This window comes from Polaribacter sp. Asnod1-A03 (genome assembly GCF_045063585.1).
Taxonomy (GTDB): domain Bacteria; phylum Bacteroidota; class Bacteroidia; order Flavobacteriales; family Flavobacteriaceae; genus Polaribacter.
Genome location: NZ_JBEFOE010000009.1, coordinates 922,744 through 1,384,116, shown reverse-complemented (window position 1 = coordinate 1,384,116; position 461,373 = coordinate 922,744). Strand labels below are relative to the sequence as shown.

The 461,373-nt window shown below is 29.0% G+C and carries 412 protein-coding genes, 2 tRNA genes, 2 other RNA genes, 3 pseudogenes and 1 riboswitch (1 of these 420 only partly in view); of the genes and pseudogenes, 184 read left to right on the top strand and 235 right to left on the bottom strand.

Annotation, left to right across the window (positions count from 1 at the left end; genetic code table 11):
• The first annotated feature begins 108 nt into the window (after positions 1–108).
• Positions 109–507 carry a DUF134 domain-containing protein gene (locus ACJJVY_RS06635; protein WP_405606216.1) on the top strand — a complete coding sequence of 133 codons (399 nt, stop codon included), beginning with the start codon at positions 109–111 and terminating at the stop codon, positions 505–507.
• Between the two features lie 78 nt (positions 508–585).
• Positions 586–2,649: a hypothetical protein gene (locus ACJJVY_RS06630; RefSeq protein WP_405606215.1), complete on the top strand. Its 2,064-nt coding sequence runs from the start codon at positions 586–588 to the stop codon at positions 2,647–2,649.
• Between the two features lie 107 nt (positions 2,650–2,756).
• On the opposite strand, the gene ACJJVY_RS06625 is transcribed toward ACJJVY_RS06630, so the two are convergent.
• The 5 genes from ACJJVY_RS06625 to gcvT all read right to left on the bottom strand — a co-directional run bounded on the left by ACJJVY_RS06625 (position 2,757) and on the right by gcvT (position 7,387).
• Complete coding sequence (locus ACJJVY_RS06625) at positions 2,757–3,380, bottom strand: hypothetical protein (protein ID WP_405606214.1); 624 nt, start codon at positions 3,378–3,380, stop codon at positions 2,757–2,759.
• 22 nt (positions 3,381–3,402) lie between these two features.
• Complete coding sequence (locus tag ACJJVY_RS06620; protein WP_405606213.1) at positions 3,403–3,918, bottom strand: thioredoxin family protein; 516 nt, start codon at positions 3,916–3,918, stop codon at positions 3,403–3,405.
• A 173-nt stretch (positions 3,919–4,091) separates the two neighbouring features.
• Complete coding sequence (locus tag ACJJVY_RS06615) at positions 4,092–5,090, bottom strand: metal-dependent hydrolase (protein WP_405606212.1); 999 nt, start codon at positions 5,088–5,090, stop codon at positions 4,092–4,094.
• A gap of 8 nt (positions 5,091–5,098) precedes the next feature.
• Entirely contained in the window at positions 5,099–6,217 is a 1,119-nt protein-coding gene (locus ACJJVY_RS06610; protein ID WP_405606211.1) for an SDR family oxidoreductase, read from the bottom strand.
• 84 nt (positions 6,218–6,301) lie between these two features.
• A complete protein-coding gene (gcvT, locus tag ACJJVY_RS06605) occupies positions 6,302–7,387 on the bottom strand; it encodes a glycine cleavage system aminomethyltransferase GcvT (RefSeq protein ID WP_405606210.1) in 1,086 nt (361 codons plus the stop codon).
• A gap of 195 nt (positions 7,388–7,582) precedes the next feature.
• On the opposite strand from gcvT, the gene ACJJVY_RS06600 reads away from it, so the two are divergent.
• Positions 7,583–9,208, top strand: coding sequence for an aminopeptidase P N-terminal domain-containing protein (locus ACJJVY_RS06600; RefSeq protein WP_405606209.1), 1,626 nt, complete (start codon positions 7,583–7,585; stop codon positions 9,206–9,208).
• Positions 9,209–9,210: 2 nt separating this feature from the next.
• A complete protein-coding gene (locus tag ACJJVY_RS06595) occupies positions 9,211–9,432 on the top strand; it encodes a VF530 family protein (RefSeq protein ID WP_299052628.1) in 222 nt (73 codons plus the stop codon).
• A gap of 200 nt (positions 9,433–9,632) precedes the next feature.
• On the opposite strand, the gene ACJJVY_RS06590 is transcribed toward ACJJVY_RS06595, so the two are convergent.
• From ACJJVY_RS06590 to ACJJVY_RS06575, 4 genes are all read right to left on the bottom strand, one after another.
• Positions 9,633–10,403, bottom strand: coding sequence for a LytR/AlgR family response regulator transcription factor (locus ACJJVY_RS06590; protein ID WP_405606208.1), 771 nt, complete (start codon positions 10,401–10,403; stop codon positions 9,633–9,635).
• Positions 10,396–11,448, bottom strand: a complete 1,053-nt coding sequence (locus tag ACJJVY_RS06585; protein ID WP_405606207.1) for a sensor histidine kinase — start codon at positions 11,446–11,448, stop codon at positions 10,396–10,398. Before ACJJVY_RS06585 ends, ACJJVY_RS06590 begins: the two co-directional genes overlap by 8 nt.
• A 68-nt stretch (positions 11,449–11,516) precedes the next feature.
• A complete protein-coding gene (locus tag ACJJVY_RS06580) occupies positions 11,517–12,266 on the bottom strand; it encodes a hypothetical protein (RefSeq protein WP_405606206.1) in 750 nt (249 codons plus the stop codon).
• 255 nt (positions 12,267–12,521) lie between these two features.
• On the bottom strand, positions 12,522–13,448 hold the full coding sequence (locus ACJJVY_RS06575; protein WP_405606205.1) for a sterol desaturase family protein: 927 nt from the start codon (positions 13,446–13,448) through the stop codon (positions 12,522–12,524).
• A gap of 290 nt (positions 13,449–13,738) precedes the next feature.
• On the opposite strand from ACJJVY_RS06575, the gene ACJJVY_RS06570 reads away from it, so the two are divergent.
• Positions 13,739–15,535 carry an AMP-dependent synthetase/ligase gene (locus tag ACJJVY_RS06570; protein WP_405606204.1) on the top strand — a complete coding sequence of 599 codons (1,797 nt, stop codon included), beginning with the start codon at positions 13,739–13,741 and terminating at the stop codon, positions 15,533–15,535.
• Positions 15,536–15,563: 28 nt separating this feature from the next.
• On the opposite strand, the gene ACJJVY_RS06565 is transcribed toward ACJJVY_RS06570, so the two are convergent.
• The 6 genes from ACJJVY_RS06565 to lysA form a co-directional block, all read right to left on the bottom strand.
• Positions 15,564–17,891, bottom strand: a complete 2,328-nt coding sequence (locus tag ACJJVY_RS06565; protein WP_405606203.1) for a DNA topoisomerase 3 — start codon at positions 17,889–17,891, stop codon at positions 15,564–15,566.
• A gap of 276 nt (positions 17,892–18,167) precedes the next feature.
• Complete coding sequence (locus tag ACJJVY_RS06560; protein ID WP_249982451.1) at positions 18,168–18,311, bottom strand: hypothetical protein; 144 nt, start codon at positions 18,309–18,311, stop codon at positions 18,168–18,170.
• A gap of 20 nt (positions 18,312–18,331) precedes the next feature.
• Positions 18,332–20,455, bottom strand: coding sequence for a Tex family protein (locus tag ACJJVY_RS06555; protein WP_405606202.1), 2,124 nt, complete (start codon positions 20,453–20,455; stop codon positions 18,332–18,334).
• Between the two features lie 141 nt (positions 20,456–20,596).
• Positions 20,597–21,112, bottom strand: coding sequence for a GNAT family N-acetyltransferase (locus ACJJVY_RS06550; protein WP_405606201.1), 516 nt, complete (start codon positions 21,110–21,112; stop codon positions 20,597–20,599).
• A 34-nt stretch (positions 21,113–21,146) separates the two neighbouring features.
• Positions 21,147–21,758, bottom strand: a complete 612-nt coding sequence (locus ACJJVY_RS06545; protein WP_405606200.1) for a fumarylacetoacetate hydrolase family protein — start codon at positions 21,756–21,758, stop codon at positions 21,147–21,149.
• A gap of 95 nt (positions 21,759–21,853) precedes the next feature.
• Entirely contained in the window at positions 21,854–23,083 is a 1,230-nt protein-coding gene (gene lysA, locus ACJJVY_RS06540) for a diaminopimelate decarboxylase (RefSeq protein ID WP_405606199.1), read from the bottom strand.
• Between the two features lie 225 nt (positions 23,084–23,308).
• Here lysA and ACJJVY_RS06535 point away from each other — a divergent pair, with 225 nt between their 5' ends.
• The 5 genes from ACJJVY_RS06535 (at position 23,309) to ACJJVY_RS06515 (ending at position 30,316) form a co-directional block, all read left to right on the top strand.
• A complete protein-coding gene (locus tag ACJJVY_RS06535) occupies positions 23,309–25,168 on the top strand; it encodes a DNA topoisomerase IV subunit B (protein WP_405606198.1) in 1,860 nt (619 codons plus the stop codon).
• On the top strand, positions 25,149–25,349 hold the full coding sequence (locus ACJJVY_RS06530) for a hypothetical protein (RefSeq protein WP_405606197.1): 201 nt from the start codon (positions 25,149–25,151) through the stop codon (positions 25,347–25,349). The genes ACJJVY_RS06535 and ACJJVY_RS06530 overlap by 20 nt, the downstream gene beginning before the upstream one ends.
• 13 nt (positions 25,350–25,362) lie before the next feature.
• On the top strand, positions 25,363–28,107 hold the full coding sequence (locus ACJJVY_RS06525) for a DNA gyrase/topoisomerase IV subunit A (RefSeq protein WP_405606196.1): 2,745 nt from the start codon (positions 25,363–25,365) through the stop codon (positions 28,105–28,107).
• A 16-nt stretch (positions 28,108–28,123) separates the two neighbouring features.
• Positions 28,124–28,843: an aspartate/glutamate racemase family protein gene (locus tag ACJJVY_RS06520; RefSeq protein WP_405606195.1), complete on the top strand. Its 720-nt coding sequence runs from the start codon at positions 28,124–28,126 to the stop codon at positions 28,841–28,843.
• 132 nt (positions 28,844–28,975) lie between these two features.
• A complete protein-coding gene (locus tag ACJJVY_RS06515) occupies positions 28,976–30,316 on the top strand; it encodes a LuxR C-terminal-related transcriptional regulator (protein ID WP_405606194.1) in 1,341 nt (446 codons plus the stop codon).
• A gap of 495 nt (positions 30,317–30,811) precedes the next feature.
• On the opposite strand, the gene ACJJVY_RS06510 is transcribed toward ACJJVY_RS06515, so the two are convergent.
• Entirely contained in the window at positions 30,812–31,948 is a 1,137-nt protein-coding gene (locus ACJJVY_RS06510; protein WP_405606193.1) for an ABC transporter substrate-binding protein, read from the bottom strand.
• On the bottom strand, positions 31,948–32,985 hold the full coding sequence (locus ACJJVY_RS06505) for a GMP reductase (RefSeq protein WP_405606192.1): 1,038 nt from the start codon (positions 32,983–32,985) through the stop codon (positions 31,948–31,950). The genes ACJJVY_RS06510 and ACJJVY_RS06505 overlap by 1 nt, the downstream gene beginning before the upstream one ends.
• 73 nt (positions 32,986–33,058) lie before the next feature.
• Positions 33,059–33,284: riboswitch (cobalamin riboswitch) on the top strand.
• A 29-nt stretch (positions 33,285–33,313) separates the two neighbouring features.
• Between ACJJVY_RS06505 and ACJJVY_RS06500 the strand changes: the two genes are divergently transcribed.
• Together ACJJVY_RS06500 and ACJJVY_RS06495 are read left to right on the top strand one after the other, a co-directional pair.
• Positions 33,314–35,149, top strand: coding sequence for a TonB-dependent receptor plug domain-containing protein (locus tag ACJJVY_RS06500; protein WP_405606191.1), 1,836 nt, complete (start codon positions 33,314–33,316; stop codon positions 35,147–35,149).
• 4 nt (positions 35,150–35,153) lie between these two features.
• The gene (locus ACJJVY_RS06495; protein WP_405606190.1) at positions 35,154–36,200 is read left to right on the top strand and encodes a YncE family protein; all 1,047 of its coding nucleotides are present in this window, start codon (positions 35,154–35,156) and stop codon (positions 36,198–36,200) included.
• Positions 36,201–36,279: 79 nt separating this feature from the next.
• Here ACJJVY_RS06495 and ACJJVY_RS06490 read toward each other — a convergent pair whose 3' ends face one another.
• The 3 genes from ACJJVY_RS06490 to ACJJVY_RS06480 are packed head-to-tail and all read right to left on the bottom strand — an operon-like array spanning position 36,280 to position 38,132.
• Positions 36,280–36,792, bottom strand: coding sequence for a hypothetical protein (locus tag ACJJVY_RS06490; RefSeq protein WP_405606189.1), 513 nt, complete (start codon positions 36,790–36,792; stop codon positions 36,280–36,282).
• Positions 36,793–36,795: 3 nt separating this feature from the next.
• Complete coding sequence (locus ACJJVY_RS06485) at positions 36,796–37,515, bottom strand: DUF3307 domain-containing protein (protein WP_405606188.1); 720 nt, start codon at positions 37,513–37,515, stop codon at positions 36,796–36,798.
• Between the two features lie 2 nt (positions 37,516–37,517).
• The gene (locus tag ACJJVY_RS06480; RefSeq protein WP_405606187.1) at positions 37,518–38,132 is read right to left on the bottom strand and encodes a SatD family protein; all 615 of its coding nucleotides are present in this window, start codon (positions 38,130–38,132) and stop codon (positions 37,518–37,520) included.
• Between the two features lie 223 nt (positions 38,133–38,355).
• Here ACJJVY_RS06480 and ACJJVY_RS06475 point away from each other — a divergent pair, with 223 nt between their 5' ends.
• The 11 genes and pseudogenes from ACJJVY_RS06475 to ACJJVY_RS06425 form a co-directional block, all read left to right on the top strand.
• Positions 38,356–40,677: an ATP-dependent helicase gene (locus ACJJVY_RS06475; RefSeq protein WP_405606186.1), complete on the top strand. Its 2,322-nt coding sequence runs from the start codon at positions 38,356–38,358 to the stop codon at positions 40,675–40,677.
• Positions 40,678–40,817: 140 nt separating this feature from the next.
• Complete coding sequence (locus ACJJVY_RS06470) at positions 40,818–41,474, top strand: DUF4290 domain-containing protein (protein WP_405606185.1); 657 nt, start codon at positions 40,818–40,820, stop codon at positions 41,472–41,474.
• A gap of 3 nt (positions 41,475–41,477) precedes the next feature.
• A complete protein-coding gene (gene murA, locus ACJJVY_RS06465) occupies positions 41,478–42,788 on the top strand; it encodes a UDP-N-acetylglucosamine 1-carboxyvinyltransferase (protein WP_405606184.1) in 1,311 nt (436 codons plus the stop codon).
• Positions 42,789–42,826: 38 nt separating this feature from the next.
• On the top strand, positions 42,827–43,378 hold the full coding sequence (locus ACJJVY_RS06460; protein ID WP_405606183.1) for an NUMOD4 domain-containing protein: 552 nt from the start codon (positions 42,827–42,829) through the stop codon (positions 43,376–43,378).
• 93 nt (positions 43,379–43,471) lie between these two features.
• Complete coding sequence (locus tag ACJJVY_RS06455) at positions 43,472–44,032, top strand: nucleotide exchange factor GrpE (protein WP_405606182.1); 561 nt, start codon at positions 43,472–43,474, stop codon at positions 44,030–44,032.
• Between the two features lie 66 nt (positions 44,033–44,098).
• A complete protein-coding gene (gene dnaJ / locus ACJJVY_RS06450) occupies positions 44,099–45,226 on the top strand; it encodes a molecular chaperone DnaJ (RefSeq protein WP_405606181.1) in 1,128 nt (375 codons plus the stop codon).
• 191 nt (positions 45,227–45,417) lie between these two features.
• Positions 45,418–45,725, top strand: an RNA gene (rnpB, locus tag ACJJVY_RS06445) — RNase P RNA component class A.
• Positions 45,726–45,959: 234 nt separating this feature from the next.
• Positions 45,960–48,734 carry a bifunctional aconitate hydratase 2/2-methylisocitrate dehydratase gene (locus ACJJVY_RS06440; RefSeq protein ID WP_405606180.1) on the top strand — a complete coding sequence of 925 codons (2,775 nt, stop codon included), beginning with the start codon at positions 45,960–45,962 and terminating at the stop codon, positions 48,732–48,734.
• 240 nt (positions 48,735–48,974) lie between these two features.
• Positions 48,975–51,242, top strand: a complete 2,268-nt coding sequence (locus ACJJVY_RS06435; RefSeq protein ID WP_405606179.1) for an aconitate hydratase — start codon at positions 48,975–48,977, stop codon at positions 51,240–51,242.
• 69 nt (positions 51,243–51,311) lie between these two features.
• Positions 51,312–52,007 (top strand): peptidoglycan DD-metalloendopeptidase family protein, encoded by a 696-nt coding sequence (locus ACJJVY_RS06430; protein ID WP_405606178.1) that lies wholly within the window; start codon positions 51,312–51,314, stop codon positions 52,005–52,007.
• Positions 52,008–52,171: 164 nt separating this feature from the next.
• Positions 52,172–52,342 (top strand): annotated as a pseudogene (locus ACJJVY_RS06425) (Crp/Fnr family transcriptional regulator); the annotation flags it as partial.
• 596 nt (positions 52,343–52,938) lie between these two features.
• Here ACJJVY_RS06425 and ACJJVY_RS06420 read toward each other — a convergent pair.
• Positions 52,939–55,428 carry a T9SS type A sorting domain-containing protein gene (locus ACJJVY_RS06420; RefSeq protein ID WP_405606177.1) on the bottom strand — a complete coding sequence of 830 codons (2,490 nt, stop codon included), beginning with the start codon at positions 55,426–55,428 and terminating at the stop codon, positions 52,939–52,941.
• 253 nt (positions 55,429–55,681) lie between these two features.
• Positions 55,682–56,752: a LamG-like jellyroll fold domain-containing protein gene (locus tag ACJJVY_RS06415; RefSeq protein ID WP_405606176.1), complete on the bottom strand. Its 1,071-nt coding sequence runs from the start codon at positions 56,750–56,752 to the stop codon at positions 55,682–55,684.
• Between the two features lie 526 nt (positions 56,753–57,278).
• Between ACJJVY_RS06415 and ACJJVY_RS06410 the strand changes: the two genes are divergently transcribed.
• Entirely contained in the window at positions 57,279–57,557 is a 279-nt protein-coding gene (locus ACJJVY_RS06410) for a hypothetical protein (protein WP_405606175.1), read from the top strand.
• 119 nt (positions 57,558–57,676) lie between these two features.
• Here ACJJVY_RS06410 and ACJJVY_RS06405 read toward each other — a convergent pair whose 3' ends face one another.
• From ACJJVY_RS06405 to ACJJVY_RS06390, 4 genes are all read right to left on the bottom strand, one after another.
• The gene (locus tag ACJJVY_RS06405; RefSeq protein WP_405606174.1) at positions 57,677–58,018 is read right to left on the bottom strand and encodes a hypothetical protein; all 342 of its coding nucleotides are present in this window, start codon (positions 58,016–58,018) and stop codon (positions 57,677–57,679) included.
• 305 nt (positions 58,019–58,323) lie between these two features.
• Positions 58,324–58,665: a hypothetical protein gene (locus ACJJVY_RS06400; RefSeq protein ID WP_405606173.1), complete on the bottom strand. Its 342-nt coding sequence runs from the start codon at positions 58,663–58,665 to the stop codon at positions 58,324–58,326.
• Between the two features lie 345 nt (positions 58,666–59,010).
• Complete coding sequence (locus ACJJVY_RS06395; protein ID WP_405606172.1) at positions 59,011–59,352, bottom strand: hypothetical protein; 342 nt, start codon at positions 59,350–59,352, stop codon at positions 59,011–59,013.
• 193 nt (positions 59,353–59,545) lie between these two features.
• Positions 59,546–61,753, bottom strand: coding sequence for an endonuclease MutS2 (locus tag ACJJVY_RS06390; protein ID WP_405606171.1), 2,208 nt, complete (start codon positions 61,751–61,753; stop codon positions 59,546–59,548).
• Positions 61,754–61,790: 37 nt separating this feature from the next.
• Here ACJJVY_RS06390 and ACJJVY_RS06385 point away from each other — a divergent pair, with 37 nt between their 5' ends.
• Entirely contained in the window at positions 61,791–62,456 is a 666-nt protein-coding gene (locus tag ACJJVY_RS06385) for a uracil-DNA glycosylase (protein ID WP_405606170.1), read from the top strand.
• On the opposite strand, the gene ACJJVY_RS06380 is transcribed toward ACJJVY_RS06385, so the two are convergent.
• The 16 genes from ACJJVY_RS06380 to ACJJVY_RS06305 all read right to left on the bottom strand — a co-directional run bounded on the left by ACJJVY_RS06380 (position 62,440) and on the right by ACJJVY_RS06305 (position 77,445).
• Entirely contained in the window at positions 62,440–63,456 is a 1,017-nt protein-coding gene (locus ACJJVY_RS06380) for a glycosyltransferase family protein (RefSeq protein WP_405606169.1), read from the bottom strand. The genes ACJJVY_RS06385 and ACJJVY_RS06380 overlap by 17 nt on opposite strands.
• Positions 63,457–63,462: 6 nt before the next feature.
• Positions 63,463–64,341: a UDP-2,3-diacylglucosamine diphosphatase gene (locus tag ACJJVY_RS06375; protein WP_405606168.1), complete on the bottom strand. Its 879-nt coding sequence runs from the start codon at positions 64,339–64,341 to the stop codon at positions 63,463–63,465.
• Positions 64,342–64,638: 297 nt separating this feature from the next.
• Positions 64,639–64,779, bottom strand: coding sequence for a hypothetical protein (locus tag ACJJVY_RS06370; RefSeq protein WP_405606167.1), 141 nt, complete (start codon positions 64,777–64,779; stop codon positions 64,639–64,641).
• A 22-nt stretch (positions 64,780–64,801) separates the two neighbouring features.
• Positions 64,802–65,662 (bottom strand): substrate-binding domain-containing protein, encoded by an 861-nt coding sequence (locus ACJJVY_RS06365; protein WP_405606166.1) that lies wholly within the window; start codon positions 65,660–65,662, stop codon positions 64,802–64,804.
• Positions 65,663–66,532 (bottom strand): nucleoside phosphorylase, encoded by an 870-nt coding sequence (locus tag ACJJVY_RS06360; protein WP_405606165.1) that lies wholly within the window; start codon positions 66,530–66,532, stop codon positions 65,663–65,665. It lies immediately after the preceding gene.
• Between the two features lie 3 nt (positions 66,533–66,535).
• Positions 66,536–67,486 (bottom strand): DUF1835 domain-containing protein, encoded by a 951-nt coding sequence (locus ACJJVY_RS06355; protein ID WP_405606164.1) that lies wholly within the window; start codon positions 67,484–67,486, stop codon positions 66,536–66,538.
• A 34-nt stretch (positions 67,487–67,520) separates the two neighbouring features.
• Positions 67,521–67,844 carry a translation initiation factor gene (locus ACJJVY_RS06350; protein ID WP_405606163.1) on the bottom strand — a complete coding sequence of 108 codons (324 nt, stop codon included), beginning with the start codon at positions 67,842–67,844 and terminating at the stop codon, positions 67,521–67,523.
• Positions 67,845–67,895: 51 nt separating this feature from the next.
• Positions 67,896–68,843, bottom strand: coding sequence for an isopenicillin N synthase family dioxygenase (locus ACJJVY_RS06345; RefSeq protein WP_405606162.1), 948 nt, complete (start codon positions 68,841–68,843; stop codon positions 67,896–67,898).
• Between the two features lie 63 nt (positions 68,844–68,906).
• Positions 68,907–69,614, bottom strand: a complete 708-nt coding sequence (locus tag ACJJVY_RS06340; RefSeq protein ID WP_405606161.1) for a DUF6048 family protein — start codon at positions 69,612–69,614, stop codon at positions 68,907–68,909.
• Positions 69,595–70,050, bottom strand: coding sequence for a DUF6452 family protein (locus ACJJVY_RS06335; protein ID WP_405606160.1), 456 nt, complete (start codon positions 70,048–70,050; stop codon positions 69,595–69,597). The genes ACJJVY_RS06340 and ACJJVY_RS06335 overlap by 20 nt, the downstream gene beginning before the upstream one ends.
• 40 nt (positions 70,051–70,090) lie before the next feature.
• Entirely contained in the window at positions 70,091–70,384 is a 294-nt protein-coding gene (locus tag ACJJVY_RS06330) for a 4a-hydroxytetrahydrobiopterin dehydratase (protein WP_405606159.1), read from the bottom strand.
• A gap of 172 nt (positions 70,385–70,556) precedes the next feature.
• Positions 70,557–72,011 carry a 23S rRNA (uracil(1939)-C(5))-methyltransferase RlmD gene (rlmD, locus tag ACJJVY_RS06325; protein WP_405606158.1) on the bottom strand — a complete coding sequence of 485 codons (1,455 nt, stop codon included), beginning with the start codon at positions 72,009–72,011 and terminating at the stop codon, positions 70,557–70,559.
• 108 nt (positions 72,012–72,119) lie between these two features.
• Positions 72,120–72,815, bottom strand: a complete 696-nt coding sequence (locus ACJJVY_RS06320; protein WP_405606157.1) for an OmpA family protein — start codon at positions 72,813–72,815, stop codon at positions 72,120–72,122.
• A 15-nt stretch (positions 72,816–72,830) separates the two neighbouring features.
• The gene (locus ACJJVY_RS06315) at positions 72,831–73,310 is read right to left on the bottom strand and encodes a hypothetical protein (protein ID WP_405606156.1); all 480 of its coding nucleotides are present in this window, start codon (positions 73,308–73,310) and stop codon (positions 72,831–72,833) included.
• Positions 73,311–73,495: 185 nt separating this feature from the next.
• Positions 73,496–75,802: a T9SS type A sorting domain-containing protein gene (locus tag ACJJVY_RS06310; RefSeq protein ID WP_405606155.1), complete on the bottom strand. Its 2,307-nt coding sequence runs from the start codon at positions 75,800–75,802 to the stop codon at positions 73,496–73,498.
• A 107-nt stretch (positions 75,803–75,909) separates the two neighbouring features.
• Positions 75,910–77,445 carry a tetratricopeptide repeat protein gene (locus ACJJVY_RS06305; protein ID WP_405606154.1) on the bottom strand — a complete coding sequence of 512 codons (1,536 nt, stop codon included), beginning with the start codon at positions 77,443–77,445 and terminating at the stop codon, positions 75,910–75,912.
• A 496-nt stretch (positions 77,446–77,941) separates the two neighbouring features.
• Here ACJJVY_RS06305 and rocD point away from each other — a divergent pair, with 496 nt between their 5' ends.
• Entirely contained in the window at positions 77,942–79,180 is a 1,239-nt protein-coding gene (gene rocD / locus ACJJVY_RS06300; protein ID WP_405606153.1) for an ornithine--oxo-acid transaminase, read from the top strand.
• A gap of 113 nt (positions 79,181–79,293) precedes the next feature.
• On the top strand, positions 79,294–79,734 hold the full coding sequence (locus ACJJVY_RS06295; protein ID WP_405606152.1) for a hypothetical protein: 441 nt from the start codon (positions 79,294–79,296) through the stop codon (positions 79,732–79,734).
• An 88-nt stretch (positions 79,735–79,822) separates the two neighbouring features.
• Here the strand turns inward: ACJJVY_RS06295 and ACJJVY_RS06290 are convergent, their stop codons facing one another.
• The 4 genes from ACJJVY_RS06290 to ACJJVY_RS06275 all read right to left on the bottom strand — a co-directional run bounded on the left by ACJJVY_RS06290 (position 79,823) and on the right by ACJJVY_RS06275 (position 83,568).
• Positions 79,823–82,441, bottom strand: a complete 2,619-nt coding sequence (locus tag ACJJVY_RS06290) for an AsmA-like C-terminal region-containing protein (RefSeq protein WP_405606151.1) — start codon at positions 82,439–82,441, stop codon at positions 79,823–79,825.
• Positions 82,442–82,600: 159 nt separating this feature from the next.
• A complete protein-coding gene (locus ACJJVY_RS06285; protein ID WP_405606150.1) occupies positions 82,601–82,933 on the bottom strand; it encodes a CCC motif membrane protein in 333 nt (110 codons plus the stop codon).
• A 12-nt stretch (positions 82,934–82,945) separates the two neighbouring features.
• Positions 82,946–83,221, bottom strand: a complete 276-nt coding sequence (locus ACJJVY_RS06280; protein ID WP_405611608.1) for a DUF2752 domain-containing protein — start codon at positions 83,219–83,221, stop codon at positions 82,946–82,948.
• 29 nt (positions 83,222–83,250) lie between these two features.
• A complete protein-coding gene (locus ACJJVY_RS06275) occupies positions 83,251–83,568 on the bottom strand; it encodes a YbaB/EbfC family nucleoid-associated protein (protein ID WP_405606149.1) in 318 nt (105 codons plus the stop codon).
• Between the two features lie 133 nt (positions 83,569–83,701).
• On the opposite strand from ACJJVY_RS06275, the gene ACJJVY_RS06270 reads away from it, so the two are divergent.
• The 3 genes from ACJJVY_RS06270 (at position 83,702) to ACJJVY_RS06260 (ending at position 88,308) form a co-directional block, all read left to right on the top strand.
• On the top strand, positions 83,702–85,816 hold the full coding sequence (locus ACJJVY_RS06270; RefSeq protein ID WP_405611605.1) for a S9 family peptidase: 2,115 nt from the start codon (positions 83,702–83,704) through the stop codon (positions 85,814–85,816).
• A 167-nt stretch (positions 85,817–85,983) separates the two neighbouring features.
• Entirely contained in the window at positions 85,984–86,979 is a 996-nt protein-coding gene (locus tag ACJJVY_RS06265; protein WP_405606148.1) for a PLP-dependent cysteine synthase family protein, read from the top strand.
• Positions 86,980–87,060: 81 nt separating this feature from the next.
• On the top strand, positions 87,061–88,308 hold the full coding sequence (locus tag ACJJVY_RS06260) for an aminotransferase class I/II-fold pyridoxal phosphate-dependent enzyme (RefSeq protein WP_405606147.1): 1,248 nt from the start codon (positions 87,061–87,063) through the stop codon (positions 88,306–88,308).
• 157 nt (positions 88,309–88,465) lie between these two features.
• Here ACJJVY_RS06260 and ACJJVY_RS06255 read toward each other — a convergent pair.
• Positions 88,466–88,539: transfer RNA gene (locus tag ACJJVY_RS06255), tRNA-Met, on the bottom strand.
• A gap of 108 nt (positions 88,540–88,647) precedes the next feature.
• Between ACJJVY_RS06255 and ACJJVY_RS06250 the strand changes: the two genes are divergently transcribed.
• Both ACJJVY_RS06250 and ACJJVY_RS06245 read left to right on the top strand, forming a co-directional pair.
• Positions 88,648–89,031 (top strand): START-like domain-containing protein, encoded by a 384-nt coding sequence (locus ACJJVY_RS06250; protein ID WP_405606146.1) that lies wholly within the window; start codon positions 88,648–88,650, stop codon positions 89,029–89,031.
• Positions 89,032–89,129: 98 nt separating this feature from the next.
• Positions 89,130–89,963 carry an aminotransferase class IV gene (locus ACJJVY_RS06245; RefSeq protein ID WP_405606145.1) on the top strand — a complete coding sequence of 278 codons (834 nt, stop codon included), beginning with the start codon at positions 89,130–89,132 and terminating at the stop codon, positions 89,961–89,963.
• Here ACJJVY_RS06245 and ACJJVY_RS06240 read toward each other — a convergent pair.
• The 5 genes from ACJJVY_RS06240 to ACJJVY_RS06220 form a co-directional block, all read right to left on the bottom strand.
• Positions 89,960–90,514 carry a YqgE/AlgH family protein gene (locus tag ACJJVY_RS06240; RefSeq protein ID WP_405611602.1) on the bottom strand — a complete coding sequence of 185 codons (555 nt, stop codon included), beginning with the start codon at positions 90,512–90,514 and terminating at the stop codon, positions 89,960–89,962. The two genes, ACJJVY_RS06245 and ACJJVY_RS06240, sit on opposite strands and share 4 nt — an antisense overlap.
• A gap of 98 nt (positions 90,515–90,612) precedes the next feature.
• Positions 90,613–90,885, bottom strand: a complete 273-nt coding sequence (locus tag ACJJVY_RS06235) for an HU family DNA-binding protein (protein WP_405606144.1) — start codon at positions 90,883–90,885, stop codon at positions 90,613–90,615.
• Between the two features lie 187 nt (positions 90,886–91,072).
• The gene (gene fmt, locus ACJJVY_RS06230; RefSeq protein ID WP_405606143.1) at positions 91,073–92,017 is read right to left on the bottom strand and encodes a methionyl-tRNA formyltransferase; all 945 of its coding nucleotides are present in this window, start codon (positions 92,015–92,017) and stop codon (positions 91,073–91,075) included.
• 2 nt (positions 92,018–92,019) lie between these two features.
• Positions 92,020–93,912: an ATP-dependent DNA helicase RecQ gene (locus ACJJVY_RS06225; RefSeq protein ID WP_405606142.1), complete on the bottom strand. Its 1,893-nt coding sequence runs from the start codon at positions 93,910–93,912 to the stop codon at positions 92,020–92,022.
• Positions 93,909–94,451 (bottom strand): AAA family ATPase, encoded by a 543-nt coding sequence (locus ACJJVY_RS06220; protein WP_405606141.1) that lies wholly within the window; start codon positions 94,449–94,451, stop codon positions 93,909–93,911. The genes ACJJVY_RS06225 and ACJJVY_RS06220 overlap by 4 nt, the downstream gene beginning before the upstream one ends.
• A gap of 93 nt (positions 94,452–94,544) precedes the next feature.
• On the opposite strand from ACJJVY_RS06220, the gene ACJJVY_RS06215 reads away from it, so the two are divergent.
• From ACJJVY_RS06215 to ACJJVY_RS06195, 5 genes are read left to right on the top strand one after another with little or no spacing between them, the layout of a single operon-like run.
• A complete protein-coding gene (locus tag ACJJVY_RS06215; RefSeq protein WP_405606140.1) occupies positions 94,545–94,826 on the top strand; it encodes a DUF493 family protein in 282 nt (93 codons plus the stop codon).
• Positions 94,827–94,838: 12 nt separating this feature from the next.
• A complete protein-coding gene (locus tag ACJJVY_RS06210) occupies positions 94,839–96,479 on the top strand; it encodes a peptidylprolyl isomerase (RefSeq protein WP_405606139.1) in 1,641 nt (546 codons plus the stop codon).
• Positions 96,479–97,324, top strand: coding sequence for a hypothetical protein (locus ACJJVY_RS06205; RefSeq protein WP_405606138.1), 846 nt, complete (start codon positions 96,479–96,481; stop codon positions 97,322–97,324). Before ACJJVY_RS06210 ends, ACJJVY_RS06205 begins: the two co-directional genes overlap by 1 nt.
• Entirely contained in the window at positions 97,290–98,669 is a 1,380-nt protein-coding gene (locus tag ACJJVY_RS06200; protein WP_405606137.1) for a peptidylprolyl isomerase, read from the top strand. Before ACJJVY_RS06205 ends, ACJJVY_RS06200 begins: the two co-directional genes overlap by 35 nt.
• Positions 98,669–99,622 carry an AAA family ATPase gene (locus ACJJVY_RS06195; protein ID WP_405606136.1) on the top strand — a complete coding sequence of 318 codons (954 nt, stop codon included), beginning with the start codon at positions 98,669–98,671 and terminating at the stop codon, positions 99,620–99,622. The genes ACJJVY_RS06200 and ACJJVY_RS06195 overlap by 1 nt, the downstream gene beginning before the upstream one ends.
• 87 nt (positions 99,623–99,709) lie before the next feature.
• Here the strand turns inward: ACJJVY_RS06195 and ACJJVY_RS06190 are convergent, their stop codons facing one another.
• From ACJJVY_RS06190 to ACJJVY_RS06160, 7 genes are all read right to left on the bottom strand, one after another.
• Positions 99,710–101,242: a hypothetical protein gene (locus ACJJVY_RS06190; RefSeq protein ID WP_405606135.1), complete on the bottom strand. Its 1,533-nt coding sequence runs from the start codon at positions 101,240–101,242 to the stop codon at positions 99,710–99,712.
• Positions 101,243–101,354: 112 nt separating this feature from the next.
• Positions 101,355–102,533 carry a class I SAM-dependent methyltransferase gene (locus ACJJVY_RS06185; protein ID WP_405606134.1) on the bottom strand — a complete coding sequence of 393 codons (1,179 nt, stop codon included), beginning with the start codon at positions 102,531–102,533 and terminating at the stop codon, positions 101,355–101,357.
• A 6-nt stretch (positions 102,534–102,539) separates the two neighbouring features.
• On the bottom strand, positions 102,540–103,622 hold the full coding sequence (locus tag ACJJVY_RS06180) for an AI-2E family transporter (protein ID WP_405606133.1): 1,083 nt from the start codon (positions 103,620–103,622) through the stop codon (positions 102,540–102,542).
• The gene (locus ACJJVY_RS06175) at positions 103,622–104,899 is read right to left on the bottom strand and encodes a hypothetical protein (RefSeq protein ID WP_405606132.1); all 1,278 of its coding nucleotides are present in this window, start codon (positions 104,897–104,899) and stop codon (positions 103,622–103,624) included. Before ACJJVY_RS06175 ends, ACJJVY_RS06180 begins: the two co-directional genes overlap by 1 nt.
• A 53-nt stretch (positions 104,900–104,952) precedes the next feature.
• Positions 104,953–105,612, bottom strand: coding sequence for a pyridoxamine 5'-phosphate oxidase family protein (locus tag ACJJVY_RS06170; protein WP_405606131.1), 660 nt, complete (start codon positions 105,610–105,612; stop codon positions 104,953–104,955).
• 2 nt (positions 105,613–105,614) lie between these two features.
• Complete coding sequence (locus ACJJVY_RS06165) at positions 105,615–106,130, bottom strand: GNAT family N-acetyltransferase (protein WP_405606130.1); 516 nt, start codon at positions 106,128–106,130, stop codon at positions 105,615–105,617.
• Positions 106,130–106,648, bottom strand: coding sequence for a DinB family protein (locus ACJJVY_RS06160; protein WP_405606129.1), 519 nt, complete (start codon positions 106,646–106,648; stop codon positions 106,130–106,132). The genes ACJJVY_RS06165 and ACJJVY_RS06160 overlap by 1 nt, the downstream gene beginning before the upstream one ends.
• Before the next feature lie 83 nt (positions 106,649–106,731).
• Between ACJJVY_RS06160 and ACJJVY_RS06155 the strand changes: the two genes are divergently transcribed.
• Positions 106,732–108,213 carry a PLP-dependent aminotransferase family protein gene (locus ACJJVY_RS06155; RefSeq protein ID WP_405606128.1) on the top strand — a complete coding sequence of 494 codons (1,482 nt, stop codon included), beginning with the start codon at positions 106,732–106,734 and terminating at the stop codon, positions 108,211–108,213.
• A 147-nt stretch (positions 108,214–108,360) separates the two neighbouring features.
• On the opposite strand, the gene ACJJVY_RS06150 is transcribed toward ACJJVY_RS06155, so the two are convergent.
• The 6 genes from ACJJVY_RS06150 to dnaN all read right to left on the bottom strand — a co-directional run bounded on the left by ACJJVY_RS06150 (position 108,361) and on the right by dnaN (position 114,454).
• On the bottom strand, positions 108,361–109,224 hold the full coding sequence (locus ACJJVY_RS06150; protein ID WP_405606127.1) for an RluA family pseudouridine synthase: 864 nt from the start codon (positions 109,222–109,224) through the stop codon (positions 108,361–108,363).
• Positions 109,224–109,643, bottom strand: a complete 420-nt coding sequence (locus ACJJVY_RS06145) for a VOC family protein (RefSeq protein WP_405606126.1) — start codon at positions 109,641–109,643, stop codon at positions 109,224–109,226. The genes ACJJVY_RS06150 and ACJJVY_RS06145 overlap by 1 nt, the downstream gene beginning before the upstream one ends.
• Before the next feature lie 31 nt (positions 109,644–109,674).
• Positions 109,675–111,366, bottom strand: coding sequence for a gamma-glutamyltransferase (gene ggt, locus ACJJVY_RS06140; protein ID WP_405606125.1), 1,692 nt, complete (start codon positions 111,364–111,366; stop codon positions 109,675–109,677).
• Positions 111,367–111,374: 8 nt separating this feature from the next.
• Positions 111,375–112,625: a M14 family metallopeptidase gene (locus ACJJVY_RS06135; RefSeq protein WP_405606124.1), complete on the bottom strand. Its 1,251-nt coding sequence runs from the start codon at positions 112,623–112,625 to the stop codon at positions 111,375–111,377.
• Between the two features lie 11 nt (positions 112,626–112,636).
• Complete coding sequence (locus tag ACJJVY_RS06130) at positions 112,637–113,179, bottom strand: ACP phosphodiesterase (protein ID WP_405611599.1); 543 nt, start codon at positions 113,177–113,179, stop codon at positions 112,637–112,639.
• A 156-nt stretch (positions 113,180–113,335) separates the two neighbouring features.
• A complete protein-coding gene (gene dnaN, locus ACJJVY_RS06125; protein WP_405606123.1) occupies positions 113,336–114,454 on the bottom strand; it encodes a DNA polymerase III subunit beta in 1,119 nt (372 codons plus the stop codon).
• Positions 114,455–114,630: 176 nt separating this feature from the next.
• On the opposite strand from dnaN, the gene ACJJVY_RS06120 reads away from it, so the two are divergent.
• The 3 genes from ACJJVY_RS06120 (at position 114,631) to ACJJVY_RS06110 (ending at position 120,218) form a co-directional block, all read left to right on the top strand.
• Positions 114,631–117,129, top strand: coding sequence for a PIG-L family deacetylase (locus tag ACJJVY_RS06120; protein ID WP_405606122.1), 2,499 nt, complete (start codon positions 114,631–114,633; stop codon positions 117,127–117,129).
• Between the two features lie 244 nt (positions 117,130–117,373).
• Positions 117,374–119,266, top strand: coding sequence for a sodium:solute symporter (locus tag ACJJVY_RS06115; RefSeq protein ID WP_405606121.1), 1,893 nt, complete (start codon positions 117,374–117,376; stop codon positions 119,264–119,266).
• The gene (locus tag ACJJVY_RS06110; protein WP_405606120.1) at positions 119,247–120,218 is read left to right on the top strand and encodes a Gfo/Idh/MocA family protein; all 972 of its coding nucleotides are present in this window, start codon (positions 119,247–119,249) and stop codon (positions 120,216–120,218) included. Before ACJJVY_RS06115 ends, ACJJVY_RS06110 begins: the two co-directional genes overlap by 20 nt.
• Before the next feature lie 3 nt (positions 120,219–120,221).
• Here ACJJVY_RS06110 and ACJJVY_RS06105 read toward each other — a convergent pair whose 3' ends face one another.
• Together ACJJVY_RS06105 and ACJJVY_RS06100 are read right to left on the bottom strand one after the other, a co-directional pair.
• Positions 120,222–120,839 carry a class I SAM-dependent methyltransferase gene (locus tag ACJJVY_RS06105; protein WP_405606119.1) on the bottom strand — a complete coding sequence of 206 codons (618 nt, stop codon included), beginning with the start codon at positions 120,837–120,839 and terminating at the stop codon, positions 120,222–120,224.
• A gap of 124 nt (positions 120,840–120,963) precedes the next feature.
• Positions 120,964–121,491 carry a DUF2911 domain-containing protein gene (locus ACJJVY_RS06100; RefSeq protein WP_405606118.1) on the bottom strand — a complete coding sequence of 176 codons (528 nt, stop codon included), beginning with the start codon at positions 121,489–121,491 and terminating at the stop codon, positions 120,964–120,966.
• A 106-nt stretch (positions 121,492–121,597) separates the two neighbouring features.
• Between ACJJVY_RS06100 and ACJJVY_RS06095 the strand changes: the two genes are divergently transcribed.
• Positions 121,598–122,368, top strand: coding sequence for an NAD(P)H-binding protein (locus tag ACJJVY_RS06095; protein ID WP_405606117.1), 771 nt, complete (start codon positions 121,598–121,600; stop codon positions 122,366–122,368).
• Positions 122,369–122,442: 74 nt separating this feature from the next.
• Here the strand turns inward: ACJJVY_RS06095 and gldG are convergent, their stop codons facing one another.
• The 5 genes from gldG to ACJJVY_RS06070 all read right to left on the bottom strand — a co-directional run bounded on the left by gldG (position 122,443) and on the right by ACJJVY_RS06070 (position 126,580).
• Complete coding sequence (gene gldG, locus ACJJVY_RS06090) at positions 122,443–124,083, bottom strand: gliding motility-associated ABC transporter substrate-binding protein GldG (RefSeq protein WP_405606116.1); 1,641 nt, start codon at positions 124,081–124,083, stop codon at positions 122,443–122,445.
• Positions 124,076–124,792, bottom strand: a complete 717-nt coding sequence (gldF, locus tag ACJJVY_RS06085; protein ID WP_405606115.1) for a gliding motility-associated ABC transporter permease subunit GldF — start codon at positions 124,790–124,792, stop codon at positions 124,076–124,078. Before gldF ends, gldG begins: the two co-directional genes overlap by 8 nt.
• A gap of 80 nt (positions 124,793–124,872) precedes the next feature.
• Positions 124,873–125,400 carry a GNAT family N-acetyltransferase gene (locus ACJJVY_RS06080; RefSeq protein ID WP_405606114.1) on the bottom strand — a complete coding sequence of 176 codons (528 nt, stop codon included), beginning with the start codon at positions 125,398–125,400 and terminating at the stop codon, positions 124,873–124,875.
• A 75-nt stretch (positions 125,401–125,475) separates the two neighbouring features.
• Positions 125,476–125,724, bottom strand: a complete 249-nt coding sequence (locus tag ACJJVY_RS06075) for a putative quinol monooxygenase (RefSeq protein ID WP_405606113.1) — start codon at positions 125,722–125,724, stop codon at positions 125,476–125,478.
• A gap of 4 nt (positions 125,725–125,728) precedes the next feature.
• Positions 125,729–126,580, bottom strand: a complete 852-nt coding sequence (locus tag ACJJVY_RS06070; protein WP_405606112.1) for an S-adenosyl-l-methionine hydroxide adenosyltransferase family protein — start codon at positions 126,578–126,580, stop codon at positions 125,729–125,731.
• A 129-nt stretch (positions 126,581–126,709) separates the two neighbouring features.
• On the opposite strand from ACJJVY_RS06070, the gene ACJJVY_RS06065 reads away from it, so the two are divergent.
• From ACJJVY_RS06065 to ACJJVY_RS06040, 6 genes are all read left to right on the top strand, one after another.
• Positions 126,710–127,663 (top strand): PhoH family protein, encoded by a 954-nt coding sequence (locus ACJJVY_RS06065; RefSeq protein WP_405606111.1) that lies wholly within the window; start codon positions 126,710–126,712, stop codon positions 127,661–127,663.
• 4 nt (positions 127,664–127,667) lie between these two features.
• Complete coding sequence (locus tag ACJJVY_RS06060; RefSeq protein ID WP_405606110.1) at positions 127,668–128,288, top strand: hypothetical protein; 621 nt, start codon at positions 127,668–127,670, stop codon at positions 128,286–128,288.
• A 43-nt stretch (positions 128,289–128,331) separates the two neighbouring features.
• Positions 128,332–129,279 carry a phosphoribosylaminoimidazolesuccinocarboxamide synthase gene (locus tag ACJJVY_RS06055; RefSeq protein ID WP_405606109.1) on the top strand — a complete coding sequence of 316 codons (948 nt, stop codon included), beginning with the start codon at positions 128,332–128,334 and terminating at the stop codon, positions 129,277–129,279.
• Between the two features lie 9 nt (positions 129,280–129,288).
• On the top strand, positions 129,289–130,476 hold the full coding sequence (gene fabV, locus ACJJVY_RS06050; protein WP_405606108.1) for an enoyl-ACP reductase FabV: 1,188 nt from the start codon (positions 129,289–129,291) through the stop codon (positions 130,474–130,476).
• A 115-nt stretch (positions 130,477–130,591) separates the two neighbouring features.
• A complete protein-coding gene (locus tag ACJJVY_RS06045; protein ID WP_405606107.1) occupies positions 130,592–131,071 on the top strand; it encodes a hypothetical protein in 480 nt (159 codons plus the stop codon).
• Positions 131,064–131,435: a glyoxalase gene (locus tag ACJJVY_RS06040; RefSeq protein ID WP_405606106.1), complete on the top strand. Its 372-nt coding sequence runs from the start codon at positions 131,064–131,066 to the stop codon at positions 131,433–131,435. Before ACJJVY_RS06045 ends, ACJJVY_RS06040 begins: the two co-directional genes overlap by 8 nt.
• 54 nt (positions 131,436–131,489) lie before the next feature.
• On the opposite strand, the gene ACJJVY_RS06035 is transcribed toward ACJJVY_RS06040, so the two are convergent.
• A complete protein-coding gene (locus ACJJVY_RS06035) occupies positions 131,490–132,287 on the bottom strand; it encodes a TerC family protein (RefSeq protein ID WP_405606105.1) in 798 nt (265 codons plus the stop codon).
• A gap of 160 nt (positions 132,288–132,447) precedes the next feature.
• Between ACJJVY_RS06035 and ACJJVY_RS06030 the strand changes: the two genes are divergently transcribed.
• Complete coding sequence (locus tag ACJJVY_RS06030; RefSeq protein WP_405606104.1) at positions 132,448–134,103, top strand: serine hydrolase; 1,656 nt, start codon at positions 132,448–132,450, stop codon at positions 134,101–134,103.
• On the opposite strand, the gene ACJJVY_RS06025 is transcribed toward ACJJVY_RS06030, so the two are convergent.
• Positions 134,100–134,861, bottom strand: a complete 762-nt coding sequence (locus ACJJVY_RS06025; protein WP_405606103.1) for a sulfite exporter TauE/SafE family protein — start codon at positions 134,859–134,861, stop codon at positions 134,100–134,102. The genes ACJJVY_RS06030 and ACJJVY_RS06025 overlap by 4 nt on opposite strands.
• 286 nt (positions 134,862–135,147) lie before the next feature.
• On the opposite strand from ACJJVY_RS06025, the gene acs reads away from it, so the two are divergent.
• Positions 135,148–137,055 carry an acetate--CoA ligase gene (acs, locus tag ACJJVY_RS06020; RefSeq protein WP_405606102.1) on the top strand — a complete coding sequence of 636 codons (1,908 nt, stop codon included), beginning with the start codon at positions 135,148–135,150 and terminating at the stop codon, positions 137,053–137,055.
• Positions 137,056–137,077: 22 nt separating this feature from the next.
• Here acs and ACJJVY_RS06015 read toward each other — a convergent pair whose 3' ends face one another.
• Both ACJJVY_RS06015 and ACJJVY_RS06010 read right to left on the bottom strand, forming a co-directional pair.
• Positions 137,078–137,755 carry a response regulator gene (locus tag ACJJVY_RS06015; RefSeq protein ID WP_405606101.1) on the bottom strand — a complete coding sequence of 226 codons (678 nt, stop codon included), beginning with the start codon at positions 137,753–137,755 and terminating at the stop codon, positions 137,078–137,080.
• A gap of 4 nt (positions 137,756–137,759) precedes the next feature.
• Entirely contained in the window at positions 137,760–139,739 is a 1,980-nt protein-coding gene (locus ACJJVY_RS06010; protein WP_405606100.1) for an ATP-binding protein, read from the bottom strand.
• 1,797 nt (positions 139,740–141,536) lie between these two features.
• On the opposite strand from ACJJVY_RS06010, the gene ACJJVY_RS06005 reads away from it, so the two are divergent.
• The 3 genes from ACJJVY_RS06005 to ACJJVY_RS05995 all read left to right on the top strand — a co-directional run bounded on the left by ACJJVY_RS06005 (position 141,537) and on the right by ACJJVY_RS05995 (position 144,964).
• Entirely contained in the window at positions 141,537–143,303 is a 1,767-nt protein-coding gene (locus ACJJVY_RS06005) for an ABC transporter ATP-binding protein (RefSeq protein ID WP_405606099.1), read from the top strand.
• An 81-nt stretch (positions 143,304–143,384) separates the two neighbouring features.
• On the top strand, positions 143,385–144,152 hold the full coding sequence (locus ACJJVY_RS06000; RefSeq protein ID WP_405606098.1) for a DUF6503 family protein: 768 nt from the start codon (positions 143,385–143,387) through the stop codon (positions 144,150–144,152).
• Between the two features lie 47 nt (positions 144,153–144,199).
• Positions 144,200–144,964 carry a DUF6503 family protein gene (locus ACJJVY_RS05995; protein WP_405606097.1) on the top strand — a complete coding sequence of 255 codons (765 nt, stop codon included), beginning with the start codon at positions 144,200–144,202 and terminating at the stop codon, positions 144,962–144,964.
• 108 nt (positions 144,965–145,072) lie between these two features.
• Here ACJJVY_RS05995 and ACJJVY_RS05990 read toward each other — a convergent pair whose 3' ends face one another.
• Together ACJJVY_RS05990 and ACJJVY_RS05985 are read right to left on the bottom strand one after the other, a co-directional pair.
• Positions 145,073–145,630: an NUDIX domain-containing protein gene (locus ACJJVY_RS05990; protein WP_405606096.1), complete on the bottom strand. Its 558-nt coding sequence runs from the start codon at positions 145,628–145,630 to the stop codon at positions 145,073–145,075.
• A gap of 68 nt (positions 145,631–145,698) precedes the next feature.
• Positions 145,699–146,787, bottom strand: coding sequence for a M42 family metallopeptidase (locus tag ACJJVY_RS05985; protein ID WP_405606095.1), 1,089 nt, complete (start codon positions 146,785–146,787; stop codon positions 145,699–145,701).
• Between the two features lie 218 nt (positions 146,788–147,005).
• Here ACJJVY_RS05985 and ACJJVY_RS05980 point away from each other — a divergent pair, with 218 nt between their 5' ends.
• The 14 genes from ACJJVY_RS05980 to ACJJVY_RS05915 all read left to right on the top strand — a co-directional run bounded on the left by ACJJVY_RS05980 (position 147,006) and on the right by ACJJVY_RS05915 (position 162,931).
• Complete coding sequence (locus ACJJVY_RS05980; protein ID WP_405606094.1) at positions 147,006–147,410, top strand: hypothetical protein; 405 nt, start codon at positions 147,006–147,008, stop codon at positions 147,408–147,410.
• Between the two features lie 18 nt (positions 147,411–147,428).
• Positions 147,429–148,316 carry an ABC transporter ATP-binding protein gene (locus ACJJVY_RS05975; protein ID WP_405606093.1) on the top strand — a complete coding sequence of 296 codons (888 nt, stop codon included), beginning with the start codon at positions 147,429–147,431 and terminating at the stop codon, positions 148,314–148,316.
• A gap of 75 nt (positions 148,317–148,391) precedes the next feature.
• Complete coding sequence (locus tag ACJJVY_RS05970; RefSeq protein ID WP_405606092.1) at positions 148,392–152,048, top strand: M1 family aminopeptidase; 3,657 nt, start codon at positions 148,392–148,394, stop codon at positions 152,046–152,048.
• Positions 152,049–152,052: 4 nt separating this feature from the next.
• A complete protein-coding gene (locus tag ACJJVY_RS05965) occupies positions 152,053–153,135 on the top strand; it encodes an esterase-like activity of phytase family protein (protein WP_405606091.1) in 1,083 nt (360 codons plus the stop codon).
• A 10-nt stretch (positions 153,136–153,145) separates the two neighbouring features.
• A complete protein-coding gene (locus ACJJVY_RS05960; RefSeq protein WP_405606090.1) occupies positions 153,146–153,661 on the top strand; it encodes a DUF6913 domain-containing protein in 516 nt (171 codons plus the stop codon).
• A gap of 99 nt (positions 153,662–153,760) precedes the next feature.
• Entirely contained in the window at positions 153,761–154,636 is an 876-nt protein-coding gene (gene dapA, locus ACJJVY_RS05955) for a 4-hydroxy-tetrahydrodipicolinate synthase (protein WP_405606089.1), read from the top strand.
• Positions 154,637–154,779: 143 nt separating this feature from the next.
• Positions 154,780–155,652, top strand: coding sequence for an outer membrane protein assembly factor BamD (locus tag ACJJVY_RS05950; RefSeq protein WP_405606088.1), 873 nt, complete (start codon positions 154,780–154,782; stop codon positions 155,650–155,652).
• A gap of 8 nt (positions 155,653–155,660) precedes the next feature.
• Positions 155,661–155,981 carry a DNA-directed RNA polymerase subunit omega gene (locus ACJJVY_RS05945; protein WP_405606087.1) on the top strand — a complete coding sequence of 107 codons (321 nt, stop codon included), beginning with the start codon at positions 155,661–155,663 and terminating at the stop codon, positions 155,979–155,981.
• Complete coding sequence (gene coaBC / locus ACJJVY_RS05940; protein WP_405606086.1) at positions 155,981–157,195, top strand: bifunctional phosphopantothenoylcysteine decarboxylase/phosphopantothenate--cysteine ligase CoaBC; 1,215 nt, start codon at positions 155,981–155,983, stop codon at positions 157,193–157,195. The genes ACJJVY_RS05945 and coaBC overlap by 1 nt, the downstream gene beginning before the upstream one ends.
• A complete protein-coding gene (locus ACJJVY_RS05935) occupies positions 157,188–158,078 on the top strand; it encodes a DUF4835 family protein (RefSeq protein ID WP_405606085.1) in 891 nt (296 codons plus the stop codon). The genes coaBC and ACJJVY_RS05935 overlap by 8 nt, the downstream gene beginning before the upstream one ends.
• 70 nt (positions 158,079–158,148) lie before the next feature.
• The gene (recN, locus tag ACJJVY_RS05930) at positions 158,149–159,801 is read left to right on the top strand and encodes a DNA repair protein RecN (protein WP_405606084.1); all 1,653 of its coding nucleotides are present in this window, start codon (positions 158,149–158,151) and stop codon (positions 159,799–159,801) included.
• Positions 159,802–159,884: 83 nt separating this feature from the next.
• Positions 159,885–160,691 (top strand): enoyl-ACP reductase, encoded by an 807-nt coding sequence (locus ACJJVY_RS05925; protein ID WP_405606083.1) that lies wholly within the window; start codon positions 159,885–159,887, stop codon positions 160,689–160,691.
• 192 nt (positions 160,692–160,883) lie between these two features.
• Positions 160,884–161,837 carry a glycosyltransferase gene (locus ACJJVY_RS05920; RefSeq protein ID WP_405606082.1) on the top strand — a complete coding sequence of 318 codons (954 nt, stop codon included), beginning with the start codon at positions 160,884–160,886 and terminating at the stop codon, positions 161,835–161,837.
• Positions 161,838–161,842: 5 nt separating this feature from the next.
• Positions 161,843–162,931 carry a hypothetical protein gene (locus ACJJVY_RS05915; protein WP_405606081.1) on the top strand — a complete coding sequence of 363 codons (1,089 nt, stop codon included), beginning with the start codon at positions 161,843–161,845 and terminating at the stop codon, positions 162,929–162,931.
• A gap of 7 nt (positions 162,932–162,938) precedes the next feature.
• Here ACJJVY_RS05915 and mazG read toward each other — a convergent pair whose 3' ends face one another.
• From mazG to ruvX, 4 genes are all read right to left on the bottom strand, one after another.
• Complete coding sequence (gene mazG, locus ACJJVY_RS05910; protein WP_405606080.1) at positions 162,939–163,718, bottom strand: nucleoside triphosphate pyrophosphohydrolase; 780 nt, start codon at positions 163,716–163,718, stop codon at positions 162,939–162,941.
• Positions 163,718–164,140, bottom strand: a complete 423-nt coding sequence (locus ACJJVY_RS05905) for a DUF5606 domain-containing protein (protein WP_405606079.1) — start codon at positions 164,138–164,140, stop codon at positions 163,718–163,720. The genes mazG and ACJJVY_RS05905 overlap by 1 nt, the downstream gene beginning before the upstream one ends.
• A 56-nt stretch (positions 164,141–164,196) precedes the next feature.
• On the bottom strand, positions 164,197–164,787 hold the full coding sequence (gene def / locus ACJJVY_RS05900) for a peptide deformylase (RefSeq protein WP_405606078.1): 591 nt from the start codon (positions 164,785–164,787) through the stop codon (positions 164,197–164,199).
• Positions 164,788–164,913: 126 nt separating this feature from the next.
• Positions 164,914–165,324, bottom strand: a complete 411-nt coding sequence (ruvX, locus tag ACJJVY_RS05895) for a Holliday junction resolvase RuvX (protein WP_405606077.1) — start codon at positions 165,322–165,324, stop codon at positions 164,914–164,916.
• A 200-nt stretch (positions 165,325–165,524) separates the two neighbouring features.
• On the opposite strand from ruvX, the gene ACJJVY_RS05890 reads away from it, so the two are divergent.
• Together ACJJVY_RS05890 and ACJJVY_RS05885 are read left to right on the top strand one after the other, a co-directional pair.
• A complete protein-coding gene (locus ACJJVY_RS05890) occupies positions 165,525–166,340 on the top strand; it encodes a 2,3,4,5-tetrahydropyridine-2,6-dicarboxylate N-succinyltransferase (RefSeq protein ID WP_405606076.1) in 816 nt (271 codons plus the stop codon).
• A 12-nt stretch (positions 166,341–166,352) separates the two neighbouring features.
• Positions 166,353–167,105, top strand: a complete 753-nt coding sequence (locus ACJJVY_RS05885; RefSeq protein ID WP_405606075.1) for a glycosyltransferase family 2 protein — start codon at positions 166,353–166,355, stop codon at positions 167,103–167,105.
• Positions 167,106–167,118: 13 nt separating this feature from the next.
• Here ACJJVY_RS05885 and ACJJVY_RS05880 read toward each other — a convergent pair whose 3' ends face one another.
• The gene (locus ACJJVY_RS05880) at positions 167,119–167,940 is read right to left on the bottom strand and encodes a glycosyltransferase family 2 protein (protein WP_405606074.1); all 822 of its coding nucleotides are present in this window, start codon (positions 167,938–167,940) and stop codon (positions 167,119–167,121) included.
• Between the two features lie 219 nt (positions 167,941–168,159).
• Between ACJJVY_RS05880 and ACJJVY_RS05875 the strand changes: the two genes are divergently transcribed.
• Positions 168,160–169,584: a CCA tRNA nucleotidyltransferase gene (locus ACJJVY_RS05875; RefSeq protein ID WP_405606073.1), complete on the top strand. Its 1,425-nt coding sequence runs from the start codon at positions 168,160–168,162 to the stop codon at positions 169,582–169,584.
• Here the strand turns inward: ACJJVY_RS05875 and ACJJVY_RS05870 are convergent, their stop codons facing one another.
• From ACJJVY_RS05870 to ACJJVY_RS05845, 6 genes are all read right to left on the bottom strand, one after another.
• Complete coding sequence (locus ACJJVY_RS05870; protein ID WP_405606072.1) at positions 169,585–170,574, bottom strand: glycosyltransferase; 990 nt, start codon at positions 170,572–170,574, stop codon at positions 169,585–169,587.
• A gap of 4 nt (positions 170,575–170,578) precedes the next feature.
• Positions 170,579–171,535: a glycosyl transferase family 90 gene (locus ACJJVY_RS05865; RefSeq protein WP_405606071.1), complete on the bottom strand. Its 957-nt coding sequence runs from the start codon at positions 171,533–171,535 to the stop codon at positions 170,579–170,581.
• A gap of 4 nt (positions 171,536–171,539) precedes the next feature.
• Positions 171,540–173,369 (bottom strand): ABC transporter ATP-binding protein, encoded by a 1,830-nt coding sequence (locus ACJJVY_RS05860; RefSeq protein ID WP_405606070.1) that lies wholly within the window; start codon positions 173,367–173,369, stop codon positions 171,540–171,542.
• Positions 173,370–175,082 (bottom strand): phospho-sugar mutase, encoded by a 1,713-nt coding sequence (locus tag ACJJVY_RS05855; protein WP_405606069.1) that lies wholly within the window; start codon positions 175,080–175,082, stop codon positions 173,370–173,372.
• A 44-nt stretch (positions 175,083–175,126) separates the two neighbouring features.
• A complete protein-coding gene (locus tag ACJJVY_RS05850) occupies positions 175,127–176,083 on the bottom strand; it encodes a glycosyltransferase family 2 protein (protein WP_405606068.1) in 957 nt (318 codons plus the stop codon).
• 78 nt (positions 176,084–176,161) lie between these two features.
• A complete protein-coding gene (locus tag ACJJVY_RS05845) occupies positions 176,162–176,683 on the bottom strand; it encodes a DUF4199 domain-containing protein (protein WP_405606067.1) in 522 nt (173 codons plus the stop codon).
• A gap of 177 nt (positions 176,684–176,860) precedes the next feature.
• Here ACJJVY_RS05845 and ffs point away from each other — a divergent pair.
• The 5 genes from ffs to ACJJVY_RS05820 all read left to right on the top strand — a co-directional run bounded on the left by ffs (position 176,861) and on the right by ACJJVY_RS05820 (position 180,934).
• Positions 176,861–176,959: signal recognition particle sRNA small type (gene ffs, locus ACJJVY_RS05840), an RNA gene on the top strand.
• Positions 176,960–177,042: 83 nt separating this feature from the next.
• Positions 177,043–177,846 (top strand): SDR family oxidoreductase, encoded by an 804-nt coding sequence (locus ACJJVY_RS05835; RefSeq protein ID WP_405606066.1) that lies wholly within the window; start codon positions 177,043–177,045, stop codon positions 177,844–177,846.
• Between the two features lie 200 nt (positions 177,847–178,046).
• On the top strand, positions 178,047–178,700 hold the full coding sequence (gene fsa / locus ACJJVY_RS05830) for a fructose-6-phosphate aldolase (RefSeq protein ID WP_405606065.1): 654 nt from the start codon (positions 178,047–178,049) through the stop codon (positions 178,698–178,700).
• A gap of 123 nt (positions 178,701–178,823) precedes the next feature.
• Positions 178,824–180,482: a 2-succinyl-5-enolpyruvyl-6-hydroxy-3-cyclohexene-1-carboxylic-acid synthase gene (menD, locus tag ACJJVY_RS05825; protein WP_405606064.1), complete on the top strand. Its 1,659-nt coding sequence runs from the start codon at positions 178,824–178,826 to the stop codon at positions 180,480–180,482.
• Positions 180,482–180,934, top strand: a complete 453-nt coding sequence (locus tag ACJJVY_RS05820) for a DNA-binding protein (RefSeq protein ID WP_405606063.1) — start codon at positions 180,482–180,484, stop codon at positions 180,932–180,934. The genes menD and ACJJVY_RS05820 overlap by 1 nt, the downstream gene beginning before the upstream one ends.
• An 80-nt stretch (positions 180,935–181,014) precedes the next feature.
• Here the strand turns inward: ACJJVY_RS05820 and ACJJVY_RS05815 are convergent, their stop codons facing one another.
• Positions 181,015–182,172, bottom strand: coding sequence for an alpha/beta hydrolase-fold protein (locus ACJJVY_RS05815; RefSeq protein ID WP_405606062.1), 1,158 nt, complete (start codon positions 182,170–182,172; stop codon positions 181,015–181,017).
• Positions 182,173–182,240: 68 nt separating this feature from the next.
• Between ACJJVY_RS05815 and ACJJVY_RS05810 the strand changes: the two genes are divergently transcribed.
• The 9 genes from ACJJVY_RS05810 to ftsY all read left to right on the top strand — a co-directional run bounded on the left by ACJJVY_RS05810 (position 182,241) and on the right by ftsY (position 188,247).
• Complete coding sequence (locus ACJJVY_RS05810; RefSeq protein ID WP_405606061.1) at positions 182,241–183,080, top strand: 1,4-dihydroxy-2-naphthoyl-CoA synthase; 840 nt, start codon at positions 182,241–182,243, stop codon at positions 183,078–183,080.
• Positions 183,081–183,177: 97 nt separating this feature from the next.
• The gene (gene purU / locus ACJJVY_RS05805) at positions 183,178–184,047 is read left to right on the top strand and encodes a formyltetrahydrofolate deformylase (RefSeq protein WP_405606060.1); all 870 of its coding nucleotides are present in this window, start codon (positions 183,178–183,180) and stop codon (positions 184,045–184,047) included.
• Positions 184,048–184,119: 72 nt separating this feature from the next.
• Entirely contained in the window at positions 184,120–184,728 is a 609-nt protein-coding gene (locus ACJJVY_RS05800) for a fumarylacetoacetate hydrolase family protein (RefSeq protein ID WP_405606059.1), read from the top strand.
• Between the two features lie 146 nt (positions 184,729–184,874).
• Positions 184,875–185,048 carry a hypothetical protein gene (locus ACJJVY_RS05795; protein WP_405606058.1) on the top strand — a complete coding sequence of 58 codons (174 nt, stop codon included), beginning with the start codon at positions 184,875–184,877 and terminating at the stop codon, positions 185,046–185,048.
• On the top strand, positions 185,045–186,286 hold the full coding sequence (locus ACJJVY_RS05790; protein ID WP_405606057.1) for a competence/damage-inducible protein A: 1,242 nt from the start codon (positions 185,045–185,047) through the stop codon (positions 186,284–186,286). Before ACJJVY_RS05795 ends, ACJJVY_RS05790 begins: the two co-directional genes overlap by 4 nt.
• 88 nt (positions 186,287–186,374) lie before the next feature.
• Positions 186,375–186,614 (top strand): 50S ribosomal protein L28, encoded by a 240-nt coding sequence (rpmB, locus tag ACJJVY_RS05785; RefSeq protein ID WP_077809621.1) that lies wholly within the window; start codon positions 186,375–186,377, stop codon positions 186,612–186,614.
• 29 nt (positions 186,615–186,643) lie between these two features.
• Positions 186,644–186,826 carry a 50S ribosomal protein L33 gene (gene rpmG / locus ACJJVY_RS05780; protein ID WP_237588763.1) on the top strand — a complete coding sequence of 61 codons (183 nt, stop codon included), beginning with the start codon at positions 186,644–186,646 and terminating at the stop codon, positions 186,824–186,826.
• 52 nt (positions 186,827–186,878) lie between these two features.
• A complete protein-coding gene (locus ACJJVY_RS05775) occupies positions 186,879–187,031 on the top strand; it encodes a DUF4295 domain-containing protein (protein WP_298764974.1) in 153 nt (50 codons plus the stop codon).
• Between the two features lie 241 nt (positions 187,032–187,272).
• Complete coding sequence (ftsY, locus tag ACJJVY_RS05770; RefSeq protein WP_405606056.1) at positions 187,273–188,247, top strand: signal recognition particle-docking protein FtsY; 975 nt, start codon at positions 187,273–187,275, stop codon at positions 188,245–188,247.
• 44 nt (positions 188,248–188,291) lie between these two features.
• Here ftsY and ACJJVY_RS05765 read toward each other — a convergent pair whose 3' ends face one another.
• On the bottom strand, positions 188,292–189,089 hold the full coding sequence (locus tag ACJJVY_RS05765) for a haloacid dehalogenase type II (protein ID WP_405606055.1): 798 nt from the start codon (positions 189,087–189,089) through the stop codon (positions 188,292–188,294).
• Between the two features lie 53 nt (positions 189,090–189,142).
• Positions 189,143–189,745: a TetR/AcrR family transcriptional regulator gene (locus tag ACJJVY_RS05760; RefSeq protein ID WP_405606054.1), complete on the bottom strand. Its 603-nt coding sequence runs from the start codon at positions 189,743–189,745 to the stop codon at positions 189,143–189,145.
• Positions 189,746–189,912: 167 nt separating this feature from the next.
• On the opposite strand from ACJJVY_RS05760, the gene ACJJVY_RS05755 reads away from it, so the two are divergent.
• Together ACJJVY_RS05755 and rimO are read left to right on the top strand one after the other, a co-directional pair.
• The gene (locus tag ACJJVY_RS05755; protein WP_405606053.1) at positions 189,913–191,562 is read left to right on the top strand and encodes an amidase family protein; all 1,650 of its coding nucleotides are present in this window, start codon (positions 189,913–189,915) and stop codon (positions 191,560–191,562) included.
• A gap of 59 nt (positions 191,563–191,621) precedes the next feature.
• Positions 191,622–192,974, top strand: coding sequence for a 30S ribosomal protein S12 methylthiotransferase RimO (gene rimO / locus ACJJVY_RS05750; RefSeq protein ID WP_405606052.1), 1,353 nt, complete (start codon positions 191,622–191,624; stop codon positions 192,972–192,974).
• Positions 192,975–193,039: 65 nt separating this feature from the next.
• Here the strand turns inward: rimO and ACJJVY_RS05745 are convergent, their stop codons facing one another.
• Entirely contained in the window at positions 193,040–195,517 is a 2,478-nt protein-coding gene (locus ACJJVY_RS05745) for a M14 family metallopeptidase (RefSeq protein WP_405606051.1), read from the bottom strand.
• A gap of 207 nt (positions 195,518–195,724) precedes the next feature.
• On the opposite strand from ACJJVY_RS05745, the gene bshC reads away from it, so the two are divergent.
• The 5 genes from bshC to ACJJVY_RS05720 all read left to right on the top strand — a co-directional run bounded on the left by bshC (position 195,725) and on the right by ACJJVY_RS05720 (position 203,597).
• A complete protein-coding gene (gene bshC, locus ACJJVY_RS05740; protein ID WP_405606050.1) occupies positions 195,725–197,317 on the top strand; it encodes a bacillithiol biosynthesis cysteine-adding enzyme BshC in 1,593 nt (530 codons plus the stop codon).
• Between the two features lie 22 nt (positions 197,318–197,339).
• Entirely contained in the window at positions 197,340–198,884 is a 1,545-nt protein-coding gene (locus tag ACJJVY_RS05735; RefSeq protein WP_405606049.1) for a hypothetical protein, read from the top strand.
• A gap of 477 nt (positions 198,885–199,361) precedes the next feature.
• Positions 199,362–200,909, top strand: coding sequence for a hypothetical protein (locus ACJJVY_RS05730; RefSeq protein WP_405606048.1), 1,548 nt, complete (start codon positions 199,362–199,364; stop codon positions 200,907–200,909).
• Between the two features lie 262 nt (positions 200,910–201,171).
• A complete protein-coding gene (gene rlmF, locus ACJJVY_RS05725) occupies positions 201,172–202,026 on the top strand; it encodes a 23S rRNA (adenine(1618)-N(6))-methyltransferase RlmF (RefSeq protein WP_405606047.1) in 855 nt (284 codons plus the stop codon).
• Positions 202,027–202,091: 65 nt separating this feature from the next.
• Entirely contained in the window at positions 202,092–203,597 is a 1,506-nt protein-coding gene (locus ACJJVY_RS05720; RefSeq protein ID WP_405606046.1) for a DUF748 domain-containing protein, read from the top strand.
• Between the two features lie 63 nt (positions 203,598–203,660).
• Here the strand turns inward: ACJJVY_RS05720 and ACJJVY_RS05715 are convergent, their stop codons facing one another.
• From ACJJVY_RS05715 to ACJJVY_RS05700, 4 genes are read right to left on the bottom strand one after another with little or no spacing between them, the layout of a single operon-like run.
• Positions 203,661–204,590: a peptidylprolyl isomerase gene (locus tag ACJJVY_RS05715; RefSeq protein WP_405606045.1), complete on the bottom strand. Its 930-nt coding sequence runs from the start codon at positions 204,588–204,590 to the stop codon at positions 203,661–203,663.
• A 24-nt stretch (positions 204,591–204,614) separates the two neighbouring features.
• A complete protein-coding gene (locus ACJJVY_RS05710) occupies positions 204,615–206,159 on the bottom strand; it encodes a hypothetical protein (RefSeq protein WP_405606044.1) in 1,545 nt (514 codons plus the stop codon).
• A 6-nt stretch (positions 206,160–206,165) separates the two neighbouring features.
• Positions 206,166–207,755: a peptide chain release factor 3 gene (locus ACJJVY_RS05705; RefSeq protein WP_405606043.1), complete on the bottom strand. Its 1,590-nt coding sequence runs from the start codon at positions 207,753–207,755 to the stop codon at positions 206,166–206,168.
• A gap of 44 nt (positions 207,756–207,799) precedes the next feature.
• A complete protein-coding gene (locus tag ACJJVY_RS05700) occupies positions 207,800–208,474 on the bottom strand; it encodes a peptidylprolyl isomerase (protein WP_405606042.1) in 675 nt (224 codons plus the stop codon).
• Between the two features lie 118 nt (positions 208,475–208,592).
• Between ACJJVY_RS05700 and idi the strand changes: the two genes are divergently transcribed.
• The 3 genes from idi to ACJJVY_RS05685 are packed head-to-tail and all read left to right on the top strand — an operon-like array spanning position 208,593 to position 210,506.
• Positions 208,593–209,111 (top strand): isopentenyl-diphosphate Delta-isomerase, encoded by a 519-nt coding sequence (gene idi, locus ACJJVY_RS05695; RefSeq protein ID WP_405611596.1) that lies wholly within the window; start codon positions 208,593–208,595, stop codon positions 209,109–209,111.
• Entirely contained in the window at positions 209,104–209,517 is a 414-nt protein-coding gene (locus ACJJVY_RS05690; protein WP_405606041.1) for a 6-pyruvoyl trahydropterin synthase family protein, read from the top strand. The genes idi and ACJJVY_RS05690 overlap by 8 nt, the downstream gene beginning before the upstream one ends.
• A 17-nt stretch (positions 209,518–209,534) precedes the next feature.
• Positions 209,535–210,506 (top strand): type I phosphomannose isomerase catalytic subunit, encoded by a 972-nt coding sequence (locus tag ACJJVY_RS05685; protein ID WP_405606040.1) that lies wholly within the window; start codon positions 209,535–209,537, stop codon positions 210,504–210,506.
• Between the two features lie 31 nt (positions 210,507–210,537).
• Here ACJJVY_RS05685 and ACJJVY_RS05680 read toward each other — a convergent pair whose 3' ends face one another.
• Positions 210,538–210,705: a lmo0937 family membrane protein gene (locus ACJJVY_RS05680; RefSeq protein ID WP_405606039.1), complete on the bottom strand. Its 168-nt coding sequence runs from the start codon at positions 210,703–210,705 to the stop codon at positions 210,538–210,540.
• A gap of 104 nt (positions 210,706–210,809) precedes the next feature.
• Here ACJJVY_RS05680 and kdsB point away from each other — a divergent pair, with 104 nt between their 5' ends.
• The 5 genes from kdsB (at position 210,810) to ACJJVY_RS05655 (ending at position 213,481) form a co-directional block, all read left to right on the top strand.
• Positions 210,810–211,538, top strand: coding sequence for a 3-deoxy-manno-octulosonate cytidylyltransferase (gene kdsB / locus ACJJVY_RS05675; protein ID WP_405606038.1), 729 nt, complete (start codon positions 210,810–210,812; stop codon positions 211,536–211,538).
• Positions 211,539–211,543: 5 nt separating this feature from the next.
• Positions 211,544–212,245 (top strand): HAD family hydrolase, encoded by a 702-nt coding sequence (locus ACJJVY_RS05670; protein WP_405606037.1) that lies wholly within the window; start codon positions 211,544–211,546, stop codon positions 212,243–212,245.
• Positions 212,242–212,868 (top strand): CatA-like O-acetyltransferase, encoded by a 627-nt coding sequence (locus ACJJVY_RS05665; RefSeq protein ID WP_405606036.1) that lies wholly within the window; start codon positions 212,242–212,244, stop codon positions 212,866–212,868. Before ACJJVY_RS05670 ends, ACJJVY_RS05665 begins: the two co-directional genes overlap by 4 nt.
• A gap of 29 nt (positions 212,869–212,897) precedes the next feature.
• On the top strand, positions 212,898–213,158 hold the full coding sequence (locus ACJJVY_RS05660; RefSeq protein WP_405606035.1) for a hypothetical protein: 261 nt from the start codon (positions 212,898–212,900) through the stop codon (positions 213,156–213,158).
• 128 nt (positions 213,159–213,286) lie between these two features.
• Positions 213,287–213,481 carry a hypothetical protein gene (locus ACJJVY_RS05655; protein ID WP_405606034.1) on the top strand — a complete coding sequence of 65 codons (195 nt, stop codon included), beginning with the start codon at positions 213,287–213,289 and terminating at the stop codon, positions 213,479–213,481.
• A 40-nt stretch (positions 213,482–213,521) separates the two neighbouring features.
• On the opposite strand, the gene ACJJVY_RS05650 is transcribed toward ACJJVY_RS05655, so the two are convergent.
• From ACJJVY_RS05650 to ACJJVY_RS05635, 4 genes are read right to left on the bottom strand one after another with little or no spacing between them, the layout of a single operon-like run.
• The gene (locus ACJJVY_RS05650) at positions 213,522–213,971 is read right to left on the bottom strand and encodes a sensor of ECF-type sigma factor (RefSeq protein WP_405606033.1); all 450 of its coding nucleotides are present in this window, start codon (positions 213,969–213,971) and stop codon (positions 213,522–213,524) included.
• Positions 213,972–213,975: 4 nt separating this feature from the next.
• Positions 213,976–214,524, bottom strand: a complete 549-nt coding sequence (locus ACJJVY_RS05645) for a hypothetical protein (RefSeq protein WP_405606032.1) — start codon at positions 214,522–214,524, stop codon at positions 213,976–213,978.
• A gap of 33 nt (positions 214,525–214,557) precedes the next feature.
• The gene (locus ACJJVY_RS05640; protein ID WP_405606031.1) at positions 214,558–215,109 is read right to left on the bottom strand and encodes an RNA polymerase sigma factor; all 552 of its coding nucleotides are present in this window, start codon (positions 215,107–215,109) and stop codon (positions 214,558–214,560) included.
• A gap of 50 nt (positions 215,110–215,159) precedes the next feature.
• Positions 215,160–216,608 (bottom strand): TonB-dependent receptor, encoded by a 1,449-nt coding sequence (locus ACJJVY_RS05635; RefSeq protein WP_405606030.1) that lies wholly within the window; start codon positions 216,606–216,608, stop codon positions 215,160–215,162.
• Between the two features lie 78 nt (positions 216,609–216,686).
• Between ACJJVY_RS05635 and ACJJVY_RS05630 the strand changes: the two genes are divergently transcribed.
• The 5 genes from ACJJVY_RS05630 (at position 216,687) to ACJJVY_RS05610 (ending at position 222,570) form a co-directional block, all read left to right on the top strand.
• Positions 216,687–217,469, top strand: a complete 783-nt coding sequence (locus tag ACJJVY_RS05630; RefSeq protein ID WP_405606029.1) for an MBL fold metallo-hydrolase — start codon at positions 216,687–216,689, stop codon at positions 217,467–217,469.
• 233 nt (positions 217,470–217,702) lie between these two features.
• Positions 217,703–218,353 carry a DUF4331 family protein gene (locus ACJJVY_RS05625; protein ID WP_405606028.1) on the top strand — a complete coding sequence of 217 codons (651 nt, stop codon included), beginning with the start codon at positions 217,703–217,705 and terminating at the stop codon, positions 218,351–218,353.
• Positions 218,354–218,381: 28 nt separating this feature from the next.
• Positions 218,382–218,939, top strand: a complete 558-nt coding sequence (locus tag ACJJVY_RS05620) for a DUF4331 family protein (protein WP_405606027.1) — start codon at positions 218,382–218,384, stop codon at positions 218,937–218,939.
• Positions 218,940–219,022: 83 nt separating this feature from the next.
• A complete protein-coding gene (locus tag ACJJVY_RS05615) occupies positions 219,023–220,318 on the top strand; it encodes a tetratricopeptide repeat protein (protein WP_405606026.1) in 1,296 nt (431 codons plus the stop codon).
• Positions 220,319–220,338: 20 nt separating this feature from the next.
• Positions 220,339–222,570 (top strand): TonB-dependent receptor, encoded by a 2,232-nt coding sequence (locus ACJJVY_RS05610; RefSeq protein ID WP_405606025.1) that lies wholly within the window; start codon positions 220,339–220,341, stop codon positions 222,568–222,570.
• Positions 222,571–222,639: 69 nt separating this feature from the next.
• Here ACJJVY_RS05610 and ACJJVY_RS05605 read toward each other — a convergent pair whose 3' ends face one another.
• From ACJJVY_RS05605 to ACJJVY_RS05560, 10 genes are all read right to left on the bottom strand, one after another.
• Positions 222,640–223,188, bottom strand: coding sequence for a GNAT family N-acetyltransferase (locus ACJJVY_RS05605; RefSeq protein WP_405606024.1), 549 nt, complete (start codon positions 223,186–223,188; stop codon positions 222,640–222,642).
• Positions 223,189–223,242: 54 nt separating this feature from the next.
• A complete protein-coding gene (locus ACJJVY_RS05600; protein WP_405606023.1) occupies positions 223,243–224,832 on the bottom strand; it encodes a M1 family metallopeptidase in 1,590 nt (529 codons plus the stop codon).
• A 114-nt stretch (positions 224,833–224,946) separates the two neighbouring features.
• Positions 224,947–225,729, bottom strand: a complete 783-nt coding sequence (locus tag ACJJVY_RS05595; protein ID WP_405606022.1) for an anti-sigma factor domain-containing protein — start codon at positions 225,727–225,729, stop codon at positions 224,947–224,949.
• A 4-nt stretch (positions 225,730–225,733) separates the two neighbouring features.
• The gene (locus ACJJVY_RS05590) at positions 225,734–226,264 is read right to left on the bottom strand and encodes an RNA polymerase sigma factor (RefSeq protein WP_405611593.1); all 531 of its coding nucleotides are present in this window, start codon (positions 226,262–226,264) and stop codon (positions 225,734–225,736) included.
• 83 nt (positions 226,265–226,347) lie between these two features.
• On the bottom strand, positions 226,348–228,225 hold the full coding sequence (locus tag ACJJVY_RS05585; RefSeq protein WP_405606021.1) for a hypothetical protein: 1,878 nt from the start codon (positions 228,223–228,225) through the stop codon (positions 226,348–226,350).
• A gap of 71 nt (positions 228,226–228,296) precedes the next feature.
• Positions 228,297–229,376: a PolC-type DNA polymerase III gene (locus tag ACJJVY_RS05580; RefSeq protein ID WP_405606020.1), complete on the bottom strand. Its 1,080-nt coding sequence runs from the start codon at positions 229,374–229,376 to the stop codon at positions 228,297–228,299.
• 23 nt (positions 229,377–229,399) lie between these two features.
• Positions 229,400–230,077, bottom strand: coding sequence for a YggS family pyridoxal phosphate-dependent enzyme (locus ACJJVY_RS05575; protein WP_405606019.1), 678 nt, complete (start codon positions 230,075–230,077; stop codon positions 229,400–229,402).
• A complete protein-coding gene (locus ACJJVY_RS05570; protein WP_405606018.1) occupies positions 230,077–231,027 on the bottom strand; it encodes a D-2-hydroxyacid dehydrogenase in 951 nt (316 codons plus the stop codon). The genes ACJJVY_RS05575 and ACJJVY_RS05570 overlap by 1 nt, the downstream gene beginning before the upstream one ends.
• Positions 231,028–231,113: 86 nt before the next feature.
• A complete protein-coding gene (gene serC, locus ACJJVY_RS05565; protein ID WP_405606016.1) occupies positions 231,114–232,181 on the bottom strand; it encodes a 3-phosphoserine/phosphohydroxythreonine transaminase in 1,068 nt (355 codons plus the stop codon).
• Between the two features lie 124 nt (positions 232,182–232,305).
• On the bottom strand, positions 232,306–233,367 hold the full coding sequence (locus ACJJVY_RS05560; protein ID WP_405606014.1) for an acyl-CoA reductase: 1,062 nt from the start codon (positions 233,365–233,367) through the stop codon (positions 232,306–232,308).
• 70 nt (positions 233,368–233,437) lie between these two features.
• On the opposite strand from ACJJVY_RS05560, the gene ACJJVY_RS05555 reads away from it, so the two are divergent.
• Positions 233,438–233,785 carry a 4Fe-4S dicluster domain-containing protein gene (locus ACJJVY_RS05555; RefSeq protein ID WP_405606011.1) on the top strand — a complete coding sequence of 116 codons (348 nt, stop codon included), beginning with the start codon at positions 233,438–233,440 and terminating at the stop codon, positions 233,783–233,785.
• Positions 233,786–233,841: 56 nt separating this feature from the next.
• Here ACJJVY_RS05555 and ACJJVY_RS05550 read toward each other — a convergent pair whose 3' ends face one another.
• The 6 genes from ACJJVY_RS05550 to ACJJVY_RS05525 all read right to left on the bottom strand — a co-directional run bounded on the left by ACJJVY_RS05550 (position 233,842) and on the right by ACJJVY_RS05525 (position 245,861).
• The gene (locus ACJJVY_RS05550) at positions 233,842–235,356 is read right to left on the bottom strand and encodes a carboxypeptidase-like regulatory domain-containing protein (RefSeq protein WP_405606009.1); all 1,515 of its coding nucleotides are present in this window, start codon (positions 235,354–235,356) and stop codon (positions 233,842–233,844) included.
• Positions 235,357–235,661: 305 nt separating this feature from the next.
• A complete protein-coding gene (locus tag ACJJVY_RS05545) occupies positions 235,662–238,388 on the bottom strand; it encodes a TonB-dependent receptor (protein WP_405606007.1) in 2,727 nt (908 codons plus the stop codon).
• Between the two features lie 104 nt (positions 238,389–238,492).
• Positions 238,493–241,120: a TonB-dependent receptor gene (locus ACJJVY_RS05540; RefSeq protein WP_405606005.1), complete on the bottom strand. Its 2,628-nt coding sequence runs from the start codon at positions 241,118–241,120 to the stop codon at positions 238,493–238,495.
• Positions 241,121–241,277: 157 nt separating this feature from the next.
• The gene (locus ACJJVY_RS05535; protein WP_405606003.1) at positions 241,278–244,214 is read right to left on the bottom strand and encodes a TonB-dependent receptor domain-containing protein; all 2,937 of its coding nucleotides are present in this window, start codon (positions 244,212–244,214) and stop codon (positions 241,278–241,280) included.
• 20 nt (positions 244,215–244,234) lie between these two features.
• Positions 244,235–245,224, bottom strand: a complete 990-nt coding sequence (locus ACJJVY_RS05530) for a FecR family protein (protein ID WP_405606001.1) — start codon at positions 245,222–245,224, stop codon at positions 244,235–244,237.
• A gap of 73 nt (positions 245,225–245,297) precedes the next feature.
• Positions 245,298–245,861 carry an RNA polymerase sigma factor gene (locus ACJJVY_RS05525; RefSeq protein WP_405605999.1) on the bottom strand — a complete coding sequence of 188 codons (564 nt, stop codon included), beginning with the start codon at positions 245,859–245,861 and terminating at the stop codon, positions 245,298–245,300.
• Between the two features lie 129 nt (positions 245,862–245,990).
• Here ACJJVY_RS05525 and ychF point away from each other — a divergent pair, with 129 nt between their 5' ends.
• The gene (ychF, locus tag ACJJVY_RS05520; RefSeq protein ID WP_405605997.1) at positions 245,991–247,082 is read left to right on the top strand and encodes a redox-regulated ATPase YchF; all 1,092 of its coding nucleotides are present in this window, start codon (positions 245,991–245,993) and stop codon (positions 247,080–247,082) included.
• Positions 247,083–247,167: 85 nt separating this feature from the next.
• Here the strand turns inward: ychF and ACJJVY_RS05515 are convergent, their stop codons facing one another.
• On the bottom strand, positions 247,168–248,079 hold the full coding sequence (locus tag ACJJVY_RS05515; protein ID WP_405605995.1) for a hypothetical protein: 912 nt from the start codon (positions 248,077–248,079) through the stop codon (positions 247,168–247,170).
• 244 nt (positions 248,080–248,323) lie between these two features.
• Between ACJJVY_RS05515 and ACJJVY_RS05510 the strand changes: the two genes are divergently transcribed.
• Complete coding sequence (locus tag ACJJVY_RS05510; RefSeq protein WP_405605993.1) at positions 248,324–248,812, top strand: DinB family protein; 489 nt, start codon at positions 248,324–248,326, stop codon at positions 248,810–248,812.
• Between the two features lie 4 nt (positions 248,813–248,816).
• Here ACJJVY_RS05510 and ACJJVY_RS05505 read toward each other — a convergent pair whose 3' ends face one another.
• The 9 genes from ACJJVY_RS05505 to rplS form a co-directional block, all read right to left on the bottom strand.
• On the bottom strand, positions 248,817–249,812 hold the full coding sequence (locus ACJJVY_RS05505; protein WP_405605991.1) for a DUF6695 family protein: 996 nt from the start codon (positions 249,810–249,812) through the stop codon (positions 248,817–248,819).
• A 4-nt stretch (positions 249,813–249,816) separates the two neighbouring features.
• On the bottom strand, positions 249,817–250,059 hold the full coding sequence (locus tag ACJJVY_RS05500) for a DUF6095 family protein (protein WP_405605989.1): 243 nt from the start codon (positions 250,057–250,059) through the stop codon (positions 249,817–249,819).
• Positions 250,059–250,868 (bottom strand): N-acetylmuramic acid 6-phosphate etherase, encoded by an 810-nt coding sequence (murQ, locus tag ACJJVY_RS05495; RefSeq protein ID WP_405605987.1) that lies wholly within the window; start codon positions 250,866–250,868, stop codon positions 250,059–250,061. The genes ACJJVY_RS05500 and murQ overlap by 1 nt, the downstream gene beginning before the upstream one ends.
• A gap of 56 nt (positions 250,869–250,924) precedes the next feature.
• Positions 250,925–251,755, bottom strand: a complete 831-nt coding sequence (locus ACJJVY_RS05490) for a DUF4249 domain-containing protein (RefSeq protein ID WP_405605985.1) — start codon at positions 251,753–251,755, stop codon at positions 250,925–250,927.
• Between the two features lie 18 nt (positions 251,756–251,773).
• Positions 251,774–254,152, bottom strand: a complete 2,379-nt coding sequence (locus ACJJVY_RS05485) for a TonB-dependent receptor (protein WP_405605983.1) — start codon at positions 254,150–254,152, stop codon at positions 251,774–251,776.
• Positions 254,153–254,197: 45 nt separating this feature from the next.
• The gene (locus ACJJVY_RS05480; protein ID WP_405605981.1) at positions 254,198–255,655 is read right to left on the bottom strand and encodes a TolC family protein; all 1,458 of its coding nucleotides are present in this window, start codon (positions 255,653–255,655) and stop codon (positions 254,198–254,200) included.
• A gap of 37 nt (positions 255,656–255,692) precedes the next feature.
• Positions 255,693–257,048, bottom strand: coding sequence for an ABC transporter permease (locus ACJJVY_RS05475; RefSeq protein WP_405605979.1), 1,356 nt, complete (start codon positions 257,046–257,048; stop codon positions 255,693–255,695).
• A complete protein-coding gene (locus ACJJVY_RS05470) occupies positions 257,045–258,295 on the bottom strand; it encodes an efflux RND transporter periplasmic adaptor subunit (RefSeq protein WP_405605977.1) in 1,251 nt (416 codons plus the stop codon). Before ACJJVY_RS05470 ends, ACJJVY_RS05475 begins: the two co-directional genes overlap by 4 nt.
• A 198-nt stretch (positions 258,296–258,493) precedes the next feature.
• Positions 258,494–258,844, bottom strand: coding sequence for a 50S ribosomal protein L19 (gene rplS, locus ACJJVY_RS05465; protein WP_405605975.1), 351 nt, complete (start codon positions 258,842–258,844; stop codon positions 258,494–258,496).
• Between the two features lie 265 nt (positions 258,845–259,109).
• Here rplS and ACJJVY_RS05460 point away from each other — a divergent pair, with 265 nt between their 5' ends.
• Together ACJJVY_RS05460 and ACJJVY_RS05455 are read left to right on the top strand one after the other, a co-directional pair.
• Entirely contained in the window at positions 259,110–259,811 is a 702-nt protein-coding gene (locus tag ACJJVY_RS05460; protein WP_405605973.1) for a phosphatase PAP2 family protein, read from the top strand.
• Positions 259,811–261,310 (top strand): ArnT family glycosyltransferase, encoded by a 1,500-nt coding sequence (locus ACJJVY_RS05455; protein ID WP_405605971.1) that lies wholly within the window; start codon positions 259,811–259,813, stop codon positions 261,308–261,310. The genes ACJJVY_RS05460 and ACJJVY_RS05455 overlap by 1 nt, the downstream gene beginning before the upstream one ends.
• Here ACJJVY_RS05455 and ACJJVY_RS05450 read toward each other — a convergent pair.
• The 6 genes from ACJJVY_RS05450 to ACJJVY_RS05425 form a co-directional block, all read right to left on the bottom strand.
• Positions 261,285–262,778, bottom strand: coding sequence for a glycosyltransferase family 39 protein (locus ACJJVY_RS05450; protein ID WP_405605969.1), 1,494 nt, complete (start codon positions 262,776–262,778; stop codon positions 261,285–261,287). The genes ACJJVY_RS05455 and ACJJVY_RS05450 overlap by 26 nt on opposite strands.
• Before the next feature lie 31 nt (positions 262,779–262,809).
• The gene (gene trmD / locus ACJJVY_RS05445) at positions 262,810–263,487 is read right to left on the bottom strand and encodes a tRNA (guanosine(37)-N1)-methyltransferase TrmD (RefSeq protein ID WP_405605967.1); all 678 of its coding nucleotides are present in this window, start codon (positions 263,485–263,487) and stop codon (positions 262,810–262,812) included.
• 29 nt (positions 263,488–263,516) lie between these two features.
• Positions 263,517–264,467, bottom strand: a complete 951-nt coding sequence (locus tag ACJJVY_RS05440; RefSeq protein ID WP_405605965.1) for a succinylglutamate desuccinylase/aspartoacylase family protein — start codon at positions 264,465–264,467, stop codon at positions 263,517–263,519.
• Positions 264,457–265,332, bottom strand: a complete 876-nt coding sequence (rimK, locus tag ACJJVY_RS05435; protein WP_405605963.1) for a 30S ribosomal protein S6--L-glutamate ligase — start codon at positions 265,330–265,332, stop codon at positions 264,457–264,459. Before rimK ends, ACJJVY_RS05440 begins: the two co-directional genes overlap by 11 nt.
• Entirely contained in the window at positions 265,329–265,769 is a 441-nt protein-coding gene (locus ACJJVY_RS05430) for an ATP-dependent zinc protease (protein WP_405605961.1), read from the bottom strand. Before ACJJVY_RS05430 ends, rimK begins: the two co-directional genes overlap by 4 nt.
• A gap of 70 nt (positions 265,770–265,839) precedes the next feature.
• Positions 265,840–267,396: an NAD(P)/FAD-dependent oxidoreductase gene (locus tag ACJJVY_RS05425; RefSeq protein WP_405605959.1), complete on the bottom strand. Its 1,557-nt coding sequence runs from the start codon at positions 267,394–267,396 to the stop codon at positions 265,840–265,842.
• Between the two features lie 83 nt (positions 267,397–267,479).
• Here ACJJVY_RS05425 and ACJJVY_RS05420 point away from each other — a divergent pair, with 83 nt between their 5' ends.
• Positions 267,480–269,966: a M14 family zinc carboxypeptidase gene (locus ACJJVY_RS05420; RefSeq protein ID WP_405605957.1), complete on the top strand. Its 2,487-nt coding sequence runs from the start codon at positions 267,480–267,482 to the stop codon at positions 269,964–269,966.
• Positions 269,967–270,038: 72 nt separating this feature from the next.
• Here the strand turns inward: ACJJVY_RS05420 and ACJJVY_RS05415 are convergent, their stop codons facing one another.
• Together ACJJVY_RS05415 and ACJJVY_RS05410 are read right to left on the bottom strand one after the other, a co-directional pair.
• A complete protein-coding gene (locus ACJJVY_RS05415) occupies positions 270,039–270,647 on the bottom strand; it encodes a hypothetical protein (RefSeq protein WP_405605955.1) in 609 nt (202 codons plus the stop codon).
• A 6-nt stretch (positions 270,648–270,653) separates the two neighbouring features.
• Complete coding sequence (locus tag ACJJVY_RS05410; protein ID WP_405605953.1) at positions 270,654–271,154, bottom strand: RNA polymerase sigma factor; 501 nt, start codon at positions 271,152–271,154, stop codon at positions 270,654–270,656.
• A 177-nt stretch (positions 271,155–271,331) separates the two neighbouring features.
• Between ACJJVY_RS05410 and ACJJVY_RS05405 the strand changes: the two genes are divergently transcribed.
• Positions 271,332–271,490 (top strand): YqaE/Pmp3 family membrane protein, encoded by a 159-nt coding sequence (locus tag ACJJVY_RS05405; protein WP_405605951.1) that lies wholly within the window; start codon positions 271,332–271,334, stop codon positions 271,488–271,490.
• 21 nt (positions 271,491–271,511) lie between these two features.
• Here the strand turns inward: ACJJVY_RS05405 and ACJJVY_RS05400 are convergent, their stop codons facing one another.
• Genes ACJJVY_RS05400 through ACJJVY_RS05390 form a run of 3 tightly spaced genes read right to left on the bottom strand, consistent with a single transcriptional unit; the run spans position 271,512 to position 272,892 of the window.
• Positions 271,512–271,850, bottom strand: a complete 339-nt coding sequence (locus ACJJVY_RS05400) for a tRNA-binding protein (RefSeq protein WP_405605949.1) — start codon at positions 271,848–271,850, stop codon at positions 271,512–271,514.
• A gap of 2 nt (positions 271,851–271,852) precedes the next feature.
• Positions 271,853–272,317: a DUF962 domain-containing protein gene (locus tag ACJJVY_RS05395; protein ID WP_405605947.1), complete on the bottom strand. Its 465-nt coding sequence runs from the start codon at positions 272,315–272,317 to the stop codon at positions 271,853–271,855.
• A 35-nt stretch (positions 272,318–272,352) separates the two neighbouring features.
• Complete coding sequence (locus ACJJVY_RS05390) at positions 272,353–272,892, bottom strand: YfiT family bacillithiol transferase (protein WP_405605945.1); 540 nt, start codon at positions 272,890–272,892, stop codon at positions 272,353–272,355.
• A 482-nt stretch (positions 272,893–273,374) separates the two neighbouring features.
• Between ACJJVY_RS05390 and tnpA the strand changes: the two are divergent.
• A pseudogene (gene tnpA / locus ACJJVY_RS05385) lies at positions 273,375–273,806 on the top strand (IS200/IS605 family transposase).
• A gap of 467 nt (positions 273,807–274,273) precedes the next feature.
• Here tnpA and ACJJVY_RS05380 read toward each other — a convergent pair.
• Positions 274,274–274,951 carry a CPBP family intramembrane glutamic endopeptidase gene (locus ACJJVY_RS05380; RefSeq protein ID WP_405605943.1) on the bottom strand — a complete coding sequence of 226 codons (678 nt, stop codon included), beginning with the start codon at positions 274,949–274,951 and terminating at the stop codon, positions 274,274–274,276.
• Positions 274,952–274,970: 19 nt separating this feature from the next.
• Positions 274,971–276,143 carry a metallophosphoesterase gene (locus ACJJVY_RS05375; RefSeq protein ID WP_405605941.1) on the bottom strand — a complete coding sequence of 391 codons (1,173 nt, stop codon included), beginning with the start codon at positions 276,141–276,143 and terminating at the stop codon, positions 274,971–274,973.
• A 212-nt stretch (positions 276,144–276,355) separates the two neighbouring features.
• Between ACJJVY_RS05375 and ACJJVY_RS05370 the strand changes: the two genes are divergently transcribed.
• From ACJJVY_RS05370 to ACJJVY_RS05360, 3 genes and pseudogenes are all read left to right on the top strand, one after another.
• Complete coding sequence (locus ACJJVY_RS05370) at positions 276,356–277,174, top strand: sensor histidine kinase (protein WP_405605939.1); 819 nt, start codon at positions 276,356–276,358, stop codon at positions 277,172–277,174.
• Complete coding sequence (locus tag ACJJVY_RS05365) at positions 277,171–277,869, top strand: LytR/AlgR family response regulator transcription factor (RefSeq protein ID WP_405605937.1); 699 nt, start codon at positions 277,171–277,173, stop codon at positions 277,867–277,869. Before ACJJVY_RS05370 ends, ACJJVY_RS05365 begins: the two co-directional genes overlap by 4 nt.
• Before the next feature lie 324 nt (positions 277,870–278,193).
• Positions 278,194–279,162 (top strand): annotated as a pseudogene (locus ACJJVY_RS05360) (IS110 family transposase).
• Positions 279,163–279,349: 187 nt separating this feature from the next.
• Here the strand turns inward: ACJJVY_RS05360 and ACJJVY_RS05355 are convergent.
• The 38 genes from ACJJVY_RS05355 to ACJJVY_RS05170 all read right to left on the bottom strand — a co-directional run bounded on the left by ACJJVY_RS05355 (position 279,350) and on the right by ACJJVY_RS05170 (position 312,965).
• The gene (locus tag ACJJVY_RS05355) at positions 279,350–279,709 is read right to left on the bottom strand and encodes a hypothetical protein (RefSeq protein WP_405605935.1); all 360 of its coding nucleotides are present in this window, start codon (positions 279,707–279,709) and stop codon (positions 279,350–279,352) included.
• 426 nt (positions 279,710–280,135) lie between these two features.
• Positions 280,136–280,633 (bottom strand): hypothetical protein, encoded by a 498-nt coding sequence (locus tag ACJJVY_RS05350; protein ID WP_405605933.1) that lies wholly within the window; start codon positions 280,631–280,633, stop codon positions 280,136–280,138.
• 159 nt (positions 280,634–280,792) lie between these two features.
• Positions 280,793–281,299: a hypothetical protein gene (locus ACJJVY_RS05345; RefSeq protein ID WP_405605931.1), complete on the bottom strand. Its 507-nt coding sequence runs from the start codon at positions 281,297–281,299 to the stop codon at positions 280,793–280,795.
• Between the two features lie 7 nt (positions 281,300–281,306).
• Positions 281,307–281,624 (bottom strand): hypothetical protein, encoded by a 318-nt coding sequence (locus tag ACJJVY_RS05340; protein ID WP_405605929.1) that lies wholly within the window; start codon positions 281,622–281,624, stop codon positions 281,307–281,309.
• A gap of 161 nt (positions 281,625–281,785) precedes the next feature.
• Positions 281,786–282,781: a hypothetical protein gene (locus ACJJVY_RS05335; protein WP_405605927.1), complete on the bottom strand. Its 996-nt coding sequence runs from the start codon at positions 282,779–282,781 to the stop codon at positions 281,786–281,788.
• Between the two features lie 27 nt (positions 282,782–282,808).
• Positions 282,809–283,018 carry a transposase gene (locus tag ACJJVY_RS05330; protein ID WP_405605925.1) on the bottom strand — a complete coding sequence of 70 codons (210 nt, stop codon included), beginning with the start codon at positions 283,016–283,018 and terminating at the stop codon, positions 282,809–282,811.
• Between the two features lie 190 nt (positions 283,019–283,208).
• Positions 283,209–284,315 (bottom strand): TlpA family protein disulfide reductase, encoded by a 1,107-nt coding sequence (locus tag ACJJVY_RS05325; protein WP_405605923.1) that lies wholly within the window; start codon positions 284,313–284,315, stop codon positions 283,209–283,211.
• 161 nt (positions 284,316–284,476) lie between these two features.
• On the bottom strand, positions 284,477–285,646 hold the full coding sequence (locus tag ACJJVY_RS05320; RefSeq protein ID WP_405605921.1) for a thioredoxin-like domain-containing protein: 1,170 nt from the start codon (positions 285,644–285,646) through the stop codon (positions 284,477–284,479).
• Between the two features lie 37 nt (positions 285,647–285,683).
• The gene (locus tag ACJJVY_RS05315; protein ID WP_405605919.1) at positions 285,684–286,112 is read right to left on the bottom strand and encodes a helix-turn-helix domain-containing protein; all 429 of its coding nucleotides are present in this window, start codon (positions 286,110–286,112) and stop codon (positions 285,684–285,686) included.
• 349 nt (positions 286,113–286,461) lie between these two features.
• Positions 286,462–287,307, bottom strand: a complete 846-nt coding sequence (locus ACJJVY_RS05310; protein ID WP_405605917.1) for a tetratricopeptide repeat protein — start codon at positions 287,305–287,307, stop codon at positions 286,462–286,464.
• A gap of 158 nt (positions 287,308–287,465) precedes the next feature.
• Positions 287,466–288,638 carry a DUF2059 domain-containing protein gene (locus tag ACJJVY_RS05305; RefSeq protein WP_405605915.1) on the bottom strand — a complete coding sequence of 391 codons (1,173 nt, stop codon included), beginning with the start codon at positions 288,636–288,638 and terminating at the stop codon, positions 287,466–287,468.
• A 134-nt stretch (positions 288,639–288,772) separates the two neighbouring features.
• On the bottom strand, positions 288,773–289,642 hold the full coding sequence (locus tag ACJJVY_RS05300) for an alpha/beta hydrolase (RefSeq protein WP_405605913.1): 870 nt from the start codon (positions 289,640–289,642) through the stop codon (positions 288,773–288,775).
• A 222-nt stretch (positions 289,643–289,864) separates the two neighbouring features.
• Positions 289,865–290,410, bottom strand: coding sequence for an HNH endonuclease (locus tag ACJJVY_RS05295; RefSeq protein ID WP_405605911.1), 546 nt, complete (start codon positions 290,408–290,410; stop codon positions 289,865–289,867).
• Between the two features lie 228 nt (positions 290,411–290,638).
• Positions 290,639–291,520 (bottom strand): macro domain-containing protein, encoded by an 882-nt coding sequence (locus ACJJVY_RS05290; protein ID WP_405605909.1) that lies wholly within the window; start codon positions 291,518–291,520, stop codon positions 290,639–290,641.
• Between the two features lie 535 nt (positions 291,521–292,055).
• On the bottom strand, positions 292,056–292,499 hold the full coding sequence (locus ACJJVY_RS05285) for a hypothetical protein (RefSeq protein ID WP_405605907.1): 444 nt from the start codon (positions 292,497–292,499) through the stop codon (positions 292,056–292,058).
• Between the two features lie 159 nt (positions 292,500–292,658).
• Positions 292,659–293,294: a DUF3885 domain-containing protein gene (locus ACJJVY_RS05280; RefSeq protein WP_405605905.1), complete on the bottom strand. Its 636-nt coding sequence runs from the start codon at positions 293,292–293,294 to the stop codon at positions 292,659–292,661.
• 135 nt (positions 293,295–293,429) lie between these two features.
• Positions 293,430–294,239: a hypothetical protein gene (locus ACJJVY_RS05275; protein WP_405605903.1), complete on the bottom strand. Its 810-nt coding sequence runs from the start codon at positions 294,237–294,239 to the stop codon at positions 293,430–293,432.
• Between the two features lie 235 nt (positions 294,240–294,474).
• Positions 294,475–294,981, bottom strand: coding sequence for a hypothetical protein (locus tag ACJJVY_RS05270; protein ID WP_405605901.1), 507 nt, complete (start codon positions 294,979–294,981; stop codon positions 294,475–294,477).
• Positions 294,981–295,358, bottom strand: coding sequence for a hypothetical protein (locus tag ACJJVY_RS05265; protein ID WP_405605899.1), 378 nt, complete (start codon positions 295,356–295,358; stop codon positions 294,981–294,983). The genes ACJJVY_RS05270 and ACJJVY_RS05265 overlap by 1 nt, the downstream gene beginning before the upstream one ends.
• Entirely contained in the window at positions 295,345–296,055 is a 711-nt protein-coding gene (locus ACJJVY_RS05260) for a hypothetical protein (protein ID WP_405605897.1), read from the bottom strand. The genes ACJJVY_RS05265 and ACJJVY_RS05260 overlap by 14 nt, the downstream gene beginning before the upstream one ends.
• A 147-nt stretch (positions 296,056–296,202) precedes the next feature.
• On the bottom strand, positions 296,203–296,871 hold the full coding sequence (locus tag ACJJVY_RS05255; protein WP_405605895.1) for a hypothetical protein: 669 nt from the start codon (positions 296,869–296,871) through the stop codon (positions 296,203–296,205).
• Positions 296,872–297,030: 159 nt separating this feature from the next.
• On the bottom strand, positions 297,031–298,197 hold the full coding sequence (locus ACJJVY_RS05250) for an AAA family ATPase (RefSeq protein WP_405605893.1): 1,167 nt from the start codon (positions 298,195–298,197) through the stop codon (positions 297,031–297,033).
• A gap of 15 nt (positions 298,198–298,212) precedes the next feature.
• Positions 298,213–299,310: a hypothetical protein gene (locus tag ACJJVY_RS05245; protein WP_405605891.1), complete on the bottom strand. Its 1,098-nt coding sequence runs from the start codon at positions 299,308–299,310 to the stop codon at positions 298,213–298,215.
• A gap of 169 nt (positions 299,311–299,479) precedes the next feature.
• Positions 299,480–299,962 carry a hypothetical protein gene (locus tag ACJJVY_RS05240; RefSeq protein WP_405605889.1) on the bottom strand — a complete coding sequence of 161 codons (483 nt, stop codon included), beginning with the start codon at positions 299,960–299,962 and terminating at the stop codon, positions 299,480–299,482.
• 214 nt (positions 299,963–300,176) lie between these two features.
• Positions 300,177–301,205 (bottom strand): hypothetical protein, encoded by a 1,029-nt coding sequence (locus tag ACJJVY_RS05235; protein WP_405605887.1) that lies wholly within the window; start codon positions 301,203–301,205, stop codon positions 300,177–300,179.
• Positions 301,206–302,067: 862 nt separating this feature from the next.
• Positions 302,068–302,646 (bottom strand): hypothetical protein, encoded by a 579-nt coding sequence (locus ACJJVY_RS05230; protein WP_405605885.1) that lies wholly within the window; start codon positions 302,644–302,646, stop codon positions 302,068–302,070.
• Positions 302,647–302,797: 151 nt separating this feature from the next.
• Positions 302,798–303,523, bottom strand: a complete 726-nt coding sequence (locus ACJJVY_RS05225) for an SMI1/KNR4 family protein (protein ID WP_405605883.1) — start codon at positions 303,521–303,523, stop codon at positions 302,798–302,800.
• Positions 303,524–303,676: 153 nt separating this feature from the next.
• Positions 303,677–304,603, bottom strand: coding sequence for a DUF2971 domain-containing protein (locus ACJJVY_RS05220; RefSeq protein ID WP_405605881.1), 927 nt, complete (start codon positions 304,601–304,603; stop codon positions 303,677–303,679).
• 395 nt (positions 304,604–304,998) lie between these two features.
• A complete protein-coding gene (locus ACJJVY_RS05215) occupies positions 304,999–305,556 on the bottom strand; it encodes a hypothetical protein (protein WP_405605879.1) in 558 nt (185 codons plus the stop codon).
• A gap of 9 nt (positions 305,557–305,565) precedes the next feature.
• Entirely contained in the window at positions 305,566–306,177 is a 612-nt protein-coding gene (locus ACJJVY_RS05210) for a hypothetical protein (RefSeq protein ID WP_405605877.1), read from the bottom strand.
• Between the two features lie 175 nt (positions 306,178–306,352).
• The gene (locus ACJJVY_RS05205) at positions 306,353–307,030 is read right to left on the bottom strand and encodes a hypothetical protein (RefSeq protein ID WP_405605875.1); all 678 of its coding nucleotides are present in this window, start codon (positions 307,028–307,030) and stop codon (positions 306,353–306,355) included.
• Positions 307,031–307,176: 146 nt separating this feature from the next.
• Positions 307,177–307,920: a DUF4304 domain-containing protein gene (locus tag ACJJVY_RS05200; protein ID WP_405605873.1), complete on the bottom strand. Its 744-nt coding sequence runs from the start codon at positions 307,918–307,920 to the stop codon at positions 307,177–307,179.
• Between the two features lie 148 nt (positions 307,921–308,068).
• Entirely contained in the window at positions 308,069–309,481 is a 1,413-nt protein-coding gene (locus ACJJVY_RS05195; RefSeq protein ID WP_405605871.1) for a pyridoxal phosphate-dependent decarboxylase family protein, read from the bottom strand.
• Between the two features lie 48 nt (positions 309,482–309,529).
• Complete coding sequence (locus ACJJVY_RS05190; RefSeq protein ID WP_199269138.1) at positions 309,530–309,832, bottom strand: helix-turn-helix transcriptional regulator; 303 nt, start codon at positions 309,830–309,832, stop codon at positions 309,530–309,532.
• A 189-nt stretch (positions 309,833–310,021) separates the two neighbouring features.
• Complete coding sequence (locus ACJJVY_RS05185; RefSeq protein WP_405605869.1) at positions 310,022–310,663, bottom strand: class I SAM-dependent methyltransferase; 642 nt, start codon at positions 310,661–310,663, stop codon at positions 310,022–310,024.
• A 171-nt stretch (positions 310,664–310,834) separates the two neighbouring features.
• On the bottom strand, positions 310,835–311,287 hold the full coding sequence (locus tag ACJJVY_RS05180; protein WP_405605867.1) for a DoxX family protein: 453 nt from the start codon (positions 311,285–311,287) through the stop codon (positions 310,835–310,837).
• Positions 311,288–311,349: 62 nt separating this feature from the next.
• Positions 311,350–311,916 carry a Crp/Fnr family transcriptional regulator gene (locus ACJJVY_RS05175; protein ID WP_405605865.1) on the bottom strand — a complete coding sequence of 189 codons (567 nt, stop codon included), beginning with the start codon at positions 311,914–311,916 and terminating at the stop codon, positions 311,350–311,352.
• Between the two features lie 152 nt (positions 311,917–312,068).
• Entirely contained in the window at positions 312,069–312,965 is an 897-nt protein-coding gene (locus ACJJVY_RS05170) for a restriction endonuclease (RefSeq protein WP_405605863.1), read from the bottom strand.
• 130 nt (positions 312,966–313,095) lie between these two features.
• On the opposite strand from ACJJVY_RS05170, the gene ACJJVY_RS05165 reads away from it, so the two are divergent.
• From ACJJVY_RS05165 to ACJJVY_RS05025, 29 genes are all read left to right on the top strand, one after another.
• Entirely contained in the window at positions 313,096–313,236 is a 141-nt protein-coding gene (locus tag ACJJVY_RS05165; protein WP_405611701.1) for a hypothetical protein, read from the top strand.
• A 31-nt stretch (positions 313,237–313,267) separates the two neighbouring features.
• A complete protein-coding gene (locus ACJJVY_RS05160; RefSeq protein WP_405605861.1) occupies positions 313,268–314,866 on the top strand; it encodes a sulfatase in 1,599 nt (532 codons plus the stop codon).
• 17 nt (positions 314,867–314,883) lie between these two features.
• Entirely contained in the window at positions 314,884–315,936 is a 1,053-nt protein-coding gene (locus tag ACJJVY_RS05155; protein ID WP_405605859.1) for an alpha-L-fucosidase, read from the top strand.
• Between the two features lies 1 nt (position 315,937).
• Positions 315,938–317,452 carry a sulfatase-like hydrolase/transferase gene (locus ACJJVY_RS05150; protein WP_405605857.1) on the top strand — a complete coding sequence of 505 codons (1,515 nt, stop codon included), beginning with the start codon at positions 315,938–315,940 and terminating at the stop codon, positions 317,450–317,452.
• A gap of 7 nt (positions 317,453–317,459) precedes the next feature.
• The gene (locus ACJJVY_RS05145; protein ID WP_405605855.1) at positions 317,460–319,082 is read left to right on the top strand and encodes an alpha-L-fucosidase; all 1,623 of its coding nucleotides are present in this window, start codon (positions 317,460–317,462) and stop codon (positions 319,080–319,082) included.
• 93 nt (positions 319,083–319,175) lie between these two features.
• A complete protein-coding gene (locus ACJJVY_RS05140) occupies positions 319,176–320,570 on the top strand; it encodes a glycoside hydrolase family 30 protein (protein WP_405605853.1) in 1,395 nt (464 codons plus the stop codon).
• A gap of 19 nt (positions 320,571–320,589) precedes the next feature.
• The gene (locus tag ACJJVY_RS05135) at positions 320,590–323,181 is read left to right on the top strand and encodes a glycoside hydrolase family 3 C-terminal domain-containing protein (RefSeq protein WP_405605851.1); all 2,592 of its coding nucleotides are present in this window, start codon (positions 320,590–320,592) and stop codon (positions 323,179–323,181) included.
• Positions 323,182–323,196: 15 nt separating this feature from the next.
• Positions 323,197–324,771 (top strand): sulfatase, encoded by a 1,575-nt coding sequence (locus tag ACJJVY_RS05130; RefSeq protein WP_405605850.1) that lies wholly within the window; start codon positions 323,197–323,199, stop codon positions 324,769–324,771.
• 31 nt (positions 324,772–324,802) lie between these two features.
• Positions 324,803–326,119, top strand: a complete 1,317-nt coding sequence (locus tag ACJJVY_RS05125) for a sulfatase (protein WP_405605848.1) — start codon at positions 324,803–324,805, stop codon at positions 326,117–326,119.
• Between the two features lie 9 nt (positions 326,120–326,128).
• Entirely contained in the window at positions 326,129–327,904 is a 1,776-nt protein-coding gene (locus ACJJVY_RS05120; RefSeq protein WP_405605846.1) for an arylsulfatase, read from the top strand.
• Positions 327,905–327,925: 21 nt separating this feature from the next.
• Positions 327,926–330,262: a glycosyl hydrolase family 95 catalytic domain-containing protein gene (locus ACJJVY_RS05115; protein ID WP_405605844.1), complete on the top strand. Its 2,337-nt coding sequence runs from the start codon at positions 327,926–327,928 to the stop codon at positions 330,260–330,262.
• Positions 330,262–331,656, top strand: coding sequence for a sulfatase (locus ACJJVY_RS05110; RefSeq protein WP_405605842.1), 1,395 nt, complete (start codon positions 330,262–330,264; stop codon positions 331,654–331,656). The genes ACJJVY_RS05115 and ACJJVY_RS05110 overlap by 1 nt, the downstream gene beginning before the upstream one ends.
• Positions 331,653–333,239, top strand: coding sequence for an arylsulfatase (locus ACJJVY_RS05105; protein ID WP_405605840.1), 1,587 nt, complete (start codon positions 331,653–331,655; stop codon positions 333,237–333,239). Before ACJJVY_RS05110 ends, ACJJVY_RS05105 begins: the two co-directional genes overlap by 4 nt.
• An 11-nt stretch (positions 333,240–333,250) precedes the next feature.
• Positions 333,251–335,941, top strand: coding sequence for a glycoside hydrolase family 3 C-terminal domain-containing protein (locus tag ACJJVY_RS05100; protein ID WP_405605838.1), 2,691 nt, complete (start codon positions 333,251–333,253; stop codon positions 335,939–335,941).
• A gap of 7 nt (positions 335,942–335,948) precedes the next feature.
• Complete coding sequence (locus ACJJVY_RS05095) at positions 335,949–337,385, top strand: glycoside hydrolase family 30 protein (protein WP_405605836.1); 1,437 nt, start codon at positions 335,949–335,951, stop codon at positions 337,383–337,385.
• A gap of 23 nt (positions 337,386–337,408) precedes the next feature.
• Complete coding sequence (locus tag ACJJVY_RS05090; RefSeq protein WP_405605834.1) at positions 337,409–338,179, top strand: SGNH/GDSL hydrolase family protein; 771 nt, start codon at positions 337,409–337,411, stop codon at positions 338,177–338,179.
• A gap of 4 nt (positions 338,180–338,183) precedes the next feature.
• Positions 338,184–340,037 carry a beta-N-acetylhexosaminidase gene (locus ACJJVY_RS05085; RefSeq protein ID WP_405605832.1) on the top strand — a complete coding sequence of 618 codons (1,854 nt, stop codon included), beginning with the start codon at positions 338,184–338,186 and terminating at the stop codon, positions 340,035–340,037.
• 13 nt (positions 340,038–340,050) lie between these two features.
• Positions 340,051–341,538 (top strand): arylsulfatase, encoded by a 1,488-nt coding sequence (locus ACJJVY_RS05080; protein ID WP_405605830.1) that lies wholly within the window; start codon positions 340,051–340,053, stop codon positions 341,536–341,538.
• 46 nt (positions 341,539–341,584) lie between these two features.
• The gene (locus ACJJVY_RS05075) at positions 341,585–343,906 is read left to right on the top strand and encodes a GH92 family glycosyl hydrolase (protein ID WP_405605828.1); all 2,322 of its coding nucleotides are present in this window, start codon (positions 341,585–341,587) and stop codon (positions 343,904–343,906) included.
• Between the two features lie 25 nt (positions 343,907–343,931).
• A complete protein-coding gene (locus tag ACJJVY_RS05070) occupies positions 343,932–345,230 on the top strand; it encodes an alpha-L-fucosidase (protein WP_405605826.1) in 1,299 nt (432 codons plus the stop codon).
• Between the two features lie 6 nt (positions 345,231–345,236).
• Complete coding sequence (locus ACJJVY_RS05065; RefSeq protein WP_405605824.1) at positions 345,237–347,705, top strand: prolyl oligopeptidase family serine peptidase; 2,469 nt, start codon at positions 345,237–345,239, stop codon at positions 347,703–347,705.
• A gap of 7 nt (positions 347,706–347,712) precedes the next feature.
• Complete coding sequence (locus ACJJVY_RS05060; RefSeq protein ID WP_405605822.1) at positions 347,713–349,230, top strand: sulfatase-like hydrolase/transferase; 1,518 nt, start codon at positions 347,713–347,715, stop codon at positions 349,228–349,230.
• Positions 349,231–349,265: 35 nt separating this feature from the next.
• The gene (locus tag ACJJVY_RS05055) at positions 349,266–351,347 is read left to right on the top strand and encodes a right-handed parallel beta-helix repeat-containing protein (RefSeq protein WP_405605820.1); all 2,082 of its coding nucleotides are present in this window, start codon (positions 349,266–349,268) and stop codon (positions 351,345–351,347) included.
• A 56-nt stretch (positions 351,348–351,403) separates the two neighbouring features.
• Positions 351,404–353,704, top strand: a complete 2,301-nt coding sequence (locus ACJJVY_RS05050; RefSeq protein ID WP_405605818.1) for a family 20 glycosylhydrolase — start codon at positions 351,404–351,406, stop codon at positions 353,702–353,704.
• A gap of 8 nt (positions 353,705–353,712) precedes the next feature.
• Positions 353,713–354,639 (top strand): family 43 glycosylhydrolase, encoded by a 927-nt coding sequence (locus ACJJVY_RS05045; protein ID WP_405605816.1) that lies wholly within the window; start codon positions 353,713–353,715, stop codon positions 354,637–354,639.
• 62 nt (positions 354,640–354,701) lie between these two features.
• A complete protein-coding gene (locus ACJJVY_RS05040) occupies positions 354,702–356,855 on the top strand; it encodes an alpha-L-rhamnosidase C-terminal domain-containing protein (protein WP_405605814.1) in 2,154 nt (717 codons plus the stop codon).
• A 69-nt stretch (positions 356,856–356,924) separates the two neighbouring features.
• Positions 356,925–359,678: an FN3 associated domain-containing protein gene (locus ACJJVY_RS05035; RefSeq protein WP_405605812.1), complete on the top strand. Its 2,754-nt coding sequence runs from the start codon at positions 356,925–356,927 to the stop codon at positions 359,676–359,678.
• 11 nt (positions 359,679–359,689) lie between these two features.
• Positions 359,690–361,354: a hypothetical protein gene (locus tag ACJJVY_RS05030; protein WP_405605810.1), complete on the top strand. Its 1,665-nt coding sequence runs from the start codon at positions 359,690–359,692 to the stop codon at positions 361,352–361,354.
• A 299-nt stretch (positions 361,355–361,653) separates the two neighbouring features.
• Positions 361,654–363,183 (top strand): TlpA family protein disulfide reductase, encoded by a 1,530-nt coding sequence (locus ACJJVY_RS05025; protein WP_405605808.1) that lies wholly within the window; start codon positions 361,654–361,656, stop codon positions 363,181–363,183.
• 867 nt (positions 363,184–364,050) lie between these two features.
• On the opposite strand, the gene ACJJVY_RS05020 is transcribed toward ACJJVY_RS05025, so the two are convergent.
• The 12 genes from ACJJVY_RS05020 to ACJJVY_RS04965 form a co-directional block, all read right to left on the bottom strand.
• Entirely contained in the window at positions 364,051–364,347 is a 297-nt protein-coding gene (locus tag ACJJVY_RS05020; RefSeq protein WP_405605806.1) for a hypothetical protein, read from the bottom strand.
• Between the two features lie 600 nt (positions 364,348–364,947).
• Positions 364,948–365,088, bottom strand: coding sequence for a hypothetical protein (locus ACJJVY_RS05015; RefSeq protein ID WP_405605804.1), 141 nt, complete (start codon positions 365,086–365,088; stop codon positions 364,948–364,950).
• 50 nt (positions 365,089–365,138) lie between these two features.
• Positions 365,139–367,091, bottom strand: a complete 1,953-nt coding sequence (locus ACJJVY_RS05010) for a protein-disulfide reductase DsbD family protein (protein WP_405605802.1) — start codon at positions 367,089–367,091, stop codon at positions 365,139–365,141.
• Positions 367,092–367,110: 19 nt separating this feature from the next.
• A complete protein-coding gene (locus tag ACJJVY_RS05005; protein ID WP_405605800.1) occupies positions 367,111–367,557 on the bottom strand; it encodes a protein-disulfide reductase DsbD domain-containing protein in 447 nt (148 codons plus the stop codon).
• Between the two features lie 109 nt (positions 367,558–367,666).
• Positions 367,667–368,575, bottom strand: a complete 909-nt coding sequence (locus ACJJVY_RS05000; protein ID WP_405605798.1) for a serine protease — start codon at positions 368,573–368,575, stop codon at positions 367,667–367,669.
• A 23-nt stretch (positions 368,576–368,598) separates the two neighbouring features.
• Complete coding sequence (locus ACJJVY_RS04995; RefSeq protein ID WP_405605796.1) at positions 368,599–369,960, bottom strand: TlpA family protein disulfide reductase; 1,362 nt, start codon at positions 369,958–369,960, stop codon at positions 368,599–368,601.
• Between the two features lie 197 nt (positions 369,961–370,157).
• The gene (locus tag ACJJVY_RS04990) at positions 370,158–371,639 is read right to left on the bottom strand and encodes a PKD-like family lipoprotein (protein WP_405605794.1); all 1,482 of its coding nucleotides are present in this window, start codon (positions 371,637–371,639) and stop codon (positions 370,158–370,160) included.
• Positions 371,640–371,685: 46 nt separating this feature from the next.
• Complete coding sequence (locus ACJJVY_RS04985; RefSeq protein WP_405605792.1) at positions 371,686–372,450, bottom strand: DUF4843 domain-containing protein; 765 nt, start codon at positions 372,448–372,450, stop codon at positions 371,686–371,688.
• A 16-nt stretch (positions 372,451–372,466) separates the two neighbouring features.
• Entirely contained in the window at positions 372,467–373,924 is a 1,458-nt protein-coding gene (locus ACJJVY_RS04980; protein ID WP_405605790.1) for a RagB/SusD family nutrient uptake outer membrane protein, read from the bottom strand.
• Between the two features lie 16 nt (positions 373,925–373,940).
• Positions 373,941–377,216, bottom strand: a complete 3,276-nt coding sequence (locus ACJJVY_RS04975) for a SusC/RagA family TonB-linked outer membrane protein (protein WP_405605788.1) — start codon at positions 377,214–377,216, stop codon at positions 373,941–373,943.
• Positions 377,217–377,476: 260 nt separating this feature from the next.
• The gene (locus ACJJVY_RS04970) at positions 377,477–378,625 is read right to left on the bottom strand and encodes a FecR family protein (protein ID WP_405605787.1); all 1,149 of its coding nucleotides are present in this window, start codon (positions 378,623–378,625) and stop codon (positions 377,477–377,479) included.
• Positions 378,626–378,823: 198 nt separating this feature from the next.
• Positions 378,824–379,387 (bottom strand): RNA polymerase sigma-70 factor, encoded by a 564-nt coding sequence (locus ACJJVY_RS04965; protein WP_405605785.1) that lies wholly within the window; start codon positions 379,385–379,387, stop codon positions 378,824–378,826.
• 453 nt (positions 379,388–379,840) lie between these two features.
• On the opposite strand from ACJJVY_RS04965, the gene ACJJVY_RS04960 reads away from it, so the two are divergent.
• Together ACJJVY_RS04960 and ACJJVY_RS04955 are read left to right on the top strand one after the other, a co-directional pair.
• The gene (locus ACJJVY_RS04960) at positions 379,841–382,627 is read left to right on the top strand and encodes a M60 family peptidase N-terminal accessory domain-containing protein (protein ID WP_405605783.1); all 2,787 of its coding nucleotides are present in this window, start codon (positions 379,841–379,843) and stop codon (positions 382,625–382,627) included.
• 66 nt (positions 382,628–382,693) lie between these two features.
• Positions 382,694–383,761: a LamG-like jellyroll fold domain-containing protein gene (locus tag ACJJVY_RS04955; RefSeq protein ID WP_405605781.1), complete on the top strand. Its 1,068-nt coding sequence runs from the start codon at positions 382,694–382,696 to the stop codon at positions 383,759–383,761.
• A 561-nt stretch (positions 383,762–384,322) separates the two neighbouring features.
• On the opposite strand, the gene ACJJVY_RS04950 is transcribed toward ACJJVY_RS04955, so the two are convergent.
• The 3 genes from ACJJVY_RS04950 to ACJJVY_RS04940 all read right to left on the bottom strand — a co-directional run bounded on the left by ACJJVY_RS04950 (position 384,323) and on the right by ACJJVY_RS04940 (position 385,035).
• On the bottom strand, positions 384,323–384,502 hold the full coding sequence (locus tag ACJJVY_RS04950) for a hypothetical protein (protein WP_405605779.1): 180 nt from the start codon (positions 384,500–384,502) through the stop codon (positions 384,323–384,325).
• A gap of 149 nt (positions 384,503–384,651) precedes the next feature.
• Positions 384,652–384,777 (bottom strand): phage integrase SAM-like domain-containing protein, encoded by a 126-nt coding sequence (locus ACJJVY_RS04945; protein ID WP_405605777.1) that lies wholly within the window; start codon positions 384,775–384,777, stop codon positions 384,652–384,654.
• Positions 384,778–384,960: 183 nt separating this feature from the next.
• Positions 384,961–385,035, bottom strand: a tRNA-Pro gene (locus ACJJVY_RS04940).
• Positions 385,036–385,117: 82 nt separating this feature from the next.
• On the opposite strand from ACJJVY_RS04940, the gene ACJJVY_RS04935 reads away from it, so the two are divergent.
• The 5 genes from ACJJVY_RS04935 to ACJJVY_RS04915 all read left to right on the top strand — a co-directional run bounded on the left by ACJJVY_RS04935 (position 385,118) and on the right by ACJJVY_RS04915 (position 390,035).
• The gene (locus tag ACJJVY_RS04935; RefSeq protein ID WP_405605775.1) at positions 385,118–386,200 is read left to right on the top strand and encodes a PQQ-dependent sugar dehydrogenase; all 1,083 of its coding nucleotides are present in this window, start codon (positions 385,118–385,120) and stop codon (positions 386,198–386,200) included.
• Between the two features lie 132 nt (positions 386,201–386,332).
• The gene (gene trxB, locus ACJJVY_RS04930; protein ID WP_405605773.1) at positions 386,333–387,280 is read left to right on the top strand and encodes a thioredoxin-disulfide reductase; all 948 of its coding nucleotides are present in this window, start codon (positions 386,333–386,335) and stop codon (positions 387,278–387,280) included.
• Positions 387,281–387,422: 142 nt separating this feature from the next.
• Positions 387,423–388,007 (top strand): YceI family protein, encoded by a 585-nt coding sequence (locus ACJJVY_RS04925; RefSeq protein WP_405605771.1) that lies wholly within the window; start codon positions 387,423–387,425, stop codon positions 388,005–388,007.
• Between the two features lie 24 nt (positions 388,008–388,031).
• Positions 388,032–389,330, top strand: coding sequence for a hypothetical protein (locus ACJJVY_RS04920; protein ID WP_405605769.1), 1,299 nt, complete (start codon positions 388,032–388,034; stop codon positions 389,328–389,330).
• A 126-nt stretch (positions 389,331–389,456) separates the two neighbouring features.
• Positions 389,457–390,035, top strand: a complete 579-nt coding sequence (locus ACJJVY_RS04915; RefSeq protein WP_405605767.1) for a YceI family protein — start codon at positions 389,457–389,459, stop codon at positions 390,033–390,035.
• Positions 390,036–390,105: 70 nt separating this feature from the next.
• Here the strand turns inward: ACJJVY_RS04915 and ACJJVY_RS04910 are convergent, their stop codons facing one another.
• The 6 genes from ACJJVY_RS04910 to ACJJVY_RS04885 all read right to left on the bottom strand — a co-directional run bounded on the left by ACJJVY_RS04910 (position 390,106) and on the right by ACJJVY_RS04885 (position 397,780).
• The gene (locus ACJJVY_RS04910; protein WP_405605765.1) at positions 390,106–390,552 is read right to left on the bottom strand and encodes a KTSC domain-containing protein; all 447 of its coding nucleotides are present in this window, start codon (positions 390,550–390,552) and stop codon (positions 390,106–390,108) included.
• An 83-nt stretch (positions 390,553–390,635) separates the two neighbouring features.
• Positions 390,636–391,601, bottom strand: coding sequence for a M28 family peptidase (locus ACJJVY_RS04905; RefSeq protein ID WP_405605763.1), 966 nt, complete (start codon positions 391,599–391,601; stop codon positions 390,636–390,638).
• 192 nt (positions 391,602–391,793) lie between these two features.
• A complete protein-coding gene (locus ACJJVY_RS04900) occupies positions 391,794–393,590 on the bottom strand; it encodes an acyl-CoA dehydrogenase family protein (protein ID WP_405605761.1) in 1,797 nt (598 codons plus the stop codon).
• Positions 393,591–393,614: 24 nt separating this feature from the next.
• Positions 393,615–394,805, bottom strand: a complete 1,191-nt coding sequence (locus ACJJVY_RS04895; protein WP_405605759.1) for an acetyl-CoA C-acyltransferase — start codon at positions 394,803–394,805, stop codon at positions 393,615–393,617.
• Between the two features lie 97 nt (positions 394,806–394,902).
• On the bottom strand, positions 394,903–397,308 hold the full coding sequence (locus ACJJVY_RS04890) for a 3-hydroxyacyl-CoA dehydrogenase/enoyl-CoA hydratase family protein (RefSeq protein ID WP_405605757.1): 2,406 nt from the start codon (positions 397,306–397,308) through the stop codon (positions 394,903–394,905).
• Positions 397,301–397,780 carry a MarR family winged helix-turn-helix transcriptional regulator gene (locus ACJJVY_RS04885; RefSeq protein ID WP_405605755.1) on the bottom strand — a complete coding sequence of 160 codons (480 nt, stop codon included), beginning with the start codon at positions 397,778–397,780 and terminating at the stop codon, positions 397,301–397,303. Before ACJJVY_RS04885 ends, ACJJVY_RS04890 begins: the two co-directional genes overlap by 8 nt.
• 180 nt (positions 397,781–397,960) lie before the next feature.
• On the opposite strand from ACJJVY_RS04885, the gene ACJJVY_RS04880 reads away from it, so the two are divergent.
• From ACJJVY_RS04880 to ACJJVY_RS04845, 8 genes are all read left to right on the top strand, one after another.
• Positions 397,961–398,890, top strand: a complete 930-nt coding sequence (locus ACJJVY_RS04880) for an ABC transporter ATP-binding protein (protein ID WP_405605753.1) — start codon at positions 397,961–397,963, stop codon at positions 398,888–398,890.
• Between the two features lie 4 nt (positions 398,891–398,894).
• Positions 398,895–400,220, top strand: a complete 1,326-nt coding sequence (locus tag ACJJVY_RS04875; protein ID WP_405605751.1) for an ABC transporter permease — start codon at positions 398,895–398,897, stop codon at positions 400,218–400,220.
• A gap of 5 nt (positions 400,221–400,225) precedes the next feature.
• Positions 400,226–401,056 carry a mechanosensitive ion channel family protein gene (locus tag ACJJVY_RS04870; RefSeq protein WP_405605749.1) on the top strand — a complete coding sequence of 277 codons (831 nt, stop codon included), beginning with the start codon at positions 400,226–400,228 and terminating at the stop codon, positions 401,054–401,056.
• 7 nt (positions 401,057–401,063) lie between these two features.
• Positions 401,064–401,933, top strand: coding sequence for a DUF6268 family outer membrane beta-barrel protein (locus ACJJVY_RS04865; RefSeq protein ID WP_405605747.1), 870 nt, complete (start codon positions 401,064–401,066; stop codon positions 401,931–401,933).
• Positions 401,934–403,097, top strand: a complete 1,164-nt coding sequence (locus ACJJVY_RS04860) for a sigma-54-dependent transcriptional regulator (protein ID WP_405605745.1) — start codon at positions 401,934–401,936, stop codon at positions 403,095–403,097.
• Positions 403,098–403,246: 149 nt separating this feature from the next.
• Complete coding sequence (locus tag ACJJVY_RS04855) at positions 403,247–403,888, top strand: peroxiredoxin (RefSeq protein WP_405605742.1); 642 nt, start codon at positions 403,247–403,249, stop codon at positions 403,886–403,888.
• 75 nt (positions 403,889–403,963) lie between these two features.
• Positions 403,964–404,272: a thioredoxin family protein gene (locus ACJJVY_RS04850; RefSeq protein ID WP_405605740.1), complete on the top strand. Its 309-nt coding sequence runs from the start codon at positions 403,964–403,966 to the stop codon at positions 404,270–404,272.
• Between the two features lie 68 nt (positions 404,273–404,340).
• A complete protein-coding gene (locus tag ACJJVY_RS04845; RefSeq protein ID WP_405605738.1) occupies positions 404,341–404,598 on the top strand; it encodes a DUF6952 family protein in 258 nt (85 codons plus the stop codon).
• A gap of 74 nt (positions 404,599–404,672) precedes the next feature.
• Here the strand turns inward: ACJJVY_RS04845 and ACJJVY_RS04840 are convergent, their stop codons facing one another.
• The 7 genes from ACJJVY_RS04840 to ACJJVY_RS04810 all read right to left on the bottom strand — a co-directional run bounded on the left by ACJJVY_RS04840 (position 404,673) and on the right by ACJJVY_RS04810 (position 409,697).
• Positions 404,673–405,359: a GNAT family N-acetyltransferase gene (locus ACJJVY_RS04840; protein WP_405605736.1), complete on the bottom strand. Its 687-nt coding sequence runs from the start codon at positions 405,357–405,359 to the stop codon at positions 404,673–404,675.
• A gap of 56 nt (positions 405,360–405,415) precedes the next feature.
• Positions 405,416–405,580, bottom strand: a complete 165-nt coding sequence (locus ACJJVY_RS04835) for a hypothetical protein (RefSeq protein WP_405605735.1) — start codon at positions 405,578–405,580, stop codon at positions 405,416–405,418.
• 213 nt (positions 405,581–405,793) lie between these two features.
• Complete coding sequence (locus ACJJVY_RS04830) at positions 405,794–406,318, bottom strand: nuclear transport factor 2 family protein (protein ID WP_405605733.1); 525 nt, start codon at positions 406,316–406,318, stop codon at positions 405,794–405,796.
• Between the two features lie 76 nt (positions 406,319–406,394).
• The gene (locus tag ACJJVY_RS04825; RefSeq protein WP_405605731.1) at positions 406,395–407,120 is read right to left on the bottom strand and encodes a head GIN domain-containing protein; all 726 of its coding nucleotides are present in this window, start codon (positions 407,118–407,120) and stop codon (positions 406,395–406,397) included.
• A gap of 97 nt (positions 407,121–407,217) precedes the next feature.
• Positions 407,218–408,903, bottom strand: a complete 1,686-nt coding sequence (locus ACJJVY_RS04820) for a PspC domain-containing protein (protein ID WP_405605729.1) — start codon at positions 408,901–408,903, stop codon at positions 407,218–407,220.
• On the bottom strand, positions 408,896–409,240 hold the full coding sequence (locus ACJJVY_RS04815; RefSeq protein ID WP_405605727.1) for a PadR family transcriptional regulator: 345 nt from the start codon (positions 409,238–409,240) through the stop codon (positions 408,896–408,898). Before ACJJVY_RS04815 ends, ACJJVY_RS04820 begins: the two co-directional genes overlap by 8 nt.
• A 16-nt stretch (positions 409,241–409,256) precedes the next feature.
• Positions 409,257–409,697 (bottom strand): DUF4870 domain-containing protein, encoded by a 441-nt coding sequence (locus ACJJVY_RS04810; protein WP_405605725.1) that lies wholly within the window; start codon positions 409,695–409,697, stop codon positions 409,257–409,259.
• A gap of 153 nt (positions 409,698–409,850) precedes the next feature.
• Here ACJJVY_RS04810 and ACJJVY_RS04805 point away from each other — a divergent pair, with 153 nt between their 5' ends.
• Positions 409,851–410,306 carry a DUF4442 domain-containing protein gene (locus tag ACJJVY_RS04805; protein ID WP_405605723.1) on the top strand — a complete coding sequence of 152 codons (456 nt, stop codon included), beginning with the start codon at positions 409,851–409,853 and terminating at the stop codon, positions 410,304–410,306.
• Here ACJJVY_RS04805 and ACJJVY_RS04800 read toward each other — a convergent pair.
• Entirely contained in the window at positions 410,301–410,453 is a 153-nt protein-coding gene (locus ACJJVY_RS04800) for a hypothetical protein (RefSeq protein WP_405605721.1), read from the bottom strand. The two genes, ACJJVY_RS04805 and ACJJVY_RS04800, sit on opposite strands and share 6 nt — an antisense overlap.
• A 195-nt stretch (positions 410,454–410,648) precedes the next feature.
• On the opposite strand from ACJJVY_RS04800, the gene ACJJVY_RS04795 reads away from it, so the two are divergent.
• The gene (locus ACJJVY_RS04795) at positions 410,649–411,482 is read left to right on the top strand and encodes a TIGR00266 family protein (RefSeq protein WP_405605719.1); all 834 of its coding nucleotides are present in this window, start codon (positions 410,649–410,651) and stop codon (positions 411,480–411,482) included.
• A gap of 82 nt (positions 411,483–411,564) precedes the next feature.
• Here the strand turns inward: ACJJVY_RS04795 and ACJJVY_RS04790 are convergent, their stop codons facing one another.
• The 4 genes from ACJJVY_RS04790 to ACJJVY_RS04775 are packed head-to-tail and all read right to left on the bottom strand — an operon-like array spanning position 411,565 to position 417,444.
• Positions 411,565–412,266, bottom strand: coding sequence for a DUF4369 domain-containing protein (locus tag ACJJVY_RS04790; RefSeq protein ID WP_405605717.1), 702 nt, complete (start codon positions 412,264–412,266; stop codon positions 411,565–411,567).
• A 36-nt stretch (positions 412,267–412,302) separates the two neighbouring features.
• Positions 412,303–413,610, bottom strand: a complete 1,308-nt coding sequence (locus tag ACJJVY_RS04785) for a DUF819 domain-containing protein (protein WP_405605715.1) — start codon at positions 413,608–413,610, stop codon at positions 412,303–412,305.
• 10 nt (positions 413,611–413,620) lie between these two features.
• Positions 413,621–414,286, bottom strand: a complete 666-nt coding sequence (locus tag ACJJVY_RS04780; RefSeq protein ID WP_405605713.1) for a DUF2490 domain-containing protein — start codon at positions 414,284–414,286, stop codon at positions 413,621–413,623.
• Between the two features lie 8 nt (positions 414,287–414,294).
• The gene (locus tag ACJJVY_RS04775) at positions 414,295–417,444 is read right to left on the bottom strand and encodes a WD40/YVTN/BNR-like repeat-containing protein (protein ID WP_405605711.1); all 3,150 of its coding nucleotides are present in this window, start codon (positions 417,442–417,444) and stop codon (positions 414,295–414,297) included.
• A gap of 178 nt (positions 417,445–417,622) precedes the next feature.
• On the opposite strand from ACJJVY_RS04775, the gene ACJJVY_RS04770 reads away from it, so the two are divergent.
• The 3 genes from ACJJVY_RS04770 (at position 417,623) to ACJJVY_RS04760 (ending at position 420,352) form a co-directional block, all read left to right on the top strand.
• A complete protein-coding gene (locus ACJJVY_RS04770; RefSeq protein ID WP_405605710.1) occupies positions 417,623–418,192 on the top strand; it encodes a TetR/AcrR family transcriptional regulator in 570 nt (189 codons plus the stop codon).
• A gap of 44 nt (positions 418,193–418,236) precedes the next feature.
• On the top strand, positions 418,237–419,271 hold the full coding sequence (locus ACJJVY_RS04765) for a hypothetical protein (RefSeq protein ID WP_405605708.1): 1,035 nt from the start codon (positions 418,237–418,239) through the stop codon (positions 419,269–419,271).
• A 94-nt stretch (positions 419,272–419,365) separates the two neighbouring features.
• Positions 419,366–420,352, top strand: a complete 987-nt coding sequence (locus ACJJVY_RS04760) for a hypothetical protein (RefSeq protein WP_405605706.1) — start codon at positions 419,366–419,368, stop codon at positions 420,350–420,352.
• A gap of 237 nt (positions 420,353–420,589) precedes the next feature.
• Here ACJJVY_RS04760 and ACJJVY_RS04755 read toward each other — a convergent pair whose 3' ends face one another.
• The 6 genes from ACJJVY_RS04755 to ACJJVY_RS04730 are packed head-to-tail and all read right to left on the bottom strand — an operon-like array spanning position 420,590 to position 423,385.
• Positions 420,590–420,754 carry an Arc family DNA binding domain-containing protein gene (locus ACJJVY_RS04755; protein ID WP_405605704.1) on the bottom strand — a complete coding sequence of 55 codons (165 nt, stop codon included), beginning with the start codon at positions 420,752–420,754 and terminating at the stop codon, positions 420,590–420,592.
• A gap of 2 nt (positions 420,755–420,756) precedes the next feature.
• Positions 420,757–421,680, bottom strand: coding sequence for an alpha/beta hydrolase (locus ACJJVY_RS04750; RefSeq protein WP_405605702.1), 924 nt, complete (start codon positions 421,678–421,680; stop codon positions 420,757–420,759).
• Positions 421,677–422,177, bottom strand: a complete 501-nt coding sequence (locus ACJJVY_RS04745; RefSeq protein WP_405605700.1) for a hypothetical protein — start codon at positions 422,175–422,177, stop codon at positions 421,677–421,679. Before ACJJVY_RS04745 ends, ACJJVY_RS04750 begins: the two co-directional genes overlap by 4 nt.
• Before the next feature lie 2 nt (positions 422,178–422,179).
• Entirely contained in the window at positions 422,180–422,338 is a 159-nt protein-coding gene (locus ACJJVY_RS04740; protein WP_405605698.1) for a DUF4177 domain-containing protein, read from the bottom strand.
• 13 nt (positions 422,339–422,351) lie between these two features.
• On the bottom strand, positions 422,352–422,522 hold the full coding sequence (locus ACJJVY_RS04735; protein ID WP_405605696.1) for a hypothetical protein: 171 nt from the start codon (positions 422,520–422,522) through the stop codon (positions 422,352–422,354).
• Between the two features lie 2 nt (positions 422,523–422,524).
• A complete protein-coding gene (locus ACJJVY_RS04730; RefSeq protein WP_405605694.1) occupies positions 422,525–423,385 on the bottom strand; it encodes an SPFH domain-containing protein in 861 nt (286 codons plus the stop codon).
• A gap of 122 nt (positions 423,386–423,507) precedes the next feature.
• On the opposite strand from ACJJVY_RS04730, the gene ACJJVY_RS04725 reads away from it, so the two are divergent.
• Positions 423,508–424,290 carry a S1/P1 nuclease gene (locus ACJJVY_RS04725; RefSeq protein ID WP_405605692.1) on the top strand — a complete coding sequence of 261 codons (783 nt, stop codon included), beginning with the start codon at positions 423,508–423,510 and terminating at the stop codon, positions 424,288–424,290.
• A 93-nt stretch (positions 424,291–424,383) separates the two neighbouring features.
• Here ACJJVY_RS04725 and ACJJVY_RS04720 read toward each other — a convergent pair whose 3' ends face one another.
• From ACJJVY_RS04720 to ACJJVY_RS04695, 6 genes are all read right to left on the bottom strand, one after another.
• Positions 424,384–424,704 (bottom strand): hypothetical protein, encoded by a 321-nt coding sequence (locus ACJJVY_RS04720; RefSeq protein WP_405605690.1) that lies wholly within the window; start codon positions 424,702–424,704, stop codon positions 424,384–424,386.
• Between the two features lie 11 nt (positions 424,705–424,715).
• Positions 424,716–425,579 (bottom strand): N-acetylglucosamine kinase, encoded by an 864-nt coding sequence (locus tag ACJJVY_RS04715; protein ID WP_405605688.1) that lies wholly within the window; start codon positions 425,577–425,579, stop codon positions 424,716–424,718.
• A 5-nt stretch (positions 425,580–425,584) separates the two neighbouring features.
• Positions 425,585–427,615 carry a beta-N-acetylhexosaminidase gene (locus ACJJVY_RS04710; RefSeq protein ID WP_405605686.1) on the bottom strand — a complete coding sequence of 677 codons (2,031 nt, stop codon included), beginning with the start codon at positions 427,613–427,615 and terminating at the stop codon, positions 425,585–425,587.
• Positions 427,616–427,625: 10 nt separating this feature from the next.
• The gene (nagB, locus tag ACJJVY_RS04705; RefSeq protein ID WP_405605684.1) at positions 427,626–429,548 is read right to left on the bottom strand and encodes a glucosamine-6-phosphate deaminase; all 1,923 of its coding nucleotides are present in this window, start codon (positions 429,546–429,548) and stop codon (positions 427,626–427,628) included.
• A 155-nt stretch (positions 429,549–429,703) separates the two neighbouring features.
• Positions 429,704–431,290, bottom strand: a complete 1,587-nt coding sequence (locus ACJJVY_RS04700; protein WP_405605683.1) for a RagB/SusD family nutrient uptake outer membrane protein — start codon at positions 431,288–431,290, stop codon at positions 429,704–429,706.
• A gap of 10 nt (positions 431,291–431,300) precedes the next feature.
• The gene (locus ACJJVY_RS04695) at positions 431,301–434,309 is read right to left on the bottom strand and encodes a TonB-dependent receptor domain-containing protein (RefSeq protein WP_405605682.1); all 3,009 of its coding nucleotides are present in this window, start codon (positions 434,307–434,309) and stop codon (positions 431,301–431,303) included.
• A 456-nt stretch (positions 434,310–434,765) separates the two neighbouring features.
• Here ACJJVY_RS04695 and ACJJVY_RS04690 point away from each other — a divergent pair, with 456 nt between their 5' ends.
• The 3 genes from ACJJVY_RS04690 (at position 434,766) to ACJJVY_RS04680 (ending at position 437,749) form a co-directional block, all read left to right on the top strand.
• Complete coding sequence (locus tag ACJJVY_RS04690) at positions 434,766–435,551, top strand: sensor histidine kinase (RefSeq protein WP_405605680.1); 786 nt, start codon at positions 434,766–434,768, stop codon at positions 435,549–435,551.
• Positions 435,552–435,567: 16 nt separating this feature from the next.
• Positions 435,568–436,275, top strand: coding sequence for a LytR/AlgR family response regulator transcription factor (locus ACJJVY_RS04685; RefSeq protein ID WP_405605678.1), 708 nt, complete (start codon positions 435,568–435,570; stop codon positions 436,273–436,275).
• Between the two features lie 142 nt (positions 436,276–436,417).
• Positions 436,418–437,749: a sugar MFS transporter gene (locus ACJJVY_RS04680; RefSeq protein ID WP_405605676.1), complete on the top strand. Its 1,332-nt coding sequence runs from the start codon at positions 436,418–436,420 to the stop codon at positions 437,747–437,749.
• Between the two features lie 75 nt (positions 437,750–437,824).
• Here the strand turns inward: ACJJVY_RS04680 and prmC are convergent, their stop codons facing one another.
• From prmC to ACJJVY_RS04665, 3 genes are read right to left on the bottom strand one after another with little or no spacing between them, the layout of a single operon-like run.
• The gene (gene prmC, locus ACJJVY_RS04675) at positions 437,825–438,685 is read right to left on the bottom strand and encodes a peptide chain release factor N(5)-glutamine methyltransferase (protein ID WP_405605674.1); all 861 of its coding nucleotides are present in this window, start codon (positions 438,683–438,685) and stop codon (positions 437,825–437,827) included.
• Between the two features lie 5 nt (positions 438,686–438,690).
• Positions 438,691–440,115 carry a cardiolipin synthase gene (gene cls, locus ACJJVY_RS04670; RefSeq protein WP_405605672.1) on the bottom strand — a complete coding sequence of 475 codons (1,425 nt, stop codon included), beginning with the start codon at positions 440,113–440,115 and terminating at the stop codon, positions 438,691–438,693.
• Between the two features lie 4 nt (positions 440,116–440,119).
• Entirely contained in the window at positions 440,120–440,611 is a 492-nt protein-coding gene (locus tag ACJJVY_RS04665; RefSeq protein WP_405605670.1) for a GNAT family N-acetyltransferase, read from the bottom strand.
• Positions 440,612–440,663: 52 nt separating this feature from the next.
• On the opposite strand from ACJJVY_RS04665, the gene ACJJVY_RS04660 reads away from it, so the two are divergent.
• From ACJJVY_RS04660 to ACJJVY_RS04640, 5 genes are read left to right on the top strand one after another with little or no spacing between them, the layout of a single operon-like run.
• The gene (locus tag ACJJVY_RS04660; protein ID WP_405605668.1) at positions 440,664–441,131 is read left to right on the top strand and encodes an LEA type 2 family protein; all 468 of its coding nucleotides are present in this window, start codon (positions 440,664–440,666) and stop codon (positions 441,129–441,131) included.
• On the top strand, positions 441,132–442,175 hold the full coding sequence (ribD, locus tag ACJJVY_RS04655; RefSeq protein WP_405611590.1) for a bifunctional diaminohydroxyphosphoribosylaminopyrimidine deaminase/5-amino-6-(5-phosphoribosylamino)uracil reductase RibD: 1,044 nt from the start codon (positions 441,132–441,134) through the stop codon (positions 442,173–442,175).
• Positions 442,168–442,776 carry an HAD-IA family hydrolase gene (locus ACJJVY_RS04650; protein ID WP_405605666.1) on the top strand — a complete coding sequence of 203 codons (609 nt, stop codon included), beginning with the start codon at positions 442,168–442,170 and terminating at the stop codon, positions 442,774–442,776. Before ribD ends, ACJJVY_RS04650 begins: the two co-directional genes overlap by 8 nt.
• On the top strand, positions 442,773–443,636 hold the full coding sequence (locus tag ACJJVY_RS04645) for an EamA family transporter (protein WP_405605664.1): 864 nt from the start codon (positions 442,773–442,775) through the stop codon (positions 443,634–443,636). Before ACJJVY_RS04650 ends, ACJJVY_RS04645 begins: the two co-directional genes overlap by 4 nt.
• Positions 443,637–443,638: 2 nt before the next feature.
• Complete coding sequence (locus tag ACJJVY_RS04640) at positions 443,639–444,247, top strand: IMPACT family protein (RefSeq protein WP_405605662.1); 609 nt, start codon at positions 443,639–443,641, stop codon at positions 444,245–444,247.
• Positions 444,248–444,250: 3 nt separating this feature from the next.
• On the opposite strand, the gene ACJJVY_RS04635 is transcribed toward ACJJVY_RS04640, so the two are convergent.
• A complete protein-coding gene (locus tag ACJJVY_RS04635) occupies positions 444,251–444,649 on the bottom strand; it encodes an acyl-CoA thioesterase (protein WP_405605660.1) in 399 nt (132 codons plus the stop codon).
• Positions 444,650–444,820: 171 nt separating this feature from the next.
• Here ACJJVY_RS04635 and dnaA point away from each other — a divergent pair, with 171 nt between their 5' ends.
• From dnaA to ACJJVY_RS04620, 3 genes are all read left to right on the top strand, one after another.
• Entirely contained in the window at positions 444,821–446,248 is a 1,428-nt protein-coding gene (gene dnaA, locus ACJJVY_RS04630; protein ID WP_405605658.1) for a chromosomal replication initiator protein DnaA, read from the top strand.
• 145 nt (positions 446,249–446,393) lie between these two features.
• Positions 446,394–446,843, top strand: a complete 450-nt coding sequence (locus ACJJVY_RS04625; protein WP_405605656.1) for a low molecular weight protein-tyrosine-phosphatase — start codon at positions 446,394–446,396, stop codon at positions 446,841–446,843.
• Position 446,844: 1 nt separating this feature from the next.
• A complete protein-coding gene (locus ACJJVY_RS04620; RefSeq protein WP_405605654.1) occupies positions 446,845–447,549 on the top strand; it encodes an SAM-dependent methyltransferase in 705 nt (234 codons plus the stop codon).
• Positions 447,550–447,651: 102 nt separating this feature from the next.
• Here ACJJVY_RS04620 and ACJJVY_RS04615 read toward each other — a convergent pair whose 3' ends face one another.
• The 5 genes from ACJJVY_RS04615 to dapF form a co-directional block, all read right to left on the bottom strand.
• Positions 447,652–448,161, bottom strand: a complete 510-nt coding sequence (locus ACJJVY_RS04615; protein ID WP_405611587.1) for a peptidoglycan-binding protein LysM — start codon at positions 448,159–448,161, stop codon at positions 447,652–447,654.
• 148 nt (positions 448,162–448,309) lie between these two features.
• Positions 448,310–449,203 carry a DUF2279 domain-containing protein gene (locus ACJJVY_RS04610; protein WP_405605652.1) on the bottom strand — a complete coding sequence of 298 codons (894 nt, stop codon included), beginning with the start codon at positions 449,201–449,203 and terminating at the stop codon, positions 448,310–448,312.
• Positions 449,204–449,205: 2 nt separating this feature from the next.
• Positions 449,206–450,234, bottom strand: a complete 1,029-nt coding sequence (gene mltG, locus ACJJVY_RS04605; protein ID WP_405605650.1) for an endolytic transglycosylase MltG — start codon at positions 450,232–450,234, stop codon at positions 449,206–449,208.
• 26 nt (positions 450,235–450,260) lie between these two features.
• Entirely contained in the window at positions 450,261–450,782 is a 522-nt protein-coding gene (locus ACJJVY_RS04600) for a GNAT family N-acetyltransferase (protein ID WP_405605648.1), read from the bottom strand.
• A 53-nt stretch (positions 450,783–450,835) separates the two neighbouring features.
• Positions 450,836–451,606, bottom strand: a complete 771-nt coding sequence (dapF, locus tag ACJJVY_RS04595; protein ID WP_405605646.1) for a diaminopimelate epimerase — start codon at positions 451,604–451,606, stop codon at positions 450,836–450,838.
• A gap of 133 nt (positions 451,607–451,739) precedes the next feature.
• On the opposite strand from dapF, the gene ACJJVY_RS04590 reads away from it, so the two are divergent.
• From ACJJVY_RS04590 to ACJJVY_RS04570, 5 genes are all read left to right on the top strand, one after another.
• Positions 451,740–453,128 carry a trypsin-like peptidase domain-containing protein gene (locus tag ACJJVY_RS04590; RefSeq protein ID WP_405605644.1) on the top strand — a complete coding sequence of 463 codons (1,389 nt, stop codon included), beginning with the start codon at positions 451,740–451,742 and terminating at the stop codon, positions 453,126–453,128.
• 134 nt (positions 453,129–453,262) lie between these two features.
• Positions 453,263–454,705 carry a glyceraldehyde-3-phosphate dehydrogenase gene (locus ACJJVY_RS04585; protein WP_405605642.1) on the top strand — a complete coding sequence of 481 codons (1,443 nt, stop codon included), beginning with the start codon at positions 453,263–453,265 and terminating at the stop codon, positions 454,703–454,705.
• A 260-nt stretch (positions 454,706–454,965) separates the two neighbouring features.
• Entirely contained in the window at positions 454,966–455,481 is a 516-nt protein-coding gene (locus tag ACJJVY_RS04580) for a hypothetical protein (protein WP_405605640.1), read from the top strand.
• A gap of 14 nt (positions 455,482–455,495) precedes the next feature.
• Positions 455,496–457,493, top strand: a complete 1,998-nt coding sequence (ligA, locus tag ACJJVY_RS04575; RefSeq protein ID WP_405605638.1) for an NAD-dependent DNA ligase LigA — start codon at positions 455,496–455,498, stop codon at positions 457,491–457,493.
• A gap of 40 nt (positions 457,494–457,533) precedes the next feature.
• The gene (locus tag ACJJVY_RS04570; RefSeq protein WP_405605636.1) at positions 457,534–458,271 is read left to right on the top strand and encodes a DUF4294 domain-containing protein; all 738 of its coding nucleotides are present in this window, start codon (positions 457,534–457,536) and stop codon (positions 458,269–458,271) included.
• Between the two features lie 5 nt (positions 458,272–458,276).
• Here the strand turns inward: ACJJVY_RS04570 and ACJJVY_RS04565 are convergent, their stop codons facing one another.
• Together ACJJVY_RS04565 and ACJJVY_RS04560 are read right to left on the bottom strand one after the other, a co-directional pair.
• A complete protein-coding gene (locus ACJJVY_RS04565; protein ID WP_405605634.1) occupies positions 458,277–459,275 on the bottom strand; it encodes a glycosyltransferase family 2 protein in 999 nt (332 codons plus the stop codon).
• 69 nt (positions 459,276–459,344) lie between these two features.
• Positions 459,345–459,788 carry a type I restriction enzyme HsdR N-terminal domain-containing protein gene (locus ACJJVY_RS04560; RefSeq protein WP_405605632.1) on the bottom strand — a complete coding sequence of 148 codons (444 nt, stop codon included), beginning with the start codon at positions 459,786–459,788 and terminating at the stop codon, positions 459,345–459,347.
• 26 nt (positions 459,789–459,814) lie between these two features.
• On the opposite strand from ACJJVY_RS04560, the gene ACJJVY_RS04555 reads away from it, so the two are divergent.
• The 3 genes in view from ACJJVY_RS04555 to ACJJVY_RS04545 are tightly spaced (at most 1 nt apart) and all read left to right on the top strand, a layout consistent with a single transcriptional unit that may run on beyond the window.
• Positions 459,815–460,303, top strand: a complete 489-nt coding sequence (locus ACJJVY_RS04555) for an AAA family ATPase (RefSeq protein ID WP_405605630.1) — start codon at positions 459,815–459,817, stop codon at positions 460,301–460,303.
• A complete protein-coding gene (holA, locus tag ACJJVY_RS04550) occupies positions 460,304–461,305 on the top strand; it encodes a DNA polymerase III subunit delta (protein WP_405605628.1) in 1,002 nt (333 codons plus the stop codon).
• 1 nt (position 461,306) lies between these two features.
• On the top strand, positions 461,307–461,373 hold the beginning of the coding sequence (locus ACJJVY_RS04545) for a Crp/Fnr family transcriptional regulator (protein WP_405605626.1). Its footprint extends 509 nt past the window's final position; the window shows 67 of its 576 coding nt (coding positions 1–67); it begins with the start codon at positions 461,307–461,309; its stop codon lies off the right edge, out of view.

Below are 461,373 nucleotides of genomic sequence, written 5' to 3'. Positions count from 1 at the left end.
TTAATAACTTAGATTGTACTTTACAATTCTGTTAAATTATTGAATTTTCTCTGTTTAAATACATCAGTTTTTTATCACACAGAAAGATTTAATTTTTAAATTAAAAAAATGCCGCGCCCTAAAAAGAAAAGAAAAATTAAGAATCCACCTAAAATGCTTGGTTTTAAGCCATTTGGAATTAGGTTTTGCGATACTGAACAGGTTGTTTTACAATATGAAGAATATGAGACTGTTAAGTTGGTTATTTATGACAAACTGTCTCAAGGTATAGCTGCAGAAATGATGGAAATTTCTAGACCAACATTGACCAGAATTTATAATAGTGCTTTAAAAAAAATAGGGAAAGCATTTGTAGAGGGTAAGTCGATTTTTATTAAAGGTGGTGATTTTGAATTTGGAAAAGAGTTATTAAAATGCAAAGAGTGTTTTAAATTAGTAGAAGCTACTATAAGTAGTAATAATAAATGTGTTGATTGTTTAGACAATGATAAACAAATTAAAGAATAAAAATTAAATATAAGGTTTTAACCGATATAAAAAATCAAAATATAGTTTCTTATAAAAGTAACTAAAACTAAACTACTTATGACAAATAATATAGCTATTGAGAATCAATACCAAAGAACAAGTTTATTTGAAAAAGAAAATGTTAATTATCTGGTTCATGTTTTAAAAAGGTTTAATACGGTACCTAAGTTAAATAACATCAATATTATTACTTCTAATACAGTACCAGATGTATTTAAAATAAGACCAAATCAATCAATCATAATTGGTTCTTTATATTTAAAAAACCCTGTTTTAGCTTTAGTTTATTTAAGATATGGTATAGAGTGGCAACTTTGGTTTAAAGCTATAAATAAAGAAGAAAAAGCTACTTATTTGTGTGATATTGCAGCTCTAGAGGTAACTAAGATTTTTTATAAATTATTACCCAAAGAAGATAAAGAAAAGTTAGAAAACGTAAGCTTCCCTTTAATAAATTTAATTAAGAACGCTACAGATGTTAATTCATCAAATTATAAAGAACTAGAAAGTTTTCATGGAATAAATCCAAAAAACAATTTTTTTGAAAAAGCTTGGGAACCAATTGTTAAAAATTTAGCAAAACCGACAGAATATTTATTAATGGATGGTGGAGATCTTCGTTTAACTATTGATGAGATTTATTTACTAAATAAATATGGATGTAGACCGTTCCCTAGACCAGAAGCTTTTACATTTGCTTCCTCTACAGCTACAAGTGTTTCTAATTTTGCTTTTGATAAAACCGATAAAGCTAGAAGTATTTTAATCAAAAATAGTTTAAAAAAAGGTTTTAAAACCACAGCTTTAGAGTTTTCTGAATCATTAAAAAGTAGTCTTAGAAAAATATTTACGTTAGATGAGGCTTGTGAGATTATTTTTTCTCCTTCAGGTACAGATTCTTCTCTTCAGATAGCGGCATTAACTCAGATTGTAACAAAGAAAGAAATTACCCATGTTTTAGTAGCTTCTGATGAAACAGGAAGTGGAGTGCCAGCAGCTTTAAACGGATGTCATTTCGAAAATAATACAGCACTAAATTGTCCTGCTAAAAAAGGAGAAAGAATTAAAGGATTTAGAGATGTAGATTTAATTAAGATTCCTTTTAGAGATGAAAATGGTCAATTAAAATCTACAGAAGAATTAGACATAGAAGTTTTTACAGCCATTAAAGAAACCAATAAATTAGGCAAACATGTTGTGTTACATGTTATGGATCATTCTAAGTTAGGCTATGCATCGCCAAGTGAAAAAATGATGAAAGACTTAGATTTATTAGAAGGTTTATCAATTCAAGTAATTATAGATGCTGCTCAACTTCGATTAGATCCAATAGATATTCAAAATTATTTAGAGAAAGAATACATTGTTAGTATTACAGGAAGTAAATATTTTACAGGACCTCCTTATTCAGGAGCATTAATTTTTCCCAAAGGCGTTAGTAAATCTATAAGTGCTGTAAAAGGAAAATTGCCAAAAGGATTAACAGATTATTACAATCATTCTGATTGGCCAGTAAATTGGGCTTGTGCAACAGATTTATGTGATGGTTTTAATTACGGATCTAACATGAGATGGAAAGCAGCCATTTTAGAAATGGAAAAGTATTTTTTAACTCCTGTTTTGTATAGAAATATGGGAATTGAAATGTTTTGTAATTTTGTTGAAGATTCTATAAATGAAGCTTCTTTTTTAGAGCCTCTTTATAAAAACGAATCTCATCTTAATCCTTTTGATAATGAAAAGTTTGGAATTAGAAATATTCGTACAATTTTTCCTTTTTTCATCATTAAAAATGGAGATGCTTTATCTGTAGCAAAAGTTAAAAAGCTTTACTTGTTATTAAATTCTGATTTATCTAATCAATTTGAAGGAGAACCTTTAGAAATTATAAGGCTTGCAGCTCAAAAATGCCATATTGGGCAAGCAGTTAATGTAAAATATAGAAATGATTTACAAAGTGCTATTTTAAGAATAAGTTTAGGTGCACGAGTTATATCAGAAAGTTGGGTTAATAGAGATATTAGTATTTACTTTAGAAATATAGAAGCACAAATGAGTCAGATTACGGTAATTATTAAGAAAATAGAATTAATTCTAAGTAATCCTGAATTATTAGATTAGAGCTAATCTTTTAAATTATTATCAATTTATTTTATTAAAAATATAGAAATAATCTCCTTTCAAAGAAATAGAAAGGAGATTATTTAGTTTATAGATAACTTAATTAATTATTTATCTTCTATAAGATAAATTGCTTCTAAAAATGTTTTTTTATTTCCATTTTTGTCTTTTTCTAATTCTTTTAATACACCAGCAATAACTATTTTTTTGTTTGGTAATTTATCTGAACTTTTAGAGTGCGCAATTATAAATGTTTCTGAAGATTCTTCATTTTTTAGTTCGTAAACATCATAATTTTCTATTATCGGAATCATAGAAAAAGTCATTACTTTTCCTGTCATTATCGGAATCATAATAAAACCTTTAAAATCAGATTTTGAATCTATTAATTTAGGTATACCTGTTAAAATTATATTTGAAGACAAAACACTCTTTTCAATAACTTCAGAAGGAAGTAGGTTTTGAGGTTTGTATTTTAGATAATCTATTTTTAGTTTTTCATCTAATTTTTTAAGAATGATTTCTTTTTCTGTAGCTGTTAATTTTGATAAAGACAATTCTAAAAAAAGAATCATTTTTTGTTTATCATTAAAAATTCCACCTATTTTACCTAATTCTGCTTGACTAATTACTCCATCTTTAGCTTTTGTAAATAAGTTATAAAATCTACCACCATTATCTAGTGATAAAAGCGCCTCATTAATTTTTGTATATGGTTTTACTTTTTGCATTTTTAGATGAGGTTTTAAATAGCTATTTTGCTAAAAATATTTCATAAATTGTGTTCAAGTTTTTATCAGAAATTCTAGAAGTACTTTTTAGAATTTTTATAAACTCGCTAACTTCTTCTTCAGTTGCAGGGCAACCTAAATTTTGTCCTTTAGAATCAAAAGAGTCTTCTATTAATTTACCAGAACTGTCAAGAATAGCCCAGAAAGGTAAACCAGACTTTTCTCCTTTATGCTTTGTTAAAACCTCCATTGCTCCAGGTGTTTCTAAATGTTTATTCTTATCAGATTCTTGTACTACTAAATTTACCGTTACATAATTATCATCAAAGAAAGTTTTACAATTTTCATCTTTCATTTGTTTGTCCATTTTTTTACACCAACCGCACCAAGAAGCGCTATATTTAACAAAAACACTTTTGTTTTCTGTTTTGGCTTTTTTATATGCTTTTTCTAAAATGCTATTCGCATTTTCTTGTGCTTTGGTTTGTATTGTAAAAATTGATGCTAAAAAGAGTAGGGTAATTAATTTTAATTTCATGTTGTTGTGTTTAAGCAATCAATTTAATGAATAAAATTGATTGAAAAAACTAAGAAAGTAATCTTGTGAAATAATTAAAATAAATTTTCTAAAAGGAGGTAATTTTATAAAGTAATGTTCAAAATGATGTGATTATCTTTAAGAATCAGAAGGTTTGAGCAGGAATAATTGTTTTAATTTCCTTTAATTCTAGCCCATAATTCTATTAATAATTCTTCCCCCTCTTTTTTGTCTTTAGGTTCTTCTATAAAAAATGGAACTCCGTTTTTATCAATTTCAATTTTATATTTAAAAACAAAATTTGTAGCGTTTGATTTCATACTTAAAGTACCAAAACGTAAATCGTTAAAATACAGAATTCCCTCTTTTTTGTTAATAGTATACCAACCTTTAGAAATAGCAATCATACGTTTTATTTTTTCATGATTTGCTAAATTTCCTAACAAGTGATGGTTTTTAGGATAACGAGAAAACTGAATTGGATTTTCATCAAAAAAAGAAGAATTACCAATTAAAAAAGCATTTTCAGTATTAATGTTTGCTGTCCATAAAATAGTGTTTAATGGAGATGGCTTTGTTTCTATTTCTGTATAAACAATATTTTGTTCGTTAAGTTCTTTTGTAAATGTTTGATAAGAAATTCCTTTTAAAACTAAAGTGATTATTAAATAAGAACTACTTATTATCAATCCTAAACTATTGTAAAACCGTCTTTTTTTTGATTCTTTTTTTTGACGCATTGTTAAAATCAATAAAAATAAAAAAGGTATTGTATATAAAGGATCAATTACAAATACATTTTTAAATGCTAATCTGATGTCTAAAGGCCAAAAAAGTTGTGTTCCCCAAGTTGTTTGTGCATCTAAAATAGGATGTGTTATAAAAGCCCAAAAGAAAAGCCAAGACCAATCTTTTATATTTTTATATTTCTCATATTTTGTAACTAAAAACGCAAAAATAGGCGCAAAAACAACAGAAAATAAAATAGAATGGGTAAAACCTCTATGTACTTCTAAAGCGGTAACTTTATCTGAAAAAAAAGAAGAAAGCACATCTAAATCAGGAATTGTACCTGCAATTGCTCCATACAACATGGCTTTGTTGCCAATTTTTTTTCCTAAAACAGCTTCACCAACGGCAGCACCTAAAACTATTTGAGTTAACGAGTCCATGGTAAATTTTAATAACTTTTTTTAAATTTTTGCTCTACAGAATAATCAATCAAGTTCATAAAATTTTCATGAACTCCCAATGTAATATCTAGTTGTAGTTGTTCTATAAATCGTTCAATTTTATCAGAATTAAACTGTAAATCTGGTATAGAAACATATTTTTCGAAAAGACCACCAATACTTTTGTAATACAATTGTTCAAAAGCATTTAAGTTTTCTGGTTTATTGGTTACATATTCATAAGAATCAATTTTAAAAGACTTTAAAACATCACCAACATAATTTTTATGTAAAATTTGTTTTGGGTTTACAATGTTTAGTTCTTTAATAGTAGGATTTAAAAATGCATGTAAAATAGATTTTGAAACAAAATCTACTGGAACAATATTTAAACCACTCTTTTTATCAACCCAAATTCTAAAGTTTTCTTTGGCTTTTTTAGCATATTTATCTAAGAAAATTGCCCAAGAATAAAAAACATCAAATTTTGGTGTTTCAAAAAAAGGTTTATCAATTAAACGACCACAAATAATACTTGGTCTTAAAATTTGAGCGTTTATATTTTTAAGTTTACAGGTTTCTTTGACAAAACGTTCACTTTTATATTTAGATTCTTCATACGGGTTTCTAAACTGAGAAACATTATAATTTTCGATAGTATCATTTACTTTGTTTTCCTGAATACCAAATGAATATGCTGTACTGATATATAAAAAACGTGTAACCGATTTTGGTAATTGTTCTAAAAGTTGCTGAGTAACTAAATAGTTTTGTGTATGTACCTTTTTTTTAGAATCGTTTGTGTTTAATAAGTTTGTAGAACCTGCACAATGTATTACAGTATCAAAATTATAGTTGCTTAAAACTTTTTTTGTAATAGTTGATAAATCATGAGGAATTACAGATATTTTTTCTAGACAAGATTCTAGAGTAAAGTTATTTAAAAATTCTGGGCGAGATTTATCTTGTAGAACAGCTAACAAACGTTCTTTTGCAGTTTGTTTATTCTCTCTAATGATTACAAAAAGATGATTTACGGTTTTTTCTATAATAGCTTTATGTAACCATTCAAAAATAATATGACTTCCAACAATTCCCGTTCCTCCAGTTAATAAACAATTCTTCATAAATGACTACAATATTTTGAACTTATGAAGGTAGTTTTAAAATAAAAACCTCACAAATTTGTGAGGTTTTTAATAATCTTATTTTTATCCCTTGTAAAAGGGCAATTTTACAACCGTTGCAGGTATTGCTTTTTTACGAATCTGAATATTAATTTTAGAACCAGATTTAGCTAAAGAACTTGGTACATAACCTAAACCAATACCTTTGCCTAAAGACGGACTCATTGTACCAGAAGTTACGTTACCAATAACGTTTCCGCTTTCATCAACAATATCATAACCATGTCTTGGTATTCCTCTTACATCAAGTTCAAAAGCAACTAATTTACGAATTGGTTTGTCTGCTTTTTGTTTTGCTAAAGCTTCTGCATTTACAAAGTCTTTGGTAAATTTAGTTATCCAACCTAAACCAGCTTCAATTGGCGATGTTGTATCATCAATATCATTACCATATAAACAATAACCCATTTCTAAACGCAAAGTATCACGCGCAGCCAAACCAATTGGTTTAATTCCAAAACCAGCACCTGCTTCAAAAACTTTTTCCCAAATTTGAATAACTTCTGAGTTTTTACAGTAAATTTCAAATCCGCCAGAACCTGTATAACCCGTTGCAGAGATAATTACATTTTCTATACCAGCAAAATCACCTACTTTAAATTTATAAAAAGGTATTGCAGCTAAATCTAAAGAAGATAAAGATTGCATTGCTTGTACAGCTTTTGGCCCTTGTATAGCAAGCAAAGAATAATCATCAGATAAATCTCTTAAATCTGCTTTAAATTCTTCATTGTATTTAGAAATCCAATTCCAATCTTTTTCAATATTAGAAGCATTAACAACCAAAAGGTATTTGTTATCTTCAATTTTATAACAAATTAAATCATCTACAATTCCGTTTTCTTCATTAGGGAAACAGCTGTATTGTGCATCACCAATTTCTAATTTAGAAGCATCGTTAGAAGTTACTTTTTGTATCAATGCTAATGCATTTTCTCCACTCACTAAAAATTCACCCATGTGGCTTACATCAAAAACACCAACAGATTCTCTAACTGTTACATGTTCTGCGGTAACACCTTCGTATTGTACAGGCATGTTAAAACCTGCAAAAGGAACCATTTTTGCGCCTAATTTTTCGTGAATTTCGTGTAATGCTATATTTTTCATTATGCTGTATAATTTTGTTGTTTATTAAAGAAACATTTTTTAAAAAGATAGTTTATTATTTATAGCTATAAATTTCTTTAAATTTTGGCTAAATTATTGAAAAATACGTAATAATCAATCACAAATATTTTGTAAATTTTTAGTTAAAATTAATTAATGTTACATTTGGGTAAACAACAATTAAACTTACCAATAATGAAGAATTTTAAAACTCTTTTAGTTGCTTTATTAGCAGTATCCTTTCATGGGTTTTCGCAAACACCAACAGATTATTTATCAAAAGAATTCCATAAAGAAAGACGAGCAGTTTTAAGATCTAAAATGCCAGCAAATTCGGTAGCGGTTTTGTTTGCAAATCCGTTAAGAAACAGAGCAAATGATGTAGATTATGTGTTTCATCAAGACCCAAATTTTTATTATTTAACAGGTTATAGAGAGCCAAATGCAGTTTTAATATTATTTTCTGATGATATTACGGATGAAAACGGTGATACCTATAATGAAATTTTATACGTTCAAAAACGCGATAAAAGAGCAGAACAATGGAACGGAAAACGATTGGGAACAGAAGGAGCAAAAACAGAATTAGGTTTTAGTAAATCTTCGAATGCAGAAGAATTTGTAAAAGCAAACATCGATTTTAAAAAATTTGATAAAGTTTTTGTAGAAAAATTTAATGATGATTATAGAAACTTAGGGGGTAATGCAGACACGTTTGATTTGGTAAAAGGATTTAAAATTAAAGCAGGTTACGATCCTAAATTGTTTTTAACTGGCGTTCAAGAATATGTTTATAATAATATTGCAGAAACACCTATTGAAAGTAGTGCAAATGTAATTAAGATTATTAATAGAGTAGAAGAACGTTCTGATGAAGTTAAAGAAGATGAGTTAATTAATAAATACAAAACAGCAACTTCAGACGAACTTAAAAAAGAAATCAAATTAAAAGTTTCTTTGGCTTTAAAACCAAAAACAAATATTGATGTTAAGTTTTTATCAACACATTTAGCTACAATGAGAGAAGTTAAAACAGCAGAAGAAGTTAAATTATTAACCAAGGCTGTAAGAATTTCTGCCGTTGGACAAATAGAAGTTATGAAAGCAATGAAACCTCATATGTCTGAAACGGAGTTGCAAGGTATTCATGAGTTTGTGTATAAAAAATACGGAGCAGAATATGAAGGTTATCCGTCAATTGTGGGTGCTGGTAATAATGGTTGTATTTTACATTATATAGAAAACAATCAAACAAAAGTTGGTAACGATTTAGTTTTAATGGATTTAGGAGCAGAGTACAGAGGCTTTACAGCTGATGTTACAAGAACAATTCCTGCAAGTGGAAAATTTACTAAAGAGCAAAAAGAAGTGTATGATATTGTTTACGATGCACAAGAAGCTGGTATTAAATTATATACAATTGGTACAAGTATGCAAGCACCAAATCAAGCAGCAAGAAAAGTAATTAATCAAGGACTATTAAAATTAGGTATTATAAAGTCTATTGATGAAAAACATCCTTATTTTCCTCATGGTACGAGTCATCATATTGGTTTAGATGTGCACGATCCAGGAAATTATAATACTTTTGAAGAAAATATGATTGTTACCATGGAACCTGGAATTTATATTCCTGAAGGTAGTGATTGTGATAAAAAATATTGGGGAATAGGAATTAGAATAGAAGATGATATTTTAGTAACAAAAAGCACTCCAATTAATTTATCGGGCGAAGCACCAAGAAAAGCAGAAGACATCGAAAAAATGATGGCAAAAAAATCTGTTTTAGATGAATTTATATTACCAAATTTAGATAAATAATAATGAGTAAAGAGCAACCAAATAATCCATTGCACGGCATAAAATTAGCCACCATGTTAGAACAATTATTCTTAGAATATGGTTGGGAAGAATTAGGGGACGCATTAAATATAAACGCATTTAAAAACAATCCAACGTACAAATCTTCTTTAAAATTTTTAAGAACAACACCTTGGGCAAGAGAAAAAGTAGAGCAGTTTTATTTAAAAAATATGATTGATTAATTGTTAGAAACTATTTCCTGCTTTCGACTATATCTTTTTTCTTCTATTCTCGTTACAAATTTTTCATTCTTCAAAATTTACTCGAACTCTAGAAAAAAGGATGCCGTTTCAATCAGGGTTAGACTTGTTTGTTAGCTTTATTCTTATATTAATTAGTTATAGAGTTTTAATCTACTAATAGATTTAGAAATTTTTCAATATTATATTCCCATCCAAGAATTAAAACCAGCTGTATTGTTTTGACTTGTTTTTAAAATATGGGTTTTAATATGTATTGCAACAGTGTTTTTAGTGTAACGATTTACTTTTTCTACATAACTTTTATTAATAATTTCGCTACGATTAATTTTATAAAATTGAGTTGGATTGAGTATTTCCTGTATTTCTTTAAGAGATGTTTGATTTAGTATGTGCTTTTTGTTTTTAGAATCATGAGCAAAAAGAACACCATAATCAGATTCTATAAAAAGAATATCAGCAACTTTTAAAAAATAAATACCACTTGAAGATTTTATAGGAATGTATTCTTTATAATCTGTTTGTTGAGCCATTTTATTTTGATAAAAAGCATCTATTTTTTGAATTATATTATTATCTGTAATTGATAATTTTCTTTTTAGAGAACTGTATTTTTCAAAAGCTTTTTTAAAACGATTAAAAGAGTAAGGTTTTAATAAATACTCAATACCGTTGGTCTCAAAGGCATTCATCCAAAAATCATCATAAGCAGTTATAAAAATTATTGGAGCAGTTATTTCTATTTGGTTATAAATTTCAAAAACATTGCCATCTCTTAACTCAATATCAGATAATATTAAGTCTATTTCTGGGTTTGTTTTAAAGAAAGTTAACCCTTCAATAACAGTTTCAATTTCGTTTATTATAACAAAAGGTTCTTTTGTCTTTTCCAGAAAAGTATTTAATTTTTTTCTCGCAGGAGCTTCATCTTCTAAAATAACGACTCTAATCATTGTTAATATTTTTAATTAAAGGTAGGGTAACTGAAAAAACATCTTTAGAGTCATCTATAACAACGGAAGAGTTTGTTAATAATAAAAATTGTTCAGATAAGTTTTTTAAGGCAATTCCATTACTATTTTTCTTATTGACATGTATTGCTTTATTATTGGTTACAAATATTCCTTTTTTAATAGAAATACTAATAATTACTGGTTTTTTAATAGTTCCTAGATTATGTACTATTGCATTTTCTACTAATACCTGTAAACAAAAAGGAGGTATTAGTATCTTTGATGATCTAATAGAATGGTCTATAATTAACTTGTAACAGTCTTTATATTTGGTTTCCATTAATTTAAAATAGTTTTCAGCAAAAATTATTTCTTCTTTAATGGTAATGAGTTCTTTATTAGAGTTCTTTAGAACATATCGATAAAGGTCTGAAAACTGACTTAAAAAAGTAGAAGCAAGTTCTTTATTTTCATCAATAAGTTGATCAAGAATATTTAAATTGTTGAATAAAAAATGGGGACTTAACTGAGCTTTGAGTTGCTGTATTTTACTTTTAGAATTACTTGCTTCATAAGCAGATAATCTTTTTTTATGATTTATATTTTCTTTAGAATATAAATAAGCTAACGAAAAACTTCCAAAAATGGTAAAATCAATAACTTGATTAAATATCTTATAGGTTATTTGATACGAAGAATTAAAATTTCTAGAAAAAGTATTAAAAGCTAGTGAAATTAGTATACCAAATATATTTGTGATTAGTAAATAGGTAATAAGACTTATTCCAAAAAATAACAGATATTTTTTAACTGTAGGTGCCAAATTTGTATTCGTTTTATCTATTCTTTTTTTTACTAAATGAATAAATAAGAAGATGCAAAGCGCTTGTATAAAAACCCAGAATGAAGTATCTGGATGAAAAACAAAATCATCCCAAGAATTAGCAAAGCCTATTTTATTTTTAAGTGTAAAAACCCAACTAAAAACAAACAGAAAAAGGATAAAGGTGATGTCTCCTTTTATAAATTGAATTACTTTTTGCATAATATTAATGGTAAAGATAAAGAAAAGCGATGAAGATTTTATTAAAATAAACATCGCTATAGAAATAGTTATTTTTTGTTTGGCCAAGAATTTACTTTATTCCCTTTTTGATCAAAGACCTCTAATCGAACTTCGTTTTCGGAATCAATACAGAACATAGCTCTCATATTTCCTTTGTCATCATATAGAAACATACCATTTGGACGACCTTTTCCTAAGTTTCCTAGCTCAAGCCTTTTTGTAATTCCTACTATTCCTTTTTTTGCATATTCATCGTAAGTCTTTTTCCAAAGTTTTTTGTCTTTTATCTTATATAATTCTTCGTTGGCTTTTGCTACGTTTTCTTGCGTTGAATTTTCAGGTAAATCGTTAAAACGTATCGAGCTTTTTAGTCTTCTTTGTCCGTTTTTTTGTAAATCAGTATGTAAGAGTTGCATTGCTTGGTCTCCATCATACTTATCAAAAGTTAATGATAAACCTGCACTATGCCCATTTTCAGTTTTTTGACCATCGTAAATAAACCCTCCACATTCTATACCATCTTCATTAAAAAATAGCATTCCAGCACGTTTTTTACGTGTAATATTTGTAGGTCTATGGTTTATAGAATCCTTTCCGTTAGGAAATTGATCTACATTTGTAATAATCATTTTTGTAGTGCCATCTTTTTCAATAATATTAATGCGTTCTACATCAATAGTACCAAATTTTTTATTTCCAGATTGTTTAAAGGAAAAAGAAACAAATGCTAGCACACTTAAGGCTGTTGTAATTGCGAATGTTCTTAAAAATACGAGTTCTTTTATGTTGTTTTTCATTGTAAATAGGTTTTATATTACTTCAAAACTACAGTAGTTGTAACCCGTAATAAACTTATTTTTTATGAATGCAGGAAAAATTTAATAAAACTAAGGAAGAATAGAGGTAAGTGAAAAATAAAAAATATCTAAGGTTAAAATAATTTTGATATTTTATCATTTTAACCCAATAAAGTTAGTATACTTTAATAGATAAAAAAGTTATTTATAAACTAAAAAATCTGTCAGTTTTAAAGCTAACAGATTTTTTTAATATTATTTTTCATTCAGCAATTTACGTTGCTGTTTAATGGTTAAAGAACTTCCGTCGTGGCTCCATCCAGGAGGCGCAAAAGCATACATAAATTTATGGTACCAATTTTTAGACCTTTTCATATCATTCCAAATATCTTTGTATTCGTGTGTTAAAATTACTAACGGATTGTATGAGTTTGGAGGTGTAGTAACTCCGTATTTAATATCAATATCTTCATCTAACTCTTTAAAAGTTCCAAACATTCTATCAAAAATATTTAAAAATCCACCATGGTTTTTATCCATATATTCAAAATTTTGTGCGTGATGCACTTGGTGCATGGTATGTGTGTTAAATACTTTATCAATAATACCTAATTTAGGTATATAAACGGTGTGTAATTGAAATTGCCATAAAGCTTCAATACCCAAACAAACCACTAACATTTCTGGCGGAAAACCAATTGCAGGAATCCACATATAAAAAAATGGTTTGTAAAAAATGGTAAACCAACCGTTTCTAACAGCAGTTCCTAAATTAAAATTATCAGAAGAATGATGTACAATATGTGCTGCCCATAATAAACGAACATTGTGGTTTTGTCTATGAAACCAATAATAACTAAAATCGTCTAATATTTGGCAAATAATCCAAACATACCAAGCGTAACCAAAAGATTCGTAACCCATAATATTTGTACGAACTCCATCAACTAAAGGATTAAATAAATCGTAAACAAAATTAAAAAGAACAATTGCAGCAATTGTTTTAGTAAGTGGAGCTATAATTGTAGAACCAATACCCATTGTAAGACTTGCAGCTAAATCTTTCCATTTATAAAGTTTTTTGTTTTCTTCTTTTTTGTGATGTTTACTATATGCTAATTCAACTAAAATAAGTCCTAAAAAACAAGGAACACCATATACAAGTGGGTTTGTGAAATCCATTTATTCTTTTTATAATTTTGGATAAAACTAATGTAAAATAAGGGAATAAGTAAAGTTTTTTAGCGTTAGTTTTTAAAAGTTTTACATTGATCTTAATCAAAAAAGTAAAATATAATCTTCTTTAAATTTAAGGGTAACTAAAATTTTAGGCATATTTTTTGCTTAAATTTTATTGATTAACTATTTTATTATAACATCAATCTAAATAGTTAATTACATTTTAAGTATTTAAATATTCGTAAATTTGCGAGGTAAAATATCAATTTTTAAAAATAATCGAAAGATTAATTATGAATTATAAACATTTATTAGAAGTAATTAAAGAGAATACAAACCGATTTACAACGAAAGAAGCTATTTTTTATAAAGATGAAGCTTCTAAAAGTTGGAAAGGAATTTCTTGGAATTTGTTTTATCACCAAATTCAACAAGTTTCTAAAGCTTTAATCAATTTCGGAATCAAAGAACAAGACAATATTGGGGTTTTTGCACAGAATATGACAGAATGGATTATTGCAGATCTTGGAATTATGGGAACAAGAGCAGTAACAATTCCTATTTATGCAACCAATTCTCAAAAAGAAGCAGAATATATTATAAACGATGCAAAAGTTAGTGTATTGTTTGTGGGGGATCAAGAAGAGTTTGATAAGGTTGAAAATATATCAGAAAATAATAAATTCTTAAAATTAATTGTAGCTTTAACAGGTACAGTTGATTTAAGAAACCATAAAAATGCGGTTTACTTTACTGATTTTATCAATGCAGAATTTCCAAAAAGTATTGAAACGGAATTAGAAAAACGTCTTTTTGAGTCTGATTTAAATGATTTAGCTAGTATTATTTATACTTCTGGTACAACAGGAGAGCCAAAGGGAGTTATGTTAGATCATAATAATTTTGCATCGTCTTTAAAAGCACATGAAGCTGAGTTAGAGGTAGATGAAAATGATGTGTCTTTAAGCTTTTTACCTTTAAGTCATATTTACGAACGCAGTTGGGTGTTTTTCTGTTTACAGCAAGGTATTCAGGTGTATTTTAATCAAGATCCTAAGAAAATTGCAGATGTATTAAAAGAAGTAAAACCTTCTTTAATGTGTACTGTACCAAGAATTTTTGAGAAAATTTTTACGGCTATTCAAGAAAAAAGAAAAGAAGCTTCGCCTGCAAAAATGAAAATGGCAAGTTGGGCTTTAGGAATTGGAAATAATTACCATAACAAACACAAACGACTTGATAAAAAAGTGCCGTTAATGCTAGGTTTAAAATATAAAATAGCAGATAAATTGGTGTTGAGTAAATTACGTAATGTCTTTGGTGGAAATATAAAGTTTATGCCATGTGGAGGTGCTCCGTTAGGTCCAGATTTGGTATCCTTTTTTCATTCATTTGCATTAAATGTAAAATGTGGTTACGGTTTAACAGAAACTACCGCTACAGTTACGTTGTTTGGTGATCATCATTTTGAATTTAATTCTGCAGGTAAAACAATTACGGGATCAGAAATTAAAATTGGTGATAATAACGAGGTTTTGGTAAAAGGACCTGGAGTAATGAAAGGGTATTACAAAAAGCCAGAGGCAACTGCAGAGGTATTTGAGAATGGATGGTTTAAAACTGGTGATGCAGGAAGAATAGATGCATCTGGTAATTTAGTTATTACGGATAGAATTAAAGATTTGATGAAAACTTCTGGAGGGAAATATATTGCTCCTCAAAAGTTAGAAACTGCATTGGTTAGTGATTCTTTTATTGAGCAAATTGCTGTTATTGGAGATCAACAAAAATATGTGACTGCTTTAGCAGTGCCAAGTTTTGATAATATTAAAAAATATGCAGAAGAACATAAAATTAGTTTTAAAGATATTGAAGATTTGATTGCTAATAATCAAATTAAAAAAATGCTCGAAAAACGTTTTGAAGAGCTACAAAAAGAGTTTTCTAAGTTTGAACAAATTAAGAAATTTACTTTATTACCTAAAGAATTTAGTATTGAAGCTGGAGAAATTACAGCAACTTTAAAACTGAAGCGTAAAGTGATTCAAAAAAAGTATAAAGCACTTATTGATAAAATGTATGCAGAATAAGGAGTGTTTTTTATTGATGCTTTAAAAACTATTGACTGATAATTTTTAAAACCAGATCTTTAGTCAATGGTTTTCCATTGGCTATTTTTTTGATGTTTTCAAAAGTAAAAACAAAATTACATCCTGTTTTGTATTCCGAACAACCGTAAGCTGTTTTTCCTTTTAAAACAGTACCTTTTTTACATTTTGGACACGAAATTTTATCAGAATTATTCTCGACTAAGCTAGATTTGACATTTTGTTTAGGTTCTAGTTTTAAGTTAAAATCATCATCAAAACGAATCAAACCTTCAACTTTTCCTGCATCTGTTGTAAATCCTTTTAAATTGGTTGTACAACCTTTATCAATCAATCTTATAATTTGATTTTCAGAAACCTTTTTTCCATAGATTATAAACGGAATTTTTAAATCACAATTATTTTTATATTCAGAACAACCAAAAGCAGATGAACCTTTTAAAATTTGTCCTTTTTTACATTTCGGACATGTTTTGCCTGCAACTTGTTTTTTTGTTACTTTTTTAGGTTTTGTTATTGAAGTATTCTCGACTACGCTCGAACTGACAGTTGCGTTTGAAGAAATTCGTTTTTTAGAAGTATTAGAACGGACTTCATAAACCAATTCGTCTACCATTTTTTTCATGTTATTGATAAACGTTCCTGCGTTAAAATCTCCTCGTTCTATTTCTTTTAAACGTTTCTCCCAAAGTCCTGTTAACTCAGCAGATTTTAGCAATTCATTATCAATAATATTAATTAAATCTATGCCCGTTTGTGTTGGTAAAACCAATTTTTTCTTACGTTCAATATATTTTCTTCTAAATAAAGTTTCTATAATACTTGCTCTTGTAGACGGTCTTCCAATTCCGTTTTCTTTCATTAATTCGCGCATTTCATCATCGTCAACTTGCTTTCCGGCAGTTTCCATGGCGCGTAATAAACTTGCTTCTGTATAATTTCTTGGCGGTTTTGTTTCTTTTTCTAAAAACGAAGGTTCATGAGTTCCTTTTTCACCTTTTACAAAAGAAGGTAAAGTGAGTTTCTCATTCATTTCTTTTTTAACCTTGCTTTCTTGTGTTTCAAAAACAATTCGCCAACCTTTATTGATGATTTCTTTTCCGGTTGTTTTAAAAGGAACATCTGCAGCTTTTCCAATTACAGAAGTATTAGAAACATCAGAATCTGGATAAAAAGCGGCAATAAATCTACGTGTAATAATATCGTACACTTGTTGCTGATTGTACTGTAAATTTCCTTGAATTCCCGTAGGAATTATTGCGTGGTGATCGGTTACTTTTTTGTCATCAAAAACACGTTTTGTTTTCTTTATTTTCTGACCTAAAATAGGTTGAGTTAATTGACTATAATTGGTTAATTTTGATAAAATTCCGGCAACTTTAGGATATACATCGTTCGGTAAAAAAGTAGTATCAACCCTTGGATAGGTAACTACTTTCATTTCATATAATTTCTGAACGATCTTTAAAGTTTCATCCGCAGAAAAACTAAATTTATTATTACAATATACTTGTAAACCTGTTAAATCGAATAGTTTTGGAGCATATTCTTTTCCTTTCTTTTTGGTTACAGAAACAATTTCAAACTCAGATTGTGCTACTTTATCAGCTAAAACTTGCCCATCTTCTTTTTTAAGAAAACGTCCGTCTTCATAATTAAAAAGTGTATTTCTATACGTAGTTTGTAGTTCCCAATAAGGTTGTGGTTTAAAATTTTCGATTTCAAAATAACGATTTACTAACATGGCTAACGTAGGAGTTTGCACTCTACCAACCGATAAAACCTGTTTAAATCCGCCAAATTTTACAGTATATAAACGTGTTGCATTTAAACCTAACAACCAATCTCCGATAGCACGAGAATAACCTGCGTAGTATAAATTGTCGTAATCTTCTGCCGGTTTTAAATTGTTGAAACCTTCTTTAATTGCTTCTTCTGTTAATGAAGAAATCCATAAACGTTGTACTTTTCCTTTGTAATTACATTGATTAATTACCCAACGCTGAATCAATTCTCCTTCTGTTCCAGCATCCCCACAATTGATGATAACGTCTGCTTTTTCGAATAAACTTTTTACAATATTGAATTGCTTTTTAATACCAGAATCACCCGTAACTTTGGTGTCAAAACGCTCTGGTAACATGGGTAAATTGTTTAAATCCCAACTTTTCCAATGCGGTTTGTAATCTTTAGGTTCTAAAAGTGTGCATAAATGTCCGAAAGTATAGGTAACCGCATAACCATTTCCTTCATAAAAACCATCACGTTTTGTGTTGGCTCCTAGAATATTAGCAATTTCTCTTGCTACAGATGGTTTTTCGGCAATACAGACTTTCATTGATTATTTTTGTGAGGTCGAAATTAGTGAAATATTATATATTTAAAGATGTTCTTTTTGCGATTGTTAATAAAATAGGAATCCTTCAGGTTTTAAAAACCTGCAGGATTAAAATTAGTATTCCTGTATTGTTAATTCAATAATTTTTTATTTTATAAATAACAATTGAAATTTATTTCTAACATCTTTAACATCAATTTCTTTTCGATAATTTGTTATTGCCAAGAAACAATGATATTTGGACCTTTCTGTTTTCTAAAGTTTGAAGTATATATATTATTTCAATTTTGAAAGCTTTTTTTTAACATCCTCCCAAGAAACTTTTTTCTTTTTATTTAATTCGTTAACCTCTTGTTGTATTTCATTTTTTTGAAAGTCACTTAAGTCATCCCAAGAATCTGTTTTTTCTTTTTTAGTCATGTTTAAAGGTAATAAAAATTTTACTTTATTAAAGCTAATTGAATTCGTTTTCTAACTACATCAACTTCTAACACTTTAGCAATAATTTGTTGTTGTAAAGACACAATTGTATTAACGTCTTTTACAAAAGTATCCGATAAATTAGAGACATGAATTAAACCACTTTCTTTAATTCCTACATCTACAAAACAACCAAAATTGGTAATGTTATTTACAATTCCGGGTAAAAGTTGTCCTATTCTTAAATCAGCAATCGTTTTAATAGTTGCATCAAAAGAAAAAACTTTTGCTTTTTCTCTTGGATCTACACCTGGTTTTTCTAATTCTTTTATAATATCTTCTAAAGTAGGTAAACCAATGGTTTCTGTAATATAATTTTTTAGTTGAATTTGTTTGATCAATTTTTTGTTGCCAATAAATTCTACCACTTTTTTCTGGTGATTTTTTGCCATTTTATCAACCAAAGCATAACTTTCTGGATGCACAGCAGAATCATCTAACGGATTTTTACCATTTTTAATTCGTAAAAAACCAGCTGCTTGTTCGTAAGCTTTTCCGCCTAAACGAGGCACTTTTTTGATGTCGTTTCTTGATGTAAAAGAACCATTTTCGTTTCTATAATTTACAATATTTTCTGCCAATTTTGGTCCAATTCCAGACACATAACTCAACAAAGATTCACTTGCCGTGTTAATGTTTACACCAATGGTATTTACGCAGCTTTCTACAGTATTATCTAAAGATTTTTTCAATTTTGTTTGATCTACGTCATGCTGATATTGACCAACTCCAATCGATTTTGCATCAATTTTTACTAATTCTGCCAAAGGATCTTGCAATCTTCTTCCTATTGATACAGAACCACGCACTGTAACATCATAATTAGGAAACTCATCTCTTGCAATTTTTGAAGCTGAATAAATAGAAGCTCCGGCTTCACTAACCACAAAAACATCCACAGGATTTTTAAACTGAATCTTTTTAACCAATTGTTCGGTTTCTCTAGAAGCGGTTCCGTTTCCAATAGCAATGGCTTCAATTTGATGCGCTTCTGCTAAAGAACTGATTTTTTTAATCGCTTCAATAGTTTGATTTTGTGGTGCATGTGGAAAAATAGTTTCATTATGTTTTAAATCTCCTTGTGCATTTAAACAAACAATTTTACAACCAGATCTAAATCCAGGATCGATGGCTAAAATTCTTTTTTCGCCTAAAGGAGCGCCTAAAAGCAATTGCTTTAGATTTTTAGAAAATACGATGATGGCATCTTCATCTGCTTTTTCTTTGGCAAGAGATAATCTTTCGTTTGATAAAGAAGGAAATAACAAGCGTTTAAAAGCATCTTTTATGGCGAGTTTTATTTGAGGCGCACATTCATTGTGAGTTCTAATAATTCTATCTTCCATTCTTTGAAGCATTCTTTCGTTGTCAATTTCTATTTTAACACGGATAAAACCTTCGCTTTCTGCTCTTAAAATAGCTAAAAATCGATGAGAAGGAATTCTACTTAAAGATTCGCTCCAATCAAAATAATCTTTAAATTTTTGCGCTTTTTCATCGTCTTTCTTAGTTTTTATAATTTTAGATGAAATAGTAGCATAACGTTCTAATTCTCTTCTGATGTTGTTTCTGATATCTGTACGTTCGTTTATCCATTCTGCAATAATAAAACGAGCACCTTCTAAAGCATCTTCAATAGTGTCAACTTCGTTGGATGTATATTTAGATGTTGTATGTTCTAAATCATTTACTCGCTGACTCATTATCATTTTTGCCAAAGGTTCTAACCCTTGTAAACGAGCAGTTTCTGCTTTGGTTTTTCGTTTCTTTTTAAAAGGTAAATACAAATCTTCTAATGCAATGATGTCTTTAGAAGCGTTTACTTTTTGAGTTAATTCGGTTGATAAAACATTTTGATCTTCTAAAGCTTTTAAAATGGCTTTTTTACGTTTTTCTAAAGCTTCAAAAGTTTCTTTAAATTTTACAATTTCACCAATTTCAACTTCATCTAAATTTCCTGTCATTTCCTTTCTATATCTAGAAATAAAAGGAATGGTAGCATCTTCATTTAATAAAGAAATGGTGTTTTCTACAGATTTTGATGAAAGTTGTGTTTGCTGAATTATATAAGAAAGTAATTGCATTTTTTGTTTGAATTTAAGCTAAAAAAGAAACCTCATAAAAATGAATTTATGAGGTTGTAAATATAGTAGATTTTTGTCTCCTTGAGCGCAGTCGAAAGGTTAAAAAGTTCTCGACTGCGCTCGAACTGACATTTGTGTTTTTTAAGAAATTACTTTCTCAAAAGCCAATCTTTTTGCGTTGTAATCTGTGTAAATAATTCCGCAATATTTGTAACCCAATTTCTTGATTAAAGATTGCATTCCAAGATTGTCTTCATGGGTATCAATCTTTAAACTTTCTATGTTTTTGTCTTTTAATTGTTGATGAAATTCATCAAAAAGAAATGTTGCCAAACCTAATTTTCTGTATTCTTTTTTAATGGCCATTCTATGAATTACGCCATAGACTTCATCTTCAGAAATTAGCCAACTGCCATCAATAACTTCTTTGTAAGTAGGTTCTTTTCTTAAGGTAAACATTGAGGTTGCCATCACTGTTCCTTCATCATTTACAACTACATAACTTTCATTATTTTTGATGTCGTTTTCAACTTGTTCAGCATTTGGATAACCATTTTGCCATTGATCAATATTAAGAGAAGCTAAAAGTTCTTTTGCGTCATCAATAATCGTTGCAATTTGCGGAACATCTTCAATTTTAGAAAGTCTGATTTTCATCAATAAAAAAGTTTTTAAGGTTTAAAACTGACAATTATATCATTTTAAAATCTAACAATAAATCTCCATTTATAGAACATTGTAAATGATCTCCTTTAAAAATTTCTCCTTTACCCAAAGCTGGAGTTCCTGTAAAAATTAAATCACCAGGTTGTAAGGTCATGTATTCAGAAATAAACACAATAATATCAGCAAAATCGTTAATCATATATGCTGTATTACTTTTTTGTTTTTCTACTCCGTTAATTTTTAAATCAAAATCAATATCACCTAAATTATAATCAGCAACAGGTTTAAAGCTAGAAATTGGTGCAGCACCATCAAAACCTTTTGCAAATTCCCAAGGATGTTTTGTTTCTCTGGCATTTTTTAAAATATCTGTGGCTGTATAATCAATACCAACTGCAATTTCAGAAATGTAAGAATTTGCCTCTTCTTTAGAAATGTTTTTTCCTTCTTTTCCTATTTTAACGACTAGCTCAACTTCGTAAACTAATTCGTTAGTAATGCTACTAGGATATTCTACATCACAATTAACAGCTAAACTAGATTCTGGTTTTGAAAATATAAATTTTTTACCTTTCTTTTTTTCTTCAATATCTTTTAAATCAGTAACGTAGTTACTTCCTATTCCTAGAATTTTCATTTTAAATTTGTTTTAATTTTAGTACGTAAATTTAATAAAAAAATCCACCAAAAATATATCTTTTGATGGATTTATAATTTATTGAAATGCTTATTTTAAGCTTCTACTTTTTCTGTTTTAGACAAGTCAATTACTACTTGATTGTGTAAAATATCTTGAATAGTTTGTCTTTTTCTAATTAAATAATCTTTTCCTTTATACACCATAACTTCTGCAGGTATATAACGAGAGTTGTAGTTAGAAGCCATTGAAAAACAATATGCTCCGGCATTGTGGAAACATAAAACATCTTCTTCAGAAATTTCTGAAATTCTTCTATTAGATGCAAAAGTATCTGTTTCACAAATATAACCTACAACAGAATAATACCTATCTCTTCCTTCTGGATTAGAAATGTTTGTTATATGATGGTAAGAATCGTACATCATTGGTCTTACTAAGTGATTAAAACCAGAATCTACATGAGCAAAAACAGTAGAAGTTGTTTGTTTTACAACATTTACTTTTGCTAAGAAAGAACCTGCTTCAGAAACTAAGAATTTACCAGGTTCAAACATCAAGGTAATGTCTTTACCATAACATTTACAAAATTCGTTAAATCTTTCTGACAATTGTAAACCTAACTGCTCGATATCTGTAGAAATATCTCCTTCTTTATAAGGAACTTTAAATCCACTTCCAAAATCGATGAAATCGATGTTTTCAAATTGTTTTGCAACATCAAACAAAATATCAGAAGCACGTAAAAAGGTATCGATATCTAAAATATCAGAACCAGTGTGCATGTGAATTCCGTTAATATTCATGCCTGTATTTTCTACTACACGCTTAATATGTGGCACTTGGTGAATAGAAATTCCGAATTTAGAATCAATATGACCTACAGAAATTTTAGAATTTCCACCAGCCATAATATGCGGATTGATACGCACACAAACAGGAATATCTGGATGTTTTTGACCAAATTGTTCTAAAATAGAAAGGTTATCAATATTAATTTGCACTCCTAATTTAGCAACTTCTTCAATTTCTGATAAAGAAACTCCGTTTGGTGTGTATATAATATCGTGCGGAGCAATACCAGTTGTTAAACACAGTTGTACTTCTTGAACAGAAACAGTGTCTAAACCAGAACCTAAATTTTTAAAGAACTTTAAAATATTAATATTAGAAAGCGCCTTTACAGCATAGTTTAACTTTAGGTTTTTTACGTTACTAAACGCACCTGTTAATCTGTTGTATTGAGATTCTATTTTGTCTGTATCGTAAACATATAAAGGACTACCGTATTTATTTGCTAACTCTAATAATTGTGTTCTTTCCACTTTATTCTATTTTAAATAAGAGTTCAAAAGTACTAAAAATGTTGACTTAAATATCACTTGTTTAAAAATATAACATATTGTTTTTTTTTGTGATTTTTACATCAGAAAAGAGTAAAAAATGTTCATTGAAATACTTGTTGATAACTAATTAATTTACTTGTTTTATTTTAGCATCTAGAATGCTATTTTAGCGAGGCTTCAAACCTAATAACAGTAAGAGATTTCATGAGTCAAGAAACAAAATATACAGAAGATAATATCAGGTCTTTAGACTGGAAAGAACACATTAGAATGCGTCCAGGAATGTACATTGGTAAATTGGGTGATGGTTCTTCTGCGGATGATGGTATTTATATTTTGGTTAAAGAAGTTTTAGACAATTCTATTGATGAATATGTGATGGGTGCCGGTAAAACCATCGAAATTTCTATACAAGGAAGCAAAGTTACTGTTAGAGATTACGGTCGTGGAATTCCGTTAGGAAAAGTAGTAGATGTAGTTTCTAAGATGAATACTGGTGGGAAATATGATTCTAAAGCGTTTAAAAAATCGGTAGGTTTAAACGGAGTTGGTACAAAAGCTGTAAATGCACTTTCATCTTTTTTTAGAGTTGAATCTTCTAGAGAAGGAAAATCTGCTTCAGCAGAATTTAGTCAAGGAAATTTAGAAAATCAAGAATTTTTAGAAGAATCATCTCGAAGAAAAGGGACTAAAGTTTCTTTTGTACCCGATGAAACTATTTTTAAAAACTACAAATTCAGAAATGAATATGTAGCAAAAATGCTGAAGAATTATGTGTATTTAAACCCGGGTTTAACCATTATTTTTAATGGTGAAAAATTCTTTTCTAAAAATGGATTAAAAGATTTATTGGAAGGTAATAACAATGTAGAAGATATGTTGTATCCTATAATTCATTTAAAAGGTGATGATATTGAGGTTGCCATTACACATAGTAAAACACAATATTCAGAAGAATACCATTCTTTTGTAAACGGACAACATACCACACAAGGAGGAACGCACCAAGCTGCATTTAGAGAAGCTATTGTAAAAACAATTCGTGAGTTTTATGGCAAAGCTTTTGAAGCTTCAGATATTCGTAAATCTATTATTTCTGCGATTGCCATAAAAGTAATGGAGCCTGTTTTTGAAAGTCAGACAAAAACAAAGTTAGGTTCTACAGATATGGGAGGAGAATTACCAACTGTAAGAACCTATATTAACGATTTCTTAAAGACCAAGTTAGATAACTTCTTACACAGAAACGCAGATGTTGCCGATAAGTTGCAGCGTAAAATATTGCAAGCAGAAAAAGAACGTAAAGAGCTTTCTGGAATTCGAAAATTAGCAAAAGACCGAGCTAAAAAAGCGAGTTTACACAATAAAAAATTACGTGATTGTAGAATTCATTTAGGTGATATTAAAAAAGAAAATTACTTAGAAACTACTTTATTTATTACAGAGGGAGATTCAGCTTCTGGTTCTATCACAAAATCTAGAAATGTAAATACACAAGCCGTTTTTAGTTTAAAAGGGAAACCTTTAAATTCTTACGGATTAAGTAAGAAAATTGTTTACGAAAATGAAGAATTCAATCTTTTACAAGCCGCTTTAAATATAGAAGATGGTTTAGAAGATTTGCGTTATAACAACATTGTAATTGCAACTGATGCCGATGTCGATGGAATGCACATCCGTTTATTATTAATTACATTTTTCTTACAATTTTTTCCAGAATTGATAAAAGAAGGACATTTGTTTATATTAGAAACTCCGTTATTTAGGGTTCGTAACAAGAAACAAACTTTTTATTGTTATTCTGATGAAGAAAAAAGAGATGCAATAGATAAATTAAGAGGAAAACCAGAAATAACTCGATTTAAAGGTTTGGGAGAGATTTCGCCAAATGAATTTGTTCATTTTATAGGTAATGATATTCGTTTAGATCCGGTAATGTTAGATAAAGAAATGTCTATTGAACAAATGTTGCTATTTTATATGGGTAAAAATACTCCGGACAGACAAAAATTTATCATCGAAAACTTAAAAGTAGAGCTAGATTATGTCGAAGAAGAAGCGTAATACAAAATTAATTAAAAGTATTATTTCTGGAATATTAGCTTTATTTATAATGTTTTGGTTGTTGCAAATTGATTGGGAACATTTATCTAGTAAAGAAAATTCAGGAGCAATTTTTGGTGTTTTAGCAGGATTGTTAATCATTATTGCATTGCAAATAAAAACTAAAGAATCAAAAAAATAATTATTTCTCTAACATGAGTGAAGAAATAAACGAACACGAAAACGAGAACGAACACGAAGAAGAATTAATTAATGAGGGAGAAAATCCTCATGAAGAAACCATCACCAAGGTTACAGGAATGTACAAAGAGTGGTTTTTAGATTATGCTTCGTATGTAATTTTAGAAAGAGCAGTGCCTTCGTTAGAAGATGGTTTAAAACCTGTACAACGTAGAATTATGCATTCTATGAAAGATTTAGACGATGGGCGTTACAATAAAGTAGCGAATATTGTTGGTCATACAATGCAGTATCATCCGCATGGAGATGCTTCTATTGCTGATGCAATGGTGCAAATTGGTCAAAAAGAATTACTGATTGACATGCAGGGTAACTGGGGAAATATCTTAACAGGAGACCGTGCAGCGGCTTCGAGATATATTGAAGCTCGTTTATCTAAATTTGCGTTGGATGTTGTTTTTAATTCGAAGACAACAGAATGGAAATTGTCTTACGATGGAAGAAGAAAAGAACCGATAGATTTACCTGTAAAATTTCCGTTATTATTAGCACAAGGGGCAGAAGGAATTGCCGTGGGTTTATCAACAAAAATATTGCCACACAATTTTATAGAACTGATTGATGCTTCCATAAAATATTTAAAAGGAAGAAGTTTTAAAATTGTTCCAGATTTTTTAACAGGAGGAATTGCCGATTTTTCTCATTATAATGATGGAAAAAGAGGAGGAAAGGTAAGAGTAAGAGCTAAAATTGCACAGCTCGATAAAAAAACATTGGTAATTAATGAAATACCTTTTTCTACAACAACAACTACTTTAATTGATAGTATTTTAAAAGCCAACGATAAAGGCAAAATTAAAATAAAAAAGATTGAAGATAATACGGCAGCAGAAGTAGAAATTTTAGTGCATTTACCACCAAATGTATCGCCAGATAAATCGATTGATGCGTTGTATGCCTTTACAAATTGCGAAACTTCTATTTCTCCTTTAGCTTGTACAATAGAAGATAACAAACCTGTTTTTGTAGGAGTTTCAGAAATGTTAAAACATTCTACAGATTTAACGGTAGATTTGTTAAAAAGGGAACTAGAAATTCAGTTAAACGAATTAGAAGAACAATGGCATTTTTCTTCTTTAGAACGTATTTTTATAGAAAACAGAATTTATCGTGATATTGAAGAAGAAGAAACTTGGGAAGGTGTAATCGAAGCGATAGACAAAGGTTTACAGCCACATATTAAACACTTAAAACGTGCAATTACAGTAGAAGATATTACACGTTTAACAGAAATCAGAATTAAGAAAATATCAAAATTTGATATTGATAAAGCAAAACAATTTATAGAAAGTTTAGAAGATAAAATTGCAGTAGTTAAAGATCATTTAGCTAATTTAATCGATTTTGCAATTGCTTATTTTAAACGTTTAAAAGATACTTACGGAAAAGGAAAAGAGCGTAAAACAGAAATTAGAATTTTTGATGATATTGTTGCATCAAAAGTGGCTATGAAAAACGCAAAACTCTATGTAAATAGAGAAGAAGGTTTTATAGGAACTTCATTAAGAAGAGACGAATTTGTAACTGATTGTTCGGATATTGATGATGTTATTGTCTTTAGAAAAGATGGTAAAATGATGGTTACTAAAATTGATGCTAAAACTTTTGTAGGTAAAGATATTATTCATGTTGCTATCTTTAAAAAGAAAGACAGAAGAACCGTTTATAATTTTATGTACAGAGATGGTGCAAGAGGTCCATCTTACATGAAACGTTTTAATGTATTGTCTGTAACCAGAGATAAAGAGTACGATTTAACAAACGGAAATAAAGGTTCTATAGTACATTATTTTACAGCAAATCCTAATGGAGAAGCAGAAATTGTTACTGTAAATTTACGTTCTGTAGGTAGTGTTAAAAAATTAAAATGGGATGTAGATTTTGCTGATTTGGCAATAAAAGGAAGAGCCGTTAGAGGTAATTTAATTTCTAAATTTTCAATCAGAAAAATTGAGTTTAAATCAGAAGGAGTTTCAACATTAAAACCACGAAAAATTTGGTTTGATGAAACGGTTCAACGTTTAAATGTTGATAATAGAGGTGAATTGTTAGGCGAATTTAAAGCGGAAGATAAATTGCTAATTATATCGCAAAGCGGAAAAGCAAAAGCGGTAAAACCAAATTTAACAATGCATTTTGATAGCGATATGATTGTGTTAGAAAAATGGAAACCAAATAAACCAATTTCTGCAATTTATTTTGATGGAGAAAAAGAGCGTTATTATATTAAACGTTTTGTAATTGAAACAACAGAAAAAGAAGAGGATTTTATTTCTGAACATCCAAAATCTAAACTAGAAATTGTTGCTACAGATTACAGACCAATTGTAGAAGTTGTATATTCTAAAAGAAGTTTAGAAAATGAAGAAGTTAATTTAGAAGAGTTCATTGCTGTTAAAGGGATAAAAGCTCTAGGAAATCAATTAACTATAGAGAAAATAAAACAAGTTAACTTGTTAGAATCTTTACCTTTTGATGAACCAGAAGAAGAAATTTCTGAAGAAGTAGAAGAACTTGAAGAAGAGAAAATGGTTGATGATAAATTACCAATTGATGTACCTGAAGTTGAAACTAAAAAACCTGTTTTAGAAGAACTTTCTGCAGAAGAAAAAGCAAAAATTGCATTGCAAAAATCAATTGCAAAAAAGAAGGCAGAAGAAAAGAAACGTGATGACGAAAGTCAGACCAAATTGTTTTAATTATTAAGAGCTAAAAATGAAAAAGATAGGTTTAATTGGTGGAATAACTCCAGAGTCAACTATTTTATATTATCGAATTTTAAATAAATTAAATTCAGATTATATTGGCAAACCTCATTCTGCTGAAGTTGTTATTAATTCTTTCGACTTTGGTGAAATAGCTCAACTTCAAAAAGAAAATAGGTGGGATTTGTTGGATATAAAAATGGCAGAAACAGGTCAAAATCTAGAAGATGCTGGTGCAAGTTGTATTATAATTTGTGCAAATACAATGCATTTGTGCATAGATGCTGTAAGAAATGCTGTAAAAATTCCTGTAATTCATATTGCAGAAGCAACCTCAAAAAGCATCGTTAAAAAACAACTTAAAAAAGTAGCTCTTTTAGGGACAAAATATACCATGGAAAAAGATTTTTTTACTGATATTTTAAAATCTTTTGGTATTGAAACTATTATTCCAGAAATAGAAGAAAGAGAAATAATTCATGCAGTTATTTATGATGAACTATCTGTGGGTAATATCAATCCAATTTCTAAGGAAAAATACCTAACAATTATAAAAGAGTTGATTAAAAAAGGTGCTGAAGGTATTATTTTAGGTTGTACCGAAATTCCTTTATTAATTCAGCAAAATGATGTTTCTGTACCTGTCTTTGATACTACAGAAATACATGCCAAAGCTGCTTTTAAATATTCTGTTAATAATCAACAGCAGCAACAGCAACAACAGCAATAATGACATTTTGTAGTTTTTAAAATTAATTATTAGTATTTTAGATTTCTTAAAAGAAATTTATTTAAATGATTTAGCAATTAGTTATGTGTTCGACTCTAAGTTTTTTAAACAGAATTGCTAATTGAAGTCGTTATGAAGTTTAAAATACTTTTAATAGTTCTATTTACTGTAAACTATTGTTTTTCTCAATCTGATATATATTACTTCAAAGATGTAAATAGTGATTTAACACTCAATGAAGTTAAACAAAAAAAATTTACACATCTACATAAACAAGTTTTAGAAAAACATTCTAATGCTACATATTGGTTTTTAATACCATCGTATGAAACAAATTTAAAGTATGTTTTTAGAGTTGCTTATGATAGGTTCAATAAGGCCAATGCATATCAAGAATCTAAAAGAATATATAAATCACCTAACAATAGGTTTTTAAGTTATAAATTTACAAGAGATAAGGATGTTTATATTCAAATAAAGCCAAAATTTCATTCCTATATTCCTGTAACAGTAAAAACAGAAAAAGAGTCACTTGCTAGAGAAAAGAATGAATTGTTATTCAATGGCTTTTATTATGGATTTGCTTTTTTGATAATTTTATATAGTTTATTTTATTATTTTTTATTTAAAGACATTGTTTTTTTATATTATTCAATGTTTCAATTAAGCATCTCTTTTGGGATATTTACGATGGATGGAATGCTCAATTTTTTTAAAGTTGATGAAAATGTAAATGAGTTTATTATGGTTGTAAACTATATTTCATTAGCTTATTTTTCTTCTAAATTTATAAATAATTACTTATTTATAGAAACGTATTTTCCTAAAATTAAGAAATATGCATATGTAATAGGGAGTGTTATTATTCTTATGGGTATTCTTTATTTAACATTAGAAAGTTATTACTATTTATTTGTTTTAAATATTTTAGTTTTCTCCTTAACTGTTATTTATTGGTTAACATCTCTCTTTTTGTTTAATAAAAATGTTTATACTAAAATTTTAGTACTAGCAAATTCAGTAATTTTATTTTCTTCTATAGATTTTTTTGTGTTGAAATTTTTAGGTGTTTCTCTAATAAATATTAATTCTTTAAATATAAAAATTGGTTCTTTTTTTGAGATGATTTTTCTAACGATTGCAGTATTGTATAGAATGAATATTTTGATAACTGAAAACAATTTTATGAAAGATGAGATTATTAAATTCTCTAAAGAAATAGAAAGTCTTTCGGCTAATAATGAATATTCATCTAGTAAAGAAAATTCAGAAAATTCAGAAAATTTAGAAAATTTAAGTAATAGGGAAAGAGAAATTTTTGATTTAATAGTTTTAGGTAAATCAAATAAAATAATTGCTGATGAACTAAACGTTTCAATTAATACTATTAAATTTCATATTAAGAATATTTATGAAAAGCTAAATATTAAAAATAGAAAAGAAGCTGTAAGATTAGAGAAGTCTCTTAGTTAGAGTTGGATTCTTCGAAATAATTAAATAGGCAAAGAGATTTGTAATAGTAATTACTCATGTAATTGTTTAAATAAAAAAACATCCTATTTATTTGTATATATGTTAATTTAAAATGGTTTGTTTTGTTAAGTCATTAAAAAACTACCCTAAAACTACCCTTGTTTTTTTAAAATATAATTTATTATTTATTAAATTTGAATATAAGACACATATTAATCCCTCCAATTATGTGTTACAATGCCTTTAATAGAAAAGATTAAAGGCATTGTTTTACTTGTGTTTAAATTGATATTATAAGGAATGACAATAGTCTAAATAATATGGTAAATATTAAAATATAAGGTGTTTTTTTTAGATTATTTAAAAACCTACCCTAAAACTACCCTTTATATTTATAGCTTTATTTTTTATTATTCTTAGATTTGATAAAGAGTAATTATTCCCCCAAAATTTAATTATATTTAAATAAACCTTCAATTTTTTATTGAAGGTTTTTTATTTCATTTTTTCGAAAAAAGTAAAACCATAATTTGGTAACAATTCAGGATTTGTAATTTTTATGATATCCTTTAAAACCAAATCGGGTCTTGTTGATGCTAACTCATAATAAATAACGCCACCTGTTTTTCCTTTTTTTGTTGATGGAGTATAGATGTTATCATTTTTAAAAGAATCAAATTTTTCATATAATTGATTGCTTTTAAGCAATTGTTCTTTTGATGAAAAGTAACCAGGAGCAATCCAAAAATCTGCATTTTGAGCTTTATCAAAAACACTCTCAAAACTTAAAGACAAACTTCCTTTACCTTTTGTTTCTTGCCACAAATAATTAACGTTTGCATCTTTTAAAAACTGAGCAACAAAACTCTCTCCAGCAGGTAAATTCCAAATATCTTTACTCATAATTGCGCCCGATAAAATTGTTGGTTTTTTGGTAGACTTTAATGCTATATTTTTAGCTTCTATATAATTTGTTTCAATTACTTTAAAAATACTGTCTGCTTGTTGTTCTTTATCAAATAAAACACCAAAAAATTTAATCCATTCAGCTTTACCTAAAGGAGTTTCTTCTAACCAATCTCCGTTATAAATTACATTTATTCCCGCTTTTTTTATAGTAGTTAACGATTTATCGGCTGATGAAACACTATATCCCACAACTAATTCTGGTTGTAAATCCAACAATATTTCTGTGTTTAAAGAACTTTCTTTTCCTATTTCTTTAATCTTTCCATTATCAATTAATTGTCTTGTTTTTTCTGATGAAATATATTTAGCATGTGGAAAACCAATAATAGAAGTTTCTTCGTTTAACAATTCTACCATTGGTATGTGTGTTGTAGAAGTAACCACAATTTTTTCAATTGGAGTAGAGATCATTGATTTATCAAACTCTTCAATTTTTGAATTGTTCTTTTTCTTAATAATGTATTCAAATACTTCATCAGAATTTTGATAAGCAGATTTTATAATTAACTTTTTTGTGCCATTTTCATCAATAATATCAAAACCTTTCGCATATTTAATAGTGCTTTCAGTTTTAGGTTTTTCATCGACTTTTACAGTTTCTTTTTTACATGCAACAGCAATCAAAAAGAAAACCAAAACGGGAATTAGTTGTAATTTTTTCATTAAGAATATACTTGATTTTCTTGTTCTTGAACTCTAATAAAAGTGGTTCTTTTAGTTAATTCTTTTAATCTGCTTGCACCAACATAAGTACATGTAGATCTAATTCCTCCTAAAATATCAATAATAGTATTTTCTACATTTCCTTTAAAAGGAACTTTAACTGTTTTACCTTCGGATGCTCTGTAATTAGCAACCCCACCAGCATGTTTGTTCATAGCGGTTTCAGAACTCATTCCGAAAAAAGCTTTGAATTTTTTGTCATTTTCTTCAATTAATTCACCGCCACTTTCTTCATGACCAGCTAACATTCCGCCTAACATTACAAAATCTGCACTTCCACCAAAAGCTTTAGATAAATCTCCAGGAATTTTACAACCTCCATCAGAAATAATTTGTCCTCCCATTCCGTGAGCAGCATCTGCACATTCTATAATTGCGGATAATTGCGGATAACCAACACCTGTTTTTACACGAGTTGTACAAACAGAACCTGGTCCAATTCCTACTTTAATAATATCAGCGCCAGCCAATAATAATTCTTCTACCATTTCGCCAGTAACCACATTACCTGCAATAATTATTTTATTTGGATGGTTTTTGCGCATTTTCTTTACAAAATTTACAAAATGTTCAGAATAACCGTTGGCAACATCAATACAAATAAAGTTTATTTGCGAAAATTCTTCTAAAATTTGCTTTACTTTTTCAGAATCTTCTTTTCCAGTTCCGGTACTTACAGCAATATTATTTAATGTTTTTTCATCTGCATTAGAAGCAAAATTTCTCCATTCGCCTAAAGAGTAATGTTTGTGAATTGCTGTAAAAAGACCATATTTTGCTAATGCTTTTGCCATTTCAAAAGTACCAACAGTATCCATGTTTGCTGCCATAATTGGTATTCCTTTCCAAACAATATCACTATGTAAAAACTTAAATTCTCTTTCTAAATTAACTTGTGAACGCGATTTTAAAGTAGAACGTTTTGGGCGAATCATAACGTCTTTAAAACCTAATTTTAATTCATTCTCTATTCTCATCTGTAAAATTAATTAAGCCATAAAGGTATTAAATTTGAGAGCGATTTTATTAGATTGTTTATAAGATTGCATATATATTTGCATTGATTTTGGTTTTGATGTATAATTAATCTGCATCAAATTAAAAGGGAATCTGGTTTAAATCCAGAACTGTTCCCGCAACTGTAAGTTTATACTGAATTTATTTTCAGTACCTTTTAAAGGATGTTATTAATTCTTATGCCACTGACATTTTATGTTGGGAAGGTCTAATAACATAAAAACGAGTCAGGAGACCTGCCATTATCATAATTTAATACAATCTTCGGGATAGAGATTAGATAAAAATATGAAATTAAAACAGGTATTATTTTTTGTTTTATTGTTTTTTGCTGTTTGTAATTTAAAAGCACAAAAAGATTCTGCAACTATTAAGTTAGATGAATTTTCACTATCCATATTAAAAGTGAAAGATTTTTCTAAAGGATATAGCAGTATTTTAATATCCGATAGTTTGGTAACTAAAAACATACAATCTTTAACGGATATTTTAAGATTTAATTCTTTTATTTATTTTAAAGAAAATGGGTTAGGAATGGTTTCTTCTCCTTCTTTTAGAGGAACAAATGCATCGCAAACGGCTGTTATTTGGAACGGAATAAATATCAATTCTCAATTAAATGGGCAAACCGATTTTAATATTGTTTCTGCAAATTCTTACGATAATATAACTGTTAGAAGTGGTGGTGGAAGTGTTTTATTTGGAAGTGGCGCAATTGGCGGAACGGTTCACTTAAACAATAAAATTACTTTTAAAAAAGCACTTAAAAATAACCTTCTTTTAAAATACGGAAGTTTTAATACACAACATGTAAGTTACGATTTTGTAAAATCTGATGCCAAAAATTACATTAATATAGGTTTAGGTTATAATGCTTCTGATAATGATTATAAATATTTAAATTCTAGTTTAATAAACGAAAACGGAGCTTTTTATAATTACAACTTTGATGTAAATTATGGACATAAAATTGATGCTAAAAATCAATTAAAATTATATAGTACTGCTTTCTTTGCTAAGAGAGATTTATCTAGAACTTTAAATGCACCTTCTAATGATGCTTACAAAGATATTAGTTTAAAAAATCTGTTAGAATGGAACTATTTTTTATCAAAAAAAGAAATTATTACTTCTAGAATTTCTTATCTTTTTGATGAATTTAAGTATTACGACAACAAAGAAAATTTAGATAATTTTTCTGTAGGAAACACCAAAAGAAAGATAGCTCAAGTAGATTATAATAATCGTCTTTCTAGAAAAATTAAAATCAATGGTATTCTAGGTTTTGAGTCTGCAAAAGCAGAAGGAACTAGTTTTTTAACACATGAAAGAAATATTTTTTCGGCTGTTTTTTCTTTAAATCACCAACTAACAAATCGTTTAAGTTATGGTGTTCAGTTTAGAAAAGAGTTGCAAAATCAATTTGATGTTCCTTTGTTGTATTCTCTAGGAATTGAGCAAAAAGTCAATAAAAATTACACCGTATCATTCAATACTTCTAAAAATTTTAGAATACCAACATTTAATGATTTGTATTGGAATCCTGGAGGAAATCCAGATTTAAAATCAGAAAATTCTTATCAATTTGAAATAGGAAATAGTATTAATTATAGGAAGTTTCATTTTCAAGTAAATGGTTTTTATATAAAATCATCAGATTTAATTCAATGGAAACCTAATGAATTTGGAGTTTGGAGTCCGATAAATATTAACGCTACTAGAAACGTTGGGTTAGAGTTTTCTACCAATTATAAAACAGTTTTTAATGATCATTCTTTGGCAATTAATTTAAATTATTCTTACACAGATGCAAAAGATTTAGAAACTGATAAACAGTTAATTTATGTGCCAAAAAATCGTGCAAATATTCTTGTTGACTATGCTTACACAAATTTTAGTATGTATTATCAAATGTTAATTAACGATAAAGTTACTTTTTTGGTTGATACAATTCCGGCGTATACGGTTTCTAATGTTGGGTTTAATTATCAATTTTCAAACATTAAAAACAAACCAAATATTGGGTTTAAAATCAATAATATTTACAATTCTTATTATCAAAATACCTTAAACAGGCCAATGCCTGGAATCAATTTTCAATTAACAACAAATTTAAATTTTTAAAACAATGAATATTAAAAAAACATTTTTCTTAGTGGCTTTATCTGGAGTTTTATTTGCTTCTTGTAATAATAACGAATCAGATTTACCAAAAGGAGATTATGAAAACGGAATTTTAATTGCCAATGAGGGGGCTTTTTCTGGAGGAACAGGAACCGTTAATTTTATTTCTGAAGATTATTTAACAGAAGAGTCAACTATTTTTAGCAATGTAAATGGAGAAAGTATTGGAACTATTTTACAATCTATTGGTTTTAATGGAGATGATGCTTATTTAATAGCTAATGTTGGTAATAAAATTTCTATTGCAGACAGATATACAATGGAAAAACTTACAGATATAACAGAGGGTTTAAGTAACCCAAGATATATTGCTTTTGCCAACGGAAAAGGATATGTAACCAATTGGGGAGAAGGTTCTGATGCTACAGATGATTATATTGCTGTAATCGATTTAGCTTCTAACACTATTTCTACTACAATTGCTGTATCTGAAGGTCCTGAACAAGTTGTTGCAGACGGGAATACTTTATATGTTTCTCACAAAGGAGGTTGGGGTTCTGGTAACACAGTTTCTGTTATTAATACTTCTTCTGATACTTTAGAATCTACAATTACAGTTGGTAATGTGCCAGATGAAATGGTTATTGATAATAGTGGAAATTTATTAGTTTCTTGTGAAGGAAGTGCTTGGAGTTCTCCAGAACTTTTAGGTAGTTTGGTTACCATAAATACAAGTTCTAATACCGTTAATGCTACTATTGATTATGATTCAGGTTTTCATCCAGGTAACATGGTTTTAAGCGATGCAAATATTTATTTATCTACTTCTTCTGATGTTTATAAAATGAGTGAGGGAGCTTCAGAAATTCCTACTTCATCAATTATTTCTACAACTGTTTACGGAATGTCTGTAAATGAGGGTAAAATTTATGTAACGGATGTAAAAGATTACGTATCAAACGGAACGTTAAAAATATTTGATGCTTCTACAAATGTTGAATTAAATGAATTTACAGTTGGTTTAATACCTGGTAAAATTTATTTTAATTAAATTATATAATTCCCCCGACTTTATGAGAGATTAACTTTCATAAAAAAAGCCTTCTTATATAATTAAGAAGGCTTTTTGATTATAATATTCTTTTTACTTCGTTTTTAATAAAAGAAATAGCGGTTTCTGTTGGTGGTAATATTTTAGAATAATCGATTAAAACATTTTCTCTTAACTCATTGGCAGAATTAGAGGTTTCTGCAACTTGTCTTAATTTGTTTACAATTGCATTTTTGGCAGCAATAATAGACATCCAAGTTTCATCAGAAATATAAATTTGTTGTACTAAATTGTGTTCAAATTCTTGTTCTATATTTGCTAATAAAAGTTGCAAATAATCATCTGTGTTTGTGGATGTAGGTATTACTCTCATTAACATTTTTACAGGATTTATTCGGTCGCAAAACAACAGCATTCTTTCGCAAGCCTGTAATTTTATAGGTAATGATTCTTTACTTTTTTTAGCTAAAAGTGCCAGTTTTTTCTCAGAATTTTGCTGATTTAAAAAGCTATTAAACATATAATAAGCAACAAAACCTGTAACTGCAGCAGGTAAAATGTAAGCGATACTTTCTATTAATTTATCTTCCATCAATTAGATTAAATTTAAAACATACAAATATATAATTCCTAAAAAAACAGCCAACCCAAAACTTAATAATGTTCCTATTAAGATATATTCGGTTAATTTTCTGTCTTTAGAAGACGTTAAATCGCCAAACCTAAAAACAGATTTTGCAGCCAATAAAAAACCAATTCCTTCCCAATGATTGGTAATTACAAAAGTAAAAACAAATAAACGTTCTAAAATACCAATATAACGTCCGGCTTTAGCCAAAGAATCATCGTTTTCTTTTTTCTTCTCCGGATTCCATTGTGTAATAATTATTTTGATAACAATTGCAGAAACAAATACAACTAACAATAAAAAGATCAGTAATAATAAACTTTTATCTGTAATTATTTTATCTGTTGATAATTGAAAATCCGCATAAAATGAGGTCGCAATAACTAAAAATAAGAGATGTAAAATTTGATCAATAAAAAACCAAGCTCGTTTTGTTTTCTTTTTTTGCAGATATAATTTTAGAATGTCTATTGTGTAATGAGAAATTACAATACATAAAAAACCTAGCCAATATTCTTTTAAGTTAAAAAAGAGAACTAATAAAAGTAATATTGTATGTACACAAATGTGAAAAAATAGTTTTGCAGATTTAGCCTTTTTTTCTTCTTTATCTTTTACCCATTTTTCTGATTGAAAAACAAAATCACCTAAAATATGCGCTAGTAAAAATTTTAAAAATAGTAACATATTTATTGGCTTGTTTTTTCTTTAATAAGCTCTCTGTATAGCTTTTCTAATTGCATAATTTCATCAAAACCAGCTCTTTTTCTTCGTTCGCTTGCGCTACTTTCAGAAATATTTAATTCTTTGGCAATTAATTTTTGAGTTGTATTTGGTTTTTTAAGACACATTTCAACAAAATCGGCAGAATTAACTGTCCAATTATCAATAGTTAATAAAGCAATAGCAAAAGCGGTATTAAAAATTTTGTCAATTTCTTTCCAAGGAGAGATCATGGCTAAATTTTGTTTCTTTAGTAGGTTGTCAAAAGCTTTTCCGCTATTTATAAAAGCTTCTCCACTTCCTTCAGTAATATTTTTATAATCATCGGTTTTAGAACCAATTCCAATGGCTATTCTAACATCTAAATTTTTAATTTTCTTTAAAACAGTTTTTAATTCAATGGCAAAAAGTAATGCATTTTCTGGCTTACTAATTTCTATTTGAAAACTATCTCCTCTGTATATCTCCCAAGTTTTTGGCGTTTCTCCAATTGTTTTAAAGACTGTTTTTAATATAGGCAACCATTCTTTAGAAGCAACGGTTCTAGAGTTTACAATATCACCGGTTAAAATACTTGTCATTTTTAATTTTCAGTAAAAATACTTTTTTTAGGTATATAAAACAACTAATTCGGGTTTTAAGACGAATTATTAGTTATTCGGGTTTTAACCCGAATTTTGTAAATATCGGGTGTAGACCCGAATACATAAGAATATAATTTGTGGATAAAAAAAATCAATCTTCTTTTAAGGAAACATATAGTTTTGCTAATTTCACGTTTTTAAATTCTTTTAAAATAATCTATTGAATACTTACTTAAATACTTTAAACGAAGCTCAAAAACAAGCTGTTATACAAAAAGACGGACCTATGATAATTATTGCAGGTGCGGGTTCTGGTAAAACACGTGTACTAACTTATAGGATTGCGCATTTAATGCAGCAAGGTGTAGATTCTTTTAATATTTTATCGTTGACTTTTACCAACAAAGCAGCAAGAGAAATGAAAGAAAGAATTGCAGGAGTTGTAGGGGTAAGCGAAGCTAAAAATTTGTGGATGGGAACTTTTCACTCGGTTTTTGCACGTATTTTACGTTCAGAGGCAGATAAATTAGGTTTTCCAACAAACTTTACAATTTACGATTCGCAAGATTCTGTTCGATTGATTTCTGCAATTATTAAAGAAAAAAATTTAAATAAAGAACAATACAAAGCAAAACAGATTTTAGGAAGAATTTCATCCTTTAAAAATAGCTTAATCACGGTTAGAGCTTATTTTAATAATTCTGATTTACAAGAAGCAGATTTACATGCAAGTAGACCAGAAGTAGGTAATATTTACAAAGAATATGTAGATAGATGTTTTAAAGCTGGTGCGATGGATTTTGATGATTTGTTATTGAGAACCAACGAATTATTAGTTCGTTTTCCAGAGAGTTTAGCAAAATATCAAAATCGTTTTAGATATATTATGGTTGATGAGTATCAAGATACAAATCACTCGCAATATTTAATTGTAAAAGCGTTGGCAGATCGTTTTCAAAATATCTGTGTGGTTGGCGATGATTCTCAGAGTATTTATAGTTTTAGGGGAGCAAATATTCAGAATATATTAAATTTTCAGAAAGATTATCCAGATGTAAAAACCTTTAAATTAGAACAAAATTACCGTTCTACAAGTAATATTGTAAACGCTGCAAATTCTGTTATCGAAAAAAATAAAACAAAATTAGACAAAGAAGTTTGGACGACTAATGATGCTGGAGAATCTATAAATGTAATGCGTACCATTTCTGATGGAGAAGAAGGTCGTTTTGTAGCGCAATCTATTTGGGAAAATCAAATGAATCATCAATTAAATCCGGATGATTTTTGTGTATTGTACAGAACAAATTCGCAATCTAGAGCTATTGAAGATGCGTTGCGTAAAAAAGGAATTGATTATAAAATTTATGGTGGAATCTCTTTTTATCAGAGAAAAGAAATTAAAGATTTGCTCTCATATTTACGTATTTTAATCAACCCAAATGATGAGGAAGCGTTAAAAAGAATTATCAATTATCCGGCTCGTGGAATTGGAGCAACTACTATTGATAAACTTACAATTGCGGCAAATCATTATAAAAAATCAATTTTTGATGTATTAAAATATATCGATAAAATAGATTTAAAAATAAACGCAGGTACAAAAAATAAGCTTCGTAATTTTATGAATATGATGCAAAGTTTGCAAATAGAATCGCAAACAAAAAATGCATTTGAAATTGCAGAGTCTGTTGTAAAAAAGACTTTGTTAATTAAAGATTTAGAAAAAGACGGAACACCAGAAGCGGTTAGTAAAGTAGAAAATGTACAAGAACTTTTAAACGGAATTAAAGATTTTATTACAGATAAAATAGAAGAAGGAGCAGATGCATCTTTAACGACTTTTTTAGAAGATGTTGCTTTGGCTACAGATTTTGATGCCAAAAAAGATGATGAAAAACCAAGTGTTTCTTTAATGACCATTCATCAATCTAAAGGATTAGAATATTTGTACGTGTACGTTGTTGGTTTAGAAGAAAATTTATTTCCTTCTGCGATGAGTATGAATACAAGAAGTGAATTAGAAGAAGAACGAAGATTATTTTACGTAGCTTTAACAAGAGCAGAAAAAGTAGCTTATTTAACATATGCACAAACCCGCTATCGTTGGGGTAAATTGGTAGATGCGGAACCAAGTAGGTTTTTAGAAGAAATAGACGATCAATATTTACACTATTTAACGCCAAAAGGACCAGAAAGGGCAGTTAATAATTTTATTGACAAAAGTATTTTTGATGATGCACCAAAAGGAATTCGTTTTCAAAAACCGATTCAGCGTAAAAAAATGGAGCGTGACTTAATTAAAAAGAAAGAAGTAATTATTCCTAAAAACCTAAAAAAAGTATCACAAGCAACTTCAAAAACAAATTTATTTGATGGTAATGTTGTAGTAGGTAATATTGTAGAACACAATAGATTTGGAACAGGAGAAGTAATTGCTTTAGAAGGAAATGGACCAAATAGAAAAGCAGAAATTAAATTTGGTACCGTTGGTAAAAAGAAATTGCTTTTACAATTTGCAAAATTAAGAGTCATTGGATAATGAATTTTTTATAAACAAAAATAAATCGTTATTTTGCAACGTTAAATAACTACAAACATATAATTGTCAGTTCTAGTGTTTTCTTTTGATTAAATGAGAAAGGAAAATGTATTGAGAACACACTTCACAAAAACAAATAAATGACATTCGATTTAGAATACAATTCAGAAAGACCGTTAATGATTATTCCAGAATACGGCAGACATATACAAAAATTAGTAGATCATTGTTTAGCTCTAGAAAATAAAGAAGAACGAGATAAAATGGCACAAGCTATTGTAGATGTTATGGGTAATTTACAACCACATTTGCGTGATGTACCAGATTTTAAGCACAAACTTTGGGATCAATTGTATATTATGGCAGACTTTAAATTAGATGTAGAATCTCCATATCCACAACCGTCTAAAGAAGAATTACAAGAAAAACCAGAAGGTTTACCTTACCCTAAATCAGCTTCAAGATACCGTTATTATGGTAACAATATTCAAACAATGATAGACATTGCTTTAAGTTGGGAAGAAGGTGAGAAAAAAGAAGCTTTGGTTTTTACGATTGCCAATCACATGAAAAAATGTTATTTAAATTGGAATAAAGATACTGTTGATGATCTTGTAATTTTTAATCATTTATACGACTTATCTGATGGTAAGTTAGATTTAAGATCGTCCGAAGAAACACTTTCAGAAAGTAAAAATTTATTAAAGAAAAGAAACTCTCAAGGGCAACATAATTCTAAAAGTAATCATAAGAAGCCACATCATAATAATCAAAATAAAAATAGAAAAAGATATTAGTATATGGCATCATTTAAAATTGAAGGCGGTCATAAATTAAACGGAACAATTACTCCACAAGGAGCAAAAAATGAAGTTTTACAAATACTTTGTGCTGTTTTATTAACTCCAGAAAAAGTAACAGTAAATAACGTTCCTGATATTATAGACGTAAATAAATTAATTTTTATTCTTGGTGAGTTAGGGGTTAGAGTAGAAAAATTAAGTAAAAATTCTTATACTTTCCAAGCAGATGATGTTAATTTAGAATATTTAGAATCTGCAGAATTTAAAAGAGATGGTAGTTCTTTAAGAGGTTCTATTATGATTGTTGGCCCTCTTTTAGCTCGTTTTGGTAAAGGTTATATACCAAGACCAGGAGGAGATAAAATTGGTAGAAGAAGGTTAGATACCCATTTTGAAGGTTTTATACGATTAGGAGCAAAATTCCGTTATAATAAAGAAGAACATTTTTATGGTGTAGATGCAGAAGAGTTGTTTGGTACAGAAATGTTATTAGATGAAGCATCGGTTACAGGTACAGCAAATATAGTTATGGCAGCTGTTTTAGCAACAGGTAAAACAACTATTTACAATGCAGCTTGTGAGCCGTATATTCAGCAACTATGTAAAATGTTGAATTCTATGGGAGCAAAAATATCTGGTGTTGGCTCTAATTTGCTAATTATAGATGGCGTTGATGCTTTAGGTGGATGTGAGCATACTGTTTTGCCAGATATGATTGAGATTGGTTCTTGGATTGGTGTTGCTGTTATGACACAATCTGAGTTAACAATAAAAAATGTATCTTGGGATAATCTAGGACAGATACCTAATGTTTTTAGAAAATTAGGAATAACCTTAGAAAAAAGAGATGACGATATTTTTATACCAGAACAAGAATCTTATGAGATTCAAAATTATATTGATGGTTCTGTTTTAACAGTAGCTGATGCTCCTTGGCCAGGTTTTACGCCAGATTTATTGAGTATTGTTTTGGTAATTGCTACGCAAGCAAAAGGTAACGTTTTAATACATCAGAAGATGTTTGAAAGTCGCTTGTTTTTTGTTGATAAATTAATTGATATGGGAGCAAAAGTTATTTTGTGCGATCCGCATAGAGCAACAGTAATTGGTCATGATCATCAATCTCAATTAAAAGCAACCAAGATGAGTTCTCCAGATATTAGAGCAGGTATATCTTTGTTAATTGCAGCATTATCAGCTAAAGGAACAAGTGTAATAGATAATATTGAGCAAATTGATAGAGGTTATGAAAATATTGAAGAACGCCTAAAATCTATTGGAGCAAAAATTGAAAGAATTGCAGATTAAGAAAAAGTATTTTATGAATTTAAAAGCACTTTTATATTATGATAAGAAATTTATTTAATGAAGAATGGAAAGAAATTGAGTTTGATGAAAAGATTTCTGATAAAGAAAAGTTTAAAATCTCAAACTATGGAAGAGTAATCAATTGTAAGAAGAAGGATAAAGAATATCTAAAAAAAGAAAGTTTTACTAATGGTTATGTTTTTTTATCTCTAAGACAAAAAGAGAATGGTAAAACTACAGGTAGGTATGTTCATAAGTTAGTTGCGCGTCATTTTATCGAAAAAGAGAATGAAGAACAAGTTTATGTGCTTCATTTAAATTATGATAAATCAGATAATAGGGTAGAAAATTTAAAATGGGCAACTAAAAGAGAAAAAGAGTTACATCAATTTAAAAATCCTGTTTTTATTAAAGCTACAAAGAATAAGAAAACAAGTTATAAGCTTTCTGAAGGAAAGGTTAAAATAATAAAAAGGCAGTTAAGAAATAAAAGAACAAGAATTACAATGATTGCTAAACGGTTTGGGGTTTCAGACATGCAAATCCACCGGATTAAGAGTGGTGAGAATTGGGCTCATGTTAAAATATAAAAAGTAGAACAAAAAATAGTGTCAATCTGACACTATTTTTTTGTTGGCAATGTTTTTGCAAATACAGTGAGTATAATTTAACGATTACAACAAATGAGTAAGAAAGAAAATATTCAAGAAGAAGAAATAAAAAACGAGCAAGAAATTGCTAAATCTAAAGAAAATCAAGAAGTTGAAACGGAAGTTGAAGCTGAGGTTGTTAAAGAAGAGCCAACGACAGAAGAATTAGTTCAGGCTGAAAAAGATAAGTTTTTACGCCTTTTTGCAGAATTTGAAAATTATAAAAAAAGAACATCTAGAGAAAGAGTAGAATTGTTTAAAACTGCTGGTCAAGAATTAATGACATCTTTACTGCCAATTGTTGATGATTTTGAACGTGCACTGACACATATAGAAGATGATAAAGAAGCAGAAGAATTAAGAAAAGGAGTTCTTTTAATTTATCAAAAATTCTACAATACTTTAGAGCAAAAAGGATTATCAAAAGTAGAAACAAATGCAGGAGATACTTTTGACGCAGAAATACACGAAGCAATTACTCAAATTCCTGCTCCTACAGAAGATTTAAAAGGTAAAATTATTGATTGTGTAGAAAAAGGATACAAATTAGGAGACAAGATAATCCGTTATCCAAAAGTAGTAATCGGACAATAAATTACAATAATTAAAGTGCAATTACCAATGATCAATGATTACTGTTAATTGATAATTGAAATAAAAATGGCAAAACAAGACTTTTACGAGGTATTAGGTATTTCTAAATCTGCGACTCAAGCAGAAATAAAGAAAGGATATAGAAAAATGGCTATAAAATATCATCCAGATAAAAATCCGGGTGATGCAACTGCAGAAGAAAACTTTAAAAAAGCAGCAGAAGCTTACGAAATTTTAAGTGATGAAAATAAAAAAGCACGTTATGATCAATATGGTCATGCAGCTTTTGATGGTCCACAAGGAGGTGGCGGCGGTTTCGGCGGCGGTGGAATGAATATGGACGATATTTTTAGTCAGTTTGGAGATATTTTCGGAGGCGGAGGCTTTGGAGGATTTGGTGGCGGAGGTGGCCAAAGACAAGCTAGGGTAAAAGGGAGTAATATGCGTATTCGTGTAAAACTTACTTTAGAAGAAATTGCCAAAGGAGTAGAGAAGAAAGTAAAGGTCCGTAGAAAAGTACAAGCAGATGGTGTAAAGTATAAAACTTGTACAACTTGTAATGGTACTGGTCAAGTAATGAGGGTAACCAATACTATATTAGGTAGAATGCAAACTGCAGCTACTTGTAGTACTTGTTCTGGAGCAGGAGAAATTATTAGTAGTAAGCCAAATGGTGCAGATGCGCAAGGTTTAATTATAAAAGAAGAAACTGTACCTATTAATATTCCTGCAGGAGTTACAGAAGGTGTTCAGTTAAAAGTAGGAGGAAAAGGGAATGATGCTCCAGGGAAAAATTCAATTTCAGGAGATTTATTAGTTTTAATTGAAGAGATTCCTCATGAAACTTTAAAAAGAGAAGGAACAAATATTCATTTTGATTTATACGTAAATTTTTCTGAAGCTGTTTTAGGAGCTAGTAAAGAAGTAGATACTGTAACTGGTAAGGTTAAAATTAAAATTGATGCAGGTACACAATCTGGTAAAATTTTAAGGCTAAAAGGTAAAGGTTTACCTAGTATAGAGCGTTATGGTACTGGAGATTTCTTAATACATATTAATGTTTGGACACCACAAGAATTAAATAAAGAACAGAAACAGTTTTTCGAAAAAATGTTGGATAATGATAACTTTAAACCAAGTCCAAATAAATCTGATAAATCATTTTTTGAAAAAGTAAAAGATATGTTTTCATAAAGAAATGTTAATATGTTATAAAAAGTTAACTTTTTTTAAAATAATTGTTTTTTTATAAAGCTTTTTAATATACATTTGTAGTGTTGTTAATTTATTAGCAACACTTTTTCTTTTTCATAGCAATTTTTCCCACTCATATATGAGTGGGTTTTTTTATGAATTTTAAAAAGTAATTTTACAAAATTATAGAATTAGCAGACTTATCTTATCGACTTGTTTTTTAATAAGTAGGAAAGTCCGGACACCAAAGAGTATCATAGCGGATAACATCCGTCCAACGAGAGTTGAGGACAAGTGCAACAGAAAGCAAGTACAGTTCGGCTGTAGTGAAACCAGGTAAACTCTATGAGGTGCAATGCCATGTATATTAGAGCTTGAGAGCTACTCGCTCGATTCTAAAGGGTAGGCAGATAGATTCTAAGAGTAATTTTAGAACTAGATAAATGATAAGAACCTTATTTTTAAGGTACAGAATTCGGCTTATTAGTCTGCTTTTGCTATAATTTTATGAATCTTCCATTTTTGCTAGGTAATTATCTGTATTTGTTGAGTTTAATTTAACAAATATTTACATAGCTTTTATTTATTCATTAATTGCCGCAAACTATTATTTATTTTTTAATATCGGTATAAAAAATGTAAATTTGTTTTACTAAAATTAACAAATAACAAATACGCTATAACTTTTAAATTTAATTAATTTAGAAGTTTGTACTAACTAAAGATTTCTTTCATGAATATTTACAAGGATTATCTCCAGGAGATAGAAGACCGAAAAGGTTTAGGGCTTCATCCAAAGCCAATTGATGGTGCAGATTTATTAAGTGCAATCATATCCCAAATTAAAGATTTAGATAACGAGTACAGAGATGATTCTCTAAACTTTTTTATCTATAATGTTTTACCTGGAACCACAAGTGCTGCTGGTGTTAAAGCTAAATTCTTAAAAGAGATTATTTTAGGAGAAGAGGATGTAAAAGAAATTACACCAGAGTTTGCTTTAGAGCAATTATCTCATATGAAAGGTGGACCTTCTGTAAAAGCATTATTAGATCTAGCTTTAGGTAATGATGAAGCTATTGCAAAAGAAGCTGCTAAAGTATTAAAAACTCAAGTTTTTCTTTATGAAGCAGATACTAATCGTTTAGAAGAAGCTTTTAATAACGGAAGTGAAATTGCTAGAGATATTATTGAAAGTTATGCTAAAGCAGAGTTTTTTACTAAACTACCGGAAATTGAAGAAGAAATAGAGGTTGTAACATACATTGCTGGTGTAGGTGATATTTCTACAGATTTATTATCGCCAGGTGGTGATGCTCACTCAAGATCTGATCGCGAGTTACATGGTCAATGTATTTTTGAGCACAATAAAGAGATGCAAAAAGAAGTGTTGGCTTTAAAAGAACAACATCCGGATAAACGTGTAATGTTAATTGCAGAAAAAGGAACAATGGGAGTTGGTTCTTCTAGAATGTCTGGTGTAAACAACGTAGCGTTATGGACAGGTATTTCTTCTAGCCCTTATGTGCCATTTATCAATATTGCTCCGGTAATTGCTGGGACAAATGGTATAGCTCCAATTTTCTTAACTACGGTTGGTGTAACTGGTGGTATTGGTTTAGATCTTAAAAATTGGGTAAAACAAAAAGATGCAGAAGGTAATACGATTGTTGATGCAGAAGGAGAACCAATTTTAAAAGAAGAGTATTCTGTAGCAACGGGGACAGTTCTTACTATTAATACAAAAGAGAAAAAACTATATAACGGAGACACAGAATTAAAAGATATTTCTGCAGCATTTACACCACAAAAAACGGAGTTTATGAAAGCTGGAGGTTCTTATGCTGTTGTTTTTGGTAAAAAACTACAAACATTTGCTTCTAAAGTTTTAGGGGTTGATGTTGTACCTGTTTACGCAGCTTCAAAAGAAATCTCTATTGAAGGTCAAGGGTTAACAGCTGTAGAAAAAATATTTAATAAAAATGCGGTTGGTACTTCAGGAGCTACATTACATGCTGGTTCTTATGTTCGTGCAGAAGTAAATATTGTAGGTTCTCAAGATACTACAGGTTTAATGACTTCTCAAGAATTAGAGATGATGGCTGCTACAGTTATTTCTCCAATTGTTGATGGTGCATATCAATCAGGTTGTCATACAGCATCTGTTTGGGATGATAAATCTAAAGCGAATATTCCTAGATTAATGAGCTTTATGAACGATTTTGGTTTAATTACCGGTCGTGATCCTAAAGGAAAATACTTTCCAATGACGGATGTTATACATAAAGTATTAAATGACATTACTGTTGGTGATTGGGATATTATTATTGGTGGTGATTCACATACACGTATGTCTAAAGGTGTAGCTTTTGGTGCAGACTCAGGTACAGTTGCTTTAGCATTAGCTACAGGAGAGGCGTCAATGCCAATTCCAGAATCAGTAAAAGTTACTTTTAAAGGTGAAATGAAGTCTTATATGGATTTCCGTGATGTTGTACACGCTACACAACAACAAATGTTGAAGCAGTTTGGAGGAGAAAATGTTTTCCAAGGTCGTGTTATAGAGGTACACATTGGTACATTAACGGCTGATCAAGCCTTTACATTTACAGATTGGACTGCAGAAATGAAAGCGAAAGCTTCTATCTGTATTTCTGAAGATGATACTTTAATAGAATCTTTAGAAATAGCAAAAGGTCGTATCCAAATCATGATTGATAAAGGAATGGATAATGAAAAGCAAGTTCTTAAAGGTTTAGTAGAAAAAGCAGAGACTAGAATAACTGAACTTAAAACAGGAATTAAGCCTGCGATAAGACCAGATGCTAATGCAAAATATCATGCAGAAGTAATTATCGATTTAGATGAGATTTCAGAACCAATGATTGCAGATCCAGATGTAAATAATGATGATGTTTCTAAACGTTACACACATGACGTTATTAGACCATTATCTTATTATGGAGGAACTAAAAAAGTAGATTTAGGTTTCGTAGGATCTTGTATGGTACATAAAGGTGATATGAAAATATTAGCTCAGATGTTAAAAAATGTTGAGAAATTACACGGTGAAGTTGTATTTAATGCACCTTTAGTTGTTGCACCTCCAACATATAATATTGTTGATGAGTTAAAAGCAGAAGGAGATTGGGACGTATTAGTAAAATATTCAGGTTTTGAATTCGATGATAGCGCACCAAAAGGTTTGGCACGTACTAAATATGAGAATATGTTGTATTTAGAGCGTCCTGGTTGTAATCTTTGTATGGGTAACCAAGAAAAAGCAGAACCAGGTGATACGGTAATGGCAACATCTACACGTTTATTCCAAGGAAGAGTTGTAAAAGATACTGGTGAGAAAAAAGGTGAATCTTTATTATCATCTACTCCAGTGGTTGTATTGTCTACAATTTTAGGTAGAACTCCTACTATGGTAGAGTATGAAGCAGCTGTTGATGGAATCGTTTTAACAAAATTTAAACCTTCTACAAAACAGTTAGTAAAATAAACTACATTTTTAAATAATATAGTTAAAAATCTCGAGTATAAAACTCGGGATTTTTTTGTTTATAAATAAGTGTATTTTAAATTGAATAAAATAAAAAATACCTTTCCTATTGAGTTTTTCTATATAGCTATTAGTAATATATACTTTTTAAAAGACCAATCATTTAGAAGATAATTATATATTTTGTACATTAGAGGAATAGAAAGTATAACAAAAACCTTTAAATTATTTATAATTATTATGGCATTTGATATTGATATGATTAAAAAAGTGTATTCAACAGTTGTAGAACGTGTTGATGCTGCTCGTGAACTAACAGGTAAACCTTTAACTTTAGCAGAGAAAATTTTGTACTCGCATTTATGGGATGGAAATCCTAATAAAGCCTTCGAGAGAGGGAAAGATTATGTAGATTTTGCTCCAGATAGAATTGCATTACAAGATGCAACAGCTCAAATGGCTTTATTACAATTTATGCAAGCTGGTAAAAATAAAGTAGCAGTTCCTACGACAACACATTGTGATCATTTAATTCAAGCTAAAAATGGAGCAACTTCAGATTTGCAAAATGCATTAAATACTAGTAATGAGGTATTTAATTTTTTAGAATCTGTTTCTAATAAATACGGTTTAGGTTTTTGGAAACCAGGAGCAGGTATTATACATCAAGTTGTTATAGAAAATTATGCTTTTCCAGGAGGAATGATGATTGGTACCGATTCTCATACAGTAAATGCTGGTGGTTTAGGGATGGTAGCTATTGGAGTTGGTGGTGCAGATGCAGTTGATGTAATGGCAGGAATGCCATGGGAGTTAAAGTTTCCAAAATTAATAGGAGTAAAACTAACAGGAAAACTTTCTGGTTGGACAGCCCCTAAAGATGTTATTTTAAAAGTTGCAGGTATTGTTTCTGCTAAAGGAGGTACAGGTGCAATTGTAGAATATTTTGGAGAAGGAGCAAAGGCGATGTCTTGTACAGGAAAAGGTACTATATGTAATATGGGAGCAGAAATAGGAGCGACGACTTCTACTTTTGGTTATGACGATTCTATGGAGCGTTATTTACGCGCTACAGATAGAAGTGATGTTGCTGATGAAGCAAATAAGATAAAAGATTATTTAACAGGTGATGATGAAGTTTATGCAAATCCAGAAGAATATTTTGATCAAGTAATAGAAATTAATTTATCAGAATTAAAACCTTTATTAAATGGACCATTTACACCAGATTTATCTACATCTGCAGGGTCTGACATGACTGAGATTGCAAATACGAATGATTGGCCTTTAAAAGTTGATTGGGGATTAATTGGGTCTTGTACAAATTCTTCTTACGAAGATTTATCTAGAGCATCTTCAATAGCACAACAAGCAATTGATAAAGGATTAAAAACAAAAGCAGAATTTGGTATTAACCCAGGTTCAGAAAAAGTAAGATACACAACAGAAAGAGATGGTATTTTAGGGATTTTTGAAAAATTAGACGCAACAATTTTTACAAATGCTTGTGGACCATGTATTGGGCAATGGGCGCGTTATGAAGATCCTAAAAATGCACCTAAAAACTCTATTATTCACTCTTTTAATAGAAACTTTGCTAAACGTGCAGATGGTAATCCTAATACACATGCATTTGTAGCATCACCAGAAATGGTTGCTGCTGTAGCAATTGCAGGTCGTTTAGATTTTAATCCGATGACAGATAAGTTAATCAATAAAGACGGAGAAGAGGTAATGTTAGATGAGCCTACAGGTTGGGAATTACCACCTAAAGGTTTTGAGGTAAAAGACGATGGTTTTTTAGCACCAGAGGAAGATGGGAGTCATGTGGAAATTGCTGTAAAACAAGATTCTGAAAGATTGCAATTATTAGAGCCTTTTACTCCTTTAGGTACCGATTTAAAAGGATTAAAATTATTGATAAAAGCATATGGTAAATGTACTACAGATCATATTTCTATGGCTGGGCCATGGTTACGTTATAGAGGGCATTTAGATAATATTTCTAATAACTGTTTAATAGGCGCTGTAAATGCTTTTGGTAAGAAAACCAATTTTGTAAAAAATCAATTAACAGGAGAATATGATGGTGTGCCAGATACAGCAAGAGCTTATAAAGCAGCAGGAATTAATTCTGTTGTAGTTGGTGATCATAATTATGGAGAAGGGTCTTCTAGAGAGCATGCTGCAATGGAACCTCGTCACTTAGGTGTTGCCGCTGTTTTAGTAAAATCTTTTGCTAGAATACATGAAACAAACTTAAAGAAACAAGGTATGTTAGGTTTAACGTTCGCAAATGAAGAAGATTACGATTTAATTTTAGAAGATGATACTTTTAACTTTTTAGATTTAAATGAATTTGCTCCAGATAAACCGCTAACTATAGAAGTTGTTCATGCAGATGGATCTAAAGATGTTATAATGGCAAATCATACTTATAATAAAGGACAAATAGATTGGTATAAAGAAGGTTCTGCTTTAAATTTAATTAAAAAACAAAACGCTTAAAATCTATTATTCGTTTTACATATAAACAAAACTCTCGATTTTTAATCGAGAGTTTTTTATGCTATAAATATGAGTATTTTAAAATTTAATCAATTTTTAAATGATATTTCTAAAGAGTCAATAGCTGTTATTGATACTGAAATATTGTTTGAAAATTATATTCCTATAAAAATTTCCGAAGAAAATGATGATTTATTTAGTTTTGATATTTCTTCTTCTAAAGAATGGGTAAAGTATATTGCTTCTTATTTAGAAGAAAATAAAGCAAAAGTTGCTTTTGGAGGATATTTAGAAAAAAGAAATATTTATGATAGAAGTAAATATTTTAAGAATCAATCTGAAGATGAAAAAAGAAATATTCATTTAGGCATCGATTTCTGGTGTAAAGAAAAAACAAAAGTTTTAGCTGTTTTAGATGGAGAGATTGATAGTTTTAAAATCAACGATAATTTTGGAGATTATGGACCAACTATTATTTTAAAACACACAATTGATAATGAAGTATTTTATTCTCTATATGGCCATTTATCCAAATCATCAATAAAAAACTTAAAAGTTGGTAAAGCTGTTTTACAAGGAGATGTTATTGGTTTTTTAGGAGATGCTTCTGTAAACGGAGATTATGCTCCACATTTACACTTTCAAATTATTAGAGATTTAGAAAATAATTTTGGAGATTATCCAGGAGTTTCATCAAAAAAGAATTTGGATTTTTATAAGAAAAATTGTCCTAATCCTAATTTATTATTAAAACTATCTAATTAATTTATTTATTACTTTCTGTAAGCTATCAGTAATATTTAAGACTTTTAATATAATTTCTTAAAAACTTATGGTTTTTTGACAACGTAAATTTATTTAATCTAGTTTGTCTTCATAAATTTAAAGGATATAAAAAATGTCGCACTTTTGATCTCTATAAAAAGAATGATTATATTTATTTTGAAGAAGATAATGCAAGTAAAATTCATTTGATAGAAAAAGGAAAAGTAAAAATTGGTTATTATACAGAAGATGGTGACCAAATTGTAAAAACAATTTTAGGCAAAGGGAAGAGAAATGAATTTACACAATCTTTAGAAGCTACAACTTCAATTTGACCAATAGGAGTCGATACTATTTATGATCTAATCAAAGACAACAAAACGTTTAGTTTAGAGATTTATCTACAAAAAGGTACTTTAAATTAATCACTCCTTGTTCCATTCCATAAGAAGTAATATCACTTGATGAAATAATTTTTTAAAATGAACTTGAAATCGTTTATATCTAAAATAGTTGATGGTATTATGGTTGTGTTTATTTTGTCAACTAAGCCACATAAAATGAATGTTCTTTTCTGTTTTTTGCGAAGAACATAGCTTAAGTAAGTATGCGTAAATAATGACTTTTAAGAACATCTGCAGGTGATAACTTGATGTAACTTCCGCTTTTATAGATTGCCTCTAAAGCATTAATATAGATATGTCAATAAACAGTGTTTACAATACGAACCAGATTATTAACTAGTACTAAATCATCATAAATCGGTGGTAAAAGACTTAAAAAGTCTTGGTTATAGGTCATTAAAAATGACTTTTCTGCTAATTCTTAAAAAATCATGAAAAAAAAGACTGTATTTTCAGATGTCTTCTTTTTTCATGATTTTTTTTAGTTTAACTTAGAACTGTTATTTTAGTCTAAATAAGTAATAGGTTTACTTAAGAATAAGCTTTAAACTACCTTGTCCTGCATTGTTTTCTATACTTATAAAATAGAGACCTTTAGCAAGAGAAGATAAATCAAATTTAGTATTGATCAATTCTTCTGATGAATCAAAATAATAACTTTTCATAATTTCTCCAGAAACTGCTACTACATACATTACTGATTTACCAAAAGTCCCTTTACTTAATATTTGAAATATTCCATTAGATGGGTTCGGATATGCAAGCAATTTATAATCAGTTATATTATTAATTTCTTCAACATCTAAAGTTCCTAGTAATAAAGGTGTATTACTGAAATTTATAAGTTGTCCATCAATATGATATCGTGGATTAAATCCATCATTACAATCATCACAGGTAACGCCAGTAACACAATTAGGATTATTAGGATGGCATTCATCTACATAAGTAGGATCTAATCGATAACTAAAATCAACAGTGACTTTAGATATTTGAGCGGTCATATCAATAATATCAGGAGGAGCTATTGTTCCAGGGCACCAACCGGCTCTATTAAAAGTCCATGTACCTAGCTGTCCTGTACAGTTATCAGGGTTTGGATTACACTGATTCCATAAATTTTGTGTATAATTTTCTACGCCATCAATGTCAATATAATTAGTAGCTTCGTAAAACTCGGCTGCATTCTCAGAATTATTTGATCCCCAACCATGTCCTGTATTAGATAAGCGTAAATGAGAACTCAATACATTTGGATTGTAAGTGTAATTTGCATCAGGAATAGGTTGTAGGTTGTTAGGGTCTCCTAAGTCCCAAGCACCATCCCATAATTCATCAACACTTGAATATAAATATTCTGGTGTACCTTCTTGAAAATCAAAATCTAGAGATATTTGCCAACCACCAGTTCCATAAGTATCAATAAACATTCTAAATTCTACTTCACCTTGGAGTAGACTTGCATAATCAGTTAAATCTATAGTATGGCTGCAGCCTACACCGTAAGGCGTAATGTAACGAATAATTTGAATCCAATTACCGTCAGGTCCCTTAACATCAATAAATGCTCTACGATCCCAATCATCACAGTCTCCATCATCAGAAGGACATTCAACTAATAAATTGGCTATGATTTGATTATAACTGCCAACGTGTTGCGGCATACTAAATGTGCCATAGAAGTTACGACTATTCTCTGTGCCGAACTCAATGACATCTTCATCCATGGTTTTTACTGTTTGAGTACTTATTGTGTTAGTAACTTCAATAGTTTTTGTTATGGTTGTATTATTACCATTAGATCCATTAGCAGTTATATTTATTGTATGCATTCCATATGAATCTGGAGTCCATAATGCATAATGTAAGTTATTTTCTCCAGTTACTGTAATTGGTGTGCCATCTACAGTAATTTCTATGTTATCTATGTATACTAAATCTGCTTCTTCAATTGAAGAGGATACATAGATAGGATAAGCATGAAATGAAGGCATTTCAATAGGATAATCTTCGGTAAGCCGTGTTGTAATAGTAGGGGAAAAAGTACTAACATCAATAACTTCAAATTGGGTAAAAGTTTCAGCGGGATTAAAATCTTCATTTCCTGCTTGAACAGCTTTTAAGGTTACTATGCCAGTACTTCCATTCAATGTCACTGCAGTACCATTAATTGTAGCTGGTCCAGATTCCACAGTATAAGTTATATCTGTTAAACCAGAAGTAGATGTAGCTGAAACATCAAAAGGATTTGCTAGAGTACTTTTTTTATCTACGGAATCAAACGTTATAATTTGATTTTCTTTTCCTCCTTCTCCAGTACCTAGTAAATCTATGGATGAGGTGGCTAGAATATGTGGAAATTCGCCATTTCCTGTTGTCTCATTTTCTTCAGGTGGATAGTATGAAAATGCAAAATGTGTTGCAATTTCATCTGGACTTTGGTCTAAGGTTACTTGATCTACATAAATAGGTTTATTACCATTACCATTTCCTAATTCACCCATATCATTATAGCGAGGTTGGTCATTAGCATGAATTAATATAACTACAGGTGCGTAATATTCACCATTATCAATACCTCCATTTCTATACGTGTTATCAATACCGTTATTAGAAACATTGAAAATAGTATACGTTTTATTGAAGGTTCCGTCTCCATTGTCTAGAGTTTCTGTTCTGTAATAACCATTATTTACATCAGAATCATTTATAAGCCCCAAATAATAATTATCCTTATCATTAGTTGCACTCCAACTTATACCATCATCAACAATATTACCATCTGTATCTGTTGTAGAAATACCATTTTCATATAGATATAAACGTAAACGTATAATATTATCGGTATCATTAGGAATATTACTTAATACAAAAGAAATTGGTGCAGATGTTGCTAAAGTTCCATTTGGATGAAATTCTGTAGGTTTTGTTGTAAAGCTAAAATTAGCTAAATTTTGCCCCAAACTTATAGAGGTAATAACTAACGAAAATATTAATATTAATTTTTTCTTTTTCATTTTAAAAATGTATTGATGATATGAAGTGATATTAAAATAGTAAAAAATAATAAAATTTATAATTTGATACAATTAGGATTTGTTTGAAAAGCTAAAATTAGTGTTTAGTTTTTTTATTAAAATTCACATGTTTTTAATAATTACTATTTGTATACGATTAAATAGTACAAATTCTTGTTTTTTTAACAAAAAAAACCTGTTATAAGATTTAGATATAACAGGTTTTTTAGAGTTTTATTAAACTATATGATTATTATTTTTTTAGAATTTTTAAGTTGGCTATTTTATTGTCTTGTTTAACTTCAACAATATACATACCAGAGTTTAAATCTCTCATATCTACGGAGTCACCAGAGGTTTTTATAATACTTTTTCCAGTAATATCGTATACATTAATATCTAATGTACTATTATTTGTAGTTTTTAGATATAGAAAGTCTTCTACAGCATTTGGGTATGCTTTAAGTTCTTCAAATGCAAAACCTGCTAAACTAAGTACATTCTCATTGTAAACAGCTAAGATTTCAGCATCAGTAAGCTCAACATTATAAATTCTAAGATCATCAATACCACCTCCGTCAAACCATTTTGAACCATTTTTTCCATCAGAACCAATATAAACTAGATCATCTATTGTATTAAGTATTTGACTATCATTATTTCCAGCACTACTAGATACAGGTTGCCCATCAATGTACATTTTTACATCAGCTAAAGTTACAGCAGAACTAGCGCCAGTACCATTAGCAGGAACAACATACGCTGCATGATGCCAATTAAAATCATCTAAATTATCTGTAGAAGTAATGGTATAATCTATTCTACCTCCTGCTACCGCTATTTGAACTCGACCAGCGGAAGGCTCGTATGTGAATTGCATCTTTCCTCTAAGGTTAACACCGGAACCCGCATAAGGATCTCCTATAGTAACCAAAGTATGTCCTCCGTTGGTGTCTGTATTATCATTAGCGTATTTAAACCAAACAGATACACTACGTTCAGCATCGCCTGTAATACCTAAGTTAGAAGTACTTTGAATATTAGCAATTACACTATTTTGAATCCAATAAAGTGCGTCTGTTTCTCTGTCTATAGAAGACCAATTTAAAGAATGGCTACCTTCTTTACTATCAGTGCCATAAGGTACGGTTAGCGATGTAAGCGAAGAATCTAAATTAGTATCAAATTCAATAGTCGCAGAACCAATATTAGTTAAATTATTGTCAAACTTTAAATCTACAACAGGTGTTTGTGCGTTTGAAGTTGCAAATGCTAAAGATACTATTGCAACAAAGGGTAAATTTTTAAGTAATTTTTTCATCATAAAAAAGATTTATTTGGATTAATATAAAGTTAATTTAGAATTATAATAATAAGGCACTATTATTTTTTAGATGAACAACGTCTAAAATACCCTAAACAACAAATTGCAAGTAATTTACGAGCTTAATCTCTTCTTGTTTGTAAGAAAAAATATGATAAGAGGTTTTTGAAAAGTAATTTTATTTTAACATTGTGTTAATTTTTTTCTAAAAAAAAATATTAATTTACTAAAATCTTAAGAAAGAACTTTCAAAATTGTTTTACAAGAAAAATAAGAATTCTAGATCAAACCAGTTAGAGACTCTTCATAAATTGCTAACCGTTATAGATACATTGTGAGTTAAAAGTAAGTAGGATAAAAAAGATACTATGGAAACTTTACGTTATATAACTATAGATGAAACTTACTAATTTGATGGTCATATTTTTTATAAATATTTAGAAGAAGTGAAAAGAAGGGATTAAGTTATTTGTTATTGTGTTTTACTCAAAAATAGGAATCGAAACTGAAAATTTTGGTATTGCTGATGATAATGCTGTATGCTTCTTATAAAAGGATAACAGTAAATAACTTATTTTTTCTTAGTGAAGATTATGTAACAGGTACTGCTGTAGTAGTAGATTTCCCTAAAGGTTTAAAAGAAGTAACCGTAGTAATTTCTGTTGAACCTTATCCAGACAATAGTACTGCACCTTTTACTTTTAAGCCATTAGCACATAATGTTCCTACAGATGCAATGAATCATTCTGTAATAAAAATGGTAACAGAACCAGTAACCATTTTAACAAGAAGTGTTGTAAGATAAATAATACTTGAAATTATATTTAATAAAAAAGAGGAAACATAACTTTGTTTCCTCTTTTTTATTAAACTCGATTAGTTTAAAACTAATGTAGAGTATGAATTAACTAAATAAATTTATAATTATTTAGCGTTAATTTTTAATGGCATTTTATAGATTTCTCCTTTTTTTGTACCTTTTGTATCTAATTTTTTATAGTTAAGTTTAGTTTTGATAAAAGAGTTTAATTCTTTTATATCAGAATCTACAGATATAATTACAATTTCATTATTATTATTAATAATAAAAGAAACTTCTGCTGTACTAGATTTTTCTAACTCTATAGAAATGTTATCTCCTAAAAAAGAAACAATTTCTGTTCTTAATTCTTTTGATTCTGGTTTGTCGTTTTCTGTTGCATTCATAGAGAAAACAGTTGATAGACTAATAGCGAAAATTGTGATAATTGATTTTATATTTTTCATTTTTTTATATTTTAAATTAAACATATATCTATAAGACTACAGAAGTTTAAAAAAGTTTCACTAAAAACTAGATTTTAATATAATCTTAACATTTAGCTCTTAAATTAAGGATGTGTTAAAAAGCAATATTAGTAGTAAGGTTATTTTATGTAGTTGTTAATGTGTAGCTAGTTTTGTAATTATTTTTATAAAATGTATTTTTAATCTTTAACATAGATAAAAACGCTTATTTAACTACAAAAAAATTACCCAACCTAGTTAAAAAACCAGTGTTGGGTAACAACTAACCAAATTTATTTCTTAAACTATTTAGCGTTAATTCTTAATGGCATTTTATAGATTTCTCCTTTTTTTGTGCCTTTAACATTTACTTTTTTATAATTCAATTTACTTTTTATAATGGTATTTAATGCATCAACATCAGAGTTTACAGAAATAATTACAATTTCATTGTCATTATTAATCATAAAAGAAATTTCTGCTGTACTTGTCTTTTCTAATTCAAGAGAGATTGTGTTTCCTAAATAAGAAATAATTTCTATTCTTAATTCTTTAGTTTTTAAATTGTCTTTTTCTGTGGCATTCATAGAAAAAATAGTTGATAAACTAATAGCGAAAATTACGATAATTGATTTTAAATTTTTCATTTTAAAGAGGTATTAAATTAAACATATATCTAATAGACTACAAAGGAATAAAAATGTTTCAGTAAAAACTTGATTTTAATATAATCTTAACTTTTGATAGGTTAAATTAATATTTAATTAATAATTAGGGTTTATAAATATGGTTTTGTTATTTCTTGTAGAAAATTAAACTAATTTAAAAGTATTTATTAAAGTGGATAATGCTCTAATTTAGGATTTTATAAATTGAAAAATGTAAGTTAATTTATGTGTATATTTAAAGTAATTACATAAAAAAATACTCAACATTAGTTATAAACTAATGTTGAGTATTAAAGGTAATTTACGGTAAAAATGCTAAAGTTATTATTTAGCGTTTATTGTTATTGGCATTTTATAAATCTCTCCTTTTAATGCGTTTTTAACATCAACTTTTTTATAATTAAGTCTTGATTTTAAAATGTCATTTAATTCAATAATATCAGAACTCACAGATATAATTACAATTTCATTATTATTGTTGATGATAAAAGAAACTTCTGCTGTAGTTGTTTCTTCTAATTCTAAAGAAATATTATCCCCTAAAAAAGAAATAATTTCTGTTCTTAATTCTTTTGATTTTGGGTTGTCTTTTTCAGTTGCATTCATTGAAAAAACAGTTGAAAGACTAATAGCTAAAATTGCGATAATTGATTTTATATTTTTCATTTTTGGGTATATTAAATTAAACATATATCCATAAGACTATCGAAATTTAAAAAAGTTTCATTTAAAAAATAACTTTAGCATAATCTTAACATTTTAAGTTTAAATTAGGAATTAATTAAAAAGTGATATTATTTAAAGTGCTGTTTTGTGTTTTAATTAAAATTAGGGTGATTTTTGCTACATTTGATAAAGATTATTTTTTTGCTTTTTCTACCAATTCTAATTTAGAAGTAGTTGTTTTTGTAGTAAAAATACCATAATTTATGGTTATATTTTTTTTATCAATTTTATCAATAGTACCTACAGAATTAGAATCTATAATTCTAACTCTATCATTTATTTGATAAATATATTCTGCCTTTTCTTTAGCAATTTTAGCTTGTTCAATTTTCTTTACTTCTCTAACTTCTACAACTTTTTCTAAAACCTCTTTTTCAACTTTTTTAATAATTTCTTGCTGCTTTTTTTCTACAATTTTAGCTTTTTGTTTCTGAGCTTTAGTTTTAGGTTTTACAGGGTTTTTCTTAATTTGTTTTACTTTTAAGTCTGCAACCCATTTATTAAAGTTAGTATTTAGTTCTTTTTTATTATTGGTCTGGAAGTATTTATTAAGTAACTCATTAGTTTTTCTACCAAGAGTAAGCATTTTTTGATTCTGATCGTACAATTCTTGAAAACCACTTAATTTATCTTGAACACGTTGCTCTTTTTCTTGTAAACTTTCTAAATGTTCTTGTCCTTTAGAATGCTGATTCTCTAAATTATCAGAATGTTTTTGTAATCTATTTCTTTCTTTTTGAAGCTTAGAAATTGTTTTGTCTAAACGAACTTTTTCTGTTTCTACACGTTTTTTTGCTTTGTTGATAATACTATAAGGAATCCCATTTTTTTGTGCAACTTCAAAAGTAAAAGAACTACCAGCTTGCCCTATAAATAATTTATATAATGGCTCTAAAGTACGTTCATCAAACTGCATATTTGCATTGGTAACGTTGTCTAATTCGTTTGCTAAAACTTTTAAATTAGAATAATGAGTAGTTATAATACCAAACGCTTTTTTATAATAAAACTCTTCTAAGAAAATTTCTGCCAAAGCACCACCAAGTTCTGGATCTGAACCTGTACCAAACTCATCAATTAAAAAAAGTGTATTGGCATTACATCTGCGTAAAAAATAACGCATATTTTTTAAACGATAGCTGTATGTACTTAATTGATTTTCAATAGATTGGTTGTCTCCTATATCCGTTAAAACATTTTCAAAAATATAAGTTTGACTTCTCTCATCAACAGGAATTAAAATTCCACTTTGCAACATTATTTGTAATAAACCAATGGTTTTTAACGTGATACTTTTTCCACCAGCATTTGGCCCAGAAATAACAATAATTTGTTGTTTCTCGTTAAGCTCTATAGTTTGAGAAATGGTTTTTGAACCTTGTTGTTTATTTTTTCTCCATAAAATAGGATGATAAGCATTCTTAAAAAAGATCTTTTTCTCTCTAGATGTTTTAGGTAAAATAGCATCCATTTCTTGTGCATATTTAGCTTTTGCACCAATTACATCTGTATGGACTAAAAAAGAAAGATACTCTTGTATTAGAGAAACCATCGGTCTTATTTTCTCTGCTAAAACACGTAAAATTTTAACAATTTCTTGTTTTTCTTCATAGACTAGATTCTGAAATTCTCTAGAGTATGCAAGTGTAGCTTGTGGTGCAATGTAAACAATGTTACCAGATTTTGATGAACCTAATAAACTACCTGCAACTTTTTTTCTATACATCGCAGAAACAGCCAAAACACGCTGATTATCAACTACGGTTTCTTTAATATCATCTAAATAACCAGATGAAATTGCACTAGATAAAGCGCTAGAAAAACTTGCACCAATTTTACCTCTTATATTATTAATGCTTTGTCTAATTTGTTTTAAATTGTCTGAAGCATTATTCCTTACTTCTCCAGAAACTTCAATAATCTTTTTAATTTCATCATCAATAAAAGTAGTGAATTCTATTTCTTGAGAAAACTCAAAAAAAGTAGGAAATTGAGTTTTAAATTTTTTAAAGAATTTAATTAGTTCATTTACAGTAAGTGATGTTGTTGCGATTTTTAAAAAAGCATCTGTTTCTATAAAGCTATTTTCTATAGCTAATCTTTTTACGCTTTCTGTAATGTTATCAAACCCATGGTTTGGAACTCTATTTTCGCTTATAAAAGAAGAAAGGTATTCATTAACTAAATATAATTCTTTAAAAAGTGTTTTTTTATTTTGAATAGGTTGTGTTTCAAACACTTTTTCTTTACCCAAACCAGAAATACAATGTTCTGAAACATGTTGTAAAACTGTTGAAAATTCTAAATCTTGTAATGTTTTTTCTAATATGTTTTTACTCAAAATATTATCTTTGGGATTGCTGCAAAAATAATAAACAATGGAATTAAAAATAGCCGATAGCTGGAAAAATATTTTGCAAAAAGAGATAGCAAAGCCTTATTTTAAGGACTTAATTGATTTTGTAGAATTAGAATATTCAAACAGTCTTTGTTTTCCTAAGGAAAAAGATATTTTTGCTGCATTTGATTTTTGTTCTTTTGATGATTTAAAAGTAGTAATTATTGGTCAAGATCCGTATCATGGAGAAAATCAAGCGAATGGTTTGTGTTTTTCTGTAAAAGATGATATTAAACATCCGCCATCATTAGTTAATATTTTTAAAGAAATTTCTACAGATTTAGGTCGAGAATATCCGCAAAGTGGAAATTTAGAAAAATGGGCAAAACAAGGTGTTTTATTATTAAATGCAACATTAACTGTAAGAGCTCATGAGGCCGGAAGTCATCAGAAAAGAGGATGGGAAACTTTTACAGATGCAGTAATTAAACAAATTTCTAAGGAGGATAAAGACATTGTTTTTTTACTTTGGGGCAGTTTTGCAAAGAAAAAAACGAAGTTGATAGACAAAAAGAAACATTCTATTTTAGAATCTGGTCATCCTTCTCCATTAAGTGCAAATAGAGGTTATTGGTTTGGTAACAAACATTTTTCTAAAACAAATGAGATTTTAAAAAGTATTGGTAAAACTACGATAAAATGGTAGGCATTATTGTTTCTTCATCATAATAAGGTAATAATATAGCTTCTAGTATATCTTCTGTTATATCTGGATAATTCACAGATATAATTTTATCAGAATGAATCCATTGCGCAATTTTTAATACTTGTTTTTTATTTAATTTTTTAATTACTGATACCCCCATTTCTTTTAATGCAATGGCATTACATTGTTGTTCGTATTGGTTTTTCATTGGTATAACCAATAATTTTTTCTTTAAATACAATGCTTCAGAAGGGGTTTCAAAACCAGCGCCACATAATACACCGGCAGATGAAGCCATACTTTTTATAAAATCGAACTCGCTAATAGGATAAATTGTAATGTTTTTTTTAAAGATTAAACTTTTAGTTTCTTTAGAAAAAACATGCCATTTAGCAATGGGTATTTTAGACAAAACTTTTACAATTTTTTCTGTTGTATAAGACGGTAAATAAACGGTAAAATGTCCTTTGTTACTTGTTTTTGTATTTCTTATTTTATTTCTGATAATTGGAGTAAATGTTGCAGAACTATAAGTATCAAAATGAAAACCAAAGCGATCTTTAGCAGGAGCATAATATTTTAGAATATACTTTTCTAGTTTATATTTACCGTATTTAGGTGATGCAGTATCAAGCACTGCATTTTGATGACTTAAAGAGATAATATTTACATTATTTAATTTTGCAGCCCAGGCGGAAACTGGCTCAAAATCGTTAATAATTAAGTCGTAATCTTTTACAGGTAATTTTTTAATTTCTTTATAAAAACGAGCTAAATTCATTTTTTTATAAGTAGCCCAAAAATCAATACCTCCTTTTTTACCAAAGGTAAAATTTAAACCATGTACTTTATATTTAATTTCGAAACCTAAATCTAAGTTATTTTCATTACCACTCACTAAAATATCTAAATCTCCTTTTTGTTGTAAAATAGGGATCAATACTTTTGCTCTAGTTAAGTGTCCATTTCCAGTACCTTGAATAGCGTACAGTATTCGCATAAATAATTATTTTGTTGGTTTTTGTATGTCAAATTCTTTTAACAATTCGTCAAAAAGAAAATTGTTTTTCTCTTGCTTGTTAATTGCCTTTAATTCTTTTTTGGTTAGTTTGATTTCAGTTTCTTGAGCTATAGGGTCGTTTGCATATTCATACAAACTCCATTCTTTATTTTTATATTCTAAAGCAGTTAAGTTTTCTATCCAATCACCAGAATTTAAATAGGTTGTTTTACCTTTTCCGTTTTTAATTTCTCTAATTTCTGGTTGATGTATATGTCCGCAGATTACATAATCATATCCGTTTTCTATAGCAATATCAGAAGCTGTTTTTTCAAAATCATTAATAAATTTTACAGCACCTTTTACACTATTTTTTATTTTTTTAGAAAGTGATAATTTCCCATAACCTAAAAGATTACTAATAGAATTAATAAAGGTGTTTATCAATATTAAAGCATCGTACCCTTTTCCTCCTAATTTAGCCAACCATTTAGAATGTTGCATGGTGACATCAAAAACATCACCATGAAAAATCCATGCTTTTGTGTCATCAATGTTTAAAACTAGTTTGTTTAAAATTTTAAAGTTGCCTAATTTAAAACCTCTAAACTTGCGTAACATCTCATCATGATTACCTGTAATATAATAGATTTCGGTATCTTTTGATAGAAGAGCTGTAATGTGTTTAATTACATTCATATGAGATTTAGGAAAATAACGTTTGTTAAATTGCCAAATATCTATGATATCACCATTTAGTATTAAAACTTTTGGTTGAATGGTTTTTAAATAGTTTAATAATTCTTTTGCTCTACACCCATAAGTACCTAAATGTACATCGGAAATTACAACATAATCTAACTTACGTTTTTTTTGTTTTTTCATGTTTTAATATTAGATAAGAGTAAAAGAATTGATATGTAAAAGAGATTTTTTTATGGATTTTCTCTTCTCGATAATAAAATTATAGTATCAAACAATAATTAAAACTCTACTTATCATCAAACATAAAGATGAAATGTACAGTAATTGTAAAATAAAAATGAAAAAAAAGTAATCTAATGTTTATTAAAAAGTTTATTTAAAGTTGTTTTAATGTTAAGAAAACTAGGGTTTTATATAAAAAAGAAATCCGCTCTAAAGCGGATTTCCTTGAATTTGGAATTAAGAAACAAACTAATTTTAGATAAAATTAGCTTGTTTTAATGTTGTTTGAGTAGTTGTTGTATTATCAGCTAAACCACACGGACTAGATGTGCTTCTACATGAAGAAAAAGAAATGATCCCTAAAATACAAATTGCAATAAATATTAATTTTTTCATAGTTGATAAATTTAAGTTTTAATTAATTGTACATGTTTCTTATAAAATTACTAGAGTCTTTCTTCTTTTGTATAACGTTAAACTGTACCATTTTATTCTGTATACGAGTTGTTAAATTTTTTGTAATTGGTTTTCCGTCATTCCATTCGGTTATTTCTAACCATTGCCCAATGTCTTCTAATTTTTGCTCATATCTAATAGCTAAAATTTCATCAATATTAGAAATTTTTTTGAAGTCTTTTGTTTTATTATTAATAATGTCTAAAACTTTTCTAACTTCATCATAATCATTTTCTAAAACTTCATTTCTAACAGCAATTACAAAGCATGGCCATGGAGTAGGGCAGTCGTCAACTCTTCTAAAAGTGCCGTTATCTACTAAAGGTTTTGTGGTAAAATGTTCCCACATAAAATAATCTGCTTCTCCATTGGTAAGAGCATCTATGCCACCTTGCAGATTACCAATTACTTTAAATTTTAATTTAGAGATATCCCAACCTTGGTTATAAGCATTAACAATTGCCATTAAATGAGAGCCAGAACCAAATCTACTAATGGCTATTGTTGCATTTTCTAAATCGTTAATTGTTTTAAATTTAGATTTTGACCCAACATGTATTCCCCAGATTAAAGGTGTTTTTACAAAAGTCTGTACAATTTTAGAAGGATTACCTTCTGCAATATCTTTAATAATACCTTCTGTTAAAACAATAGCAATATCTACTTCTCCATTTCTTAGGGCCTTACACATTTGTCCCGTGCCACCAGGATAATCTTGCCAGCGTAAATTTATATTTTGCTTGCTATACTCTTTGTTTTTAAGAGTTAAGTACCAAGGGTAATTAAAATGTTCTGGTACGCCACCAACTTTTAAATTTGTCATTTATACTGTTAATTTCTCTAATGCATATTCTATTAAATCTGCAACAACTTTACCTGGATTTTTACTAAAAGTACCGTTAGCTCTATTGGCAATAATTGCATTTAAAGAACAGGCTTTATGACCTAATAATTTTGATAAACCATAAATAGCAGAGGTTTCCATCTCTAAATTAGAAACTCTATTTCCTTTAAAATTAAAAGTATCTATTTTATGATTTAAGTTATTGTCTTGTAAGGCTAAACGTAAAATTCTACCTTGTGGGCCGTAAAAACCACCTGCAGTTGCTGTAATTCCTAAAAAAGTTTTTTCTGATTTTAATTTATCAGCAAGAATTTTATTGTTTTCTATAATAATTGGGTATGCTTTCTTAGTACTCCAATTAGTATGTTTTACAAAAGCACTTTCTATTTCTGGGTTTTCAATTTCTTTAATTTGATAAGAATGTAACAATCCGTTTAGGTCTAAACCATGAGAACTAATTACAAAAGAATCTACCGGAATATCAGTTTGTAAAGAACCAGAAGTGCCAATTCTAAGAATATTTAGAGATGTAAGTTTTTCTTTAGGTTGCCTTGTCTCTAAATCGATATTTACTAAAGCGTCCAATTCATTTAAAACAATATCTATATTATCTGGGCCTATTCCTGTAGAAATTACAGAAAATTGTGTGTTTTTATAAGTTCCTGTAGTTGTTTTAAATTCACGTTTTTGAGTAGTGAATTCAATAGTATCAAAATGTTTAGATATTTTATCTACTCTGTCTTGATCACCCACAAAAATAATATTTGTGGCAATATGCTCTGGTCTTAAATTTAGGTGATAAACACTTCCATCAGGATTAAGAATAAGTTCAGAATTTTTTATAGACATTATTTATTTAAGATATGTAATTTGTAATAATTTTTTAGATTGATCATTAAAAAGGTAACTATACTTTTTAGTGCCACCAAAAAATGTGGTTTCGTCTCTTAATTCTCCGTAAAAATTAAGTTTATTTTCTAAAACTTCTTTTCCTTTTTTAGATAATGTTGTTGGATTAAATGAAGAAAATAATTTATCAAGTTGTGTAATCTTATGTTCGTATTGTAAATCTCCAAAACCATAAGTTGTTTGCTTTTTAAGCAATTGACTAACTAGTTGTTGTTTTGAAGATAATTTGTGGGAGTTTGCTGTTTCTAAAATGGTGTTTTCTACTTGATTTAAACCATTTCTTATGGAAGGGAATCTTTGTAAATGAGCCTCTATAGCGGATGCTAAGTAGGTAAAAGGAGACATTGGGTTAAATTTATAAACGGTTTCTAGTCTTAAAGGACTATCAGAACAGTATAATTGCCAAATATAATCTCCGTATTCAATATCATCTTGGGTTAAGTCTACTCTATTTTTGTAATGTTGATTAATTTGATTTTCTGTAAGTTCGGTTAAGGCTTTTAATTTTTTTGTTCCTTTTATTTTACCACTGCAAACTAAAGAAATATGATATCCTTTTCTATAGGTTTTTAACCAACTAATAACGGCAAGCATGTTTATCTGACAAAACAAATCATACTCGAACCATAAAACTATTTCTTTACTTTCTTTCTTGTTACAAAGACTTCTGTATTCTTTTAAAGTATAATCTATAAAAGTTTTTTTACTTATTTTATAAGAAGATTTTAAGAAATCAAAACGATTTTTCCAAAAGGTTTCGCTACCAACATCTGTGGTGGTTTTACCCTCACATAACATTTCTCGCCAAGTAATAAAGTCTCCAGAAAAATGAAGCTTCTTTAAGTAATTTGTGGTGCTATCACCATTTGTAATGTGTAATACAGAAGAACTCATAATTTATAAATTAGTTATTGTTGAATAGGCAAAATCAGCCACCAACTCGTTTTACTTTAAATCCTTTTTCCTTCAGCATTGTCATTATTCGGTCTCTATAATCTCCCTGAATAATTATTTTTTCGTCTTTAAAACTACCACCAACAGATAGTTTTGTTTTTATTTCTTTAGCAAGCTTTTTAAAATCTGATGTTGCACCAGTATAACCTTCTAAAATGGTAATTGGTTTTCCTTTTCTTTTTTCGTATTTACAAATAATAGGATCGTCTTGTAACCAAATGTTAGATTTTTCTTTAACTGGTTCTGCAATTTCTTTATGATCAGGAAATAAATTTTTAAGTTGATCTTTTAAATCCATTCTTTATAATTACTTATTAATAGCTTATTCTTTTTTAATAATAATTTGTTTTTATTTTTTTAATCCTAATTCTCTTAAACGTTGATCTAAAAACTCTCCAGAAGTAATATCTTCAAATTGTTTAGGGTTGTTTTCATCAACACAATTTTCTAAAACATCTAATTTCATGTCTGATATTGGATGCATAAAAAATGGAATAGAATAACGTGATGTTCCCCACATTTCTTTTGGCGGATTTGTTACTCTATGTATTGTAGATTTTAATTTATTATTACTATGGCGAGATAACATATCTCCAACATTAATCATTAGCTCATCTGATTCTGCCATTGCATCAATCCATTCTCCTTCGTGGTTTTGTACTTGTAACCCTTTTCCTTGAGCTCCCATTAATAGGGTAATTAGATTAATGTCTCCATGTGCAGCAGCTCTTTCAGCTCCTTTCGGTTCTGTTTTTATTGGTGGATAATGGATTGGACGTAAAATACTATTACCATTTTTAATATAATTATCAAAGTAAGTTTCTTCTAGACTTAAATGTAAAGCTAAAGAACGCAAAACATATTTTGCTGTTTTTTCTAACATTTGATATGCTTCTTTACCAACTGTGTTAAATTTTGGTAATTCTTCTACAATAACATTATCAGGATATTCATCTGCGTATTTAGAATCTTCATCTACATATTGTCCAAAATGCCAAAATTCTTTTAAATCTCCTTCTTTTTTTCCTTTAGCAGATTCTTTACCAAAAGAAACGTAACCACGTTGTCCTCCAATTCCTGGTATTTCGTACTTTTCTTTTGTTTCCGTAGGTAACTCAAAAAAGTTTTTAATCTCTGCGTATAAATCATCAACTAATTGATCATTTAAAAAATGACCTTTTAAAGCAACAAAACCAATATTTTCATATGCATGACCAATTTCATCAATAAATTTTTGTTTTTTTTCTGAATCCGAAGATAGAAAGTCGGCTAAGTTTACACTTGGAATTTTATTCATTTATATATTTTTAATAAATACGGGGGTTAAAGTTAGTAAAAAATAGGGAAAAACCTTGTTTTTTTATTTTTTTGCAAAAGGAATTAGATAACTAATGGTATAATTAAATCCAAAACCTGTATTGCTTTCAAATATTCTATTAAAACCAGGTGAGTATAATGTTTTAAAATCATCTGGTTCTGTAACATTCATTAATATCTTATAAGAACCGCTAAAAGAGAAGAATAGATTTTTAAAAGCTTCTACTTTTAATCCAACAACAATTTCCGACCAATGTGCGTTTAAGCCAGTGGTAGTTGCCGATGCTGTTATTTCATCCGCAGGAAAATAGACTGTATTTACATTTGGAGTATAATTATTTAGGGTTTGTTCAAAAGCACTAAATCCGTAACGAAAACCTACAAATATTTCGTTATTCATGTCTAACCAATTTTCATAGGCATTATAATTAAACCCTAATTTTATGTAGTTACCTTTAGATGTAGAGTTTGTATAATCTTCTTTTGTGGTTTCTTCTTCGTAACCTAATTCTGCTGCAATATAAAAGTTCTTAGACATTCTATAATCTCCAACAAGCTCTAAACCAGAATAACGATCATTAAATTGGGCTAGTATTGGTTTACTGATATCAACCCCAACTCTAATACCATAATTGGTCTTGTAAACTAAAGTGTCTTTTTTAATATTTATTAATGTATCTTTTTTTTGTTCTTGAGAAAACCCATTTACAACAGAAAAAAGAATACAGATACTAGTGATATATTTGTACATGTGCTGCATCTTGATTGTCTATAGTTGTTAATGTTGTTGGAGTAAAGTCTGTAATCCAAGTATTTGTTGATGTAAAGTTTACATCGTTAAAAATAATTTTGTAACCACATGAACGAGAAACATACTCTTCTTCTGTTGTATAAGATATAGTAAATTGATCTACGTTAGTACCATCAGAAAAATTATAAACGGTTTCTAACTCTAGACTATTTAAAGGTATGTAAATAGAGTCTAAAGTTACGTCAGAAAAGATACTGTCTTTACCTTCTGCCCAAACATATAAAGATGCTGGTTTTTTTAAAGTTTCTCTATTTACATCATCGTAAAAGCGTAACACTAAATTAGGTGTTACGGGGTTTTCTAAACAAAAATCATCTTTTTCGCAAGCGGAAATAAATAATGTAATCGTTAAAAGAAATAGGAATGTTTTTTTCAATTTTATTAGTTTAATGATAAAAATATTAAAAATACTGTTGTTAAATATCTTCTACCTCTACAATTATATTAATAGCTTTTGCTAGCTTAAAATCTAATTCAGTTACGCCATCAGCATCATGTGTGGTTAATTTAATGTCTAAAGTATTGTAAACATTTGTCCATTCTGGATGATGGTTTAAAGCTTCGCATTCAAATGCGATTCTATTCATTGCAGACATACAGTCTTTAAAATTATCAAATTCAAAATCAGTATGTAGAGCGTCATCATAAAAATCCCAATCTGGTAAGTTTTCTAATTTTTTTTCTATTTCGAAATCTGTTAGTTTTTTCATTTTAATGAGTTTTTTTTGTTGTAAAGGCTCTTCTAATAAAAATATAAACCCGTTTATAAGTCTATGTTTTAGTTTATTAACGAATTTATTATTTAATTGTTTTATTATTGTCTTGCTAAAATAGTTTCATTTTAAGAAATAAAAGAAAGTTATTTATAAATTGTGATTCTATTTAACATTTCTCAAATAAAACAACTGTCTCAATATGAGAGGTATGAGGGAATTGGTCTACTAAGCTAATTTTTTTAATAACATAACCAGCTTCTTTTAGTAGTTCTGTGTCTCTAGCTTGTGTTGCCGGATTACAAGAAACATATACCATTCTATCTGCATTTAAATTAATGATTTTTTGTAATGTTTTTGGGGCAATTCCTGCTCTAGCAGGATCTAAAATAATGGTTTTAATTTTGTCTTTATATTCTGGATGTGCAAATAAGAATTTACCAACATCTGCTGCATAAAATTTTAAACCATCTATATTATTTCTTTTGGCATTCTTTTTAGCGTCTTCAATTGCAGACGCTATAATGTCTACACCAACAATTTTTGCATTTTCACTTCTAGAAGCTACAATTTGTCCAATTGTTCCGGTTCCGCAAAATAAATCCATTACAACTGTATTGTCTACTTTAGATTTATCTTCTAAAACATACTCTATAACTTTGCTGTATAGTTTTTCTGCACATTTTGGATTTGTTTGAAAAAAGCTTTTCATACTAATTTCAAAATTTAAACCTAGTAATTCTTCTACAATTTTATCTTTACCATACACTAAGTCTAAACTACCTGCAGTAGCAATCGTTCTATCTCCGGTTTCATCATTAATTGTATGTAATAAACCTGCTAAACGATCTCCAAAAATATCTTTTAAAAAGTTGGTAAATTTGTTTAAATCGAATTTACCCAAATCAGGAGAAGTAGTTACCAAATTACAAAGTAACTCATCTGTTTTAAAAGATTTTCTAACTACAAAATATCTAAAAAAACCTTCTCTTTTTGGTCCGTGCCAAGGAGCTAAACCTGTATCTTGACAATATTGACGAATGTTTTTTAAGTTATCTTCTAGTTGCTTATCAAACAAACCAGAATCTTTTTCTAAATTATCTCCCATCCACCAAACACCACGCCTTTTAAAACCTAGTGTAAATTCATCTTTATCTGTTTTATTTACTCTGTCGTAACCAATGGCAGAAAAACCATATTCCATTTTATTTCTATAATGGAATACATTTGGAGAGGTAACAAACTCGTCAAATAAATCTTCTATATTTTCTACTTTACCAATTCTTTTAAAAAGGGACAAAGTACTTTCTTTTTTATATTGATGTTGTAAATCGATAGGTAATTGAATGTATGGTGCACCAGGGATGTCTTGAAAAGGAACTGCTACTTCATCTTCTGATGGTTCTAAAACATCAATTAATTTTGCTTCAGCATATTTTTTACTAGACTTACTTATTTGTGCTTTTACCAATTGGCCTGGCAAAGTATTAGGTATAAAAACAACAAAACTTCCTTCATCAGAATGGATTCTTGCAATTCCTTTTCCTCCAAAAGCGTAATCTTCTATTTTTAATTCTAAAACCTGATTTTTCTTTACAAATTTATTTCGTTCTCTACGTGGCATATTTCAAATATATAAGATTGCAAAATTAGGAAAACTTATTGTTTCTTATCTAAAAAAGGCTACTCATTTGAGTAGCCTTTAAGATTATGATAAGAAAATAAATATTTTTTAATTTCCTGCTTCTTTTTTTGCTTCATTAATCATCTTTTCATTGGCAATAATAGCAAACTCTACACGTCTGTTTTTACTTCTTCCTTCTACTGTTTCATTAGAAGCAATTGGGTTTTCTATACCCATGCCTTCTGTAACAAATCTATCTGCCACCAAGCCTTTGCTAACTAAATAGTCTTTTACAGAATTAGCTCTTTTTTCTGATAACGTTTGGTTGTACTCAACCCTTCCTGTACTATCAGTAAAACCGAAAATACCAATATTTGTATTATTGTAGTCTTTAAAAACTAAAATTAATTTGTCTAAATTAGCTTGAGCATTAGGTGTTAAGCTAGATTTATTAGTGTCAAACCTTACGGAATTTTCTCCTAAAGTTAATTTAATTCCTTCTCCAACTCTTTCTACTTCTGCACCCGGAACAGCTTCTTCAATTTCTCTTGCTTGCTTATCCATTTTATTACCAATTACACCACCAGTAACTCCACCAATTACACCACCTAAAACAGCACCTAATTCAGAGTTTTTCTTGCTTCCTACATTATTTCCAATAATTGCTCCTAGAACAGAACCTGCCGCAGTACCAATGGTAGCACCTTTTTGAGTGTTGTTTGCATTTTCTATTGCTTTACAAGAGGTTAATAAACTTCCTGCTAAAAAGAATAGTGATAAACTATATATAATTGTTTTTTTCATCTTATTTTTTATTAATTATTGTTTTTGAAATGAATACGTAATATTTTTTAATTGACCACCAACATTGATTTCATCAACCAAATCAAAACTAGTTTCCGTTACATTGTTGATGTTTAAAACATAACCATTGTTTACTTCTTTAGCTTTGTAGTCGTTAATTATTTTTAAAACAAAACTTCCTTCATTATTAATATACCAAGTTATTGGTGAGCTAAAATCTTTACAAGAAGTCTTAGGGTTATTTATAGCCATTTCTCCTTTGTTATTGTTAGAAATAAAGGTCCAATTACTACCAATAAAACATTTTGAATCTGCCAAATTAAAAGAGTTTACTTGTAAATAATCTGATCCTGGGAAACTTACAGAAGTAACTGTAAAATTGCCTTTTAACATTCGTTCTGTTTTATTATCTAATTTTGTGTTAACAACAGAGGATGTAGAATTACAGCCTATAATGGTTATTGATAGCAAGAAAATATAAAATATTTTTTTCATAATTTAAATACATTTATTTTGTATCGTTAATATTAAAATACATATTATTTACAATATATATAATTAAGACACAATGTTTATTTCTTTGGTCACAAAATTTGGTTAAATGTTTCATTATTTTGTTAAAATAAAAAAGCCTCTAAAATTTAAATTTTAAAGGCTTTTTAGTAATGTAGATTTGAGTTTTATTGTTTTATAATGCGCTTAAAAATTACATTATTATTGTCTCCTTTTATTCTTAAGGAGTAAATACCTGATGATAAATTAGATATGTCTATTTTATCCTTATTATTAAACTCTAATACTTTATTACCTGCTAAAGAAAATACAGCAACATTAACAATTGAAGCATTTTTAATTTCTATATTAAGAATGTTTCTAGTAGGATTAGGGTATATGGTAATAGGACTTAAATCATTTTCTAAATCATCAGGAGTACTTAAACTACTTAAGTCTATAGTATATTCTAAAAGGCCTAAGTCGCTAGTGTTTATATAGGTTATTATAGCGTCTTCTTTAAAAAGAAAATCCGAAGAATAAGAGCTAATAGATAATAATTGTTCATTATTTATTATTTCCCATGTTTCTCCATTATCTATAGAATAATGTAAAGCAAATTTAGAATTTACAGAGTTATAAGTGGAAGCTATCATAATACCACTAGTTTCTGTAGAGAAAGTAACCTTATTTACTTGCTTATTCATTTTTAGCTCCCAGTTTTCTCCATTATCGTCAGAAATAAAAACACCTTTAGAAGTAGCTAAAGCTATTTTATTATTGTTAAGTTTATCTTGTTTTATATCAAAAATTAGATCGGTTTCATTTAAAATTTCTAAACCTTTACTGCTGTTTTCCCAAGTTTCTCCATCGTCGTAAGAAACATAGATTTCAATTCCTATAGATATAGTTATTTTGCCATTTTTATCTATCAGAATACCATTGATAAAATCTAAAAAAGGAAGTTTGATATCTACCTCTTCAATTTTATCCATATCGGTAAAATTAATTTTCTTCAAAATAGTTTCACTTGCTTCATAACCAGAAAAAGCAGCTAAAATAGTTTCTATATCACTTGGATAAGTTGCTATTGCAGATAATTTGTTGATGTAAAGACTAGATAAAGTACTATATGTTGCTCCATTATCATTACTTACTTCTAAGCTAGAACCAGTAAAGCTAGAGTTAAAATTAAAGATACGATTAGGTGTAAATTGATCTACTAAATAAGTTGAACTACTATTAGAAAAAGAATTTAGGGACTCTATGTTATAAGAGGTTTCTATGCCAGTGTTTAAGTCTTTATGAATATGACCTTGCTGAACCCCGTAATATAAGTTTAAATTTGTTTCATCTTTAAAGATAATTGTGTTACCAGTACTTGAAAAGTAAGGGTTGTTTATACGACTTAAAGTCATACCTCTATCTTCTGAAAATAAAGAAGAATAATTAGATGTGATGATAATTTCTTCTTCATTTTGAGGGTTATAGCTAGCATTTAATCCATAGTAATAGCTATTTGGGTCTTCATCTATATAGACAATACTTTCAAATGTGTTACCACCATCTTCTGAAATAGCTATTTCATTTTCTTCAAGTACAATTAATTGGGAAGGGTTACTTTTGTTAAATTTTATAACGGTAATATTGTTTAATATACTTTGTGTCCATCTAATATCTATCATATTAAAAGTAGATCCACCATCAGTAGATTTATATAAACTTTCAATTGTATTACCAAACCCGATTCCGGTACCTAAAAAAATAGTTTGATCATCAGAAGGATCAAAAGTTATAGGGTCTAATACAACGCCTCGTAATTCTTCGGTAAAAGATCTACCTGCATCTTCAGAGATAAAAAGACCTCCATTTACACCTTGACTACCGTTACTTCTTGTTAAGAATATTTTGTCAGGATTATTAGGGCTTATAGCTACTTTATTAATAAAAACGGTATCATAATCATTTGTATAATAAATCAATTCCCATGTAATACCTCCATCAGCAGTATAAAACGTTTTACCTTCTTTGTTGAAACCAACAGGGTAATTTGTATCAACTAATAAAACATTCATATCATTATTATAAAAATCATATGATGTTACATAGGCTAAATCTTCTTGATTTGGTAAATTAAATGTTTTTACAATAGAACCAGAAGTAATATCATAAACCATAATTGCATTAATAGTTGTGTTTGGTAAATGAGCTGAGAAAGTTAATGAATTAGCATCAGAGGAAAGTTTCATTTCTTTTATAACTGCTCCATCACCTAGCGTAAGAGTGTATAAAATTCCCCAATTTTCACCATTATCTTCAGAGACAACGATATGATTTTCTGAGGTAACAGCATATATTTTGTTAGGTACATTCGCATCATAGGTTAAATCAAAAATTCTTCCGAATTCTTCTGAGCCAACTACTTTTATTTGAGCAAAAAATTGCTGAAATGATAAACATAAAATAAATAAAAGAAGAGTAATTTTTATTTTCATAATAAAGATATTTAAGTGAAGTTCAATATTCTGTAATAAAAGATGAAAACTCTAAAAATATTAAATAATTACCGTGACAGTAGGTGTAAAAAGTGTGACATTTGTATTTATATATCTGAAATATAGCTGTATAGGTTGTTTTTGTCTGTGAGACCTATTTTTGAGCTAATTCTCTCTTTTCTTTTTCTAGAAGCTTCTGGAGTGATATTAAATAAAGAAGAAATTTCTTTATTTGTTAAATTCATATACAAATAACTAATGTATCTAATATCATTTGCATTAAGTTGCGGATGCTTCTTTTTTAATTTGGATATAAATGTATGATTTACTTGTTCAAAATGAGTTAAAAAACTTTCCCATTCTGTATCTCCTTTTAAAAGTTTTTTTAATTCTATTACTTTTTTTGAAAGAAAAATATTTTTAGAAACTTCAGTTTGGTTAGATAACGAATTTATTACTTCTTTTAATAATTCATTTCTAGCAGAAACTTGTAGTGCTTTTGCCGCTAATTTTTGATTACGTTTTTCTATTTCATTTTTTAAACGTTCTTGTTCTAAAAGAGATAAAGTTTCTTTTGCATGAAGTTGTTTTTCTAGAAGTAAGTTATCACTTTTCTTTTTCTGTAGTTCTAATTCTATTATTTCTTTACTTCTATTATGTAATATTTTTCTTTGTTTATTTTTTATGAAACTATTACGAAGCGCCCAAGTTATTAAACAAATAATCAAAATTAAAGTACCTAGTAAGCCATATAATATAATGCGTTCTTCTTTTTGTTTATCTTGATTTTGTTTTAGTTCTTGTTTGTAGTTTTCAATTTCAAACTTTACTTTATTTGTTTCAAATAAATGACCATTTTTTACTTTATTTAAGGCATTTGTTAGTGCTATTACAGAGTCTTTAGCTTCTATAACTTTGTCAATTAACTTACTTTCTTTATAGATTTCTGCTAATTGGTTATAAGCAGAAATTTTATTTTCAGAATTAATAGAAGACTTTAGTGCAGACTCAGCATAATTGGCAGCTAATGATAGTTTTTTAGATTTTTTATAAATGTTAGAGAGTATAATTAACAGAGATATTCTTTCTTCGGAATACGAAACGCCTTTTAAATTAGGTAGAATTTTATTCGCTAATGCTTCTGCCTTTTTAAATTGAGTTCTCTTATAGAAGTTATCTACTAAAGCAGTTTCGGCTAATATTAAAAGAGAAGGTTTGTCTTTAAATATTTCTTTTGCTTTTTCTAAATAATTATATGCAGTATCTAATTTATATTGTTGATTAGTTACAATACCTAAATTAATTGCATAAAAACCTATTTTGGTTTGTTGATTATTTTCTTGGGCAAGTTTATATGCTTTTTCAAAGTATTCTTCTGCTTTTTTAAATTCACTTTCTTTACTATACAGAATAGCAATGTTATTTAAAACAATCATCTCTTCATTTTGATCAAGATGTTTTAGAGCTATCGTGTAAGCGTTTAAGTAATTGTTTAAAGCTTCTCCATAATCTAACATAGAGTAGTAGTTGGCGCCAATATTATTTATGGCCAAAAACTGTTGTTTGTACCAACGGTTTTCTTCGGCAACAGAATTTACTTTAGTTAAAAGCTCTAATGACAAAGAGTATTCTTTGTTATTCATAGCTTTTACACCTTTAACTAGTAGAGAATCTAAATTAGCTTTATTCTGAGCAAAGAAAGTAGTACTCAGAAAAATTAAAAAATATTTAAAAAAAGACTTCATACAAATAATAAAATTATCGCTAAATTAACTTTTATTAAAAAAAGTACAATTAAACTTGGGTTTTATTTTAGACTTTTTAATGTTGTTGCTGTTTTTGTAAATATTTTGTTGTGTAAAATAGTATTTATTAATTTATTCTAGATAAAATACGTTTTATGTTTGTTTTAATTACAGAAAATAGAATCACTTATAAGAAACAAATTTTTTTATAGATTATGATGTAAAGAGACTAAGTACTTGTTTTTTAGTGAAGAGGATTATAATAGCGTCTTTTTTTACTATTTTTGTAGAACTTCGGGGATGATTTCTTTCCCACGCTGAATTTTCGGTACTCACTGAAAGGATAAAGGTAGAACAGGAATGTTTTTAGTATAAACATTTAAATGATTAAAAAATGGCTGTTTTAGGCAAATTAACTTCAAATGAAGCAATTGAATTAGAAAACAAGTATGGCGCACATAATTACCATCCGCTTCCGGTAGTTTTAAGTAAAGGAGAAGGCGTACATGTTTGGGACGTTGAAGGTAAAAAGTATTACGATTTCTTATCGGCATATTCTGCAGTAAATCAAGGGCATTGTCATCCAAAAATTGTGGATGCAATGGTAAATCAAGCAAAAACTTTAACCTTAACATCTAGAGCGTTTTATAACGACATGTTAGGTAAGTATGAGAAATTTGCTACAGAACTTTTTGGTTTTGATAAACTTTTACCGATGAACACTGGTGCAGAAGCAGTAGAAACTGCCTTAAAATTGGCAAGAAAGTGGGCATATGAAGTAAAAGGAATTGATGAAAACAAAGCTCAAATAGTTGTTTGTGAAAACAATTTTCATGGAAGAACAACTACTATTATCTCTTTTTCTAATGATCCTGTTGCTAAAAAGAATTTTGGTCCTTACACAAAAGGGTTTTTAAAAATTGAGTACGATAATTTACAAGAATTACAAGAAACTTTAGAAAATAGTAATAATATAGCGGCATTTTTAGTAGAACCAATACAAGGTGAAGCTGGTGTTTATGTGCCTTCTGAAGGTTATTTAGCTGCGGCTAAAAAATTATGTAAAGATTATAATGTGCTTTTTATTGCAGATGAAGTACAAACGGGAATTGCAAGAACTGGTAAAATGTTAGCTGTAGATCATGAAAATGTAAAACCAGATGTTTTAATTTTAGGGAAAGCTTTAAGTGGTGGGGTTTTTCCGGTTTCTGCTGTTTTAGCAAATGATAGTGTTATGAATGTTATCAAACCAGGAAATCATGGTTCTACTTTTGGAGGGAATCCGGTTGCTGCTGCTGTAGCAATTGCTGCTTTAGAGGTAATCGCTGATGAAAAATTGGCTGAAAATGCAGAAAAATTAGGTCAAATTTTTAGAAATGAGTTATCTGAATTTGCAAATGAAAATGAATTGGTGAAATCTGTTAGAGGTAAAGGATTGTTAAATGCAATTTTAATAAATGATACAGAAGACAGTTCTACTGCTTGGGATATTTGTATGAAGTTAAGAGATAACGGTTTATTAGCAAAACCAACTCACGGAAATATTATTCGTTTTGCACCACCTTTGGTTATGAATAAAGAACAATTAATGGATTGTTTAGATATTATTAAAAAGACAATTAGTGAGTTTTAAACAGCAAAAATAAACAAAAAAAATAGGCTATAGATTCAGGTTTTTTAACTTCTGAATTTGTAGCCTATTTTTTTTGTTTATTTTTGATTCTATTAAAAACTAACAACTTTATTATGATAAATAATCCTATTACTCAATTAGAACAATTAACATTAACAAGTGCTTCTAAAAATTTTTTAAGAGAAACTGCTAGATGGGCTAAGTTTTTAGCAATTTTAGGTTTTATATTTATTGGGTTAATGGTGGTTTTTGCCATTTTTGCAACAACTATTTTTGATTTGGCAGAAAAAATGCAACCTGGTATTCCTGGAGATTTGGGGTTGATTATGGCGGCTGTTTATCTAGTTTTAGCTATTATTTATTTTTTTCCGGTATATTATTTATTACAGTTTTCTAATAAAATGAAAAAAGCATTAGCAACTAAAGATGATGATGTTTTGGCAAAATCTTTTGAAATGCTAAAATCTCACTATAAATTTATTGGTGTATTTACTATAATAACAATATCCTTATATATTTTAGTAATTATAGTTTCTGTAATGGGTGCAATTTAAGTTTTACCAAAAAAAATATTTATAAAAAAAGGATGCTCATAAGAGCGTCCTTTTTTTTATAAATATAAATAGTTAAAGAAGAAGAGGTTTAGTTGCCTGTGGTATCCTTCTTTTTATTAAATAAGTTCTTTAAAGTGCTTTTAACCTTATCGGTAGTACTTTCTTTTGTTGTTGTAGAGTCCGTTTTAGTTGTATTTTTATCTATTAAGTTTGTAAGTGCATCTTTACCTTTATTAATAAGACTTTGCTTTTGTTTTTCTACTAAACTAGTAATTAAATTAGTAGTTGCAGTTTTAATGTTAGATGTAAAATTAGGATTTGTAAAGGTCCCTTTTAAAGTTCCGTTTACCGGAATATTTTTAATAGTAGCAGCATCTTCTGGAGTTAGTTTTGCAATTAAATTGGTTACTTCTGTACCTAAATATTTTACAGGCACATCAAAAACAATATCATAATCTATTGATTTATCAAAACCATGTGTACCACCAATTTGCATTTTAACATCTTTGTAAATTAAAGAAATTGGTTTTACAGCAACCTTACCGTCTTCAAAAGAAAATTTACCTGTTAAGTTTTCTAAGTTTAAATTATCAAGATTAATAAAACTTACATTTTCGCTTAAAGTAGTTAATAGTTTAGAGTTGCTAGCATTTAACTTAGTGCTTAATAATTGCCCTAATAAGTCACCAGAAATGGTTTTTAAATTAGGCGTCATATCATCATTTAAATTACCAGAAACGGTAATTGTAGAGTTTATTTTACCTTCTATGGTTTTTGCAATTGGAGCAATAGATTTTAACATATCTATACTGCTAAAAGAATCAGAAATTTTTAGTTCGTTTAGATTTAAATCCATTTTAAAATTAGAGGTAGTTCCTTTTGTAGAAACATTACCATCAAAAACAATATTACCACCAAAAATATCAGATTTTAAGTTTTTTAAATCAACAGTTTCATCATGTATATAAAGGTCTCCAGAAACGTTTGTTAAGTTTAAATTATCATAAACAACTTTGCTAGCATTGGCTGTAAATTTTACATCTAAAAAAGCAGGTATTTTTAATGTTGAGGTTTCTGTTGTAGTTGTTTTTTTTGTAGTTGTTGTAGTTTCGTTATTTGTAATAAAATCTGCTATTTTAAGATTGTTAGAGTTTAGTATGAAATTTCCTTTTAGTACATCTTCCTTAAAAAGGAATCCGTAAAAATTATCTAAATTACCTGTTATAGATAAATCTGAAGTACCTGTTTTTGCACTAAATTCGTTTAATTTAATGCTGCTAGTGTTAAATGCAATATCTGTTTTATTGATGTAAAAAGGATTGGCAACATCTTTATCATCATATTTAAAATTACTTAACGTTATATTTCCTTTATTTTTTATGTTTTTATAGGTTCCTTTTTCAACAGAATTCATGTCAAAATTTGTGGTAATATTTGCATTTAAAATACCGGCTAATTCTTGTTCTAAAGCAGGATAAACTTTACTAATATTTGCTAAATTAATAACACCTTTGGCTGTTAAGTTGATTAAAGGATTTGTAATAATATTTTTAAAATTACCATTTGCAGCAAAAGCATCTTCATCAATTTTAAAATTAAATTGATCAACGGTAACATACGTATCTTCTACAATTCCTGTTTTATTGATTATTTTTGTGTCGATATTTATATTTTTAACCGCTTTTGGTAAATCTGCATACTTGAATAAAGCGTCTTTAGAAACGATATTAATATCAAAAGCCGGAATGGTGTTTTCTGATAATGTACCTTTTACCAATCCGTTTACTTCAAAGTTTCCTTCCGTTTTTATCGATTCTAAATTTCCTGCATATTGTTCAGGTAATAATGCTAATGCATTTTTAAAAGAAGAAGTAGGTGTTTTAAAGCTAAGGTCGTATAACTGATTTTCTTCTACTAATTGGATAAAACCATTAAACTCTAAAGGTAGTTGGTTTATGTAAGCGGTATTTTCTTTAAAAGAATATTTGCTGTTTTTTAAATCGATACCAAGTATTGCATCTAAAGTTACTTTTACTCCCTTTAAATAGTTTGTTCCGTCTAAATCAAAAGACAAAAAACCAATGGTTTTAGTGTCTAAATTAAAAATATCTTCGGCAAAATTACCTTTTCCTGTATGGTAAATGCTGTCTAAACTTAATTTAGTATTTGTGCTTCTATCTATATAATTAAAGTTGATATCAGACAACTCGTAATCTTCTATATTGAGAGAAACAGTAGAAGTTTCCGAAGTTTCGGTTGTTGTTTGTTCTTCTGTAGGTATTGCAATATCATAATTACCATTTCCTTCTTTGTTTAAGATAATATTAATATCTCCTTGGCTTGTAGAAATACTTTGTATGGCAATAGCTTCATCAGAACCTTTTAAAAGTTCTGTAATTTTCATGGCAAAACCTAATTCTTTTACATTAACTAAAGTATCTCCTTCAAAAGGCGCTTTATTTATAACGGATAAATCATTAACCGTTAAACTTACTAACGGAAAGTTTTTAAAAAGACTAAGGTCTGTTTCTTTAAAACTAACGGTTGCATTAATGTTATTGTTAATAGTTTTGCTAACCATTGCAACAATTTTATCTTTAAAAAGATAGGGTATAGAAACAAGTATAATTATTAAAATCAAAAAAATAGATACTACCCATTTTAATATTTTTTTTGTTGTAGATTTCTTTTTTGTATCTGTATTCATGGTTAAAAATATGTATTATTAATATGAAAATAAGAATAGCAAAGTTATAAATTACAAAAGAAAAACTATGTTTAAGTAACGTTAATTAAATAGTTGTTAAAACAAAAAAATGCAATTCTATAAGAATTGCATTTTTTTATTTTTCAAGGTAAATTTAGTTTATTGACCAAATATTTCTTGCATGCGTTGTTGAGCTTCTTCTGGGTTTTGTAGATTGTCCCATCCTATTTTAGAAACTATCCAAATAATAAATAATAAAAAAGTTAAGTTTAAAACAATACCAACAATACCTAATATTTTACCAGCTGTTGCATTACCAACACCAGTATAATCTTCAGGATGAGCATTGTTTAGTTTTATAGCTTTATTTCCTAAAATAAGTGCTGTAATACCTAAAGGTAAACCTAAAATACCATAGCAAATACAGGTTAATATCGAAAATATTCCTAAAACTAATGATACAGTTGCATTGGGTAAACTTTGTCTTTCCATTTTAATTTTTAGTTAGAGTTTAAAGATAAATTTCATTTTAATAAAATAGCTTACTACTATAATTAAAACGTTAATAGTTGCGAATGTAACAATTATTTTTTTACTGTTTTTAAACTTGTATTTAAAGTTTAGTAACAAAAAGCCTACAAATATTAATAATGTATAAATAGCAGGGTATAAATTAAAAGCAGCTAAAAATTCACCTTTAATAAGATTTATAAAAGCTCTTTGTATTCCGCAACCTAAACAATCAATACCAAAAAGTTGTTTGTTTAAGCAGGGTAGCATGTAATCTTCTAAACTCAAATGTTTGTTTTTTAAATTCCCATTCCTGGTATATTTGGCATTCCGCTTTTTGCAGCTTCCGCCAATTCTGTTTCGTTAATTTTAGTTGCTTTATCAATAGCTTTATTAAGAGCAATAATTAAATAATCTTCTAACTCTTCTGCATCCGTAAGTAAAGAATCATCAATATTTATCGATTTTATTTCTCTATTAGCCGTTAAAGTAATTTTTAGTTTTCCGTCTGCAGCAACTTCATCAACCAAAACCGAATTTAATCTTGCTTTAGTTTCTTCCACTTTCTGTTGTGCATTCTTTAATTTGTCCATCATTCCAGATAAATCTCCAAACATAATTTTTGTTTTTTTTGTTTAGTACAAATTTAGTATTTTTAGAAGGAACACAAAGCTTATAAAAATGAGAAAAATTGTTATTCCTGTCATTATTTTAAGTCTTACATTTGCAACCGCTTGTAAAAATGAGACCATGAAAAGTACCGATGCAAAAACTCCTGTAGCAGCTAAAGAGCCTACAAAATTAGAAAAACATGGAGATGTAAGAATTGATAATTATTTTTGGATGCGTTTGTCTGATGAACAGAAAAATGCAGATCATAAAGATTCAAAAACTCAAAAAGTAATTGATTATTTAGAAGAAGAAAACGCTTATTATAAAGAAGTTACCAAACATACGAAACCATTTCAAGAAGAATTGTTCGAAGAAATGAAAGGCAGAATTAAAGAAGATGATTCTTCTGTGCCTTACAAAGACAATGGTTATTTTTATATTACACGTTATGAGGTTGGTAAACAATATCCTATTTATAGTAGAAAAAAAGAAAAATTAGAAGCCGAAGAAGAAATACTTTTTGATGTAAACGAAATGGCAAAAGATTTCGATTATTATCAATTAGGTGGCTTAAATGTTTCTAATGACAATAAGTTAATGGTTTTTGCTACGGATACAGTTAGTAGAAGACAATATTTTTTACGCATTAAAAATTTAGAAACAGGCGAAATTTACAAAGATATTATAGAGAATACAACTGGTGGTTCTGTTTGGGCAAATGATAATAAAACTATTTTTTACACAAAAAAAGATCCTGTTACTCTAAGAAGCGAAAAGATTTTTAGACATGTTTTAGGAACTCCAACTTCAGAAGATGTAGAGGTTTTTCATGAAAAAGATGATACGTTTGGTACTTATGTAACAAAATCTAAATCAGATAAATATATAATTATAGGTTCTTACAGCACAGTTTCTACAGAAGCACAATATTTAGATGCAGATAACCCTAACGGAGAATTTACCATCTTACAGCCAAGAGAAAGAGATTTAGAATATAGTGTTTCTCATTTCGAAGATCATTTTTATCTGTTAACCAACAAAGATAAAGCCATCAATTTTAAATTGATGAAAACCCCTATAACTAAAACAAGTAAAGAGAATTGGGTAGATGTAATTCCGCACCGAGAAGAAACTTTATTAGAAGATTTTTCTATTTTTAAAGACTACTTGGTTTTAGAAGAACGTAACAATGGTTTAAGTAAAGTTAGAATAAAACGTTGGGATACTACGGAAGATTATTACTTGCCTTTTACAGAAGAAACATACTCCGTTGGTGTATATGCAAATCCGGATTTTGATACAGATATTATTCGTTATTCATACAATTCTTTTACAACACCAAGTTCTGTAATTGATTTTAATATGAGTGATAAATCAAAAGACATAAAAAAAGAACAAGAAGTTTTAGGAGGTAAGTTTCAAAAAGAAAATTATATAAGTAAACGTGTTTGGGCAAACGCAAGAGACGGTAAAAAAGTAGCTATTTCTATCGTACACCATAAAGACACAAAACTTACTAAAGAAACGCCAATTTTGCAATATGCATATGGTTCTTACGGATATACAATACCAGACAGTTTTTCTACTACACGTTTAAGTTTATTAGACAGAGGGTTTGTTTATGCTTTAGCTCATATTCGCGGAAGTGAATATTTGGGTAGAGAATGGTACGAAGATGGTAAAATGTTAAACAAAAAAAATACGTTTAACGATTTTGTAGATTGTTCTAAATTTTTAATTGATAATAATTATACTTCTCCAGAACATTTATACGCAATGGGTGGTTCTGCAGGAGGATTATTAATGGGAGCAGTTGTTAATATGAATCCTGAATTATATAACGGAATTATAGCTTCTGTACCTTTTGTTGATGTAATTTCTACCATGTTAGATGATAGTATTCCGTTAACCACAGGAGAATATGATGAATGGGGAAACCCGAATGATAAAGAATATTATGATTATATAAAATCATATTCACCTTATGATCAGATAGAAGCTAAAGACTATCCAAATATAATGGTAACTACTGGTTTTCATGACTCTCAAGTGCAATATTGGGAACCTGCAAAATGGGTTGCTAAATTAAGAGAGCTAAAAACAGATAATAATTTGTTGTTATTAGATACAAATATGGAAGCAGGTCATGGAGGAGCATCTGGTCGTTTTGATGCTTTAAAAGAAACCGCTAAAATGTATACTTTCTTTTTAGCATTAGAAGATAAATTAGAAGTTGTAAAAATTAAGTCTTAAAAAGAGTTTCAGTATTTAAGGATTAAATGTACTTTTGCCTCCGTAATCAAAGAAAAAATAACTGTCATTATAAGTCTAACGAAGTCATCTATTATAAAATATATAATATTAAAAATGGCTTTTCTCTCTAATCTTGTAATGACATTTACTTTGATAATTATCTAAGAATGACTAGAAATAACGGAATTACAAACTCAATTTTAGAATTAGTAGGAGAAACTCCTCTAATTAAACTTCATAAGATAACAAAAAATCTACCGGGTAGCTATTATGCAAAGTTTGAGGCTTTTAATCCGGGTCATTCAGCAAAAGATAGGATTGCTTTACATATTGTACAAGACGCAGAAAAAAAAGGAATCCTTAAAAAAGGAGCTACAATTGTAGAAACTACCTCTGGTAATACTGGTTTTAGTTTAGCAATGATAAGTATTGTAAAAGGATATAAATGTATTTTAGCTGTTAGTGATAAATCATCTAAAGATAAGATAGATTTATTAAAAACAATGGGAGCAGAGGTACATGTTTGTCCTGCTAATGTTCCGCCAGAAGATCCCAGATCTTATTATGAAGTAGCCAAAACAATTCACAAAAAAACAAAAAATTCGGTTTATATCAATCAGTATTTTAACGAATTAAATACAGAAGCACATTATAGAACTACAGGACCAGAAATTTGGAAACAAACGGAAGGGAAGGTAACTCACATAGTTGTTGCAAGTGGTACAGGAGGAACTATTTCTGGAACAGGACAATATTTAAAAGAACAAAACCCTAATATTAAAGTCTTAGGAGTTGATGCTATAGGTTCTGTTCTTAAAAAATATCATGAAACCAGAAAGTTAGATTTAAATGAGGTAAAACCTTACAAAATAGAAGGTTTAGGTAAAAACTTAATTCCTACTGCTACAGATTTTGATATAATAGATGTTTATGAAAAAGTTTCTGATAGAGAGGCTGCTTTAGAGGCAAGATCTATAGTAAAACAAGAAGGTATTTTTCCTGGTTATACAAGTGGTGCTGTAATGCAAGCTACTAAGCAGTATGCTGAAAAAAAGGTTTTTAATGATGATAGTTTTGTAGTTTTGATTTTCCCTGATCATGGCTCTCGTTATATGAATAAAATCTATAGCGACGAATGGATGAAAGAAAATGATTTCTTGTAACTATAATTGAGTACTTAACAATTTGATAAACTGCAAAAAAAGCGGTTACTTTGCATTTCGAAAAAAAATAATAAAGAGAACATGACGAAAGATTTATTTGAAAGAATAGAGGCGGATAAAGGACCTTTAGGAAAATGGGCTAAACAAGCAGAAGGCTATTATGTTTTTCCTAAGCTAGAAGGACCAATATCTAACAGAATGTCTTTTAATGGTAAGAAAGTAGTTACTTGGAGTATAAATGATTATTTAGGTTTAGCAAATCATCCAGAAGTTTTAAAAGTAGATGGAGAAGCTGCTGCAGAACATGGTATGGCTTACCCAATGGGAGCTAGAATGATGTCTGGGCATACTGAATATCATGAGCAATTAGAGCAAGAATGTGCTGCCTTTGTAGAAAAAGAAGCTGCTTACTTAGTAAATTTCGGTTATCAAGGTATGGTGTCTGCTATAGATGCATTGGTAACTAAAAATGATATTATTGTTTACGATATGGATACGCATGCATGTATTATAGATGGTGTTCGTCTACATGCAGGTAAACGTTTTGTTTACAAACATAACGACATGGAGAGTTTTGAAAAAAATATTATCCGTGCTCAAAAAATGGCAGAAAAAACAGGTGGAGGAATTTTAGTGATTTCTGAAGGTGTTTTTGGTATGCGAGGAGAACAAGGTCGTTTAAAAGAGATTGTTGCTTTAAAAAAACAATACAATTTTAGACTTTTAGTAGACGACGCACATGGTTTTGGTACTTTAGGTAAAGAAGGTAAGGGAACTGGTGTAGAACAAGGTGTACAAGATGAAATAGATGTTTATTTTGCAACTTTTGCAAAATCTATGGCAGGTATTGGAGCTTTTTTTGCAGGTAATAAAGATGTAATTCAGTTTTTACAATATAACATGCGTTCTCAAATGTTTGCAAAATCATTACCTATGGCAATGGTTAAAGGAGCATTAAAACGTTTAGATATGTTGCGTACAATGCCAGAGTTAAAAGCTAAATTATGGGAGAATACCAATGCTTTACAATCTGGATTACGTAATGCTGGGTTTGATTTAGGAACAACACAAACTTGTATTACACCCGTGTTTTTAAAAGGTGATATACCAGAATCTATGGCTATGGTAAATGATTTACGTGAAAATCACGGAATTTTTTGTTCTATTGTTGTTTATCCTGTAATACCTAAAGGATTAATTATTTTAAGATTAATACCAACAGCAACACATAATCAAGATGATATAGATGAAACTATAACTGCTTTTTCTGCAATTAGAGAAAAATTAGAAAACGGAACTTATAAAAAGATTGCTGCATCTATGATGTAGATAGGTAGTTTAAATTATTAGTTCTTACATATAAATAAAAAAAAGCGAGCATTAGACTCGCTTTTTTTTATTTATATGTTTAGAGCTTTAAAATAAACTCTTTTGTAAAAAAAAAACAGTTTAGAGTTAACTAAACTGTTTTTTAACCATTTACTTGTAGCGAAAACGGGATTTGAACCCGTGACCTCAGGGTTATGAATCCTGCGCTCTAACCAACTGAGCTACCTCGCCATTACTTTGAGGCTGCAAATATAATAGAATTTTATAAACTAACAAGGAGTGTTTTAAATTTTTTTTAAATAGAATTAATAACTATCTTGTGAGCATAAGAAAACAATAATGGATAAAGTAAAGTTTGAAGTAGAAATAGCTATTAAAGCATCACCAAATATGATATATCAATATATATCGTCACCATCTAATTTACAAGAATGGTTTGCTGATAAAGTAAATGCTAGAGGTAAAATATTTAGTTTTGTTTGGGAAGGAGAAGAAGAACTTGCTGAATTAATAATTAAAAAATCTGATGATAGAATTAGATTTAAATGGTTAGAGAGTGAAGGTGACGATAGTTTTTTCGAAATGAAAATTCAAGTGGATGCTCTTACCAAGGACGTATCTTTAATTGTTACAGATTTTGCAGATGATGAAGATGATGTAGAAGAGGCTAAGCAATTGTGGGAAAGTCAGGTAGAAGAACTAAAGCATACTATAGGTGCTTAAGTAGTTAATAAAAGGGTTAAAAAGTTGACATAATTGTTAAGTTTTTCTCTCTTAATCTTTTAAAATACGTTAATTTTGCTGCCTTAAAATTTGTAGTCATGATTAACTTTAATGGAGAATTACTTTATTCAGAAAATTTAAAACTATCAATTGAAAATAGGGCTTTTAAGTATGGAGATGCTATTTTTGAAACAATTAAAGTTTTAAACAATAAAGTTGTTTTTTTAGAGGATCATTATTTTAGGTTAATGGCTTCAATGAGAATGTTAAGAATGAAAATTCCTTTAGAATTTACATTAGAGTTTTTAGAAAAAGAAATTTTAAAGACCGTTAAACTTAAAGAAAGCGGAAATACATTTAGAGTAAGGTTAAATGTTTTTAGAAAAGATGGAGGTTTATACAAGCCAACATCAAATAAAATAGATTTTACAATTGAGGCAAAAGAATATGTTCCTCAAATAAGTAAAACATATTCCTTAGATGTTTTTAAAGACTTTTATAATTATTCTGGACTTTTATCCACAATAAAAACAAATAATAAAATGCTAAATACATTGGCAAGTATTTATGCTGATGAAAACGATCTAGATAATTGTATTTTATTAAACGAAAGAAAAGGAGTTGTTGAAGTAACAAATGGAAATATCTTTGTTGTAAAAGGAAATGTTATAAAAACACCTGCTTTAACAGAAGGTTGTATTAAAGGAGTTACTAGAAAAAAAGTAATTGAAATTATTAGTAAAAATAAAGATTTCACTTTAGAAGAAACATCAATTTCTCCTTTTGAGATTCAAAAAGCAGATGAAGTATTTATAACAAATGCAATTGTAGGTATACAGCCTGTAACAAGTTATAAAAAGAAAGTATTTACGACAGAAATAGGTTTAAAATTAGCTAATAACTTAAGAGTGTTACAAATAGCGGGAGTTTAATTTAAATTAAAATCACTAGGAGCATTTGCCCATAATTTATAACGACCTCCTTTTTGTAACAGTTTGTTTTTCCATAGGCTTTCATTATCTGCAGAAAAAATATTTTCAAAATCATTTTCAGAAAGAAACCAAGAGTTTTGATTCATTTCATCTTCTAATTGGTTTTTACTCCAACCAGAATATCCTAAGAAAAAACGAATATCAGAGTTATAGAGCTTGTCTTCTTTAATTAAGTTTCTTAAAGATTCAAAGTTTCCACCCCAAAAAATTCCATTTTCAACTTCAATACTGTCTGGTATTAAGTCAGGAATACTATGTATAAAATATAAATTGTCCTGTTCAACAGGCCCTCCTTGATAAATAGGTAAGTTACAATTTAATTCTGGGAGTAAGTCGTTAACAGTGTAATCTAAAGGTCTGTTTAAAATAAAACCAACAGAATTATTACAGGTATGTTCTGTAAGCAAAATAATAGCTCTATTAAAAGAGTTATCATTTAAGATTGTTGGCTCTGCAATTAATAATTTACCTTTATTTATTTTCAAAAAAATGAATTTTAAATTATTATTTTCCTAAATGTAAATAAAAAAAATGATAAAAAAAAACTCCCTTTAAAAAAGAGAGTTTATAAAACTTAAATAATAAGTTCTTAGTTTACAGCATCGCTTAATCCAGCACCTGCTTTAAACTTAGCTACTTTTTTTGCAGCGATTTCAATAGTTTTACCTGTTTGTGGGTTTCTACCAGTTCTAGCTGCTCTTTCTGAAACAGAGAATGTTCCAAAACCAACTAATGCTACTTTTCCACCTTCTTTTAAAGCAGAAGTTACGTTATCTGTAAAAGATTCTAATGCCGCTTTAGCTGCTACTTTAGAAATTCCTGCATCAGCAGCCATTGCATCAATTAAATCTGACTTGTTCATAATAGATTATTTTTTAATATTAATAGAATAAATTGTTTCCTTTAAATCCTAACAAAGATAGACGGATTAAGGGTTTCCACAAATTTGAAGCTTAAAAAAAATGGTTTTGTTAATAAAATAATGAAAATTGTTAATAAAGATGATTGTAAAATTGAAAAGGACTAAAAAAACCTTGTGAACAAAGAGGTTATAACATTTTTGATTCAGTAGAAAAACTAAAACCATTTAATAAACTTTTAGAATCCATCTTTTTCTTACCAGCTATTTTTATTTCATTAATAATTATATAGCCACCGTTTACAGCAACTTTTAATTCTTTTTTGGATGTTATAATTTTACCTACAGCAAAATTATGTAGCTCATTTTCTTTTTTAACTCCATAAATTTTAGAAGATATTTCTTCTTCGTCATTTTTAATAATTGTCCAAGCTGCAGGAAAAGGATTTAAACCTCTAATTTTATTGTAAATATTATCTAAAGAATCCGACCAATCTATTCTACAATTTTCTGGGTTTAATTTAGAAGCAGACTTTTCTTCTAAATCGGGTTGTTTTGTAGTTGTAACATTTTCTGTGGCAATTAAATCTACTGTTTTACCAACTAAATCTGCACCTAAAAACATTAATTTATCGTGTAAAGTACCAACTGTTTCTGTTTCTAATACTTCTATTTCTTCTTGTAAAATAATTTCTCCAGTATCAATTTTATCATCAATAAAAAAGGTAGTTACACCGGTTTTTGTTTCTCCATTAATAATAGCCCAATGTATTGGTGCTGCACCTCTGTATTCTGGCAGTAAAGAAGCGTGTAGGTTAAATGTACCATATTTAGGCATTTGCCAAACTACTCTTGGTAACATTCTAAAAGCAACTACAATTTGTAAATCTGCTTTTAGTTCTTTTAATTGTTTATTAAAGTCTTCGTTTTTTAGGTTTGTAGGTTGTAAAACGGGTAAATTAACAGAAGTTGCGTATTTTTTTACAGCAGATTCGTTTAATTTTCTACCTCTTCCGGCAGGTTTATCAGAAGCTGTAATTACACCCACAACATTATAATCATTATCTACTAAGTGTTTTAAAATAGTAACAGCAAAATCTGGAGTTCCCATAAAAACAATACGTAAGTCTTTCATAATTATAAATTTAGTTGGTATTTATTTTGATGATTTATTTTAATTTTATCATCTGTTAAAAGTTGACGCAAATGTATTAAAATGTCTTTTTTATTCGCAATTAAAGCTTCACTAATTTCTGATGAACTTAAAGCTTGTTCTTTCTTTAGTAGAAAAACAATTTCGGATGATAAATTTTTAACAGCATTCTTTTTTTCTGAAATACAAACATCACAAATGCCACATTTTTCAGTTTTTATTTCATCAAAATAATTTAAGACTTGAATGCTTCTACAAACCGAATTGTTATTAATAAATTGAATTAAATCTTTTGATTTTTGTTTTTTCTGATGGATAAATTGTTTCATTTCTCTAGAAAATCGATTGATCGTATAATCATCTTCCCTAGGCAATAAAAAAGTAATTTCCGCATCACTTTTTATGGCATTATAGTTTATAATTTCATTGTTTTGTAAATGCTCTAAATTAGCCAACACAAGATTTGTGGTTAAACCTATTTTTTTTGCAATAAAAAATTCATCAATTTTAACTTCTTCTTCAAACAAACCAGCATATGTTCTTAAAATTACATTAGTAAATTTTTTAAGAGTTGGGTTTTTATCTAAATAATTTAAAACTGTTTTACTACTTACAATAAATTGTAATGTAGATTTTTTGTTATAATTATTGCTGATTTCTATAATACCATTATTAAAAAATAATTTAATTGCAGCATCAACTTTTAAAACCGAAAAATTATATTTTTTACTAAATTCTAAAATATTAAAATTGTAAGATTCCTCGTGAATTTCGCCTAAAGGAATTCTAAAATATTGATATAATTTTTTATGAATTTCTTTAATTTCTTTGATGCTTAACAATGTTTTTTCTAATCTGTCTTTAAATAGTAAAACATCACTTTTATTAAATAATAAAACTGCAAAAGATTTTAAACCATTTCTACCGGCTCTACCAGTTTCTTGCACGTAATTTTCTATGCTAGAAGGGATGTCTAAATGAATAACCAAACCAACATTTGGTTTGTCAATTCCCATACCAAAAGCATTTGTAGCTACAATTATGGATGTTTTTTCCGTCATCCAATTGTTAAAAGAAATATTTTTTTCTACGGATGATAAACCCGCATGATAAAAAGAACTTTTAAAACTATTGGCATTTAAAAAATCTGAAATTTGTTCTGTTTTTTTTCTTGAATTAACGTAAACAATTGCTGGCTTTTTTGTTTTGGTGAAAATTTGAAGCAAACGTTGCAGTTTATCTTCTATCGTAAAAATTTGATAGGCTAAATTTTCTCTAAAAAATGATTTTTTAAAGATAGTTGGCTCTTTCAACTGAAGATTCTTAGAAATGTCAGAAAGTACTTTTTGATTAGCAGTTGCCGTTAAAGCAATAAAGTTAGCATCGGGTTTTAGTTCTTTTAAAATTTTTATATTTCTGTAAGATGGTCTAAAATCATGTCCCCATTCCGAGATGCAATGAGCCTCGTCAATTGCTACTAAATTAATATTTAATTCCTTTATTTTCTGTTGGATAAAAAATGATTGCAATCTTTCTGGAGAAATGTATAGAAACTTTACTCCACCGAATTTTATGTTATCAAATAAGGTGATTAATTCATCTTGAGATGTACCAGAAGGAAAAGTTGCGGCTTTAATTCCTTTTTGATTTAAGTTTTCTACTTGATCTTTCATTAAAGCAATCAAAGGAGAAATTACCAAGCAAATACCTTCTTTGGCTAAAGCCGGAATTTGAAAACAAATTGATTTTCCGCCACCAGTTGGTAATAGAGCAATTACGTCTTTTTGGTCTAAAACAGCAGAAATGATTTCATTTTGTAAAGGTCTAAAATCAGAAAAACCCCAATATTTTTTTAATATTTCTTTAGAAGAAATCATAAATCGCAAGAAAGCGAATTAATTATAAAATCGGTTCTTTTTTTTATGCTAGCAATAGGAACATTAATAATATGATAGCCTAAATCTGTATATGTTTTTGTTAAAAAAGAGTCTATTTCTACTGTTTCTTCAAAAGATTCATAACGTTCATTATCTGTTAAATGAATCTCTTTCCAAGGAGAAAAATGAAAAACTTTATCGTACCTATATTTTTTACTTTTTTCTAAAAAAGTTGTTGGATATTCTGTGCTAAAAAAATCGAGATAAGCATGTACGTCTGGTATTCCTCTATCAAAAAAAATAAGTTCAGCATCAGATTTTTCTGCATCTAAATATTGTTGCTCTCTACCTTCTAATAACATTTCGCTAAACAATAAAGGTTTCGTTAAAAAAAGTTGATCAATTCCTTGTTCTTGTGCTTTTAAAGTTACTTCTCTAGAAACTTCTGGAAAGCAAAAAAAATCTCTCGAAATTAATTCATTTAAAACCGAAGTTTTACCAGTTCCTGGACCGCCAATCAATAGAATTTTTTGTTGCATTTCACAAAAATAAATGATTCCCTTTATAAAACTAATTTTTAATGTAATTTTGTGTCTTGTTATTTAAAACAATTTGTAAAAGAAGTATATAAGATGAGTGATAAGAAAGCCTTTTATGATAAGTTAAAAGTTCAGTTAGAAGATACAACTAGCTTTCCTGCAGACTATTTGTATAAATTTATTGTGCCTTCAGACGGAGACCAGGTTAAAGAAGTAGAAGATTTGTTTGATAATACCGGAGCAGTAATAAAAACAAAAAAATCTAAAACAGGAAAATATACGAGTGTTTCTATCGTATTAAATATAAAAAGTTCTGATGATGTAATTTCTTATTACAAAGAAGCAGAAAAAATTAAGGGTATTATTTCTTTATAATTTTATACTATTATGCAGAGTAAATTTTTATTATTTGTTTTAAGTATTTTATTGTCTTTGTCTGTTTTTTCTCAAAATAAAGACAAAGTATTGGTAACTATTGATGGAGAAAATACAACTGTAAATGAGTTTAAAAGAGTGTATGAAAAAAACTTAGATGCAATAGACAATGATGAAGCCAAAAGTGTAACTAAAAATTTAGAATTATATATTAACTATAAATTAAAAGTAAAAGAAGCTTATCGTTTAAAATTAGACACATTGCCATCTTATAAGAGGGAAATGGAAACTTATAAAAACCAACTCTCTGCACCCTATTTACAGGATACAACTTTTATAGATGATATAGTAAAAGACATTTATTATAGAACAAAAAATAAAGTTAAAGCTAAACATATTTTATTAAGATTATCTAGAGATGCGTCACCAAATGACACACTTACTGTGTATAATAAAATTTCTAAAATTAGAGATAGAATTTTAAATGGAGAAAGTTTTGAAGAAGTAGCAAGAGAGGTTTCTGAAGATAAATCTGCACAAGACGATCCTAAGACAGGTAGAAAAGGAAACGGAGGTAATTTAGGTTATTTTTCTGCTTTTAATATGGTTTATGCTTTTGAAAATGCAGCTTATTCTACTAAAATTGGAGAAATTTCTAAACCTTTTAAAACTCAATTTGGTTATCATATTATTATTGTAGATGATTTTAAGGAATCTAAAGGAGAAATTGAAGCAGCTCATATTTTAATAGGAGATACTACTTCTATAGGCAAACAGAAAATTGATAGTATTTACATCAAATTAAAAAACAAAGAAAATTTTGCAGATTTAGCTAAAAAATATTCAGATGATCCAGGATCAAAAATAAAAGGAGGTAAACTTGGTAGATTTGGTACTGGTAAAATGGTAAAACCTTTTGAAGAAGCTGCTTTTTCTTTAGAAAAAGTGGGTGATTTCTCTAAACCTTTTAAAACTCGTTTTGGGTGGCATATTGTTACTTTACTTAAAAAATATCCAATCCGTTCTTTTAAGGAAATGGAAAAAGAGTTAAAAGAAAAAATAAAAAAGAGTTCTAGAATGCAACTTTCTGAACAAGCTGTTTTAAATAAATTAAGAAAGGATTATACGATTGTTGAGTACGAAAAGGCTAAAAAGATTTTAAATAATAAAAAATTAAGATCTATTCCTAAAGATTCTTTACAAAAAAATATTATTAGTATTAACGAAAAAAATATAACACAAGAAACTTTTATAAAGTATATTAGAAACAGAAGGCATTTACCTGTTTTTAAACTTTTTGATATGTTTAAAGAGGATCAAATACTTACTTATTATAAAGATAATTTAGTTTATACTGAGCCAGAATATGCATATACATTAAAAGAGTATGAAGACGGATTATTGCTTTTTGAACTAATGCAGCAAAAAATTTGGAATAAAGCTTCTAAAGATACTTTGGGTTTAAAACAATATTTTGATGATAATAAATCTAATTATAAAACCGGAGATTTGGAAAAATCAAAAGGGAAGGTAATTAACGATTATCAAAATTTTTTAGAAGAAAATTGGATTGCTGATTTAAGGAAAAAAAGTAAAATAAAGATATCTAAAAAAGAGTTGAAAAAATTAATTAAATTTTACGAAAATAATTAATGAGATTTTTACCTTTTATAATTGTAGTAGTTCTTTTTACTTCTTGTAATTTGTTTAAAATGCAAGAAAAAGAAGATATTGAATCTGATGTAGTAGCAACTGTTAATACAGAAAAGCTATATAAGAAGGATTTATTAAATTTAACTCCAGAAAATATAAGAAAAGAGGATAGTATTGTTTTAATAAAAAGTTTTATCCAAAATTGGGCAATTAAAAGGTTGTTATTAGACAAGTCTAAGAAAAATAGTTCTTTAGAAACCGTTAATAAAATAAATAATTTAGTAAAAAGTTATAAAGAAAGTTTACTAATTAATAATTACAAAGAACAATTAGTAAAAGAGCAATTAGATACTCTTATTACAGAAGAAGAATTAGAAGAGTATTATTTAGTAAATAAAGAAAATTTTAAGTTGAATGAAGAGTTGGTTAAAATAAGATATCTTCATGTTGATAATACTATAAATGATAAAAAAGAAATTTTAAAACTTTTTAAATCAGATAGTATTAGTGACTTAGAAAAGTTAGAAAGACAAGAGTTAAGTTTTAAAAGTCATCAATTTAACGATTCGACTTGGACACAATTAGATAACATTTTGTTAAAACTCCCTTTTTCAAAAGAAAAACTGTTAAAAAAAACAAAATTCATCGAAAAACAAGACTCAATAGGTTTATATTTGGTGTCTATAAAAGATGTTTTACCACGTAATTCTATAGCTCCATTAAGCTACATTAAAGAGACTATAGAACAACTGATTTTACATAAACGTAAAATCGAATTAATTAGAGAGATAGAAAAAATAATAGTAAAAGATGCAACAGAAAACAACAATTTCAAAATATATTAAATTATCACTATTTACCTTTTTAGGGTTTGTAGCATTACAAACTTCTGCACAAAAAGTAAAAATAGACGGAGTAGCAGTAGTTATTGGTAAAAATATTGTTTTAGAGTCTGATATTGATAAGTTTAAACAAGAAGTAGAAACTAGAAGTGAAGGAAAGATTACAATTTCAGATTGTGAAATGTTAGAAGAATTGATGCAACAAAAGTTATTAGCGCATCATGCAGTTGTAGATAGTGTTGTTGTATCAGAACCAGAAGTTTCGTCTAGGGTAGAGAGAAGTATCCAATACTTTACACAACAGTATGGTAGTATAGAAAAAGTAATTAAAGCGTATGGTTTTAATGATTTAGAAGATTTAAAAAAGGAGTTAACAACTGTACAAGAAGAAAATGTTCTAATAGAAAAAGAACAACAAAAAATTACAGAAAAAATTGATGTTACTCCAGAAGAGGTTCGTTTATACTTTAATGGATTAAAAGAAAAAGGAGAACTACCTCAGTTTCCTGCAGAAATAGAATTAGCTCAAATTGTTTTAAAAGCAATACCAACAAAAGAAGAAGAAGAGAGAGTTGTAGCTAAGTTAAATGAGATTAAAAAGCAAATAGAAGACGGATCTAACTTTAAGATGAAAGCTATTATTAATTCTGATGATCCTGGTGTTACAAGTAATGGAGGAGAATATACTGTAACTAAAGAATCTAATTTTATTAAAGAATTTAAGGAAATGGCATTTACTTTAGATGTAAATCAAGTTTCAGAACCTTTTAAATCAGAGTTTGGTTACCACATTATGCAATTGCATGCTATAAAAGGTAATACTAGAATTGCTTCTCATATTTTAATGAAACCTGTTGTACCAGATGATAAATTAAAAGAACTAGAAGAAAAAACAAATGAAATTATAGAAGAGATTAAAGAAGGTAAAATTACTTTTGAAGAAGCTGTAAAAAAGTATTCTAACGATGAAGATTCTAAAAATAGTGGAGGATTAATTATAAATCCATCTACAGGAGAATCTAGATTTGACTTAACAAGAATGGATCCTGCTTTTTATGCAAGAGTTAGTGACCTTAAAAAAGGAGAGATGACTACTTCTTTTTATGATGAGTCTAGAGCAGGAGATAAGATGTTTAAGTTTATTTTAATGAAAGATAGAACAGATACTCATATCGCTGATATTGTAAATGATTATGAGAAAGTTCAGCAATTAGCACTTCAAAAAAAGAAAGAAGAAACAATTGAGAAATGGTCTAAAGAAAAAATTAAAGATACTTATATTAAAATAGGAGAAGGACACAGTAAATGTGTTTTTAACAAAAACTGGAAAAAAGAAATTAGTAAGTAATGTCTGATGTTAAAGCTATAGATGACTTAGTTGTAAAATACAACGCATTAAAAGCTGAAATAGGAAAAGTAATTATTGGGCAGCAAGATGCTGTTAGTTTTACGCTTTTGTCTGTTTTTTGTGGAGGACACTCTCTTTTAATAGGTGTGCCTGGTTTAGCAAAAACATTATTAGTCAATACAATTTCTGATGCTTTAGGTCTTAATTTTAAAAGAATACAATTTACACCAGATTTAATGCCTTCGGATATTTTAGGGAGTGAAATTCTGGATGAAAGCAGACAGTTTAAATTTATAAAAGGACCAATATTTTCTAATATAGTATTGGCAGATGAAATTAATAGAACACCGCCAAAAACCCAAGCAGCGTTGTTAGAGGCAATGCAAGAGCGTTCTGTTACAGTATCTGGTCATCAATATAAATTAGATTTACCATTCTTTGTTTTAGCTACTCAAAATCCAATAGAGCAAGAAGGTACTTATCCTTTGCCAGAAGCTCAACTAGATCGATTTATTTTTTCTATTTCTTTAGAGTATCCTACTTTTAAAGAAGAAGTAGAAGTAGTAAAAAATACAACAAGTAATATTGTTAAAACAATTACCCCACTGTTCTCATCAGAAGAAATAATAGAAGTACAAAAACTAATACGCAAAATACCTGTAACCGATAATGTTATAGAATATGCAGTAGGTTTGGTTGGCAAAACAAGACCAAAATCAGATCAAGCTACGGAGTTTATAAAATTATATTTGGATTGGGGAGCAGGACCAAGAGCATCTCAAAATCTAATTTTAGCAGCAAAAGCACACGCAGCTATTAAAGGAAAATATTCGCCAGATATAGAAGATGTAAAAGCAGTTGCGATACCTATATTATCTCACAGAATTGTAAAAAATTACAAAGCAGAAGCAGAAGGAATTACTATTTCTGATATAATAAAATCCATTCTTTAAAATATAAGTTTTGTTTTAAGACTTTAATCATTAATAAAAAAAGGAGTTTAATTTATAAATTAAACTCCTTTTTTTTAAACATTGTTTTTACTTAACTTTTAAAAAAGAAAAATTGTATTTAATTCCAAAATTTAAAAACGGATTACTTATTTCTCCTTTTCCTACTGCTTTAACATAACCTACAGCACTTCTTAAACTTATAGTATTATTTAATTGATAGTCAAAACCAATACTAGGTTTTACTATTAAACCTTGTCCGGTTAAAATATCTCCACCGCCAGCAGCTCCGGCTAAGGCTTGTGCAAAAAGAGTTGCTTTATTATTTAGAAACGGATTTGTACTAGCTCCTAAACCAACTATCCCTTCTGCATATGCACCAGCATTACCAAAATTAGCAAAAGAAGTTTGACCTGCAACATAGAAATTTTTATTAAAGTTTAAGTTAACTTGTACAGATATTTGCTGCATGTTTTCAGTAGGTTTACCTTCTTCTCTTTCTGGATTAAAATAAATTTCTTGTTTTGTAATAACTTCTATGCCTTTAAATTTCCCTGAAGTAAATGCTTTGTCATTAGATACAACTCCATTTCTATCTACATAATATTTTATACCAACACCAAAAGAAGATGTATGAAAATGAGAATTAGGAGACATTACATAACCTTTATTGATTGAAAGAAAAATATCATCAAAAATTTTCTGTTCAATTGATATATCTGGATACAATAGAAAACCTCCTTTAGAGTCTACACTACCACCACCACCAGCTCCAATACCAAATTTGGCTAAAATATTTGTATTGTTATTGTTGAAAGATGAATGATATCCAGCTCCTAAAAAAACATCCATATAACCCGCTTTTATTCCATCATAAGCTCCATCTAACTTTAAGAAAGTAAACCAGTTGTTAGTTAGATAAGTGGCTAATTCAAAACCAGCAAGTTTTATGGTAGCTCTACCAAAGGTTTTTATATTAGCATTATCATCATCTCCTAAAATTTTTAAATTATTTAAATGAAACATTAAAGAAATTCTTTTAGAATTTACATTCCAATCAGAATCTTTTAAAAGACTATAGTCAAATTCACTTTCAGAAGATTTATAATCTGAATATGCATACTCTAATGGAATTTCTAAAGCAACATTTAATTGATGTCCTTTGATGTTTCCTTTGTCAAAAAAGTTAACATAACTCCAACCAGAATTTATAGAAAAATGTTTAAAATCATACCCTAAATTAAAATGAGGCAAAATAAAAGCACCACCACCATCAGGTGCTGCAGCACCACCACCACCACCAAAATGGAAACCAGTATCTACATAAAAGTTATCTGTAAAATGTTTTTTTACACCGGCATTAATCCCTAATGTAAAAAAACCACCTCTATCACCAGATACAGATCCATAAAGCCCCAAACCTGTATATGCCCAATCATTAAGCATTAAATTATAATGTAAACCAGCAAAACCCATATTTGGTTCATCTTCTGGCATTGTTAAAGAAACAAAATCTATTTTAGAAAAAGATTTTTGTGTTTTTTTCTCAGGAATAATTATTTCTTGAGAAAATAAAAATTGAGAAAAACATGCAATAAAGAATAATAAGTAATATTTTTTCATAGTATATTTCTTTTGAAAACATCAATAATTAAAGTTGATTATCAATAGTTTTCTTTTTCGTTAAATTTACTAAATCTAGTTATTTAAATAAAAATTTTTATTTTATTATTAACTAATTTATTTTGGAGCATAAAATACAGATGTATTTATTTTCTTTGTCTGTAGTAAAAAATAGATAATTATTTCCACCATCAGATAAATTAGTTTCTTTTCTAATTTGTGCAACTGTTTTAGGAAAATTTCTAGTGGTAATATTTGCCTTTTTCTCCTTGATGAGTCTTTTTATTTTTTTCTTATCATAATTTAAAACTGAATCAATTTTAAAAATTCTACCAGGAAAATCAATTAAATTAGAGGAAGTATATAAATGAGAATGTTGATGCAATTTAAAGAGATTCAATTGTTTTGATATTTGATGAAATCCACCAGATTTTAAAATGGCAGCGTTTGGCTCATATAAATAAGCAAGTGGTTCGGAATATTCTGAGGATACTATTTCATTAAGGTTAAAATCAAATTTTTGAGAACCTTCTTTTAAAAGATTGATTGTTTTAATTTGAATATTGCTTTCGTAATTTTTTTCGAGTAAAAAAAGCACTTCTTTAACTTCATTCTTAATAGCAATTATATGTATTTCTTTTACAAATTTTAGTTCTGATATTGCACTAGAAATATCTAAAATTGGTGAATTTTTAATTAAAATTTGATTGGTCTTAGAAAATAGAAAATCAATATTTTCTGGTACATTTGGTAAACAATCTTGTAGTAAAAAAACTTTCCCTTTTATATCATTTCTTCTTGATGGATCTATGTATATAGTATCAAAATTTTTATCAGAATTTTGTAAAAAATGAATTCCATCACCAGAAAAAGTAGTGATATTGTTTACTTTTAATTGTTGATAATTGTGTTTTACAATTGTTGATAAATCTTCATTAATCTCGCAATGTGTAACTTTTTTAAATTGTTTAGCAAAATAGAAACAGTCAACACCAAAACCACCTGTAATATCAATGATACTGTTACCTTGTACCAAGTTAGCTTTGTAATTTGCTGTAATTTCAGATGAAGTTTGTTCTATACTAAGTTTTGGCGGAAAATAAATATTATTAGTACTAAACCAAGTAGCAAGCTTTTGTTCCGATTTTTGTTTTGCTATAATTTGATTTGCTAATTCTTGCACAGAAATTTCATCAAAAGGACTTCCTTTTAAAATCAGTTTTGTAATGTTAGATTTTAAATTATCAACAATAAATTGCTGTGCTTTTGGTTGTAAAAGGTTAAGATTCAAAGCTAATTAAAGGTCTTTTGTTAAGGATTTTACAATTTTATTTTCTGATAAAAATTCTTTTAAAATTACTTTTAAAGCAGTGTAACAAGGTACAGCAGTTATCATCCCTAAAACACCAAATAGTAAACCGCCAATTACAATCACTAAAAAGATTTCTAAAGGATGAGATTTTGTAGTCTTAGAAAAAATTACAGGTTGGCTCACAAAATTATCTAATAATTGAGCTAATAAATAACAGAACATAATCCATAAAGAAGTAGGTAGAATTTCTGTTTGAAAGTCTAAACCAATATTGCTAGACATCGATAAAATAAACATCAGAACGCCACCAATTAAAGGTCCCACATAAGGAATTAGATTTAGCATAGCACATAAAAAGGCAATAACAACTGCATTAGAAATATTAAAACTTAGTAAGACAATTGTATAAATTACAAATAGAACGGTTATTTGAATAATTAAACCAATAAAATAACTGGCTAATAGATTATTTATAGTTTCTAAAGATTTAGAAAAACGTGTTTCAGATTTATTTGGTATTAATGTTAAAACGCCATTTTTAAGTAATTTGCTGTCTTTCATAAAGAAAAACGAAATGAATAAAATGGATAATAAGCCAATACTTAATGTACCTAATGCACCAAGAATAGTATTTAAAATATCTGGTATTGTTTTAAATTGAGAAACAATATCTATATTTTCTAACTCTTTTAATACGTCAATTCCTTTAGATGAAAAATAAACTGTTATTTCATTAAAAATATCTTGTATGTTAATTTGTAGTTTATCAACTTCTAAAAGAGAAAGACTTTTACCTTGCTCTAAAATTAGTGGAATAAATAAAAAGACCAACCCTGTTAGTAAACTCAACATTAAAAACATGGTTGTAATAACCGCAATTGTTTTAGGGAATTTTAATTTATTAGTTAAAAATAAAATTAACGGACGCCCAATTAAAGATAAAACAGCAGCAATAATAATGTATACAATTACAGATTGAATCATATATAAGAAATAGCCCAAAAATAGAATACCAACTATAATGGCTAAAGCTCTTAAAATTCCGTTTGCAATTGTTTTAGATGTCATTAGTTGTATGCTTTTACAGTTCCCATACTTAAATTTCTACCGCCAGAAAAAGTATGATTTGTTGGTAGTAATGTGCCACTTTCTGTTGTAGTCCAATCTTGCCAAGTAGCAGAAACTCCGTTCATTTTCATACTCGGAACGTACATTTTATAACTTTTTGGAATAAAATTTTCGTCTAAAATCCAAAGATAAGAATCTCCAGGTGTTGTACCGCCAGTTGTGTATTTTACTAATAAAGCTTCTTTATTGTCAATTTTTTGTATACTTCTAATAGTTCCGTAATCAAATAATTTATGCGGAGCCACTAACCAAAAAGAATCGTTATTAAAAATATCCCAAGCTCTTTTTACAATTTTAGTATCAGCAATTTCTTGCTTTTTTTCATTGTAAAAAACTGTACTTTTTTCTTTTTCTTGCGGATGTAAATTTACACGAATTGTATCCCAAGAAACATCTACAATATGTTTTTCTTTATCCCATTTAAAAGAACGTTTACCAGCAAAACTCCATTCTATAAAACGAGTATTTTCATAATTTTTATGCTTAATGGCTTTTAAAACAATATTAGCCAAAACATCTGCTTTTTCGTTATAGGCTTTTACATTGCCCATTGGTATTTCTAATCCAAATAAAGAAAGTGTATGTTTTGTAGGTAATTTTATACCAGATTTTGTGTTTTTTAAATCAGACCAAGTTGCAGAAACGCCACCAATAGGAATTATTGAAGTCCACATTTTAAAAGAAATAGGTAAGTAGTTTTCATCTAAAATCCATAAATAAGAATCACCTGGAGTAGAACCACCAGAAGTGTAAGTTATTAAAAGGGCATCTTGGTCTTCGTGTTTTACAATGCTTTTTTGTGTGCCGGCATCAAAAATTTTATAAGGTGCAATTAGCCAAAAAGAATCGTTGTTAAAAAAATCTTGTGCTTTTTTAACGATTTCTTTGTTGTCAGTAAGTTTACCATCAATATAAACTTCAGATTTTTCTATTTCTTTAGTGTGTAGCGTTACTTTGTATTGCGCCCAAGAAATATGAACAATATTTTCTTTTTTATACCAAGTATAATGATGTTCGTTTCTAAAACTCCATTTTAAAACTTCGGTATTTTCATACGCTTCATGGTTTAATGCATCAAACATTTTAGTTGCCAAAGCCTCAGCTTCTTTTCCTTTTTTACCTTTTGGTAAAGCTTCATTATTTACAAAATAATAAATAGTAATAGCAGCAATTATAAGTAATAATATAATTCCGATAAATTTAAAAAGCTTCTTCATTTTTATAAATTAAAAAAATCAGAAGCTAAATTAATATTTTTTAAAAGAAGAAACTATTTGTTGGCTTCATAATAATCTAAAATGTGTTTTGGTATTTTCATTTGCTGTGGTTTTCCTTCATCTGAAATCGGGTATTCTGCCACTTGTTTTACAGGTACAATTCCTGCCCAAACATCACATTCATAATCCTCTGGTTCATCATTTACACCAACATCTCTCACTTTTGCAGAAGCCGTTTCTATGGTAAATTCTACCACCAAAGTTCTATCTAATTCTTTCTGATTTATTTGCCTTAAAGAATCCCATTGATTGGGCACCATTTGATTTACAATCCATTTTAAAATTTCGGTTTTATCAGCATCTTCTTCCATTTTTTGTAAACTTCCAAACAGTGTAACAGATCTATAATTTACAGAATGATGAAAACCAGAACGAGCCAAAACCAATCCGTCTAAATGCATGACGGTTATTGATGTTTCTCCGCTTTCTAAAATAGAAACTAACATTCGGTTTGCAGTAGAACCGTGAATGTAAATTTTATCATCTTTTCTAGCATATGCCATCGGAATTGTAATCGGTTTTCCATCATAAATATAACCTACGTAGCATAAAAAACCAGCGTCTAATATGGTATTTATCTTTTCTACATCATAAGTTGCTCTATTTGCACCTCTTTTTACACGATTTAATTTTGATTTTTGATATTCTTCCATTTCTATAAGTTTTTAGCGAATATTAAATTAGGATAATTGGTTTCTCCAACAATAAAATCTATTTCTCCCACTTTTTCGAAATCATATTTTTTGTAAAAATGAATTCCTTTTGTGTTTTTATAATAAGCTGTTAACCAAATTGTTTTAAATTGTAAATCGATTGCTTTTTGTAGAATAATATCTTGTAATTGAGAACCAATTTTTAGATTGATAAAATCATTTAAAATATACAAACGTTGTAGTTTACAGATATTGATGTCTTTAGAGTCAGCATAATTTACATTTAAAGAAAGCTTTGCAAAACCGATTGGTAATTCATCAATAAAAACAATCCAAAATAAATTGTTTTCATCATTTATTTCTGATTTAATTTGAGCTACAGAATAATACTTTTTATAAAAATCTAATAAATTTTGTTTGTCTTCTACAAAATCTCCATGAGATTCTGTATAGGTAATTCTACCTAACAAAGCAATATGTATTGCATCGTTACTATTAGCTCTTCTAATTTCTAACATTATAAATATCTTTCTTTTATGATTTCTATATGCCAAACACTATGGCCTAAAAGAATAAAAGCACAAGCTCTTGCAGAAATTGTAGAATTGCTTGCAGTTCCCATATTTTTTAAGTTTTCTTTAGAGATACTTTTTATTAGATTTAAAGAAGAAAAACGAGTGATAGAAAACTCTTCAATTAAGTCTTCCATCGATTTTTTATTAGCTTCAGATGGTGCTATATAATCATCTTGCTCATATCCAGGAAAAGCAGTTTTGTCGTTTCTAGCAATACAAAAGAAGCGATACATAAAAACACGTTCAGTATCTATAATATGCTGCAAAATTTCTTTAATTGTCCATTTTTCAGGTTGATATCTAAATTCTTGTTTTTCTTTAGGAATGGTATTAAAAAAGTCGACTACCATTTTTTTATCAACTTCAAAACCAATATTTAATTCGATGTTTTCATCTACTTTATCAATATATCTAGCGTAATATTCGTTGTATTCTTTAGGTTGCAAATCTTTTTTATTCATAATTAGTTGTTTTGTTTATCAAAAATAATACATTTATGGACTCTTGTAATCGTCCAGAATTAAAATAGATAATAGTCCAGTTTATGTTTCCTTATAAAACCAGTTTTCAATTAGATAGAAAAAGCAAGCAAGCTTTGTATTTACAGTTATCTAATCAGTTTATAGCATTGATTAAAGAACGAAAATTAATGCCAGAAACAAAGTTGCCAGGAAGTAGAACATTGTCAGAAATGCTGCAAGTACACAGAAAAACGGTTGTGGCTTGTTATGAGGAATTATTGTTACAAGGTTGGGTAGAAAGTATTTCTAAAAAAGGAACGTTTATCAATGCAAAACTACCAGAATTACATCAACAAGAATTGATGTCAAAAAAAGAGATTTCACCTATAAATAATATTGGATTTCAATTTTATAAAGACAAATCCTTAGAAAGAATATCACCAGAAATTAAAGAGGGTTTTATGTATTTAAATGATGGTGTTTCTGATGCAAGATTAACGCCTACAGAAGATTTGGCAAGAACTTATAGGCGGATTTGTAGTAGAAAAGATATTTATAAAGAAATGTCTTATGGATCACTTTTTGGGAATGAAAAATTACGGATTACGTTGGCAGATTACTTAAATAAAACACGTGGATTAAACATTCATAAAGACAATGTTTTGATTACTAGAGGAAGTCAAATGGGCATTTTTTTATCTGCAAAATTATTGTTACAAGAGAATGATAACATTATTGTAGGACAGACAAATTATACTTCTGCAGATACTAATTTTTTACAAAGAAAAACAAATTTGGTAAGAGTTTCGGTGGATGAAAATGGTTTGGTAACCGATGAAATTGAACAAATTTGTAAGCAAAAATCAATAAATGCAGTGTATGTAACTTCTCATCATCATCATCCAACAACAGTTACTTTATCTGCGGAAAGAAGAATTCATTTATTAAATTTAGCGAAGAAATACAATTTTGCAATTATAGAAGACGATTATGATTACGATTTTAATTACAATCATTCGCCAATTTTACCTTTGGCAAGTCATGATACAAACGGAAACGTAATTTATATTGGCTCTGTTTGTAAAACCGTTGCGCCCGTTTTTAGAGTTGGATATGTAATTGCACCAAAAGAATTTGTAAATGAAGCAGCAAATCAACGTAGATTTATTGATAGACAAGGAGATGCTTTGTTAGAATTGACTTTTGAAGATTTTATAAAATCGGGTGATTTAGACAGACACATTAAGAAAGTGATGAAAGTTTATAAAACTAGAAGAGATTTGTTTTGTAAACTTTTAAAGGAAGAGTTTCCAACTATTTTTAATTTTGAGAAACCAAAAGGAGGAATGGCAGTTTGGATTACTTTAGATAAAAAATATTCGTGGAAAACAGTATCAGAAATTGCTAAAAAACACAAACTAGAAATAGGCGAGTGGCAACGTTATGATAATGCGAATTCTGGGCATAATTCTATAAGAATGGGTTTTGCAACGTATAATGAAGAAGAAATGATTGAGTTGATAAACAGACTTTCTAAAACAATGAATGAAGTTATTCAAATTTAAAATGTTCTCGATACAAAATTTCTGAAAAAGAAATTTCACTCGAACTGACATTACTTACAACCAGTTTAATTTACATAATGTTAGATCGAGTGATTTTGTTTATTTACAAAATCGTATCAAGATGTTTTTATAATATTTTTATTTGAATTAAAAATTAGGAAAAATCTTCGTAAATTTCTTTGGCAACTCTTTTGAAATAGAAATTTTTTCTTTCGTAAACGGATGTATAAACTCTAAAGTAGCAGCGTGTAAATACAATCCTTTTCCGTTTAAAATTTTGTCATCCAAAAAGTATTCTTTGTCACCCAAAATAGGATTTCCTATTGACAATAAATGTTTTCTTAATTGATGTTTTCTACCTGTTGTTGGTTGTAATTTTACCAAATTTAAAAACTCAAAACGTTTAGATATTACAGATTGTAAAACGGTATAATTTGTATAAGCTTCCTTTTTATCAATAAAAGAATTGATAAAACCTTCAGAATTCATTTTACCAATAGAAATTGCAAAATAGGTTTTTTGTATTTCTTTATTCTTAAATATTTTTCCTAATTCAATAATAGAAGCACTTGTTTTTCCTATTAATAAAAGTCCACTTGTTGGATAATCTAATCTGTGGATAGGTTGTGGTTTTACAGCATCAGATAAAGTACTCTTTTTTAGATTTTGAGTTAATCCATTCGCAATGGTTACAAACTTATTTCCGTTGACCAAAATCCCTGCTGGTTTATAAATAATAGCTAAATAATCATCTTCAAATAAAACTTCTAAATCTAGTTGTAATCTTTCAAAAGTTGATGAATTTTCTGATTGATAAAGCTCAATTTTTTCTCCTCCAGAAATAAACTTTGATGTAGAAGCTACATTTTCGTCAATAAAAATAAGCTCTTTTTTGATGGCTTTTTTAATGCCAGATTTAGTGGGGATTGTATTAAAAATCCCAACGCCGTATTCTTGAAAACGAATTGGGATTTCTAATTTTTCTACAATATGAGTTTCTACTAATTGCATTATTTTGCAAACAATTGGCTCATGTCTTGAAAAGCTTTAAATTCTAAAGCATTATTTTCTGGGTCTTTAAAAAACATGGTAGCTTGTTCTCCCACTTTTCCTTTAAAACGGATACAAGGCTCAATTTCAAATTTTGTGTTTGCAGCTTTTAATCTTTCTGATAATACATGCCAATCTTCCCAAGTTAAAACGACTCCAAAATGCGGAACAGGAACATCGTGTCCATCAACAGGATTTGAAATTCTTTCCGGTTTAAAATCATCTTTTTGATGAATAACCAATTGATGTCCGAAGAAATTAAAATCGACCCAATTTTCTGTACTTCTTCCTTCTTCACAGTTTAAAATATCTCTGTAAAAAGTTCTACATTTTTCTAAATTTTGCACCGGAATTGCTAAGTGAAATGGTTGTACTTGCATAATTTTTAAAGTTTTATATGTCTAAAGTAAATTAAAATCCAACAGCTGTATCGTCTCCACGTTTGTCTGCACCACCTTCTAAACTATCGTTTGGTAACACTAAAATGGCCGAAACTTTACCAATAATTCTAGAAGTTCCTTCATCAATATTATAACCTAATTTTTCTAGCTCAGAGATTGTTGTTTTATCAAAGCTATTAGGTTCCATTTTTACAACATCCGGCAGCCATTGGTGATGAAATCTTGCTGCATTTACAGCTTCTTGCATACCCATTTTATATTCGTGTACATTTAAAATTGTTTGTAAAACCGATGTAATAATTGTAGATCCTCCAGGAGTTCCTACTACCATAAAAAGTTTGCCATCTTTTTCTACAATCGTTGGCGTCATAGAACTTAACATTCTTTTTTCTGGTTGAATTTCATTGGCTTTTGCACCAATTAAACCAAACATATTTGGTACACCAGGTTTGCTAGAAAAATCATCCATTTCGTTGTTTAAGAAAAAACCTAATTCAGACGAATATAATTTAGAGCCATAAGCTCCGTTTAAGGTTGTTGTTACAGAAACAGCATTTCCAAATTGATCTACAATAGAATAATGTGTAGTTTCATCACTTTCTATAATTTCTATATTTCCGTGAGAAACATCTGCTGATTTTGTCGATTTTTCAAAAGAAAAATCAGCCATTCTTTCTTTGGCGTATTCTTTAGAAATTAATTTTTGTTGCGGAATGGTCACAAAATCAGGATCACCTAAAAAGAAACTTCTGTCCGCATATGCACGTCTTTCTGCTTCTGTAATTACTTGAATTGATTTAGTGCTATTATGACCAAATTTATCCAAATCAAAAGGTTCAATAGCTCTCATAATTTGTGCTAAAGCAATGCCACCACTAGAAGGAGGAGACATCGAAATAATTTTTAAATCATCGTAATTAAAAGTAACGGGAGTTCTCCATTTTGCTTCATATTTTTCTAAATCTTCTACAGTCATTATTCCTCCATTAGCTTGGATAAAATCTACCAATTTTTTGGCAGTTTCTCCTTTGTAAAATTCGTCTCTTCCGTTTTGTTGAATTAGAGTTAATGTTTCTGCTAAAGCAGGATATTTAATGGTGTCATTTTCTTGCCAATCTTTAGTAAAAAGAATAGAGTCTTTATTTACTTTTAAAAACGAAGGCTGGTAATTTTTGATTCTTTTAGCTTGTTTATTGGTAACAATAACACCGCGTTTTGCCAATGCAATTACTGGTTCTAAAATTTCTTCGATAGATAATGTTCCAAATTTTTTATGAGCCGAAAAAATACCAGCAACAGTTCCCGGAATTCCAATAGCCATTGCTCCAGCAGTGCTTTTACCTTTAATTACATTACCTTCATCATCTAAATACATGTCTTTAGTTGCCGCTAAAGGAGCTTTTTCTCTGTAATCTAAAGCACCAATTTCTCCATCATTTTTTCTATACACCATAAAACCACCACCACCAAGATTTCCTGCAAAAGGGTAGGCAACCGCCAAAGCCATTTCTGTGGCAAACATGGCATCAAAAGCATTTCCACCTTTTTCTAATATAGCAGCACCAATTTTAGAAGCTTCTTCTCTAGCAGTAACAACCATCGCTTTTTTAGTTGTTAAACCAATGATTTTTTCTTTTTTTTCTGGCGTTTTACAATGTATTAATAATAAAGAAAGTGTAAAAAGTAAGCTAAGTTTTTTCATGTGTATATTTAGTTTTGTTCTAGTAATAATTGCATTAATTTAATTGCAGAAACTTCTCCTTTTTTCTTTAAAAGATCTCTAGGTGTATCGTCTCCAATTTCATAAGTTAAAGATTCTGCATTAAAGGTATTAAAGAAATATCGAGTGGAGATTACAGAATTTATATTATCTGAAGGTTTTATGTTAGGGTCTAAGTTTAACTCTTCTCCCATTTGCTGTATCATTTTTGGCACAACACCAGTAGCATTACTTTTTAATGCAGGATTTACTGTGTAAAAAATATCATGATATGTTGAATGAAAATCTACAAAAAAATATATTTTTTTTTCATTTTTAGTAAGACTATTATAATAGTTTTCTACAACGTTTATTTCTGGCTGATTTTTATTACTCCAATCTCTATTTAAATCAATTCCGCCAACATTATGTCTCCAATGCCCGTTGTCAACACCATCAGGATTTACCATAGGAACCACATAGGTAGAAAATTGTTCTCTAAAATTTTTTGCTAAATCAGTATCAGAAGCAATTGTTTCTACAAAAGATTTCATGGCTAAATAACCAGTAACTTCTGGCGGATGTTGTCTAGAGATTACGGCAATCATTTTTTTATTAGAACCTTTTCCAATCTCTAAAGCTTCAATTGTTCTTTTTTCTTTACTAAATCCTATAGATTTACTTTTAATAAATGGTTTTTTTACCAATGTTTGTATCCAATTTTTATTGTCTGTAGAATTAATTACCTCTTGTGCAGCAACCCATAAAGTATCAGCATTAATTGCTAATTTTAATTGCGCAATTTTAGCTGATTTAGAAGTTGTATCAGTTCTTATAAGTTGATAATTTATAGGTTCTATCGGATTCCAGTTTTTACCATCGATACTAGTTTTAGGATGATAACGATGTTTTACATTGTTTAAATATGTTAGATTTATATAGATATTTGTTGGTTTTTTAGACCAAATTTTAAAAGCATACCAAGGACTAGTGTTGATAGGTGTATTTTCTGGAGTAATAAGTGTGCTAATTAACGTATCATTAATTCTTGTGATACCGTTTAATCTTGCTCCATCAAAATTGTTTGTTACATAAATATTATCACCTAAATTAAAGACGTCTTTATACTGTTTTTGAGTTGGTTTAGTATTTGTAGAAACTGCTTTTACAGGAGGTTGACCTTTCCATTTCGTTGCTTTTTCTGTCGTTTTACAACTGAAAAATAAAAATGAAAAGAATAAAAATAGAAGTGTTTCTTTCATGATTTAGATGTTTATTCGTCGATTTCTTTTATTTTTTGATGTGAATATTCTTTTAAATCTTTAAAAAATAAGGTAAAATCTTCTTCGAGCTCTTTATGTAAAATATTTAAATCTTCTATTGCCAAATTCATTTGAGATTTACCTTTTGTTCTAGTATTCATTCCGTTTAAAACACGTTCAATTCCATTTTTAAATTGATAATTGTAAAGAATATCATATTCAATCATATATTTGATAAAATTCTGAGACTTTAAAGGAAGTTCTAATTTTATTTTATTAAACAAATTATAAACAGATCTGGTGTAAATATCTAAAGGAATTTCGGAGTAATTTACCCAATTTTTAGCTAAAAAATAATCATAAAAAATATCGATGATAACACCGTCATAATGTCTGTAACGAGGATGTAATCTTCGTTTACTTTGCCTAACAATAGGATGTGTATCTGTAAAAGTATCTATTTCTCTGTGTAAGAAAATACCTTGCTGAATTTCTTTCGAAAATTTTTGGTAATTATTACCTCTTATATGATCAGCAATAAAATTACCAATCATAAGATTGGTATTGTTTTCTGATAAATAGAGGTGAGCTAAAAAATTCATAAGGGTAAATGTAAACAAAAAACCACAACTTTTAGTTGTGGTTTTAAATATCATATACTCTTATTTTTTAAGAATAATTATTATTTTATCTCAAAAAAGAAGATTTTTTTAGTTGTTTAACATAACTGGCATAACTAACATCGTTACTTTTTCACCTTCGTCAGTTCCATCAATAGGTGTTAAAATTCCAGCTCTGTTTGGTAAAGACATTTCAATTAAAACCTCGCTAGAACTTAAGTTGTTTAACATTTCGCTTAAAAAACGAGAGTTAAAACCAATTTGCATATCATCACCTTGGTAATCGCAACTTAAACGCTCGTCTGCTTTATTAGAAAAATCTAAATCTTCTGCAGAAATATTTAATTCTGTTCCTGCCATTTTTAAACGAATCTGATGCGTAGTTTTACTAGAAAAAATAGAAACACGTCTTACTGAGTTTAAAAAAGAAGCTCTATCAACCGTTAATTTATTTGGATTTTCTTTAGGGATTACTGCTTCGTAATTAGGATATTTTCCGTCAATTAATCTACAAACTAAAACAATGTTATCAAATGTAAATTTTGCATTTGCATCGTTATATTCAATAGTTACTTCACTTTCAGAACCACCTAGAATCCCTTTTAATAAATTCAAAGGTTTCTTTGGCATAATAAATTCTGCAGTTTGATCTGCAGTAACATCTGTTCTAGAGTATTTTACCAATTTATGAGCATCGGTAGCAACAAAAGTTAAACTTTGTGAGCTAAACTGAAAGAAAACTCCACTCATTACAGGGCGTAAATCATCATTTCCGGCAGCAAAAATTGTTTTAGAAATAGCAGTTCCTAAAATGCTTGCAGGCACAACTGTTGTACTTGGTGATGTTAATGAAACGGCTTTAGGAAACTCATCTCCACCAAAATAAGCCATATCATATTTACCTTGATCAGAACTAATTTCTATAGTGCTTTCTCCATCGGTTTTAAAGGTAAGTGGTTGGTTAGGAAAAGTTTTTAAGGTATCTAACAACAAACGTGCAGAAACAGCAATAGAACCAGAACTGTCACTTTCTACATCAACTACAGAGCTCATAGTTGTTTCTAAATCTGATGCAGAAACTTTTAATTCATTTTCAGATAATTCAAATAAAAAATTATCTAAAATTGGTAAAGTGTTGTTGCTATTTATAACGCCTCCTAAAACTTGTAATTGTTTTAATAATTGCGAACTAGATACAATAAATTTCATGTAATGTCTTTTCTTAATTTGATTTACAAATATATTCTAAAAAAGTGACTTTAAAAATTATTTTATCAACAGGTTATCAGCACTTTTTTTAACAGATTAAGAAACGTTATAATTATGTTAACAAATTAAAATCTGTTACTTAAAAAACTACTTTTGTTTTTGATTATATTTTAATTATGAATAAAAATTTACTTTCTATTGCTGCTTTTTTATTGATTTCTATATCAATATTTGCTCAAAAACCACAAAAATTAACTTCCAATCAAATTTATGAAAAAGTTCAGAAATTAAATTTTTTAGGAACCGCTTTATATATTGCCGCTCATCCGGATGATGAAAATACTCGTTTAATTTCTTATCTATCTAATCATGTAAAAGCAAGAACAGGTTATTTGTCTTTAACCAGAGGAGATGGAGGTCAAAATCTAATAGGACCAGAAATTAGAGAGTTATTAGGGGTAATTAGAACGCAAGAGTTATTAGCAGCAAGAAGTGTAGATGGAGGAGAACAAATGTTTACAAGAGCTAATGATTTTGGTTTTTCTAAACATCCAGATGAAACTTTAGAAATTTGGAATAAAGACGAAGTTTTAAGTGATGTTGTTTGGGCAATTAGAACTTTTAAACCAGATGTAATTATCAATAGATTCGATCATAGAACACCAGGTACTACACACGGGCATCATACAAGTTCTGCAATGTTAAGTGTAGCCGCTTTTGATATAGCAAAAGATTCTTTAAAATACAATGATCAATTAAAATATACCGACACTTGGCAACCTAAGCGATTGTTTTACAATACATCATCAAGAGCTTTTAAAAGTGCGGCGGCTTTTAATGAAGCTGCAAAAGATTTAACTTCTTTTGATATTGGTGAATATTACGCTTTAAAAGGATTGTCTAATAACGAGATTGCTTCTATTGCAAGTAGCCAACATCTAAGTCAAGGTTTTGGTCGATTAACAACAAGAGGATCTCAAAAAGAATATGTAGAGTTTTTAAAAGGAGATTCTTTAAAAGTTAAAAGCGATATTTTTTCTGGAATTAATACTACTTGGAATCGTATTGAAGATGGTGGAGCAATTGGTAAGATTTTATATGATGTAGAAGCAAATTTCGATTTTGTAAATCCGTCTAAACATTTACCTAAATTAATGTTAGCCTATAGCATGATTAAGAATTTAGAAGATAATCATTGGAAAACAATTAAAGAAAAGCAGATAAAAGAAGTAATAGAAGCTTGTGCAGGTTTGTATTTAGAAGCTTCTGCAAATAGCTCTTCTGGAACACCAAACTCTAAAATTGATGTAAATTTTGAAGTTTTAAATAGAAGTGATGTAAATATTCAATTAACATCCATAATTGCTGATTTAGATAATAAAGAAATCTTTAAAGGATTTAATTTAACAAAGAATAAAAAGTTTACGTTTAAAGAGAAAATTACTTTAAAAACAAATGATTATACAGACCCTTATTGGTTGCGTAAAGATGCTAGTTTAGGCATGTATACTGTAGATAATCAAGAATTAATTGGGTTGCCAGAAACACCAAGTATCACAAAAATAACGTATAAATTAATTATTAATTTTGTACCGATAACAATTACAAAAAATATTGTTAGACGTTATTCAGAAAGAGATAAAGGAGAAATTTATGAACCTTTTGAAGTTTTACCAGAAGTGTCTACAAAACTATTAGATAAAGTTATTATTTTTTCTGATAATTCACCTAAGAAAATCAAAGTAGAAGTAAGTGCTGGTGCAAATTATATTAATGGAAATGTTCGTTTAGAAGCGCCAGAAAATTGGGTGGTTTCTCCTAAAGAAATCAATTTTAACATTCCTTTAAAAGGGGATAAACAAATTATAGAATTTACGGTAACCCCAACAGAAAATGAATCTGAGGGTAAATTAAAAGTAATTGCAAATTCTAAAGGAAAAGATTATACTAAACAATTTGTAGAAATCAATTACAATCATATACCAAAACAGGCTGTTTTACTTAATTCTGAAGCCAAAGTTGTTCGTTTAAACATTAAAAAAGAAGGCGATTATATTGGTTACATAAAAGGAGCAGGAGATGTTGTGCCAGAAAGTTTACGTCAAATTGGTTATAAGGTAGAGTTGATAAATCCTGCTGAAATTAATGATAAAAATTTACATAAATACGATGCAATTGTTTTAGGGGTTAGAGCTTATAATGTTGTAGATGAATTAAAGTTTAAACAAAAATTCTTGTTAGATTATGTAGAAAAAGGAGGGAATATGGTTGTACAATACAATACCAATAGAAATGTAGATGTTGGTGCTCCTTATCCTTTAAAATTATCTAGAGATAGAGTAACTGATGAACATGCAGAAGTTTTAATTTTAGCAGAAGAAAACACTTTAATGAATTTTCCTAATAAAATTACCAACAAAGATTTTAATGGTTGGGTACAAGAAAGAGGTTTGTATTTTCCTGTTTTTTGGCACGAAGCTTATGTGCCAGTTTTATCGATGCATGATAAAGGAGAAAATATGAAATTGGGAAGTTTACTAATTGCAAAATATGGTAAAGGAAATTACATTTATACAGGTTTAAGTTTCTTTAGAGAGTTACCTGCCGGAGTTTCTGGAGCTTATAAAATATTCGCAAATATGTTATCTGTTGGTAAAGAAATAGAAAGTAAATAAATAGGTTTAGCCCTGATTGAAACGGCATCCTTTTTCTCTTAGTTCGAGTGAATTTTAAAGGATGAAAAATTTGTATAGAGAAACAAAGAAAAAGATATAGTGGAAAGAAGGAAATAGCTTCAAAATAAATTACATGAAAGAACCAAAACATACCTGGAAAAAAGAATACTCATTGGTATTAATTGCAAATGTAATTTACCTGATTGCATTTTATTTTATCACAAATTATTTTACAGTTTAGTTTATGGAAATTGCAAGTAAATTACATACAATAGATTGGATTATTCTGTCTGTTACTTTAATTTTTATTGTTGCTTACGGTACGTATGTTACTAGAAAAAATGCCAACGTAACCGATTATATAAAAGGAGGAAGTGACTCTAAATGGTGGACGATTGGTTTGTCTGTAATGGCTACGCAAGCAAGTGCAATTACATTTTTATCTACGCCAGGGCAAGCTTTTCATAGTGGAATGGGTTTTGTGCAGTTTTACTTCGGATTGCCAATTGCAATGATTATAATTTGTGTGGTTTTTATACCTATTTATCACAAATTAAAAGTGTATACAGCTTATGAATTTTTAGAAGGAAGATTCGATTTAAAAACCAGAAGTTTAGCGGCAATTTTATTTTTAATTCAGCGTGGTTTGGCTGCCGGAATTACCATTTTTGCTCCTGCAATTATTTTAAGTGCTGTTTTAGATTGGGATTTGTTAACGTTAAATATTATCATTGGTTTTTTGGTAATTATTTACACAGTTTCAGGAGGAACAAAAGCGGTAAATGTTACGCAGAAACAACAAATGATTATCATTTTTATAGGAATGCTAATTGCATTTTTTATGATAATGAGTCAGTTGCCAGAGAATATTACGTTTACAAATGCATTAGAAATTGCAGGTGCAAGTAATAAAATGGAAGTGTTAGATTTTTCTTTTGATTTAAGTAATAGATACACAGTTTGGACAGGTATTTTAGGAGGAACCTTTTTAATGTTGTCTTATTTTGGAACAGATCAAAGTCAGGTACAACGTTATTTATCTGGGAAATCTGTAAGAGAAAGCCAGTTAGGTTTAATTTTTAATGGATTATTAAAAGTGCCAATGCAGTTTTTTATTCTGTTAATTGGTGTAATGGTTTTTGTTTTTTATCAATTTAATGCATCGCCTTTAAATTTTAATCCAGGAGCAAATGAAGAAGTTTTAAAATCGGAATTTGTTGAAGAATATCAACAATTAGAAGCAGAACATACCATAATAGAAAATGACAAAAGATTGTTGTTTTCTGATGGATTTCAATTAGAAGAAAAAGACAGAATTCAGGCTTTAAACAAAAGAGATTTAGAATTAAAAGAAGCTGCAAAAGAAATTATTAAAAAGGTTGATGAAAAAAACACCTTAAAAAAAATAGAGTCTAATGACAAAGATTATGTCTTTATTCATTTTATTTTAAACAATTTACCAAGAGGATTAATTGGGCTTTTATTGGCCGTAATTTTATCGGCTGCAATGTCATCAACAGCATCAGAATTAAATGCGTTAGCAAGTACAACCGCCATAGATTTGTATAAGCGAAATGTAAAAGAAGAAAAAAGTGAAGAGCATTTTGTAAAAGCATCAAAATGGTTTACGTTACTTTGGGGACTTATTGCTATTTCTGTAGCTTGTATTGCTAATTTATTTGATAATTTAATTCAGTTAGTAAATATTATTGGATCTATTTTCTACGGAAATGTTTTAGGGATTTTCTTGTTAGCATTCTTCTTTAAAAAAGTAAAAGGAAATGCAGTTTTTATAGCTGCATTAATAACACAAATTCTCATTTGTTCTATTTATTATTTTGGAATTTACCAATTAGAATCACAAGGATTAGAGCCTATTATTAGTTATTTATGGTTAAATTTTATTGGATGTATTTTGGTTTTGTTTTTTTCTTTATTGTTTGTATTTAAAGCTATAAATAATCAAAGTAAAATTGTTCTAATTATAACTTCTTTAGCTATTTTTAAAATTACTTACGATATTTTGAATGATGTTTCTTTAAATATTGCTCATGTAGTTACACTAATTATTTTGTTTTTATTTTTAGGATACTTTAATATTGATAAAAAATTAAATTATGAAAAAGAAAACAATTAAATGGGGAATTATTGGCCCTGGAAAAATAGCAAATAAATTTGCCAAAGATTTAGCAACTTTAGAAAATGCAGAATTGGTAGCCGTTGCTTCTAGAAGTAAAGAAAAAGCAGTTGATTTTGCTAATAAATACAATGCAGAAAAAGCATATGATTCTTATTTAGAACTGGCTAAAGATTCTGATGTAGATGCGGTTTATATTGCCACTCCACATAGTTTTCATAAAGAACATGCCATACTTTGTTTACAACATAAAAAGGCAGTTTTATGCGAAAAACCTTTTGCAATGAATTTGCAAGAAGTAGAAGAAATGATTGATGTGGCTAAAGAAAATAATGTTTTATTGATGGAAGCCTTATGGACTTATTTTTTACCACATTATAAATATGTTTTAGACATAATTAAAAGTGAAAAATTTGGAAAAGTAAAAACTTTGGAATCAGATTTTGGTTTTTACAATGTGTACAATACAGATAGCAGATTGTTTAAAAAAGAAGTTGGTGGTGGTAGTTTATTAGATATTGGTATTTATCCAATTTTTGCAGCTTTGTCAAGTTTAGGAAACCCCGATTCTATTAAAGCAGAAGCTACTTTTTTTGAAAACGGAGCAGATTCTGAATGTAATGTTATCTTTAATTATAAAACAGCCAAAGCTTTTTTAAGAAGTACACTTTTAGAAAAAACACCTACAAATGCTATTTTTACTTTAGAAAAAGCAATTGTAATTATAAATACACGTTTTCATGAACCAACCACTGTAAGTATTATAGAAAATGGTAGCGAAGAAATTATAGACTTCAATTACAATACAATTGGTTATAGTTTCGAAACAGAACATTTTAATCAATTATTAAGAGAAAACAAAACAGAAAGTGATATTATGACTTTCGATTTTTCTTTAAACTTGATAAAAACTTTGGATAAAGTTAGAAATATTATAGGTTTAGAATACTAGAATTTAACTAATTTTTCTTCCTATAAACCTAATAACTTTACTTTTTGCTTTATGATACTCTCCTTCATCTAATACAACTTCTTTTTCTTCTAGTAATATAATTTTAAAATTTGGAAAATCTTTTTTAATCATATCGATAGAGAATAAAAAATCTATGCTCTTTGGTCCTCCTGCATTCGGATTTTCTTTTTGTAGTTCTAGATGATTTGTGCTAAAACCTTCAAGAATTATAAATCCATTTGGTTTTATCAATTCCGCTATTTTAGTGTGATATTTTTTTATTATAGTAGGAGGGAAGTGCGCAAAAATTAAAGCAGCAGCATCAAATTTTTCGTTTAATAAATTTAGATTAAAAAAATCACCAATCTCATAATTTAAACCTACATTTTCTTTTTTAGCAAGTTTTAAAGCTTTGTTTTTACCTTCAATACTAATATCAAAAGCAAAAGATTCTAAACCTTTTTTGGCTGCATAAACAGCATTTCTTCCTTCTCCTTCTGCAGGAAAAAGAATTTTACCTTCTATGTTGTATTTTTTTAAAGATTCTTTAAAAAACAAGTTAGGTTCTGTACCGTAAGCATATTCATTTTCTGCATATCTATTATCCCACATTTCTTTCATGATACCTAAATTTATTTATTTAAAACAAAGTTAATTATTTAGAAAAAGAATTTTAATAATATAAATCATAAAAAAATCTCAAGCTTTCACTTGAGATTTTAAATAAAATATTTTAATGGTGTTTTTAGTTTTTTACTTCAAACTTTGCACCTACGTAAGTGTTTTCCCACATTAAACCTAAAACTCCAGATGTCATTGTTAAGTCATCAAAAGAGATTGTAAAAGTTTCAATTTTCATTGGTATTGAATCTACTTTTGCACTTACTTTTAAAGCGACTTTACTTTCATCCCATTCTTTTGGATTTCCCCAGTTTGTAGCATCAGAATAAAAAATAACATCCCAAGATTCTTTGTTAGGTATTGTGTATAATGCATAAGTTCCTGCTTTTAAAGATTTACCAGAAAATGTAACATCTTTGCTAAAAGTTATTTTAGTATTTTCATTGGCTCCAGTTCTCCAAACTTTTCCAAAAGGAACTAATTCTCCAAAAATAGTTCTGCCTTTCATTAGCGGTCTAGAAAATTCTACAGTAACATCTGTAATACCAACTGTTTGAATTATCTTAGAATATTGACTTGCTTTTGGCTTTTTTTGTGCTGTTGTAGAAAAAGAAATAGCAACTACAAATAGACCTAGTAAAAATTTTTTCATTTTTTTATCGTTTTTAATTTTGATAAAATTACGATTTCAAAAAATGAGTATTGTTAACAAAACCTTAAAAATGGATTGTATCTTTGTGAAAGAAAAGAAGGTTTAAATGAAAAATATTAGTGTTTTAGGTTGTGGTTGGTTAGGGAGATCGTTAGCAATTTCTTTGTTAAATGAAGGTTACTTTGTAAAAGGTTCTACAACAAGCGAAGAGAAACTAGACCTTTTAGAAGACAACGGAATAGAACCTTATTTAATTAATATTAGTGAATTTGAAGAGTTTGATAGTTTTTTAAATTCGGATATTTTAGTTGTTGCCATTACTTCTAAAGATATTGATGGCTTTGAAAATTTGATCTCTCAAATAGAGAATTCTAGCATTCAAAAAGTAATTTTTATAAGTTCAACCTCTGTTTATGATAGAATTAATAAAGTAATGACAGAAGAAGAGGAAGTTATTAAAAATCATCCTTTAGTAGAAATAGAAAATTTATTTAGAGAAAAAACATTTTTCGAAACTACAATTATTCGTTTTGCTGGTTTATTTGGAGATGTAAGGCAACCTTTTAATTGGTTTAAAAACGGGCGAAAAATTCCGCAACCAAAAGGTTTTGTAAACATGATTCATAAAGAAGATTGTATAGAAATTATTCACGAGATTATCGATCAGAATTGTTGGGATGAAACTTTTAACGCTTGTTCTAATCATCACCCAACAAGAAGAGAATTTTATACTTTGGCAAAATTAAGTAATGGTTTTGAAATGCCAGAATTTGAAAATAATGAGGTTTACGAGTGGAAAATTATCAGTTCTAAAAAAGTACAAGAAGTTTTAGATTATACTTTTATTCATGATGATTTATTGGGGCTTTATGTATAAAAAATAGGTATTTATCAGTTTGAGTTATTTTTGATTTTAAGAGAAAACTGTATCGAGAACACTTTTATAAAAATTTAACTATACTTTCTTTTTCTTAAAAAGTTAAATACAAAACCGAAAATTAATAATAAAATAAGAGGTAAAACTACATTTAAAAATTGCCAAAAAGTTCTTTCTTTGTACGCTTTTTGTTTGTCTAAAGTTTTAATTTGTAGTGTTTTGTTTCTCAATTGAATCAAACCGATATCATCCAATAAGTAATCTACTGCATTTATTAAAAAATCTTTGTTTCCAAACTCTTGATTTGTCCATTTGTCTCTGTTCAAATCATAAGGTTCTCCTTTTAAAATTTGATTTTTTCCGAGATCACCATCAGAGATTACAACCATTTTATTATTGGTAGCATTTTCTTTAAAAAGTGGCGTATTAAAAGGTTTTACACGGTTTTTATAAGCCGATTTAAAATTTCCTTCTAATAAAACAGCAAATAATTGATTTCCGCTTCTGTACTCATTTTCTATAACTTCATCAGCAATAGATTGCAATTCAATAAAACTTGGTGTTCCAACCTTTTGAGTTAAAGGAGAACTCAATAATAAAGGTGTTTTTTTGATGTTATTTTTTAAAGTATCAATTTGATTTGCAAACTGTAAACGAACAGGAGTAAGGTTTTTTGTAATTGGATGATTTGGATTTCCGCCAACTAATGGGTGAAAAAACCATTCTAAATTTTGAAACTGCGTTTGATTACCCACTTTACCGGTTGCTAACGGAATTTGTGCTGCGTATAAATCTTTTATTAAACTTGTATTGATGCGAATTCCGTAAGAAAATAATAAATCGGTTAAGTTTAAATCCCTCGGATATGCTAATAATTTTCCGTTGTTAAACAAGCTATCTTGGTCGGCTTGCACATTATCTAGCATCCACAATGTTTTTCCGCCATTGGCGATATATTGATCTAGTGTAAACTTTTCTTCTTCGGTAAATTGTTGTGTAGGTTTAGCAATAATTGCTAAATCTAAAGAACTTAAATCTTTTAATGTTCTCTGTGGAGATTTTGCAACAGAATCTAATGTGAATTTAGCCAATTTGTATTTTTTAGCAACTTCACTTAAAAAACTGTACTGATAAATATCTTGTAATTCTCCATTACCAGTAATTACAGCAACACTTTTTTGTTTAGATTGCGTAATAGAATTGATTGCATTAGAAAAAATATACTCTAGGTTTTCGATTGCTTTTTGTAATTGCTCGTCTTGCGATGCTACAATTACATTTGGTAACAAAGAAACAATGGTTGCTTTTTTACCATAAGAGATTTCTGCCCAAGGAAAAATAATTGCTTCAGAAAGTTTACCTTCTTCTTCTACAGTTAATTGACTTGGCATCATGCCACGTTTTATTAAATCTTCTCTTTGAGAGTCTGGATTTATAAATTTAATTTTGATATTACTGTTTTCCGCAGCTAATTCCTCTAAATATTGGCGCGTTTCTATTTGTAATCTTTTAAATTCTGAAGGAAAATCTCCTTCTAAATAAATTGATATAAAAATACTTTTATCAACTTTATTAATAATGCTTTTTGTGGTTTCAGAAAGCGTGTAACGTTTATCTGCAGTTAAATCGAATCGTTTGTAAAAAGATTGATTCACAAAATTCAGAACGATTAATCCGATAACTAAAATGATAATATTTTTGATTTTTTTATTCATTATCTAAACGTGTTTTAGTGATGAATAAAAAGAAAATGGTAACGCTTAAAAAATAAATAATATCTCTAGTGTCTATAACTCCTCTAGAAATACTTTTAAAATGTTCATTCATTCCCATTTTTTTTAGGGTTATATTATTTTCTAAGGATGAAGAAATGGTATCAAAACCATAAAACAAAAAGAAAGTAATAAAAACACCTAAAATAAAAGCAACTATTTGATTTTTAGAAAGTGTAGAGGTAAATAAACCAATAGATGTGTAAGTTGCAGCCAAAAAAAGTAGACCTATATAAGAACCTATTGTACTTCCAAAATCAATATTTCCAATAGGGTTTGCTAATTTATAGACTGTGTAAACATAAGTTAATGTTGGTACTAAAGAAACGACAATTAACAGTAAAGAAGCCCAAAACTTACCTAAAACAATTTGCCAATCAGAAATTGGTTTTGTTTTTAAAAGTTCTATGGTTCCGTTGTTAAATTCATCCGCAAAACTTTTCATGGTAATTGCAGGTATTAAAAAAAGAAATATCCAAGGAGTTAAATAAAAAAATGGATTTAAATCTGCAAATCCTGCATTTAAAATATTAAAATCATCTTTAAATACCCATAAAAACAAACCGTTAATCAACAAGAAAACAGCGATTACTAAATAAGCAATGGTACTTGCGAAAAATGAGTTAAATTCTTTTTTTAAAATTGCTATCAAATGGTTGTAGTTTACTGTGTTTTAAATTATAATTTATTTGGGTGTAAAACTTTAAATTACACCCAAATAAATAGTAATTATTATTTACTTAATTTATAGATTCTATTGTCTTCTACGTTTTCGTCTTCTCTGTCTGTTTGTAAAAGAAAGTCTTGGTTATCTAATAACGTAATAGAAGCAATATTATTTTTGTGCGTAAAAGCTTCTATTGTATTTAAGTTCATTTGCTCAAATCCGTATGCTATCACTTTTTCCATAGCTTCTGTCATATAACCTCTTTCTTGATAATCAGGATGAATTTCGTAACCAATTTCTGCATAATTATCTGCAATATCAAAATTTCTAAGACCAATTGTACCCAACAATTCTTCGCTACTTTTAGATTGTAGCACCCAAAGAATACCTTGGTTATTGTCTATTAAATTAATTACAGAATCGATATAGCCTCTTGTTTGAGCAAGGTTTTTAGGCGCATCTCTTTGTATAAACTCGTTTACTTCTTTATTGGCTCTTAAACCAAAAACTGCTTTTGCATCGTCTAAACTTAATGCTCTTAATGTTAACCTTTCTGTTTCTAAAACAGGAAAAGTTGTAAAATCGAAACTCATTTTTTATATTAATTATCTATTTTTTTTCAGTGTACAATTACTTTTTTATCCACGCTCCATGCATGAGGTTTGTCATTAAAAAAATGTTTTAAGTTTTACCCAAACTTCTTTAAAGAAATTAGAATTTCTATAGTTTTCTAAATCTTCTTCTTTATCCCAATAAGAATAGGTAAAAAAGATTTCTGGGTTTTGTTTGTCTTGATATAGTTCTAAAAGATTACAACCTTTAGAAGCTCTAATAAAAGGTTTTTTGCTTTCGAAGAATAGTAAAAATTCTTCAATATTTTTTTGATGAAAACTTAATTCTACAATTCTTACAAACATATTTTTAAGTTAAAGGTGTAAAATCTGGTTTAGGTTCGTTAAAAAAATCGATAGTAATATCATCTCTATAATTTAAACCTAATAGTGTAGATGCGCCTCCTACGGTTTTTAAATTGCTTTTATAAATTGCAATTTCTAAATATTGTGCAGAGTTAAAAATGGCTAATTTTTCGCCATCAAACTGTTTGTTGGTATTATCAGTAATTTCGTTGTATTTTTTAAAGATTTTGGTAAAAGAATAACGTCTGGCATTTACTTTAAACTTACGTCCTTTACCAATTTCTTGAAACATCTTTTTACTAATATTACTAATTACATTACCGTAATTATCAATATAAACAACACCTCCAATAATTTTATTTTTTTCTTGATTTACTTTTGGCTGAATTTCAACCATCTTTTTAAAAGTAGTAATTTCTTTACCAATAACAGTTAAATTACCGCCTCTAGCAATAAAACAAGCAACTTGTACAAATACATCTAGAACAGGAAAACTACTTTCTATTCTATCATGAATATTAATTTCTACAATTCTTGTTGGTTTAATTTCTGAAGTAATCATAGAAATAATGCCATTATCGGGACAAATAAAAAAATGATTGTCTAATTCTAAGGCAATATGTTTGTTATTATCACTTAGTTCAGAATCTACGCCAATAATATGTATAGTACCTTCTGGAAAACTTTTATAAGAGTTTTTTAAAATATAAGCAGTTTCTGTAATATTAAAAGGAGAAATCTCGTGTGTAATATCAATTATTTTTGCATCAGAAAGCTCAGAGTAAATAGCACCTTTTACAGCTCCTACAAAGTGGTCTTTTGTTCCAAAATCAGTAGTTAATGTAATAAAGGGCATTAATTTTTTTATTGTTAATTAGTTGTGTAAAAGTTGTTAACTATTTTACGCAAATCTAATCATTTTGGTAATTTTAATTGCTATTTTTAGTTGAAATATAATTGTAATCAACTAATAAAAAATAATCATTTGAACGAACGCATTATAGAGCTTACAGAAATTAATCCGAAAGATTTTTTTGGAGCACATAACAGTACTATAGAGCAATTAAAAAGATACTTTCCGAAAATTAAAATTGTTGCTCGCGGATCTAAACTAAAAATTTATGGAGAGCCAGAAATTTTAAATGAATTTGAAATCCGTTTTGATCGATTAATAAAATATTACAATCGATATAATAAATTAGATGAAAATAGTATTGAAAGAATTTTAACATCTAATGGTAACGAAGAAAAAACCATTGCAGCAAAAAATGCCAAAGATGTTTTAGTACATGGTGTTAGTGGTAAGTTGATAAAACCACAAACCGAAAATCAACGAAAAATGGTTTCTTTAATGTCTAAAAATGACATGTTATTTGCTGTTGGACCAGCAGGTACTGGTAAAACATATACAGCTGTTGCATTGGCTGTAAAAGCATTAAAAGAAAAAGAAGTTAGAAGAATAATTTTAACAAGACCTGCAGTAGAATCTGGAGAAAATTTAGGTTTTTTACCAGGAGATTTAAAAGAAAAATTAGATCCTTACATGCAACCTTTATATGATGCATTAAGAGATATGATTCCGCACGAAAGATTAGAATCTAACATAGAAAAAGGCGTAATACAAATTGCACCATTAGCCTTTATGCGTGGTAGAACATTAGACAATGCTTTTGTAATTTTAGATGAAGCGCAAAATACAACGCACAATCAAATGAAAATGTTTTTAACCAGAATGGGTAAAAATGCAAAGTTTATTATTACAGGAGATCCTGGTCAGATAGATTTACCAAGAAAACAAGTTTCTGGATTAAAAGAATCTTTATTAGCATTAAAAGATATTGAAGGAATTGCTCAAGTATATTTAGATGATAAAGATGTGGTAAGACACAGGTTGGTTAAGAGAATTATTTCTGCATATAAAAGCATAGAAACAGAATAGTAGAATGATAAAAATTGATAAAGAAAAATTAGGGTTACAAGATTACTTTTATATTGGATATTTATATTTAATCATTTTAGGTATTGTAAGTGATGCTATTTATTATGGCATTTTTGGTGTTTCTTATTTAAATTATACTACAATATTAGATGCTTTAATCTCTCCTATTAGTTTATTAACAAATAATTGGTTTATTTCTTTGTTTTTATCCATCATGTTTTGGTTAATGTATATGTATTTCAACAATTGGATGTTTAAGTTTTACAAATATTTAAGAGTTAAAAATTGGTATAAGAAAGTATACAATCTAGAAAAGATGGATAAAAAATATGCTCGACTAGAAAAAAAGGATAATATTATACCAGGTATGATGTTTACCTTTTTTCTACTTTTTATTTCTATGAGAACTGGTATGGCGCTTGGCACAAAAAGTAAATATGATACAAAAGAAATTATACCTAATTATACTTTAGTCTTTAAAGATAATACAAGGTTAGATGTTAGAAAAGTAGGACAAAATTCGGCTTATTTTTTCTATTTTATACCCGGAGAAAAAGTAATTACTGCAACACCAATTTCAGATAATTTAAAGCAAATAAAAGTTTTAAAAAATAAAAAGAAATAAAATAAGAAAAGTTATTTTTGCAGCCACAACAACATAACATATAATGAATACAATTAACGAAACTAACTTTCAGTTTCCTAACCAGAAATCTGTTTATAAAGGTAAAGTAAGAGAAGTTTATAATATAAATGATGAACTTTTAGTAATGGTTGCCACAGATAGATTATCTGCTTTCGACGTTATTTTACCACGTCAAATACCTTTTAAAGGACAAATTTTAAATCAGATTGCAACAAAAATGATGAATGATACCGCAGATATTGTTCCTAATTGGTTAATTGCAAACCCAGATGAAAATGTTGCTGTAGGTCATTTATGTGAACCTTTTAAGGTAGAAATGGTAATTAGAGGTTATGTTTCTGGGCATGCAGCACGTGAATACAAATTAGGTAAAAGAATTTTGTGTGGTGTAGAAATGACAGAAGGTTTAAAAGAAAATGATAAATTTCCTACTCCTATTATAACGCCATCTACAAAGGCAGATAATGGTGAGCATGATGAGGATATTTCTAGAGAAGATATTTTGGTAAAAGGAATTGTTTCTGAAGAAGATTACATTGTATTAGAAAATTATACAAGAGCTTTATTTAAAAGAGGTACAGAAATTGCAGCAAAAAGAGGGTTGATTTTAGTCGATACTAAATATGAATTTGGTAAAACGAAAGATGGTAAAATTGTATTGATTGATGAAATACATACACCAGATTCTTCTCGTTATTTTTATGCTGATGGATATCAAGAAAGACAAGAAAAAGGAGAAACTCAAAAACAATTGTCTAAAGAGTTTGTACGTCAGTGGTTAATAGAAAATGGTTTTCAAGGAAAAGACGGACAAGAAATACCAGAAATGAATGATGAAAAAATCATCGAAATTTCTAACAGATATATAGAGTTATATGAACAAATTACTGGAGAAACTTTTTTAAAAGCTTCTACAGATAATGTATTAAATAGAATAGAAAAGAATGTAAATTCTTTTTTAGCAAACTAAACAAAAACAATGATAATAGAACCAAGAACAAGAGGATTTATTTGTTTAACATCTCACCCTGTAGGTTGTGAGCAAAATGTAATCAATCAAATAGAATACATAAAGTCTAAAGGTAAAATAGACGGCGCAAAAAAAGTATTAGTAATAGGGGCATCAACAGGATTTGGATTAGCTTCTAGAATATCTAGTGCTTTTGGTTCAGATGCTGCAACAATTGGTGTTTTCTTTGATAAACCAGGTACAGAAGGAAGACCGGGTTCACCAGGTTTTTACAATACAGCTGCTTTTGAAAAACAAGCAACTGCTGCAGGTTTGTATGCAAAAAGTATTAATGGAGATGCATTTTCTAACGAAATTAAAGATCAAGTTGTAGAACTAATCAAAGAAGATTTAGGTCAGATAGATTTGGTGATTTACAGTTTAGCATCACCAGTAAGAACACATCCTGTAACAGGAAAAAGATATAAATCGGTTTTAAAACCAATTGGTGGAGATTTCTCTAATAAAACGGTAGATTTTCATACGGGTAAAGTATCAGAAATTTCTATAAAACCAGCAGAAGGTGATGATGTAGAAAATACAATTACTGTAATGGGTGGTGAAGATTGGAAAATGTGGATGGATGCTTTAAAAGAAGCAGATGTTTTATCAGAAGGAGCAACAACAGTCGCTTATTCTTACATTGGCCCAGAAGTTACAAAACCAGTATATAGAAACGGTACCATTGGTGCTGCAAAAGATCATTTAGAAGCAACTGCTTTTACAATTGCAGATGATTTAAAATCTATTGGAGGTCGTGCATTTGTTTCTGTAAATAAAGCATTAGTAACACAAGCTAGTTCTGCAATTCCTGTAATTCCTTTATATATTTCTCTATTATATAAAACAATGAAAGAAAAAGGAATTCATGAAGGATGTATCGAACAAATTCAGCGTTTGTATAGCGAGCGTTTATTTGGTGGAGATTTAGCATTAGATGAAAAAGGAAGAATTAGAGTTGATGATTGGGAGATGAGAGAAGATGTACAAGCAGAAGTTTCTAAATTATGGGAAACTGCTACTACAGAAAACTTATCTGAAATTGGAGATTTAGAAGGATATAGTAATGATTTTTACAACCTTTTTGGGTTTAAAGTTGATGGTGTAGATTATACAGTAGATGTAAATGAAGTTGTAAACGTACCAAGTATACAATAAAATATATTTTTCGTTTAAGCGAAAAATAATGCAAACCTCACAGTTTTATGCTGAAATCATTTCAGTACTATAATTGTGAGGTTTTTCTTTCTTATCTTGTAAAAAATTAAAGTTGATGAAAGCAGTTACTATAAAACAACTTAAAGACGAATTAACCCACAAATCTGCGAGTGAGTTAAAAGAACTGTGTTTACATTTATCAAGATTTAAAAAAGAAAATAAGGAATTATTAACTTATTTATTGTTTGAATCTCATGATGAAGATGCTTACATTCAATCAATAAAAGAGCAAATGGATGTGCATTTTTCTGAGATAAACACCAAGAGTTATTTTTATATAAGAAAAAGTGTGCGTAAAATTTTAACGCTTACCAAAAAGTTTATCAGATATTCTAAAAAGAAAGAAACTGAAGCAGAACTTTTATTGTATTTCTGTAGAAAATTAAAAGATTTTAAACCCTCTATAAAAAGAAGTCAACGATTGCAAAATGTTTTTGATTCTCAAATAAAATTGATTAAAAAAGCCATAGAAAAATTGCATGAAGATTTACAATACGATTATCAATTAGAATTAGATAATTTATTAGATGAATAAAAAAGAAAGACCCATTTTATCAAATTTAGTTAATGATGGAACTTCTGAAATGGAAAAATTTCAGAATGAAGTATTAAGACCTGTAATAAAAATGCAGCACAGTTTGTTGATTAGTTCATTTAAGCACCATCTTATAAAAAGAAAAGTAGATTTTACTGATTTAACGGATAAGAAAAGAAGAAGTAAAATTACTTCTGTTTTTAAAACGGATAATAATTATAAGAACTTTACTTTAGGGATAATTATTGGTCATTTTTCTTCGGATGAATTTACTTTTTATGCTGATAATGCATCAGAAATTAATAGAAGGGTTTTGCAAATTACAGGGCAAAGAATTAAAGATAGTATCTTAGAGATAGCATAAAAAAAGTCGTTATAAATATTTACAACGACTTTTTTAAATTCTTTATGTTAAAACTTATTTCTTTGCTTTTGCTAATAAGTTCTTTTGGTATTTACCTTGTACAACATCCACAATAATTAAAATAGCCAATACAAAATAGAACGTTGTTTTACTCATTGGTACAATTTCTTCTCCAAAAAGTTTAATATGTGCTAAATGTCCACCTTCTGTAACTAGCATAATTCCTACAATAAAAAGGATAAACAAACCTAAAACTTCATACATTCTGTTTTTAGATAAAAAGGTAGAAATTTTATCAGCCATAATTAACATTAATAAACCACTAATAACAATAGCAATAGCCATTACAATAAAAGCAGTTGTAGCACTATCTATTTCGCTAGTTAAACCAATTGCTGCTAAAATAGAATCAAAAGAAAAAACTAAATTCATAATTACAATGCTTGTAATAACTGCATTTGCAGATTTAGATTTTTTTTCAGTAGCCATATCGTCTACCTCTAAACCTTTGGTAGAAATCATGTGCCAAATTTCTTTTATGGCTGTGTAAATAATAAAACCACCACCTAAAAGTACAATAATACTGTGTCCGTTAAATGAAAAGTGGATAATATCTTCGATTCCTCCGGATAAAAAAGAAAAAGGTTCTTGAAAAAAATCGATGATAGAAACCAAAACAAATAGTAACACAATTCTTAAAACAATAGCAATTAAGATTCCTGTTTTTCTAACTCTTTTTTGATCTACTTCTGGTGCTTTTTTAGATTCTAAAGAGATGTAAAGTAAATTGTCGAATCCTAAAACGGCTTGTAAAAGCACTAGCATTAATAAGGTAAAAATAATTCCTAACATTTTATTTTTTTTTGATTTGTTAATTAGAGAATTCAAATATATTTAAAAACTTAACACATTTATCTTTTTTAAGGTAAGTATTTATTAATCTCTGTAAAACTGTAACTTAAATCTTTTTGTGTCGTCATATAGAAAATCAATTACACCAAAAACAGTTAATATGAAAACTACACACCTTTTAAAATATAGATTTTTAAGTCTCTTTTTAATCTTATTTTGTATCACAATTCAAAGTCAAAGTTTAGAGTCTAAAATTGACAATATCTTAGAAAGTCAATTTAAAAGTAATGAAACAGGTGTTTCTGCTTTAGTAGCAAAAGATGGAAAAGTTGTTTATAGAAAAGCATTCGGAAAAGCCAATTTAGAACTAGATGTGGCTATGACACCAGAAAATGTTTTTCAGGTTGGTTCTATCACCAAGCAATTTACAGCCGTTTCTATTTTAATGCTTTTAGAAGAAGGAAAATTAAATTTAGAAGACGAGATTACTAAGTTTATTCCAGATTATCCAACTAAAGGCAAGAAAATTACTATTCATCATTTATTAACACATACTTCTGGAATTAAAAGTTATACCTCTATGAGTAGTTTTGGACAAGTGGCAACGCTTAAAAAATCGCCTTTAGAGTTTATAGATTTTTTTAAAAAAGAACCAATGGATTTTAATCCTGGAGAAAAATATTTGTATAACAATTCTGGATATTTTATTCTAGGATATATTATTGAAAAAGTTAGCGGAATGTCTTATCCAGAGTTTATTCAAAAAAGAATTTTTGATAAAATATACATGAAATCTTCTTATTATGGAAGTCATTCTCAATTAATAAAAAATAGAGCGTCTGGTTATCAAAAAAATAAAGAATTTACAAATGCACAATATATTAGTTTAACATTGCCATACGCAGCAGGTTCTATAATGTCTTCTGTAGATGATATGTTAAAATGGCAAACAGCTATAGCAACCAATGTTTTTGTGAAAGAAAATACCATACGCAAAGCTTTTACTAATTATACTTTAAATAATGGCGATAAAATTAATTATGGTTATGGTTGGAGTCTTGATGAAATTAATGGAGTTTCTACAATAGAACATGGAGGTTCAATTCCGGGATATAAATCTATGGGTGTTTTTGTGCCAAGTAAAAACGTGTATGTAATTTTATTTTCTAATTGCGATTGTAAATCACCAACAAATGTAGCAATAGAAATAGCTGCTTTAACAATTGATAAACCTATATTAAAAAAAGAAAATAGCATTCAATTATCGAAAGAACAGTTAGGTAAATGGGTTGGCGCTTATCAATTTAAAGATAAAACGATAAGATATATAACTTTAAAAGACGAACAATTATATAGTAAAAGAGAAGGTAGCCCACAATCTTTCAAAATTTATCCAAGTTCACCAAATATATTTTCTTTTGAAGATGGATTAATTTCTTATGAATTTTCAATAGAAGATGGAAAAAAAGTGGCACTTTTTAAAAACCGAATTAATAAAGAAAAAGGTGTTTTTGTTGATAAAAAAGCGCCAAAAGAGCAAGTCGCAATTGAAGTTTCTGAAAATGTTTTAAAAACTTATGAAGGTGAATATGAATTACAACCTAATTTTATAATTACAATAACATCAAAAGGAAATCAATTATTTGCGCAAGCAACCGGTCAACCTCAGTTTGAGTTGTTTGCAGAGTCTGAAACAAAATTCTTTTTAAAAGTAGTAAAAGCTTCTGTAGAGTTTCATAAAAATGAAACAGGAGGAATAGAGTCTTTAACCTTATTTCAAGGAGGAGCAATTATGAAAGGAAATAAAATAAATTAGAATAAATATTTAAATAAAATTCTAAGACTTACAAAGGCAATCAAAATAGCGGTTGCCTTTTTTAGTTGAATAGGCGTAAAATAATTATAACTCATTTTACTACCAATTTGACCGCCAATAAAAACGGTCATTAATAAAACAGAAGTTAACTGCCAATCAATTATAAAATCGGGGTTTGAATATTGGCCGAATAAACCAGCTATTGAGTTTACTAAAATAAAAATACTAGCAGTTGCAGCAATTTTTTTAGGAGTATCCCAATTAGTTAAATGTAAAAGTGGCGCTAAAAAAATACCTCCACCAATACCTACCATTCCAGAAATAAAACCAATAATTCCACCAAAACTTGCATTTTTAATTGAGTTAGATTTTTGTTTATCCGAAGCAAGTATTCTTTTAGAAATCCACATGGTAATTGCTGCAAAAAGCAAGGTAAACCCTAAAAGAATGAAAAAGAAATTTTGATTAATTTTTAATTTCCCACCTAAAAAAGCAAGCGGAATACTTAATAAAACAAGGGGTGTTATTTTTTGCCAATCAATTTTTTTTTGCTGATGAAATAACAAAACATTGCTAGATACCACAACAATATTACATAAAAGAGCAGTTGCTCTAATTTGTGTAAAAACGATGCTTGTTAAGGCTAAAATAGCCAAATAACTAGAGCCTCCACCAAAACCGACTGAAGAATAGAGAATTGCAACGGTAAAGAAAAGTAAAATGATGTGCCAGTAATTTGACAGTAAGTCTATTATCAATTTTTAAATTTAAACTGTTTTGATAGAACAAAATAAAAATAAATATTGATTAAAAATTAAAAATGAACAGATTTCTTAAATTGTTGGGGAGTCATCATTTCCATTTTTTTAAACTGTCTATTAAAGTAACTCGGATTGTTAAAGTTAGTAAAGTGTTAAAGTGATAAAATAAAGGGTGTATTTTGATTTTTATGTTAAAAAAATACTTAAAAAAATATATTATTCTTCTAAAACAGAAATATATTCTCTATTTTTAGAATATTAATAAGAATTAACTAAAATAACTATGAGCAATTACCATATTAAGCATTTAGAAGAGTATTTTAAAGTTTATAGAAAATCAGTAAGAGAGCCAGGAAATTTCTGGGAAGAAATAGCCGAAGAGCATTTTGTTTGGAGAAAGAAGTGGAACAAAGTTTTAGATTGGGATTTTTCTAAACCCGAAGTAAAATGGTTTGAAGGAGCACAACTGAATATTACAGAAAACTGTATTGATAGGCATTTAACTACAAAAGGAGATAAAACAGCTATTTTGTTCGAGCCAAATGATCCAAAAGAAGCTGCAGAACATATTAGTTACAATCAATTACATAAAAGAGTAAATCAATTTGCAAATGTTTTAAAAGAACAAGGTGTAAAAAAAGGAGATAGAGTTTGTATTTATGTGCCAATGATTCCTGAATTGGCAATTGCAACCTTAGCTTGTGCAAGAATTGGCGCTATACATTCAGTGGTTTTTGCAGGTTTTTCATCCAAAGCACTAGCAACAAGAATTAATGATTCTGATTGTAAATTGGTCATCACTTCTGATGGATCTTATAGAGGCAAAAAAAGAATCGATTTAAAAGGAATTGTAGATGAAGCTTTAGAAAATTGCAATTGTGTAGAAAATGTTTTAGTTTTTAAAAGAATCAATTCAGACATCTACATGAAAGAAGGCAGAGACCAATGGTTACAGCCTTTGTTGGATAATGCCTCAACAGAATGTAAAGCAGAAATTATGGATGCAGAAGATCCGTTATTTATACTGTATACATCTGGTTCTACAGGTACACCAAAAGGAATGGTACATACAACGGCGGGTTATATGGTGTATACAGCATATACGTTTAAAAATGCATTTCAATATAGAGAAGATGATGTGTATTGGTGTACGGCAGATATCGGTTGGATTACCGGTCACTCTTATATTGTATATGGTCCGTTAGCAAACGGAGCAACAACAGTAATGTTTGAAGGTGTACCAAGCTATCCTGATTTTGGACGTTTTTGGGAAATCATAGAAAAACATAAAGTCAATCAATTTTATACAGCACCAACAGCCATTAGAGCGTTATCTAAACACGGAACAGAATTGGTAGATAAATACGATTTATCATCATTAAAAGTATTAGGATCGGTTGGAGAACCAATTAATGAAGAGGCTTGGCATTGGTATAACGACAATATTGGTAAAGGAAAAAGTCCGATAATAGATACTTGGTGGCAAACAGAAACTGGCGGAATGATGATTACTCCAATTCCGTATGTAACACCAACAAAACCAACCTATGCAACCTTACCTTTTATAGGTATTCAGCCTGCAATTATGGATGAAAAAGGAGATGAATTAAAAGGAAATCAAGTAGAAGGACGTTTGTGTATAAAATATCCTTGGCCAAGTATGGCAAGAACCATTTGGGGAAATCATCAACGATATAAAGAAACCTATTTTTCTGCTTTTGATAATATGTATTTTACAGGTGATGGAGCTCTTAGAGATGAGGTTGGTTATTACAGAATTACCGGTAGAGTAGATGATGTAATTATTGTTTCGGGACATAATTTAGGAACCGCACCAATAGAAGATGCAATTAACGAACATCCTGCAATTGCAGAATCTGCTATTGTTGGTTATCCTCATGATATAAAAGGAAGTGCGTTGTATGGTTATATTACTTTAAAAGATGCAGGTGAATATAGAAACCATGATAATCTTAAAAAGGAAATTAATCAGTTAATTACAGACAGAATAGGACCGATTGCAAAGTTAGATAAAATTCAATTTTCAGATGGATTACCAAAAACACGTTCTGGAAAAATTATGCGTCGTATTTTACGTAAAATAGCGTCTAATGATATGAGTAATTTAGGAGATACAAGTACTTTGTTAAATCCAGAAGTTGTACAGAGTATTATTGATAATCGATTGTAAAAATAAATAATGGTTAAAGTGATTAAATAAAACCTTTTTCTTTTGCAATAAGAATGAGTTCTCTATCACTTTCTCCATTAATATTAAAAACTTGTTTTAAATGGAGTCTTCTTTTTTCTATTCCAGAAATAGAAAGATGTACAATTTTTGGTAAATCTTTTATTTTTGTACCTATTGATAGTTCATGTAAAATTTTTCTATCGATATCATCTAATGAAAAATTATTAGATAGTTGGTTGCGTAATAATTTAGAAACGGTTTTACTATAATAAGGAGGCTCTTTAATAACTTCTTTAATAGCAGTAACTAATTCTTTGGGAGTAATGTCATTTTTGATTAAAAAACCTTCAGGATTAATATTTTTAAATATGCTATATATTCTGTAGTTATCATTAAAACTTGTAGAAATAATAATTTTTGATTTTGGAAGTAATTTTTTAATTTTTAAACCTAAATCTTCTCCTGAAAGTATTTTTTTATCTTTTGATGGAGGTAAACTAATGTCTAAAAAAATAATATCAATATTTTTATTTTTTTTAGAAAAATCTTCTATAATTTCAATAGCAGAATCACAATTATTAGCAGTAATTATATCAAAAGACACAAAAGAACCTTCTTCTTGTAAAAAGTTAAAAGCACTTTTATAAGCTTCAATAATTAGTGGATGATCTTCTATAATAAAGGCTGTATATTTTGTCATATTATTAAATTGGAATTTGAATATCTAATAAAGTTCCTTTATTTTTTGTTGAGGTTATTTGTAGTTTTCCATTTAATTTATCTATTCTAGATTTTATGTTTTTTAGGCCAATTCCTTTTTTGCTTTTTTTGCTTTCAAAACCATTTCCATCATCTTTTATTTGCAGTGTTAAAAAGGTGTTTTTAATAGAAAATATAACCAAAACTTTTTCCGCATCTGCATGCTTTACAATGTTTTGCAAAGCTTCTTGTAATATTCTATACATATTAACTTTGGTAAGTTCATTAATTTTTTCCCAAGATACAATTTTATCAACATTTAAATTAAATTCAAAATTACCAAGAGAACTTTTATCTATTAATAATTGGTTAATAATGTTTGTGAAATTAATTTCTAAGCTGTTAAAATCATTATTTAATTTATGCGAAACATCTCGAATTTCTTTTTCAATGTCTTGTAATTCGTTTAAATAATATTGATGCTTTTCTTGTGTGTTTTCATCACCTTCTATGTTTAAAAAACCTAATCCCATTCTTGTGCCAAAGAGTTTTCCTAAAACACCATCATGTAATTCTTCAGAAATTCTATTACGTTCTTCTGCCTTTTCTTTTTCTAAAATAGTTTGTTGCTTTAAGGTTAAAAGATATACTTCTTCATTAGCTTTTTGCTGTTCGGTTTCTAAAAGTAATTTTTCGTTTTTTACTTTTTGTACACGTAAAAAATAAACAAGTGAGAGAATAAGAATGAGACTGATACCAAAACTTACGATCCATGTTTTTTGTTCAGATAAACGTTCAGTTTCTTGAACATATTCATCTGTTTCAAAATCAATTCGGGTAAATTTATTTTGTACTCTACGCTCTACGTTTATTAAACTGTCATTAAACTGAATATATCTACTTAAGTATTTTGTGCCATTTTTAGCGTCTAACTTAGCTAACTGATTTAAGGATTCTAAATAATCGACACCATTTTTTATTTTTTTAGCTAATATATTAGCTTCTTTTGCATATTGATAGGCTTTTGTGGTATCTTTTATATAAGTATAATATTTAGATAATCGAATTTTACTATAAACAATACCAGCTTTGTTATTTGTACTATCTCTAATATGTAAAGACAGTAGCATGTCTTTTTTTACTCTGTTGGTGTCGTTTAACATTAACCTACAATAGGCTTTATTATCTATTATTCTTGCATAATTTTCTCTAGTTTTATTTTCATTTAAGGCATCATCAAAATATTCAAGTGCTTTTTTATAATTATTATTTTTAAGGTTTGTTAAACCAATATTATTAAGACTGATAGCATAATAATTTTTTTGATCTTTTACCTCACTTAAATATTGTAGTGCTTTTTGATGATAAAATAAAGCTCTCTCGTATTCCTTAATATCGTATTGTAATAATGCCATACGGTTATATGATAGATAGAGATGTTTATAAATTTTTAAATTTTTAAAAATTTCAATTGCTTTTATTGTTAAAACCTCACTTCCAGAAAAATCTCTATAGCGGCCTTTAATAAATGCCATTGAATATATCATTCTTGCGGCTTCATATTTTTTTTGAAGTCCATTAAAATGATTAAGAGCAATATTAAAATGCTCATAAGACTTATCATAAATTTCACCTTTTAGATAATAGGTCGCATAATTCCAGTGTGCATCAGCAATATTAAAAGAGTCCTTTATTTTAATAGCGTATTCTAATGTTTCTTTATTAATTGCTTTAAATAATATGGTGTCTTTTAATTGATAATAGCGAAAAGCAATAGCACTTAATTTTTTTGCTTTATCATTTATTGATGGAGTATTAACTTTTTGGTAGGCTTTTTCTAAAAATCTTTTTTGTTCAATTTTAGAATAGTTTTCACTTTTTGAATTATCAATCCAAATAGTAATACTATCATTTTTAATTTCTTGGGAAAAAGATTTTGAAAAATTGATTAAAAGAAAATAAAAAATAAATACAAGTGTTTTCAATTTTTTAAGCTGATTAGAAAACAAAACTACTAAAAAAGTCCTTAACAATTTTGTTAAGGACTTATAGATTTAAATTGGAAAAGATTAGTCATCTTTTCCACTACCATCTTCACCATTACCTTCACCAGTATCAGTATTGATATCATTATTGATTGTGATTTCGGTATTATTTAATAATAAGTCATCTTCCTCATTTAAATCTGTACAAGATGATATATAATTAATGATAAAAAGATGATTATTAAAATTGTTTTTAAGTTTAAAATTTTCATAATTTAATTTTTAAAATTTTGACATTAGTATCCTTTGCCGTAAATACAGCGGGTGTTTTGAGTAGAATTTTAGGTGTATTTTTAAAGTAGCTAACAGTAAAAATTATCTATAATTCATCGCAAAATTGTTGTCCGTAGCTTGCAGACAAATAGAATTTCGATTTTGAATGTTAGGTCAAATGGAAACCTATTAAATACTCCTAAGGCCTATCTTGTAGATAGTAGGTTTCAAAAAATTCTGTGTTAATAAGAAAAAATGGTAAGCGTTTGTAATTTAATACGCTAGTTGAATCTAGTTCTAAATTACTATTACTTTAGAACTGAAACAACCTCGTTTTAGTAAATGAGGCATTTTGTTTAGTAAACGCTCTTTTCCATTTAGGAAGTGAAAAATGAAATGTTTCATAGCTTTTAATTTTACTTTAAGATAAATAAAATCAATGATTTAGATAATGTTAACTGAGCGATTCTATCTATAGTATAATTAAAAACATTAATTATTATTCTGTAACATTTAGTAGTTTTTTGTAACAAAAAAAGACACCTTTAAGGTGTCTTTTTTATATTATATTAATGAATAATTATTACTTATTCATTAAGTATATTTTTGTTATTGTAGACACCAATATTTCTTATTGCAGAAAAGCTATAAGTTTCTTCTAAAGAAAGAATAGCAATTACATGTATATTTTTGTGTATCATATTATATTTGTTTTATTATAGTTTTAATCTCGATGCAAAGTTGAAAATATTTATTTGATAAAACAAATAAAATTAATATTAAAATACTGTAAATCAGTTATTTGTATTGTTTTTTTAGATAGGGAGTTCCTGCCCGAAATTTATTCAGGTTTTGCATTTTTTACAACTTTTTGTTTTTCAGCTGCTTACTTTGCAATGTGTCTTATTTTATTAATCATTAATCAATCATAATATTTTTTAAAAAAAGCATAAAAAAAACGTTCAATTTCTTGAACGCTTCTATATAGTTAATCAATTTCTTATATTTTACATTTAAAAATTGATTAGAAACTCATATAAAAACATCCTATTTTTTACCATACCATTATTAATTTTTAGAAAATATTTTCTTCTTGGTATAATTTGTAAACTTTTTTGCTTCATAATTAATGCAAATATATTGTGTTTTATTCTTTAAAGGTAATCTACTTGTAAAATGTATGGATTTCCCTTACTAAAAGTATGGGAAATTTAGACCAATTTTTAAGTGTAGAAATATACTTTTGGAGAGTGTAATAGTTGTCTTACTAGTAGTTATTATTAGGGAAATTTATTATGAAAAAAGAAAAATTTAAAAATCTATTATTTTAAATAGTTTTAAAAAAGACATTCTATTATAGAATGTCTTTTTTTATTTCCAAAATAGAAATAATAAAATTTATATTTTACTACTTTAAAGGTAAACCAAAACAAATTAGATTTGTAACATTGTTAATGTGTCATGATTGTTTTCTATGGCATATTAATTGACAATTGATATTTATCAATATTTCTAATCGAATTTATGCAACATTTACAAGAATCAAAAAAAGATAAAAAGAAACCAAAAGTAACTTTAAAACAAGCTTTTAAAACCATTATTTGGCCAAGAAGAAACTTAGTTTTTTTAGGTTTAATTCTGATTATCATTAGAAGTTTATCTGGTTTTGTTTTACCGATGCAGAGTAAAGTTTTAATGGATGAAGTAGTTCCTAATAAAGATTTTAGTCAGTTATACAACTTAATATTTATTGTTATTGGTGCTATTTTAGTACAAGCAGTTACTTCTTTTTTATTAACAAAAGTATTAAGTATTCAAGCACAATATTTAATATCAGAATTAAGAGCACAAGTACAAAAGAAAGTTTTGTCTTTACCAATCAGTTTTTTTGATAACACAAAATCTGGCGCATTGGTTTCTAGAATTATGACAGATGTAGAAGGTGTAAGAAACTTAATCGGTACAGGTTTGGTACAATTAATAGGTGGTTCTTTCACGGCAATTGTAACGCTTGTAATTCTCTTAAAAATGAATGTTTGGATGACGGTTTTTACTTTTGTTCCTTTATCAATCTTCGGAATAATAGCGTTGAAATCCTTTAAATATATTCGTCCAATTTTTAGAGCAAGAGGAAAAATTAATGCAGAAGTAAAAGGAAGGTTAACGGAAACTTTAGGCGGAATTAGAGTAATAAAAGCTTTTAATGCAGAAGAACAAGAAAGTAAAATATTTGAAAAAGGAGTAGAAGATATTTATCAGAATGTTAAAAAAAGTATGACTGCAACTGCTATAATGACGAGTTCGTCCACTTTTTTAATTGGTTTGGCAACTACTGGTGTTATGGGAATTGGTGGTTATTATATGATACAAGGCACAATGACTTTTGGAGATTTTATTCAATTTACATTTTTGTTAGCCTTTATGGTTGCACCAATTGTACAAATGAGCAACATCGGTAGTCAATTAACAGAAGCTTTGGCAGGTTTAGATAGAACCGAAGAATTGATGAATATGGCTGCAGAAGAGGATAATGAAAATAGAACTGTAGTTTTAGAAGATTTAAAAGGTGAAATTAATTTTGACGATGTTTCTTTTTCTTATGAAGAAGGAAAAAAGGTAATTAAAAATATCAATTTTAATGTTCCTGCGGGTTCTGTTACTGCTTTGGTTGGTAGTTCTGGTTCTGGTAAATCTACAATTGCAGGTTTATCTGCAACATTTTTAAATCCAAAATCTGGTAAAATTACGATTGACAATCAAGATATGTCTAAAGTAAAACTGTCTAGTTATCGTAAAAATTTAGGAGTTGTTTTACAAGACGAGTTTTTGTTTGAAGGAACAATTAGACAAAATATCATGTTCCCAAGGCCAGATGCAACAGAAGAAGAATTACAAAATGCAGTAAGAGCTGCGTATGTAAATGAATTTACAGATCGTTTTGATGATGGTTTAGATACGTTAATAGGAGAAAGAGGCGTAAAATTATCAGGTGGACAACGTCAAAGATTGGCAATTGCAAGAGCTATTTTAGCAGATCCTAAAATTATTATTTTAGATGAAGCAACTTCTAGTTTAGATACCGAAAGTGAGGCTTTAATTCAGAAAAGTTTATCAAAATTAGTGAAAGATAGAACTACCATTGTTATTGCACATAGATTAAGTACCATTAAAAAAGCGGATCAGATTTTAGTAATTGAAGCCGGAAGCATTGCAGAAAGAGGAACTCATGATGAGTTGATTGCTAAAAAAGGTAGATATTATGACTTGTATACCTATCAAGCAAAAATTTAACATTTAAACTTTACTTTTTTTGTAAAGACAGACAATAAAAACGACCTTTTAAATTATTAAATTTAAATATATAATCAAATTATGAAAAAAGTACTTTTATTGTTAATTGTTGTAATTGCTATTTCTTGTAAAAATGAGCCTAAAAAAGAGGTGAAAGCAGAAATTAAAAAAGTAGAGGTTAAAAAAGAAAGTTTCCCAGAAGAATTAGGTAAAGTTTTTAAAGCTCACGGAGGAATCGATACTTGGAGAAATGCAGAAATTTTATCATTTAAAAAAGGAGAAGAAGTACATACTGTAGATTTACAATCTCGTATCAATGTAATTACTGCTCCAAACTACGCTGTTGGTTTTGACGGAAAAGAAGTGTGGTTAGATGAAACGGAAAAAGGAGCTTTTAAAGGGAATCCTGCTTTTTATCACAATTTGTATTTTTATTTTTATGCAATGCCTTTTGTTTTAGCAGATCAAGGAATTACTTATGAAAAAATAGACGATTTAATTGTTGATGGTGTAAATTATCCTGGTTATAAAATGTCTTTTGATGCAAATAAAGGAAGTTCTCCTGATGACAATTACAAATTATATTACAATCCAGAAACATATCAAATGGAATGGTTAGCATACACAGCTACTTTTAGAACTAAAAAACCAAGCGATAAATTCAATATCATTAAATATGGTAAATGGAACAACGTAAACGGATTAGTTTTACCTACAGAAATTACTTGGTATAAAAAAGATGAAAATGGTGTACCAACAGAACCAGCAAGACCTGCAACGGTATTTACAGATGCATCAATCAGTAAAAATAATTTAGTTGATTCATTTTTTGCAAAACCAATTAAATAAGTATATTTGAGCTTAAAAGGTTTTAAATAAAACGTTTAAGTTAAATTATGAAAAAGGTATTTTTATTATTAATGGTTGTTTTTGTGGTTTCATGTAAAAATGAGCCTAAAACAGAAGCTAAACAAGATATTAAAAAAGTTGAGGATAAGAAAGAAAACTTTCCAGAAGAATTAGGGAAAGTTTTTGAAGCTCATGGTGGAATAAAAAAATGGAATAAAGCACAAACAATTTCTTTTAATAAAGAAGATGAAGCGCATACTTCAGATTTACATTCTCGTAAAATTGTAATTAATTCGCCAAAGTATTCTATCGGATATAACGGAAATGATCTTTGGTATTTAGAAGAAGTAGAAGGGAGTTTAAAAAGAGATCCAGCTTTTTATTATAATTTATATTTTTACTTTTATGCAATGCCTTTTGTGTTGGCAGATGATGGAATTATTTACGAAAAAGTAGATGATTTTGTGTTTGAAGAAATCAATTATCCAGGTTATAAAATTTCTTACAAATCAAATGTAGGTTCATCTCCAGATGATAATTATATTTTGTATTACAATCCTGAGACTTATAAAATGGAATGGCTTGCTTACACAGTAACTTTTAGATCTAAAGCTCCGGTTGATAAATATAAAATGATAAGATATAATTCTTGGGAAAATGTAAATGATTTTATATTACCAAAACAAATTACTTGGTATGCAAAAGATAAGGAGAATCAATTTGCTGCAACATCAAAAATTGTAGACTTTAAATTACCTTTAATTAGCGAAGAAAAATTACAAGATTCTTTTTTTGATAAACCAATTAAATAAATATTGATACTAAAATTAAATTTAAAACTATAAGTAGTTTACTGCTTTAGATATAAAAACCTTGAAAATATTATATTTTCAAGGTTTTTTAAATTTATAGATATTAGTTTAATATTTTCTTTCTTTTTTTATTTGCTGATAAATCTTATTATAAACAGTGCAATAATATTCATGAAATCTTGAGAGTAAAACATTTTCAAGATTATTGGTGTTTTTTAAAGTTGATAAATCAAACAGCTTAATATTGTCAACTTCTTCTTTTTGAATGATTAATTCTGAAACTGGTTTTTTTAGTTCAGCAATAAAAACATGATGATGCTCGTTATCTTGTATTCCGTTAGGATGTTTTACTTGATGAATTCTAGTACCGATTTTTATAAGCTCTTTTTCTTCTAGTTTTAAACCAATTTCTTCTAAAACTTCTCTTTTTACTGAGGTTATAATTTCTTCGCCAGCACCAACATGTCCTGCAACAGAAATGTCCCACAAACCAGGAAATACTTTTTTTGTCATTGCTCTTTTTTGAAGCAATACTTTTTCATCAGAAGTAAATAGCCAGATATGTACAGTGGTATGAAACCAGCCATTTTTATGCGCTTCAGATTTTAAAGCTGTTTTACCTGTTGGTTTTCCATCAGGAGTTAAAATGTCTATTAGTTCATCCATAGTTATAAATTACGAATTATGAATTACGAAATGAATCTCGTAATTCATAATTTCTAATTCGTAATTGATTATTCAAAGTAAGAAAAAGTATCTCCGTCTTTGATGTTTAATAAAGTTTCGTAAATCATTTTAATTACATTTTCTACATCATCTCTATGTACCATTTCTACAGTTGTGTGCATGTATCTTAAAGGTAAAGAAATTAAAGCAGAAGCAACACCTCCATTACTATAAGCAAAAGCATCTGTATCTGTACCTGTTGCTCTAGAAAGGGCAGAACGTTGAAAAGGAATTTCTTTGGCCTCTGCAGTTTCTAAAATTAAATCGCGTAATTTTTGTTGTACTGCAGGTGCATAAGCCACCACAGGACCTTTACCTAGTTCCATTAATCCAGCACTTTTTTGCTCAATCATTGGTGTAGTTGTATCGTGCGTTACATCGGTAACAATGGCAACATTTGGTTTTATGGTTTGAGTAATCATTTCTGCGCCACGTAAACCAATTTCTTCTTGTACAGAGTTTGTAATGTATAAACCAAAAGGTAATTCTTTACCATTTTCTTTTAATAAACGAGCAACTTCGGCAATCATAAAACCACCCATTCTGTTGTCTAAAGCTCTACAAACAAATTTATTTTCGTTTAAAATATGAAACTCATCCGGATATGTAATAACACAACCAACATGTACACCTAAAGCTTCTACTTCTTTTTTAGTAGCACAACCTGTATCAATAAAAATATTATCTGGCTTCGGTGCTTGTTCATTAGATTTATCTCTAGTATGTATTGCTGGCCAACCAAAAACACCTTTTACAATTCCGTTTTTAGTATGAATATTTACAATTTTACTAGGCGCAATTTGATGATCAGAACCTCCGTTTCTAATTACGTAAATTAACCCGTTATCAGAAATATAATTTACATACCAAGAAATTTCATCAGCATGCCCTTCTATAACCACTTTGTATTTTGCATCAGGATTGATAACTCCAACAGCAGAACCATAAGTGTCGGTAATAAAAGTATCTACGTAAGGTTTTAAATAATCCATCCAAATTTTTTGACCTTCCCATTCATAACCAGTAGGAGACGCATTATTTAAATATTTTTCTAAAAATGTAAGTGACTCTTTATTTAATATTGATTCTTTTGACATTGTTTAAATTTATAAATTAAAAAAGTAATTGAAGTTTAAAAGATTTGTTTATAAATTTTCTTTTAGAAATATAGAAAGAAAAGTTGTTGTAATAATTTAGACTTCTTAGTGTAAAAATAATACGATTTTTTTACTATATCTTTATATTTGTCTTAAATTTTGTAACAAATTACTTCTTAAATCTACAAATAGATTTAAATAAACCAGACTTAAATTTTATGAGAAATTTAAAAATCCTTTTTACAGTTTTTTCAATTTTTTTTATAATTAGTTGTAGTACTTCAACAACAAGGACTTCTGATTTACAACCAGATTTTAAAAATGGTTTCGAAAAAAGACTTAAAAAAGGGTTTGATTTTGAGAAATTAGACATTGATGCTTATTTTTCTAATAAAAACGGAATATCAGAAGAGAATGGAGTAAATTTAACATTTACAATAAGTGATTCATTAAAATATTCAAAGAGCGATTTTTTTAAAATATCAAAGCATATAAAAAAAGAAGTTCAAGAATATTTATTAGATTTAAATGATTACGATTACCTAAACATTACTTACAACAAAGTATCTGAAGAAGACAATACAGAAAAGACATCTTCTATGAAAATAAAATTAAAGCTATAATAAAACCAAACCTACAATATGAAATTAGTAATTAAAAATTTAACTAAAACCTATAAAAACGGGGTAAAACCTATTGATAATTTAAGTATTGAAATTGGTACAGGAATGTTTGGTTTGTTAGGGCCTAATGGAGCAGGAAAATCTTCTTTAATGAGAACGATTGCAACATTACAAAGTCCGGATTCTGGTTCTATTACTTTTGGTGATATTAATGTTTTAGAAGACAATATGTCTTTGCGTAAAGTATTAGGATATTTACCACAATCTTTTGGAGTGTATCCTAAAATGTCTGCTGATGAGTTGTTAGATTATTTTGCAACTTTAAAAGGAATCGCAAAAAAATCAGAAAGAAAAGCAATTGTAAAAGAGGTTTTAGAAATTACGAATTTATATGAAGTAAGACATAAACATGTTGCAGGTTATTCTGGCGGAATGAAACAACGTTTTGGTATTGCGCAATTGCTTTTAAATAATCCTAAATTAATTATTGTTGATGAACCAACTGCGGGTTTAGACCCTGCAGAAAGACATCGTTTTTTAAATGTTTTAAGAGAAGTTGGTAGTAATTGTACTGTTATTTTTTCTACACATATTGTGGAAGATGTTAAAGAATTGTGTAATGAAATGGCTATTTTAAACGGAGGTAGGATTTTAAAACACTCTACACCGCAAAAGGCAATAGAAGAATTAGAAAATACAATTTGGACAAAAATTGTAGAAAAAGATGATTTAGAAGAAAATATGAAACTTTACAATGTGTTGTCTAGAAATTTTAATACAGATAATACTTTAAATATTAGAGTGTATGCAACAGAAAAACCTTCAGATGATTTTGTAGCTACAACACCGCAATTAGATGATGTATATTTTATCGCTTTAAAACAAGATGAACCAGTAATTGCATAATTAGAATGTCTTTTCGAGCGCAGTCGAGAACTAAAGCTAAACAATTTAACAGTTCAACTTTTAAACATCAAAAAAATGTTTTCTACTATTTTTAAACAAGAATTAAAATACTGGTTTTATAAGCCTGTTTTTTATATTTATATTTCAATATTTTTATTAATTTCTTTATTTTTATCAGCAAGTACTGCGGGTATTTGGGATGGAATTTCTGGAACAACTGGTTCTTCTAGAATTGTAAATTCTCCTATTGGTGTTAAGAATTTATTAGGCGATTTTATTCTTTTTATCTTTTTTTTATTTCCTTCAATTATTGGAGTTTCTATTTATAGGGATTTTAAAAGTGAAATGCACACCATTTTATATTCGTATCCGTTTACAAAAGCCAATTATTTATTTGCAAAGTTTTTTAGCGGAATTGTAGTGGTTTCTGCGATTGTTTTGGTAATTGCTTTGGGGATGATTATTGGTTTTCGTTTTCCAGGAACAAATTCAGATATTGTAACTGATCTTAATTTAATATCGTATTTAAATACCTATTTGGTATATATTTTACCAAATGTATTGTTTTTTGGAGCTGTTGTATTTGCAATCGTTACTTTTTCTAGAAGTGTTGCTGCAGGCTTTATTACGGTAATCATTTTGTTTTTTGTAAGAGGTGCAATCAGTAGTATTTTATCAGAACCAGAGCAAGCAACTTTATTGGCAATTTTAGATCCTTTTGGTTCTTCTGCATCTTCTTATTATACAAAATATTGGACTGTTTCTGAACAAAATGAATTGCAACTACCTATAGGAGAATTGGTGATTTATAACCGTTTATTGTGGTTGGTAATTTCTTCTTTAATTTTTGGGTTGGTTTATAAATACTTTAAATTCACACAGAATGCAATTACGTTTTCTTTTAAAAGAGTTAAACCAGAAAGAGTTACAAAATCTAATTTTAGCGGAATTACAAAAATAACGTTACCAAAAGTAACCTACGATTACTCTTTTATTCAGAATTTAAAAGTAATGTGGAAATTGTCTAACATCGATTTTAAATACATTTTTAAAAGTTTACCATTTATTTGTATTCTTATAGTTGGTCTTTTAATGTTGTTTGGTACTTTATTTATTTCTAGTGAAATTTTTGGAACAGATACATTACCAGTTACTTGGCAAATGTTAGGCGGTGGTAATATCTTTAGTTTGTTTGTAATTAATATTTGTACTTTTTTATACGCTGGTATGTTGGTACAAAGAGCAAGAACTGCAAAAATCAGTCATTTAGTTGATAGTACTCCAATACCAAATTGGACGTTATTATTCTCTAAATTTATTGCAATTTTAAAAATGCAATTGGTTTTATTGGCAGTAATTATGGTTTCAGGTATGTTATTTCAAGCCTATCAAGGATATTATAATTTCGAAATTGGCCATTATATAAAAGAGTTATTTGGTTTAAAGTTTTTAAACTATGTAGTTTGGGCTTTCTTAGCCATTTTTGTACAAACGTTATTTAAAAATCAATATTTAGGTTTATTAGTTTTATTGATCGTCGCTATCGGAATTCCGTTTTTAAGCTTAGTAGGAATCGAATTAGCCATTTTTAAATATAATGAAGGACCAGATTTTAGTTATTCTGATATGAATGGTTATGGTTCTGCTTTGTCTAGATATTTATGGTATAAATTGTATTGGATTTTAGGCGGAACAATATTACTTATTACAAGTATTTTATTTTGGGTTAGAGGTTTACCAAGCTCTTTTGGAGAGCGAATAGAAATTGCTAAAAATAGATTTCAAGTATCTCAAATAATTAGTTTAGCTGTTGTTTTGGTTGCTTTTTTAAGTTTAGGATTTGCGATTTATCAAGAAACAAAGTCTGAGGAAGAAAACTCTGCTTCTAAGCAAGCCGAATTAAATGCTGTAAAATGGGAAAAAACCTATAAAAAATACGAAGATTACAAACAACCAAGAATTGTAGCTGTAAATGCTGATGTAGAAATTTATCCGAAGAAAAGAACATACAAAGCAAGTGCCGTTTTTACAATGATTAATAAAACGGATACAGCAATTGATAGCATTTTCTTAAATCATAATTCATTAGAAAACACCTTTAAGTTTAATATACCAAACAATTTGGTTTTAGAAGACACGGTGTTTAATTTTGATATTTATAAGTTCGATAAAAAAATACAACCAGGAGATTCTTTACAATTAACGGTTCATGTAAAAAGTGATAAAAACACGATGTTTGAAAGAAAATCGCCTGTTTTAGCAAACGGAACTTTTTTAAATAACTTTTCGATGTTTCCTAGTTTAGGATATTCTTCTGAAGGAGAACTTACGGATAATAAAACAAGAGAAAAATACGATTTACCACCCAATAATTTACGTCCACAACCTACAGATTCTACAGCCTTAGTAAATACTTATATTTCTAAAGATTCTGATTGGATAGATTTTGAAGCAACAGTTTCTACATCGGAAGATCAAATTGCAATTGCGCCAGGTTATTTGCAAAAAGAATGGACAGAAGAAGGTCGTAAATATTTCCATTATAAAATGGATAGCAAAATGTTGAATTTCTACGCATTTAATTCGGCAAAATATCAAGTTAAAAAAGAAATATGGAAAGGCATTAGTTTAGAAATTTACTACCATAAACCACATGATTTTAACTTAGGTAGAATGTTAAAAGGGATGAAAGCTTCTATTACTTATAACGAGAAAAATTTTAGTCCTTATCAACATAAACAATTAAGAATTATAGAGTTTCCTAGAACACACGGAACTTTTGCGCAATCTTTTGCAAATACAATTCCGTTTTCTGAAGGATTTGGTTTTATAGCAGCCGTAGACGATACCAATGATGATGGGGTAGATTATCCGTTTGCAGTAACCGCTCACGAAGTTGCGCATCAATGGTGGGCACATCAAGTAATTGGCGCAGATGTTTTAGGAGCCACAATGTTATCAGAAAGTTTATCGGAATATGTTTCTTTAAAAGTTTTAGAACATCAGAACGGAAAATCTAAAATGCGTACATTTTTAAAAGAAGCTTTAGATGGTTATTTAGTGCAACGAACTTTAGAAACTAAGAGAGAAAAACCATTAATGTATAATGATGGACAAGGATATATTCGTTATCAAAAAGGATCTTTGGTTTTTTATGCTTTAAGTGATTATATTGGAGAAGAAAAACTAAACGGAACGTTAAAAAAATATGTAGAAAAAGTGAAGTTTCAAGAAGCTCCGTATACAACTTCTGTTGAAATGGTAAATTACATAAAAGAAGTAACACCAGATTCTTTACAATATGTAATTAAAGATATGTTCGAAACGATTACACTGTATAAAAATAGAATTGTAGAAGCAAAATCGATACCATTAGGAGATGGAAAATACCAAGTGGATATAGAGTTTGAAGTTTCTAAATATAGAAATGATGAAAAAGGGAAAAAGTTCTATGGAGAAAAAGTTGGCGATACTTTAAGCTATATATCAGAAAATATGAGCAAACCAATTTTATCACTTCCTTTGCAAGATTATATAGATATCGGTATTTTTACAGAAGAAGAAATTGATGGAGTTACTAAAGAGAAAGAACTGTATTTACTAAAGCATAAGATAACACAGATCAATAATAAAATATCAATTATTGTTGATAAAAAGCCAGTAGAAGTTGGTGTAGATCCTTATAATAAATTGATTGATACAAAGTCTGACGACAACAGAAGAAAGTTATAATAAGATGAAGAAAGTATTTTTTGTAGCATTAATTATTTCTAGTTTTTTATCTTGTAAAACAACAAAGCAAGTACAACTAAATTTTTTAGACGAGTATGTTTTATCAGATTCTTTAACCTTTAATAATTCGGTTGTTGGCGGTTTATCAGGTATTGATTTTGCAAATAATCAATATTATTTTGTGGTTGATGATGCTAAAAATCCAAGGGTTTTGTCTGGAGAAATTAATGTATCAGACAATCAAATTAAAGGAATCAATTTTAAAAATCGTATTTTATTAAACGATTCTACAAATCAATTTTATAAAGAAAATGTACTCGATTTAGAATCTATTTTTGTAGATGAAAAAACAGGTGCAATCAATTTAACAAGTGAAGGTTCTATAAATTATAAAAAAATGCCATCAGTATTTAATATTGATGAAAACGGAATGTTTTTAGAGAGTTTTCAATTACCAGAAAATTTATCAAACTTAAAAACGATAAAGCACAATGCAGTTTTAGAAGGTTCTTCAAAAAGTTTTGATAATAAAGGTTTTTGGGTTGCTATGGAAGGGGTTTTAACGGTGGATGGAGAAGAACCAACTTTTACAAAAAAATCATCGCCAATAAGAATTACTCATTTTGATAATAAATCTAAAAAAGCAACCAAACAATTCGCCTATCAGTTAGAGCATATTACAAAACCTGCAAAAGGTAATATTAATTTAAACGGAGTAACAGCTATTTTAGAATATCAAAAAAATCACTTTTTTATTATAGAAAGAACCTATCAAAATGGTTACGGAGCTTATGGGAATATTATCAGAGTTTTTGAAGTTTCTGTAGATGAAGAAGCTACAAATATTTTAAATATTGATAGTTTAAAATCAACCAAATTTAAACCACTTAAAAAGAGATTAGTTTTTAATTTTGAAGATGTAAAAGACAAATTAATAGAAGGAATTATAGATAATATTGAAGGAATTACTTTTGGACCAAAATTACCCAACGGAAATCAATCTTTAATTTTAATTTCTGATGATAATTTTCAATTGTATGGTAAACAATTAAGTCAATTTATTTTGTTAGAGATTCAGAATAAATAAGTGTAAATTAATGAGTTTGTTTTATATAAAAGAATTAAGGTTAAGAAGATTATTCGATAAAATTTCATTAAAAAAAGAATCAATATTTACTGATAAAGAAATTAAAAGTATTGGGGTAATTAGTTTATTAACTATTACTGATAAATTTAATCTTGAAGCAGAAATCAAATCAACTTTAGGTATAGAGAATATTAAAATCTATAATTTTAGTAAAGAAGCAAAGGCAGAAGAAGATTCTTTTAATAGTTTTTCAAAAAACGATATTAGTAGTAGTGGAGAAATAATACAACCCAATTTAAAAAGCTTTTTAGAAGAACCTTTCGATTTATTAATTGGTTATTTTAATGAAGATAATTTATATTTAAAAATGGCTGTTTTAAAATCTAAAGCAACTTTTAAAATTGGTTTTACAGGAGTTAGTGAAAACTTGTATCGATTAGAAATAGCTGAAGAAATAGAGAATGTAAAGTCGTTTTCTTTAGAGTTGAAAAAATATTTAAAGCTTTTTAATAAGCTAAAAAATTAAACTTTAAGATTAAACTTGTTTATTATTTATGAGAATAAATTATTTATAGTTTAAATTAATCATAAAAGTGTAATTTTGCGCCTTATAAAATACTTAATAATGCAAAAATTTATTGGAACCGGAGTTGCGTTAGTTACGCCTTTTAGAGAAGATTTAAGTGTAGATTTTGATGCGCTAATAAAATTGGTAAACTACAATATAGACAATGGTACAGATTATCTAGTAATTAATGGTACAACAGCAGAAAGTGCAACCATTACAAAAGAAGAAAAACAAGAGATAATAGATATTATCATAAAAACTAATAATAAGCGTTTACCATTAGTTTTAGGTGTAGGAGGTAATAATACAGCTTTAGTTTTAGAAGAATTAAAAACAAGAGATTTTACAGGTATTGACGGGATTTTATCTGTTGCACCCTATTACAGTAAACCAACGCAAGAAGGATTTTATCAGCATTTTAAAGCAATTGCAGAAACTACAGATTTACCTATTATTTTGTACAATGTACCTGGTAGAACTGCAAAAAATATGGAGCCAGCAACCACACTTCGTTTAGCAAATGATTTTGAAAATGTAGTTGCAGTAAAAGAAGCTGGTAATAATCAACAACAATACAATACTTTATTAAAAGACAAGCCAGCAGATTTTTTAATTATTTCTGGTGATGATGATTTAGCTTTAGGAGTTGCTTTAGCTGGCGGATCTGGAGTTATTTCTGTAATTGGGCAAGCTTTTCCTAAAGAGTTTTCTACTATGATAAACCATGGTTTACAAGGAAATAATAAAGAAGGATATGAGATTCATTTTAAAATGATGGATATTATAGATTACATTTTTGAAGAAAATAATCCTGCCGGAATTAAAACAGTTTTACAAGAATTAGACATTTGTAAAAGAGATGTACGTTTACCTTTAGTAAAAGCAAGTAATGAACTTGAAGCTAAAATTTCTAAATTTGTAACGAATTTTTAAATAGGTATTTCAATACTAACATTAACAAACTTTTAGTAGCTTATAAAATCTTTTTTTACTTTTTTTGTGTCATAATTTTTAGACATAATTTGTCGTCTAAAAAAATGTTTTATTTATCCATAATTAATAACTAATTTTGCAGGATGCAAAAAATTAAAAATTTAGCGTGTTTATTGATTGTTTCACTTGTACTATTTTCTTGTGGAGAATATCAAAAAGTATTAAACAAAGGTTCTGTAGAAGAGCAATATAAAATGGCTGTAAAACTTTACGAAAGTAAAAAATACAGTAAAGCTTTACGTTTATTCGAAAAAGTTACACCTACTTATAGAGGTAAACCTCAAATGGAGCGTATACAGTTTATGGTAGCACAATCTAATTTTAACGAGAAAGATTATAGTATTTCTGGTTATTATTTTGATCGTTTTGCTAAAAATTATCCTAAAAGTTCTAAAAAAGAAGAAGCAGCTTTTTTATCAGCTTATAGTTATAAGTTAGCATCACCAGTTTATAGTAAAGATCCTACAGAAACAATTAAAGCTTTAGAAGCTTTTCAAGGTTTTATAAATGAATATCCAGATTCAGATAAAATTGAAGAAGCAAATCAGCATTATAAAGAGTTAAGATATAAACTTCAAAAGAAATATTTTGAAATTGCTAAGACTTATTATAGAACAGCAGATTATGATGTAAGAAATTACAAAGCTGCAATACAAGCTTTTGATAATTTATTGTCAGATTATTTAGGTTCAGAATTTAAGGAAGAAGCATTATTTTATAGATTAAAAGCAGCACATGATTTTGTGTTAAAAAGTACTATTAGAAGAAAACCAGAAAGAGTAAATGATGCTGTAAAAGCATACGAAAAATTAAAAAGAAATTTTCCTGAATCTCAATTTATGGAAGAAGCTAATATAATGTTAGCAACTTTAAATGAAGAAAAAAGGGTAGCAGATGAATTGATTGCTAAACAAATAGAATTTCAGAAAAAACAAAAAGAAAAAATAATTAAGTAATTATTATTATGGACTATAAAGATACAAAGGCAGCATTAAGTACTATTACTTATAACAAGAACGAAATTGAAGCTCCAACACAAAACATTTATGAAGCTATTTCTATTATTGCCAAAAGAGCAAACCAAATAAATGGAGACTTAAAGAAGGAATTGGTTGATAAATTAGATGAGTTTGCTACTTATAATGATAGTTTAGAAGAAGTTTTTGAAAATAAAGAGCAAATAGAAGTTTCTAAATTTTACGAAAAATTACCAAAACCAACTGCATTAGCTGTTGAAGAATGGTTGAATGATAAAGTGTATTTTAGAAACCCTGAAGCAGAATAATGTCTGTTTTAAGTGGAAAAAAAATACTTTTAGGGATTACTGCAGGTATAGCAGCATATAAAACGGCTAGTTTAGTTCGTTTATTTATAAAATTAGACGCAGAAGTTAAAGTAATTATGACTCCTGCGTCTAAAGATTTTATAACCCCTCTCACACTTTCCACACTTTCTAAAAATCCAGTTCATTCAACTTTTTATGATAAAGAAGATGATGAAAATGAATTGTGGAATAATCATGTAGATTTAGGTCTTTGGGCAGACTATATGGTTGTTGCACCAGCAACAGCTAATACAATGTCTAAAATGGCAAACGGTACTTGCGATAATTTATTATTGGCAACTTACTTGTCTGCTAAATGCCCAATTTATTTTGCTCCGGCAATGGATTTGGATATGTATATTCATCCATCAACAAAGAAAAGTTTAGACAAATTAAAATCTTTTGGAAATACTATAATTCCTGCAACTTCTGGTGAGTTGGCAAGTGGTTTAGTAGGCGAAGGAAGAATGGCTGAACCAGAAGATATTGTTTCTTTTATAGAAAAAGATGTTTTATCTAAATTACCATTAAAAGGTAAAAAACTTTTATTGACTGCTGGTCCAACATACGAAGCAATAGATCCTGTAAGATTTATAGGTAATCATTCTTCTGGTAAAATGGGATTTGCAATTGCAAAAGCTGCCGCAAATTTAGGTGCAGAAGTATATTTAATTTCAGGACCAAGTCATCAACAAATAAATCATTCATTTGTAAAAAGAATAGATGTTGTGTCTGCAGAAGAAATGTATAATGCAACACATACTTATTTTAAATCTGTAGACATTGCTATACTTTCTGCAGCAGTTGCAGATTATAAACCAAATAATGTTGCCACTCAGAAAATAAAAAAGAAAGATTCTTCGTTACAAATAGAGTTAGCGCCTACAAAAGATATTTTAGCATCTTTAGGTAAAATTAAAAAGGATCAGTTCTTAGTTGGTTTTGCTTTAGAAACTAACAATGAGTTAGAAAATGCTAAAGGAAAATTAAAACGTAAAAATTTAGATGCAATTGTACTAAATTCTTTACAAGATAAAGGAGCTGGTTTTGCAACAGATACAAATAAAGTTACTATTATTGATAAAGATTTGAATGAAAAATCTTTTGAATTAAAATCTAAAGTAGAAGTTGCTAAAGATATTATTAATGAAATTGTTAAAAAGATAAATGCATAAACTTGTTTCCTTTTTACTGTTGTTATTTTTAGTTTTAAAGATCAATTCACAAGAATTAAATTCTTTAGTGACTATTAATTATAATCAAGTAGAAGGTACTAATACACAGGTTTTTAAAACCTTAGAAAAATCTTTATCAGAATTTATCAATCAAACAAAATGGACTAATAAAGATGTGCAACCAGAAGAAAGGATAGATTGCGCATTTACAATTATTATAACTTCTAGACAATCTAATAGTTTTGAAGCTACTTTACAAGTACAATCTACAAGACCCGTTTTTGGTTCTACTTACGCATCTCCTGTATTAAGTTTAAAAGACAATGATTTTAGTTTTAGATATAATGAATTTGATCCTTTAATTTACAATAGAAATTCTTTTGATAGTAATTTAGTATCTACAATTGTTTTTTATGTAAACCTAATTTTGGGCGCAGATGCAGATACTTTTAAGCAAAATGGTGGAGAAGCCTATTTTAAAGAAGCGCAAAATGTAATGCTACAAGCTCAACAAAGCGGGCTTTCTGCATGGCAAAATGTGGTAGGAGAACAAAATCGTTTTTTGTTAATTGACAATTTTTTATCACCAAAATTAACAGGTTTTAAAACGGCAACTTATAATTACCATAGAAAAGGTTTAGATAATTTAATATCAGATAAAAGTGGTGCAAAACAAGCTATTGAAAATGCTGTTATTTCTTTAGAAAGTCTCTATAATAAAACTGTTGGTAATTATTTAATTCGTTTGTTTTTTGATGCAAAAGCAGATGAAATTGTAAATATATATTCTGATGGACCCGAAACGAGAAGTCAAAATAAACTAACACAAGTTGTCAAAAAAATATCTCCAAACAACAATTCTAAATGGAAAGATATTAACTAGTTTTTAATTTCTTTTTACCTTTAATCTTTATTCAAATTTCACTAATTTTATTTTTTAAAATTCAGAAAATTTGTTAGCAAAACTTTCCATAAATAACTACGCATTAATCAATCAATTATCTATTGATTTTTCTTCAGGTTTATCCATTATAACTGGTGAAACCGGAGCGGGTAAATCTATTCTTTTAGGTGCTTTAGGTTTGGTTTTAGGTAATAGAGCAGATTTATCTTCATTAAAAGATACTACAACAAAATGTGTTGTAGAAGCAAAAGTTGCTATTTCTAATTATAATTTAGAAAGTTTTTTTGAAGAAGTAGATTTAGATTACGAAGCAGAAACTATTATTAGAAGAGAAATTCTACCTTCTGGTAAATCTAGAGCCTTTGTAAACGATACTCCGGTAACTTTATCGGTTTTAAATAAGTTAAGAACAAAATTGATTGATGTACATTCTCAGCATCAAACAATGGAATTGTCAGATAACGATTTTCAGTTTTCTATTTTAGATGCTTTGGCAAAAAATAGTAAAAGAATAGCATCTTATAAAAGAGGATTTTCACAGTTAAGTAAATTAAAAAAAGAACTTTCGCAATTAGAAGTTCAAAAGAAAGAAGCAAATCAACAATACGAATATAATTTGCATCTTTTTAAAGAACTAGAAGAGGCAAATATAAAAGAGGAAGAACAAGAAGAATTAGAAGAAAAATTAGAAAAATTAAATAATATTGAAGAAATAAAAAGTAATTTATCTGAAGCTTTAGAAATTACAATTAACGAAGAAATCGGAATTCAGAATTTATTAAATACTTTAGAAAACAGATTGTCTAAGATTGCAATTTTTTCTAAAGAATATCAAAATTTATCAGAAAGAATTACATCTGTAAAAATAGAGATTGATGATGTTGTAGCAGAATTAGAAGATGCAAATGAAAGCGTAGATTTTAATCCAAATGAAGCCGAAGAAATTAATGATAGATTACAGTTATTATATAATTTACAAAAGAAACACACAGTAAGTAATAATTTAGAGTTGATTAATGTTTTTGAAGATTTATCAGAAAAAGTAGCTCAAGTTGAATCTGCAGATGAAGTTATCAACGAAAAACAAAAAGAAATAGATGATATTTCTGTAAAATTAGATAAAGTAGCTGATTTAATTACCAATGCAAGAACCAAATCAATTCCTAAATTAAATAAAGAATTACAAGCTTTATTGACAGATTTAGGAATGGAAAACGCCCGTTTTTCAATAAAAATAACGCCAACTAAAAATTATTTTGCAAATGGAAAAGATGAATTAGAATTTCTTTTTTCTGCAAATAAAGGCGGTAGTTTTGGTGAACTTAAAAAAGTAGCTTCTGGTGGAGAATTATCTAGAATTATGCTTTCGGTAAAAACAATTTTATCAGAAAACACACAATTACCAACCATTATTTTTGATGAAATAGACACAGGTGTTTCTGGTGAAGTTTCTAACAGAATTGCTGCAATTATGCAAAAAATGAGTAAAAATATGCAAGTAATTGCCATTACACATTTACCACAAATAGCCGCAAAAGGAAGCAATCATTACAAAGTGTTTAAAAAAGAAATAAAAGGAGTTACTACAACCAATTTAAAGCAATTATCTGTTGATGAAAGAGTCAAAGAAATTGCAGAAATGTTAAGTGGTAAAGATATTTCAGAATCGGCATTAACGCATGCTAAAGAATTATTGAATTAGTTTTTAAAGTCAGTCTCAGCGTAGTCTAGAACTAACAATAAAACATTATTATTCACTATTTACTAAATCCTAATTATTAAAAGATGTATAATTTACTAAAAGGAAAAAAAGGAATTATTTTTGGCGCTTTAAACGAAAACTCTATCGCTTGGAAAACAGCAGAAAGAGCATTTGAAGAAGGAGCAGAGTTTGTGTTAACAAATGCACCAGCTTCTATTAGAATGGGGCAATTAGATGTTTTAGCAAAGAAAACAAATGCTCAAATTATTCCTGCAGATGCTACATCAATAGAAGATTTAGAGAATTTAGTAGAGAAATCTATGGGCATTTTAGGTGGGAAAATTGACTTTGTTTTGCACTCGATTGGTATGTCTGTAAATGTTAGAAAAAACAAACCTTACACAGATCCTAATTATGATTTTACAGAAAAAGGTTGGGATGTTTCAGCCGTTTCTTTTCATAAAGTGTTAAATGTTTTGTATCATAAAAAAGCAATGAAAGATTGGGGTTCTATTGTTGCGTTAACTTATATGGCTGCTCAAAGGGTATTTCCAGATTATAATGATATGGCAGATAATAAAGCCTATTTAGAATCTATTGCACGTAGTTTTGGGTATTATTTTGGACGAGATTTTAACGTGCGCGTAAATACAATTTCTCAATCTCCAACGCCAACAACTGCTGGTAATGGCGTAAAAGGTTTTGATGGATTTATTAATTTTTCTGAAAAAATGAGTCCGTTAGGTAATGCTTCGGCAGCAGATTGTGCAGATTATACCATTTCGTTGTTTTCAGATTTAACAAAGAAAGTAACTTTGCAAAACTTGTTTCACGATGGCGGATTTTCTAATATGGGCATAAGTGATGCAGTTATGGAAAAGTTTGAATAATTTTTTTTGAAGCTATTTCCTGCTTTACACTATATCTTTTTTATGAAAAATAAAAAAGGATGCCGTTTCAATCAGGGCTAAACTTGTTTGCTAACTTTTAGAAAACTAAAAAGAGAAAAAGTATTTTTAATTATTTACTTTTACAATATAGTTTCAAAACCAAGAACTTTGAAGCTTTGAAACTTTAAAACTTTGAAACTTTTTTACTCCATAATTATCCCAGTTTACAATCGTCCAAATGAAATTGACGAGTTGTTAGAAAGTCTTACAAAACAAGATTATACTAACAATTTCGAAGTTTTAATAATAGAAGATGGTTCTACAAACAAAAGCGATTCAATTGTAGAAAAATATAAAAGTCAACTCGATTTAAAATACTTTTTTAAAGAAAATAGTGGAGCAGGAGTAAGTCGTAATTTCGGAATGCAAAAAGCTTCAGGTAATTATTTTATCATTTTAGATTCAGATGTAATTGTTCCAAACCAGTATTTATCCGAAGTGCAAAAAGCTTTAGACAATAATTTTACAGATGCTTTTGGTGGCCCAGATGCAGCTCATAAAAGTTTTACTTCCTTACAAAAAGCGATTAATTATTCCATGACTTCTGTTTTAACAACAGGCGGAATCCGAGGTAAAAAACAAGCAGTTGGTAAGTTTCAACCGAGGAGTTTTAACTTAGGTTTGTCTAAAAAAGCATTTGAAAAAACACAAGGTTTTTCTAAAATGAAAAACGGAGAAGACATCGATTTAACATTTCGTCTTTGGGCAAATGGTTGTGAAACACAATTGATAGAAAAAGCTTTTGTTTATCATAAAAGAAGAAGTACCATTCAACAATTTTTTAAACAAACTTTTGGTTTCGGAACCGCAAGACCAATTTTGAATAAAAAATATCCATCAACAGCAAAACCAACTTATTGGTTTCCTTCTCTATTTATTTTAGGATTCAGTTTAAGTATCGTTTTAGCTATTTTTGGTCATAATTTATTTTTAGCTTTTTATGTATTTTATTTCTTACTAATTTTCCTAGATTCTTTGTTTCATAATAAGAATATATATGTAGCTTTTTTAAGTATTATAACATCTTTAACCCAGTTTTTGGGTTATGGTTTAGGTTTTTTAGAATCTAAATTTTTAAAAAAATAGTATATATGGAAAGGTCAAAATATGTAAGTACAGAAAATTTAAATATTACATATTTATTTGGTGCTGGCTCTAGTTTTAATTCTGTTCCAATTTGGAACAAACAGGGTGAAACTATGATTTTAATAGGAGAATGGGTTAACTCTTTAATTCTTAATGTGGAACTAAATAGAGATAAAGATTTAAAAGTTTTATTTAAAAATTCTACAATAAAAAGAACTGGAGATAAGTTAATAGAGCTTGGTTATAAAGCTTTAGAATTTGGAACCTTAGATATTTATGCTAGAAGCTTATTTTTGCTCGATGAAAAAGAGAAATTAAATAATTTAAAATATCATTTAAGAGTTTATTTTGATATTTGGGAAAACTTTTATTATAAGAAAAGTCTTATAAATAAAGAAAAAAGATATTCAAAAATTGATAAAAGATACTATAGTCTACTTTCTGTTCTTCTTGAAAAAGGAAAGTTGAATCCAGAATTAAATAGTAATGTCTCATTTGTAAGTTGGAATTATGATTTACAGTTAGAAAATTCATTTAGGTCTTTTATGAGAGGTTCCGAAAACACTAATTTAGAAAGCGTAAATAAATATTTTAATTTTTTTGAATCTAATGAAAATCAAGATATCATACATTTAAATGGTTTTAGAGGTTTTTTTAATTGTGATAAAAAGTTATATCCAAATGTAGAACCAAAGTTTTTAAACACAATTGAAGATTATTTATTTGGTTTATTAAATAATAGTAATCAATTTTCAAGTATTGATTATTCAAATAATATTAAATATGCATGGGAAACAAATTCGGAAGCATTGAGTTCAGCAATTGAAGTTTTTGAAAAAACAAATATATTAATTGTAATAGGGTATTCTTTTCCATCATACAATAGGTTAATAGACAGTAGATTAATAACATCTTTGGGGTCTAAAGCAATAAATAAGGGTATTAAAGAAGTTATTTATCAGAATCCAAATGCAAATTTGGATTTAATTAAAAATATTTGTGGAGTAAAACCCGTTCATTTTCAAAATACAGATCAATTTTATATTCCACATGAATTTTTATTTCCACAAAAAGCGCCAGAAATGTTCTTTTGATAGTAACTTATTTAAAAAACTCTTTAGATTTTTCCCAATAGATATCCATTTCAGTTAAAGACATATCTGCAATATTTTTGCCTTCTTTTTTAGCTTCTTGTTCTAAAAACTGAAAACGATTGATAAATTTTTTATTCGTTTTTTCTAAAGCATTTTCTGGATTTACACCAATAAAACGAGCATAATTTATCATAGAAAATAAAACATCACCAAATTCTTTTTCAGTATTTTCTTTATTTCCTGCTTTAATTTCTTCGTTTAATTCTGTTAGTTCTTCTTGTACTTTTTCCCAAACTTGTTCAGGTTTTTCCCAATCGAAACCAACTCCTTTTACTTTTTCTTGAATTCTACTAGCTTTTACAACAGCTGGTAAACTTTTAGGAACACCTTCTAAAACAGATTTGTTTCCTTCTTTTAATTTTAATTGTTCCCAATTACGCTTTACTTCTTCTTCACTTTCTGCAACAACATCACCATAAATATGTGGGTGTCTGTGAATCAATTTATCAGAAATAGCGTTGGCAACATCAGCTATATCAAAAGCTTTTTGTTCGCTTCCAATTTTAGCATAAAAGACGATGTGCAAAAGCACATCGCCTAATTCTTTTTTTATTTCTTGTAAATCATTATCTAGAATAGCATCAGCTAATTCGTACGTTTCTTCTATTGTAAGATGACGTAAACTTTCTAAAGTTTGTTTTTTATCCCATGGACATTTCTCTCGAAGATCGTCCATAATATCTAACAAACGATTAAAAGCTGCTAACTGATCTTTTCTAGAATTCATTATGATTCAGTCTCTGGTTCTTCTGTTGTTTCTTCAATTTTAGTAAAATCCATACCAGCTTTTACTAACATGTTAAACCACTGTATTACTTTTTTAATGTTAGAAGCATATACTCTTTCTTCATCATAACCAGGTAAAACTTCTGCGAAAAAAGCAGTTAATTTTTTGCTACTTTCTTTATGAGATAAAGCTTCTTTACCTTCTGTTTTTTCGAACATAGCAGTAAAAACCTCTAATAAAGGTACATCTTCTTCGTATGTGTAGATAGCAATGTTTTCTAATAAACTTACATTTTGAGTAGCGTTTATAGCTAAACGTTTGTTGTCTATTAAAGATTCTGCAATTACTGCATTTTTAGTTTGAGAGATTACTTGAAATAATCCTGGTTTACCAGTTACGGCTATTATTTTACTAAATTCCATTTGTGTTTTTTTGTGAGCTTGTTTAATATTTAAAATACAAGCATTATTTTTTATTATTATTTTCCTTTTTTAGCATTAGGAAAACGCATTCTATAATCTGCTCTAATTTTTCCTTTAGAAATGTTTTCTAATTTCTTTTTTATCAATCTTTTTTTTAGCGTAGAGAGTTTGTCTGTAAATAAAATTCCGTCTATATGATCGTATTCGTGCTGAAAAACTCTAGCAGCTAAACCATCTAAAGTTTCTGTATGAGTTTTAAAGTCTTCGTCTTGGTATTCTATGGTAATTTTAGGTTGACGAAAAACATCTTCTCTGACGTCTGGTATACTTAAGCAACCTTCGTTAAAAACCCATTCATCTCCTTCTTCTTCTAAAATTTTAGCATTTATAAATACTCTGTTAAAGTTTTTTAAAGCCTCTCTATCTTTTTCAGATAAATCTTCATCTTCTGCAAAAGGAGAAGCATCAATAACAAAAAGACGAATAGCTTTACCAATTTGTGGAGCAGCTAAACCAACACCAGAAGCATTGTACATAGTTTCCTTCATGTTAGAGATAAGTGTTTCTAATCCTGGATAATCTGCATCAATATCAGTTGCTACTTTACGTAAAACTGGATCTCCATATGCTACAATAGGTAAAATCATGTCTTTATTTTTAAGGTTCGCAAAAGTACAATTTAGAATTACGAATTACGAATTTTTGAATTATGAATTTTTAGAAGTAATATTTTTTATAATTGTTTTAACAATTTTACAAGAAAGAAAGCTTTATTATTTGTTGTATAAATATGATTGTAAAATAATGGTAGCACTAATTTCATCAACCAAAGCTTTATTTCTACGTTGTTTTTTATTAAGTCCACCATCAATCATTGTTTGAAAAGCCATTTTAGAGGTAAAACGTTCATCAATTCTTATTAAAGGTATTTGAGGAATTTGTTTTTCTAGTTTCTTTAAAAAAGGAAGAATTAAAGCTTCACTTTCACTATCGTTATTATTCATTTGTTTAGGCTTACCTACAATAAAAAGCTCTACAGTTTCTTTAGAAACATATTCTTTTAAAAATACAATTAACTTTTCTGTATTTACAGTTGTTAATCCAGAAGCAATAATCTGAAGTTCATCAGTAACTGCAATACCTGTTCTTTTTTTTCCAAAATCAATTGCGAGAATTCTACCCAAATTAAAAATTTTAGCAAAAATAAAAGTTATAATTCAATAATTAAAATATTATATCATAAGTTAACTGATTAATAGTTAGATTTTAGCATTTTAATAATGGCATAGCATTTTAAACAACAAGCAATAATCTGTTTAAAAAACGTATATTCGTTCTTGTTTTTTGTGGATAAATTTATATTTGCACAAATTAATTTATTAGGATGAAAGAAATTAGAGAAATCATAGAGGCAGCTTGGGAAAATAGAGAGTTGTTAAAAGAAGAAAATACAACTAATACAATAAGAAAAGTTATTGATTTATTAGATAAAGGAGAATTAAGAGTTGCAGAACCAATAGAAAATGGTTGGCAAGTTAATGAATGGGTTAAGAAAGCAGTAGTTTTATATTTCCCTATTCAAAAAATGGAAACTTTAGAAGCGGGTATTTTTGAATATCATGATAAAATGCCATTAAAAACTGATTATGCAGCGCAAGGAGTTCGTGTAGTTCCTGGAGCATCTGCACGTAAAGGATCTTACCTTTCACCAGGTACTATTTTAATGCCAAGTTATGTAAATATTGGTGCTTATGTAGACGAAGGTACAATGGTAGATACTTGGGCAACTGTTGGTTCTTGTGCACAAATTGGTAAAAATGTACATTTATCTGGTGGAGTTGGTATTGGTGGAGTTTTAGAACCATTACAAGCTGCTCCTGTAATTATAGAAGACGGAGTTTTTGTTGGTTCTAGATGTATTGTTGTAGAAGGTGTAAGAGTAGAAAAAGAAGCAGTTTTAGGAGCAAATGTTGTTTTAACAATGAGTACTAAAATTATAGATGTTACTGGTGATGAACCTATAGAAACGAAAGGTGTTGTACCTGCTAGATCTGTAGTGATACCTGGTAGTTATACTAAAAAGTTTGCAGCAGGAGAATACAATGTACCTTGTGCTTTAATTATTGGAAAAAGAAAAGCAAGCACAAATAAAAAAACATCTTTAAACGATGCATTACGTGAATATGACGTAGCCGTTTAAGAAAATTAAACTATGACAAAGATTACTGCTATTATACCTACTTTAAATGAAGAAATTCATATTAAAGAAGCCATCGAATCTGTTAGTTTTGCTGATGAGATTATTGTAATAGATTCTTTTAGTACAGATAATACAGTAGTTTTGGCAGAAGAGTATAATGTAAAAATCATCAAACGAAAGTTTGATGATTTTTCTTCTCAAAAAAACTTTGCGATAAGTAAATCTACAAATTCTTGGATTTATATTTTAGATGCTGATGAAAGAGTTTCATTAGAATTGAAAGAAGAAATTTTACAAGCTGTTAAAAGTCCTAAAGGCTTTGTTGGTTTTTCTTTTAATAGAGACTTCTATTTTATGGATAAACAAATTAAATTTGGTGGTTATAGTAACAACAAAGTAATTCGTTTATTTGATAAGAATTTTTGTAAATATAATGGTAGTTTGGTCCATGAAAAAATTGTTGCAAATGGAAAAATAGGAGAAATAGAAGAGCCGATTAAACATTATTCTTATAAAAACTTTAGTCATCATTTAACAAAGATTCAAAATTACAAAGAACTACAAGCAAAAGAACTTTTTAAAAAAGGTAAAAAATCTTCATTATTAAAAATTATTATAAAACCAAAAACAAGATTTTTAACTCACTATTTTTTTAAATTAGGTTTTTTAGATGGTTTTAGAGGTTTTGTTATTGCTGCACTCCAGGGTTACGGAATTTTTATTAAATATGTAAGTTTAAGATTGTTAGAAAAGAGAATTAAATAATTTTATAAAAAGTTTACTTTTTTACAATACCATATTTTGTAGTATTAACTTTTGTACTTCTAGTATTTTTTCTAATACCATTATTTATTTTCCAACTTTCTTTATTAGCGTAACCACGAGGATGATCTAAATGAATAACAATTGCACTATATCTAATTTGTTTAGATTTTATCCCTAAATTAACCAAACGTTCACCTAACTCTCTGTCTTGTCCGCCATATTGCATGCGTTCATCAAACCCATTTATAGCAATAATATCTTTTTTCCAACCAGAAGCATTATGACCGTTCCAAGTTGGTTTTGTTGGTGTAATAAAATTTAAAAATTTCGCTTTTAGTCCAGTATGTTTTAGTTTGTTATTTTTAAAAGATTTAGTTAATCCATTTTCACTTAACCAATCAATAGAAAAACAAATATTAGATTCAATATCTTTTTTAGTGATTAAGTTAGAAACATTCATTGGTAACATAAAGTATCCTCCAGATAAAAAATATCCTTCTTCTTTATAGGTATCGTGAACCTGAATAAAATCTTTTCTAGGAATACAATCTCCATCAGACATTATTATATAAGGAGCTTTACACGCAACAATAGCTTTGTTTAAAATTTGAGATTTTTGAAAGCCGTTATCTTCATGCCAAACATGAGTAATCGAATATTTTACCTTTTTAGATAATGTATCTATAGTATTTTTAGTTTCTTCTATAGATCCATCATCAGCAATAACAACTTCAAAATTAATATAAGTTTGTTGGTTATAACCCCACAAAACTTTTTTTAACCATTCAACAGAATTGTAGGTACTAATAATTACAGATATGTTTGGTTTCATCATAAATAGAAAATAAAAACAAAAATAGTAATGATTTTTTTATTAAATGTAAATTAAAGGTAGAGTATTTTTAAATATTAAAAATTATCGATTAAAATCAGATTAATAAATAAGGAAAGCTATTTTGCACAAAATATATTATGTAGTAGATTTGCACAAAATTAAAAAAGCAGATTATTTTAAGAATAAATTTCTGTTTTAATATTTAAGAAAGCTTAATTCATGCAAAAACAATTCTTTAAAGAAGCAATTTCACTAGAAATATTTAATGTTATATCTAAAGCATCAAAGCAATTACAAATAGATAGTTATGTAATTGGTGGTTTTGTGCGAGATTTTCTTTTAGATAGAGGAGATGCAAAAGATATAGATGTAGTTGCCGTTGGAAGCGGAATAGATTTGGCTTTAGAAGTTTCTAAACTGTTACCAAATAAACCAAAGGTTCAGGTTTTTAAAACTTATGGTACAGCAATGTTACGTTTTAAAGAAATTGAAATTGAGTTTGTTGGAGCAAGAAAAGAATCTTATACAGAAGATAGTAGAAACCCTGAAGTTACTGCAGGAACTTTACAAGACGATCAAAATAGAAGAGATTTAACCATAAATGCATTAGCATTAAGTTTAAATGAAGATAATTTTGGTGAGCTTTTAGATCCGTTTAATGGTATTGAAGATTTAAATAATAAGGTAATAAAAACACCTTTAAATCCTGATATAACTTATTCTGATGATCCTTTAAGAATGATGCGTGCCATACGTTTTACAACGCAATTAAATTTTAATATTGATGATGAATCTCTAGAAGCTATAAAAAGAAATGCTTACAGATTAAAGATTATTACTAGAGAAAGAATTGTTGTTGAAGTAAATAAAATATTATCATCACCAAAACCTTCGATTGGTTTTTTATTATTAGAAAAAACAGGATTGTTGAAACAGATTTTACCAGAATTAGTAGCCTTAAAGGGAGTAGAGGAAGTAGAAGGACAAACACATAAAGATAATTTTTACCACTCTTTAGAAGTAGTAGATAATATTTGTAAAAATACAGAAGATCTTTGGTTAAGGTGGGCTGCATTATTGCATGATATTGGTAAAGCACCTACAAAAAAGTTTAGCCCTAAAGTAGGATGGACGTTTCATTCTCATGAATTTGTGGGTTCTAAAATGGTGTATAAATTATTTAAACGTTTAAAAATGCCACTGAATAATAAAATGAAATTTGTTCAGAAAATGGTGTTTTTAAGTTCTAGACCTATTGTTTTAGCAACTGAAGTTACAGACTCTGCAGTAAGACGTTTGGTTTTTGATGCTGGTGATGATATTAATTCTTTAATGACGTTGTGTGAAGCGGATATTACTACTAAAAATCCTAAGAAATTTAAACGTTACCATAATAATTTTGAATTAGTAAGAACAAAAATAAAAGAAGTAGAAGATAGAGATAAAGTCCGTAATTTTCAACCACCTGTTACAGGAGAAGAAATTATGAAAACTTTTGATTTAAAACCATGTAGAGAAATTGGTCAAATAAAAGAAGCGATAAAAGAAGCTATTTTAGATGGAAAAATACCAAATGAACACGAAGCTTGTTATCAATTTATGGTTGAAAAAGGAGAGAAGTTAGGTTTAACTATTGCTAAATAGTTAATCTGACCAATCTAAAAATTTAGGTGAATTTTGTTCTATAAGTTTTGGCTTATTTTTATTTAATTTGCTACCATTTAAAACAGTTTCGTACTTTTTTAAATAAGCCAATGCCATCACTTTTGCATTAAAAACATCTTGTGCATATTCATGACATCTTTGCTTTGAAAATTCTGAATATTTTTCTACAGCTAAAGCTAATTCTGATGCGTTGTTTGATAAAAAACCAACATCTTTAGTTACAATTTCTGATAACGAGCCATAAGGAGTTCCAAATACAGGACAACCATAATACAGGCTTTCTGTAATTGCTAAACCAAAAGGTTCGTGCCATTTTACAGGGAAAACAAGACCTCTGGATTCATTTAAAATATCAAACTTTTTTTCACCGCCAACCATTCCGTAAAAAGAAGCTCTTGGTGTAAAAGTAAAACGCATTCCCATATTTACATTAAAACGAACGCCACCTAAAACTTTAAGTTTTTCTTTTTTTGTTTTCTTTATAGTATTTATTGCGCCTTGTACGTTTTTAACTCTCCAAGCAGCTTTTCCTAAAAAGTGAAAATAATTTTTAGGTGTTTTTAATGTCGGTTTTTTGTATTCACTCCAATCTAATCCATTATGAACAAATGATTCAGAATTATATCTTTCTGCATGGTTTTCAGAAACAAAAATAGCGTTAGAGTCTAAGTCTTTTTTATTACCATTACCATGTATGGTAAGTACATAAGGCTTTGTAAGTGTTTCTAAGTTTTTAGGTGTAAAATTAAAATGAACAATATCTATATTATCTGGTATTTGACTTAAAATATCTTTTTCTTCATCAATATGTATTACATCAGCAAAATTACAATAAGACCCTTTTTTTACTAAAAAAGTAACTTTATGACCTAAGTTATTTAACTCTTTACCCAAGCTCCAAATAACTCTTTCTGTTCCTCCGTATAAAGTAACAGGAATACTCCCTTTATTTACAATTAAAATATGCATGGTGTTATTTAAGTTGTTTGGTTTTTTGGAAATAAGAATTTATTATTAATATAGATAATAATTTTTCTAATTTTTTGTCTTTAAACTGTAATGTCCAGCTTTTTGCATTTTTAATGATTTGTTCTGCTTCTGAGGTGTTTTTAGCATAAAAATTCATTTTTTCTTCTACGTCAGAATAATCATCTTTAATAAGAACATAGTGAAAATTAGGAATAAGTTTTCCTTCCATATACCAAGTTTCAAATTTTGGTTTTGGCATAAAACATAAAGAGTTAGAAGACATGATCCATTTTAAATTTGTGGCAACATCATGACCTTCGATAGAAAGAATAAATTTATATTTTAATTGTTCTTTTATATTGACAAAAGGTTTTACCCATTCTGGTTTACTGTTACCTAAAGTTAAGCTACCAACATTAAAATTTGGTTTTTTATAAAATTTTTCAACCAAAGAAACTCTATTTTGCTTATGCACCATACCTCGCCAAATGATTTCATTTTTCTTTTCAGAAAAAGGTAAATCATCCTCTATAAAATTAAAATGTCTAAAAGAATTTAGTTTTAAAAGAATAGAATTACCATTATGATTAATGGGTCTGCTTTTTACAATAGTTGGTACTTCTTGATTTACATCAATATCACCAAATTTATAGTTGATTTTTAGTTTTTTATCAAAGTATCTAGCAATTTTTATAAGATCGTAATAATAAAAACTCTTGTTATTTTTTAACTTAATATCTTCAATTTTTATTGTGTCAAGAGGAATTTTTAGATCTTTAAAATCATTATTAAAATAATAATTAAGTCTATTTTCAATAATTTCTTTTGGATATTTATTTTGTATGTTTAACCAGTATTGAAGGTTGTTTCTAAATAAAAACTTTGGTAATAAGTCTAGAAAAGCATTACTAATATAATAGAATAATTTAACCCGTTTTATTTTACTTATAAAGCTTTTCATCGTTTTAAGATAAAGATTGCATAGAAACTAATTTATAGTATTCTCCTTTTTTAGCCAATAAATCCTCGTGTTTACCTTGTTCTACAATCTTACCTTTTTTCATTACAACAATTTTATCAGCTTTCTGAATAGTAGATAATCTGTGAGCAATTACCAAAGAAGTTCTGTTTTGCATCATTTTTTCTAATGCAACTTGTACCAATTGTTCAGATTCTGTATCTAGGGCAGAAGTAGCTTCATCTAAAATCATAATTGGTGGATTTTTTAAAACAGCTCTAGCAATAGATAAACGTTGTTTTTGTCCACCAGAAAGTGTGTTTCCGCTATCACCAATATTTGTATTGAACTTTTCTGGTAAATTTTGGATAAACTCATTAGCATTTGCAATTTCCGAAGCTTCTAAAATAGCTTCTTCTGTTGCACTTTCTGTACCTAATTTAATATTATTAGCAATAGTATCATTAAAAAGAATAGAGTCTTGAGTAACAATCCCCATTAAACCTCTTAAAGATTTTTTTGTGATGTCTTTAATGTTTTCTCCATCTATAGAAACCTCACCTTTATTAACATCATAAAAACGAGTAATTAAGTTTGCTAATGTAGATTTTCCACTACCAGATTGCCCAACTAAAGCAACGGTTTCTCCTTTATTTACAGTTAAAGAAAAATTGTTTAAAACATAATCATCTTTATATTTAAAAGAGATGTTTTTAAACTCAATTTCATTTTTAAAATTGTCTTTAACAATTGCATTAGGTTTGTCTTTAATGTCGTTTTCTGTGTTTAAAATTTCCATAATTCTTTCTGCAGAAGCATCTCCTTTTTGAATCTCAGAAAAAGTAGAAGCAATGGCTTTTACAGGACTTAAGACTAAGTAAAACAAACCGATATAGCCGAAAAACTCTTGTGGTTTCATATCACTATTTTCACCTAAAACTAGTTTTCCTCCGTACCATAAAATAGAAATAATTGTAGTAACTCCTAAGAACTCACTCATTGGTGATGCCAATGATTTTCTATGGATAACTTTGGTCATTAAATTACTATATTTATTTGTGGAGTCATTAAATTTAGACTCTATTTTCTCTTCTGCATTAAAGCCTTTAATAACACGTAACCCCGTTAAAGTTTCTTCTATAAAAGATAAAAAATTACCGGTTTCTTGTTGTGCTAATAAAGAGTTTGCTTTTAATTTTTTACTGATTGATGAAATAATAAAACCAGAAACAGGTAGTAAAATAAAGACAAATAAAGTTAATTTTACACTGATTGCAAACATAGAAATTAGTGTAAAAATAATTGTTAAAGGCTCTCTTACAATAGTTTCTAATGAAGTTAAAAAAGTAGTTTCTACTTCTTTTACATCAGCAGTTAATCTAGCAATGGTATCTCCTTTTTTCTTTTCAGAAAAATAGGCGATTGGTAATTCTAAAATTTTATGATACAACTTATCTCTTACATCTCTAACTACGCCATTTCTAAGATAGGCAAGAACATAAGAAGCTAAGTATCTAAATAAATTTTTGAAGAAAAATAGGCTAAAAGATAGTATACAAATAAACAACAAGGCTTTATCAATGCCTCCTGTCTCCAACATGTTGGTTACAGAATAATTGATAGAGCCTTGTACGTAGTCGTAAATACTACTAATGCCTTCGTATACTGGTTTTTGATGTACTTTTTCTTCTTTACCGAATAATATCCCTAAAACAGGAATAAAACCTAAAACAGATAATACATTAAAAATTGCATACAAAATATTAAAGAACACATTTAACCATGCAAATTTTTGATAAGGTTTTGCAAACTTTATAATGTCTTTAAAATATGTCATTTATAAATTTAATTCTTTTATAATTCTCTGAATTTTAGCATCTAATTCTGCTTCTGTAGATAGAGCGTTTTTTTCGTCATCTAAAGAAGTGTTTACACTAAAATAGAATTTTATTTTTGGTTCTGTACCACTTGGTCTTGCCGCAATTCTTGTACCAGATTCAGTCTGATAAATTAATACATTAGATTTAGGCATGTCAATATTAGTAACTTCACCAGTAATAAGATTTTTCTTTGTTGATGCTTGATAATCACAAAGTGATTCTATTTTTTCTCCATCTATTTCTTTTAAAGGATTGTTACGCATATCGCTTAACATTTGCTGTATTTCTGCAGCACCATCCATCCCTTTTTTAGTAATAGAAATTAAATGTTCTTTATAGAATTTGTTTTCTACATAAATGTTTAATAACTCTTCGTAAAAAGAACTATCATTTTGTTTTGCATACGCTGCAACTTCACAAGCTAAAAGAGTTGCAGTTACTGCATCTTTGTCACGTACAAAATCGCCAACCATGTAACCAAAACTTTCTTCTCCACCACCTATAAAATCTAGTTCAGGGAAGTCTCTTACCATTTTAGCAATCCATTTAAAACCAGTTAAACCAACTTTAGTACCAACACCATAACTAGCAGCAACATCGTTAACTAACTCTGTAGAAACAATAGTAGAACCAACAAATTGCTTACCGTTAATTTTGTCTTCTTCTTGCCATTTTTTTAATAAGAAATCTGTCATAACAACCATTGTTTGGTTACCATTCATTAATTTCATATTACCATCTAAATCTCTAACAGCAACCCCTAAACGATCACAATCTGGGTCTGTACCAATAACAATATCAGCACCAGTTTCATTCGCCAAATCTGTAGCCATTTTTAAAGCTTCTGGCTCTTCTGGGTTTGGTGATTTTACTGTAGGGAAATCTCCGTCTGGTTTTCTTTGTTCTTCAACAATATGTACATCTGTATAACCAGCTTTTTCTAAAGCATCAGGTACAGATATAATTGATGTTCCGTGTAAAGAAGTAAAAACTATTTTTAAGTTTTTACGATCAATATCATCAGATAAAGAACCATTTTTAACAGACTCTGTAATAAAAGCATCATCTACTTCTTTACCAATTACTTCAATTAAATCTTCATTTGCATCAAATTTAATTTCAGAGAAATCTAAAGCATTTACATTACCAATAATTCCACTATCATGCGGAGGAACAATTTGTCCTCCATCTGCCCAATAAACTTTGTATCCATTATATTCTGGTGGATTATGAGAAGCTGTTAAAACAATACCAGCATCACATCCTAAATGACGAACAGCAAAAGATAATTCTGGGGTAGGACGTAAATCTTCGAATAAAAAAACTTTTATACCATTAGCAGATAAAACATCTGCAACAACTTTTGCAAACTTTTTACTATTATGTCTACAATCAAAAGCAATTACAACACTAATTACATCTTTTTTAATGTTTTCTAATAAATAATTAGACAAACCTTGTGTTGCTCTACCAAGTGTATACTTATTAATTCGGTTAGTACCTGCGCCCATTACTCCACGCATTCCACCCGTACCAAACTCCATATCTTTATAGAACCTGTCAGCTAAATCATCAGGATTATTAGTGATTAAATCATTAATTTCGGCTTGAGTTTCAGCATCAAAAGTTGCTGTTAACCATTGTTTTGCTTTGTCTAAAATATTGTCCATAGAAATTATAATTGTTTAAGTTAATTGATATACAAATATACAGTTTAGAAATTGAGTTTTTCTTTAATACTATAGTGTTTTTCGTTACTTTTTGTTTTTATAATGAGTTCTCCGATAAATCCTGCTAAAAATAATAAAGTTCCTAAGATCATTGAAGTTAAAGCTATGTAAAACCAAGGATTATCTGTTACTAAGATAGTTCTAATACCATTAAATACTTTGTAGAGTTTTACTGCGCCAATATAAAATGCAGATGTAGTACCAAATAGAAACATAAAGGTACCCCAAAGACCAAAAAAATGCATAGGTCTTTTACCAAATTTAGATAAGAATGAAATAGTAATTAAATCTAAAAAACCATTTACAAATCTATCCATACCAAATTTTGTAACTCCGTATTTTCTTGCTTGATGTTGTACTACTTTTTCTCCGATTTTAGTAAAACCTTCGTTTTTTGCTAAAACGGGAATGTACCTATGCATTTCTCCGCTAACTTTTACAGTTTTAATAACTTCGTTTTTGTAAGCTTTTAGTCCGCAGTTAAAATCGTTTAATTGTAAACCAGATGTTTTTCTTGCAGCAGCATTAAATAATTTTGAAGGAATATTTTTAGTTACAACATTATCATAACGCTTCTTTTTCCAGCCAGAAATTAAATCGAAATCCTCTTTAATAATTAAATTATATAATTCTGGAATTTCATCTGGATTGTCTTGCAAGTCCGCATCCATTGTAATAACAACGTTTCCTTTTGCAAGCTCAAAGCCAGCATCTAAAGCCTGACTCTTACCGTAATTTTTTTGAAAACGGATTCCTTTTACAGTATTGTTTTTTGATGATAATTTTTCGATAACATCCCAAGAGGTATCGGTACTGCCGTCATCGATAAAAATTATTTCATATAAATAGCGATTGGATTGCATAACTTTTGCAATCCAATCGTATAATTCTTGTAAAGATTCTTCTTCATTAAGAAGTGGTATTACTACCGAAATATCCATGTAATTTCTTTTAAAGAGTTGTAAAGTTACAAACTTTCTTGTTTTAACTTTAAAACATTCTTTAGCTTTATGTTTTTTTTAATAAGTTTCTTCTTCAGATTTTTTCATGATAGCTGCAATTATTGCAGAAATTACAAAACCTAAAAAGGCAGAAAAACCTAACATCATTGCAGAAGATATAACCGGTGTTTGAAATTTTTCCGTCATTTCTAAAGAAGCTTCTATTTGTTCTTCTGTCATCCCCATATCGTACCAAGCTTGTTTTTGAAACTCTATAGCTTGTTGTTGAAAATCTGGTTCTATTACGTTCATAAAAAGTAATATGTAAACCACAGTAATTACTGCACTTACCATTGTAATTCCCATACCTATTTTTACACCTTGTCCCCAAGACATAAAACCATCAGAATCACTTTTGTATTTTTTTATACCAATTACAATTAATACAATCATTGCAATAATACTAACTATACTATTTATCCAGTTTAATTCTAATAATTGCCCTGTTGCATATAATAACAAGTGTGTTACTACACCAATTAGACCTAAATATAAACCGTAGTTTAAAATAATACTTTTACTGTTAGCTTGATTTTCCATTTTTGTTAAGTTTAGATAGTTATACAAATATATTCATTTCATTTTTGATAGTTTTCTTTTTTATAAATTATTGATTTCTATCAAAGCAATTTATTAGTAGTCAGACTATTGAAAATGTTACAAAAAAATAATGCATTTTTTAATTGTTTTAATAAAAATCTATTGTAAATTTGCAGCCGGCAAGTCCTACACAACTAGCTCCCTTTGAATCCTCCAGGGCGGGAACGCAGCAAAGGTATTAGGTTGTAGCAGTGTGATGTAGGTAGCTTGCCTTTTTTTATGCGCTAAAGTTTCGTTCTAGAAATGGGTGTTTTTTACACTAACTTTTTAACTTTACACTTTTAAATTTAAAACTAATTATGTCTAAAGTTGTATTAATTACCGGAGCTTCTTCTGGAATAGGGAAATCGATTGCTATATTTTTATCAGAAAAAGGGTACAAGGTTTATGGAACAAGTAGAAACCCTAAAAACATAGAAAATTATCCTTTTAATTTAATTGCTTTGGATGTTTTAAAAGTTGATACAATTACAAATGCTGTAAATTTTATTATTGATAAAGAAGGGAGTTTAGATATCTTAATAAATAATGCCGGTATGGGAATTACAGGTCCAATTGAAGATACTCCAACCGATGAAATGCGTACTGTTTTTAATACCAATCTTTTTGGAGCTGTAGATGTAATGAAAGCTGTTTTACCACAAATGCGCAAACAAAAATCAGGAACAATTTTAAACGTAACTTCTATTGCTGGGTATATGGGGTTACCTTATAGAGGTTTATATTCTGCAACTAAAGGAGCATTAGAAACGGTAACAGAAGCAATAAGTATGGAGGTAAAACCATTTGGAATTAAAGTGGCTTGTGTTGCTCCTGGAGATTTTGCAACAAATATTGCTGCAGGTAGATATCACACACCTGTTTTTGATAATTCTGCTTATAAAGATAATTATCAAATGAATTTAGATTTAATGAATGCACATGTTAGTGGCGGAATGGATCCGATAGAAATGGCAAAAGCTGTACATAAAATTATAGAAAGTAAAAGTCCTAAAATGCACTATAAAGTAGGCGGTTTCTTAGAGAAAATTTCTATTGTTTTAAAACGTATTTTGCCAGATAGGGTTTATGAAAAAATGTTAATGAATCATTATAAATTATAATTTTAAAACTTGGTTGTTGTTTAAATTTGATATAAAATAGTTTTATTTCACTTCTTAAAATTATAATCTAGTAACTATCTTTGCGTTAGGGATTGAAGCGTTTATTTGAGCTCTTTTTTGTTTTTTGACAAAAAAAACGAGTGCGTAAAGCCCGCTCAAACGTCAAAAAAATAATAACAATTACAACTAAATATATATAAATGAAATTTTTTATTGATACTGCAAATTTAGAGCAGATAAAAGAAGCACAAGCTTTAGGTATTTTAGATGGAGTTACTACAAACCCATCTTTAATGGCTAAAGAAGGAATTACTGGAGAAGTGAATATTATTAATCATTACAAAGAAATTTGTGAGTTAGTAGAAGGTGATGTTTCTGCTGAAGTTATTTCTACAGATTTTGACGGAATGGTAAAAGAAGGAGAAGCTTTGGCTGCTTTAAATCCGCAAATTGTGGTAAAATTACCAATGATAAAAGATGGTGTAAAAGCGTGTAAATATTTTTCTTCAAAAGGAATTAAAACAAACGTAACATTAGTGTTTTCTGCAGGACAAGCTTTATTGGCAGCAAAAGCTGGTGCAACGTATGTGTCGCCATTTATTGGTCGTTTAGATGATATTTCTACTGATGGATTGAATTTAATTGCAGAAATTCGTCAGATTTATGATAATTATGGTTTCGAAACACAAATTTTGGCAGCTTCTGTACGTCATACAATGCACATTATAGATTGTGCAAAATTAGGATCTGATGTAATGACAGGGCCTTTAAGCGCTATTGAAGGTTTGTTAAGACACCCTTTAACAGATAGTGGTTTGGCTAAATTTTTAGCAGATTACCAAAAAGGAAATTAACCAACGCAGTTGGTTTTTGTATATAATTTGGTCAGAAAGTAGAAAAGTTATTTTTACTTTCTGGCTTTTTTGTCTTTAATAATTTTTTGACTTTGTAACTTTGCTACCTTGTAACTTATTTTAATGTATCCAAAAAAAGAACTCGCACAAATTGTAATATCAGCATGTCATCAATTTAAAATTGATAAAGTTGTAATTTCTCCAGGATCTAGGAATGCGCCTTTAACCATAGGTTTTTCTAATCACCCAGAAATAGAAACTTTAAGCGTAGTAGATGAACGTTGTGCTGCTTTTTTTGCTTTAGGTATTGCACAACAAACTCAAAAACCGGTTGCAATTATTTGTTCTTCTGGTTCTGCTTTACTAAATTATTATCCAGCAATTGCAGAGGCTTTTTATAGTAATATTCCGTTGGTGGTAATTTCTGCGGATAGACCAAAACATTTAATAGATATTGGAGATGGACAAACAATTCGCCAAGAAAATGTCTTTGAAAAACATATTTTATTTTCTGCCAATTTAATAGAAAGTGACAAGTTTAAAACAATCAATTCTCAATTAATAGGAGAAGTTTTACAGATAGCAGTTTCACAGAAAGGACCTGTGCATATAAATGTTCCGTTTGATGAACCTTTGTATGAAACTGTACCGGAGATGGGAGATTATAATTTTCCGCATATTTCTATGAATTCATTAGATAATTCTCATATAAATTATGATGAATTGTCTAAAATTTGGAATGATGCAGAAAAAAAAATGATTGTGGTTGGTGTAAATTATCCTGATGATGAATTACATCAATTAATGGATGTGTATGCTGATGATGAATCTGTGTTGATTTTAACCGAAACAACGTCAAATTTACATCATAAAAAAGCAATAAACTCTATAGATCAGTTGATTTTTTCGTTGAATGAGAATCAGTTTAAAGATTTACAACCAGATGTTTTAATAACGTTTGGTGGAATGATTATTTCTAAGAGAATAAAACAGTTTTTAAGAAAGTATCCACCAAATCATCATTGGAATATTGATGAGAAAAAAGCAATGAATACGTTTTTTTGTTTATCAGAATTTATACAAATAAAACCTGTAGATTTTTTTACTGAGTTTAACAAATCAATTATAAAAAAAGAGAATAATTATCAATCTAATTGGTTGAAAATTCGCGAAAAAAGAAGAATAAAACACACAGAATATTTATCAAAAATAAAACATTCTGATTTTAAATCTTTTGAGCAAATTTTAGAAAGTATTCCTAATAATATTCAATTACAAATTAGCAACAGTTCTATTATTAGATATGCGCAATTATTTTCTATTGATAAAACAAATACCGTTTTTTGTAATAGAGGAACAAGCGGAATTGATGGGAGTACAAGTACAGCGATAGGAGCAGCTTTAGCAAGTGAAAAACAGACTGTTTTTATTACTGGAGATATTAGTTTTTTTTATGATTCTAATGCTTTGTGGAATGCAAATATTCCTGAGAATTTTAGAATTATTTTAATCAATAATTCTGGAGGGGGAATTTTTAAAATTATTCCAGGACCAAAAACTACAAATGCAATTCAGTATTTTGAAACTCCGCATAATTTAACAGCAGAAAATTTGTGTATAATGTATGCCTTTGATTATTTAAAGGCAGATTCCACAGAAACAGTACAAGAACAATTAAAAGGTTTTTATGAAACATCGCAAAAACCAAAAATTTTAGAAATCTTTACGCCAAGTGAAGAAAATGATTTAATTTTAAAAGAATATTTTAAATATATACAATAATGGATTCACAAGAAGGTTATCAAGAAGGGGATATCAATTTACAAGAAGGAGAAAAAGTGCATTTGGTAATTGAAACTGAAACACGTTTAGGTTATACTGTTTTAATTAATGATGAGTATGATGGTTTACTTTTTAGAAGTGAAGTTTTTCAGGAATTAGAAGAAAATATGGAAGTTACCGGATATGTTAAAAATATTCGTGAAGACGGTAAAATAGATGTTTCTTTAAGACCACAAGGTTTTAGAAATGTTATTGATTCTGATGTAGAAAAAGTATTAGAAAAACTTAAAAATAGTAGAGAAGGTTTTTTATTATTAACGGATAAAAGTTCGCCAGATTCTATTCGTTTTCATATGAAAATGAGTAAAAAAGCATTTAAGAAAGCAGTTGGTAATTTGTATAGACAAAAGCTAATTGAAATTAAAGAAGATAGAATAGAGTTGGTAAAGTAATTTACTTTCTTACATTATAAAAAAAGAGAAACTTAATATTTTATTAAGTTTCTCTTTTTTTATAAAAATATTATTGTCTTTTATTGTGAGCCTAATCTTAAAACATTTTCGTAAAATTTATCAGAATTAGGATCAGAAGGGTCCATTTTTCCATAACCAATTTTATAATGTCTTAATGCTTTTTTAAAGTCTTTTTTACTTTCGTAATATCTACCAATGTAATAATCACCTAATTGAGAAGAAGGAAATCTTTTTAAAATCATTTTTCCTAATTCAAATAATTTATCACCATTTTCTTTTTCAATAACTATTTTTTCTATAGCATAAATATCTCTATCTCTAATTTCTAAATTACTACCAAAAAGAAATTCAATTTCTAAATACTTGTTTTCTAGATATTCGATAGCATCTAATGGAGATAAGTCTTTAATGTTTTTATCAAACTCTTCTTTAGATATAGAGGAATAAATTTGAAAAATTTGATTTAAAGATCTAGGAATTGCTTCTCCTATAGCCGAAGTACTGCTAGTTGTAACTATATTATCATTTATAATATTAAAGTTTTTAAAATCTAAAGGTTTTAGGCTATTTTGTAATTCTTCTATTTTGGTTTGCTTTTGTGTAGAAAAGGAAGTAGAATTATTAATGTATAAATAAAAGGTATTATCTTCTTTAGAGAACTTTTTTAAATTGTAAGAATCAAATTCTTGATTTACAAAATTTGAAAACGTTGGATTTATACAAACATAAGAGTTTATAAAAGGTTTTTCTTCTTTTAAAAAATGTGAAATTAAATTAGCAGAAGTTCCTTCTCCTATTAAACTAATAAAAGGAGAGGTTCTAAACGTGCTCTCCATATAAAAAATTACTTCATCTCTAACAAATTCATAAAAATTAGAATTGCTTTGTGTTAATTTGCCTGTGTCTAAATCAAAATAAGTATCATTTTTTTTAGTTTCTTTCATAGAGATACCAACAACAATTTGTTTTGGTGCTTTATCTTTTGCAGCAAATAAAACCGAGTTTCCTACATAAGCATCAAATAATTGTTCAGAATCAAAAACAATAGCTAAAGGGTAATTTTTAGTGTTGTTAATAACATAACCTTCGGGTAAGTAGATTTTTAATTCTCTGAAAGCTCTTAAAATGTCTGATCCTAAATTTTTTTCAATTATCTCTTGAGAAAACGCATTTAAGCAAAAAAGGATAAATATTAGTGAGAACGATTTCTTTATCATAAATTTGAACCTTTATTTTTGTAATCTATTATTTTGTTCTTTAATTAGAACGACCAAAATACAAAATTATGATTCAACCCGAGTGGAAAACCGTTAAAGAATACGAAGATATTACATATAAAAAATGTAATGGAGTGGCAAGAATAGCGTTTAACAGACCAAATGTAAGAAATGCTTTTAGACCAAAGACAACATCAGAATTGTATGATGCCTTTTATGATGCCGGAGAAGATGTAAATATTGGTGTAGTTTTACTTTCTGCCGAAGGGCCAAGTACAAAAGATGGTGTGTATTCTTTTTGTTCTGGTGGAGATCAAAAAGCACGTGGACATCAAGGTTATGTTGGCGAAGATGGATATCATCGTTTAAATATATTAGAAGTTCAACGTTTAATTCGTTTTATGCCAAAAGCAGTTATCTGTGTTGTTCCTGGTTGGGCAGTTGGTGGCGGACATAGTTTACATGTTGTTTGCGATTTAACTTTGGCATCTAAAGAACATGCTATTTTTAAACAAACAGATGCAGATGTAACTTCTTTTGATGGAGGTTATGGTTCTGCTTATTTAGCAAAAATGGTTGGTCAGAAAAAAGCAAGAGAGATTTTCTTTTTAGGAAGAAATTATTCGGCACAAGAAGCTTATGAAATGGGAATGGTAAATGCTGTTATTCCGCATGGTGAGTTAGAAGATACCGCATACGAATGGGCACAAGAAATTTTAGCCAAAAGTCCTACTTCTATAAAAATGTTAAAATTTGCAATGAATTTAACAGACGACGGAATGGTTGGTCAACAAGTTTTTGCAGGAGAAGCAACTCGTTTAGCTTATATGACAGATGAAGCAAAAGAAGGAAGAGATGCTTTTCTAGAAAAAAGAAAACCAAACTTTCCTAAAAAATGGATACCATAAATCAGTAAGTAGTTTACAGTAAACAGTTGTCAGTTCGAGTGAATTTATGGAGAATGAATAAGTTTATATCGAGAATATTATTATAATCGATTGAAAAATGGAATCACAAGTAGTATCTTTTTTAATAAAATGTCCAGATCAAAAAGGATTGGTAGCTAAAATTACTAGTTTTTTTTATGAAAAAGGATTTAATATCTTAAGTTCTCAGCAATATGTAAATTCTATAGAAAATACATATTTTATGAGAATTCGTTTAAATGCTGATGGAACGAACATATCTAAAGAGGAGTTAGAAAATAGTTTTTTACAATTAGCAGAACCTTTACAAATAGATTGGTCTGTAAATTATGGCGATAAAAAACAAAATGTAGCCATTATGGTTTCGCATACAAGTCATAATTTATATGATTTACTAGAACGTTCTAAAGAAGGAAGATTAGATTGTAATGTAAAAATGATTATAAGCAATCATGACAAATTAAGGTATATAGCAGAAATGTTTAATATTCCTTTTTATCATTTACCGGTTACAAAAGAGACTAAAAAAGAACAAGAAGCTCAGGTTATTCAGCTTTTAGATTCTAGTGATATAGATTTGATTATTATGGCAAGATATATGCAAATTTTATCTTCAGATTTTATCAACCATTATCCAGAAAGAATCATCAATATTCATCATTCTTTTTTACCTGCTTTTCAAGGAGCAAATCCTTATAAAAAAGCTTATGAAAGAGGTGTAAAGCTAATTGGAGCAACTGCACATTATGCAACTGAAGATTTAGATGAAGGACCAATTATAGAGCAAGATGTAAAACCAGTTACGCATGAAAGTACACCAACTACATTAAAAAGAATTGGTGCAGACATAGAGAAATTAGTGTTAGCAAGAGCGGTTAAAAATCACTTAAATCATCAAATAATTGTTTCTGGTAATAGAGCGGTAGTTTTTCCAGAAGCAGGAGAATAGTTTTTTAATTTCGAAATGTTAATTACAAATTTTAATAATTTGTAATTCATAATTTTAAATTAGTAATTGATTATGAAAATAATTTGTATTGGGCGCAACTACGCAAAGCATATAGAAGAATTAGCAAATGAAAGACCAGAGAATCCTGTTGTTTTTTTAAAGCCGGATTCTGCTATTTTACCAAGAAAAAATCCATTTTTTATTCCACCTTTTTCTGATGATGTTCACTATGAGGTAGAAGTTTTGGTTAAAATTAATAAAGTAGGTAAACATATTGATGCAAAGTTTGCACATAAATATTATGATGAAATAGGACTTGGAATCGATTTTACAGCAAGAGATGTACAAGCAAAATGCAAAGAAAAAGGGTTGCCTTGGGAAAAAGCAAAAGCGTTTGACGGGAGTGCTGTTGTGGGAGAGTTTTATCCAAAAGAACAATTTGATTTAGAAAACTTGAAATTTCAATTGTATAAAAACGATGAAATTGTACAAGATGGAAATACAAATGCTATGTTGTGGAAAACAGATGAATTAATTGCTTATGTATCTCAATATTTTACCTTAAAAAAAGGAGATATTATTTTTACAGGAACACCAGCAGGAGTTGGTAAAGTTCTTGAAAATGATAGTTTAAAAGGAGTTATTGAAGGTAAAGAGGCTTTTAATATTAGAGTTAAATAAAATAGTTGAATTTTATTTTTCAAATAATAGCCTCAATATTTATAGGGATTTGTTTTGTCTACTTAGCAAAAAGGTATCAAAAAAATCAAACTTTTTATTTTTTGTACGGTTTTATTATATCAATAACAATTAGATTTATCTATTTATTGATCTACGGTTTTATTAACGACTTTAAAATTAGCGAATCGTATGATTATAACAAAAACTTATCAATCATATTAAGCATCGTAATTCCGTATATTCTATTTGTGTATTTTAGAAAAAAATTAGCAAAAGAAAATAGAAATGATACTGATGTAAATGAAATAGGAAAAGAATGAATGCAGAAATTATAACAATAGGAGATGAGATTTTAATTGGTCAAATTGTAGATACAAACTCACAATTTATTGGTCAACAATTAAATAAAATAGGAGTTTCTGTTTATCAAATAACTTCTATACAAGATGATAAACAGCATATTTTAAATGCATTAAAAGAAGCACAAGAAAGAGTAGATATTGTTATTCTTACAGGAGGCTTAGGCCCAACTAAAGATGATATCACAAAGAAAACAATTGCAGAGTACTTTAATGATGATAAATTAATAGAATATCCAGAAGTAATAACACATATTAAAGAGATGTTTATAAAAGTAAATCATCCTTTTAATGATGTTCAAAGATATCAAGCACAATTACCATCAAAAGCTACTTTATTAGAAAATAAGTTAGGTACAGCACCGGGAATGTGGTTTTACGAGAATGAAACTGTCTTTGTGTCACTTCCTGGAGTTCCTTACGAAATGAAAGGTTTAATTACAGATGAAGTTCTACCAAGAATTCAACAACAATTTAAATTACCTTTTATCCTTCATAAAACAATTATGACTTATGGTAAAGGTGAAAGCATGATTGCTGAAATAATTGAAGATTTCGAAAACAATTTACCATCCTATATAAAACTGGCTTATTTACCTTCTTTTGGTAAAGTTCGTTTGCGTTTATCTGCTAAAGGAGATAATAAAGAAATTCTTCAAAAAGAATTGAATGATAAAGTAGAAGAAGTTTATCAATTAATACCAGAAATTATAACAGGTTTAGATGATGATAGTTCTTTAGAAAAAAGAGTAGGAGAGTTACTAAAAAGAAAAAATAAAACAATAGCTACAGCAGAAAGTTTAACTGGCGGACAAGTAGCCGCAAATTTAGTTTCTGTTGCAGGGTCATCTGCTTATTATAAAGGCAGTTTTGTAACTTATTCTGCAGATTCAAAAATTAATTTATTGGGTGTAAATAAAGAAACAGTAGAAAAGTTTACTGTAGTAAGTAAAGAAGTGGCTCTAGAAATGGCAAAAGGAGTTAAAGATAAATTACAGACTAATTACGCAATTGCAGTAACAGGTAATGCAGGGCCAACAACAGATGTTACAGACAAAACAGTTGGTATTGTTTATATTGCTTTGGTTTCTGATGATAAAGAGGTTGTAAAAGAGTTCAATTTTGGGCAACCAAGAGAAAAAGTAATAAATAGAACAGTAAGTAAAGCCTTAGAAATCTTACAAAAAGAAATTATTTAAATTTTTGTAAAATTATTTTGTTAGGAATAATAATTATTTGTAAATTTGCACCTCGTTTAGAGATAACACTAATAAAACTGTCGAAAAGATGTCTAGAGTTTGTGAATTAACAGGTAAAAAAGCAATGGTAGGGAACAACGTTTCTCACGCTTTAAATAGAACTAAGAGAAAGTTTGACGCTAATCTAATGACAAAGCGTTTTTACATTCCAGAAGAAGATAAATGGATTACTTTAAAAGTATCTGCATCTGCTTTAAAAAACATTAACAAGAAAGGAATTTCTGCAGTAATAAAAGAAGCTAGAGCTAACGGGTTTTTAACTAAATAAGCTTACGCTAACTAAAATTTTATACAGAGATGGCAAAAAAAGGAAACAGAGTTCAGGTAATTTTAGAATGTACAGAACACAAAGCAAGTGGTAAACCAGGTACTTCTAGATACATTACAACAAAGAACAAAAAGAACACTCCAGATAGAATGGAAATTAAAAAATTCAATTCTATTTTAAACAAAATGACTGTTCACAAAGAAATTAAATAATTAAACTATCTAGAACTCAGAATAGAGCACATAGATTAAAACATTTAGACAAATGGCAAAAAAATCAGTAGCATCGTTACAAACAGGATCAAAAAGATTAAGTAAAGCTATAAAAATGGTAAAGTCTCCAAAAACAGGAGCTTACATGTTTGTAGAAGCAATTATGGATCCATCTAAAGTAAACGACTTTTTAGCAAAAAAGTAAGTTTTACGAAATAAAAAATATAAAAGCTACTTTCTAATTTAGAAAGTAGCTTTTTTTATGAATTAGAATTGCTTATTTTTGGGCGTTACCTAAAGGTCGCGCTTTACACTATATCTTTTTTTCGTACCTCAAAAAAGGATATCGTTTCAATCGCTAACTCAGGCAACTTTAATGACAATTTGACCAAACCAAACTAATGGCATACTTTTTAAGGTATTTTATTAGAATATAAAAACAGATTATGAGTTTTTTCAAGAAAATATTTTCAAAAGAAAAAAAAGAAACTTTAGATAAAGGCTTAGAAAAGTCTAAAGAAAGTTTTTTTGGTAAGCTAACTAAAGCAGTTGCAGGTAAGTCTAAGGTAGATGATGATGTTTTAGATAACTTAGAAGAAGTTTTAGTAGCGTCGGATGTGGGTGTAGATACAACACTTAAAGTTATAGAGAGAATAGAAGAAAGAGTTGCTAAGGATAAATATGTTGGTACAGATGAGTTAAACCGAATTCTTAGAGAAGAAATAGCGGGTTTACTGTCAGAAACAAATATTGGTAACGAAACAGAATTTGTAATACCACAAATACCTAAAGATAAAGATGGTAATAAAATGCCTTATGTTTTAATGGTTGTTGGTGTAAACGGAGTTGGTAAAACAACTACAATAGGTAAATTAGCATCACAATTTAAGAAGCAAGGATTAAAAGTAGTTTTAGGTGCAGCAGATACTTTTAGAGCTGCGGCAATAGATCAATTACAAGTTTGGGCAGACAGAACAGATGTGCCAATTGTAAGACAAGAAATGGGGTCAGATCCAGCTTCAGTAGCTTTCGATTCATTAAAATCTGCTGTTACACAAGATGCAGATGTTGTAATAATTGATACTGCTGGTCGTTTACATAATAAAGTTAATTTAATGAATGAATTAACTAAGATTAAAAGAGTAATGCAAAAAGTGGTGGATGATTCTCCTCATGATGTGTTATTAGTTTTAGACGGTTCTACTGGACAAAATGCATTTGAACAAGCAAAACAATTTACAAAAGCAACAGAAGTAACTTCTTTAGCGGTAACTAAATTAGATGGTACAGCAAAAGGTGGTGTTGTAATAGGTATTTCAGATCAATTTAAAATTCCTGTAAAATATATTGGAGTAGGAGAAGGTATAGATGATTTACAAGTTTTTAATAAACATGAGTTTGTAGATTCTTTTTTTAAATAAAGAAATTTATAATAACTAAAAAATTTATTAACTGGCTTGTAATATTAATTTAAAGCAATTAATTTATCAGTAACTAATTTTAAATCAGATTCATTAATTTCTGGATCTGGTGCAAGTGGATATAATTGTGCACCAGGTCTGCTAATAAAAGCACCTCTCCAATTTGCCCATAAAGCACCTGCAATATCCCAACCATGTGCAGCAACCAATAAGCATTCATTTTTTTGAATTCCCATTTTTCTTGCAGCCCAATCATAAGCATCTGTATGAGGTTTAAATTTTCCCATATCTTCTATACTTAATCTTTCATCAAAATATTCTATTAATCCTCCATTTTTAAATTGCGTTTCAACACCAATATTAGAGGAGTTTGTAAATGAAACCAATTTATAACCTGCTTTTTTTAATCTTGCTAAAGATTCTTTTACTTCTGGATGTGGTGGAATAGAACGTAAAGGAGTCAGTATTGCAGTTTTTGCTTCTTCTGCTGTTAATTTTATATTATTGTTTGCAGCTACCATTTGTAGCGCAGCAGAACCAACAATACCAAAGTCGTTATATTGTCTACCAACAGTTTCTACTAAAGAATATTGTAACATTGTTGTAAACCATAATGGCAATAAATCTGGTCTATTACCTAAAGCATTTCCTACGCTTTTTTTCATGGTTGTTAAGTCTAACAATGTTTCATTAACATCAAAAAATAACACTTTAGGTCTTTTTAATTGTTCTTTTTTATTGTCTTCTTTACTAACTGTAGTTGTTCCGAATTTAGGAGTAGCAGCTAAACCTAACCCTAGTATTGATGATTTTTTAATAAAATCTCTTCTGTTATTTTTCATATTATATATTTATTATAAAACATTCTTGTTGGTATGTTTTTTGTAAAAAAAAATTATTTTTTTATTTTATTTAGGTATAAGGCTAACCCAGACGTAAATTCATCGAGAACAACGTCGTCATTATAAAGTTTTCTAATACCTCTAATTCCTTCAAAAGCACTAATTAAATAAATAGCAACTGCTTTACTAGAAATATCTTTTTTTATAGAGTTTTCACTTTTTCCTCTTTCTATTAAAGCTACCAATATGGTTTTCCAATTTTCAATAATTTTTTTTAAAGCATTTTGATAAGCGATTTCATCACTACCAATTTCATTAATTAAATTATTCATTGGACATCCAAATTGTTTATCGTAAAAAGGGAATTCTTTTAATCGATTTACAAATACAGTTTCTAGAATTTTAAATGCATTTCCTGGTTTTTTTAAAGGAGAAATCATTCCGTCTACAACTCTTTTTTCTACTTTTAAACTAATAACTTCTAAGCCTAGTTCTTTTTTACTTTTATAATGATGATAAAAAGCACCTTTGCTTAAGGTGGTTTTTTTCATTATTTTATCAATACTCGTTGTTTTAAAACCATTTTCATAAAACAATTTAAAAGCCTTATCAATGATAAGTTGTTTTGTGATTTCTGATTTTATTTCTTGTTGCATAAGACAAAGTTAAATAAAAATACTAGTTAGTATGTTTTAGTTTTGTTAATTATTCTAAAAAACCTTTTTAAAAGAAAGAATGATAGAATTGCTATATAATGTTAAATTTTATCATCATTAAGAAATAAAATACGAATTAGGTATATTTGAGAATCAAATTTTAGATAATGAAAAAATTACTTTTAGTATTAATAACCTTTACAATTCTATATGGCTGTAATCAAAAGGAAAAAAATACAGTTATTATTTTTAAAAAATATGATGAAATTGCAGCATTAGAAAAGCAAAAGAAGCATAAAAAGAGTAGAATGCAGTTTAAATTGATTCAATCTAAATATTTAGATATGAATAAAGTTTTTAAACCTTTTGATGAGGATTTGGCACTTTTTTCTGAAGAAGAATATCAGAGTTTAAAACCATTAATTTTAGAACAAGAGATACCATCAATCCAAAAAAGTGTTAAAGAAGGTAAATTAACTTATGAGAAGTTAACTTTATTTTATCTGTATAGAATTAGGAAGTTTGAGAGCGATTCTACTTTATCTTTAAACAGTATTATCGCATTAAACCCAGATGTGGTAAATGAAGCGAGAGAAAAAGATAAATCAAAAAAAACAGATTTGTCTGATTATTCTGTATACGGCATGCCAATTTTATTAAAAGATAATATTAATACAAACGGCATGCCAACAACAGCAGGAGCTATTGCACTTAAAAATAATAATACTGAAAATGATGCTTTTATTATTGAAAAATTAAAAAGTAATGGAGCATTAATTTTAGGAAAAGTAAATTTAAGTGAATGGGCTTATTTCTTTTGTTCGGGATGTCCGTTAGGTTATTCTGCAATTGGTGGTCAAACCTTAAACCCTTACGGAAGAGGTGAGTTTGAAACAGGTGGTAGTTCTTCTGGAAGTGGTGTAACAGTAGCTGCTAATTTTGCTGTTGCGGCAGTAGGAACAGAAACTTCTGGTTCTATAACTTCTCCTTCTAGTTTAAATTCTGTAGTAGGATTAAAGCCAACAATTGGGGTGTTAAGTAGAACGGGAATTGTACCAATTTCTAGTACTTTAGATACCCCAGGACCGATGACTAAAAATGTGATTGATAATGCTATTTTATTAGAAGCGATGAAAGGTTTTGATGAAGAAGATAGCTCTATGAAAGAAAATGACATAAATTATCTTAAAAATGGATTTGAAAATACTTTTAAAGGAAAAAGATTGGGAGTTTTAAAACCATTATTATCAGACTCAATTTATGCATCTACAATTAAACAGTTAAAAAATTTAGGTGTAGACATTGTTGAAATTACACCTTCAGAAATTTCTTTTAAAAGGTTTTTAACGCTTTTAAATATAGATATGAAGCATGATTTGCCAGAGTATTTATCTAAAAAAGCAAGTAAATCATTATCTGTCAAAGACATTCAAACTATTATTGACTTCAATTTAAAAGATTCTTTGTTAAGAGCGCCTTATGGACAGCAATTGTTTGAAGGAATTATAAGTGATTCTACCTCTTTAAAAGAATTAGAGGTTGTAAAAATGGATTTAAAAACTGAAGGAGAAAAGTTTGTACAAAGTTTAGAAAATCAAAATTTAGATGCTATTTTGTCTATAAATAATTATCATTCTGGTATTGCAGCAGTTACTAATCATCCTACTTTAACAGTACCAATGGGTTACAAAGAATCAGGAGAACCAATTAGTTTAACTTTTATAGGCAAGCCTTTTTCTGAAAGAAATCTTTTAGAAATAGGTTATGCTTTTGAACAATTTACTAAGATTAGAAAAATGCCTAAAAACTATCAGTAAGATATAATTTTTAATTATTTTAAAAGACGTACTTTTGCACTCGCTTAAAACATAATACAATGCGTACAAAAACCATCAAAAAAAATAAGATTAACGTTGTAACTTTAGGTTGTTCTAAAAACGTTTACGATAGTGAAGTTTTAATGGGGCAATTAAAAGCCAACGGAAAAGAAGTTGTGCATGAAGATGTAAATGATGATGGAAATATTGTTGTAATAAATACTTGTGGATTTATTGGTAAAGCAAAAGAAGAGTCTATAGATACTATTTTGCATTATGCACAAAGAAAAGAGGCGGGAGAAATTGATAAAGTTTTTGTTTCTGGTTGTTTAAGTGAGCGTTATAAACCAGATTTAGAAAACGAAATTAAAAACGTAGATCAATATTTTGGTACGCATGATTTACCAAACCTTCTACAAGCTTTAGAAGCAGATTATAAGCATGAATTAATTGGGGAACGTTTAACAACAACGCCAAAACATTATGCATATTTAAAAATTGCAGAAGGTTGCGATAGACCTTGTTCTTTTTGTGCAATTCCTTTAATGAGAGGTAAACACGTTTCTACTCCAATTGAAGAAATTGTTATAGAAGCTACTAAATTAGCCGAAAAAGGAATTAAAGAAATTATGTTAATCGCTCAAGATTTAACATATTATGGTTTAGATATTTATAAGAAAAGAGCTTTAGCAGAATTGTTAGAAGCTTTGGTAAAAGTAGAAGGAATTGAATGGATTCGTTTACATTATGCATTCCCTACTGGTTTTCCGATGGATGTTTTAGAGGTGATGAAACGTGAACCTAAGGTTTGTAATTATTTAGATATTCCTTTACAACACATTAATACTGAGTTGTTAAAATCAATGAAAAGAGGAACGACTCATGAAAAAACAACATCTTTAATTTATAAATTTAGAGAAGCTGTACCAGAAATGGCAATTAGAACCACGTTAATTGTTGGTTATCCTGGTGAAACAGAAGAAATGTTTCAAGAATTAAAAGATTGGGTAGAAGAAATGCGTTTTGAACGTTTGGGAGCTTTTGAATATTCTCACGAAGAAAATACTGGCGCTTATGTTTTAGAAGATGATGTTCCAGCAGATGTTAAATTTAAACGTGTAAATGAAATTATGGAAATTCAATCTCAAATTTCTTGGGAATTGAATCAGCAAAAAGTGGGTAAAACATTTAGATGTCTGTTTGATAGAAAAGACGGAGAATATTTTTATGGAAGAACAGAATTTGATTCGCCAGATGTAGATAATGATGTAATTGTGGATGCTAAAGAACATTACATTAAAATAGGTGAATTTATAGATATTGAAATTCATGAAGCTGGAGATTACGATTTGTATGGAACACCAGTTGTTAAGCAAGAAAAGCCAGTTTCTTTACATAAAAAGAGAAAATAAATATATAACACATAAAAAAACCACTCATTAGAGTGGTTTTTTTATGTGTTATATAATAAGAAATGTTAATTTAAATCATCAGAATTTAATAGAAAAACAGCATTTGCTAAAAATAATTTTCCATTATCCCAAAAAGATCTGAATAAAGGATTGTCTACCATATAAATAATACTTCCTCTTCCTTTTTGTTCTTCACCAAATAATAAAGATTCAGGCACTTTTTTAACAGCTTTACTACCTGCATAACCAGAAATGTTTTTAGTTCCTTTATCAAAATAAGCAACATTACCACCGTTTTCTAAATAATCATAAGTAGATCCGCTTAATTTTAAAGAAAAATATTCGTCATTATAACCAAAAGCTAAAGGATGGCTAGCATCAACTTTACTTTTAAAGATTGCACCAGTAATTAAGTTACGAACACTTTTTCTTTCTAGTTCTGCATAAGGAGTTAAATTACTTTTGATAGTGTCTTCTTTAGATTTTTTACTTTTAAGAGCAAAACCTTTTTTATCAGCAAAACTACTTAAAGCACCACCAATTGTAATTAAAGTTCCTCCAGAACGTGTAAAAGTTGTTAATTTATCTAAAGTACTTTTATCTAATACACTACTATAACGACCATTAGGAATTATAATAACATCGTAACTAGAAAAATCTGTTCTACTAAAATAATCTGAGTTTATTACAGTTAAAGGGTATTTTAATTCTTGTTCAAAAAAGTGCCAAATTTCTCCAAAACTTAAAGAAGAAGTTCCTTCTCCAGAAAGTAAAGCTACTTTCTGTTTGTTAATAGGTTTTACGCTATAAGAACCAAAATCTAAACCAGCATCAACAAAACCAGTAGAAACAGGTTGAATTTTTCTGTTGTTGCTATTAGAAATAGCAAGTAATTTACTATCAAAATCAGCAAATCGGTTATCATTTCTTAAGATAACTAAAGTTCCTCTTTCGTAAGAATTTCCTTCTAAAGAAAAAGGTTTTTCAGCAAAACGAGGAGTTATATTTTCTTTTAATAAAGTGGCTAAAAACTTAGCATCTTCTATACTATTCCATTTTGCAATGTAAGCATAAGCATTTTTATCAATAGAATTTGTAATATTTTTTGTAATTGTAAAGGTAGTTGTAGTTACTTTAGTTTTGGAAGCAACTGCATTAAAACCATAAGCGTATGGTAAAGACCAAGCTGTAATATCGTAAGTTAAAGAATCTACTAATTTAGCTTTAGGTTCAAATAATACTTTAACCATTGTCCCTTTTGGTTGATTTGTATGTATTACTAAATCTCCTTTAGAAGTTGTAAATTTTTCTTCTTTTTGAGTGCCATAATTGTAACCTTTTATAGTTCCGCTGTTTGCAAATTCATATTTAATTTCGTGCGTATTTAATAAGTTTTTTAAACGATTTGTTTTATCATCATTATCGTTTTTTAAAACAAAACTTTTATAATCAGAATTATTATTATCGAAGAATTTTTTAAACTCAGTATTTAATTTTTCTGCGTTTTTAGATGAAATTTCTACAGTAGATAAACCCGTTGTCATGTGGTGAGTTGCTCTTGATGTTAAAGTTAAAACTTCCCCTTCATTAGTAGTAATACCTAAACCTGCACGTCCATGACCTGCTTGTTCATAAGTCATACCAATTGCTCCCATATAAATCGGGTAAGTGTCTCCATAACTCGGGTATAGTAAATCGAAACTTTCTTTTGTAAAGTATAACCAACCTTCTTTATCAAAATAACTAGCGTGGTTTTTTCCTATTTGTGTTTGAAAACTTCTTTGCCAATCTGTAATAACTTCATGAAAAGGTTCTGCTGCAGGTGCAAAATAATACGGACTATTAATACCTTGTTCATGAAAATCTACATGAACATGTGGCATCCATTTATTATACATTTTTATTCTTTGCTGAGACTCAATTTGAGTTACCCAAGCCCAATCTCTATTTAAATCAAATAAATAATGATTTGGTCTTCCTCCAGGCCAAGGTTCATGATGTTCTTTTGCATCTTGACCTATATCAAAAGGAGTACTTTTTACCTGATTGTACCAATTTACATAACGGTCTCTACCATCAGGATTAATACAAGGATCCATAATAACAACTGTGTTTTTTAACCAATCTTTCTTATTAGTTACCAGTTCGTAAATTGTTAACATAGCAGCTTCTGTACTAGAAGCTTCATTACCATGTACATTATAACTTAACCAAACAATGGCTTTTTTATTATCAGAATTTCCATCAATAATTCCTGTTTGAGCAAGATTATTTTTTCTGATATTTTCTAAATTATCAATATTTTCTTGAGAAGAGATGTAACTCACATACAAAGGTCTATGTTCATTAGTTTCTCCGTATTTTTCTAATGTAACGTTAGAAAGAGTTTCGCTTACATATGTAAAGTAATCTACTACTTTATGGTGTCTTGTAAAACGACTTCCGATTTCGTAACCCAAAAATTCAGAGGGAGATTGTATGGTTTGAGAGAATAAGCTTCCTATAGTAAAGAAAGCACTAAAAAGTAATAGTTTAAGCTTCATATAAATATAATTTTAACCAAATGTAACGAATATTTTTTTTTGTTATTCTATAAAAAAATCTGAAACTTGTTAAAAATTTGTTAGATTAAATTTAAGTTTTCGACAAAGATTTAAAATATTCGTATTTTTATAAAAAAATTAACCAAATCGCATGAACACTATATCAGACTCTGATTGTTGCAAAAAAAATGTTATTTTTATTTAAGTATGAAAGTAACACAAATTCCATTTAAAAAAACAGGTTTTTTCTCTAAAACCATGATTGATTACTTAGAGAAAAAAGAAGAAATACAACCATTTTATAATAATTTTCCTGATATTTCTGGTTTTCATAATCAGATAGAAGAAAAACAAAAATCTTATAGATTACAATCTAGATTAGTTTTAGCTGATGCTTTAAAAAAGCAATACAAAGGTTTTAAAACATCAGAAAAAACGAAAGAAAATATAGCTTTATTAAAGCAACAAAATACGTTTACAATTACAACAGGTCATCAATTAAATTTGTTTACTGGGCCTTTATATTTCTTGTATAAGATTATTTCTGCAGTTAATTTATGTGAAGAATTATCAGAAAAATTTCCTGAGCAAAATTTTGTTCCAGTTTATTGGATGGCAACAGAAGATCATGATTTTGATGAAATTAATTATTTTAATTTTAATGGAAAAAAAGTACAATGGAATAGAGAAGATGGTGGTGCTGTAGGACGTTTTTCAACAGAGGGATTACAAGATGTTTATGAAGTTTTTTCTAGTCATTTAGGAAATTCTAGAAATGCAGAATTTATTAAAAAATTATTTTCTGAAGCATACTTAGAGCATGCTAATTTAGCAAAAGCAACACGTTTTATAGCAAACGAATTATTTGCAGAATATGGTTTAGTTATTGTGGATGGTGATGATACCGATTTAAAAGAGTTATTTGCACCATTTGTAAAAGACGAATTAGAAAATGAAACTTCTTTTAAAGAGGTTTTTAAAACTATTGATGAATTAGAGAAAAATTATAAAATTCAAGTTAATCCTAGAGAGATTAATTTGTTTTATTTGGGTAATGATTTTAGAGAACGTATCATTTTTGAAGATGGATTGTATAAAGTAAACAATACAAAAATTACATTTTCTAAAACAGACATTTTAAAAGAAGTGGCAGAAAATCCGAAAGCATTTTCTCCAAATGTTATCATGAGACCTTTGTATCAAGAAGTAATTTTACCAAATCTGTGTTATTTAGGAGGTGGAGGAGAAATGGCTTATTGGTTGGAGTTAAAAGGTTATTTTAATAAAGTAGCAATACCTTTTCCTATTTTATTGTTACGTAATTCTGTACAAGTTGTATCAGAAAAGCAAGAAAAAAAGTTAAATAGATTAGATATTTCTTTGGAAGAATTGTTTTTAAATCAATTTGATTTACTGTCTAAAAAAGTAGTTGAAAACTCAGAAATTAAAGTAAATTTTGATGAAAAGATTCAGTTTTTAGAAAATCAATTTTCTGAATTACAAAAAGTAGCTATTAAAACAGACATCTCTTTTAAAAATGCTGTAAAAGCTCAAGAAAGAAAACAAATAAAAGGTTTAGAAAATTTACAAAAGCGTTTGTTAAAGGCAGAGAAAAAAAGACAGAAAGATTTAGTTGATAGAATTACCTTATTACAAAATGATATTTTGCCAAATCAGAGTTTAGAAGAACGTCAACGTAACTTTTCTGAGTATTACTTAGAATATGGCTCTTTATTTATAGAATCAGTAAAAATGTCTCTAAAACCTTTATCGCTTGAATTTACAGTAATTACTTTGTAATTTAGGGTTTTTATAATTGCTAATGCCTACAAAGTTTTTTTACTTTTTTATATTTTTTTTACTTTTTATAAGCTGCTCTACTAAGAAGAGTGGCCAGATTACTTATGATAATCTAGAAGACAAAATACAAGATGCTTTTTTAGAAGCAGAATTACATGATGATGTAAAAACATTAATTCCTGTTTTATTTTTTATAGACAAAAATAATATTGTTTTTAAAGATACATGTGTCTTAAGTAAAGTCTACCATTTAAAGGCTATAAAATTTAGAACAATAAATAACAATAAAGATTTTTTAAAATATGCAATGAAGTCTGTTAATGTTGCTAAAAACTGTAATGATTACATTATTAATGTTGCTTCTAATAATTTGTTAGGTATATTTTATCATGAAAATGATGATTATTTAAGATCTATTGATCATTATAAAAAAGCAATTTCTTATGGTAAAAAAAGTGTAGATAATTCTTTTATCATAGATACTTATGTCAACCTCACTAAAATATATACATTAGAAAATAATTGGAAAGAGGTTATAGCAAACGCGAATAAAGGGATTGTATTAGCTAAAGATAGTGAAGCTAAAAAAGATAGAATAAAATATTTTTATATTTTTTTGGCAAAAGCTTATACAAGTTTGTTTCAATTTGATCTAGCAGAAAGTTATTTAGTGGAAGCAATAAAGAATACTGAAAACTCTAAAGAACCAATAATAGAACAAGAAACTATAAAGTTTTATAGAGAAATATATTTAATTTATGCAGAATTAAATAAAAAACAGAATAATTTTGAATTAGCTTATAATTATATGAAAGATTCAGATTCTTTATCTGTATTAGCTAATCAAGTAAATAAAGATAGAGTTAGAAGCTATTTGAGTATAGAAGATAATTTAGAAAAAAAATTATTAATTAGTAAACAGAAAATAATTTCTAATCATAGAATTATTTTAATTGGTTGCATCTTTTTTTTATTGATAAGCTTTTGTCTTATTTACAGAAGTAATTATTTTTCCAAGAAACTGAAGGTTGTAGTAAATGAAAAAGAAGAGTTAAATCATATAATTCTAAATAATTTTTATGAATTAAAAGAAACACATAAAGGTTTAATTTTAAAGAATAAAGAAATAGAAAAATTATTAAAATATAATGAACAAGCATTACTAACAAAAACTTTAAAAATTTCTAATTATAAAGACGCTATTAATAATGTAATAAAAAAGATTAATTTTTTAATTGAAGATAAAAAAGGTATATCTGGTAATAAAATGCATTCTGTTAATAGGTCTTTGCAACTCATTATTTCTGAAGAAGGTATTTGGGAAGATTTTAAAATTCAATTTGAAAAAAATAGGCCCTATTTTTTTAAAAAATTATTAAAAATTGCTCCAGATTTATCGATAGTAAATCAAAAACACTGTGCATATGTAGCTATTAATTTAAGAAGTAAAGAGGTAGCTAATATTTTAAATTTATCAACAAGAAGTGTTGAGACTACTAGATATAGGATTAAAAAGAAATTAAAAATTGAAAAAGAAACGTTACAAGAATTTCTAGCTAGATTATAACAAAAGAAAAGTCATTTATAAATAATATAAATGACTTTTATAAATTTTAAAGGAAAAAGAATGGGGGAATAATAACTTAATACAACAAATTTAGTTTTTATATCTAGTTATTTAATAGTTGTAGTAGTTATGTAGTACCAATATCTACTTAAAAATATGTATTTTAAGTTTCAATTAATTGATTTTAAGTATTTTATTTATTTTAATTGATCTGTATTTTTCTACTTAAAAATATTTGAAGTAAATTAATAAGTGATTTTTAAACAGGTATAGAAAAGTATATAAGGACTTAGATGATGGAATTAGATTATTTAAAATTTATACTAAATTGGGTTTCAAATATTTGTTTCTATAATTTTTCTAAATATTATTTAAAATTCAGCTTTTTATTTGTGAAATTAGTAAAAATTGGTTTTAAATGTTTATCACTTGAATTTACAATAATTACTTTGTAATTTGTGATTTTTATAATTGCTAATGTCTTTTAAATTTTTTTACCTATTAATATTTTTTTTAATTTTTGAAAGTTGCTCTACTACGATAAAGAGTGATCATGTTACACACGATAATCTAGAAGAAAAAATACAAAAAGCTTTTTTAAAATCAGAATTTAATGATGATACAGAAAGTTTAATTCCTGTTTTATTTTTTATAGATAAAAATAATATTGTTTTTAATGATGTATGTATTTTAAGTAAAGTTTACTATTTAAGAGCTATTAAATATCGTACAGTAAATAATGATGAAGAATTTTTAAAATATGCTAATTTGGCGGTTCAGGTTGCAGAAAAATGTCATGACAATACAATAAAATCTGTTTCAAATAACTTACTTGGTATATTTTATCACATCAATAAAAATTTTTCACTATCTATTAAGTATTATAAAAAAGCGATTTCTTATGGAGAAAAAAATACCGATAAATCTTTTATAATCGATATTTATATTAACCTATGTAAGCTATATGTAGAAAATAAAAATTGGTATGAGGTTATAGATTATGCTAAAAAAGGAATTATTTTAAGTGAAAAAGATGATGTGAAAAAAGTAAGATTAAGATCTTTTTACACATTATTAGCAGAGTCTTATATGAATATTGGTCAATATGATTTAGCCGTATTTAATTTATCACAAGGAATAAAAATAATAAAAGAGAGTAAAGCAAATAATTTCTTAATTGATTCCACAAAATCTTATAGAGAAATATATTTAATTTTTGCGGAGTTGAGTAAAAAACAAAATAAGCTTAACCTAGCTTATAAATACATGAAAGCTTCAGACTCATTATCTGTGTTAGTAAACCAAGAGAATAGAGATAAAATAAGTAAATTTTTAGAAGCAGAAAATGATTTAGAAAATAAATTACTAGTTAGTAAACAAAAAGTAATTTTTAATCATAGAATTATTTTAATTGGTTGTGTACTGTTTTTATTGATAAGTTTTTTTCTTATTTATAAAAGTAAAAAGTTTTCTGATAGATTAAAAACACTCTTAAAGGAAAAAGAAGAATTGAACACCAAACTTTTAAATAATTATGATGAATTAGAAGAAATTTATCAAAAGTTAAAATTAAAAAAAGTAGAGATAGAAGGATTGTTAAAGTTTAATGAACAAACATTGTTAACTAAGACATTAAAAATTTCTAATTATAAGGACGCTGTTAATAATGTAATAAAAAAGATTAATTATTTAATAGAGGATAAAAAAAGTATACCAAGTAATAAAATGCATTCTGTAAATAGATCGTTGCAACTTATTATTTCTGAAGAAGATATTTGGGAAGATTTTAAAATTCAATTTGAAAAAAATAGGCCTAATTTTTTTAAAAAATTATTAAAAATTGTTCCAGATTTATCTGTAGTAAATCAAAAACATTGTGCATATGTAGCTATTAATTTAAGAAGTAAAGAGGTGGCTAATATTTTAAATTTATCTACAAGAAGTGTTGAGACTACTAGATATAGGATTAAAAAGAAATTAAAAATTGAAAAAGAATCATTACAAGAGTTTTTAAATAAGTTGTAAAAAAGAAAAGTCATTTATAATTAATTACAAATGACTTTTACAAGTTTTGAGGGAAATGAATGGGGGAATAATAAATTTATATAACAAATTTAGCTATTATATTTAGTTATTTAATTGATGTAGTAGTTATGTAGTATCTTTGTGTATCTTTAAATGTTTTAATTAAATCTTAAGTTATTGAAATATAGGTTTTTATTTAATTATTTTTTGTTTTATTGTAAATGTTTGTTGTAAGGGAATAACAGTTTAATTAAGATTGAATATGAGAAATAAAGGATTACATCCAAAAAATAAGTTTAATAAAGGTTATAATTTTGATGAACTTCTTAAAAATAATCCTACTTTAAAAGATTATGTTACCAATAATACCTTTGGTAATTTAAGTATAGATTTTTCTAATCCGATAGCAGTAAAAGAGCTCAATAAAGGTTTGTTATTTTCTTATAATAAGATTTCTAATTGGAATTTTTCCGATGAAAATTTATGCCCACCAATTCCAGGACGTTTAGATTACATACATCATTTATCAGATTTACTTTCATTAGAAAAAGATATTAAAATTTTAGATATTGGTACAGGAGCAAGTTGTATTTATCCATTATTAGGTGTAGCAGAGTATGATTGGAATTTTGTAGGATCTGATATAAGTTTAGATTCTTTAGATTATGCACAAGATATAATTGATGATAATAATTTAGATTCTTATATTGAGTTAAGACAACAATTTAATGAAGAACATATTTTAAAAGGAATTTTAGAAGAAGATGATTTTTTTTCTGCCACCATGTGTAATCCGCCTTTTTATAGATCTGCAGAAGAGGCACAAGGTGCAAATAGAAGAAAGGCTAGAAATTTAGGAAATAATGCAGTAAGAAATTTTTCGGGTAATAATAACGAACTTTGGTATGTAGGAGGTGAAAAAGCTTTTTTACATAATTATTTATATGAAAGCTCTTTATTTAAAGAGAAAAGTAAATGGTTTACAAGTTTGGTTTCTAAAAAGGAAAATGTTGAAAGTTTAGAAAAATCATCAAAAAAACTTGGAGTAGTTGAGTTTAAAGTAATTCCAATGAATCAAGGGAATAAAGTAACAAGAATTGTTTGTTGGAGATTTTAGTTTTTTTAAATAAGATAAAAAACTAATGATTAATTATTAAAAACATCCATAAAAAACACGATTTAATGAAAAAGAATTTTGCTAGATTTAAGAAAAGTTTCATATTTATTACTATTTTATTATTGTCCTTATTTCTTTTAAACATTTTTGTATCTAAAAAAATTAATTCGATTTTAGAGGATAAATTAGGAGAAAAAGGATTTGAATTTGAAGGTAAATTTTCTACTAATATTTTATTTGGAAATATAGACTTAACAGAAGTTAAAATAACTAAGGATAGTCTTTTTCTTAAATCTAATTCTATAGAAGTTAAAGGAATCTCTTACTTTAAGTTTTTAATGAATGATGTAGTAACTGTAAATTCTATAATTATTAAAAACCCTTTACTGTCTGGTAAAATAACTAAAGATATCTTTAAGAATAAAATAGAAAAAGATGCTACTAGTAAAAAACAAAAAGATTTTAAAATAGGCGATTTTAAAATTTTAAATGGTTCTTTAAATATAGTAGATGAAGATTTAAAAAACACTAAAATTAAAAAATTAAATATTGATTTTAAAGATGTTGTAGTTGATAATAAAATAAAGACTGCTTTTCCGTTTTCTTATAATGATGTTAATATAGAAGTTTTAGACTATCATAAGAAAATGTCAGAAATTCAAGAATTAAATGTAGATAACATTTCTATAAGTAAGAATCAATTTACTTTTAATAATTTAGAAATTAATCCTTTAAAATCAGAAGCTGAGTATGATAATTATATAACTGAAAAAAAAGGGCTAATGTCCTTAAAAATTCAAAAAATTGAATCACCAAATTTTAAAATGATTGCTCTAGATAGTTTGTCTATCTATTTAGAAAAGTTAAATGTTGTTGATGTAAATTTTGAATATTTTTTAGATAAAACCCGCTATCCTACTTCTAATAAATATAAAAAACTTTACAGTAAAGCTTTAAGAGAATTACCATTTCATTTAAAAGTAGATCAGATAGATATAATAAATTCTAAATTAATCTATAAAGAACTTACAGATAAAGAAAAGGAGCAAGGGGTATTGGTTTTTGATGACTTAAATGTGTCTATTAAAGGTATAGATAATGATAAAAAAAATAAGACTGATACAGAAGTTAACATTCAAACAAATTTTATGGGAACTTCTCCTTTAGATATAAAATATAATTTTGCTATAAATAATCTACAAGATAAATTTAGAATAAGAGGAACTTTAAAAAATGTAACATCTAAAAATATGAGTTCTTATATTTCTCCTGCTCTACATGTTAAAATGGAAGGCTTTATAAATAGAATGGATTTTGACTTTGAAGGAAATGAGTCTATTTCTAATGGAGAGTTTAATATTGATTTTAAAAATTTTAAAGTTAAAATTTTAAATGAAAAAAGAGAACTAGATAAAATACTAAGTTTTCTCGCCAATATTTTTGTAAAAGATTCTGCTAAAGATGGTGTGGTAATAGTTGATGTAGAAAATATAGAAAGAAATAAAACCAAGTCTTTTTGGAATTTTTTCTGGTTAAATATTAAAAAAGGTTTACAGGAATCATTATTATAAATGACAAAAAAAAACCGAAGTAACTTACTTCGGTTTTTCTATATATTCTAAAAGATTAGAATTTTATTTTACATCCATTAACTCTACATCAAAAATTAAAGTAGCATCAGGTGGTATTACACCTCCTGCACCTGCAGAACCGTATGCTAAGTTAGATGGTATAACAAAACGAGCTTTGTCACCAACTTGTAGTAATTGAATTCCTTCATCCCAGCCAGAAATTACCTGACCAACGCCAACATTAAAATCAATTGGTTGTTTTCTTTTGTAGGAAGAATCAAAAACGGTTCCGTCTAATAATTGTCCTTTATAATGTACAGAAACACCAGCTCCTTTTGTAGCTTTTTTTCCTGATCCTTTTTGTAAAATTTGGTAACGTAGACCACTAGCCGTTTCTTCGTAACCAGCAGCTACTTTATCTAACATTTCTTTTTGAGCTGCTTTGGCTTCTGCTTCTCTTTTTTCTCTTGAACCTTCAAAAGTTCTAAAAGCTTCTATTGCATTAAAAGCTTCTGCTTCTGTACCAACTTTAATGATTTCTACTTTCATGTCATCACCTTGTGCAATTGCATCAACTACATCTTGCCCTTCAATTACAGAACCAAAAACAGTGTGTTTACCATCTAACCAAGGGGTAGGTACGTGAGTAATGTAAAACTGACTTCCGTTTGTAGCAGGACCAGAATTAGCCATTGCTAACTTCCCAGGAGCATCATGTTTTAAGTCAGGATGAAACTCGTCATCAAATTTATAACCTGGGTTTCCTGTTCCTGTTCCTTGTGGGCAACCACCTTGTATCATAAAATCAGGAATTACTCTATGGAATTTTAAACCATCGTAATAAGGAGTTCCTTGTTCTTTTACTGAATTTTCTAAATTTCCTTCTGCTAAGGCTACAAAATTACCAACAGTTCCTGGAGCTTTTTCTTCTTCTAATTTTACTAAAATTTCACCTTTTGGAGTGGTGAATTTTGCATATATTCCGTTATTCATTTTTATTAAATTTAATTCTACTTTTTATTTGTTTACTGATAGAGTTCCAAAGTTAAAACTCAATCCGATATTTATATTATTAGCATCCACATTACCAAAAGGAGAAATAAATTTTCCTCCTGATGCAAAAACAGAAAAATTATCCACTAATTCATAGTTTAAACCTATAGTAGGTCTTATAACAACTCCTTCTTCAGTATCAACACCTGCACCACCACCTGCACCAGCCATTAAATCTACAAATAGGTTTAATTTGTTATTTAAAAAAGAATTTGTTTTTGCACCCAAACCAATTAACCCATTAGCATATCCACCAGATCTACCATCATACGCAAAACCAGCTTCTCCTACTAAATAAATGTTTTTAAAAAGATCATATTTAATTTGAATTGCTAAAAGTTGTAAATCAACTAGCAAAATGTTATCAGGATCATCAGTTTTGTCAACATCAAAATAAGTTTGATTCTGTAAGTTAAAATTAAGTCCTTTTATTGTGTAATCGGTAGCTTTATTTTCAGCAGGGTTTACATTTCCTCCATTTAACCCAAAATATTTTAAGCCTAAACCTACAGTGTAAGCTTCAAAATCTCCATCTAAAGCTCTATAATAACCACCATGACCACTTAAAGCCATATTTTTAGTTATTTTTAAATCAATTCCAGCAGAGGGATATATTGTTATCCCACCTTCTAGAGCAATTCGTCCTCCTGCAGCACCGATACCTAGTTTTGTAAATAGATTTATATATTTGGTTTCATATGGTTGATATCCAGCTCCGAAAAATAAATCCATAAAGCCAGCACGTAAACCTTTATATATAGCATCCGTGTGTACAAAAAGAAATGTATTATCACTAATGTACTTTTGATATTCAAAACCAACTAAATACAATGTTTCGTTTAAAGTACTTCCATCATCTTTTTTTGAATTTCCGAAAGGTTTAAAAAAATCGAAACGAATTTGCTGTGCATTTTTTACAGGTTCTTTCCAATAAGTACTATTGAACTTAATTGAATTGTTACTTGTAATTTCTTTGTGAGTATTTTTATAATCTGTGAACTCTAAAAGGCTTGGTATTTCAATAAAGAAAGAAATTGCATCATCTTTTATTACTCCGGTGTAAAAGTTTAGATAACTATATTGTACACCAAAAGAAAAGTTTTTTCTTTTGTATTGTAATCCTAAATTAGAATTTATAAAGGCACCATCATTTATATATTGTCGATAACCACCACCACCACCAAAATGGAAATTACCATCAAAATATAAATTTTTATATAATTTTTGGTTAACTCCTAACTCTGCTCCCAAAGTAAATAATCCACCTTGATCTCCTGTAGCAGCAAAATAAAAAGCTGTTCCGGCATATAGCCAATTATTTAAAGGAATTTGATAATGTAAACCCGCTAAACCCATTGTCTGCTCTAACTCTGGATATTTATCAGAAGGCATAGAAACAGGTATAAAGTTCAATCTAACTTTATTATTTACTTCTTTAACTTCTATATCTTGAGAAAAACAAGAAAAAGAAAAAGTGCAGATGGCTATTAGAAGGTATTTTTTTATCATCTCTTTTTATTTAAATTCACTCGTAAAATGTAATTTTACAGTAGGATATTTACTTTGTGTCATTTGAATTGTAAAAGCCGAATCCGCTAAAAAGACTAATTGACCTTGTTTGTCTTTTGCTAAATAACGTTGTTTTACACGTTTAAATTCTTTGAATTCTTCGTTTTTAACATCTTTTGGTTCTACCCAACATGCTTTGTGTACTTGTAAGTTTTCATAAGTACATTTTGCTCCATATTCATGTTCTAAACGATATTGTATAACTTCATATTGTAAAGCACCAACTGTACCAATAACTCTACGACCATTCATATCTAAGGTAAATAATTGCGCAACACCTTCATCCATTAGTTGATCTAAACCTTTATATAATTGTTTAGATTTCATTGGGTCTGCGTTGTTTACGTAACGGAAATGTTCTGGAGAAAAACTTGGTATTCCTTTAAAGTTTAATTGTTCTCCCTCTGTTAAAGTATCACCAATTTTAAAGTTTCCGGTATCATGTATACCTACAATATCACCAGGAAAAGATTCATCTACAATTTCTTTTTTCTCAGCAAAGAATGCATTTGGGCTAGAGAATTTTACCTTTTTACCATTACGAACATGTAAATAAGGTGCATTTCTTTTAAAAGTACCCGATACAATTTTTATAAAAGCTAAACGATCTCTGTGTTTAGGATCCATATTTGCATGGATTTTAAATACAAAACCTGTTAGTTTATTTTCTTTAGAATCTACTAAACGTTCTTCTGCCTTTTTAGGTTGAGGAGAAGGAGCAATTTCTATAAAAGCATCTAACAATTCTTTTACTCCAAAATTGTTTAAAGCAGAACCAAAAAATACGGGTTGTAATTGTCCTTTTAAATATTCTTCTTGATTAAAAGCAGGATATACTTCATCAATCAATTCTATTTCTTCACGTAAAGTTTCTGCAGCAGTTTCACCAACAATTTTATCTAATTCAGGATTAGAAAGGTCATCAAACTCTACACCTTCAGAAATTGAAGTTTTATTATCACCAGAAAAAAGATTTAATTTCTTTTCCCAAATATTATAAATTCCTTTAAAATCGTATCCCATACCAATAGGGAAACTCATCGGAGTTACTGTTAAACCTAATTTTTGTTCAACTTCGTCTAACAAATCAAAAGCATCTTTACCTTCTCTATCCAACTTGTTGATAAAAACCAACATTGGTATGTTTCGCATTCTACAAACTTCTACTAATTTCTCCGTTTGTGGCTCAACACCTTTTGCAACATCAATTACCACAATAACACTATCTACAGCAGTTAAAGTTCTAAAAGTATCTTCTGCAAAATCTTTGTGACCAGGCGTATCTAAAATGTTTATTTTTTTATCTTGATAAATAAATGCTAAAACAGAAGTAGCAACAGAAATACCTCTTTGACGTTCAATTTCCATAAAATCGGAAGTTGCACCTTTTTTAATTTTATTATTTTTTACGGCTCCAGCTTCTTGTATTGCACCACCAAAAAGTAACAATTTTTCTGTTAAAGTGGTTTTACCAGCATCTGGATGCGATATAATACCAAATGTTCTTCTACGTTCTATTTCTTTTAAAAAACTCATCTACAAAATTTGAGGTGCAAAGATAGGTTTTACTAAGAGAATTATCAATCTAAAATTTCAACAGTCATATGTATATCGTTCGTAGGCCATTCATCAACCCCAACTTTTACTTTAGAAATTTTATCCATAGTATCAAAACCAGAAATTACTTCTCCAAAAACGGTATGCTCATTATCTAAATGATGGGCTCCTTTTCTATTATGTACAATATAAAACTCAAAAGGATTTGATAATTTGTTAGGATTATCTTCCCAATACCTAGTAGCAGCTAAAGCTCCGTATTTATGCGTTCTGTTTTTTCTAAACTCTGGTTTTATTAAATAATTTCCATATAGTCTTCTTTGTTGTTTTGTATAGGTTTCATCAGAATTACCTCCTTGGATAACAAAGTTTTTAGCAACTCTATAAAACTCTGTTGTATTAAAATATTTAATTTTGGTTAGAAAAATAAAATTAGCTCTGTGAATAGGTGTATCATCATATAAACGCAATTTAATATCACCAAATTTAGTTTTAATAACAACTTTAGTTTCTTTGTTTTTCTTCTCGTATTCTGTAAAAAAAGCTTCAACATTCTTGCTGTTTAAACTATCCCAACGTTTTATAACTTTTTTTTCTTTTTTAATTTCCTTTTTAGGAATTTCAACTTTTTTTTCCTCTTTACATTGATAAAAGATAGAAATAAAGATTAGAAAGTAGAAAAGTTTAAAAAATTTCATAAAGAATTTAGTTTTTATAACACAAATATAAAGTATCAAAATAAAAGAATTGATAAGTCTTATTGTTTTGTATTTATTTTATGTTTTATTAGAATTCTATTTTATTATTTTTGCTTTTATGGAAGAACAAGTTGTTTTAGTTGACGAGAAGGATAATGCTATTGGATTAATGCCAAAAATGGAAGCACACGAAAAAGCTCTTTTACACAGAGCATTCTCGGTTTTTGTTTTTAATAAAAAAGGCGAGTTAATGCTGCAACAAAGAGCAGCACATAAATATCATTCACCATTATTATGGACAAATACTTGCTGTTCTCATCAAAGAGATGGAGAAACTAATTTAGAAGCAGGTAAAAGAAGATTACAAGAAGAAATGGGGTTTGTAACAGAGATAAAAGAAGTTTTTTCTTTTATTTATAAAGCACCTTTTGATAATGGGTTAACAGAGCATGAGTTAGACCATGTTATGATAGGTTATTATGATGATAGCCCAGTAATAAATAAAGAAGAAGTAGAAGACTTTAAGTGGATGACTTTAGAAGACGTAAAGACTGATATGGAAAATAATCCGCAAGAATATACAGAGTGGTTTAAAATTATTTTTGATAAATCTTTTGAAAAACTAACAAATGCCTAGAGTAACCGTTCATAGAAAAGCCCATTTTAATGCCGCTCATAGGTTGTATAAAAAAGAATGGTCTGATGAAAAAAACTTTGAAGTTTTTGGTAAATGTAGCAACCCTAATTATCACGGACATAATTATGAACTAGAAGTTTCTGTAACAGGAGAAGTTGATAAAGAAACTGGTTTTGTAATGGATTTGGCTATTTTAAGAAGGCTGATTAGAACTGAAATTGAAGATGCTTTTGATCATAAAAATTTGAATGTAGAAGTAGAGGAATTTAAGAATTTAAATCCTACAGCAGAAAATATTTCTATTATTATTTATAATAAACTTAGAAAAAAAATTATAGAAAACTTAGATTTGTCTATAAAATTATATGAAACTCCTAGAAATTTTGTAACTTATTCTGGAGATTAAAACCTTAAAAAAATAAAATGAAACAACTATTAAAATTTACACCTATTCTTAAAGATAAAATTTGGGGAGGAGAAAAACTAATAAAAGTATTAAATAAAGATTCTGATAGAACTGACATTGGTGAAAGTTGGGAACTTTCTGACGTAAAAGGAGATACTTCTGTAGTTTCTAATGGAGGTTTAAAAGGTAAAGATTTAAAAGAATTAATTTCTGAATACAAAGCAGAATTAATGGGAGAAAAAATTTACAATCATTTTGGTGAAAAATTCCCGCTTTTAATAAAGTTTATTGATGCAAAAGAAGCTTTGAGTATACAACTACATCCGCATGATGATTTGGCAAAAGAACGTCATGATTCTTTTGGTAAAACAGAAATGTGGTACGTAATGCAAGCTGATGAAAAAGCAAACTTAATTGTTGGTTTTCAAAAAGAAGTTACATCTACAGAATATTTAGAGCATTTAGAAAACAAATCTTTGTTAGATATTTTAAATGTGGATGAAGTAAGTAAAGGAGATGTTTATTTTATTCCAACAGGTAGAGTACATGCCATCGGAGCAGGAGTAATGTTAGCAGAAATACAACAAACTTCTGATATTACCTATAGAATTTACGACTGGGACAGACCAAATCCAGACGGAACATACAGAGAATTACACACAGAAGAAGCAATTGATGCTATCGACTATTCTGCACAGGAATCTTACAAAAGCGTGTATTCTAAAGAACAAAATACATCATCAGAAATTGTTTCTTGTCCTTATTTTACAACGAACGTTTTACCTATAGAAGGAGAATTATCTATCAACCATAATGATAAAGATAGTTTTGTAATCTACATGTGTGTAGAAGGTAGTGTTGAGTTCAAATATGAAAATCAAACAGAAAAATTAAAAACAGGAGAAACTATTTTGGTTCCTGCTTGTATAAAAGACATCACAATAATTTCTGAAGAAAAATCAGAATTACTAGAAGTTTATATAAAATAAAAGCTCAGAATTTCTGAGCTTTTATTTTATTTTATAAAGGTTTTCTACCACTAATAATGTTGTAAAGTATTGATACGATTGCTATTACTAGTAGAATGTGAATTAAACTTCCTAATGCTATTCCAGCAACAAATCCGAAAAATCCTAATATCCAAACTATAATACAAATAACGGCTACAAGCCAAAGTAAACTTCTCATAATAAATATTTTTTTGGTTCACTACAAAGTTACAAGTAGTGTACTGTGCTTATTAACGCTATCCATTTAAATATTATCTTTGATACAAAATTAAAAATCAATAAATGAAAATCATTGCAATGATTCCTGCACGTTATAGTGCTTCTCGTTTTCCTGGTAAATTAATGAAAGATTTAGCAGGAAAACCTGTTATTTTAAGAACTTATGAAGCGGCTTTAAAAACCAATTTATTTGATGATGTTTTTATTGTTACAGATTCTGATGTAATTTTTAAAACAATAGAAAATGTAGGAGGAAAGGCAATAATGAGTAAAAAAGAGCACGAATGTGGTTCTGATAGAATTGCCGAAGCTGTAGAAAATATGGATGTAGATGTTGTAATAAATGTACAAGGTGATGAACCTTTTATAGACACAGCTTCTTTGTCTAAATTAGTAGCGGTTTTTAAAAAAGATACTAATAAAGAAGTCGATTTAGCTTCTCTTAAAGTAGAAATTAAAGATAAAGAAGATATCGAAAACCCGAATAATGTAAAAGTAATTACCGATGTTAATAATATGGCAATTTACTTTTCTAGAAGTGTAATTCCGTATCACAGAGATAAAAGTGTTGATTTAAAGTACTATAAACATAAAGGTGTTTATGCGTTTAGAAAACAGGCGTTAATCGATTTTTATAATACACCAATGACGCCTTTAGAAGCAGCAGAAAAAATTGAAGCAATTAGATATCAAGAAATTGGTAAAAAAATAAAAATGGTAGAAACAGATGTAGAAGCTGTTGGTATTGATACGCCAGAAGATTTAGAAAAAGCAATAGAATTTTTAAAATAATAAATATGGATAAAATAAGTAAAAACATTAAAGTAATTGCTTTTGATGCAGATGATACTTTATGGGTAAATGAAACTTATTTTAGAGATGCAGAACATCAATTTGCAAAATTATTAGCCAAATACGAAACTGAAAATAAAATTGATCAAGAACTTTTTAAAAAGGAAATAGATAATTTACCTCTTTATGGTTACGGGATTAAAGGTTTTGTATTGTCTATGGTAGAAAGTGCTTTAGAATTGTCTAATTATCAAGTTTCGCAAAAGACAATTGAAAGTATTTTAAACATTGGTAAAGAGATGTTAGAAAAACCAATTGAATTATTGGACGGAATTGAAACAGTTTTAGAAAAATTACAAGGAAAATATAAGTTAATTGTTGCTACAAAAGGAGATTTATTAGACCAAGAACGTAAATTAGAAAAATCGAACTTGTTAAAATATTTTCATCACATAGAAGTTATGAGTGATAAAAAAGTGAAAGATTATCAAAAATTAATCAACCATTTAGATATTAAACCATCAGAATTTTTGATGATTGGTAATTCTTTAAAATCAGATATTTTACCTTTAATAGAAATTGGTGCAAGCGCTATACATGTTCCTTTTCATACAACTTGGGCACACGAAGAAGTAAATGACAATCAAAAATCTGATGTTGCTTACAAAACACTTACTAATATTACAGAATTAGTTTCCTTGATATGAAGTATTTAGATATTGAAAACTGGAATAGAAAGCAACATTTTAATCATTTTAAAAATTTAGAAGATCCTTATTTTGCCCTTACTGTAAATGTAGATGTTACCAAACTGTACAATGAAAGTAAAACATCAAAATATTCTTTTTTTGTGCTGTATTTACACGCTTGTTTAAAAGCATTAAATACTATAGAAAATTTTAAATATAGAATAAAAGACGATAAAATTGCTATATGCGATGTAATACATGCATCTGCAACCATTGCAAGAAAAGACCATACTTTTGGTTTTTCTTTTATCTACTTTTCTGAAGATATAAATGAGTTCAATCAAAATTTTTTGAATGAAAAAGAACGCATTTTAAATTCTACAGATTTATTTCCACCTATAAATTCTGATGATTGTATTTATTGCTCTGCTTTACCTTGGCTTTCTTTTACAAGCCAAAAAGAGCCAAATTCTGGTGTTAAAAATGAGAGTGTTCCTAAATTTTCTTTTGGTAAAACTTTTACAGAAAATAATATAATTAAAATGCCTGTAGCTATTGCTGTAAACCATGCTTTGGTAGATGGTTATCATATTGGTTTATTTTTTGAAGAATTTAAGAAGCAATTAGATAAAAACACCTAAATTTGCACCATTAAAATTTATAATAAGTTATGGCAAGTATTAAAAACTTAAAAAAAGATATTAATTACGTTTTAGGTGATGTTATTGAGTATGCTTTAGATGTATCAGCTTTAAAAAACGCACCAGAAAAAGGTGAGGAAATTATTGATGAAGCTATTGAAACGTTTGATAGTTTAATTTCTAAAGTAAATGATAGTAAAGTAGAGAACAAAAAAGCCCACTTTAAATCAATTAATCAAGAATTAGAAGATAAAGCTAAAGGTTTAGTAGAAAAAATTAATAGTTTATAATCTTAACAGATTTTTAAAGAAAATTTAAGACCATCATTAAAAAAATGATGGTCTTTTTTATTAAATTTGGTTAGCTATACTAAAACGATATAGTTTACGTTATTAAAATAATATAATACTAAATTACAATGGCTAGAGCAATGTTTGAGTACACTAAAACTGTACTACAAAAAGTGAGTTTCAATTCTGATTTGTTTTATAAAGAAGTAGAGAAAGCATTAAGTAGATTGTTACCTTATGAAAGAGATGAGCTAACAATTTGGTTAAAACAATTTACAGCAAATAAGCCAGAATTATACTCTTGTATGACATTAATTAACTAAAAAAAAGGGAAGCCATTTGGCTTCCCTTTTTTTTATAAAGTTATTTTTTATTAGAATTTCCTTTTTTATACTTATTCATCAATTTTCGACCAAACTCCATTTCTGCAATTTGTAGTTGAATGATTTTTTTGTAAGAAATTATCTCTTTTATATCTGAAATAAATTTACTCTGACATTCGTAAATTTGCTTATCAGTATCAAGTTTTATTTTAATTATTTTTTCAGCTTCATTTTCAGAAATAGAAGTTTTTTCTTTAAAAGCTTTCCTCATTTCTGTTCTTATTTTAGACCTTAAAGAGTGTTGTTTCTCATCATTACTATTATAAATTGGCCAAAATTTTTGAGCTTCGCTAGAAGTTAAATTTAACTGCTCTGTTAAATAAGCAATTTTAAGAGCTTTAATTTTTTCTCTACCATCTTTTGCATCTTGTGCGTTTACAGAAAAACCGCAAAGAAATAGAATAAGTGTAAAAGTTAATATTTTTTTCATAATTTTAGTTTTCACCTAATTCATCAAATAAAGAAGAGTTATCTATAGAGGTTATATAATCTTCTATAGTTTCATCTTCTATTGAAGAAAAAGAAAAATCGTTTTCATTTAGAATATCTTCTTGTAAAACAAGAGCAATATCATTTGTATTCATAGGGTTAAAATCTAACCAGTTTTCTATATCGTTTTCAGAAAGAGAATCTAAATTTAATTCTTCTGTTTGATTAAAAATAAAAGAGTTTAAACCGATAAATAAAATAATAGAAGCCGCAGCAGCAAAAGGGATAATTTTAAATAATTTAGTTTTTAAAGAAACTACTTTTGTTTCTTTTTCTGTTGTTACTGTAACTTTAGCTAAAATATTATCTTCTAAATTTTTAAAATAAGCATCAGGTACATTAAAACCATTTTCTTTTGATAAGTTTTCTTCTGCTATTCTAATGTCGATAATATCTTCAATAGAGTCAAAATAGTTCTTAGGGACAGAAAAACCGCTTTTCTTACCTAATATTGAGTTTAAATACTCTTCGCTATTTTTTATTTTATTTTCCATGATACTCATTAGACCTTACTTTTGTAAAAAGGTTTAATTTGTTTTTAATTTTATATAGTTTTCTATTTTCTTAACTGCATGATAATAAGATGCTTTTAAGGCACCAACAGATGTTTCTAAGATAGATGAAATTTCATCATACTTTAATTCATCAAAATATTTCATATTAAAAACTAATTGTTGTTTTTGTGGCAATGTAGCTATTGCTTTTTGTAAAACTATCTGAATTTCATCTCCAGTAAAAAAGTCATCACTATTTAAAGAAGAGGTTAATTCTTGTTGATAATCTTCTATATCTACATTTCTTTGTTTTGCCCTTTTATTAATAAACGTTATAGATTCATTGGTTGCAATTCTATACATCCAAGAATATAACTTACTTTCTTGGTTAAATTTATCAATGTTTCTAAAAATTTTAATAAACGTATTTTGTAAAACATCATCTGCATCGTCATGAGAAATTACAATTTTACGAATATGCCAATACAAGCGTTCTTTATAGAGAGTTATAAGTTCTCTAAATGCTTTTTCTTTGGTATTAACATTTTTTAATTGTTGTATTAAAAGAGTTTCGTCCTTATTCAACTTTTAGTTTTATTATATTTATGACTATAAGAATAGAAAAAGGTTTAAAATTATTTTTTTATTCTAGATCTAGAATATCCAAAAAGTCTTTTTTGTTTAATGATTTCTGCAATCCCTTCTGGTAGCATTTCTTCCCAACCTTCTTCTCCATGTAAAATCATTTTTAAAACAGTACGAGAAAAAATATCTAATATTTCTTTGTCAAAATCATCAATATTTACAAGTTTACCGTTGTTTCTAAAGAATTTGTATAATTCTTTCATTCTCGGATGCACTTTTAAATTCTCTACAGATATATATTCATCAGAATTAGTATCATGGTAAGGATACATATACACTTTTAAATCTCTATAAAATAATTTACCAAAAGCTTCTAAGATTCCTCCACTTAAATTTCTATAATATTTTTCTTCAAAAAGTTCTATAAGGTTTTGACCACCCATAGTTAATCCCATTCTTTCTTTAGTAAATTCACTAAAGTACTCAACTAGTTTAAAGTATTGTTGAAAGCTGGTAATCATTACATTTTGACCTAAAGAGCACAGTAATTCTGCTCTATCTAAGAAATCTCTTTCGTTAATTTTACCTTCGGATGTTAAGTTACTTAATGTAATTTCAAAAATAACTTGTGTTTTACTCTCTACAACTTTATTTTCTGCTAAAAATAGTTTTTTAGATTTTTCATACATATCCATATTAACTTTAGTAACAGGTCTAAAACTACCACGTAAAGCTAAAATGTTTTTTTTGTAAAGTACTTGTGCAGGTAAAAGGTTGTTTCCGTCAGGACCAAACATAACGGCATTTGTCATACCATATTTTAGTAATTGTAAACTCATTAAACGGTTGTCTACATACATAAAACGTGGTCCAGCAAAATTAATCATATCAATCTCTAAATGGTCATTACCTAAATTATCGTAAAAAGATTTTACTAAATCTTTAGGATTATCATTTAAATAAAAAGCTCCATAAATTAAATTTACACCTAAAACACCTAAAGTTTCTTGCTGTAAACGAGCATCTGTTTCTTTAAAACGCAAGTGTAAAATTATTTCGTTATAACCTTCTAAAGGATCTAGTTGAAAACGTATACCAACCCAACCGTGTCCTTTAAATTGTTTAGCAAAATCTATGGTTGTTACAGTGTTTGCATAAGAGAAAAATAATTTATCTGGGTGTTTAACTCTACTTAAACGATCTTCCATTAAATCGATTTCGTGACCTAGCATTTTTTTTAATCGAGGTTGCGTAACGTAACGTTTATCTTCTTCCATGCCATAAATAGCATCAGAAAAATCTTTATCATATGCGCTCATTGCTTTTGCAATAGTACCTGAAGCCGCCCCAGATCTAAAAAAGTTACGAGCAGTTTCTTGGCCTGCTCCAATTTCTGCAAAAGTTCCGTAAATATCTCTGTTTAAATTAATTCTTAATGCTTTGCTTTTAGTAGTTGGTACACTACTAATTTCTTGATCGCCTTTTAAAGAAATTGCCATATGGTACTATTTTATCGTTTAAAACAAATGTACTAAAATAGACAGGAACCAGTCAATTTTTATGTTATTTTTGTTGAAATGGAAATTAATAAAAAACAACTTCGTATTACTTTTTTAGGAACAGGAACCTCACAAGGAATTCCTATGATAGCAAATAATCATCCTGTTTGTTTGTCTAAAGATATAAAGGATAATCGTTTAAGATCTTCTATTTTAATTTCTTGGGATAATGTTTCTTATACTATAGATTGTGGTTTAGATTTTAGACAGCAAATGTTAAGAGAAAATGTACAGTCTTTAAATGGTGTTTTTTTTACACACGAGCATGCAGACCATATAGGTGGTTTAGATGATTTACGTGCTTTTTGTTATCAAATAGGAGATATGCCTATTTATGCAACCAAACGTACGCTACTTAATTTAGAAAAAAGGTTTGATTATATTTTTAGTAAAGAAAATAGATATCCTGGTGCGCCTAGCGTTACACCCTTTGTTATTGATAAAGAGTCTTTTGTAGTTGATGGTTTAAAGGTTTTACCAATGGAAGTTTACCATGGTAAATTACCAATTGCTGCCTACAGATTTAATGATTTTGCTTATTTAACGGATGCCAAATATATTTCTGATGAAGAAAAACAGAAATTACAAAATTTAGATGTTTTGGTTGTAAATGCATTAAGAATAGATGAACATCCAACACATTTTAATTTAAAAGAAGCGTTAGATTTAATAGAAGAACTAAAACCTAAAAAAGCGTATTTAACACATATTAGCCATATGTTAGGGTTTCATAAAGAAGTTTCTAAAGAATTACCAGAAAATGTTTTCTTAGCATATGATGGTTTAAAAATTAAAGTGTAAAGATTGATTTTTGATAGACGCTTTTGAGTATTTATCTTTAAAATAATCTTGATTAAGCTATTCAAATTTACTTTTTTTAAAAAAATATTAAAATATTTTACTTCAATTTTCCCTTTGTTTACAAGGGGTTTTGTTTTTTTCTAAAAAAAAACAAACTTTTTTAAAACCGTACTTACAATTACCTCGTAAGTATGTGTGAGATTCAATTTAAAATTAACTTAAAAACTCACACAATGAAAAAAACAAAAATTTTAGTAGCAACTTTATGTGTTGCAATTATCGGTTTAGTAACAATTGCAGCAGATCATATTGATGCTCCTGCCGCACAGGGTACAACTGCAGACATTACAGACTTCTATGCTTTTCAAGGAGAAGATACAGACAATATTGCTTTTGTAGCCAATGTGCAAGGTCTTTTAAGCCCTACAGCATCTGCAACAGCATCTTTTGACGAAAATGTTATGGTAGAATTTAATATTGATACAGATGGTGATGCTGTAGAAGATTTAGTAATACAAGCTACACCAAGAGATGGTAAAATGTATTTCTTTGGTCCTTACAGTCCATCGTCAACAGGGTTAAATAGTACAATTAATGAAATGGCAACAACATCAGAAGTTGATATAACAGCTTACGGATCTTCTGCAATTACGTCAAGTAATAACGGAATGAAATTTTTTGCAGGTCCAAGAGATGATCCTTTCTTTATGGACTTTGCTCAATACGGAGAAATTATTGCAGGTAACGCAACTTCATTTAATAGTCCAGGTTCAGATACTTTTGCTGGTACAAACGTACTTTCTATTGTAGTAGAAGTGCCAAAATCTATGATTGGCGGTACAGGTACAATTAACACTTGGGTAGAAGCAAAAACAAAACAATAATTTTTAATCAAACTAAAAACACAATATTATGAAATTTAACAATATAAAATATTTAGCAATTCTAACATTTTCACTTTTAGTAATTAGTTGTAATAATGATGATGATGGTATGGAGATAGAAATAACTCCTGATTTCTCTGGAACATATGTGCAAAAAGATCAAATGGGTAGACCTGCTGTAAATACTGTTTTTGTATCATCAGACAGTAAAGATGCTTTTAATTCTACAATACCGTCAGAGCAAAATGCATCGTTTCAATCTATGTTCGAGACTAATTTAACAGGTTTAAGTCCTGCTTATGCAAATGAAGGAGATGCAAATGCGTTAGGTTTAGATGCTGCAACATTTACAGGTTTATTAGCTACAGATGTTTTAAATGTTTCTTTAGATGGTACAACTACTTTTTATGATGGTACCAATGTATTAACAGGTAGAGCGTTGGCAGATGATGTTATTACTGTAGAGTTATTATTGATTTTTGGAGGTGAAGATTTTACAGAAAATCCAACTTTATCAAATGATAATGTAGATGCAAATGATAAAGAGTTTTTAACTTCTTTTCCTTATTTAGCAACTCCTTGGTAAGAGGATTTGTCTTTGAAACTGACGTAATTTGAGGGAATTGCGTCAGTTTATTTAACTAACTAATAAACTAAAATCAACATATCATGAAATACATCCAACTAATTTTATTGATTGTCGCCTTTTCTCTTGCAACAAGTTGCAATCAAAAAAAAGAAACACAAATAACCAACCCAAAAGAATATGCTACTTTTTTAAATATATCTAATAATAGATCTTTAAAGTCAGCAAAAGAAGAATTTAATTTTTGGAATCAAAAATTAGCATTAACACCAAATCAATATCCATATTATTCGAAAATAGCAAGTGCTAATTCTCAAATATTTAAATTAACAGGTAATATTGACGCATTAAAAAAAGCAGAAAAAAACTTATTAATAGCCAATAGTAGAACAAATTTTAACAATGCTGGGTATTTAAGAAGTTTATCAAGAAACTACATTTCTCAACACCGTTTTAAAGAAGCTTTAAATTTATTATTAAAGGCAGAGAAAAATGGAGAAAACTTATTACAAACTAAATATATGTTGATAGATGTATATTTAGAATTAGGAAATCTTACTAAAGCAGAACAATACTTATCTGAAGTTAAGAACTTAAAAGATTTTGATTATTTAATACGTTTATCTAAATATAATGACCATATCGGTAATTTAGATAATGCTATTCATTATCTAGAAAATGCTTTGTCAATAGCTAAATCATCTAAAAAAGAAAGTTTATTGCAATGGAATTATACAAATTTAGCAGATTATTACGGACATGCAGGTAGAATTAAAGATTCTTACAATTCATACTTAAAAGCATTAGAAATTAATCCTAATAATAGTTATGCTAAAAAAGGTATTGCTTGGATTGTGTATTCTTATGAGAGAAATGCAGAAGAAGCATTAAGAATTTTAGAAACAGTTACTAAAGAAAATGCTGCACCAGATTATCATTTATTAATGGCTGAAATTGCAGATTTTATGGGAGATATTGCTGAAAAAGAAAACCAAACAGAACTGTATTTAACAAAAGTAGCCAACAAGAAATATGGAGCAATGTATGCTAAATATAATGTTTTATTATTTTCAGAAGGTGCAGCAAACTCTTTAAAGGCATTAGAAATTGCCGAACAAGAAGTAGAAGCAAGACCAACAGCACAATCGTATGATTTATTAGCATGGTCTTACTTTAAAAACGGAAATGCAAAAAAAGCCTTAGAAATTTCTAGAAGCCATGTAGTTGATAAAACTTTTGAGCCAGAAGCATTATTACATACTGCAACTATCTTAAAAGCTAACGGAAAAATAGAGGAAGCTAAACTGTTAAAAACTGAATTATTAGGAGCTATATATGAATTAGGGCCTTTAACAGAAATTAACATAAAAAATATATAAATTCGCCAAAAAAATATAAAATGAAGTACAAATTTTTATTACTATTTATTTTTGCAGTCTGTTTAAACAGTTTTGGCCAAGAACTAAAAGGGATTGTTTTAAACCCACTAAATGAACCGTTAGAAAACGTTTACATTATTAATCAAACCTCTAATGTGCACACACATACAAATGAAACAGGGAGTTTTATTCTTGAAAAAACATCTGTAAATAATACATTAATAATAAGTATTTTAGGTTTTGGTAAAAAAACAATAAAGGTTACAGAACAAGATTTAAAAAACGGAGTAATAATAAACTTAACATCAAAAGTTTTTCAATTAGAAGAATTGGTTTTGCGTCAAGAAATAAATGCTTTACAAACTTTAGCAAATATTGATTTACAAGTAAATCCTGTTAATAATTCGCAAGAAATTTTAAGGAAAGTTCCTGGTTTATTCATTGGGCAACATGCTGGTGGAGGAAAAGCAGAACAAATATTTTTAAGAGGTTTTGATATCGATCACGGTACAGATATTGCTCTTTCTGTAGATGGTATGCCAATAAACATGGTTTCTCATGCACACGGACAAGGATATTCTGATTTACATTTTGTAATACCAGAAACAATTAAACAAATAGATTTTGGTAAAGGACCATATTATGCAGATCAAGGAGATTTTAATACAGCAGGTTATGTAAATTTTTCTACTAAAACAGCTATTGATAAGAGTTTAATTTCTGTTGGCTATGGAGATTTTAATTCTTTAAGAACCGTTGGTATGTTTAACTTGTTAGAAAACTCTAAAAACAACGATGCTTATGTTGCTGTTGAGTATATAGAGTTTGATGGACCTTATGATTCTCCTCAAAACTTTAACAGACTAAATCTTTTTGGAAAATATAATACGTTTATTAATGGAAAAGATAAATTAACATTAACAGCTTCTCATTTTACAAGTTCTTGGGATGCATCTGGTCAAATACCTGTTAGAGCAGTAGAAAGTGGATTGATAGGTCGTTTTGGTTCTATTGATGATACAGAAGGTGGTTTTACTTCTAGAAGTAATTTAAACGCTCAGTTACAAAAAACATTAGATAATGGTTCAATTTTAGAGGCAAATACATTTTATTCTAAATATGATTTTGAACTGTATTCTAACTTTACTTTCTTCTTAGACGATGCTATAAACGGAGATCAAATTAAACAATTTGAAGATAGAAGTATCTACGGTATGAATGCAAAAATTATTAGTACTAAAGAGTATGGAAACGTAGAAGCTAAATTTACAAAAGGTGTTGGTTTACGTTACGATTTAATTTCTGATAACGAATTGTCACACACAAAAAATAGAAGCGAATTGCTTAATAATATACAATTAGGAGATGTAAAACAAAGTAATTTATATGCGTTTTTTAATTCAGAATTTGAAATAGGAAAATTTAAAATAGCGCCGTCTGTTCGTTTAGATTATTTTAAATTTTTATATAATGATGCTTTAAGTACAACTTATGAAACGTTGAGTAAAACAAAGGCAATTGTAAATCCTAAGTTGAACTTTTTATACACACAAAATGATCATTTACAATGGTTTTTAAAATCAGGAATTGGTTTTCATTCTAATGATGCAAGAGTTGTATTACAAGAAAATGCAGATAAGGTTTTACCAAGAGCTTACGGAGCAGATTTTGGAAATATTTGGAAACCTACTAAGAATTTAGTGTTAAACACTGCAGCTTGGTATTTATTTTCCGAAGAAGAATTTGTATATGTTGGTGATGCTGGTATTGTAGAACCATCAGGAGAATCTGAACGTTACGGATTAGATTTAGGGATTCGTTATCAAATATCAGATCAAATTTATTTTGATACAGATGCAACACTTACACATGCAAGAAGCTTAGAAGCAGAAGAAGGAGAAGATTACATTCCGTTAGCGCCAAGTTTTACAATGGCAGGTGGTTTGTCTTTTAGCGATTTAGGAAAATTTTCGGGAGGATTACGTTATCGTTACTTGGCTGATAGACCAGCAAACGAAGATGATTCTATTACTGCAGAAGGATATTTTGTAAGTGATTTTAACATCAATTATAATATTAATAACGATTTAACTTTTGGTATTGCATTAGAAAATATTTTTGATGTAGATTGGAATGAAACTCAATTTGCAACAGAAAGTAGATTGCAAAATGAAACAGATTCTGTTGAAGAAATTCATTTTACACCAGGTACACCGTTTTTTGCAAAAGCAACCATAACTTATACTTTTTAAAATTTAGTTTGGTTAGGTTAGTTTTTTAGTTGGATGAATACCCTTTACTTAATTGTAAAGGGTATTTTTTTACTCCCAATTCCAAGATAAGATATTCCATTCATCCGTTTCATCCTTAAAAGTATTTATGATTTTAAAACCAACTTTTTCATGCGCTCTCATAGATCTAAAATTGCTAGAAGAAACTTCGGTTAGTAATAAATCAAATTTAGAAGCATAAACTTCTTTATGTTTTTGATATAGAGCTTTAAAAATTCCTTTTCCTCTGTGTGTATCAGCAACACAAACTTGCCCCATTACATAATAATTTAAATCTTTTAGCTTAAAGTTTTCATATTCAATACTCTCAAAAACTGTAAACATAGGCACCAAAACAGGAATTAGATTTTTGTATTCTTTCAGCATTGTTAAAGCATAACCAATTACTTTATCATTATCTACAGCAATAATATGTTTAGCTTCATTATTCATTGTTGTTAATAACTCTAAATCATGCTTTACAGTTACAAATCCGTCTGCTTTTTTTAAATCATCAGATACATTATCATAATGATTGGCATTTTGTAAATCTAAAATCTGTTTTAATTCATTTTTAGATACTGCTAACTTTAATTCCATTTTTGTGATAATAAGTTCTATTTATCAGTTTGATAATTTTTTTTGATGAAATGATTAATTCTTTTCGTCAAATAATAACCAAAAATCTGGATCTAAAATTACATCTTCTGGTTTAGAATCTACTGCAATTTTCAAGGTTTTAGATTTAGTATCTATTTGTATCGTTTTTATCTTGGTGTCATCGCCATTTTTTATACCAATTTCTAAAGGAAAATTAAAGGTATAATGACTCTGAACTTGTTTTATGTTGATGATAATACTCCCTTTTTTATATTTCCAATCCCATTTTAATTCCGGATACCCTTTTACAAATAACCATTGATTAAAAAAGGCTTCTAAATTTTGATTAGAAACTATTTCCATTTCTTTTTGAAAATCGGCAGTCATTGCATTTGAGTTTCTATATTTTTTATAATAAGCACGAATCCCGTTCCAAAAAGTTTCATCACCAATTTTATGTCTTAGCATATTAAGAAACCAACCACCTTTTTGATACGTATTTGTACTTAAAACTTTTTTAGGGTCTTTGATAGAGTTGTCTACAATCGGAGAAGGATTTTTTTGATAATATTCTATAATCTGTTTTTTATCAATGGCTAATTCTTCTTTTCGTTTTTCATTTCCGTACATTTCTTCTTGATACAAAATTGTAAAATACGTAGCAAAACCTTCACTTAACCAAACATGGTTCCAGCTATTTTCTGTAGCAGAATTACCAAACCATTGATGCGCAATTTCATGAGCAATTAAGCCTTCTACTTTATTTTTTCCGCTTACGGAATTTTCAAAATAAGTAATTGTTCCGGCGTTTTCTAAACCTCCCCATTGTGTTTTAGCTTGTACATTTGCTAATTTAGAATAAGAATAAGGACCAATATTTTTTATATAATAATTTAAAACATTGGTGGCAACAGCATAATCAGAAAAACCATCTAATCTATTTTCTGGATACACCCAAGCAGTTACAGGTATTTCGTTAACCATGCCTAAAAGTTTACTCGCAAACTTGGTAACGCCAATGGTAACTACTTTTGTAGCTACTGGTGCCGTTTCTTTATACCTTGTAAGTTTTAAACCTTTTCCTAAATTGCTTTCTTCTATTTTTTTTCCTGTAGCAACAACATCATATTTTTCTGGCGCAGTAATGGCAAATTCTATAGTAGCTTTATCATATGGATGATCTACACAAGGCAACCAATTTCTAGCCAAATTAGGCCAGTTATCACCAAAAAAAGAACGTTGTCCAAATTTAGTTTTATCGATAACCAATCCTTTTTCTGCAATACCATGATATTGTATTTTGTAAGTTTTAGTTTTAGAATCATCTATTGTAGGGGTAATTCTAATTTTATCATCATTATATGTATAATTCGCCTTTTTATCACCTTCAAAAACATTAGTAACTTCCATACCATAAATTTCAGATTTGCTAATTAAATCTAAAGAAAAAGTGGTGATTTCTTCCTTAAAATCTACTGTAACCAAAGTTTCTCCAATTATTTCATTATCAACATCATTTAAAGTAAGGTTAAACACATAATTAAGTACATCTGCAGAAGTATTTCTTATATAAGTGTCTTGAGCTGCAATTGCATTTGAAAAAAGTAAAATAGCAAGAACGATAAGTGAATATATTTTTTTCATAATCGATTTTAATGAAATAAAGATTTTGTTTAAAATCTAAATTTAGGAAATTAAAATAGAATTTAGACTTCATATAAAACGAAGTTTCTAAAGTTTTAAGAAAAAAATGTTCTTTTAAGAAGAAACGGCTCCTAAAGTATATAATTGCTCTAGAGTAGGAGAGGTGCTACCACCTGCAGGTTCTAAAGTAATACCGAATGCTTCAGATTCGTTTGCATTTTCTATGGTAAATATTTTATTAGCATCAGCAGTAAATGTATCTATTGTACCTAAACTTGTTGGTGTTAACGGACTTAGTTTTAAAGACCAAACTTGGTAAACTTTTCCTTTTGGTGGTTCTGGTAAACCTTTAGCGTCTAAATAAATACTTTTTGTTTTTTTATCCCAATATACTTTAGCATAAGAATTTGGCGAAACTTTTTGCCCTGCTAAAGGCACAGAAATAATATCTTTATCTCTAAAGATATCTATTAATTTTTCTGCTTCAGCTAAACTATTAGAAGCTTTGTCTATTTGCTCTTCTAATTGTTGTTTTTCTGTAGCAACTTGTTCTTTTAATTTATTGTTTTGAAGTACAGATAAAATTAAAGTAGAACCCAATATAAATGCTGCTGCCCAACCTAAATATTGTTTCCAATTGTTTTTTGGTTTGGCAATAGAAATTACTTTAGTCTTATCAACTTTTAATTGATTTTTAATAGAAGAAAATGAATAAGAAGCATCTTTTTTAGTTGCAGCGGTTAAGTGTACAATCGCTTTTTCTATCGATTCTACTTCTGCTAATAACTCAGGGTTTTTTAAAATTGCATTGTGCACTTCTTCGTTTTCTTTTTCAGAAAGCGAACCTGCAACATACAGTTCTAAAATTCCGGACGCTATGTAATCTTTCGTATCCATTTTTTTATATTCCCATCATTGAGCGTAACTCGCCAATACAGGATCTATTTCTTGTTTTTATTGTGCCAATTGGCATGTTTAATTCTTCTGATGCTTCTTTTTGTGTAAACCCTTTAAAATAAATCAATTCTATTACCGATTTACATTTTGCACCTAGATTAGTAACAAATTCTTTTAAGCCAATAGTATTTGTTGTACTATCTAAACTAGAACTTGTTTCTAGTATATCTACGAAAAAATCTGAGTTAAGGTTTTGTTTAGATTGCTTAAATTTTTTAGAACGCGTATAATCAATAGCAGCATTTCTAGCAATATTAAGTATCCAAGTAAAAAAACGTCCTTTTTTAGCTGAGTAAGATTCAGCATTATTCCAAGCTTTTATAAAAACATCTTGCGTAATTTCTTGTGCAACATCATCGTTTTTAACAATATTATTTACAACTCCAGAAATACTATCACAATACATATTGTATAGTTTTTCATAGGCTTTAACATCCTTTTGTTGAAATTGTAAAATTAATTGGTCTTGGTTTATCATCTATTGATGGCTAAAATATCAATTATTATTTAAAAAAGTGCTTTTAATTATTTTTAATAAGCGAAATTATCTGATATTTTTTAAGATTTTAACTCTAAAACGATATCAGAACTTTCTGATTTTATAACTTTATCAAAGAAAATTTTTAAATACTCATAATCATAAGGGTTAAAAATTTCTTTTTTGATATTAAATCGTAAATAAATAACTACTGATTTTTCCTTTATAATACTTTTAATAGTAAATACGCCTCCGTTTTCTGGTAACGCAAATGCTTTAGATTCTGGTATTTGAACTACTTTATAGTTCTCAGGAAAAGATAGGCTTAAATTAAAACTATTAGATCTTGCATACGCAAAATCTACAGGATAATTTCTTTCTTTTAATTTAAAAGGATTCTCTTTTATTCTATCAAAAAAGAAAGGATTAATTCTAATTTTATTTGATAAATCATTACCACTAATTATTTTTAAATCAAAAACCTCTTCAATAGGCTGTTCTAATTGGTTTAATTTTTTCACTTTATAATCATCTACTTCAGCATCAGAATAATCAGTTTCAAAAGATTCTAAATAAGCGTTCTCTGTTAAAGTGTTTATTTTTTCTCTTTGGTTTAAAGCTTCATAACCTTGCCTTCTTATTAATAAAGAACCTTCAAAATTTCCTTCATCATTTAAAGAAAATATTGCATTCATTTTTTTAGAGGTTTCAATTTTAGGTTTTAGAGTAATCCAATTATTTTCTTTTTTAGAGTTGATTAACCTCGCTTGACCATTTATACATCTAGAAGGAATTTGACCAAAAGGCAAATATTTATTAGTTGCATCTAAAAAATACTCTGTACCGTTAATAACAACTTGAACAATTACGTAATTAAAATCAAAAATAACAGGAAATAATTTAGTTGGAATTCCATTATCTCTAGTTGATAAAATAACTAAATTGGCATCTATATCTGCCGCTTTTAAACTGTTGTATAGAGATAGGTTAATTTCACCTGCACTACCAGACTTTTTATCAAAGGCTTTTTTTATTTTCTCATCAGCACTATTCCAAAATTTTTGGTTCCAAGTAAAATGATTTTTAATAAAACTATAAATGTCTTTAGCTTTTGTTAATTGATCTTCTGTGTTTAAAATGTTTTCGGGTATATTTTTTCTAAAAAAACTTTTTTTAGAAGTTTGATTGTTTAAAAATATATCTTTTAATTGCTTGTCTGCCTGCTTCCATGTTGTTGTATATTCTTCTACAACACCCCTTGTACTTGTGTAGGTTTTTAAATCAAAAGATAAACGAGAGATGTAGTTTTTTTTACTTAGCATATAATCCTCCTCTTTAAACGCAGGAATATTATTAATTCCGTAAGAATAAATAACGCAAGCACCTTCACCAATACCATCAATATAAAGACATTTTTTCTTTATAGAAGGATCGTCTTTATCTAGTTGTAAGAAACCAACGAGTCTAACATTATATTTATAGTTACCAAGAACAGCAGCATCTATTTCGCTTTTAATCTTTGGTATTGAAGATTGAAAATACCAATCATCTATACCAAGATATGGAGATATTACACTGTAAGAATACTCTATAACACTACCTTCTTTTAAATTTGGCATGGTAAATTTTGTAGAGCTCCAGTTTTCGGAATCTTTTACTTTAAAAATTTGATCTTTATTGATAGTATTTTTAGAAAGTCCTCCGTTTTCAGATAAATTATAAGTAATTGCTTTTACATCTATAGCTTTTTTTTCTTTGTATAGATGTATTTCAACATCAGCAAAATCGAAAGCAGCTTTATCTAGAATTTTAATTCTGTAGTAATAATCTGTTCTTGTTTTATAATCGAACTCAGGATCTAAATAAACGTTTGCGTGTTCGTACAAAACAACTGCTGCTGCAGTAGAATCTTTGTCGTAAACAGTCATTTTTAACTCATCTAAAGTGGTTTGACCCATTTTGGATGATTTGTTTTTTTGAGAAAATGTTAAGGTTGATAGAAATAATAATATTAGGGAGAATAATTTCATTACAGTCTTATAATCTTTTGAACTTTACTTCTGTTAATATAATTTTTAATAATATTTTTTGCTTGTATTTTGTTTTCAATAGGAGTAAGTATAGACTTTAAAATGTCTAATTGATTTTCTTGGAAATTTAAATTAGTGTAACCGTAACCAAAAACTTCATTATTTTCTATCAAAATAATGGCATTTTCTTCTACTTCTCTACCTTTTTCTATGATGATAAAGTTATCATTATTAAATTCTTTAAGGTTTGTTTTTGCTTTTTTCTTAAAGTTGAATTTAGGTGATAAAACATCTAATTCTATAGCATATTTTAAGCGAGTAAAAAGCTCATTACCTGTTTTATCAAAAGAAATAGATTGGGCTCTTTCTTGAATTTTAATTGCTCTTCTGGTTGCTTTTAAGAAAAGTTTATTTAGTTCTGCTTTAATATCTTTTCCTCTACCTATAAAGATAACTTTACCGTTTGTGTCATGCACAAAAAATAAACCTTGTACAGCAGGTATTTCATCTATTAAAGTTCTTAATTTTTGTTTTTCTACTCTTCTATCAAAATATTTTATAAAACTCTGTATTATAGATTTATTGGTGTCTTTTTCTAAAAGTAGTTTAAATAATTGTACAGTAGCCAATGCATCTCCAGAAGCTCTGTGTCTATCCGTCATTGGTATTCCTAAAGATTTTGTAAGCTTACCTAAGCTATAAGAAGATTGATTTAAAATTAATTGCTGACTAAGTTCTACCGTACACAATGTATTTCTATTAAAATCGTAACCTAATCTATCAAACTCTGTGCTAAGAATTCTGTAATCAAAAGAAGTGTTGTGTGCTACTAAAATACAATCAGTTGTAATTTCTATAATACGTTTTGCTACTTCGTAAAATTTGGGCGCATTTTTAAGCATTTTGTTGTTAATACCAGTTAGTTTTACAACAAATTCTTGAATAGGTTTTTCTGGATTAACCAAGCTAATAAATTGATCTACTATTGTATGACCGTCAAACTTGTAGATAGCAATTTCTGTGATGCCTTCTTCATTAAACTTACCTCCCGTCGTTTCAATATCTAAAATTGCGTACAAATTCTTATTTATTTTAGCTAAATTTAATAATTATAATTTCTGTGACCAAATATAGAGCTACCAACTCTTACCATCGTACTTCCGTTTTCAATGGCTAGTAAATAATCTCCACTCATTCCCATAGAAAGAATATCTAAGTTACAACTTGTCGTATTGGTATCTAATTTCTGAGCATCAAAGAAGTTTTTTAATGATAAAAATTCTTCTTGTAGTTGTTGTTGGTTTTCTGTAAATGTAGCCATTCCCATAAAACCAACAACTTTTATGTTTTCTAATTCTTTAATTTCTTCAGAAGATAATATACCTTCAATATCATTAAAAGACAATCCAAACTTAGTATCTTCTTTGGCTATTTTAGCTTGCAGTAAACAATTAATAACTCTATTGTGTTTTTTAGCTTGCTTATTTATTTCTTTTAAAGTGGAAAATTTATCAACTCCGTGAATTAAATCTACAAAATGAGCCATGTATTTTACCTTATTACTTTGTAAATGACCAATCATGTGCCATTTAATGTCTTTAGGTAAAACATCATACTTTTCAACCATTTCCTGAATCTTATTTTCACCAAAAATTCTTTGTCCAGCATTATAGGCTTCTTGTAAATCTTCTACAGGTTTGGTTTTAGATACTGCAACTAAAGTTACGTTATCAGGTATTGATTGTTGTATTTTTACTAAGTTGTTTGCAATTGTGCTCATTAACGTAAAAGTTCAATAATTTGTTTTGCTAATTCTAATCCAACTCTATCTTGTGCTTCTAAGGTTGCAGCACCAATATGAGGTGTTAAAGATAAATCTGGATTCATTAAAAGCTGAACAGCTGGTGTAGGTTCTGTTTCAAAAACATCTAAACCTGCAAATTGTACTTTCCCACTTTCTATGGCTTTAACTAAATCTACTTCATGTAAAATTCCGCCTCTTGCAGTATTTATAATTCCAACACCATCTTTCATTTTTTCAAACTGTTCTGCTGCTAAGATATAATTTTCTTGAGCAGGAGTGTGTAAAGAAATAAAATCGGCTTCTTTTAAAACCTCTTCTAAATCAATTGTATCAATATTAAAAGTAGTTTTTTGTCCGTTAAAGAACTCTAAAGTAATTGGTGCATTAGTTATTTGCTCATCAGTAGCTAAAACATGCATACCTAAACCAATGGCAATTTTTGCAACTTCTTGACCAATTTTACCAAAGCCAATTAACCCGATAGTTTTACCTCTCAACTCAATTCCGTTAGAATACGCTTTTTTTAAATCTTTAAAACGAGAATCTCCTTCTAAAGGCATTTCTCTATTAGAAGAATGTAGAAATCTTGCCATACCAAATAAATGTGCAAAAACTAATTCTGCAACAGAACTAGAAGAAGCTACGGGTGTATTTATTACGTGTAAGCCATTATCTTCTGCATATTCTACATCAATATTATCTAAACCAACACCTCCACGTCCAATTAGTTTTAAACTAGGGCAAGCCTCAATTAATTCTTGTCTTACTTGTGTTGCACTTCTTACTAAGATTGCATCAATATTATGTTGGTTGATATAATTTTCTAGCTGATTTTGAGCAACTTTTACAGTTAAAACCTCAAATCCTCCTTTTTCTAAAGCATCAACTCCGCTTTTAGAAAGTCCGTCATTTGCTAATATCTTCATTTATTATTTTTTTAGTTGCAAAAGCTCAAAGTTTAAGGGTTGCAAAGTTTTGACTCTTAAACTTTATAGCTATGCTACTTAGTATATTATTTTTGTAATCTTTCTAATTCTTGCATAACATCAACCAAAGCTTGTACACTATATAGAGGCAATGCATTGTACATACTTGCTCTATAGCCACCAACACTTCTATGTCCGTTTAAACCATTAATTCCTGCTTCTGCCCACATGGCATCAAAAGTTTCTTTTAGGCTAGAATCTGTTAGAACAAAAGTAGCATTCATTGTACTTCTATCTTCTTTTTCTACGATTCCTTTAAAAAGAGGGTTTCTATCAATTTCATCATATAAGAGAGTTGCTTTTTTATTGTTTACTTCTTCTATAAATTTAATTCCGCCTAAATCTTTTAACCATTGTAATGTTAACATAGAAACATACACAGCAAATACAGAAGGAGTATTAAACATACTGTCTTTATCAATATGAATTTGATAATTTAACATTGATGGAATATGTCTTTCTACTTTTCCTAAAATTTCTTCTTTAATAATTACTAAAGTTGCACCTGCAGGCCCCATGTTTTTTTGAGCTCCAGCGTAAATTAAATCGAATTTTTCGAAGTCTAATTGACGAGAAAAAATATCCGAACTCATATCGCAAATTAAAGGAATATTTGTTTCTGGGAAATTTTTAATTTGAGTTCCTGCAACGGTATTATTACTTGTACAATGAAAATAATCTGCGTCTTTTGGAATTGTAAATCCTTTAGGAATGTATTTGTAACCTTTGTCTTTTGATGAACCAACCTCAACTACTTCTCCAAAAGCCTTGGCTTCTTTAATGGCTTTATCAGACCAAGTTCCGGTATTTAAATAAGCTGCTTTTTTATTTAATAAATTATACGCAACCATTAAAAATTCCATACTTGCACCACTTTGTAAAAATAGTGCTTTGTATCCTTTATTCTCTAAACCTAATAATTCTAAAGCTAAAGAACGCGCTTTTTCCATTACGGCAACAAAAGGTTTACTTCTGTGCGAAATTTCTATTAATGATAAATTATCATCATTAAAATTTAAGATAGCTTCTGATGCTTTTTTAAGTACTTCTTCTGGTAAAATACAAGGACCTGCACTAAAATTATGTTTTTTCATTTTTTTAAGTTTCAAAGTTTAATGTTTGTTAAAGATGTCATTTAGACCTTGTGGAGAAATCTTATTAAAAATTTAGATTTTTCGAATCCATTTCATTTCGCTCAAAATAACATCTTAAACGAAATTATATAGTTGATAAAAATTCTAAAGTATTTACACCATCAGCAAAATCTGTTAGCTCTGGATGTTGTGTTTGCCCAAAAGCAACTTCATTTTCTATAAAGTCTTTGGCAACAATACATTGAATTTTTTCTTTGTCTTGATATAATTTTATTTTTAAATCTATTTCATTATCGTAATATTCATAAAAAACAGTTGCAATAGGCGAGGAGTAACTTTCGTCTTCTTTAATCATTAAAAAACCATTTTCTAATAAATCAAACTCGCTCATCAAATACACTGCCTTATTATAATCGTAATTATTAGCGTATTTAGCGTTGTTGATTATTTCTTTTTTAGCATACATTCCTGTAAAAAAAGCATCAAAATTATAACCTTTAGGTACATATAATTTAGAAACAGATCTACAACCTAGACCAAAATATTGAAAAACATCATCAGATAATTTTATAAAATCTTCTTCAGTTTCTTTGCCTGTTAAAACAGCTACAGAATTTCTACTTTTTCTAATAATATTAGGTTTCCCTTTAAAATAATACTCAAAATAACGTGCAGTATTATTGCTTCCAGTAGCAATTACAGCATCAAAATCAGATAACTTTTCTTCTGTAAAAGTGATTTTTCCTTTAAAACCAGTTTCTACATGCTCTAAATACTTTGCTATAAATGGTAATAAATGTTTATCGCTAGACGATTGTTTTACAAGTACCGAATGACCAGAAATTAACACAGATAAAAAATCGTGAAAGCCAACTAAAGGAACATTACCTGCTAAAATAATAGCAACTTTTTTATTAGAAATTTTAGTGCCATCAATGTTTTTAGTGAAATTTACTAAATTTTTGTTGTTTAGGGTTTTAGTCCATGAGTTTAGTGCAAAAAGTAAATTATCTTTTGTAAACCAAGAATTTTTTTCTTGAGATAATTTTATTTGGTGCACAAAAACATCAAAAAAGATTTCATTATACTCAATATTATCTTTTTTTATGATTCCTTCATTAGAAAACTGACTTAAAAAAGCTCCTAATTTTACGAATGCAGTAATTCTATTTTGAATACTAATCATTTATTTTGGTTGTCTATAATTTTGGCTTTATTTTTGCAAACGCAAAGGTACAAAAACAGAAGAGAAAATTATGGCTATTATTATAACAGATGAATGTATAAATTGTGGGGCTTGTGAACCAGAATGTCCTAACACGGCAATATACGAAGGAGCAGATGATTGGAAATATTCAGACGGAACAAACTTATCTGGAAATGCAGTATTACCAAATGGTAAATCTGTGGATGCAGATGAAGATCAAGAACCTATTTCTGATGAGCTTTATTACATTGTGCCAGATAAGTGTACAGAATGTAAAGGTTTTCATGAAGAGCCACAATGTGCTGCAGTATGTCCTGTAGATTGTTGTGTGCCAGATGATGATGTTGTAGAAACAGATGAAGAGCTTTTAGCTAAGCAAAGTTTTATGCACGACTAAGTATTTACTTTAAACATAAAAAAATCCCCAAATCATTCGATTTGGGGATTTTTTGTTTAATTATATTGTTCTAAATATTGATGGATGTATTTTTTGTTTTTCCAATCAGAATTTTGATACTCATTTTCTGTCATAAAAGGAGTTTTCTTTTTAACTGCTTCTTTAATCTCTTCTTTTGTAAGCTTTTTAAAGCTATCTTCATTAATAGAAACTACTTTGTTTACATAGGTTTCATAACTTTCGGTTACATCTATTTCTACTTTAATATTAAATTTTACTTTGTTTTTATCTCCTGCATTTTCTATAAATTTTATAGGCCTATCTACATACGCATAATTAGTACTTGTTTCTTTTAAATAAGAAGCATAAATTTTGTCCTCTTCATTTTTTTCATAAAAAACGGTTACATCATGTATGTTTTCAGAAAATTTAATACCTAATAAAAATTTTAAATTTATATGCTCTCCACGTTTACCATCAGCAAAACTATATTTCATTTTTTTAATTGAAAAATCTGTTGGGTCAATATAAATCTTACCAGAATACTTCGATTTTGATTTATCTGGTGTAAAAGAAATTACATAATATTTTTTTGTTCCTAAGATTTCATTTTCCTCTAAATGATGCTCATAATATTTTTGATTCAAAAAATTTCTTTCTGATGAATACTTAAAAAAGGTACCTTTATTTTTTATATTTCTAAGAGGATATGTTCTATAATAATTTATAAAACGATTGTCTTTTGCAAGAGAATCTGCCATTTGAGACGTTTCTGCTAAAGACAAAGAGTCTTCTACTTTAAAAAGCCCGGATTTTACTTTATAAGTGTTTTTAGAGTTTAAATGTTTTAAAACGATATTTTGCAATTTTTCGGTAATGTTTTCCACGGTAACACCATCACCAATATCAATGTTTTTATAACCTTCAACATTTTCTACTTTAAAGATATCAATCTTTCTTTTTAGTTTTTCTGAATGAGATCTTTTGTTTAAAATATCTATTTTAAACTCTGTACCAAAAGCAGGTTTTTTCTTTTGAATATTATCAGCAAATTTTGTTAAATCTTGTTCTGCTAATTTTCTTTTTTTTCTACTTAATAAAGAACTAGATTTTAATTCGAAATCTAATTTTTTAAAATCCATATTTTGATTTTCGATAGCATAAAGTTCTTGTTTTACAGGTGATGAAAGGTAATTTTCCCTCATATTATTAGTTGTTTTAATCAATAAACTATCTAATGATATTTTAGTAAGGTTCAATTGAAACTCATCTAATAGATTTACGTTTTCTAGCAAGTTTACAACGTAATTATTGTTTATTAATTGAGTTTTTGTAATTGTTTTAGATTGATAACCTAAACAAGAAATAGTAATTATCTTAACGTTATCTAAGTTTAACATGTAATTACCAGATTCGTCTGATGTTGTACCAGATTTTATATCTGTAAAAAGGGCAGCTTTTTCGATTGGTTTTGAGTTGTTTAGGTTTACAACTTTACCTGAAATTGTTTGAGAATTAATTACTAAAATATTAAAAAATAGTAATGTAAAATAGAGTATTATTTTTATCATATTTGGTTGATTTTTGATAAAAGTAGTATTATTTGAGTTTAATAATTACAACTCATTTTAAGTTTAACAATACATTATATTTCAGGCTCTTAAAATTTCTTAAAAAGCTTAAATTTAGGTTAAAAGTAGTGTTTTTTTGTAACAAAAAATCAATCAAACAATTGATTATTAGGTTTTAATATGTAGTTATTAAAGAATGATGAGGTTATAATAAAGACAGATTTTACATCATCAGTATTTTTAAAACAAAAAAGACTCAAATCAAAATGATTTGAGTCTTTAGTAATTAAGTTTTTAATTGTTGCTTATAAACTAAAGCTAAGTCTTGTAAAATAATAAGCTCCATCAGAACCCATTTGTACAGAATCTGCTAAACCACCTTGATCTGTCCATCCATCAAATTGTGAAGTTGGATAAATATTAAATAAGTTATTAGCGCCAAGTGTTAAACTTACTTTGTCTGATATTTGATATCCTAAACTTAAATCTGTTGTAATTAAAGAGTTATAAGTATCCGTAGCAACCTCATATAAAGCATCTGCTTCTGCTTGCGTTGTTGGAGGAGAGTCTACCCATTGAAAATCTTGCAATTGTACTTCACTAAATTTGGTTAAAGTTACATTTGCGTTGAATCTCTTTTTTATGTATCCTAAGTTTAAACCAAATTTATAATCTGGTGCCGCAGCTTCTAAATAAGCTTGAGAAAAACCACTAAAGAAAGTAAACGGATTTAAATCTCCGTTATGTACTTCTTCAATCTCTAGTTTATTTAAGTTACCAATTAAACCAATATTAATTTTATCATCATTACCTAAAGTAGTTTTGTAATTTAAAACAATATCTACTCCGCTAGTTTTAGTATCTACACCATTTGCAAAAAACTGTGCAGCATCTACATTTAATGGACCTAAAATACTTTGATCTGTAAAGTTGTCTGTTAAGATAATCCTGTCGTCAACGGCAATAGAATATGCATCTATTGTTGCTGTAAATCCACCTTTTTTATAAGTAAAACCAATACTTGTATTTAAGGCTTTTTCTTCCTGTAAATCACCAATTCCAAATGCTTTTGTAACAGTACTGTTATTAGCAGATAATAAAGAAGGTACAGAAGTACCTGCAACAATATTTGTAAATTTTAAGTTGTAATAAACTTGTGCTAAAGATGGTGCTCTAAAACCACTAGATATAGAACCTCTAAAAGATAAATTATCGTTTACTTTATATCTACTTGCTAATTTGTAATTAAACGTACTACCAAAATCGCTATAATTCTCGTAACGTAAAGCTGCACTTACTAAAAAAGCTTCGCTTAAATTAACTTCTGTATCAAAATATAAACCTAAATTAGTTCTACTTCTATCAACTTCATTATCTGGGCTATATCCAGGAAAACCTTGAGAACCACCTGATAAAACATCTCCGTTAGAATCTGTTGCTACATTTTGTATTGCTGGGTTTGTTATAATTACTCCGTTATCATCATATAAACCATAAGAAGATTCTTCTCCAGAAAAAATTTGGAAATTCTCTGTTCTATATTCTAATCCGAATGCAATATTTATTCCTTCAGCAGCTTCTTCAAAATATTTACTAAAATCTAATCCTGTTGTATTTTGAGATAAACTATGTCCACCAGCATCAAAATCTGTAGGAGAAGCGCTACCTAAAGAAGCATTGTTAGAGTCTTTTATGTAATAATGGAATTTATTCATACCAAAAGTATTATTAAAATCGACTTCCCAACCGCTGTCTAAAACATGTTTTAAACCTGCAGAAATAGAGTTGTCTGTTATAATAGAAGTAATTCTTGGTGTAAACCCATCTGGATAAATACTTGGTACAGATCTATTGTCTCCATCTTCAAAACTATCTCTAGAAAAAGCATAAGCATCTGTATCTCTGTAATTTCTTCCTCCAAAAACATAAAATTCTGTTTCTTCAGAAATAGGAATAATAGAGTTAACCATAAAGTTAAAGCCATCTACACCAGCACTACCATAACCTTTTCTCCAAGAAAAACCAGGTCTTAATGTTTTTTCTTTAGATAAGAATTCTGTTGTAAAATTGATAAAACCACCTAAGTCGTTTATTTTAGCTCCGTAGTTAAAGTCTAATTTTAAAGTTCCACCATCAAAGCTTTTGTCTTCTCCGTCTAATCTATTTTTACCCTCTACATTATACAATTCTGGCTCCCAACCATCTTGGGTGTCAAAGATTTGTTGTGCATAATCGCCACCAACAGCAGTACTGTAAGCTCCGTAAGTTATTCCTGCAGAAATACCATCAGTATCATCTTTTAAAACGATATTAATAACACCTGCAATTGCATCAGAACCATATTGTGCAGAAGCTCCATCTCTTAAAACTTCTATTCTTTTAATTGCTGATGAAGGAATTGCATTTAAATCTGTACCAGAGTTTCCACGACCTCTTGTACCAAAAATATTTACTAAAGAAGATTGATGTCTTCTTTTTCCGTTGATTAAAACTAAGGTTTGATCTGGACCTAAACCTCTTAAAGATGCTGGTACAATATGGTCTGCTCCATCAGAACCAGATTGTTTTGAGGCATTAAATGATGGTGCAGCAAATTGTAAAATATCATTAATTTCTACTTTACCACTTTTTACAGCTAAATCTTGTACGTCTATAATATCTACAGGTACAGCTGTATCTACTGCTGTTCTTTTAGAGTTTCTAGAACCAACAACAACTATTTCATCTAAAGCATTGTCTTCATTAACAACTATGGTTAAAAAAGAAGTATCTGTTACTTTAATTGTTTTAGTTTCAAACCCCATAGAAGAAATTACAATAGAAGTTGGAATGTTTTTTAAGTTAATAGAAAAACTACCATCATTATTAGAAGCAACTCCATTAGAAGTTCCTTTTTCTATAATATTCATGTAAGGTAACCCTTCGCCAGAAGAATCTGTAATTTTACCTTTTACTGTTTGTGCCATTAATCCTAACGGAAGCATAAACAAAAAGGTAATTGTAAATAATTTTAATAAGATGTTTTGTTTCATAAAATAAAGTTTTTGTTTTTTAAAGTTAAAAAACCTCCTCAAAAAAATATTTTCTTAATGAGGAGGAATTCAAATCCAAATAATCAATTCAATAAATATCTATTTTAGAATTGAACGTTTATTCCAACACTAAAGTTTGTTCCCATTATACCCAATTGTTGTACTTCTGAGGAGTAAGTAAATCTAGAACCTGCCTCAGCTGTATTCGTAGAAGCCAAAGTTTCGTCTGGGTAAACATCAAAAATGTTATTAATGTTTGCATTAAATGTTATTTTATCTGTTAATCTATATCCAAAACCTAAATCAGTAGAAATTTTAGAAGATAAAGTTTGATCTGTACCACCAGATTCTGGAGCTGTAACAATAACTTCTCCAAAACGAGTGTTATTAAAAGAAATATCCCATTTATCAGCTACATAATTTAAACCTAAAATCAACTTAGATTTTGGTCTAGAATTAGTAATTAAACCTTGTTCTTGTCTATCAAAAATATTATAACCTGCATCAGAAATTGTTTGAGGCGTGTTAATAGCATCTAGTGTAGTTTCATTAAAGTTAGCAGCAAAACTTGCATGTAATTTACCACTTTCTCCTATTTCTATATTTCTATAATTTAATACAACATCTGCACCGGTTGTTTTTGTATCACCTGCATTTATAAATACTTGTACAGCAACAACACCGTTGTCTTCTAAAATTTGTTCTACAGGGTTTGTTGTAGTATCATCACTATCAGAACCAATTTGAGAAGAGAATAAAACTCTATTATCTACTTTAATTTGATAAAAATCTACAGAAGCAGAAAAGTTTCTATTAAATTTATAAGTTAAACCAGCAGATAAGTTTTTAGAAATTTCATGTGTTAAACTTGGAACACCTAAAGCTTGTACAGCAGGATTGTCGTTTGCAAGAGTTCCTTGTAATAAAGGCTCTGATGAACCAGCAACAATAATGTACTGGCTAAGTGTAATATGAGACTGGTGTAATGTTGGTGCTCTAAAACCAGTACTGTAAGAAGCTCTTAACGCACCATTGTCACCTAACTTATAACGTCCGTTTGCTTTCCAAGAAAAATTATCTCCAGCATCTGTAAAGTCTTCATATCTACCAGCAATACCTAATAAGAAAGCATCTGTAATATCATATTCTAATTGAGAGTATAATGCAATATTATTTCTAGAGAACTTACCGGCTTCATCTGGTTTTATACCTGCAAAAGAATCAGAACCAGCTCCGTAATAAGATAAAGGATCACCTTCGTTTGCTTTAAAAATTTCTTGTTTGTATTCTACACCAAAAGCAATTCCTACGGCATCAGATAATTGACTAGCAACATCAAAATTACCTACAATGTTTGTAAAAGCATATCCACCTGGTTTAAAAGTTCTTGGAGAAGTTCCATGATCTGCTAAATAATCTCTATTTACAGAATTGTTTACTGTTACATCTACATCATTAGAACCATAAGTAACACTAGCATCAGCATTCCATCCTTCAGCTAAAGGAAATTTTATACCAAGAGAGTTAATGTGGTCATTAATTTTTGTTTCAAAAGTTGGTTGATACCCAATAAAATCTTCTGGGTCTGCAGTTAAAAAGTTTGCATCTGCAACATCATTTCTCCAATATGGAGCTCTGTAGTAAGCAAAACTTTTTCCATCTCTAGTTGTATAACCATGAAAAGAATATAATGTAGAGTTCTCTCCAATAGGATGTTCCATATTTACAAAAACATCTTTCTTCTCCATTTCTGGTTGCCCAACAGTCATACCTGCAGTTGGATTTTCTTCTAACCAAGCAATATCTCTTTCAGTAGTTCCAACATCAGTTACTTCTCCTGCTCTGTTTGTTATTGCTTGTTTGTAATAACCTAAAGTAATATTTACAAATCCGCCTTCGCCAAAATTAAAAGCAGTATTAAAGTCTGATGAAAAGTTAAAACCATCATTTTCTGAAGTAATACCCGCTTTAGAAGTAAAAGTAGAATAGTTTACATCTTTTTTAAGAATAATATTCATTACACCAGCAATTGCATCAGAACCATAAATTGCAGAAGCTCCGTCTCTTAAAACTTCAACTCTTTCTATTGCAGCAGTAGGTATACTTTTTAAATCTACCCCAACCTCACCTTTACCAGGAGTTCTGTTTAAATATACTTGTGCACTTTGGTTTTTACGTTTACCATTAATTAAAACCAAAGTTCTACTTGGTCCTAACCCACGTAAATCAGCTGGGTCATAATGTGCAGTTGCATCTGCTATCGCCTGATTTTGAGAATTGAAAGAAGGAACTTTAAAAGTTAACATTCTGTCTAAAGTAGGTTTTCCACTTTTGGTTAATTCTGCAACATCGATATTGTCAATTGGTACAGGAGAATCTAATATTGTTCTTGGTTTTGTTCTATTACCCGTTACCACAACTTCGTCTAAAGCATTATCTTCATTAACGACTATTGTTAAATAAGAATCTTTAGATACGGGTACCGTTTTAGTTTCAAACCCCATAGAAGATATTACTAAAGTTGTTGGTAAGCTTTTTACAGTAATAGTAAAAATACCATCATCATCAGTAAGAACACCGTTAGAGGTTCCTTTTTCAATAATGTTCATGTAGGGTAATCCTTCTCCAGAAGAATCAGTTACTTTACCTTTTATTGTTTGTGCTTTTAATGCTATTGGAAGCATGAATAAAAAAGCAGTTGCAAAAAAATTTAATAGATATTTTTGTCTCATAAAATAAATTATTAATTAATAAATATGTTTAAATAGTTATTACATCTAAAATGTGTAACCGTTCATTTATTATATAAGACAAGAAAATAAAAAGCATACCCTTTAAAAATGAATTTTTTTTAAAGAAATATTAAAAAGTTGAAATTTAATTTAATAATTATAGCTTTATGTTGATTTTTGTGTAGTAAAAAGAGCCATTTGTTCCCATTTGTGTAGCGTCCCATAATCCTCCGCTATCTGTAAAATTATTTTGTTTAGTAGGGTAGATGTTAAATAAATTATTAGCACCTAATTGTAGATTGATTAAATTAGATAGTTGATAACTAAAATGTAAATCTGTTGTTATTTTAGGTTGATAAATATCTGTAGCAGCTATTAATCTTTCTTCTTCTGAGTCATAAAAGTTTGATAAATCTTGATTTATTTGCCAATCAATTAATTTTATTTGACTGAATCGGGTAAAGTTTAAAGAGGTGTTAAATTTTTTATATTCGTAATTTAAACCGAAAATGAATTTACTTTTAGGAGCAGAGGCTAATAGAAATTGCTGTTCTCTTTCGCCAAAAAAAGTTTCTTTATCTAATGTCTTATTTTTTATCTCTGTAATGGTCATGTTATTTACATTACCAGAAAAGTCAAAAGAAAAAATATTGTCTCCAATTCTTTTGTTCCAATGCACTCCTAAGTCTAAACCTCTTGTTTTTGTGTCTACACCGTTTGCAAAAAATTGAACATTATCAATGCCAAAACCTAAAGAAGATGCATCAAAATTTCCACTTAGTATAATTCTATCTGTAATATCTACATAATAAGCATCTAGTGTAATATTTAAATTAGAAATTAATTTAGACGTAAAACCAAAACTAAAGTTTTTAGCTTTTTCTTCTTTTAAATTATCAATATTAAATTTTCTAGCTACCGGACTATTATTTGCAACTAAAACAGACTCAGAAGGAGCATTGCCAATAAAGTTAGTAAAGGTTAAATTGTAATATTTTTGAGCTAAAGATGGGGCTCTAAAACCTGTACTAAAAGAACTACGTAAGTTAAATTTTTTATGAATTTTTAATCTAGATGCTAATTTAAAGTTTAATGTACTACCAAAATCGCTATAATATTCATATCGTAAAGCGCTACCAAACATTAGGTTTTTAGAAAAATCTATTTCAGAATCTACATAAGCACTAAAATTAGAGCGATGTCTATTTACTTCGTTTTCTGGAGCATATCCAGGGAAACCCTGTGAGCCACCAGGTCTAATAATTCCGTTATAAGTTTTATAGTCTGATATGGAAGTTTGTGAGTCTGCAATATTTCCAAGAATATCATAAGAAGCATAAGAACCTACTTCTCCTGCAAAAATTTTATAATTATCTAAACGATATTCTAAACCCCAAGCAATATTGTAACCATTAGATTTGGTTTTAATGTATCTAGAAAAATCAATGCTAGTTGTATTTTGAGTTAATTGATGTCCGCCGGCATCAAATTCTGTAGGAGAGTATTCTTCTAAAGTAGCATTTAAAGTATTTTTAATAAAATAATGAAAATTATTACGACCAATGGTATTATTGATGTCGATATTCCAATTTTTAAAATCAGTTATTAATCCTACGGATAAAGAATTGTCTAATATGTTTGAAGTAATTAAAGGATTAAATCCGTTTGGGTAAATATCAAGAACATTTCTTTCGCTATCAAATTGTCTAGTAAAAGCGTATGCTTCTGTATTTTTGTAATTAACACCTCCGTTTAAATATAATTTTGTGTTTTTGTAAATAGGAGTTTCTGCGTTTAGAAAGAAACTAATGTTTTTAACTGCGGCTTGACCAAATTTTTCTCTAATAAATGTACCTTCTCTTAAGGTGTTATTATTAGACAGTGCTTCTACAGTAAAATTGATAAAGCCATTCTTGTTTATTTTGGTACCATAATTTAAACCTAATTTATATGTAAAACCATCAACTTTATTTGGTATAACACTGTTGGTATCTGCATTGTAAAATCCTAAGGTAGAACTTATATTCAGTTCGTTATCTGTATCTTTTAAAATAATATTTAAAACTCCTGCAATCGCATCAGAACCATATTGTGCAGAAGCACCATCTCTTAATAATTCTATTTTTTTGATGGCAGAAATAGGTATTGCATTTAAATCTGTTCCAGAATTCCCTCTTCCTCTTGTACCATATAAATTAATAAGGGATGCTTGGTGTCTTCTTTTTCCGTTGATTAAAACTAATGTTTGGTCTGGTCCTAAACCTCTAATAGTTGCAGGATCTATATGATCTGCACCATCTGCACCAGATTGTTTTGTAGCATTAAAAGACGGAATTACAGATTGTAAAAACTGATTTATTTCTACAAGACTGTTTTTTGTGTTAGATTCTTCAATATCAATAAAATCAATGGCAACAGGAGTGTCACTTGCAACTCTATTCTTATTTCTAGATCCAACAATTTGTACCTCGTCTAACTCTTGTCCAGATAGTAGAGTGATTGTTTCAAATCTATTAGCATATAGTTTTGTTGTTTTAGATTTGTGACCTAAAAAACTAATAACAACATCATTTTCTTTATTAACTTCAAAAATAAAAGTTCCGTCTTTATTGGTTGTTGTACCTTTTAGTGATTTTTTATCTTGTAGAGTTGCTCCGCTAAGAGGAGTATTATCAGAACTTAAAATAATCCCTTTTACAATAATTTTAGCATTGCTAAAGGTACTATCTATAACAACGTTATTTGTTAAAATAGAATCTTTATAAGAAGAATATTTATAAAGTGAAGCTGCTTTTTTGGGGTAAATTACGTAGTAATTATTGCCTAAATCATCAAAAAGAAAAGAAGTTAATTTTTCTAAAAGAGAAATAGATTCTTGTAAATTTAAATTGACAAAACCTTGCTGTTGTATAAGTTTATTTGAGAGTAGATTTGCTTTATATGTAAAGAAAATTTGATGTTTATTGCTAATAGTATCCAGTAAAGATATTAAAGGAATTCTCTCTTTTTTATGATTTTGCGCAAAAGAAGTATTATAAGTAAATGTTATAAAAACAAGTATAATAAATTTTATGTATACTAATTTTTTGCGCATTTATAGTTTTAAAATTACACTTATTTTTTGCTGATAATTAGGCTGTCATTTTGTTTTACAATAATAACATCTACAGATTTTTCAATTGCTTTTAAACAAATGTCAATATTTGTAATAGGAACCGCACCTGTAATTAAAGAGTTTTTACTCTCGTCATCTTTAAATACGACAGAATAACCATAAGTTTCTTCTATTTTTTCCATTGCTTTAACCAAAGATAAGTTTTCAAAGAATAAAGAACCATCTTTCCAAGAAGTTTTTATAGTAGAATTAACAATATTTTTATCTTCTAAAATTTCTTTTTTATCTGATGAGTATGAAATAAAGTTACCTGGAATCATTTTTTTATCTCCACCATTCTTCAATTTTAACCAAATGTTACCTTCTTCTAAAAATACATCGGTTTTTTCGTTTTTAGAATTTACGTTAAAAGACGTACCATAAACTTCTACAGATAAATCATTTGTAACTACCCAAAACTTAGCATTTGTAACTACTTTTTTATCAACTTGAAAAAATGCTTCACCTTTAAGCCAAACTTTTCTAGATTCATTTTTATAGTAAGATAAGCTAGAGTTAGAGTTTAGAGTAACACTACTGCCATCTTTTAGTTTTATTTTTAAAATTTCACCAAAATTGGTTTTATGGGTGATTTTAGAATTATCGTTTATAAAATAGATACCAAAAGATATTAATAAAAGTATAGAAGCTGCAATACCAAACGGTTTTAGAGTTCTTATTTTTCTTTTAGGAGTTGGTTTTTTAGCTTCAATTTTAGCTTCTAATTTTTTCCACTCTAAAGAAACTTTATCTTTAGTTACAAATTTTTTATCAAAAGGGATACCTAAAACAAGATCTTTAGCTTCATTTACCAATTCTTTTTTATCAGGATTATTAGCAATCCAAAAATCCCAAAAACCAATATCGGTTCCGTTGTTTTGATTTACCCAATTTTCAAAAGAATGATCGTCTAAAAAATCATTTATATTATTGTACTGTTTTTTAATCATTTTAATTAATATCTCAATATATACTTATATAAGTCACTATATTGTTTTTTATACTCTTTATTTTTATTAAATCTTACTTAAATAGTTTTAAAATAGAAATTTCTTCTTTTAAATTTTTCATTGCTTTGTGCAATGTATTTACCACGCTTTGGTAGTTAATATCCATTATTTTGGCAATTTCAGTTGCTTTTAAACCACTGTAATACTTTAAATAAATAGCTTCTTTTTGTCTCTTAGGTAAATTACCTAATAACTTATTTAGTTTCTTATTCTTAAAAAGTTCAGTTTCTTGGTTTGTTATAATTTCTTCTGCAGAAAATTGAATGTCAACAAAAGTTTCGGCAGAAAAATCAGTTTGTACAATCTTTTCATTTTTTTTAATCACCTTAATTAAAAACCTTTTGTAAGAGGTAAATAGGTAAGGAGCTATGGTATCTAAATCAGCTAAATTTTCTCTGTGTTCATATACATATAAAAAGAAATCTTGTAAAGTATCTTCTGTAAGAGCTACATCTTTACAGATCTTTAAACCATAATTATGTAATTGTGGATAATAACTTTCAAAAAGCACAGAAAATGCATTCAAATCACCTTCTTTTAAGGCTTTCCAAACATATTGATCTGTTATTTTTTCCATTATTTTGATGACTGAATTGAAGAATAATTGCTAAAAATAAATAAAAATGATGATTCTATGCTTTCTTTATTGATTTAATTTAATTTTTATGAAAGTTACTCTATATTTGCACTCGCAAAATTTATTTACATGAAAGCTGGAATTGTAGGATTACCAAACGTAGGAAAATCAACTTTATTTAATTGTTTATCTAATGCAAAAGCACAAAGTGCCAACTTTCCTTTTTGTACTATAGAACCAAATATTGGAGTTGTAAATGTACCAGATGAGAGGTTAGAGAAGTTAGAAGAATTGGTAAACCCAGAAAGGGTACAACCTGCTACCGTAGAAATTGTAGATATTGCTGGTTTAGTTAGAGGAGCTAGTAAAGGAGAAGGTTTAGGAAATCAATTTTTAGCAAATATTAGAGAAACAGACGCAATTATACACGTTTTACGTTGTTTTGATAATGATAATATTATTCATGTTGATACTACTATAGATCCTATTAGAGATAAAGAAACGATTGATATTGAGTTACAATTAAAAGATCTTGAAACTGTTGAAAAGCGTTTAGAAAGAGTTAAACGAACTGCAAAAACAGGTAACAAAGAAGCGCAAGCAGAACTGGTTATTTTATTAAAAATACAAGAAGTTTTATTACAAGGTTTATCTGTAAGAACTATTGATTTTACAGAAAAAGAAGAAGAATTTGTAGTTACATTACAATTAATAACCTCTAAACCTGTGTTATATGTTTGTAATGTTGATGAAAATTCAGCTGTTTCTGGTAATGCTTATGTAGATAAAGTAAAAGAAGCCGTTGCTGATGAAGATGCAGAAATAATTATTTTAGCAGTTGGTACAGAAGCAGATATTAACGAGTTGGATGATTATGAAGAGCGTCAAATGTTTTTGGCTGATATTGGTTTAGAAGAACCAGGAGCATCAAAATTAATTAGAGCTGCATATAAATTACTAAACCTACAAACGTACTTTACAGCAGGTGTAAAAGAAGTTAGAGCTTGGACAATTAATGTTGGTGATACTGCACCACAAGCAGCAGGAGTAATTCATACAGATTTTGAAAAAGGGTTTATTAGAGCAGAAGTAATTAAGTATGAAGATTATGTTGCTTTAGGTAATGAAGCTAAAGTAAAAGAAGCAGGAAAGTTATCTATAGAAGGTAAAGAATATATAGTACAAGATGGAGATATGATGAATTTTAGATTTAACGTATAATAAGAATACATTTTATTAAATATATCAAAAGAGGATTAAGTTATATAACTTAATCCTCTTTTTTGTTTACATGTTTAATAAAATACTACTTTTCACTTCTTCTTTTACTTGTGTTTTTATCCTTTTTTATATCCTTACTTTTTGTATTTCTTTCAACTTTATTTTTAGTATATGTAGATTTTCTATTAGCTGTATTATTGCTACTTCTTTTTGTATTAGTTATAGTTCTTTTAGAATTATTATTATTATTATTATTATTATTATTATTGCTTCTTTGTGTTGTAACAGTTCTTTTATTGTTATTATTGGTAGGTTTTCTGTAAGAATTATTACTTCTTTTTACAATCTTAGAAGAATTTCGTTTAATGTTTGAAGCAACAGGTTTTCTTCTTCTTAAAATCTGACTTCTTTTACCAATTTTAGCATTAGGCTTAGCTCTATAATAAAAGTACCTGTTATCTTCTCTAATTTTAGTGTAGTTAATAGAGAAGTTTCTGTGAGAAAAATAAACATTGTTATAATCAAATATATCACCGATGTTTAAATTGATTCTGATTCCGTTAGAAGAATAGTAATTATCTTTTACGTTTCCATTAAATATAGGATATCCCCATCTATCATAACTAACTCTTAAATTACCAACTCTAGTTAATTGTCCTCTAAAATATCTCATAGAAACATTACCTATTCTAGTAACATTACCAAAACTATCGTAGTTAATATAAGAATTACCTACTCTTCTAATTCTACCTCTAAAATCTCTATCAATATTAATATTTCTATTAATCTCTCTTCCGTTATAATCATAGTAGCTAGTGTTAAAGTCAAATTCTCCGTTGATAAAAACAAAAAATTCAACACCTTTCTCTTCAAAGTTAACTGCATTTTCTAAGGCGTAGTTAAATGAATATGTATTTGGTAAATTATTGTTATTATTGGCTTCTACTGTTGAAACCATTATAAACATCCCTAGTAATAAAAGTAATCCTTTTTTCATAATATATGGTTTTAAAATTTTGCCTACTCTTATTGCTTTTCGGCTTTCTCATTTGCTTAGATTTTTTCAAATAGCGTGCCAAAAAAATAAATTGATCGTTTTTTTATCTTTTTTAAAATAGTTTTTAACAGGTTATTTGTTTGTTTTTCAATCGTTTATTACTTGTTTTGTTTTATTTTGTAAATTTTAGAAAAGAACTCGTAAATTGTCCGAAATTTAAACGACCAACAAGTAAATATTTTTTATGATTAACGCTATTGAGAATAACTTACAAAGAGGAATTAATTTATTAAACTCAATTTCTGATGAACAGTATTCTGATAGTTCTGTTGGGCCTTATTATTCTACAATAGGAGGTCATATGAGGCATGTTTTAGATGTTTTTTCTTGTATCTTAAAAGGATTAGATAATAGTTTTGTAGATTTTTCTGTTAGAGAAAGAAATGAATTAGCAGAAAAAAAAACAAATAAAGGAATCGAATATTTTGAAGATATTATTCTCCAACTAAAAAAATTGAATAAAGCAGATTTTGATACCGAAATTAAAGTTACTGATGATATGGGGCTAGGTAAAGAAATTGCCAACTATACAATTGCAGCAACTTTAATGCAAGCACACAGTCATGCAATTCATCATTTTGCAAGTATAGGTTATTTAGTTTATCAATTAGAAATTCAATTACCAGATGCAGATTTTGGTTTTAATCCTACATCACCTAAAAAAACAAAGTAAATTTCTAGCTTACTTGTTGTAAAGTGTAAATCTTATTATTTTGTTTAATAATAGCCTCTCTACAGTTAGTTGGGTGTATAAATTGATGTTTTTTCTTAAGGTTAAAACATTTTTTATCTATAATAAATACAGCTTCAAAGTCTTTTAAACCATTAGAATTGTGTCTAGATATTGTATAATAATTTTCTCTTATTTGTTCTTCAATTTTAAACCAAGCACCACTACCTATTCCACCAAGCCAATGACCATTATTTAAGTTAAATACTTCTGTATTTGGGTTTTCTGTACCTTTTAAATTAGGTTCACCATAAAACTTCTTAAAAAAAGAAGCTTTGTATTCCTTAATTATAGATCTATTTTTATAAAGATTTATTATTTGATTTTCTATTGTATAAATTTTATTAGTAGATGTTCCTTTAATAACATTACCAATAGGGCTTGGGGTAAGAATATTAGATTTTTTTAGTTGATTTTTTGTTTCTTTATTTGTGCAAGAAGAAATAAGTGTATCTGTTACAAACCTAGCGCAATTGGTTCCTTTTTTTACAAAAGCACCATACGGAATTTCTTTTTGCTCAATTAATTGATGAATAAAATAGTTAGCCTTATCAAAATCAATTTCACTGTTTATACTTGCAACTAATCTACCGTCTCCATGTGTTTTTTCTGGATGTTTTTCCAACCAAAGTAAGATTTCTTGTAGGTTAGATAGTTCTCCTTTTTCAAATTTAGCTTTAATAGAAATAGCAACATCAGGGTCTGTTTCTTTAGATCTTACACGTCCATTACCGTAAGTGGTTATATACCTGCCAAAATCAAAATAATTTATTTTTGGATTATCCTTTCTAATAAGAACTAATGCTGCATGACCAGCTTGTACAGCGTCTTTGCTACCAATACCAATTAAAGGTAAATATTTGCTAGAAGGTTCCCAGTAAGCAGGTCTTACAACTGTATCTGGGTAAGATAAAATAATAATAATTCCATCAGATTTTAGCATTCTTCTAATTATTAAAAATAGCTCTCAATAAAATTTTAAATGTTTTAAAAGAGAAATAGATTGTAAAAATAACTAGTATTACTGCAATTGCTAAAATAAGATAAGATAGATATTCTTGTGAAGTATCTTTATAATTTTTTAAGGCTTTAAAACCGATTGTAAGTGTTACAGGTGAAGCTATAAAAAGCAATAATAAAAGACTTAAGTACTTTATACCTTTACCTAATAAATTTACATTAGTACTCATTATTTATAATTTTTAATAGCGTTTCTAACGTTTCCGAATTTATCGATTAAACTACTAGCTTCGTTTATGTCGATATTTAGTTCTTTAACTAACATTTTTTGTCCTCTTTCTACTAACTTTTTATTAGAAAGTTGCATATCTACCATTTTATTGCCTTTGATTCTACCTAATTGAATCATTGTAGCTGTAGAAAGCATGTTTAAAACTAATTTTTGAGCAGTACCTGCTTTCATCCTAGAACTTCCGGTTACAAATTCTGGACCTACAATTACATCAATAGGGAATTTAGCAGTGTTTGATAATGGGCTATTCTCATTACAAGAAATACAGCCAGTAATAATATTGTTTTCATTACATTTTTCTAAAGCAGCAATCACATAAGGTGTTGTGCCAGAAGCAGCAATACCAACTACAATATCTTTATTAGATATTTTATGACTTTGTAAATCTAACCATCCTTGGTTTGTAGAGTCTTCTGCAAACTCTACAGATTCTCTAATGGCAATATCTCCACCTGCTATAATACCAATTACTACATTATTAGAAACACCAAAAGTTGGTGGACATTCAGAAGCATCTACAACGCCTAATCTACCAGAAGTACCAGCACCAATATAAAAAAGTCTACCTCCATCTTGTAATTTAGTTACAATTTGTTTTGTTAATGTTTCTATTTGAGGTAAAGATTTCTCAACTGCTAAAGGCACAGTTTTATCTTCATTATTTATATTATTTAAGATGTCTGATACAGACATCTTTTCTAGATGATTGTATTTAGAATCTTGTTCTGTTGTTTTTATAAAATTCATGGCTCAAAAATACTATTTTTTGCATTCTTAAATAAAATTATTTACCTTGAACTCTTTTAGTCTTTCTCTACCAAGTTTATTGTGTAAGTATCGGTTTCTGAAATATGAAAATAACCTAAAGGAAAATTGTCTTCTTCTGTGGTATTTAGCATGTTACCTAACAAAGAAGAAGGTGTAGATTCAAACGGGCCTCCACCAGATTGCCCACTTTGACTGTTTAAAATTTCGAAATAAGTATAATATTCTTTCGTTATTCCTGATATTTTAAGCTGAACAGTTACTGGTAAATCAATTTCATCTTCGCTATAGAAGTAAGAGAAATTATATTCCGAGCCATTAAAAAATGTATCATCAGTAGTTGTATATAAGTTTTTATCGAAATTAAAAAGATAATAATTGTCTATAACAGGTTCATCTTTAAATGATATTTTTAACTCTGTTTCTTCTCCAGAAAATAAAGTTTCATCGCCTTGTGTAACACTTATAAAAGGTGTTGATTTTACTTTTGTTGCTTTCCCTTTATAAACTTCATTTTCATAAATAACCGTCAACTCATATTCTGTATCATTCACAGGTATAAAAGAAGAGGTTGGGTTGTAATTTCCATCATCATCTATGCTAGTATAGTTGATAATAGTATTGTCTGATAAATTAGTTAAATAGACCGTAGCAGTTGTAACTGCCGGTATTTCTTCGGCAAAATAATCTGCCGATAAAGAAAGTTTAATATTTGTATTTGCAGTTACAGGTTCTTCATCAAAATAAACTTCAAAAGATCCATCAATAATTAATTTCGGTTCAATAGAAGGCACATCAACATCTATTACTTTTTCACATTTAGAAAAAAGAAATATAAAAAGAACGAATATTATTTTTATTTTTTTCATCTGATTGGTAATAAATAATTAAAATTTAAAGTTATAAGTAACAGAAGGTACTAAACCGAAAATAGAAGTTTGTATCGCTTCATTTCTGTAAGTATCACTATTTTGAGAAAAACTTATAGAAGCTGCATTTTCTCTTCCGTAAAGGTTGTAAAACCCAAAAACCCATTCTCCTTGCCATTTTCTGTTTTTATTTTTTTCTGGAGTTAATGTTGCAGAAATATCTAATCGATGATAAGCTGGCAATCTATCTGCATTTCTTCTATTATCATCGTAAATAGGTACATTTAAACCTTGTATTTCGTATTGACCAACAGGGTAGTTTGTTGGTTGCCCAGTCTGGAAAACAAAGTTTGCATTAAACCTCCATTTTTTACTAAAATCGTAACTTCCGTTTATAGAAAAATCGTGTGTTTTGTCGTACGGAGTATTGTACCATTTACCAGCATTTATACCTGGTTCTTCTGCAGTTCTACCTTTTGTTAGTTGTTCTGATTTTGATAAAGTATAAGAAAACCAACCTTTAAATTTCCCTTCATTTTTTTTGATTAATACCTCTAAACCATAAGCTCTTGCTTGTCCGTTTAAGATAACGGTTTCAATTTCATCATTTGCAACTAAGTTGGCGCCATTTATATAGTCTATTCTATTCTGTATGTCTTTGTAAAAAGCTTCTGTTTCTATGCTATAATTTCCGTTTTTTAACGATTTAAAAAAACCTATTGCATATTGATCTAAAAGTTGAGGTTTTATATATTTTCCACTTGGTGTCCAAACATCTAATGGAGTAGGAGAAGAGGTGTTAGATAATAAGTGTAAATATTGTGCCATTCTATTGTAACTGGCTTTTATTGATGTAAAATCATTTATGGTATAAGATAAAGAAGCTCTTGGTTCTAAATTATTAAAACTACTAATTACATCACTTCTTTTAAATGTTTCTACTCCAATAGCTTCTGCAGATTTATAGATTTTAAATTCACTATCATAAATTACAGCTTCATCATTTTCATAGATATTTAATTCATCTTGCCCTAATCTTGTAAAATTACTAAAACGGATTCCGTATTGTAATCTTAACTTATCACTAACCTTATGTTCTGCATCTATGTAAGCAGCAAATTCATTGGCATATTTATCAATCAATTTATTAGCAATAATCCCAGAATCTTCTCTATTAGGAGCAATTTCACCTGGATTAAATTTGCTATAAATATCATTAATACCATAACTTAGTTTAAAGTTGTTGTTAATGTAATGTTTAAAATCGTATTTAATATTATAGTTTGTAATACCAGAATCCCATTTAAAACCAATAAAATCTAATGTTAATCCGTAGAAATAATCAGAATATATTAAAGATAAATTAGAGAAGAGTTTATCAGAGAAAAGATGATTCCATCTTAAATTACCTACTTTATTTCCGTATTCATTTACAAAGCTTTCATTGATACCAAAAACATCTTTTCCAAAATAACCTGAGAAGAAAAGGTTATTTTTATCATTGATTCTATAGTTTAATTTTGTGTTTAAGTCGTAAAAATAAGCTTGGTTATCATTATCGAAAAGTGGTAAAAATAAATGCGCATAAGAAGATCTACCACCAATTAAAAAAGAAATTTTCTCTTTTTTTATTGGACCTTCAATTAATAACCTTGATGAAACTAAACCAATTCCGCCTGTAACCTTAAACTCTTTGCTATTTCCTTCTTTTTGATAAATATCTAAAACAGAAGATAATCTTCCACCGTATTTAGCGGGAATTCCACCTTTGTATAATTTTACATCTTTAATTACATCCGGATTAAAAACAGAGAAAAAACCAAATAAGTGAGAAGAGTTAAAAACCGTAGCTTCGTCTAATAAAATTAAATTTTGATCTGCAGCTCCACCTCGTACATTAAAGCCAGAAGCACCTTCACCAGCGCTAGTTACACCTGGTAATAAGATTAAAGATTTTATAATATCCGCTTCACCTAAAACAACAGGAATTTGTTTAATTGTTGCAGATGTTAGCTTGTTTACACTCATTTGTGGTGTTCTAACATTCATTTTTTCTACATTACCTTCTATTACAATTTCATCTAAACTCTCAGCTTCTTCTTGTAGTTTAAAATTCTTTGTAATTTTTGTATTTAAACTTATAGTTTCAATTATAGAGGAATAACCTAAATAACTAACCTGCATTTTATAAGTACCTTCTGGTAGTGTTACAGAGTAAAAACCATACTCATTTGTAGTTGTACCTGTGTTTGTTTCTGGAAAATAAATGGATACTCCTATTAATGTTTCGTTGCTATTTTGGTCGTAAATAGTACCACTAATGGTGTATTTATTTTGACTAAAAGAAACAAATGTTAATAGAAATAAAAGAAAAGACAATCTTTTTAGTTGAAACATTTTTGTTTAATGTTTTTGTTTTTATTATGAACAAAAATACATTATTTAATTATATATAATATCTTCTACTTCAATTTTTTTATTGTTAATAAAATCATAGAGTGTTAGTTTTCTTAAAGTGTAATAATCTAACCAAAAATTTTCTAAAGAATTTAAGTATTGTAAAACAGATTTATCTTTTTCTTGGAGTGCTAAATTTAAATCCGTAATGGTTATTTTACCTAAAACAAATCTTTTTTTGGTAATTTCATATCTTTTAATAGCAATTTCTTGAGCTTTTTTTGCAGTTTCTAAAAAGTTACGCTGGTTTTGCCAATTAAGTACATGTAAGTAAATCTCTTGTTCAAACTCTTGTTCATCTTGTTCTACATTGGTATTTACTAAGTCTTTATTTGCTTCTACTAATTTTCGTTTAGATTTAGAAACTCCCCAGTCTAAAATAGGAATACCTAATGATAGACTTACATTTTGTTGTTGATTGTAATCTTGAAATAAGTTGTTAAAGACATTCCCCTGCTGAGATATACCAAAATTTGCATTTAAACTTAATTGTATTCTATTACTCCCTTTTACTTCTGCAACATTTCTTTCTGCTTCTAAACGTCTTCTTCTAAATTCTATAACCGCTTTTCTATTTGCTTTAGCTTCCTCTAATGCCTTTTCTACAGTAACTGTAAATGTTGATAATTCTTCGGGAACATTTAAAAGGAAATCTTCTGTATCCGTAGATAAGTATCTAGATAAATTTTGAGAAGTTCTTTTTAAATTAATTTCATTTGTAGTCAGTTCATTTTTAGAATTTAAAACAGATAGTTCTATTTGTAGTAAATCATTTTCTGCAATTTTCCCCATTTTAAACCTTCCTTTAGAAATAAGAAACAAGGTATCTTGGTTAGATAAGTTTGTAATAGAACTTTTAGTTTGTACTTGTGCTTTTAAAAGTGCAAAATATCTAATTGCAGTATTTAGAGATATTTGCTCCATATTTTCTATCAATTCTCTTTTGGCTTCTTCGTAAAGCATTGGTTCAATTTCTTTATCCCATTTAAATTGATTGTAAAAAAGTGAGTTTTGGCTGTAGTTGATAGAAAAAGGAACTATTGCAAATCCTGTTGAACTATTATCTCCAAAAACTTCAACTCTTTCTAATTGAGAACTAAATGAGACTGTACCACCGGTTAGTGCAATATTTTGGTTTAAAGAAAGCATCCCATCTATTCTAGATTGATTAGATCTTACAAAAATATCTTCTCCACTATCATTTGTAATTCTATTTACAGAGTTTAAATATTGAGGGATAGTAGCATCTAATCTTAATTGCGGTAAAAAACCTGCTTCATAATTTCTAAATCTCCAATAACTTGCTTGATTTTGATTTAGCACAGTTTTATAATCTGGAGAGTTTTTTTGAGCAATTTTTATAGCTTCTTTTAAGGTGATTTCTCTTTGGCTTGAAATAGAAAATGATAATAGTAAGCAAAAAATGATAAGTATCTTTTTCATCTTTTTATTTTTTTGGTTGATTATTTTTAGCAATTTATTACTCTGACCTTAAGGCTTCTATAGGTCTTTTTTTAGCAGCAGATTTTGCAGGGAAAATTCCAAAAGCTAATCCTACCATAACGGCTATAAAAAAGGAAGTTAAAATAGAAGTTAGTGATAATATGGTTTCTATACCAGAAAAGGCTTCTATAACATAAGCGCCTATAATTCCTAATACAATTCCTATAATTCCTCCTCCAACACTAATAAGAACAGACTCTGATAAAAACTGTAAAATAACATCTTCTTCAGTTGCTCCAATAGCTCTAATAATTCCTATTTCTTTGGTTCTTTCTAATACGGATGCTAGCATAATATTCATTATTCCAATACCTCCAATTAGTAAAGAGATTCCGGCAATAATACTAAGTACAATGTTGAAAATTTGCTTTGTTTTCTGTTGTTGTTTTAAAAGTTGAATAGGAATGCTAATTTCAAAATCTAAAACATCATTATGTCTTCGTTTTAGCATTTTACTTAAAACTTCTGCAGTTGCTTTTAATTCATCAGAATTAGATACCTGAATTGTTAATTTATCAATTTGATGATAATTACCTCTATAATTCTTCTTTTTAGGTCCGGTAGAATTTGTATTTCTAACATTTACATCATCAACAATTATTTTACGGTCTTTGTATCTTACTAAAAAAGTACTTGTTGGTATGTAAACATCCTCATTTAAATCTCTAATGCCTAAATTTTCTTGAGCTTTATCAGATATTAATTTTTCTTCTATAACACCAATTATTTGTAGCCAAACATCTTTAACCTTTATTCGTTTACCTATTGCACTTTCTCCTGTAAATAATTTTTTTTCTACTTTTTTACCAACAATACATACCGGTAATGCATTTATAATTTGGTATTTAGAGAATACTTTTCCTTTTTCTAATTCAATGTTTGAAGTTGTTAAAAAATCATTTGTAATCCCTATCAGTTTTACAGAATGTTGTCTTCCATTATTAATTACATAAGTATTTAATATAATTTCTGGACTTACAATTTTAACACTAGGTATGTGTTTTTTTATATTTTCTGCATCTAATACATCTAACCCCTTAGAAAACCGTTTACTTTCTGTTTTGTTGTTTTCTTCTTCATCTACTGCAAGATCATCATTTTTTTCATCGGGTATTGGTGTAACTACTATATTATTTACACCAACCAATTCTAATTGAGATAGAATTTCTTTTTCTGCTCCGTTACCAATTGCTAACATCGTAATTACAGAAGCAACACCAAAAATAATACCTAGTGCAGTTAAAAAAGTACGTACTTTATTGGTTTTAATAAACCAAAATGCCTCATGAAAATTAGATTTTAGTTTTTCTAAAAGTATTTTATCAATTATCATTTCTTTAAAGGTGTTATACTTTTGTCTTCTAAATTTTCTGGTTTGTTTAAATAAACCAAATCATTTTCTTCTAAACCTTTATTAATAATAATTGTTTCGTTATTAGATAAGCCTAATTCAACTTGTTTTTTTTCTATTGATAAGCCAGATTTTACATATGTATAACTTATAGAATCTTTAGAGAATATAGCTTCTAAAGGAATCATTAAAACATCATCTACTTTTTTAATAAGTATTTTATTAGCAGTAGTCATTCCTGGTCTAATATTTTTATTAGAACCATTAAGTTTTATTAATACTTGAAAAAGCTTAATATCAGATCCGGCTCTTGTTTCTCCTACATTAGCTACTTCTGTTACAACACCATCTATTTCTATTTCAGGAAACGCATCAAAACCAACCTTAACAGTAAGTCCCTTATTAATTTTTCTAATATCAACTTCATTACTATATGTTTTAGACTCCATTTTGGTTAAATCGGGCAAACTTGCAATTGCAGGTTCCCAGGGAGAAATGGTAGAACCTACTTTCTTTTTAGTACCGTTCCATTCTTTTACATAAGTTACCATACCTTCGTGTTCTGAGTGAATGGTGAAATTTTTTTGTAAATCTTGTAAATCAGCTATTTGTTTTTTTATTTTAGATACTTCTGTACCAACTTCAATCATTTTAGCATTTGCTTGATTTTTTTTAATTGAGTAATCTTCGGTTTTTTCTTTTAAATCACGTTCAAGCTTTTCAATTTTAATTTCTAATTGTCTTATAATTCCAGGAGCTTCATATTGAGATTGTTTAAATTCTAGTTTATTTTCTTCAATATCAAAGAGCAAATCTTTCATAGAATTTCTTTCCTGTTTTAAAGTAAGAGTAGTGTCTAATTGCTGCTGTGTATATTTAGATTCTGCCTTTTCTAAATTTAACTGAGCATCTAATATTTTACCATTCAGTTCAGACATGTCTAGCTTTCCAATATAATCTCCTTTTTTAATTGTGGTACCTTCTGGTACTAAATCTTGAATTTTTATATTGTACAAACCAAATCTCATTGCATTACTAGGACCATTAATTTGTATTGAACTAGTAGATTGAGCTTCACCAGAAATAAAGACCTCATTTATAAAAGTACCTTTTGTTACTTTAGAAGTTAAATAGGCTTCATCGTCAGATGTTCCTGCAAAATAGTTGTAAGTAAAATAGATTCCGATTAAAATAATAACGGAAATGATAGCAATTTTAATTTTAGACATTAGCTTATTTTTAGAGGTGCTACCAAATCTAATAAAAAAAATGCTTAAAACACTCTTTTTGTTTGTTTTAAGAAAAAAATAACTAGTCTAAAAAATAATCTGTAAATTAAAAAAGTGCTTTTAGTGAATAATTTTTGTTCATAAAAAAGGCGTTGTGAAATTTCACAACGCCTTTTTAATATTTTTGAATAAAAGAGATTATCTTCTTTTTTCAGTAATTCTAGCTTTTTTACCAGTAAGACCTCTAAAGTAGAAAATACGAGCTCTACGTACTTTACCTCTTTTGTTAACTTCAATTTTTTGAATAGAAGGTAAGTTAACAGGAAAAATTCTTTCTACACCTACAGTACCAGACATTTTTCTGATTGTAAAAGTTTCTGAAAGACCAGTTCCTCTTCTTTGTATAACAACTCCTCTAAAAAACTGAGTTCTTACTTTTTCTCCCTCTTTAATTTCGTAATAAACAGTGATTGTATCACCAGCAGCAAATTCTGCGAATTCTTTTTTTGTTACAAATTCGTCTTGTACAAATTTTACTAAAGATTCCATATCTTAATATATTAATGGTTTTTGAAAAATCAACATTCACGATTTCTTCGTCAGAGGTTAATTTAGCGGTTGCAAATTTAGGGTATTTTTTTTATTTGAAAACTAAAAGTTTTATTTTTTTTATATTAATTTTTGGTCTCTCTAAATTAAGAAAACATTGTCTTTCAAATAATTGTATTCTAATCGTTTATATAGGCTTAAAGATGTATTAATGTTATTGTTATATGGTTAAAATAGATTTGAAATCTAACCTAACAAATATAAGATGCAACAAGTAGTTCATTTAAATAGACGATTGAATAAAAAGTCGGACAAAAAAACGATTAATAAATTTATAAAAGTTAAAGATAATCTATTCTTAATGTTGCTAGATATAAAACAAGAAATAGTTATTATTTACAGTCTGTTTTTTCTATTGTCGTTAACTTCTGTTGTGCTTTTTAACAAGTTTACTTTACATTTAAAGATAAATCAATTTCACTCCTCTTTTTTTGATGTATTATTTAAATACAGCACTTTTTTAGGTGATGGAGTACTTTTTGCAATTTTAGGAGTTACCTTCTTTTTTATTAAAAGAAAAATGACTTATGTGTTTTTAGTAAGTGGAGTTTTAACTTTATTAATAACACATTTGTTAAAAAAAATAATTTTTAAAGGAATTTTAAGACCTGCTGGAGCTTTGGGAGAAGAAAGCTTGCATTTAATTGATGGTGTAAAAATGGCAATGATGAACTCTTTTCCTTCTGGGCATACAACTACGGCTTTTGCAATTTTTACCATTTTATGTTTGTATTTTTCTAAATGTAAATCGCAATATTTATGGATTTCTCTTGCAATTATAGCTGGTTTCTCTAGAGTTTATTTATCACAACATTTTTTAGTTGATATTTTTGTAGGTTCTTTTATTGGTGTTTTAATAGGTATTATTGGTATGGCAATTTTTAGTAAGCCCAAAAGTATATCTTAATGCAGTTATCTTATAGAAAATCAGCTTTTTTATTAATAATAATTAGTTTATTTTTTAGACTTTTTTGGGCAAGCCAATTAGAGTTTGGTAATGATGAAGTGTATTATTGGTTGTACGCAAAATACCCAGATATTAGTCATTTTGATCATCCTGCAATGGTTGGTTTTTTTATTCAGTTTTTTACAGCAAATCTTTACTTCGATTCTGAATTAGCAATTCGTTTAGCTGCAATTTTACCTACAAGTATTGCTATGTATGTTGTTTTTCTGATAGGAAAATACCTAAAAGATGACTTTGTTGGTTTTATAAGTGTTTTACTTTATAACATTAGTATTTACGGATTAATAATTTCTGGAACCTTTATTTTACCAGATTCACCAATGGTTTTGTTTTGGTTATTATCTTTTTATTTCTTGATACAAGTAATTCCTTATCAACCTAAAAAAGAAATTTCATTAAAATTATTTTTAGGATTTTTATGTATAGGTCTGGCTATTTATTCTAAATATCAAGCAGTCTATTTATTATTTGGTGTTGTTTTGTATGTGTTGTTTTATAATAGAAAATGGTTAAAGAAATGGCAATTTTATCTTGCTTTTATTTTTCCGTTTTTAGCTGTCGCTATTATTTATTATTGGAATTATCAAAACGATTTTATCAGTTATAAATTTCATAATAATCGAGTCTCTTTTTTCAATTTAAAATTTAATAAGGATTCTTTTCTAAGAGAAATTGTAGGGCAAATTGTTTATAACAATCCGTATATTTTTGTAGCTATTTTTTTGATGATTATAGCATTTATTAAGAAAAGATTCCTTTTTGATAAAAAAATAGTAAGTTTCTTCCTCTTTTTTTCAATTCCGTTAATTGCTACTACCATTTATTTGTCTTTTTCTAGAGATACTTTGCCTCATTGGTCGGGAATTTCTTATTTAACTTTAATTCCGCTTTTGGCAGTTTATATTTCATCACGCAAAAACATCAAAAGAAATTTAATAAGAGGTTTTATTTTTTTATCAATCTTACTAACTTTTATCACTTTAGAAATTAACAACGGATGGATTTTACCAGTTGAAAAATCAAACAAAAAAGAAACTTTAGGCAAAAAAGATGCGTTAATGGATTTGTATGGTTGGCAACAAGCGGCTAAAAAAGTGACCAAAGTTTTACAAGAAAATAATTTAACAAATTTGCCCATAATTTCTGATAAATGGTTTCCTGCGGCACATATCGATTATTATTTTGCAAGACCAAATAATATGTTGGTTTACGGAGTAGGAGCGTTGCATAAAATTCATAAATATTATTGGATCCATAAAGAAAATGCAGACGTAAACTTAAACGAAGTTTTATACATAACCGACAGTAGAAATTATAGAAAACCAGCAGAAGTTTACGGGAACCGTTTTAATCAATTTAATTTAATAGCAACGATACCAATTGATCGAAATAAAGAAACCGTAAAATATGTTTTTATTTATCAGTTGATAAAAGACTAGGCTTGTAATTTTCGCAATAAAAAACCCAAAATTTACGAGATTCCTTTCCGTTTACCTTAATGATTATTGGTGATAATTCGGTTACTTTATCAAAATAAGTATCTAATAAAGGGTGATGTTCTCCTTTTTTATCACTGTTTTTAAAACGTTTGTCAGAATCAATAAAAATGGCATTTTTGTTTTTTAAGCTTGATAAATCATCACCTAAATAATCGAAATGCAAAGCAGGTAAACCGATGATGTTTTGTGCATAAATTCTATCTTCCATAAAGAAATTTAAACACGCGGAAGTTTTATAATTATCATCAGAAAATACAAAAGTATCTGTTTTTTCTTGTTGTAAAAGGCTTATTTCTTCGGATAATTCTTTCCAACCTACCCAAGTGTCATCACTTTTTATCGGTGCCAAATAAAAGAGAATTTGTAAGCTAAAAAGTACATGAAAAACAATAGAAAAAATTACTTGAATTTTTAATAATTTCTTGCTGATAAACATGGCCGCTAAAATGATTCCTGTTATATAAGAAGGCATCATCCAATTTAATTTTACCCAATAAATAGGTGTCAATATAAAAAATCCAACAAAAGTTGGAACAAAAAATGCCAACAAAAACAAGGTTTTAGCTTGCGGAATTCTAAGTTTTAACAAGGCTCTTTTTACATATTTAAACGTAAACGTGATGAAAACTAAAAATAAAACGGGTAATAATAAGAACATTTGATGCCCAATTGCACCAAAGAAAAAGTTAGGAGAAAACTTAAACTCTGTAATACTATCAGTTCTACTTGCTCCTTGAAAAGCAAAAGAAGCAAACTCGTTTAGGTAATTCCAATACCAAACCGGGAAAGTTACAGCAACAGAAATAATTATAGAGATCCACAACCAAGGCGATATTAATAATTTTCTGTATTTGTTAGAAAAAAGAAGAAAAGCAAGCAAACCAATTTGCAATACAATGGCAGTGTATTTACTATCAAAAGCCAATCCCATTGCGATTCCGCCAAAGATCCAAAACCATTTTTTTTCTTCAAAAATAGCTTTGTATAAACAAATGATGCTCAATGTCCAGAATAATAAAAGTGGAACATCTGGCGTAGAATTAAAGGATAAAATGGAAATAAATAGTGTAGAAGCTAATAAAACAATTGCTCTTTGTAATTTTTTTGCTGATAAAAAGTAAGAAGCTAATTTGTAAAAACTTAAAATGGTGAGTGAAGTAATTATAAAATCTGCAAATTTGATAACAAAAATAGTTTGACCAAAAACATCTGTAAAAATTCTTAAAATATATCCAATCATTCCAGGATGATCAAAATACGATAAAGATAAATTTTGTCCGTATAAATAATAATAAGCATCTTGGGGCATTAAGCCCATAAACGGCAATAAAATCAGTCTAAATAATTGAAAACCTAAAACCCAAGAAAGGGCTTTATTGTTATTTATGAAGTTTTTTATTTTGTTCAAAATGTTCTATTTATAAATGATAAGAAATTGATTAATCTTCTAGTAAATCAGGTCTTATTTGTTCTGTTCTTTCATAAGCTTTTTCACTTCTCCAATCATCAATCTTAGGAAAATTACCAGATAATAAAATCTCCGGAACTTTCATTCCTTCAAATTCGGCAGGTCTTGTATACACTGGTGGCGATAATAAGTTATCTTGAAAAGAATCTGTAAGTGCAGATTGTTCATCACCAATAACACCAGGTATTAAACGTACAACGGCATCCACTAAAACGGCTGCGGCTAATTCTCCACCAGTTAAAACATAATCTCCAATAGAAATTTCTTTGGTAATGTATTTGTCTCTAATTCTTTGGTCTACACCTTTATAATGCCCTGTAAGAATTAAAATATTTTCTCTTAAAGAAAGTGTGTTTGCAGTAGATTGATTGAGCGTTTTTGCGTCTGGAGTCATATAAATGATTTCATCATACGTCCTTTCTGCTTGTAATTTTTTAATACAATTGGCAATCGGTTCAATCATCATGACCATACCTGCTCCACCACCAAACTGAGTATCATCAATTTGTTTGTAATTGCCCAAGCCATATTCACGTAAATCGTGAATTTTAATTTCTGCTAAACCTTTGTCTTTTGCTCTTTTTATAATAGAATGATTAAAAGGACTTTCTAATAAATTGGGAGCAACTGAAATAATATCTATACGCATGTTACAAATGTAAGTTTTTTGGTAATTTTTTACCCTTCTATACTAATATGAAATAAAGCATCACCTTTATTTACAATTGGTGTTTTGTTAATGCAAAATATATGGCCGTTAAAAGGAGCATAAACTCTTTTTTTAAACTCACCAAAAGGATCTTGAATAACACCAATTAATTCTTTCTTTTTTACAAAAGAACCATTTTTTGCCATTATTTTAAACATTCCAGAATGAGAGGTTCTTATCCATTTGGCATTTTCTACAAAAATTGGAGTTTCTCTAACCGTAATTTCTCCATCAATTAAGCCCAAGTGAATTAAAACATTTTTTGTTCCGTTTACACCTTCATTAATAATAGTAGGGTTTAGTTCTTTAGATTTTCCTCCTTCAAATAAAAGGATCGTTTTGTCCATTTTATTTAAAGTATATCTTAATGATTTAGAAATATTACTAGAGAAAACAATCATTGGTGGATTAAAAATTTTAGCCAATTCCAATCCTTTTTTATCTTCTTTAGCACATCGTATTTGTGCAATATTATCTCTATCTCCGCCACCTGTATGAAAATCAATTACATAATCTACATAAGGTGCAATTTCATTGGTGAATTGATATGCAAACTGACTTGCTAATGAACCGGTTTTAGAACCAGGAAACATTCTGTTTAAATCTCTCCCGTCAGGAAACTCTCTGGTTTGTATTAAATATCCAAAAATATTAAACACAGGAATACAAATAATAGTTCCTTTTTTTGGTTTATTTATTTTCTGACTGATGATTTCTCTAACAATTCCAACTCCATTGGTTTCATCTCCATGAACACCTGCTAATAATAAAACGACAGGACCATCTTCATTAGAACGCTCAATAATTACTGGAACTTTTACTGTTGTTCTTGTGTGTAGCTTTGCAACTTCTAAATCTAAAACAGTACATTTTCCTTTCGGAATTTCTTTTCCTAAAAGTATAAAAGGTTTACTCGACATGTATTTCTAAATAACGTATAATTTCTTTGGCAATATTTTTTCCTGTAGCAACTTCTATACCTTCTAAACCAGGAGATGAATTTACTTCTAAAACCAAAGGACCTTTTGAGGATTGTAACATATCTACACCAGCCACACCTAAACCTAAAGCTTTGGTTGCTTTTAATGCAGTTTTTTCCTCTTCGTCCGTTAATTCTATGACAGTTGCATTACCACCTCTGTGTAAATTAGAACGGAATTCTCCTTCTTTTCCTTGACGTTTCATCGCTCCAACTACTTTACCATCAACTACAAAAGCTCTAATATCTGCACCCCCTGCTTCTTTAATAAATTCTTGTGCAATTACTCTTGCGCCTAAACCATTAAAGGCTTCTAAAACAGAAGTTGCAGCATTTTTTGTTTCCGCTAAAACAACACCTAAACCTTGTGTACCTTCTAATAATTTTAAAACTAAAGGAGCTCCACCAACAGAATCTACAACATGTTCTACATCTTTTGTGTAGTTTGTAAAAACCGTTTTAGGTAAGCCAACACCAGCTCTTGCTAAAATTTGTAAACTGCTTAATTTATCTCTAGATCTTGTTAAAGCTATAGAACTTACAGAAGTAAAAACTTTCATCATTTCGAATTGACGAATAACAGAAGTTCCATAAAAAGTTACAGAAGCACCAATTCTTGGGATAATTGCATCAATATTATCTAAATATTCACCTTTATAAAATATTTTAGGTGATTTTTTTTCAATTTCTATATTACATTTTAAATGATCTACAACAATTACTTCGTGTTTTCTTTTTTGTGCTGCTTCAACTAATCTTTTAGTAGAATAAAGGTTGGGATTTCTAGAAAGAATTACAATTCTCATTTGGTTATATTTTTTAATTTAAAAGATAGATTTTTCTCAGCAATATCTATCACAAACTTGTTGTTTAAAAATTTTCTTCCTAATAATATAGGAAATTTCATGTCTTTTCTTTCACTTAATGTTAAATGAATAGGAAAAGTAGTATTAAAAATTACAATTTCAGTTTTTATTAAAAAACGGTTTTCAGAAATTCCATTAGAACTTTTTACAGCTTTAATATCGTAATTTTTTGTTGAAAATTCTTTGTTGTTGTATAAAGAATGTTCTGGATCTAATAACTTAAATTTAATAAAACTTACTCCATTTACAACGATTTCTTCTATGTTAGAACAATGTATTGATGAAGTATAAGCACCCGAATCAATTTTTAAATCAATTTCCTCTAAAGATAATTCAGGGAAATCTCCTTTATCAATTCTACCAATTGTAATTTTCATGCATGTAATTTAAAGAAAGTAAAATTAGCAATTGTTATTGGTTATGTAACAAAATAGTTGTTAAAAATATTTACAGTTTATCAATAGCTGCTTCTGCACAACGTTCTCCGTCCATGGCAGCAGAAACAATTCCGCCAGCATAACCGCCACCTTCTCCACAAGGAAATAACCCTTCTATTTCTGTATGTTCTAAATTTTCTTTTCTTGGGATGTTTACTGGAGATGATGTTCTAGATTCTACACCAATAATATTTGCTTCGTTGGTATGATAACCGTGCATTTTTTGTCCGAAAGCAGCAAACCCTTTTCTTAATCTACTTCCAATAATTTTTGGTAATAAAGAATGTAAAGGTGCCGATTTTAAGCCAGGCTGATACGAACAATCATTTAAATCTGTAGACAGTTTACCATCTACAAAATCGACCAATCTTTGCGCAGGTGCGGTTTGTGTTCTTCCCCCGGCAAAAAAGGCAATCTTTTCTAAGTCTTTTTGAAACTCTAAGCCTTTTAAAGCGCCGAACTGCTCGTACTTTTTAAAATCTTGGTCAATATCTAATTCAACTACAATACCAGAATTGGCAAATTTATTGTTTCTACGAGAAGGCGACATTCCGTTTACCACTACTTCTCCGTTTGCCGTAGCTGCGGGAACAATAAATCCACCCGGACACATACAAAAAGAGTACACGCCACGGTTGTTTACTTGTTGCACTAAACTATAGGCCGCTGCAGGTAACAATTCGTCTCTTTCGCCAGAACAATGGTATTGAATTTGATCGATAATTTCTTGCGGATGTTCTACACGAACGCCCATAGCAAAAGACTTTGCTTTTAGGGCAATTTCTTTTTTATGCAACAATTCATACACATCTCTTGCAGAATGCCCCGTTGCTAAAATAACTGAATTGACAGCCATTTCTTGTCCGTTTTGCAGTTGAATGGCTTGTAGTTTGTTATTTTTAACAACAAAGTCGGTAACTCTGGTTTCAAAATGAACCTCGCCACCATATTTTATAATATTCTCACGAATATTTTGGATGATTTTCGGTAATTTATTGGTTCCGATATGCGGATGCGCATCGACCAAAATTTGATCTGTTGCCCCATGAAAAACTAAGTTTTCGAAAATACGTCTTACATCGCCACGTTTTAAACTTCGGGTATATAGTTTTCCGTCAGAGTAAGTACCAGCACCACCTTCACCAAAACAATAATTAGAATCTTCGTTTACAAAGTGATCTTGATTGATGGCCTTTAAGTCTCGTCTTCTCTCTTGTACGTTTTTTCCGCGTTCTAGTACAATAGGTTTGTAACCCAGTTCTATACAACGTAAGGCAGCATACATACCTGCAGGACCAAAACCTACAATATGAATTTCTTTTGCCTTAGAAACGTCTTTATAATCAAAAACATACTCCGATTTTTCTGAAATACTTTCGTTAATATAAACGGCTACTTTATAATTAAAAATGATGTCTTTTTTACGCGCATCAATAGATTTACGTAAAACTTTTACAGCAGAAATGGTATTTTTATCAATATCTAATTGCTTAGCAGCTTTGTATAAAAGAATATTTTCTTTGCGTTCTTCTATTAAATTTACACGTAGTTGAATGTCTTTAATCATTTTGCAAAAATAAAGAAATGTTAAAGTATAAAACAATAATTACTTGAATTGTTATATTTGGACACAATCAAATTCAAATACACATGAAAAAAGTATTACTCTTATGCTTGTTGTCTGCATTTTCCTTAGTTGGGCAGCAAGTAGATTTATCTTATTACTTGCCAAAAGGAACTTACAATGCAAACATACCTACACCAAAATCTGTCATTGGACATGAAGTAGGTGAGTGGCATGTTACGCATGATAAACTAGCCGAATATATGAAGGTGTTGGCAGCTTCTTCTGATAGAATTTCTATTGAAACAAGAGGTACAACTTATGAAGGAAGACCTTTATTATTAATGACCATTACTTCTCCAGAAAATCATAAAAATATAGAAAGCATTAGACAAAAACATATTGATGGTACTAATGATGCCACTTTAGATGTTTCTAACGACCCAATAGTAGTGTATCAAGGATTTTCTATTCATGGTAACGAGGCAAGTGGTTCTAATGCCGCTTTAGCTGTAGCTTATTATTTGGCTGCTGCAGAAAATATAGACGATGTTTTAAAGAATACAATTATTCTTTTCGATCCTTCTTTTAATCCTGATGGATTGCAACGTTTTTCTTATTGGGCAAATACCAACAAGAGTAAAAACATCAATCCAGATCCTAATGATAGAGAATATACAGAGATTTGGCCAAGAGGACGTACCAATCATTATCAGTTTGATATGAACAGAGATTGGTTGCCTGTGCAGTTGCCAGAAAGTAGAGCCAGAATTGCAAGTTTTCATAAATGGTTGCCTAATATTTTAACAGATCATCATGAAATGGGCAGTAATTCTAGCTTCTTTTTTCAACCCGGAATTCCTTCTAGAACCAATCCTTTAACACCACAAATGAATCAGGATTTAACCAAAGAAATCGGAACGTATCATGCAAAAGCGTTTGATAAAATTGGTTCTATGTATTATTCAGAAGAAAGCTACGATGATTTTTATTATGGTAAAGGCTCTACGTTTCCGGATATTAACGGAAGTATCGGTATTTTGTTTGAACAAGGAAGTTCTAGAGGGCATGCACAAGAAACGGTAAACGGTATTCTAACATTCCCGTTTACGATTAGAAATCAATTTACGGCAGCTTTATCAACTTTAGAAGCAGCAAAAAGTATGCGTACAAAAATCTTAAAGTATCAACAAGATTTTTACAAAGAATCTAGAAATACAGGTAGCAGTAAAGCGATTGTTTTTGGTGATGAAAAAGATGGCGCAAAGAGTTATCATTTAGCAGAAATCTTAAAAAGTCAGCATATAAAAATCCATGATGTAAAATCTGATTTTACAGAAAACGGAAAAACCTTTAAAAAAGGATACAGTTACGTGGTGCCAATGGATCAAAAAAACCAACGTTTGGTAAAAGCGATGTTTGATGTAAGAACTACTTTTAAAGACAGTTTGTTTTACGATATTTCTGCTTGGACTTTTAACCATGCTTTTGATGTGGATTATGCCGAAAATATATCGCTTGCCAAAGCAGGAAAAGAAATAACGGATTTAAAACTAAATGCAGGTACTATTTCTTCTAAAAGTGATTACGGGTATTTAATGCCTTGGAATGAGTTTTATACACCAAAAGCTTTAAATACTATTTTACAAAAGGGATTGCGTGCTAAAGTTTCTATGAAAAACTTTAAAAACGGAGGAAATGCCTATGATTACGGAACGATTTTTATTCCGGTGCAAAATCAAGCATTAAATGCTACCGAAATGTATCAGTTTTTAGAAAAAACAGCATTAGACAGTCATGTTAAAATAGCAGGTGTTACTACAGGTTTAAATGACGGAGTAGATTTAGGTTCTAACAGTTTTAGTCCTATTACAAAACCAAAAGTAGCCATGTTAGTGGGAGATGGAATTGCAGGAAATGATTCTGGAGAAATCTGGCACTTATTTGATCAACGATTTGACATGCGCTTAACTCGTATTGACATGAGTTATTTTACAAGAGTAGACCTTGCTAAATACACACATATTATTGTACCAAGTAGTAGAATTGGTAAAGATGCAATTGAAAAGTTAAAAACTTGGACTAAAAATGGAGGTGTTTTAGTAGGATATAAAAACACAGCAAGATGGTTGGCAAGTAGTAAAATGATGAGTCTAGAATTTGATAGGCCAAAAATTGAGAGTATAGAAGGTATTTCTTTTGAAAACAAATCGTTAAAATCTGGAGCGCAAGTAATTGGGGGTGCTATTTTTGAAGCAAACATAGACCGTTCTCACCCAATAAATTTTGGATATAAAGACGATAAAATTGCATTGTTTAGAAATTCTACTATGTTTATAAAAGCAGATAAACGTAGTTACAATAATCCCATTCAATATACTCCAAATCCATTGTTAAGTGGGTATATTAGTAAAGAAAATGCAAAAGTGATTAAAAATACAGTACCATTTAAAGTACAAAGATTTGGTAAAGGTAGAGCAATCGTTTTTACTGATAATACAAATTTTAGAGCTTTTTGGTTTGGTACCAATAAATTATTAATGAATACTATTTTCTTTGGTGATAAGATGTAGTGTATTAATTTTAAAGGAATAAAATGCAAACCCAACAAATTTAATTTGTTGGGTTTTTAAATATATTAAGATTTAGTATTCTTGATACATTTTTAAACTATTTAATTCATATTCACTGCTTTTAAGCTCTATATCTATGTTTTTGTAGATCTTTTTACCACCAAAGTAAGCAAAAACAAACCAAAATAATATTGCAGTACTTAATACGATACCTGTCTTAAAACTGTCAATAATATTATTTTTAGATATTAATTGATAGATACCAATTCCTAGTGTAGTCATCCAAATAAATATAATGGTAAAATCATAAATAGCAGTTTCTGCTGTATGCTTTCTAAATTTACTGATTTCTTTTTGTAAAGCAAGTAAGCTAAAGTTTGTTAAGTCTAATTTTTTTAAAGAACTATGTTGAAAGTAAGAAAAAATCATTGATAGTAAACCAATCCCAACAATTATAGCTATTACAGGAGTTTGCCATAATTTAATAATTAATAATAAAGAAATTAAGGCATACACTAAAGCCATGTTTTTACCAAAAAGAGATATTTTTAAAAATTTATCAAACGTTGTGGTAGCTTTATTAAATTCTAATTCTTTTATTTTAGTTTCATTGATTTTAATTCTACTTTCTAGAGCATTCATATCTTTTTTCCAAACAGTTTTTATTTCGTCAATATTCATAATCTTTTAGTTTTTTTGTGATTTTAGCTCTTGCTTCCATCTGTTTTTAATTCTATTAATTTTTGTAGACACATTGGTCTTTGTAATCCCTAAAATATCTGCAATTACTTCATTATCTTTATCTTCTAAGTAAAGAAACATTAAAGCTTTGTCAAATTCATTCAGTTGAGATAATAGTTTTTGTAATATTTCTTTTTGATAACTATCATCACTTTTTTCGTCAGATTTCGTGTATTCAAGTAAGGTGCTATCCAATCTAACAATTTTACTTTTTGTCTTAAAAACTTTTCGGTAGTGAGAAATAGCTACATTCATAGAAATACGATATAACCATGTTGTGATTGCATAAGTATCGTCATACTTATCCAAAGATTTCCAAATTTGAATTAAAATTTCTTGTTCTAAATCTTTTTTATCATTCTCATCGGCACAGTAAATTGTGATCACTTTATATAAAATACCTTTGTGCTTTTTAAGAATGTCAACAAATAAAGTTTTTTTACTCAAACTAATTTTTTTTAGGTTTACCTTATTATTCGTACAATAAGTTATTTAAATCACAAAAAAATAAAATAATTTATAAAAAAAGAATAAATTAGTTAGCTCTATCGTTCTATTTATTTAGTATTGATGTAACATTTATTGAATATACTCGTCATATTATAAACCAACTAAAATTATACTATGAGTTTCTTTAGAGTCTTACTAGCCATTATTTTTCCTCCCTTATCAGTTTTAGGAAAAGGTTGTGGTTCTGTTTTTATCATCTTTTTACTAACCCTTTGTGGCTGGATTCCTGGAGTAATTGGTGCCTTAATAATTTTAAACAATCCTAAAAATTAATTACTACTTTAAAAGGTATTGTTAATTTACCTGCTCACCATTTTTAATGGCTTTAGAAGCTTGTAATAAAACCACATTTCCATCTGTATTATACACACCAATTACCAAAATTTCGCTCATAAAATTGGCTATTTGTCTTGGTTTAAAATTGATGATTGCAGTTACTTGTTTATTTAATAACTCTTCTTTTGTGTACAAATCGGTTATTTGTGCACTCGATTTTTTAATGCCTAAAGCACCAAAATCTACCGTTAGTTGGTAGGCTGGTTTTCTTGCTTTTGGAAAATCTTTTACTTCTATAATGGTTCCTATTCTAATATCAACTTTTAAAAAGTCTTCAAAAGTAATTTCTTCTTTCATAATTATTTTTTCTTACTAAGTTTTTCAATAACCCATAAAGGTCCAATCAATAAAAACTCTAAATCCTTTAAAAAAGAAGGTTTTTTACCTTCTACTTTATGTCCGTAAAATTGTCCTATCCAAGCGAATACAAAAATAAAAATAGATGTATAGAATATATTTAAATGATTACTGATTAGAAAATTACCAAGTATAGAAACTAAAATAACAAATAGCATTTTAATAAAATACCAAAAACCTAACCGCATATAAAAGATAGAAATAACAATGCCAACTGCAATAGCCCAATTTTCTAATAAAGGATTAGAAAGCTTGAATGTGTTTTCTAAAAATGAAGTAGGTATGCTTACTAATAAACCAACAACGCTAAAAAATATAAGAGGCACACACACGTAATGTATGGCTTGGTTAGTTTCGTTTTGATGACTAATAGCATATTCATCAAAATATTCTTTAGCAGTTTTCATGTATCAATAAAATTAAAAATAAAATAATGTGGTACTTATTGTTTCCAATTTTTACGAATCAAAAGTTGTTCTATATGATGATAATGATGTCTACAATGCCAAGCATAAAGACCAATGTTCTCTTTTAAGCTAATTTCTTTATTACTTTCTGGATGAATAAAAGTTTTATTTAATTCAACTTCAGATAAACCTTGTATTAAATACACCCATTTAGCATGTAATGCTTTTAATGCATCTAAAGAAAGAAGGATTGGTGCTGTTTTAGAATCGTGTAATTCTGCCCAATTTTCTTCGTTATAAGCCTTAATTATTGGATTTTCTTCTGTTAAAGCCCATTTAAAACGTAAATAAGAATTATGATGACTGTCATAACAATGATGTATTACTTGTCTAATTGTCCAACCACCTTCTCTGTAAGGAACGTCTAATTGGTTTTCTGATAATTCTCTAACCAAAAATTCTAATTCGTGTGGAAATCTTTCTAAAAGTGAAATCCAATCTTCAATATTTTTCTTTGTAATAATTTCAGGAATTTCTGCTTTACCTATTGGGTACTTTAATTCTTCTAGTGTCATAGTGATTATTTGGTTGTTGGTATTAAATATACAAACATAATCTTTTTAATAAAAAAATATTTAATTGTTTTTCTAATTAAAAATAAAAGAAGTGCTAGGTTTTATTGTACCATCTTTACCAAAATTTATAGGCTATATGTCTTGTCCTGAAATATGGCTACAGGTTAAAATTGAATTTAGGCTGATAATTTATATACCATATTAGGTGTTTTATAGTCTAAAGATAGGTGTAACATTTTTTTTTGTATAAATTAATTGCATTTTTTGCGGCTCTCTTAGCGTGAGTCACATTATCAAGGGTTTGGTCTAAATAAAATTCATCTTTTAAAATACCATTTACACGTTCAGTAATGGCATTTTCATAACAATGATTTTCTTCAGTTATACTAACTCTTTATCTTTTTTGTTGGTCTCAAATTTAGTTAAAACTATGTATTTTAGTGCATTTCGTTTTAGCTTCTAAAAACTTTTACCTTTGTTGAATGGAAAATCAGCGAGCAAATGGTCATACTGTTTCAAAATTAACAGTTCATATAGTTTGGAGTACTAAGTATCGCTATAATGTATTAGTTGGAGATGTTCAACAGCGTTGTAGACAATTGCTTATACAAATATGTGATTCAGAAGATATAGTAATATTAAAAGGAGTTGTATCTAAGGATTACATTCATATGCATATTGAGTATCGTCCATCATAAGATGTTAGTAATATTGTATAGAAATTAAAAGGGAGAACATCTAGGAGAATTCAGCAAGAATTCCCAAAATTGAAGAAACAATATTGGGGCAGACATTTTTATGCAATAGGATTTGGATGTTGGAGCTCAGGTAATATAACAGATAAAATGGTAAATGAATATTTAGAACATCATCGGAAATCTAGTAATGATAGTGATAATTTCATATTAGAGTAATCACGTTAGATTTCGTAATGCTGACTTTAGTCAGATTTTAAAACCTATGGACTTACAGTCCATAATAGTGGTTTAGTTAGGTCAATTTCATTGAAATTTGTTCCTTTTGGAAGATATCTTCCTAATGAGTCCATTTGTGTTTTCATTTCTCCATTCAATAACTTAACGCAACAAATCTAAATTAATAGGTTTGTTGCGTTAAGTTATTGAATGGAGGTTATTTGTTTCGTATTATGCCCAACGTCTCCGTATATGAAACCTAACGTTTAAGAAGACACGGTTGTTTCGGATTAAACACGAGCCAAATTTTTATTTTTTCTCTTTATCTTCTAATTTCTAAATATACAAAAATAAAAATTTGGCGGACTTCTTAAAGAAGTAAAAACCTCTCGAAAAGAATGTAATAGCTATGTTTTATATACATTATTGGCTACAGTTTTTTTCTTCGGATTTTAAATGATAGGCTATTAAAACAGTTGTTGTATCCATTCTGAAATAAGATTACCTTTATTTAAATAGATGAGTGTTAAACCTATTGTGTCATTAAATCCGTGAATTAAAACGAGTAAAAATAAATTGTTCCTGTTTTTATTAAATATTAATGAGATTAATAAAGACCATAAAAATACAGATACCATTCCAACAGTACCTTGATATATATGAGAGACACCAAAATAAACGGAAGTAATAATTGCAGATAAAAACCAATTTTTATTTGAATTTCCTAATAATTCTGCTAATGACTTCATATAATATCCTCGAAAAAGAAATTCTTCTCCAAAAGCAGCAAAGACCCACATTATAAGCATTAAAACAAAATAACCTACAAAATTTCCTCTAATATCCTCAACAGAAGACAAATCAAATTCTCCCAAATAATGTTGAAGGAATGAGTCTATTATGCTAAACCCTATAAAAAATAAAACTGTTATTAATAAACTTTTTAAAATGGTGTTTCTAGTAATTTTCTTTCCCATTCCGAACTTTGTCCATTCAAAATTACTTCCCCATAAAATTAAAAATGCAATGCCCAGTCCGAAAAAAAAGACAAAATTTCGGTCTATAAAGCCAAATAATGGGGCAATAAGCATTGTTAAAATAACGATGTATCGTTTTGATAAGAAATTGTAAATTTTAGTTTTCATTATATTGATTTCATTTCTATTATAATTCTATTTTTTTTCCGTTCGATTTTAAACGGAAGTAGATGTTTTCTTTTATTAACAAACCTTCTGACTCTTTAGTTGGCCAATTTTTATTATAGTCCTTCGGGTGTTTTACATCAATAGCAAAGACTTTTCCATCATATATTTTTTTTACTGACCATTGAAGTGTATGTCCAACAATGATATCTTTTGCATTAAATTTTTTAATCCCTTTTTCTACATCTTCTTGTGATAGATCATCATTAAAATATCCTCTATACCAACAAATTCCATTTTTGTTGGAAAGTATTAATTGTTCAATAGTTTCTTCAGGTTTTGGATAATAGGAATGGTAATAATTCTCTCTGTTTATTTGATTAATTTTTTCAATTGAGACATCGTATTTTACAATATCTGGATGAATCCCTCCGTGAGCAAAAAGATGCCCATTAATAAGCTCCATCGTGTTTTTAGAAGCCATCCACTTACCTAAAAATGAGTTTTCATTGTATAAATCGTGATGCTGTTTTCCTAAAATAGATGCAACACCATAGTATTTATATGAAGCAGATTTGTATTTTCCTTGCATATTATAGAGTTCGTGGTTTCCTATAATAAAATGCACTTTTCCTCCTTGTCTTTTAGCGTCTTGTTCCAGTTTATAAATAAACCAAAGCACTTGAGTTGTTGAAAAGTCTCTATCCACAAAATCTCCAACTAAAACAAGGTGTCCTTGATTAAAAATCCATTTTAAGTTTAGGTCAATAACTTTGTTAGCAATTAAAAAATCTCGGAATGTTTTATAACTACTTTCAATATCAGAAATGGCAATTATTGGTTGGTTATCTGAATAGGTCGTTTCTGGAATTTCAATTTCTGATTTAATATTAAAATCAAAACTAGAAGCTTCTAATGGGAAATAGCAAGTAGTAGGGATTATTTCATTTACAGCGTGTTCGGTTTTGTCAAGATAAAATCCGTCTGTTTTATTGCCTCTTATATAATTTACATTTAGTGTACTATCGTTTTCATAAAACACATAAGGACCTTCTTTTTCCAAATTGATATTTAATGGATTGTTCCCATATTCAAAACTTCCATTTAAGGAAACTATAATAGCAATACCAATGACTAATAAAACGAGGATGGTTCCAAATACGTTTTTAAGATAGCGTGTTATTCTTTTTTTCATTTGATTTTCGTTTTTTGATTGATGAAAGACCAAATATATTGAGCCATTATATGCTGAATAAATTTTTGTGACATATGCACTACAGCGTTAGATGAAAAACAGGCTATGTAGTCTGAAATGTTTTTATCATATTATTCAATAGTTATAAACCACAATGATTAGCGTTTGTCACTATTAATTTTCTGCCCATTTATTTATATTATTTTTGCTGAATGATATCTGTTTTAAAAAGAAATAATTGGCTTGTCGTTAAAATATTAGTTTTAATAAGTGTTCTAATTCCGTTAGGTATAACCACTTACGAATCTGTAATACTTGGGAATGATTCTGTAATTTTTCTTGGGAAATATCCATCAGCAATAGGAATTGTTGTGATAATATATTATTGTTTATTACTTTTAGTTGGTATTCTTTGGATTATTATGCAACTAAAATCTTTTTTAAATTTAAAAAATGAAACAAAAAAAAATGAATTACTTCACTTGCAAAGTCAGGTAAATCCTCATTTCTTTTTTAATATGCTTAATAATATTTACGGCACGATTGATAAAGATGCAGATACAGCAAAAAATATTGTACTAAAACTGTCAGATTTAATGCGTTATAGTATTTATGAAGGCGAAAAGAATGCGGTTTCTTTGCACGAAGAGATTTCTTATATAAAGAATTATATTGCATTGCACAAGATGCGATATCACAAAGAAATCGATATTCAATTGAACACAGATATAGCCAATCAAAATATAAAGGTTAGACCACTTTTATTAATAATCTTGTTAGAAAACGCCTTTAAGTACGGTGTCGAAAATTTGCGAGAAAAAGCCTATATTACCATAAATTTAAGATGTAATAATGAGACATTAATTTTTGAAATTGAAAATAATTTTGATGAAAAGGAAATTCCAAAAGAAAAAGGGATTGGTCTCAAAAATTTAAAACGAAGACTTGAATTGGCTTATCCAAAAAAACATAAATTAGTTATTGAAAAGAATAATTCAGTATTTAGAGCTAAATTAGAACTGCAATTATGATTAACTATTTAATAATTGATGACGAAATTATTGCACACGATATTATAAAGGGATATTGTGATTTGTTACCGAATATGAAATTGGCTAAAAATTGCTATGATGCGATAGAAGCGTTAGAATTTTTTCAAGACAACACAGTCGATTTAATTTTTTTGGATTTGAATATGCCGAAACTAAAGGGTTTTGAATTTTTAAAAACATTATCTAATCCACCAAAAGTAATTGTGACAACTGCTTACAAAGAACACGCATTAGAAGGTTATGAATTAAATGTGATAGATTATTTATTGAAACCATTTAGTTTTGAGAGGTTTTTAAAAGCCATCAATAAAACTATGAATTTAAATAATGAATCACGCAAATTAGAATCTCCAAAAATCATTAAAGACCAATATGTTTTTTTATATAGTGATAAAAAGCACATTCAAGTTAATTTAAACGATATTTTATTTGTAGAAGCTGCCGGAAACTATTGTAAAATTGTTTTAAAAGAAAATCTGATATTAATTAGAGAAAAAATATCTGATGTTTTAGAAATACTTGCTTCAGATAAATTTATACAAGTTCATAAATCTTTTATAGTTTCTAAAGATAATATTGCGACTATAGAAGGCAATAGAATAAATATTAAAGAGCATCAAATTCCAATAGGTAAGTTTTATAAAATGAAGGTTTTTGGTTTCTTGAAATTATAGCCAACGTGTTTGTATATGGTTTAGCACGTAATTTAGCAAATAAAAACCGAATAAAAAATCCGCGAGGATTTTCGTAAGTAGGCTAGAACTAGCAATGGATTATATACGTCTTAAGTTTGTCTTTTAATAAATTTGATATCTAATCAGAAAGAATAAAAGAGAGAATTAAGGTTAATATATACGGTGAAGCTTTCGACTTCGACAACATTGGTAATCCTCTCTCTTTTCTACTATAAACCACGTTCAGTTCTGTGAGACCTAGATCTCGTTTTCAAGTTGTTTGTTGTGAGTCATGGTAGGTTATTCTTTCATAAATCAGTTCTTATGAATAAATATAAGGAAATTTTTGGAGTTGACATTAGCAAAGATGTGTTTGATGTTTATAGAAGTAAAAGTGGTCATAATCAATTTAAAAATGATGTATCTGGATTTAAGTTTTTTTTAAAAAGTCTTCCTAAAAATTCATTAGTAATTATGGAAGCCACAGGTTATTATCATTACAGATTAGCTCAGTTTTTATACAAGCAAAGAGTTATTGTCTCTGTTGTCAATCCATTATCAATAAAGCGTTTCATTCAAATGAAATTAGCAAAAGTTAAAACAGATAAAAGTGATGCCAAAGCAATTTGTGATTATGGAAAGATAAACGAAGTTCCATTATATAATGCTCTTACAGAAGTTTAAAGTGAATGTTTACAACTCTTTAGATGGTTAGATAGTTTAATAAAAAAACGAACAGCTACCAAGAATAAAATTCATGGAGAAGAAGTCTTAGGGATTCCATCAAAATGGGTTTATCGCTCTTTAATTCGCGTTAAAAAGCATTTAGAAAGAGAGATTAAAGGTATAGAAGAAAAGTTACTTACTTTAGTAAAGCAAGAACAACAAGTTCAATTAACTCTTTTAACAAGTATTCCAGGAATAGGATTAAAGACAGCATTGTTTTTAATTGTGGTAACAGATGGTTTTAAAAAGTTTGAAACAGCTTCTCAACTTTGTAGTTATGTAGGAATCACACCAACAATAAGAGAATCAGGAAGTAGTGTAAGGGGAAGAGCAAGAATTAGTAAGGTTGGTAATAGAAAGCTACGAAACCTTTTGTTTTTGTGTTCATTTACAGCATGTAAACATAATAAAGTCTGTAGAGAAATTTATGAGCGACTTGTAAACAAAGGTAAGAGTAAGAAATTGGCATTAATTGCAGTTTCTAATAAGTTGTTGAAACAGAGTTTTGCAATTGCCAAATCTGGAAACCCATATGATGAAACTTATGTTTCTGTTTTATTAAAATAAGTAGTGTTTACATAAAAAATAAAAGCTCAAAATACTAATTAATAGAATTATGAGCCTAGAATAATAATGCAAAAATTTAATGAAGAAAAGAGTTGTTTTTTAGCTCAGTTCTTTGTTGGCACATGGTTTTTTATTCAGGGACTTTATGGTAAAAATAAATTAATGATTTTCCTTTTTCATCTTTTCTTCAAATCTTTCTTGCAACTCTGGATTCAATTCTCATTTTTCCTCCGTTAAAATTCCTGCTCTTAAAAATTATGTCGATTAATTCCGTTTTTGAAATTTCAAACCATTCTTTATCCATCCAGCCATGATTCCCTCGTTTCACTTTTATTTTTTCATTATCAATTCGAACATCTGTGAAGGCTCCTGAATCTCCTAAAGCCCAAGGTTTTTCAGTTGGATGAAGATTATGAAATGCGTCGTAAAAATTCAAAATAATTTTATTTCCCATTGTTGAAACTAAAGATTTGATTTCTCCTTTAGTTGTTTTTTCATTCAATGTAATTTCCTTATTAATTTTTGGACCATATTCAATTCCTTTCATTTTGTCAAGAAATATCTTTATAAAATTCCTAATCATTTGTTTTTTATCGATTCAGTTTTAACTTTGTGCCAGCGTGTTTGTATATGGTTTGTTGCGTGGTTTAAGCAACTAATTTAGTAAATAATTACCGACCAAGAAAGTCCGCGAGGACTTTCGTAAGTAGGCGAGAAGCAAGCAATAAATTATATACGGTGTTAGCATTTGTTTTTCTATTTTCAGCATTTGAGTAAATCCTCGTTTTAATTTCGTGCAGATTTTCAAATCCGATTGAGTAATAATTCGCGAATTTCTGTTTCGCATATAATTCATATTTCACAAACGAACTCAAATTCCAATAAGTTCTTTTAATTCCGCAATATTGGAAATTCAGGGTTTGAATAATAATTTAGCTTTTTGAGTTTAAAATTTCAATTATTTTCAACTCATTTATTCCATTCTTGTTTTTTCAATCTTTTTAGTTAGGATAAAGAATAATACTATAAAATATAAGAACATAAATAACCAAAATATTGTAGGATATATAATCAGAGTCTGATATATATCTTTAAATTCAACGTTATGGATTTCAATATATTCATTAAAAATCTCAATTCTATATTCCATTAAAAAATGCTCTGATACTTTTGATAATATACCTGCTCCAAGAATTAAAATTAAATTCTTTCTTAATTTTTTAAAGTCTGGTGAATAATTTACTATCGTTTTCTTATTGAATACTTTAATTGAAATAAATATTAAAGCTAATGCAACAATTCCATAAACGATGAAGTTTAAATATTTCAGAAAAATAGGCTCTATATTTATAATTATTCCTAAAACGATAAATGATTCACTCAATAGTCTAATAAATTGGTTAAATGAAAAGATACAAATCATTCCAAAAATTATCCAAGTCAAATAAAAATGTCCTTTATTATATTTCATTTTTTTAATAAATGCTAACGTGTTTGTGTATGGTTAGTTGCGTGGTTTGGTAGCTAATTTAGCAAACTTTTACGGACCAGAGAAAATTCCGCAGGAATTTTCGTAAGTAAGCACAAAAAAGCAATTAATTATACACAGTGTTACCTGCTGGCTTTTTTATCAGCTATCATATTCAGCAAGTTCAATTTCCTCGTCGCTTGGCAACCAACCATTGTTAATTTTTTCTATTAATTCTATTAAATGTCTTTTTACTTTTCGTTTAGTAAAGTCCAAGCAAACAATTGTATCAATCACTTTATCAGAGTCGTGAGCTGCTATTGCTGAAAACCAAAATCCTTCGCTGAAATTTTGATGACAAGTTGTAATAGGTGTATTTTCAAAATCAAATTCGTTTTTTGTCCGCATTTCATAGTCCAAAGCTCGGAAAGCTATTTCTTCGTCAAAATAATTTTCAGTTGAGAGTGCTAAAGTTCCAGCACTACAAGTGAAAGCTACATTTTTATCCATACATATCTTTACAGTTGCCGGAACTAAGTCCTCGTCTTCTTTATTCGCGATTGTAAAAGCGACCCAATCATTTTTAGGTAATGAAAACTTCCAGTCAGAGTTATTTCTAATCTGAACGTAGTATATTTTCCTTCTATTTATTCTACCGATTAGTTCCATAATCTATCTAATCTGATTCATGAAAATATTTATAAGCATAACCTTCTATTTCTCGATTCAATTGATTTCCGTTTTCGTCTTTCAGTTCATACATTTCTTGTATTCCACCAATCGAAGCACAACCATCTAAACCTAAAAGTATAGTATAAAAAATATCAGTCAAAGTAGTATTCATAATTTTTTCCATTATTACATTCTGTTCGTTGGTCAGATTAAGAGATTTTATTAATTGTCCAACTTCAGATTCAGGATTTTCGGATAAGTATTCTTTTAGAAAGTCCTGTTTTTCGGTATGAAATGCTTTTACTAATTCTTCTGTGTTCATCGGTTTGTTCAGCTTGCAGGTAACGTGTTTGTACAAGGTTAGTTGCGTTGGTTTAGCAATAAAGTTAATAAATAAATACTAACAAAGAAAATCCGCGAGGATTTTCGTAAGTAGGCTAGAAGCAAGCAATTAATTTTGTACGGTGTTGGGTAACGTATTTTTTATTCAGGTTCTTTATGATAAATTTCAAATGAGTATTCTTTTTCAATTTCTTCTTTTTCATTTTTCGTTAAATCTTCAAAGTTTTTATTATAATGCTGAATTGATATTTTATTTTTGAAATTTGAAAAAATTAATTCTAAATTTTCATTAAGTTTTAGATATTCGCCATATTGAGCATCTCTGCTCGATTTTATGCTTATTAATGATTCCTTTTTGTTTCTTAATAAATAGTCTTCTAAAACCTTTTTAAATTCTGTTTTTGAAGTCTTTTTTCCATTAATAGAGATAATATTTTCTTTAGACAAATAAATGTTCAAAGAGTTTTCAATTCTTTCTTTGGAATATTTAGGTGTTTCAATTTCAAATTCCGCTAATGATTTGTTCATTTCCAAAACTAATAAAACTCTCAATTTATAAAATTCAATTTCAAAATCTCGATAGTCAAAAATTTTCAAAAAAACTTCTGAAGCATTTTTTAAGTCAAATTCTTCCTTTATAGAATCCATTCTTTTTTCAAGCAAAAAAGTATTTGAATTCTTATATTTTTTTAAGGACTTAATTTTTTCTGTGCATTTTTCATTTGCGTGAACTAAATTTGAATAATTAAGTGTATTAATTGAGTCAATTAATGAAAAGTTCGTTTTAGTATCAACAAATTTTTCAGTCATTACTTTTTCAAACAATTTATAGTAACTTTTTCCAGAATTATCTTTTAAAAAGCCATTAGAAATTAATAAATTCTCATAAATTTTATAATATTTTTTTACTTCTTTTCCATTTTCAGGCATTGCATTAAAATAACAATCACTGTAAATTTTTTCAATTTTTCTTTCTTGAGAGTTACCTATAAAAAAGACAAAAAATATAATTATTAAAGACAATTTTTCTTTCATTCGTAATATGTTACCCAACGTTGATGTATAAGGAAAGTTGCGTGTTTGTGTGCGAGGATTTTCCGAAGGAAAATCAGAAGCTAGCAAACGAGCAACTAACATTGGTTTAGGTAAAACTAGCAATTTTTTTTATACGGTGTTGGCAATAGTNACTTTTACTCTGGTGTTCATTAAGTCTTTACGATTATACTTTTTAATCCACTCATTAATCGTTGTGGGTGCAATAGAGTAGAGCTTACAAAGTTCGCTTTTTGTGTGTTTACCTTTACTGAGTTCATCAAGAATTTTTAGTTTAAAAGGTTCTGAATACCGTCTAATTACTTTGTCATTTTTGTACATAATGTTTAAAATTATGTAGCCTTTATTCAGGACGGGTCATAATGTGCCACAACGTGTTTGTGTATGATTAGTTGCGTGGTTAGGCAACTAAATTAGCTAACTTTTACGAACCTGTGAATATTCCGCAGGAATATTCACAAGTAGGGAAGAACCTAGCAATTAATTATACACGGTGTTAGGCAACGTTTTTTTATTTCCGGATTAGTTCTTCAATATTTTTTTCAATTTGGTCTGAAAACCCGTGATATTCTTTTTGAATTATTCCATTCTTGTCTATTAAAAAATATCTTGGCAAACTATTGACGCTGAATGCTTCCTTTAACTCTTTGTCTCCAATTAAATTCAAAAAAGTAGTTCCTTTTTTATTAACTAATTTTACTGCATTTTCTTTGTCTTCTGAAACTATTCCGACAATATTTAGGTTAGAAGAAAATTTATTTTTTAAATCCTCAACTTTTGGAAATGAAGCAATACAAGGCCCACACCAAACTTCCCAAAAGTCAATGAGTGTAATTTTGTCTGTTTTTATTGCAACCATTTCATTTTCGTTAAACAAGTTTTTTAATGAAATTGCAGGTAACGATTTTTTCAGAAGAGCGTTTGGTTTGGGGTTTTCTTCTTTAATTAACTCAAACTTGTTTAAATCTTGAATATATTCATTTATGTTCTTTTCAATATTTTCATTTGTTTTTAGGTTTTCAAACACATAAACTATTGTTTGTTTGTCTCCAAAATCTGGCTGTAAGGAAGTAGTTACTTTCTTTGGAAGGAAATTTTTCTTGTCTAATTCTAATTTTTTCGTTTTTTGCGTTATTTTATTTTTTAAATCATCTTCAAATACATAATCAAGAATAAAACTATCTTCAGTTTCAGACACTTTAACATTTTTATAAACATTTTCCAATTTAAAGAAGTCTTTATAAATTATTGGTCCACCATATCTTCCCAAAAGTGACGGTTCTGGATCTACACTTTTGAATTTATTATCTTCAGTTGAGATTAAAAATCCAACACCGTTTTTATAAATAGTTGCTTTATCTATGTTAGTTCTAATTCCATAAAATGAAAATCCAAAAATTGTATCATTAGGTTCTTTTTCAATTAGTGCTACTCCATTATATTCTGAAACATTACCATCACTCAATTGCATTTTAAGTTGTCCATTGTATTTAATTTTATCTATGTTCTCAACGTTTGAATTGAATTTTTTAGATATATTTTCAATATTAATTGCCTCTTTTTTTTTACAACTTATAAGTAAAATAGATGTTAATAATATTAATGAAGTTCTTTTCATATTGTTCTGAGTTTAAATGTTGCCTAACGGGTTTGTATAAGATTAGTTGCATGTTTTAAGCACTAAAGTTAGCAAATAAATCACAGATAGAAAGTCCGCGAGGACTTTCGTAAGTAGACTAGAACCAGCAATTAATTTTATACGGTGTTGGCATTAGTTTTTTAATTTTTCATTAATTCATCTAGTCTATTATAGAAATCTTCTCCTTCTCCATTAAATATTCCTTCTATGATTCCACTTGAATTTATTATTATTTTTGTTGGATAACCTTTTACAGCATATTTAACAGAAACATCTTTGTCAATTTCATTGTCATTGAAAAGGTTTTTCCATTTTAATTCGTGTTCATTAACCGCATTTCTCCATTTTGTTTCTGTGTCATTACAAGCTATGCCAATAAACTCAATTCGGTTTTTGTATTTTCCAAAATGTTCTTTCATTTTTGGAAATCCAGAAATACAAGGTGCACACCAACTACCCCAAAAATCCAGTATAGTAAATTTGTTTTTTGAGAAGTCTACTGAATAATGTTCTTCGTTTATAGATTTTAGTGAAAACCCAGGTGCTTTTCCTCCTAATTTAATTCTTGATTCAGCCTCTCGGACTTTTGTATATTTTTGAAATCTAGTAAATTGATAATTCAATAAATTTTGAAACATTTCATTTTTTACTGATTTATCCAATTTTTTAAAATATTTCCCTATGGTATCTAATGGTTGTCTTGATAAATAGTAGGCAGAAAGGCTTTTATCTAAATTATTATTGATATAATTTAATTGAAAATTGCTTGCAATTATAGAGTATTCTTTACGCTTTTTAAAAAGAGCATTAATTGTTTCTCTATCTCCATTATTAAACATTAACGAGTCTATTTCTAATTCAATTTTTGATTTTTCTATTAGAGAAGCAACATACTCATTTCTATTATCACTATATTCTTTATTAATTTTTGAACCTTTTGCTCGATATTTAAGATTCAGTTTTTCAAGCTTTCCTTTTACTGAAATTCTATCTTCTGGTTTTAATATTAGAAGTATTGATTTTTCAAGTGGTCTATATGGACTTTTATCTAATCGGGTATATTCTGCTTTTCTTGGCGTTACTATACTTATAATAGCTTCGTTTACGGGTAAGTCATAGAAGAATTTTCCGTTTTTAGAATAAATAGTGTCAATAATAGGGTCTTCTTCAATATTTGAAATTTTATAGCTTTCTATATAAATAGTGTCATTTCCAAGTCCGACAATTTCAGCAGATAGATTATTTTTTTGAATACAAGATGTAAAAGAGATACAAAAAAAGATTAAAGCAAAAGTCTTAATATATTTCATTATTGATAATTTTGGTGTTTTTAAATCTAAAAGATGATTATTTTCCATATTTCTTTTCTATAATGTTTCCAGTTATAACACCAATTCCAGTAAAAAATATTGTAATTGCAATAACAAATGGTAAACTGAATTCATTATAGGGTATAATTCCTGTGCTAGCTAGAATTAAGCTTAAAATAAAACCAGCAGAACCACCGATAATTAGAAAACCTAATATGAACCAAGGGATTTTGAATGATTTTTTATTGCTTTTATTCTCAAACAAAATACTGTTAAAATAATTAGCAGGTAACTCTAAAGCATTTGTCAACCTTTTTAATGTATCCCCACGTGGTTCACTTTTACCATTTTCTAATCGTTGAATTGTTCTTAAGCTTAATTCAGATTTTCCAGATAAATCCTCTTGTGATAAGCCTTTTTCGGTTCTAATTTTCTTAACAGCATTAGAAAATTCTATTTTTCTCATTTAGAAGTTATTTTTAATTTTTTCAAATATATAGCTTAAGTAATTTTAATGTTCCGTCAAAGTCTAGTTATTGCCACGTTTTTTGTACGTCATTTACACGACATTAATTTGTCAATGTATTGTTTATGGGTGATTGGATAGTTTTTTTATTTTCAGACTAGTATTACTTTATTGTAAAAAGAAAGCTTATTTATTCTGATATGCGAATTAATGCCAACGTTGTTGTATAAGCTTTGTTGCGTTGTTTAAGCAGTGAATTTACTAAATAAAACACGAACGGCGAAATTCCGAAGGAATTTCCCAAGTGAGCTAAAACTAGCAATAAAGTTTATACGGTGTTAGCACCAGTTTATTTTTCACAATTCTTTTTCAATTTCTCAAAATCTTCGTCTGCTTTAAAATGTTCTTCTTCTAAAACACCTAATTTAATTGCTTTCTGATAATCTTTACAAGCTTTTTTCATATTTTCTAATTTTAGATAAATACTTGCTCTATTAAGAATTCCTAAAGAATAGTTTTTTTTCAGTTTTATAGCTTTATCCGCATCTTTCAAAGCTTTTTCTAATTCATTTGTTTCTTGATAAAGACTTGCTCTATTATTATAAAGAATATGTAAATTTGGTTGTCTTGGAAAGTCTTTTAATATCTTTTCATAATCTAATTTTGCTTCTTCATACAGTTCCAACTTTGTTTTAATGTTTATTAAATTAGCAAGAGATTTAAAATCTTTAGGATTAATTTTTATTTGAGATTCCAAATCAGTTTTGGCAATTTCATAGTTTTCAAGTCTGATATTTGCATATGCTCTGTCAAAGTAAATCGTTTTATATGAAGGATTTTCATTTATAATTATTGAATAATCTTTTATCGCATTTTTAAAATCCTCTTTTGCTAAATATACACTCGCTCGTGAGTAAATTACACCAACATTTTTCGGGTTTAAATCAATAGATTTAGAATAGTCTTTTATAGCTAAATCATATTCCTTTCTCATTCTATATACATTTCCACGATTTGAATATGCGTTTGGGAAATTAGGATTTGTTTTGATTGCTTTATCGAATAATTTGAATGCTTTTTCTATCTTTCCTTTTTTCGCAAATTCTATTCCTTTTTTATTTAATTCAACTTCTTCTTGCGAATATAGAAATGCTGAAAGCAGCATAAATATTAATGATAATTTTAAGTTTTTCATAGGATTTTTTTCTAATTGGTGCTAACGTTGTTGTATATGATTAGTTGCGTGTTTTAAGCACTAAAGTTAGCAAATAAATCACAGATAGAAAGTCCGCGAGGACTTTCGTAAACTAGCTAAAACTAGCAATAAATTATATACGGTGTTACCACACGTTTTTATTCAATTGTTAATTCAATGGTCTTATTTGAAAAGCTAGAAATTCCTTGTTTTTCACCTTTTGTTAAATCAACTTTCAGTTCCAATTTAACGCTTTCTGTTTTCTGTTTTAAAATTAATTCTTTTGAAAAAATAATTCTAATTTCAGTTTCCTCATTTGGTTTTATAGTTTCTCTATTATAGCTTAAATAAGCAATTTCATTATCAATTTCGATATCAGAAATATGAAAGTCCTTTTTATCTGTGTTCTTTAAAATAAAAATATATGGTTTAGATAAGTCTTGTTTGAATTTTTTAAACTTTAGTTTATTATCTGAAATCTTAAAATTAATTTCTTTTGCAGGTGCATTGTATTTAATTCCAAATTGGATTCTACTTCCATTACTTGAATTTATACTCGACATTGAATAACTTTCATATTCAGCTAATTCAGCGATTAAAGTAATTTTTAAATCCCTTGTTTCTCCGATTTTAAGAGGTTTATTTCCTAAGTCAAATTTGATTTCCTTGTTAGTTATAAATTCAGGTTCTTCAAGTTCAATTTCTTTATTTGAATTATTTTTTACTCGAATTATCTTGGTTATATCTTTTTTACCGTCTGTTTTTCCAAAGTCGATTAATAAATCTCCAATATTATTCTCTTGGTCGATTGCAAGGTCCGTAAGATTTAGTATTTGTAATCCATATTTTGTTTTAAATTCTGTTTTGAATTTTTCTTCTTCATCAGAGTTCGATTCATTTTTACCTTTGTTTTCAATTTCCTCTATGACATAAGAACCTAAATTTTGTGACCATTGCATTATTGGTAAATTCAATTCTTCTAATATAATTGGCTGTTTTTCTGTAATCAACTTTCCTGTTTTTGAACTAAAAAAAGCTATAAGGTTATCAATTTCGGTTTCTGTATAATTTTTAGAATAAATAGGAGCAACGATTAGTTTAAGTTCAGCCAAAGATTTTTTACTAACTTTTTCTTCTAAAGCTTCCCAATAATTGTCCGAAATTCCTAAATTACTTTGCTTTTGATATTCGATTGTTTGTGAAATTACTTTCTCTATATTATTTATAGTTCCATCTAATTCTAATAGTTTTTCTATTTTTCCATCAATTGTTTGAGCATTGATTTGGATTGAAAAAAATGTAATTAATACAATAAATATTGTCTTTTTCATAGGTTTTGGTCAAATGTGTGGTAACGTTGTTGTATAAGATTAGTTGCGTGTTTTAAGCACTAAAGTTAGCAAATAAATCACAAATAGAAAGTCCGCGAGGACTTTCGTAAATAGGCTAAAACCAGCAATTAATTTTATACGGTGTTGCCAACAGTATTTTCTTTTATAAATTTTATTATTCTTTCAAAATATTCATCTCCTCCAGTTTTCCAGACATTCAAGTGATTAGCATTTTTGATTTCTATAAATTCTTTTTTTGTACTTGAGATTTTTGAAAAATTATCTTTACCATATTGAATATTGATTCTTTTGTCTTTATTTCCGTGAACAATTAAAATAGGCTGTTCAATGTTTTCACAATATTTAATTGGTTTTGCTTCGTCTGGGTCAAATTCAGCAATTTGTCCAGCTCTATAAACCAAATAATTAGTTAAAGGTCTAATATTAAATCCAGCGTGATAGTTAAAATAATCATTTGTTATTGTTTTAAAATCGGAAAATGTACTTTCTATTATTCCAAACTTAATTCGTTTATCATTTCCAATAGCTTGTAAACCAATAGCTCCTCCTAAAGATTGTCCCCAAACTCCAATATTTTCAGTTATCCCTTCTTTTTCTGATAAAACATTAATTAATTCAGAAATATCTTTTTTCTCTTTTACTCCGAAAGTACAATGTGTTCCACCACTTTGTCCGTGAGCCCTCGAATCTAATGCTACTGAATTGAAACCAAGTTTTGATAGTTTATTACTCAATTCAATAAAACTTTCTTTATTAGACCTAATTCCGTGTAATAAAATGATTGTTCCTTTTACTGAATCTAAACTTGAGTAAGTTAAATAACTTGACAATTTTGCATTGTCAAATGAATTAAAGTTAATGTATTTTCCATTTAGTTCATTATTTTCGAAAATTGGAACTGCTGTAATTAAATAATTTCCTTTAATTAATTGTATGAGAGGATTCTTAATTTCAGTTATAAATCTTGGTACATAAAAATGCAAAAAAAGAAGTCCTGAAATTGTCAGAACAAAAAATATTCGTTTAAATATCTTCCTTTTTTGGGTTTTCTTCATATTGTTGGCAACGGTTTTGTGTATGGTTAGTTGCGTGGTTTAGCAACTAAATTAGTAAACTTTTATGAACCTGTGAATATTCCGCAGGAATATTCGTAAGTAGAGAAGAAAACAGCAATTAATTATACACGGTGTTGTAGTGCGTTTTTATTATTCGGTTACTTGACTCCAATTTTCTCCTCTTTTTATTCTATGAATTTGCGTATCCGAAACTCCAAATCGTTTCGCAATCATATTGATTCTGTTTTTTTCGTTTTTCAATTGACGCTTAATGATTTTAACTTTTCCTTCGTTTAGTTTTCCAATTTTTTTACCTCTTTTTTCCAAAACCTTTTTCCAATTCGGATTATTGAATTGATGTAGTTCCTTTTCTCTTTTGGTTACCCATTTTAAGTTTTCTACTCGATTGTCGGTTTTGTCGTAATTCAGATGAATGACATAAATTCCGTCGTTTCGTTCGAGAAAATGTTCCGCTACAAGTTTGTGTACGTATCTACTGGTCGATTTTCCGTTCCTTTTCTGTTTTAGCGGAAGATTTTGATATCCATTAATGTATGATTTTTTAACTTCAAATTCGATTTCGTTTTTACAGTTTAAAATTCGCCCATAATTTGAGATTTTGAACTTTTCGTTTTCAGCAATTCCATCGTCAAATTCTATTTTTTTCCATTCTTCATTCCAATAGTTTCTTATCATCCTAAATGTTTTTCTCAAATGCACTACAACGGTCTCGTATATGAAACGTAGCGTGTAAAAAGACGCTATTTTTTCGGATTATGTACGAGCTGAATTTTTAAATTTTTCTTTTTATCTTTATTTATCTAAAAGCCAAATTTAAAAATTTGGCGTTCTTCGCAAATACACACAAACCTTTCGGAAAGCCTATATTAGCTATGTTTTATATACATTGTTGTACCCAGTGATTTATTCGAAATCATAAACTGTTGTCTTAATTCCGTGAGCAATTAGTTCATCATTAATAATTTCCTCAATTTTTGTCCATTCTCCGCCAGCAAGTCCGCAACCAATTCTTGGCATATGAACATTCGCATTTTCTACTTGAGCAAATACACGTATTCTTTCCAAACATTCACGAACAAAAGGATAACGAATAGGCGGAAGTCCGTCATTATTTTTTCTGATTTTATGCTGTGCAATCATATTTGCAATCCACAAACCGTTTGATACTTTAACAAATTGAACATTACCTAATTTAAACTCCTTTTCGTTTGAATATTCATCTCTTCTAGTCAGTCTTTGATATTCGACAATATTGCTTTCTTCTCCAATTTTTGATTTATACCATTTTCGATATTCATTTTCAGGTTCTTTCCATTTTTTTGTAATTGCCATTACAAATCCTTTTCCCCAACCTCCAATATCATTACAAATATGAGTTATTATTTTTGTGTTCTCATCAAACGGACTTGTTGCGTCTCCTTTTCTGTATTCTATTGGCATTAATTCTATTTTTATAAAATCCGTATTCAAAGATTTTGTATCAATTGAAAGACTAAATCCATTATAGGCTGGATTTTTTTTGTCAGAATTTGGTATTATCCTCTGTTCAACTTCGTCTGCATTTAATGGATAGCAATAGTATCCTTTTGGTTTAGAGTTAAGCGGTTTACTTACCAAAACTTTTTCTCCTTTAAGAAGTATTGCTTTTTCTCCACCAGTATATGGTGCCATAAAATGAGTTAAATATGTAATTTCAACATCATTCATTGCTTGAAAAACTTCTCCTCCTTTTGGATAAGGATTTTCAGTTCCAAATATCTTATTTGCCAGACTTTTAATGTTCATTCTGATGTTTTTCTCGCATTGGGTACAACGTTGTTGTATATGGTTTGTTGTGTGTTTTAAGCACTAAAGTTAGCAAATAAATAACAGATAGAAAATCCGCGAGGATTTTCGTAAGTAGGCTAGAACTAGCAATAAATTATATACGGTGTTAGGCAACGTTTTTTAATTTTCAGTTTCTTTTTCTTTGTCGTGAATTACAGATAGAAATAAGAAGTATATGTCAACTGCTTGTCTTTTAAATAATTTTATATAATTCCAAAACATAAAAAATGCGATGAATATGAACAGTATCAAAATACTCCAAGTTGCCAAATTAATAGGCAAGCCAATTACCCAGTTTAAAAAACAAATTCTCAAAAAAATATAAATGAGAAAGGTTGCACAAACATTTCTTGAGAAACCATACAAATTCACGAAATGGTGAACTCTCGGTGCTAAATATGGACGATTAGTTATTATGAATGAATAAAATAACCAATAGTAATCTTCTTTATTTACATCATAACCATATAAGTCTTTAGCTGATTTTTTGAGTTCATTTACCATTTACCATTTGACTTTTGAGTGGTTTTCTGTAGTTTCCAAACAACCATTTATATTTAATGTTTTGTTGTCCAGAAACTAAAATTCCTGAAGGAAATCCCCATAATAATTTCACAAATAATTTTTCGATGAATAAACTTGAAATAGCGGAAATTACGTGTCCAATTAAATAACAAAATAATAAGAATATTATAAATGGAATGAATTTAAAATCAGATAATGTTCCTGTTGAAAAAAAATCAAGAATATAATTAAGTTTTAAATCGGCTAAAAAATCTGTCTTAACAACTTTTTCGTTTTCCCAATATTTGGTAATGAATGTTGAACCGTCAAAATCAACAACTAATAAAGATATTAAAAAGAAACCGGGTAATAGATATCCAAAGATGGAATATAAATTCAGAGGTTGTCTAATGTGATTTTTGTATTGTTCCATAATTTTGTTCTAATGTTGCCTAACGTGTTTATATATGGTTTGTTGCGTGGTTTGAGCAACTAATTTAGTAAATAATTATTGACCAAGAAAATCCGTGAGGATTTTCGCAAGTAGGCAAGAAGCCAGCAATAAATTATATATGGTGTTGGCAATAGTGATTTATTCAAATTGTTTTTCCATTACTTCTCTTTGAGATTCAACAATCCATTTGTCAAATTTCAATATGTTTAATTTTAAATCTTTTGTTTCGTTACTAAACATTAAACAACCTCTGTCATCATACATCCAAAACCATTTTTTAGTTTTTGGTTGAAAAAAGTACACTAATTGATGAATTGTTGGTGAAAAGCCCATTTCTGTATTGGCAATTCCATTAAATATATCTTGATAGTTAATTCCGTTCTTTTCTACTTTGCAGATAGTTAAATTTCCTTTAATTCTCTCAATATTGTCTTCATCATCAAAATATCGAGTTGCGAGATTCTCCTCAAACTGTTGAGTCTGTATCTTTTCCGACTTTAACAATTCATAAATGTGATTCGGCGTTTCAGCAAACATATCGTCTCCGAAATCATAAATAATTGTATATAATTCCGAATCTTCCTCAAAATGGTTTTCAAACAGTTCTGACGCACGTTTTGTTGCTTGATTCACACGCTCTTTTGTTCCGTTTTCAAAAGGTTCTCCTAATTCAAATCTCAAATAAAATTTCAGTCCACGTTCAATAGTATTGAAGTCTGTTAATTCAATATTTGAACCTAAATAGTCTAATTCTTGTTCGAGGTTTTCTTTCATTATTGCCAACGTTGTTGTATAAGATTAGTTGCGTGTTTTAAGCACTAAAGTTAGCAAATAAATCACAGATAGAAAGTCCGCGAGGACTTTCGTAAACTGGCTAAAACCAGCAATTAATTTTATACGGTGTTGGCATTAGTTGTTTTTTATTTCAGATTCTATATTTACCCATTTCACTTTCCAATTCTTTTCAAGATGTTCTCCTGTTGTAAAAAAAAGAAATTTATTGTCAGGCGTTACATATGGGTTTCCTTGTCCTTTACTATTGATTTTATTATTCAGTTTTTTAGTATTTATCCAATTGCCTTTTCCGTCATTATAACTAATCATTAAATCAAGTTCGTTTCCAATTGATGCAAAAATCAAATAATCTTCTTTCGATGAAACATAAGGTGTGCATTTTCCAACTTTGGAATTCATCAAAATTGTAGTTTTTTCTGCATTTTCAAATTTTCCATTCACTTTTTTTGAATGATAAATGTCCATTTCGCTGTAATCCAAATTACTCGTGTGAAAATATAGAGTTTCCGAATTTGTAATTGTAGGATGAGAAACTAATTTATCTCTCAAATTAGGAATGTCTACAAAAACGGGTTCAGTCCATTTTCCATTAATCTTGTCCGATTTCCATATATGCCAAGTTTGTACAATTCCATCAATATTAACAGGTCTTGTTGAACTGAAATAAAGAGTATTTCCATTCGGTGAAAAACTCATTCCGTGTTCATTATACTTGCTGTTAAAGAATGCTTTTTTTGGTGCAGACCAGTTTTCGTGGTTTTTTTCTATTACAAAAATTTCGAACTGCTCAAAATTTTTATCAGAAATAGTATAGTAATATTCTTGTAAGTCAGGACTAAATATTCCTTTGTGTATAAGTTTGTTTTCAGGAATTAAATGTTGCTTAAATTCAATCGGTTTCTTGTTTGGGATTTCTTCTGTCAAAAACTGCATTTTAGTATTCTCGGTTTCATTTTTGCAACTCAACAAGCAAATTGTAAATATTAAGATAATTTTGAGTTTATTCATTCTGTAATTAATGCCAACGTGTTTGTATATGGTTTGTTGCATGTTTTAAGCACCTAATTTAGCAAATAAAAACCGAATAGAAAATCCGCGAGGATTTTCGTAAGTAGGCTAGAACTAGCAATAAATTATATATGGTGTTGGCAATAGTTGTTTATATATATTCATTAATATTAAATTGTTTAAAATCTATTGGGAAATCCTTTTTAGCTCTTATAAAGTTCAAATTATAATTGAATGAACTTAAACTATCTAAATTACCTAATTCGATTTTATCATTTATTATCAGTTTTCTATTCAATATTGGTTTTGATATTAATTGAAAATTATAATCTTCTGAATTATCTATATCTACTTTATCATACGAATGAAACCCTCTTTTAGCCATCAAGTCAAAAAAGTAAAAATAAGATTCTATGGAAGTGATGTTATCTCTTTCTAATATATTATTTCTTTCACTATTAAATTTTCTTCGATATTTCAATACTTGATTAAGATTAGAGGTGTAAGAAAAGTAATTAATTTCTTCTAAAGAATTAATCAATTTCATTCCAGCTGTAGAAATATGAATAATTTTTGATGAATCATAAATAAAGACATCTAAATCAAGAGAATTACTGTTCTCAAATAAATTGTATTCAGGACCGAAGAAGAAGAACATTAAAATAGGGTTTTACAAATTTTACATTTTTTAGCTGTTTGTAGAGTTTTTGGTCTAACAGCTATACCTACCTTTATATCGGGAAGATTTTTCGGATATTTTTTTAATACTCTATTTGCTGAAACCGTTTCTGCACAGAAACCAATGGAACTCTTATTAAATTTATCTCCAATTTTACCAAATTTTTGTAATTTAATTTTTAGGCTTTTTACGAAGTCTTTTTTCTCAATATCTCCAGAGTGAGCAACTTTTTTATATTTATAATATTCAGCACCAGAAACAAAACTATGTCCTCTTTTTTCATAATGAAGCTTTTCTGCATACTTATTTATTCTGTCATTCAAGGTTTGTGATGCCATAATTTTATTCTTTTTCACTTGGAATTAACTCATAGTAAAAGGATAGTAATAATCTACCTAAATCTGATATACAGAATAAGGTCTCTATTTCTCCTCCTTTGTAATAAGGTGCAGGATCTTTATAACTCATTGGTTCAACTTTTTCAATTGGTGTTTGTTCACTCTGCTCTTGATAAATTAAACCTAAACTCATTAGAGGATAAAACTCCTCCATATAAATATCATTTCCTTCATAAAATTTTCTTTCCTTTTTGAGTCTTTTAGAAAATTCAGGTAATAATTCTAAATCATTTATGTATGCATCTTGAATCAGTTTTGTTAATCTTTTGAATTCGGGTAAATCAATTGCACCAGTAGCTTTTAATTTACATAAGCGACCAAATATTTTGCATTTTTCAATAGTTTGTAAATTATCGATAGCCATTAGTATTTTTTCAGAACCATTACTATCTTTATCTTCTAAATCTGATGTCAATTCAATTCTTTCTTTCCAATTAGTATCTCCTAATTCAAGTAAGACGTTCATTGCCTTTTTTATAAATATTCTATCTGTGTATGAATTGTAAACGTTTCTAGCAGTTACAAGAGATTTTAATATTGGTATTTCTTTGATAACATCATTACCAATATTATTATCAAGCACCTTTTCCACCAAATCGATAGTAATATCTTTAAGGTTTTTAGATTTTATTATATGGTTGAACTGTTCTTTCATTCAATTATTGCCAACGTTGTTGTATAAGCTTTGTTGCGTTGTTTAAGTAGTGAATTTAATAAATAAAACACGAACGGCGAAATTCCGAAGGAATTTCCCAAGTGAGCTAAAACCAGCAATAAAGTTTATACGGTGTTAGCAAACGTTTTATCTATATACTATATTCGTTAGTATAATAACTTTAACAAAATAATTATTCAAGTCAACTTTATTGTTTAAAATATTATTTGCTAAAATTAATGGAGACATAAAACTTCCACTTAAATTCATATTTTCAACATAAGGTTTTAATAGTTCAGATTTTAAAGATGCCTTTTTTAAAGACTCAAAATATTTCCCATTCAGATTAACCTTTTTATATTTTTTCGAAATTTCTAATTTTAAATTTAAATCATTTTGTGATGTTTCTGAAATCATATAATCAAATTCTCCTTTAGTGTTCAAATGCTTATATTTAGCAATTAAGACTTTTTCATTAGTTTCAGAAATTACTGATTTTCCAACCCAAATTGAATCAATTACATTGTAAATGTGAAATTTTAAATTATTTTTTTCTAATATTTTTTCACCACTTAGAAGTAAGTCTTTATTCAATTCTATTTTATTCTCAAAAAAATCTTTTAAATAACTTCTATATGAATTTTGTATGTTTTGATTTGGGTATTTTTTCTTGAGAATTTTAGATTCAAAATCAAATAATAGTAAATCTAAATTTTCAGTATTCACTTTTCCAAAACTATTTTGGAATTCACTTTTTTGAGATACTACAGATAATGTAAAAAGTAAAAAACTAAATATTATTAACTTTCTTTTCAAATTTTTCGTTTAATGTTTGCTAACGTGTTTGTATATGGTTTGTTGCGTGGTTTAAGCAACTAATTTAGTAAATAATAACCGACCAAGAAAGTCCGCGAGGACTTTCGTAAGTAGGCGAGAAGCCAGCAATAAATTATATACGGTGTTGTGTGTAGTGCTTTATTTACATATCTTTTTACAATATTCAACTTGTCCAATGTATTTAATTTCAATATGTTTTACTATTGTTTCACATATTTCAATATAATCCTCATCAGTAATTGGTGCTTGTTCTGTTCTCCAACCTCCGTGAGATAAATCATTAATTAATGTGTATGATTTAGTGTCGTCTTTAATATTTTCTTTGATATATTCGGCAATACTTTCTCCTGTTACATCAATCTTTTCAAATTTTGTTAGTGTTTCAATTATATGCCTAATTGAGTTCGCAGTTGTATGCGTAGGAATTCCATTTTTTCTGCATATTTCATAAATATCCATTAAATGATTTATGTAAGGAACAGTTAAATTATTATTGAAGTCGATTAGTTCTCCTTTTTTGAGAAGTAATTTTTTATCAATAATATTATTTGAAGCTAGAACACGCATAAAATCATTATTGTGCGTTAAGATTAGGAATCTTTCACGTTTTAATTTGTCTATAATTTTTGAAATATCTCTTATAACTCCGCATAAAGTATAAACGTGTGAAAAATCCATACTTGAAATTGGGTCATCAATTACAAAGAAAATTTTTTGATAATCATCTTCATTTTCAACTTTTAAGTGAGTATCTCCGATAAAATAGGCGAATGCAACAATGTTTTTTTCTCCCTCACTTAAGATATTTTTTGCTTGGTCTTTTTCGAGAGTATTTTTATCAAATATTAATCTAAAGTTTTCTTCATCTAAAGTATACTTTTCAGCAAAAAAGTAATTAATAACTGTTTTTATTGTCGAAGCTACTTTTTCTTTTTTACTTACTTTTTGTTGTTCTCTTTTTTTTCTTATTTCATCATTCAATGTTTTCCATTGAGCTCTCAATTTTATTACACTTTCAATGTTGTTCTTGTGTTCATCAATCAGATGATTATAAGCACATTTAATAATCTCTTTTCTTGTGGATTTATTTTCTTCCCCAATTTTATCTTTTTTATTATTAATAGCTTCAATTTCTTCGTTGTTTGAGGATATAACTCCATTAAAGAGTGTTTCTGATTTTTCTAAACTCTGTAGTTGTTCGTCAGTTAAATCAATTGATTTATTAATGTTTTTTATTTTATCCTGAACACTTTCTATTATAAGTTCAATTTGTCTTCTTAAATACTCAATATCTAAACTATTCAATTCTATTTCTTCACTTTAAGGGATGTATTTAGTTTTGTATTTATTGAATTCATTTATTCTTTTAGTATTTTGAATTTCAATGTTCGTAAGTGTAATTATGTATTTTTCAAGAGAAGATTCGTATTCTTTAAATAACTTTATTGTATTTGCTTCAATATCATTTAAGTAAGTTGTGTATTTATCTATTAAATTTAAAGCATCTTTTTCCAAAGATTGTTCGCAAAAGGGACAATCTTTTTTTTCAGAATCGAGTAAGGTAATACCTGTTTCAACAAAAAGTTGTTTGTCCTTGATTTTATCTTTAAAGTCTGTTGCTAACTCACTTAAACTATATTCTTTAAGGCAATTTTCTTTTATTTCATTTAATAATTTAAAATCTAGGTTTAGTTTTTCAATTTGTTTTATATCATCTAGGTTTTCTGGAACAGATTTAATTTTGTTGTAATCTTCAATTAGTTCATCGAATGTTTTAGAAATATCATATTTATCTTTTTGTATTCCGTTAAAGATGTTTTGAAATTCGAGTATTTTATAATCTCCTAATCTTTTTATATTTTGAATATTACTAACATTTTCTTCAACATATTTTTCTGTCTCAATCTTTATTTGTTCATTTAGTTCAGAACCTTCTTTTTCTATTTTCGATAATTTTTCTTCATCTTCTTTTAGGTCAATATTTATTTTTCCAAGAATAAAACCTTCAATTTCACTATCTTTTTCATAACTCAAAGCACTTATGTTTTCTTCAACATAATCTTGATTAAATGTATGATATGTGTATTTGGTTTTAGGAAGATTTGGAATAACTCCTTTTTTTAATTCAATTTTAAAATCCTCTTGTGTAATTCCTTTTTTATCAATTATTGAAAAAGAAAAATTACTATTTGATTTTCCAATTGTAATTAATTTATCTGTTGGACTAATTTCATTTTCAAGATGTAATTCATTAGTATTTTCGGTAAGTCTAAATAGTCTGCTAATAAATGTTTTTCCACTTCCGTTATTTGCAAAAACACCTATCTTAAGAGAGTTTGAAGAAATTAATCTCGTTAAGTTTTCGATTGGTGCAATATTCTGACATTGAATATTTGTTTTTATTTTTTCTCCTGCCATTCTTTTCTAACGGATTTTTTTTCGCATTACACACAACGTTTATGTATAAGAATAGTTGCGGGTTTGTATGCGAGGATTTTCCGAAGGAAAATCAGACGTTACAAACACGCAACGAACTTTGATTAAGCGCTAAACCGCAATTATTTTTATACGGTGTTAGCACCAGTTTTTATTTTTCCGATTTGTGACAGCTAATTCCCCAAATATTTAATTTGTCCAAAGAATAATCTATCTCAACCGTATTTTTATTGATAACTTTAAATTCATTTCCTTCTTTATAATTTGAGTCAAAAATGTCGTTTAAATTCAATGTGTCTTTTTTCCGTTCTGCAAAGTTCAGCAATACAGTTTTCCTATTTCCGTTCCAAGTTCCGTTTGAGTTTATTATGTCAGATTCAGGTTCAGAGTCTTGCATTGGTTCCGGATAAATGCTCATATAAAAATCAAAAGTTCCATTTGGAATTAAAGTCAGTTTTATTAGAGCCAAATCATTATCTCCACTTAAATAAACAATTGTGTCGTTAAGTACTAATTTTTCGGATTTGATAATTTCCGTTTCAGTATTCAATTCCGCATTATGAGTTTTTTCAGATTTTTTCTTTTGACAAGAAAAGACGATTAAAATTAAAACTAAAAATATTGTTGTTCTCATCGTTGTTCTCAAATTGGTGCTAACGGTTTTGGCTAGGCTTTGTGCGGGAAGAAAATCGCCAAGATTTTCGAACCTGTACTAAGCCGAAGTTTTTTGTTTGGTTTTGTTTCTTTTGGTTTCACAAAGCCAAATCAACAAGATTTGGCGACTTAGTAAATATACACAAAACTTTGAGAAAGCACAGAACCCGCATTAAGTTTAGCCGGTGTTGTAGCTAGTTTTTTTTGTATTTACCTTCAATTCGACAAAAGGCACCTAATTGCCATTTTTCATATGAATCATTTGATGAAACCTGAATAGTTTCATTGTTTTTAATAATTTTTAAATGATGCTTTGATTCAAATATTTCTCCTTTATCAGAGTATACAAAACCTTCATAAATATTTTCTTTAGATTTTGTTAATATTCCTTCATAATTAGGCATAGCACATTTTTCATTGGAAATCATTAAGTCAATTTTTATACTCTCATTATCAATGTTAACTATTTCTAAATGATTAGAATGGTTGTAGTAATTTTCAACTTTTGTTGATAGTTCAAAATTCAAATATTCTCTAATGTCATTATATTTATATTTTAATTCAATAGCTGGAGTCATATTCTTAATAGCATTAGGTAGAGAACAAGTTTCAATGAATTCTATGTAATTTTCATTTAAAGAAAAATCTTCTAATTCTTCATCACTCTTACATTTATTCAAGTATTCATATACCCAATCATATTCATTTTTGTCAATATCTTTTTTATTAAGTAGTTCTTTAAGTTGTTTTATTTCATTTTCAAATTGTTCATTTTTCTTATCAAGAATTTGTTGCTTAAAGTTATTTAATTTTAAAATCGAATCAATTTTAATAGGTTTTCCAGTTTTTGTATTGTAATTGAAATAGGATTTCCAATAAGTACAATATGCAGCGCATCCTTCAGTTTCAATATTAAATGATATTATATTATTTCGATTGTAAGTTATGTTAAAATTTATATAACCTATTTGGTCACCAATCCATTGTTTTAAAGTTTTACTTATAGATGAATTAGGAGCTTCATTATAAGTATATTTATTTTTTAAATCGAAATTTATCAAAGAATCGATTTTCTTATTTCCTGTTTTGAATATTGGGTATATTAATTTGTCTAATGGTGAAGTATTTTGCTCACTTTTATAAAGATGTAAAGTGTCTATTTTAACTGTTTGAGAAAATGAATTCAAAGAAATTATTAATATAAAATATAATATTTTTTTCATTTTTCGTAATTAGCTACAACGGTTTTGTTTATGGCTTGTTGCGATTAAAAAAAGCGCGGTTTGTCAGTCATTAACCAAATATAATAAAAAGGATAAACTTTCGTAAATAAAAAAACTAGCAATAAGTTATAAACGGTGTTGGCTGACGTAATTTCCTCAACTAAAAATGTTTCTATGGAAATTACAACTTTCAAAATTACCCGCAATGAGATTCATTATTCGAGTGTTTAAAATCAATACAAAAATAAGTAGGAGAGAAGCTTATCAGTTTTCTAGAGATTATCAATGAAATGATTTAACGTACAGTTCAGAAGGTTCTATTTTAACAATTTTCAAGGTTTAAAATTTATCGATGAAAAACACAGTATCAATTATTTTAAACAGAGCATTTTAAAAATTGACATTACAATTTTATCCAAAGTTGATTAATTATCAGATTTCTAAAAATGTATCGAGGAATAATTTTAGGTGCTTACTTTTTATTCAGCGTAGCTACTGTTTTATCAATAACTAATTAATTATCAAACTCTAAAAAAGTATCAAGAATTGATTTTGGGTAGTTACTTTTCATTCAGCGTTACTACTGCTTCAATTCGCGTAGTTACTTTTTTGTCAAGACCTAAAATATTTCGATAAAAGGAGTTTACAATTTAATTTTTTTGAGTCAGCATTGTTTTCAGTTTCTTAAGAAAAAGTTTCATTATTGATAGCTGCGTGAAATTCGACCCGAATTTCAGACTTATGTGAGCCAACGGTCTTGTATAAGCTTTGTTGTGTGTTTAAGCAATGAATTTACTAAATAAAACACGAACGGTGAAATTCCGAAGGAATTTCCTAAGTGAGCTAAAAACAGCAATAAAGTTTATACGTTGTTGTGTGTAGTTATTTTTTTCTTTAGTTCTTTCCATTCTAACCAAAATTGCTCAAATCCTTCTCGTTCGGTTTCATCTTTTGGTTTTTCTTTAGCTTTAGAGTTTTTGTAAAAATTTTCAATTTTATCTGTTATATTTTTTACGAGTTTAAAATATTCATTTTTTTTAATTTCACTTGTGTTTCCATTTAATGTTTTGTGGGTAATTATGTTTTCTTGGTGTGAAATATTCCAATCATAACCTATGTCACAACCGTAAATGTTCACTCTGTATGGTTTATTCATACTTGGATAAATCGAATGACCACAATGAGGTATTAACTTATTGTTGTATTGATTTGGATTATAGTTCTCAAAACAAGTTCTCATGAGGAATAACCCAGCTGTACTCAAACTTAAAGAAAGATTAGGTTCAGATATTATTTCTCCACCAATTTTCACAAGTATTTCTCCATGAGCATCTAAATCGTTCTCCTCTTTCAATTTTTTTAAACCAGATTGTGAGTTCGAATTAGATTCAAACCAATGTAATCTTATTATTTCAATATCAAAATCGTTTTCTTTATTCATAGTTTAAATTACACACAACGTGTTTGTGTATCATTTCGTTGCGTGTTTCAGCAACTAATTTAGCAAATACAAACCGAATAGAAAATCCGCGAGGATTTTCGTAAGCAAGCCTGTACTAGCAATGAATTATACACGGTGTTAGCAGTTGTTTTTATTTTCCAAAAAGTCTTGATAAAAAGCCTTTTTTCTTATTTTTTATTACCCAAACTAATTCGGTTGGATGTCTTTCCGTAAATTGATTCGCACCAAACTTTCCCCAAGCAAAACCATCTTTATTTTTTCCCTTTCTCAAGTCAGCAACAGTCCATTCGTCTCCGTCAAATTTTTTCAGAAAATCTCTAAATTCAGGGTTTTTATTTTCAAATTCAGTTTTGGATGAACACAAGTTGTTTTCGTCCCAAATTGTCATAACTGTTTTCTCGTGAATTTCATTCATATAGCATTTGTCTGGGCTTTCATAAAATTCCAACAAGTGCTTTAGATATTCATTCAAGTTTTGTGAGTGGACAACAAATACTGCTGGGTCGTGACAAGCAAAGAATACTTTATTAGGTTTTCCATTATCATTCAAGTCCAAAATCCAATGATTTCCAAATCCATCGTGTCCAAGCGTAAGAGAATTTGCGGATAATTCCCAAAATCCGAATTGTCCAATTGAGTCGAAATAAACCATTTCAGGTCCATAACCATCCCAACCTTTCGTTTCTTTAAGTATTTCGATTATTTCGCTGTCAATATTTTTATTTGGGAATTGTTCTTTTAGTTGTTCAATTTCCGAATCAGATAATCCATCTTGAAATTCAAGTTGGTATTTTTCTCCATCTTCGTCTGTAAAGGTGGATTCTTTTAATTTTCCTATTATTTCAAGATTTGTCATATCGTTTTTCTCAAATAACTGCTAACGTGTTTATATATGGTTTGTTGCGTGGTTTAAGCACCTAATTTAGTAAATAATTTCTGACAAAGAAAATCCGCGAGGATTTTCGTAAGTAGGCATTAGGCTAGCAATAAATTATATATGTTGTTGTACCTAGTTAATTTTTTTTGATTCAATTTCAAATGTATTTTGCTTTAAATATGTTTCATACAATTCTATTTCTTTAAAATTAGAGTAATTTTCTTTTAATATTTCTATTATTTTCAATTTAAGTTCATCTGATGCTTTTACTCCAAAATAAATTGCTTTCAATCGTTTCTCATTAAACTCAATTTTTCTTGAATTTGGGTTTTTAGAATCAATGTTATTTACAATAGAACGATATTCATTCTCATATTTCCATTCAATAGATTTACTATATGTTATATGAAATTCAGAATCCTTTATATTTTCATAATAATTTGTTTGGCTAAAATCCTTTATATAATTTATTGGATATAATTCATTTTCTTTTTTTTCAAATTCTAAACAATAACCTTTGTGACTATCTGAATAGTGAGACCACATTAAAATCGAATTTTTGTTTCCTGTAAAACAACAAATACCAATATTCTTTAACTTATTTTTAAAAGACTCTTTCTTTTTTCTATTCGTTTTTTTTAGTTTTCCATTTCTTTCGAATGAAACTAAATTGATATTACAATCAAAAGGGTCGTTAAAAGATAGATGACTATTGTGGTATAAATATTTGTTTTTAAGAGCATCCAAATTAAATCCATTTTCATCATTTGAATAAAATTTAAATATAGTTTTAGGCTGAATTTGTTTTTTCCTTAACCTTCTTAAAACTCCTTCAGTAGATTTTGAATAATCAAATTTTTCATCTTCATTTATTAGATATCTTTTATTTTCCTCAATTCCTAAAAAAATCTCAACGAAGTCAATAATTCTTTCATTAATTTTGGTAGTAGGACGAAATTCAATTCCGAAATTAAAGGGAGAAACTATTTCATTAAATCGATTTAAAGAAATATTATGAACTCTTAAAAATTTATTTAATCTAACTACCTTTTCTTTCATTTTATAATTAGGTACAACGTTTATGTATAAGAATAGTTGCGGGTTTGTATGCGAGGATTTTCCGCAGGAAAATCAGACGTTACAAACACGCAACGACCTTTGATTAAGCACTAAACCGCGATTATTTTTATACGGTGTTGTACATAGTGCTGTTTACCTTTACTGAGTTCATCAAGAATTTTTAGTTTAAAAGGTTCTGAATACCGTCTAATTACTTTGTCATTTTTGTACATAATGTTTAAAATTATGTAGCCTTTATTCAGGACGGGTCATAATGGCATACAACGTTGTTGTGTAAGATTAGTTGCGTGTTTTAAGCACTAAAGTTAGTAAATAAATCACAGATAGAAAGTCCGCGAGGACTTTCGTAAATTGGCTAAAACCAGCAATTAATTTTACACGGTGTTGGCAACTGTTTTTTTAATTATTCCATTTATAAGTTGTTTAAATCTCTTTCCAATTTCTTGTTCATTAAAATCCAGCATTTTTAATCTTTTTTCATTCTCAAACTCCAAATATAATTGATAAGCAATACTTGTATATCTTGAGTGTGTTTTTGTTTTAAGTTCTAAAGAAGATTTTAAAATTTCTTTAAAATAAATTTCCTTTTTAGCAATAAATGTTTTTCCAATAAAATTAGAATTTTCCATCTTTATTTTAGATTCATCAAAGTCAAAAAGTATTTTGTTTTCATTGATTAATATTTGATAAAATCTCCAACTAAATATTAAAAACCAAACAATAATTAGATATACATTAATTTCTGAAAAAAATAAACATATTATAGGAACTCCAAAAGTCAAAATAAATATTATAAAACTATCTAAATACTTATTTGTATTTCTTAAAATAAAAAATCCTGATTTAGTTTTACTTATTTTGAATGATTTTGGATTTTGTTTTATTGTCTTCTCAAATTCAGTAAAGTAATATTCTTTTTCAGTTAATTTCATTCAAATGGTTTAGGCAATTGTTTTTTTTATAATTTCACTTAATAATCCAATATTCAATATATTTATAAATAAAATCAAAAGCACACTTCCTCCATTTTCTAGTAAATAGCTAAATAAAGAAAAATGTCTTTTGGGTTTTTTAATTTTTCCTTCCCCTCTTTTAAGTTTAAAAAAAAGTTTTTCAAATTCATAAAAATCCATTTCAGAAATACTAATTAGTTCAAATTTTTCAGAATCTTTCAATGTTATAGTAGTTTTGTGATTATAAAATAAGAATCCTTTTTCAAACATATTAACTCCAGAATAAAATCTTATTTTTTCCTCACTCTGTTTTATTGATTTTACTTCCTCAAGTTTTAAATTCCTTCTTTTTGGAAGTAAGTATTTTTCAATCAGAATTCCTGTTTTATATATTTTTAGTGTCTGAATTTTAAATAATTGATATAAAACTACGATTGATAAAAAAGTGAAAATTCCAGCAAAACAATAACCTATTATTTTATGTTCACCATTCGAAACTTGTAAACAAAAAAGTGCCATAATTAAAAAGAAAAAAAAACCAGAAACAAATCCACCAAAAAGTATTAATCTCGGTTTTGTTTTGAATAAAATATCTTTCATTTTCCTACTTTTCAGATTTGAGTGAGTAATAGTTGCCAACGTTGTTGTATAAGCTTTGTTGCGTGGTTTAAGCAGTGAATTTAATAAATAAAACACGAACGGCGAAATTCCGAAGGAATTTCCCAAGTGAGACAAAAGCAGCAATAAAGTTTATACGGTGTTGTAAGCAGTTTTTTTATTCATTTATTAATTTTCCAATTTCAAAAATTTCAGCATAACGAGATGAAAGTCCAAAAACTAAAATACTTTTCTTATCTATTATTCCTTTTATTGAGAATAGCATTTCTTTATATTCAGAATTTTGTGCATTTTTTTTGCTTCTATAAGCTTCGAATTTTTTCAAATTATTCATATAGAAGGCTGGAATAGTATTTACGATTATTGTACTGTCAACTTTATTTCCATTAAAGTAAATTTCTCCGTGTAAATTTGGTGAAAGAGTAATGTTTGAAATTGTATCTTTTCTGTGTCCAATATAAATTTGAAATTTTGTAGGAATTACACTTTCCCAACCTCCAGTAATTTTTCCGTTTATTTGAAATGAATTATTCTTTTTATCAATTTTGATGTTTTCTGGAATTATCTTTAATCCATTTCTTTCAGATTTTGTTGATTTATAGAAAACCGAGTCAGTTTCGGAATCGACAAGTTCCGTTTTTAAGTTAGTTTCGGTATAATCTCTAAAACAAGGAATTCCGCTAAAAACATTATCTAACCAACCAAATTCAAAACGATTTTGGTCAATTTTATACTCCAACAATTCGCTGTATTCAATGTTTTTCAGATTATCTTGAGCATTCGAAAATCCAACAATGAAAATTGATATTATAAATATGTTCGTAATTTTCTTCATAATTGCTTACAACGTTTATGTATAAGAATAGTTGCGTGTTTGTAACGTCTGATTTTCCGAAGGAAAATCAGACGTTACAAACACGCAACGACCTTTGATTAAGCACTAAACCGCAATTATTTTTATACGGTGTTAGCAACTGGGCTTTATATATTTATCTGTTTTTCAAATTCAGTTTTATATTCCAAATATTCCTTTTCTGTTGCGATTTCAATTCCTCTTTTAGCAAATTCAGTCGCTTTTGAATTGTCGCCATATTTTTTCCAATATTTAAAAAGAAAATACACAACTCCAATCTTAAATTTTCCAGAAATTCGTTTTGTATAAAAGTCAGGAAAATCCATATAATTTTTAGTGTCTACATTTCGGACATATCTTTGATGGTTCTTAAATTCGTTAAAAAAATCCATTCCATAAGACTCAAATAATTTCCAAATATCATTTACAGTTTCGATGTTTTTTTCAGGCTTTTCATTAAAAATCCAAAACCAAACATTGATACTATTATTCAAAATTTTATGAGGTGATAATCGACGAATAAATTCCGCATTTTCTTGTTTCACAAATCTTGGTTTGATTTCATTTTCTTCGTCAGGATATTTAATTCCTTTGAATTTAATCATTAAATCAACTTGAATTGCTCCACCAACTTTATAAGTCCAAAAGTTTACACATTCAATATAGTCATCTTGTTCTCTGAAATAATTAAAGTCACGACCTTTAAATCCGATTTCTTTTATTTTCGTAGCAAAATGGTCATTAACAAAAACTTTAAAATCTTTGCTAGTTATTGGCTGTTTTCCTTTGTAAATGCTTTTCGGAAGTTCAGTCATTCCTAATCCAATTGGATATTTGGTTGATGCTCTATTTTTAAATAAATTCCTAAACATTTTTAATATTCTCGATGTTTGTTTTGCCTTGTTGCTAACGTGTTTGTATAAGATTAGTTGCGTGTTCTATGCACTAAAGTTAGCAAATAAATCACAGATAGAAAGTCTGTGAAGACTTTCATAAGTAGGGAAAAACCAGCAATTAATTTTATACGGTGTTGGCATTAGTTATTTCCAATTCTAACGCCTTTTCAAATGATTTTACAGATTTAGATATGTCGTTTTCAGTAGTAGCCCAAGAGCATATGCTTACTCTCATAACTTTTTTCCCAAACCACATTGAACCACCAAGCCAACATTCTCTTAACATTTGTATATTACTTAAAACCTGTTCGGTAATTTTGTCCGAATCACATCTAACAATTACTTGATTAAAAACAATATCATTTTCAACGTGAAAACCTTTTGTTTTTTCTATTTCTTCTGCAAATTGTTTTGCTCTTTGATTCATAGTTAGAATCATTTCGTCAATTCCGTTTTTCCCTAGATACTTCATTATTGACCATAATTCAATTATTCTAGCTCTTCGAGACATTTCAGGTGTGTAAAACATTCCGTCTCTTTCGGTGCTTTCTATAATATAGCTTCCAGACATATGAAGAGCAGAAGTCATAGCTTCTTGGTCTGAACAAAGTATGATTCCACAATCATATGGTGTGTTCAATGTTTTGTGACCATCTACAGCCCAAGAAGTAGCATTTCCTATTCCTTTTGTTAAATATTTTAATTCATTTACTGCCTCAGCCCACAAACCAAATGCACCATCGATATGAACCCAAGTATTGGCTGTTTTTGCTTTCTTGCAAATGATTTCAAAGTTATCAAATGCACCACTATTTACATTACCCGCTTGCAAAATTAGAATTGTATCCTCATCTAATTCAGGAATTAAATCAGGAATAATTCTACCTTGATTGTCTACGTCTACCCATTCAATGTTTTCTGTTCCTAAGCCTAATATGCCTATTGCTTTTAAAACTGTTGAATGCGATTGTTTTCCTGTTACAATTCTTATTCTAGGTGAGTCTCTAAGACCTTTTTCATTTATATCCCAATTATTCCTTTTTAGAATACGATATCTTGCAGCTGCCAAACCACATAGATTAGCTGTAGATGTTCCGCTTACAAATCCTGCAGATGTGTTTGGTGGTAAATTAAATAAATCTACGAGCCATTTTTCTACAACAGATTCTAGTTTACTTCCTATTGGTGATAAAACATTCATTGCTGGTGCTTGATCCCAATAAGTTCCTAAGTTTTTGGCTGCTAAACCTACAGGAACTGAACTTCCGCAAACGAATCCGAAATATCTCCCACCTAATGTTGCTGTTGTTGCAGGACTCCCGTATTTATTTAACTGCTCTAATACACTTTTAGCATTTGTAGAATCAGTAGGTAGTTCTTCGTTAAATATCGACAAGTTTTTGACAGCTTCTTCTGTTGGGTATACATTTCGGTCAAAAACACTTTCTAAATATTCAAATGAATACTGTTGGGCTTGGTTAAATATTTCTTTGTTTCTAATTTCTAGAAACATTTTATTTTGAATGTTGTTTTTCATTTTTTATTAATTTATAAATAGGGAATTGTCGAATTGTAAGTATAAAACTTAAAGTTCTTTATTAAGTTGATTAATATATTTTTTAATATTTTGTTCATTTCTTTTAAAATATGTCCATTTACCTAGTCTTGTCGCTGTAACAAGACCTGATTTTTGTAATTGAGACATATACTGAGATATTGTAGATTGTGATAAATTAGCTTTATTTTTAATAAAAACAAGACAAACGCCAAAATCAAAATGACCTAACTCTAAATGAGGCGGGAAATTATCTTCTGGTTTTTTAAGCCAATTTAAGATGTCAACTCTAACTTGATTTGATAATGCTTTATTAATTTCTATTAAATTCATAATGCAAATATAACAAATCTATAAATACCGATATGTTTTTTAATTAATGCCAACGTGATTGTATAAGAATAGTTGCGGGTTTGTATGCGAGGATTTTCCGAAGAAAAATCAGACGTTACAAACACGCAACGACCTTTGATTAAACACTAAACCGCAATTATTTTTATACGGTGTTGTGCCATCGTTGTTTTATTTTTTTCTAGCAATAAATATCATATCGGTTAAAAATGTTCCATCTGGTTCAGGATATTTTTTTCTCTGTAAGTCAATAATTTCATATCCATATTTCCCCAAGCATTCTGATAAAAATTCCGCTTGATGATAATAAATATAAACTCTATTTTCTCCACTAAAACTAGTTAATTCATAACCAGATTTCTCATAATAATCTTCCATTGTACTAATATATAAGAGTCCTGAATCATTTAAGAGTTTAGAAGAGTCATAAATAAGTTTTTCGCACTCTTCTTTGGAAAGATATGGCATACAAAACCCACACATAATTCCGTCAAATTTTTTTTCGATTTCTGAGATTTCTCTGCAATCAAAAACTTTAAAATCTGCATTAGGATTATTTTCTTTTGCTAATTCAACCATATTTGGTGCTAAATCAATTCCGAGTATTTTTAAATCAGGTTTCTTACTCAGTAGATATTTTGTTACGTTTCCTGGACCTGAAGCAATTTCAAGAATTTCAGAATTCTCATGTTCAATTAATTCACAAAAGGTATCAAAAGTATCATTGTATAAATCCATTTTCATAAATTTATCCTGATAATTGCTTGCCGATTTGTTATATGTTTCTACTGATTCTTTATTTCTTTCTATCATTTTTGTGTGTTCAGTTCAATGTGGCACAACGTTGTTGTATATGGTTTGTTGCGTGTTTCAAGCAACTAATTTAGTAAATAATTACCAACCAAGAAAGTCCGAGAGGACTTTCGTAAGTAGGCAAGAAGCCAGCAATAAATTATATACGGTGTTAGCCACAGGCTTTCTTCATTAAATTCGGATTGTACAAATATAAGTCCAAATAATAAACAGAATTTGTAATGGGATTCGAAACCATAAATAGGCAAGACCATTTCCATCAAACGTTCCTTTTTGGTAATTCACATTATTTATAGAAGCATAAATATTTGCAGGTAACATTAAGAGAAGGAAAATAATTAATGTCCATCCAGATATAACTTTTAATTTAGGAATTAAAAGACCTATTGCAAGTAAAACCTCAAAGATTCCTGTTAGGTAAACAAAACTTTCTTTAAAAGGAATAAATTGAGGTATCATCATTGTCATTCCTTTTGTAAAGACAAAATGTCCAATTGCTGTAAACACTAACATCATAGACATTGCAACCCTTGCAGATAATGCAAAGTCATATTCTTTCCTTGTAAACTTAATTACAAAAAGACAGATTATAAAAGTTAATAGAAGTATAATTAATGGTTTCATATTTTTCTAAATTTTGGAAATACAAAGGTTAGAAAAGAATAAATAAAAAGAATGAACCCAAGTTAATTAATGCGTTTTCTTATTCTACTCAAGGCTTGTGGAGTAATCCCAATATATGAGGCAATATATTTTAAAGGAATTTGTTGTAATAATTTTGGTCTGTCAGAGAATAAGTCCAAATATCGTTCTTCGGCTGTTTTATTTAATAAGGAAAGCTCTCTTTTTGATTTTATTAGAAACATTTTTTCAGCCATTTTCCTTCCAATAATATTTCCGTTTTTTGTTTTTTCATAGACTTCTTGTAAGTCGTTATTCGAAATTTTCCACAAGATTGTTTCTGTCAAAGTTTCAATTTGATATTCGGATGGACTTTGGGTTAAAAAAGAGTCATAGGCGGTAATAAATTCATTTTCAAAAAGAAAGCCGAAAGTTAAATCAGATTCTTCTCTTGCAATATAAAGTCGGATTATTCCTTTTGAAATAAAGGATAAATAATTTTCAGTTTTACCTATTTCTAATATTATAGCATTTTTTTCAAGCTCCACTTTTTGTAGTTTCGAAGAGAAAAATTTCCAATCAGAATCGTTCATTGGAGATATATTATCAATAAACTTTCTGATTTCGTTCATATTGTTTTCTGCTTGTGGCTAACGTTTATGTATAAGAATAGTTGCGGGTTTGTATGCGAGGATTTTCCGAAGGAAAATCAGACGTTACAAACACGCAACGACCTTTGATTAAGCACTAAACAGCAATTATTTTTATACGGTGTTGGGCTTAGTTATTCTCCTTCGAAAAAGTCATTGTCAAGTTCCTTAACCTCATAAGTTATTTTTACTTGAATTCCAACATTATATTGATGCATTAAGTCAACTAGTTTTGAACCATCGATTAATATTATCGAATGATGAGCTTCTCTAGCTTTCTTTATTGCTGCATCATCAAAAGTCGAAGTTGTTATAAATACTCCTTTCGTAGTATCTCCACTCATTGCTCCAATGAAATTTCTAATATCTTTTTCTCGAACTTTGTTTTCTGTATATCTTTTCGCTTGAGTGTATATTTTTTCAAGACCGAGTTTGTACTCGTTTATGATTCCATCAATTCCTCCATCTCCTGATTTTGAAGTTTCAATAAAATCTCCATAACCCATTTTTTTTAATAATATTAAAATTACCTTTTCAAAAAAGTATGGGTCAATTTCTTTTAATTTATCTAATAGTTCTGTTTTTACTTCAGTTTCTATAGTAGAAAATCCATTGTCAATTAAGTCTTGTGGAGATGCATTGTCAACATCGATTGTTTCTATTTCTAACTGATTTTCCTTTTTACTTTGCACCGAGGAACGGTGGTTTATAAAATCTGGGTCATTTTGAAGGTCAGATAATAAAAGTTTTCCGCTAATCAAGGTTTGTTTCCCTTTGTCAGCTATTTGAACTAAACCTCTCTTGGGATAAGAAACAAATTTACCCATTTTTAGATAAGATTTCCCCCAAAGTATTCTGTCAATCAATACATTTGCTCCTGAACTTGTCTTTTTGTCTAAAAGTTCTTTTGGAAGTTCTGAATAGTAATTATCTCTAACTTTTCTAGCTAATTCTCTACTGCTTATAACTTCAGCCGTATTCAGTATTTCTAGAATTGGCATAAAAGTTTCGTGATATTTTGGTAATTCCATTTATTATTAATGTTCAGTTTTAATGTCTCGTCCTGAAATATGGCTACAGGTTAAAATTTATTTTTAAGCTGATAATTTATATACCATATTCGGTGTTTTATAACCTAAAGATAAGTGTAATCTTATTTCGTTGTATAAATTAATAGGAACTGATAGTAGAGAGTTTTGGCAACGAGCAGAAGACAGAAATAAAGAAACAGCGGAATTATATGATCAATTAGGATTGTCTCATTACGCAGCAATGGAAGCTTTTGTAAGATGGCATTATTAATAATAAAGTAACTTTAGTAAAAAAATAAAACATGATTCTAAATAAAAAGAACTTTATACTGTTTAGCTTTTTAGCAATATTTACGTTAGTTGGTTGTAAAGAAGAAAAAGAAATTGTAGCCAAAAAACCGAACATCATATTTATTATGAGTGATGATCATGCTTACCAAGCAATTAGTGCTTATGGTCATGGTTTAAACAATACGCCAAATATTGATAGAATAGCAAACGAAGGAGTAATTTTTAATAAAGGGTTTGTTAATAACTCAATATGTGCACCAAGTAGAGCAGCAATGCTTACGGGAAAACATAGTTTTAAAAACGGAAAAGTAGATAATATTCGTCCGTTTAATTGGGATCAAGATAATTTTGCTAAAGACTTGCAGAAAAATGGATATGAAACAGCTTTAGTTGGTAAAATTCATTTAGATGGTTTACCTCAAGGTTTTGATTATTCTAATGTATTACCAGGCCAAGGTCAGTATTATTCGCCAGACTTTATAGAGAATGGAGAGAAGAAAACATATCCTGGTTATATTACAAATGTAACTACAGATATTGCTTTAAATTGGTTAGATAAAAAGCGAGATAAAGAAAAACCTTTTATGTTAATGTATCATCAAAAAGCACCACATAGAACATGGATGCCAGAAGAAAAATACTTGACTTTAATGGACAGTATCACTTTTGACCCACCTGCAAATTTCTTTGATGATTATGAAGGTAGACCAGCTGCTGCTGGACAAGAAATGAGTATTTACAAAGACATGGATTTGGTTTATGATTTAAAAATGCTTGATAAGGAAGGTGAGCTTAAAACTAAGTATAGAGGCATGTTCCAAAGAAAGTATGATAGAATGACTGATGAACAAAAAGCTGCTTGGGATGCTTATTACGATCCTATTATTGCTGATTTTAAATCTAAAAATTTAGAAGGTAAAGAGTTAGCAGTTTGGAAATATAATAGATATATGCATGATTATCTTAGAACAATTCAGTCTGTAGACGATGGAGTAGGTGAAGTTTTAGACTATTTAAAAGAAAATGGTTTAGAAGAAAATACGATAGTTGTTTATACATCAGATCAAGGTTTTTATTTAGGTGAACATGGTTGGTTTGATAAGCGTTTTATGTATGAAGAATCTTTTAGAACTCCTATTTTAATGAAGTATCCTAAAGAGATTAAAGCAGGTACTGTAATTGATGAGTTAGTTCAAAATATAGATTTTGCACCTACATTTTTAGATTATGCGGGTGTTAAAATTGATGAATCTATACAAGGAGAATCTCTAAGGAAATTGGTTAAAGGAGAAGCAAGTGAATGGAGAGATGCTATTTATTATACTTTTTATGAATACCCTGCAGAGCACAAAGTAAAACGTCATTATGGTGTTAGAACAGATAAGTTTAAGTTGATTCATTTTTATTATGATGTTGATAAGTGGGAGTTATATGATTTAGAAAAAGATCCAACAGAAATGCACAATGTATATGAAAATACAGATTATGCTTCGGTAAAAGAAGAAATGCATCAACAATTAGAAAAAATGAGAACTAAATATGGTGATAGTGATGAGTTGAATCAAAAGAACTTAAACAATTATTTAGAAGCAAAAAATATCAAACACTAATATAAAATATCAATTAAATGAAAAAAAGACACATACTTTCTTTACTATTCTTACTCGTAATTAATTTGAGTTATGCTCAAAATAAAGTAAACTATTTAGAAGAATCTAAAGAAGATTTTAAACAAAGAATGCAGTGGTTTTCTGATGCTAAATACGGTATGTTTATCCATTTTGGTTTATATAGTCAGTTAGGTGGTATTTATAAAGGCAATGATAAAGGGCGTTATGCAGAGTGGATTCAAGGAAATCAAAACATTCCATCAGACGAATATGCTAAACTAATTAATACTTGGAATCCTGAAGATTTTGATGCTCGCAAAATAGTAAAATTAGCAAAAAAAGCAGGGATGAAATATTTAGTAATCACCACAAAACATCACGAAGGTTTTTGTTTATGGGATTCTGAATTTACAGATTTTGATATTGCAAATTCACCTATGAAAGGACGAGATTTAGTCCAAGAATTGGCAGATGAATGTAAAAAGCAAGGTATTGTTTTTGGTACTTATTATAGTATCACAGATTGGCATCAAGGATCTCAATATGTAGAAGAAGGTAAAGGTTGGGGTATGATGAAAATGCATGAAGGTAGAAAAGAAGAATACGTTCAATATTTAAAAAATCAAATAAAAGAGTTAATTGTAAACTACGATTCTAACATTATTTGGTTTGATGCCGACTGGGTAGATTGGTGGACTTTAGAAGATGGTAAAGATTTATACCAATATATAAGAGAGTTAAAGCCAAGTATTATAATTAATAATAGAGTTGCTAAAAGAAAAATATTTAAAAAAGATTTTGGTACGCCAGAGCAATTTCATTTAGAAAATGAAGTAGATTATTATTGGGAAGCATGTTATACAATGAATGATTCTTGGGGTTTTAAAATTAAAGATACAGACTGGAAAAGTCCAGAAGAAGTTTATGAGAAATTAAAAGACATTAACGGAAAAGGAGGTAACTTTTTATTAAATATTGGGCCTGATGGAAATGGTGATGTACCAAAAGAATCTGTAAAGATTTTAAAGAAAGTTGGTAAGATGTTAAAAAAGGAAAAAAAAGAGAATTAAAATGATAACGAAAAAAGTAATTTATAGTCTTCTATTTTTATCTTTAGTTTCATTTGGTTGTAAAGAAGCAAAACCGAAAGAGGAGAAAGTAAAACAACCAAACATACTTTTCTTATTTACAGATGATCAAAGAGGTGGAACTATTGGTGCTATGGACAAATACAATGTGCAGACACCAAATATGGATCAATTGGTTGAAAACGGAACATCATTTACAAATTCATATATTCTAGGAGCAACAACTGCTGCAGTTTGTTCACCAAGTAGAGCAATGTTAATGACTGGTCGTCATTATTTTAATATCGAACCTAATGTGTATGCTCAATTTGCTTTTAATAAAGAAGACAAGGGTAAGAGTGATAAATTAACATTTCCTGAATATTTTAAATCGAATGGTTACACAACTTTTGCTACAGGAAAACAACATAATGGAGAACCTTGGATAGAAAGAGGTTTTACTAAAGTTAAATCTGCTTTTTTAGGTGGAATGACAAGACACTTTGGAACAAAAGTTAAAGATTATACACCAGAGACAGGATGGTCTGAAGGATATAAAGATGATGAGAAATTCAGTAGTGAAGTTTTTGCTGATGCTGCAGTTGGATTTTTAGACTCTTATAAAGAAGAAAAACCATTTTTAATGTATGTTGCTTTTACAGCACCGCATGATCCACGTACAGCTCCACAAGAATTTCATGATATGTATCCTGCAGAAGAGATGGCTGTACCAGAAAACTTTAAGCCTCAACATCCTTTTGAAATAGCAGACGATCATATTAGAGATGAAGTTTTAGCTCCATTTCCAAGAACAAAAGCTATCGTTCAAAAAGAAATATCAGACTATTATGCAATGATTACTGCTACCGATACTCAAATTGGTAGAATCTTAAAAGCGTTAGAAGCTTCTGGTGAAGCAGATAATACAATCATTGTATTAGCGGGAGATAATGGTTTGGCTTTAGGTCAACATGGTTTATTAGGTAAACAAAATGTTTACGAACATAGTGTAAGTGTTCCAATGGTTTTTGTAGGTCCAAATATTCCTAAAAATGAAAAGAACGGTGCGTTAGCATATTTACATGATATTTTTCCAACTTTATGTGGTTTAACAGGTCTTGATATACCAGATTCTATCCAAACAGAAGATTTAACAGCTGTTATTAAAGGTGATGAAAAAGAAGTTAGAAACAGTATGTTTTACGCATACAATTCTTGGCCAGGTGAAGGGTATAAACCAAAAGTAAATAATCATGGAGGGCATAGAGCGGTTCGTAAGGGAGATTTTAAATTGATTGTAAGTTCTAAGAAAGATACATATAACTACCAATTGTTTAATCTTAAAAATGATTCTTTAGAGCTTGTAAATCTTTATGATGATAAAAACTATAAGGGTATAAAAGAGGATTTAACAATAGAGTTAGAGAAATTAATAAAAGAAGTTGGTGATCCTGCGGATTTATCTAAAAAAGAATTTGGAATTTTTGATAATCCAGAGGATTATAATTTTAAAAAGTAATTTAAGAATGTTTTCATCTTTAAAAAATAAGCAGACAAAAACAGTTTTTTTAAACTTGGTTATATTTAGTGTATTAGCTTTATTAAATGCTAATGCTACTTTAGCACAAGAAAAAGAATTGTCTTGGGATGAACTTGCAGACCAATACGAATGTCCAGAATGGTTTAGAGATGCTAAGTTTGGTATTTGGTTTCATTGGGGGCCACAAGCACAACCAGAACAAGGTGGTGGTTGGTATGCGCGCCACATGTATATGAAAGATGTTGGTCGTCAAAAATTTGGAAAAATGGCTAATCCTTATCATTTACAGACTTACGGTCATCCATCAGAATTCGGATTTAAAGATGTAATCAACGAGTGGAAAGCTGAAAAATTTGACGCACAAGCATTAATCAATTTCTCAAAAGAAAATGGCGCAAAATATATTGTTGCTTTAGCAAATCATCATGATCATTTCGATTTGTTTAATTCTACACATCATGATTGGAATTCGGTAAACGTAGGTCCAAAAAAAGACATTATCGGTGAGTTTGAAAAAGCAACCCGCAATGCAGGTTTAAAATTTGGAGTTACAAGTCATGATGATCGTTTTTTAAATTGGTGGAAACCTGCTTTTGGTTCTGATAAAGAAGGAAAATATGCTGGTGTTCCTTATGATGCACGCTTAACTAAAGAAGATGGTAAAGGACTTTGGTGGGAAGGTTTAGACCCGAAAGATTTATATGGTCCTGCTCCAGAAGATCGCACACCAGAAATTATTGAAGGTATAAAAAAGAACTGGTTAAAACGTCATTTAGAATTAGTAAATAATTACAAACCAGATTTATTATATAATGATGGATTTAATTTTACATATGGCGATTATGGTAAAGAAGTTACACGTAAACTTTACAATAATAGTTTAGAAGATAATGGAAAAATAGATGCTGTAATGCTTTTAAAAAGAAAAGCAAAAGGTACCGTAAACGAGGTAGAATCTGGTGGTAGTAATACTTTAAGAGAATCTCCATGGCAGTCAGAAATTACGTTTACAGATTGGTTTTACAAAAAAGACCGTCACCTAACACACAATGCGCGTACTATTTTAGAGATGCTAGTTGAAGCCGTTAGTAAAAACGGAAACTTATTGTTGAGTATGGAATTAAGTCCTGATGGAACAATTCCTCACGAAATTAAAAAGAGTGTAAAAATTGTAGGTGATTGGCTAAAAATTAATGGTGAAGCAATTTACAGTACACGTCCTTGGAAAGTTTATGGAGATGGAAGAAGTGTAAGAGGAGAGGAAGTTGAAACTGTAGAAGGCGAATTACGTAATGCTACTGAAAATCAAAAACATGGAGAGCATTTTAACCAGCGTACTACAGCAACCCCTGCTTTTGATCATGATGAAGTTCGTTACACAACAAAAGGAGATGATTTCTATATCATAGTAATGAATCCTAAAGGTGGTGAGTTTTTAATTCCTTCATTAGGAAAATTAAGTGAAGTAAACCCAGGGAAACTTAAAAAGTTAATTCAGATTTATGATGACACAAGAATTTCATTTAAACAAACAGACAAAGGTTTAAGTATTAAGATGCCTAAAGTTAACGGAGATAGTTATCCAGTTGTTTTAAAAGCTAAATTTTAGATGTAATTGGCCTATGGTTTAATTACTCAGAGCCAGTTTAAAAACAGTAATATATATATTAAAATGCATCTAAAAAGAAAAGAAATTAATATTATGAAGCAATACATTTTTTCAGTTTTAGCAGCTTTAGTGATTTCATTATCGCACGCTCAAACCAATTCAAAAGTTTATTATGTTGAACTTATTGAAGGTCAAGATATTGATGCAAATCCCATAAAAGAAAGCGAAGCAAAATCAGAAGGAAAAGGGATTTCTATACGTATCTATCCTGATATTTCATTTCAAACTATAAAAGGTATAGGTGGTGCTTTTAATGAGATAGGAGGAGAAGCCTTAATGTCTTTGAGTAAATCACAGCAAAATGAGATTATGAAAAACTTATTTGATGTTAATGGTGCAAATTTTACAGTTTGTAGAACGGCTATTGGGGCAAGTGATTTTGGAATAGATGCATATAGTTATAGTGAAGTTTCGAATGATTATAAAATGAAAAAGTTTTCTATCGAAAGAGAAAAAACAAGTGTGATTCCTTTTATTCAAATGGCATACAAATATAACCCTGAAATGGAATTATTTGCTTCACCATGGAGTCCTCCAGGTTGGATGAAAGAATCGGGGGTGATGGATAGAGGTGAAGAATTTCCTGAAAAAAACATTTTAAAAAATAACCCTAAGGTATACGAGGCTTACGCATTATATTTTTCTAAATATGTAGAAGCGTATGCTAAAGAAGGTATTTCAGTTGATAAAATCGTAATTCAGAATGAGCAAGATATTAGTACAAAATACCCATCTAACCACATGCCTCCAGAAGAAATGGGTGAGTTTGTAATCAAATATCTACGTCCACAATTTAATAAAGCGAAAACACCAGCAGAAATTTATGCAGGTACCTTTCGTACCGCAAAAAGATTAGATGGTTTAGAATTTGTAAACAATACAAATTATAGAGAAGCAGTTGACGGAGTTGGTGTGCAATACATGAATTCTAGACAAATAGAAAATATGCAATCTGTATATCCTGATATTAATTTTTTACATACAGAAGGCATTTGTTTTGGAGGTAAAAATAGTATAGATCAAGCTTTTTCTCGATTTAATGAAGTCGCTTCTTTTATAAATCATGGTGTACCTAACTTCTGTTATTGGAATATGATTTTAAATGAAGACTCATCTAGTGGTTGGGGATGGAAACAAAATAGTTTAATCAAAATTAATCGTAAAGAAAAAACTGTAACATATAACCCTGATTATGCAGCAATGGCACTTTTTGGTCGTTTTATGAAACCAGGAATGAAACGTGTTGCATCTGCTTCTTGGTATGGTGATACTATTACACTTGCAGATGATGATAATGTTTATTTATTCATAAAAAACGACTCTGATAAGGTAAAGACATTTGATATTTGGTTGAAAGATGATCATGCGCAAGTAGTAGATATTCCTGCAAACACCATTTCAGTAGTCGAAGTAAATTATAAAAAATAATTAATAGTAGTTTTTTAGAATGAAAAAATCAAAAGTTACCATATTCCTTGTCTTGGCTTTGGTTACCTTAATAACTAAGGCACAGGAAAATCTTCCGTATTTAAATCCATCATTATCATTTGATGAACGTGTAGATGATTTAGTGTCTAGAATGACTCTAGAAGAAAAAGTTGGTCAAATGATGAATGATGCACCAGCCATTCCACGTTTAAAAATTCCTGCTCATGAATATTGGAATGAAGCTTTACACGGTGTAGCACGTGCGGGTAAAGCAACGGTTTTTCCTCAAGCAATAGGAATGGGAGCTACGTTTGATGAAGAGTTGATATTCGAATCTGCTACTGTAATTTCTGATGAAGCGAGAGCAAAACATCACGAGGCTTTACGTAACAATTCTTTTAAAAGATATGAAGGCTTAACTTATTGGACTCCAAACGTAAATATATTTAGAGATCCTCGTTGGGGTCGTGGTCAAGAAACTTATGGAGAAGACCCGTATTTAACCTCTAGAATGGGAGTTAGTTTTGTAAAAGGATTACAAGGTGACGATGACAAATATTTAAAATTAGTAGCAACACCTAAGCACTTTGCGGTACATAGTGGTCCAGAACCAGAAAGACATTTTTTTGACGCTGCAACTACAGAACGTGATTTATATGATACTTATTTACCAGCTTTTGAAGCTACAGTTAAAGAAGGAAAAGCATATTCAATAATGGCAGCATATAACAGATATATGGGAACACCATGTTGTGCGAGTCATCAATTATTAGATGAAATTTTACGTAAAGATTGGGGGTTTGATGGATTTGTTGTATCCGACTGTAATGCGATTAGAGATATTCATGATTATCATAATTTTGTAGACTCTAAAGAAGAAGCTGCATCTGTAGCTGTAAAAGCAGGATGTGATTTAAATTGTGGTTCTCGTTACGAGTTTTTAATAAATGCTGTAGCAGTTGGAGATATTACTGAAGCAGAAATAGATGTGTCTTTAAAAAGAATTTTAAAAGCACGTTTTAAATTAGGAATGTTTGATCCTGTTGAAATGGTGTCTTACGCAAGTATTTCTATGGATGTTGTAAGCTCAGAAAAACACAGAGCTTTAGCTTTAAAAACAGCTCAGAAGTCAATGGTGTTATTAAAAAATGAAAATAATACTTTACCACTTAAAAAAGACGTAAAATCGATTGCAGTTATAGGACCTAATGCAAATGATTTAGAAGTTCTTCTAGGTAATTATAACGGTTTTCCATCTAAATATTTTACACCTTTAGACGGTATTAAGAATAAGGTTTCTAAAGACACAAAAATCTATTACGAAGCTGGAACTGAATTAATATCTAAAGAACCAACAATGTCTTTAATACCAGAAGAGTTTTTAAGTTTTAAGGGAAAAATAGGATTGCAAGCGACTTATTACAACAATCACGATTTTTCTGGAACACCAGTTGAAACTAGAGTAGAAAAAGTTATTAACTCTAACTGGAACTTAAATCCTGTTAAAGGATTAGATGAAGCTAATTTTTCAGTAGAATATAACGGAACAATTAAAGTAGATGTTTCAGGTTCTTATAAATTAGGATTACAAAGTCATCACAGAGGTTACACATTAGCTATTGATGGTAAATTAATTGTAGATAATACAGATAAACCAAAAAGAAAAATTATAGAAGGGTCTATTCAATTAGAGAAAGGAAAATCTTATAATGTAAATATAAAATATTTCCATGTTGGTTATCCTGCAAAATTAAAATTTTTATGGGCTTCTCCAGAAAAAACATCTTTTGATAAAGCAATAGAATTGGCTAAAAAATCTGAAGTTGTGGTTTTTGTTGGAGGAATTTCTCCTGGAGTAGAAGGTGAGCAAATGCCAGTAAACTCAAAAGGTTTTGATGGTGGTGATAAAACAAATATTGATTTACCAGAAATTCAAACAGAACTATTAAAAGCATTGCATAAAACAGGTACTCCTGTCATTTTAGTATTACTAAATGGTAGTGCTTTAGCAATAAATTGGGAAGATGAAAATTTACCTGCTATTGTAGAAGCTTGGTACCCTGGTGAACTTGGTGGTAATGCAATTGCAGATGTACTCTTTGGAGATTACAATCCTTCTGGACGTTTACCCGTAACTTTTTATAAATCACATAAAGATTTATCACCTTTTGTTAATTATAGTATGAAAGGAAGAACTTATAGATATTTTGAAGGAGAAGCTTTATATCCTTTTGGTTATGGTTTAAGTTACACAAATTTTAAATATGATAAATTAAAATTATCAAAAGAAAAAATCAATAAAACAGGTACAACAAAAGTTTCTGTAAGAGTTAAAAATATTGGTGATTTAGATGGTGATGAGGTTGTACAACTTTATATAAAAGATGTAAAGAGTTCTGTAAAAAGACCTTTAATGGATTTAAAAGGTATAGAAAGAATTTCATTAAAATCAGGAAAATCAACAACAGTAACTTTTGAAATTACATCAGAAGATTTAGAATTCTTTGACACAGTTCACCGTAAAAAAGTGGTAGAATCAGGAATATTTGAAATAGGTATTGGTGCTGCTTCAAATAATTTTGAAACAGTAAAACTAGAAGTTATAAATTAAATAATTGTTATATAAATGAGAAAATTACTTCAATTTGGTGTTATAGTTTTGTTTGCTATGTTATTAATAACTAGTTGTAAAGATAAACCCAAAGAAGCGCAAGAAGAGGTTAAAGCAAAAAGGCCTAATATTTTATTTATTATGTCTGATGATCATACGGCGCAAGCTTGGGGAATCTATGGAGGTATATTAGAAAACCATGTTCGTACTCCAAATATTTCTAGGTTGGCAGATGAAGGAACTGTTTTAGAAAATTGTTTAGTTTCAAATTCTATTTGTACACCAAGTAGAGCAACTATATTAACAGGTCAATACAGTCATGTAAATGGAGTTAAAATTTTAGACGCTGGATTATCTCCAGAATATAATAATATAGCCAAAGAAATGCAAAAAGGAGGTTATCAAACCTCAATAGTTGGTAAATGGCATTTAAAACAAGAACCTGCAGGTTTTGATTATTATGCAGTACTTCCCGGTCAAGGAGAGTACCATAACCCAATCATTAAAACCGCAGATAATTGGCAAGATTATTACGAAGGTGGAAAACAATACGAAGGTTATAGTACAGATGTTATTACAGATATGACAATCGATTGGATAGAAAATCGTGATCAAAATAAACCTTTTATGGCTATGTGCCATTTTAAAGCAACGCATGAACCTTATGATTATCCTGAGCGTTTTGCAAATTTATATAAAGACGAAGAAATACCTGTTCCAGACTCTTTTTATGATAGTAGCGCATCTACAACAGGACGTTCATTTTTAGGGCAGTCTATGGATAATTTAAAACAAAGATATTTAGCAGCTACTGCAGATCCATCTTTGAGACATGATTTTATGAATTACCCTGGTTTACCTTTTTCTGTAGATGGATTAACAAATGAAGAAGCTAGAGCTAAAACATATCAAAAAATGATTAAAGATTTTATGCGTTCTACTGCAGCTGTTGATGATAATATAGGGAAGCTTTTAAATTATTTAGAAGAGTCTGGTTTAGCAGAAAACACGGTTGTAATTTATACTGCAGATCAAGGTTACTTTTTAGGAGAGCATGGTTGGTTTGATAAACGATTAATTTTTGAAGAATCGATACATATGCCATTTGTAATTCGTTATCCAAAAGAAGTTAGAGCAGGAGCAAGGAATAAAGATTTAATCGAGAATGTAGATTTTTCAGCATTATTTGCAGATTATGCAAATATAGAATATCCTAAAGATATGCAGGGTAAAAGTTTTCGTGAAAACTTAAAAGGCAATACCCCAGGTGATTGGAGAGATTATGGGTATTATAGATACTGGGACCATTCAAAAGATAGACCAGGACACTTTGGTATTCGTGGGCAACGTTATAAATTAGCGTTCTTTTATGGAAATGGATTTGAAGGTGCAGCACAAGATCAATTCTGGGATTTTTACGATTTAGAAGAAGATCCAAAAGAATTACATAATGCATACAACGATCCTAAATACAAAGACATTATAGCAGAGCTTAAAGCTGAAATTTTAAAGAAAAAAGAAGCTGTCGCCGATACGGATGCGGATACACCTGAAGTTCTTGAGATTATTAAAGAACATTGGAACGATTAATTTTAACTGAAAAGTTATTAAAAAACAATTTATGTTTAATAAACTACTTATCATATTTTTTGTTGCAGCAAGTTTAACAAATTGTGCTGCTCAAAAACAGGATAAACCTAACATCATCGTAATTATGGCGGATGATATGGGTTATGGCGATTTATCATGTTATGGTAGTACATTAATCAATACGCCTAACCTAGATAAAATGGCGTCAGAGGGTATTAAGTTTACCGATTTTCATTCTAATGGTTCCGTTTGTAGCCCAACACGTGCCGCAATCCTTACAGGTAAATACCAACAGCGCGTTGGTATTGATGGTGTTGTAACAGCAAAACAACATCGTGATGTTGGACTAGCGACTAGCGAAAAAACATTTGCAGAGGCAATAAAAGATGCAGGCTATGTTACAGGTATGTTTGGGAAATGGCATGTAGGTTATAAAACAGAATTCAACCCAATAAACCAAGGTTTCGATGAGTACATTGGTTATGTTTCAGGAAATGTAGATTACCATTCACATATCGATCAAGTTGGATATTTAGATTGGTGGGACGGCGATAAAATTAAAAATGAAGAAGGCTATTCTACAGATTTAATTACCGAGCATTCAGTTAATTTTATTAAACGTCATAAAGACGAACCTTTTTTACTTTATATTCCTCATGAAGCACCACACGGTCCCTTTCAAGGTCGTTTATCTAAAGCAGAACGTACTGTAGGTTGGAAAGATGGTGCTAAGCAAAAGGGCAAAATGTCTGAGGAAGAACTTAATACCATTTATAAAGAAATGGTTGAGGTTATGGATGAAGGTGTTGGTAAAGTGATGGCAACTTTAAAAGAATTGAATTTAGATAAGAATACCTTAATTTTCTTCTGTTCAGATAACGGAGCTTCTAGAAAAGTGGGAAGCAATGGTGGTTTAAGAGGTTATAAATCTACCTTATGGGAAGGTGGTCATCGTGTATCTGCCATGGCTTGGTACCCTGGGAAGATTAAACCAAATCAGGTAAATAACGAAACCATTTTAACTATGGATTTGTTCCCAACTATTATGGATTTTGTTGGAGCCAAAACACCAGAAGGATTAGATGGTGTTAACCTTAAAAATAATCTAACTACAGGTGAAGCTTTGCAAGAAAGAGATGTGTTTTGGGGTTACGTTGGTAGAAAAGCCATTCGTCAAGGCGATTGGAAATTAATTTTACGAAGCAAAACAGCAGAACCTTTATTATATAATTTAAAAGAAGATATTGAAGAGAGCAACAACCTTGCTAGTCAACATCCAGAAATGGTAGAAACCATGCTTAAAAAATTACAAGTTTGGAGCGACGATGTCAATTCGACTTCAGAATAATTAATAGTCATGAAAGATTCATTTTACATAAATATATTTGTTTTACTGCTAGCTCTAAGTAGTTGTAACGAAACTAAAAAGGAGGAAGTATCGGTTTCTAAACCCAATGTTATTTTAATTGTAACAGACGATCAAGGTTTTGGCGATATTGGTTATTACGGCAATCCACATATAAAAACACCAGTTTTAGATAGTTTAGCAAGTAAAAGTGTACGTTTCGATGATTTTTCGGTAAACCCGGTTTGTGCGCCAACACGTTCTGCAATCATGACGGGTAAATATTCCATGACAACAGGTGTGCATGATACGTATCGTGGTGGTGCAATGATGGCGCCAAGTGAAGTTACTATTGCCGAAATTTTAAAAGCATCAGGATATAGAACAGGAATGATAGGTAAGTGGCATTTAGGCGATAATTACCCAATGCGCCCACAAGATCAAGGTTTCGATTATACTTTAAATCATTTATCTGGTGGTATCGGGCAGTATGGCGATTGGCCAAATACATTAAAAAGAGATAGTAGTTATTTTAATCCAATTTTATGGAAAAACGGTAAACAAGTAAAAACTCAAGGCTATTGTACAGATGTATTTACCGAAGCGGCAATGGATTATATAGAAGACCATAAAAACGATCCGTTCTTTTTATATCTATCTTACAATGCACCTCATGGGCCATTGCAATTACCTCAAAAATATTACGACATGTATAAAGATGTCGATATCGATGCAGGTTTAATAAACCAAGGTAAACCATATCCAAATGTTACCGACCATAGTCGTGAAAACTCAAGAAAAGTTTACGGTATGGTAACGAATATCGACGATAATTTAAGATTGCTTTTCAACAAGCTTGAAAACTTAGGTATTGATGAAAATACCTTGGTTATTTTCATGACAGACAACGGCCCACAACATCCAAGATATATTGCAGGAATGCGCGGTAAAAAGGGTTCGGTATTTCAAGGTGGTGTTCGTGTGCCAAGTTTCTGGTACTTTCCAAAAGCTTTTAAAGAAGCAAGAGATATAAATACACCTGCTGCACATTACGATATTTTACCAACTTTAGCAGAGTTTACTGGTGCTAAAATACCTGAAGATTTAACTATTGAAGGACAAAGTTTAATGCCATTATTAACCAAAAAAACTGATTCCTTACCAGAACGAGTTATTAACCGTTATTGGGCAAGAACAGCACCGGTTCATTACAGAAATATATCTACTAGAAAAGGTGAAATGAAATTAGTTGGTGTTGGTAAAGACGAAAACAATAACGACAAGTTCGAGCTTTTCAATTTAACTGAAGATCCTTACGAGCAAAATGATATTTCAGAAAATAATAAACCTTTAGTTGAAGAATTAAAAGCTGAAATGTCATCATGGGTTGATACTATGGAAAACTCAGAACATATTATTGAGTCTCCAAGACCGATAATAGGAACAGTTTTTGAGAATCCTGTAATGCTGAATCAAAATGATGCACTTTTCTTAAAGAAGGAAGGTTTTAAGAACGAGTTTATTTATTGGGATGTTATTGTAGACGAAACTAAAACCTTCGATATCATCGTTCATTTTGATTGTGAAATCGAAACAACGGGCGAGTTAGAATTGGTTCTAGGCGATACATCTAAAACATTAAAAATTGAAGCTAATGGTAAAACGAGTTTTAGTTTTAATAATATAGAATTGGAAAAAGGCGCATTAACCATAATGCTAAAAACGTATTTAAAAAGAAAAGGTGAATTACAATATGTCTATCCTTTTTATATCGAAATTAAAGGATAAACAACCAAGCCGGTAAATTTAATGAAGACAAGAATCAAAAACAGTATTAAAATATTATCAGTATTAACTTTATGTTTAGCGCTAACATTTTGTGCTAAGCCTAAAGAAGATGTTCAACAAAAAGACGAGTTTAAACTTCAATATTCCGAGCCAGCAGAAAAATGGACGGAAGCCTTACCAATTGGTAACGGAAGTTTAGGTGCCATGGTTTTTGGTGGTGTTACTCAAGAGCGTATTCAGTTTAATGAAGAAACACTTTGGCGTGGGCAACCTCACGATTATGCGCATGAAGGTGCAGGCGAGTATTTAGGAGAAATTAGAGAATTATTAGCTACAGGCGAGCAAATGAAAGCTCAGAAAATAGCTCAAGATAATTTTATGAGCGATCCTATAAAACAAATTCACTATCAGCCATTCGGAGATATTTATATCGATTTTAAAAATCATGATAATTATACAAATTACCACCGCGAATTAAACTTAAATGATGCGATAAGTTCGGTATCATATACGGTTGAAGGTGTAGATTATTCAAGAGAAGTTTTATCAAGTTTTCCAGATCAAATTATAGCGGTAAACTTAACAGCAAGTAAAGACAAAGCGCTTAATTTCGATTTGTGGTTAGATGCTATTCATGAAGATAAATCGGTTGTCACATCCAACGATTCTCAAACGCTTGTTGTTAAAGTAAAAGATGGTGCTTTATGGGGCGTTTCAACGTTAAAAATTAAAACAAACGGAACAGTTACAACCACCGATGGTAAATTACAAATTACTGAAGCGTCAAATGCAAGTATTTATTTATCGGCGGCAACAAATTATGTCGATTTTAATAATGTTTCTGGAACTCCTGAGAAAATAGTTCCAGCTACTTTGGCAAAAGTTGAAAATTCAGATTATGAAGCCGTTAAAGAAAATCATATTTCAGATTATCAAGAACTATACAACCGTTTTCAAATCAGTTTTGGTGATAACGGAAAATCTAAAAATGCCACAAACCAACGTATTTCAGATTTCAGCATAACACCAGACGATCCGCAATTGGTTGCTTTGTATGTTGAATATGCACGCTACTTAACCATATCGAGTAGTCGTCCAGGAACAAAACCTGCAACCTTGCAAGGTATTTGGAACGATAAATTAACACCGCCATGGTTTAGTAGTTATACCACCAATATTAATTTAGAAATGAACTATTGGCCGGTAGAAATGTATAATTTAAGTGAATGCCACGAACCGTTGTTCGATTTAATTGAAGATCTTTCTGTTACAGGAGCAAAAGTAGCCAAAGCACATTATAATGCCGATGGTTGGATTGTACACCACAACGTTGATATTTGGCGTGGTGCTGCACCAGTAAATGCATCGCATCATGGTATTTGGTTAGGTGGAGCCGCTTGGTTGTCGTCTCATATTTGGGAACATTATTTATTTACTCAAGATAAAGCTTTTTTAGAAAAAAGATATCCGCTATTACGCAATGCCGCTTTATTCTATAGTCAGTTTTTATATGAAGATCCTAATACAGGTTTCTTAATAAGTTCACCTTCAAATTCACCAGAAATTGGTGGTTTAGTTGCTGGCCCAACAATGGATCATCAATTAATTAGAGCATTATTTAGAAGTACTATTGAAGCTTCAAAAGTTTTAAATACCGATCAAGATTTTACATCAACTTTAGAACCTATGATTGCTAAAATAGCACCAAATAAAATTGGTAAATATGGGCAATTGCAAGAGTGGATGGAAGATAAGGATAATCCCGAAAGTCATCACCGTCACGTGTCTCACCTATGGGCAGTTCATCCAGGTAATGAAATTAATTACGAAGACACGCCAGGTTTAATGCAAGCTGCAAAACAATCGTTACAATATAGAGGCGATAATGGAACCGGTTGGAGTTTAGCTTGGAAAATTAATTTTTGGTCGCGCTTTCAAGATGGCGATCATGCTTATAAATTATTACACAAATTATTGAGTCCTGCTGTAAAACCAAACGGAAAAGAAGGAGGCGGATCGTATCCAAACCTTTTTGATGCGCATCCACCTTTTCAAATAGATGGAAATTTTGGTGGTGCTTCAGGTATTTTAGAAATGATTTTACAAAGCCATTTAGACAAAATAGAAATCTTACCAGCGTTACCAAGTGCATTGCCAGAAGGTAAGGTGTCTGGTATTGTTGCTAGAGGTGGATTTGAGTTGTCTTTTGAATGGGAAACAGGCAAACTTAAAGAAGTTTCAGTATTATCAAAAAGTGGCATGCCTTGTGTATTAAGGTATGGAGACAAATCTATTGAGTTTAATACGGAAGTGGGTAAAACATATCATTTTAATGGTTTATTAAATAAAAAGTCTTAATGCAGAAATTAACATTCATATTACTTTTTACTATATCCTTTTTTAGCGCTAAAGCCACGTTGTTGGCTCAAGCTAAAAATTCTAAACCAAATATTATTATTGTTTTTACAGATGATCAAGGGTATCAAGATGTTGGTGTATTTGGTTCACCTTTAATAAAAACACCAAACCTTGATAAAATGGCTGAAAACGGTATAAAGTTTACCGATTTCTATTCGGCATCATCCGTATGTTCGCCATCAAGAGCGGCTTTATTAACAGGAGCTTACCCGCCTCGTGTTGGTGTGCCTGTAGTATTATGGTCAAACCTTCCTGGAGGTTTATCAAACGAAGAATTGACTATTGCTGATATGTTGAAAAATGTTGGATATGCTACAGCTTGTATTGGTAAATGGCATTTAGGACATCAACAACAATATTTACCAACTTCACAGGGATTTGATATGTATTACGGAATACCATCTAGTAATGATATGTCTGTAAATCCAGAGTCTAAAGTATCTAAAAATGTTGTTTTTAGAGAAGAAATGACTTTAGATAGTCTTCGTGAAAAAAAATGGCGCGCTTCTAGGGTGCCATTATTAAAACAAGACGAGGTTATTGAGTATCCAGTCGATCAATCGACTATCACCAAACGCTATACAGAAGAGGCGGTAAGTTTTATAAAGGAAAATCAAAATGAGCCTTTCTTTTTATACTTAGCACATTCTATGCCACATGTTCCGCTTTATGCGTCATCAAGTTTTAAAGGTAAAAGTGCGAGAGGATTATATGGTGATGCTGTTGAAGAGATAGATTGGAGTGTAGGCGAAATTTTAAAAACATTGAAAGCACAAGGTTTAGATGAGAATACCTTAGTGATTTTTACTTCAGATAACGGGCCTTGGACATCGAAAGGAGATCAAGGTGGTAGTGCATTGCCTTTAAGAGGACAAAAAAATGAAACTTTTGAAGGTGGATTTCGTGTACCAATGATAGCACAATGGGAAGGGCAAATAAAAGCCGGTGTGGTTACAGACAAAGTCGCATCAACGATTGATATATTGCCAACCATAGCATCTTTAACAGATTCTGAAATGCCTAATAAAACAATCGATGGTGAAAACATTTGGCCTTTATTTAAGGGAGATGAAAAAGCAAAATCGTATCACGATAAAAAAGGAATCTATTATTATAAAGGTTCTACTTTAGAAGCCGTTAGAAAAGGGGATTGGAAATTACGTGTTACAAGAGATTGTGTGGCATTGTACAATTTAAAAGAGGACATTTCAGAAAGCAAAAATCTCGCTGCTGGAAACCCGAAAATGGTGAAAAAATTGGAAAAAATGATGACAGCCTTTGATGAAGATTTACAAGAGAATAAGCGTAACCAAGAACACCTACTTAAAAAATGAGAATAAAATTAATAACCATTCTAACTTCAGTAAGTTGTCTTTTCTTTTCATGCAAGCATGAAGTGAAAAATACAGCCAATAGATCACAGGTTAAACCAAACATCATTTACATTCTTGCTGATGATTTAGGTATTGGTGATGTGTCTATTTACAATGAAAACTCAAAAATACAAACACCTAATATTGATAATTTAGCTTCGTATGGTGCTATGTACACCGATGCGCATACAAGTTCTGCCGTTTGTACACCAACACGATACAGTATTTTAACCGGTCGCTATAATTGGAGAACATCGCTTAAGCAAGGTGTAGTAAGTGGTTATTCAAAGTCATTAATTCAGCCAGAACGTTCAACAGTTGCCGATTTATTAAAAAACAATGGCTACAATACCGCTTTTATAGGTAAATGGCATATGGGTTGGGACTGGGATATTACACAGCCAGATTCTCTTGGTTTAGATATCGATAACTTAAAATCTAGACCAGTAGTAGATTTTTCAACACCAATTAAAAATGGGCCAAATACACATGGTTTCGATTATAGTTATGGATTTTGTGGTTCTCTAGATATGCCACCTTACGTTTGGGTAGAAAACGATATGCCAACTAGCGTACCAACAAAATTAACTAAAGGTAAAACCAAACAAGGCACCTGGAGAAAGGGGTTGACTGCTGATGATTTTGAACACGAACAGGCGTTACCAGAAATCACAAAACATACCGTAAGTTATATTGGTGAAAACGCAAAAAAAGACAAACCGTTTTTTGTGTATATGCCACTTCCGGCTCCACACACGCCAATTCTTCCAACAGCAGAATTTCAAGGAGCAAGTAATTTAGATAATCCGTATGCCGATTTTGTTATTATGGTAGATTGGGTAGTAGGTGAAGTAACAAAAGCTCTAGAAGCAAACGGCATTGCGGAAAATACATTAATTGTGTTTACAAGTGATAATGGGTGTTCGCCAACGGCAAATTTTAAACAATTAAAAACCAAAAACCATAACCCAAGTTATTTGTACAGAGGAACAAAATCTGATATATATGAAGGCGGACATCGTGTACCTTACATTATGTCTTGGAAAAATAAAATTACAGCGTCAAAATCTGATCAATTATTGTGTACAACAGATTTTTATGCTACGGTTGCCGATATTTTAAATGTTGATTTAGCCGATAATGTTGCCGAAGATAGCTTCAGTCATTTATCAACAACTAATTTAAGTAGCGATGCTTCAAAGCGAGAAAGTATTATTCATCATTCGGTTCGTGGTGAGTTTGCATATAGAAAAGGAGATTATAAAGTAAACTTCTGTAAAGGTTCAGGCGGGTGGAGTTATCCAAATAGCAATACTAAAAAAGCAATTTACGATACCTTGCCAGATTTTCAGCTTTATAATGTAAAAGAAGATGTTGCGGAAACGCATAATTTAGAAGCAGAACATCCAGAAATCATCAAAGAATTTAAAGCCGATTTATTAAAAATTATAAACGACGGACGAAGTACTGTTGGAGAAAAACAGCCTAATGACGAGGCTGCCGCATGGCCACAATTAAAAAAAATAAACGATAACAAATTTTAGTCAATAACAATATGAATAAAATAATTAATATAAAACGAGTTTTAATATTGGCCTTTTTAGGAGGGATTCTAACAATTTCGTTAGCTTTTAATACTAAAAAAGATCCGCCATACAAAAACCCTAAACTCCCAACAGAAGAGCGTGTAAAAGATTTGTTAGGGAGAATGACTTTAGAGGAAAAATTCTGGCAAATGTTTATGATTCCTGGTGATTTAAGTATTGGGAAAGATAAATTAAAACATGGTGTTTTTGGGTTTCAAGTTTCTTCAAAAGGGAAAAATGATAATGCTGCAGAACAAATTATGGATTACGGAACTGCCGGAACAGCAGAAAGTATGGCAAACGAAATTAACGCCCTTCAAAAATTCTTTTTAGAAGAAACACGTTTGGGTATTCCTATCATTCCATTTAATGAAGCTTTGCACGGTTTAGCTCGTGGTGGTGCAACTACATTTCCACAGGCTATAGCCTTAGCATCTACTTGGGATACTGAGTTGGTTAGTGATGTTGCAGGAGCCATTACAAAAGAGACAAAAACAAGAGGTATCCGTCAAATTCTTTCTCCAGTTTTAAACATTGCTCGAGATGTACGTTGGGGACGTGTGGAAGAAACCTATGGTGAAGATCCGTATTTAACGACTCAAATAGGTGTGTCTTTTATCAGTCAGTTTGAAAATGCAGGTGTAATTACAACACCAAAACATTTTGTTGCCAATGTTGGCGCTGGTGGTCGTGATAGTTACCCAATTAGTTTTAACGAGCGTTTGTTAGAAGAAATTTACTTTCCAGCATTTAAGGCAGTTTTTAAAGAAGCAGGAGCACGTTCGGTAATGACAGCTTATAACTCTTTAGACGGCACACCATGTACATCAAATTCATGGTTGTTAAGAGACAAATTAAAAGATGAATGGGGTTTTGATGGTTTTGTAATTTCAGATGCTGGTGCAACTGGTGGTGCAAACGTATTACATTTTACGGCTGCAAATTATGCCGAGGCTACTGAAGATGCAGTTGAAGGTGGTTTGGATGTTATGTTTCAAACCAACTATAATCATTTTCCATTATTCTGGGAAGCTTATGAAAAAGGCATGGTAGATATTGATGCCATTGACGAAGCTGTCGGCCGAATTTTAAAAGCGAAATTCGACTTAGGTTTATTTGAAGATCCTTATGTTGATGCTAAAGAAGCTGATAAATGGAACGGACATAAAACACACCGTGAGTTGGCTAGAAAAGCGGCTTCAAAATCTATGGTGTTATTAAAAAACAAGAATAATACACTTCCGGTTAAAAAAACATCTCAAAAAGTAGCGATGATAGGTCAAGATGTTAAAAACGTAAGACTAGGTGGTTACAGCGGACCAGGAAACGATTTAGTATCAATGTATAATGGTGTAGCAAGTAAAATTGGTGCAGAAAACATTACATACGCCGAAGGTGTTTCAATGAAAGAAGAAACGCATAAGGTGATTGCTCCAAAATTTTTATCGACTACAAAAGACGGAAAAGTTGTTGAAGGTTTAAAGGGTGATTACTTCGATAATATTACACTTAGCGGTTCGCCAAAAGTAGAAAGAGTAGATAAAAAAATAGGTTTTGGATGGACACTTTTTTCTCCTCATGAAGATTTACCTTACGATTGGTATTCTGTGCGTTGGACAGGGAAAGTAAAAGCGCCAAAAACAGGTGTGTTCAATATTGGTATTGAAGGTAACGATGGTTACCGCATGTATTTAGATGGTAAATTACTAATTGATAACTGGCAAAAACAATCGTACAATACTATTCTAAAAGAATTTTCTTTTGTTGAAGGTAAAGAATACGATGTAAAAATTGAATTTTACGAATCTGCTGGAAATGCAAAGTTTAAGTTTGTTTGGGATGCAGAAATTAATGATGCTTGGGAACAACAAATTAAAGATGCAGTTGCGGCTGCCGAAAAAAGTGATGTCGCTGTTGTTTTTGCAGGTATTCACGAAGGTGAGTTTAGAGACCGTGCTTTATTAGCGTTACCTGGCCATCAGGAAGAACTTATTAAAGCTGTAGCAGAAACAGGAAAACCAACTGTAGTTGTTTTAGTAGGTGGTAGTGCTATTACTATGGCAAATTGGATTAACGATGTCGATAGTATTATCATGGCTTGGTATTCTGGTGAAAATGGTGGAAATGGCTTTGCAGATATCCTTTTCGGAGATGAAAATCCTGCAGGACGTTTGCCTATTACATTTCCTGTGGATGAAGCACAATGTCCTTTATACTACAACAACAAACCAACAGGTCGTGGCGACAACTATCACAACTTAACAGGGCAACCTTTATTTCCGTTTGGTTATGGATTAAGTTATACGTCTTTTGAATATTCAAATATCGAATTCAGTAAAAATAATATAGGAACAAACGAAGCTATAGAAGTTACTTGTACCATCACCAATTCTGGAAAATTAGATGGTGAAGAAGTGGTGCAACTTTACATTCGCGATGAGTTATCATCAGTAGCACAACCTATCAAATCACTTAAAGGTTTTCAACGTATTGCTTTAAAAGCAGGTGAATCTAAAAAAGTAACATTTACTTTAGATTCTGATGCTTTATCAATGCTTGATATCGATTTAAAGCGTGTTGTAGAACCAGGCGATTTTAGAATTATGATTGGAGCATCATCAAAAGACATTCGTTTAAGAAAAATTTTAACTGTAAAGTAATATAAAAATGAAAAGTATAAAAGGAATTCTGTTAATCGCGTTAGTAGCTTTTTCAGCTTGTAAAGAAGAAGAAAAAGGATTAACTGTAGCATGGAAAAGCAGTACAGAAGATACCGTTTGGAGTGATAAAATTTATAAAGAAACATCAGAAGATATAAAAACTGATGCAACTATTATTGTAAACACAGAAAAGCAACAACAAAATATTACAGGTTTTGGTGGATGTTTTAACGAGTTGGGTTGGGATGCTTTAGGCATGGTAACACCAGAAGAAAAGCAACAAATTTTAAACGATTTATTTAGTCAAGAAACAGGTTGTAAATTTAGTTTATGTAGAATGCCTATTGGTGCCAACGATTATGCTGTAGATTGGTACAGCCATAATGAAACTGAAGGTGATTTTGCTATGGAAAACTTTTCTATAGATCGAGATAAAAAACGTTTAATTCCATACATAAAAGAAGCTCAAAAAATCAATCCAGATGTGGCTGTTTGGGCGTCTCCTTGGTGTCCACCTTCATGGATGAAGCATAGCAAGCATTACGCATGTAAATCGAATCCAAAATTTAACGATTTACCGGAAGAATGGAGTAATACAGAAGAGTTAGTATCTCGTTTTATTACGGAACCAAAATATTTTGAAGCTTATGCTTTATACTTTTCAAAATTTGTACAAGCTTATGCTGAAGAAGGTATTGATATTAGTGCTGTTCATGTTCAAAACGAATATAACTCGGCTCAAAACTTTCCATCTTGCGTTTGGAAACCTGAAGATTTGGGTATTCTTATTTCAGATTATTTGGGTCCAAAATTCGAGTCAGATAATTTAGATACCGAAATTTGGTTAGGTACCGTTGAGCGTCCACAATTGGAGCGTGTAACTAGTGTTATTGAATATGGTAACGCTAAAAAATATGTTGATGGTGTTGGTTTTCAATGGGCTGGAAAAGGAGCTATTGAATCTGTTCATGCTACATATCCAGAGATGGAATTAATGCAAACTGAAACAGAATGTGGCGATGGATCTAACGATTGGAAAGCAGCAGAATACACCTTCAATTTAATGAAACATTATTTTGAAAACGGTGCTAATTCTTATATGTATTGGAATATGGTTTTAGATGAAACAGGAAAAAGTCAATGGGGATGGAAACAAAATTCTATGATTTCTATTGATAGTAATTCAAAAGCCATTACATACAATCCGGAGTTTTATTTAATGAAACATTTAAGTGCATTTGTGGCTCCAGGATCGGTTAAATTAGAAACTGCTGGCGACGATGATAGTGCGATTGTATTCTACAACAAAGCTGAAAACAAAGTGGTTGTTTTAGCATATAATAGCGCAGATGAAAACAAAGAATTTCAATTTAATATAAACGATAAAGAAGTTAAAACATCATTAGAAGCAAAATCCTTTAACACTTTAACTGTAACTTTATAATAGTGATGAACAGAAGAAAATTCGTGAAATATTTAGGAGCTACAGGTGTTGTTATTACTGCATCTTCATGTGGGTCTTTAAATCTTTTTGGAAGCAAGTATGATGAAGAAATCGCTCGCAAAGCATGGAAAAATTTAGCTAACAAAGAAAAAGCATTTGCATATGTAGACCCAGATAAAAACTTACCAAACGTTTTTATCTACGGCGATTCTATTTCAATTGGTTATACAACAACAGTTAGAGAAGAGTTGGAAGGTAAAGCAAATGTATTCCGAATTCAAAAAAATGGAGGGTCAAGCGATACATTCATCCCTAAAATGGAAAAATTGAAGACCACCATGTTTCAACCATATTTAAAAAGTGGTTGGGATTTCGATTGGGAAGTTATTCATTTTAACGTTGGTTTACACGATTTAAAGTACCTAAAAGATGGTAAATTAAATATTGAAAGCGGTAGGCAAGTAAGCAGTATAGATGTTTACAAAGCTAACTTAGATAATATTTGTAAGTATCTTATCAAGGAATACCCAAAAGCAAAACTAATTTTTGCAACAACTACAGCAGTTCCTGAAGAAGGTGCCGATGGAAGAATTGCTGGCGATAGTGTAATTTACAACAAAGCCGCATTAGAAGTTTTGGCTAATTATCCGTCTATTCAAATTAACGATTTGTACGCCTTTACAAAACCAAATGAAAAAGCGTGGTATATAAAACCACACAACGTGCATTATAATAATTTAGGAAAAACGGCACAAGGAAAGCACGTTGCAAAACTTATTGCTGAAAATTTATAATTATATGAATAAAATATTAATTGCTATATCAATCTTTCTTTTCTCAATTATAGGGAAAGCTCAGGAAAACACGTTCATTCCACAACCAGAATCCGTTGTTTTTAACTCTGGCGGATTTCAATTAAATGGCGAAACAAAAGTATATATTCCTTCTAAAAACTTTACCGATTTACAACCCATTGTAGCTTCCGGATTAAAGGATGATACAGGTTTAATTTTATCTATAAATAAAGGAAAAGTAAGAGCAAGTTCAAACTACATTGCTTTTCAAAAAGTAAAAGATGCCTCAATTGATAGTGAAGGTTATATTTTAGAAATTACAGCTAAAAGCGTTGTAATAAAAGCTAAAGATTATGCAGGTATGTTTAATGGTTTTCAAACTTTAAAACAAGCCATTCCTGTTGGTGTAAAGGGAGCAACTGCTATACCGAATATGTTGGTTACAGATAACCCAAGATTTCATTGGCGTGGTGTTTTGTTAGATGTATCTCGTCATTTTCGAACTAAAGAATTTGTGATGAAACAGATTGATGTTTTATCAGCTTATAAAATAAATATTTTTCATTTGCATTTAACCGACGATCAAGGTTGGAGAATTGAAATAAAAAAATATCCTAAGTTAACAGAAAAAGGTGCTTGGAGAGCAGAACGTGAAGGTATTGCATGGTGGAGTAGAGAAGCTGCAACAGCCGATGAACCTAAAACGGTTGGTGGTTTTTACACACAAGAAGACCTTAAAGAAATTATTGAATATGCTCGCGTTAGAAATGTAGAAATTATTCCAGAAATAGATGTTCCTGGGCATAGTAAAGCCTTGGTGGCTTCATATCCAGAATTATTTTGTTCTGATATCGATACTACTGATGTTAATTTTGAAGTAGCTACAGGTGGTAAAGCACCAAACAATACACTTTGCCCTGTAAGTGATTTTACGTATGAGTTTTTAGAAAATGTTATTGAAGAGGTAGCAGATTTATTTCCATCGAAATATATACACATTGGTGGTGATGAGTGTAGTAAAAAAGATTGGAAACAGAGTGCCATGTGCGCTCAATTCATGGAAGAAAATGATTTGAAAGATTATGAAGAACTTCAGAGCTACTTTATCCAGCGTATTCATAAAATTGTTGAAAAACAAGATAAAACCATGATTGGTTGGGATGAGGTTTTAAGCGGTAACGGTGTTCCTGGAGCAACAATTATGGCTTGGCGACGCGGTAAATATTCACCAGAAATACAAGCGCCAAAAGGAGGATATCCAACGATTATGACTTCTTATTTACATTCATACATTAGTAGAGTACAAGGACCACAAATTATGGAACCAGAAGGTCCAAGATCAGTTTTGCCATTATCGGTAGTTTACAATCATGAACCTGTTCCTGCAGAATTAACTGAAGAAGAAGCCGCAAGAGTATTAGGAAATCAAGTAAGTTTATGGGGTGAGTTTACACCAACAGAAGAACATTTTGAATACATGTTGTACCCAAGAACATTGGCAAGTGCAGAAGTATCTTGGAGTGATCCAAAAGTGAAAAACTGGGAGCGTTTTCAAAAAGCATTGGAAACATCGCATTTTGAAAGGTTAAAACAAAAAGAGGTAACTGTTTCTAAAAGCCTATTTACGGTATATCCAGCATTTGGGATTGATGAGTTGCACGATAGAGCTATTGTATATTTAGAAACAGAAGCTGTAGGTTACGATATTTATTATACAACTAACGGAGACGATCCAACGGTTGAAGCTAATAAATACAAAGGTGATTTTAGAGTAAAACCAAAATCACTTTTAAAAGCTGGATTGTTTAATAAAGAAGGTGATTTGCTAGGGGAAATTACAGAAGTAAGATTAAAGTAAAGAAATAAAAGATATGAGAAGTTTAAAATTAGTAGCTGCGTTTTTAGTTTTTGTAAGTTATGCTTCGGCACAACAAAAGCCGAATATCGTTTATATAATTGCAGACGATTTAGGGTATGGCGATGTACAAGTTCTAAATCCAGAAAAAGGAAAAATTTTGACTCCACAAATTGATGCTTTAGCCAAAGAAGGGATGACGTTTACAGATGCACATTCTGCTTCAGCAGTTTGTACACCATCACGTTATGCAGTGTTAACAGGGCGTTATGCGTGGCGTTCTAGATTACAGCAAGGTGTTTTAAGTGGAGGTGATGAGTTAGAACCTTTAATAGCAGAAAATCAATTAACGGTGCCAGCGATGTTGCAAAAAGAAGGTTACAAAACGGCAGCTATTGGTAAATGGCATCTTGGATTTAAGTTTGTTGATGATGAAGGTAACGCAGTGCCAGTTTATGATGGTAAAAAAGTGATTGGACCAGCCATTGGATCGACAGTACCAAACGGACCAATTTCACGTGGTTTCGATTCTTTTATTGGTTTTCACCATTCAAGAGTTATGAAAACCGTGATTCAAGATGATAAGGTAATTGATAAAATGCCTCCAATAAAAATGTTACAATTTTTAAGAGAACATGCTGAAGATTATATAGAAAACGCAGCTAAAACAGAAGAACCTTTTTTTATGTATTTAGCTTTAAATTCGCCGCATAGTCCGGTGGTTCCATCTGAGGCTTGGCAAGGTAAAAGTGGTATGGGTGCTTACGCAGATTTTGTAATGGAAACCGATGATGTTGTAGGGCGCGTACTTGATGCTTTAGAAAAAAACGGAATTGCAGATAATACTTTAGTGTTCTTTACAAGTGATAATGGTTGTTCTGCGCCTGTGGCTAAAGCAGGAAAATTAGAAAAAGAATTTGGACATTACCCAAGTGCAGATTTTAGAGGTTATAAATCTGATATTTGGGAAGGCGGTCACCGTATTCCATTTATTGTAAAATGGCCAGGTCAAATTGAAGCAGATTCAGAAAACGATAAATTAATTTGTCAAACCAGTTTAATGGCTACTTGTGCTGAAATTGTTGGAGTTAATTTAGATGATAATGCTGGAGTAGATTCGTACAGTATCTTACCAATGTTAGAAAACAAGAAGGCTAAAACAGATTATAATTTGGTTGTTCATCATTCTATAAATGGAAAATTTTCTATCCGTAATAAAAAATGGAAATTAGAATTAACACCAGGTTCTGGAGGATGGTCTAATCCAACAGATAATAAAGCTATAAAGGAAAATTATCCAGATATTCAATTATACAACATGAAAAAGGATGTTGAAGAAACGACTAATGTATATGATAAATATCCTAAGCGGGTTAAAAAAATGACAGCCCAATTAATTGAAATTGTAGAAAACGGAAGAACAACTTCGGGTGGTACACAAGAAAATGATGTTACTGTTGATGTTTTTAAAACAGGTCTTACCAAAAAAGCAGGAGCACATTAAGAAAATAGTAGATAAGATTACAGCGAAAAATATGAGAATAAAAAATATGAGAACATCGGTTTATTTCTGTTTAATACTAAGCGTATTATTAGCTGTAGGTTGTTCATCTTCAAAAACAAAAGAAGTTGTAGATGTAGAAGAAGGCAAGCAACCCGTAGATTATATCAATCCAATTATTGGGGCGGTAACTTATGGTAAAAAATCTAAAGATGCTCACGGTTTTGGTAAAACATTTCCCGGTTCGGCAACACCATTTGGTTTAGTGCAATTAAGCCCAGATACAGTTTCAGATGGCGATAATGGTCCAGGATATTCGTATGAGCATTCAACCATGGAAGGTTTTAGTTTTACACACATGAGTGGTATTGGTTGGTTTGGTGATTTAGGAAACTTTCTAGTAACACCAACTGTTGGAAAATTACAAACCAACAGAGGCGTTTCTAAAGATCCTGAAAGCGGTTATCGATCTAGATATTCTCATGATACAGAAACTACAGAAGCTGGTTATTATGCCGTAACGTTAGAAGATTATAAGGTTAAAGCAGAATTAACATCGTCCGCTAGAGCGGGAATTATTCGTTTTACATATCCAGAAAGTGATAGCTCTCGTGTACAAATAGATTTAGCGCGTCGTGTTGGTGGAACATCAACCGAGCAATACATAAAAATAGTAAACGAAAACACGATTGAAGGTTGGATGAAATGTCCGCCAGAAGGTGGTGGTTGGGGAGCTGGCGCTGGTAATGCAGATTATGTGGTGTATTTCTATTGTCAGTTTAGTAAGCCTTTAAAAGATTATGGAATTTGGAGTGCCGATTTGCCAGATGTAAAGCGTAAAATGCGTTGGATAAGAAAAGATAATTACCAAGATGCTATTAAAAACGCAAAAATTTATACAGATAAAACGGAATTGCAAGGCAAGCATTTAGGCTTTTATACAAACTTCGATACTAAAGAAGGAGAAGAAGTATTATTAAAAAGCGGAATTTCATTTGTTAGTGTTGCGGGCGCTAAAGAAAATTTAGAGCACGATATTAACCATTGGGATTTCGATAAAACAAGAGAAGAAGCTCGTGATAGTTGGAGTAAAGCCATTGAAAATATAAAAGTTGAAGGTGGTACAGACGATGAAAAAACAGTTTTCTATACGTCGCTTTATCATACCTTAATCGATCCGCGTGCTTTTTCTGATGTAAACGGAAATTATATAGGTGCTGATAAAAAAGTACACCAATCGAAAGATTTTACATATCGAACTATTTTTAGTGGTTGGGATGTGTTTAGATCACAATTCCCTCTTCAGACTATAATTAATCCAGAGTTGGTTAATGATGAAATCAATTCATTATTACAAATGGCAGAATTTAGCGGTCGTGAATATTTACCACGTTGGGAAATGCTAAACTCGTATTCAGGAGTTATGTTAGGTAATCCAGCAGTTTCTGTAATTAACGATGCATACCAAAAAGGCATCCGTAATTACGATGTTGAAAAAGCATTTCAGTATTCATTAAATACAGTTAATAATACAGGAAATGGTGAGTTGGGATATTCAAATAAGCATATATCAAAAACCTTAGAATATGCCTATTCCGATTGGTGTTTAGCAACTATGGCCAAATCTTTAGGAAAAAGTGATATTGCAGAAAAGTATTTAAAACGTAGTAAGAACTATAAAAACATCTGGAACGATGAGGTTAATTGGTTTAGAGCCAAAGATAGTTCTGGGACTTGGTTACCATGGGAAGGAAAAACAAAACATGGCCAAGGTTGTATTGAAAGTAATCCATACCAACAAGGTTGGTTTGTGCCACATGATATTGATGGATTGAAAGAACTCATGGGAGGTGAAGAAGCTTTTAAAAATGAATTGGTTTCTTTCTTCGATAATACACCAGAAGATTTTCTTTGGAACAATTATTACAATCACCCTAATGAACCAGTTCATCATGTGCCATTTATGTTAAACGAAGCTGGAGTGCCACATTTAACTCAAAAATATACACGAACTATATGTAGTGATGCCTACGGAACCGATGCTTTCGGCTTATGCGGAAATGAGGATGTTGGGCAAATGTCTGCATGGTATGTTTTAGCTTCAATTGGAATTCACCCTATAAGTCCTGGAGATAATAAATATCAAATAACCAGTCCAGTTTTTAAGGATGTTGTAATTAAGCTGGATAAAAAATATTATTCGGGTAAAACATTTAAAATTGTAGCAAATAACAATTCAAAAGAAAATATATATATCCAATCTATCAAACTAAATGATAAACCATTAGATAGATTTTACATTACACACGATGAGATTACAAAAGGTGGACTTCTAGAGATGGAAATGGGGCCAGAACCAAAAATAGATTAACCAAAATATAAAAGAACAATAAAAGATGAAGAAATTATTTTTTCTAACCGTATTAATTTTAACAATAACTGTGGTAAATGCGCAAAAGCAATATTCTTATCCAATGCCACAATATACACCTACAGAAGGAAACTTAGAAGCTCGTAAAGAGTTTCAGGATATGAAGTTTGGGATGTTTATTCATTGGGGGATTTATAGTGTTTTAGCAGATGGAGAATGGGTTATGTTATTAAAGAAAATTAAAGCCGATAACTACGGAAGGTTAGCAGACTTTTTTGATCCAGAAGAATTTAATGCAGAAGAATGGGTGAAGTTAGCTAAAGATGCGGGTATGAAGTATATAACAATAACTACTCGTCATCACGATAGTTTTAGCATGTTTGATACGGATGCAAGTGATTTTAATATTGTTGATGCAACACCTTACGGAAAAGATCCTTTAAAAGAATTAGCAGAAGCTTGTAAAAAAGAAGGAATCAAATTAAATTTTTATTATTCTTTGTTAGATTGGAGACGCGATGATTATAAGAATGGAAAAAAAGGAGATGCAGCAGCTTGGACAAAGTATGTTAATTTTATGAAATCACAACTTACAGAGTTATTAACTAATTACGGTGAGATTGGATGTATTTGGTTTGATGGACATTGGGATCAAAAAGAAGCAGATTGGAAGTATGATGAAATTTACTCTTTAATCCACAAACTAAGTCCTAATACATTAATTGCAAATAATCATCATATACAACCAATACCAGGAGATGATATTCAAACTTTTGAGCGTGACTTACCAGGAGAAAATCATGGAGGTTATAGTGATGGAGTACAAGTAAGTCAATTACCATTAGAGTCTTGTGCAACTATGGCAGGTAAATGGGGATATAGTATTTATGACAAAAAGTTTAAGTCTACTAAAAAATTAATTCACTTTTTAGTAAATGCTGCTGGTAAAAACGGAAACTTATTATTAAATGTAGGTCCTATGCCAAATGGTAAAATTCAACCAGAATTTGTTAAAACCTTAGGCGAAATTGGTGATTGGACAAGTAAATATGGAGAAAGTATTTATGGTACAAGAGGTAATGAAGTAAAATCTCAAACTTGGGGTACAGTTACTAAGAAAGACAATACGCTTTATGTACATGTTTTAGAAAGTACAAATGAGCCTTACATTTTTGTTTCTGGGTTTGAAGGTAAAGTAAAATCGGCAAGCTTATTTGACGGTAAAAAGATAAAATTCAAAAAAGTTAAAGAAGGATTATTCTTATATCCAGGAGAAGATTTTGATACTTCAATAGATGGAATTATAAAATTAACTATTAGATAAGATACAATGAGAACTATTAGTAGAGTAGGAATTTTATTAATCGTTTTTTTTTTTAGTATAAATATACAGGCCCAAGATACCATTTCCTTAAAAAAAGGATTGGTAGTTGGGTCTGTTGCTAAAGGAACACGTTCTATTATTTACACAGATCCCATGTACTATAAATGGGTTACAGAAAGTACTATAAATATTGTAGAAAATGATTCGGTTGGAGTAAATAGAAGAGGAGAGACAGAGCGTTGGAAAGAAATATCTTTAAATAATAAAGGTATTTTTAAAAATAGAAAATTAAGAGGTGGTTACCTTTATATAACTTATAATTCTCCTAAAGCAGAAATTAAAATTTTAGAAATCTCTGGTCATGAAGAAGTATATGTAAATGGAGTTCCTCGTGGAGGAGATGTTTATAACAAACACCTTACTTTTCATCCTGTAGAATTAAAAAAAGGAGAAAACACTTTTTTTGTTAAAGGAGGAAGAGGAGAGGTTTTTATGCAGTTGTTATCTGTTGAAAAACCAATCTTTTTGATGAAAAGAGACATGACGATTCCTGACTTTTTAACAACTGAAAAAGATACCAAAATAGGATCTATCCGTATTTTAAATTCATCATTAAAAACACTAAAAGATCTTAAAATTGTTACCGAAGCTAACGGACAAAAGTTAGAAACTAAAGTACCTTCTATAATTCCTTTATCTATGAGGAAAGTACCTTATTTGGTGCAAGATACTTATACGAAAAAAGATACTATAAGAGTACAAGTACAGTTATTTAAAGGGAATAAATTAATTGACGAATCTTCAGTTCTCTACAAAGTAAAAACACCTAAACAATTTTATTCTAGAACTTTCATCTCTGATATAGATGGAAGTGTTCAATATTTTTCTGTAAAAGAAGGAGATATAAAAATAGAAGATAAACCAGCAATGTTTTTGTCTTTACATGGTGCAAGTGTAGAGGCTAGAAGACAAGCTGCTGAATATAAAGCAAAAGATTGGGGACATGTAATTGCACCAACCAATCGTAGAAATTTTGGTTTCGATTGGGAAGATTGGGGGCGTTGGGATGCGATGGAAGTACAAGCTATTGCAGAAAAAATGTACGACACAGATCCTAAAAGAACTTATTTAACAGGTCATTCTATGGGAGGTCATGGAACTTGGCAAATAGGAGTTACTTTTCCTAGTAAGTGGGCAGCAATTGCTCCTATTTCTGGATGGTATTCTTTATTTTCTTACGCAAATAAGGATAAAAACGAAGATGCAGAGCCATTAGAAAGAATTTTTAATAGGTCTAGCCATGCTAGTTATACATTAGAATTAGCTAAAAATTATTTGCAACATGGTGTTTATATTCAGCATGGAGATGCAGATAATGTGGTTCCTGTAGATCAAGCTAGGTTTATGAGAGATTACTTAGGAGATTATCATCCTGATTTTGCCTATTTAGAATATCCAGATAAAAAGCATTGGTTTGGTATTGATTTTAAAACGATTTTCGATTACTTTAAATGGCATACAATTCCTGATAATGGAGATGTAAAAACATTTGAATTTAGAACAGCTAATCCAGGAATTTCATCAGAAAGTAGATATATTACTTTGTATCAGCAAGAAAAACAATTTGAGTTTAGTAGAGTAAAAGTGAGTCAAAATGTACGTACAGAAAAACAAATAAAAAAAGGAGAAATTTTAAAAAACAGATCTATTGTTGTAGAAACAGAAAACTTAAAAAAGTTTAAACTGAATTTGGCACACGCAACTACATCAGATTCTATTCATGTAAAAATTGATAGTACTTCTTTTAAGAATGTAAAAGCATCTAAACAAAACGATGTTTGGTTTGAAAAGCAAAATGATACTTGGGTGTTAACAGAAAAGCCAGTAGATAATTTTCAGAAAAACCCATTAAGATATGGTAATTTTAAAGAAGCCTTTAAGCATAATATGGTTTTTGTTTATAGTACAAAAGGAAGTAAACAAGAAAATGATTGGGCATTTAACAAGGCGCGTTTTGATGCTGAAACGTTTTATTACAGAGGAAATGGGGCTATAGATATTGTGTCTGATAAAGAGTTTAAATTGTCCAAATATAAAGACAGATCTGTAATTCTGTATGGAAATTCAACTACAAATAGAGCATGGAAACTATTATTATCTAACAGTCCTGTTCAAATAAAAAGAAACCAAGTTAAAATTGGAGATAAAACTTATAAAGGTGCAAATTATGGAGTGTATTTTACGTATTCAAGAATAGATAGTAAAATGGCTTCTGTAGGAGTGGTTTCTGGAACAGGAATTACAGGTTTTAAAGTGGTAACTCCTAATAAATACTTCTCATCAGGAGTTGGAATTCCGGATGTGATGATTTTTACTCCATCACTATATAAAGAAGGAATAGATGGAGTAGAAGCTGCTGGTTTTTTTGGAAATGATTGGAGTTTAGACAAAGGAGATATTCAATATAAAAATTAATATTTAAATGAGTGATTTGATTCAGAGTTTCATAAAAAAAACATTAATACTAATAGTTGTGTTGGGTAGTGTTTTTTCTTGTAAACCTAAAGAAGAAAAAGTAGAGAATAAAAAGCCAAATTTTATTTTTATCATGGTAGATGATTTAGGTAAAGAATGGTTTACGAGTTATGGAGCTACAGAAATAAACACACCTGTTATAGACGATATGGTGTCTAAAAGTGCAAAGTTTAATAACGTATATTCTATGCCACAATGTACACCAAGTCGTGTTGCATTAATAACAGGTCAATATCCATATAATAATGGTTGGGTAAATCATTATGATGTGCCACGTTGGGGATTAGGAGCAAATTTTGATGCTGATAAAAATCCAAGTTTTGCCAAATCATTAAAACAAGCAGGTTATACAACATGTATTGCAGGAAAATGGCAAATTAACGATTTCCGTATTGAACCTAATGCAATACAAAAAGCAGGTTTTGATGAATTTTGTATGTGGACAGGTTATGAATCTGGTAACAAACCAAGTGAAAACAGATATTGGGATCCTTATATTATAACGAAAGAAGGAAGTAAAACCTACGAGGGTAAATTTGGACCAGATATTTTCTCTGATTTTGTGATTGATTTTATGAATAAGAATAAAGAAAATCCATTCTGCATATATTATCCAATGGTATTAACACATTCTCCTTTTGTACACACACCAAATGAACCTAATGTAAAAACAAAGTACCAAAAGCACAAAGCTATGGTGCGTTACACGGATTTTATCATTGGTAAAATCTTTGATAATTTAGAAAAAACAGGTTTGGCAGATAATACTTATTTAATATTTACAACAGACAATGGTACTTCTCCATCTATTATTGGTAAACGAAATGGAAAATATGTAAGAGGTGGAAAAGCATATCTTACAGAAAACGGAATTAATGCACCTTTTATAGTAAAAACACCAGATAGTAAACATTTTGAAACAGATGCTTTGGTAGATTTTACAGATATATTCCCTACATTATTAGATTTAGCAGGTGTTAAAAATATTGATAAAAGCTTAGACGGCCATTCTTTTGCGAATGTATTAAAAGAAAAATCTACTAAAAGTGAGCGTGAATTTATACTTTCTATGGGAGGTTTACCTGGGCATGTGAATAAAGAAGGTTGGTTGGTAAACGCAATAGGATTTAGAGATCGTGTACTAAGAGATGAAAAACACAAAGTTTATATAGATACTTTACAACAAATATATAGATTGTATGATCTGGAAAATGATCCGTATGAAGAGAATAACTTGATTGATGAAACTGAAATGGAAAAGGTTTTAAATGATTTTAAAACCATAGTAGATCATCTTCCTAATACGGATGACAATCCAACTTATACAAAAATAAAAGGTTTACCTACAGATGTTAATCCTACCTTTTTAGATAAAGCTGTAGAACGTTTAAAAAAGCGAAAAAATAATATGATGGGCTTAGCTACAGAAGAACAGTTTTTAAAGCAAACAAATAAAACGAATTAGAACTAATGAGAAAAATACCCCCAATTTTTATTTTTTTGATTTGTTACTTACCGCTAAATGCACAAATAAAATTTTATGTATCACCAAGCGGTAATAATACCAGTACGGGTTCTCTAGATCAGCCTCTTGCTAGTTTAACAGGAGCTCGTAATGCTATTAGAAATCATAAAAAAACATCTAAAAATATCCAGTCTTACACAGTTGTAATAAAAGACGGAAATTATTTTATGAAAGAATCTTTTGAGTTAACATCAGAAGACAGTGGAACAAAAAAATATCCAATAATTTACAAAGCAGAAAAAGGAGCTAAACCAGTTTTTAGTGGAGGGAAAATTATCAAAGGTTTTTCTGTAAACGCAAATGGAATTTGGCAAGTTAAAATTCCTGAAAGTGTATATTACAATTGGCAATTTGATCAATTGTATGTAAATGGTAAAAGAGCAACGTTGGCAAGAACACCTAATAAAGGTTTTTTAGAGTTGACAAAAGTGACTCAAAATATTTGGAAACAAGGAACTTCTAGAGTCGCAGAAAAGGCAGAACAAAAATTGTTTTTTAAAAGAGAAACATCCATAGAATTATCTAAAATAAACAGTGATGAAATCTCTCAAGTAAGATTTAAAGCCTACCATAAATGGGATTATACGCTAAGACACATTGATGAGGTAAATAAAGACAGTTTATCTATTACTACTTCTGGTAAAGGAATGAAACCTTGGAATGCCTTAAAAAAAGGAGGAAGAATAGTACTTGAAAATTATAAGGCAGCTTTAGATGCTGCAGGGGAATGGTTTTTAAGTAAAAAAGGAATTTTATATTACATTCCCAGAGAAGGAGAAACATTAGAGAATACAACTGTAATAGCACCTGTATTAGAACAATTAGTTTCTATAAAAGGAAATGCTTCTAATAATGATTATGTAGAAAATATTAGTTTTGAAGGTTTAAATTTTGAGTATTGCCATTATAAAATTCCATCTACAGGTTCAGAACCTAACCAAGCAGCAGCAATACTAAATGCAGCAATTGATGTTAAAGGAGCAAAAAACATCAAATTTTCTGACGGAGAAATTTCTAAGACAGGGCAACATGCTCTTTGGTTTGGTAAAGGAGTAAGTAATTCTGTAGTAGAAAAATTCTATATGCATAATCTTGGAGGCGGTGGTGTTTACTTGGGTGATTTTAAAGCTTTAGAAGGAAAAGAACATGCACATCATAATACAGTAAAAAATAATATAATTCAGGCAGGTGGGCAAGAGTTTCCTGCTGCTGTAGGAGTTTGGGTAGGTCACAGTTCTGATAGTAAGGTAATACACAACGATATTGGTAACTTTTATTACACAGGAATTTCTGTAGGTTGGGTTTGGGGTTATAAACCAAGTTTAGCGAAAAGAAATACGATTTCTTATAATCATATTCATCATATTGGTTGGGATTTGTTAAGCGATATGGCAGCTATTTATACCTTGGGAGCTTCTGAAGGTACGGTGGTCGAAAATAATTTAATTCATCATATACATTCATTTTCTTACGGTGGATGGGGCATGTATGCAGATGAAGGATCTACCGGAATTGTGTTTAAAAACAATTTAGTGTATAATACAAAAACAGGTGGATTTCAACAAAATTATGGAAAAGGAAACATAGCAACGAACAATATTTTGGCTTATGCAAAAAAGTATCAAATGCAATGTACAGTTGCAGAAAAGCATAAATCATTTACGTTTACCAATAATATTATTTTGTTTAATAAAGGGATGGTTGCTAAAGGAGCTTGGGATAAAGTAATAGCAGATGTTGATTACAATATTTATTGGAATGAAAGTGGAGAAGCATATGATTTTAATAAACATACTTTTAAAGAATGGCAAAAAATAGGTTTAGATAAAAATAGTTTTTTAATCAATCCTAATTTTAAAAATCCTTTAGAAGCCGATTTTAGATTCAAGAATAAAAAAATTTATAAAAAGATAAATTTTCAACCATTTGATTATTCTAAGGCAGGAGTTTTAGGGAGTAAAGAATGGAAAGTAAAGGCAAAATTACCGAATTCAATTCTTAAAAGTTTTGATGAAGCTGTAGAGAAAAATATAGCTTTAGATCCAGAAAGAGGTTAAAAATAACAGATAATTAGAAGCAAATAAATATAAATAAACTACTTACTTAATAAAGAATGAAAAAGTACATAACCTTAATATTACTAACAATACTTTTAGTATCATGTATACAGCCGAATCCTTCTTTTAAAGAAGAAGAAATATCGATACTCCCTAAACCATCAAGTATTCAGATAGATAAAGGCTCTTTTAAAGTTGAAGAAGATACTAAAATTGTTTTTCAAGATAAAACACAAGAAAAGGCAGTTAATTATTTAACAGGGTTATTTAATAAAGCAGCTGGTTTTAATTTAGAAGTAGTAGATAATAAGGTAGAAGATGCTATAGTTTTTGAAAAAATAGAAGGTTTAAAAGAAGGAGCGTATAAGTTAGAGGTAAGTCCAACTTCAATTCACGCAAAAGCATCAGAAGAAAATGGGTTTTTTAATGCCGTACAAAGTATTCGTCAATTACTACCTACAGAAATAGAAAGTAAAGAAAAAGTGTCTATAGATTGGTTTGTGCCATCTGTAACGATAGAAGATGAACCTCGTTTTCAGTGGAGAGGAATGCACATGGATTTTAGTCGTCATTTTTTTAATATTGATGAAGTAAAAGACTTTTTAGACAACATGGCTTTGTATAAGTTAAATACATATCATATGCATTTAACAGATGATCAGGGTTGGAGAATTGAAATAAAAAAATATCCTTTACTAACAGAAAAAGGAGCTTGGAGAACACCAAACAACCAAGATACAATCTGTATGGATAAATCTGTAGAAAATAAATTATTTGCTATAGATGAATCAAATTTTAAAGAAGTTGATGGAGAACGTAAATACGGAGGTTTCTTTACACAAGAACAAATTAAAGAAATTGTTGCATATGCAGATGATAGATGTATTACAGTAATTCCAGAAATAGATATGCCAGGTCATTTTAAATCGGCTATAGATAACTACCCATTTTTATCTTGTAATGGAGAATCTGGTTGGGATACGGTGTTTACATATCCAACTTGTTTAGGTAAAGAAACTACTTACGAGTTTATGAAAAATATTTTGGCTGAAGTGGTAGGTTTATTTCCGTCAGAATTTGTGCATATTGGAGGAGATGAAGTAAATATAGCCTCATGGGAAGTATGTCCTCATTGCCAAAAAGCCATAAAAGAACATGGTTTAAAAGATGAACACGAGTTACAATCTCATTTTAACAGAGATATAGAACAGTTTTTACAATCTAAAGGAAAGAAATTTATGGGTTGGGATGAAATTGTTACAGGTGGTTTAACAAAAAGTGCCAATGTAATGTGGTGGAGAAACTGGTTTCCTAATTCGCCTAAAATTGCAGCAGAAAATGGAAACGGAGTAGTGGTAACTACAACCGCAGCTTATTATTTTGATTATTTAAATGAAGGTACAACGTTAGAAAGAGTTTATAATTACGAGCCAATTCCTGCAGATTTTACAACAGAAGAAGAAGCTAATGTGTTAGGTATTCAAGCCAATTTATGGTCAGAAAGGATTCCGAGTTATAAGCGTTTACAATACCAAGCATTTCCAAGAATGTTAGCAGTAGCAGAAAATGCATGGGCGTCTAAAGAAAATAAAGATTTCGAAATTTTTAATAATAATGTAGAAAAGCAATATAACAGATTAGATGCTTTAGGTGTTTATTATTATGTGCCAGCTGTAAAAGGTTTAGATAAGGAAATCGCATTTGTAGATGAAACAGCCATAAGTTTAGATTTAGCTTATGAGTTAGAAGGAACAGAAATATATTACACTTTAGATGGAAGTATACCAACAAAAGAATCTTTAAAATATGATGCACCGTTTGTGGTAAACGATACTATCGAAATTAAGGCACGCGCTTATAGAGGAGATATTTATAACGATTTAAAATCAACAAAAATACTTCATAAAGAATATACAGAACCTGTAAATGTAACCATTAAAGAAAAAGGATTAAAACAATGGGTATTAAAGGGTAAACGTAAAGAAGTATCAGATATAAAAATACCTAAAACTACCAATTTTACAAAAGTAGATAGCATTGCATTAGGTGATTTAAAAGATAAAAAGAGATTCTCTGTAGTATATCAAGGGTATTTTAAAGCAGAAAAAGATGGTGTTTATGAGTTTGAAACACGTTCTGATGGAGGAGATGAATTATTTATAGGAAAAGAAATGGTTGTAGATAACAGCGGTTGGCACGGACCTAGAAAACGTTACGGAAAAATAGCTTTAAAAAAGGGTTTACACCCTATAACAATTAAATATAGACCAAGTGATAAACCAAGAGTTATAGAAGCTAAATTCGGTTTACAAGGAGAAGAATTAATTGCAATAGACAGTAAGGTAACTGGATATTAATAAATAAAATGAAAAATATATTTAAAAATACATTAATTAGAATTGTAAGTCTTGCTCTTTGTTTAGTATGGGCGAGTTGTTTAAATGCTCAAAATCCAATTTTAAGTAAAAATGATAGTGGATTTGTGTATGCTGCAGACCCTGCTGCCGAAGTTTATAACGGTAAAGTTTATGTGTATTGTTCTAGAGATGTAGAAGACGCTGTTTCTTATAAAACCATGCAAGATTATGTAATTTTAGAGTCATCAGATTTGAAAACATGGGTTAATCATGGAGTTGTTCTTGAACCTAGAAAATATAGTTGGGCAAGCGGACAGATGAATGCACCCGATGTTGCTTATAAAGACGGTTGGTATTATTTCTATTTTCCGTTTGATAAAACACATATTGGTGTATCTAAAAGTAAAACACCAATTGGTCCTTGGGAAGAAGCAGTTACAGAAAAAATAACAACAATTTTTGATCCTACAGTTTTTGTTGATGATGATGGACAAGCTTATATTTATGGAAATGATCATAAGGTAAATATTGGAGAAAAGGGAGCTCATATTATGGGAGCAAAATTAAAAAGTAATATGACTGAACTTGATGGGCCTTGGATTCGATTAAGTGAAGAAACCGTAAGTGAAGCTGTGCATGTTTTTAAAAGAAATGATATTTATTATTTTAGTGCTAGAGTTGGTCCTGTAACTAAATATTGGATGGCAGATAATCCTTTACCACAATATGCTACGTTAAAAGGGCATTTAGCATCAAATGCACCAGATGCTCCAAATCATACGTCTGCAATTGAGTTTAAAAATGAATGGTATTTCTTTTATCATAGAGGAGATGTAAATGATGGCTCTTTTCATAAAAGGTCAGCTTGTTTTGAAAAAATGTCTTTTAGAGAAGATGGAACAATTGTAGAAATAGAATATTCATTAGAAAAATAATTATGTTGAAACTATCACAGTTTAGATTTTATAATGTAATGATTGTCGTATTTATAACAAGCATGTTTTTATTAATAGCTTGTAAAGCTAATACTTTAACTAAAAGCAATACAGAACAATCGCCTTTAGGATTATCTGTAGAATATATACGGGAACCTCAGGAGGTATTAATTATAGATCAAAAACCTGAATTTGCATGGGAATTACCAAATACGATAACGGCACAATCTGCATATCAAATTTTAGTTGCATCAACTCAAGAATTTCTAGAGCAAGATCAAGGAGATGTTTGGGATTCTGGCAAAGTGGTCAGTAATCAATCTATAGATATAGAGTTTAAAGGCACAGCGCTTAAAGTAGGTAATACTTATTTTTGGAAAGTGAAAATTTGGGATGAAAAGAATAAAGAAGCTAAATATTCAGCATATCAAAGTTTTAAAATAGGAACTCAAAAGAATTTTATTACAAGTGCAAATAAATTTCAGATTGAAAAGTTAAATCCTGTTGAATTTAAAAAATTAAGTAAAGACTCTTATTTCTTAGATTTTGGAAAAGACGCTTTTGCTACTCTAGAGTTTAACTACAAAACAAAAATAAAAGATACTTTAATAGTACATATAGGAGAACAGCTTATAGAGGGTAAAATTAATAGAAAACCTAAAGGAACTATTCGTTATCAAAAAATAAAAGTCCCTGTAAATCCAACACAATTAAGTTATTCTATTTCTATAAAACCAGACAAAAGAAATACAAAACCTATGGCGGTTAAATTGCCAGACTCTTTGCCTGTGATAATGCCTTTTAGATATGCAGAAATAGAAAATGTAAAAGAAAATTTATTAGCCAAAGAAATTTATCAAATAGCACATTTTGGTTTTTGGAATGATAAAAGTAGTTCTTTTACAAGCTCTAATTCTCTTTTAAATAAAATATGGGATTTATGTAAATACTCTATAAAGGCCACAACCTTTTCGGGTTTATATGTAGATGGAGACAGAGAGCGAATTCCTTATGAAGCAGATGCTTTTCTAAATCAATTAAGCCATTATACAACCGATAGAGAATATGCTATGGCAAGACAAACCATAGAGTATTTTATGGAGCAACCTACATGGCCAACAGAATGGCAATTACATGTAGCGTTAATGTTTTATGCAGATTATATGTACACTGGTAATACAGAATTGATAGAGAAATATTACCAGGAGTTAAAGCACAAAACTTTGTATGAATTATCTAATGAAGATGGTTTAATTACTTCAGAAAATATTACTCATGAGCTGATGTTAAAGTTAGGTTTTAAAGAAGGTTATAAAAAGCCATTAACAGATATTGTAGATTGGCCTTCTGCAGGTTGGGGAGGCGATCTTAATAATTTAGGAGAACGTGATGGTTATGTATTTAAAAAATACAATACGGTAGTAAATGCTTTTTATTATCAGAACATGAAAATTATGACTGAATTTGCTACTATTCTTAATAAAAAGAATGACGCTAAAGATTTTAAATTAAGAACAGAAAAATCTAAAAAAGCAATTCAGAAAGAATTTTTTGATGAGAAAAGAGGAGTTTATGTAGATGGTATAGGTACAATACATGCTTCTTTACATGCAAATATGTTGCCCTTAGCTTTTGGATTAGTACCTGAGCAAAATGTAAAATCTGTAGTTGATTTTATGAAGTCTCGTGGTATGGCTTGTAGTGTTTACGGAGCTCAATATTTAATGGATGCTTTGTACAATGCAGGAGAAGCAGAATATGCTTTAGAGTTAATAACTAGTAAAGCAGAAAGAAGTTGGTACAATATGATTAGAGAAGGAGCAACCATTACTATGGAAGCTTGGGGATATAAATTTAAAAACAATTTAGATTGGAATCATGCTTGGGGGGCAGTGCCAGCAAATATTATCCCAAGAGGTATGTGGGGTATTACTCCTAAAACACCTGGATACAGTGTAGTTAATATAAATCCTCAATTAGGGAGTTTAAAGACGTGTTCTATTATGGTTCCTACGTTAAGAGGACAAATTAAAGGTGAATATATTTTGCAAGAGGATAAAATTAAAAAGTATATCATTGAAATACCCGCAAATATGAAAGCTGAATTTAAAGTGAATAAGACTTCAAGTATAAAAGTAAATCATGAAATAAAAGCTAATGAAGCAGGAGTTATTTACTTAGAGTCAGGTAAGAATTTTATAGAAATATTTAATTAAAAAAACATGAAAAAAATTTATTGTTTATTTTTTATTTACTTTCTTTTTTGCTCTGTAAAAACAATGGCAATGAAGGAGTTTTTTATTTCGCCTAATGGTAGTGATACCAATTCAGGAACAAAATTGAGACCATTTGCTAGTTTTAATAGAGCAAATGAAGAATTAAAAAAAATAGCAGGTAGAGAGCCAGTTACAATATGGTTTTATGAAGGTGTTTATCATTTAAAAGAAGCGATTCTATTTAATTCCGAAGTTTCAGGAACAGCAGAAAATCCTATCATTATTTCTAGTTTACCAGGAGCTATAGTAAAACTTAAAGGGTCTAAAACATTAAACAATCTTAAATGGAATTTGTTTGATAAAGGTATTTATGCTACAAAAGTTCCAAAAAATATTGATTTTGATCAGCTTTTCGTAAACGGAAATCGTAAAATACGCTCTAGATATCCAAATTACGATTATGAAAATCCTTTAAGAGGAGGAAAAGGTTATTTAGAAGTATTAGATGGTACCGATAAAAGATATGATACTTGGTTTACATTAAAAAAAGAAGACTTTCCAGATAAGAAATGGCAAAATCCAAGCACAGGAATTGTACATGCATTTCAAAGTCATAATTGGGGAAACATGCAATACCGTATTTCTGGGATTAATATTGAAGAACAGAAAATCCTTTTGGGCGAAGGAGGTTGGCAATTACAGCGTTCTTTAGGAATAGGAGGAAAAGGGAAAAATTTATCATTGTTTTTTATAGACAATATTTTTGAAGAGTTAGATACACCTGGAGAGTGGTTTTTAGATGTTGAAAAAAACATGTTGTATTACTATCCAGAAGAAGGAATTGATGTACATAATGCAACGTTTGAAGTTCCTGTTTTAAAAGATTTAATTCAAATAAAAGGAGATGCAGAAAAGCCTGTAAGGCATATTACAATAAATGGATTAGAATTCTCTCATTCAAAATCAACATTTATGGAGTTGTATGAACCTTTAGCACGTGGAGATTGGGCTATACATCGTGGTGGAGCAATTTTTTTGCAAGGAACAGAAAACTGTACCATTATTAATAATAATTTTGAATATTTAGGAGGTAATGGGGTGTTTTTAAGTGGCTATAACCGTAATAATATTGTAAGTAATAGTCGTTTTGTACATGTTGGAGAAAGTGCTGTTGCTTTTGTAGGTCTACCTTCGGCTGTGCGTTTTTATCAAACTTGGGATGATAGAGATATTGATGGAAAAAATTGGGATGATATGCGTAAAAACATGGATTTGGAACCTGGACCAAAATCATTAGATTATCCTAAAAACTGTATTGTAGAAAATAATATAATGCACGATTTTGGTGATTATGGAAAGCAAGTTGCTGGTGTTTATATTTCTATGAGTCATAAAATTAAAGTAGCTCACAATACAATTTATAATTGTCCAAGAGCAGGTATTTGTATCAATGATGGTACTTGGGGAGGCCATGTAATAGAGTTTAATGATATCTGGGAAACGGTTAGAGAAACAGGAGAACATGGGCCTTTTAATTCTTGGGGACGAGAAAGGCAATGGAGAGGTTCTAGAGGTAGTGATGAACATTTTATAAAAAAACTAACCAAGCTTGATGCGATAGATAATGTTATTGTTAGAAATAATCGTATAGCTAACTACCGTAAATCTATTAGTGCAGGAAACTGGACAATAGATTTAGATGATGGCTCTAGTTATTATGAAATCTATAATAATCTTAGTTTAGGATCAACTATTAAATTAAGAGATGGAATGTCTCGTAAAGTTTTTAATAATATAACAATAAGTGCAGTTCCATTAGGATTTCATGTTTGGCCAAAAGATTCTGAAGATGAAATTTATAATAATATTTTTGTAATCTCTGGTGCGCTACCCGGTAAAAAAGAACCTACAAAGATTTTCCTTAGAGATGTTGCATTACCAACCGAAACGAAGTGGAGTAAACATTATGATTATAATTTATATTGGAATATTAATTATCCAAGTAATTCTGAAGTGATAAAAGGTGTTGGTCTTAAAGGTTGGCAAAATAAAGGCTATGATGAACATGCTGTTTCGGCAGATCCTATGTTTGTAAATGTCGGAGAAGCTAATTATCAAGTAAAAGAAAATTCTCCCGCTTTAAAATTAGGTTTTAAGAATTTTCCGATGGATAGTTTTGGACACGAAATGACCCGAATTATACCTTTTGGAGGAGATTTTTCAGATGAAATAAATGTTACATTAAAAAAAGATGCTAGAGCAACTAAAAAAGCTAAAATATACTATACGTTGGATGGTACGGAACCAAATCAGAACTCTATGGTTTATGAGCATCCTATTCAGATAAAAAAATCAAGTATTATAAAAGCAATAACAATAAATCCAAATGGTATTTCTTTAGGATTTACAAATGAAGTTAAATTTAATAAAGTAAACAAAGTTGTTTATCCTAGTTGGTATGATACCTTATTAAAAGGAGAGTATAAAGTAGCAGGAAAACTATCATCAAGTAAAAAAGCACTAGAATTAGAAATTGAAGGTGCTGTGATGATTAACATAGCTGATGATCCAGATCTAATAGATGCTACAGGAGGTTATAATTATGGATGTTATATAAAAGAAATAGATTCAGAAAAAGGGAAGATGTGGTTAGATGCTAGTTTAGATAGAGATTGGGTTATTCAAAAGATTAATGGAAATATCATAAAAGACATCAAAACACTACAGAAATTTATGAGAAAACATAAAGGAGAACAGGTTACATTAATTGCTGTTAGAGATTATAGAGAAAAAGAATTTAAAGTCAATTTTAAGAAAAATTAAAATAATAAAACATGAGTAATTTAAGTTTTAAAAAAAGTATAATTTTATCAATTATTGTTCTTTTAAGTTTTTTAGGAACACAAGTAAGTGCTCAAAATACTAAAGAAAATCCTTTAATTTTAGATATGGTACACCATAACCCTGGTGAAGCGCCATATAAAACGAAATATAATAACCCTGCTACCATAAAAGAAATGGGATATAACGGGAAGGTGTATTTTCTTTTTGAATCTCCAGCCTTAGCAATTAATTGGGAATCTGTAGATAAAGATATTTTGCCTAAAGGATCAGATGATCGTAAATGGGTAGATGAAAAAGCAAACCAAATTAAAAAGATGCACGAAGCATCTAAAGCACAAGGGATGGCTATTTATGCAATGTCAGATCTTGTTTTATTTCCCAAAAGATTGATTGAAAAGTATGCTATGCAAGAAACTTTTGGAGATCCTAATAATCCATTGACAGAAAAATTAATTAGAGCTCAAATTAATGAAATGTTTGATCAGTTTCCTGATCTTGACGGTTTGGTAGTTCGTATTGGTGAAACGTATTTACATGATGCGCCGTACCATAAAGGTGCAATTGACGATAAAACAGACCCAGAGAAAACGATCGTTCCGTTAATTAAAATTTTAAAAGAAGAGATTTGCATAAAAAGAGATAAACAACTTATTTTTAGAACTTGGGGCGCTTTTGATAGAGAAATGGATGATTATATGGCTGTCAGTGATGAGATAGAGCCTCATAAAAAATTGATCATCAGTATAAAGCATGTAGAAGGTGATTTTCATAGATCTAATGAATTTAGTAAAGTAATCGGACAAGGACGTCATCGTCAAATAATTGAGGTGCAATCAGCAAGAGAATACGAAGGTAAAGGTGCGTATCCAAACTATATTGCAAATGGTGTAATTAATGGTTTTGAAGAGCATGTTAGCATGCGAGAAGAACGTATTAATAGTATTCAAGAGTTTGTAGATACAAAACCAGAATTGTATGCTGGTGTTTGGACATGGTCTCGTGGTGGTGGATGGGAAGGTCCGTATATAAAAGACGAATTATGGTGTGATTTAAACTCTTGGGTTATGGCGCAATGGGGACAAAATACAGATAAAACCGAAGAATTTATTTTTAACAGATACGCAACCGAACGTTTACATTTAAAAGCTGATGATGTTGCTAAATTTAGAAAGTTATGTTTACTTTCTGCGGAAGCTGTAGTTAGAGGAAGAAACTCAACATATAGAGATATGAACCCTTGGTGGACAAGAGATCAAGGTATTGCGTGGCCAATGGTTGTAAAAGGGGAATTAGAGCAAAAAAGAAATTTAGCTCAAAAAGATGAATCTATTAAGAAATGGAAACAAATAGTAAAGTTGGCTAAATCTATTGATTGGAAAAATGATGAAACTAAAAATCACGCTATAGGTTCATCGGAATATGGTCTAGGATTATTCCAAATTTACAGAAGTTTGGTGTATATGAAGTATGCAGACGATCATGATGATGCAAAAGGTGTTAAAAAATGGATTAAGGCTTATGATAAAGCTTGGGCAGATTATAATAAATTAGCAGAAGAGTATAGTACAATTGCAACTTTGTATACAGAAGATTATAAAAGACATATTGCCAATAACGCGGGTATAAAAGTAAATAAGTTAAGAAAAGAAAATTAGTAAATAATATTATTTGTTTGTAAGTGTTTTTTTAAATCAGGGTTGAATTTCAATCCTGATTTTTTTGTTAATTTAAATTTTTATAATTAATAAATTTTCAAAAAAAAATAGAAATAGTATTTTAAAAAATAATTTAAATTTTATAAGAGTTAGATAACGATAATTATAGTATAACAATTTTTTTAAATAAAAGTTTACTTATAATGTGGTTTGGAGTGGTTTTTGATGTCTAAATAATTGTGCTATAGGTTTTTGTAATTCAGTTTGCTAATGGATTAGATAATATTACTTTTTTAAAAATGAGAAAACTCTACTATTTATTTTTTGTATGTTTTTTAGCTTGTAAATCAGAAACGAACAAAAAAGAAAATTCTGATTTAAGAAGGAAACCAGAAAACCCAACTGTTTTTATTACAGGTACAAGTGATGAAAAAGGTTTTGATGACAAAATTAGTTTTCATGATGATTCCCTATTTTATGTAGGTAAGTTTGAAAATTTGAAAAAAGAAACATTAAATAGTAAATTAACAAGAACATTACATAATATAAATAGTGCCAAACTTTTAAGAATTAATTCCTTTGGTGAAAATACGTTCTACAGAACAGCGATAATTGCTACCCCAGGGGATAGTGTAAATTACAAATTAAAACAAGGAAAATTAGAATTTTTTGGAAAAAATGAAGCACATTATAATTTTTATCTAGAAATGGATAAAGATTTAGATGCTTGGACTAAACTTTATTTAAATAAATACAATCCTAATTTTAATAGATATAAACAACAATGTGATTCATTGTATAATCAAAGATTAACTTTTTTTAAAAACTATATAAAACAACATCCAACAGTATCTGATAATTTTAAAAAGATAGTAAAAGAGGATTTACGGTTTGAGTATATAGTAAACCTTATTAAACCGAGGTCAGAAATACAATCTTTATGGACAGTTAATACGCAGGAAGATTTAATGGATATTTATGAAAGAGGAGATAATGGAGAGGGTGAATTTTTCGATATTAAAAGTTACTTAAATGATATTAGTATACAAGAAGTTAATAAACCAGAATATGTAAAGAGCCTAAATTTTCAAGTGAGTTTAGTTGCATTATTACGACAATATTTTGTAAAAATTAGAAATTTGCCTTATAGTACTGCTGCACTTAAAGAAGAGTTGACGTTTCTAAAAGAAAACTTTAATCCAATTATAGTCAATATTGTTACTGCAAGATTAATTAAAACTTATTTTGATAATGGATTTGGTAAAGATCAAAAAACTCATCAGTTCTTAAAAGAAACTATTAAAAACTATAAAGAAACCGTGAGTGACCCTAATATTATTAGAGTAATGGAAGATATAGAAACAGAGTTAAATACCATCAATAAAACATTGCCAAAAAACCTTAAGGAGTTTGTCTTAAACTTATCAAAAGATACGGTAAGTTTTGGTGCTACTTTACAAAAAAAGAATATGAAAGTAATTGACTTTTGGGCTAGTTGGTGTATACCTTGTGTTGAAGAAATTATTTTGTCTAAAGATAAAAGACAACGGATTGCTTCTGAATATAATGTTGATTTTTTATATTTTTCTATTGATAAGGATACACAAAAATGGATAGATAAAAGTCTTGATTTGAATCCGTTTTTACAAGATAGTAAACAATATAAAATTCTTGAAACCAAAAAGTCAAACTTAATTAAGTTTTTAAATTTAAAGAGTAGTTTTGGTATAGCTATACCTAGGTATGTGATACTGGACGAAAACAATATGATATTGGATAATAATGCACCAAAACCTTCTAAAGATAATTTTGAAGATTTTTTTAAATAATTTTTCTAATATAGAAAAGACTAAATATTATAATAAAAATAAGTTTTATGAAGAGTCTTTTAAAAATACTATTACGAACAATTATAATCACTTTTTTTATTAGTTGTAATAAAAATAAAGTTTCTAATTTAAAAAAAGTAGATAAGGATACATAAAATTCTTTAGAAACAAGAATTTACAACCAAGATTCTCTGGCGAGTAACAAGGTAGTAATTATAGGTAATACTGATAATATACTTGCATTTAAGGTGCTAAATATAATGAAAAGTTAAATATCTAAGAATTGAAAGATTTCAATTCAATTCTTAAAATAGTCTAAAAGAAAAAATCCATAAAAATCATATGATTTTTATGGATTTAATTTTATTATTAAGTCGGGGTGGAAGAACTAATCAATATATTATAAGACGTAATATATTAGTATTTTAGGTTGTTGTTACACTTGGAGGGGACTGCATATTTAATAGGTTAAAAATAAATTTTAAGTAGCCTTAACTGTTGTAATACTTTTTACACAACAAATGTTTTTTCTGCTCAAGCTTTATAGATGTGTTCTCAGGTTTAAATGAAATATTTCTATATTGTTAGTATAATATTTATCTCTTTTGTGAATAGTTTGTTATTTATACTTACATATGACATCTATTTATCATATAAACACGATTAAGGTTTAATAGTAAGACAGGGTTGATTATATTTAATAGTTGACGAGCTGTTGTATAAATTCATTTTTAAAAGGGGCGTAGTTATAATCATTTTTCCAATGATTAACATTTTTTGAGATATCCTTTATTGCATCACAAATAAACTCAATTTCATTATTTGTCATGGTAGGCTGGATAGACATTCTAACCCAATCTGGACGTTCTAACATGCAACCTTCCAATATTTTTTTTCTATAGCTTTTGATGTTAATTGATCTACATGTAACAAATAATGTCCATAAGTACCTGCGCAAGAACAACCACTTCTTTTTTGAATACCAAAACGGTCATTCAATAATTTTACTATTAAATTATCTACTTTAGATAGTCTTTTAAATACAATACTATTTAATTCGTACTCTCTGTCTAATATGTTTTCAATTCCCATTTGCTCCTTTAATATGATAGAAAGTACAATTCTTATGGCATCTAAATAGTCATCTTCATTTTCTGAATACATATTAATTTGAATATACGGCGCTGAACATGCAACATCATCAAAACACAAACCATTATTTTTGATGCATCATTCGTGCTACTTGATGATAGTTGGTTGTATGCCTGTTATATTGGAGCACCTTGTTATATCTACTATTTTTATAGATATCTCTGCATATTTATAAAAGTTCTTGTAAATGTATTACATGGGAAACCTTCTTTATTTGAGGGTATTACTTCCACTTTAGCAATGGTTTCCAACCAAGAGGTTTGATTGGAATGATGTTCCATGAGATATAAAAATAATAGGACGTAAATCATCCGGTATTTGTGTATATCCTTTTAGGTTCTCGTTAAGTTTAATTTCGAATAAACGTTGAAATTTATTTATAGTACCTGTTATACCTGATCTTACAGTAATTAAAACATCACTTTTCGATGTATTTACATGTGTCTTAATAATGTTTCTAGCTTTATGATATGCCAAGGTCATAGTGGCACTAGTAACCGAAGTTTCTGTATGTGTATTGGCTACAAAAGGTCCTATCTCTTTTAGAAGTTTATCTTCAATATGTCTGTATAATCTACCACTAGCTGTCCAATCTGCATAAATTATTTTTTTTTACCATAAATAAGGCGATTCAAATTCTTGATTTACACCTATAATTCCTTCTCGGAATTGCTTAAAATAATCCTCTAGGTTTAATGTTTTTTGAGGTTTGGTACTAAAAATACTTTTTAAGTATTCTGATGTCGAACTCATTATTTATGATTTTCAATTAAAAATCGGCTAAACAAAGCCAAAAGATTAAGTTATTTTTTAAAATTCGATATACCTTTTTCTAGCCAAGTATTATATTCATCTACATCTGGAGTATACCCTATAGGACTTTGTAAGTTTTCTTCATTGTGATCTATTAACACATAAAATGGTTGCGAATTGGCTTTGTATTTAATGGTTTGCATTTCACTCCACTTTTGACCAATATACTTTAACTGTTTTCCTGGTTTTAATTGAGATTCAGTTACTTCATGAACTTCTAACGGACGTTTATCATCTACATACAAAGATATTAGAACCACTTCATTCTTAAGAATATTTAAAATTTCTGGTTTAGGCCATACATTTTGTTCCATTTTTCGGCAATTAACACATGCCCAACCTGTAAAATCAATCATTACGGGTTTACCAACTTTTTTAGCATATGCTAAGCCTTTATCATAATCATTGAAAGCTAAAATATCGTGAGGTGCTAATAAATGTGCTCCATCTGGCAACCCTTCATGAGCGTTTAAAACCGAAGCTGTTCCCGTTTTTGAGTACCCTACACCATAAGGAGATTCACTATATTCTAATGGAGGTGGAAAAGCACTTATTAAATTTAATGGTGCTCCCCAAAGCCCTGGAATCATGTAAATAGTAAATGACAATACTACTAAACCTAAGCTCAATCTACCCACAGATATATGGGTTAATGGTGAATCATGAGGCAGTTGAATTTTTCCGAAAAGATAAAACGCTAAAACTCCAAAAACAGCAATCCAAATAGCTAGAAATACTTCTCGTTCTAATATATGAGCTTGAAGTACTAAATCAGCTTGTGATAAGAATTTAAATGCTAAAGCCAATTCTAAAAACCCTAAAACAACTTTTACTGTGTTTAGCCAACCACCAGATTTTGGTAACGAGTTTAGCCAACCAGGAAAGGCTGCAAACAAAGCAAAAGGTAAGGCAATGGCTAATGAAAAACCAAACATACCTATAACTGGGGCTAAACCACCTTTTGAAGCAGCTTCTACAAGTAAAGTTCCAACAATGGGACCAGTACACGAAAACGACACAATAGCAAGTGCTAATGCCATAAAAAAGATACCAATAAGTCCTCCACGATCAGCTTGAGAATCTACTTTGTTAGCCCATGAATTGGGTAACATAATTTCAAAGGCTCCTAAAAATGATAATGCAAAAACAACAAGTAATAAAAAGAAAATAATATTAAACCATACATTGGTAGCTAATGCGTTTAGAGCATCTGCACCAAAAATACCTGTTACAGCAATACCTAATAGCAAGTAAATGGCAATAATACAAATACCATAAATAATTGCGTTCTTTATTCCTGCTGCTTTTGTTTTGCTTTGTTTGGTAAAGAAACTCACCGTCATAGGAATCATAGGAAACACACACGGTGTTAGCAAGGCTGCAAATCCCGACAAGAAAGCAATAAAGAATATACCCAAAAGTCCTTGTTCTGATTCTTTAGTAGGATTAAAATCTAATGTTTGTGTTGTAACATTTTGTATAGATGTTTTTGATTTATCTAAATATTGAAATGTCAATTCAACTTCTTTAGGTGGCAAACAACGAGTATCATCACACACCATAAACTCAACAAAACCATTTATAATTGTTAGTTCTTTTTCAACAGTTATTTTTTGTTTAAAAGTAGCCGTATTTTCAAAAAATTTAATTTTCATTTCAAAAACAGAATCGTCTACTACATGGCCTTCATCTTCTAAGGTATTTCCTAAAGTTTTAAAATTCCCTTCACTGTCATCATAAATAAATGTGGTGGGTATGGGACCGCCTTCTGGAACGGTTTGCGAATATAAATGCCATTCTGTTTCTATGGCTGCTTTAGATATTAAAACATACTCGGTATCTGATAATTTCTCTACCGAAGTTGTCCATTTTACAGGATCTAAAATTTGAGAATTTCCTATGGTAAAGACTAGTAAAGTGACTAGAAGGATGATTTTTTTCATTTACGGAAGATCCTTTGAGCTATTGAATATTAAAAACTAAATCTACTTCTGTTGGAGGTAAACATCTACTATCATCACACACCATAAATTCTACAGTGGCATTTACCTTAAATGGTACTTTCTCTTTTATTAAAATGCGTTGTTTAAAAGAAGCTTTTGTTTCAAAAAACTTAATTTCCATGTTAAAAACGGGATCGTTAATAGTATGCCCAACTTCTTCCTTAGTATTACCTTTTTTTAAGAAGCTTGGGCTACTCTGGTATGAAAATATTGTAGCAATAGGACCGTTTTTAGGTACAGTTTGCGAATATAAATGCCAATTTTCTTCTATGTTAGCTATGGCTTCTAACTCATATTCTTTATCTGATATTTTTGTAACTGAGGTAGACCATTTTACTGGTTCAAAAATTTGAGCATTACCAATAGTAAAAACGAATAATGCAAGTAATAATATAAGCTTTTTCATATTTTTTGAATTTTCTATTTATTAAAGGGTTGTTATTTATCTACAACCCTTTTTAGTTTTCTTAATCTCTTTTGTTATGTTAATCTTAAAGTTTTCTAAACTCTATCTTTTAATTTTTATTTACGTAGTTATATAATACGCTTACTGGCACCACCTCTTTTACTACCATTTGTAAGTCTCCATTTCTTTTGGAACCATTTGTATAATGAGAAGATGTAGCACTTACAACACCTACTAAATCTCCATAACTATTAACAACAGGACCTCCACTAGACCCTATACCAAAATCTGCTGTTACTGACATTTTTAGCATATTATTGCTATTTTTAATATATTTTCTTGATACTATTCCTTTAGACATAGAAAAAGTTTTGTTAAAAGGATGCCCCATCACAAATACATCTTCACCTACTAGTTCTTCTTTAGCTAACTCTAAATATTTAAGTTTATCACCTCTCATATCTAATTGTAAAATGGCAATATCATTTGGTTTACTAGCAGACAAAACTTTAGAAACAGAATACACCTTACCATCATGATTAACTGCAAAAATAGCTGACGATTTTAAATTACCTTTAGCGTTAATTACATGATAATTTGTAACGATGATACCATCTTCATGTATAACAAACCCAGAAGCATAAGTTAAATGCATATTAGGACATCTATCACATAAATAAGAATCTGCTATATACAGAGTACGTTCTTTTAAATAATTATATATTTCGTTTCCAGATTTTAGTGTAGGATTACTACTTGTATGTACTAATACTTCTGATCTCTCTTCTGTTTTACTTAACTTTTGTTTTTGTATAACTTCAAAGGGAGTATATTCATTGTTGCTTAATAGCTGTTTTGCTTTTTCAATTGCATTATTAATAAAAACAGAACTGTTTTCAGCTTTATTTATTTCTACCTCAACATTATCAGTCTTGTAATCATCATGTTTACTATTAATAGCTCCACAACTAACCAAGATTAGTGCAATCAAGGTACTTTTTAAATAACTAACTCTCATTTATTTATGTTTTTTAACAGTTGTTATATACCAAGTTTATTAAATAATTGGATTAACTTCTCATCTGTAGGTCTTGGTGCATTTGCATCTATAACTTTTCCTTCGGGATCTAATAAAATGAATCTTGGAATACCAACAATGGCATAATCTCTCATAAATTGAGAGTTAATACTATTGTCAGCTAACAACTGAACACCTCCAAGCTGCTTCTCTTTAATCATAGTTCTCCACTTGTCATAATCCTTTTTTTGATCTATAGAAATACTAATAAATTCTATGTTTTTTTCATGATATTCTTTTTCTATCCTTTTTAAATCTGGTATTTGCCCTAAACAAGGTCCACACCAACTTGCCCAAATATCTATATAAACATATTTACCTTTAAAATCATCTAAAGAATTAGTTCCTCCAGCATAATTTTCATAACCATTAAACTTTGGTGAAAATTTGTATTCAGAAACTCTTTTAATGCTTTGATACATTTCAGTAATTTTAGCATTATTTTTCTTGTTAGTTGAAGCACTCATGTATGTTTCATAAAATGCATCTAACCTTTTTGTATGTGAAATACCCATACGAGCTGCTATATAAATCAACTCATTTTTAATTTTTTGATTTGATATTTCAGCATATGTTTTCATAGAAGCCAATCCTAAATCTAAAGAATCTTTTTTAACTAATTCTTTAATTTGATCTTTGTAATATTTAGTGATTAGTGTATAATAAGAACTTGAAAAAGAATAATCTTCTTCATTACTTAAATCAATTTTCTTTAGTTCTTGATCTAGTTCTTGTGAAACTTCATCAGTATTTTTATTAAAATTTTTATAACGACTTAATTGATATAAATAAGAGTGATTAAGATTTCTATTTTCCAAGGCTTTGTAATTTTCTGAAATTCCTTGCATTGTATCTAACACATAACTAAGCGTTGTTTTAATTTTTTTTGTAGTATTCATAAATTCATCCTCTTCTAACTCGTAAAAAGAGGTTACTCCAGCTCTTAACTTTCCAGATATCTTACCCTTAACTCCTAAATAAATTGTGGCTCCTGCACCTTCTCCAGAAATCTTAAAAGAAGATTTAAAATTATTTGCGTTAGCTATAACTTCAATATCATATCCATTCTCTAAATAAAGATTTATTTTATTTTCATCAGTAATTAATCTATAAAAACCTGATTTAATTTTCATTGAATCTTTAAAAGTACCATCTGAATTAACCGATAATATTTTCTTATAAGTGCGATTTGTTTTTACTAAGGTTATTTCTTTATTTTTAAGATTGTCTATTTTACCTGATAGTAAAACATAATCTAAAGATTTTTTTTGTGCGTAGGATGTAAGGCTAAAAGCCATCACCAAAATAAATAGTACTTTATTCATGTGTTTGTTTTATTGTAAATTATCTTATGTATGTTATAAAATTGTATTCGAAAAAAATTGATGAATATTTATTTATGAAAAGAATATATGTGTTTAGCTTAACAAATATGTTTTTAATTTTATTGCTTAAAGAATCAGAATACAGTTCTGTTTTATAAAAAAGGTTGATGGATATCATCAACCTTTTTTAAAATTTACTAGCGTTCTCTATAGTCTATACTTTTAATTTTACCAAATCCAGAGTAGGTAGCTTGTAATACTATTTGACCATTTACAGGAGGTACATCATATAATTCCATAGTACCCTCAGTACCATCATAACTACAAACAATTAATTGATGTTCTAATTCATCATAAACGGTAGTAGAATTAAAAAAATCATTAAACTTTATTAAAGTAATTTCTTCTGAACCTTTATCTATCATTAATTTTGTAGTTTTTAAAGAATAATCATACTGATATACTTTACCCCCAACAGCATAAAATAAATAACCATAGTTTGGACTCACAGCATAACTTGTAGCTTGGTCAAAATCTGTAGCTAGTACTTCTGCATAATAAGTTTGAGCACTTGTAGTTGCATTAAATAAAGCCAAATACTTTTTACTATTAGCAGGGTCTCTTAATATGGCAAAAATTTGAGTGCCGGCAGTATTGGTAGTAGTTGTATTAAAATCATTACCTACCATATATTCCAAATCTTTACCCGTGGTATAATTAAATCGTGTACCCGTTGGCATTACGCTTGTATTCCCAAAATTTGTTCTTACAAAACGCTTATTGGTGTTATCGTATAATATTGAATTCCCCCAAAAATTTCCTTTTCCAATTAATGTAGAAGCTTCAAACAAAACACCATCTATAGAGTTAATAGGAGCACTATATAACCAGCCAAAAAGACCAAAATAATAGTATACATCTCCATCTACAACGGCATATGACATTTTACTTCCTTTTCCTAATATATTATCAACTTCTAAATCTTCTGGTTGACTAGAAACAAATTCTCCCGAGATATTATAAGATTTATTCCACTCAAATGTATCTGGTTCTAATTTATTGGTGCCATTTCCTGTAGTGGACACATACACTCCATAAAAATCAGAGTCGTAAGGATATGTGTAAACAAACTTTGGAGTACCCGTTAATGTTAATTCTGAATCAAGCAGATCAAGAATGTCTGTTCTAACTTTAAACTCACCCTCAAATAAAGGAACCATATCCAATCGACCTTCTCCATTAATATCACTTAAAACTAACCATCCTTCGTAAATAGTATTTACTATTGTCACGACAAAACTTTGCTGAAATTCAACTCCTGTATTTAGATCTTGAACTGTATAAAAAATAGTATGTTCTCCAGGCAACAGATTTGCAGGGGTTAATAAATTTTTTTCAAGTGATAAAGTGGTTAGTTTATTTCCTCCAGAACCATCAGCTCCGTAGGCTTGCCATTTATAAGTATAGGCGTCCTCATTATCTTCTCCTAGAGAACTCACTAGTTTAGGAGTAATATTAAAATTATAAAACCTATTCACAGTATAGGTTTCTTCTATACCTCCAAATTCTATTTCGTTTATTTCTGTATATTCATAGTTTCCTACATCTTCAAGACAAGAAGACATCAAAGCGCAGGTAAAAAGCACTAAAACAAGTTGTATTTTTATTTTTTTAAACATTTTATATTCATTTAAATTAAATAATAAATTAATTATGCATTAGGTCCTATCCTAAGACCATTTCTGTTCCATCTTCTTCTAAAACGGGTGTACCTGCGTTTCTTTGAGCTTCTAAATACGCTCTAAATATATCGACCTGAGCCCAAAAGGTTGCCCAATCAAATGAAACACTATAATCTGGCAAAGGCATTTCGTTTACTTCTGCAAATAAATAGAATTTTTTTACCGAAAAAGGACCTATATATCTTTCTAGTTGATACCATATATCAGGTTCAGTTAAAATGTCTGAAACTGTTATTTCAAATTCTGAATAGCTTAAAACTCTATCAGAATTATAACTTACTTCTTCACCATATAGATCTACTTTAAAATTTTCATTTTCTAACAATTGAAGTTTTAAAGTTAGCACCTCGTCTTTCATATCGTCTGTTCTATTAAAAGTCACAGGTATGTAACCAACATATGCATTTGCAGGTATCATTATATCCTCTGCAATAGTGTAATGAATGCCTTTTTGAGCTGTAGATTCATCCATTACTTTTACGGTAACAGATCGGTCTGTATCACTCATAAATCCTTGGGCTTTTAAAGGAACTGATATTAAAGAACTCGTTACTTCTGATGGCAATTCATAAGCAAAAGTATAAGCAATACTATCGGTTTTTTGCGTAGCAGATCCTCTTCCGTCTATTGCCCATCTAAAATATACAACTTCGTTACCGTTAAAGATTGCAATTTTTTCTTCTTCACAAGCTGTCATAACTAAAGCTATGACAAATAATGTCATTATTATTTTTATATAATTTTTCATAAAATAAATTTTATTGTTAACGATAATCTGTTTCTGACTCAGGGAACGGAATCACATAGTTATTAGTACCCATCGTTATATTTCCTGTAGCTTCAGAGCCATTAGGAATACTTAACACATTATTTCTTTTATAATAAAAGAATAACTGCCCCTCTCCATAAAATTCTTTTTGATATTCCTTTTGAATTTCATTCTGGATATCTACAGTTGAAGCCAAGTCTCCTAATCCTCTATTATAGCGCACGGTATTTAAGTAATCTATAGCTATTGCTGGATCTGCTTCCGTTTCTGCGGCTATATAATACATTTCACTTATTCTAATTAAAGGCTGTCTATAGCGAAACTCTTTACCACTGCTTTCTACGTCTGCATATTTATAAAAGGTTCTGTAGGCTTTTTCACCAGTAGGCGGTATTATCCATGTAGAAATATAGCGGTAGTCATTTTGATTTCCTTCAAAAACATTGGTCAAACTACTCTCTAAGGGAACTAGAATAGTAATATCACTTAAAGAACTACCAAATAAAACATCTTGTAGGTTGTATAAATTATTATTCTGAATTGCAAATAGCACTTCTGAAGAAAACGTACGGTCTGGGTCTGCACCAGCTGAAATTACTTCCGAAGGAGTCGTCCATTCAAACCACTGTGAAGCTTCTTCAATAACCACTTTTGATGCCGCTAAGGCAGCTTCTTTGTTTCCTGCATATAAATTAACCCTAGCTTGTAAAGCTTTTACAGCATAATAGTTTAATCTTAGATTTCTAAATCTGTAAAAATCTGTTCCATTGTAACCAGTAACGTCATCTTCTTCTTGATATACGCTTACTTTTCCATACGCTCTTACAGGGTCGTTTTCTAATAATTGTTCAGCCATTACTAAATCAGCCAAAATTTTAGTGATAACTTCTGTTGCAGGCAGGACTGGGTTTAGACTAGCTTCAACACCCGTATTGTACGGTATAGCGTCATTAGAAGGACTCACACTGTAAATAGGACCATACAATCTTAATAAATCAAAATGATGCATAGCTCTTAACCCCAAAGCTTCTCCTTTTAAAATATTTTCTTTTTCTTCAGAAATTACATCTTTATATATTTCTAAACTTCCAATAAAATTATTGATGCTTAGAATGTTACTATAAAGGTTTGTCCATATCGCATCAAAAGTGTTTTTAACAGTAGTATTTTCATACGTGTAATTTCCATAATAGTAATATTTATAGCTATCTCCTGAAGCACTATAACGTTGTCCTAAAAGTTCTACAGTACTTAATGTTAAATTACTACCATACGTACTATTACTTGTCATATTAGAATAAATACCGTTTAAAGCAGTTTGTATTCCGTTTTCTGAGGTGAAAACATCTTCTTCTAAATATTTATCTTCTGGTTGCACATCTAAATAATCGTTACAAGAAACCATTAAGATGCAAGCAAAAATTCCTATAGTATTTTTTAAGTATTTTTTCATTGTCTTGATTTTTATATTAAAAAGAAGCATTTAAACTAAATGAAACCGCGCGTGCAAAAGGGTAGTTAATACCTCTTTCTGTTTTAATAGTAGATATGCGGAATATTTCATTCATATAAGCATTAAGCCTTACTCTGCTTAAACCCATTTGACGTACCCATGGTTTATTTTTAAATTCGTAACCAAAGTTTATAGACTCTCCAATAATCACATTTTCTTCTTGAATAAAACGTGAAGAAAGTGGCGTAGTACTAAAATCGGCAATGGATTTAAATCCTGAAATATCACCTGGAGTAATCCATCTATCCGTTAAAGCTCTTACGTCTTGGTTTTGTATTCTCTGAGTTTCGCTAATATTTTCTACTTTATTATACAATGCGGTATTCAAAACATCGCCCCCAAAACGGTAACGTAAGTTAACACCCATTGTAAAGTTTTTTATACGTAGGTTACTACTAATAATACCTTCTACAGTTGGTCTAGAATTACCCATTACTTTTTCATCATTAGAATCATATTCATAGGTTGGCGTTCCTTCTTCTGTTAAAAACACTTCTAAACCATTTGCAGGATCAATTCCAAGAGATTCTACAGTCCATAAATCATCAGGACTATAACCATCACGATACCTAAGTAAGGACTGACTTGCCAACGCATCTTCATTTAAAGATTCTAAGGTTGCGTTAAAACCACCATATTCACTTTTAATGGCACTTGCAGTAACACCAAGGGTCCAAATTACTTGTTGGTTAAGTTTATAAATTGGAGAAAACTTAATAATAGCTTCAAGTCCTTTGGTATTCATATTTCCTGCATTTATAGGATAGTCAACAATACCTGTTGATGAAGGAAGATCTATACGTACTATTAATGGATCCGTATCCTTACTAAAGGCATTTAAAGTTGTATGTAATCTATTGTTAAAAAAAGTACCATCTATACCAACACTTGTTTGTAAAGTGTTTTGCCATTGTAAATCTGGATTGGCTAGGATTGATAAATCTGTTGCTTGTCCAAAAATATTTACATCTTGAATAAATCCATAAATAGATACTGAAGATAAATTTCCAAAACCTTGATTTCCTGTAGACCCAACATTTCCTCTTAACTTAAGTTGTGAAACTTTTCCTGGATCCATATTAAGTGCATTATTTAAATTAATACCTCCTCCTATAGCCCAGAAAGGAGAATATCTTTCATTAGATCCAAAAACGGTTGATCCATCTAAACGATATGTAGCATCAAAAAGTAAGGTTCTATCAAAATCGTAATTAACACTCGCTAATACGTTAACTCTTCTATAGTTACTGTTTATTGCACTTGGGTTTGAATCTGGGTAACTATAAGCAAAAGAAGGATTTCCGCTAGTTCCAGAAGGATAACCAATAGCTGAGAAACTAATTCTTTTATTATCTGTTTCTTCAATTTCACCTCTTAAGTTAGCTGTAAGAGTATGCTTTTCTTTGAATAAGTTAGCATAAGACACCATCATATTCAATTTATAACTAAACATATCAGTTCGCTGATTGGTGTAAGCCCCTCTTTCTAAAATAGTTGTATTTCTAAAACTACTATGCTCTGGTTGTAAAAAAGTTTCTAATGTTGTAATGCTTTTATTTAACTGTAAATTAGACTGTATTCTAAATTTGCTGTTTAAAGTCCAAATAGCGCGCAAGTTGTTTGTAATCTGTAAATTACGAGTGTTATCTAGTGAGTTTAATGATCCATTGTACAATGGGTTTACAATGGCAGTTCCATAATAATCGTCAATATCTAAATACTTTGTAATATTCCCTTCTTCATCAGTCTTTTTAAAATAAGGATTTGCTGTTGCAAAATTTGAAAATGAACCATAAGGAGAGTCATTTGCATCGTATCCATTTATGTATAAATTATTAGATATATTTAGTTTATCTTTTCTGTATCGTAGGTTAAAGTTAGCACCCCAGGTTTCACGGTCTGACCCTTTCATGACACCTTGTAAACTTTTATAATTTAAACCAACTCCGAATGTCACAGCGTCACCACCTCCGCTGGCATATAAAGAATGACTTAAAGTAGATCCAACTCGTACAGGTTCATTTAACCAATAAGTATCCACGCCTCTTTTAATTTCTGCTAAAGTTGCATTGTATTGTTTGTCTAATTTAAATTGATTAAGAACAGAACTGGTATTCCAAAGTCCTGACAACCTTTCATATTCTAATTTCTGAGTAGAATTCATCAAATTATAATCACTTAAATCTGGCATTTCAACTCTAAAATCTGCATTGTAAGTTACTTGCAATTTACCACTAGTAGGTCTTAGTGTTTCAACAACAATAACACCATTAGCTGCTTTTGCTCCATATAACGCTGTAGAGGATGCATCTTTTAATATGGTAATAGATGCTACGCGATTCATATCTAAATCGGTAATAACTCTTAAGGTTGTTTCAAAACCATCTAAAATAAATAATGGTTGGTTAGGATTTGCTCCAAACTCATCTGCTAAACCGTCTGTAGACAAACTAGTTTTTCCACGAACTTCAATATCTGAAAGTTGATTGGGGTCTGAACCTAAAATATTATTTTCAACAATTATAAAAGATGGGTCTAATGTTTTTAAACTTTCTATTATATTTGAATTTCCAATTACTTTTAGATCTTCTGTTGTTACAGTAGTTGTAGCTCCTGTAAAACTTTTTTTATCTCTTTTAACGATACCTGTTATCACTACTTCATCTAGTTCACTAATATTAGCAACCAATTGAACGTTTATTTTTTTGTTTCCATTAACAAGAACTTCTTTTTTTACAAAACCTATATAACTAAAAACAAGTGTATCCGTGTCTTTAGATTTGATAGAATACTTTCCTTCAAAATCTGTAGTAACACCTCTTTTGGATCCTTTTATCATTACTGTTACACCAGGTAAAGGTATTTCACCTTCATCTGTAACGTATCCTCTAACTACATGCACCTGTTCTTGAACAGATCTAGTATTATTACTTTTCACTAGAATCGTATTATTTTTTGCAAACTCATAAATAAATTTCCCATTAGACAGGGTTTTATTTAAAAGCTCTTTTACATTAATAATACCTTTTTCTAAAGATATTTTTGGATAGTTTTCGAACAAATCTGCTCTGTAAATAAACGTGTAATCTGTTTGTTTTTTAATCAATTTAAAGACTTCATCAACAGAAGCAATCTGATTTTTTTCTATGTTAATTTTAGCGTTTTGAGAAAATCCCTCGATAGAAGACAAACTAAAAATCGATAAGGAAAAAAGAAAAATAAATAGTTTCATAATTTGTAATAAAAACCTTTTTAAACAAAATAAAGGAGGTTTTTTAATGTTTCTTTTCATAAATTTGCGTATTGGTTAATTAATCAGTGTTCAAGGGATATTACTAGCTTGAGACGTTATGTTTTATCCCTTTTTTATTTAATTACGATATTAATTTTATATGTTATATCATGTCTTTTTTAATAGTTTTTAAAACCGACTATAGATCAGTGTTCAAGGGGGGGATTACTAGCTTGAGACGTTATGTTTTACCCCCTTTTTTATTTAATTATAATATTATTTTTTTTAATTTCATATGTCATATTATTTGTGGTTTTAATAATTTCTAAAATATAATCTATAGACTGGTTTTTACTTATCACACCAGTAAATCCTATTTTTTTCATTTCTTCATTGGTGATGTGGATGTCTATATTGTACCATCGTTCAAGCACTTTCATAATGTCTTCTAATGGTTTATTGGTAAAACTAAACTCTCCAGTTCGCCAAGAAACTTCATCATCTAGTTCTACTTCATAAATTTCAAAATCACTATTATCTTGTGATAACTTCGATTGCTCTCCAGGATTAAGGATACGTTTATTAATACTATTACTTACAGATACTTTACCTTCAACTAAAGTGGTTAAAATCTCTGTTTCATTTCTATAGGCTTTAACATTAAACATAGTCCCTAGTACGGTTATATGCTGTTCGTTTGTTTTTAAAAAAAAAGCATCACCATTATGTTGTGTACTTTTAGTAACCTCAAAATAGGCTTCACCATAGACTAACTCTACTTCTCTTGGTTTTCCTTTAACAAAACTTACAGGATATTTTAATTTAGATTCTGAATTTATCCAGACTTTTGTACCATCTGATAATTCAACAAAAAATTGCCCGCCTCTAGGTATTGTTAAATAATTGTAAACAACCTTTTCGTTAATTTTCTCTGCTTTATTATATAATAATGATTGACCATTGGAGGAAAGTTTCTTTGAATGATAATCGGTTTCCTTATCAAGAATAATATTGGTTCCGTCTTCTAAGGTCAATGTTGCTTTGTTTGTACCTATTTGTATATTTAGAGGAGCTTCAACACTGGCATCTACAGCCAAAATTTGTTTATATAAACTACCTAAAGCAATACATGCAACTAAGGATGCTGCAACGGCGTATTTAAAAATATTTCTTTTATAAAAAGGAATAACTTTTACAGGAACTTCTGTTTCTATAGCTTCTAAAATATTAAAAAGCATTTTATTCTTTATCATACTTTCAGAGCCCAACTCTTCAACCCATTCGTGCGATTTTTGAAAGCTTTCATAATAGTTTACAAGCTTTTTTACTTCTTCAATCGAAATTTTAGAATCAAGATATTTTTCAATAAGGAACTTAAATTCTTGATTATATTTTTGATTGTTTTCCATATGATGTTATTAAGAAATAAGTGTATATATCCAGTAAGTGTATAAAAAGACATCTACCCCCTAAAAGAAAATCAATTATTTACATATTTTGATAAGAAAAATATTCAAAATAGGTTGAAAAAGAAGCATTATAGTTGTCAGAATAACCAAATTAATGATTAAAATGCAAATTTTTAAAACGGAAGTTATATACTAATTTTAACGGTGTACAAAAAGAGCTATAAATAAAGCTGTCCCTAAAGACGTACGAAGAACACGAAGGGCATTTGTAATATGGTTTTCAACAGTTTTAATAGAAATACCCAGTTTTTCGGCTATTTCTTTATGGCTTAGATGCTCATTTCTACTAAGTTGGTAAACTTTTTTACATTTATCGGGTAAGCTTGCTACAATTAATTTAATTTGTATTTCTAGCTCATCATGCATCATTTTGGTTTCAGGAGTTGAATATTGTAAACGTCTATCTATGTCCTCAAACAATTCAACTCTTATAATTTTATTCTTTCTAAATTCAGCAAAAACCTTATATCTTACACAAGCATAGAGATAACTTTTTAAAGATACTTTAATTTCGAGTTCTTTTTGTTTATTCCATAAGTCTATAAAGACATCTTGAATAATTTCTTCACACACTTCTTTATCTTTCAATAAATTATAGGAAGAAATATAAAGAACCTTCCAATATGTATCATACAACACAGTTAAGGCTCTTTTATCTCCATTCTTTATACCTTGTAAAATATCTTTATCAGAATGATACATGATTTTAAAGTTAAATTTTTGCTAACTTACATTAAATAAATAACCTTATACACTAAAAATAAAAAGAAATAATAAAACCTTAAACTTTTTACAAATCAACAAATTCTAATCCGTTTTTTTTTAAAGAGGCAAAAATGAAAGTGTTTTTTTGCTGCCCAAAGACAGTCCAAAGCTAAAATTAGTTAATACTCTAACCCAAACAGCTTTCTTGTTTTAAATAGAAAATTCAACAGCACATTCCAGTAAAAAAAGAGTAATAACTTCTTCTGTACTTAATATTTTAAAGGCTATTGTAAAGTTATTGTTAAAATAACACACTATTATGTTAAAAAACTATAGGTGTTATCCTTGTAATTAACGTAATATTGTTTCCTAGTAATTATGGTATAGCTTGAGACTTTCTATAATCAGTTGTTTTATAACAAAAACAACAGTCTTAATATACACTTAATTATGCAAAAAAAATCATGGGTTAAACAACTCTTAATATTGCACTTCTTTGCAATAGCAACAACATCATCAATTTTCGCTCATAGCTTATCTTTTGAAAAATCGAATGGCACTTCAGGTACCTTTAATCGAATTGAAGCCTCTTTAATTGGTGTCACCGATTATGTTTCTACAGATACCGTAGAGTTAATAGATCAATTAAACAAAGTTAAAAACCATATTTCAGGTACATCAACATTATCAACAGCAGAATTCCAGTCCATAAGTAATACCATTAATACAGATTACGTCTTATTTGCAGATAATGTTGACGTTATAAAAACAGCATTAGAAGTCATTGAATTGTATGAGTCTAACATGGGGGCTTTATTTACAACAGGCAGCACAACTTTAGGAGGGTTCTCTAGAACTGCAACTGGTTTCGACTTAGAGAACATGATGCTTCTCATTATGCAATCTGTTTTAGATTATTCTTATACAGAATCTAATATTACAACTTACCCCGAAGTATTTAACAACAAGTTGTTTGAAACATCTTCTTTTTTTCCTGGAGCCGTAGCACAACCAACTGATCCTTCAGTAAATTATACTATTAAAATTAATGGATCTCACATAAGAAAGTCAGGAACACAAGCTAATTACGTAACAGAAGATGCTAGAAGACCAACTGGTTGTTATTTAGCACCAGGAAGTATTGCTAAAGTAACGGTTCCTTCTTCCTTAGTTGGTATTGGTGCCTCTATATTAGTAGGTGCTCAAACATGGGATTTAACTAATAAATCGACCATTAAAAGAATGGATCGTGTAACAAAAAAGTACGAAATAAACAACACAACTATTACCATTGCAAATCCTTTAGGAGGTGGTATTTATATCAACATACCTTATTTTAGTGATTATGACGTTATTGATATCACGCTAGAAAATGTAGTCCGTTCACCTTATTATGCTAATACAGTAGCTAATAAAACAAGTTTAAGTGATTGGCAAAATATTGAAAGATTGCGTGCGGCACCTTGGACAGATTTTGAAACAGATAAAATAATGATTCAAGTGCCAACATCTTGGATATATGCTTATGATGACCCTGAAACGGTTTTCAAAGATTGGGATATGGCTATGGATGGAATTTCAGAGCTTTTAGGTCGACCTCTAATCAGATCTAAAACCGTAGTTTATGCGCAAGTAGATGTTATTGCAAGAGGAAGCGCTAACTTTCCTGGATACCCACAATCCAATGTTGCATACAATCCTTATACAGATTATAAAGGAAACCACGATAACTATTTAATAAACGGACCAAGAAATGAACGAGGTTATCTAATAAATATCTTTTTCCACGAACAAGGTCATGCAGAAAAAATATATAAATTTAATGGAGAAATAGAATCGTTTGTAAATTTCTTATGGGTTCCTATTTATAACAAAAAATTTGGTATTGAATTAAATCAAGCATTTGAAGATTCATTTGCTGCTTACGGACTACATCATTCTATTGAGGAAGCTGCTATTAGTTGGATGATTACTGAAAATTTTAGAGAAGGCAATCCAATGAGCACTACAACTGGAGAGAATCGTCAAGAATTCTCATATCAACCAAGGGGTCATGCTAAATATGCTGATTTAGTTAGACTTTTTGATTGGGAAGCTTTAGAGACTTTTTATGCTAATACCAGTGAAAGTTATGAAAATGGAATTATAAATTATGATAGCAATGTAAATTCAGTCCCTACAGATGATAGATTATTAAGAATGTCTCAAGCTGCTGGTTATGATTTACGACCTCTAATTCATTTCTGGGGTATTCAACCAAATGACCCTAGTAGTTTAGCAACTCAAATAGCTAATAGTGATTTAAAAAAATCTACTGCAATTTATGATCAATTATCATTTTATAAAACCATAGTCCCTATGAATAACCAAGCTTTTAGAGACTTTGGATTAGAAGACTATGGTGAAAATCAAATTTTAAATAGTACATATTACGATCATGTATCACAGAGTTATACCAAAGGTTTCTTTAAAAAATGGTGGGATTCTTATGGAACAATAGAAGCAGAAGCTACTGTAAATGAAATACAGAATATTATAGATTTGTATTTCCCTGAAGGGAGACCCGAAGAATATGAAAGTTCTTGTGTTGAAGTCACACCTACATCTGTAGAGGCAAGCTACGCTGCAAATGCAGAAAACACACTAGATAACCAACCCAACACTGCATGGGTTTCTCAAGGTGACGGACAATACCTACTCTATGATTTAGGAAGTCTTTATGATATTTGTAATTTAGAAATAAGTTTTCAAAATAAACAAACAAGGTTCAATTACTTCGATATAGAAGTCTCTAGAGACAACCAAACCTTTTTAGCTGTAAAACAAGGCTTATCAAGCACCAAAACAGATGATTATTATGATGCTTATTCTATATCTAGAAAAGCACGTTATGTTAAAATTATTTGTCGAGGAAATGAAGTTGATGATTCAAATGCAATTAGTGAAGTGAAAATTTATTCTAATAGCGAATCCCTTTCGGTAGATGATGATATTATAACAGACACAAACAGCATTTCTATATTTCCGATTCCAACCGAAAATGTTTTAAATATTAGTGGATTAACTTCTGAAAATACCAAAATCGAAATTTACGATATAAAAGGTTCTATAATTAAAACAGAATACATCAATCCAAATTCTTTTATTGATACTTCAAGTTTAATTTCAGGTATGTACTTTATTAAAATAAAGTTATCTAATACAAGTGTAGTCAAAAAGTTTTTAATTACACGTTAGTTAATTCAATAAAGTCAAACCCCGTTACATATCCTATTAGAAAAATAATTATTAATATATACACAAATGATGATGAGAAAATTACTTAAAAACTCAACTTTTATTGCAATTTTAACTTTAACAGTTGCAACTGTACAAGCACAAGATCCTAGTGCATTTTTAGAAGTACGATTTGAAAACAATTTAAATGCAACCACTACAGATCCTGACGGTGTTACTTTTGCAGTTTCCGATCCTGATAATGAAGGATACACAATCTCTTACAGCGATTATATTAAAATAGAAGGTAATTATGCTATGGACTTCACTTCTATTCTTGCTTCTGATAATACTAGTATAATTGATAATAGTACTTCTGTTCAAATTCAAAGTACGGCTAGTTTAGCTATTGAAGGTAATGCTGCGCGTACTTTTGCTGCTTGGATAAGAATACTCTCTCCAAGTGGAGGTGCAGGACACTGCATGTTAAATATGGGGGATCCGACTTCTGCTTCAGGAGGAAGAGTAAGCTGGTTAATTGATACGAGTAAGAATAGAATACAAATAGCCATAGGTGGGGGTAATACAAACAGTAATTACGATACTACTAGCACCGATTTAAATTTAGAAGATGGTACTTGGCATCATGTAGCATTTACTTACCCTGCAGGAGGCGTTCTGGATGATATTAAATTTTATATAAATGGTGTTCTGACGAGTAATGACGGTGGTACTAATAGCAGTACAAAAAGTTTTGCTACAGTTTCAGACAAACTTACTGTTGCCAGTAATGGTAAAGGTAAAAATTCTCAAAAATGGACTGAAGGTGGTAGTATAGATGACCTTAGAGTTTATGATTCTGTGCTTACTGTAGATCAAATTTCAGATATTTATGATGCTGCTACTCTTAGTGTTGGCGATGTTGCTTTTGGAGAAGATGAACTTATAGCATACCCAAATCCCGTAGAAGACTTTTTATATCTTAAAACCACAGATAATAGTACTTTAGATATTAGTGTGCTTGATATTACTGGGAAAGCTATTATAAGAACCTCTGGTGATTCTGTAGATATGAGTGAATTAACTTCTGGGTTATATATTGTTAAAGTTAGAGAGAATAACAAAGTTACCAAATTAAAAATTCTTAAAAAATAATTAAATACAACAAGTTTATAAAAAAAATCCTGTTATATTTTAGATATAACAGGGTTTTTTTACACTACTGCCACAAGATTCTTTTGCTGTGGTGCTTTACAACACACTACCTTTTAGCTAAAGAATTTTGTTTGCTTTTATTTTTTTGTACTCAATAGTCAAATAAAAATGATTTGACGGATATTTTTAATAGGGCATCTTAGAATCAATATTTATATTAGATAATAATTCTTTAAATGTAGTATTCATATTTTTTAAATTTTAAGTAACTCAATGATTAATAACTTATATTTTTCTGTAAATCAGGAATGCAAACCATAGTTGTTGAATTTTGATAGGGAGTCAAATTTTTTATAGAGACAAAGTGTTTTAAAAATAATCCTGAATAAAAAATTGTTACTATAATTCAATCGCTTTTTCACATTTGAAAGCGTATAGAAAATCGAATAAACTCTGCAACGCAGTTGTATTTTTCCATTCAACCTTTCCATAGAGTCTCTCAATCATTTGGAATGAGCTTTATGTGCTATGACTAGTAACGTATGAACAGAAAAAAAACAATTAACGTGTAATTTTTTTACTTCTTAAGTATTCAAATAACAATTTAGGTATATCTGTTTGTATTATATTAACATGATTTTCTATAAGCCAATCATAAGTCGATAAATCAATATCAGCTTGCTCATCATTATGTCCTACACATCCTACACAATAGGTGTAAGTGAATTTACACAAACTCATGATTCCTTTTCTCGTATTTTTTAAAAACGTTTAAAAAGTTGTATAGTGTCTGAAGGCACTGTAAACTCAAAAGCTACTGGCGTTTTTTTTTTTTTTTTTCAAACTACACTAAAAGGTTATTTCATCACGCTATTATTGGTAAGCATCAGTTATTTGTTTGAGTTTTTATAGTTTTTTAAATAATACTCAAAATCTGTAATGAAACGATAGTTCAATTGCTTAAGGCAAATGTCATCTGCATTTTTATTGACTTTAGTTAAACAAATGTTTTGCAAAGACAAAAGTCAAATTGTTCTTAAAGAACTCTTTAAAATTACGACATTTCTTTATAACAGTTGTTCACCGAATTTTACACCTTTTATTTGGTTTTATTTAAATTCAAATAATACCATATAAAATGAAAAACACTGAAAATCATTAGATTAACAGTGTTTTATATAAGCCTATTAATAGGCTTGTCGGGGTGGCAGGATTCGAACCTGCGACCTCCTCGTCCCAAACGAGGCGCGATGACCGGGCTACGCTACACCCCGAAAATGATTACTCATTTAAGGAGTGCAAATATAGAATAATATTTATATATTGTATCAGTTTTTTTAATTAATTTTTAATGATATGAAACTTTATATTTCTTCACTAATCTTTTTGGTTTTAATGTCTTTATCTTCTTTTAGTCAAAGTAAAGAGTACGAGTTAATTGTACCTGGTTTAACAATTCCGTGGGGGGGTACTTTTTTACCCGATAACTCTATGTTGATAACAGAAAAGGAGGGTAAATTGATTCATTTTAAAAAAGGAAAGAAAACAGAAATCACAAATGTTCCCACAGTTTATCTTAGAGGACAAGGTGGTTTTTTAGATGTAAAATTGCATCCTAATTATAGAGAAAACGGTTGGATTTATTTTACATATGCTTCATCACAAGGAGAAAGAAATGGCGGAAATACAGCTTTAATGAGAGCAAAACTAAAAGGCAATCAATTAGTAAATACTGAAGTTTTGTATAAAGCAAGCCCAAATACTACAACTAGTTATCATTTTGGATCTCGAATAGCTTTTGATGTTGAAAATCACGTTTATTTTAGTGTGGGAGATAGAGGAAGTAGAGATCTTAATCCACAAGATATAACTAAAGATTGTGGTAAGATATACAGGTTAAATGATGATGGAACAATACCAAAAGACAATCCTTTTGTTAATAATAAGAATGCTAAGAAAGCAATTTTTAGTTACGGACATAGAAATCCTCAAGGAATGGAAATGAATCCATTTACTAATGAAATTTGGTCCCATGAACATGGACCAAAAGGAGGAGATGAAATAAATATTATTAAAAAAGGGAAAAATTATGGTTGGCCTAAAGCAAGTTTTGGTGTAAATTATAGTGGTACAAAATTTACAGATAAAACATCAATACCAGGCATGGAAAACCCAATTCATTATTGGACTCCTTCTATTGCACCAAGTGGTATGGCTTTTATTACTAGTGATAAATATAGAAAATGGAAAGGTAACTTATTAGTAGGCTCTTTAAAATTTCAATATTTAAGTAGATGTATTTTAAAAGATAATAAAGTTTTTAAGGAAGTAAAATTACTTAAAGATATTGGTAGAGTTCGTTCTATAGAACAAGGTTTAGACGGTTATATTTATGTTGGTGTAGAAAACTTAGGGATTGTTAAGTTATTGCCTAAATAATAAAGGTTATTAATAAAAATTTTTACTATTTAACAATTTTTTATTCCTATTTTCTTATAATAAAAATTTATAAATATTAACACTCTAAACTTTAAAAAAACGATATTTTTGTTACAAACAATCTTAGAAAAAATGTCAGATACTATAGAGAAAATAAAATGTTTAATAATTGGATCTGGACCTGCAGGTTATACAGCAGCAATTTATGCAGCAAGAGCAGATATGAAACCAGTTATGTATACAGGTATGCAAATGGGTGGGCAATTAACAACAACTACAGAAGTTGATAATTTTCCAGGTTATGCAGAAGGTACAGATGGTACTGCAATGATGACAGACTTACAAAAACAAGCAGAACGTTTTGGTACGCAAGTTCGTTTTGGTCTAGTTACAAAAGTAGATTTAAGTACAGAAGTTGGTGGAGTTCATAAAATAATTGTTGATGAATCTAAAGAAATTGAAGCTGAAACTGTTATTATTTCTACAGGTGCAACTGCTAAATATTTAGGGTTAGAAAGTGAGCAAAGGTTAATTGGTGGTGGTGTTTCTGCTTGTGCAACTTGTGATGGTTTTTTCTATAAAGGACAAGATGTTGTTGTTGTTGGAGCAGGGGATACTGCAGCAGAAGAAGCTACTTATTTAGCTAATATTTGTAAAAAAGTAACACTTTTGGTTCGTAAAGATTATATGAGAGCTTCTAAAGCGATGCAACATAGAGTTAATAAAACTGAAAATATAGAAGTTTTATACAATACAGAAATCGATGAGGTTTTAGGAGATAATGTTGTAGAAGGAGTAAGAGCCATTAATAATATAACAAAAGAAACAACGGATATTTCTGTAACGGGAGTTTTTATTGCAATAGGTCATAAACCAAATTCAGATTTATTTAAAGATGTTTTAGATATGGATGAAACAGGTTACTTAATAACTAAAGGTAAATCTTCTAAAACTAATTTACCAGGAGTTTTTGCAGCGGGAGATATTCAAGATAAAGAGTACAGACAAGCTGTAACAGCAGCAGGTTCTGGTTGTATGGCAGCTTTAGATGCAGAGCGTTACTTAGGTGCTTTAGAATAGCCAAAATTATAATATTGTTAAAAAAAGAGATTACATTTATGTAATCTCTTTTTTTTTAGTTAAAATTCTATAATCTGATATTCCTCATAATTTAACTTTCTTAATTAAATGAAATTTGTAGTGTAATTAAAATATTATAAATATGTTTTATCAGAAAAGAATGAATGTAGCAATTTTAGGAGTAGTTGCAATGTTTTTATTTACTTCAAGTAAATTTTACGCTCAAGAATATAATGTGGATACAAAAAATTCTACATTATTAGTTTATGGAACTTCAAATATCCATGATTGGGAAATTGAAACAGAAAATCAAACAGGAACTATCTCTTTAGATAAGTCTAATGATTTTCAAATTAAAAAACTAAATCTTGTAGTTGAAGCAGAAAGTTTAAAAAGTGGAAAAGGAGGTATGGATAAAAATACTTACAAAGCTTTAAACACAAAAAAATTTAAAACAATAGAGTTTCAATTTGTAAGCTCAAAAGAAATTACAGATTTAAAAGATGGAAATTTCAAAATAAAATCTAAAGGTAATTTAACAATAGCAGGTGTTACAAAAGAAATTTTATTAGATTTTAATTTAAATATTAATGGAGAAACGATAAAACTTGTTGGAGAAAAATCAATTAGAATGACAGACTACAATGTTTCTCCTCCTACAGCATTATTGGGTACCATTAAAACGGGAGATACAGTAACAATCAAATTCAATACAATTTTAAAATAATTTATGAACTTAAAAATAATAAAAATGAATACAATTTTTAAAAGAACATTAATGATAGTATTAACGCTCGCTGGTTTGGGGGTTTCTGCTCAAGAAAATAGAGATTTAGATAATTTTAGATACACAGATAAAAGAGGTGTAAATGTTTTTGAATCACCAAAAACTACAACAACTACTTTTGATGGTCTTAAAGTAAGACTTGGTGGATCTTTTGCGCTTCAATTTCAAGGAATAAGTCATGAAAACTCAGATTTAGCAGGCATAGAGTTACAAGCTATAGGATCAAATTTTAATTTGGCAACTGCAAACTTAGATATAGATGTAGCTTTATATGATGGGGTTAACATGCACTTACGTACTTTCTTATCTTCTCGTCACCACAATGAAACTTATGTAAAAGGTGGTTATTTACAAGTAGATAAATTAGATTTTATAAAAGAAGGTTTTTTAGAAGACTTTATGCAGTATGCTTCTATAAAAATTGGACATATGGAAAATAATTATGGAGATGCTCATTTTAGAAGAAGTGATAATGCACAAACTGTACACAACCCATTTGTTGGAAATTTAATTATGGATTCTTATACAACAGAAGTTGGTGCGGAGTTAGTACTTAGAAAAAATGGCCTTTTAGGGATGATAGGGGTTACAAATGGTAAATTAAACCAATCTGTAGAAAAAAATGCTATAGGAGATGAACTTGCAGAAGATGGAAAGAGTGGAGGAGCTTCTTTTTTAGCTAAATTAGGGTACGATAAACAAATTAATACAGATTTAAGAGTAAGAATTACAGGGTCTATATATAACACAGGTTATGTACCAAACTCTTATTTATATTCGGCGGATAGGGCTGGTTCTAGATATTATGGAGTAATGATTGCAGAATCTGCGGAATCAGATAATTTTAGATCTGGTAGATACAATCCTAATTTAAAAAACAGTATTACTGCAATTATGTTTAATCCATTTATAAAATATAAAGGATTGGAGTTTTTCGGAACAATTGAAACTGCTTCAGGTAAAGCAACAGCAGAAACAGAAGATAGAACTGCAAATCAATTTGCAGGAGAACTTTTATACAGGTTCGGTAAAAATGAAAACTTATATATAGGTGGTCGTTACAATACTGTAGATTCTGAAGAAATGACAGGAGAAGATATTACAATTAAAAGATCTCAATTAGTTGCAGGTTGGTTTATGACAAAAAACATTTTAATGAAAATGGAGTACGTAAATCAAGAATATGAAGGTTTTGCAACAACAAGTACTTTAAACGGTGGTAAATTTAACGGAGTAATATTAGAAGCAGCAATTAGTTTTTAATATCAATTTTATAGTAGAATAATAGTAATTGTTTGTATTTTAGTAGAATAAGCCTCTTATAAATTAGAAAAGTAAGAGGTTTATTTATTTAAAAAATAGTTGCAATAAATAGAAAAGGTAAAAACAATGAAGAAAATAATAATTTTAATAGGGGTTTCATTATTCTTATTTTCTTTCACTAAAATTAATGTATTTAAAAATGATACAATTATTAAGATAGATGAAGAAAGTAAGTTAGAAATTATAGGATCTACTAATGTAAATAAATTTAAATGTGATTTTAATTTTTTAGATTTTGATAAAACAGTTCCTTTATCTTTTCAAAAGAAAGATAATAAAATCTATTTTAAAGAAGCTATTTTAAAGTTGGGTAACTCTTGTTTTGATTGTGGTAATAAAGTAATGAATAAAGATTTTAATAAATTATTAAAATCAAATAAGTTTCCTCAAATTTTACTAAACTTAAAAGAAGTAGAAAAAAAAGAAACAACAACAGAAGCTTTAGTAGAAATGACAATTGCTGGAGTTTCGAAAAAATACAAAGTTCCGGTAACAATAGAAGAAAATGAAGTGTTTTTAGTTTCAGGTAATTTACATTTAAATATAGAAGACTATAACTTAGAAGCACCAAAAAAAATGTTAGGTATAATTGTAGTTTCAGAGATGATAAACATTCATTTTAATTTGATTTTAAAAGAATGTTAAGCATTAAAAGTAAAAAAGAGATTACAAATATTTGTAATCTCTTTTTTTATAATTTTAAGAAAGTAAAATCTTAAACAGTTGTAGATGCTTTCATAGATTTTCTATAAGTAAAAGAATTAAAAATATTTCTTTTACCGAAATTGTTCATAGATCTAGCATTTATAAATTTTCCGAAAAGAACTTTGCTAACACCAAAGTATTCATATTTATTACCATCAGTAAAAGTAACTTCTAATAACATTCCTTTATGATGCCAATCAGCAACTTGAAATTCTGTTATAGTTGTTTTATAAGCATCTAGATTAGCTTCTTTTGTTTCTGGTGCAATACTTACTAAAAAGTGGTAACCATCTATAATTTCTGTACTTTTTATTTCAGCTTCTTCTTTTTCAGCTTCATCTTGAAACTTATCAGGGTGCCATTCCTTTACTAAACTTCTGTAAGATTTTTTTAAATCTTTTAAGTTGATAGCTCCTTCTACGTTAAAAAGTTTTTTATATTGTTTAATACGTTTCATTTCGTTGTTTTCAAATTGCGTGCAAAACTACTGATATTTAATTGATTAAAACCTATTTTTTATGTGTAAAAAAGGTTAAATATTTATTCTAAATAAGTATCGTAATTTTCTATTGATTTTATAATTAATTCAACAGCTTTTATGTAAAATTCTTGATTAATGTTTTCAAAAGTATCAGTTGCTTTGTGATAATCTTTATGATCCTCGACCCCAAAGTAGATAAATGGAATGCCTTCTTTATGAAAAACTCTATGATCAGAAGAATTAGTCCAATCATCTTTAGTTTTATCATCAGGATTATCATGTCCAAATAGTAAGGTAATCGGAGAGTCTATATTTTCTAAGGGCTTTTTTAATTGAGGATAATGGAATAAACCAGAAGCATATAATTGTAAAGAGTCATTATGCGCAATCATGTCCATGTTAATATTTAAAACAATATTATTTTTTTGTTCATATTTTTGTAACCAATAACTAGCACCTAAAGAACCTATTTCTTCGGCATCTACAGCAGCAAAAATTAGAGTATGTTTTGTAGGTTTCATTTTAAAATAATCTGCAATAGCAAAAAGAGCAGCAGTACCAGAAGCATCATCATCTGCTCCATTATAAATTAGACCTTTTCTAATACCTAAATGATCTAAATGACCCGTAATTACAATGCTTTTTTCTGTTTTTCCAGTAATTTTCCCTATAACATTACCACCAATAGCTGTAGTGTCTGGTATTGGAGTAATCGTATCTGTTCTTTCGATTCCCTTTATAGGAAACATTCTTAACCTTTTTTTTCCGGAAAAGGTATATGGAAACTTTTGAATAAACCCTTCTTCAGACATCTTTTCTAATCCAATTTTTTCAAATTGACTAGCAATAAATTTCTGAGCTTTATAATTTCCTTTTTTGGAAAATCCTCGGCCTTCTAAAGAATCATGAGATAAGATTTTGATACTTTCTAGAAGAATTTTATCATTAATTTTTATTGTTTTTTTAGAATTACAACTAACCGCTAAGAAAGTTATTGAAATAAAAAATAGAAGCTTTATTTTCATGATGTTTGTTTTTTACGAAAATAAACTTTTCTATTTAATTCTGTTGATTTACATGATTTTAAAGAAAGAAAACCATCTATATAGATGGTTTTCTTTCTTTAAAAAATAAATTTTAATATTCTTTTGATTGTCAGTTGAGTTTAAGAAAAGCTTAGCAAGTTTAAATAAACTCAATTTGACATCAAGAGGTTTTTAGAAACAATATTTGTTTTCTGACTTTACTTTTTCAGCTATTTCATTACGTAAATCTACAATATCAGGATAGTTAACATATTTTGTAAAACGTTTTAATCCCATTAATAACATACGTTGTTCATCTCCTTCGGCAAAAGAAATAATACTTTCTTTTCCTTTTTTCTCAATAATATCTACAGCGTTGTATAAATATAATTTAGACATTGCAATTTGTACAGATTGTGCGTCTTTACCAAAACGTTTTGCATTTTTTTCAGTTCTTAAAATTGCAGACTCTGCCATGTAAATTTCAATTAAAATATCTGAAGCAGCAATGAGTAACTGTTGATGTTGTTCTAATTCTGTTCCAAATTTTTGAAGAGCAGCACCTGCAACCATTAAAAATGTTTTCTTCATTTTAGAAATCATTACTTTCTCTTCAGAGAATAATTCAGAAAAATCTGGCGTTTCAAAAGAAGGTATTCCCATTAAGTCTTCTTGCACTTTCATTGCCGGGCCTAATAAATCTAAATGACCTTTCATGGCTTTTTTTACTAACATCCCAACAGAAAGCATTCTGTTAATTTCGTTAGTTCCTTCGTAAATACGAGCAATTCTAGCATCTCTCCAGGCAGATTCCATTGGTGTTTCTTCAGAGAATCCCATTCCTCCAAAAATTTGAATTCCTTCATCAGCACAATTTTGTACATCTTCAGAAACCGCTACTTTTAAAATAGAACACTCTATAGCATACTCTTCTACACCTTTTAATTCTGCTTCTTGATGCGTATTTCCGGCTTCTACTCTTAAAGCAATTCTATCTTCTATATTTTTAGAAGCTCTATACGTTGCAGATTCCCCAACATAAGCATTGGTTGCCATTTCTGCTAATTTAATTTTAATAGCACCAAAGTCTGCAATTGGTGTTTTAAATTGTTTGCGTTCATTGGCATATTTTACAGCATGTGTAACAATTCTTCTTTCTGAATCTAAACAAGCTGCAGCTAATTTAATACGACCAACATTTAAGGCATTCATTGCTATTTTAAAACCTTCTCCACGAGCAGCCAACATATTTTCTGCAGGTACAATAGTGTCATTAAAAAATACTTGTCTTGTTGATGAAGCTTTAATTCCTAATTTATGTTCTTCTTCACCTAAAGTAATTCCATTCGGATTTTCTTTATCATATTCAACTATAAAACCTGTGATGTTTCTATCATCTTCAATACGAGCAAAAACAATCATCACACTACAAAAACCAGCGTTAGAAATCCACATTTTTTGTCCGTTAATTTTGTAAGATTTTCCATCTTCGGATAATTCTGCTGTAGTCTTACCAGAATTAGCATCAGAACCAGCACCTGGTTCTGTTAAACAGTAAGCACCAAACCACTCGCCAGTTGCTAATTTGGGTACATATTTTTGTTTTTGTTCTTCTGTTCCGTACAAAGTAATTGGCATTGTACCAATACCTGTGTGTGCGCCAAAAGCGGTACTAAAAGATCCTGTTCCGCTAGAGATATAATCGCAAGTTAAAACTGTAGAAACAAATCCCATTCCTAAACCATCATAAGCTTCCGGAACTGCTACTCCTAAAAAACCTAATTCACCTGCTTTACGCATAACTTCTTCTGTAAGTGCATAATCTTTTGCTTCAAAACGAGCTTTATGCGGAATGATTTCTCTATCATTAAATTCCGTAACCGCTTCTTTCATCATTTGTTGCTCTTCAGAAAAATCTTCTGGAGTAAATATATCTTCGCAATTTGTTTCTTTTATAAGGAATTGTCCACCTCTTAATAAATCTGCCATTTTAGTTAATTGTTTAATTTGTTATTAATTAAGAAATTCAAATACTCCCGCAGCTCCTTGTCCTGTACCCACACACATCGTTACCATTCCGTATTTGTTTTTCATATTTCGCTTACGCATTTCATCAAATAATTGCACAGATAGCTTTGCGCCTGTACAACCTAAAGGATGTCCTAATGCAATAGCACCACCATTTACATTTACAATTTCTTGATTTAAATCTAACTCGCGCATTACTGCTAAAGATTGAGAAGCAAACGCCTCATTTAATTCAATTAAATCGATATCATTTTGTTGTAAACCTGCTTGTTTTAAAACTTTTGGAATTGCGGCAACAGGACCAATTCCCATAATTCTTGGCTCAACACCAGCTGCAGCATAATTTACAACTCTTGCAATTGGTTCAAGATTTAATTCATTTACCATTTCTTCGCTCATCACCATTACAAAAGCAGCTCCATCACTCATTTGAGATGAGTTACCAGCAGTTACACTTCCTCCTGCTGCAAAAACCGGACGTAATTTATTTAAAACAGCAGTTGAGGTTCCTTTTCTAGGTCCTTCATCTTTAGTTACGGTATATTTTTTAGTAGCTTTTTTCCCATTTTCATCTAAGTATGTTTGTTCCACTTCTACAGGAACAATTTGATCTTGAAAACGATTTTCAGCTTGTGCTTTTAATGCTTTCATGTGAGAATTAAATGCAAATTGATCTTGGTCTTCTCTAGAAACTTTAAACTGATTTGCAACTGCTTCTGCAGTATTTCCCATTCCCCAATAATAATCTGCATGTCCAGATTTAATGGTGTCATAATTTAATTCTGGTTTAAAACCTGTCATTGGTACAGAGCTCATGCTTTCTGCTCCACCTGCAATAATACAATCTGCCATTCCTGCACTAATTTTAGCAGCAGCCATTGCAATTGTTTCTAATCCTGAAGAACAAAAACGGTTAACGGTTACACCTGGAACATCCACAGAATTTAATCCTATTAAAGAAATAAATCGTGCCATGTTTAATCCTTGAGAACCTTCTGGCATTGCGTTACCAACAATTACATCATCTATACGTTTTACGTCTAAATTCGGCAATTCTTTCATCATGTGCTGAATGGTTTCTGCACCCAACTCGTCTGCACGTTTAAATCTAAAAACACCTTTAGGAGCTTTTGCAACTGCAGTTCTATATGCTTTTACTATATATGCTGTTTTCATTTTTTTAGCTTTTGGCTAATCGCTTTTGGCTTTTAGCGGTTTGTAATTAAATTATTCGCCAATAGCTAATTGCTAAAGGCTAATTGCTAGAGTAACTTTAGTTACGTAGAGGTTTACCCGTTTTTAACATGTGTTGAATTCTTTCTAAGGTTTTACGCTCTGTACAAAGAGATAAAAACGCTTCTCTTTCAATGTCTAATAAATACTGTTCTGTAACCAAAGTTGGTTCAGATAAATCTCCTCCAGCCATTACATAAGCAAGCTTATTGGCTATTTTTTGATCGTGTTCTGAAATGTATTTAGAATGTTCCATAGAATCTGTTCCTACTAAAAACATTCCTAAAGCTTGTTTTCCTAAAACTCTCACGTCTTTTCGTTTTACAGGTTGTGTGTAACCGCTTTCTGCCATGATTTTTGCATGTGCTTTTGCGGTAGCAATTTGTCTGTCTTTATTAACAACTACAACATCTTTTCCTTTTTGCATTAATCCTAAATCAAAAGCTTCGTAAGCAGAAGTAGATACTTTTGCCATACCTATAGTTAAGAAGTTTTCTTGTAAAATGTTTAGCTCAACATCTCCTTTACTAAAAGAATCTGATGCTCTTAAAGCCATTTCTTTAGAACCTCCACCACCAGGAATTACACCAACTCCAAATTCTACTAATCCCATATAAGTTTCTGCTGCTGCAACAACTTTATCTGCATGAAGTGATATTTCACAACCACCACCTAAAGCCATTCCATGAGGAGCAGAAATTGTTGGTATTGATGAATAACGCATGCGCATCATTGTGTCTTGAAAGTGTTTAATGGCATAATTTAATTCATCATACTCTTGCTCTACCGCCATCATAAAAATCATACCAATATTTGCCCCAACAGAAAAATTTGCGGCTTGATTACCAATAACCAATCCTTGAAAGTTTTTTTCTGCTAAATCAATACCTTTATTAATTCCGGCTAAAACATCTCCACCAATGGTATTCATTTTAGATTGGAATTCTACATTTAAAATTCCATCTCCAATATCTTCAATTACAACACCGGAATTTTTAAAAACTTCGTTTGATTTTCTAATATTATCTAATATGATGAATGATTCTTGACCAGGTTTTTTAGTTTGAGATTTAGAAGGAATATCATAAAAATAAGTAGCTCCTTCTTTTACTGTATAGAATGATGAAACTCCACTTGCTAACATTTCTGTTACCCAAGTTGCAGGTTCCTTTCCTTCAGCTTTCATTAATTCGATTCCTTTTTCTACACCAACTGCATCCCAAATTTCGAAAGGACCATTTTCCCATCCAAAACCAGCTTTCATTGCATCATCAATTTTATACAATTCATCAGAAATTTCTGGAATTCTATTTTGAACATAAGCAAACATTGCTGCAAAATTCTTTCTGTAAAATTCTCCAGCTTTATCTTTTCCGCCAACTAGTATTTTAAATCGATCAATTGGCTTATCAATCGTTTTCGTAAGTTCTAAAGTTGCAAATTTTGCACGTTTTTTAGAACGATATTCTAATGTGTCTAAATCTAAAGTTAGAATTTCACTTTTTCCTTCCTCATTTTTTATTTTTTTATAAAAACCTTGACCAGTTTTACTTCCTAACCATTTGTTTTCCATCATTGTATTGATGAAACCTGGAAGTTTAAATAATTCATGAGCTTCATCATTAGGGCAGTTTTCATAAATACCATTAGCAACGTGTACCAAAGTATCTAAACCAACTACGTCAACCGTTCTAAAAGTTGCAGATTTTGGACGGCCTATAACTGGGCCTGTTAATTTATCTACTTCTTCAACAGTTAATTCTAACTCTTTTACTTGATGAAATAAAGATTGAATTCCGAAGATTCCAATTCTATTACCTATAAATGCAGGAGTATCTTTTGCTAAAACAGAAGTTTTTCCTAAGAATTTTTCTCCATACATCATTAAGAAGTCTGTAACTTCTTGTTTACAATCTGGACCAGGAACAACTTCGAAAAGTTTTAAATATCTTGGTGGATTAAAAAAGTGAGTTACCGCAAAATGCTTTTGGAAATCTTCACTTCTTCCTTCATTCATAAATTTTATAGGAATACCAGAAGTATTTGAAGAAATAATAGTACCAGGAGTTCTATATTTTTCTAATTTTTCAAAAACAATTTTTTTGATATCTAGTCTTTCTACAACAACTTCCATAATCCAATCTACATCAGTAACTTTTGCAATATCATCCTCTAAATTACCAGTGGTAATTCTGCTTGCAAATTTTTGATTGTAGATAGGAGAGGGTTTCGATTTTAAAGAAGCTGTAAGGGCATCATTTACCAAACGATTTCTTACAACTTTATCATCTAACGTAAGTCCTTTTGCTTTTTCTTTGTCGTTTAATTCTCTTGGAACAATGTCCAACAATAGAACTTCTACACCAATGTTTGCGAAATGACATGCAATTCCGCTTCCCATAATACCGGAGCCAACTATTGCTACTTTTTTAATTCTTCTAATCATTAGTTAATTTGTTTTTTACTGTTTTATTACTAACGGTGCCATAAATATGCCTGTCAGCAATTAATTTATTAATTGTAGATGTTACTTTAAAAAAGCCTGCTAACTCTTCTTCAGAAACATTTTCTTTTACAATTTCATTAAACTGTATTACATAAGCTTTAGAAACTTTACGTTTTTCTTTGCCATAATCAGTCAATTTAATTAAAACACCTCTACCATCATTCGGGTTTTTTTCTCTAGAAATAACACCTTTATCTTCCATCGTTTTTAAAATTCTAGATAGACTTGTAGGTTCCATTCCCATTAAAGGCCCCAATGCTGTAGACGGTGTTCCGTTTTGTTTATCAATATTTAATAAAACAAAAGCGGTTGCCATTGTTGTATTATGCTTTGTTGCCTGTTCATTATACATCTTTGCAACGGCTTGCCATGTTGCTCTTAATTGATGATCTATAGATACTTCTTTGCTCATTACATCAAATATATAAAATTTTTACTATGCATGCATAGTAAAAGTGTAAAAAGTTATGCATGCATAGTAAAAATTAACATAAAATTTTATTGTAACGTTTTTGTACATTTTATTACTAATACTTATAAAATATGTAAGTTTGTGATTACCATAAACTTTCAGAAAAACCATTTATATTCAATGAGAAATTTATTAGAAGTTAATAATGTTGTAAAAAAGTATGGAGAATTTACAGCATTAAATAATGTTTCATTAAACATTCCTAAAGGGAGTGTTTTTGGCTTGTTAGGGCCAAATGGGGCAGGAAAAACATCATTAATAAGAATTGTGAATCAAATTACTATGCCAGACTCTGGTTCTATTATTTTAGACGGAGAAGCCTTGGCGCCGCATCATATTTCTCAAATTGGTTATATGCCAGAAGAAAGAGGTTTGTATAAATCTATGAAGGTTGGTGAACAAGCTTTGTATTTGGCACAATTAAAAGGGTTGAGTAAAGCAGAAGCTAAAAAAAGACTAAAATATTGGTTTGATAAGTTTGATATTTCTGCTTGGTGGAATAAAAAAATTGAAGAACTATCAAAAGGAATGGCACAAAAAGTACAATTTATTGTTACCGTAATGCACAATCCTAAATTATTAATTTTTGATGAACCTTTCTCTGGATTTGATCCTATAAATGCACAGTTAATTGCTAAAGAAATATTACAATTAAGAGAAGAAGGTGCAACTATTATTTTTTCTACGCACAGAATGGAATCTGTAGAAGAGATGTGTGATGATATAGCATTGATAAACAAATCTAATAAAATACTTGATGGAAAATTAGATGATATTAAGCGTAAATTTAAAACCCATACTTTTCAAGTAGGTTTACATACAGATAATCCTACGGATGTAAAAAACAAATTAAAAGAAAATTTTGAGGTGTACCCGTCTAACTTTAAATTATTAAACGATAGCTTAACAATGAATGTTAAGTTAACAAACGGTAATTCTGCAAACGATTTATTATCCTTTTTAACAAGTAGCGGAGAAGTGCAACATTTTGTAGAGTTAATACCAAGTGCAAACGATATTTTTATTCAGGCAATAAATAAAAACATTTAAGAAGATGAGTAAGTTAAAATTAATTATACAAAGAGAGTTTATTGCTAAGGTGCGTAATAAATCATTTATAATGATGACTTTTTTAAGCCCTATTTTAATGATTGGTATGGGATTTTTAGTTGTTTTTTTGATGAAAAAAAACGATGAAAAAATTAAGGATATTGTTTATGTAGACAATTCTGGAATGTTTTCTAAAGAAGATTTTAAAGATACCAAAACAATACATTACAAAGATTATACTTTGTTGGGTGCAGAAGAAACTAAAAAGAAAGTTGAGGATGGTAATTATTTTGGTGCTTTAATTATACCCAAAAAAGATAGTTTAGAAATTTTATCAAAATCTATAGAGTTTTACTCTAAAGACTCACCAGGTATGTCTTTAATGGAAGCCTTAGAAAACAAAATTGAACAAAAAATAAGAAACTCTAAACTAACTAATTTTGGCATTGATTTAGCTAAAATAGAAGCTTCTAAAATTAATACAGAAATTAAAATGTATAATTTTTCTGGAGAAGAATCTTCTAAATTAATAAACGGATTAAAAATTGGTTTAGGTTCTATTGCTGGTTATTTATTAATGATGTTTGTTATTATTTACGGTAATTCTGTAATGAGAAGTGTAATAGAAGAAAAAACAAGTAGAATTATAGAAGTAATTGTATCGTCTGTAAAACCTTTTCAATTAATGATGGGTAAAATTATAGGGAATGCATCTGCAGGGTTGTTACAGTTCTTTATTTGGGGTATTTTATTATTGATTTTAACTACCGTAGCATCTGCTGTTTTTGGTGTTAATGTTGTAGAAATGCAAACAGCCAGAGTACCTGCAGAACAATTAGGTGCTGCACAACAAGCTATAGAGCCAGATAAAATGCAGTTGTTAATTCAAGAAATTTTAAGATTACCAATTCTTAAAATGTTTATACTATTTATCTTTTACTTTTTAGGTGGTTTTATGTTGTATAGTTCTCTATTTGCTGCAGTTGGTGCTGCTGTAGATAATGAAACCGATACACAACAATTTATGTTACCTATTATGATGCCACTAATGTTAGGTGTTTACGTGGGTTTTGCTACGGTAATGAATGACCCCCATGGTTCTATGGCAGTGCTATTTTCTTACATTCCATTTACAAGTTCTATTGTTATGTTAATGAGAGTTCCGTTTGGGGTATCTTGGTATGAGTTAGCAATTTCTATGACTATATTATTACTTACATTTATTTTTATGGTGTGGTTAGCAGCAAAAATCTATAGAGTTGGTATTTTAATGTATGGTAAAAAACCAACTTATAAAGATTTATATAAATGGATAAAATATAAAGGGTAAACTTTATGGATAAAATAAAGAATTTTTTAAATTACTCTTTTAATTTAAGTGATAGTATTCATTTAGATGTAAAAACTATATTGTTTTTAATTATTGTAATTATAATTACAAGTTATATTCTTAATTTTGTTAAGAAATTAGTAAATAGAAAGCTAAACGAAGAAGATAAAGGTAAGTTTAAAGCTATCTTTTCTTTTCTACAATATTTTATATATACAGTAGTTTTAATAATAGCATTAGAATCTTCGGGTATAGATGTTAGTGTTTTGTTGGCAGGTTCTGCAGCTATATTAGTTGGTATTGGTTTAGGTTTACAAACACTCTTTCAAGATATTATATCGGGTATTTTTATTTTGTTAGATAAGACCCTTACTGTAAATGATATTGTAGAGGTAGATGGAAAGATTGGCAAAGTTCTTGAAATAAAATTAAGAACAACTAGAGCGGTTACTATTGATGATAAAGTTTTAATTATACCAAACCATAAGTTTTTAACCCAAAGTTTATTTAATTGGACACAAAATGGTATACAAACAACAGAAGGAGTAGAAATAGGAGTTGCATACGGGTCTGATGTACAATTGGTGAAAAAGCTGTTAATAGAAGCAGCAAAAACACATACATTAATTATGCAAAATCCAGAACCTAAAGTTTTATTTACAGATTTTGGAGACAGTGCACTTCAATTTAAATTACTTTTTGTTATTAGTAATAGTTACGCACACAATCAAATTAAAAGTGATTTACGCTTTGAAATTGATAAAAAATTTAGAGAAAATAAAATATCAATTCCATTTCCGCAAAGAGATATACATGTGTTTACAGAAAAAAAATAATGTTGTAATGAAAAGAATTGTCTTAGTGTTTTTCTTGTTTTCGGTTGGTTTTATAAATGCTCAGTTAAGTGATTTAGCGAGGATAGAATATTCTTTTATCCCCAAAAATAAATCCGAAGACCAGTTTACAAGAATTAGAGCCTTATTTAATTATCCTATAAAACTTAAAAACGACAAATATATTTTTGTTGGTACAGAGTATAATAATATTTATACAAATTTAAATGATAACTATCCTTTTGATAACTCTTTGATAGAAACATTAACTATTTTAGATATTAATGTAGGGTATACTTTTAAAATTAATGAAGATTGGAGGGCAGGGTTTCAAATAACACCAAGATTAGCTTCTACATTAACAGAAAAAATTACTGGGGATGATTTGTTTTTAAACGGAGGTACATTTTTTATAAATGATAAAACAGATGATAAATCATTAAAAAGACCTTATCGTTTAATTTTAGGTTTAACCTATAATTCAACTACAGGTATTCCTTTTCCTTTACCTTTTGTAAGTTATTTTAGACAAGTAAATGACTCTTGGTCTTTTAATGCAGGTGTACCCAAATCTAATATAAAATATAAGATTAAAGATAAAAATTTTCTACAAGCTTTTGTAGGTATCGATGGTTATTTTGCCCATTTACAAAGACCAATAATTATTGATGATAAACAAGCAGACAATGTTTCTTTATCTGTAGTAGTTTCTGGCTTAGGTTATGAATATTTACTACGTGATAAATTAGTTTTATATACATATTGTGGGTATAGTCTTAGAATTAAAAATGTTTTAAGAAATATAGACAGAGAGCATGTGTTTACTTTAAACAACGTAAATACATTTTATTTAAGAACGGGAATAAAATTTAAGATTTAGATGGCAAAAATATTAATCATAGAAGATGAAGCTGCAATTAGAAGGGTTTTAACTAAAATAATATCCGAAGAAAATGATGCTTATAATGTAGAAGAAGCAGAAGATGGTTTATTAGGCATCGAAATGATAAAAAATAACGATTATGATTTGGTTTTATGTGATATTAAAATGCCAAAAATGGATGGTGTTGAGGTATTAGAAAAAGCAAAAAAAATAAAACCAGAAGTACCAATTGTTATGATTTCTGGTCATGGAGATTTAGATACAGCAGTAAATACAATGCGTTTAGGTGCTTTTGATTATATTTCTAAACCACCAGATTTAAACAGACTTTTAAATACGGTAAGAAATGCTTTGGATAAAAAAACACTTGTTGTAGAAAATAAAAGGCTAAAGAAAAAAGTAAGTAAAAATTACGAAATGATTGGTGAGAGTGATGCAATTTCTCACATAAAAGAAATTATAGAAAAAGTAGCTGCTACAGATGCAAGGGTTTTAATTACAGGACCAAACGGAACAGGAAAAGAATTAGTAGCACATTGGTTACACGAAAAATCAGATAGATCTAAAGCTTCTTTAATAGAAGTAAATTGTGCTGCAATTCCATCAGAATTAATAGAAAGCGAACTTTTTGGACATGTAAAAGGTTCTTTTACAGGAGCAAATAAAGATAGAGCAGGTAAGTTTGAAGCTGCAAACGGAGGAACTATTTTTTTAGATGAAATTGGTGATATGAGTCTGTCTGCACAAGCAAAAGTGTTACGTGCCTTACAAGAAAACAAGATACAGCGTGTAGGTTCAGATAAAGATATCAAGGTTAATGTACGTATTGTTGCTGCAACAAATAAAGATTTAAAAAAAGAAATTGAAGAAGGTAGATTTAGAGAAGATTTATACCATAGATTGGCCGTGATTTTAATTAAAGTACCTGCTTTAAACGATAGAAGAGAAGACATACCTTTACTTGTAGATTTTTTTACCACAAAAATATCTCAAGAACAAGGCACTCCTAAAAAGAGTTTTTCATTAGAAGCTGTAAAATTGTTACAAAAGTATGATTGGACAGGGAACATTAGAGAATTAAGAAATGTTGTAGAACGTTTAATTATTTTAGGAGAAAAAGAAGTCTCTGCAAACGATATCAAGCTCTTTGCTAGTAAATAGTGTAAAGCTATTTAAAAGATGTTTTATTATAAATAAAGTTGATGGAAATATAAGAAGTTACCATCAACTTTTTTGTTTTTATAATGTATTCAATTCTATATTTGTGGTATCAAAATAAGAACAAACATTAATTATAAAAAATAAAAAAAATGGCAACAGCAGTTGGTAAAAAATTTCCAGATTTAAATGTAGACGCAATGAATGAAATGGGTGATACATTTAAGTTAAATGTATTAGAAGAAGCAGTAAATAACAAAAAGAAAGTGTTATTGTTTTGGTATCCAAAAGATTTTACATTTGTTTGTCCTACAGAATTACACGCTTTTCAAGCAGCTTTAGGTGAGTTCGAAAAAAGAAACACAATTGTAATTGGTGCTTCTTGTGATACACCAGAAGTACACTTTGCTTGGTTAAGTACTTCTAAAGATAATGGTGGAATTGAAGGTGTAACTTACCCAATTTTAGCAGATTCTAACAGAAACTTATCATCAATCTTAGGTATTTTAGATATTACTAATGAAACTTTTGATGAAGCTACACAAACAATACAAGTAGAAGGAGATAATGTAACTTATAGAGCTACTTATTTAATTGATGAAGAAGGTACTGTTTTTCATGAAGGAATTAACCACATGCCAGTTGGTAGAAATGTAAATGAATTTTTACGTTTAATTGATGCTTATGCTCACGTTCAATCTCATGGAGAAGTTTGTCCTGCAAACTGGGAAGAAGGAAAAGACGCTATGTCTGCAAATGCAAAAGGAACTAAAGAATATTTAGCATCTCACTAATAAAATTAAAATAAAGAGTTCGTTTATAGGTTCGAGGAAATTTATCTACGAGCTCTTTATTTAAAAAATAATATTATGGTACAAGAATTAAGTCAAGACAATTTATCAGAAATAATTGCTGATAACCAAAAAGTAATTGTACAATACTCTGCAACTTGGTGTGGAAACTGTAGAATTATGAAACCAAAATTTAAAAAATTATCTACAGAAAACGAAGGTGTTGCTTTTGTAATTGCTGATGCAGAAAAATTTCCTGAAAGCAGACAATTAGCAGATGTAAGTAATTTACCAACTTTTGCAGCTTTTGTAGATGGTAAAATAGTAAATCAAACACAAACTAATAAGTTTGATGTTTTAAAAGATTTAGTAAACGAAGTTGTATAAATTTATACTAAAGTATTAGAAAGATTTTAAGTTTAACATATAATCTTTTTAACTTTTAAATAAAAAAAATGAAACTACCTGTAATAAAACACCTAACTAATTTTATCGAAGAAAACGATCAAGATTATGTTTTAGAAACAATTGAAACGTTAGAAGCTTTAACAGAAGTTCCTTCTTTAAAAGATGAAGAATTAGATGTTATTGGTGAGTTAATTTCTAACATGTATGGTGCCGTAGAAGTTGATAAAATGATTAAGGATGGTACACCAAAAAAAGAAGCGTTAAATAATTTTATGAAACGTGTTTTAGGTTCTATTGATAAATAAATAGTTCTCTTTTATAAAAATAAAAATCCCAAGTTTTTACTTAGGATTTTTTTGCGTTAATACAAATTACTCTCTTACTTTCTTCGGTATAGCCACCAATTCATATCTCGGGTTAATTTGTAACCTAATTTTTTATAAAGCGGAATTGCTTTATTTCCTTTATTGGTGTGTAAAATAGGTAACTTATTCTCTTTAATAATTTCTTTTGTTGTATAAGAAATAAGTTGTTTTGCAAAACCTCTTTTTGTATAATTAGGGTGTGTAACAACAGAACTTATTTCAATAAAATCATCAGTTTGCATTCTTTGTCCAGAAATAGCAACTAATTTATTGTCTTTAAAAATTCCGAAGAATTTCCCCATTTCAAAACCTCTTTTTTGGTAAAAACCTGGCATTACTAACCATATTAAGTCGTAAACTTCATCAATATTTTTATCGGTTAATAGCACAATTTCTTCTGTAGATTCAATATCTATAAAGTTATCAAGCACCATTTGGCAACCGTCAATTTTTCTTTCTAGTAAAATATGATCGTTATCAATTTCTGGTGTTTGATTCTCAGAAACTAAAAAAAAATGTTCTGTTAACTTAGAATATTCATTTAAAGCCTTGGCAGTTTTGTTAGTATCAAAAAAAGCACCAAAATTATTTATTTGAGGGTTATAAAACTGTACACCTTCTATTTCTATAAGGTGTTTATTATGAGTTTCTTGTAGAGAAAACCAAACAGGGTTTTTTAACTTTTGTTCTAAATTGTTCATTGAAAGAAAATTATAAGCTTTATTTTTAATTATTTAAAAAAACAATAAAATATTACTTATTCGTTTTCTTTAATTTTAGATTCGTTAGCCTTTTTTATAATTGCTTTTAAACGTTCTTTATTTTGTAGTTTTTCTAATTTCACCTTATTAATTTTTCTATTCATTAATTTGGTATGTTTGGCTTTATTTAAAGTGTTTTTTTCTTTTCCTTTTTTAGACATTGCATTGAAATATTTAACAAAATTAAGAAAAAATAGCGAAGTATAAATTGTTGTTTATTTAAGAAGTTAATGCTGATATTTTAATTTGATAAGTTCAGGTTAAAACTTACATAAAAAAGTAAGCGTCGTTTTGTGTAAAACGACGACTTACCAAGTAAACTAATAAAACCAAGTATTAGTACTAATATTAGAAGTTAGCTTTCTAATAAGTTTTTATTCAGAAAAAGGTTTGTGGTTGTAACTTAAAACCCTTTTTAATTTCCATTGATTGTTTTCTAAAATCCAGAGATGTGTAAAATCGGCAATACCAACTGTTTTCATTTTACCATCAATTTTTTGCTGAAAAGTGTGTTTTCCTTTTTGGATTGCACCGTATAGTTTGTTATTGTTTTTCATAGGAAAAACGGCTAAAGAATTTTTAACTAATGTTCTATTATTTACACTAGGATTAGCACAAAGATTTTCTTTTACAGCGTTTATAAAATCTTCTTTATTTTGTGATCCACTAACGTCATGATAAAATTCAAAATCTTCAGAAATAATAGTTCTTATTTTTTTTAAATCACAATTATCAAACGAGCTTTTAAAAAGAATACTGTCTTTAGATTTTAGAACCTTGTATAAATTAGATGTTTTTTCTACTTGAGCATTGCTAAACAGACTGTAAAGAAATAGAATAATAGCAATTATTATTTTTATTAAATAAGATTCTTTAAAAGGAGTTAAAAAGTCTTGCATAGCATGGGTTTTTTAAATAACCTTAAGGCTTTGGAACCTTAAGGTTATAAGGTTTGGTTGATTTAATTAATTCTAATTACTTGGCAGATACACTTCCGCCAGAAGAAGAAGTTTTATCTACTTTTTTAGGGTTTCCTTTAAAATCGATATCTCCACCGCTTGTTGCTTTAGCATCTATAGTTTCTGAAGCAAATAAATTTATGTCTGCGCCACTTGTTACTCTTGCAGTTGCATTTTTACTTCTTAATTTATAAGCTTCTATAGATGCACCACTTGTAGCACTAGAAATATGATTGTTAGCAATACCAGAAACCTCTATGTCTGCGCCACTTGTAGCACTTGTTTCTATCGTATTTACATCAACACTAATTTCAACATCAGCACCACTTGTTGCTCCAACTATAAGATTATCTAGTTTTAAAGTATCTTCTGTATAAACTTCTGCGCCACTTGTAGCACTTATAGATTCTAAATCTTTTACGGTTACATAGACTTTTCTAGCTTTAGATCTCCAAATGTTTTTTTCAGCATAAATTTTTAAAACACCATTATTAACTTCTGTTTTAATAATTTCTTGTAAATTTTCATCGGCTTCTACAATAATTTTGTTTTTAGAACCTTGTGAGATATAAAGGTCTAAACCATTATTTATTTTTATTGCGGAAAAGTCTTCTTTAGTGCTTCTATTTTCTGTAACAACATTTTTGTTACCGCTAATACTGTTAAACATTTCTGCAGAGCAAGAACTTAAAAGTACTGTTACAAGTAATAATGTGATAATTTTTTGAGTAGCTGTTTTCATAATAGTTGATTTTTAATTTGATTCAAATGTCTTTTAATAGACGCTTAAAATGAAACTTTGGTTACCGAGTTGTTGTATTTTTATGTTGAATTGTATCTTAGATTGTTGCTTCTTGCATTTCTACTTCCGTTTCTTCTTCAATTTCATCAACACAATCGGTACATTTTAAAGTTTTATCTGTCATTATAAAATGATGATTTACCATATCTTTATCATAGATATCTCCTTCATTTTTAACATCATCTAAAAAGTGTTTTACAGAATTATCAAAATAAATAGTAACATTTTCTGGTATAAAAATGGTAATATCTACTTCTTCATGTTTCCACATATTTTTAAAATTTGATAAATAATAAGCATCTAAAACAAGTGTATTACCTTCAATTTTGTATTTGTAATTTATTTTTTCTGCATTAAAACTAGCATTACTTTTGTTTTGACCTCTAGATTCTTTTACAATAACTATATAGCTCTCTTCAGAATTACTTTTTTTGACTTTAATGTTTACATTATTACTGTAAACCATTTGTTTATGATCTATGTAAACCTCTTCTTTATGCGAAGTTGATCTTAAATTATGTCTGTAAAAAATTTCGTCATCATTTACAATTTTTAAGTTAAGAGTATCATTTTTAACAATATTAATATTGCTTCTACCTGATGATTGACCATAAGTAGAGTGAGAAGACCCAAACTCTATTCCTCTAAAAATTACTACAAGTAAACAAACAATCCAAATTCCAGTTAAGGTTAAAGAGGTTGGTTTGCTTATCTTTTTTACATTACTAGATAAAATTCTTAATCCTAAAATAAATAAAAGTAAAAACGGAATTCCAACAAGTACAAATCCACATAAAGTAAGTAACCAAATTGGTAATTCAGAATCATAGAAAAAAGGTGGGTATTGTAAAAATTCTCCATCAACATTTAACCACTCTAAACTTCCTAAAGAAAACCCTCCAATTATTAGAGATAAAATAACAGCAGCAGAAACAAAAATTATAATTACACCAATAATCTTACCTATTACTTTAAAAATAGCAAGTATTACTTTACCTAATGTATCTATAAAATCCTGTAATCCGTTATTTTTTTTTGTCTTTCCCGAGAAAGTCTGGTTCATTTTTTCTGAAAACTCACTAGCACCACCTTTTATTTTTTCTGATGCATTGTTAGCAAAATCTTTTACGTTTTCAGAAACATTTGTAAACTCTTCACGAATCTTTTTTTCTATATTATCAATATTTACAGGTTCACCCTCCATCTGCAATTTTTCTGCAGTTGTTTTAGCTTCTGGTAATAAAATCCAAAGAATAATGTATAAGATTACTCCAAAACCAGCACCAAAGAAAAGAGCTAATAAACCCAGACGAATCCAAATAGTATCAATATCAAAATAATGCGCAATACCAGAGGCAACACCTCCTAAAAATTTATCTTCTCCATCTCTAAATAGTTTTTTTCCATTACTATTATTTCTTGAGTATGAGTAACTAGATTCGTTGTAAGTTTCTTCTGCTTCTGCATAATCTTCTGGTTGTCCCATAATTTTAATGATATCATCAATATCACCTTCATTAACAACCTGTCTTGCATCAGTTATTTTTTCTGATAAAAGTTCGCTAATTCTAGCTTCTATATCGGCTATAATTTCGTTTTTACCTTGCGGATCATCACTTAAAGATCTAGAAATAGACTCTAAGTATCTTTTTAATTTTTGATAGGCAAGTTCATCTATATGAAAGAAAAATCCGCCTAGATTAATATTAATAGTTTTATTCATTGTTAGTTGGTTTTGTGCTAATTACTTGGTTTACTGCATTTACTAAATTACCCCATGTTTTATCTAATTCTTTTAAAAACATGCTGCCGTTTTCTGTTAAAACGTAATATTTTCTTGGTGGTCCAGAGGTTGATTCTTCCCATCTGTATGTTAGTAAGCCAGCGTTTTTTAAACGAGTTAATAACGGATAAATGGTACCTTCAACCACAATCATCTCTGCACTTTTTAGCGTAGATAGTATTTCAGAAGTATAAGCATCACCATTTTTTAAGATGGATAAAATGCAATACTCTAAAACACCTTTTCGCATTTGTGCTTTTGTGTTTTCTATCTTCATTTATTGTGGTTTATAATTATTTTATAAATTTTATTGTAAAAGGATATTTGTAGTTTTCTCCTTCTCTTGCTTTTAAAGAGGCAATGATTACTAATGCCATTCCTATCAAATAAATTAATCCAGTTATAGATCCTAAGCCTATAAAACCAAAAGCATTATTAAAACTAAAATCTAGGTCTAAATTATAATGATTACCATTAAAAAAACCATTATGGTTATTAAATATAGAACCAAATGCAAAAGGGATAAATGCTATTGATAAAAGAAAAACATAAAGTGTATAACTTATATTAAAGTTTACTGCTTCTTTACCTTGTTCATCTAAAAAAGGACTTCTGTCTTTTAATGTTTGCCATGCAATTAAAGGAGTTATAATATTACCAAAAGGAAACATAAAGCCAGCAAAAGCACAAATGTGTATTAAAAAAGCGTTGGTGTTATCGTTATTTTTTTTCATGATTATAAAATGTATAATACTTTCTTATGCAAATATATATCTTAAAAAAGGTATTATGCAATACATAGTACTATAATTAACGTTTTTTTAACATTTTTAATTTGAAAATTATTCTGATAAAAAAGTGGTAAATTGGCATTAAATAGAAGGAATATGCAGATTACACCAAAAAATATAAATAGATTTATGATGTTTAAATTACCCTTAGGTTATTTAAGCGGAATGAGAGTAAAGGAGATTACAGATACTTTTTCTGCTGTAAATATTAAGTATAAATGGATCAATCAAAACCCATTTAAAAGTATGTTTTGGGCAGCACAAGGTATGGCTGCAGAAATGTGTACAGCTGTTTTGGTAATGAAAGCAATAGAAAAATCTAAGAAAAAAGTTTCTATGTTAGTTACACATCAAAAAAGTGATTTTTTTAAAAAAGCTACAGGCAAAATTGTATTTACTTGTAATGATGGAACTCAGGTTGCAAATGCAATTAAAAAATCTATAGAAACAAAAGAAGGACAAGTTATTTTTTTAACATCCGAAGGAAAAAATGAAGATGGAATTGTAGTTTCTAGATTCCAGTTTCAATGGAGTGTAAAAGTAAAACTATAAATTAGCTTCTTTTTTATATAGCTTCGGTCTTTCTTCGTTATAGTCACATTCTTGAAAAATACCACAAGATACATTTGTACGAGCCAAAGATTTTGTTTTTTCAAATTTCTTAGACAATGCTTCAATTTCTGGGGATAAGTAGTTCATAATTAGTTGTTTTTTAATTAGTCTTTAAATTATTTATTTACTTATAAGTACTACAAAGTTAATATATTAAAGAAAATAGAGTAATAATTAAAAGTTAATTTAGTTTTATTAAAAGAGAACTTAAAATTAACATGGCAATTATTGTAACAAAATAGCACTTAAGACTTCTAATAATTAAAACCTAAAAAATAGATTATGTTTCAAGATAAAATACCAAATCCATCAAATAGAAATGCGCACGAAATAGATTATAAAATATTTGGAGAAGAAATGCAGTTTGTAGAAATAGAATTAGATCCAGAAGAAGGAGTTGTTGCAGAAGCAGGAACTTTTATGATGATGGATGATAATATTAGTATGAATACCATTTTTGGAGATGGTTCTAATCAAGAAACAGGTATTTTAGGAAAGATTTTTTCTGCAGGAAAAAGAATTTTAACGGGAGAAAGTTTATTTATGACTGTTTTTACAAATGCAGGAGTAGGTAAAAAACAAATTTCGTTTGCATCTCCTTACCCAGGTAAAATTGTTCCTATTGATTTAACTGCTTTTGGTGGTAAATTTATTTGCCAAAAAGATGCTTTTTTATGTGCTGCAAAAGGAGTTTCTATAGGAATTGAATTTTCTAAAAAATTAGGAAGAGGGTTATTCGGTGGAGAAGGTTTTATCATGCAAAAAATGGAAGGTGATGGTTTAGGCTTTATTCATGCAGGAGGAACTTTAGCTAAAAAAACATTACAAGCTGGAGAAGTTTTAAGAGTTGATACGGGTTGTATTGTTGGTTTTACACAAGGTGTAGATTATGATATTGAATTTGTTGGAGGAATAAAAAATACGGTTTTTGGTGGTGAAGGAATGTTTTTTGCAACTTTAAGAGGACCCGGAACTGTTTATATACAATCTTTACCGTTTAGTAGATTAGCAGGTAGAGTGTTGGCTATGGCGCCAAGAACAGGTAGCGGAACAAAAGGAGAGGGCAGTATTTTAGGTGGTATTGGAGATCTTTTAGATGGAGATAATCGTTTTTAATACTTGAAATATAATTAGAAAAATAAAAAAAGCCTTCATTATAACTTAATGAAGGCTTTTTTATTCTGTAGAACTAATTTAATTATTGTTCGTTTTCTTTAATATTAGAAACAAATTTTTGGAAACGTTTACCGTAATCTGTAGTTTTTACTCTATCTGTTAAAGAGTTGTTTAATGTATCTAACATTTTTATACTAGCATCGTACATTTCTGTTAAACCGATATATGGTGCTACTTCAGAATCTGGATTTGATATTGCAAAGTTAGTAGTAAATAAAACTCTCCTTTTAGTTAGTTTTAAATAATCTTTTTCTAATTGATTAACTAATTCTAAATCATTTGCTTGTTTAGCATCAAAATCTTTTTTGATAAACTCTAAACGTTCATTCTGAAATTTACTTTTAACTTTATTGTAGTTTTCTAAAATTTCTTGGTTTTTAGAACCAGAAATTTCTGGTTTATAACCAAATTGATCAATTTTATCATTAATTGTAATTGTTCCTTTTTCACCAAAGAAAAGGATGCTTTTGTTAGACGTGTTTCCATCAAAAGTTAAAAAATATACAACAGAAGATTCTATATTATCAGTTAAAGTAAATTTATCTGTACCTAATAATTTTACAGAATCTACAGAAACTAAAACAGTATCTTGCATTTTTTGTAGGTATAAAGTACCTTTTTTTAAACCTTTAATTTGCCCTTGTACAGTCATGTTTCCATTTTTTTTAGAGAAACATGCACTAATTAAAATTGATACTACTAAAAGAGTAATAATTTTCTTCATAAATCTAAATTTTCGTCTGCAAATATGCTCATTTTTTTATAAAGTTGCTGATAATTCCATTAAAATAGTACATAAAATTGCACCTACAGTACCAATTGCATAACCAAAAACAGCTAATAAAACACCTACAGTAGCTAATGATGGATGAAAAGCTTGTGCAACAATAGGGGCAGAGGCTGCACCACCAACATTTGCTTGACTACCTACTGATAAAAAGAAATAAGGTGCTTTTATTAATTTTGCAACTATTATTAATAAACCAGCGTGGATAGACATCCAGACAAGACCGATTGCGATTAAACCTAAATTATCAAAAATCATAGCTAAGTCCATTTTCATACCAATAGTTGCCACTAAAATGTAAATAAAAATGCTACCCAATTTACTTGCGCCAGCACCTTCGTAATTTTTCGCTTTTGTAAAAGATAAAATAATAGCAACAATTGTAGAAATGCTAATCAACCAAAAGAAAGAAGAAGTTAAAAAAGTAAAAATGTTTCTCCAAGTTTCAGAAGCTATACCAGATACTAAATTACTAAAGAAATTGGCTAAATAACTAGATACAAAATGGCCAAAACCAACAGTACCAAAGGCTATTGAAAGCATAATCATATAATCTGTTAACGTAGGGTTTCTTTTTACTTTTTTAGAAAAAGAAGATACTTTTTCTTTTAATTGCTCAATGGCGGTTGTATCTGCACCTAACCATTTGTCTATTTTTTCTTTTTTACCAATTCCTATTAATAAAACAGCCATCCAAATGTTAGCAATTACAATATCAACAAAAACCATTCCTCCGTATTTTTGAGGATTGTATTGATAAATTTCTAACATAGCGGTTTGGTTTGCACCACCACCAATCCAACTTCCTGCAAGTGTAGAAAGTCCTCGCCAAACAGCATCAAAATCTGCTCCACCAACAGTTTCTGGAGAGAAGATAGAGATTATTAGTATGGCAATTGGTCCTCCAATAATTACCCCAACAGTTCCTGTGAAAAACATAATTAAAGCTTTAGAACCTAAGTTAAAAATAGCTTTTAAATCGATGCTTAATGTCATTAAAACTAATGCTGCTGGTAATAAAAATCGACTAGAAACATAGTATAATTGAGAGCTGTTTTTTACAACTTCTCCTGTTGTATTTACGGTTTCCCATTCCGGAGAAATAACACCAGTTGTAGTAAAAATTGCAGGGATAAAATACGCCATAAATAAACCTGGAACAATTTTATAAAATTTTGGCCAAAAGCCACTTTTAAGGTTTTCTGTATAGAATACAAAGCCTAAAGAAATCATTAAAAGTCCAAAAACGATGGCATCGTTTGTAAGAAAAGGTTCTGTCATTTTTTAATTTTTATTTCGTAAAATCGGTGTATAATAAAATTCCGATTTGAAGTCTATGAAGACTACTTTCTGAAAATTTGGTATAAAAGTAGCCTGTTTTAAGAGTCAGTTTATTATTTATTTTAGTGTTTAAGCCTGCTCCAATTCTGTTTTGATCAAAAGATTTTGGTTCAAATTTCATAAAAATTTCATTAAAACTATAAAGTTCTAAATTTCTAGTAATGGTATGTTTTAAAAACAAACCATACCTTATTCTATGTTTTATTTGATTTTCTAAATTTTGTCTTTTAAACCGTTGCGCCAATCGAATTCTATGATTCACTTTCACTTTATTCCAATTTGCTTTTAAATTTACATCTTGATAAAATCGATATTCGTACAAATTAGGAGATTCCGATTTATAAGATTTATCAGTAACAGAATAAACAAAACCACCTGTAACATTTACTTTTTTGTTAATGTTGTAATTAAGACCTAGTCTATATATTTCTTGTTGATATTCCGAAGCAATTTCGTAATATCTAAAATGAGCATTCGTTATCAATTTTATATCTTCTGATAACTGATGATTTCCATTAAACATATACCAAGAACCTAATTTGGTTTCTACAGGTGATTGTGCTTTAATTTTAACACATAAAATACATAAACATGAAAAAAGAAATATTCTTTTCATATAATACTTTAATCTATAGTATAAATTTTAGTTTCTTTAAAAGGAGAAATATAGATTTTTTCAGCTGATGTTTTATACGTTGGCCATTCATTTTTATAAAATAAATTAGTTTCAGAAACCGCTTTTTCAAAAGCTTCTTTAAACTGTTTTGTTAGTTGTGTTTCTGTAGCTGTTTGCTCTCCAAAACGAGAACTAATATATCTACTAGCACTACTTAATCTTTGGTTAACGGTAACTTCTGCATTTCTTACAATTCCTTGTCTTTTATCTTCTTTACCTAAGTAAATGGCAATTAAATCATCAATTTTTTTAATAATATCTGTTGATGCTTTAATTTCTGCTTTGTATTTCTTTTTATCTTCTTTACTTAATTTAGATTTTATAGAAGTAGCTGTAGTTTTACTTTCTACCAATTGCTTTACAATAGCAGCAATTTTTTCTTGATAACTTTCTAATTCTTTACTAGCAGTATATTTTTGATCGATAGCTTCTTTAGAAATTTGTAATCTAGGGTCAAACTCTACTTTAATTTCTTGCTCAGAAACAACATCACCAAAAGTCATTTTTAATTTATAAGTTCCTGGTTTTACAGAAGCACCTCTTGGTTCTCTTCTTGACGGTCTGTTAGATCTAGAAGCTCTAGCAACACCTTTTTCTCTTAATCCCCAAGAAGTTTTATGAATTCCGTTTTTTTTAGGAGCTTTTGTTTTTAAGGTTCTTATTAATTTAGTTCCATCAAAAATTTCTAGCTTAATAGAATCGTATTTAATTTTAGCTTTTTTATCAACCTTTGGTTTATTTATGTAGTAAGAGATAATAGCACCATTTTTTCTGTTTTCTCCTTGGTAAAGTGCATCTGCACCAAATCTACTTGCAGTTGGTTGTTGTGTAGCAACTTGGTAAGCTGTTGGTGGAGTAAAAAGTTCTAATTTTTTATCATTGATATCTCCGTTTGCAATAGCTCTTAACGGGCGAATATCATCTAAAACCCATACAGCTCTACCAAAAGTACCAATTACTAAATCATTTTCTCTTGGATGAATTACTAAATCTTTTACAGGAACAGTAGGGAAACTATTTGTCCATTTTGTCCATTTATTACCAGCATCTATGGAAATGTACAAACCATCATCTGTACCTAAAAATAATAAATTTGCGTTTTCTGGATCTTCAATAATACTTAACGTGTAACTTTCTACATCATTTTCATCAACAATACGTTCCCAAGATTTACCGTAGTTTTTTGTTCTATAAGCGTAAGGCGTATAGTTAAAACGTCTGTAATCATTAGCAATTAAAAGTGCTTCTCCTTTATTTTTATTGGATGCTTTTATTTGAGTAACCCAACTGTTTTCTGGTAAACCTTTAATGTTTTTGGCAACGTTTGTCCAAGTTTCTCCATCATTTTTTGTGATGTGTACTTGTCCATCATCTGTTGCAGCCCATAAAACACCTTGTTCTAAAACGGTAGGTTCAATTACTAAAACGGTACAATGATTTTCTGCACCAGTAGCATCTAAAGTTAAACCACCACTTTCTGATTGTTTTAATTTTTCTGGATTATTGGTTGATAAATCAGGAGAAATAACAGACCAAGTTAATCCTTTATCTGTAGATTTATGTACAAATTGGCTACCAAAATATAATGTAGAATTGTCAAAAGGATCAATGTTAATAGCAGAATTCCAGTTAAAACGTAATTTAACATCTGGGTCTTTATGAGTTGGTTTTACAGAGTAATTGTTACCAGTTAAATAATCGAATCTAGAAACAGAACCTTGCTGACTCATTGTCCATCCGTAACGAGCATCATCTTTATCAGAAACTACATCAAAACCATCACCAAAACTAATTTCTTGCCAATAAGCATTTCTAATTCCTTGCGCTTTCCAAACGTAAGCAGGTCCTCTCCAAGAACCATTATCTTGTAAACCACCGTAAACATTGTAAGGGAATTCATTATCCACATTAATGTGATAAAATTGGGCAACAGGAATATTATCCATAAATCGCCAAGTTTTACCACCATCTCTAGTAATATTTAAACCACCATCGTTACCATCCATCATAAAATTACCATTTTTAGGATGAATCCACCAAGCATGATGATCTGGATGGATACCATTATCTGCTCCATAAGCAGGCATTAACTGATTAAAGTTTTTACCACCATCTTCAGAAACATTTACATACGTAAAAACGGTATATAATCTGTTTTCGTTATCTGGAGCTACATAAATTTCAGAATAATAAAAAGGACGATTCCCAATACCAGGTTTATCGTTTATTTTTTTCCATGTAAAACCACCATCTTCACTTTTATACAAAGCATTTTTTTTAGCTTCTACTAGAGCATATACTATTTCTGGATTGCTAGGCGCAATGGCAACACCAATTCTACCTAATTCTCCTTTAGGAAAACCTTCTTTTTCTGTAATTTGTTTCCAATTATCACCACCATCATATGTTATGTATAAACCACTTCCTGTTCCTCCAGATTTAAAAAACCAAGGATCACGTTTGTGTTCCCACATGGCAGCAATTATTTTATTAGGATTGTTAGGGTCCATAATTAAATCTGCAGTACCAGACTTATCATTTGTAAACAAAATTTGTTTCCAAGTTTTACCTCCGTCAATTGTTTTGTAAACACCACGTTCTTTATGTTCTCCCCAAGGAGAACCAATAGCGCCAGCATAAACAATGTCAGGGTTTGTAGGGTCAATCAATATTCTGTGGATGTGTCTCGTTTTTTCTAAACCCATAGAAGTCCAAGTTTTACCGGCATCTAAAGATTTGTAAATTCCAAATCCACCATTTAAACTATTTCTAGGATTTCCTTCACCTGTTCCTGCCCAAATTACACTTGGGTTAGATTGTTGTATTGCAACAGCACCAATAGAGGCGGTTAATTCTTTTTCAAAAATTGGTTCCCATTTAATTCCACCAGAAGTAGATTTCCAGATTCCACCAGAAGCAGTACCAACGTACATAGTTTCTGGGTTAGATTCTACAACATCAATAGAAGTTACACGACCAGACATTCCACCAGGACCAATGTTTCTAGGTTTCATGTTCTTTACTAAATCCATAGAAAACTCTTGCGAAAAGAGTAGGGAAGAAGTACATAAAAAAAGTAAAAAGTAGAGTTTTTTCATAATTAAGTATATTTATTTGAATTTGAAGCCAACAATATACAAAATAGAAGATACCCGTTATAAGTGAATTGTTTTTTTAACAGTTGGTATGTACACATAAAATAAACTTATTTTTATTGGTTTAAATATACTTTACCGATCGTTTGGTAAGGTATTGTTTTTATTATAGCTTTGCCCCATGAGACCACAAAAAGTATTAGATAAAGAAATGCTAGTTAGTTTAAGCAAAGTTTTTCGTGATAAAGGATATGAAGGAGCTAGCTTACAGGAGTTAGCAGAAGCTTCAGGATTAAAAAAAGCAAGTTTATATCATAGATTTCCTAAAGGAAAATATGAAATGGCTAAAGCTGTTTTTACTCATATTGATCGGTGGGTTGAGGAAAATATTTTTTTAACATTAAAAGACGATTCTAAAACAGCAGAAATAAGACTTAAAGATGGGTTAACTAATATTAAAATACTTTACGATGAAGGAAATGAGAGCTGTATTTTTAATTCGTTTTCAACACAAACAGGGTTGTCTTTATTTGAAGAAAATATAAAGAATAGTATGATAGAGTGGATTAATTCTTTCATGGAAATAGGGCTTGCTTTAAACATACCTATTAAAGAATCAAAAGAATATGCTTTAGAAACCTTAATAGAGATTCAAGGTAGCCTTATTGTAACAAAAGGATTAAATGATATAAGTGTATTTGAAAAAACTTTAAAGAATATTGAGTCAAAATATTTGAGAGGACAATTATAAAGCTAACATATATTATAGTATATAAAAACAATTAAATAAACAAAATGAAATTTATTTTTAAAACATCTGTATTTTTATTATTAACTGCTATTTTTTTTCAATCTTGTACAGATGAACAGGAAGTTGAAGATACAGAAGATACACAAACAATATCGATAGAATTAACTGAAAAAATAATTACTACAGCAACTTCTCTTAACGATTATAACTTCTTTGTAACTAATGCTGCAAAAACTAACTGTAACTTATTATCTATTACTAGTGGTTATTTTAACAATCCTGAAGGAGATTATTACTCTTTTGTATTTACTAATACTGATGTTTTTACTAATACAGAAACATTAGATATGTGGCTGACTCGATATAATAATGCTAAACAAGAAGCTTTTAATGCTACTGGAGTTACTTTTTCTGATGAAGATTTTTTTATAAGCTATATAAGCAACCCTACTGGATTTAGTGGTCTATCAAAACGTGAATCAATGTTAGATTACTTTGAAAATTGTGAATTTGGTTTTGGTGATACAACTGAATATGGTTTGGCTTTTTCTGATATTCCTGACAATTGTAATATAAACACAGGTAATATAACTGTATTTATATACGATGATATAAGTATTCCAAGTGCTTCAGTATATGATTTTACTACAACAAGTTTATTTTTAGTAGAAGATTTATTAGCTAATTATAATTTACAGAACAACACAAACTATGGCTTAGAAAATTTAAAAATATATGGTTTTCAATATGCTACTCCTAATGGAGAAGAATTAAGTCTTTATACAACAAAAGATTTAAAAAATTATTTTGAAAACTGTATGCTTTCTAGAGATGCTTCTGAAAATGATTGTTTAAATTTTTCATATCCATTAGAAATAAAACGTATTAATTTACAATTAGATGAAACTGTAACTATAGAAAATAATGAAGATTTATTAGCCGCTTTTACTACACAAGGAGATGAATTAGAATTTATGTACCCTATAAATTTAATAGATTTAGATGGCAACATGATAGAGATTAATACCAATAATGCTCTTGATGCTATTTTAGACGATTCTTATAATTATTGCCAATAAATTATTATTAAAAACAAAAAAAGGTTCAATTAATTAATTCAACTTTTTATAAAAATTCTTTGTTACATAATAAATTTAACAAAGTATAAAAAAAATGAAAAACATTTTTAAAACATTTGTATTCTTAAGTATTATTTTTTTTCAATCTTGTACAGATAATCAAGAAATTGAAAATGTAAAAGATACTCAAATAATATCTGTAGATTTAACAGGAAAGATAATAGGAACTGCAACCTCTAGTAAAGACTTAAACTTAATTAATTCTGATTGTTTTTCTTCTATAGGGGCTATAAATACCCCAATTTTACAGGGTTACTTTTTGAATAATCAAGGTGATTATTATCCAGCACTTCCAAAAATGGATGAAAATTGGGAAAACAATTATCAAGAAAGCAAAAACGATGCTTCTCAACAAGTTGGAGTTGAATTTACTGATGAAGATTTTTTCATTCGTAATATTATCCAAAATGATAAGTTTACAGAAATATTCGGACATGATAATATAGTAGATTATTTTGATGATTGTAACTTTAATGGAGATCTTAAAAGAACCTATTTTGATAATAGCGTACCAATATCTGAGGTAAATTTTAACTGTGATGCTGTTGTTACTTACATTTTAAACAACAAGACAATTTTAAACCCTTACACTCCAGGTTCATTAGATAAAGGTTTAAGTTCTGTAGAAAGTCTTTTAACTATCTACAACACAAATAACAATACCAATTATACTATAGATGATGTAAGTGTTTGTGATGTTATATATTCTTCTACTACTGGTAATACAGCAGGAGTTCTTAATACAAGAGAACAAATCTTAAATTATTTTGAAGATTGCTCATACGAAAGAGATATTGATGATGCTCTAAATTTTGAATATCCGTTAGAAATAAAACGAGTTAACAATATTGTAACTATAAATAACGATGAAGAGCTTATAACTATTTTTAGTATAAACCCAGAAGAGCTAGTGTTTGAATTTCCCATCAGTTTATTAGGAGAAAATGGAACTATTCTACAAGTAAGTACTAATGACGCTCTTGAAGATGCATTAGATAATTCTCATGTATATAGTAATTAAACAATATCAAGAAAAGTCCACGAGGTATTTAAAGAATTAATAGTTTTTTTTTATAAAATCCTATTTATTAAAGTTTGTAAAGGCTTTAAAATACCTACAAGTAGGTATTGTTGAGAGATGTTTTTCTCTTTATGTTTGGACTGGGAAAAGTTAGAAAAAGAAAAAGTAAAAAATTAATTAGTAATTTAGTTAAGTTGAGATTACCTCGTTTACATTTTGTAGCGAGGTTTTTTTATTTTATTCCTCTTTATTTTTAGGTTCTCTTTTTGCTTCTTTTAATTTTTGCATAAGCATCCATTCGATTTGTCCGTTTGTAGAACGGAATTCGTCTGAAGCCCATTTTTCAATGGCTTTTATCATGTCTTCATTTATGCGAAGTGCAAAAGCTTTTTTCTTTGCCATTTTTATTTTCTTACAAATTTTATAATGGTTTCTATTAATTTTTCTGAAATAGGAAAATCAGCAGAAAAATAAGAAGCCATATTATCTTCTTCTTTTTCTATGTTTTTTAAAACATGATTCATGTTTTCTATAATAACCAATTTAGATTTAGGGTTTGCTGCATGCAATAATTTTGCATCTTCTATTTTTACTTGCAAATCTTTATTGCCATTAATAATTAAAATAGGAATGGCTAATTTCTTAATTTCTTCTGTAGGATTTATTTGCATCCAAGAATATAAAAACGCTTGATTTTGTTTTGCAAAAACACTCATTAAAAATGGATTTACAGTTTCAATTCTTCCTTTTGCTTTTAAAGTGTCAAATTGTTGTTGAGCCGCTTCACCTAAAGTCGGATTATTTTTACCAAATTGTTTTACAATAGTTTTATCTATTGTTTCTCCTGCGCCAGCAAGCGAAATGTATTTGTCAATATCATTAGATGCTAACATGGCAACCAAAGAGCCTTGACTATGACCGATTAAAGTGATTTCTGTAAAACGTTTATCATTTTTAAAATGAGATATTACAGCATCTAAATCTTTAGCAAAATCAGAGAAATTTATATTTTTAGAAAATTCCCAATTCTTTTTATTAGCCGTTCTTTTATCAAAACTAAAAAATGCGATATTTTTTTTATTCACAGCATCTCTAATCTGTTTAATATAATTCGCATTTACATTTTGTGCTGGTTGATTTCCGTTTCTATCTACAGGGCCAGAACCGTGAACCCAAATGATTAAAGGGGAATTTTCTTCCGAAAAAGTTAAAGTTCCTGGTAATTCTATTTTATCATTTGTAATTAGTATTTCTTCGGATTTTATTTGTGCAAAAGAAACCGTAATACTAAGTATAAATATTGTTGAATATGTAATTACTTTTATCATATTATCTTGTTTTTGTAGGTTTCTAATACTTGTTTAGCTTGGTTTTCTTTTTGGGTACCAATTAATAATTGTTTACCGTTTTTTAATACAAGTTGAATGCCAATATCACCAGAAATGTTGATGCATTTTCCTTTTCCTTTATTCCAAAAAGCACCACCTTTTAATCCCCAACCGCCATATTCTCCAATAGGGTCATAGGTTCTAACTTTTGCGGCAGTAATTTCTGACCAAGAAATCTTTTTTAAAGAAAAATGAAAAGGAAAAAACTGATAGTGAATACCAAACTCATCAATTCTGGTAATCAATTTAAAGAAGAAAATAATTGATACAGAGCCTAAAACGCCAACCAAAGTTATAATTAAATCATTGGTTGTCATGTTAGAGTTTTTCTCTAAATATTCTTGTACAACCAATGTAATTGGTACAATTACACTAATAGCTAAAAGTAAAATTAACCAAGTTTGCGTAAAACGTTGTTCTTCTTTAAAAACTTTCATTTTTAACGGTTTTTATCTCTTACAAAAATCAACCTAGAAGAGTTTTCTGCAATGTCTTTTAAAACCCAGCCTTCTCTTGCGTATTGATTTAATGTGTCTTCTAATTTTTGATTATTTTTAGAAAAACCCATTTTCCAGTTTACTACTTTATATTCTTTCATAACTTAGGTCTTTTTAGTTCTTTTTTTTAGAATCTTTACTTTTATTTGAATCGTATAAAACTCCAAAAACGATCCCTAGGCTAATTCCGATTGCAATATTATTTAATGCAGTTCCTAAAGCCACACCAATAGCGATACCTATTGCAATACCTGTTCCTTTTTTATATGATTTGTTTTTTTCCATGTTTAATGACTTAAAGTACCTGCATTAACAACTGGAGACGCTTCTTTATCTCCACATAAAATAACTAATAAGTTACTAACCATTGCAGCTTTTCTTTCTTCATCTAATTCTACAATTTGTTTTTTATTTAATTCCTCTAAAGCCATTTCTACCATTTCTACAGCACCTTGTACAATTTTATGCCTTGCTGCTACAATAGCAGTTGCTTGTTGTCTTTTTAACATGGCAGAAGCAATTTCATTTGCATACGCTAAATAACCAATTCTAGCTTCTAAAACTTCAATACCTGCAATTGTCAAACGTTCATCAATTTCTTTCTCTAAAGCTTCAGAAACTTCATTTACGCTAGACCTAAGCGTAATATCTTCTGTTAAACCTTCATCAGCAAAATTATCATAAGGGTACATACTAGCTAATTTTCTAACAGCAGCATCTGTTTGTACACGTACAAAGTTTTCGTAATTATCAACATCAAATGCAGCTTTGTAGGTATTTGTAACACGCCAAACTAAAATGGTAGAAATCATTACTGGATTACCGAGTTTATCGTTTACTTTTAAACGCTCACTATCAAAATTACTAGCTCTTAAAGAAATTGTTTTCTTTTTAAATAAAGGGTTTGCCCAAAACAACCCATTTGCTTTAATAGTACCTACATATTTACCAAATAATAAAATAACCTTAGAGTTATTTGGGTTCACTAAAATAAAACCGAAAAAACCGAAAAAACTTATTATGGCAGGAATAATGTAAATAGCATTTGCTTTTACAAAGGCAAAAGCGATACTACCAAAGAATAGAACTAAAACAATTAATAACATTAGATAACCGTTGGCCGGTTTAATAATTTTTTCTGATTTCATTGTGTTTGATTTATAGTGATATTAAAATGATATCACAAAGATATATTATTTTTGTGTTAATTTCCAAATATTTAGATATTTATTTTATACTTTCGCTAAGAATTAAAATTATTATTTTACAGATGAAAATTAAATTATTTTTAATGATTACAATGTTGTTCTTCTCTAATAAACCAGAAGAAAAAATAACATATTGGGGTAAAAATGGTCATAGAGCAACAGGGCAAATAGCAGAAGTTTATTTAACTAAAAAGGCAAAGAAAAATATTGATAAGATATTAAAAGGCCAGAGTTTGGCTTTTGTATCTACGTTTGCAGACGAAATAAAATCGGATAGAGCTTACAGAAAATATTCGCCTTGGCATTATGTAAATATGGATTTAGATCAGACGTACGAAGAAGCTGAAAAAAATCCGCAAGGAGATTTAGTCACAGGTATTGATACTTGTATTAAGGTTTTAAAAGATGAAAATAGTAGTGAAGAAGACAAGGTTTTTCATTTAAAAATGTTAGTACATTTTATAGGAGATTTACATCAACCAATGCATATTGGTAGAAAAGAAGATAAAGGAGGTAATGATGTGCAAGTACAATGGTTTGGAAAAGGAACAAATTTACATAGTGTTTGGGATAGTAAAATGATTGATGATTATGGGATGAGTTATTCTGATTTAGCTGATAACGCTAAAGATTTATCAAAAAAACAAGTAGAATTAATTGAGCAAGGCTCAGTTGTAGATTGGGTAAATGAAGTACACAAAATTTCTGTTGAGGTTTATAAATCTGTAAAAATAGGAGAAAAATTAAGTTACAGATATAGTTATGATCATTTTGGCACTGTAAGAACTCAGTTACAAAGAGGAGGAATTCGTCTAGCTAAAATTTTAAATGAAATTTACGGATAAAGAGTTTTTATAAATAATAAAAAAGCCTCATAAATATAATTTTATGAGGCTTTTTTTTGTTAAATAAATTGAGGGAATAGAGAGTGGACATTTTTAAGATGCTTTACTAAGTAACATTCTGTTATAGAGCTTTTCTATTTTGGTCATTATATTTTTACAAAGAATTGTGGTTCTAGCATTTACTTCTATAGCAATGGTTAAGTTTTGATTATCAGCTATTTTAATGTAAAAATATCCGTTAGGAAAATATACCGTTAAAAATGTTGTCTTTTCTTGAAGATAAAGATCAAATTCAGAAGAAACCCAATTAATAAATTTGTTATAATTATCTATAGTTTCAATAGATTCTAATTTAATAAGTTGAGTTTTACTAGATGTGTTTTTTAAATTTTTTGCATCCATATTAAATGACATTTTGTAATCGTTTAAGACTGTAAAACAGCATTCTCTTTTTTTATAAATTCAATTAAGCTATCTATAGGTTTTTGTATAAACTTACCAGCATTTAAACCTTGCTTTTTTAATTGATTAGAAATGTAATTTTGACCATGAAATGCTATCGATCCAACAAAATGAAGTGGTACAGTTTTTAGCTCATCAGTATATTGTAAGATGTGATTTTTAATAAAAAGATTAATTACATCATTTATCAAAGTTTCCATAAAAGAATGTTCTTTATTATCAAAAACAAACGGAGCAAAACTGGCTAAGTACTTGTTAGGTGTTTTAGATTGGTAAAGTTTTTTAATTACTGTTTTTTCACTTAGATCGTATTTACTTTCAAATAAAGCTCTAAGGTTTTGCGGCATTTGGTAGTTATAATATGCCTTTAAAAGCTCTTTGCCGAAATGATTTCCGCTTCCTTCATCCATTACAATATATCCTAAAGAAATAGATTTGTTTATAATTGATTTTCCATCATAATAACAACAATTAGAACCTGTGCCTAAAATACAAACAACAGCAGGAGTAGAGGTTGTGGCATAAACAGCAGCCATTGTATCTTCTTCTACAATTGATGTTGAATTTTTAAAAAAAGAATTTAAAACAGAATGAACATTATTCTTGGTTTTAGATGTATTACAACCAGCACCAAAAAAGTAGATTTTTTTTATTTCTTTTTTATATTCTGATAAGGTTTCATTATCGGATATAATGTTTTTAAACTCCTTCTTTTTTAGGATTGCAGGATTTAATCCTTTTGTTTTTGTATTAATTCTCTTATCATTTAAGGTATCTAAAAGTACCCAGTCACATTTTGTAGAACCACTTTCTGCAATTAAAATCATTTGTTTTATTTTTTATTTAAATATGTTTTTTTACAATAAAAGATGATGTCTGTAAAAGAATCTACAACAGCTAACTCTACATCTGCATAAGTTTTTTTTAGCTCAACAATTAATGCATCTAATTCTATAATATTGTTAGTATTAATTTCTTTTTTTGTGATAATATTTAGCAATAATTTTGATGTTATTGATAAATTTTTAGACAACTCTTTTAAAGGTTTTATATTCGGATAATTGATGATAGGTTCTAATTCTGTGTAGTTATTAGACCATTTTTTTAGATGATTATTAATAGCATCAAAATCTTTAATTGCTACAAGTTTATTAAAAGCATCAGCTTCTATAGCATCAGCTATACAAGCATCAGCAAATAAGGTGAAAGGAGAAAACGTTTTGTATTCTGTGCCTTCTTTGTTTCTAGAATAAACTTTTAATGGTTCGCATAAATTAGACAATGTTTTTAAAGCATCATTTTCTTGATGATTGCTAATGTTTCTTAAAATTACATCTCTATTTCTAATGTGAGTAATGCCTAATTCTTCTAATTGAAAATTAACAACTTTTAATCTTCTTTCCATGTCATCTAAATCATTAATTTCTTTTACAGACCAAAATCTTTCTGCAATAGCAGCAGTTCTTGGCCAAATTCTAGAATCTATGGTAAGCGGAGTAACAAGCTCACTCCACATGGTAGTTTCTGCGCCTAATATTCTTTTTCTTTCTTCTTTAGTTAACACTGCATCTGCAATAGGATCTACCAAATAATGCTCTTTTACAGACAACATTCTGTCTATGTAATAACCATTAGAAAGTACAGATTGATATCCTTTTTTAGCAGCTTCTATTAATGTACTTTGTGCTAAACCTTCGTGTTTTCCTCTCCAAGAATGAATAACAGCTGTTTTAGGTGTAGATGGAGTTAAAATTTCATCCCAACCCATTAATTTTTTATCTAACTTACTTAATATTTTTTCTAATCTGATATTAAAATATGTTTGTAAATCGTGATTGGTTTTTAAATTATGTTGCTTTTTAAAATCTTGAATTTCTTTACTTTCATCCCAGTGTTTTCCTTCGTTTTCATCACCACCAATATGAAAATATTTATCAGGAAATAAAGGGGCGATTTCTGTGAAAAGGTTTTCTAAAAAAACGTATGTTTCTTCTTTTGTAGGGTTTAAAGTTGGGTCAAAAACTCCAGAAAAACGTTCTATACTATAATCGTAATTATCTTTACTACCTAATTCTGGGTAAGCAGTTAAAATAGAAGAAGCATGACCCGGAACATCAAATTCTGGTACAACTCTTATTCCTAAATCAGAAGCATATTTTACGATTTCTTTAATTTGTATTTGTGTGTAGAATAAACCATCAGAAGCCAATTCCTGTAATTTTGGATATCTTTTAGACTCAAATCTAAATCCTTGATCGTCTGTTAAATGCCAGTGAAAAACATTTAATTTAACAGAAGCCATGGCATCTAAATTTCGTTTTAAAACATTTATTGGTTGAAAATGACGCGCTACATCAATCATTAAACCACGCCAAATAAATCTTGGAGCGTCTTTTATATTTACGCCTTCAAAATAGTAGCCAGTATCATTAAAATTAACCAATTGTAAAAGCGTTTCTAACCCTCTTAAAGCACCAACATCTGTTTTTGAATTGATAGTAATTTGATCTTTATCAATAGATAAATCATAAGATTCATCACTTTCTATAGATAAATCAGAAACACTTTTAAAATTAATTTTGATGGATGCATTTTCATCATTTACAGGAAAACCATTGTTTATAAATACACCTGTTCTATTGGCAAGTCTTCTTAAAAACTTTACAGAAGCTTTTTCAACTCTTTGTTCTTTATCATCTCCTAAAACCGAAATTAAAATATTTTCATCAATAATAAATGACGAATTATTTTCTTTTATTTCTTGTGGCCAAGGCATTAAATTATATTTTAAATTTAATTCATTTTGACAAAATAAAGACAAATTAAAAAAGGCTACAAATAGTATAAAAACAATTTTTTTCATGAATTTTATTTTAGAAATGATATCTTTTAAATGCTTCTATAGCTGCATAATCTGTTAAACCTAAATCGTTATATTTTTTTGCAGTTAACCTATTTCTATCTTCTGCTCTTACCCAAAACTCTCTAGAATCATCTCCTTGAAACATTACTCCATCTTTTTGAGATTGGTGGAAGAAAATAGCGTGTCTTTTTCTTAAAACCTGATCCGGACTCATTGGTACTGCCATTTCAATTTCATGAGAATCCCACTCGTGCCAAGCACCTCTATACAACCAAACCCAACAATCTTTCATGTATTCTTTTTCGTTTTTCATTTCTTCTAATGCGGCAAAAAGGGCATCTAAACAAACTTTATGAGTTCCGTGAGGATCCGCTAAATCTCCTGCAGCATAAATTTGATGAGGTTGTACTTTGTCGATAATACTTTTCATAACAGTAATATCATCTTTTGTTAAACCACCTTTTTTTATGGTTCCTGTTTCGTAAAAAGGAAGGTTTAAAAAGTGTACATTTTCGTCAGGTAAATCAAGATATCTAGTCGCTCCTAAAGATTCGCTTTTACGAATATCTCCTTTTAATTTTCTAACGTCTAAAGAATCTATTATGTCATTAGCATGTTTATTTTTGATAAACTCAATGATGTCATTAACTTTTGTAGATTCTGGATTGAAAATTTTTGAAATTTCAGCAAATTTTAAAGCTTCTTCATCAGAAACAGCAATGTTTCCAGAAGTTTGATATGCAACATGTACTTCGTGTCCTTGTTGTATTAATCTATCAAAAGTACCACCCATAGAAATTACATCATCATCTGGATGAGGACTAAAAATAATGACTCTTTTTTTACTAGGATTAGCTCTTTCTGGTCTCTTAGAATCATCAGAAAAAGGTTTACCTCCTGGCCAACCAGTAATTGTATTTTGTATTCTATTAAACATTTTAATGTTTAAATCGTAAGCAGTTCCTTCTTCGGTTAAAAGTTCAGACATTCCGTTGTTATTATACTCTTTGTCTGTAAGTTTTAAAATAGGTTTGTTTAAAAGTTTGCTTAACCAAGTAACTGCTTTTAATTTAAGATCATCATTCCAAACACAAGGTTTAACCAGCCAAGGTGTTTTTACACGAGTAAGTTCTGAAGAAGCACCTTCATCCATCACAAAAGTTGTATTGGTATGTTCTTGTAGATAAGTTGCAGGTACATCAGCACTAATTTCTCCTTCTATAGTTTCTTTTATAATTTTCTTTTTGTTTTCACCCCAAGCTAAAAGCACAATTCTCTTGGCTTCTTTTACAGTGTTAATACCCATAGTAATTGCTTTTTTAGGCACGTTTTCTATACCTAAAAAAGAAGGAGCTGCATCTATTCTTGTAATATGGTTTAAGGTAATAACTCTTGTACCAGAGTTTAGGTGAGATCCTGGTTCATTAAACCCAATATGACCCGTTCTACCGATTCCTAAAAGCTGAAAATCTAAACCACCAACAGATTTAATTTTCATTTCGTAATCAATACAATATTGGTAAATGTCTTCTTTAGAAATAGTTCCATCAGGAATATTGATGTTTTCTGGTAAAATATTTACATGATTAAAAAGATGCTCATGCATAAAATAAAAATAACTTTGTATGTTACTTTTATCCATTGGTAAGTATTCGTCTAAATTAAATGTTATCACATTTTCGAAGCATAAACCTTCTTCTTTGTGCATTCTAACCAATTCTTCGTAAACCTTAATAGGAGAAGAACCTGTTGCTAAACCTAAAACACAATTTTTATTTTGTCGTTGTTTTTCTTTTATTAAATCGGCTATTTCTAATGCAACAAAATTTGAGGCTTCTAGAGATGATTTATAAGTAACGTTATGAATTTTTTCAAACCTTGTATCTTCAAATTGACCAACAGGTTGGTGTTTTGTATGTAATTGTTTAAGCATAATTTGTGGTTTTAAACAGTTTTATTTTGATATTATAAAAGTAATGTTGCTCTGTTTTATACTATAATTTAATCGACCAAAAACAGAAATGAGCACATAAAAAACAGCCAGAAATATATTTATATAACTGGCTGTGATTGTTTAAATGTAAAATATTAAAAGTTTGATGCTCCAGTATCCCACCATAATCTAGTACCACCGTTGTCTGATCCTTTTAAAAGAGAAGTTGCAGTAGTTACTCCAATAGCATTTGTAGATTTTTCACTATCAACAAAAGGTATTCTTCTAATTTGAATATCTGTATCTATAGTACCACCACTTTGGTTACTAACTACAGGAAAAATTTTAGGGTAACCTGTTCTTCTGTATTCACTCCAAGCTTCTTGCCCTTCTGGGAACATTGCTATCCATTTTTGAGTGATGATTTTTTCTAATTTTTCTTCATTAGTTACAGCTTCATCCCAAGCAATTGTAATTGCACTCATTGCTGCAATATTATTTGAAGGGTTAATAGGGTCTACATAGTCTGCAGCAGTAGAAGTGTTGTCTGCAATGTAACTTGCAGCTCCACTTGCTCCGTGTTGTTGAAAAGATAAGGAAATACCTGTTTCGTAATTTGCTTTTGCCTCTCCGGCTCTTGCCCAACCTCTTAATGCTGCTTCTGCTTTTAAGAAATAAACTTCTGCAGTTGTCATTAATTGTACTTTTGGTGTATGAATATTATCATTTATACCAGAAAAACCTGTGTAATCTGCTTTTTGAGCTAATTCATCTGCATAACCACTTAACAAAGGTAAACCATTTCGGATACCTTTTACAGTTCCAGTAACACTAGTAGGAGCATCAAAATAAGCAGTTGCTCTAGCATCATTATAACCAGTTAATATAGATTCCATAGAAGCATTCATTCTAGTATCTGCCCAAGAGTTATCTAATACAGATAATGGGTGATCTAAAGAACCGTTTACAAAAAATCCATCATCATTAGCAGTCATTAAACCTAAAGATTGACTTAAAGCTTTTTCTCCTTCAATTTTTGCTTTTTCTGGATCTACCTTAGAGATTCTAATTGCTAATCTTAATCTTAAAGAGTTTGCTAATTTTACCCATTGAGTATAATTACCATTATAAGATAAATCGAAAGAAGCAAATTTAGGACTATCTATATCTGCCATTAAGTTTGCAACAGCAGTATCTAAATCTATAAAGAAAGCATAATAAGCTTCTTCTTGAGAATCATAAACACCAGGATTTGTTAAATCTCCAAAATTAGAATATACAATTGGTCCAAATACATCAGCAACTCTGTGCATTGCAGTAACTTTTAAAATTAAAGCTGTTGCGTGTAGTGTAGGGAAATCATCTTGTGTTAACTCGCTAATAGATTCTACATTATTCATTACGTTAGAATAAGGTACAGACCAAATAAAGTCATTCCATCCGCTTACTAAACTATAAGTAGAGTTATTTGCTCCAGCAACAAAAGGTCTTGGATTTGTTAAATATCCAGAAAATACATCTGCATTTAAATTTTGTTGTAATTGATAAGACCAAGCAGGCGAGTATTGATAAATGCTTTCGAAAATAGGTTTATATTTAGAACCTACGTGTTGAAAATCAATTTCTAATTGTTCGTCTGATATATTTTTGTCGTTTACATTATATTGTTCTAAATCATTACAAGAAGTAACAAATAAGGCTAATATAACTACATAAAAAAGTAATTTATTTATATTTTTCATCTTGTTATTTTTAGAATGTTAAATTAATATTTAAACCTAAACTTCTAGAAGAAGGCAATCCTAAAATATCTACACCTTGTAGTGAATTACCTGTACTTAAAGAGATATTAGGGTCGTGCGGAGCATCTTTATAAAAGAAAAGTAAATTGCTACCGATTAAAGACATTTTTACTCTTTTAAAGAAAGCGTCTTCTGATAGGTTAAAGTTATACCCGATAGCAAGTTCTGCTAATCTTACATTGGTAGCGCTATAAACGTACTCTCCTGTAAAACCATTTCTACCACCAACTTTACCATAGTATTCTTGTGCAGATAATGTAGATGTGTTACCAGATAAGTCTACAACAGTAACATCATTATTTGCTGTTTCTCTAGCTGAGTTGTTACTAAACCCTTCTACAATTGCCTCTGTCATACTAACAGTTTCTCCACCAAATTTTCCATCAATTAAAAAGTCTAAAGAGAAGTTTTTGTATTCAAAAGAGTTGTTCCATCCTAAGTTAAAATCAGGGTTTGCATTACCTACTTTAGATAACCCGTCTATTAAGTTTGTGTCATCTGCTATAACAGCTCCGTTGTCTACAATCGGAGTTCCGTTTTCATCTCTTTTTACAACTTGTGCATAAATATCTCCAAAAGAACCACCTTCCACTAAATAAGATCCGAAAGTATTTACACCTTTAGCCGAAATTGTAAAGAAATCTGTTGGAATTAAACCCTCTATATTACTATCTGTTATCGATAAGATTTCATTTTTGTTAGCAGAAAAGTTTAAAGAAGTTGTCCACTTAAAGTCTTCGTTTTGAAAAGGAGTTACAAAAACAGAAGCTTCTATACCTTTGTTAACAATATCACCAGCATTTAAACCAGCCTCACCAGATGCAACAATTGTTGTAGATACTGGTACACTAAAGTATTGGTTTACTGTACTTGTGTAGTAGTAACCAAGATCGAAACCAAATTTGTTGTCAAAGAATTTCCATTCTGTACCAATTTCGTAAGATCTTTGTCTTTCTGGTTTAGGAGTAGTTCCTGGAAAAGGTCTTAAAGGATCTGTACTACTTACACCACCGCCAAAATTAATAGATCTGTTTGGGCTAATTTGATCTGCACCAAAACCGTTACCAACTTCTGCATAAGAAACTCTAGCTTTAGCATAAGAAACTTTATCACCTAAATCAACTAAATCACTTAAAATACCTGTTACACCAACAGAAGGATAGAAGAAGGAATTGTTAGTTTCGGGTAAAGTAGAAGTCCAATCGTTTCTGGCAGTAAGATCTACAAAAATATTATCATTAAAACCGATAGTTGCACTAGCAAAGATAGAGCTACCTCTAGTTTCGTAAGAATTCTCTGTAAAAGCTACAGATGCATTTGCATTAAAGTTTTGGAAAGCAAAAACATTTGCGAATTGTAAACCTCCGTTTGTGCCAGAATCTGCAGAAAAAGTTTCTGTAGTTGTTCTAGTTGTACTTAAACCAACAACACCATTTAAAGAAATTTTTTCAGAAAAATTAGTGCTAATATTAGCTAATACATCTCCATAAACTTGTGTGTAATCGTTTTCGGTTGATATATATCTACCATTTGCAGGCGCTAATGTAGCATTTGTAGTTGCGTAAATCTTTTTATCAAAACTTAATAAAGATTTATCATAAGTACCTCTTGTTTGTAGAGATAACCATTCGTTTATTTTAAAGTTTAAGTTTAATGAAGCTACAATTTTTTTGTTGCTGTCTTCAGATGCATTTCTATTGATAACCCAATAAGGATTTTGTTCAATGTCCGAAGTTTCTCTAAACCAACGTTGTGCCATTATATTCCTATCAGAATTAAACTCTTCGAAGTCAGCATAATCAGATAAAGATTCTGTAGTAGATTCAAAACCATACACACCAACTAAAGGATTAAAATACAAACCAGAAATTGGTCTGTTTTTAATGTCTTGTGTAGACGCCATAACACTTGCGTTTAATGTTACTTTATCGTCTAAAAACTTAGCCGTTTCTCTAACATTAAAAGTATGTTGTTTTAAACTGTTTGTTGGCAAAATACCAGTAGCATTTGTATTGCTGTAAGAAAAGTAAGTTTGTGCTTTTTCTGTACCACCAGAAACAGATAAAGAGTTAATACTTGTTACACCTGTTTCGTAAAAAGAATCTACATTATCTTGACTTTCCGAATTAAAGTCCATCATGTAAGCAGCATTTTCTACTGTTAAGTTAGAAGAAAAATCTACTTTAAAAGCGCCGTTTTTACCTTTTTTGGTAGTAATTAAAATAACACCATTTAAACCAGCACTACCGTATAATGCAGATGCAGAAGCTCCTTTTAAAACAGTTAAAGATTCTACATCATCTGGGTTAATTAAAGATAAAGCATCACCACCATCTCTGTTACCTCCGTTAATATCTCCAAAAGATTCAGATGGTTGACCAGAAGTAGGATTAGATAACGGAATACCGTCTACGACATAAAGAGGTTGATTGTTTCCTATAGAAGAGTTACCTCTTAAAACAACTTTAACAGATCCTCCAGCTCCAGATGAGCTTTTAGTAATTGCAACACCAGACACTTTACCAGATAAACTAGTTACTGGGTTGGTTTGTTTTACCTTGTTTAATTCATCTGCATTAACGTCTTGTGCAGCATAAGTTAAAGATTTTCTTGATTTTTTAATACCAAGAGCAGTAACAACAATTTCATCTAATTGATCTGCGTCTTCTTCTAAAACAACATTTATTGTGTTAGAATCACCTACTTTAATCGTTTTTGTTTTCATTCCTAAGAAAGAAAAGCTTAAAATTTCTCCTACAGAAGTTTTAATAGTGTAATTACCATCAAAATCTGTTTCTGTACCCTTTGTTGTACCTTGTACAACAACGCTAACTCCTGGTAATGTAGCATTATCTAATTTAGATGTTACAGTACCAGAAATACTTTTTTCTTGTGCACTTACATTTATTGTAGAAATAAATGCAGAAACAACAAATAGTATTGTGTAAATTTTTTTCATGAAAATGAATTTAGTTAAACTAATTTTTTTGTTAAAAATAGATTTATATACAGGTTAAAAAGAAATTTAATATATAAACAACATTAAAATAACAACGAATGACAAAAAAATAGATATTAGTTGTTTTTTTAATTAATTATTGGTTTTTTTATTATCTCTTATATAAATACTTTACTATTAAATAAATAAAATTTTAATTTGAGAAATACCTTTAGAAATACAAGTTATAAAACACCCGCTAAATATCATTTTATATTTTGGATAAGTTATTTCTTATTAAATACAATACGGTGGGGGAGTTATTTTAATGATTATTGGTACTCCTTAAAATCTAATTTAGTAGAATTTCCCCTACATATTATTATAGTATACTTTAATATTTACTATTTGTTTCCGCATTTTATTTTAAAGAAAAAGTATTTTAAGTTTTTAATCTACTTTGTAGGATCTCTGTTGTTGCTATATTGTATAAGAACAGCTTTTAATTATTTATTAGTTACAGAAAATATTTGGCCAGAAGCAGAAGGGGCACAAGAAGCATTTACTTTTAACCATGTGTTAGCTGTAATTATTGGAGAAATTTATGTGATAGCTTTTGTATCTACAATAAAATTAATCTTAGATTGGATTTTTGAAAGAGGTAGAGTAAAAGAATTAGAAGGAATACAATTAAAAACAGAACTTCAGTTTTTAAAAGCACAAATACAGCCACACTTCTTTTTTAATACCTTAAATAATTTATACGCTCTTACTTTAGAAAAATCGAAACAAGCTCCAGAAGTAGTTCTTAAGTTATCAGAAATTATGGAGTATATATTATATGACGCTAAAGAGCCTAAAATAGATTTGATAAACGAGATTAAATATATTCAAAATTATATTGGTTTAGAAAGATTAAGATATGGAGAAAGGGTAGATGTAGAATTAAATATGGAAGGTGATATTAGAACTTTAAAAGTACCGCCATTATTATTTTTACCTTTTATAGAAAATTGTTTTAAACACGGTACAGTAGAAAATGATAAGTTAGATGTTGTTATAGACTTTAAAATTAGTGAAACTAACGTGTTAAATTTTGTAGTTGTAAATAATTTTAATTCTTTTACAAATAAAACTACCAAACACGGTATTGGTAATAAAAATGTTTTAAGAAGATTAGAACTATTATATAAAGATAAGTTTACCTTAGACATTAAAACCGAAAAACAAAATTATATTGTAGAATTATCCATACAACTATAATTTATATACTTAATTTATGAAAATAAAATGTATTATTATTGATGATGAACCTTTGGCTATTAAAGTTGTAGAAAATCATTTAAAAGAATTTCAAAATTTTGAAGTTGTTCAAACATTTAACAATCCATTAGATGCATTGTTGTTGTTAGAAAAAGAAGAAATTAATACACTTTTTTTGGATATTAATATGTCTAAGATGAATGGGTTAGAATTTGCAAAGAATCTAAACCCTAATATAAATGTGGTAATAACTACAGCTTACAGAGAATATGCTGTAGAAAGTTTCGATTTAAATGTTTTAGATTATTTAGTAAAACCAATTCCTTTTAATCGTTTTTTAAGAACCATAAATAAAATTACTCAGCAAGTTTATTTACAAAGAGGTGTTAAAAAAGAAGAAGATAATAATGACTCTTTTATTTTTCTTAAGGTTGATAAAAAACTAGTTAAAGTTAAGTTTGATGACATTTTATATATAGAAAGTTTAAAAGATTATATTAAGGTGATTACTACTACAGAAAATCACTTAGTGCATAAATCTTTAACAAGTATTACAGAAGAGTTACCAGAAAAAAATTTTATAAGAATACATAGGTCATTTACCATTGCAATAGATAAGGTAAAAAGTGTTGAAGGTAATTTAATAGAAATAGCAACAACAAGAATACCTATCGGAAGAAAATATGTAAGTCATGCCAAACGCATCATTTTAAATATGGATTAAAAATTTAACACTTATATTCCAAAATAATTCTGTTTAGCACTTATTAGATGTTATTGGTAGAATTAATTTTACATATAGTTAACACATTCAGTACATTTCCCAAGACTTTTTAAACTAACAAATTTTAATAAATATAGATATTATGTCAACTACCATCGAGCAACAACCAAAAGCGGAAAAAAATACGCTTGTACCAATAATTATTATTGCAGGTTTATTCTTTATTTTCGGGTTTGTTACTTGGATAAACGGAGCCTTAATTCCGTTTATGAAAACAATAAACGAACTTACAGATGCACAATCTTACTTAGTAGCATCCGCATCTTATATTTCTTTTGTAGTAATGGCATTACCAGCATCTTACATTATTAATAAAGTCGGTTATAAAAAGGGAATGTCTTTAGGTTTAATAATAATGGCTATTGGAGCTTTAATTTTTATTCCGGCAGCATCTGCAAGAACTTATTGGTTGTTTTTAGTTGCAATTTTTATACAAGGAGCAGGTATGACATTGTTGCAAACAGCATCAAACCCATACATAACAATTATCGGTCCTATAGAAAGTGCTGCAAAACGTATTTCTATAATGGGGATAGCAAATAAAGTAGCAGGTTCTTTAGGTTCTGTAATTTTTGGTGCAATTTTATTGTCTGGTATAGGTGATATTAAAGAAAAATTAAACGTTGTTGATAATGCCGAAAAAGAAAGTTTATTAAATACAATGGCAGACAGCGTTGTTACACCTTATATTGTAATGGCAGTTGTTTTATTTTTATTAGGTATTTTAATAAGAAAAGCACCGTTACCAAATGTAGAGGCAGAAGAAACAGAAGCTGCAGATTCAAATGAAAAAACAAAAACAAGTATATTTCAATTTCCTCATTTATGGTTGGGTGTTTTAGCATTGTTCTTATATGTAGGTGTAGAGGTAATTGCAGGTGATACAATTATTTCTTACGGAATTTCATTAAACATACCTGTAGAAGACGCTAAATTCTTTACCTTATTTACACTAATGGCAATGGTTGCAACTTATGCTCTAGGAGCAGTTTTAATACCTAAATATATTAGTCAATCTTTTGCCTTAAAAGCAAGTGCGGTTTTAGGTATTGCATTTTCTTTTTGTATTGTATCTACAACAGGTTTTACATCGGTATTATTTGTAGCCGCTTTAGGTATTGCAAACGCATTAGTTTGGCCAGCAATTTGGCCTTTAGCATTAGGTGGTTTGGGTAAATTTACCAAAACAGCTTCTGCTTTATTAATTATGGCTATTTCTGGTGGAGCTGTTATTCCGCCTTTATATGGTGCTTTGGTAGATAGTAAAAAAGAAACATTAATAGCAACAGGTATAGATGAGTTAGGTGCAATGGCAGAAGCTGCATCTTTTGGTTATTGGATTCTGTTACCTTGCTATTTATTTATATTATATTATGCTTTTTTTGGACATAAAGTTGGCCAAAAGAAAGCTTAACTTTCTTTTAGTGTTGAATTGGAAAACCATCAGTAATCATTATGATTGCGGGTGGTTTTTGTCTTTTAGAATAAATTACATGGAAGCTTTTATCATTCTTTCATTACCAAATAAATCTTTTTTTAGATTGATGTTTTTAAAACCTTTTTGATCTAACATTGTTACAGTTTCTTGGCCTAAATATTGATTGATTTCAAAAAATAATAAGCCATTTTCTTTAAGATAATTTTTGGCTAAATCAGCAATTTTTGAATAAAAAATCAAAGGATTATCATCGTCTACAAACAAAGCAAGATGAGGTTCGTTATCTAAAACATTATTTTTTATTTCTACTTTTTCTAATTCTCTAACATAAGGTGGATTAGAAATAATGATATCATATTTTTTAGGTAATTTATCCGTTTGTAAAATGTCTTTTTCTAAAAAGTTAATTTTAACCTTGTTTAAAACTGCATTTTCTTTGGCTGTTTTTAAAGCTTCTGTAGAAACATCAATTGCAGAAATAGAAACATTATTTAAGTTTTTAGCTAAAGAAATAGGTATACAACCAGAACCTGTACCAATGTCTATAATTTGTAATTTTTTAGTTTTATTATTGTGTAATTTAGCAACTTCATTTATAACCCATTCTACTAATTCTTCGGTTTCTGGTCTTGGTATTAAAGTGCTATTATTTACTAAAAATGGTAAACCGTAAAACTCTGTATTCCCTAAAATATATTGTATTGGTTCTTCATTAAAAAGTCTTTTTGTAATGTCTTTTAATTCTGATAAAATTTCATCAGTAATTAAAAAATCTGGTTTTAAAACCGTGTCTATTCTTTGTAAGTTAAGTTTTTCATCTATCAACAAAAAAAAGAAAGATTCTATTTCTGTTTTAGGGTAAATAGTTGATAATTGCTCGGTTAAAAAAACACGAAAATTTTTGAGTGTCATATAATTTATAATAAAGGACTTAAAAACCTTGCTAAACGTTCTAATGTTTTTTGCTTGTTAGATCTGTTTAAAAAATCTTTTAGATTTAATTTATTAGCCAATTCTTTTCTTTCGTTAAATTCATCAGAAATATCAGAAATTATTTCTTTGTCAAAAATTAATGCATTTAACTCATAATTATGTTCAAAGCTTCTGCAATCAAAATTTGTAGAACCAACAGAGATTATTTCATCATCAATAAAAATCACTTTACTGTGAGAGAAATCTTCTCTTAAATAAATGTTTACACCTGCTTTCAATAAATCTTCAAAATAAGAGTACATACCATAAGTTGCCATTTTAGAATCTGTAACTTTAGGGAGTAACAAAGTTACATTTATGCCACTTAAAGCTGCAATTTTGAAAGCTTCTAAAATAGAAACAGTCGGAATAAAATACGGATTTAAAACACAAATACTTTTTTCGGCTAAATTAATAAGACTTAAATATTGTTGCATTACAACAGATTGGTCATAGTCAGGGCCGCTAGAAACAATTTGTATCTCAATATTTCCATCGGCATTATAAGCCTTGTTGTATTTTTCTTTATCACTTAAATCTATGTCTGTTGCATAGTAATAATCTTTTAAAAAAGTGGCATGTAAATTAGCGACAGCACACCCCGTAATTTGTACGTGTGTGTCTTGCCAAATACCTAAATTAGTATCTTTTGTAATGTATTCATCAGAAATATTTACACCACCAGTAAAACCAATTTTATTATCTATAATTGCAATTTTTCTGTGATTTCTATAGTTTAAAGAAAAAATAAAACTACCAAATTTAAAAGGAGTTTCTGGGTAGATTTCTACACCAATTTCTTTCAGTTTGCGTTTTGTTGATTTTTTTAAATTAAAACTACCAATGGAATCATATAAAATACGAACCTCTACATCTTCTTGTCTTTTTTCTTCTAATAAAGAGATGATTTTAGATAAAATTTCTCCGTTTTCAAAAATGTAATATTGTAAATGAATAAATGATTTTGCACTTTTTATAGCCTTATAAAGCGCTTCAAAAGTTTCTTTTCCATTTTTTAAAACAACAATATCATTATTTATCTGTAGAGGTAAATTGGTATTATTAAAAACTAAATTAGATATTTTAATTGCTTTGTTACTGTTAAGCTTATTAATATTTGTATTTGCTTTGTTTGTGAAATTTTTCTCAATATATTTTTTTCTTTTTTTAGTTTCTTTAAGCTCAAAGTATTTTATTTTCCTTCTATTTATACCAAATAAAATAAAAGCAAAAACACCTATAAACGGAAATAAGAAGGTGATTAAAATCCAACTTAAAGATTTAGAGGGTTTTACACCAAAATATAGAATGTTGTAAAAAGCCCAACTAAAAAGTAAAAAGTGAACCGAAAAAAGAATAATGTAAATCAAAATTTTATATTTTTTTTAGCATCCAAACGTCACAAGAATAATGGCAAGTGTTTCCTATAGCGCTTTCTAAATCTGTAAAACCATTTTTTCTATATAATTTTATAGCAGATTTCATGTAAGGTAGGGTTTCTAAATAACAATTTTCAAAACCAAATTCTTTGGCTTTGTTTAAACAAATAGAAATCATTTTAGAGCCTAAACCTTTACCCCTGGCAGTTGGCAAAAAATACATTTTTTGCAGTTCGCAAGTTTTTCCTTCAAAATTATCAAGCTGTGCAATTCCTGCGCCTCCAACAACATTGTTATTATATTCTAGAACAAAATAAGCAGCATTTTCTTTCTGATAATTTTCAAACATTAGATCTGTAGCCTTATCCTCGTATGCGGTACCAATTTTTGGAGCACCCATTTCTAAAATAACTTCCCTAATTACAATAGCCATTTCTGCATTGTCTTTTGGTTGAATTTCTCTAATGATAAAATCTTTACTTGTCATTTATTACTGTATTTTTGCAAGAGCAATTTAACTATTATTTTAAAAAATTAAGATGAAAAACTTTTTATATTTTACATTTATATTTGTGTTGTTAACTAGTTGTTCTGTAAACGAACAACCCATTTTTTTAAAGGTAGATAATATAGAAGTTACTAGTTTTAGTGGCGGAGTAGTTAATTTAAAGGCAAATGCTTTTTTTGAAAACCCAAATGATGTTGGTGGCAAAATTTCTACGGATGAGGTTAGTGTTTTTGTAAATGAAGTAGAAGTTGCAAAAGTTTTTTCTGATGAATTTGAAGTTCCTGCAAAAAATAACTTTACAATTCCTTTAACGGCAAGTATACCAACTAAGAAAATTTTTGAAGCAAACAAAGGAGGTGATGCTATAGGAGGTTTATTAGGGTCTTTATTATCAAATAAAATTAATGTTAGATTTAAAGGAAACTTAAAATACACTGTACTTGGTTTTAATAGTGAATTTTTAATTGATGAAATTGAAGAAGTAAAAATTAAATTTTAGATTATTACTCATAAAGCTTACATAAAACGTTGTTTGCAACTTGCTAAAAACGGAATTGGTACTACGCGTCCCAATCCTTCTGTTGGTGCAGTTGTTGTTTATCAAGATAAAATTATTGGAGAAGGTTTTACATCTCCTTACGGAGAAAGTCATGCCGAAGTAAATGCAATTAATGCTGTAAAAGATAAATCGCTTTTAAAAAAATCTACAATTTATGTAACCTTAGAGCCTTGTTCTCATCACGGTAAAACACCACCTTGTGCAGATTTAATTGTAAAAAACAAATTAAAAAATGTAGTTATTGGTTGTGTAGATTCTAACAGTTTGGTGGCTGGTAAAGGTATAGAACGATTGATAAATGCCGGAATTAATGTAATAGTTGGTGTTTTAGAAGAAGAATGTAGAGCGCATCATAAACGTTTTTTTACAGTTCAAGAAAAGAAAAGACCTTATATTATTCTAAAATGGGCAGAAACTTCTGATGGATTTATAGCTCCGAAAGAAAAAGATGAACAAAAACCTGTTTGGATTTCTAATAAATATTCGCAACAATTAGTACATAAGTTTAGGAGTACAGAACATGCTATTTTAGTAGGTACAAATACGGTTATTTCAGACAACCCTAAATTAAATATAAGAAGTTGGTCTGGGCAAAACCCAATTAGAATTGTTTTAGATAGAAATTTAAGGATTGATAAAAATGCAACTATTTTTGATAAAAGTGTAAAAACGATTGTAATTACTAATGGTGTAGAAAATACAAAATCAACCGAGAATTTAATTTTTAAAAGGATTGATTTTTCTAAAAATATAGCAAATCAAATTTGTGATGTTTTGCAGAAGCAAAAAATTCAGTCTGTTATTATAGAAGGGGGTGCACAAACTTTACAAACATTTATAGATGAAAACTTATGGGATGAAGCACTTGTTTTTGTTGGAGAAACAAAATTTAAAAAAGGAGTGAAGTCACCTAATTTTAATAAAGTAGTTCAAGAAAAAATAAACATCAAAACAGATATTTTAAAAATATATAAAAATGATTAAGAATATTATTTTCGATTTTGGCGATATTTTTATCAACCTAGATAAGCCTGCTACGTATAGAGAAATGGCAATTTTAGGAGTGACAAAGATTACGGAAGAAATGATAGAGGTTTATCATAAGTATGAAACAGGTCTTATGAGTACAAATGATTTTGTAAACTTTTTTCATGATAAATTTGGGTTAGAAAAGCAAGATTTAATTAATGCTTGGAATGCTGTTTTGTTAGATTTTCCTAAAAAAAGATTAGATTTCTTAAAAGAATTAGTTGCAAGTAAAAAATACAGATTGTTTTTATTAAGCAACACAAACGATTTACACATCAGTTGGATTCAAAATTCTTTAGGAGAAACATTTTTTAATGAATTTAAAAATTGTTTTGAGCAATTTTATTTATCGCACGAAATCAATTTAAGAAAACCAGATACAGAAATTTATGAATTTGTGTTGAATGAAAATAATTTAATTGCAGACGAAACTTTGTTTGTAGATGATTTAAAAGAAAATACAGATTCTGCTAATAAATTAGGTATTCATACTTGGAATTTAATTCCGGGAGAAGAAGAGGTTGTAGAGTTGTTCACAAAAAATAAAATGGATTGATCTATTTATTATTAAGTATTGTTTTTGCAACTTCATTATTTGTAATTTTTAAGTATTTTGATGTTTATAAAATAGATACTTTAAAAGCAATTATTGTTAATTATATAGTTGCTTTTTCTTTTGGTATTGGCTTGTCTGAAGTTGAGTTTTCTTTTACAGAAATACCACAAAAACCATGGTTTTTTGGCGCACTGTTTTTAGGAGCATTATTTGTTGCCATTTTTTTTGTGATGGCAAATACAGCACAAAAAAACGGATTATCAGTTGCTTCTGTTGCTGGTAAAATGTCTGTTGTAATCCCTATTATATTTGGTGTTTTTTTGTATAATGAATCTGTTACTTTTTTAAAAGTATTAGGAATCATTTTTGCTTTAGCTGCCGTTTATTTGGCATCTGTTAAGGACGAAAAAAGCGATTTTAAAAAGAAAGGATTATTGTATCCGATATTACTTTTTTTTGGATCTGGTGTAATAGACACAACTTTAAAATACGTAGAAGTTAATTTTGTGACAGAAAAAGAAGTATCTCTTTTCTCGGGAAGTTTATTTGGTTTTGCAGCTATTTTTGGCTTACTTATTTTATTGATAAAAACCATTAAAAAGAGAGAATCTTTTGGTGTTAAGAATATAATTGGTGGTATTGTTTTAGGAATTCCTAATTATTTTACCATTGTTTTTATAATAAAAGCTTTACAAACAAAAGGTTTTGAAAGTTCTACAATTTTTACCATAAACAATGTAGCTGTCGTAATTGTTTCTACAATAGTTGGTTTAATTTTATTTAAAGAACAGTTTAGCATCAAAAATAAAATAGGTATAGTTTTAGCTATTGTAGGTATTATTTTAGTAACTATTGCATAATTATGTTAGAAGACGTTTATAAAACCATAGACAAACCATCTGAAGAAACACTTTTTAAAGAAAAGGGTTCTAAATTTTTTGGATATGCTTTTCCTGTTTTATCAGAAGATGATGTAAAAGATTGTTTAGAAGAACTAAAAAAGAAACATCATTCTGCTCGTCATTTATGTTATGCTTATCAATTAGGTATAGAAAAGATTCGATTTAGAGCAAATGATGATGGAGAACCAAATAATTCAGCAGGTTTACCAATTTACGGACAAATACAATCTTTTGAAGTTACTAACATATTAATTGTATCTGTGCGTTATTTTGGTGGAACAAAATTGGGTGTTGGCGGTTTAATTTCTGCTTATAAAACCTCTGCTCAACTGGCTTTAGAAGCATCAGATATTTTAGAAAAAACTATAGACATTCATTTTAAACTTATTTTTAATTACGAGTTGATGAATTCTGTGCAAAGAATTATAAAAGAGAAAAATATTGATATTATCAATCAGAAATTAGAAATGAATTGCGAGTATATTATTTCTGTTAGAAAAAAAGACGCAACATCAATTTTTAATATTTTTGATAATCTCTATAAAGTTGATATTAAAGAATTAGGATAATTTTTAAAACCCTAATCCTTTTAATAAATAATCAGGACAACGAGTAGGTTTCATCGTTTTACTGTTCACAAAAACCAGAGCAGTACTTCCTGTACATATTAATTCATCATTTTGATTAGTAATTTCATAATCAAATTCAATTTTTACCATTGGTTGCTTTTTCAAAATTGTTTTTATTGTTAAAACATCGTCATATAATGCGGATTTAATAAAATTACAGTTTAAAGAAATTACAGGAAGCATTATTCCCTTGGTTTCCATATCTTTGTAAGTAACGCCTAAAGAACGTAACCACTCAGTTCTTCCTAATTCGAAAAATTGAGCGTAATTTCCGTGATAAACCACCCTCATTTGGTCAGTTTCAGAATAACGAATTCTTGTTTTTGTTAAATAGCTTTTCAAAAGATGTTAGAGTTTAAAATTTTAGCATTCTACGTAAAAAATAATTAATAATCAATAGGGAATGCATTTTTTTATACTGAATTTTATTCACACTTTTGTAGCACTCAAAAAAGGATACGGGAATGTCTTTTTTTATTCGATTTAATAACCAAAAAAACTGCTAAAAAATAAATGACTATAACTGCTGACTCAGTTTGGAATGAATGCTTGGCTTTCATAAAGGACAACATAAAGCCACAAGCCTATAAGACTTGGTTCGAGCCAATTAAGCCGGTAAAGTTATCAGGAGAAGCTTTAACCATACAAGTACCGAGTAAATTTTTTTACGAATGGTTAGAAGAACATTATATTAAATTATTAAGAGTTGCATTAGTAAGACAATTGGGTAGTGATGCCAAATTGATTTATGATGTAAAAATGGAAAATAATTATAGTAGTAACAGACCACAAATAGTTAAAATACCGAGTTCTAATAGAAACCCGTTAAAACCACAAAAAGTTACTGTTCCTTTAGAATCTGACAAACGAGAATTAAGAAATCCGTTTGTTATTCCTGGTTTACAGAAAGTTAAAATAGAATCTCAATTAAACCCTAATTATAGTTTTGCTAATTTTATTGAAGGAGACTCTAATAGATTGGCTAGATCTGCGGGTATGGCAGTAGCAAATAAACCAGGTGGTACCTCTTTTAATCCATTATTAATTTATGGTGGAGTTGGTTTAGGTAAAACACACATAGCACATGCAATTGGTGTAGATATTAAAGATAAATATCAAGATAAAACAGTTTTATATATTTCTTCAGAAAAATTTACACAGCAATTTATAGATTCTGTAAAATCGAATACAAGAAACGATTTTATTCATTTTTATCAAATGGTAGATGTGTTAATTATTGATGATGTACAATTCTTATCTGGTAAAGCGGGTACGCAAGATGTTTTCTTTCATATTTTTAATCATTTACATCAAAATGGTAAACAGGTAATTTTAACTTCGGATAAAGCGCCTGTAGATATGCAAGATATAGAACAACGGTTATTATCTCGTTTTAAATGGGGATTATCAGCAGAATTGCAAGCACCAGATTACGAAACTAGAATTTCTATTTTACAAAATAAATTGTATAGAGATGGTGTAGAAATGCCAGAAGAAATTGTAGAATATATTGCTAAGCATATAAAATCTAACGTTAGAGAATTAGAAGGTGTTATTATTTCTATGATTGCACAAGCTTCTTTTAATAGAAAAGAATTTTCTATAGAATTGGCTAAGCAAATTGTAGACAAGTTTGTAAAGAATACTAAAAAAGAAGTCTCTATAGATTATATTCAGAAAGAAGTTTCTAAATATTTTGATATGGACGTTGCTACTTTGCAATCTAAAACACGTAAGCGTCATATTGTACAAGCTAGACAATTAGCGATGTATTTTGCAAAAAGACTAACAAAATCTTCTTTGGCTAGTATTGGTAATCAAATAGGGCAAAGAGATCATGCAACTGTGTTACATGCATGTAAAACCGTAGATAATTTAACGGAAACAGATAAGCAGTTTAAAAAATACGTAGAAGATTTAACTAAGAAGTTAACTTTCTAACTATTTACTTTAGCTTCTCTATTTATATTCTTAGAATTATTTTCTCTCTAAGAAAATCTAAATAAAACTTTTTTTGAAACATATATTTACTCTCTTAATTTTTTAAGAGAGTAATAGTTTCTTATTTTTAACAAAAATATTTTATATGCGTAGAGTTTTAATGGTGTGTTTAGGTAATATTTGTCGTTCTCCATTAGCAGAAGGGATTTTAAAATCTAAAGTAAATAACGATGAAGTTTTTGTAGATTCTGCAGGAACTGGTGCTTATCATGTTGGTAATTTACCAGATGCTCGTTCTATTGAGGTTGCGGCTAAATATGGAATAAATATTAAAGATCAAAGAGCCAGAAAATTTGTTGTAAAAGATTTTGATAAATTTGATGCTATTTATGTGATGGATGATAGTAATTATCAAAATATATTATCCTTAGCTAGAAGCATAGAAGATGAAGAAAAAGTAAAGCTAATTCTAAATGAAGCATACCCTAATAAAAATTTAAATGTTCCAGATCCATATTACGGAGGAGACTCAGGTTTTGAAAATGTATATAAAATGTTAGATGAAGCATGCAATTTCATCAGTAAAAAATTATAAAATGATTGGTAAACTTTATTTAATTCCTACTACTTTAGGAGATACTGAGCCCTTAGAAGTAATGCCTTTATCAGTAAAAAAAGTAATTGAAGAAATTGATTATTATATTGTTGAAAACGAAAAATCAGCAAGAAGATTCATAAAAAAAATTGCACCTAAGAAATCGCAACCATCTTTACAGTTGATGCTGTTAGATAAATATGCAGAAGAGATAGAGACAACAAAATATTTAGATATTTGTAAAGAAGGTGTTAATGTTGGTTTATTATCAGAAGCAGGAGTGCCTGCAATTGCAGATCCAGGAGCAAGTATTGCTAAGTTAGCGCATGAAAAAAATATTAGAGTAGTTCCTTTAGTTGGACCTTCGTCTATTTTAATGGCAATGATGAGTTCTGGAATGAACGGACAGAATTTTGCTTTTAATGGTTATTTGCCAATTGATAAATCTGAAAGAAAAAAAACAATAAAAGATTTAGAAAAAATATCTAAGGATAAAAATCAATCTCAAATTTTTATTGAAACGCCTTATAGAAATGAAAAAATGCTTGCAGATTTAAAGGCAACTTTATCTCCAACTACAAATTTATGTATTGCTGCAGATATTACATTGCCAAGTGAGTATATTAAAACGTTTATGGTAAAAGATTGGAAACATCAACAACCAGATTTACATAAAAGACCTGCTATTTTTATCATTCATAAATAGTTTTATTTAGAAATTTACAAAAAAAAGTTATAAAAAAAGCTTCATTTATTTATTAAATGAAGCTTTTTTAAATGAAAATCGAATGTTTTCTAATAATAAATTTTAGGCTGTAGCATTTTTTTCTGCTTCGATGTTAGATAGATCGTAGCCAGCAAACTTTTTCAAGTAAGACTGTATTGTAGATCCGTAAGCATCAGAAAAGCGAACACTACCATTACTTCTCAAGAATTTTTTTACATTTCCTGCACCACTTAAATGGGCTGCTGCTAATATTCCTGATTCTGTAATTTTAATTCCGTTTATAGTTTTACCTACAGAGCGTCTAATATCTTTTCTTAAAATCCATTTGTTAACTTTACATAAAGCTACAAATGCTTTTTCTTGCAACTCAGGATTTTTTAAAAAACCTTGAGTGTTGTAAATATTTAATCGATGTAAAGTAGTTCTACCAAATTGGTATTTTCCTAAATAACCTAAAGTATTTACAACCGTATATTTTCCTTGAGATTCTTTAAACGCTAACGCTTCTTTAAAACCTACAAAATCTTTTTGTAGATAAGGAATGTTAAAATCTACGAATTTCGGAAAGGTAATCTTGTTGTTAGTATCTATTTTTTTATCGATGCTTGTGGCATTAATAAACCCTAAAAATATAATACTTAAAAATAAAAACTTTTTGATAAATATAATTTTTCTGTTTTGCGGGTGCAAATTTATAATCAAATTTTAAATATACTGATAATCAGTACGTTAAAATTTATTAAAAATACAGATAATGAAGCTTTATTCCATTTTTGGTATTAATTTCTAGAGTAGGAGCAGGAATCTTTACGAAATTTATAACAGAAAACACAGATTTTAAGAATTCCGAATTTGTTGTTATTTTTGTTAAATCTACATCTAAACTAAGGTAAAATTGTCTGTAAGGCTCTTGTATCATTGAGTTTGCTACATTTGAGTTTCCAAAAATCATGCCTTCTGCTCCATAACCTAAAGCAACATTTAACCATTTAGGAAACGAACTTTCTTTGTTAAAAGACCAAATATTGGCAGATAACCAATAAGTTTGACCATTATAATCTTTTAAAGTTTGTTGTAAAAAGTTTTCACCTAGCGTATTAGGTCTTTCTTTTGCAAAGTGAGTTTGATGAAAAGAATACTTTACAGTAATTCTTTGTTCATCCCAAAGTAATTCTTGTCCAATTAATAAACCTGTTCCGGCTGCATTAGCAAGAATATCTCCAGGTGAGGCTCCCCATTCTTCAGAAAAACCATCAAAAATTTCAACAGCAGTTAAAAAGCTAAAACCTAAAGTGGCTCCATAAATTAATTGATTTTTTTTTGAAACACCAGTCCAGTCTAAAAGTTCCATACCAACTTTTCCGATATAGTAAGAAGTCATAAAATGACCCGCTTTATCCATCTGGTTCCAATCATTATTGTCATTTTTTAAATGAAAATTAGATTGAGGATAGTCTGCATACCAAAGTTGATTTAAAGCTAATAAAGTACCACCAGCTAAAATACTTTCAGATAATATAACTGCATTTCTTCTTTTTAAATTTAAAGTATCAGATTTTTTATAAAAAGAAGATGTTTGAGAATAGGTAGTTATTGTAAAAAGAGAAAATATTAATATGAATAATTTTTTCATTATTATCTGTTAATTCTCTGTTTGTTCATCCATTGATGATATTTTGCTGCATTTCTATTATGTTGAGACAAGGTTTTTGCAAAAGCATGATAACCTAATCTTTCTACATTAGCACACATATAATAATAGTTATGTTTTTGTGCATTTAAAACTCCATCAATTGCAGAAATATCTGGCATAGATATTAGAGTAGGAGGCAAACCTCTATTTTTATACGTGTTATAAGGAGAATCTATTTCTAAATCTACTGTTAAAACTCTTTTTACAACATAATCTTGTCCCATTTTTTCTTTGATACTATATATAATGGTAGGGTCTGCTTGTAATGGCCAACCTTTTTGTAATCGATTTAAATACAAACCAGCAACAATTGGTCTTTCTACTGTTTTAGCAGTTTCTTTTTGTACGATAGAAGCTAAAGTCATTACTTCACTTTTTGTTAAGTTTAAAGCTTTGGCTTTACTAAGTCTACTATCATTCCAAAATCGATTGTATTCTTTAAAAATTTTGTTTCTAAAATTATTAGCAGAAGTTGTCCAATAAAATTCGTAACTATTTGGAATAAATATTTGTAATACAGATTTTTCTGTCAAGTTGTTTTTTGATAAAAAATCTTTGTTTCTAAAAGAGTTTAAGAGAGATAAAGAATCTGTTTCTATTTGCTCTGCAATTCTGCCAGCCAATTTTTCTAAAGTATCTTGATTATTAAAAGAGATTTTTAACGGGGTTTGATTCCCGCTTCTTAATAGATTTACCACATCATTATTAGACATATCTTTCTTTAAAATATATCTTCCTGGTTTTGGTATAGAAAAATTCTTTTTTGCAGCTACAAATAAAAAAGTGTTTGAGCTTGTAGAAAACTCAGCTATTTTATCTTTAACATCAATTAAACTATCCGAAGAATATATAAAGAGAGTTCTGTCTTTTGTAATCGATTTTCCAAATATTTTTTGATAATATTTATATCCAATAATTCCGGATATAACGATAATAGTGGCAATAACAGCTAATATAAATTTTTTACTCAATGTACTAAGATTTTAGAATGGTAAAATTAGTCTTTTATCAACTGAAATAAAACTTCATCTTTAAATTTTCCTTCAGAAAAAATCCAATCTTTTTTTATACCAATTTTTTTAAATTGATGTTTAGAAAAAAGAGATATGCTTTTTAGATTATCAGTAGTAATATTTGCAAAAAGTTGATGTAAATCTAAATGAGAAAAAGAGTATTTAATTAAAAGCGATAAAGCTTCTGAAGCAAAACCATTTTTTTGAAACTTTGGATGAATTAAAATACCAATACCTGCTCTTTTATGTTGAGGATTAAAATCAAACAAATCAATCATACCAATTTGTTTTTTGGTTGATTTTTCTTCTATGAGTAAACGTAACTGCTTTGCTTCATAAATGTCTAAATGAGCATTTTCTAAATATTGTTTTAAAATATATTTAGAAAACGGAGTTTGAGTGTGACTAATTTCCCAAAAAGATTCATTATTTTCAATTTGATAAAGAAATTGTAAATCTTCTGGTTCTAGTGCTCTTAGATTTATTGTTTGACCACTTAGAGACATAGGAAACATAGTTTTTTTAAATTTTAATTTTTTTAAAAAGAGGTTAATCTGTATTAAAAAGAAATATTTCCTTTAAAAACAAAAGCAGCAGGTCCTTTTAAAAATACATTGGTGTAATTTCCGTTATCTTCTTTAAAAGAAACTTCTAAATTACCACCTTCTACAGGTAAAGCAATTAAGTTACTTGTTGTTTTCTGTGTTTTGTGCATGGCAATTGCAACAGCTGTTACTCCGGTTCCACATGCTAAAGTTTCATTTTCTACACCTTTCTCATATGTTCTAACTCTAAAAGTATTCGCATCAATTTGTTGAGCAAAGTTCACATTACTTCCAGGGTCAGAATAAGAATACCTAATTTCTTTTCCTTTCTCAAAAACAGGAAAGGTATCAAGATTTTCAACCAATTCTACATGATGTTGTGTTCCTGTATATGCAAAAACTGAATTCTCTTTTACTTCAATTTCATTAACATCAATCATTTTTAAAGAAATAACTCCGTTTTCTATTTCTGCAAAATGAGATCCATCAACAGCTATAAAATTTGTTTTTGTATTTATAATTTCTAATTGTTTTGCAAAAGCAACGGCACATCTTCCTCCATTTCCACAAAATGTTTGGCTTCCATCTGCATTAAAATAGATCATTCTAAAATCATAATCATCATCATTTTCAATTAAAATAATACCATCTGCACCAACACCAAAATGTCTGTCAGCCAAGTAAGAAATAATGTCAGTATTTTCTTTTGGAAAGGTTTTTGTTCTGTTATCTATCATAACAAAGTCATTTCCGGTTCCTTGATATTTATAAAAAGTTAAATCCATATACGAGCAAAGGTAATAATTTATAGGTTAAAATAAGTGTGTTAAAAACCGGTTAAAGTCAGTTAAAAACAAGTTAAACAGATTTTTTGAAAATGTTAAAATTGTATATTTGAGTAATTAAAAATTTAGAAACATGAAGAAATTTTTTGGTTTAGTAGGAATGGCTGCCTTAGGTGGAGTTCTTACATTAGGTGGCTATAAAACGCTATTTGATAATGAAACGGTTGTAGAAAGAACAATTTCTCAGCCAATGAAAACAGTTACAGCAAATTATAATCCGGTATTAAATAAGGTAAATTCAGTAGCAAATTCTATAGATTTTACTGTTGCCGCAGAAAACTCTGTACATGCAGTTGTACACGTTAAAAATACAGCAATAAGGACGCAATCTAACCCATGGGCAGAATTATTTTATGGAGGCGGAAGCGGAACAAGAAAATACGAACAAGTAGGTACAGGAAGTGGTGTTATTATTTCTCCTGATGGTTATATTGTTACCAATAATCACGTAATTGATGGAGCATCAGAATTAGAAGTAACCTTAAATAATCAGCATAAATTAAAAGCAGAATTAATAGGTACAGATACAGAAAACGATATTGCTTTATTAAAAATAGACACAGATATCGATTTACCTTATATACCGTTTACAGATTCTGATAATATTAAGATTGGTGAGTGGGTTTTAGCAGTTGGTAATCCTTATAACTTAACATCTACAGTAACTGCAGGTATTGTAAGTGCAAAAGGTAGAGATTTAGAAGGTAATACAGCAATAGACTCTTTTATACAAACAGATGCAGCGGTAAACCCAGGAAACAGTGGTGGTGCTTTGGTAAATTCTAGAGGAGAATTGGTAGGTATTAATACCGCAATTAGTTCTAAAACAGGATCTTTTGTAGGGTATTCTTTTGCAGTACCATCTAATATTGCAAAGAAAATTGTAGATGATTTAATTGAGTTTGGTAAAGTACAACAAGCAATATTAGGTATTAGTGTAGATACAAGATACCAAGAAGAAGGTGTAAAAGTTGCGGGAGTTACAGAAGAAGTAGAAGGAGCAAAAAAATCTGGTTTAAAAACGGGTGACATTATTAAAAAGGTAAATAGTGTAAAAATTACTAAGTTTTCTGATTTAAAAGGGCAGTTAACAGCAAAAAGACCTGGAGAATTTGTAGATGTAACGATTGATAGAGATGGAGAAATTTTAGTTAAAAAAGTAGAATTATCTAAATCTATAGAAAGATATATTTCTTCTGTTTTTCAATGGCAATTAAAAGACTTGTCTAGAGATGAGTTAAAAAAGAAAGATATTTCTAAAGGAGTAAAAATTATTAGAACCGGTAAAGATGATGATGATGAGAACTTAAAAAACTACATTATCACAAAGGTTAATAATAAAGAGGTTGGTAGTGCAAAAGAAACAGCACAACTTTTAGATAAGTTAGTAAGTAATAGATATAGAGTGGCGGTAGAAATGATAAATTTAGAAGGAGAAGTAGAGAGGTATATTTATAGATAATAGTTGTAATTTTTGTTAATAGTGATAATCCTGATAGAAATATCAGGATTTTTTTTATTTACGAAAATTTTACGAAATCGATTTCGTAATTCTAAAAAAAGGAATACTTTTACTCAAAAATATTAAATCAAGTTATGTCAAAAACTTTAAATTACGAAGAAGAAGTATTAGCTCAAGCTAAAAATAGAAGAGTTGTTGTAGAATTTATGACAATTATAAATGATTTATGGTACGATAAATCTATAGAGTTAGTATTATTCAGAAATCCTTTAGTAGATAAAAGAGCTAGTGAAGTTTTAAAATTAATAAACCATGCAAAAGTATTTGTAGGTAAAACTATTACGGTACAAGATGCGTTAGATATTGCAAAAGCAATTCAGCAAATAGATTTACCTTCCTCAAAATTAGATATTGGTAAATTGGCATACGAATGTCATTTAAGTGCTCAAAAATGTAATGATAAAATTGCTTTTGTTAAGAATAAATTAAAGCATGCAACTGCTTCAAAAAATATAGAACCTAAAGATGTAGTTCTATATGGTTTTGGTAGAATTGGTCGTCTTTTAGCAAGAGAGTTAATGACTAAAATGGGTAAAGGTTCTCAATTAAGATTAAGAGCTATTGTAACTCGTGGAGAAATTACAGAAACTGTTTTACAAAAAAGGGCTTCTTTATTGAGTATCGATTCTGTTCATGGAGACTTTTTAGGAACTGTAGAAACAGATATGGATAATAAGGCATTAATTATAAACGGAACAACAGTTTATATGATTTCTGCAAAACAGCCAGAAGATATCGATTACACAGAATTTGGTATTAATAATGCTTTAATTATAGATAATACAGGTGCCTTTAGAGATGATGTTGCATTGGAAAGACATTTAAAAGCAAAAGGAGCTAGTAAAGTGTTGTTAACGGCTCCGGGTAAAGGAATTCCTAATATTGTACATGGTGTAAATCATAAACTATACAGTCCAGAAAAAGTAGATATTTTTTCAGCCGCATCTTGTACAACCAATGCTATTACACCTGTTTTAAAAGTTTTAGAAGACAATTTCGGAATAAAAAAAGGGCATTTAGAAACGATACACGCTTATACCAATGATCAGAATTTAGTAGACAACATGCATAATAAAAACAGACGAGGTAGAGCCGCAGCTTTAAACATGGTAATTACAGAAACTGGTGCTGGTAAAGCAGTATCAAAAGCAATACCAGAGTTAGAAGGCAAATTAACGTCTAATGCAATTAGAGTACCCGTACCAAATGGGTCTTTAGCTATTTTAAATTTACAATTAAAAGTTCCTACAAGTACAGAAGCAGTAAATGCTATCATAAAAAAATATGCTTTAGAAGGAGATTTGGTAGAACAAATAAAATACTCTTTAGATTGCGAGTTGGTTTCTGCAGATATTGTAGGTACAACAGCTCCATCAATTTTTGATAGTAAATCTACAATTACAGACAAAGAAACTATTGTAATTTATGTTTGGTATGATAACGAATACGGGTATTCTCATCAAGTAATGCGCTTGGCAAAACACATCGCAAAAGTGAGACGTTTTACCTATTATTAAAAATCTCTTAGTGCAAATTCATTCAATAAAAATTGAATGTAAAAACCTCGGAATATTTTTATTTCGAGGTTTCTTTTTTTTAGAAGCTACTTCCTGCTTTCACTACTCGCTTTTTTTCGTTACTCAAAAAGAGCTCAAACATGCGTTCAATCAGGGCTAAACTTATTTGCCAACTTTTAGTCTACTTAAAATTATAGAAAACAATTGTTTCATGTACCGTTTTTAGTATTTTTACCATTGCAATCAAGTCCTTTTTTAAAATGAATTCACAAGAAAAACTTCCATATTATCAAATACCAGAATCAGCAAAAGAATTTACAGCAGGTTCAACAGCAAGTAGAATGGTAGATGGTTTAGGGTTTCGTTATTACTGGGCAACAGAAGGTTTAACCGAAAAAGATTTGGCTTTTAAACCAAATTCAGAAGCAAGAACAACAGAAGAAACCATAGATCATATTTATAATTTATCAATAAGAATTTTATATGCTACTTTAATAAAGGTAAATGGAGGAGAACAACCAGAAATGACCTTTGCAGAAAAAAGAAAGCAAACATTAGAAAATCTATTACAAGCAAGCACAATTCTTAGAGAAAGTAAAGATGTTTCTCAATACAAAATACTATTTCCTAATAGAGAATTGTCTTTTTGGTGTGTAATTAATGGTCCAATTGCAGATGCAATTTGGCATGTTGGTCAATTAGTTTCTTTTAGACGATGTTCTGGCAATCCTTTGCCAAATGGAGTAAATGTTTTAACAGGAGAGAAGAAGGATTAATTTTTTATTTTAGAATGACAAATCAACAAAAAATACAATCACTTCGTGATGAATTAAATACACATAATTATAATTATTATGTGTTAGATAATGCTTCAATTTCAGATTACGATTTTGATATCAAATTAAAAGAATTAGAAAAATTAGAAACAGAAAATCCAGAGTTTTTCGATGCAAATTCGCCAACACAAAGAGTAGGGGGAACCATCACCAAAAATTTTGATACAGTTGTACATAAAAATAGAATGTATTCTTTAGATAATTCTTATTCTAAAGAAGATTTATTAGACTGGGAAAAAAGAGTTCAAAAAGTTTTAGGAACAACAGAAACCGAATATTCTTGCGAATTAAAATTCGACGGGGCTTCTATCAATTTAACGTATGAAAATGGTCAATTTATAAAAGCTGTTACACGTGGCGATGGTTTTCAAGGTGATGAAGTAACCAATAATATTAAAACCATTCGCTCAATTCCGTTATCAATAAAAAAAGACTTTGTCTCTAATTTTGAAATGCGTGGAGAAATTATTTTACCAATTGATGGTTTTAATAAAATGAACGAAGAGCGTGTAAAAAATGGAGAAGAAGCTTACAGAAATCCAAGAAATACTGCAAGCGGAAGTTTAAAATTACAAGATAGTACAGAGGTTGCAAAACGTCCTTTAGATTGTTTGTTATATCAAGTTGTAACAGAAGAACGCAAATATAAAACGCATTTTGAAAGTTTAGAAAATGCAAGAAAAGTTGGTTTTAAAGTTCCAGAAACAATTACGTTAGCAAAATCTATTGATCAAGTTTTTGAGTTTGTAAATCATTGGGATACAAATCGTCATAATTTACCTTACGAAACAGACGGAATTGTTATAAAAGTAAATAATCTTCAGCAACAAGAAGAGTTAGGCTACACATCAAAAGCACCAAGATGGGCAATTGCATATAAGTTTAAAGCAGAACAAGTTTCTACAATTTTAAATGAAATTACTTATCAGGTTGGTAGAACTGGCGCAATTACTCCGGTAGCAAATTTACAACCTGTGCAATTAGCAGGTACAACGGTTAAAAGAGCGTCGTTGCACAATGCAGACCAAATTGCAAAATTAGATATTAGAGTTGGTGATACTGTTTTTGTTGAAAAAGGAGGAGAAATTATCCCAAAAATTATTGCTGTCGATTTTACTAAACGCCCAGAAAATTCAGAACACACAATTTACGCAACACATTGTCCTGTTTGTAATACAGAATTGGTAAGAACAGAAGGAGATGCAAAACATTATTGTCCAAACGAGTTTGGATGTGCGCCACAAATAACAGGAAGAATTCAGCATTTTATTTCTAGAAAAGCCATGGATATTGATGGTTTAGGAGGAGAAACAGTAGATTTATTACGTAAAGAAGGATTAATTGCAAATTATGCAGATTTATACGATTTAAAAGTAGAGCAAGTAATTCCGTTAGAAAGAATGGCAGAAAAATCTGCCCATAATATGATTGATGGAATAGAAAAATCAAAAGAAATTCCGTTTGAAAAAGTATTATTTGCACTCGGAATTCGTTTTGTAGGAGAAACAGTTGCAAAAAAATTGGCAAAACATTTTAAATCGATAGATAATTTAATGACTGCGGATTTTGATACTTTAATTGCTGTTGATGAAATTGGAGATAGAATTGCACAAAGTATCATCGATTTTTCATCAAACTTAGGTAATATTCAATTAATAAATCGCTTAAAAGCATCTGGAGTTCAGTTAGAAGTTTCTGCAGAAAGTTTAGAAAATCAAACCAATAAATTAGAAGGACAAATTTTTGTGGTTTCTGGTGTTTTTCATCAAATGAGTAGAAACGAACTAAAGAAAGCAATAGAAGATAATGGAGGAAAAGTAAGTTCATCAATCTCTAAAAAGACAAATTTTATTATTGCTGGCGATAATATGGGACCAGCCAAATTAACAAAAGCAGAAAATTTAGGCATTGAAATTATTTCTGAACAAGATTTTATAGATAAGATTTCTTAAGACAAAAACTTGGCCTAATTAATGATGATTATATAAAGATTTGAAAAAACTACTTTACATATATATAGTAACAATTTCGTTTCTTTCTTTTTCTCAAAAGAAAGAAATAGATTCTTTGCCTACAAATATAGACGAGTATGTTTTTGTGAAACCAGGAGATACTTTAACGGTTAATCTAGATGAGTTCTCATTAATACCAAAACCAAAATTTAAGTCTAGAAACGATATTCGTTATTATTTATGGTTTCGTAGAAAAGTTTTTAAAGCGTATCCTTATGCTCAAATGGCATCAGAAAGATTAGATTCTTTAAGTGTTAGAATAGAAAAGATTGAATCTAAAAGTAAGCGAAAAAGATATATTAGAATGGTTCAAAAATATATTGAAGGTGAGTTTACAGAACAAATGAAAAAAATGACGACTACCGAAGGTCGTATTTTAATAAAGTTAATTCATAGACAAACGGGAGAAACAGCATTTGATAATATAAAGGTGTTAAGAAGTGGCTGGAAAGCTTTTTGGTACAATACAACAGCCAATGTTTTTAAGCTTTCATTAAAAACAGAATATCACCCAGAATCTGTTAACGAAGATTTTTTAATTGAAAATATCTTGCAAACAGCTTTTCAGAATAATAAATTAAAATATCAACCTACAAGATTACATTTCGATTTTACTAAAATTATTCTAGAAAGAAAATCTGAAATAGATGTAGAAGAGTATAAATTGATGTTTGCAAAAAACGCAAAGAAAAAGAAGAAGAAAGAAAAGAAAAGTTAAAAAAATTATTTTAATTCTTTAAAGTTTTTTCTACCTAAAGCAAAATATTGCCAAACAACGCTTGTATGTTTATTGTAATCTAATTTCTTTTTAAGTTTTTTTCGTTTTTTTAAGAATTTAAAAAAGTTTTTATAAAAACTAAAATGTGCTTTTAAAATAGCCAAAGTATGTATTGGTCTTAATTCTAATAAAAACTTTAAACCAGCAATTCCGTCTAAGATTAAACGAGAAAAAACAACAAAAAGAAACCATTTTTTAGGAATGTTTTTAACTACGTTTAGTAAACTATTTCTAAAGTTTAAAAAGGTTTTATGCGGATTTGTTTCTTGCAAAGTTGCACCACCAACATGATAAACAGTAGAGGTGCCAACATATTTAATTTTGTAGTTGTTATTTTGAACTCGCCAACATAAATCTATTTCTTCTTGATGTGCAAAATAATCTTCATCAAAACCATTTAGCTGATGATAAACTTTAGAACGAATAAATAAACAAGCTCCAGAAGCCCAAAAAATATCAGTTTCGTCATTAAATTGTCCTTTATCTGTTTCTAAATTATTAAAAACACGTCCTCTACAATAAGGATAACCATATAAATCTACAAAACCACCACCAGCACCAGCATATTCAAACTTTGTTTTGTCTTTAAAATCTAACAATTTAGGTTGAATAACGGCTGTACTTTCATCCTTTTTAAAAGTTTCAATAATAGGTTTTAACCAGTTTTTTGTTACTTCAACATCAGAATTCAATAAACAATAAATATCTGCATTTACAGATTTTAAAGCATCATTATAACCTTTTGCATAACCACCGTTTGTAGTGTTTTCTATAATTTTAATAGCAGGAAAAAAATCTTGTACATATTTAATAGAAGTATCTGTAGATGCATTGTCTGCAATATAGATATCTGCTTCTGCAGCACTAAAAGCTACAATAGATGGCAAGAACTGTTGTAAAAGTTTTTGCCCATTCCAATTTAATATGACGATTGCTATTTTCAAGGTGGCAAATTTACATTTAATAAATTACTTAAAGCTTAAAAGTAAACTTAATAAAAAAGAAGTTTTTTACTATTTATAATCAGGTATTTCTCTTAAAAAAATATAGGTTTCGTTTTCAAAATCCATTTTGCAATAAAAATGTTGAAATCCATTGGTAACAATTAAAAAATTGGCTTTTAATTTTAAATTATAACGTGCAATTTGATCAAAAGTATCTTGTGTAATTTTTATAGAAGGCGCTTTACATTCTACAATAATATCTGGTTTCCCTTCTGCATTAAAAACTAATATATCCGTTCTTTTTTTTCGATTGTTTATCGTTAACTGTTTTTCTAAAGCAATTAAAGAAACAGGGTATTTTTTTTGATCGATTAAAAAGTAAACATAATGCTGACGAACCCATTCTTCTGGAGTTAAAACCAAATATTTTTTTCTTAATTTATCAAAAATAAGCGTCTTATTTTCGCTACTTTTGAGTTTGAAATTATACGAAGGTAGATTGAGTTTTTGCATCAATCAAAAGTAAATAAAAATCAGACATGATACATTTATTAGTGGGTAATACTGGGGCAGGAAAATCTACTTATGCAAATAGTTTAAAATCTGACACTAAAGGAATTATTTTTACTTTAGATAAATGGAATAAAGTACTGTTTTTAGATGATAAAACAGAAAAAGATGGTTTAGATTGGTTTTTAGAAAGAATAGAAAGATCAGAACTTTTAATGCAAGATTTAATTTTACAGTTAGAAAATGCTAAAGTAGATAGTATTTTAGATGTTGGCCTTTCTAAGTTTTCTCACAGAGAAAAATATAGAAAATTTGCAGAAGAAAATAATTTAGAAGTTAAAATTCATTTTTTAGATATTTCTAAAGAAATAAGAAAAGAAAGAATTTTAAAAAGAAACTTGGAAAAAGGTGAAACTTTTGAGTTTGAAGTAAGTGAAAACGATTTTGAATTTATGGAAAAATGGTTTGAAGGACCTACAGATTCAGAATTAGAAAAGGCAATAATTATAAAAGAGTAAATGAACGAGATTAGAAGCATTGTTGCAGATATAAAAAATGGAAATATAAAACCGATCTATTTTTTAATGGGTGATGAACCTTATTATATAGATAAAATTTCTGATTTTATTGAAGAAAGTGTATTAGATGAATCAGAAAAAGGATTCAATCAACAAATAATGTATGGTAGAGATGCGAGTATAGAAGATATTGTTTCTTCTGCAAAGCGATACCCAATGATGGCAGAAAGACAAGTTATCATTGTAAAAGAAGCACAAGATTTAAGTAGATCTATAGAAAAATTGGTTTCTTATGCAGAAAATCCGCAACCAACTACTGTTTTGGTTGTAAATTATAAGTATAAGAAATTAGACAAACGTAAAAAACTACACAAAGTAGTATCTAAATCTGGATTGGTTTTTGAAAGCAAAAAGTTATATGAAAACCAAGTTGCAGACTGGATTCGTAGAGTTTTAGGTGGAAAAAAATATCAAATAGAGCCTAAAGCTGCACAAATGTTGGTAGAATTTTTAGGAACAGATTTAAGTAAGATTTCTAATGAATTAGATAAATTAATGCTAGTTTTATCTAAAGAAACCATTATAGAAGACAAGCATATAGAAGAAAATATTGGTATTTCTAAAGACTACAATAATTTTGAATTAAAGAAAGCTGTTGGAGAAAAGAATGTTTTAAAAGCAAATAGAATTATCAATTATTTTGTAGAAAATCCAAAGAACAATCCTTTGGTAATGACGATTTCTTTATTAAACGGTTTTTTTACACAATTGCTTTTGTTTCATGGTTTAAAGGACAAATCTAAAAGCTCTGTTGCAAAAAACTTAGGCGTTAGTCCTTATTTTGTTGATGAGTATTTCTCTGCGGCAAGAAATTATCCGATGCGTAAAGTAGCACAAGTAATTGCTACTTTAAGAGATGCAGATGTTAAAAGTAAAGGTGTAGGAGCAAGCCAATCTCACAGAGATATTTTAAAAGAATTATTATTTAAAATATTGCATTAAAATGGATGATAAAAAGATCTTGTTAGAAGAGTTAGGTACAATCGGTTTAACAACGGATGAATTTGAAA

Excerpts from the sequence above, each read along its gene's own strand:
- ACJJVY_RS06635 (WP_405606216.1), top strand. The coding sequence starts at position 109 with ATGCCGCGCCCTAAAAAGAAAAGAAAAATTAAGAATCCACCTAAAATG.
- ACJJVY_RS06630 (WP_405606215.1), top strand. The coding sequence starts at position 586 with ATGACAAATAATATAGCTATTGAGAATCAATACCAAAGAACAAGTTTA.
- ACJJVY_RS06625 (WP_405606214.1), bottom strand. The coding sequence starts at position 3,380 with ATGCAAAAAGTAAAACCATATACAAAAATTAATGAGGCGCTTTTATCA.
- ACJJVY_RS06620 (WP_405606213.1), bottom strand. The coding sequence starts at position 3,918 with ATGAAATTAAAATTAATTACCCTACTCTTTTTAGCATCAATTTTTACA.
- ACJJVY_RS06615 (WP_405606212.1), bottom strand. The coding sequence starts at position 5,090 with ATGGACTCGTTAACTCAAATAGTTTTAGGTGCTGCCGTTGGTGAAGCT.
- ACJJVY_RS06610 (WP_405606211.1), bottom strand. The coding sequence starts at position 6,217 with ATGAAGAATTGTTTATTAACTGGAGGAACGGGAATTGTTGGAAGTCAT.
- gcvT (WP_405606210.1), bottom strand. The coding sequence starts at position 7,387 with ATGAAAAATATAGCATTACACGAAATTCACGAAAAATTAGGCGCAAAA.
- ACJJVY_RS06600 (WP_405606209.1), top strand. The coding sequence starts at position 7,583 with ATGAAGAATTTTAAAACTCTTTTAGTTGCTTTATTAGCAGTATCCTTT.
- ACJJVY_RS06595 (WP_299052628.1), top strand. The coding sequence starts at position 9,211 with ATGAGTAAAGAGCAACCAAATAATCCATTGCACGGCATAAAATTAGCC.
- ACJJVY_RS06590 (WP_405606208.1), bottom strand. The coding sequence starts at position 10,403 with ATGATTAGAGTCGTTATTTTAGAAGATGAAGCTCCTGCGAGAAAAAAA.
- ACJJVY_RS06585 (WP_405606207.1), bottom strand. The coding sequence starts at position 11,448 with ATGCAAAAAGTAATTCAATTTATAAAAGGAGACATCACCTTTATCCTT.
- ACJJVY_RS06580 (WP_405606206.1), bottom strand. The coding sequence starts at position 12,266 with ATGAAAAACAACATAAAAGAACTCGTATTTTTAAGAACATTCGCAATT.
- ACJJVY_RS06575 (WP_405606205.1), bottom strand. The coding sequence starts at position 13,448 with ATGGATTTCACAAACCCACTTGTATATGGTGTTCCTTGTTTTTTAGGA.
- ACJJVY_RS06570 (WP_405606204.1), top strand. The coding sequence starts at position 13,739 with ATGAATTATAAACATTTATTAGAAGTAATTAAAGAGAATACAAACCGA.
- ACJJVY_RS06565 (WP_405606203.1), bottom strand. The coding sequence starts at position 17,891 with ATGAAAGTCTGTATTGCCGAAAAACCATCTGTAGCAAGAGAAATTGCT.
- ACJJVY_RS06560 (WP_249982451.1), bottom strand. The coding sequence starts at position 18,311 with ATGACTAAAAAAGAAAAAACAGATTCTTGGGATGACTTAAGTGACTTT.
- ACJJVY_RS06555 (WP_405606202.1), bottom strand. The coding sequence starts at position 20,455 with ATGCAATTACTTTCTTATATAATTCAGCAAACACAACTTTCATCAAAA.
- ACJJVY_RS06550 (WP_405606201.1), bottom strand. The coding sequence starts at position 21,112 with ATGAAAATCAGACTTTCTAAAATTGAAGATGTTCCGCAAATTGCAACG.
- ACJJVY_RS06545 (WP_405606200.1), bottom strand. The coding sequence starts at position 21,758 with ATGAAAATTCTAGGAATAGGAAGTAACTACGTTACTGATTTAAAAGAT.
- ACJJVY_RS06535 (WP_405606198.1), top strand. The coding sequence starts at position 23,309 with ATGAGTCAAGAAACAAAATATACAGAAGATAATATCAGGTCTTTAGAC.
- ACJJVY_RS06530 (WP_405606197.1), top strand. The coding sequence starts at position 25,149 with ATGTCGAAGAAGAAGCGTAATACAAAATTAATTAAAAGTATTATTTCT.
- ACJJVY_RS06525 (WP_405606196.1), top strand. The coding sequence starts at position 25,363 with ATGAGTGAAGAAATAAACGAACACGAAAACGAGAACGAACACGAAGAA.
- ACJJVY_RS06520 (WP_405606195.1), top strand. The coding sequence starts at position 28,124 with ATGAAAAAGATAGGTTTAATTGGTGGAATAACTCCAGAGTCAACTATT.
- ACJJVY_RS06515 (WP_405606194.1), top strand. The coding sequence starts at position 28,976 with ATGAAGTTTAAAATACTTTTAATAGTTCTATTTACTGTAAACTATTGT.
- ACJJVY_RS06510 (WP_405606193.1), bottom strand. The coding sequence starts at position 31,948 with ATGAAAAAATTACAACTAATTCCCGTTTTGGTTTTCTTTTTGATTGCT.
- ACJJVY_RS06505 (WP_405606192.1), bottom strand. The coding sequence starts at position 32,985 with ATGAGAATAGAGAATGAATTAAAATTAGGTTTTAAAGACGTTATGATT.
- ACJJVY_RS06500 (WP_405606191.1), top strand. The coding sequence starts at position 33,314 with ATGAAATTAAAACAGGTATTATTTTTTGTTTTATTGTTTTTTGCTGTT.
- ACJJVY_RS06495 (WP_405606190.1), top strand. The coding sequence starts at position 35,154 with ATGAATATTAAAAAAACATTTTTCTTAGTGGCTTTATCTGGAGTTTTA.
- ACJJVY_RS06490 (WP_405606189.1), bottom strand. The coding sequence starts at position 36,792 with ATGGAAGATAAATTAATAGAAAGTATCGCTTACATTTTACCTGCTGCA.
- ACJJVY_RS06485 (WP_405606188.1), bottom strand. The coding sequence starts at position 37,515 with ATGTTACTATTTTTAAAATTTTTACTAGCGCATATTTTAGGTGATTTT.
- ACJJVY_RS06480 (WP_405606187.1), bottom strand. The coding sequence starts at position 38,132 with ATGACAAGTATTTTAACCGGTGATATTGTAAACTCTAGAACCGTTGCT.
- ACJJVY_RS06470 (WP_405606185.1), top strand. The coding sequence starts at position 40,818 with ATGACATTCGATTTAGAATACAATTCAGAAAGACCGTTAATGATTATT.
- murA (WP_405606184.1), top strand. The coding sequence starts at position 41,478 with ATGGCATCATTTAAAATTGAAGGCGGTCATAAATTAAACGGAACAATT.
- ACJJVY_RS06460 (WP_405606183.1), top strand. The coding sequence starts at position 42,827 with ATGATAAGAAATTTATTTAATGAAGAATGGAAAGAAATTGAGTTTGAT.
- ACJJVY_RS06455 (WP_405606182.1), top strand. The coding sequence starts at position 43,472 with ATGAGTAAGAAAGAAAATATTCAAGAAGAAGAAATAAAAAACGAGCAA.
- dnaJ (WP_405606181.1), top strand. The coding sequence starts at position 44,099 with ATGGCAAAACAAGACTTTTACGAGGTATTAGGTATTTCTAAATCTGCG.
- ACJJVY_RS06440 (WP_405606180.1), top strand. The coding sequence starts at position 45,960 with ATGAATATTTACAAGGATTATCTCCAGGAGATAGAAGACCGAAAAGGT.
- ACJJVY_RS06435 (WP_405606179.1), top strand. The coding sequence starts at position 48,975 with ATGGCATTTGATATTGATATGATTAAAAAAGTGTATTCAACAGTTGTA.
- ACJJVY_RS06430 (WP_405606178.1), top strand. The coding sequence starts at position 51,312 with ATGAGTATTTTAAAATTTAATCAATTTTTAAATGATATTTCTAAAGAG.
- ACJJVY_RS06420 (WP_405606177.1), bottom strand. The coding sequence starts at position 55,428 with ATGAAAAAGAAAAAATTAATATTAATATTTTCGTTAGTTATTACCTCT.
- ACJJVY_RS06415 (WP_405606176.1), bottom strand. The coding sequence starts at position 56,752 with ATGATGAAAAAATTACTTAAAAATTTACCCTTTGTTGCAATAGTATCT.
- ACJJVY_RS06410 (WP_405606175.1), top strand. The coding sequence starts at position 57,279 with ATGATAATGCTGTATGCTTCTTATAAAAGGATAACAGTAAATAACTTA.
- ACJJVY_RS06405 (WP_405606174.1), bottom strand. The coding sequence starts at position 58,018 with ATGAAAAATATAAAATCAATTATCACAATTTTCGCTATTAGTCTATCA.
- ACJJVY_RS06400 (WP_405606173.1), bottom strand. The coding sequence starts at position 58,665 with ATGAAAAATTTAAAATCAATTATCGTAATTTTCGCTATTAGTTTATCA.
- ACJJVY_RS06395 (WP_405606172.1), bottom strand. The coding sequence starts at position 59,352 with ATGAAAAATATAAAATCAATTATCGCAATTTTAGCTATTAGTCTTTCA.
- ACJJVY_RS06385 (WP_405606170.1), top strand. The coding sequence starts at position 61,791 with ATGGAATTAAAAATAGCCGATAGCTGGAAAAATATTTTGCAAAAAGAG.
- ACJJVY_RS06380 (WP_405606169.1), bottom strand. The coding sequence starts at position 63,456 with ATGCGAATACTGTACGCTATTCAAGGTACTGGAAATGGACACTTAACT.
- ACJJVY_RS06375 (WP_405606168.1), bottom strand. The coding sequence starts at position 64,341 with ATGAAAAAACAAAAAAAACGTAAGTTAGATTATGTTGTAATTTCCGAT.
- ACJJVY_RS06370 (WP_405606167.1), bottom strand. The coding sequence starts at position 64,779 with ATGAAAAAATTAATATTTATTGCAATTTGTATTTTAGGGATCATTTCT.
- ACJJVY_RS06365 (WP_405606166.1), bottom strand. The coding sequence starts at position 65,662 with ATGACAAATTTAAAAGTTGGTGGCGTACCAGAACATTTTAATTACCCT.
- ACJJVY_RS06360 (WP_405606165.1), bottom strand. The coding sequence starts at position 66,532 with ATGTCTATAAAAAATTCTGAACTTATTCTTAATCCTGATGGAAGTGTT.
- ACJJVY_RS06355 (WP_405606164.1), bottom strand. The coding sequence starts at position 67,486 with ATGAGTTCTTCTGTATTACACATTACAAATGGTGATAGCACCACAAAT.
- ACJJVY_RS06350 (WP_405606163.1), bottom strand. The coding sequence starts at position 67,844 with ATGGATTTAAAAGATCAACTTAAAAATTTATTTCCTGATCATAAAGAA.
- ACJJVY_RS06345 (WP_405606162.1), bottom strand. The coding sequence starts at position 68,843 with ATGAATAAAATTCCAAGTGTAAACTTAGCCGACTTTCTATCTTCGGAT.
- ACJJVY_RS06340 (WP_405606161.1), bottom strand. The coding sequence starts at position 69,614 with ATGTACAAATATATCACTAGTATCTGTATTCTTTTTTCTGTTGTAAAT.
- ACJJVY_RS06330 (WP_405606159.1), bottom strand. The coding sequence starts at position 70,384 with ATGAAAAAACTAACAGATTTCGAAATAGAAAAAAAATTAGAAAACTTA.
- rlmD (WP_405606158.1), bottom strand. The coding sequence starts at position 72,011 with ATGCCACGTAGAGAACGAAATAAATTTGTAAAGAAAAATCAGGTTTTA.
- ACJJVY_RS06320 (WP_405606157.1), bottom strand. The coding sequence starts at position 72,815 with ATGAAAAAAACAATTATATATAGTTTATCACTATTCTTTTTAGCAGGA.
- ACJJVY_RS06315 (WP_405606156.1), bottom strand. The coding sequence starts at position 73,310 with ATGAAAAAAATATTTTATATTTTCTTGCTATCAATAACCATTATAGGC.
- ACJJVY_RS06310 (WP_405606155.1), bottom strand. The coding sequence starts at position 75,802 with ATGAAAATAAAAATTACTCTTCTTTTATTTATTTTATGTTTATCATTT.
- ACJJVY_RS06305 (WP_405606154.1), bottom strand. The coding sequence starts at position 77,445 with ATGAATAACAAAGAATACTCTTTGTCATTAGAGCTTTTAACTAAAGTA.
- rocD (WP_405606153.1), top strand. The coding sequence starts at position 77,942 with ATGGCTGTTTTAGGCAAATTAACTTCAAATGAAGCAATTGAATTAGAA.
- ACJJVY_RS06295 (WP_405606152.1), top strand. The coding sequence starts at position 79,294 with ATGATAAATAATCCTATTACTCAATTAGAACAATTAACATTAACAAGT.
- ACJJVY_RS06290 (WP_405606151.1), bottom strand. The coding sequence starts at position 82,441 with ATGAATACAGATACAAAAAAGAAATCTACAACAAAAAAAATATTAAAA.
- ACJJVY_RS06285 (WP_405606150.1), bottom strand. The coding sequence starts at position 82,933 with ATGGAAAGACAAAGTTTACCCAATGCAACTGTATCATTAGTTTTAGGA.
- ACJJVY_RS06280 (WP_405611608.1), bottom strand. The coding sequence starts at position 83,221 with ATGCTACCCTGCTTAAACAAACAACTTTTTGGTATTGATTGTTTAGGT.
- ACJJVY_RS06275 (WP_405606149.1), bottom strand. The coding sequence starts at position 83,568 with ATGTTTGGAGATTTATCTGGAATGATGGACAAATTAAAGAATGCACAA.
- ACJJVY_RS06270 (WP_405611605.1), top strand. The coding sequence starts at position 83,702 with ATGAAAAGTACCGATGCAAAAACTCCTGTAGCAGCTAAAGAGCCTACA.
- ACJJVY_RS06265 (WP_405606148.1), top strand. The coding sequence starts at position 85,984 with ATGACTAGAAATAACGGAATTACAAACTCAATTTTAGAATTAGTAGGA.
- ACJJVY_RS06260 (WP_405606147.1), top strand. The coding sequence starts at position 87,061 with ATGACGAAAGATTTATTTGAAAGAATAGAGGCGGATAAAGGACCTTTA.
- ACJJVY_RS06250 (WP_405606146.1), top strand. The coding sequence starts at position 88,648 with ATGGATAAAGTAAAGTTTGAAGTAGAAATAGCTATTAAAGCATCACCA.
- ACJJVY_RS06245 (WP_405606145.1), top strand. The coding sequence starts at position 89,130 with ATGATTAACTTTAATGGAGAATTACTTTATTCAGAAAATTTAAAACTA.
- ACJJVY_RS06235 (WP_405606144.1), bottom strand. The coding sequence starts at position 90,885 with ATGAACAAGTCAGATTTAATTGATGCAATGGCTGCTGATGCAGGAATT.
- fmt (WP_405606143.1), bottom strand. The coding sequence starts at position 92,017 with ATGAAAGACTTACGTATTGTTTTTATGGGAACTCCAGATTTTGCTGTT.
- ACJJVY_RS06225 (WP_405606142.1), bottom strand. The coding sequence starts at position 93,912 with ATGATTTCTTCTAAAGAAATATTAAAAAAATATTGGGGTTTTTCTGAT.
- ACJJVY_RS06220 (WP_405606141.1), bottom strand. The coding sequence starts at position 94,451 with ATGCAACAAAAAATTCTATTGATTGGCGGTCCAGGAACTGGTAAAACT.
- ACJJVY_RS06215 (WP_405606140.1), top strand. The coding sequence starts at position 94,545 with ATGAGTGATAAGAAAGCCTTTTATGATAAGTTAAAAGTTCAGTTAGAA.
- ACJJVY_RS06210 (WP_405606139.1), top strand. The coding sequence starts at position 94,839 with ATGCAGAGTAAATTTTTATTATTTGTTTTAAGTATTTTATTGTCTTTG.
- ACJJVY_RS06205 (WP_405606138.1), top strand. The coding sequence starts at position 96,479 with ATGAGATTTTTACCTTTTATAATTGTAGTAGTTCTTTTTACTTCTTGT.
- ACJJVY_RS06200 (WP_405606137.1), top strand. The coding sequence starts at position 97,290 with ATGCAACAGAAAACAACAATTTCAAAATATATTAAATTATCACTATTT.
- ACJJVY_RS06195 (WP_405606136.1), top strand. The coding sequence starts at position 98,669 with ATGTCTGATGTTAAAGCTATAGATGACTTAGTTGTAAAATACAACGCA.
- ACJJVY_RS06190 (WP_405606135.1), bottom strand. The coding sequence starts at position 101,242 with ATGAAAAAATATTACTTATTATTCTTTATTGCATGTTTTTCTCAATTT.
- ACJJVY_RS06180 (WP_405606133.1), bottom strand. The coding sequence starts at position 103,622 with ATGACATCTAAAACAATTGCAAACGGAATTTTAAGAGCTTTAGCCATT.
- ACJJVY_RS06175 (WP_405606132.1), bottom strand. The coding sequence starts at position 104,899 with ATGAAGAAGCTTTTTAAATTTATCGGAATTATATTATTACTTATAATT.
- ACJJVY_RS06170 (WP_405606131.1), bottom strand. The coding sequence starts at position 105,612 with ATGGAAGAATATCAAAAATCAAAATTAAATCGTGTAAAAAGAGGTGCA.
- ACJJVY_RS06165 (WP_405606130.1), bottom strand. The coding sequence starts at position 106,130 with ATGTTAGAAATTAGAAGAGCTAATAGTAACGATGCAATACATATTGCT.
- ACJJVY_RS06160 (WP_405606129.1), bottom strand. The coding sequence starts at position 106,648 with ATGAATAAAAAAGATTTGCAACCTAAAGAATACAACGAATATTACGCT.
- ACJJVY_RS06155 (WP_405606128.1), top strand. The coding sequence starts at position 106,732 with ATGTTTCCTTATAAAACCAGTTTTCAATTAGATAGAAAAAGCAAGCAA.
- ACJJVY_RS06150 (WP_405606127.1), bottom strand. The coding sequence starts at position 109,224 with ATGCAATTAGTAGAAACTCATATTGTAGAAAAATTAGAAATCCCAATT.
- ACJJVY_RS06145 (WP_405606126.1), bottom strand. The coding sequence starts at position 109,643 with ATGCAAGTACAACCATTTCACTTAGCAATTCCGGTGCAAAATTTAGAA.
- ggt (WP_405606125.1), bottom strand. The coding sequence starts at position 111,366 with ATGAAAAAACTTAGCTTACTTTTTACACTTTCTTTATTATTAATACAT.
- ACJJVY_RS06135 (WP_405606124.1), bottom strand. The coding sequence starts at position 112,625 with ATGAAAGAAACACTTCTATTTTTATTCTTTTCATTTTTATTTTTCAGT.
- ACJJVY_RS06130 (WP_405611599.1), bottom strand. The coding sequence starts at position 113,179 with ATGATTGGTAATTTTATTGCTGATCATATAAGAGGTAATAATTACCAA.
- dnaN (WP_405606123.1), bottom strand. The coding sequence starts at position 114,454 with ATGAAATTTATTGTATCTAGTTCGCAATTATTAAAACAATTACAAGTT.
- ACJJVY_RS06120 (WP_405606122.1), top strand. The coding sequence starts at position 114,631 with ATGAATAAAAATTTACTTTCTATTGCTGCTTTTTTATTGATTTCTATA.
- ACJJVY_RS06115 (WP_405606121.1), top strand. The coding sequence starts at position 117,374 with ATGGAAATTGCAAGTAAATTACATACAATAGATTGGATTATTCTGTCT.
- ACJJVY_RS06110 (WP_405606120.1), top strand. The coding sequence starts at position 119,247 with ATGAAAAAGAAAACAATTAAATGGGGAATTATTGGCCCTGGAAAAATA.
- ACJJVY_RS06105 (WP_405606119.1), bottom strand. The coding sequence starts at position 120,839 with ATGAAAGAAATGTGGGATAATAGATATGCAGAAAATGAATATGCTTAC.
- ACJJVY_RS06100 (WP_405606118.1), bottom strand. The coding sequence starts at position 121,491 with ATGAAAAAATTTTTACTAGGTCTATTTGTAGTTGCTATTTCTTTTTCT.
- ACJJVY_RS06095 (WP_405606117.1), top strand. The coding sequence starts at position 121,598 with ATGAAAAATATTAGTGTTTTAGGTTGTGGTTGGTTAGGGAGATCGTTA.
- gldG (WP_405606116.1), bottom strand. The coding sequence starts at position 124,083 with ATGAATAAAAAAATCAAAAATATTATCATTTTAGTTATCGGATTAATC.
- ACJJVY_RS06080 (WP_405606114.1), bottom strand. The coding sequence starts at position 125,400 with ATGAGTTTCGATTTTACAACTTTTCCTGTTTTAGAAACAGAAAGGTTA.
- ACJJVY_RS06075 (WP_405606113.1), bottom strand. The coding sequence starts at position 125,724 with ATGTTTGTAAGAATTGTAGAATTAAGTTTTCATCAAAAAAATATTGAA.
- ACJJVY_RS06070 (WP_405606112.1), bottom strand. The coding sequence starts at position 126,580 with ATGCCCTTTATTACATTAACTACTGATTTTGGAACAAAAGACCACTTT.
- ACJJVY_RS06060 (WP_405606110.1), top strand. The coding sequence starts at position 127,668 with ATGATAAAAATTGATAAAGAAAAATTAGGGTTACAAGATTACTTTTAT.
- ACJJVY_RS06055 (WP_405606109.1), top strand. The coding sequence starts at position 128,332 with ATGAATACAATTAACGAAACTAACTTTCAGTTTCCTAACCAGAAATCT.
- fabV (WP_405606108.1), top strand. The coding sequence starts at position 129,289 with ATGATAATAGAACCAAGAACAAGAGGATTTATTTGTTTAACATCTCAC.
- ACJJVY_RS06045 (WP_405606107.1), top strand. The coding sequence starts at position 130,592 with ATGAAAGCAGTTACTATAAAACAACTTAAAGACGAATTAACCCACAAA.
- ACJJVY_RS06040 (WP_405606106.1), top strand. The coding sequence starts at position 131,064 with ATGAATAAAAAAGAAAGACCCATTTTATCAAATTTAGTTAATGATGGA.
- ACJJVY_RS06035 (WP_405606105.1), bottom strand. The coding sequence starts at position 132,287 with ATGTTAGGAATTATTTTTACCTTATTAATGCTAGTGCTTTTACAAGCC.
- ACJJVY_RS06030 (WP_405606104.1), top strand. The coding sequence starts at position 132,448 with ATGAAAACTACACACCTTTTAAAATATAGATTTTTAAGTCTCTTTTTA.
- acs (WP_405606102.1), top strand. The coding sequence starts at position 135,148 with ATGAGCAATTACCATATTAAGCATTTAGAAGAGTATTTTAAAGTTTAT.
- ACJJVY_RS06015 (WP_405606101.1), bottom strand. The coding sequence starts at position 137,755 with ATGACAAAATATACAGCCTTTATTATAGAAGATCATCCACTAATTATT.
- ACJJVY_RS06005 (WP_405606099.1), top strand. The coding sequence starts at position 141,537 with ATGCAACATTTACAAGAATCAAAAAAAGATAAAAAGAAACCAAAAGTA.
- ACJJVY_RS06000 (WP_405606098.1), top strand. The coding sequence starts at position 143,385 with ATGAAAAAAGTACTTTTATTGTTAATTGTTGTAATTGCTATTTCTTGT.
- ACJJVY_RS05995 (WP_405606097.1), top strand. The coding sequence starts at position 144,200 with ATGAAAAAGGTATTTTTATTATTAATGGTTGTTTTTGTGGTTTCATGT.
- ACJJVY_RS05990 (WP_405606096.1), bottom strand. The coding sequence starts at position 145,630 with ATGGATGAACTAATAGACATTTTAACTCCTGATGGAAAACCAACAGGT.
- ACJJVY_RS05985 (WP_405606095.1), bottom strand. The coding sequence starts at position 146,787 with ATGTCAAAAGAATCAATATTAAATAAAGAGTCACTTACATTTTTAGAA.
- ACJJVY_RS05980 (WP_405606094.1), top strand. The coding sequence starts at position 147,006 with ATGAGAAATTTAAAAATCCTTTTTACAGTTTTTTCAATTTTTTTTATA.
- ACJJVY_RS05975 (WP_405606093.1), top strand. The coding sequence starts at position 147,429 with ATGAAATTAGTAATTAAAAATTTAACTAAAACCTATAAAAACGGGGTA.
- ACJJVY_RS05970 (WP_405606092.1), top strand. The coding sequence starts at position 148,392 with ATGTTTTCTACTATTTTTAAACAAGAATTAAAATACTGGTTTTATAAG.
- ACJJVY_RS05965 (WP_405606091.1), top strand. The coding sequence starts at position 152,053 with ATGAAGAAAGTATTTTTTGTAGCATTAATTATTTCTAGTTTTTTATCT.
- ACJJVY_RS05960 (WP_405606090.1), top strand. The coding sequence starts at position 153,146 with ATGAGTTTGTTTTATATAAAAGAATTAAGGTTAAGAAGATTATTCGAT.
- dapA (WP_405606089.1), top strand. The coding sequence starts at position 153,761 with ATGCAAAAATTTATTGGAACCGGAGTTGCGTTAGTTACGCCTTTTAGA.
- ACJJVY_RS05950 (WP_405606088.1), top strand. The coding sequence starts at position 154,780 with ATGCAAAAAATTAAAAATTTAGCGTGTTTATTGATTGTTTCACTTGTA.
- ACJJVY_RS05945 (WP_405606087.1), top strand. The coding sequence starts at position 155,661 with ATGGACTATAAAGATACAAAGGCAGCATTAAGTACTATTACTTATAAC.
- coaBC (WP_405606086.1), top strand. The coding sequence starts at position 155,981 with ATGTCTGTTTTAAGTGGAAAAAAAATACTTTTAGGGATTACTGCAGGT.
- ACJJVY_RS05935 (WP_405606085.1), top strand. The coding sequence starts at position 157,188 with ATGCATAAACTTGTTTCCTTTTTACTGTTGTTATTTTTAGTTTTAAAG.
- ACJJVY_RS05925 (WP_405606083.1), top strand. The coding sequence starts at position 159,885 with ATGTATAATTTACTAAAAGGAAAAAAAGGAATTATTTTTGGCGCTTTA.
- ACJJVY_RS05915 (WP_405606081.1), top strand. The coding sequence starts at position 161,843 with ATGGAAAGGTCAAAATATGTAAGTACAGAAAATTTAAATATTACATAT.
- mazG (WP_405606080.1), bottom strand. The coding sequence starts at position 163,718 with ATGAATTCTAGAAAAGATCAGTTAGCAGCTTTTAATCGTTTGTTAGAT.
- ACJJVY_RS05905 (WP_405606079.1), bottom strand. The coding sequence starts at position 164,140 with ATGGAATTTAGTAAAATAATAGCCGTAACTGGTAAACCAGGATTATTT.
- def (WP_405606078.1), bottom strand. The coding sequence starts at position 164,787 with ATGATTTTACCTATTGTAGCATATGGAGATCCAGTTTTACGTAAAGTA.
- ACJJVY_RS05890 (WP_405606076.1), top strand. The coding sequence starts at position 165,525 with ATGAAAGAAATTAGAGAAATCATAGAGGCAGCTTGGGAAAATAGAGAG.
- ACJJVY_RS05885 (WP_405606075.1), top strand. The coding sequence starts at position 166,353 with ATGACAAAGATTACTGCTATTATACCTACTTTAAATGAAGAAATTCAT.
- ACJJVY_RS05880 (WP_405606074.1), bottom strand. The coding sequence starts at position 167,940 with ATGATGAAACCAAACATATCTGTAATTATTAGTACCTACAATTCTGTT.
- ACJJVY_RS05875 (WP_405606073.1), top strand. The coding sequence starts at position 168,160 with ATGCAAAAACAATTCTTTAAAGAAGCAATTTCACTAGAAATATTTAAT.
- ACJJVY_RS05870 (WP_405606072.1), bottom strand. The coding sequence starts at position 170,574 with ATGCATATTTTAATTGTAAATAAAGGGAGTATTCCTGTTACTTTATAC.
- ACJJVY_RS05865 (WP_405606071.1), bottom strand. The coding sequence starts at position 171,535 with ATGAAAAGCTTTATAAGTAAAATAAAACGGGTTAAATTATTCTATTAT.
- ACJJVY_RS05860 (WP_405606070.1), bottom strand. The coding sequence starts at position 173,369 with ATGACATATTTTAAAGACATTATAAAGTTTGCAAAACCTTATCAAAAA.
- ACJJVY_RS05855 (WP_405606069.1), bottom strand. The coding sequence starts at position 175,082 with ATGGACAATATTTTAGACAAAGCAAAACAATGGTTAACAGCAACTTTT.
- ACJJVY_RS05850 (WP_405606068.1), bottom strand. The coding sequence starts at position 176,083 with ATGGATATTTCGGTAGTAATACCACTTCTTAATGAAGAAGAATCTTTA.
- ACJJVY_RS05845 (WP_405606067.1), bottom strand. The coding sequence starts at position 176,683 with ATGGAAAATCAAGCTAACAGTAAAAGTATTATTTTAAACTACGGTTTA.
- ACJJVY_RS05835 (WP_405606066.1), top strand. The coding sequence starts at position 177,043 with ATGTCTAAAGTTGTATTAATTACCGGAGCTTCTTCTGGAATAGGGAAA.
- fsa (WP_405606065.1), top strand. The coding sequence starts at position 178,047 with ATGAAATTTTTTATTGATACTGCAAATTTAGAGCAGATAAAAGAAGCA.
- menD (WP_405606064.1), top strand. The coding sequence starts at position 178,824 with ATGTATCCAAAAAAAGAACTCGCACAAATTGTAATATCAGCATGTCAT.
- ACJJVY_RS05820 (WP_405606063.1), top strand. The coding sequence starts at position 180,482 with ATGGATTCACAAGAAGGTTATCAAGAAGGGGATATCAATTTACAAGAA.
- ACJJVY_RS05815 (WP_405606062.1), bottom strand. The coding sequence starts at position 182,172 with ATGATAAAGAAATCGTTCTCACTAATATTTATCCTTTTTTGCTTAAAT.
- ACJJVY_RS05810 (WP_405606061.1), top strand. The coding sequence starts at position 182,241 with ATGATTCAACCCGAGTGGAAAACCGTTAAAGAATACGAAGATATTACA.
- purU (WP_405606060.1), top strand. The coding sequence starts at position 183,178 with ATGGAATCACAAGTAGTATCTTTTTTAATAAAATGTCCAGATCAAAAA.
- ACJJVY_RS05800 (WP_405606059.1), top strand. The coding sequence starts at position 184,120 with ATGAAAATAATTTGTATTGGGCGCAACTACGCAAAGCATATAGAAGAA.
- ACJJVY_RS05790 (WP_405606057.1), top strand. The coding sequence starts at position 185,045 with ATGAATGCAGAAATTATAACAATAGGAGATGAGATTTTAATTGGTCAA.
- rpmB (WP_077809621.1), top strand. The coding sequence starts at position 186,375 with ATGTCTAGAGTTTGTGAATTAACAGGTAAAAAAGCAATGGTAGGGAAC.
- rpmG (WP_237588763.1), top strand. The coding sequence starts at position 186,644 with ATGGCAAAAAAAGGAAACAGAGTTCAGGTAATTTTAGAATGTACAGAA.
- ACJJVY_RS05775 (WP_298764974.1), top strand. The coding sequence starts at position 186,879 with ATGGCAAAAAAATCAGTAGCATCGTTACAAACAGGATCAAAAAGATTA.
- ftsY (WP_405606056.1), top strand. The coding sequence starts at position 187,273 with ATGAGTTTTTTCAAGAAAATATTTTCAAAAGAAAAAAAAGAAACTTTA.
- ACJJVY_RS05765 (WP_405606055.1), bottom strand. The coding sequence starts at position 189,089 with ATGAAAAATAACAGAAGAGATTTTATTAAAAAATCATCAATACTAGGG.
- ACJJVY_RS05760 (WP_405606054.1), bottom strand. The coding sequence starts at position 189,745 with ATGCAACAAGAAATAAAATCAGAAATCACAAAACAACTTATCATTGAT.
- ACJJVY_RS05755 (WP_405606053.1), top strand. The coding sequence starts at position 189,913 with ATGAAAAAATTACTTTTAGTATTAATAACCTTTACAATTCTATATGGC.
- rimO (WP_405606052.1), top strand. The coding sequence starts at position 191,622 with ATGCGTACAAAAACCATCAAAAAAAATAAGATTAACGTTGTAACTTTA.
- ACJJVY_RS05745 (WP_405606051.1), bottom strand. The coding sequence starts at position 195,517 with ATGAAGCTTAAACTATTACTTTTTAGTGCTTTCTTTACTATAGGAAGC.
- bshC (WP_405606050.1), top strand. The coding sequence starts at position 195,725 with ATGAAAGTAACACAAATTCCATTTAAAAAAACAGGTTTTTTCTCTAAA.
- ACJJVY_RS05735 (WP_405606049.1), top strand. The coding sequence starts at position 197,340 with ATGCCTACAAAGTTTTTTTACTTTTTTATATTTTTTTTACTTTTTATA.
- ACJJVY_RS05730 (WP_405606048.1), top strand. The coding sequence starts at position 199,362 with ATGTCTTTTAAATTTTTTTACCTATTAATATTTTTTTTAATTTTTGAA.
- rlmF (WP_405606047.1), top strand. The coding sequence starts at position 201,172 with ATGAGAAATAAAGGATTACATCCAAAAAATAAGTTTAATAAAGGTTAT.
- ACJJVY_RS05720 (WP_405606046.1), top strand. The coding sequence starts at position 202,092 with ATGAAAAAGAATTTTGCTAGATTTAAGAAAAGTTTCATATTTATTACT.
- ACJJVY_RS05715 (WP_405606045.1), bottom strand. The coding sequence starts at position 204,590 with ATGAATAACGGAATATATGCAAAATTCACCACTCCAAAAGGTGAAATT.
- ACJJVY_RS05710 (WP_405606044.1), bottom strand. The coding sequence starts at position 206,159 with ATGATAAAAAAATACCTTCTAATAGCCATCTGCACTTTTTCTTTTTCT.
- ACJJVY_RS05705 (WP_405606043.1), bottom strand. The coding sequence starts at position 207,755 with ATGAGTTTTTTAAAAGAAATAGAACGTAGAAGAACATTTGGTATTATA.
- ACJJVY_RS05700 (WP_405606042.1), bottom strand. The coding sequence starts at position 208,474 with ATGAAATTTTTTAAACTTTTCTACTTTCTAATCTTTATTTCTATCTTT.
- idi (WP_405611596.1), top strand. The coding sequence starts at position 208,593 with ATGGAAGAACAAGTTGTTTTAGTTGACGAGAAGGATAATGCTATTGGA.
- ACJJVY_RS05690 (WP_405606041.1), top strand. The coding sequence starts at position 209,104 with ATGCCTAGAGTAACCGTTCATAGAAAAGCCCATTTTAATGCCGCTCAT.
- ACJJVY_RS05685 (WP_405606040.1), top strand. The coding sequence starts at position 209,535 with ATGAAACAACTATTAAAATTTACACCTATTCTTAAAGATAAAATTTGG.
- ACJJVY_RS05680 (WP_405606039.1), bottom strand. The coding sequence starts at position 210,705 with ATGAGAAGTTTACTTTGGCTTGTAGCCGTTATTTGTATTATAGTTTGG.
- kdsB (WP_405606038.1), top strand. The coding sequence starts at position 210,810 with ATGAAAATCATTGCAATGATTCCTGCACGTTATAGTGCTTCTCGTTTT.
- ACJJVY_RS05670 (WP_405606037.1), top strand. The coding sequence starts at position 211,544 with ATGGATAAAATAAGTAAAAACATTAAAGTAATTGCTTTTGATGCAGAT.
- ACJJVY_RS05665 (WP_405606036.1), top strand. The coding sequence starts at position 212,242 with ATGAAGTATTTAGATATTGAAAACTGGAATAGAAAGCAACATTTTAAT.
- ACJJVY_RS05660 (WP_405606035.1), top strand. The coding sequence starts at position 212,898 with ATGGCAAGTATTAAAAACTTAAAAAAAGATATTAATTACGTTTTAGGT.
- ACJJVY_RS05655 (WP_405606034.1), top strand. The coding sequence starts at position 213,287 with ATGGCTAGAGCAATGTTTGAGTACACTAAAACTGTACTACAAAAAGTG.
- ACJJVY_RS05650 (WP_405606033.1), bottom strand. The coding sequence starts at position 213,971 with ATGAAAAAAATATTAACTTTTACACTTATTCTATTTCTTTGCGGTTTT.
- ACJJVY_RS05645 (WP_405606032.1), bottom strand. The coding sequence starts at position 214,524 with ATGGAAAATAAAATAAAAAATAGCGAAGAGTATTTAAACTCAATATTA.
- ACJJVY_RS05635 (WP_405606030.1), bottom strand. The coding sequence starts at position 216,608 with ATGGCAATTTCTTTAAAAGGCGATCAAGAAATTAGTAGTGTACCAACT.
- ACJJVY_RS05630 (WP_405606029.1), top strand. The coding sequence starts at position 216,687 with ATGGAAATTAATAAAAAACAACTTCGTATTACTTTTTTAGGAACAGGA.
- ACJJVY_RS05625 (WP_405606028.1), top strand. The coding sequence starts at position 217,703 with ATGAAAAAAACAAAAATTTTAGTAGCAACTTTATGTGTTGCAATTATC.
- ACJJVY_RS05620 (WP_405606027.1), top strand. The coding sequence starts at position 218,382 with ATGAAATTTAACAATATAAAATATTTAGCAATTCTAACATTTTCACTT.
- ACJJVY_RS05615 (WP_405606026.1), top strand. The coding sequence starts at position 219,023 with ATGAAATACATCCAACTAATTTTATTGATTGTCGCCTTTTCTCTTGCA.
- ACJJVY_RS05610 (WP_405606025.1), top strand. The coding sequence starts at position 220,339 with ATGAAGTACAAATTTTTATTACTATTTATTTTTGCAGTCTGTTTAAAC.
- ACJJVY_RS05605 (WP_405606024.1), bottom strand. The coding sequence starts at position 223,188 with ATGGAATTAAAGTTAGCAGTATCTAAAAATGAATTAAAACAGATTTTA.
- ACJJVY_RS05600 (WP_405606023.1), bottom strand. The coding sequence starts at position 224,832 with ATGAAAAAAATATATTCACTTATCGTTCTTGCTATTTTACTTTTTTCA.
- ACJJVY_RS05595 (WP_405606022.1), bottom strand. The coding sequence starts at position 225,729 with ATGGATACGAAAGATTACATAGCGTCCGGAATTTTAGAACTGTATGTT.
- ACJJVY_RS05585 (WP_405606021.1), bottom strand. The coding sequence starts at position 228,225 with ATGGGTCAAACCACTTTAGATGAGTTAAAAATGACTGTTTACGACAAA.
- ACJJVY_RS05575 (WP_405606019.1), bottom strand. The coding sequence starts at position 230,077 with ATGAGCACAATTGCAAACAACTTAGTAAAAATACAACAATCAATACCT.
- ACJJVY_RS05570 (WP_405606018.1), bottom strand. The coding sequence starts at position 231,027 with ATGAAGATATTAGCAAATGACGGACTTTCTAAAAGCGGAGTTGATGCT.
- serC (WP_405606016.1), bottom strand. The coding sequence starts at position 232,181 with ATGAAAAAACATAATTTTAGTGCAGGTCCTTGTATTTTACCAGAAGAA.
- ACJJVY_RS05560 (WP_405606014.1), bottom strand. The coding sequence starts at position 233,367 with ATGATTAGTATTCAAAATAGAATTACTGCATTCGTAAAATTAGGAGCT.
- ACJJVY_RS05555 (WP_405606011.1), top strand. The coding sequence starts at position 233,438 with ATGGCTATTATTATAACAGATGAATGTATAAATTGTGGGGCTTGTGAA.
- ACJJVY_RS05550 (WP_405606009.1), bottom strand. The coding sequence starts at position 235,356 with ATGATAAAAATAATACTCTATTTTACATTACTATTTTTTAATATTTTA.
- ACJJVY_RS05545 (WP_405606007.1), bottom strand. The coding sequence starts at position 238,388 with ATGAAACAAAACATCTTATTAAAATTATTTACAATTACCTTTTTGTTT.
- ACJJVY_RS05540 (WP_405606005.1), bottom strand. The coding sequence starts at position 241,120 with ATGAGACAAAAATATCTATTAAATTTTTTTGCAACTGCTTTTTTATTC.
- ACJJVY_RS05535 (WP_405606003.1), bottom strand. The coding sequence starts at position 244,214 with ATGCGCAAAAAATTAGTATACATAAAATTTATTATACTTGTTTTTATA.
- ACJJVY_RS05530 (WP_405606001.1), bottom strand. The coding sequence starts at position 245,224 with ATGATTAAAAAACAGTACAATAATATAAATGATTTTTTAGACGATCAT.
- ACJJVY_RS05525 (WP_405605999.1), bottom strand. The coding sequence starts at position 245,861 with ATGGAAAAAATAACAGATCAATATGTTTGGAAAGCCTTAAAAGAAGGT.
- ychF (WP_405605997.1), top strand. The coding sequence starts at position 245,991 with ATGAAAGCTGGAATTGTAGGATTACCAAACGTAGGAAAATCAACTTTA.
- ACJJVY_RS05515 (WP_405605995.1), bottom strand. The coding sequence starts at position 248,079 with ATGAAAAAAGGATTACTTTTATTACTAGGGATGTTTATAATGGTTTCA.
- ACJJVY_RS05510 (WP_405605993.1), top strand. The coding sequence starts at position 248,324 with ATGATTAACGCTATTGAGAATAACTTACAAAGAGGAATTAATTTATTA.
- ACJJVY_RS05505 (WP_405605991.1), bottom strand. The coding sequence starts at position 249,812 with ATGCTAAAATCTGATGGAATTATTATTATTTTATCTTACCCAGATACA.
- ACJJVY_RS05500 (WP_405605989.1), bottom strand. The coding sequence starts at position 250,059 with ATGAGTACTAATGTAAATTTATTAGGTAAAGGTATAAAGTACTTAAGT.
- murQ (WP_405605987.1), bottom strand. The coding sequence starts at position 250,868 with ATGAATTTTATAAAAACAACAGAACAAGATTCTAAATACAATCATCTA.
- ACJJVY_RS05490 (WP_405605985.1), bottom strand. The coding sequence starts at position 251,755 with ATGAAAAAAATAAAAATAATATTCGTTCTTTTTATATTTCTTTTTTCT.
- ACJJVY_RS05485 (WP_405605983.1), bottom strand. The coding sequence starts at position 254,152 with ATGTTTCAACTAAAAAGATTGTCTTTTCTTTTATTTCTATTAACATTT.
- ACJJVY_RS05480 (WP_405605981.1), bottom strand. The coding sequence starts at position 255,655 with ATGAAAAAGATACTTATCATTTTTTGCTTACTATTATCATTTTCTATT.
- ACJJVY_RS05475 (WP_405605979.1), bottom strand. The coding sequence starts at position 257,048 with ATGATAATTGATAAAATACTTTTAGAAAAACTAAAATCTAATTTTCAT.
- ACJJVY_RS05470 (WP_405605977.1), bottom strand. The coding sequence starts at position 258,295 with ATGTCTAAAATTAAAATTGCTATCATTTCCGTTATTATTTTAATCGGA.
- rplS (WP_405605975.1), bottom strand. The coding sequence starts at position 258,844 with ATGGAATCTTTAGTAAAATTTGTACAAGACGAATTTGTAACAAAAAAA.
- ACJJVY_RS05460 (WP_405605973.1), top strand. The coding sequence starts at position 259,110 with ATGCAACAAGTAGTTCATTTAAATAGACGATTGAATAAAAAGTCGGAC.
- ACJJVY_RS05455 (WP_405605971.1), top strand. The coding sequence starts at position 259,811 with ATGCAGTTATCTTATAGAAAATCAGCTTTTTTATTAATAATAATTAGT.
- trmD (WP_405605967.1), bottom strand. The coding sequence starts at position 263,487 with ATGCGTATAGATATTATTTCAGTTGCTCCCAATTTATTAGAAAGTCCT.
- ACJJVY_RS05440 (WP_405605965.1), bottom strand. The coding sequence starts at position 264,467 with ATGTCGAGTAAACCTTTTATACTTTTAGGAAAAGAAATTCCGAAAGGA.
- rimK (WP_405605963.1), bottom strand. The coding sequence starts at position 265,332 with ATGAGAATTGTAATTCTTTCTAGAAATCCCAACCTTTATTCTACTAAA.
- ACJJVY_RS05430 (WP_405605961.1), bottom strand. The coding sequence starts at position 265,769 with ATGAAAATTACAATTGGTAGAATTGATAAAGGAGATTTCCCTGAATTA.
- ACJJVY_RS05425 (WP_405605959.1), bottom strand. The coding sequence starts at position 267,396 with ATGATTAAAGACATTCAACTACGTGTAAATTTAATAGAAGAACGCAAA.
- ACJJVY_RS05420 (WP_405605957.1), top strand. The coding sequence starts at position 267,480 with ATGAAAAAAGTATTACTCTTATGCTTGTTGTCTGCATTTTCCTTAGTT.
- ACJJVY_RS05415 (WP_405605955.1), bottom strand. The coding sequence starts at position 270,647 with ATGAATATTGACGAAATAAAAACTGTTTGGAAAAAAGATATGAATGCT.
- ACJJVY_RS05405 (WP_405605951.1), top strand. The coding sequence starts at position 271,332 with ATGAGTTTCTTTAGAGTCTTACTAGCCATTATTTTTCCTCCCTTATCA.
- ACJJVY_RS05400 (WP_405605949.1), bottom strand. The coding sequence starts at position 271,850 with ATGAAAGAAGAAATTACTTTTGAAGACTTTTTAAAAGTTGATATTAGA.
- ACJJVY_RS05395 (WP_405605947.1), bottom strand. The coding sequence starts at position 272,317 with ATGAAAACTGCTAAAGAATATTTTGATGAATATGCTATTAGTCATCAA.
- ACJJVY_RS05390 (WP_405605945.1), bottom strand. The coding sequence starts at position 272,892 with ATGACACTAGAAGAATTAAAGTACCCAATAGGTAAAGCAGAAATTCCT.
- ACJJVY_RS05380 (WP_405605943.1), bottom strand. The coding sequence starts at position 274,951 with ATGAAAACTAAAATTTACAATTTCTTATCAAAACGATACATCGTTATT.
- ACJJVY_RS05375 (WP_405605941.1), bottom strand. The coding sequence starts at position 276,143 with ATGAAAAAAAGAATAACACGCTATCTTAAAAACGTATTTGGAACCATC.
- ACJJVY_RS05370 (WP_405605939.1), top strand. The coding sequence starts at position 276,356 with ATGATATCTGTTTTAAAAAGAAATAATTGGCTTGTCGTTAAAATATTA.
- ACJJVY_RS05365 (WP_405605937.1), top strand. The coding sequence starts at position 277,171 with ATGATTAACTATTTAATAATTGATGACGAAATTATTGCACACGATATT.
- ACJJVY_RS05355 (WP_405605935.1), bottom strand. The coding sequence starts at position 279,709 with ATGAAAGGAATTGAATATGGTCCAAAAATTAATAAGGAAATTACATTG.
- ACJJVY_RS05350 (WP_405605933.1), bottom strand. The coding sequence starts at position 280,633 with ATGAAATATAATAAAGGACATTTTTATTTGACTTGGATAATTTTTGGA.
- ACJJVY_RS05345 (WP_405605931.1), bottom strand. The coding sequence starts at position 281,299 with ATGGAACTAATCGGTAGAATAAATAGAAGGAAAATATACTACGTTCAG.
- ACJJVY_RS05340 (WP_405605929.1), bottom strand. The coding sequence starts at position 281,624 with ATGAACACAGAAGAATTAGTAAAAGCATTTCATACCGAAAAACAGGAC.
- ACJJVY_RS05335 (WP_405605927.1), bottom strand. The coding sequence starts at position 282,781 with ATGTTAGTTGCTCGTTTGCTAGCTTCTGATTTTCCTTCGGAAAATCCT.
- ACJJVY_RS05325 (WP_405605923.1), bottom strand. The coding sequence starts at position 284,315 with ATGAAAAGAACTTCATTAATATTATTAACATCTATTTTACTTATAAGT.
- ACJJVY_RS05320 (WP_405605921.1), bottom strand. The coding sequence starts at position 285,646 with ATGAAATATATTAAGACTTTTGCTTTAATCTTTTTTTGTATCTCTTTT.
- ACJJVY_RS05315 (WP_405605919.1), bottom strand. The coding sequence starts at position 286,112 with ATGAGAAAAATAGAATTTTCTAATGCTGTTAAGAAAATTAGAACCGAA.
- ACJJVY_RS05310 (WP_405605917.1), bottom strand. The coding sequence starts at position 287,307 with ATGAAAAACTTAAAATTATCATTAATATTTATGCTGCTTTCAGCATTT.
- ACJJVY_RS05305 (WP_405605915.1), bottom strand. The coding sequence starts at position 288,638 with ATGAAAAAGACAATATTTATTGTATTAATTACATTTTTTTCAATCCAA.
- ACJJVY_RS05295 (WP_405605911.1), bottom strand. The coding sequence starts at position 290,410 with ATGATAAGAAACTATTGGAATGAAGAATGGAAAAAAATAGAATTTGAC.
- ACJJVY_RS05290 (WP_405605909.1), bottom strand. The coding sequence starts at position 291,520 with ATGAACATTAAAAGTCTGGCAAATAAGATATTTGGAACTGAAAATCCT.
- ACJJVY_RS05285 (WP_405605907.1), bottom strand. The coding sequence starts at position 292,499 with ATGGAACAATACAAAAATCACATTAGACAACCTCTGAATTTATATTCC.
- ACJJVY_RS05280 (WP_405605905.1), bottom strand. The coding sequence starts at position 293,294 with ATGAAAGAAAACCTCGAACAAGAATTAGACTATTTAGGTTCAAATATT.
- ACJJVY_RS05270 (WP_405605901.1), bottom strand. The coding sequence starts at position 294,981 with ATGTTCTTCTTCTTCGGTCCTGAATACAATTTATTTGAGAACAGTAAT.
- ACJJVY_RS05260 (WP_405605897.1), bottom strand. The coding sequence starts at position 296,055 with ATGAAAGAACAGTTCAACCATATAATAAAATCTAAAAACCTTAAAGAT.
- ACJJVY_RS05245 (WP_405605891.1), bottom strand. The coding sequence starts at position 299,310 with ATGGCAGGAGAAAAAATAAAAACAAATATTCAATGTCAGAATATTGCA.
- ACJJVY_RS05240 (WP_405605889.1), bottom strand. The coding sequence starts at position 299,962 with ATGAGAACAACAATATTTTTAGTTTTAATTTTAATCGTCTTTTCTTGT.
- ACJJVY_RS05235 (WP_405605887.1), bottom strand. The coding sequence starts at position 301,205 with ATGAAAAAAATATTATATTTTATATTAATAATTTCTTTGAATTCATTT.
- ACJJVY_RS05230 (WP_405605885.1), bottom strand. The coding sequence starts at position 302,646 with ATGAATAAAGAAAACGATTTTGATATTGAAATAATAAGATTACATTGG.
- ACJJVY_RS05225 (WP_405605883.1), bottom strand. The coding sequence starts at position 303,523 with ATGACAAATCTTGAAATAATAGGAAAATTAAAAGAATCCACCTTTACA.
- ACJJVY_RS05220 (WP_405605881.1), bottom strand. The coding sequence starts at position 304,603 with ATGAAAGAAAAGGTAGTTAGATTAAATAAATTTTTAAGAGTTCATAAT.
- ACJJVY_RS05215 (WP_405605879.1), bottom strand. The coding sequence starts at position 305,556 with ATGAAATTAACTGAAAAAGAATATTACTTTACTGAATTTGAGAAGACA.
- ACJJVY_RS05210 (WP_405605877.1), bottom strand. The coding sequence starts at position 306,177 with ATGAAAGATATTTTATTCAAAACAAAACCGAGATTAATACTTTTTGGT.
- ACJJVY_RS05205 (WP_405605875.1), bottom strand. The coding sequence starts at position 307,030 with ATGAAGAAAATTACGAACATATTTATAATATCAATTTTCATTGTTGGA.
- ACJJVY_RS05200 (WP_405605873.1), bottom strand. The coding sequence starts at position 307,920 with ATGTTTAGGAATTTATTTAAAAATAGAGCATCAACCAAATATCCAATT.
- ACJJVY_RS05195 (WP_405605871.1), bottom strand. The coding sequence starts at position 309,481 with ATGAAAAACAACATTCAAAATAAAATGTTTCTAGAAATTAGAAACAAA.
- ACJJVY_RS05190 (WP_199269138.1), bottom strand. The coding sequence starts at position 309,832 with ATGAATTTAATAGAAATTAATAAAGCATTATCAAATCAAGTTAGAGTT.
- ACJJVY_RS05185 (WP_405605869.1), bottom strand. The coding sequence starts at position 310,663 with ATGATAGAAAGAAATAAAGAATCAGTAGAAACATATAACAAATCGGCA.
- ACJJVY_RS05180 (WP_405605867.1), bottom strand. The coding sequence starts at position 311,287 with ATGAAACCATTAATTATACTTCTATTAACTTTTATAATCTGTCTTTTT.
- ACJJVY_RS05175 (WP_405605865.1), bottom strand. The coding sequence starts at position 311,916 with ATGAACGAAATCAGAAAGTTTATTGATAATATATCTCCAATGAACGAT.
- ACJJVY_RS05170 (WP_405605863.1), bottom strand. The coding sequence starts at position 312,965 with ATGGAATTACCAAAATATCACGAAACTTTTATGCCAATTCTAGAAATA.
- ACJJVY_RS05160 (WP_405605861.1), top strand. The coding sequence starts at position 313,268 with ATGATTCTAAATAAAAAGAACTTTATACTGTTTAGCTTTTTAGCAATA.
- ACJJVY_RS05155 (WP_405605859.1), top strand. The coding sequence starts at position 314,884 with ATGAAAAAAAGACACATACTTTCTTTACTATTCTTACTCGTAATTAAT.
- ACJJVY_RS05150 (WP_405605857.1), top strand. The coding sequence starts at position 315,938 with ATGATAACGAAAAAAGTAATTTATAGTCTTCTATTTTTATCTTTAGTT.
- ACJJVY_RS05145 (WP_405605855.1), top strand. The coding sequence starts at position 317,460 with ATGTTTTCATCTTTAAAAAATAAGCAGACAAAAACAGTTTTTTTAAAC.
- ACJJVY_RS05140 (WP_405605853.1), top strand. The coding sequence starts at position 319,176 with ATGAAGCAATACATTTTTTCAGTTTTAGCAGCTTTAGTGATTTCATTA.
- ACJJVY_RS05135 (WP_405605851.1), top strand. The coding sequence starts at position 320,590 with ATGAAAAAATCAAAAGTTACCATATTCCTTGTCTTGGCTTTGGTTACC.
- ACJJVY_RS05130 (WP_405605850.1), top strand. The coding sequence starts at position 323,197 with ATGAGAAAATTACTTCAATTTGGTGTTATAGTTTTGTTTGCTATGTTA.
- ACJJVY_RS05125 (WP_405605848.1), top strand. The coding sequence starts at position 324,803 with ATGTTTAATAAACTACTTATCATATTTTTTGTTGCAGCAAGTTTAACA.
- ACJJVY_RS05120 (WP_405605846.1), top strand. The coding sequence starts at position 326,129 with ATGAAAGATTCATTTTACATAAATATATTTGTTTTACTGCTAGCTCTA.
- ACJJVY_RS05115 (WP_405605844.1), top strand. The coding sequence starts at position 327,926 with ATGAAGACAAGAATCAAAAACAGTATTAAAATATTATCAGTATTAACT.
- ACJJVY_RS05110 (WP_405605842.1), top strand. The coding sequence starts at position 330,262 with ATGCAGAAATTAACATTCATATTACTTTTTACTATATCCTTTTTTAGC.
- ACJJVY_RS05105 (WP_405605840.1), top strand. The coding sequence starts at position 331,653 with ATGAGAATAAAATTAATAACCATTCTAACTTCAGTAAGTTGTCTTTTC.
- ACJJVY_RS05100 (WP_405605838.1), top strand. The coding sequence starts at position 333,251 with ATGAATAAAATAATTAATATAAAACGAGTTTTAATATTGGCCTTTTTA.
- ACJJVY_RS05095 (WP_405605836.1), top strand. The coding sequence starts at position 335,949 with ATGAAAAGTATAAAAGGAATTCTGTTAATCGCGTTAGTAGCTTTTTCA.
- ACJJVY_RS05085 (WP_405605832.1), top strand. The coding sequence starts at position 338,184 with ATGAATAAAATATTAATTGCTATATCAATCTTTCTTTTCTCAATTATA.
- ACJJVY_RS05080 (WP_405605830.1), top strand. The coding sequence starts at position 340,051 with ATGAGAAGTTTAAAATTAGTAGCTGCGTTTTTAGTTTTTGTAAGTTAT.
- ACJJVY_RS05075 (WP_405605828.1), top strand. The coding sequence starts at position 341,585 with ATGAGAACATCGGTTTATTTCTGTTTAATACTAAGCGTATTATTAGCT.
- ACJJVY_RS05070 (WP_405605826.1), top strand. The coding sequence starts at position 343,932 with ATGAAGAAATTATTTTTTCTAACCGTATTAATTTTAACAATAACTGTG.
- ACJJVY_RS05065 (WP_405605824.1), top strand. The coding sequence starts at position 345,237 with ATGAGAACTATTAGTAGAGTAGGAATTTTATTAATCGTTTTTTTTTTT.
- ACJJVY_RS05060 (WP_405605822.1), top strand. The coding sequence starts at position 347,713 with ATGAGTGATTTGATTCAGAGTTTCATAAAAAAAACATTAATACTAATA.
- ACJJVY_RS05050 (WP_405605818.1), top strand. The coding sequence starts at position 351,404 with ATGAAAAAGTACATAACCTTAATATTACTAACAATACTTTTAGTATCA.
- ACJJVY_RS05045 (WP_405605816.1), top strand. The coding sequence starts at position 353,713 with ATGAAAAATATATTTAAAAATACATTAATTAGAATTGTAAGTCTTGCT.
- ACJJVY_RS05040 (WP_405605814.1), top strand. The coding sequence starts at position 354,702 with ATGTTTTTATTAATAGCTTGTAAAGCTAATACTTTAACTAAAAGCAAT.
- ACJJVY_RS05035 (WP_405605812.1), top strand. The coding sequence starts at position 356,925 with ATGAAGGAGTTTTTTATTTCGCCTAATGGTAGTGATACCAATTCAGGA.
- ACJJVY_RS05030 (WP_405605810.1), top strand. The coding sequence starts at position 359,690 with ATGAGTAATTTAAGTTTTAAAAAAAGTATAATTTTATCAATTATTGTT.
- ACJJVY_RS05025 (WP_405605808.1), top strand. The coding sequence starts at position 361,654 with ATGAGAAAACTCTACTATTTATTTTTTGTATGTTTTTTAGCTTGTAAA.
- ACJJVY_RS05020 (WP_405605806.1), bottom strand. The coding sequence starts at position 364,347 with ATGTATTCAGAAAATGAAGATGACTATTTAGATGCCATAAGAATTGTA.
- ACJJVY_RS05015 (WP_405605804.1), bottom strand. The coding sequence starts at position 365,088 with ATGAGTTCGACATCAGAATACTTAAAAAGTATTTTTAGTACCAAACCT.
- ACJJVY_RS05010 (WP_405605802.1), bottom strand. The coding sequence starts at position 367,091 with ATGAAAAAAATCATCCTTCTAGTCACTTTACTAGTCTTTACCATAGGA.
- ACJJVY_RS05005 (WP_405605800.1), bottom strand. The coding sequence starts at position 367,557 with ATGAAAAAGCTTATATTATTACTTGCATTATTCGTTTTTACTATTGGT.
- ACJJVY_RS05000 (WP_405605798.1), bottom strand. The coding sequence starts at position 368,575 with ATGAGAGTTAGTTATTTAAAAAGTACCTTGATTGCACTAATCTTGGTT.
- ACJJVY_RS04995 (WP_405605796.1), bottom strand. The coding sequence starts at position 369,960 with ATGAATAAAGTACTATTTATTTTGGTGATGGCTTTTAGCCTTACATCC.
- ACJJVY_RS04990 (WP_405605794.1), bottom strand. The coding sequence starts at position 371,639 with ATGTTTAAAAAAATAAAAATACAACTTGTTTTAGTGCTTTTTACCTGC.
- ACJJVY_RS04985 (WP_405605792.1), bottom strand. The coding sequence starts at position 372,450 with ATGAAAAATTATATAAAAATAATAATGACATTATTTGTCATAGCTTTA.
- ACJJVY_RS04980 (WP_405605790.1), bottom strand. The coding sequence starts at position 373,924 with ATGAAAAAATACTTAAAAAATACTATAGGAATTTTTGCTTGCATCTTA.
- ACJJVY_RS04975 (WP_405605788.1), bottom strand. The coding sequence starts at position 377,216 with ATGAAACTATTTATTTTTCTTTTTTCCTTATCGATTTTTAGTTTGTCT.
- ACJJVY_RS04970 (WP_405605787.1), bottom strand. The coding sequence starts at position 378,625 with ATGGAAAACAATCAAAAATATAATCAAGAATTTAAGTTCCTTATTGAA.
- ACJJVY_RS04965 (WP_405605785.1), bottom strand. The coding sequence starts at position 379,387 with ATGTATCATTCTGATAAAGATATTTTACAAGGTATAAAGAATGGAGAT.
- ACJJVY_RS04960 (WP_405605783.1), top strand. The coding sequence starts at position 379,841 with ATGCAAAAAAAATCATGGGTTAAACAACTCTTAATATTGCACTTCTTT.
- ACJJVY_RS04955 (WP_405605781.1), top strand. The coding sequence starts at position 382,694 with ATGATGATGAGAAAATTACTTAAAAACTCAACTTTTATTGCAATTTTA.
- ACJJVY_RS04950 (WP_405605779.1), bottom strand. The coding sequence starts at position 384,502 with ATGAGTTTGTGTAAATTCACTTACACCTATTGTGTAGGATGTGTAGGA.
- ACJJVY_RS04935 (WP_405605775.1), top strand. The coding sequence starts at position 385,118 with ATGAAACTTTATATTTCTTCACTAATCTTTTTGGTTTTAATGTCTTTA.
- trxB (WP_405605773.1), top strand. The coding sequence starts at position 386,333 with ATGTCAGATACTATAGAGAAAATAAAATGTTTAATAATTGGATCTGGA.
- ACJJVY_RS04925 (WP_405605771.1), top strand. The coding sequence starts at position 387,423 with ATGTTTTATCAGAAAAGAATGAATGTAGCAATTTTAGGAGTAGTTGCA.
- ACJJVY_RS04920 (WP_405605769.1), top strand. The coding sequence starts at position 388,032 with ATGAATACAATTTTTAAAAGAACATTAATGATAGTATTAACGCTCGCT.
- ACJJVY_RS04915 (WP_405605767.1), top strand. The coding sequence starts at position 389,457 with ATGAAGAAAATAATAATTTTAATAGGGGTTTCATTATTCTTATTTTCT.
- ACJJVY_RS04910 (WP_405605765.1), bottom strand. The coding sequence starts at position 390,552 with ATGAAACGTATTAAACAATATAAAAAACTTTTTAACGTAGAAGGAGCT.
- ACJJVY_RS04905 (WP_405605763.1), bottom strand. The coding sequence starts at position 391,601 with ATGAAAATAAAGCTTCTATTTTTTATTTCAATAACTTTCTTAGCGGTT.
- ACJJVY_RS04900 (WP_405605761.1), bottom strand. The coding sequence starts at position 393,590 with ATGGCAGATTTATTAAGAGGTGGACAATTCCTTATAAAAGAAACAAAT.
- ACJJVY_RS04895 (WP_405605759.1), bottom strand. The coding sequence starts at position 394,805 with ATGAAAACAGCATATATAGTAAAAGCATATAGAACTGCAGTTGCAAAA.
- ACJJVY_RS04890 (WP_405605757.1), bottom strand. The coding sequence starts at position 397,308 with ATGATTAGAAGAATTAAAAAAGTAGCAATAGTTGGCTCCGGTATTATG.
- ACJJVY_RS04885 (WP_405605755.1), bottom strand. The coding sequence starts at position 397,780 with ATGAGCAAAGAAGTATCTATAGATCATCAATTAAGAGCAACATGGCAA.
- ACJJVY_RS04880 (WP_405605753.1), top strand. The coding sequence starts at position 397,961 with ATGAGAAATTTATTAGAAGTTAATAATGTTGTAAAAAAGTATGGAGAA.
- ACJJVY_RS04875 (WP_405605751.1), top strand. The coding sequence starts at position 398,895 with ATGAGTAAGTTAAAATTAATTATACAAAGAGAGTTTATTGCTAAGGTG.
- ACJJVY_RS04870 (WP_405605749.1), top strand. The coding sequence starts at position 400,226 with ATGGATAAAATAAAGAATTTTTTAAATTACTCTTTTAATTTAAGTGAT.
- ACJJVY_RS04865 (WP_405605747.1), top strand. The coding sequence starts at position 401,064 with ATGAAAAGAATTGTCTTAGTGTTTTTCTTGTTTTCGGTTGGTTTTATA.
- ACJJVY_RS04860 (WP_405605745.1), top strand. The coding sequence starts at position 401,934 with ATGGCAAAAATATTAATCATAGAAGATGAAGCTGCAATTAGAAGGGTT.
- ACJJVY_RS04855 (WP_405605742.1), top strand. The coding sequence starts at position 403,247 with ATGGCAACAGCAGTTGGTAAAAAATTTCCAGATTTAAATGTAGACGCA.
- ACJJVY_RS04850 (WP_405605740.1), top strand. The coding sequence starts at position 403,964 with ATGGTACAAGAATTAAGTCAAGACAATTTATCAGAAATAATTGCTGAT.
- ACJJVY_RS04845 (WP_405605738.1), top strand. The coding sequence starts at position 404,341 with ATGAAACTACCTGTAATAAAACACCTAACTAATTTTATCGAAGAAAAC.
- ACJJVY_RS04840 (WP_405605736.1), bottom strand. The coding sequence starts at position 405,359 with ATGAACAATTTAGAACAAAAGTTAAAAAACCCTGTTTGGTTTTCTCTA.
- ACJJVY_RS04835 (WP_405605735.1), bottom strand. The coding sequence starts at position 405,580 with ATGTCTAAAAAAGGAAAAGAAAAAAACACTTTAAATAAAGCCAAACAT.
- ACJJVY_RS04830 (WP_405605733.1), bottom strand. The coding sequence starts at position 406,318 with ATGCAAGACTTTTTAACTCCTTTTAAAGAATCTTATTTAATAAAAATA.
- ACJJVY_RS04825 (WP_405605731.1), bottom strand. The coding sequence starts at position 407,120 with ATGAAAACAGCTACTCAAAAAATTATCACATTATTACTTGTAACAGTA.
- ACJJVY_RS04820 (WP_405605729.1), bottom strand. The coding sequence starts at position 408,903 with ATGAATAAAACTATTAATATTAATCTAGGCGGATTTTTCTTTCATATA.
- ACJJVY_RS04815 (WP_405605727.1), bottom strand. The coding sequence starts at position 409,240 with ATGAAGATAGAAAACACAAAAGCACAAATGCGAAAAGGTGTTTTAGAG.
- ACJJVY_RS04810 (WP_405605725.1), bottom strand. The coding sequence starts at position 409,697 with ATGAAAAAAAATAACGATAACACCAACGCTTTTTTAATACACATTTGT.
- ACJJVY_RS04805 (WP_405605723.1), top strand. The coding sequence starts at position 409,851 with ATGCAGATTACACCAAAAAATATAAATAGATTTATGATGTTTAAATTA.
- ACJJVY_RS04800 (WP_405605721.1), bottom strand. The coding sequence starts at position 410,453 with ATGAACTACTTATCCCCAGAAATTGAAGCATTGTCTAAGAAATTTGAA.
- ACJJVY_RS04795 (WP_405605719.1), top strand. The coding sequence starts at position 410,649 with ATGTTTCAAGATAAAATACCAAATCCATCAAATAGAAATGCGCACGAA.
- ACJJVY_RS04790 (WP_405605717.1), bottom strand. The coding sequence starts at position 412,266 with ATGAAGAAAATTATTACTCTTTTAGTAGTATCAATTTTAATTAGTGCA.
- ACJJVY_RS04785 (WP_405605715.1), bottom strand. The coding sequence starts at position 413,610 with ATGACAGAACCTTTTCTTACAAACGATGCCATCGTTTTTGGACTTTTA.
- ACJJVY_RS04780 (WP_405605713.1), bottom strand. The coding sequence starts at position 414,286 with ATGAAAAGAATATTTCTTTTTTCATGTTTATGTATTTTATGTGTTAAA.
- ACJJVY_RS04775 (WP_405605711.1), bottom strand. The coding sequence starts at position 417,444 with ATGAAAAAACTCTACTTTTTACTTTTTTTATGTACTTCTTCCCTACTC.
- ACJJVY_RS04770 (WP_405605710.1), top strand. The coding sequence starts at position 417,623 with ATGAGACCACAAAAAGTATTAGATAAAGAAATGCTAGTTAGTTTAAGC.
- ACJJVY_RS04765 (WP_405605708.1), top strand. The coding sequence starts at position 418,237 with ATGAAATTTATTTTTAAAACATCTGTATTTTTATTATTAACTGCTATT.
- ACJJVY_RS04760 (WP_405605706.1), top strand. The coding sequence starts at position 419,366 with ATGAAAAACATTTTTAAAACATTTGTATTCTTAAGTATTATTTTTTTT.
- ACJJVY_RS04755 (WP_405605704.1), bottom strand. The coding sequence starts at position 420,754 with ATGGCAAAGAAAAAAGCTTTTGCACTTCGCATAAATGAAGACATGATA.
- ACJJVY_RS04750 (WP_405605702.1), bottom strand. The coding sequence starts at position 421,680 with ATGATAAAAGTAATTACATATTCAACAATATTTATACTTAGTATTACG.
- ACJJVY_RS04745 (WP_405605700.1), bottom strand. The coding sequence starts at position 422,177 with ATGAAAGTTTTTAAAGAAGAACAACGTTTTACGCAAACTTGGTTAATT.
- ACJJVY_RS04740 (WP_405605698.1), bottom strand. The coding sequence starts at position 422,338 with ATGAAAGAATATAAAGTAGTAAACTGGAAAATGGGTTTTTCTAAAAAT.
- ACJJVY_RS04735 (WP_405605696.1), bottom strand. The coding sequence starts at position 422,522 with ATGGAAAAAAACAAATCATATAAAAAAGGAACAGGTATTGCAATAGGT.
- ACJJVY_RS04730 (WP_405605694.1), bottom strand. The coding sequence starts at position 423,385 with ATGAAATCAGAAAAAATTATTAAACCGGCCAACGGTTATCTAATGTTA.
- ACJJVY_RS04725 (WP_405605692.1), top strand. The coding sequence starts at position 423,508 with ATGAAAATTAAATTATTTTTAATGATTACAATGTTGTTCTTCTCTAAT.
- ACJJVY_RS04720 (WP_405605690.1), bottom strand. The coding sequence starts at position 424,704 with ATGTCATTTAATATGGATGCAAAAAATTTAAAAAACACATCTAGTAAA.
- ACJJVY_RS04715 (WP_405605688.1), bottom strand. The coding sequence starts at position 425,579 with ATGATTTTAATTGCAGAAAGTGGTTCTACAAAATGTGACTGGGTACTT.
- ACJJVY_RS04710 (WP_405605686.1), bottom strand. The coding sequence starts at position 427,615 with ATGAAAAAAATTGTTTTTATACTATTTGTAGCCTTTTTTAATTTGTCT.
- nagB (WP_405605684.1), bottom strand. The coding sequence starts at position 429,548 with ATGCTTAAACAATTACATACAAAACACCAACCTGTTGGTCAATTTGAA.
- ACJJVY_RS04700 (WP_405605683.1), bottom strand. The coding sequence starts at position 431,290 with ATGAAAAATATAAATAAATTACTTTTTTATGTAGTTATATTAGCCTTA.
- ACJJVY_RS04695 (WP_405605682.1), bottom strand. The coding sequence starts at position 434,309 with ATGAAAAAAATTTACACAATACTATTTGTTGTTTCTGCATTTATTTCT.
- ACJJVY_RS04685 (WP_405605678.1), top strand. The coding sequence starts at position 435,568 with ATGAAAATAAAATGTATTATTATTGATGATGAACCTTTGGCTATTAAA.
- ACJJVY_RS04680 (WP_405605676.1), top strand. The coding sequence starts at position 436,418 with ATGTCAACTACCATCGAGCAACAACCAAAAGCGGAAAAAAATACGCTT.
- prmC (WP_405605674.1), bottom strand. The coding sequence starts at position 438,685 with ATGACACTCAAAAATTTTCGTGTTTTTTTAACCGAGCAATTATCAACT.
- ACJJVY_RS04665 (WP_405605670.1), bottom strand. The coding sequence starts at position 440,611 with ATGACAAGTAAAGATTTTATCATTAGAGAAATTCAACCAAAAGACAAT.
- ACJJVY_RS04660 (WP_405605668.1), top strand. The coding sequence starts at position 440,664 with ATGAAAAACTTTTTATATTTTACATTTATATTTGTGTTGTTAACTAGT.
- ACJJVY_RS04650 (WP_405605666.1), top strand. The coding sequence starts at position 442,168 with ATGATTAAGAATATTATTTTCGATTTTGGCGATATTTTTATCAACCTA.
- ACJJVY_RS04640 (WP_405605662.1), top strand. The coding sequence starts at position 443,639 with ATGTTAGAAGACGTTTATAAAACCATAGACAAACCATCTGAAGAAACA.
- dnaA (WP_405605658.1), top strand. The coding sequence starts at position 444,821 with ATGACTATAACTGCTGACTCAGTTTGGAATGAATGCTTGGCTTTCATA.
- ACJJVY_RS04625 (WP_405605656.1), top strand. The coding sequence starts at position 446,394 with ATGCGTAGAGTTTTAATGGTGTGTTTAGGTAATATTTGTCGTTCTCCA.
- ACJJVY_RS04620 (WP_405605654.1), top strand. The coding sequence starts at position 446,845 with ATGATTGGTAAACTTTATTTAATTCCTACTACTTTAGGAGATACTGAG.
- ACJJVY_RS04610 (WP_405605652.1), bottom strand. The coding sequence starts at position 449,203 with ATGAAAAAATTATTCATATTAATATTTTCTCTTTTTACAATAACTACC.
- ACJJVY_RS04600 (WP_405605648.1), bottom strand. The coding sequence starts at position 450,782 with ATGTCTCTAAGTGGTCAAACAATAAATCTAAGAGCACTAGAACCAGAA.
- dapF (WP_405605646.1), bottom strand. The coding sequence starts at position 451,606 with ATGGATTTAACTTTTTATAAATATCAAGGAACCGGAAATGACTTTGTT.
- ACJJVY_RS04590 (WP_405605644.1), top strand. The coding sequence starts at position 451,740 with ATGAAGAAATTTTTTGGTTTAGTAGGAATGGCTGCCTTAGGTGGAGTT.
- ACJJVY_RS04585 (WP_405605642.1), top strand. The coding sequence starts at position 453,263 with ATGTCAAAAACTTTAAATTACGAAGAAGAAGTATTAGCTCAAGCTAAA.
- ACJJVY_RS04580 (WP_405605640.1), top strand. The coding sequence starts at position 454,966 with ATGAATTCACAAGAAAAACTTCCATATTATCAAATACCAGAATCAGCA.
- ligA (WP_405605638.1), top strand. The coding sequence starts at position 455,496 with ATGACAAATCAACAAAAAATACAATCACTTCGTGATGAATTAAATACA.
- ACJJVY_RS04560 (WP_405605632.1), bottom strand. The coding sequence starts at position 459,788 with ATGCAAAAACTCAATCTACCTTCGTATAATTTCAAACTCAAAAGTAGC.
- ACJJVY_RS04555 (WP_405605630.1), top strand. The coding sequence starts at position 459,815 with ATGATACATTTATTAGTGGGTAATACTGGGGCAGGAAAATCTACTTAT.
- holA (WP_405605628.1), top strand. The coding sequence starts at position 460,304 with ATGAACGAGATTAGAAGCATTGTTGCAGATATAAAAAATGGAAATATA.